This is a genomic window from Micromonospora narathiwatensis (assembly GCF_900089605.1).
Lineage (GTDB): Bacteria > Actinomycetota > Actinomycetes > Mycobacteriales > Micromonosporaceae > Micromonospora > Micromonospora narathiwatensis.
On the sequence record NZ_LT594324.1, the window covers coordinates 3,715,208 to 4,168,624 of the forward strand.

At 73.2% G+C, this 453,417-nt stretch carries 412 protein-coding genes, 5 tRNA genes, 3 rRNA genes, 1 other RNA gene, 4 pseudogenes and 2 riboswitches (1 of these 427 running past the window's edge); of the genes and pseudogenes, 175 read left to right on the forward strand and 250 right to left on the reverse strand.

What is annotated here, in order from left to right; translation table 11 throughout:
- Positions 1–28: 28 nt before the first annotated feature.
- A complete protein-coding gene (locus GA0070621_RS15745) occupies positions 29–484 on the reverse strand; it encodes an SRPBCC family protein (RefSeq protein ID WP_091196292.1) in 456 nt (151 codons plus the stop codon).
- A 191-nt stretch (positions 485–675) separates the two neighbouring features.
- Between GA0070621_RS15745 and GA0070621_RS15750 the strand changes: the two genes are divergently transcribed.
- The 5 genes from GA0070621_RS15750 to GA0070621_RS15770 all read left to right on the forward strand — a co-directional run bounded on the left by GA0070621_RS15750 (position 676) and on the right by GA0070621_RS15770 (position 7,633).
- On the forward strand, positions 676–2,481 hold the full coding sequence (locus tag GA0070621_RS15750; protein WP_091202488.1) for an AMP-dependent synthetase/ligase: 1,806 nt from the start codon (positions 676–678) through the stop codon (positions 2,479–2,481).
- A 14-nt stretch (positions 2,482–2,495) separates the two neighbouring features.
- Complete coding sequence (locus tag GA0070621_RS15755; RefSeq protein WP_091196295.1) at positions 2,496–4,190, forward strand: GAF domain-containing sensor histidine kinase; 1,695 nt, start codon at positions 2,496–2,498, stop codon at positions 4,188–4,190.
- Positions 4,191–4,197: 7 nt separating this feature from the next.
- Complete coding sequence (locus GA0070621_RS15760) at positions 4,198–4,866, forward strand: response regulator transcription factor (protein ID WP_007072219.1); 669 nt, start codon at positions 4,198–4,200, stop codon at positions 4,864–4,866.
- Positions 4,867–5,070: 204 nt separating this feature from the next.
- Positions 5,071–5,883: an SAM-dependent methyltransferase gene (locus tag GA0070621_RS15765; protein WP_091196298.1), complete on the forward strand. Its 813-nt coding sequence runs from the start codon at positions 5,071–5,073 to the stop codon at positions 5,881–5,883.
- An 82-nt stretch (positions 5,884–5,965) separates the two neighbouring features.
- Positions 5,966–7,633: a putative bifunctional diguanylate cyclase/phosphodiesterase gene (locus GA0070621_RS15770; RefSeq protein WP_231921061.1), complete on the forward strand. Its 1,668-nt coding sequence runs from the start codon at positions 5,966–5,968 to the stop codon at positions 7,631–7,633.
- Positions 7,634–7,950: 317 nt separating this feature from the next.
- On the opposite strand, the gene GA0070621_RS15775 is transcribed toward GA0070621_RS15770, so the two are convergent.
- Positions 7,951–9,075 carry a glycosyltransferase family 4 protein gene (locus GA0070621_RS15775; protein WP_091196303.1) on the reverse strand — a complete coding sequence of 375 codons (1,125 nt, stop codon included), beginning with the start codon at positions 9,073–9,075 and terminating at the stop codon, positions 7,951–7,953.
- Positions 9,072–10,331, reverse strand: coding sequence for a M48 family metallopeptidase (locus tag GA0070621_RS15780; protein ID WP_091196305.1), 1,260 nt, complete (start codon positions 10,329–10,331; stop codon positions 9,072–9,074). Before GA0070621_RS15780 ends, GA0070621_RS15775 begins: the two co-directional genes overlap by 4 nt.
- 281 nt (positions 10,332–10,612) lie before the next feature.
- On the opposite strand from GA0070621_RS15780, the gene GA0070621_RS15785 reads away from it, so the two are divergent.
- The 4 genes from GA0070621_RS15785 to GA0070621_RS15800 all read left to right on the forward strand — a co-directional run bounded on the left by GA0070621_RS15785 (position 10,613) and on the right by GA0070621_RS15800 (position 13,801).
- Positions 10,613–11,125, forward strand: a complete 513-nt coding sequence (locus GA0070621_RS15785; RefSeq protein ID WP_091196308.1) for a hypothetical protein — start codon at positions 10,613–10,615, stop codon at positions 11,123–11,125.
- Between the two features lie 64 nt (positions 11,126–11,189).
- Positions 11,190–12,035 carry a DUF4097 family beta strand repeat-containing protein gene (locus tag GA0070621_RS15790; protein ID WP_091196312.1) on the forward strand — a complete coding sequence of 282 codons (846 nt, stop codon included), beginning with the start codon at positions 11,190–11,192 and terminating at the stop codon, positions 12,033–12,035.
- 24 nt (positions 12,036–12,059) lie between these two features.
- On the forward strand, positions 12,060–13,013 hold the full coding sequence (locus GA0070621_RS15795; RefSeq protein WP_091196315.1) for an ATP-binding cassette domain-containing protein: 954 nt from the start codon (positions 12,060–12,062) through the stop codon (positions 13,011–13,013).
- On the forward strand, positions 13,010–13,801 hold the full coding sequence (locus GA0070621_RS15800) for an ABC transporter permease (protein ID WP_091196317.1): 792 nt from the start codon (positions 13,010–13,012) through the stop codon (positions 13,799–13,801). Before GA0070621_RS15795 ends, GA0070621_RS15800 begins: the two co-directional genes overlap by 4 nt.
- A gap of 28 nt (positions 13,802–13,829) precedes the next feature.
- Here GA0070621_RS15800 and GA0070621_RS15805 read toward each other — a convergent pair whose 3' ends face one another.
- Together GA0070621_RS15805 and GA0070621_RS15810 are read right to left on the reverse strand one after the other, a co-directional pair.
- On the reverse strand, positions 13,830–14,045 hold the full coding sequence (locus GA0070621_RS15805; RefSeq protein WP_091196320.1) for a hypothetical protein: 216 nt from the start codon (positions 14,043–14,045) through the stop codon (positions 13,830–13,832).
- Positions 14,046–14,163: 118 nt separating this feature from the next.
- Complete coding sequence (locus GA0070621_RS15810; protein WP_091196321.1) at positions 14,164–15,672, reverse strand: NYN domain-containing protein; 1,509 nt, start codon at positions 15,670–15,672, stop codon at positions 14,164–14,166.
- 127 nt (positions 15,673–15,799) lie between these two features.
- Between GA0070621_RS15810 and GA0070621_RS15815 the strand changes: the two genes are divergently transcribed.
- The 5 genes from GA0070621_RS15815 (at position 15,800) to GA0070621_RS15835 (ending at position 21,310) form a co-directional block, all read left to right on the forward strand.
- Positions 15,800–17,557 carry a DEDD exonuclease domain-containing protein gene (locus GA0070621_RS15815; RefSeq protein ID WP_091196324.1) on the forward strand — a complete coding sequence of 586 codons (1,758 nt, stop codon included), beginning with the start codon at positions 15,800–15,802 and terminating at the stop codon, positions 17,555–17,557.
- A 126-nt stretch (positions 17,558–17,683) separates the two neighbouring features.
- Positions 17,684–19,474 carry a RelA/SpoT family protein gene (locus tag GA0070621_RS15820; RefSeq protein WP_091196328.1) on the forward strand — a complete coding sequence of 597 codons (1,791 nt, stop codon included), beginning with the start codon at positions 17,684–17,686 and terminating at the stop codon, positions 19,472–19,474.
- A 48-nt stretch (positions 19,475–19,522) separates the two neighbouring features.
- Positions 19,523–20,062, forward strand: coding sequence for an NUDIX hydrolase (locus GA0070621_RS15825; protein ID WP_091196331.1), 540 nt, complete (start codon positions 19,523–19,525; stop codon positions 20,060–20,062).
- A complete protein-coding gene (locus GA0070621_RS15830; protein ID WP_091196333.1) occupies positions 20,059–20,970 on the forward strand; it encodes an NTP transferase domain-containing protein in 912 nt (303 codons plus the stop codon). The genes GA0070621_RS15825 and GA0070621_RS15830 overlap by 4 nt, the downstream gene beginning before the upstream one ends.
- A 52-nt stretch (positions 20,971–21,022) precedes the next feature.
- On the forward strand, positions 21,023–21,310 hold the full coding sequence (locus tag GA0070621_RS15835; protein ID WP_091196336.1) for an Lrp/AsnC family transcriptional regulator: 288 nt from the start codon (positions 21,023–21,025) through the stop codon (positions 21,308–21,310).
- 63 nt (positions 21,311–21,373) lie between these two features.
- Here GA0070621_RS15835 and GA0070621_RS15840 read toward each other — a convergent pair whose 3' ends face one another.
- The 5 genes from GA0070621_RS15840 to ctaE form a co-directional block, all read right to left on the reverse strand.
- On the reverse strand, positions 21,374–22,069 hold the full coding sequence (locus GA0070621_RS15840) for a DUF4142 domain-containing protein (RefSeq protein WP_091196339.1): 696 nt from the start codon (positions 22,067–22,069) through the stop codon (positions 21,374–21,376).
- Positions 22,070–22,280: 211 nt separating this feature from the next.
- A complete protein-coding gene (gene qcrB, locus GA0070621_RS15845; protein ID WP_091196341.1) occupies positions 22,281–23,900 on the reverse strand; it encodes a cytochrome bc1 complex cytochrome b subunit in 1,620 nt (539 codons plus the stop codon).
- Complete coding sequence (gene qcrA / locus GA0070621_RS15850) at positions 23,897–24,982, reverse strand: cytochrome bc1 complex Rieske iron-sulfur subunit (protein ID WP_091196344.1); 1,086 nt, start codon at positions 24,980–24,982, stop codon at positions 23,897–23,899. Before qcrA ends, qcrB begins: the two co-directional genes overlap by 4 nt.
- Positions 24,983–25,049: 67 nt before the next feature.
- Positions 25,050–25,886: a cytochrome bc1 complex diheme cytochrome c subunit gene (qcrC, locus tag GA0070621_RS15855; RefSeq protein WP_091196347.1), complete on the reverse strand. Its 837-nt coding sequence runs from the start codon at positions 25,884–25,886 to the stop codon at positions 25,050–25,052.
- 72 nt (positions 25,887–25,958) lie between these two features.
- On the reverse strand, positions 25,959–26,558 hold the full coding sequence (gene ctaE, locus GA0070621_RS15860; RefSeq protein ID WP_091196350.1) for an aa3-type cytochrome oxidase subunit III: 600 nt from the start codon (positions 26,556–26,558) through the stop codon (positions 25,959–25,961).
- 108 nt (positions 26,559–26,666) lie between these two features.
- Between ctaE and GA0070621_RS15865 the strand changes: the two genes are divergently transcribed.
- The 4 genes from GA0070621_RS15865 to GA0070621_RS15880 all read left to right on the forward strand — a co-directional run bounded on the left by GA0070621_RS15865 (position 26,667) and on the right by GA0070621_RS15880 (position 29,660).
- On the forward strand, positions 26,667–27,635 hold the full coding sequence (locus GA0070621_RS15865) for a cytochrome c oxidase assembly protein (protein WP_167666954.1): 969 nt from the start codon (positions 26,667–26,669) through the stop codon (positions 27,633–27,635).
- A gap of 78 nt (positions 27,636–27,713) precedes the next feature.
- Positions 27,714–28,112, forward strand: a complete 399-nt coding sequence (locus tag GA0070621_RS15870) for a response regulator (protein WP_091196353.1) — start codon at positions 27,714–27,716, stop codon at positions 28,110–28,112.
- A gap of 138 nt (positions 28,113–28,250) precedes the next feature.
- Entirely contained in the window at positions 28,251–29,297 is a 1,047-nt protein-coding gene (gene trpD / locus GA0070621_RS15875) for an anthranilate phosphoribosyltransferase (RefSeq protein WP_091196356.1), read from the forward strand.
- A 162-nt stretch (positions 29,298–29,459) separates the two neighbouring features.
- The gene (locus GA0070621_RS15880) at positions 29,460–29,660 is read left to right on the forward strand and encodes a hypothetical protein (protein ID WP_091196358.1); all 201 of its coding nucleotides are present in this window, start codon (positions 29,460–29,462) and stop codon (positions 29,658–29,660) included.
- 167 nt (positions 29,661–29,827) lie between these two features.
- Here GA0070621_RS15880 and GA0070621_RS15885 read toward each other — a convergent pair whose 3' ends face one another.
- Complete coding sequence (locus tag GA0070621_RS15885) at positions 29,828–30,253, reverse strand: cytochrome c oxidase subunit 4 (RefSeq protein WP_091196362.1); 426 nt, start codon at positions 30,251–30,253, stop codon at positions 29,828–29,830.
- Between the two features lie 10 nt (positions 30,254–30,263).
- Positions 30,264–31,235: an aa3-type cytochrome oxidase subunit II gene (gene ctaC / locus GA0070621_RS15890; protein ID WP_091196364.1), complete on the reverse strand. Its 972-nt coding sequence runs from the start codon at positions 31,233–31,235 to the stop codon at positions 30,264–30,266.
- 241 nt (positions 31,236–31,476) lie between these two features.
- Here ctaC and GA0070621_RS15895 point away from each other — a divergent pair, with 241 nt between their 5' ends.
- A complete protein-coding gene (locus tag GA0070621_RS15895) occupies positions 31,477–32,628 on the forward strand; it encodes a cysteine desulfurase family protein (protein ID WP_091196365.1) in 1,152 nt (383 codons plus the stop codon).
- A complete protein-coding gene (locus GA0070621_RS15900) occupies positions 32,625–32,852 on the forward strand; it encodes a sulfurtransferase TusA family protein (RefSeq protein ID WP_091196368.1) in 228 nt (75 codons plus the stop codon). The genes GA0070621_RS15895 and GA0070621_RS15900 overlap by 4 nt, the downstream gene beginning before the upstream one ends.
- A 72-nt stretch (positions 32,853–32,924) precedes the next feature.
- Here the strand turns inward: GA0070621_RS15900 and GA0070621_RS15905 are convergent, their stop codons facing one another.
- Entirely contained in the window at positions 32,925–33,797 is an 873-nt protein-coding gene (locus GA0070621_RS15905; RefSeq protein ID WP_167666955.1) for a M23 family metallopeptidase, read from the reverse strand.
- Positions 33,798–33,969: 172 nt separating this feature from the next.
- On the opposite strand from GA0070621_RS15905, the gene GA0070621_RS15910 reads away from it, so the two are divergent.
- Positions 33,970–35,994: a BTAD domain-containing putative transcriptional regulator gene (locus GA0070621_RS15910; protein WP_157740001.1), complete on the forward strand. Its 2,025-nt coding sequence runs from the start codon at positions 33,970–33,972 to the stop codon at positions 35,992–35,994.
- A 29-nt stretch (positions 35,995–36,023) separates the two neighbouring features.
- Here GA0070621_RS15910 and GA0070621_RS15915 read toward each other — a convergent pair whose 3' ends face one another.
- From GA0070621_RS15915 to GA0070621_RS15930, 4 genes are all read right to left on the reverse strand, one after another.
- Positions 36,024–36,584: an AAA family ATPase gene (locus tag GA0070621_RS15915; RefSeq protein WP_091196373.1), complete on the reverse strand. Its 561-nt coding sequence runs from the start codon at positions 36,582–36,584 to the stop codon at positions 36,024–36,026.
- Positions 36,581–37,558 (reverse strand): carbohydrate kinase family protein, encoded by a 978-nt coding sequence (locus GA0070621_RS15920; RefSeq protein ID WP_091196376.1) that lies wholly within the window; start codon positions 37,556–37,558, stop codon positions 36,581–36,583. Before GA0070621_RS15920 ends, GA0070621_RS15915 begins: the two co-directional genes overlap by 4 nt.
- Before the next feature lie 221 nt (positions 37,559–37,779).
- Positions 37,780–38,148: an iron-sulfur cluster insertion protein ErpA gene (gene erpA / locus GA0070621_RS15925; protein WP_091196380.1), complete on the reverse strand. Its 369-nt coding sequence runs from the start codon at positions 38,146–38,148 to the stop codon at positions 37,780–37,782.
- Positions 38,149–38,298: 150 nt separating this feature from the next.
- The gene (locus tag GA0070621_RS15930; protein WP_091196383.1) at positions 38,299–39,435 is read right to left on the reverse strand and encodes a glycerate kinase family protein; all 1,137 of its coding nucleotides are present in this window, start codon (positions 39,433–39,435) and stop codon (positions 38,299–38,301) included.
- Positions 39,436–39,501: 66 nt separating this feature from the next.
- On the opposite strand from GA0070621_RS15930, the gene nadA reads away from it, so the two are divergent.
- The 3 genes from nadA (at position 39,502) to GA0070621_RS15945 (ending at position 42,930) form a co-directional block, all read left to right on the forward strand.
- Complete coding sequence (gene nadA, locus GA0070621_RS15935) at positions 39,502–40,677, forward strand: quinolinate synthase NadA (protein WP_091202492.1); 1,176 nt, start codon at positions 39,502–39,504, stop codon at positions 40,675–40,677.
- A 214-nt stretch (positions 40,678–40,891) separates the two neighbouring features.
- Positions 40,892–42,247: a UDP-N-acetylglucosamine 1-carboxyvinyltransferase gene (gene murA / locus GA0070621_RS15940; RefSeq protein ID WP_091196386.1), complete on the forward strand. Its 1,356-nt coding sequence runs from the start codon at positions 40,892–40,894 to the stop codon at positions 42,245–42,247.
- Between the two features lie 74 nt (positions 42,248–42,321).
- The gene (locus tag GA0070621_RS15945) at positions 42,322–42,930 is read left to right on the forward strand and encodes a DUF3043 domain-containing protein (RefSeq protein WP_091196389.1); all 609 of its coding nucleotides are present in this window, start codon (positions 42,322–42,324) and stop codon (positions 42,928–42,930) included.
- Positions 42,931–42,982: 52 nt separating this feature from the next.
- Here the strand turns inward: GA0070621_RS15945 and GA0070621_RS15950 are convergent, their stop codons facing one another.
- Together GA0070621_RS15950 and GA0070621_RS15955 are read right to left on the reverse strand one after the other, a co-directional pair.
- Positions 42,983–43,291, reverse strand: a complete 309-nt coding sequence (locus GA0070621_RS15950) for an AzlD domain-containing protein (protein WP_091196392.1) — start codon at positions 43,289–43,291, stop codon at positions 42,983–42,985.
- Complete coding sequence (locus tag GA0070621_RS15955) at positions 43,285–44,106, reverse strand: AzlC family ABC transporter permease (RefSeq protein ID WP_091202493.1); 822 nt, start codon at positions 44,104–44,106, stop codon at positions 43,285–43,287. Before GA0070621_RS15955 ends, GA0070621_RS15950 begins: the two co-directional genes overlap by 7 nt.
- A 66-nt stretch (positions 44,107–44,172) precedes the next feature.
- Here GA0070621_RS15955 and GA0070621_RS15960 point away from each other — a divergent pair, with 66 nt between their 5' ends.
- Positions 44,173–44,733 carry a helix-turn-helix domain-containing protein gene (locus GA0070621_RS15960; protein ID WP_091196395.1) on the forward strand — a complete coding sequence of 187 codons (561 nt, stop codon included), beginning with the start codon at positions 44,173–44,175 and terminating at the stop codon, positions 44,731–44,733.
- 40 nt (positions 44,734–44,773) lie between these two features.
- On the opposite strand, the gene GA0070621_RS15965 is transcribed toward GA0070621_RS15960, so the two are convergent.
- The 4 genes from GA0070621_RS15965 to GA0070621_RS30025 form a co-directional block, all read right to left on the reverse strand.
- Complete coding sequence (locus GA0070621_RS15965) at positions 44,774–45,745, reverse strand: ABC transporter ATP-binding protein (RefSeq protein WP_091196397.1); 972 nt, start codon at positions 45,743–45,745, stop codon at positions 44,774–44,776.
- On the reverse strand, positions 45,742–46,545 hold the full coding sequence (locus GA0070621_RS15970; protein ID WP_091196400.1) for an ABC transporter permease: 804 nt from the start codon (positions 46,543–46,545) through the stop codon (positions 45,742–45,744). Before GA0070621_RS15970 ends, GA0070621_RS15965 begins: the two co-directional genes overlap by 4 nt.
- Positions 46,538–47,389 carry an ABC transporter permease gene (locus GA0070621_RS15975; protein ID WP_091196402.1) on the reverse strand — a complete coding sequence of 284 codons (852 nt, stop codon included), beginning with the start codon at positions 47,387–47,389 and terminating at the stop codon, positions 46,538–46,540. The genes GA0070621_RS15970 and GA0070621_RS15975 overlap by 8 nt, the downstream gene beginning before the upstream one ends.
- 923 nt (positions 47,390–48,312) lie before the next feature.
- The gene (locus GA0070621_RS30025) at positions 48,313–49,152 is read right to left on the reverse strand and encodes a hypothetical protein (RefSeq protein WP_167666958.1); all 840 of its coding nucleotides are present in this window, start codon (positions 49,150–49,152) and stop codon (positions 48,313–48,315) included.
- A gap of 1,857 nt (positions 49,153–51,009) precedes the next feature.
- On the opposite strand from GA0070621_RS30025, the gene GA0070621_RS15985 reads away from it, so the two are divergent.
- Together GA0070621_RS15985 and GA0070621_RS15990 are read left to right on the forward strand one after the other, a co-directional pair.
- A complete protein-coding gene (locus GA0070621_RS15985; RefSeq protein ID WP_167666959.1) occupies positions 51,010–52,629 on the forward strand; it encodes a WG repeat-containing protein in 1,620 nt (539 codons plus the stop codon).
- Positions 52,630–52,759: 130 nt separating this feature from the next.
- Complete coding sequence (locus GA0070621_RS15990; RefSeq protein WP_091196405.1) at positions 52,760–53,758, forward strand: aldo/keto reductase family protein; 999 nt, start codon at positions 52,760–52,762, stop codon at positions 53,756–53,758.
- A gap of 46 nt (positions 53,759–53,804) precedes the next feature.
- Here the strand turns inward: GA0070621_RS15990 and GA0070621_RS15995 are convergent, their stop codons facing one another.
- The gene (locus GA0070621_RS15995; protein ID WP_091196408.1) at positions 53,805–54,602 is read right to left on the reverse strand and encodes a site-2 protease family protein; all 798 of its coding nucleotides are present in this window, start codon (positions 54,600–54,602) and stop codon (positions 53,805–53,807) included.
- Positions 54,599–54,799 (reverse strand): hypothetical protein, encoded by a 201-nt coding sequence (locus GA0070621_RS16000; protein WP_091196410.1) that lies wholly within the window; start codon positions 54,797–54,799, stop codon positions 54,599–54,601. Before GA0070621_RS16000 ends, GA0070621_RS15995 begins: the two co-directional genes overlap by 4 nt.
- A gap of 147 nt (positions 54,800–54,946) precedes the next feature.
- Here GA0070621_RS16000 and GA0070621_RS31285 point away from each other — a divergent pair.
- From GA0070621_RS31285 to GA0070621_RS16020, 4 genes and pseudogenes are all read left to right on the forward strand, one after another.
- Positions 54,947–56,260 (forward strand): annotated as a pseudogene (locus tag GA0070621_RS31285) (serine/threonine-protein kinase); the annotation flags it as partial.
- Between the two features lie 839 nt (positions 56,261–57,099).
- Entirely contained in the window at positions 57,100–59,067 is a 1,968-nt protein-coding gene (locus GA0070621_RS16010) for a bifunctional adenosylcobinamide kinase/adenosylcobinamide-phosphate guanylyltransferase (RefSeq protein WP_091196415.1), read from the forward strand.
- Complete coding sequence (locus GA0070621_RS16015) at positions 59,057–59,830, forward strand: adenosylcobinamide-GDP ribazoletransferase (protein ID WP_091196418.1); 774 nt, start codon at positions 59,057–59,059, stop codon at positions 59,828–59,830. The genes GA0070621_RS16010 and GA0070621_RS16015 overlap by 11 nt, the downstream gene beginning before the upstream one ends.
- Positions 59,831–59,895: 65 nt before the next feature.
- Positions 59,896–61,188 (forward strand): DUF2314 domain-containing protein, encoded by a 1,293-nt coding sequence (locus GA0070621_RS16020; RefSeq protein WP_091196421.1) that lies wholly within the window; start codon positions 59,896–59,898, stop codon positions 61,186–61,188.
- 18 nt (positions 61,189–61,206) lie between these two features.
- Here GA0070621_RS16020 and gcvT read toward each other — a convergent pair whose 3' ends face one another.
- Complete coding sequence (gcvT, locus tag GA0070621_RS16025) at positions 61,207–62,337, reverse strand: glycine cleavage system aminomethyltransferase GcvT (protein ID WP_167666960.1); 1,131 nt, start codon at positions 62,335–62,337, stop codon at positions 61,207–61,209.
- Positions 62,338–62,500: 163 nt separating this feature from the next.
- Here gcvT and GA0070621_RS16030 point away from each other — a divergent pair, with 163 nt between their 5' ends.
- Entirely contained in the window at positions 62,501–64,069 is a 1,569-nt protein-coding gene (locus GA0070621_RS16030; RefSeq protein WP_091196425.1) for a leucyl aminopeptidase, read from the forward strand.
- A gap of 73 nt (positions 64,070–64,142) precedes the next feature.
- On the opposite strand, the gene GA0070621_RS16035 is transcribed toward GA0070621_RS16030, so the two are convergent.
- Entirely contained in the window at positions 64,143–64,472 is a 330-nt protein-coding gene (locus GA0070621_RS16035; protein WP_091196428.1) for a hypothetical protein, read from the reverse strand.
- A gap of 179 nt (positions 64,473–64,651) precedes the next feature.
- Here GA0070621_RS16035 and lpdA point away from each other — a divergent pair, with 179 nt between their 5' ends.
- Both lpdA and sucB read left to right on the forward strand, forming a co-directional pair.
- On the forward strand, positions 64,652–66,043 hold the full coding sequence (lpdA, locus tag GA0070621_RS16040) for a dihydrolipoyl dehydrogenase (RefSeq protein WP_091196430.1): 1,392 nt from the start codon (positions 64,652–64,654) through the stop codon (positions 66,041–66,043).
- Between the two features lie 67 nt (positions 66,044–66,110).
- Positions 66,111–67,895, forward strand: a complete 1,785-nt coding sequence (sucB, locus tag GA0070621_RS16045; RefSeq protein WP_091196433.1) for a 2-oxoglutarate dehydrogenase, E2 component, dihydrolipoamide succinyltransferase — start codon at positions 66,111–66,113, stop codon at positions 67,893–67,895.
- Positions 67,896–67,991: 96 nt separating this feature from the next.
- On the opposite strand, the gene GA0070621_RS16050 is transcribed toward sucB, so the two are convergent.
- Complete coding sequence (locus GA0070621_RS16050; protein WP_091196436.1) at positions 67,992–68,936, reverse strand: SDR family NAD(P)-dependent oxidoreductase; 945 nt, start codon at positions 68,934–68,936, stop codon at positions 67,992–67,994.
- Positions 68,937–69,082: 146 nt separating this feature from the next.
- Between GA0070621_RS16050 and GA0070621_RS16055 the strand changes: the two genes are divergently transcribed.
- From GA0070621_RS16055 to GA0070621_RS16085, 7 genes are all read left to right on the forward strand, one after another.
- On the forward strand, positions 69,083–69,649 hold the full coding sequence (locus tag GA0070621_RS16055; protein ID WP_091196439.1) for a TetR/AcrR family transcriptional regulator: 567 nt from the start codon (positions 69,083–69,085) through the stop codon (positions 69,647–69,649).
- Between the two features lie 45 nt (positions 69,650–69,694).
- Entirely contained in the window at positions 69,695–71,023 is a 1,329-nt protein-coding gene (locus tag GA0070621_RS16060) for a low temperature requirement protein A (protein WP_091196443.1), read from the forward strand.
- Positions 71,024–71,089: 66 nt separating this feature from the next.
- Positions 71,090–71,644: a hemerythrin domain-containing protein gene (locus GA0070621_RS16065; RefSeq protein ID WP_167666961.1), complete on the forward strand. Its 555-nt coding sequence runs from the start codon at positions 71,090–71,092 to the stop codon at positions 71,642–71,644.
- Positions 71,641–72,531, forward strand: coding sequence for an oxidoreductase (locus GA0070621_RS16070; RefSeq protein ID WP_091196450.1), 891 nt, complete (start codon positions 71,641–71,643; stop codon positions 72,529–72,531). Before GA0070621_RS16065 ends, GA0070621_RS16070 begins: the two co-directional genes overlap by 4 nt.
- Before the next feature lie 189 nt (positions 72,532–72,720).
- On the forward strand, positions 72,721–73,629 hold the full coding sequence (locus GA0070621_RS16075; RefSeq protein WP_091196454.1) for an LLM class flavin-dependent oxidoreductase: 909 nt from the start codon (positions 72,721–72,723) through the stop codon (positions 73,627–73,629).
- A gap of 112 nt (positions 73,630–73,741) precedes the next feature.
- Positions 73,742–74,743, forward strand: coding sequence for an aldo/keto reductase (locus tag GA0070621_RS16080; protein ID WP_091196457.1), 1,002 nt, complete (start codon positions 73,742–73,744; stop codon positions 74,741–74,743).
- 75 nt (positions 74,744–74,818) lie between these two features.
- Entirely contained in the window at positions 74,819–75,718 is a 900-nt protein-coding gene (locus tag GA0070621_RS16085; protein WP_091202498.1) for a TIGR01777 family oxidoreductase, read from the forward strand.
- A 25-nt stretch (positions 75,719–75,743) separates the two neighbouring features.
- Here GA0070621_RS16085 and GA0070621_RS16090 read toward each other — a convergent pair whose 3' ends face one another.
- Positions 75,744–76,976 carry an extracellular catalytic domain type 1 short-chain-length polyhydroxyalkanoate depolymerase gene (locus GA0070621_RS16090; RefSeq protein WP_091196459.1) on the reverse strand — a complete coding sequence of 411 codons (1,233 nt, stop codon included), beginning with the start codon at positions 76,974–76,976 and terminating at the stop codon, positions 75,744–75,746.
- A 220-nt stretch (positions 76,977–77,196) separates the two neighbouring features.
- Between GA0070621_RS16090 and GA0070621_RS16095 the strand changes: the two genes are divergently transcribed.
- Genes GA0070621_RS16095 through nadE form a run of 4 tightly spaced genes read left to right on the forward strand, consistent with a single transcriptional unit; the run spans position 77,197 to position 81,005 of the window.
- Positions 77,197–79,014 carry a DUF2079 domain-containing protein gene (locus tag GA0070621_RS16095; protein WP_091196462.1) on the forward strand — a complete coding sequence of 606 codons (1,818 nt, stop codon included), beginning with the start codon at positions 77,197–77,199 and terminating at the stop codon, positions 79,012–79,014.
- Between the two features lie 52 nt (positions 79,015–79,066).
- Complete coding sequence (gene lipB, locus GA0070621_RS16100; protein ID WP_091196467.1) at positions 79,067–79,714, forward strand: lipoyl(octanoyl) transferase LipB; 648 nt, start codon at positions 79,067–79,069, stop codon at positions 79,712–79,714.
- Positions 79,715–79,718: 4 nt separating this feature from the next.
- Positions 79,719–80,111: a VOC family protein gene (locus tag GA0070621_RS16105; protein ID WP_091196469.1), complete on the forward strand. Its 393-nt coding sequence runs from the start codon at positions 79,719–79,721 to the stop codon at positions 80,109–80,111.
- Between the two features lie 15 nt (positions 80,112–80,126).
- Complete coding sequence (nadE, locus tag GA0070621_RS16110; protein WP_091196471.1) at positions 80,127–81,005, forward strand: ammonia-dependent NAD(+) synthetase; 879 nt, start codon at positions 80,127–80,129, stop codon at positions 81,003–81,005.
- Here nadE and GA0070621_RS16115 read toward each other — a convergent pair.
- Together GA0070621_RS16115 and aspS are read right to left on the reverse strand one after the other, a co-directional pair.
- A complete protein-coding gene (locus tag GA0070621_RS16115; RefSeq protein WP_091196474.1) occupies positions 80,977–82,002 on the reverse strand; it encodes an FUSC family protein in 1,026 nt (341 codons plus the stop codon). The two genes, nadE and GA0070621_RS16115, sit on opposite strands and share 29 nt — an antisense overlap.
- Positions 82,003–82,102: 100 nt before the next feature.
- Positions 82,103–83,389 carry an aspartate--tRNA(Asn) ligase gene (gene aspS, locus GA0070621_RS16120; protein WP_091202499.1) on the reverse strand — a complete coding sequence of 429 codons (1,287 nt, stop codon included), beginning with the start codon at positions 83,387–83,389 and terminating at the stop codon, positions 82,103–82,105.
- 386 nt (positions 83,390–83,775) lie between these two features.
- Between aspS and lipA the strand changes: the two genes are divergently transcribed.
- Together lipA and GA0070621_RS16130 are read left to right on the forward strand one after the other, a co-directional pair.
- A complete protein-coding gene (lipA, locus tag GA0070621_RS16125) occupies positions 83,776–84,822 on the forward strand; it encodes a lipoyl synthase (protein WP_197674060.1) in 1,047 nt (348 codons plus the stop codon).
- Between the two features lie 61 nt (positions 84,823–84,883).
- Positions 84,884–86,710, forward strand: a complete 1,827-nt coding sequence (locus tag GA0070621_RS16130) for a DUF423 domain-containing protein (protein WP_167666962.1) — start codon at positions 84,884–84,886, stop codon at positions 86,708–86,710.
- Positions 86,711–86,743: 33 nt separating this feature from the next.
- Here the strand turns inward: GA0070621_RS16130 and GA0070621_RS16135 are convergent, their stop codons facing one another.
- Both GA0070621_RS16135 and GA0070621_RS30030 read right to left on the reverse strand, forming a co-directional pair.
- Positions 86,744–89,779 carry a helix-turn-helix transcriptional regulator gene (locus GA0070621_RS16135; protein WP_091202501.1) on the reverse strand — a complete coding sequence of 1,012 codons (3,036 nt, stop codon included), beginning with the start codon at positions 89,777–89,779 and terminating at the stop codon, positions 86,744–86,746.
- Between the two features lie 188 nt (positions 89,780–89,967).
- On the reverse strand, positions 89,968–90,135 hold the full coding sequence (locus GA0070621_RS30030; protein ID WP_167666964.1) for a hypothetical protein: 168 nt from the start codon (positions 90,133–90,135) through the stop codon (positions 89,968–89,970).
- A gap of 214 nt (positions 90,136–90,349) precedes the next feature.
- On the opposite strand from GA0070621_RS30030, the gene GA0070621_RS16140 reads away from it, so the two are divergent.
- The 3 genes from GA0070621_RS16140 (at position 90,350) to GA0070621_RS16150 (ending at position 93,022) form a co-directional block, all read left to right on the forward strand.
- Positions 90,350–91,039: a DUF4191 domain-containing protein gene (locus GA0070621_RS16140; RefSeq protein ID WP_091196483.1), complete on the forward strand. Its 690-nt coding sequence runs from the start codon at positions 90,350–90,352 to the stop codon at positions 91,037–91,039.
- A 100-nt stretch (positions 91,040–91,139) separates the two neighbouring features.
- Positions 91,140–91,703: a SigE family RNA polymerase sigma factor gene (locus tag GA0070621_RS16145; protein WP_091196486.1), complete on the forward strand. Its 564-nt coding sequence runs from the start codon at positions 91,140–91,142 to the stop codon at positions 91,701–91,703.
- The gene (locus GA0070621_RS16150; RefSeq protein WP_091196488.1) at positions 91,700–93,022 is read left to right on the forward strand and encodes a hypothetical protein; all 1,323 of its coding nucleotides are present in this window, start codon (positions 91,700–91,702) and stop codon (positions 93,020–93,022) included. The genes GA0070621_RS16145 and GA0070621_RS16150 overlap by 4 nt, the downstream gene beginning before the upstream one ends.
- Before the next feature lie 51 nt (positions 93,023–93,073).
- On the opposite strand, the gene GA0070621_RS16155 is transcribed toward GA0070621_RS16150, so the two are convergent.
- Positions 93,074–93,484 carry an RDD family protein gene (locus GA0070621_RS16155; RefSeq protein ID WP_167666965.1) on the reverse strand — a complete coding sequence of 137 codons (411 nt, stop codon included), beginning with the start codon at positions 93,482–93,484 and terminating at the stop codon, positions 93,074–93,076.
- A gap of 301 nt (positions 93,485–93,785) precedes the next feature.
- Here GA0070621_RS16155 and glnA (GA0070621_RS16160) point away from each other — a divergent pair, with 301 nt between their 5' ends.
- The gene (gene glnA, locus GA0070621_RS16160; RefSeq protein WP_091196493.1) at positions 93,786–95,210 is read left to right on the forward strand and encodes a type I glutamate--ammonia ligase; all 1,425 of its coding nucleotides are present in this window, start codon (positions 93,786–93,788) and stop codon (positions 95,208–95,210) included.
- A gap of 113 nt (positions 95,211–95,323) precedes the next feature.
- On the opposite strand, the gene mptB (GA0070621_RS16165) is transcribed toward glnA (GA0070621_RS16160), so the two are convergent.
- The 5 genes from mptB (GA0070621_RS16165) to GA0070621_RS16185 form a co-directional block, all read right to left on the reverse strand.
- Positions 95,324–96,829: a polyprenol phosphomannose-dependent alpha 1,6 mannosyltransferase MptB gene (gene mptB / locus GA0070621_RS16165; protein ID WP_091202503.1), complete on the reverse strand. Its 1,506-nt coding sequence runs from the start codon at positions 96,827–96,829 to the stop codon at positions 95,324–95,326.
- Positions 96,830–96,841: 12 nt separating this feature from the next.
- Positions 96,842–98,245, reverse strand: a complete 1,404-nt coding sequence (mptB, locus tag GA0070621_RS16170) for a polyprenol phosphomannose-dependent alpha 1,6 mannosyltransferase MptB (protein ID WP_091202505.1) — start codon at positions 98,243–98,245, stop codon at positions 96,842–96,844.
- A gap of 62 nt (positions 98,246–98,307) precedes the next feature.
- Positions 98,308–99,825 carry a hypothetical protein gene (locus GA0070621_RS16175; protein ID WP_407940347.1) on the reverse strand — a complete coding sequence of 506 codons (1,518 nt, stop codon included), beginning with the start codon at positions 99,823–99,825 and terminating at the stop codon, positions 98,308–98,310.
- 124 nt (positions 99,826–99,949) lie between these two features.
- Positions 99,950–102,967, reverse strand: a complete 3,018-nt coding sequence (locus GA0070621_RS16180) for a bifunctional [glutamine synthetase] adenylyltransferase/[glutamine synthetase]-adenylyl-L-tyrosine phosphorylase (protein ID WP_091196498.1) — start codon at positions 102,965–102,967, stop codon at positions 99,950–99,952.
- A 1-nt stretch (position 102,968) separates the two neighbouring features.
- On the reverse strand, positions 102,969–103,736 hold the full coding sequence (locus GA0070621_RS16185; RefSeq protein ID WP_091196501.1) for a type 1 glutamine amidotransferase: 768 nt from the start codon (positions 103,734–103,736) through the stop codon (positions 102,969–102,971).
- 64 nt (positions 103,737–103,800) lie between these two features.
- Between GA0070621_RS16185 and GA0070621_RS16190 the strand changes: the two genes are divergently transcribed.
- Both GA0070621_RS16190 and GA0070621_RS16195 read left to right on the forward strand, forming a co-directional pair.
- Positions 103,801–104,730 (forward strand): S66 peptidase family protein, encoded by a 930-nt coding sequence (locus GA0070621_RS16190; protein WP_091196504.1) that lies wholly within the window; start codon positions 103,801–103,803, stop codon positions 104,728–104,730.
- A 146-nt stretch (positions 104,731–104,876) separates the two neighbouring features.
- The gene (locus tag GA0070621_RS16195) at positions 104,877–105,368 is read left to right on the forward strand and encodes a hypothetical protein (protein ID WP_091196507.1); all 492 of its coding nucleotides are present in this window, start codon (positions 104,877–104,879) and stop codon (positions 105,366–105,368) included.
- Positions 105,369–105,510: 142 nt separating this feature from the next.
- On the opposite strand, the gene GA0070621_RS16200 is transcribed toward GA0070621_RS16195, so the two are convergent.
- The 3 genes from GA0070621_RS16200 to glnA (GA0070621_RS16210) all read right to left on the reverse strand — a co-directional run bounded on the left by GA0070621_RS16200 (position 105,511) and on the right by glnA (GA0070621_RS16210) (position 108,110).
- The gene (locus GA0070621_RS16200; RefSeq protein WP_091196510.1) at positions 105,511–105,882 is read right to left on the reverse strand and encodes a VOC family protein; all 372 of its coding nucleotides are present in this window, start codon (positions 105,880–105,882) and stop codon (positions 105,511–105,513) included.
- Between the two features lie 150 nt (positions 105,883–106,032).
- Entirely contained in the window at positions 106,033–106,725 is a 693-nt protein-coding gene (locus GA0070621_RS16205) for a helix-turn-helix transcriptional regulator (protein ID WP_091196513.1), read from the reverse strand.
- Positions 106,726–106,760: 35 nt separating this feature from the next.
- Complete coding sequence (glnA, locus tag GA0070621_RS16210; RefSeq protein WP_091196516.1) at positions 106,761–108,110, reverse strand: type I glutamate--ammonia ligase; 1,350 nt, start codon at positions 108,108–108,110, stop codon at positions 106,761–106,763.
- Positions 108,111–108,310: 200 nt separating this feature from the next.
- Here glnA (GA0070621_RS16210) and GA0070621_RS16215 point away from each other — a divergent pair, with 200 nt between their 5' ends.
- A complete protein-coding gene (locus GA0070621_RS16215; protein WP_091196518.1) occupies positions 108,311–110,071 on the forward strand; it encodes an NAD+ synthase in 1,761 nt (586 codons plus the stop codon).
- 141 nt (positions 110,072–110,212) lie between these two features.
- Positions 110,213–111,058, forward strand: a complete 846-nt coding sequence (gene panB, locus GA0070621_RS16220) for a 3-methyl-2-oxobutanoate hydroxymethyltransferase (RefSeq protein ID WP_091196522.1) — start codon at positions 110,213–110,215, stop codon at positions 111,056–111,058.
- Between the two features lie 219 nt (positions 111,059–111,277).
- Here the strand turns inward: panB and npdG are convergent, their stop codons facing one another.
- The 4 genes from npdG to GA0070621_RS16240 form a co-directional block, all read right to left on the reverse strand.
- Positions 111,278–111,976 (reverse strand): NADPH-dependent F420 reductase, encoded by a 699-nt coding sequence (gene npdG, locus GA0070621_RS16225; RefSeq protein ID WP_091196525.1) that lies wholly within the window; start codon positions 111,974–111,976, stop codon positions 111,278–111,280.
- Positions 111,977–112,040: 64 nt separating this feature from the next.
- Entirely contained in the window at positions 112,041–113,534 is a 1,494-nt protein-coding gene (locus tag GA0070621_RS16230; RefSeq protein ID WP_091196528.1) for an RNB domain-containing ribonuclease, read from the reverse strand.
- Between the two features lie 121 nt (positions 113,535–113,655).
- Positions 113,656–114,708 carry a hypothetical protein gene (locus tag GA0070621_RS16235; RefSeq protein ID WP_167666967.1) on the reverse strand — a complete coding sequence of 351 codons (1,053 nt, stop codon included), beginning with the start codon at positions 114,706–114,708 and terminating at the stop codon, positions 113,656–113,658.
- Between the two features lie 74 nt (positions 114,709–114,782).
- Positions 114,783–114,986, reverse strand: a complete 204-nt coding sequence (locus GA0070621_RS16240) for a hypothetical protein (RefSeq protein ID WP_123241265.1) — start codon at positions 114,984–114,986, stop codon at positions 114,783–114,785.
- 212 nt (positions 114,987–115,198) lie between these two features.
- Between GA0070621_RS16240 and GA0070621_RS16245 the strand changes: the two genes are divergently transcribed.
- Positions 115,199–116,473: a M48 family metallopeptidase gene (locus tag GA0070621_RS16245; RefSeq protein WP_091196533.1), complete on the forward strand. Its 1,275-nt coding sequence runs from the start codon at positions 115,199–115,201 to the stop codon at positions 116,471–116,473.
- Between the two features lie 17 nt (positions 116,474–116,490).
- On the opposite strand, the gene GA0070621_RS16250 is transcribed toward GA0070621_RS16245, so the two are convergent.
- Together GA0070621_RS16250 and GA0070621_RS16255 are read right to left on the reverse strand one after the other, a co-directional pair.
- Positions 116,491–117,456 carry a hypothetical protein gene (locus GA0070621_RS16250; RefSeq protein WP_167666968.1) on the reverse strand — a complete coding sequence of 322 codons (966 nt, stop codon included), beginning with the start codon at positions 117,454–117,456 and terminating at the stop codon, positions 116,491–116,493.
- Complete coding sequence (locus GA0070621_RS16255; protein WP_091196535.1) at positions 117,450–117,782, reverse strand: PadR family transcriptional regulator; 333 nt, start codon at positions 117,780–117,782, stop codon at positions 117,450–117,452. The genes GA0070621_RS16250 and GA0070621_RS16255 overlap by 7 nt, the downstream gene beginning before the upstream one ends.
- Positions 117,783–117,912: 130 nt before the next feature.
- Between GA0070621_RS16255 and GA0070621_RS16260 the strand changes: the two genes are divergently transcribed.
- Positions 117,913–119,019 carry a DNA glycosylase AlkZ-like family protein gene (locus GA0070621_RS16260; RefSeq protein WP_091196538.1) on the forward strand — a complete coding sequence of 369 codons (1,107 nt, stop codon included), beginning with the start codon at positions 117,913–117,915 and terminating at the stop codon, positions 119,017–119,019.
- A gap of 155 nt (positions 119,020–119,174) precedes the next feature.
- Here GA0070621_RS16260 and GA0070621_RS29585 read toward each other — a convergent pair whose 3' ends face one another.
- From GA0070621_RS29585 to rnpB, 4 genes are all read right to left on the reverse strand, one after another.
- Entirely contained in the window at positions 119,175–119,630 is a 456-nt protein-coding gene (locus tag GA0070621_RS29585; RefSeq protein WP_157740003.1) for a hypothetical protein, read from the reverse strand.
- 138 nt (positions 119,631–119,768) lie between these two features.
- Entirely contained in the window at positions 119,769–120,287 is a 519-nt protein-coding gene (locus tag GA0070621_RS16270; RefSeq protein WP_167666969.1) for a tyrosine-type recombinase/integrase, read from the reverse strand.
- A gap of 223 nt (positions 120,288–120,510) precedes the next feature.
- Positions 120,511–120,870, reverse strand: a complete 360-nt coding sequence (locus GA0070621_RS16275; RefSeq protein WP_091196544.1) for a hypothetical protein — start codon at positions 120,868–120,870, stop codon at positions 120,511–120,513.
- Between the two features lie 380 nt (positions 120,871–121,250).
- An RNA gene (rnpB, locus tag GA0070621_RS16280) (RNase P RNA component class A) lies at positions 121,251–121,660 on the reverse strand.
- A gap of 184 nt (positions 121,661–121,844) precedes the next feature.
- On the opposite strand from rnpB, the gene GA0070621_RS16285 reads away from it, so the two are divergent.
- Positions 121,845–122,606 (forward strand): sulfite exporter TauE/SafE family protein, encoded by a 762-nt coding sequence (locus tag GA0070621_RS16285; protein WP_091196547.1) that lies wholly within the window; start codon positions 121,845–121,847, stop codon positions 122,604–122,606.
- Between the two features lie 64 nt (positions 122,607–122,670).
- On the opposite strand, the gene GA0070621_RS16290 is transcribed toward GA0070621_RS16285, so the two are convergent.
- The gene (locus tag GA0070621_RS16290) at positions 122,671–123,903 is read right to left on the reverse strand and encodes an MFS transporter (RefSeq protein ID WP_091196549.1); all 1,233 of its coding nucleotides are present in this window, start codon (positions 123,901–123,903) and stop codon (positions 122,671–122,673) included.
- A 53-nt stretch (positions 123,904–123,956) separates the two neighbouring features.
- Here GA0070621_RS16290 and GA0070621_RS16295 point away from each other — a divergent pair, with 53 nt between their 5' ends.
- Complete coding sequence (locus GA0070621_RS16295) at positions 123,957–124,436, forward strand: MarR family winged helix-turn-helix transcriptional regulator (RefSeq protein ID WP_091196552.1); 480 nt, start codon at positions 123,957–123,959, stop codon at positions 124,434–124,436.
- A 54-nt stretch (positions 124,437–124,490) separates the two neighbouring features.
- Here the strand turns inward: GA0070621_RS16295 and mctP are convergent, their stop codons facing one another.
- The 7 genes from mctP to GA0070621_RS16330 all read right to left on the reverse strand — a co-directional run bounded on the left by mctP (position 124,491) and on the right by GA0070621_RS16330 (position 131,510).
- Entirely contained in the window at positions 124,491–126,146 is a 1,656-nt protein-coding gene (gene mctP / locus GA0070621_RS16300) for a monocarboxylate uptake permease MctP (protein ID WP_091196556.1), read from the reverse strand.
- Positions 126,146–126,388, reverse strand: a complete 243-nt coding sequence (locus GA0070621_RS16305) for a DUF3311 domain-containing protein (RefSeq protein ID WP_091196559.1) — start codon at positions 126,386–126,388, stop codon at positions 126,146–126,148. Before GA0070621_RS16305 ends, mctP begins: the two co-directional genes overlap by 1 nt.
- 223 nt (positions 126,389–126,611) lie before the next feature.
- Complete coding sequence (locus GA0070621_RS16310) at positions 126,612–127,832, reverse strand: bifunctional RNase H/acid phosphatase (RefSeq protein ID WP_091196562.1); 1,221 nt, start codon at positions 127,830–127,832, stop codon at positions 126,612–126,614.
- A 5-nt stretch (positions 127,833–127,837) separates the two neighbouring features.
- Complete coding sequence (locus GA0070621_RS16315; protein WP_091196566.1) at positions 127,838–128,575, reverse strand: zinc ribbon domain-containing protein; 738 nt, start codon at positions 128,573–128,575, stop codon at positions 127,838–127,840.
- Positions 128,572–129,402 (reverse strand): Nif3-like dinuclear metal center hexameric protein, encoded by an 831-nt coding sequence (locus GA0070621_RS16320; protein WP_197674063.1) that lies wholly within the window; start codon positions 129,400–129,402, stop codon positions 128,572–128,574. The genes GA0070621_RS16315 and GA0070621_RS16320 overlap by 4 nt, the downstream gene beginning before the upstream one ends.
- A gap of 241 nt (positions 129,403–129,643) precedes the next feature.
- Positions 129,644–130,225, reverse strand: coding sequence for a flavoprotein (locus GA0070621_RS16325; RefSeq protein WP_091196571.1), 582 nt, complete (start codon positions 130,223–130,225; stop codon positions 129,644–129,646).
- Between the two features lie 58 nt (positions 130,226–130,283).
- On the reverse strand, positions 130,284–131,510 hold the full coding sequence (locus GA0070621_RS16330; protein WP_091196573.1) for a helix-turn-helix domain-containing protein: 1,227 nt from the start codon (positions 131,508–131,510) through the stop codon (positions 130,284–130,286).
- Positions 131,511–131,745: 235 nt separating this feature from the next.
- On the opposite strand from GA0070621_RS16330, the gene GA0070621_RS16335 reads away from it, so the two are divergent.
- Positions 131,746–132,426, forward strand: a complete 681-nt coding sequence (locus tag GA0070621_RS16335) for a bifunctional DNA primase/polymerase (RefSeq protein WP_231920963.1) — start codon at positions 131,746–131,748, stop codon at positions 132,424–132,426.
- Between the two features lie 292 nt (positions 132,427–132,718).
- Here GA0070621_RS16335 and GA0070621_RS16340 read toward each other — a convergent pair whose 3' ends face one another.
- The 5 genes from GA0070621_RS16340 to GA0070621_RS16360 form a co-directional block, all read right to left on the reverse strand.
- Positions 132,719–133,516, reverse strand: a complete 798-nt coding sequence (locus GA0070621_RS16340; protein ID WP_091202509.1) for an FAD:protein FMN transferase — start codon at positions 133,514–133,516, stop codon at positions 132,719–132,721.
- A 53-nt stretch (positions 133,517–133,569) separates the two neighbouring features.
- Positions 133,570–134,157, reverse strand: coding sequence for an FMN-binding protein (locus tag GA0070621_RS16345; protein WP_091196576.1), 588 nt, complete (start codon positions 134,155–134,157; stop codon positions 133,570–133,572).
- A 14-nt stretch (positions 134,158–134,171) separates the two neighbouring features.
- A complete protein-coding gene (locus GA0070621_RS16350) occupies positions 134,172–135,515 on the reverse strand; it encodes a ferredoxin reductase family protein (RefSeq protein WP_167666972.1) in 1,344 nt (447 codons plus the stop codon).
- Between the two features lie 65 nt (positions 135,516–135,580).
- A complete protein-coding gene (locus tag GA0070621_RS16355) occupies positions 135,581–136,954 on the reverse strand; it encodes a DUF1501 domain-containing protein (protein ID WP_091196581.1) in 1,374 nt (457 codons plus the stop codon).
- 4 nt (positions 136,955–136,958) lie between these two features.
- Complete coding sequence (locus GA0070621_RS16360; RefSeq protein WP_091196584.1) at positions 136,959–138,968, reverse strand: DUF1800 domain-containing protein; 2,010 nt, start codon at positions 138,966–138,968, stop codon at positions 136,959–136,961.
- 462 nt (positions 138,969–139,430) lie between these two features.
- Here GA0070621_RS16360 and GA0070621_RS16365 point away from each other — a divergent pair, with 462 nt between their 5' ends.
- Complete coding sequence (locus GA0070621_RS16365) at positions 139,431–139,688, forward strand: DUF3040 domain-containing protein (protein ID WP_089005849.1); 258 nt, start codon at positions 139,431–139,433, stop codon at positions 139,686–139,688.
- Between the two features lie 45 nt (positions 139,689–139,733).
- On the opposite strand, the gene GA0070621_RS16370 is transcribed toward GA0070621_RS16365, so the two are convergent.
- Both GA0070621_RS16370 and GA0070621_RS16375 read right to left on the reverse strand, forming a co-directional pair.
- A complete protein-coding gene (locus tag GA0070621_RS16370) occupies positions 139,734–140,747 on the reverse strand; it encodes an SWIM zinc finger family protein (protein WP_091196586.1) in 1,014 nt (337 codons plus the stop codon).
- Positions 140,744–144,049: a DEAD/DEAH box helicase gene (locus tag GA0070621_RS16375; protein WP_091196590.1), complete on the reverse strand. Its 3,306-nt coding sequence runs from the start codon at positions 144,047–144,049 to the stop codon at positions 140,744–140,746. Before GA0070621_RS16375 ends, GA0070621_RS16370 begins: the two co-directional genes overlap by 4 nt.
- Before the next feature lie 63 nt (positions 144,050–144,112).
- Here GA0070621_RS16375 and GA0070621_RS16380 point away from each other — a divergent pair, with 63 nt between their 5' ends.
- Positions 144,113–144,985: a carbohydrate kinase family protein gene (locus GA0070621_RS16380; protein WP_091196593.1), complete on the forward strand. Its 873-nt coding sequence runs from the start codon at positions 144,113–144,115 to the stop codon at positions 144,983–144,985.
- Between the two features lie 6 nt (positions 144,986–144,991).
- On the opposite strand, the gene GA0070621_RS16385 is transcribed toward GA0070621_RS16380, so the two are convergent.
- Positions 144,992–145,513, reverse strand: coding sequence for a DinB family protein (locus GA0070621_RS16385; RefSeq protein ID WP_091196596.1), 522 nt, complete (start codon positions 145,511–145,513; stop codon positions 144,992–144,994).
- A gap of 82 nt (positions 145,514–145,595) precedes the next feature.
- On the opposite strand from GA0070621_RS16385, the gene GA0070621_RS16390 reads away from it, so the two are divergent.
- Positions 145,596–145,802, forward strand: a complete 207-nt coding sequence (locus GA0070621_RS16390) for a hypothetical protein (RefSeq protein WP_091196599.1) — start codon at positions 145,596–145,598, stop codon at positions 145,800–145,802.
- A 102-nt stretch (positions 145,803–145,904) separates the two neighbouring features.
- Here the strand turns inward: GA0070621_RS16390 and GA0070621_RS16395 are convergent, their stop codons facing one another.
- Both GA0070621_RS16395 and GA0070621_RS16400 read right to left on the reverse strand, forming a co-directional pair.
- Positions 145,905–147,068, reverse strand: coding sequence for a polysaccharide pyruvyl transferase family protein (locus GA0070621_RS16395; protein ID WP_091196601.1), 1,164 nt, complete (start codon positions 147,066–147,068; stop codon positions 145,905–145,907).
- 70 nt (positions 147,069–147,138) lie between these two features.
- The gene (locus GA0070621_RS16400) at positions 147,139–147,603 is read right to left on the reverse strand and encodes a TetR/AcrR family transcriptional regulator (protein ID WP_167666974.1); all 465 of its coding nucleotides are present in this window, start codon (positions 147,601–147,603) and stop codon (positions 147,139–147,141) included.
- Between GA0070621_RS16400 and GA0070621_RS30920 the strand changes: the two are divergent.
- From GA0070621_RS30920 to GA0070621_RS16415, 3 genes and pseudogenes are all read left to right on the forward strand, one after another.
- A pseudogene (locus GA0070621_RS30920) lies at positions 147,593–147,739 on the forward strand (dihydrofolate reductase family protein); the annotation flags it as partial. The gene GA0070621_RS16400 and the pseudogene GA0070621_RS30920 overlap by 11 nt on opposite strands.
- A gap of 136 nt (positions 147,740–147,875) precedes the next feature.
- Entirely contained in the window at positions 147,876–148,379 is a 504-nt protein-coding gene (locus tag GA0070621_RS16410; protein WP_091196603.1) for a SigE family RNA polymerase sigma factor, read from the forward strand.
- The gene (locus tag GA0070621_RS16415) at positions 148,376–149,740 is read left to right on the forward strand and encodes a TolB family protein (protein WP_091196606.1); all 1,365 of its coding nucleotides are present in this window, start codon (positions 148,376–148,378) and stop codon (positions 149,738–149,740) included. The genes GA0070621_RS16410 and GA0070621_RS16415 overlap by 4 nt, the downstream gene beginning before the upstream one ends.
- On the opposite strand, the gene GA0070621_RS16420 is transcribed toward GA0070621_RS16415, so the two are convergent.
- From GA0070621_RS16420 to GA0070621_RS16435, 4 genes are all read right to left on the reverse strand, one after another.
- Positions 149,712–150,509 (reverse strand): alpha/beta fold hydrolase, encoded by a 798-nt coding sequence (locus GA0070621_RS16420; protein ID WP_091202511.1) that lies wholly within the window; start codon positions 150,507–150,509, stop codon positions 149,712–149,714. The genes GA0070621_RS16415 and GA0070621_RS16420 overlap by 29 nt on opposite strands.
- A gap of 271 nt (positions 150,510–150,780) precedes the next feature.
- Complete coding sequence (locus GA0070621_RS16425; protein ID WP_091196609.1) at positions 150,781–152,259, reverse strand: NCS2 family permease; 1,479 nt, start codon at positions 152,257–152,259, stop codon at positions 150,781–150,783.
- Positions 152,260–152,536: 277 nt separating this feature from the next.
- Positions 152,537–153,154 (reverse strand): hypothetical protein, encoded by a 618-nt coding sequence (locus GA0070621_RS16430; protein ID WP_157740004.1) that lies wholly within the window; start codon positions 153,152–153,154, stop codon positions 152,537–152,539.
- A 339-nt stretch (positions 153,155–153,493) separates the two neighbouring features.
- On the reverse strand, positions 153,494–154,096 hold the full coding sequence (locus GA0070621_RS16435) for a hypothetical protein (protein WP_157740005.1): 603 nt from the start codon (positions 154,094–154,096) through the stop codon (positions 153,494–153,496).
- A gap of 52 nt (positions 154,097–154,148) precedes the next feature.
- Between GA0070621_RS16435 and GA0070621_RS31290 the strand changes: the two are divergent.
- A pseudogene (locus GA0070621_RS31290) lies at positions 154,149–154,391 on the forward strand (tyrosine-type recombinase/integrase); the annotation flags it as partial.
- Between the two features lie 82 nt (positions 154,392–154,473).
- Here the strand turns inward: GA0070621_RS31290 and GA0070621_RS16445 are convergent.
- The 5 genes from GA0070621_RS16445 to GA0070621_RS16465 form a co-directional block, all read right to left on the reverse strand.
- Positions 154,474–154,548, reverse strand: a tRNA-Val gene (locus GA0070621_RS16445).
- A gap of 82 nt (positions 154,549–154,630) precedes the next feature.
- Positions 154,631–155,098, reverse strand: a complete 468-nt coding sequence (locus GA0070621_RS16450; protein ID WP_091196620.1) for a peroxiredoxin — start codon at positions 155,096–155,098, stop codon at positions 154,631–154,633.
- Between the two features lie 76 nt (positions 155,099–155,174).
- Positions 155,175–155,612, reverse strand: coding sequence for a DUF3052 domain-containing protein (locus GA0070621_RS16455; RefSeq protein WP_091196623.1), 438 nt, complete (start codon positions 155,610–155,612; stop codon positions 155,175–155,177).
- Positions 155,613–155,725: 113 nt separating this feature from the next.
- A complete protein-coding gene (locus GA0070621_RS16460; protein ID WP_456237997.1) occupies positions 155,726–158,215 on the reverse strand; it encodes a thiamine pyrophosphate-dependent enzyme in 2,490 nt (829 codons plus the stop codon).
- A gap of 276 nt (positions 158,216–158,491) precedes the next feature.
- Positions 158,492–158,974: a MarR family winged helix-turn-helix transcriptional regulator gene (locus GA0070621_RS16465; protein ID WP_091196628.1), complete on the reverse strand. Its 483-nt coding sequence runs from the start codon at positions 158,972–158,974 to the stop codon at positions 158,492–158,494.
- 94 nt (positions 158,975–159,068) lie between these two features.
- Here GA0070621_RS16465 and GA0070621_RS16470 point away from each other — a divergent pair, with 94 nt between their 5' ends.
- Complete coding sequence (locus GA0070621_RS16470; protein ID WP_091196632.1) at positions 159,069–159,650, forward strand: NADPH-dependent FMN reductase; 582 nt, start codon at positions 159,069–159,071, stop codon at positions 159,648–159,650.
- A gap of 67 nt (positions 159,651–159,717) precedes the next feature.
- Positions 159,718–160,539 carry a helix-turn-helix domain-containing protein gene (locus GA0070621_RS31200; protein WP_091202512.1) on the forward strand — a complete coding sequence of 274 codons (822 nt, stop codon included), beginning with the start codon at positions 159,718–159,720 and terminating at the stop codon, positions 160,537–160,539.
- Positions 160,540–160,562: 23 nt separating this feature from the next.
- Here the strand turns inward: GA0070621_RS31200 and GA0070621_RS16480 are convergent, their stop codons facing one another.
- Positions 160,563–160,967, reverse strand: a complete 405-nt coding sequence (locus GA0070621_RS16480; RefSeq protein ID WP_091196635.1) for a YjbQ family protein — start codon at positions 160,965–160,967, stop codon at positions 160,563–160,565.
- A 177-nt stretch (positions 160,968–161,144) separates the two neighbouring features.
- Between GA0070621_RS16480 and aceE the strand changes: the two genes are divergently transcribed.
- Positions 161,145–163,889, forward strand: a complete 2,745-nt coding sequence (aceE, locus tag GA0070621_RS16485; protein ID WP_091196648.1) for a pyruvate dehydrogenase (acetyl-transferring), homodimeric type — start codon at positions 161,145–161,147, stop codon at positions 163,887–163,889.
- Positions 163,890–164,106: 217 nt separating this feature from the next.
- Here the strand turns inward: aceE and GA0070621_RS16490 are convergent, their stop codons facing one another.
- The gene (locus tag GA0070621_RS16490; RefSeq protein WP_046570642.1) at positions 164,107–164,553 is read right to left on the reverse strand and encodes an SRPBCC family protein; all 447 of its coding nucleotides are present in this window, start codon (positions 164,551–164,553) and stop codon (positions 164,107–164,109) included.
- Between the two features lie 184 nt (positions 164,554–164,737).
- Here GA0070621_RS16490 and GA0070621_RS16495 point away from each other — a divergent pair, with 184 nt between their 5' ends.
- Genes GA0070621_RS16495 through gltX form a run of 3 tightly spaced genes read left to right on the forward strand, consistent with a single transcriptional unit; the run spans position 164,738 to position 168,801 of the window.
- The gene (locus GA0070621_RS16495) at positions 164,738–166,069 is read left to right on the forward strand and encodes a GH1 family beta-glucosidase (RefSeq protein WP_091196651.1); all 1,332 of its coding nucleotides are present in this window, start codon (positions 164,738–164,740) and stop codon (positions 166,067–166,069) included.
- Entirely contained in the window at positions 166,066–167,343 is a 1,278-nt protein-coding gene (locus GA0070621_RS16500; RefSeq protein WP_091196657.1) for an MFS transporter, read from the forward strand. Before GA0070621_RS16495 ends, GA0070621_RS16500 begins: the two co-directional genes overlap by 4 nt.
- Before the next feature lie 48 nt (positions 167,344–167,391).
- Positions 167,392–168,801 carry a glutamate--tRNA ligase gene (gene gltX, locus GA0070621_RS16505; RefSeq protein ID WP_091196659.1) on the forward strand — a complete coding sequence of 470 codons (1,410 nt, stop codon included), beginning with the start codon at positions 167,392–167,394 and terminating at the stop codon, positions 168,799–168,801.
- Between the two features lie 80 nt (positions 168,802–168,881).
- Here gltX and GA0070621_RS16510 read toward each other — a convergent pair whose 3' ends face one another.
- A complete protein-coding gene (locus GA0070621_RS16510) occupies positions 168,882–169,499 on the reverse strand; it encodes a copper resistance CopC family protein (protein ID WP_091196662.1) in 618 nt (205 codons plus the stop codon).
- A gap of 222 nt (positions 169,500–169,721) precedes the next feature.
- Here GA0070621_RS16510 and GA0070621_RS16515 point away from each other — a divergent pair, with 222 nt between their 5' ends.
- Positions 169,722–170,381 carry a hypothetical protein gene (locus tag GA0070621_RS16515; RefSeq protein WP_091196665.1) on the forward strand — a complete coding sequence of 220 codons (660 nt, stop codon included), beginning with the start codon at positions 169,722–169,724 and terminating at the stop codon, positions 170,379–170,381.
- Between the two features lie 63 nt (positions 170,382–170,444).
- On the opposite strand, the gene GA0070621_RS16520 is transcribed toward GA0070621_RS16515, so the two are convergent.
- Both GA0070621_RS16520 and pyrE read right to left on the reverse strand, forming a co-directional pair.
- Entirely contained in the window at positions 170,445–170,780 is a 336-nt protein-coding gene (locus tag GA0070621_RS16520) for a hypothetical protein (RefSeq protein ID WP_091202514.1), read from the reverse strand.
- 134 nt (positions 170,781–170,914) lie between these two features.
- Positions 170,915–171,454, reverse strand: coding sequence for an orotate phosphoribosyltransferase (pyrE, locus tag GA0070621_RS16525; protein ID WP_091196668.1), 540 nt, complete (start codon positions 171,452–171,454; stop codon positions 170,915–170,917).
- A gap of 78 nt (positions 171,455–171,532) precedes the next feature.
- On the opposite strand from pyrE, the gene GA0070621_RS16530 reads away from it, so the two are divergent.
- The 6 genes from GA0070621_RS16530 to GA0070621_RS16555 all read left to right on the forward strand — a co-directional run bounded on the left by GA0070621_RS16530 (position 171,533) and on the right by GA0070621_RS16555 (position 178,091).
- Positions 171,533–172,834 carry a PucR family transcriptional regulator gene (locus GA0070621_RS16530; protein WP_269455356.1) on the forward strand — a complete coding sequence of 434 codons (1,302 nt, stop codon included), beginning with the start codon at positions 171,533–171,535 and terminating at the stop codon, positions 172,832–172,834.
- 78 nt (positions 172,835–172,912) lie between these two features.
- Positions 172,913–174,082, forward strand: a complete 1,170-nt coding sequence (locus tag GA0070621_RS16535; RefSeq protein ID WP_091196673.1) for an acyltransferase domain-containing protein — start codon at positions 172,913–172,915, stop codon at positions 174,080–174,082.
- Between the two features lie 58 nt (positions 174,083–174,140).
- Complete coding sequence (locus tag GA0070621_RS16540; RefSeq protein ID WP_091196675.1) at positions 174,141–175,085, forward strand: beta-ketoacyl-ACP synthase III; 945 nt, start codon at positions 174,141–174,143, stop codon at positions 175,083–175,085.
- Between the two features lie 90 nt (positions 175,086–175,175).
- Positions 175,176–175,415 (forward strand): acyl carrier protein, encoded by a 240-nt coding sequence (locus GA0070621_RS16545; RefSeq protein ID WP_007072348.1) that lies wholly within the window; start codon positions 175,176–175,178, stop codon positions 175,413–175,415.
- A 2-nt stretch (positions 175,416–175,417) separates the two neighbouring features.
- Entirely contained in the window at positions 175,418–176,644 is a 1,227-nt protein-coding gene (fabF, locus tag GA0070621_RS16550; RefSeq protein WP_091196678.1) for a beta-ketoacyl-ACP synthase II, read from the forward strand.
- 22 nt (positions 176,645–176,666) lie between these two features.
- Positions 176,667–178,091, forward strand: coding sequence for an acyl-CoA carboxylase subunit beta (locus GA0070621_RS16555; RefSeq protein ID WP_091196681.1), 1,425 nt, complete (start codon positions 176,667–176,669; stop codon positions 178,089–178,091).
- 55 nt (positions 178,092–178,146) lie between these two features.
- On the opposite strand, the gene GA0070621_RS16560 is transcribed toward GA0070621_RS16555, so the two are convergent.
- Complete coding sequence (locus GA0070621_RS16560) at positions 178,147–178,368, reverse strand: hypothetical protein (RefSeq protein WP_091196684.1); 222 nt, start codon at positions 178,366–178,368, stop codon at positions 178,147–178,149.
- 108 nt (positions 178,369–178,476) lie between these two features.
- Here GA0070621_RS16560 and GA0070621_RS16565 point away from each other — a divergent pair, with 108 nt between their 5' ends.
- Entirely contained in the window at positions 178,477–179,391 is a 915-nt protein-coding gene (locus tag GA0070621_RS16565; RefSeq protein WP_091202516.1) for a helix-turn-helix domain-containing protein, read from the forward strand.
- Between the two features lie 58 nt (positions 179,392–179,449).
- On the opposite strand, the gene GA0070621_RS16570 is transcribed toward GA0070621_RS16565, so the two are convergent.
- Both GA0070621_RS16570 and GA0070621_RS16575 read right to left on the reverse strand, forming a co-directional pair.
- Complete coding sequence (locus tag GA0070621_RS16570; RefSeq protein ID WP_091196687.1) at positions 179,450–181,138, reverse strand: glycoside hydrolase family 3 protein; 1,689 nt, start codon at positions 181,136–181,138, stop codon at positions 179,450–179,452.
- Positions 181,139–181,178: 40 nt separating this feature from the next.
- On the reverse strand, positions 181,179–181,670 hold the full coding sequence (locus tag GA0070621_RS16575) for a DUF3145 domain-containing protein (protein ID WP_091196690.1): 492 nt from the start codon (positions 181,668–181,670) through the stop codon (positions 181,179–181,181).
- A gap of 326 nt (positions 181,671–181,996) precedes the next feature.
- Between GA0070621_RS16575 and GA0070621_RS16580 the strand changes: the two genes are divergently transcribed.
- The 6 genes and pseudogenes from GA0070621_RS16580 to GA0070621_RS16605 all read left to right on the forward strand — a co-directional run bounded on the left by GA0070621_RS16580 (position 181,997) and on the right by GA0070621_RS16605 (position 188,763).
- Positions 181,997–182,326 carry a hypothetical protein gene (locus tag GA0070621_RS16580; RefSeq protein WP_091196692.1) on the forward strand — a complete coding sequence of 110 codons (330 nt, stop codon included), beginning with the start codon at positions 181,997–181,999 and terminating at the stop codon, positions 182,324–182,326.
- A 195-nt stretch (positions 182,327–182,521) separates the two neighbouring features.
- Positions 182,522–183,433, forward strand: a pseudogene (locus tag GA0070621_RS16585) (alpha/beta fold hydrolase); the annotation flags it as partial.
- Between the two features lie 211 nt (positions 183,434–183,644).
- Positions 183,645–185,762, forward strand: coding sequence for a HelD family protein (locus GA0070621_RS16590; protein WP_091196695.1), 2,118 nt, complete (start codon positions 183,645–183,647; stop codon positions 185,760–185,762).
- A gap of 133 nt (positions 185,763–185,895) precedes the next feature.
- The gene (locus GA0070621_RS16595) at positions 185,896–186,810 is read left to right on the forward strand and encodes a cation diffusion facilitator family transporter (protein ID WP_091202517.1); all 915 of its coding nucleotides are present in this window, start codon (positions 185,896–185,898) and stop codon (positions 186,808–186,810) included.
- 142 nt (positions 186,811–186,952) lie between these two features.
- Positions 186,953–187,084: riboswitch (cyclic di-AMP (ydaO/yuaA leader) on the forward strand.
- 6 nt (positions 187,085–187,090) lie between these two features.
- Positions 187,091–188,158, forward strand: a complete 1,068-nt coding sequence (locus GA0070621_RS16600; protein ID WP_091196697.1) for a coiled-coil domain-containing protein — start codon at positions 187,091–187,093, stop codon at positions 188,156–188,158.
- Positions 188,159–188,253: 95 nt separating this feature from the next.
- Positions 188,254–188,763, forward strand: a complete 510-nt coding sequence (locus tag GA0070621_RS16605; RefSeq protein WP_091196699.1) for a hypothetical protein — start codon at positions 188,254–188,256, stop codon at positions 188,761–188,763.
- Position 188,764: 1 nt separating this feature from the next.
- On the opposite strand, the gene GA0070621_RS16610 is transcribed toward GA0070621_RS16605, so the two are convergent.
- Positions 188,765–189,217, reverse strand: a complete 453-nt coding sequence (locus GA0070621_RS16610; protein ID WP_091196700.1) for an SRPBCC family protein — start codon at positions 189,215–189,217, stop codon at positions 188,765–188,767.
- A gap of 93 nt (positions 189,218–189,310) precedes the next feature.
- Positions 189,311–189,670: an STAS domain-containing protein gene (locus GA0070621_RS16615; RefSeq protein WP_091196702.1), complete on the reverse strand. Its 360-nt coding sequence runs from the start codon at positions 189,668–189,670 to the stop codon at positions 189,311–189,313.
- A gap of 426 nt (positions 189,671–190,096) precedes the next feature.
- Between GA0070621_RS16615 and GA0070621_RS16620 the strand changes: the two genes are divergently transcribed.
- Entirely contained in the window at positions 190,097–190,501 is a 405-nt protein-coding gene (locus GA0070621_RS16620) for a hypothetical protein (RefSeq protein ID WP_091196704.1), read from the forward strand.
- 105 nt (positions 190,502–190,606) lie between these two features.
- On the opposite strand, the gene GA0070621_RS16625 is transcribed toward GA0070621_RS16620, so the two are convergent.
- Positions 190,607–193,372, reverse strand: a complete 2,766-nt coding sequence (locus GA0070621_RS16625; RefSeq protein WP_091196705.1) for a cellulose-binding domain-containing protein — start codon at positions 193,370–193,372, stop codon at positions 190,607–190,609.
- Positions 193,373–193,637: 265 nt separating this feature from the next.
- Here GA0070621_RS16625 and GA0070621_RS16630 point away from each other — a divergent pair, with 265 nt between their 5' ends.
- Complete coding sequence (locus GA0070621_RS16630; protein ID WP_091196707.1) at positions 193,638–194,333, forward strand: BON domain-containing protein; 696 nt, start codon at positions 193,638–193,640, stop codon at positions 194,331–194,333.
- A complete protein-coding gene (locus GA0070621_RS16635) occupies positions 194,330–194,881 on the forward strand; it encodes a DsbA family protein (RefSeq protein ID WP_091196709.1) in 552 nt (183 codons plus the stop codon). The genes GA0070621_RS16630 and GA0070621_RS16635 overlap by 4 nt, the downstream gene beginning before the upstream one ends.
- 4 nt (positions 194,882–194,885) lie before the next feature.
- Here the strand turns inward: GA0070621_RS16635 and GA0070621_RS16640 are convergent, their stop codons facing one another.
- Positions 194,886–197,663, reverse strand: a complete 2,778-nt coding sequence (locus GA0070621_RS16640) for a LuxR C-terminal-related transcriptional regulator (protein ID WP_167666981.1) — start codon at positions 197,661–197,663, stop codon at positions 194,886–194,888.
- A 181-nt stretch (positions 197,664–197,844) separates the two neighbouring features.
- Between GA0070621_RS16640 and GA0070621_RS30935 the strand changes: the two genes are divergently transcribed.
- The 5 genes from GA0070621_RS30935 to serS all read left to right on the forward strand — a co-directional run bounded on the left by GA0070621_RS30935 (position 197,845) and on the right by serS (position 203,183).
- Complete coding sequence (locus GA0070621_RS30935; protein WP_231920964.1) at positions 197,845–198,282, forward strand: hypothetical protein; 438 nt, start codon at positions 197,845–197,847, stop codon at positions 198,280–198,282.
- The gene (locus tag GA0070621_RS16645) at positions 198,279–199,427 is read left to right on the forward strand and encodes a zinc-dependent alcohol dehydrogenase (RefSeq protein ID WP_091196713.1); all 1,149 of its coding nucleotides are present in this window, start codon (positions 198,279–198,281) and stop codon (positions 199,425–199,427) included. The genes GA0070621_RS30935 and GA0070621_RS16645 overlap by 4 nt, the downstream gene beginning before the upstream one ends.
- 31 nt (positions 199,428–199,458) lie before the next feature.
- On the forward strand, positions 199,459–200,640 hold the full coding sequence (locus GA0070621_RS16650) for a saccharopine dehydrogenase family protein (protein WP_091196715.1): 1,182 nt from the start codon (positions 199,459–199,461) through the stop codon (positions 200,638–200,640).
- Positions 200,641–200,687: 47 nt separating this feature from the next.
- Positions 200,688–201,773, forward strand: coding sequence for a DNA polymerase III subunit beta family protein (locus GA0070621_RS16655; RefSeq protein ID WP_091202519.1), 1,086 nt, complete (start codon positions 200,688–200,690; stop codon positions 201,771–201,773).
- A 123-nt stretch (positions 201,774–201,896) separates the two neighbouring features.
- Positions 201,897–203,183, forward strand: a complete 1,287-nt coding sequence (gene serS, locus GA0070621_RS16660; RefSeq protein WP_091196717.1) for a serine--tRNA ligase — start codon at positions 201,897–201,899, stop codon at positions 203,181–203,183.
- A 56-nt stretch (positions 203,184–203,239) separates the two neighbouring features.
- On the opposite strand, the gene GA0070621_RS16665 is transcribed toward serS, so the two are convergent.
- Entirely contained in the window at positions 203,240–204,706 is a 1,467-nt protein-coding gene (locus GA0070621_RS16665) for an NADH-quinone oxidoreductase subunit NuoF family protein (protein WP_091196718.1), read from the reverse strand.
- Positions 204,703–206,037, reverse strand: a complete 1,335-nt coding sequence (locus GA0070621_RS16670; protein ID WP_167666985.1) for a hypothetical protein — start codon at positions 206,035–206,037, stop codon at positions 204,703–204,705. The genes GA0070621_RS16665 and GA0070621_RS16670 overlap by 4 nt, the downstream gene beginning before the upstream one ends.
- 226 nt (positions 206,038–206,263) lie before the next feature.
- Here GA0070621_RS16670 and GA0070621_RS16675 point away from each other — a divergent pair, with 226 nt between their 5' ends.
- Together GA0070621_RS16675 and GA0070621_RS16680 are read left to right on the forward strand one after the other, a co-directional pair.
- On the forward strand, positions 206,264–207,709 hold the full coding sequence (locus GA0070621_RS16675) for an alpha-amylase (RefSeq protein ID WP_091196721.1): 1,446 nt from the start codon (positions 206,264–206,266) through the stop codon (positions 207,707–207,709).
- A 112-nt stretch (positions 207,710–207,821) separates the two neighbouring features.
- Positions 207,822–208,736 (forward strand): L,D-transpeptidase, encoded by a 915-nt coding sequence (locus GA0070621_RS16680; RefSeq protein ID WP_091196723.1) that lies wholly within the window; start codon positions 207,822–207,824, stop codon positions 208,734–208,736.
- Positions 208,737–208,742: 6 nt separating this feature from the next.
- Here the strand turns inward: GA0070621_RS16680 and GA0070621_RS16685 are convergent, their stop codons facing one another.
- The 4 genes from GA0070621_RS16685 to GA0070621_RS16700 all read right to left on the reverse strand — a co-directional run bounded on the left by GA0070621_RS16685 (position 208,743) and on the right by GA0070621_RS16700 (position 212,401).
- Positions 208,743–209,366, reverse strand: a complete 624-nt coding sequence (locus GA0070621_RS16685) for a response regulator transcription factor (RefSeq protein WP_091196724.1) — start codon at positions 209,364–209,366, stop codon at positions 208,743–208,745.
- Between the two features lie 103 nt (positions 209,367–209,469).
- Positions 209,470–210,597 (reverse strand): sensor histidine kinase, encoded by a 1,128-nt coding sequence (locus GA0070621_RS16690; RefSeq protein WP_157740006.1) that lies wholly within the window; start codon positions 210,595–210,597, stop codon positions 209,470–209,472.
- 30 nt (positions 210,598–210,627) lie between these two features.
- Positions 210,628–211,431: an ABC transporter permease gene (locus tag GA0070621_RS16695; protein ID WP_091196727.1), complete on the reverse strand. Its 804-nt coding sequence runs from the start codon at positions 211,429–211,431 to the stop codon at positions 210,628–210,630.
- Position 211,432: 1 nt separating this feature from the next.
- Positions 211,433–212,401: an ABC transporter ATP-binding protein gene (locus GA0070621_RS16700; protein ID WP_091196729.1), complete on the reverse strand. Its 969-nt coding sequence runs from the start codon at positions 212,399–212,401 to the stop codon at positions 211,433–211,435.
- A 170-nt stretch (positions 212,402–212,571) separates the two neighbouring features.
- Between GA0070621_RS16700 and GA0070621_RS16705 the strand changes: the two genes are divergently transcribed.
- Positions 212,572–213,423, forward strand: a complete 852-nt coding sequence (locus GA0070621_RS16705; protein ID WP_091196731.1) for an alpha/beta hydrolase — start codon at positions 212,572–212,574, stop codon at positions 213,421–213,423.
- A gap of 279 nt (positions 213,424–213,702) precedes the next feature.
- Positions 213,703–214,572, forward strand: coding sequence for an NBR1-Ig-like domain-containing protein (locus GA0070621_RS16710; protein ID WP_157740007.1), 870 nt, complete (start codon positions 213,703–213,705; stop codon positions 214,570–214,572).
- A 61-nt stretch (positions 214,573–214,633) separates the two neighbouring features.
- Here GA0070621_RS16710 and GA0070621_RS16715 read toward each other — a convergent pair whose 3' ends face one another.
- The 4 genes from GA0070621_RS16715 to GA0070621_RS16730 all read right to left on the reverse strand — a co-directional run bounded on the left by GA0070621_RS16715 (position 214,634) and on the right by GA0070621_RS16730 (position 216,214).
- The gene (locus GA0070621_RS16715; RefSeq protein ID WP_091196734.1) at positions 214,634–215,047 is read right to left on the reverse strand and encodes a spore-associated protein A; all 414 of its coding nucleotides are present in this window, start codon (positions 215,045–215,047) and stop codon (positions 214,634–214,636) included.
- A gap of 28 nt (positions 215,048–215,075) precedes the next feature.
- Entirely contained in the window at positions 215,076–215,486 is a 411-nt protein-coding gene (locus tag GA0070621_RS16720; RefSeq protein WP_091196736.1) for a spore-associated protein A, read from the reverse strand.
- A 138-nt stretch (positions 215,487–215,624) separates the two neighbouring features.
- On the reverse strand, positions 215,625–215,879 hold the full coding sequence (locus GA0070621_RS16725; RefSeq protein ID WP_091196737.1) for a hypothetical protein: 255 nt from the start codon (positions 215,877–215,879) through the stop codon (positions 215,625–215,627).
- On the reverse strand, positions 215,876–216,214 hold the full coding sequence (locus GA0070621_RS16730) for a DivIVA domain-containing protein (protein ID WP_091196739.1): 339 nt from the start codon (positions 216,212–216,214) through the stop codon (positions 215,876–215,878). The genes GA0070621_RS16725 and GA0070621_RS16730 overlap by 4 nt, the downstream gene beginning before the upstream one ends.
- Before the next feature lie 361 nt (positions 216,215–216,575).
- Between GA0070621_RS16730 and GA0070621_RS16735 the strand changes: the two genes are divergently transcribed.
- From GA0070621_RS16735 to GA0070621_RS16745, 3 genes are all read left to right on the forward strand, one after another.
- Complete coding sequence (locus tag GA0070621_RS16735; RefSeq protein WP_197674066.1) at positions 216,576–217,454, forward strand: helix-turn-helix domain-containing protein; 879 nt, start codon at positions 216,576–216,578, stop codon at positions 217,452–217,454.
- Positions 217,447–217,644 (forward strand): DUF397 domain-containing protein, encoded by a 198-nt coding sequence (locus GA0070621_RS16740; protein WP_091196743.1) that lies wholly within the window; start codon positions 217,447–217,449, stop codon positions 217,642–217,644. Before GA0070621_RS16735 ends, GA0070621_RS16740 begins: the two co-directional genes overlap by 8 nt.
- Before the next feature lie 252 nt (positions 217,645–217,896).
- Complete coding sequence (locus GA0070621_RS16745; RefSeq protein WP_091196745.1) at positions 217,897–218,604, forward strand: hypothetical protein; 708 nt, start codon at positions 217,897–217,899, stop codon at positions 218,602–218,604.
- Between the two features lie 61 nt (positions 218,605–218,665).
- Here GA0070621_RS16745 and GA0070621_RS16750 read toward each other — a convergent pair whose 3' ends face one another.
- A complete protein-coding gene (locus GA0070621_RS16750; RefSeq protein ID WP_091196747.1) occupies positions 218,666–219,316 on the reverse strand; it encodes an HNH endonuclease family protein in 651 nt (216 codons plus the stop codon).
- A gap of 141 nt (positions 219,317–219,457) precedes the next feature.
- Between GA0070621_RS16750 and GA0070621_RS16755 the strand changes: the two genes are divergently transcribed.
- Complete coding sequence (locus GA0070621_RS16755) at positions 219,458–219,868, forward strand: hypothetical protein (protein ID WP_091196748.1); 411 nt, start codon at positions 219,458–219,460, stop codon at positions 219,866–219,868.
- A 4-nt stretch (positions 219,869–219,872) separates the two neighbouring features.
- On the opposite strand, the gene GA0070621_RS16760 is transcribed toward GA0070621_RS16755, so the two are convergent.
- The gene (locus GA0070621_RS16760) at positions 219,873–221,918 is read right to left on the reverse strand and encodes a prolyl oligopeptidase family serine peptidase (RefSeq protein ID WP_167666987.1); all 2,046 of its coding nucleotides are present in this window, start codon (positions 221,916–221,918) and stop codon (positions 219,873–219,875) included.
- Positions 221,919–222,079: 161 nt separating this feature from the next.
- On the opposite strand from GA0070621_RS16760, the gene GA0070621_RS16765 reads away from it, so the two are divergent.
- A complete protein-coding gene (locus GA0070621_RS16765; protein ID WP_091196750.1) occupies positions 222,080–223,222 on the forward strand; it encodes a site-2 protease family protein in 1,143 nt (380 codons plus the stop codon).
- On the opposite strand, the gene GA0070621_RS16770 is transcribed toward GA0070621_RS16765, so the two are convergent.
- From GA0070621_RS16770 to GA0070621_RS16790, 5 genes are all read right to left on the reverse strand, one after another.
- Positions 223,219–223,932, reverse strand: a complete 714-nt coding sequence (locus tag GA0070621_RS16770; protein WP_091196752.1) for an NUDIX hydrolase — start codon at positions 223,930–223,932, stop codon at positions 223,219–223,221. The two genes, GA0070621_RS16765 and GA0070621_RS16770, sit on opposite strands and share 4 nt — an antisense overlap.
- On the reverse strand, positions 223,929–225,467 hold the full coding sequence (locus GA0070621_RS16775) for a hypothetical protein (RefSeq protein ID WP_157740008.1): 1,539 nt from the start codon (positions 225,465–225,467) through the stop codon (positions 223,929–223,931). The genes GA0070621_RS16770 and GA0070621_RS16775 overlap by 4 nt, the downstream gene beginning before the upstream one ends.
- Positions 225,468–225,558: 91 nt before the next feature.
- Positions 225,559–226,791, reverse strand: a complete 1,233-nt coding sequence (locus tag GA0070621_RS16780) for an FAD-binding protein (protein ID WP_091196758.1) — start codon at positions 226,789–226,791, stop codon at positions 225,559–225,561.
- Entirely contained in the window at positions 226,788–227,522 is a 735-nt protein-coding gene (locus GA0070621_RS16785) for a hypothetical protein (protein WP_091196760.1), read from the reverse strand. Before GA0070621_RS16785 ends, GA0070621_RS16780 begins: the two co-directional genes overlap by 4 nt.
- Before the next feature lie 111 nt (positions 227,523–227,633).
- Complete coding sequence (locus GA0070621_RS16790) at positions 227,634–228,563, reverse strand: LLM class F420-dependent oxidoreductase (RefSeq protein WP_091196762.1); 930 nt, start codon at positions 228,561–228,563, stop codon at positions 227,634–227,636.
- Positions 228,564–228,659: 96 nt separating this feature from the next.
- On the opposite strand from GA0070621_RS16790, the gene GA0070621_RS16795 reads away from it, so the two are divergent.
- Positions 228,660–228,968, forward strand: a complete 309-nt coding sequence (locus GA0070621_RS16795; protein WP_167666988.1) for an ArsR/SmtB family transcription factor — start codon at positions 228,660–228,662, stop codon at positions 228,966–228,968.
- 2 nt (positions 228,969–228,970) lie between these two features.
- Positions 228,971–229,498 carry an SRPBCC family protein gene (locus GA0070621_RS16800; protein ID WP_091196764.1) on the forward strand — a complete coding sequence of 176 codons (528 nt, stop codon included), beginning with the start codon at positions 228,971–228,973 and terminating at the stop codon, positions 229,496–229,498.
- A gap of 49 nt (positions 229,499–229,547) precedes the next feature.
- Here the strand turns inward: GA0070621_RS16800 and GA0070621_RS16805 are convergent, their stop codons facing one another.
- Positions 229,548–230,753, reverse strand: a complete 1,206-nt coding sequence (locus GA0070621_RS16805) for an FAD-dependent monooxygenase (protein ID WP_091196766.1) — start codon at positions 230,751–230,753, stop codon at positions 229,548–229,550.
- A 71-nt stretch (positions 230,754–230,824) separates the two neighbouring features.
- Between GA0070621_RS16805 and GA0070621_RS16810 the strand changes: the two genes are divergently transcribed.
- Both GA0070621_RS16810 and GA0070621_RS16815 read left to right on the forward strand, forming a co-directional pair.
- Positions 230,825–231,412: a TetR/AcrR family transcriptional regulator gene (locus GA0070621_RS16810; protein WP_091196767.1), complete on the forward strand. Its 588-nt coding sequence runs from the start codon at positions 230,825–230,827 to the stop codon at positions 231,410–231,412.
- Positions 231,413–231,578: 166 nt separating this feature from the next.
- The gene (locus tag GA0070621_RS16815; RefSeq protein ID WP_091196769.1) at positions 231,579–232,742 is read left to right on the forward strand and encodes an acyl-CoA dehydrogenase family protein; all 1,164 of its coding nucleotides are present in this window, start codon (positions 231,579–231,581) and stop codon (positions 232,740–232,742) included.
- A 122-nt stretch (positions 232,743–232,864) separates the two neighbouring features.
- Here GA0070621_RS16815 and GA0070621_RS16820 read toward each other — a convergent pair whose 3' ends face one another.
- The 5 genes from GA0070621_RS16820 to GA0070621_RS16840 all read right to left on the reverse strand — a co-directional run bounded on the left by GA0070621_RS16820 (position 232,865) and on the right by GA0070621_RS16840 (position 236,037).
- Positions 232,865–233,824, reverse strand: coding sequence for a TIGR03560 family F420-dependent LLM class oxidoreductase (locus tag GA0070621_RS16820; RefSeq protein ID WP_167666989.1), 960 nt, complete (start codon positions 233,822–233,824; stop codon positions 232,865–232,867).
- Positions 233,825–233,899: 75 nt separating this feature from the next.
- The gene (locus GA0070621_RS16825; RefSeq protein WP_091196770.1) at positions 233,900–234,298 is read right to left on the reverse strand and encodes a hypothetical protein; all 399 of its coding nucleotides are present in this window, start codon (positions 234,296–234,298) and stop codon (positions 233,900–233,902) included.
- An 85-nt stretch (positions 234,299–234,383) separates the two neighbouring features.
- Positions 234,384–234,944 (reverse strand): GNAT family N-acetyltransferase, encoded by a 561-nt coding sequence (locus tag GA0070621_RS16830; protein ID WP_091202527.1) that lies wholly within the window; start codon positions 234,942–234,944, stop codon positions 234,384–234,386.
- A 110-nt stretch (positions 234,945–235,054) separates the two neighbouring features.
- Positions 235,055–235,507, reverse strand: a complete 453-nt coding sequence (locus GA0070621_RS16835) for a hypothetical protein (RefSeq protein ID WP_167666991.1) — start codon at positions 235,505–235,507, stop codon at positions 235,055–235,057.
- The gene (locus GA0070621_RS16840) at positions 235,504–236,037 is read right to left on the reverse strand and encodes an RNA polymerase sigma factor (protein WP_091196772.1); all 534 of its coding nucleotides are present in this window, start codon (positions 236,035–236,037) and stop codon (positions 235,504–235,506) included. Before GA0070621_RS16840 ends, GA0070621_RS16835 begins: the two co-directional genes overlap by 4 nt.
- 267 nt (positions 236,038–236,304) lie before the next feature.
- On the opposite strand from GA0070621_RS16840, the gene GA0070621_RS16845 reads away from it, so the two are divergent.
- Positions 236,305–238,482 (forward strand): APC family permease, encoded by a 2,178-nt coding sequence (locus tag GA0070621_RS16845; RefSeq protein WP_091196773.1) that lies wholly within the window; start codon positions 236,305–236,307, stop codon positions 238,480–238,482.
- A 69-nt stretch (positions 238,483–238,551) separates the two neighbouring features.
- Here the strand turns inward: GA0070621_RS16845 and GA0070621_RS16850 are convergent, their stop codons facing one another.
- Positions 238,552–239,307: a class I SAM-dependent DNA methyltransferase gene (locus GA0070621_RS16850; protein ID WP_091196775.1), complete on the reverse strand. Its 756-nt coding sequence runs from the start codon at positions 239,305–239,307 to the stop codon at positions 238,552–238,554.
- A 182-nt stretch (positions 239,308–239,489) separates the two neighbouring features.
- Between GA0070621_RS16850 and GA0070621_RS16855 the strand changes: the two genes are divergently transcribed.
- Together GA0070621_RS16855 and GA0070621_RS16860 are read left to right on the forward strand one after the other, a co-directional pair.
- On the forward strand, positions 239,490–239,822 hold the full coding sequence (locus GA0070621_RS16855) for a YciI family protein (protein WP_091202530.1): 333 nt from the start codon (positions 239,490–239,492) through the stop codon (positions 239,820–239,822).
- Entirely contained in the window at positions 239,819–241,039 is a 1,221-nt protein-coding gene (locus tag GA0070621_RS16860) for an RNA polymerase sigma factor (protein WP_091196777.1), read from the forward strand. The genes GA0070621_RS16855 and GA0070621_RS16860 overlap by 4 nt, the downstream gene beginning before the upstream one ends.
- Before the next feature lie 154 nt (positions 241,040–241,193).
- Here the strand turns inward: GA0070621_RS16860 and GA0070621_RS16865 are convergent.
- From GA0070621_RS16865 to GA0070621_RS16880, 4 genes are all read right to left on the reverse strand, one after another.
- Positions 241,194–241,267 (reverse strand) — tRNA-Ile (locus tag GA0070621_RS16865).
- Between the two features lie 111 nt (positions 241,268–241,378).
- Positions 241,379–242,632, reverse strand: coding sequence for an NAD(P)/FAD-dependent oxidoreductase (locus GA0070621_RS16870; protein ID WP_091196779.1), 1,254 nt, complete (start codon positions 242,630–242,632; stop codon positions 241,379–241,381).
- Positions 242,622–244,760, reverse strand: a complete 2,139-nt coding sequence (locus GA0070621_RS16875; RefSeq protein ID WP_091202531.1) for an MMPL family transporter — start codon at positions 244,758–244,760, stop codon at positions 242,622–242,624. The genes GA0070621_RS16870 and GA0070621_RS16875 overlap by 11 nt, the downstream gene beginning before the upstream one ends.
- 181 nt (positions 244,761–244,941) lie before the next feature.
- Positions 244,942–245,014: transfer RNA gene (locus tag GA0070621_RS16880), tRNA-Asn, on the reverse strand.
- 295 nt (positions 245,015–245,309) lie between these two features.
- Between GA0070621_RS16880 and GA0070621_RS16885 the strand changes: the two genes are divergently transcribed.
- The 5 genes from GA0070621_RS16885 (at position 245,310) to GA0070621_RS16905 (ending at position 253,453) form a co-directional block, all read left to right on the forward strand.
- Complete coding sequence (locus GA0070621_RS16885) at positions 245,310–245,705, forward strand: hypothetical protein (protein WP_091196780.1); 396 nt, start codon at positions 245,310–245,312, stop codon at positions 245,703–245,705.
- 263 nt (positions 245,706–245,968) lie between these two features.
- Entirely contained in the window at positions 245,969–249,304 is a 3,336-nt protein-coding gene (locus tag GA0070621_RS16890) for a ThuA domain-containing protein (RefSeq protein WP_091196783.1), read from the forward strand.
- A 91-nt stretch (positions 249,305–249,395) separates the two neighbouring features.
- Complete coding sequence (locus GA0070621_RS16895; protein WP_167666992.1) at positions 249,396–250,469, forward strand: sugar phosphate isomerase/epimerase family protein; 1,074 nt, start codon at positions 249,396–249,398, stop codon at positions 250,467–250,469.
- Positions 250,470–250,574: 105 nt separating this feature from the next.
- A complete protein-coding gene (locus GA0070621_RS16900) occupies positions 250,575–251,759 on the forward strand; it encodes an ROK family transcriptional regulator (protein ID WP_091196790.1) in 1,185 nt (394 codons plus the stop codon).
- A 167-nt stretch (positions 251,760–251,926) separates the two neighbouring features.
- Positions 251,927–253,453: a M28 family metallopeptidase gene (locus GA0070621_RS16905; RefSeq protein ID WP_167666993.1), complete on the forward strand. Its 1,527-nt coding sequence runs from the start codon at positions 251,927–251,929 to the stop codon at positions 253,451–253,453.
- Between the two features lie 74 nt (positions 253,454–253,527).
- On the opposite strand, the gene GA0070621_RS16910 is transcribed toward GA0070621_RS16905, so the two are convergent.
- From GA0070621_RS16910 to GA0070621_RS17010, 21 genes are all read right to left on the reverse strand, one after another.
- Positions 253,528–254,538, reverse strand: coding sequence for a sugar phosphate isomerase/epimerase family protein (locus tag GA0070621_RS16910; protein WP_091196795.1), 1,011 nt, complete (start codon positions 254,536–254,538; stop codon positions 253,528–253,530).
- Between the two features lie 203 nt (positions 254,539–254,741).
- Positions 254,742–255,812, reverse strand: a complete 1,071-nt coding sequence (locus tag GA0070621_RS16915) for a polyprenyl synthetase family protein (protein ID WP_091196797.1) — start codon at positions 255,810–255,812, stop codon at positions 254,742–254,744.
- A complete protein-coding gene (locus GA0070621_RS16920) occupies positions 255,809–257,203 on the reverse strand; it encodes an alkaline phosphatase family protein (RefSeq protein WP_091196800.1) in 1,395 nt (464 codons plus the stop codon). The genes GA0070621_RS16915 and GA0070621_RS16920 overlap by 4 nt, the downstream gene beginning before the upstream one ends.
- 76 nt (positions 257,204–257,279) lie before the next feature.
- Positions 257,280–258,479, reverse strand: coding sequence for a metabolite traffic protein EboE (gene eboE / locus GA0070621_RS16925; protein ID WP_091202533.1), 1,200 nt, complete (start codon positions 258,477–258,479; stop codon positions 257,280–257,282).
- Entirely contained in the window at positions 258,479–259,330 is an 852-nt protein-coding gene (locus tag GA0070621_RS16930; protein WP_091196803.1) for a TatD family hydrolase, read from the reverse strand. The genes eboE and GA0070621_RS16930 overlap by 1 nt, the downstream gene beginning before the upstream one ends.
- On the reverse strand, positions 259,330–259,950 hold the full coding sequence (locus tag GA0070621_RS16935; RefSeq protein WP_091196806.1) for an EboA domain-containing protein: 621 nt from the start codon (positions 259,948–259,950) through the stop codon (positions 259,330–259,332). The genes GA0070621_RS16930 and GA0070621_RS16935 overlap by 1 nt, the downstream gene beginning before the upstream one ends.
- Positions 259,951–259,976: 26 nt before the next feature.
- Entirely contained in the window at positions 259,977–260,945 is a 969-nt protein-coding gene (locus tag GA0070621_RS16940) for a sugar phosphate isomerase/epimerase family protein (protein ID WP_091196809.1), read from the reverse strand.
- Positions 260,942–261,889, reverse strand: a complete 948-nt coding sequence (locus GA0070621_RS16945; RefSeq protein ID WP_091196813.1) for an SCO3242 family prenyltransferase — start codon at positions 261,887–261,889, stop codon at positions 260,942–260,944. Before GA0070621_RS16945 ends, GA0070621_RS16940 begins: the two co-directional genes overlap by 4 nt.
- A complete protein-coding gene (locus GA0070621_RS16950) occupies positions 261,886–263,034 on the reverse strand; it encodes an inositol-3-phosphate synthase (protein WP_091196816.1) in 1,149 nt (382 codons plus the stop codon). Before GA0070621_RS16950 ends, GA0070621_RS16945 begins: the two co-directional genes overlap by 4 nt.
- A 260-nt stretch (positions 263,035–263,294) precedes the next feature.
- Positions 263,295–264,500: a Gfo/Idh/MocA family protein gene (locus tag GA0070621_RS16955; protein ID WP_091196820.1), complete on the reverse strand. Its 1,206-nt coding sequence runs from the start codon at positions 264,498–264,500 to the stop codon at positions 263,295–263,297.
- A 21-nt stretch (positions 264,501–264,521) separates the two neighbouring features.
- Complete coding sequence (locus GA0070621_RS16960; RefSeq protein ID WP_091196824.1) at positions 264,522–265,574, reverse strand: substrate-binding domain-containing protein; 1,053 nt, start codon at positions 265,572–265,574, stop codon at positions 264,522–264,524.
- Positions 265,575–265,666: 92 nt separating this feature from the next.
- Positions 265,667–266,764, reverse strand: coding sequence for an ABC transporter permease (locus GA0070621_RS16965; protein WP_091196827.1), 1,098 nt, complete (start codon positions 266,762–266,764; stop codon positions 265,667–265,669).
- The gene (locus GA0070621_RS16970) at positions 266,761–268,323 is read right to left on the reverse strand and encodes a sugar ABC transporter ATP-binding protein (RefSeq protein WP_091196829.1); all 1,563 of its coding nucleotides are present in this window, start codon (positions 268,321–268,323) and stop codon (positions 266,761–266,763) included. Before GA0070621_RS16970 ends, GA0070621_RS16965 begins: the two co-directional genes overlap by 4 nt.
- Entirely contained in the window at positions 268,320–269,498 is a 1,179-nt protein-coding gene (locus GA0070621_RS16975; protein WP_091196832.1) for an ROK family transcriptional regulator, read from the reverse strand. The genes GA0070621_RS16970 and GA0070621_RS16975 overlap by 4 nt, the downstream gene beginning before the upstream one ends.
- A 213-nt stretch (positions 269,499–269,711) precedes the next feature.
- A complete protein-coding gene (locus GA0070621_RS16980; RefSeq protein ID WP_167666994.1) occupies positions 269,712–270,674 on the reverse strand; it encodes a YihY/virulence factor BrkB family protein in 963 nt (320 codons plus the stop codon).
- A gap of 140 nt (positions 270,675–270,814) precedes the next feature.
- Positions 270,815–271,624, reverse strand: coding sequence for an ABC transporter permease (locus GA0070621_RS16985; RefSeq protein WP_091196834.1), 810 nt, complete (start codon positions 271,622–271,624; stop codon positions 270,815–270,817).
- Between the two features lie 11 nt (positions 271,625–271,635).
- Positions 271,636–272,430 carry an ABC transporter permease gene (locus tag GA0070621_RS16990; protein ID WP_167666995.1) on the reverse strand — a complete coding sequence of 265 codons (795 nt, stop codon included), beginning with the start codon at positions 272,428–272,430 and terminating at the stop codon, positions 271,636–271,638.
- A gap of 160 nt (positions 272,431–272,590) precedes the next feature.
- On the reverse strand, positions 272,591–272,962 hold the full coding sequence (locus GA0070621_RS16995) for a hypothetical protein (RefSeq protein WP_157740009.1): 372 nt from the start codon (positions 272,960–272,962) through the stop codon (positions 272,591–272,593).
- A gap of 315 nt (positions 272,963–273,277) precedes the next feature.
- On the reverse strand, positions 273,278–273,574 hold the full coding sequence (locus GA0070621_RS17000; protein ID WP_167666996.1) for a hypothetical protein: 297 nt from the start codon (positions 273,572–273,574) through the stop codon (positions 273,278–273,280).
- A gap of 72 nt (positions 273,575–273,646) precedes the next feature.
- Positions 273,647–273,838 carry a DUF397 domain-containing protein gene (locus GA0070621_RS17005; RefSeq protein WP_091196845.1) on the reverse strand — a complete coding sequence of 64 codons (192 nt, stop codon included), beginning with the start codon at positions 273,836–273,838 and terminating at the stop codon, positions 273,647–273,649.
- A complete protein-coding gene (locus tag GA0070621_RS17010) occupies positions 273,829–274,725 on the reverse strand; it encodes a helix-turn-helix domain-containing protein (RefSeq protein WP_167666997.1) in 897 nt (298 codons plus the stop codon). The genes GA0070621_RS17005 and GA0070621_RS17010 overlap by 10 nt, the downstream gene beginning before the upstream one ends.
- A gap of 122 nt (positions 274,726–274,847) precedes the next feature.
- Here GA0070621_RS17010 and GA0070621_RS29595 point away from each other — a divergent pair, with 122 nt between their 5' ends.
- A complete protein-coding gene (locus tag GA0070621_RS29595; protein ID WP_157740010.1) occupies positions 274,848–275,066 on the forward strand; it encodes a hypothetical protein in 219 nt (72 codons plus the stop codon).
- Complete coding sequence (locus tag GA0070621_RS17015; RefSeq protein WP_091196849.1) at positions 275,066–275,311, forward strand: flavin reductase; 246 nt, start codon at positions 275,066–275,068, stop codon at positions 275,309–275,311. Before GA0070621_RS29595 ends, GA0070621_RS17015 begins: the two co-directional genes overlap by 1 nt.
- Here the strand turns inward: GA0070621_RS17015 and GA0070621_RS17020 are convergent, their stop codons facing one another.
- Entirely contained in the window at positions 275,312–276,244 is a 933-nt protein-coding gene (locus tag GA0070621_RS17020; protein WP_091196851.1) for an ABC transporter ATP-binding protein, read from the reverse strand.
- Between the two features lie 498 nt (positions 276,245–276,742).
- Here GA0070621_RS17020 and GA0070621_RS17025 point away from each other — a divergent pair, with 498 nt between their 5' ends.
- From GA0070621_RS17025 to GA0070621_RS17035, 3 genes are read left to right on the forward strand one after another with little or no spacing between them, the layout of a single operon-like run.
- Positions 276,743–279,172: a sensor histidine kinase gene (locus tag GA0070621_RS17025; protein ID WP_091196854.1), complete on the forward strand. Its 2,430-nt coding sequence runs from the start codon at positions 276,743–276,745 to the stop codon at positions 279,170–279,172.
- Complete coding sequence (locus GA0070621_RS17030; protein ID WP_091196856.1) at positions 279,169–279,561, forward strand: roadblock/LC7 domain-containing protein; 393 nt, start codon at positions 279,169–279,171, stop codon at positions 279,559–279,561. The genes GA0070621_RS17025 and GA0070621_RS17030 overlap by 4 nt, the downstream gene beginning before the upstream one ends.
- Positions 279,558–280,526: a TAXI family TRAP transporter solute-binding subunit gene (locus GA0070621_RS17035; RefSeq protein ID WP_091196859.1), complete on the forward strand. Its 969-nt coding sequence runs from the start codon at positions 279,558–279,560 to the stop codon at positions 280,524–280,526. The genes GA0070621_RS17030 and GA0070621_RS17035 overlap by 4 nt, the downstream gene beginning before the upstream one ends.
- A 3-nt stretch (positions 280,527–280,529) precedes the next feature.
- On the opposite strand, the gene GA0070621_RS17040 is transcribed toward GA0070621_RS17035, so the two are convergent.
- On the reverse strand, positions 280,530–281,066 hold the full coding sequence (locus GA0070621_RS17040; protein ID WP_091196862.1) for a hypothetical protein: 537 nt from the start codon (positions 281,064–281,066) through the stop codon (positions 280,530–280,532).
- Entirely contained in the window at positions 281,066–282,958 is a 1,893-nt protein-coding gene (dnaG, locus tag GA0070621_RS17045; RefSeq protein WP_091196864.1) for a DNA primase, read from the reverse strand. The genes GA0070621_RS17040 and dnaG overlap by 1 nt, the downstream gene beginning before the upstream one ends.
- 81 nt (positions 282,959–283,039) lie before the next feature.
- On the opposite strand from dnaG, the gene GA0070621_RS17050 reads away from it, so the two are divergent.
- Positions 283,040–284,266: a low temperature requirement protein A gene (locus GA0070621_RS17050; RefSeq protein ID WP_231921069.1), complete on the forward strand. Its 1,227-nt coding sequence runs from the start codon at positions 283,040–283,042 to the stop codon at positions 284,264–284,266.
- 30 nt (positions 284,267–284,296) lie between these two features.
- Here the strand turns inward: GA0070621_RS17050 and GA0070621_RS17055 are convergent, their stop codons facing one another.
- Genes GA0070621_RS17055 through GA0070621_RS17065 form a run of 3 tightly spaced genes read right to left on the reverse strand, consistent with a single transcriptional unit; the run spans position 284,297 to position 286,428 of the window.
- Positions 284,297–284,545 carry a helix-turn-helix transcriptional regulator gene (locus GA0070621_RS17055; protein WP_091196871.1) on the reverse strand — a complete coding sequence of 83 codons (249 nt, stop codon included), beginning with the start codon at positions 284,543–284,545 and terminating at the stop codon, positions 284,297–284,299.
- 10 nt (positions 284,546–284,555) lie between these two features.
- Positions 284,556–285,407 carry an ABC transporter permease gene (locus tag GA0070621_RS17060; protein WP_091196873.1) on the reverse strand — a complete coding sequence of 284 codons (852 nt, stop codon included), beginning with the start codon at positions 285,405–285,407 and terminating at the stop codon, positions 284,556–284,558.
- A gap of 43 nt (positions 285,408–285,450) precedes the next feature.
- Positions 285,451–286,428, reverse strand: coding sequence for an ABC transporter ATP-binding protein (locus tag GA0070621_RS17065; RefSeq protein ID WP_091196876.1), 978 nt, complete (start codon positions 286,426–286,428; stop codon positions 285,451–285,453).
- A gap of 125 nt (positions 286,429–286,553) precedes the next feature.
- On the opposite strand from GA0070621_RS17065, the gene GA0070621_RS17070 reads away from it, so the two are divergent.
- On the forward strand, positions 286,554–287,231 hold the full coding sequence (locus GA0070621_RS17070) for a hypothetical protein (protein WP_091196880.1): 678 nt from the start codon (positions 286,554–286,556) through the stop codon (positions 287,229–287,231).
- Between the two features lie 37 nt (positions 287,232–287,268).
- Here GA0070621_RS17070 and GA0070621_RS17075 read toward each other — a convergent pair whose 3' ends face one another.
- The 4 genes from GA0070621_RS17075 to ppdK all read right to left on the reverse strand — a co-directional run bounded on the left by GA0070621_RS17075 (position 287,269) and on the right by ppdK (position 292,625).
- Positions 287,269–288,105 carry a siderophore-interacting protein gene (locus tag GA0070621_RS17075; protein WP_091196884.1) on the reverse strand — a complete coding sequence of 279 codons (837 nt, stop codon included), beginning with the start codon at positions 288,103–288,105 and terminating at the stop codon, positions 287,269–287,271.
- Between the two features lie 42 nt (positions 288,106–288,147).
- Complete coding sequence (locus GA0070621_RS17080) at positions 288,148–289,398, reverse strand: deoxyguanosinetriphosphate triphosphohydrolase (RefSeq protein ID WP_091202538.1); 1,251 nt, start codon at positions 289,396–289,398, stop codon at positions 288,148–288,150.
- Positions 289,398–289,751 (reverse strand): VOC family protein, encoded by a 354-nt coding sequence (locus tag GA0070621_RS17085; RefSeq protein WP_091196887.1) that lies wholly within the window; start codon positions 289,749–289,751, stop codon positions 289,398–289,400. Before GA0070621_RS17085 ends, GA0070621_RS17080 begins: the two co-directional genes overlap by 1 nt.
- Positions 289,752–289,889: 138 nt before the next feature.
- On the reverse strand, positions 289,890–292,625 hold the full coding sequence (gene ppdK / locus GA0070621_RS17090) for a pyruvate, phosphate dikinase (RefSeq protein ID WP_091196890.1): 2,736 nt from the start codon (positions 292,623–292,625) through the stop codon (positions 289,890–289,892).
- A 290-nt stretch (positions 292,626–292,915) separates the two neighbouring features.
- On the opposite strand from ppdK, the gene GA0070621_RS17095 reads away from it, so the two are divergent.
- On the forward strand, positions 292,916–294,679 hold the full coding sequence (locus GA0070621_RS17095; protein WP_407940349.1) for a beta-N-acetylhexosaminidase: 1,764 nt from the start codon (positions 292,916–292,918) through the stop codon (positions 294,677–294,679).
- Between the two features lie 584 nt (positions 294,680–295,263).
- Entirely contained in the window at positions 295,264–295,881 is a 618-nt protein-coding gene (locus GA0070621_RS17100) for a C39 family peptidase (protein WP_091196896.1), read from the forward strand.
- A 64-nt stretch (positions 295,882–295,945) separates the two neighbouring features.
- On the opposite strand, the gene dusB is transcribed toward GA0070621_RS17100, so the two are convergent.
- The 4 genes from dusB to GA0070621_RS17120 all read right to left on the reverse strand — a co-directional run bounded on the left by dusB (position 295,946) and on the right by GA0070621_RS17120 (position 299,615).
- Positions 295,946–297,118, reverse strand: a complete 1,173-nt coding sequence (gene dusB, locus GA0070621_RS17105) for a tRNA dihydrouridine synthase DusB (RefSeq protein WP_091196900.1) — start codon at positions 297,116–297,118, stop codon at positions 295,946–295,948.
- Positions 297,119–297,180: 62 nt separating this feature from the next.
- Positions 297,181–298,560 carry a glycine--tRNA ligase gene (locus GA0070621_RS17110; RefSeq protein WP_091196903.1) on the reverse strand — a complete coding sequence of 460 codons (1,380 nt, stop codon included), beginning with the start codon at positions 298,558–298,560 and terminating at the stop codon, positions 297,181–297,183.
- Positions 298,561–298,672: 112 nt separating this feature from the next.
- On the reverse strand, positions 298,673–299,248 hold the full coding sequence (locus tag GA0070621_RS17115; protein WP_167666999.1) for an Rv0361 family membrane protein: 576 nt from the start codon (positions 299,246–299,248) through the stop codon (positions 298,673–298,675).
- Between the two features lie 25 nt (positions 299,249–299,273).
- A complete protein-coding gene (locus tag GA0070621_RS17120) occupies positions 299,274–299,615 on the reverse strand; it encodes an antibiotic biosynthesis monooxygenase family protein (protein WP_091196906.1) in 342 nt (113 codons plus the stop codon).
- Positions 299,616–299,642: 27 nt separating this feature from the next.
- Between GA0070621_RS17120 and GA0070621_RS17125 the strand changes: the two genes are divergently transcribed.
- The 8 genes from GA0070621_RS17125 (at position 299,643) to GA0070621_RS30045 (ending at position 304,115) form a co-directional block, all read left to right on the forward strand.
- Positions 299,643–299,900 (forward strand): DUF6703 family protein, encoded by a 258-nt coding sequence (locus GA0070621_RS17125; protein WP_091196909.1) that lies wholly within the window; start codon positions 299,643–299,645, stop codon positions 299,898–299,900.
- A gap of 73 nt (positions 299,901–299,973) precedes the next feature.
- The gene (locus GA0070621_RS17130; RefSeq protein WP_091196912.1) at positions 299,974–300,915 is read left to right on the forward strand and encodes a metal ABC transporter substrate-binding protein; all 942 of its coding nucleotides are present in this window, start codon (positions 299,974–299,976) and stop codon (positions 300,913–300,915) included.
- A complete protein-coding gene (locus GA0070621_RS17135) occupies positions 300,912–301,673 on the forward strand; it encodes a metal ABC transporter ATP-binding protein (protein ID WP_091196915.1) in 762 nt (253 codons plus the stop codon). Before GA0070621_RS17130 ends, GA0070621_RS17135 begins: the two co-directional genes overlap by 4 nt.
- A 1-nt stretch (position 301,674) precedes the next feature.
- A complete protein-coding gene (locus tag GA0070621_RS17140; protein WP_091196919.1) occupies positions 301,675–302,547 on the forward strand; it encodes a metal ABC transporter permease in 873 nt (290 codons plus the stop codon).
- A gap of 43 nt (positions 302,548–302,590) precedes the next feature.
- Positions 302,591–302,893: an ArsR/SmtB family transcription factor gene (locus GA0070621_RS17145; protein WP_091196921.1), complete on the forward strand. Its 303-nt coding sequence runs from the start codon at positions 302,591–302,593 to the stop codon at positions 302,891–302,893.
- Positions 302,890–303,282, forward strand: a complete 393-nt coding sequence (locus tag GA0070621_RS17150; protein ID WP_091196924.1) for a Fur family transcriptional regulator — start codon at positions 302,890–302,892, stop codon at positions 303,280–303,282. Before GA0070621_RS17145 ends, GA0070621_RS17150 begins: the two co-directional genes overlap by 4 nt.
- Positions 303,283–303,329: 47 nt before the next feature.
- A complete protein-coding gene (locus tag GA0070621_RS17155) occupies positions 303,330–303,935 on the forward strand; it encodes a hypothetical protein (RefSeq protein WP_091202542.1) in 606 nt (201 codons plus the stop codon).
- Positions 303,936–303,944: 9 nt separating this feature from the next.
- A complete protein-coding gene (locus tag GA0070621_RS30045; RefSeq protein WP_167667001.1) occupies positions 303,945–304,115 on the forward strand; it encodes a hypothetical protein in 171 nt (56 codons plus the stop codon).
- 25 nt (positions 304,116–304,140) lie between these two features.
- On the opposite strand, the gene GA0070621_RS17160 is transcribed toward GA0070621_RS30045, so the two are convergent.
- The 5 genes from GA0070621_RS17160 to GA0070621_RS17180 all read right to left on the reverse strand — a co-directional run bounded on the left by GA0070621_RS17160 (position 304,141) and on the right by GA0070621_RS17180 (position 309,027).
- On the reverse strand, positions 304,141–306,192 hold the full coding sequence (locus GA0070621_RS17160; protein ID WP_167667002.1) for an acyl-CoA dehydrogenase family protein: 2,052 nt from the start codon (positions 306,190–306,192) through the stop codon (positions 304,141–304,143).
- Between the two features lie 122 nt (positions 306,193–306,314).
- A complete protein-coding gene (locus tag GA0070621_RS17165) occupies positions 306,315–306,608 on the reverse strand; it encodes a DUF6328 family protein (RefSeq protein WP_331715218.1) in 294 nt (97 codons plus the stop codon).
- Positions 306,609–306,653: 45 nt separating this feature from the next.
- The gene (locus GA0070621_RS17170) at positions 306,654–307,397 is read right to left on the reverse strand and encodes a sugar isomerase domain-containing protein (protein WP_091196927.1); all 744 of its coding nucleotides are present in this window, start codon (positions 307,395–307,397) and stop codon (positions 306,654–306,656) included.
- On the reverse strand, positions 307,394–308,206 hold the full coding sequence (locus GA0070621_RS17175; protein WP_091196929.1) for an aminoglycoside N(3)-acetyltransferase: 813 nt from the start codon (positions 308,204–308,206) through the stop codon (positions 307,394–307,396). The genes GA0070621_RS17170 and GA0070621_RS17175 overlap by 4 nt, the downstream gene beginning before the upstream one ends.
- Positions 308,203–309,027, reverse strand: coding sequence for an alpha/beta fold hydrolase (locus tag GA0070621_RS17180; protein ID WP_091196932.1), 825 nt, complete (start codon positions 309,025–309,027; stop codon positions 308,203–308,205). Before GA0070621_RS17180 ends, GA0070621_RS17175 begins: the two co-directional genes overlap by 4 nt.
- Before the next feature lie 90 nt (positions 309,028–309,117).
- Positions 309,118–309,224: riboswitch (TPP riboswitch) on the forward strand.
- A gap of 72 nt (positions 309,225–309,296) precedes the next feature.
- On the opposite strand from GA0070621_RS17180, the gene GA0070621_RS17185 reads away from it, so the two are divergent.
- From GA0070621_RS17185 to GA0070621_RS17195, 3 genes are read left to right on the forward strand one after another with little or no spacing between them, the layout of a single operon-like run.
- Positions 309,297–309,881: an ECF transporter S component gene (locus GA0070621_RS17185; protein WP_091196935.1), complete on the forward strand. Its 585-nt coding sequence runs from the start codon at positions 309,297–309,299 to the stop codon at positions 309,879–309,881.
- A 34-nt stretch (positions 309,882–309,915) separates the two neighbouring features.
- Positions 309,916–311,349, forward strand: a complete 1,434-nt coding sequence (locus GA0070621_RS17190; RefSeq protein WP_091196938.1) for an ABC transporter ATP-binding protein — start codon at positions 309,916–309,918, stop codon at positions 311,347–311,349.
- Positions 311,346–312,146, forward strand: coding sequence for an energy-coupling factor transporter transmembrane component T family protein (locus GA0070621_RS17195; RefSeq protein WP_091196940.1), 801 nt, complete (start codon positions 311,346–311,348; stop codon positions 312,144–312,146). The genes GA0070621_RS17190 and GA0070621_RS17195 overlap by 4 nt, the downstream gene beginning before the upstream one ends.
- 94 nt (positions 312,147–312,240) lie before the next feature.
- Here the strand turns inward: GA0070621_RS17195 and GA0070621_RS17200 are convergent, their stop codons facing one another.
- Positions 312,241–312,480, reverse strand: a complete 240-nt coding sequence (locus GA0070621_RS17200; RefSeq protein WP_091196943.1) for a hypothetical protein — start codon at positions 312,478–312,480, stop codon at positions 312,241–312,243.
- A 244-nt stretch (positions 312,481–312,724) separates the two neighbouring features.
- On the opposite strand from GA0070621_RS17200, the gene GA0070621_RS17205 reads away from it, so the two are divergent.
- Together GA0070621_RS17205 and gndA are read left to right on the forward strand one after the other, a co-directional pair.
- Entirely contained in the window at positions 312,725–313,057 is a 333-nt protein-coding gene (locus GA0070621_RS17205) for an MTH1187 family thiamine-binding protein (RefSeq protein WP_091196946.1), read from the forward strand.
- A gap of 94 nt (positions 313,058–313,151) precedes the next feature.
- Positions 313,152–314,594 (forward strand): NADP-dependent phosphogluconate dehydrogenase, encoded by a 1,443-nt coding sequence (gndA, locus tag GA0070621_RS17210; RefSeq protein WP_091196948.1) that lies wholly within the window; start codon positions 313,152–313,154, stop codon positions 314,592–314,594.
- Positions 314,595–314,659: 65 nt separating this feature from the next.
- Here the strand turns inward: gndA and GA0070621_RS17215 are convergent, their stop codons facing one another.
- From GA0070621_RS17215 to recO, 3 genes are all read right to left on the reverse strand, one after another.
- Entirely contained in the window at positions 314,660–314,932 is a 273-nt protein-coding gene (locus GA0070621_RS17215) for a thioredoxin reductase (protein WP_167667004.1), read from the reverse strand.
- Between the two features lie 112 nt (positions 314,933–315,044).
- Complete coding sequence (locus GA0070621_RS17220) at positions 315,045–315,821, reverse strand: isoprenyl transferase (RefSeq protein WP_197674073.1); 777 nt, start codon at positions 315,819–315,821, stop codon at positions 315,045–315,047.
- 36 nt (positions 315,822–315,857) lie between these two features.
- Positions 315,858–316,697, reverse strand: a complete 840-nt coding sequence (gene recO / locus GA0070621_RS17225; protein WP_091196955.1) for a DNA repair protein RecO — start codon at positions 316,695–316,697, stop codon at positions 315,858–315,860.
- A gap of 102 nt (positions 316,698–316,799) precedes the next feature.
- Here recO and GA0070621_RS17230 point away from each other — a divergent pair, with 102 nt between their 5' ends.
- Complete coding sequence (locus GA0070621_RS17230; RefSeq protein WP_091202545.1) at positions 316,800–317,588, forward strand: DUF4097 family beta strand repeat-containing protein; 789 nt, start codon at positions 316,800–316,802, stop codon at positions 317,586–317,588.
- A gap of 39 nt (positions 317,589–317,627) precedes the next feature.
- Here GA0070621_RS17230 and GA0070621_RS17235 read toward each other — a convergent pair whose 3' ends face one another.
- The 8 genes from GA0070621_RS17235 to GA0070621_RS17270 form a co-directional block, all read right to left on the reverse strand.
- Positions 317,628–318,851, reverse strand: a complete 1,224-nt coding sequence (locus GA0070621_RS17235) for an acyltransferase family protein (protein WP_091196958.1) — start codon at positions 318,849–318,851, stop codon at positions 317,628–317,630.
- A 191-nt stretch (positions 318,852–319,042) separates the two neighbouring features.
- A complete protein-coding gene (gene era / locus GA0070621_RS17240; RefSeq protein WP_091202547.1) occupies positions 319,043–319,942 on the reverse strand; it encodes a GTPase Era in 900 nt (299 codons plus the stop codon).
- Between the two features lie 5 nt (positions 319,943–319,947).
- Positions 319,948–320,334 carry a cytidine deaminase gene (locus GA0070621_RS17245; RefSeq protein ID WP_091196961.1) on the reverse strand — a complete coding sequence of 129 codons (387 nt, stop codon included), beginning with the start codon at positions 320,332–320,334 and terminating at the stop codon, positions 319,948–319,950.
- Positions 320,327–321,739: a hemolysin family protein gene (locus GA0070621_RS17250; RefSeq protein ID WP_197674074.1), complete on the reverse strand. Its 1,413-nt coding sequence runs from the start codon at positions 321,737–321,739 to the stop codon at positions 320,327–320,329. Before GA0070621_RS17250 ends, GA0070621_RS17245 begins: the two co-directional genes overlap by 8 nt.
- Positions 321,715–322,188 (reverse strand): rRNA maturation RNase YbeY, encoded by a 474-nt coding sequence (ybeY, locus tag GA0070621_RS17255; RefSeq protein WP_091196965.1) that lies wholly within the window; start codon positions 322,186–322,188, stop codon positions 321,715–321,717. Before ybeY ends, GA0070621_RS17250 begins: the two co-directional genes overlap by 25 nt.
- 18 nt (positions 322,189–322,206) lie before the next feature.
- The gene (locus tag GA0070621_RS17260; protein WP_091196967.1) at positions 322,207–323,265 is read right to left on the reverse strand and encodes a PhoH family protein; all 1,059 of its coding nucleotides are present in this window, start codon (positions 323,263–323,265) and stop codon (positions 322,207–322,209) included.
- A 131-nt stretch (positions 323,266–323,396) separates the two neighbouring features.
- Positions 323,397–324,773 carry a serine hydrolase domain-containing protein gene (locus tag GA0070621_RS17265; RefSeq protein WP_091196969.1) on the reverse strand — a complete coding sequence of 459 codons (1,377 nt, stop codon included), beginning with the start codon at positions 324,771–324,773 and terminating at the stop codon, positions 323,397–323,399.
- Between the two features lie 21 nt (positions 324,774–324,794).
- Positions 324,795–325,145, reverse strand: coding sequence for a histidine triad nucleotide-binding protein (locus tag GA0070621_RS17270; RefSeq protein WP_091196972.1), 351 nt, complete (start codon positions 325,143–325,145; stop codon positions 324,795–324,797).
- Positions 325,146–325,216: 71 nt separating this feature from the next.
- Between GA0070621_RS17270 and GA0070621_RS17275 the strand changes: the two genes are divergently transcribed.
- Positions 325,217–325,978 carry an SDR family NAD(P)-dependent oxidoreductase gene (locus GA0070621_RS17275; protein WP_091202548.1) on the forward strand — a complete coding sequence of 254 codons (762 nt, stop codon included), beginning with the start codon at positions 325,217–325,219 and terminating at the stop codon, positions 325,976–325,978.
- Between the two features lie 134 nt (positions 325,979–326,112).
- Here the strand turns inward: GA0070621_RS17275 and GA0070621_RS17280 are convergent, their stop codons facing one another.
- The 3 genes from GA0070621_RS17280 to hrcA all read right to left on the reverse strand — a co-directional run bounded on the left by GA0070621_RS17280 (position 326,113) and on the right by hrcA (position 329,088).
- The gene (locus GA0070621_RS17280; protein WP_091196975.1) at positions 326,113–326,847 is read right to left on the reverse strand and encodes a 16S rRNA (uracil(1498)-N(3))-methyltransferase; all 735 of its coding nucleotides are present in this window, start codon (positions 326,845–326,847) and stop codon (positions 326,113–326,115) included.
- A gap of 1 nt (position 326,848) precedes the next feature.
- A complete protein-coding gene (dnaJ, locus tag GA0070621_RS17285) occupies positions 326,849–327,991 on the reverse strand; it encodes a molecular chaperone DnaJ (protein WP_167667007.1) in 1,143 nt (380 codons plus the stop codon).
- A gap of 74 nt (positions 327,992–328,065) precedes the next feature.
- Entirely contained in the window at positions 328,066–329,088 is a 1,023-nt protein-coding gene (hrcA, locus tag GA0070621_RS17290) for a heat-inducible transcriptional repressor HrcA (protein ID WP_091196981.1), read from the reverse strand.
- Between the two features lie 257 nt (positions 329,089–329,345).
- Here hrcA and GA0070621_RS17295 point away from each other — a divergent pair, with 257 nt between their 5' ends.
- On the forward strand, positions 329,346–329,906 hold the full coding sequence (locus GA0070621_RS17295; RefSeq protein WP_091196983.1) for a DUF4870 domain-containing protein: 561 nt from the start codon (positions 329,346–329,348) through the stop codon (positions 329,904–329,906).
- A 65-nt stretch (positions 329,907–329,971) separates the two neighbouring features.
- On the opposite strand, the gene hemW is transcribed toward GA0070621_RS17295, so the two are convergent.
- Positions 329,972–331,195: a radical SAM family heme chaperone HemW gene (gene hemW, locus GA0070621_RS17300; RefSeq protein WP_167667008.1), complete on the reverse strand. Its 1,224-nt coding sequence runs from the start codon at positions 331,193–331,195 to the stop codon at positions 329,972–329,974.
- Between the two features lie 19 nt (positions 331,196–331,214).
- On the opposite strand from hemW, the gene GA0070621_RS17305 reads away from it, so the two are divergent.
- Together GA0070621_RS17305 and GA0070621_RS17310 are read left to right on the forward strand one after the other, a co-directional pair.
- Positions 331,215–332,024: an enoyl-CoA hydratase-related protein gene (locus tag GA0070621_RS17305; protein WP_091202550.1), complete on the forward strand. Its 810-nt coding sequence runs from the start codon at positions 331,215–331,217 to the stop codon at positions 332,022–332,024.
- Positions 332,025–332,142: 118 nt separating this feature from the next.
- Positions 332,143–333,009, forward strand: coding sequence for a hypothetical protein (locus tag GA0070621_RS17310; RefSeq protein WP_197673909.1), 867 nt, complete (start codon positions 332,143–332,145; stop codon positions 333,007–333,009).
- A gap of 53 nt (positions 333,010–333,062) precedes the next feature.
- Here GA0070621_RS17310 and GA0070621_RS17315 read toward each other — a convergent pair whose 3' ends face one another.
- The 7 genes from GA0070621_RS17315 to GA0070621_RS17345 form a co-directional block, all read right to left on the reverse strand.
- Complete coding sequence (locus GA0070621_RS17315; RefSeq protein WP_091196988.1) at positions 333,063–333,707, reverse strand: MOSC domain-containing protein; 645 nt, start codon at positions 333,705–333,707, stop codon at positions 333,063–333,065.
- Positions 333,708–333,751: 44 nt separating this feature from the next.
- Positions 333,752–334,582 carry a carbohydrate ABC transporter permease gene (locus GA0070621_RS17320; RefSeq protein WP_091196991.1) on the reverse strand — a complete coding sequence of 277 codons (831 nt, stop codon included), beginning with the start codon at positions 334,580–334,582 and terminating at the stop codon, positions 333,752–333,754.
- The gene (locus tag GA0070621_RS17325) at positions 334,579–335,568 is read right to left on the reverse strand and encodes a carbohydrate ABC transporter permease (RefSeq protein WP_091196993.1); all 990 of its coding nucleotides are present in this window, start codon (positions 335,566–335,568) and stop codon (positions 334,579–334,581) included. The genes GA0070621_RS17320 and GA0070621_RS17325 overlap by 4 nt, the downstream gene beginning before the upstream one ends.
- Complete coding sequence (locus GA0070621_RS17330; protein ID WP_091196996.1) at positions 335,565–336,857, reverse strand: sugar ABC transporter substrate-binding protein; 1,293 nt, start codon at positions 336,855–336,857, stop codon at positions 335,565–335,567. The genes GA0070621_RS17325 and GA0070621_RS17330 overlap by 4 nt, the downstream gene beginning before the upstream one ends.
- Before the next feature lie 230 nt (positions 336,858–337,087).
- A complete protein-coding gene (locus GA0070621_RS17335) occupies positions 337,088–337,369 on the reverse strand; it encodes a GlsB/YeaQ/YmgE family stress response membrane protein (protein ID WP_091196999.1) in 282 nt (93 codons plus the stop codon).
- 228 nt (positions 337,370–337,597) lie between these two features.
- On the reverse strand, positions 337,598–339,475 hold the full coding sequence (lepA, locus tag GA0070621_RS17340; protein WP_091197002.1) for a translation elongation factor 4: 1,878 nt from the start codon (positions 339,473–339,475) through the stop codon (positions 337,598–337,600).
- Positions 339,476–339,568: 93 nt separating this feature from the next.
- Positions 339,569–340,105, reverse strand: coding sequence for a DUF4240 domain-containing protein (locus GA0070621_RS17345; RefSeq protein WP_091197003.1), 537 nt, complete (start codon positions 340,103–340,105; stop codon positions 339,569–339,571).
- 90 nt (positions 340,106–340,195) lie between these two features.
- Here GA0070621_RS17345 and GA0070621_RS17350 point away from each other — a divergent pair, with 90 nt between their 5' ends.
- Both GA0070621_RS17350 and rpsT read left to right on the forward strand, forming a co-directional pair.
- Positions 340,196–341,191, forward strand: coding sequence for a phosphotransferase family protein (locus GA0070621_RS17350; protein WP_407940350.1), 996 nt, complete (start codon positions 340,196–340,198; stop codon positions 341,189–341,191).
- Positions 341,192–341,304: 113 nt separating this feature from the next.
- Positions 341,305–341,571: a 30S ribosomal protein S20 gene (gene rpsT, locus GA0070621_RS17355; protein ID WP_091197006.1), complete on the forward strand. Its 267-nt coding sequence runs from the start codon at positions 341,305–341,307 to the stop codon at positions 341,569–341,571.
- 232 nt (positions 341,572–341,803) lie between these two features.
- Here rpsT and GA0070621_RS17360 read toward each other — a convergent pair whose 3' ends face one another.
- The 5 genes from GA0070621_RS17360 to GA0070621_RS17380 all read right to left on the reverse strand — a co-directional run bounded on the left by GA0070621_RS17360 (position 341,804) and on the right by GA0070621_RS17380 (position 348,149).
- Positions 341,804–342,274, reverse strand: a complete 471-nt coding sequence (locus tag GA0070621_RS17360) for a hypothetical protein (RefSeq protein ID WP_167667010.1) — start codon at positions 342,272–342,274, stop codon at positions 341,804–341,806.
- Positions 342,271–343,251 (reverse strand): DNA polymerase III subunit delta, encoded by a 981-nt coding sequence (holA, locus tag GA0070621_RS17365; protein WP_091197009.1) that lies wholly within the window; start codon positions 343,249–343,251, stop codon positions 342,271–342,273. The genes GA0070621_RS17360 and holA overlap by 4 nt, the downstream gene beginning before the upstream one ends.
- A 213-nt stretch (positions 343,252–343,464) precedes the next feature.
- Positions 343,465–345,849, reverse strand: coding sequence for a ComEC/Rec2 family competence protein (locus tag GA0070621_RS17370; RefSeq protein ID WP_167667011.1), 2,385 nt, complete (start codon positions 345,847–345,849; stop codon positions 343,465–343,467).
- Positions 345,846–346,784 carry a ComEA family DNA-binding protein gene (locus GA0070621_RS17375; RefSeq protein ID WP_091197011.1) on the reverse strand — a complete coding sequence of 313 codons (939 nt, stop codon included), beginning with the start codon at positions 346,782–346,784 and terminating at the stop codon, positions 345,846–345,848. Before GA0070621_RS17375 ends, GA0070621_RS17370 begins: the two co-directional genes overlap by 4 nt.
- 165 nt (positions 346,785–346,949) lie before the next feature.
- A complete protein-coding gene (locus GA0070621_RS17380; protein WP_091197014.1) occupies positions 346,950–348,149 on the reverse strand; it encodes a citrate synthase in 1,200 nt (399 codons plus the stop codon).
- 68 nt (positions 348,150–348,217) lie between these two features.
- Between GA0070621_RS17380 and GA0070621_RS17385 the strand changes: the two genes are divergently transcribed.
- On the forward strand, positions 348,218–349,405 hold the full coding sequence (locus GA0070621_RS17385; RefSeq protein WP_091197016.1) for a citrate/2-methylcitrate synthase: 1,188 nt from the start codon (positions 348,218–348,220) through the stop codon (positions 349,403–349,405).
- A gap of 225 nt (positions 349,406–349,630) precedes the next feature.
- Here the strand turns inward: GA0070621_RS17385 and GA0070621_RS17390 are convergent, their stop codons facing one another.
- From GA0070621_RS17390 to pepN (GA0070621_RS17415), 6 genes are all read right to left on the reverse strand, one after another.
- On the reverse strand, positions 349,631–350,398 hold the full coding sequence (locus tag GA0070621_RS17390) for an SDR family NAD(P)-dependent oxidoreductase (RefSeq protein WP_091202557.1): 768 nt from the start codon (positions 350,396–350,398) through the stop codon (positions 349,631–349,633).
- A 169-nt stretch (positions 350,399–350,567) separates the two neighbouring features.
- Entirely contained in the window at positions 350,568–351,419 is an 852-nt protein-coding gene (locus tag GA0070621_RS17395) for a DegV family protein (protein WP_091202559.1), read from the reverse strand.
- A 48-nt stretch (positions 351,420–351,467) separates the two neighbouring features.
- On the reverse strand, positions 351,468–352,097 hold the full coding sequence (locus tag GA0070621_RS17400; RefSeq protein WP_091197019.1) for a histidine phosphatase family protein: 630 nt from the start codon (positions 352,095–352,097) through the stop codon (positions 351,468–351,470).
- Positions 352,094–352,498, reverse strand: coding sequence for a ribosome silencing factor (gene rsfS / locus GA0070621_RS17405; protein WP_091197022.1), 405 nt, complete (start codon positions 352,496–352,498; stop codon positions 352,094–352,096). Before rsfS ends, GA0070621_RS17400 begins: the two co-directional genes overlap by 4 nt.
- 93 nt (positions 352,499–352,591) lie before the next feature.
- Complete coding sequence (nadD, locus tag GA0070621_RS17410; protein WP_091202560.1) at positions 352,592–353,206, reverse strand: nicotinate-nucleotide adenylyltransferase; 615 nt, start codon at positions 353,204–353,206, stop codon at positions 352,592–352,594.
- A gap of 130 nt (positions 353,207–353,336) precedes the next feature.
- Positions 353,337–355,853, reverse strand: coding sequence for an aminopeptidase N (gene pepN, locus GA0070621_RS17415; protein WP_091197024.1), 2,517 nt, complete (start codon positions 355,851–355,853; stop codon positions 353,337–353,339).
- 67 nt (positions 355,854–355,920) lie between these two features.
- Between pepN (GA0070621_RS17415) and GA0070621_RS17420 the strand changes: the two genes are divergently transcribed.
- The gene (locus GA0070621_RS17420) at positions 355,921–356,139 is read left to right on the forward strand and encodes a DUF397 domain-containing protein (RefSeq protein WP_091197027.1); all 219 of its coding nucleotides are present in this window, start codon (positions 355,921–355,923) and stop codon (positions 356,137–356,139) included.
- 10 nt (positions 356,140–356,149) lie between these two features.
- On the opposite strand, the gene GA0070621_RS17425 is transcribed toward GA0070621_RS17420, so the two are convergent.
- Positions 356,150–356,542 (reverse strand): hypothetical protein, encoded by a 393-nt coding sequence (locus GA0070621_RS17425; protein WP_091197030.1) that lies wholly within the window; start codon positions 356,540–356,542, stop codon positions 356,150–356,152.
- 256 nt (positions 356,543–356,798) lie between these two features.
- Between GA0070621_RS17425 and GA0070621_RS17430 the strand changes: the two genes are divergently transcribed.
- Positions 356,799–358,043: a cytochrome P450 gene (locus tag GA0070621_RS17430; protein WP_091197033.1), complete on the forward strand. Its 1,245-nt coding sequence runs from the start codon at positions 356,799–356,801 to the stop codon at positions 358,041–358,043.
- A gap of 187 nt (positions 358,044–358,230) precedes the next feature.
- Positions 358,231–358,707 (forward strand): DUF4383 domain-containing protein, encoded by a 477-nt coding sequence (locus GA0070621_RS17435; RefSeq protein WP_091197036.1) that lies wholly within the window; start codon positions 358,231–358,233, stop codon positions 358,705–358,707.
- 54 nt (positions 358,708–358,761) lie between these two features.
- Here the strand turns inward: GA0070621_RS17435 and GA0070621_RS17440 are convergent, their stop codons facing one another.
- The 7 genes from GA0070621_RS17440 to GA0070621_RS17470 all read right to left on the reverse strand — a co-directional run bounded on the left by GA0070621_RS17440 (position 358,762) and on the right by GA0070621_RS17470 (position 367,967).
- Entirely contained in the window at positions 358,762–359,211 is a 450-nt protein-coding gene (locus tag GA0070621_RS17440; RefSeq protein WP_091197039.1) for a GNAT family N-acetyltransferase, read from the reverse strand.
- A gap of 70 nt (positions 359,212–359,281) precedes the next feature.
- Positions 359,282–360,742 (reverse strand): GTPase ObgE, encoded by a 1,461-nt coding sequence (gene obgE / locus GA0070621_RS17445; protein WP_091197041.1) that lies wholly within the window; start codon positions 360,740–360,742, stop codon positions 359,282–359,284.
- Between the two features lie 90 nt (positions 360,743–360,832).
- A complete protein-coding gene (gene rpmA / locus GA0070621_RS17450; protein ID WP_091197044.1) occupies positions 360,833–361,087 on the reverse strand; it encodes a 50S ribosomal protein L27 in 255 nt (84 codons plus the stop codon).
- Positions 361,088–361,098: 11 nt separating this feature from the next.
- Positions 361,099–361,413, reverse strand: a complete 315-nt coding sequence (rplU, locus tag GA0070621_RS17455) for a 50S ribosomal protein L21 (protein ID WP_091197047.1) — start codon at positions 361,411–361,413, stop codon at positions 361,099–361,101.
- A gap of 295 nt (positions 361,414–361,708) precedes the next feature.
- Positions 361,709–364,813, reverse strand: coding sequence for an Rne/Rng family ribonuclease (locus GA0070621_RS17460; RefSeq protein WP_091197049.1), 3,105 nt, complete (start codon positions 364,811–364,813; stop codon positions 361,709–361,711).
- 132 nt (positions 364,814–364,945) lie between these two features.
- A complete protein-coding gene (locus tag GA0070621_RS17465) occupies positions 364,946–365,665 on the reverse strand; it encodes a TIGR03936 family radical SAM-associated protein (RefSeq protein WP_091202562.1) in 720 nt (239 codons plus the stop codon).
- A 277-nt stretch (positions 365,666–365,942) separates the two neighbouring features.
- Positions 365,943–367,967 carry a TIGR03960 family B12-binding radical SAM protein gene (locus tag GA0070621_RS17470; protein WP_091197052.1) on the reverse strand — a complete coding sequence of 675 codons (2,025 nt, stop codon included), beginning with the start codon at positions 367,965–367,967 and terminating at the stop codon, positions 365,943–365,945.
- A gap of 205 nt (positions 367,968–368,172) precedes the next feature.
- Here GA0070621_RS17470 and GA0070621_RS30940 point away from each other — a divergent pair, with 205 nt between their 5' ends.
- Positions 368,173–369,882, forward strand: a complete 1,710-nt coding sequence (locus tag GA0070621_RS30940) for a hypothetical protein (protein ID WP_091197055.1) — start codon at positions 368,173–368,175, stop codon at positions 369,880–369,882.
- A gap of 51 nt (positions 369,883–369,933) precedes the next feature.
- On the opposite strand, the gene GA0070621_RS17480 is transcribed toward GA0070621_RS30940, so the two are convergent.
- Together GA0070621_RS17480 and ileS are read right to left on the reverse strand one after the other, a co-directional pair.
- Positions 369,934–370,623 (reverse strand): lysophospholipid acyltransferase family protein, encoded by a 690-nt coding sequence (locus tag GA0070621_RS17480; protein ID WP_091197057.1) that lies wholly within the window; start codon positions 370,621–370,623, stop codon positions 369,934–369,936.
- Positions 370,624–370,784: 161 nt separating this feature from the next.
- Positions 370,785–373,931 carry an isoleucine--tRNA ligase gene (ileS, locus tag GA0070621_RS17485; RefSeq protein ID WP_091197060.1) on the reverse strand — a complete coding sequence of 1,049 codons (3,147 nt, stop codon included), beginning with the start codon at positions 373,929–373,931 and terminating at the stop codon, positions 370,785–370,787.
- An 851-nt stretch (positions 373,932–374,782) separates the two neighbouring features.
- Here ileS and GA0070621_RS17490 point away from each other — a divergent pair.
- The 6 genes from GA0070621_RS17490 to sigJ all read left to right on the forward strand — a co-directional run bounded on the left by GA0070621_RS17490 (position 374,783) and on the right by sigJ (position 379,421).
- Positions 374,783–375,352 carry an ArsR family transcriptional regulator gene (locus GA0070621_RS17490; protein WP_091197064.1) on the forward strand — a complete coding sequence of 190 codons (570 nt, stop codon included), beginning with the start codon at positions 374,783–374,785 and terminating at the stop codon, positions 375,350–375,352.
- Positions 375,353–375,412: 60 nt separating this feature from the next.
- Positions 375,413–376,423 (forward strand): ABC transporter ATP-binding protein, encoded by a 1,011-nt coding sequence (locus GA0070621_RS17495; protein ID WP_091197067.1) that lies wholly within the window; start codon positions 375,413–375,415, stop codon positions 376,421–376,423.
- The gene (locus GA0070621_RS17500; RefSeq protein ID WP_167667013.1) at positions 376,420–377,193 is read left to right on the forward strand and encodes an ABC transporter permease; all 774 of its coding nucleotides are present in this window, start codon (positions 376,420–376,422) and stop codon (positions 377,191–377,193) included. Before GA0070621_RS17495 ends, GA0070621_RS17500 begins: the two co-directional genes overlap by 4 nt.
- An 11-nt stretch (positions 377,194–377,204) precedes the next feature.
- A complete protein-coding gene (locus GA0070621_RS17505) occupies positions 377,205–377,993 on the forward strand; it encodes an ABC transporter permease (RefSeq protein WP_091197069.1) in 789 nt (262 codons plus the stop codon).
- A gap of 103 nt (positions 377,994–378,096) precedes the next feature.
- Positions 378,097–378,537: a carboxymuconolactone decarboxylase family protein gene (locus GA0070621_RS17510; protein WP_091197072.1), complete on the forward strand. Its 441-nt coding sequence runs from the start codon at positions 378,097–378,099 to the stop codon at positions 378,535–378,537.
- On the forward strand, positions 378,534–379,421 hold the full coding sequence (sigJ, locus tag GA0070621_RS17515; protein WP_231920965.1) for an RNA polymerase sigma factor SigJ: 888 nt from the start codon (positions 378,534–378,536) through the stop codon (positions 379,419–379,421). Before GA0070621_RS17510 ends, sigJ begins: the two co-directional genes overlap by 4 nt.
- 54 nt (positions 379,422–379,475) lie before the next feature.
- On the opposite strand, the gene ndk is transcribed toward sigJ, so the two are convergent.
- The gene (gene ndk / locus GA0070621_RS17520) at positions 379,476–379,901 is read right to left on the reverse strand and encodes a nucleoside-diphosphate kinase (RefSeq protein WP_091197075.1); all 426 of its coding nucleotides are present in this window, start codon (positions 379,899–379,901) and stop codon (positions 379,476–379,478) included.
- Between the two features lie 143 nt (positions 379,902–380,044).
- Here ndk and GA0070621_RS17525 point away from each other — a divergent pair, with 143 nt between their 5' ends.
- The gene (locus GA0070621_RS17525; RefSeq protein ID WP_091197078.1) at positions 380,045–381,289 is read left to right on the forward strand and encodes a VOC family protein; all 1,245 of its coding nucleotides are present in this window, start codon (positions 380,045–380,047) and stop codon (positions 381,287–381,289) included.
- A gap of 30 nt (positions 381,290–381,319) precedes the next feature.
- Here the strand turns inward: GA0070621_RS17525 and GA0070621_RS17530 are convergent, their stop codons facing one another.
- Genes GA0070621_RS17530 through GA0070621_RS17540 form a run of 3 tightly spaced genes read right to left on the reverse strand, consistent with a single transcriptional unit; the run spans position 381,320 to position 385,709 of the window.
- A complete protein-coding gene (locus GA0070621_RS17530; protein ID WP_091197080.1) occupies positions 381,320–381,763 on the reverse strand; it encodes a DUF4233 domain-containing protein in 444 nt (147 codons plus the stop codon).
- Positions 381,760–383,094, reverse strand: coding sequence for a bifunctional folylpolyglutamate synthase/dihydrofolate synthase (locus tag GA0070621_RS17535; RefSeq protein ID WP_091197082.1), 1,335 nt, complete (start codon positions 383,092–383,094; stop codon positions 381,760–381,762). Before GA0070621_RS17535 ends, GA0070621_RS17530 begins: the two co-directional genes overlap by 4 nt.
- On the reverse strand, positions 383,091–385,709 hold the full coding sequence (locus tag GA0070621_RS17540; protein ID WP_091197084.1) for a valine--tRNA ligase: 2,619 nt from the start codon (positions 385,707–385,709) through the stop codon (positions 383,091–383,093). Before GA0070621_RS17540 ends, GA0070621_RS17535 begins: the two co-directional genes overlap by 4 nt.
- A gap of 70 nt (positions 385,710–385,779) precedes the next feature.
- Here GA0070621_RS17540 and GA0070621_RS17545 point away from each other — a divergent pair, with 70 nt between their 5' ends.
- Positions 385,780–386,460 carry a hypothetical protein gene (locus GA0070621_RS17545; RefSeq protein WP_091197087.1) on the forward strand — a complete coding sequence of 227 codons (681 nt, stop codon included), beginning with the start codon at positions 385,780–385,782 and terminating at the stop codon, positions 386,458–386,460.
- 100 nt (positions 386,461–386,560) lie between these two features.
- Here GA0070621_RS17545 and rrf read toward each other — a convergent pair.
- From rrf to GA0070621_RS17560, 3 genes are all read right to left on the reverse strand, one after another.
- Positions 386,561–386,677, reverse strand: a 5S ribosomal RNA gene (gene rrf / locus GA0070621_RS17550).
- Between the two features lie 101 nt (positions 386,678–386,778).
- Positions 386,779–389,888 (reverse strand): 23S ribosomal RNA (locus tag GA0070621_RS17555).
- 373 nt (positions 389,889–390,261) lie between these two features.
- Positions 390,262–391,776: ribosomal RNA gene (locus GA0070621_RS17560) — 16S ribosomal RNA — on the reverse strand.
- Together the 16S, 23S and 5S rRNA genes form the textbook arrangement of a ribosomal RNA operon.
- A gap of 648 nt (positions 391,777–392,424) precedes the next feature.
- Here GA0070621_RS17560 and GA0070621_RS17565 point away from each other — a divergent pair.
- Complete coding sequence (locus tag GA0070621_RS17565) at positions 392,425–392,652, forward strand: hypothetical protein (protein WP_091197088.1); 228 nt, start codon at positions 392,425–392,427, stop codon at positions 392,650–392,652.
- Positions 392,653–392,658: 6 nt separating this feature from the next.
- Here GA0070621_RS17565 and GA0070621_RS17570 read toward each other — a convergent pair whose 3' ends face one another.
- The 6 genes from GA0070621_RS17570 to GA0070621_RS17595 form a co-directional block, all read right to left on the reverse strand.
- Positions 392,659–393,456, reverse strand: coding sequence for a carbon-nitrogen hydrolase family protein (locus GA0070621_RS17570; protein ID WP_091197091.1), 798 nt, complete (start codon positions 393,454–393,456; stop codon positions 392,659–392,661).
- A gap of 79 nt (positions 393,457–393,535) precedes the next feature.
- The gene (gene clpX / locus GA0070621_RS17575) at positions 393,536–394,831 is read right to left on the reverse strand and encodes an ATP-dependent Clp protease ATP-binding subunit ClpX (RefSeq protein ID WP_091197095.1); all 1,296 of its coding nucleotides are present in this window, start codon (positions 394,829–394,831) and stop codon (positions 393,536–393,538) included.
- Between the two features lie 214 nt (positions 394,832–395,045).
- Positions 395,046–395,708 (reverse strand): ATP-dependent Clp protease proteolytic subunit, encoded by a 663-nt coding sequence (locus GA0070621_RS17580; protein WP_091197097.1) that lies wholly within the window; start codon positions 395,706–395,708, stop codon positions 395,046–395,048.
- A 14-nt stretch (positions 395,709–395,722) separates the two neighbouring features.
- Positions 395,723–396,364, reverse strand: coding sequence for an ATP-dependent Clp protease proteolytic subunit (locus GA0070621_RS17585; protein ID WP_091123621.1), 642 nt, complete (start codon positions 396,362–396,364; stop codon positions 395,723–395,725).
- 173 nt (positions 396,365–396,537) lie between these two features.
- A complete protein-coding gene (tig, locus tag GA0070621_RS17590) occupies positions 396,538–397,884 on the reverse strand; it encodes a trigger factor (protein ID WP_091197100.1) in 1,347 nt (448 codons plus the stop codon).
- 146 nt (positions 397,885–398,030) lie between these two features.
- Positions 398,031–398,104, reverse strand: a tRNA-Pro gene (locus GA0070621_RS17595).
- A 240-nt stretch (positions 398,105–398,344) separates the two neighbouring features.
- Here GA0070621_RS17595 and GA0070621_RS17600 point away from each other — a divergent pair.
- Positions 398,345–398,418: transfer RNA gene (locus tag GA0070621_RS17600), tRNA-Gly, on the forward strand.
- Positions 398,419–398,944: 526 nt separating this feature from the next.
- On the opposite strand, the gene GA0070621_RS17605 is transcribed toward GA0070621_RS17600, so the two are convergent.
- From GA0070621_RS17605 to GA0070621_RS17615, 3 genes are all read right to left on the reverse strand, one after another.
- Positions 398,945–399,964, reverse strand: a complete 1,020-nt coding sequence (locus tag GA0070621_RS17605; RefSeq protein WP_157740012.1) for a CU044_5270 family protein — start codon at positions 399,962–399,964, stop codon at positions 398,945–398,947.
- The gene (locus GA0070621_RS17610; protein ID WP_231920966.1) at positions 399,961–400,560 is read right to left on the reverse strand and encodes an RNA polymerase sigma factor; all 600 of its coding nucleotides are present in this window, start codon (positions 400,558–400,560) and stop codon (positions 399,961–399,963) included. The genes GA0070621_RS17605 and GA0070621_RS17610 overlap by 4 nt, the downstream gene beginning before the upstream one ends.
- A gap of 543 nt (positions 400,561–401,103) precedes the next feature.
- Entirely contained in the window at positions 401,104–401,682 is a 579-nt protein-coding gene (locus GA0070621_RS17615; protein WP_157740013.1) for a hypothetical protein, read from the reverse strand.
- Between the two features lie 427 nt (positions 401,683–402,109).
- On the opposite strand from GA0070621_RS17615, the gene GA0070621_RS17625 reads away from it, so the two are divergent.
- On the forward strand, positions 402,110–405,307 hold the full coding sequence (locus GA0070621_RS17625; protein WP_091197111.1) for an Hsp70 family protein: 3,198 nt from the start codon (positions 402,110–402,112) through the stop codon (positions 405,305–405,307).
- Between the two features lie 168 nt (positions 405,308–405,475).
- Here the strand turns inward: GA0070621_RS17625 and GA0070621_RS17630 are convergent, their stop codons facing one another.
- On the reverse strand, positions 405,476–406,012 hold the full coding sequence (locus GA0070621_RS17630) for a hypothetical protein (RefSeq protein ID WP_091197114.1): 537 nt from the start codon (positions 406,010–406,012) through the stop codon (positions 405,476–405,478).
- A 100-nt stretch (positions 406,013–406,112) separates the two neighbouring features.
- Here GA0070621_RS17630 and GA0070621_RS17635 point away from each other — a divergent pair, with 100 nt between their 5' ends.
- The gene (locus tag GA0070621_RS17635) at positions 406,113–407,333 is read left to right on the forward strand and encodes a GNAT family N-acetyltransferase (RefSeq protein WP_091202567.1); all 1,221 of its coding nucleotides are present in this window, start codon (positions 406,113–406,115) and stop codon (positions 407,331–407,333) included.
- 367 nt (positions 407,334–407,700) lie between these two features.
- Positions 407,701–408,039, forward strand: a complete 339-nt coding sequence (locus tag GA0070621_RS31205; RefSeq protein WP_091202569.1) for a hypothetical protein — start codon at positions 407,701–407,703, stop codon at positions 408,037–408,039.
- 60 nt (positions 408,040–408,099) lie between these two features.
- Here the strand turns inward: GA0070621_RS31205 and GA0070621_RS17645 are convergent, their stop codons facing one another.
- The 4 genes from GA0070621_RS17645 to GA0070621_RS17660 all read right to left on the reverse strand — a co-directional run bounded on the left by GA0070621_RS17645 (position 408,100) and on the right by GA0070621_RS17660 (position 411,108).
- Complete coding sequence (locus tag GA0070621_RS17645; RefSeq protein ID WP_091197117.1) at positions 408,100–408,570, reverse strand: ribose-5-phosphate isomerase; 471 nt, start codon at positions 408,568–408,570, stop codon at positions 408,100–408,102.
- Positions 408,571–408,642: 72 nt separating this feature from the next.
- On the reverse strand, positions 408,643–409,842 hold the full coding sequence (locus GA0070621_RS17650) for a DUF1015 family protein (protein WP_091197119.1): 1,200 nt from the start codon (positions 409,840–409,842) through the stop codon (positions 408,643–408,645).
- 124 nt (positions 409,843–409,966) lie between these two features.
- Positions 409,967–410,329, reverse strand: coding sequence for a hypothetical protein (locus tag GA0070621_RS17655; protein WP_091197122.1), 363 nt, complete (start codon positions 410,327–410,329; stop codon positions 409,967–409,969).
- 179 nt (positions 410,330–410,508) lie between these two features.
- On the reverse strand, positions 410,509–411,108 hold the full coding sequence (locus tag GA0070621_RS17660) for a mycothiol-dependent nitroreductase Rv2466c family protein (protein ID WP_167667642.1): 600 nt from the start codon (positions 411,106–411,108) through the stop codon (positions 410,509–410,511).
- A gap of 252 nt (positions 411,109–411,360) precedes the next feature.
- Between GA0070621_RS17660 and pepN (GA0070621_RS17665) the strand changes: the two genes are divergently transcribed.
- Positions 411,361–413,907 (forward strand): aminopeptidase N, encoded by a 2,547-nt coding sequence (pepN, locus tag GA0070621_RS17665; protein ID WP_091197129.1) that lies wholly within the window; start codon positions 411,361–411,363, stop codon positions 413,905–413,907.
- Positions 413,908–414,073: 166 nt separating this feature from the next.
- Here pepN (GA0070621_RS17665) and GA0070621_RS17670 read toward each other — a convergent pair whose 3' ends face one another.
- The 14 genes from GA0070621_RS17670 to GA0070621_RS17735 all read right to left on the reverse strand — a co-directional run bounded on the left by GA0070621_RS17670 (position 414,074) and on the right by GA0070621_RS17735 (position 427,072).
- Entirely contained in the window at positions 414,074–414,496 is a 423-nt protein-coding gene (locus GA0070621_RS17670) for a DUF5130 family protein (protein WP_091197131.1), read from the reverse strand.
- Positions 414,483–414,785: an aa3-type cytochrome oxidase subunit CtaJ gene (ctaJ, locus tag GA0070621_RS17675; RefSeq protein ID WP_167667016.1), complete on the reverse strand. Its 303-nt coding sequence runs from the start codon at positions 414,783–414,785 to the stop codon at positions 414,483–414,485. The genes GA0070621_RS17670 and ctaJ overlap by 14 nt, the downstream gene beginning before the upstream one ends.
- Positions 414,786–414,842: 57 nt before the next feature.
- Positions 414,843–416,303, reverse strand: coding sequence for an amidase (locus tag GA0070621_RS17680; RefSeq protein WP_091197136.1), 1,461 nt, complete (start codon positions 416,301–416,303; stop codon positions 414,843–414,845).
- 50 nt (positions 416,304–416,353) lie between these two features.
- On the reverse strand, positions 416,354–417,358 hold the full coding sequence (locus tag GA0070621_RS17685; RefSeq protein WP_091197139.1) for an amidohydrolase family protein: 1,005 nt from the start codon (positions 417,356–417,358) through the stop codon (positions 416,354–416,356).
- Positions 417,358–417,882, reverse strand: coding sequence for a 3-hydroxyanthranilate 3,4-dioxygenase (locus GA0070621_RS17690; protein WP_091197144.1), 525 nt, complete (start codon positions 417,880–417,882; stop codon positions 417,358–417,360). The genes GA0070621_RS17685 and GA0070621_RS17690 overlap by 1 nt, the downstream gene beginning before the upstream one ends.
- Positions 417,879–418,304 (reverse strand): RidA family protein, encoded by a 426-nt coding sequence (locus tag GA0070621_RS17695; RefSeq protein ID WP_091197146.1) that lies wholly within the window; start codon positions 418,302–418,304, stop codon positions 417,879–417,881. The genes GA0070621_RS17690 and GA0070621_RS17695 overlap by 4 nt, the downstream gene beginning before the upstream one ends.
- Entirely contained in the window at positions 418,301–419,074 is a 774-nt protein-coding gene (locus tag GA0070621_RS17700; RefSeq protein ID WP_091197150.1) for a 2-keto-4-pentenoate hydratase, read from the reverse strand. Before GA0070621_RS17700 ends, GA0070621_RS17695 begins: the two co-directional genes overlap by 4 nt.
- A complete protein-coding gene (dmpG, locus tag GA0070621_RS17705; protein WP_091197153.1) occupies positions 419,071–420,135 on the reverse strand; it encodes a 4-hydroxy-2-oxovalerate aldolase in 1,065 nt (354 codons plus the stop codon). The genes GA0070621_RS17700 and dmpG overlap by 4 nt, the downstream gene beginning before the upstream one ends.
- The gene (locus GA0070621_RS17710) at positions 420,132–421,073 is read right to left on the reverse strand and encodes an acetaldehyde dehydrogenase (acetylating) (protein WP_091197155.1); all 942 of its coding nucleotides are present in this window, start codon (positions 421,071–421,073) and stop codon (positions 420,132–420,134) included. Before GA0070621_RS17710 ends, dmpG begins: the two co-directional genes overlap by 4 nt.
- Positions 421,074–421,118: 45 nt before the next feature.
- Entirely contained in the window at positions 421,119–421,934 is an 816-nt protein-coding gene (locus GA0070621_RS17715) for a 2-keto-4-pentenoate hydratase (RefSeq protein ID WP_091197157.1), read from the reverse strand.
- A 125-nt stretch (positions 421,935–422,059) separates the two neighbouring features.
- Positions 422,060–423,541 carry a 2-hydroxymuconic semialdehyde dehydrogenase gene (locus GA0070621_RS17720; RefSeq protein WP_091197159.1) on the reverse strand — a complete coding sequence of 494 codons (1,482 nt, stop codon included), beginning with the start codon at positions 423,539–423,541 and terminating at the stop codon, positions 422,060–422,062.
- 20 nt (positions 423,542–423,561) lie between these two features.
- Entirely contained in the window at positions 423,562–424,896 is a 1,335-nt protein-coding gene (locus GA0070621_RS17725) for an FAD-dependent oxidoreductase (RefSeq protein ID WP_091197161.1), read from the reverse strand.
- Complete coding sequence (gene kynU / locus GA0070621_RS17730; protein WP_091197163.1) at positions 424,893–426,173, reverse strand: kynureninase; 1,281 nt, start codon at positions 426,171–426,173, stop codon at positions 424,893–424,895. The genes GA0070621_RS17725 and kynU overlap by 4 nt, the downstream gene beginning before the upstream one ends.
- 14 nt (positions 426,174–426,187) lie before the next feature.
- Complete coding sequence (locus GA0070621_RS17735; RefSeq protein WP_091197165.1) at positions 426,188–427,072, reverse strand: tryptophan 2,3-dioxygenase; 885 nt, start codon at positions 427,070–427,072, stop codon at positions 426,188–426,190.
- A gap of 140 nt (positions 427,073–427,212) precedes the next feature.
- On the opposite strand from GA0070621_RS17735, the gene GA0070621_RS17740 reads away from it, so the two are divergent.
- The 3 genes from GA0070621_RS17740 (at position 427,213) to GA0070621_RS17750 (ending at position 429,538) form a co-directional block, all read left to right on the forward strand.
- Positions 427,213–427,683 (forward strand): Lrp/AsnC family transcriptional regulator, encoded by a 471-nt coding sequence (locus GA0070621_RS17740; RefSeq protein ID WP_091197168.1) that lies wholly within the window; start codon positions 427,213–427,215, stop codon positions 427,681–427,683.
- 194 nt (positions 427,684–427,877) lie between these two features.
- On the forward strand, positions 427,878–428,342 hold the full coding sequence (locus tag GA0070621_RS17745; protein WP_407940351.1) for a hypothetical protein: 465 nt from the start codon (positions 427,878–427,880) through the stop codon (positions 428,340–428,342).
- A 332-nt stretch (positions 428,343–428,674) separates the two neighbouring features.
- On the forward strand, positions 428,675–429,538 hold the full coding sequence (locus tag GA0070621_RS17750; protein WP_407940352.1) for a class F sortase: 864 nt from the start codon (positions 428,675–428,677) through the stop codon (positions 429,536–429,538).
- Between the two features lie 9 nt (positions 429,539–429,547).
- On the opposite strand, the gene GA0070621_RS17755 is transcribed toward GA0070621_RS17750, so the two are convergent.
- Entirely contained in the window at positions 429,548–430,087 is a 540-nt protein-coding gene (locus GA0070621_RS17755; RefSeq protein ID WP_091202572.1) for an HNH endonuclease, read from the reverse strand.
- Positions 430,088–430,391: 304 nt separating this feature from the next.
- Between GA0070621_RS17755 and GA0070621_RS17760 the strand changes: the two genes are divergently transcribed.
- The 3 genes from GA0070621_RS17760 to GA0070621_RS17770 all read left to right on the forward strand — a co-directional run bounded on the left by GA0070621_RS17760 (position 430,392) and on the right by GA0070621_RS17770 (position 433,501).
- Positions 430,392–431,414 carry a mechanosensitive ion channel family protein gene (locus GA0070621_RS17760; protein ID WP_197674077.1) on the forward strand — a complete coding sequence of 341 codons (1,023 nt, stop codon included), beginning with the start codon at positions 430,392–430,394 and terminating at the stop codon, positions 431,412–431,414.
- A gap of 253 nt (positions 431,415–431,667) precedes the next feature.
- Positions 431,668–433,032, forward strand: a complete 1,365-nt coding sequence (locus tag GA0070621_RS17765) for an MFS transporter (protein WP_091197176.1) — start codon at positions 431,668–431,670, stop codon at positions 433,030–433,032.
- A gap of 79 nt (positions 433,033–433,111) precedes the next feature.
- The gene (locus tag GA0070621_RS17770) at positions 433,112–433,501 is read left to right on the forward strand and encodes a globin (protein WP_091197178.1); all 390 of its coding nucleotides are present in this window, start codon (positions 433,112–433,114) and stop codon (positions 433,499–433,501) included.
- A 51-nt stretch (positions 433,502–433,552) separates the two neighbouring features.
- Here GA0070621_RS17770 and GA0070621_RS17775 read toward each other — a convergent pair whose 3' ends face one another.
- The 4 genes from GA0070621_RS17775 to ettA form a co-directional block, all read right to left on the reverse strand.
- Positions 433,553–434,137, reverse strand: coding sequence for a type III secretion system chaperone family protein (locus tag GA0070621_RS17775; protein ID WP_091197181.1), 585 nt, complete (start codon positions 434,135–434,137; stop codon positions 433,553–433,555).
- 131 nt (positions 434,138–434,268) lie between these two features.
- The gene (locus tag GA0070621_RS17780; protein ID WP_091197184.1) at positions 434,269–434,928 is read right to left on the reverse strand and encodes a hypothetical protein; all 660 of its coding nucleotides are present in this window, start codon (positions 434,926–434,928) and stop codon (positions 434,269–434,271) included.
- Positions 434,925–435,368 carry an acyl-CoA thioesterase gene (locus GA0070621_RS17785; RefSeq protein ID WP_091197187.1) on the reverse strand — a complete coding sequence of 148 codons (444 nt, stop codon included), beginning with the start codon at positions 435,366–435,368 and terminating at the stop codon, positions 434,925–434,927. The genes GA0070621_RS17780 and GA0070621_RS17785 overlap by 4 nt, the downstream gene beginning before the upstream one ends.
- Before the next feature lie 13 nt (positions 435,369–435,381).
- On the reverse strand, positions 435,382–437,058 hold the full coding sequence (gene ettA / locus GA0070621_RS17790; RefSeq protein WP_091197189.1) for an energy-dependent translational throttle protein EttA: 1,677 nt from the start codon (positions 437,056–437,058) through the stop codon (positions 435,382–435,384).
- Between the two features lie 317 nt (positions 437,059–437,375).
- Between ettA and GA0070621_RS17795 the strand changes: the two genes are divergently transcribed.
- Positions 437,376–438,776 carry an alpha,alpha-trehalose-phosphate synthase (UDP-forming) gene (locus tag GA0070621_RS17795; protein ID WP_091197192.1) on the forward strand — a complete coding sequence of 467 codons (1,401 nt, stop codon included), beginning with the start codon at positions 437,376–437,378 and terminating at the stop codon, positions 438,774–438,776.
- The gene (gene otsB, locus GA0070621_RS17800; protein ID WP_091197194.1) at positions 438,773–441,373 is read left to right on the forward strand and encodes a trehalose-phosphatase; all 2,601 of its coding nucleotides are present in this window, start codon (positions 438,773–438,775) and stop codon (positions 441,371–441,373) included. The genes GA0070621_RS17795 and otsB overlap by 4 nt, the downstream gene beginning before the upstream one ends.
- Before the next feature lie 72 nt (positions 441,374–441,445).
- On the opposite strand, the gene cobA is transcribed toward otsB, so the two are convergent.
- The 3 genes from cobA to cobC all read right to left on the reverse strand — a co-directional run bounded on the left by cobA (position 441,446) and on the right by cobC (position 444,901).
- Complete coding sequence (gene cobA, locus GA0070621_RS17805) at positions 441,446–442,660, reverse strand: uroporphyrinogen-III C-methyltransferase (RefSeq protein ID WP_091197197.1); 1,215 nt, start codon at positions 442,658–442,660, stop codon at positions 441,446–441,448.
- Between the two features lie 67 nt (positions 442,661–442,727).
- On the reverse strand, positions 442,728–443,804 hold the full coding sequence (cobT, locus tag GA0070621_RS17810) for a nicotinate-nucleotide--dimethylbenzimidazole phosphoribosyltransferase (protein ID WP_091197199.1): 1,077 nt from the start codon (positions 443,802–443,804) through the stop codon (positions 442,728–442,730).
- The gene (gene cobC, locus GA0070621_RS17815; protein WP_091197202.1) at positions 443,804–444,901 is read right to left on the reverse strand and encodes an Rv2231c family pyridoxal phosphate-dependent protein CobC; all 1,098 of its coding nucleotides are present in this window, start codon (positions 444,899–444,901) and stop codon (positions 443,804–443,806) included. The genes cobT and cobC overlap by 1 nt, the downstream gene beginning before the upstream one ends.
- Before the next feature lie 133 nt (positions 444,902–445,034).
- Here cobC and GA0070621_RS17820 point away from each other — a divergent pair, with 133 nt between their 5' ends.
- Positions 445,035–447,170, forward strand: coding sequence for a transglycosylase domain-containing protein (locus GA0070621_RS17820; protein WP_091197208.1), 2,136 nt, complete (start codon positions 445,035–445,037; stop codon positions 447,168–447,170).
- 97 nt (positions 447,171–447,267) lie between these two features.
- On the opposite strand, the gene GA0070621_RS17825 is transcribed toward GA0070621_RS17820, so the two are convergent.
- Both GA0070621_RS17825 and GA0070621_RS17830 read right to left on the reverse strand, forming a co-directional pair.
- Positions 447,268–447,837 carry a GNAT family N-acetyltransferase gene (locus GA0070621_RS17825; protein WP_091197211.1) on the reverse strand — a complete coding sequence of 190 codons (570 nt, stop codon included), beginning with the start codon at positions 447,835–447,837 and terminating at the stop codon, positions 447,268–447,270.
- The gene (locus tag GA0070621_RS17830; RefSeq protein WP_091202574.1) at positions 447,834–449,201 is read right to left on the reverse strand and encodes a cobyrinate a,c-diamide synthase; all 1,368 of its coding nucleotides are present in this window, start codon (positions 449,199–449,201) and stop codon (positions 447,834–447,836) included. The genes GA0070621_RS17825 and GA0070621_RS17830 overlap by 4 nt, the downstream gene beginning before the upstream one ends.
- A 163-nt stretch (positions 449,202–449,364) precedes the next feature.
- Here GA0070621_RS17830 and GA0070621_RS17835 point away from each other — a divergent pair, with 163 nt between their 5' ends.
- Positions 449,365–450,186, forward strand: coding sequence for an SURF1 family cytochrome oxidase biogenesis protein (locus GA0070621_RS17835; RefSeq protein WP_091197214.1), 822 nt, complete (start codon positions 449,365–449,367; stop codon positions 450,184–450,186).
- A gap of 122 nt (positions 450,187–450,308) precedes the next feature.
- On the forward strand, positions 450,309–451,424 hold the full coding sequence (locus GA0070621_RS30950) for a hypothetical protein (RefSeq protein ID WP_167667023.1): 1,116 nt from the start codon (positions 450,309–450,311) through the stop codon (positions 451,422–451,424).
- A gap of 51 nt (positions 451,425–451,475) precedes the next feature.
- Here GA0070621_RS30950 and GA0070621_RS17845 read toward each other — a convergent pair whose 3' ends face one another.
- The gene (locus tag GA0070621_RS17845; protein ID WP_091197217.1) at positions 451,476–453,059 is read right to left on the reverse strand and encodes an ATP-dependent DNA ligase; all 1,584 of its coding nucleotides are present in this window, start codon (positions 453,057–453,059) and stop codon (positions 451,476–451,478) included.
- Positions 453,060–453,228: 169 nt separating this feature from the next.
- Positions 453,229–453,417, reverse strand: partial view of a hypothetical protein gene (locus GA0070621_RS17850; RefSeq protein ID WP_091197221.1) — the 3' portion only. 18 nt of this gene lie beyond the right edge of the window; the window shows 189 of its 207 coding nt (coding positions 19–207); the start codon falls outside the window, past its right edge — the gene reads right to left on this strand; the stop codon is at positions 453,229–453,231.

A 453,417-nucleotide genomic window follows, 5' to 3' on the forward strand; every position in this document is an offset into this window, starting at 1 on the left:
GGGAGTGGCGACCGGATCGCCGGTCGGGTCAGTGGGCCGCACCGGGTGCTTCTACCCGGCGCTTGAGCTGCTTCAACGCCGCGTCCATGATCATCTTCTCGGCCTTGCGGCGAAACATGCCGAGCATGGCCACGGAAAGCTCCACCTCCAGGGTGTAGGTGACCGTGGTGGTGCCGTCCGGGTTGCCGACCAGGTCGTACGACCCGCGCTGGGACTGCTGCATCTTCGAGGGCGCCACCAGGTGCCACTCGATCCGGGAGATGTCCTCGGCGTACGCGTAGGCCAGCACGTACTCGTCGGCCATGACGCCGGCGTCGATGGTGAACCGGACCTGGCTGGCGTAGCCGTCCTCGTACTCCTCGACCACCTCCGCCCGCCGGATCGCCTCGGCCCACTCGGGGTAGCGCGGGAAGTCGCAGATGACCGCCGCCACCCGGTCCGGTGGCGCGCCGATGATGATCGACTGGGTGGAGGAGTCCGCCATGGGGGGAGGCTACCCGGCGTGGGCCCTCCGCGCCCCGCTCCACCCCCGGGGGGCGTCGCGTCGGAGCGCCGGTGACCCGTCCCACCCGCAGGGACGGCAGCCTCCCCGCCTCAACCGGCCGGACGGACGGGTAGGTTTCGACAGGGCCGACCCACGACCGGTCCGGCCAGTGCGAGCACGAGGGAGTGCAGGTGCGCGAGTTCTCCGTTCCGCCGATCGTCACCGTCGGCGACTCGGCCAGCCTGACCGACCCGGTCTGGGAAAACGCCGAGGTCGCCCCCGACACCGTGCAGTTCGTCCGGCGTGCCGGCGGCGCGGACCGCGCCCGGACGGAGGTCACCTGCCGGCAGTTCCGCGACGAGGTGGTCACGGTGGCCCGCGGCCTGGTCGCCGCCGGCATCTCCCCCGGTGACCGGGTCGCGTTGATGAGCCGCACCCGCTACGAGTGGACCCTGATCGACTACGCCATCTGGGCCGCCGGCGCGGTCACCGTACCGATCTACGAGACGTCCAGCGCCGAGCAGGCCGCGTGGATCCTCGCCGACTCGGGGGCGGTGGCCGTGGTGGTCGAGACCCCGGCGCACGCCGGCCTGGTCGACGGGGTCCGGGACCGGTGCCCCGAGCTGCGCCAGGTCTGGCAGATCGAGCAGGGCGCGGTGGACGAGCTGACCACGGCCGGCGAGTCGGTGGACCCGGCCGAGATCGAGGTACGCCGCTCGACGGCCAGGGCCGACGACATCGCCACCATCATCTACACCAGCGGCACCACCGGCCGCCCCAAGGGCTGCGTGGTGACCCACCGCAACATGTACGCCGACATCGCCAACGCGGTGCCGGTGCTGCCGAACCTGTTCCGGCCGGGCGCCTCCACGCTGCTCTTCCTGCCGCTCGCGCACGCCTTCGCCCGGCTCATCCAGATCGGCGTGGTGCAGGCCCGGGCCACCATGGCGCACTGCGCGGACACCAAGAACCTGGTCGCCGAGTTGCAGGAGTTCAGGCCGACGTTCGTGCTCTCCGTACCCCGGGTCTTCGAGAAGGTCTACAACGGCGCGCGGCAGAAGGCCGAGTCCGAGGGGAAGGGCCGGATCTTCGACCGGGCCGAGAAGGTCGCCATCGCGTACAGCGAGGCGCTGGAGACCGCCGACGGGCCGGGCCTGGCGCTGCGCGCCCAGCACGTGCTCTTCGACAAGCTGGTCTACGGCCGGCTGCGGGCCGCGCTGGGTGGCCGGTGCCGGGACGCCATCTCCGGCGGGGCCCCGCTCGGCGCCCGGCTGGGGCACTTCTTCCGGGGCGTCGGGGTGAACATCTCCGAGGGCTACGGCCTGACCGAGACCGCCCCCGCCGCCGCCGCGAACCTGCCGAGCGCCACCCGGATCGGCACCGTGGGCCGCCCGCTGCCCGGGGTCACCATCCGGATCGAGGACGACGGCGAGATCCTGATCGCCGGCGAGCTGGTGTTCCGGGGTTACTGGCGCAACGAGACGGCCACCGCGGAGGTGCTCAGCTCGGACGGCTGGTTCCGCACCGGCGACCTGGGCCACCTCGACGAGGACGGCTACCTGAGCATCACCGGCCGCAAGAAGGAGATCATCGTGACCGCGGGCGGCAAGAACGTCGCCCCGGCGGTGCTGGAGGACCAGGTCCGGGCCCATCCGCTGGTCAGCCAGTGCGTGGTGGTCGGCGACCGGCAGCCGTTCATCGCGGCGCTGGTCACCGTCGACGAGGAGTCGCTGCCGAGGTGGCTGGCCGCGCACGGCCGGCCGGAGACCACCAGCGTCGCCGAACTGCGCGACGACGAGGCGCTGCGGGCCGAGATCCAGGGCGCGATCGACCAGGCCAACCGGTCGGTCTCCAAGGCCGAGGCGATCAAGGTGTTCCGGATCCTGCCGCGGGACTTCACCGAGGCCACGGGCGAGCTGACCCCGTCGCTGAAGGTGAAGCGGCAGGTCGTGCAGAAGACGTACGCCGCGGAGATCGCGGATATCTACCACCGCTGACTACCATCCGTCACGTGCCCGCCTCGACATCCAGCCAACCGCAGACGCAGCCCCTCGCCGCGGCCGCGCGGGTGGTTCTCCTCGCGCTGGTCGCCGCCCTGACCCTGTTCGCCACCCGCGACGTGACCCAGCTCTGGTGGATCGCCCTGCTGGGCCTCGCCGGGCTGCCCGCGGTGCTGGCCCCGCAACACCGGCTGCTCGGGCCGCTCAGCCGCTTCGCCGAGGTGGTGGTCCTCGGCCTGGCCGCCAGCAAGGTCGCCGCCGACACCCACCTGAGCGGGGTGACCGGCGGCGTGGGCGCCTCGGCCGTGCTGCCGTACCTCGCCGTGCCGGTCACCGTGACGGCGCTGCGCCGTCGGTTCCGGGAGGGCGCGGCGCTGCTCGCCGTGGTCGCGGCCGCCCTGCTGGTCAGCGCGGCCTTCACCGACGTCGGCAACGGGCGACAGCTCGGCCAGCTCGGCTACCTCACGGTCTGCGCCCAGTGGCTGATCCTGGCCGCCCTCGGCCTCTACACGGCCGGCATGCTCCAGCGGGTGATGCGGGTCCGGGGCGAGGGCAAGCCGCAGCCGTACGCGGAGGCGACCCGGCTGCTGACCCAGCTCCGTACGGTCGCCCGCCAGCTGCCCGGCGCCACCCTGGACCCGGGCGGCATCTCCGAGCACCTGCTCGACGAGCTGCGGGTGGTGGCGAAGACCGACCGGGGCGCGGTGCTGTCCGCCAGCGGGGCGGGCCGGCTGGTGGTGCTCGCCCAGATCGGCGCCGACCGGGTGGACTGGGAGACCACGCTCGACGCGGACTCGGCGATCGCCGACGCCTGGGCCAGCCAGCAGCCGCAGACCTCGGCCCGCTCGCAGGCCCGTTCGCTGCACTCCGGCGAGGTCTCCGCACTGATCGTGCCGCTGGTGGCCGGGGTGCGGACGGTCGGTCTGGTGGTCGTCGAGGCGGACAGCGCGCACGCGTACCCGCCGCCGGTCGTCTCCCGGGTGACCGCGCTGACCGGCCCGGCGGCGCTGCGACTGGAGGCCGCGCTGCTCTTCGACGAGGTCAGGTCGCTGGCCACCAACGAGGAGCGGCAGCGGCTGGCCCGGGAGATCCACGACGGGGTCGCCCAGGAGCTGGTGATGGTCGGGTACGGCATCGACAACGCCCTGGCCACCGTGCACGACGACGCCGAGGAGACCGCCGAGAGCCTGCGGATGCTGCGCCAGGAGGTCACCCGGGTGATCACCGAGCTGCGGCTGAGCCTGTTCGAGCTGCGCAGCGAGGTGGACCGGCACGGCGGGCTGGCCGCCGCGATCGCCGAGTACGCCCGCACCGTCGGCGCGTCCGGCGGCCTGCGGGTGCACCTGTCCCTGGACGAGTCCACCGCCCGGCTGCCCGCCGCCACCGAGGCCGAACTGTTACGCATCGCCCAGGAGGCGGTGACCAACGCGCGCAAGCACGCCGGAGCGGCGAACCTGTGGGTCACCTGCGAGGTGGACCCCCCGTACGCGCAGATCGAAGTGTCGGATGACGGTCACGGCATCGGTGACCAGCGGCCGGACGGGCACTACGGTCTTGCGATCATGGCCGAGAGGGCGGAACGTATCCGGGGCCGACTGGAGATCAGGCCGCGGCGACCCAGCGGCACTACCGTGGCGGTGGTACTCGGCTCCTCGCCACGGCGCGATAAGGTGCGCGGCAGCGCCGCAGCAGCAGAAGAGGAGTAACCCGAGGATGACCACTAGCCCGACACCGGCCACCCGGACCAAGGTTCTCCTTGTCGACGATCACGACCTCATCCGCAAGGGACTGCGGCACGCCTTCGAGCGGGACCGGCAGTTCGAGGTCGTGGGCGAGGCCGCCACGGCCGCGGAGGGCGTCCGGCAGGCCGGCGCGCTCCAGCCGGACGTGGTGATCATGGACCTGCGGCTGCCCGACGGCAGTGGCCTGGAGGCCACCCGCGCCCTGCGCAAGTCCAGCGCGTCGATGGGCATCGTCGTGCTCACCATGTACGCCGGCGACGACCAGCTCTTCGGGGCCCTGGAGGCGGGGGCGAGCGCGTTCGTGCCGAAGACCGCCCCGGCCGACGAGGTGGTGGCCGCGGCCCGGCACGCCGCCTCCTCGCCCAGCGCGTTCACCGCGGCCGACCTGGCCGAGGCGATGAAGCGCCGGCTCGCGCCGTCCGGCCCGCAGCTCTCCCCCCGGGAGGGCCAGGTGCTGCGGCTGCTCGCCGACGGCATGAGCGTCGCCGGCATCGCCAAGCAGCTGTTCGTCAGCGAGTCGACCGCCAAGACGCACATCTCCAAGCTCTACGAGAAGCTGGGCGCCGCCAACCGGGCCCAGGCGCTGATGACGGCGCTGCGGCTGGGTCTGCTGGAGGCCCCGGACGCGCCGAAGTTCTGACGGTCATCCGACAGTCGGAGGAAAGGCCCGCGTCCGCGTCCCGGACCGGGCCTTCCGGCGTTCCGGACGGTCCGCCACCGCGTACGGTGAGCGGTCGACCGCGTAGCGACGGCGGTCTTTGCACCGGGAGAACGGGCGGGCAGAATACCCGGGTGGCCAGCGTGGGCGACAAGCCCGCGCGCTGTTGACACAAAGGGGCGAGCCATGCAGCGGCCGGACTGGGCACCCGACACGATCGACATCGAGCGCCCGAGCGTCGCCCGCATGTACGACTACTACCTCGGCGGCTCGCACAACTTCGCCGCCGACCGGGCCGCGGCCCGGGCCATGGTGGACGCCGTGCCGGAGGCGCCGCTGATGGCCCAGGCCAACCGGGCGTTCCTCCGCCGGGCGGTGCAGTTCCTGACCGAGTCGGGCGTACGCCAGTTCCTCGACATCGGCTCCGGCATCCCGACCGTGGGCAACGTGCACGAGATCGCCCAGCGGGTCGACCCGGAGTGCCGGGTGGTCTACGTCGACGTCGACCCGGTCGCGGTGGCGCACAGCCGGGAGATCCTGGCCGGCAACGACCGGGCCACGGTGATCCGGGAGGACCTCCGCCACCCGGCGGCGATCCTCGGCCACCCCGAGGTCACCCGGCTGCTGGACTTCACCCAGCCGGTCGCCGTGATGATCGTGGCGGTGCTGCACTTCATCCCCGACGCGGACCGGCCGGAGGAGATCCTGCGGACGCTGCGCGCGTCCCTCGCCCCCGGCAGCTACCTGGTCATGTCCCAGGCCAGCGACGACGGCCGCACCGGCACGGGCGAGCGGGCCGAGGCCGAGCAGGTCTACCGCCGCACCGACAGCCAGCTCTGGATCCGCAGCCGGGCCGAGCTGGCCGCGCTCTTCGACGGCTTCGAGCTGGCCGACCCGGGCGTGGTCTGGGTGCCGGAGTGGCGCCCGGAGTCGCCGGAGCAGGCGGAGAACGCCGCGCAGGCGGTCTTCCTGGGCGGCGTCGGGCGACTCGGTGGGTGACGGCGCCGCCGCGACCCGCTCCTGCCCCGACAGCTTCGCGCGGGCCTGGGCCAAGGCGGTCTCCGGGACCAGCTACCTGCCGATGACCCAGGCCCAGCTCGAGGCCCTGCTCCAGCGGCTCACCGAGCGGCTGGCCGTGGCGCTCCGGACCGAGCCGTTCGACCTGCGCGTCGGCCAGCAGGTCGGCGCCGAGCTGGTGCAGGCGCACATCGCCTCCGCCGAGGGGCTGGGCCGCACCATCGAGGTGATCCAGCTCCGCCTGGTCCGTGACCTCGGCCTGGTCGACGGCGACGTCGAGGACCGGATGGCCCGGCTGCTCGCCACGGTCGCCACCGGGTACGCCCGCGCCCTGCGCGACCGCACCCTGGACGAGCAGGAGTCCATCCGGCGGGCCGCGATGATGGCCCGGGCGCAGGCCGAACGGGCGCTGCGGGACAGCGAGGCCCGCTTCCGGTACCAGGCCACCCACGACCCGCTGACCGACCTGCCCAACCGCACCCTGTTCACCGAGCGGCTCACCGCCGCGCTGGACGACCCCGGCCGGGGCGCCGACCGGATCGGGGTCTGCTTCCTCGACCTCGACCGGTTCAAGGTGGTCAACGACACCCTCGGCCATCAGGTCGGCGACTCGCTGCTGGTGTCGGTGGCCCAGCGGCTGCACCGGGTCGTCGGTGAGCACCTGGTGGCTCGGCTCGGCGGCGACGAGTTCGTCATCCTGGTCGAACGCACCGGTTGCACCGAGGACGCGGTCAAGGTCGCCGAGGCCGCTCTCGCGGCGGTGAGCGAACCGGCGCTCGTCGACGGACACGAGCTGACCGTGTCGGCCAGCATCGGCATCGTGGAGCGACCCGTGGCCGGCACCACGCCGATGGAGCTGATGCGGGCCGCGGACAGCACCCTGCACTGGGCCAAGGCGGCCGGCGGGGCCCGCTGGTCGATCTTCGACGCCGACCGCAACCGTCGTGAGCTGGCCCGGTACGCCCTCTCCGCGGCCATCCCCGCCGCCCTGGACCGGGGCGAGTTCTATCTCGACTACCAGCCGCTGACCTCGCTGCGCGACGGCCGGGTGCTCGGCATGGAGGCGCTGGTCCGCTGGCGCCACCCCGAGCTGGGCGTGCTACGGCCGGACAGCTTCATCGGGCTGGCCGAGGAGACCGGGCTGATCGTCCGGCTGGGCGGCTGGGTGCTCGCCGAGGCCTGCCGGGAGGCCCGCACCTGGTCGACGGGGCGCGACGACGCGCCGTTCGTCAGCGTCAACCTGGCGGTTCGCCAGCTGCACCGGCCGGGCCTGGTGCAGGAGGTGCAGGGTGTGCTCGGGCGGACCGGGCTGCCCCCGGAGCGGCTCCAACTGGAGGTCACCGAGAGCACCATGATGAGCACCGTCGAGGAGCCGGTACGCGCCCTGCGCGTGCTCAACGACCTCGGGGTACGCGTCGCCATCGACGACTTCGGCACCGGCTACTGCAACCTGGCGTACCTGCGGGACCTGCCGGTCAGCGAGCTGAAGGTGGCCGGCGAGTTCGTGGCCGGGCTGCGCGCCCCCGCGGACGACCCGCGCAGCCGTACCGACGAGCGGATCCTCGCCTCGCTGGTCTCGCTCGCCCACGCGCTAGACCTGACCGTGACCGCCGAGGGCGTGGAGACCGCCGAGCAGGCGGAGCGGCTGCGGGCGATCGGCTGCGACGCCGGGCAGGGCTGGCTCTTCGGCCGCCCCGCCCCCGCGGATCAGACCCTCCGCCACCCGACCTGAGCCCCGCGCCCCGCGCCGAGAATCTCGCCACCGCCTTTGGAGCTGATAGCGCAAGCGATTCGCGGTCCGCTGCGACATGCGGGGCACCTCGGACCGCCATGCGGCCATCGACCGGCGACAATCGACCGGCAACGACCGGGCAGCGGTCAACGGGCAACCTGAATCGTCTACGACATCAGCTCCAAAGGCGGTCACCGAGACAAGTGCTCCCGGCACGACCGACCGCTGGCAGTCACGACCGGCCCCGCGCGGCATGGTCCGGCCCGACGCGAGCCGTCAGCAAGGTCACCGCCGGGCGGCGACCCGCCGGACCTGGGTCAGCCGGCGAGCAGGGCGGCCATCCGTTCCGCCTGGGCCTCCCAGCGCCACTCCTGCTCCACCCACGCGCGGCCCGCCGCGCCGAGCTGGCGGGCCAGATCCCGGTCGGCGAGCAGCGTCGCCACCCGGTCGGCGAGCTGGGCCACGTCCCGGCCCCGGACCACGTACCCGGTCTCCCCCTCGCGGACGGCGTCGGGCGCGCCACCGGAATCCCCGGCCACCACCGGCAGCCCGGTCGCGCTGGCCTCCAGATAGACGATGCCCAGGCCCTCGACGTCCAGCCCCCGGTTGCGGGTGCGGCAGGGCATGGCGTAGACGTCGCCGGCGGCGTAGTGGGCGGGCAGCTCGGCCGACGGCACCGAGCCGGTGAAGACCACGTCCCGTTCCACCCCGGTCTGCCGGGCCAGCTTCTCCAGCGTCGCCCGGTACGGCCCGCCGCCGACGACCAGCAGCGCCGCGTCCGGCACCCGGCGGCGGATCTCCGGCATGGCCCGGATCAGCATGTCCTGCCCCTTGCGCGGCACCAGGCGCGAGACGCACACCACGACCGGCCGGTCGGCCAGGCCCAGCCGCAGCCGTACCCGATCCCCGTCGACGGCCGGGTGGTAGGTCTCCACGTCGACGCCCGGCGCGAGCCGGCGCAACTCGGTGACCCCGTCCAGCACCCGGGCCAGCCGGACCCGGGTGTACTCGCCCAGGTAGGTGGTGACGTCCACGCCCCGGCCGATCCGGCGCAGCGCCGTCCGGGCGCCGGGCAGCGCCGCCCAGCCGGCCTCGTGCCCGTGGGTCAGCGCCACCGCCCGCCGGATCCCGGTGCGTCGGCGCAGCCCCGCCGCGAGCAGCCCCAGCGGGGCGGCCGCGCCGAACCACACCGTGTCGCACTCGTACGACCGGGCCAGCTTCGCGGCGCGGCGGGCGATCAGCGGGGTGGGCAGCAGCACCTTGGTGCGTTCCCGGATCACCTCGAAGGGCTGGTCGGCGTCGAACTTGGCGGCGCCCCGCCAGCTCGACGCGTACACCACCACCGAGCCCGGGGGCTGGCGCACCGCGAGGTTGTGCACGAAGGACTGGATGCCGCCGGGGCGGGGCGGGAAGTCGTTGGTGATCAGCAAGGTCCGGCTCATCTGCCGATCTCCCTGGCGTAGGCGCGGGCGGCGGCCATCCGCTCCACGGTGGACGGGTGGGACGCCGACCAGAGGTACTCCCACCGGGGCGGGTCGGGGTCGGCCAGGTTGACCCCGGCCAGGCGACGCTGCATCGCCTCGAAGGTGGTCGGGTCGCCGGTCAGCGCCAGCGCGTGCGCGTCCGCCCGGGCCTCCACCCGCCGCGACACCAGCGCCTGCACCGGGGTGGCCACCAGCCCGGCCACCGTGATCAGCGCGATGAGCAGCGGGAACGCCCGGGGCTGGGCGATCGAGTCGACCCCGGCCAGGCGCAGCAGCGGCGGCCAGGAGCCGACCAGGTAGAGGGCCACCACCCCGGCGGCGGCACCGAGCGCGCCGACCAGCGTGCCGACCCAGACGTCGCGGTCCTTTGCGTGCCCCAACTCGTGGGCGACCACGCTGGTCACCTCCTCGGGGGTGGCCTCGCGCAGCAGGGTGTCGTAGACCACCACCCGCCGGGTGGGCCCCAGGCCCGACACGTACGCGTTGACCGCGCGGGTCCGCCGGGACGCGTCGGCGACCAGCACGTCGCGGACCGGCACGCCGTCCCGGGCGGCCAGGCTCATCAGCTCGCTGCGCAGCGGGCCGGGCTCCATCGGGGTGAACCGGTTGAACACCGGCTCCACCAGCACCGGCAGCACGAACGACAGCAGCACCACCAGCCCGGCCGCCCCGGCCGCGCCGAACGCCCACCACCAGCGGGGCGCGAGCCGGACGACCGAGTAGAAGCCGAGCAGCACCAGCGCGCCGATGACCGCGCTGACCGCGTACGACTTGAGCAGGTCGACCGCCCAGCCGCCCCAGCCCTGGGTGCTCAGCCCGTAGCGGGTGAGTACGGTGTGCCGCCACGCGGCGAGGGGCAGGGTGAGCAGGTCGGCGAGGAGCAGCACGGCGAGCCCGCCGAGCACCGCCTGGGCGACCCAGTGCCCGCCGAACGGCCGACCGACGACCTCCACCAGGCGACCGCCGATCGGTGTCAGCCCGAGCACCAGGGCCACCACCAGGCCGACGGCGAGCGCCGACCATCCGGCGGGGCGCAGCGCGCCATGGAACGCCCGCCCCCGGGCCACCTGCTCGACCGGGAGGGCTCGTAGCGCGGCCAACTGGTCGGCGCGGGGCGCCGGTGGCCGCTGCCATGGGATCAGCAGCGCCGCGGTGACGGCCAGCGCCACGGCCAGCCCGACCAGGGTGAGCAGCGCCCAGCCGCGCGGGGTCACCGCGACACCCGTCCGGAGGCGCCGACACCGGGCGCCGCACGCAGGCTGGCCCGGCCGGTCGTCTCCGGGGCCACCACCCCTCGCGCGCCGCTGCTGCGCCGTACCCGCTTCATGCCACACCCTCCCGCCGTGACCGCTCATCTTATTGCCCGCCCGGCCACCGCCCGCAGGGCGTCGTCCGCGACGGCGTGACCTGGCTGGTGCCATATCCGACACCAGAACGACGCCATGCGACGTCAATCAGACTTGATATGACGCCACAATGGTGCCACCATGACGTCATGGATTTGACGTCGTATGTCGACAGCCTCCGCCAGGAACTGGCCGGCGTCGCCGAACTCGGCGGCGAAGAGGTCCGCGCGTTGGCCGAAAGGCTCACCGGGTCGATGGAGTCCGCCTTCCGGCTGGCGCTGCTGGAGGCGCTGTCCGCGGCGGCCGGCGAGATCACCCGGGATCTCGCCCCGGGGTCGGTCGAGCTGCGCCTACGCGGCCGGGAGGCCAACTTCGTGGTGACGCCACCGCCGGTCGAGCCGCCGCTCCAGGCCGGTCCCGCCGGCTCCGGCACCGACGCCCCGGCCGTCCCCGACGCCGAGGACGGCCCGGTGTCGCGGATCAGCTTCCGGCTGCCCGACCAGCTCAAGAGCCGGATCGAGGAGGCCGCCAACCGGGAGGGGCTCTCGGTCAACGCCTGGCTCGTCCGGGCCGCCACGGCCGCGGTGCAGTCCGCTCCCCTGGTCCGACCGGCGGCGCGAGCCCCACGCGGCAGCCAGCGCTACACCGGCTGGGTCCGCTGACCACCCGACGCCCCGGCCCGTCCCGCACCGCCGCCCCCAACGCCCGAACCAGGAGGAACCCGTCATGCCCACCTTCGACACCCCGGAACAGATCCAGGCCGTCGTGGACATCAGCGTCGGCGACATCCACATCGTGGCCAGCGACCGCGAGACCACGGTCGTCGAGATACGCCCGACCGACGACACCAGGGAGGCCGACATCCAGGCCGCACAGCAGACCCGCGTCGAATACGGCGACGGCAGGCTGGTGGTCAAGGGGCCGCGGACGAAGGTCCTGGGCGTGTTCGGCAAGGTCGGGTCGATCGACGTGACGATCGACCTGCCGACCGGCTCGCGGGTGCAGGGCAACGCCTCGGTCGGCGCGTTCCGCTGCACCGGTCGCCTCGGCGAGTGCCGGCTGAAGACCTCTGCCGGCGACATCCACGCCGACCACACCGGCCCGCTGGACCTCTCCACCGCCGCGGGCGCGGTGGAGGTGAGCACCGTCGCCGGTCGCGCCGAGGTGAGCACCGGCTCCGGCCGGGTCCGGCTGGGCGAGATCGACGGTGGCGCGGTGATCAAGAACTCCAACGGCGACAGCTGGGTCGGCACGGTTGGCGGCGACCTGCGGGTGAACGCGGCCAACGGCAACATCTCCGTCGACCGCGCCGGGTCCGGCGTCACCGCCGCCACCGCCAACGGCAACATCCGGATCGGAGAGGTCCGCCACGGGCCGGTGTCGATGAAGACCGCGATGGGCGAGCTTGAGGTCGGCATCCACGGCGGCACCGCTGCCTTCCTGGACCTGCACACCTCCTTCGGGACCGTGCGAAACCAGATCGAGCCGTCCGACACCCCGCCGCAGGAGGAACGGACCGTCGAGGTCCGCGCCCGCACCTCGTACGGCGACATCGTCATCCGGCGCAGCTGACCCCGCCCTTCCAGAGGAGACACGATGACCACCTCGCCCCCGCCCGCGATCGCGGCCACCGGACTCCGCAAGTCCTACGGCGACCACGTGGTGCTCGACGGCATCGACCTGGCCGTGTCGCCGGGAACGATCTTCGCGCTGCTCGGCCCGAACGGCGCCGGCAAGACCACCACCGTGCAGATCCTGTCCACGCTCATCCCGGCCGATGACGGCGTGGCCCGGGTCGCCGGGCACGACGTGACCCGGGACGCCGACGCGGTACGGGCGGTGATCGGCGTGACCGGCCAGTTCGCCGCCGTCGACGGACTGCTCACCGGCACGGAGAACCTGCTCCTGATGGCCGACCTGCACCACCTCGACCGTGCCGAGGGCCGGCGACGCACCCGCGAGCTGCTGGCGCGCTTCGACCTCGTCGAGGCGGCCGACAAGACCGCCGCCACCTACTCCGGCGGCATGCGCCGCCGGCTCGACCTGGCGATGGGGTTGATCGGCGCGCCGCGTGTGCTCTTCCTCGACGAGCCGACCACCGGCCTCGACCCGCGCAGTCGACGCGAGGTGTGGCGGATCGTCCGCGACCTCGTCGCCGACGGGATGACCATCTTTCTCACCACGCAGTACCTGGAGGAGGCGGACCAGCTCGCGGACCGGGTGGCCGTGCTCGACCACGGCCGGCTGATCGCCGAGGGCACCCCGGACGAACTCAAGCGCCTCGTCCCGGGCGGGCACATCGCCCTGCGGTTCACCGACCCGGCGAACCGCGCCGCGGCCGAGTCCCTGCTCGGCGGCGTCCCCGGCACCGACGAGCTCACCCTGCAGGTCCCCGGCGACGACGGGTTCGCGTCGCTGCGGGCGTTGCTCGACCGGCTCGACGGCGCCTCGATCGGCGTCGAGTCGCTCGCCGTGCACACTCCCGACCTCGACGACGTCTTCCTGGCACTCACCCACCAGCCCACCGAGGAGAAGGTCCCGCTGCCATGACCACGCTCTCGTACGCCCTCCGCGACTCGAGCACGATGCTGCGCCGCAACCTGCGGCACATGCGGCGCTATCCTTCGCTGACCCTGATGCTCGCCGGCATGCCCGTGGTGTTCCTGCTGCTCTTCGTCTACGTCTTCGGCGGGACCCTGGGCAACGGCCTCGGCGGACCGGCCGGCGGGCGGGCCGCGTACCTCACCTATGTCGTACCCGGCATCCTGATGATGGGGGTGGCCGGCGCGGCCAACGGCACGGCGATATCGGTCGCCACCGACATGACCGAGGGAATCATCTCGCGGTTCCGCACCATGGCGATCGCCCGCGCGTCGGTGCTGACCGGTCACGTGGTCGGCAGCCTGATCCAGACGATGCTCAGCCTGGTCGTGGTCGTCGGCGTCGCGCTGCTGGTCGGTTTCCGTTCCGACGCCGGCCCGCTCGCCTGGCTCGCCGCCGCCGGGGTTCTGGCCATGGCGACCTTCGCCCTCACCTGGCTGGCGGTGGCGCTCGGGCTGGTCAGCGAGAGCGTCGAGACGGCCAGCAACCTGCCGATGCCGCTGACCCTCCTGCCCTTCCTCGGCAGCGGTTTCGTGCCCACCGAGTCGATGCCGGCCGGGCTGCGCCAGTTCGCCGAGTACCAGCCGTTCACCCCGATCATCGAGACCCTGCGCGGTCTGCTGACCGGCGGCCCGGTCGGGTCGAACGCCGTGGCCGCCACCGCCTGGTGCGCCGCCATCGCGCTGGCCAGTTATCTCTGGGCGAGGCGGCTCTACGCCCGCCGGACCGCGCGCTGACCCGCCCCACCCAGACCGCGGTGGTGGTTCACGCCGCCCGTCCCCGTCGGATCCGCCGGGGACGGGCGGCGGCAGCCGGTGCCAGCACCTCCACCACGAAGCCGGCCCGGGCGAACACCTCGATCGCCCGGTGCTCGGCCGCGTCCAACCGGGCCGCCGGCGAGTCCGCGTCGAGCAGCGCGGTCACCAGGCAGCCGGAGCACCCGGCGCCGCGGATCCCGCAGGTGTCGCAGTCGATGAGCATCGTGCCTCCTGACGAGCGTGGCGGCGGGAGCGACCACGTCGTCACCACCCGACCACCGTCGGTCAGGTCGGACACTATCCACCGGGTACGACACAACCGGACAACCGGTGATCAACAGTCAGGAGCGGGACAGCCGGCGCAGCAGCGAGTCGGCGCCGAGCGGGTACGCGCCGTGCCGGCGTACCCCGTCGGCGACCTCGCGGTCGGAGGAGACCACCACCACCGGACGCCCCGCCGGCTCGGCGCGGACCAGCCGGCGGATCAGCTCGTCCGCGGTCTCCCCCTTGCGGGAGAAGAGCACCCGCACCCCGCGCGGCGTGGGCGGCAGCCCGTGGATCCGCTCCGCGCCGTCGAAGACCACGGTGACCTCGTCGCCGGTCTGCGCGGCGATCCCGCCCAGCCCGCTGATCAGCCGTTTGCGCTGCTGCTCCAGCGACATCTCACCGAAGCCGCGCTTGGTGACGTTGTAGCCGTCGACCACCAGGTGCGCCTTGGGCAGCGCGAGCAGCTGGTCCAGCCGGGCCGGGTCGTCGGTGTCCCGGGCACGGGCCGCCGCACCGGCCGGGGTGGCCGCCGACTGGTCGGCGAAGGCGTCCGCGACGAAGTCCGCCGGCAGCTTCTCCACCGGGTCGAGCGCAAGCTCGCGGCGCAGCCCCACCGCCGCCTGGCCGATGGTCTCCAGCAGCAGCCACAGCTTCGCGTCGTCGACCGAGCGGGCCTCCTTGGCGACGGCCCGGGCCACCCCCGCGGCGGACTCCGCCTCGGCCAGCCGGGCCCGGACGCGGCGCAGCTCGGCGTCCGCGTCGGCCGCCGCCCGCGCGGCCCGGCCCCGCTCGGTGGCCAGCATCTCGGTGGCCTTGCGCTCCCGGCCCTGGGTCTCGCGGAGGGTACGGGCGAGCTGGCGGGCCTCCTCGCGGAGCTGGCCCAACTCCTCCCGCACCCGGGCCAGCTCGTCGCGGAGCTTCTCCGCCTCGACCCGGGCCACGGCCCGGTCGTGCTCGGCGCGGGTGGCCCGCTGCTCGGCCTCCCGGACCAGCTCGGCCACCACCGCGCTGTCCGCCTCCGCGCGCACCGCGGCGCCGCTGGCCTCGATCAGCTCGCGCCAGCCCCGGGGCCGGGCCAGATAGGCCAGGGCGGCCACCTCGACCGGGTCGGCGGCGGCCGGGGCGGTCCCCTCCACGACGGCCGCGCCGAGATCGCCGGCGTCGGCCAGCACCCGCGCGGTGACCCGCTGCCGGAACAGCGGGTCGGCGGTGAGCTGGGCGGCGATGACCGGGGCGCCCAGCCGGGCGCGCCGGTTCGGGGCGAACTTGGCGACCCGGCGCAGCGGGACGGGCACCTCGTCGGCGGGCAATCCGGGCAGCACGGCGGCGGTGAGCGCCACGATCCGCTGCCGGACCGGCTCGGGCAGGACCGGCTCGGGCTCGGGATCGGACTCGGCCGGACCGCCGGCTCCGGCCCACCCGCTGACGCCGACCGATCCGCCGGCTCCGGCCGACCCGCTGACGTCGGTCAGCGCGCCGGCGGCGTCCGTACCCGGGGCGCGCGGGCCCTCACCGGCGTCCTGCGCGGCGGCCACCGGCTCCTCCTCGGGGAGGTGGTCGTCGTACGGCTCGGTGAGGGGCATGTGGCAAGTCTCCCACCGCGGACGGGCCCACCGCCCGGTGAGTGAGCCGATCTCTCATCCTAATCCCGTGGTAACGGCTGGGGCCGGTGGGACGGGAGTGTCGGACCCGCCCGCTAGCGTGCCGCGGGTGACGCGAGCGGAGTACGTCCAGGAGGCGCTGGCCGGCCTGGACCGGGCGACGGGCACCGGGGTCGACCCCGCGCTGCCGCTCTACGCGACCACCTTCGTGGTGGTCGACCTGGAGACCACCGGCGGCGCGCCGGACGGCGGCGGGATCACCGAGATCGGCGCGGTCAAGGTACGCGGCGGCGAGGAGCTGGGAGTGCTCGCCACCCTGGTCAACCCGGGCGAGCCGATCCCACCGTTCATCACCGTGCTGACCGGCATCACCCAGGCCATGCTGCTCCCCGCCCCGCCGATCGAGCAGGTGCTGCCGAGTTTCCTGGAGTTCATCGCCGACGCCGTGCTGGTCGCCCACAACGCCCCGTACGACGTGGGTTTCCTCAAGGCCGCCTGCACCCGGCACGGCTACCGCTGGCCCAACCCGCGGGTGCTGGACACCGCGGCGCTGGCCCGCCGGGTGCTCACCCGCGACGAGGTGCCCAACCGCAAGCTCGGCACCCTGGCCGCCTACTTCCGCACCGCCACCCAGCCCACCCACCGGGCGCTGGACGACGCGAAGGCCACCGTCGACGTGCTGCACGGGCTGATCGGCCGGCTCGGCGGGCATCGGGTGGACACCGTCGGCGAGGCGATCGAGTTCGCCCGGGCGGTCACCCCCACCCAGCGGCGCAAGCGCCACCTCGCCGACGGGCTGCCGAAGGTCCCCGGGGTCTACATCTTCCGGGCCGCCGACGACCGGCCGCTCTACGTCGGCACCTCCGGCGACATCGCCACCCGGGTCCGCAGCTACTTCACGGCCAGCGAGAAACGGGCCCGGATCTCCGAGATGCTGGCCGCCGCCGAGCGGGTCGACGCCGTCGAGTGCGCCCACTCGCTGGAGGCGGAGGTCCGCGAGCTGCGGTTGATCGCCGCGCACGCGCCGCCGTACAACCGGCGCTCGAAGTACCCGGAACGCCAGGTCTGGCTGAAGCTGACCGACGAGGCGTACCCGAGGTTGTCGATCGTGCGCGACCTCGCCCCCACCGACACCGCCTACCTCGGCCCGTTCCGCTCCAAGCAGGCCGCCGAGTTGGCCGCCGCCGGCTTCCACGACGCGGTGCCGCTGCGCCAGTGCACCCACCGGCTCTCCCGGCGCACCACCATGCCGGCCTGCGCGCTGGCCGAGCTGGGTCGTTGCCCGGCGCCCTGCGAGCACCGGATCACCCCCGAGGAGTACGACCAGCGCGCCGCCGCCCCGTTCCGTACCGCCACCACCGACGACCCGCAGGTGGTGGTGGACGCCCTGCTCGCCCGGATCGAGGTGCTCTCCCACGCCCAGCGCTACGAGGAGGCCGCGGTGGTGCGGGCCCGGCTGGCCGCGGTGCTGCGCGCGGCGGTCCGGATGCAGCGGCTGGTGGCGCTGACCCGCATCGCCGAGCTGGCCGCCGCCCGCCCGCACGCCCGGGGCGGCTGGGAGCTGGCCCTGGTCCGCCACGGCCGGCTGGCCGGCGCGGGCGTCTCCCCGCCGGGTGTCCATCCGCGACCGACCATCAACGCGATCCGGGCCACGGCCGAGACCGTCCTGCCCGGTCACGGCCCGGTCCCGGCGGCCTCCGCCGAGGAGACCGAACGGGTCCTGTCCTGGTTGGAACGACCGGAGACCCGGCTGGTGGAAATCTCCTCCGGCTGGGCGTCGCCGACCACCGGCGCGGGCCGGTTCCGTGCCCTGCTGACCAAGGCCGAGAGCGGAGGGTCCCACCAACTCTCGACCGAACGCTCATGACCAAGTGTCCGATCGGACTACGTCGACTCCCTTAGTCTGTTAAGAGAGTGCAGTCCTGCCCGTTTCGCGGGCCTGCTCCCGGTCGCCGGCGGGGCGGCCCGGGGCCGGGGTGAGGAGGTGTCCCAGGTGGACGTCGACGCCGGACACGGCGCCGCCCTGGGCGGCGCCCTCCCGACCCAGCCCGGCGATCTGCCGCTGACCCGCCGGCTGCGCTCCCTGCTCACCTGGCCCACCACCGACACCGACCCGGTCAGCGCCCTGGTCCGCACCCATCGCGGCATCCACGCCAACGCCGACGCCTCGGTGCTACGTCGGGCGTACACGATCGCCGAGAACATGCACCGCGGCCAGTTCCGCAAGAGCGGCGAGCCGTACATCACCCATCCCCTCGCCGTCGCCCAGATCTGCGCCGACCTCGGCGTGGACACCACCACCCTGGTCGCCGCGCTGCTGCACGACACCGTGGAGGACACCCGCTACACCCTCCAGGCGCTCCAGGAGGACTTCGGCCGCGAGGTGGCCCACCTGGTCGACGGGGTGACCAAGTTCGACAAGGCGTTCTACGGCAAGGCCGCCGAGGCGGAGACCGTCCGCAAGATGATCGTCGCGGCCGGCAAGGACGTCCGGGTGCTGATCATCAAGCTGGCCGACCGGCTGCACAACATGCGCACCCTGGGCGTACGCTCCGCCGCCTCCCGGGAGCGGATCGCCCGCAAGACCGAGGAGGTGCTCGTCCCGCTCTGCGACCGGCTGGGCATCCAGACCCTGAAACGCGACCTGGACGACGTGGTGCTGCTGCACCTGCACCCCGAGGAGCACGCCCGGATCGCCCGGCACGTGCACGACCGGCCCGGGTGGGACGCGTACCTCGCCGAGGTGGTGGCGAAGGCCCGGGTGGCGCTGCGTCGCAGCCGGGTCGACGCCGAGGTCTCCCCCCGCCCCCGGCACCTCTACTCGATCTGGCGGGACACCGTGGCGGGCGGGTACGCCGCCCCGTTCGACCTGCCCCGCATCGCGATCGTGGTGGACGGCCCGGCCACCGACTGCTACGCCGCCCTCGGCGCGGTGCACGGGCTGTGGCGGCCGGTGCCGGGCCGCTTCAAGGACTTCATCGCCTCCCCCAAGAACAACCTCTACCGCTCGCTGCACACCAGCGTCCGCGGCCCGCAGGACCGCACGGTGGAGGTGCTGATCCGCACCGAGGAGATGCACCGGTCCGCCGAGTACGGCGTCGCCGCCCAGTACCGTTTCCCGCGCGCCGCCGGGCGGGCCGCCGATCGGGCGGACGAGTTGGCCTGGCTGCGCCGGGTGCTCGACTGGGAGCAGGACACCGTCGACCCGACCCAGTTCATGGAGTCGCTGCGCTGCGACCTGGCGGAGGCGCAGGTCCAGGTGGTCGCCGACGGGCGGCAGATCGTCCTCCCGGCCGGCGCGACCCCGGTCGACCTGGCGTACGAGCTGGGCACCGAGCGGGGCGACCACTGCCTCGCCGCCCGGATCAACGGGCGGCTGGCCCCGCTCTCCTCCGAACTGGAGGAGGGCGACGTGGTGGAGATCTTCACCGAGAGCGACGCGGACAGCGGCTACGATGCCGACGCCGCGCCGCGCGGGCCGCGCCGGGAGTGGCTTCGCTTCGTCAAGTCGCCGCACGCCCAGATGCAGATCAACCGCTGGTTCGCCGAGCACACCGAGCCGGGCATCTCGATCGCCGACAAGGTACGCCTCGGCCGGGCCACCATCGGCCTCGCGCTGCGCAAGCACAACCGGGGTCTGGCCAGCGACCTGCCGCTGCTGCGGCTCTCCGAGGAACTGGGCTACCCGGACCTGGAGACCCTGCTGGTGGCGGTCTTCGACCGGGCCGTCGAGCCGGACACGGTGGTCCAGCAACTGATCGACCTCGTCGACCACCGGCAGTAGCCGAAAGCCGTTCGTCCGGCGGAGCCCTCCGGCCATTAGCCTGAAGGCATGATCCCCCGCGCGCGTGCCACCGGACGGGCCCTCGGCTATCAACTCTTCTACCGCCTCCCCGTCCCGCTGCGGCGCCGGCTGGTCCGCCTGGCCGTGCCGAAGTACATCGTCGGCGCGGTCGCCCTGGTCCGGGACACCGAGGCCGAGGGCGCGGGACGGCTCCTGCTGCTCCGCCAGCCGCCCGGCTACAGCTGGACCCTGCCGGCCGGGCTGCTGCAACGCGGCGAGGCGCCGGTGGTCGGCGCGGCCCGCGAGCTGCACGAGGAGTCGGGCATCCGGCTCTCCCCCGACCGGCTCCGCCCGGCCGTGCCCAATGCCGTGGTGCACGCCAAGGGCTGGGTGGACGTGGTCTTCGAGACCGAGGTGCCGGCCTCGACCACCGAGCTGAAGGTGGACGGCGCCGAGGTGTTCGAGGCGGCCTGGCACCCGCTGGACGACCTGCCCCGGCTGAGCCGGGCCACCGCCAACCTGCTCGCCCACTACGGCATCGGTCCGCGCGCCGGCGAGGTCCCGCCCGCGGCGCCACCGGGCGCGTGACCGGCCCCGGCCCGACCGGCGCGGCGGGTCCCGGCTGGCGGGCGGCGGCGGACGTCTGCGCGGTGGTGCTCGCCGCCGGCGAGGGCACCCGACTGCGCCCGCTGACCGAGCGGGTGCCGAAGGCGCTCTGCCCGGTCGGCAACGTGCCGCTGCTGGACCGGGCCCTCGACCGGCTGGCCGGACTCGGCCTGGCCGGCCCGGAGCGGGTCGCGGTGAACGCCTGCTACCTGGGCGACCTCGTGGTGGCGCACGTCGGGTTCCGGGCCCACCTGTCGGTCGAGCCGGGCGACCCGCTCGGCACCGCCGGCGGGCTGGGCAACCTGCGGGACTGGATCGCCGGGCGGGGCGTGCTGGTCAGCAACGCCGACGCGTACCTGGCCGATCCGGACGCCCCGCCGGGGCCGGACGTCGCGGCGCTGCTGGACGGCTGGGACGGGCGGAGCGTACGCCTGCTCGGCCAGCCGGCCGACGAGCCGGCGGCCCTCGGCACCTTCGGCGGCCACCGGTTCGTCGGGTTCTCGCTGCTGCCCTGGCGGCTGGTCCGGGACCTGCCGGCGGCCTTCGGCGACCTGGTCCGGGCGGTGTGGCGGCCGGCGGAGGCGGCCGGTGCGCTCACGGTGGTGCCCTACCGGGGCACCTTCTACGACACCGGCACGCCGGCCGACTACCTGACGGCGAACCTGCACGCGGCCGGCGAGGGCAGCCTCGTGCACCCGACCGCCACCGTCACCGGGCGGGTGCGCCGGGCGGTGGTCGGTGCGGAAGCAACCGTCCGGGGCGAGGTCACCCGCGCCGTGGTCTGGCCCGGCGCGACGGTCGGGCCGGACGAGCGGCTCACCGACGCGATCCGCGCCGGGAACGATCTGACCGTCCCGGCCGGCCGGATCGCGGAGCCGGGGACGGGCTGACCGGTCGAGCCCTTAGCATGGGCGACGACGTCGACGAACGGAGAAATGCCCCGTGATCACCGCGATCGTGCTGATCGACTGCGCCACCGACTCCATCCCCGAGGTGGCCGAGACCCTGGCCAACCTGCCCGGCGTCAGCGAGGTCTACTCGGTGGCCGGTCACGTCGACCTGATCGCCATGATCCGGGTCCGCGAGTTCGAGCAGATCGCCCAGGTCATCGCCGGCAGCATCTCCAAGGTGCCCGGAGTGATCAACACCGAGTCGCACATCGCGTTCCGGGCGTACTCGCAGCACGACCTGGAGGAGGCGTTCGCGATCGGGCTGGCCAACGCCGACTGACCCCGTACGTGTGGCGGCCGGCCCACCCCCATGGGACGGACCGGCCACCATCGGTCGTACGGGTCAGCTCTGGCTCGGCGCCGGGGTCTCCTCCGTGGTGCCCGGAGCCGGCGTCTCGGTGGTGCCCGGAGCCGGGGACTCGGTGCCACCCGGAGCCGGGGACTCGGTGCCGCCCGGAGCCGGCGTCGAGGTGCCACCCGGGCCGGGCGTGCCGCTGGCGCTGGTCTGCGGGACCGGGATGCCCAGGGTCTGGGCCAGCGACGTCAGGGCGTCGAGGTGCGCCTGGAGCACCGGCAGCGCGTCCTGGGCCAGCGTGATCACCGACTGCTCGGAGCCCTGCGAGATCTCGGTCTGGGTGGCCTGGATGGCCTGAACGTGGCTGTTCAGCTCGGCGGTCACCCACGCCTTGTCGAAGTCAGCACCGCTGAGGTTGTTCAGCTGGTTGATGACGTTCTGCTGGTCCGTGGTCGGGCTGTTCGGCAGCTGGACGTTCAACTGCTGCGCGGTGGACTTCACCGAGTCGTCCAGCTGGGTGTGGTCCGTCACGAACTGCTTGCCCAGATCCTTCACCTCCGCGTTCTGGCCCTTCTGCTGGGCCAGGTTGCCCATGTTGATCTCGAAGAGGTTGATCTGGTGCAGCGCCTGCAGGTACTGGGTGTCCTGCGTTGACGGCTGTGCCGCGGCCTGCGCCGCCGCGGCTGGCGCCAACCCGACCACCACCATGGCGGCCAGGAGTCCGAGGCGTTTGATACCCAACATCTTTCCCCCCCTTTTTCGTTGGACCGCACGGATACCCGGCTGACCGGGGTTATTCCTGCGAATCCACCCGTCCGGGTCAGGGGGTGGCGGGGCAGCGGAGCGGATGCACGGGGCACGCGGTGTGCGGGACGGGACGGACGGCGCGGAAACGACCGTGGCGCCCGCCGGAGAGCCGGCGGGCGCCACGATCAGTGGTACTCGGGTCAGCGGATCAGTGCCGGCTCTCGCCGCTGCTGATCTCCTCGCGCTCCGGTCGGGGCTCGACCGGCGGGTGCCCCGGCGAGACCGGCGCCTCGGCCGGCTTCTCGATCGGGTAGAAGAAGCCCCGGACCGCCGGGCCGAGGGCGCCGAGCCGGTTCATCTTCTTCGGGACGACCCAGCCGACGTAGTCCAGCCCCTCGTGGCCCTCGGCCGCGCTGAGCGGCTGGTGGACCTCGACGAACCGGCCGTCCGGCAGCCGCTTGATGATGCCGGTCTCCACGCCGTGGGCCAGCACCTCCCGGTCGTGCTGCTGCAGACCGAGGCAGATCCGGTAGGTGATGTAGTAGGCCAGCGGCGGGAGGACCAGCAGGCCGACCCGGCCCGCCCAGGTCATCGCGTTCAGGCTGATGTGGAACTTGTCGGCGATGACGTCGTTGCCACCGGAGAGCGTCAGCACGACCCAGAACGACAGGGCCATCGCACCCACCGCGGTCCGGGCCGGGACGTCCCGGGGCCGCTGGAGCAGGTTGTGGTGGCGGTAGTCCTTGAGGCGGCGGGCCTCCAGGAACGGATACATCGTCGACAGGCCCACCAGGATGCCGGGGAGCACGACCGTCGGCCAGAACAGCGGCGGGATGACGTATCCGTCGCCGATCGGGATGCTGATCTCCCAGCCCGGCATGAGGCGGGTCGAGCCGTCGAGGAACATGACGTACCAGTCGGGCTGGCTGGCCGAGGAGACCACCCACGCCTCGTACGGGCCGAAGTACCAGATCGGGTTGATCTGGAACAGGCCACCCATCAACGCGATCACGCCGAACACGACCAGGAAGAAGCCGGCCTGCTTGATCGCGTACCGCGGGAACATCCGCTCGCCGACCACGTTGTCGTTGGTCCGGCCGGGGCCGGGCCACTGGGTGTGCTTCTGCTTGAAGACCAGGCCCAGGTGGACGCTGATCAGCGCCACCAGCAGGCCCGGGATGAGCAGCACGTGGGCGATGAAGAACCGGCTGATGATGATGGTGCCCGGGAACTCCCCGCCGAAGATCGACGAGCTGACCCACGAGCCGATCACCGGAATCGACAGGATGATGCCGGAGGCGATCCGCAGACCCGTGCCGGACAGGCCGTCGTCCGGCAGCGAGTAGCCGGTGAAGCCGGCCAGGAAGCCCACCCAGAACAGCAGCGAACCGATGATCCAGTTCGTCTCGCGCGGCTTGCGGAACGCGCCGGTGAAGAACACCCGGAGCATGTGCACCACGATGGCGGCCATGAACAGCAGCGCCGACCAGTGGTGCATCTGCCGCATGATCAGGCCACCCCGGACATCGAACGAGATGTCCAGGCTGGACGCGTACGCGGCCGACATCGGGGTGCCCCGCAGCGGGGCGTAGCTGCCGCTGTAGACCACCTCGGCCATCGACGGCTCGAAGAAGAAGGTCAGGTAGACACCGGTCAGCAGCAGCACGACGAACGAGAAGAGCGCGATCTCGCCGAGCAGGAAGGACCAGTGGTCGGGGAAGACCTTGTTCAGCAGCTTGCGCAGCGGGGTGGCCGCCGAGAAGCGGTCGTCCAGCGCGCCGGCGGTCCGGGCCGGCACCGCTGCTACGTCAAACTTTCGGCGCTTCATGGCCGCTCCCAGAAGTCGGGACCGATGGTTTCGGTGTAGTCGGACTTCGCCACGAAGAAGCCCTCCCCGTCCACCTCGATCGGCAGCTGCGGCAGCGGCCGGTTCGCCGGGCCGAAGACCGGCTTGGCGTTGTCGGTGATGAGGAACTGCGACTGGTGGCAGGGGCAGAGCAGCCGGTTGGTCTGCTGCTCGAAGAGGCTCGCGGGGCAGCCGGCGTGCGTGCAGATCTTGGAGAACGCCGCGAAGTTGCCCCACATGTAGTCGCCGTGCCCGACCCGGGCGTTGGCCACGCGCGACTTCTCCGCGTCGCCGTCCCGCAGGTGGATCAGCAGGGTCGGCGAGTCGGCGTACTTGTTGCTGACGCCGCCGTCGACGCCCGGGAAGACGGTGAGCTGACCACCGACGCTGACGTCCGCCGGGCGGATCGGCCGGCCGTCCTCGCGGATCAGCCGGATCTTCTTCCCGTCCACCGGCTTGAACCCGGTGGTGAACATCTGGTTGTTCTTGTGGGGGTTCTGGATCAGGCCGCCCACCAGCGGCGCCGCGGCCACCAGGCCGACCGGCGCGAGACCGGCCATCAGCGAGGCGCCGAGCAGCGGCCGGCGCCGGACGCCCAGCTCGTCGGCCATGTAGAGCATCGTCTCGCCGGTGATCCGGCGGTCCTCCGAGGAACTCGGCTGGTCGTGCCGGTCCTGGATGGAGACCTCCTTCGGGAGCAGCTTCTTGCCCCAGGTGAGGATGCCGAAGCCGACGGCGAGCAGCGCGATGCCGAGGGTCACGCCGAGCAGCGGGGTGTACCACTTGTCACCGCCGCGGCCCGGCTCCCACTGCCACGGCCACCAGATGTAGACGACCAGGAACGCGGTGGCGGCCAGGCCGGTCAGCAGGAAGAACGTGGCGACCGTACGGGTCATCCGGCGCTCCGCCTTGCTGCCCGCGACCACCTGCGGCTCGTAGTGGACGATCTCGATGTCGTCCCGCCGCGCGCCCTCCTGGACGATGTCGAACCGGGACAGCCGCGGGTCGTTCACGTCGAGCGGCTCCCGGCCCTGCGGCGCCTGGTGCTCGATATGGGTGCTCATGCCGCCACCTCGCTACGGGCGGCGCCGGGGGTCGACGCCGCAGCACTGAAACGAATGGTTCGCTCGGTCACGACTTGCCCGCAATCCACAGGCTCGCGAAGACCAGCGCGACGATGCCGACCAGGAAGGCCGCCACGCCCTCGGTCGACGGGCCGTACCGGCCCAGGTTGAAACCGCCCTGGTCCTGGTCGGCCTTCAGGGTCTCCTGGATGTAGGCGATGATGTCCGCCTTCTCCTGCGGAGAGATCTGGTTGTCCCCGAACACCGGCATGTTCTGCGGGCCGCTCAGCATCGCGGCGTAGATCTGCCGGTCGCTGGCCGGCTTGAGGCTCGGCGCGTACTTGCCGGAGGAGAGGGCACCGCCGCCGCCGCCGAAGGCGTGGCACTGCGAGCAGTTGATCCGGAACAGCTCGCCACCGGTGGCCAGGTCGGCGTTCTGGCGCAGGTTGTTCCCAGCGGGGACCTGCGGGCCGCCGCCGAGTTCCTGGATGTACTGGCCGAGCTGGCGCACCTGCTCGTCGGTGAACGACGGCGGCTTGCGCATGGCCTGGGCCTCCTGCCGGGCCATCGGCATCCGACCGGTGCTGACCTGGAACTCGACCGCCGCCGAACCGACACCGATCAGGCTCGGACCGCGGCCGTCGATGCCCTGCGCGTTGCGCCCGTGACAGCTCACACAGCTCACGTCGAACAGCGCCTTGCCCTCGTTGGCGGCGGCGCTCAGGGGCGGCGTGTCCTGCGCCTGCACGCCGGGGGCGAAGACGGTGTAGGCGCCGCCGGCCAGCATCAGCGCGGCGGCCAGCCGGACCGCGGCACCCAGCCGGCGGCGGCCCCTGCTGCGCGCTACGGGCCGCCCGCGCAGCCGCGCGAGCAGACCGCGTCGGCGGTCGTTGTCAGAAGTCATGACCTGTGTCCTTAACCGGTTGGACCTTGTCTCAGGGGACGGAGCAGCGGCGCGGTACGTGACGCGCCAAGATCACTGGAGCCAGTAGATCATGGCGTAGAGCCCGATCCACACGACGTCGACGAAGTGCCAGTAGTAGGACACGACGATGGCCGACGTGGCCTGCGCCGGGGTGAACCGGCCCATGGTGGTGCGGATCATGAAGATGACGAAGGCGATCAGACCGCCGGTCACGTGCAGACCGTGGAAGCCGGTGGTCAGGTAGAACATCGACCCGTACCCGTCCGCGTTGATCTTGACGCCCTCGTGCACCAGGTTGCGGTACTCGTTCGCCTGGCCGAGCACGAAGATCAAACCCATCACGAAGGTGATCGTGAACCACCGGCGGAGGGCGTGGACGTCACCCTTCTCGGCCGCGAAGACACCGAGCTGGCAGGTCACCGAGGAGAGCACCAGGATCACCGTGAAGGTGGTCGCATAGGGGATGTTCAGGATCTCGGTGTGCTTCTCCCACTGCTCCGGCGCCGCCGCGCGGATCGAGAAGTACATCGCGAACAGCGCCGCGAAGAACATGAGTTCGCTGGAGAGCCACACGATCGTCCCGACGCTGACCATGTTGGGGCGCGTCAGAGAGTGGATCCGGCTCTTGTCAATGGCTGGGGCCGCAGTCACGCGGTCATTATTGCCCTTGACCGGGAACGACGATCAGCGGGGTGGCAAACCCGTGCCGACAGTGGCCCGATCGGGGTCGTCCGCTTCGCCTGACCTACCCTGAAAAGCGTGCTGCACGCCGATCCGATCTTCGCCGCCACCTCGGGCGCTCCGCCATCCCTCGCTCCGGCGATCCTGGCGGCGGGGAACGAGGCCGTCCCGCCGCCGTTCACCGTCGCCCGGATCCTCACCGAGACCCGGCTGAACAGCTGGTTAGCCCTCGGGCTGCTCCTCGCCGCCGGCCTCTACCTGTACGGCGTGTACCGGCTGCGGCTGCGCGGCGACCGCTGGCCGGCGGTCCGCACGGTGTGCTTCCTCGTACCCGGCCTGGGCGGCATCGCGGCGGTCACGCTCAGCGGGCTGGGCGCGTACGACACCACCCTGCTGTCGGTGCACATGGTGCAGCACATGGCGCTGTCCATGGTCTCGCCGATCTTCCTGGCGCTCGGTGCCCCGGTGACGCTCGCCCTGCGTACGCTCCCGGTGCGGCCCCGCAAGCGGCTGCTGGCGATCGTGCACAGCCGGATCGCCCGGATCTACAGCTTCCCGCTGGTCGCGTTCGCCATCTTCGTGGTGAACCCGTTCGCGCTCTACTTCACCGACCTCTACCACTACACCCTGCAGCACGAGTGGGCGCACGAGCTGGTGCACGCCCACTTCATCGCCACCGGCTGCGTCTTCTTCTGGCCGCTGCTCGGCCTGGACCCGCTGCCCGGCCGCTGGCCGTACCCGGCCCGGGCGCTGCTGATGGTGCTCTCCGTGCCGTTCCACACCGTGCTCGGGCTCACGATCATGCAGAGCACCACCCTGCTCGGCGGCGACTGGTACCCGTCGCTGGGGCTGAGCTGGTCGGACCCGTGGAACGACCAGGTGGTGGCCGGCGGCGTGCTCTGGGCCGGCGGCGAGTTCGTCAGCGTCACCATGTTGGCCGTGCTGGTCGTCCAGTGGATCAAACAGTCCGAACGCGAGGCCCGCCGGCTGGACCGCGAGCTGGACCGCCAGGAGGCCCGCGAGCGGGCCGCCGAGGCCGCCGGCTGAGCTCCGCGAGGGCGGGCCGTCCGCCCGGATGTGACGACCGCTACGATCAGCGGGCAGCTACGAAGTGGGAGTGCCGGCATGAGTGAGCGTCTTTACACCGTCCTGCTCTACAGCGACGACCCGAAGGTCCGCGACCAGATGCGGCTCGCCGTCGGCACCCGCCCCGCGCCCGGGATCGAGATCGAGTTCGTCGAGGCCTCCGACTACGCCGAGTGCGTCCGGCTCGTCGACGACTACGAGATCGACCTGCTCCTGCTCGACGGCGAGGCGACCCCGGGCGGCGGCATCGGCATCGCCCGCCAGATCAAGGACGACCGGGACGACGCCCCGCCGACCTGCGTGGTGCTCGCCCGCGCCGCCGACCGCTGGCTGGCCGCGTACGCCGAGGTCGACGCCACGCTGGCCCACCCGCTCGACCCGGTGACCACCGGCACCACCGTCGCCGAGCTGCTGCGGCGTACGCACGCCGTGGCCTGAGCCGACCCACCCGGCGCCACGGCAGCGTGGCCGTGGCGCCGACGCTCCGGCCACAGTTCGGCCGCCGCGCCGCCAGGCGACGCCGGCACGGATGAGGGCCGCCACACCCGCCTTCCACGCCCGCTCAGGAGGCCCACCATGGGCGAACGGACCTGGCCACTGCTGCTCAACGCGCTGCTGCGCGGTGAGGAACTCTCCACCGCCGACACCGCCTGGGCGATGGACGAGATCATGACCGGCTCGGCCAGTCCGGTGCAGGTGGCCGGCTTCGCGGTGGCGCTGCGCGCCAAGGGTGAGACCCCGGCCGAGCTGACCGGCCTGGTGGAGGCGATGCTCGGCTGCTCCGTCGAGGTCGAGCTGCCCGAGGAGGTACGCGCCACCGCGCTCGACGTGGTCGGCACCGGCGGCGACCTCGCGCACACGGTCAACATCTCCACGATGACGGCGCTCGTGGTGGCCGGGGCCGGCGTGCGGGTGGTCAAGCACGGCAACCGGGCCGCCTCCTCGTCCTGCGGCACCGCCGACCTGCTGGAACACCTCGGCGTACCGCTGGACCTGACCCCCGAGCAGGTGGCCCGGTGCGTGGCGGAGGCCGGCATCGGCTTCTGCTTCGCGGCCCGGTTCCACCCGGGGATGCGCCACGCCGGACCGGTCCGGCGGGAGGTCGGCGTACCCACCTTCTTCAACTTCCTCGGCCCGCTGACCAACCCGGCCCGCCCCCGGGCCGGCGCGGTCGGCTGCTTCGACCTGCGGATGGCGCCGGTGATGGCGGCCGTCTTCGCGGCCCGCGGCGACTCGGTGGTCGTGATGCGCGGCGAGGACGGGCTGGACGAGTTCACCACCGCCGCGCCGACCCGGGTCTGGGTGGCCCAGCAGGGCACCGTCAGAGAAGCGCTGCTGGACGCGACGGAGCTGGGGGTACCCCGGTCCACCCTGGCCGATCTGCGGGGCGGGGACGCCGCGTACAACGCCGGGGTGGCCCGTCGGCTGCTGGCCGGCGAGACCGGCCCGGTCCGGGACGCGGTGCTGGTGAACGCCGCTACGGCGCTGGCCACCCAGGGCCCGCTCGACGGCGACCTGCACGAGGCGCTGCGGGCCGGCCTGACCCGGGCGGCCGAGTCGATCGACTCCGGAGCCGCGGCCGGCGTCCTGGACCGGTGGCTCGAGGTCGGCCGTTCCCTCTGACCGGCCGGTGATCCGCCGGGCGGCGTCGCACGTCGCTCCGCCGGGCCGTACCCGCGCCGGAAGCGTCAGACGGGCGTGCCAAACTACACGGGAGTAATTTTCCGTTTTCCGCCGATGCCAGCACCATTCCTCGGCAGGCACCGGAGGCGAGAGGAGACGCCCGTGTCGGACCGCGAGCTGTACTGCGACATCTGCCAGGGCGTCGTGCTGTTCGAGACGCCGCCCCGCGCCGACGGCCACGGCGCCGAACCGGAATGGTCTGAGCTGGCCTGCACCGGCTGCGGCGCCGCGCTGCTGATCGCGGGCGCCGCCGTCCGCGCCCCGCGCCGCCACCGCCGCCCGGCCCACCGCCGCGCCGCCTGACCCTCCCACGACCGACGGGCCGGCGACCCCACGGCGGGACACCGCCCGTAGCGGCAGCTCCGGGTCACGGCGCGGGCGCTCGACACGCCGAGCGGGATCCACCGCGGCACGTACGCGTGAGGCCCGCCTCCCCGACGGGAGGCGGGCCTCACGGTGTTGCCGTCAGCTCAGTGCTCGGCGGTCCGGCGGGTGCCGGAGTAGTACTCGAAGAGCAGGCCGCAGGCGGCGAAGATGACCGCCACCAGGCCCAGGCCCAGCAGCCACATCTGCCAGAAGACCAGCCCGGTGCCGGCGATCGCGGCGGCCAGGGCCAGGCCGAACGGCCAGTAGCTGCCCGGGCTGAAGAAGCCGACCTCGCCCGCGCCGTCGGCGATCTCGCCGTCCGGACGGTCCTCCGGGCGCAGGTCGATACGCCGGGAGATGAACCAGAAGAAGCCGCCGCACATCGAGCAGAGCAGGAACGACAGCAGCAGCGCCACCGTGCCGACCCACTCGATCCGACCGCTCTCGCCGTGCGTCCAGGCGCCGTAGAGAATGGTGACGCCGAAGAGGAACGCCGCGACGGTCAGGAAGATTCGCCACTCGGTCTTCATGCCGGATTCCTCAGCTTCCCGCGCCGGCCGACGCGTCGGACGGGTTGAAGTTGTTCTTGGTGCGTCGGGTGTCGAACGGCTCGGTGGTGCTCGCGTACGGCGCCTCGCCGATGGCCGTGAGCGCCTCCTGCGTCGACTTGCCGGCCTTCTTCTCCGCCAGGAACTGGTCGTACTGCTGTGGCGAGACGACCCGCAGCTCGAAGTTCATGAAGGCGTGGTAGCTGCCGCACAGCTCGGCGCAGCGGCCGACGAACTCGCCCTCCTGGTCGAGGCTGGTGACCTCGAAGACGTTGCGGACGTTGCCCGGCATGACGTCGCGCTTGAACAGCAGCTCCGGCACCCAGAACGAGTGGATGACGTCCCGGCTGGTCTCCTCGAACCGGATGGACTTGCCGGTGGGCAGGACCAGCACCGGGATGACGTCGCTGGTGCCGAGGACCGAGGCGACGGTGTTGGCGTCGGGGCCCTGGCCGTCGCGGTAGTTGAACTGCCAGTTCCACTTGAAGGCGACGACCTCGACGGTCACGTCGGGGTTCTTCGTGATCTTGTCCACGCCGGTCTGCACGACCGCCGTGTAGTAGAAGAGCACGGAGACCACGAGGATCGGCGCGATGGTGTAGAGGAACTCCATCGGCAGGTTGTAGCGGGTCTGCACCGGCAGCTCGTTGCCGCGCTTCCGGTAGCGGATCACGCACCAGAAGATCAGGCCCCAGACGAACACGCCGACCGCGAGCGCCGCGATGCAGGACGCGATCCACAGGTCGTACATCCGGTGCGACTGCGGGGTGATGCCGCCCTGCGGCCACCCGAAGCCGCCGAACGTCTTGCCGACGTCGCAGCCGGTGAGCAGAACCAGCAGCGCGGCTCCGCCGAGACCGAGCCCGGCGAGCCGACCAGCACCACGCCGCCGGTGCCCACCGGCCCCCTGGGAAGCGCTGTGCCGTACGGCCGACGACCGTACCTCCGAACTCCTTGCGACCACCTGGTCCTGCCTCCCTAGCGCGCCGCGGTGGTTGTTTCCTCCAGCACCGACGGCAAAGGCGTCACCGACGGTCGCAGATTACTCGACCATGGCGGGCCTGACCGTCTTGGGGTCACTGTCCGCCCCCATCGGGGCCTCCGGCGGGGGACGGCACGATAGCGTCGGCCTTCGTGAGCGAGCGAACCATCAGGCTCAGTAGCGCGGCGCCTCGCACCGCTGCGGAGCGAAGCGAGGCAACGGCGTGAGCACATCCCCGGTATACCTGGACGCGGCCGCCGCCGCCCCACTGCACCCGGTCGCGCGGCAGGCGCTGCTGGCCGCGCTGGACGACGGCTGGGCCGACCCCGGCAAGCTCTACACCCAGGCCCGCCGGGCCCGCCAACTGCTCGACGCGGCCCGCGAGGCCACCGCGCAGACCCTCGGCGTCCGTGCCGACGAACTCTCCTTCACCCCCAGCGGTACGGCCGCGGCGCACGCCGCCGTGCTGGGCGGTCTGGCCGGGCGGCGCCGGGTCGGGGCGACCCTGGTGCATTCCGCGATCGAGCACTCCGCGGTGCTGCACGCCGCGGAGCGGCACGTGGCCGGCGGCGGCGAGGCGGTCTCCGTACCGGTGGACCGGGTCGGCCGGCTGGACCTGGACGCCTGGACGGCGGCCGTGGCCGCCCCCGGGGTGGCCCTGGCGGCCCTGATCGGGGCCAGTCACGAGGTGGGCACGGTGCAGCCGGTGCCGGCGGCGGCCGAGGCGTGCGCCGAGGCGGGGGTGCCGCTGTACGTCGACGCGGCGCAACTGGTCGGCCGGGCGCCGCTGCCGGCCGGCTGGTCGCTGCTGAGCGCCAGCGCGCACAAGTGGGGCGGGCCGCCGGGCGTCGGCCTGCTGGCGGTCCGCAAGGGCACCCGCTGGGAGTCGCCGTTCCCCGCCGACGAGCGGGAGTCCGGGCGTACCCCGGGGGTGCTCAACCTGCCGGCGGTGGTGGCGGCGGCGGCGAGCCTGCGCGCGGCGGCGGCCGACGCGGCTGCCGAGACGGCCCGGCTCGCGCCGCTGGTGGACCGGATCCGGGCCCGGGTGGCGGCCGAGGTGCCGGACGTGGAGGTGGTCGGGGACCCCGTGGACCGCCTCCCCCACCTGGTCACCTTCTCCTGTCTCTACCTGGACGGCGAGGCGCTGCTGCAGGCGCTGGACCGGCGGGGCTTCGCGGTCTCCTCCGGCTCCTCCTGCACCTCGTCCACGCTGCGTCCGTCGCACGTGCTGGAGGCGATGGGGGTGCTGTCGCACGGCAACGTCCGGGTGTCGCTGCACCGGGAGAGCACCGAGGCTGACGTGGACCGCTTCCTCGCCGAGCTGCCCCGGGTGGTCGCCGACCTGCGCGCCGAAGCGGGAGTGACCGGGCTGTGAGCGAGCCGGACGAGGTGCTGGACTGTCGGGGGCAGCGGTGCCCGCTGCCGGTGATCAAACTGGCCCGCCGGCTGCCCGAGCTGCCCGTCGGCGCGGTGGTACGGGTGCTGGCCGACGACCCGGCCGCCGCGGTGGACATCCCGGCCTGGTGCCGCATGCGCGGCCAGCACTTCATCGGGGCCCTCCCCGACCTTCCCGCCTACGACGTCCGCCGAACCCACTGACCCCCCTCCCCGTTGATCAAGAGGTTCGCGTCGCGCGGTGCGACGCGAACCTCTTGATCGACACAGGGTCGGTCAGCCGCAGTGCTCGAAGGCCGAGGTGTAGCTGGAGCCACCGGTGCTGCCGCCCCACTTCACGCAACCCGGCGACGTACGGATCACCGGCCCCGCGTAGTAGGAGAAGTTGCCCGAGTCCGTCGATCTCGCGGCGCCCTGCGGTTCGAGGAAGGCGCTCGTGGCGGTGGCCGTACCGACGTTGGCCATCTTCAGGGTGACCACGCAGTTCTCGCCGGTCGAGCCCTTCCAGAGCAGGTTGGCGGTGCCGGCGGAACCGAGCTTCGCCGAGTCGATGACCTCGAATCCGCTGCCGCACACCGTGGCCGGGTCGTACGACGTGGCGCAGTTCTGGCTGGTCACCGAGGCGTTCGGGTAGGAGAAGGTGGAGCCGTTGAAGACGGCCTTGATGATGTGCGACTGGGCACGGTCCGGGTAACGCACCTCGAAGTGCAGGTGCGGGGAGATGTCGTTGCCCGGCTTGCTGGTGTTGCCGACCGCCCCGATGGCCTGGCCGCGCAGGACCGCCGCTCCGGCGGCCACCGCCCGCTTGTCCAGGTGCGCGTAGTACGTGTAGTACCCGCCGCCGTGGTTGATCACGATCAGGTTGCCGTACCCGTTGGTGCTGCCCTGGTGTGCGGAGACCTCGACAGTTCCGGCGGCGGCGGCCAGCACGGTGTCCCCGAGATCCGCGTCCGCGGTGGACCCACGGTTGAAGTCGATCTCCCAGGACACGTGGGCGCTGCTGTTGCTGCTGTTGCCCTGCCAGGTCTGCCCGCACGGGAAGGGAAGGTGGAACGCCGGCGCGGCGTGCGCCGGGTTCGCGATCAGCAGGGTCCCCGCGACACCGATGACGAAGGCGCTCGCGGCCCTCAGCAGATGGCGTAGTCGCATGGTCGTCCTCTCCGTAGCTGCTCGGGGGCCACCAGCCTGGGCCGGCTCGCTCCAGCCCGGCTCCACATTCCCTACAGTCGATCAACGCCCGACCGGCCGTCACCACTGGTCCCGTCCGGTTGCCGCCGCGTAGCATCGGCAAAGACGATCATCGATCGTGGGTGGTGTGCTGATGCCAGCAGGACTTGAGCTACGCATACTTGGTCCACTGGAGTTGCTGCGCGACGGTGCGCCCGTCCCGCTGGCCGGCGTCAAACCCCGGCAACTGCTCGCCACGCTCGCCCTCCGAAACCAGCGCACGGTCGCGGTGGACCACCTGATCGAGGTGCTCTGGCCACAGGACCCGCCCCGCTCGGCGGTGGCCAACGTGCACACGTACGTCCACGCCCTGCGTACCCTCCTCGGCGCGGCCCGGCTTCGCCGGCAACCGCCCGGCTACCGGCTGCTGCTGGGCCCCGCCGAACTCGACCTGGCCCGCTTCGACGAGCACGACCAGGCCACCGACCCGGCCCGGCTGGACGCCGCGTTGGCGCTGTGGCGGGGCGACCCGATCGAGAACCTGCCGCACTCGCCGCTGTGGCGGCCCGAGGTGGAGCGCCTGGTCGAACGCAGGCGGCTGCTGCGGGAGCAGCGGGCCCGGGTACGCATCGAGTCCGGCGACGCGGCCGGGGCGGTCGCCGACCTACGGGCGCTGGTGGCCGAGGACCCGCTGCGGGAGGAGGCCTGGCGGCTGTTGGTCAGCGCGCTCGAGGCGACCGGCCGTCGCGCGGAGGCCCTGTCGACCTACTCCAGCGCCCGCCGTTTCCTGGTGGAAGGGTTGGGCGTCGAGCCCAGCGAACCGCTGCGCCGGTTGCATCGCAGCCTGCTGACCCAGGACGAGCCGGCGGCCCCGCCCCGGCTCGACGGCGACGCGGCCACGATGCTGCGCGGGTTCGCCCTGCTCGGCCTCGGGCCGGCACCCGACTGGGTGGCGTCGGCCCTGCTGGACCGGGACGACGTCCAGACCGTGCTGGACAGTCTGGTGCTCGGCCGGCTGGTACGCCGGGTCGGCCGGGACGAGCTGGGGCAGCCGCGGTTCCGGCTGTCGGTAGCGGCCAGCCTGCTGGCACCGGAGCTGCCCGACCCGGTCGACGAGGCGATGCTGTGCCGGGTCCTCGGCGGCTACCTCGACCTGGCCGGACGGGCCGCGCGGGGCCTGCCGGCCCAGATCTTCGGCCCCGGGTTGAGCGTCGCGGCCCGCTGGCCGGTGCCGGCCGCCGCCGAGCTGACCAAGGACCCGGTCGCCTGGTTCACCGTCGAGCGGCAGGCGCTGCTCGCCGCCGTCGAACTCGCCGCCCGGCTGGGCCGGTCCGAACTGGCCTGGGAGTTCGCGTACACCATGCTGCCCTGGTGCGACCTCGGCGGCCACAGCGCCGAGTGGGAGCAGACCCATCGCACCGCCCTCGGCACCTGCCGGCGCACCGGTGACCTGCTCGGCGAGGCGGTGAGCCTGCGCGGTCTCGGGCAACTGCACCTGTACCGCGATCATTACGGCGCCGCCGCCGAGGCGTTCAGCCGGGCCCGGCTGGCGTACGCCCGGCTGGGCAACACGTACGGCGAGGCGGGCGCCCTGGCCGGGCTGGGATCCGTACACCGGATCCGCGGTGACCACGACGCCGCGTACGACTGCTACCAGCAGGCGCTGGCGTACTACCTGACAGTCGGCGACCAGCACGGCCAGGCGTACGTGCACGGGGCGCTGGCCCTGGTGTGGCTGGCCCGCAACAACCCGGCCGAGGCGCTCCGCGCACTGAACGCCGGCCTGCCGCTCGCGACCGAACTGGACGACCAGCACCGGGTGGCGCACCTGTTGCACCGGCTCGGGCTGATCCGGATGTCGCTCGACGAGGCGGTGGCCGCCCGTGGCTGCTTCACCGCCGCGCTCGACCGATTCACCGCCATCGGCGACGCGCACGGCCAGGCGTACTGCCTCAGCGACCTGGCCGAGCTGGAACAGGGTGTCGCGGCGATCACCCGGCTCAGCCGGGCGCTGGAGATCTTCGAGCAGATCGGGGACCGCCGCGGCCAGGAGCAGACCGCCCGCCGCCTGGGTGAACTGCACCGGGACGCCGGGCGGGAGCGGCTCGGCGACGCCTATCTGGCCGAGGCGCGACGACTACGCTCCACCGTCCAGGACGAGCTGACCCGCCCCACCTGACCCACCCCCGCCTCGGGCGCGGGGCGGGGTCAGCGGAGGTAGGCGAGGATGCCGGGGAGGGGGTCGGTGTCGACGGCGGTGTCCACCACCAGGCGGGGGCCGATGATCGGCTCGTACTCGGCGCGGCGGACCAGGGTCTGCTCCCAGGTGGGCAGGTGCTCGTCGGGGAGCCGGGACTCGACCCGCCGGCGGTGCTCGGCCTCGTCCCCGCAGTGCACCTCGATCACCCGCAGCGGCACCCCGGCCCGGACGGCCAGGTCGTGCCAGAGGCCACGGGCACTGGCCACCGGGTTGACGGCGTCCACCACCACGCTCAGCCCGAGGCCGAGCTGCACCTCGGCGAGCCCGGCGACCGCGCCGTACGCGGCTGTCCCGGGCACGTCGCCGACCAGCCCGTACCGCCCGAGGGCCCGTTCCACCGGGTCGACCGGCAGGACCGGGGCGCGCAGCGCGGCACCGACCCGGACGGCGAGCGTGCTCTTGCCCACGCCCGGCAGCCCGGCGAAGGCGACCAGCAGCGGGCCGTCGGCGCCGGGGCGGACGGCGCCCGGGTCGACCGTCGCGCCCGGACCGGGTACGCCGGAGGTCACGGCACCAGGTGCGGCCGGACGTCCTCGGCGGCCGCGTCCCCGTACGACTCGGCGAGACGCTTCACGAACAGATCCCGGCGGACCTGGTATTCCTGGGTGCCGACGGTCTCCAGCACCAGGGTGGCCAGCAGCGAGCCGACCTGGGCGGCACGCTCCAGGCCCAGGCCCCAGGACAGGGCGGCGAAGAAGCCGGCCCGGAAGCCGTCGCCCACGCCGGTCGGGTCGACCGCCTGGATCTCCCGGGCGATCGGCACGTGGATGGTGTCGAAGTCCCGGCCGGCGATCTCCGCGCCGTCCTTGCCCAGCGTGGTGACCCGGATCTTGACCCGGTCGAGGAGCTGCGCGTCGGAGAGACCCGCCTTGCTCAGCAGCAGCGACTTCTCGTAGTCGTTGGTCATCAGGAATTCGGCGCCGTCGATCAGGCCGAGGACCTGTTCGCCGTCCATCCGGGCGAGCTGCTGGGACGGGTCGGCGACGAACCGGTAACCGCGCTCCCGGCTCTCCTCCGAGTGCCGGACCATCGCCTCCGGGTCGTTGGCGCCGACCAGCACCAGGTCGAGGCCGCCCAGCCGCGCCGCCACCGGGGCCAGCTCGATGTTGCGGGCCTCGCTCATCGCGCCCGCGTAGAACGAGGCGATCTGGCACATGTCGGTGTCGGTGGTGCAGACGAAGCGCGCGGTGTGCGCCACCTCGCTGACGTGCACCGAGTCGCAGTCCACGCCGTGCCGCTCCAGCCACGACCGGTAGTCGGCGAAGTCGGCGCCGACCGCGCCGAGCAGCACCGGGCGCAGTCCGAGCTGGGCCATGCCGAAGGCGATGTTCGCCGCCACCCCGCCGCGCCGCAGCACCAGGTCGTCCACGAGGAACGACAGCGACACCTTGTGCAGCTGGTCGGCGATGAGCTGGTCGGCGAAGCGGCCGGGGAAGCTCATCAGGTGATCGGTGGCGATCGAGCCGGTCACGGCGATCTTCATGTCAACCCTCGGGGTCGGGAGCACGGCGCGGGTCAGCCTACCGGTCGCCCCGGCCCGCCGTACGGCCTCGGTCGGCAACCGGTCGTCGGCCGCACATCCGGGCGTCACCGTGGGTACACCCGCCGGAAGAACGCGACGGCGGGACCGCCCGGTGAGGGGGCGGTCCCGCCGTTGTCGGGTGTGTCAGCCGTCGGCCCGGTGCGGACCGACCCGGCGTCGACTCAGCTGAACGAGTCGCCGCAGGCGCAGGAGTTGCCGGCGTTCGGGTTGTCGATGGTGAAGCCCTGGGCGTCGATCCGGTCGGCGAAGTCGATGGTCGCACCGGTCAGGTAGGGCGCGCTCATCCGGTCGACGACGACCTCGACACCGTCGTAGTCGGTGACGATGTCACCGTCGAGCGACCGCTCGTCGAAGAAGAGCTGGTACCGCAGGCCGGAGCAGCCGCCCGGCTGCACGGCGACCCGGAGCCGCAGGTCGTCGCGGCCCTCCTGCTCGATCAGGGCCTTGACCTTCTGCGCCGCGACGTCGGTGAGGACGACGGTGCTGGGGGCCTTGGCCTCGGTCGACTCGGTCTGCGCTGGCGTGGTCACGTGGAAATCTCCCTGCGCGTGTGGGTCCGGACGCACTGGCCAACATTTCCCGTCGCCCAGTCATTCCCGGTGTGGTCCGGATCCGATCGTACGCCGCCCCGACGGAAGTCACCCCAGGTGCCGAGACTCGTGGCGGAAACAGCGGGCCGGTCAGCGGCTCCACTGCCGGGCCAACCGGGCACCGAGCGCGCGCAGCCCCTCGGCGGGCCGGTCCAGCGCCGCCTCCGCCCCGCCGCGCTCCTCGCCCCCGAAGTGCTCCACCAGGCTGTACGTCTCGGTCACGCCGGCCGCGGCGGCCTCCCGCCGCCCGGTGCTCACCCGTCCCGCCAGCACCACGCAGGGCAGGCCCCGGTCCCGGGCGGCCCCGGCCACCCCGGCCACGACCTTGCCGCGCAGCGACTGGTGGTCGAAGGACCCCTCCCCCGTGATCACCAGATCGGCGGCGTCCAGCGCGGCGTCCAGCCCGATGGCCCGGGTGACCAGCCCGATGCCGGACTCGGCCCGGCCGCCGAGGGCGAGGACGGCCGCGCCGAGCCCGCCCGCCGCGCCGCCGCCGGGCAGCGTGCCGAGCCCCGGTGGGCAGCCGGGCAACTCGCGTTCCAGCACCCCGGCCCAGCGCTCCAGCGCCGCGTCGAGCAGCAGGACGTCGGACCGGTCGGCGCCCTTCTGCGGGCCGTACACGTTGCTGGCGCCGTGCAGCCCGAGCAGCGGGTTGTCGACGTCGGTGGCGGCGACCAGGGCGGCGCCGCGGACCCGTGGGGCGCCGTCCAGCGCGGCCACCGCCGCGAGGGCCGCCCCGCCGTACGGCAGGGCCCGGCCGGCCTCGTCCAGCGCGGTGACGCCCAGCGGGGTGAACATGCCGGCGCCCCCGTCGTTGGTGGCGGAGCCGCCCAGCCCGATCACCACGCTCCGCGCCCCGGCCTCGACCGCCGCGGCCACCAGCAGCCCCAGCCCGTACGAGGTGGTGGCCTTCGGATCGCGCTCTGCCTCGGACAACAGGTGCAGCCCGCACGCCTGGGCGCTCTCCAGGTACGCGGTGCCGTCGTCGGTGAGCAGGATCTCACCGGCGGCGGGGCGGCCGAGCGGGTCGATGGTCGGCACCGCCAGCCGCCGCCCGGCGAGCGCCTCGGCGAGCACCGCGACGAAGCCGGGGCCGCCGTCGGCGAGCGGCCGGATCAGCAGCTCGTCGCCGGGGGCCGCCGTTCGCCAGCCGTCGGCCACCGCGACGGCGACCTCCTGGGCCGGCAGCGTGCCGGCGAACTTGTCCGGGCAGAGCAGCACGCGCATGTGAGCAGTGTGGCAGGCCACACCGACGGCGGCCGCACGCCGGCCGCGCTGTGGGAGCATTGGGGCGTGACTTCGACCTGGGTTGAGCCCTCCAACACCGCCACTGCGCTGCTGCTCCTCGGCCGCGGCAGCGATCCCGCCACCGAGCGTGGCGTGGAGTGTCCGGGTGACCTTCCCGCGCCGAGCGACCCGGACCTGGTGGCCCGGGCGGCGGCGGCCAAGGCCGCGCTCGGCACGAAGGTCTTCGTGCTGGGCCACCACTACCAGCGCGACGAGGTGATCCAGTTCGCCGACGTGACCGGTGACTCGTTCAAGCTGGCCCGCGAGGCGGCGGCCCGCCCCGACGCGGAATACATCGTCTTCTGCGGCGTGCACTTCATGGCCGAGAGCGCGGACATCCTCACCTCGGACCGTCAGCGGGTGACCCTGCCCGACCTGGCCGCCGGCTGCTCGATGGCCGACATGGCGGTGCTGTCGCAGGTCGAGACCGCCTGGGACGTGCTGACCGAGCTGGGCATCGCGGCGGACACCGTCCCGGTGACGTACATGAACTCCTCCGCCGACATCAAGGGCTTCGTCGGCCGGCACGGCGGTGTGGTCTGCACCTCCTCCAACGCCAAGCGGGCGTTGGACTGGGCGTTCGAGCAGGGGCAGAAGGTGCTCTTCCTGCCCGACCAGCACCTGGGCCGCAACACGGCGGTGCTGGAGATGGGCTTCTCGCTGGACGACTGCGTCCTCTACGACCCGCACAAGCCGAACGGCGGGCTCACCCCGGAGCAGCTCCGCGACGCGAAGATGATCCTGTGGCGCGGGCACTGCTCGGTGCACGGCCGGTTCACCCTGGACAGCGTCAACGACGTCCGGGAGCGGGTGCCGGGGGTCAACGTGCTGGTCCACCCGGAGTGCCGGCACGAGGTGGTCACCGCCGCCGACTTCGTCGGCTCCACGGAATACATCATCAAGACCATCGAGGCGGCCCCGGCCGGCTCGGCGTGGGCGGTCGGCACCGAGCTGAACCTGGTCCGCCGGCTGGCGCTGGCCCATCCGGACAAGCAGATCATGTTCCTGGACCGGGCGGTCTGCTACTGCTCGACGATGAACCGGATCGACCTGCCGCACCTGGTGTGGGCCCTGGAGGAGCTGGTCGCCGGGCGGGTGGTCAACCAGATCACCGTCGACGCGGACACCGCGCGCCACGCCCGGGCCGCACTGGACCAGATGCTCGCCCTCCCCGGCGCTTGATCACCCTCGGTCACATCACTAGCACGGAAACGTACGGGACACCCCGGTTCGTGCCCTCGCTGGTGATGTGACCGATTCCATTTTCGTAACGGAGGGCTATGCTGCCGGAGCGACGACTTACGCGGGCCGTTTACCCGTGGCCGCATTCCGGGTAGCGATGCAGATCGTTGACCCCCCTCATCTACACGGCAGCACCAACGCGCTGGAGGTTGCGTTGACCGACGACGTCCTGGTCGTACACGGAGGCACTCCGCTGGAAGGGCGGATCCGCGTGCGCGGCGCGAAGAACCTCGTGTCCAAGGCGATGGTCGCCGCCCTGCTGGGCGACAGCCCCAGCCGACTGTTCGACGTGCCGCGGATCCGGGACGTCGAGGTGGTCCGCGGGCTGCTCGGCCTGCACGGGGTGAAGGTGAGCGACGGCGAGGAGGACGGCGAGCTCGTCTTCGATCCGTCCAACGTCGAGAGCGCCAGCACCGACCAGATCAACGTGCACGCGGGGTCCAGCCGGATCCCGATCCTGTTCTGCGGCCCGCTGCTGCACCGGCTCGGCCACGCGTTCATCCCGGACCTGGGCGGCTGCCACATCGGCCCGCGCCCGATCGACTTTCACCTCCAGGCGCTGCGCGAGTTCGGCGCCACGGTCGACAAGACCCCGGAGGGCCTGCACCTGTCGGCACCGAACGGGCTGCACGGCACCAAGTTCGCCCTGCCGTACCCGAGCGTGGGCGCCACCGAGCAGGTGCTGCTGACCGCGGTGATGGCCGAGGGCGTCACCGAGCTGCGCAACGCGGCGGTGGAGCCGGAGATCATCGACCTGATCTGCGTGCTGCAGAAGATGGGCGCGATCATCAAGGTGCACACCGACCGGGTGATCGAGATCCAGGGCGTGAAGCGGCTCAGCGGCTACACCCACCGGCCGATCCCGGACCGGATCGAGGCGGCGAGCTGGGCGGCGGCGGCGCTGGCCACCCGTGGTCACGTCGAGGTGCTGGGCGCCCAGCAGGCCGACATGATGACCTTCCTGAACATCTTCCGCTCGGTCGGCGGCGAGTACGAGGTGACCGACCTCCGGCCGCCGCGGGCCGGCAGCCCGGGCCAGGAGGGCGGCATCCGCTTCTGGCACCCGGGCGGCGAGCTGAACGCGGTGGCGCTGGAGACCGACGTCCACCCCGGCTTCATGACCGACTGGCAGCAGCCGCTCGTGGTGGCGTTGACCCAGGCCCGCGGCCTGTCGATCGTCCACGAGACGGTCTACGAGCAGCGGCTGGGCTACACCGAGGCGCTGAACACGATGGGCGCCAACATCCAGGTCTACCGGGACTGCCTGGGCGGCACGCCGTGCCGCTTCGGCCGGCGCAACTTCAAGCACTCCGCGGTGATCGCCGGCCCGAGCAAGCTGCACGCGGCCGACCTGGTCATCCCGGACCTGCGCGCCGGTTTCAGCCACCTGATCGCGGCCCTCGCGGCCGAGGGCACCTCCCGGGTGTACGGCGTCGACCTGATCAACCGCGGCTACGAGGACTTCGAGGCCAAGCTGGCGGACCTGGGCGCACACGTGGAGCGTCCGTAACATCACACTGAGTTTTCCGCGCCCGGTGCACCCGCGATGTGCACCGGGCGCGGCTGTTTGGCTACCCTTCACGAGTGCCGTCGCTGTTTCGTCGTAAGCCCGCCGACCTCGTCGAGGAGTCTGTCACCACGGTGACGACCGACGAGGCGCCCGCCGCCGCCCGTACCCGGGGCTACACCCCGAGCAAGAAGGAGCTGGGCGTGGTGACGCCGAAGCGGCCCACCGCGGGCCGCCGGGCGGGCACGCCGGGCAAGCCGCTGACCAAGGAGGAGGCCCGGGAGCAGCGCCGCTCGGCGCGCGCCGAGGCGGCGGCGGAGTTCCGGCGCGAGGGCGGCCCGCGCGACCGGGGCCCCGAGCGGCTGCTGGCCCGCAACGTGGTCGACTCCCGGCGTACGGTGGGCACCTGGTTCTTCGGTGGCGCGCTGATCGTGCTGCTCGGCTCCAACCAGGCCATGCCGCTGATCGTCCGGGTGATCTCCAACGCCCTGTGGGGCCTGCTGGCGCTCGGCGTGGTGGTCGACTCGGTCCTGATCTCCCGCAAGATCAAGAAGTTGGTGCGCGAGCGCTTCCCCAAGAGCACCGAGCGGCTCGGCTCCCTCTACTTCTACGCGATCATGCGCTCGATCACGTTCCGCAGGATGCGCGCTCCGCAGCCCCAGGTGAAGATCGGCGACAAGATCTGACCGGGCGCGACCCGGATCCGGCCCCTTCCCGCCGCCGCGGGGAGGGGCCGTGTCATGCCACCCCGAGCAGGCGCAGCAGCGCGGTGGTGCCGGCCGCCGCGACCACGACCAGCACGAAGGGTGCCCGCGGCCAGGCCAGCAGCAGCCCGACCAGCACCCCCGCCGGCCGGGCGTAGCCGGCGAACGCGCCGGCCTCGGTCAGCGCGGCGGTCGCGGCGAGGGCGGCCAGCAGGGCGGCGGCGGCGACCGGCAGCAACTGTCGGGACCACTCGGGCAGTTCCAGCCGGTCGCGCAGCAGCACCCCGGCGACCCGGAAGCCGTACGTGCCGACGGCCAGGGCGACGATCACGGCGATCAGCACGGTGCCCCCTCGGTGCGGATGACCGCCGCCGGCTCGGCCGCGCCGGTCTCGTCGTTCCGGTCCGGGTCCGGTGCGCCGGCCGGTGACCCGTCGGTGGGATCGACCCGGCCGGCCGGCACGGCGGCCGTACGGGTGGCGCCGGCCGGCCCACGGTGGCGCAGCGCGGGCACCACCACTGCGGCGAGGGCGAGCAGGACCGGCAGCCCGGCGGGCAGGAACGGGGTGGCCAGCACGGCCAGCAGGGCACCGGTCAGCGCCACCCGGCGGGTCCGCGCGTCCCGCAGGCTCGGCAGCAGCAGCGCGGCCAACCCGGCCGGGAAGGCGGCGTCGAGTCCCAGCACGGCCGGGTCGCCCACCGCGCCCCCGGCCAGCACCCCGAGCAGCGTGCCCGCGTTCCAGGCCACGAAGAGCAGTGCCCCGGCGACCCAGAACGCGTGTCGTCGGGCCGGCCCGGCCGGCCGGGCCAGGGCGAACGCGGTCGCCTCGTCGGTCATCAGGTGGCTGCCGAGCAACCGCCGCCAGCGGGCCGGCCCGAGGCTGCCACCGAGGGCCAGGCCGAACGGCAGGTGCCGGGCGTTGAGCAGCAGGCCGGCGAGGACCGCCGCGAGCGGGCTGCCGGCGACCACCAGACCCACCGCCATGAACTGCGCGCCGCCGGCGTAGACGAACACCGACATGGCGAGGGTGGCCCAGCCGGGCAGGCCGGCGGCCACCGCCACCGCGCCGAAGGACGCGCCGACGGCGACCATCGCCGCGCCGATCGCGGCGACGTCGCGGAGCACCGCCGCGTCGCCTGTTCGATATGCCGTACGCATGTCCATTATCCTGAACGCAATGGCATGCGTTCGTCAAACCGAACAAACCGACCTGTGGAGCGAACAATGACGATCGACCCCGCTCCCCCGCTGGCCACCATCGCCGCCGCCCTGCGCCGCGAACGCGAGCGGGCGGGCATCTCGCTGACCGAGCTGGCCCGCCGGGCGGGCATCGCCAAGTCCACCCTGTCGCAGCTGGAGTCCGGCGTCGGCAACCCGAGCGTCGAGACGCTCTGGGCGCTGGGAGTGGCGCTGGGCGTGCCGTTCAGCCGGCTGGTCGAGCCACCCACGGCCGCCGTCCGGGTCGTCCGAGCCGGCGAGGGCCCACGGATCCGCTCCGAGCACGCCGACTTCAGCGCCACCCTGCTCGCCGCCGGCGCGCCGCACGCCCGCCGCGACGTCTACCTGATGGAGCTGGAGCCCGGGGCCGTACGGGTGGCCGAGGCACACACCCCGCGCAGCATCGAGCACGTCGTGGTCGGGGCGGGGCGGATGCGCCTCGGCCCGGAGTCCGACCTGGTCGAGCTGGGACCGGGCGACTACGCCACGTTCCCCGGCGACACCCCGCACCGGTACGAGGCGCTGGTCCCGGGCACCTTCGCGATGCTGGTCATGGAGCACCCGTGAGCGGGCGAACCGTCCGGCGGGCACCCGGGCCCCACCAGGCTCAGCCGCCGACCTCGGCCGGGGCGCGGTAGAGCCGGGCGACGACCTCCTCGATGTCCGGCTCGACGATCGAGATGTCCCGCAGGGCGGCCAGGCCGGCGAGCCCGGCGACCACCTCGGCCACGCCCGCCGACTCCAGCGCGAAGACGAGCCGGTGCCCGTCCGCCTCCGCCCGTACCAGCGGGGCGCCGGGCAGCACCGGTGGTACGGACAGCGCCGCGTCCAGCTCGGCCACGACCATCCGGCGGGAGCCGTACCGGCTGTGCAGGGCGGCGATCGAACCGTCGTGCACCACCCGGCCGTGGTCGATCACCACGAGCCGCTGGCAGAGCCGCTCGATGTCGGCCAGGTCGTGGGTGGTGAGCACCAGGGTGGTGTCGCCGGCCCGGCCCAGCTCGGCCAGGAAACCCCGGACGGCCTGCTTGCTCACCACGTCCAGCCCGATGGTCGGCTCGTCGAGGAAAAGCACCTCCGGGCCGTGCAGCAGCGCGGCGGTCAGCTCGCCGCGCATCCGCTGCCCGAGGGAGAGCTGCCGGACCGGGATGTCCAGAAACTCGTCGAGGTCGAGCAGGCCCCGGCAGCGGGCCAGCCGGGCCGCGTGCTCCCCCGCCGGCACCCGGTAGACGTGCCGCAGCAGGTCGAACGAGTCACGCAGCGGCAGGTCCCACCAGAGCTGCGAGCGCTGCCCGAACACCACGCCGATGCGCAGCGCCAGCCGGGTCCGCTCGGCCACCGGTCGCAGCCCGCAGACCCGGGCCTCCCCCGCCGACGGCATGAGCACGCCGGTGAGCATCTTCAGAGTGGTCGACTTGCCGGCCCCGTTCGGGCCGATGTAGCCGACCATCTCGCCGCGCGCCACCCGCAGGTCGATCCCGTCGACCGCGGTGACCGTCCGCTTCTCCCGGCGCAGCCGGCCGGCCTTCACCCGAACCGTGAACTCCTTGCGCAGCCCGCGCATCTCGATGACGCTCAAGATCCCGTACTCCGGTAGTGGCGGATACCGACGCGCCAGGCCAGGGCGGCGACCGCGGCGGCGAGCACCGCGACGCCCGGCGCGGCCCAGCCGACCCAGGCCGGCAGGCCGAGCGGGTCGGCCCGGCCGAGCAGCGCCAGCGCCGGGTGGTAGCTGACAAAGGCGAACCCCAGCCCGTACGCGAAGAGCGTGCGGAACCAGCCGCCGTAGACGGTGACCGGATACGAGGTGAAGTCGCGCCCGCCGTAGGTGACCGAGTTGGCCAGCTCGCCCGAGTCGATCCAGTAGAACGACACGGTGGCCGTGGTGACGAAGACCGCGCCGAAGAAGACCACGCCGGCGAGCGGGGCGACCACGACCAGGGCGGCCCGACCGGGCGTCCAGTCGATCCCGGCCGAGCCGACCGCGACGACCAGCACGGCCAGTCCGAAGACCGCCCGGGACACCTTGCGCAGCGGCAGGTCCATCAGCAGCAGCTGGGGCAGCGCGGCCAGCGGGCGGACCAGCACCGCGTCGAAGAGGCCGGTGCGGACGTACCGGGGCAGCCGCTCGACGTTGCCGACCAGCAGGTCCGCGGTGGCGAACGCGAACGACGACATGCCGACGATCACCAGCGTCTCGCGGAGCGTGAAGCCACCCAGCTCGCGGGTGACCCCGAAGAGCACCAGCACGGTGACCACGTCGAACACCGTCGCCCCGACGTTGCCGACCAGATCCACCACGAACGACGTCCGGTACGCGGCCTGCGACCGGGCCTGCGCGCCGAGCAGCGCCCGGTAGGCCGCCAGGTGTTCAGCCACCCTGCACGACCAGGCGTCGTTCGGCCCGGCGCTGGACCAGCCGGCAGAGGACGAGCAGCGCGACGGCCCAGCCGACCTGCACCCCGACCAGGCCGAGTTGCATCGGTGCCGGATCCCGCTCGACCAGCACGTCCAGCGGGATCTGCAGCACGCTCGGGAACGGGGTGCCGTACCGCAGCAGGGCCTCCAGCCAGCCGGGCAGGAAGCCCAACGGGAAGTAGAGCCCGGCGAGCACCCCGGAACTGAGCGTCCAGAGAATCAGCGGGCCCCGGACGTCCTGCAACCAGTACGCCGTGGCGTTCACCAGGTAGCGGCAGCCGAAGCAGACCACCACGGCGAGCAGTACGGAGAGCGCGAACAGCGGCAGGGTGGCCGGGCGGCGGGGCAGGTACACGTCGAAGAAGAGCAGGCCGATCAGCACCGGCGGCAGCAGTCGGGCCAGCGACGCGAACCCGGCCCGGCCCAGGTCGGTGGCGAGGTAGCTGGTCACCGGATGGACGGGGCGGAGCAGGTCGGCGGCGACCTCGCCGGTGCGGATCCGATCGGCCAGCTCGGTCCATCCCCAGATCAGGACCACCGCCAGCAGTCCCTGCCCGACCCAGACAAAGGTGGCGAGCTGGGCACGGTCGTAGCCGGCGACCCGGCCCGTCGCGCCGGCCGCCGCGAGGAAGATGTAATACCGCAACAGGCCGAAGACGCTGTTAGTGGCCGCTCCCGCCACGGTGGCCTGGCGGTAGGTGGCATAACGCCGAAAACCGGATGCCACTATCGCGCTGAATGTCCGAAACCATCGGGTAACGTTTGCGTCCGTGGGGGATGCCACAGTGGCGGTGACAGAGCCCACGCCGCTACCCTCCTTCCGCAGCCACGACGTGCCGGACCGGGCGACTCTACCGACACGTCGGGCGCCCGGCGCGACAATTTCCAACGAGGTGACATCGCCGTGAGCGAGCGACGCGAGCCGGCCCGGGGCCGCGCCGCGCGGGCGGCGACAGGGTCCCCCCGATGAGCGGCTGGGACCGCTGGCACGAGCCCGCCGATCCGTCCTGGGCCCTCGAACCCACCCACGAGTGGCGTCCGCAGTTCCCGGGACAGCGCTACCCGGGCGACATCGGCATCGAGCACCTGACCCCGCCCGCCCCACGCGGCCGAGCCACCGTCGTCGGCCGGGCCGAGGTGCACCCGGTCAGCCCGGCACCCGGCCACGGGGAGGCGCAGCCGGTCAGCCCGGCGGGTCCCGACGAACGCCGTGGCACGTACCCCGTCAGCTCAGCCGGCCCCGACGAGCGCCGCGGCACGTACCCCGTCAGCCCAGCCGGCCCCGACGAACGACGCGGCGGCTATCCCGTCAGCCCGGCGGGTCCCGACGAACGCCGCGGCAGCTATCCCGTCAGCCCGGCGGGTCCCGACGAACGCCGCGGCAGCTATCCCGTCAGCCCGGCCGCCGGAGACCGGAATGGCGGGCACCCGGGACCGGGCGAGCGGCGCGCGTACCCGGACGGGCGCGGCTGGGACGAGCCGCGCGTGGACGAGCGGCGGACCTGGGCGGAGCGGCGCCCGCCCGGCGACGGCCACGATGGCGTACCCCGTCGCGGCCCCGCTCCCCAGCCGGGCGACCGGTACGACCCGCGCGGCCCGGACCGGGCGCGGACCTGGTCGGACGACCGGTCCGACCAGCGCTGGGTACGCCCCGAACCCGGCCGGCGGATGCCACCGCCGGACGGGGATTCCCGCCGGCCGGTCTCCCCTGCCGCCGAGCCCGGTTGGCTACCGGAGCCCGACGAGTTCCCGCACCGTCCCCAGCCGCGATCGGGCTGGTCGGAACAGCGCCGGGGTACGCCCGACGGACCGCCCAGCGCGGGCCCGCGCGGCCCGATGGAGCGGCGCGACCCCGGCGCCGACCGCCCGGCGGATCGGCGCGGCCACGGTTACGACGGCCGAGGCGACCGACACGAACCCGGCTTCGAGCGCCCGACCGAGCGCCGCGAACCCGGCTACGACCGCCCGGGTGAGCGCCGCGAACCCGGCTACGACCGCCCGGGTGAGCGGCGCGAACCCGGCTTTGACCGGCGCGAACCCGGCTTTGACCGGCGCGAACCCGGCTTCGACCGGCGGGAACCGGGCTTCGAGCGGCCAGGTGAGTGGCGCGAACCGGGCTCCGACGGCCCGCCCCGCCGGGAGTCCGACCCGCGTCGGGAGGCAGCCGCCCGGATCGACCATCACCCGGCGGCACCCATCGCCCCGGACGACCGCCGACGCCCCCTGGATCCCCACCGGGGGGAGCCCGGCCGGCACGGCGGGCCACGTCCCGGCCCGTACGGCCCAGACGAACGGCGGGACGCCCGCCCTCCGTCCGAGGGCGGACGCCCGCGTGCCGGGGAATGGCCGCTGGTCGAGCGGCGGCCCCGCACCGAGCCGGCCACGCACCGGCCCGACGAGTGGCAGCTCCCGGTCAGCCCCGGCCGGCCCGGCCCCGACGGACGCCCCGTGCGCCCGGCCGACGACGCGATCCCCCGGTACGACGATCGCCGGCACGAACCCGTCGGCCGACACGAGCCGGCGGGCCGAGACGAACGGGCGGGCCGACACGAGCCCGTCGGTCGGCACGAGCCGGTCGTACCTCGGCCCGAGGACCGGCACCGGCCCGAGGACCGTTCGGCCGGCCGCCCCCGCCCTCAGGAGTGGCAGGGCCGCCCGGAGGAGTGGCAGGGCCGCCCGGAGGAGTGGCAGGGCCGCCCGGAGGAGTGGCAGGGCCGCCCGGCCGCCCCGGCCCGCTCGGACGGCATGCGCGACCGGCCGACGACGCCTCCCGCACCGCGTCCCGAGGACGTACGCGAGCGGCCCGTCGCGCCGGCTCCCACAGGTCACGACGAGGTTCGACGCCCGCCGGTGGAGCCGGTCGGTCGGCCCGAGCCTCGGCCGTTGCCGCCGACCCAGGGCGCGCCCACCTCGGGCCCGCCGGCCTTCCACCCCCCGGCTTCGGGCGTGCCTGCCCAGGGCGCACCCGTCTCGGGCGTGCCTGCCCAGGGCGCACCCGTCTCGGGCGTGCCCGCCCAGGGCGCACCGATCTCGGGCGTGCCCGCCTCAGGCGCACCGGTTTCGGGTCTGCCCGCCCCGGGTGCACGTCCCTACCCGGCGGAGCAGCCGCCCGCGCGCGACCGGTCCGAACGGCCGGCCACGTCCGTGCCGCCGGCCCCGACGCCACCGGCGCAGCCGGTCTCCGCACCGCCCGCGCCAGCGTCCACCCCGCCCCGGCCACCGGTTCCGCCGGCGCAGGTCCCCGCGCCACCGGCCCGGCCGGTCGATGCCCCAGCCTCGGACGGCTCCCACACGCCGGCGTCCGCCGGCCGGCCCTCGGGTCCGGCCGGGCTGGACCTGTTCACCCCGGCGGATTCCGCCACCCGGTCCGCCACCGCGCCGGTCTCCGGTGCGCCAATCTCCGGTGCGCCGGTGCCGTCCGGGAACGCCCCGGTGTCGGCACCGCCGGCCGTACCCGGCTCGGCGCCGCCCGCCTACCCGGTCCCCGCGACCGCCCAGGTGGGCACCGCCACGCCGCCCACCGATCAGCGAGCGACGGTGCCGGCCGAGGCACCTCGGCAGCCGGCAGTCGACCTCCGGCCGAACACCCCGAACACCCCGGACACGCCTGTCCACGCTCGGGCGGTCGACGGCGTGGCCGGGCCGGCTTCGCCCCCCGTCGAGAGCGCCGACAGCGCCCGGGATGCTGCGCGTACCTCCCGGGTGGACAACGAGCCGGCGGCTACGCCCTCCGCAGGTCGCACGGCCGAGGGGATGGACGCCTGGTTCCTGCCGGGTCGGCCCGCGACGGAGCCGGCCGGCGAGGCCGCGACCGGCCCGACGCCTCATGCCGAGCCGAGGCCCGCGCCGCCAGCCTGGCAGGACCCGTCCGGGCGACCGACCAGCGCACCACCAGCCGGACAGGACCCGTCCGGGCGACCGACCGGCGCGCCACCAGCCTGGCAGGACCCGTCGGGCCGACCGGTCAGCGCACCGCCGGCCCGGCCGGTGGCGACGGCGCCCGCCGCACCTGCCGGTCCGGGAGCGCCGACCGGCGGGCGGTACGAGGAGTCCCGCCCGCCGGAGCGCATCGGGGCCGGTGCCGAGCCCGCCGTCGGCCCGGTCCCGCCAACCGAACGGGACGACACCCAGGCCGCCGTTCGGTCCACCTCGGGTGCCGGCGCGCCCTCCGCCCCGCCCGTCTTCGGGCCGGCCTCCTCGGACGCCGTGCCAGCCGGGCAGGGCTCCCCGGCCCCGGCTGCCGTGCCCGCCGAGCCGCCGGTGTCGGCACCACCGGCCCCGGTGTCCACGCCGCCCGGGTCCGCCCCTTCGGCACCGGATCCGGCCACGGCCGACCAGCCGGCGTCAGCCGCCCAGCCGGTGCCGGCACCACCCGCCCCGGTCTCCGGACCTCCGGCATCGGCCGCCCCGGCGGAAGCCGAGCAGGTGTCCACCCCAGCCGCGAACGACGCCCCGGCCACGGCCGAGCAGGTGTCCACCCCACTCACGAACGACGCCCCGACCACGGCCGAACAGGTGTCCACGCCTGCCACGCACGACTCTCCGGCGGAGGCCGCGCCGGTGTCGGCACCACCCGCGCCGGTTCCCGGACCCCCCACACCGGCCGAGCCGTCCGAGACCGAGCCGACAGCGGGCGAGCCGACAGCGGGCGAGCCGGTGTCGGCGCCACCCGCGCAGGTCTCCGGGCCCCCGGCGACGGACGCCCCGCCCGAGGTCGAGCCGCGCGAGGTCCGCCCGGCGGACCCGGAGCAGGCGCTGGCCGCGATCCGGTGGCGGCTGCACCCGGCGAAACTGCGCGAGGAGGCCCCCGATCCGGAGGCGCTGCGCGAGATCCGGGACGGGCTCACCACGAAGCTCGGCAGCGCGCTGGACAACCGCACCCGCGCCCGGCTACTGAGCCTGCGGTCGGTGGCCGCCCGGATCCTCGGCGACCTGGACGACGCCCTCGACGACGCGCGGCTCGCCCTGACGTACGCGGAGGCCACCGGCGAGTTGCGGCGGACCACGCTGGCCCGCGCGCGGCTGGCCGAGGTGCTGCGCTGGCGGGGCGACCACGCGGAGGCCGACCGGCTCTTCGCCGAGGCCAATTCGCCCGAGTTGCCGGACCGGCTGCGCGCGGTGCTGCACGAGCACGCCGGCCGGTCCTGCTACGACCAGGGCCGGCTGACCGAGGCGTGCCTGCACTTCGAGCGGGCGCTGGACCTGCGTCAGGGTGAGGACGCCGAGCTGAACGCGCGTACGGCGGTGGCGCTGGACGCGGTCGCCGAACGGGCGGCGGCCGACGGCTTCGGTCCGAAGCCACGGACCCGGGAGGCGATCCTGGGCGAGGAGCGGTACCCGGTGCCCACCTTCGACGAGGAGCGGGGGCTCTGGGGGTACGCGGACACCGAGGGCGAGCTGGTGATCGACCACCGGTACGCCGAGGTGCAGCCCTTCCACGAGGGTGTGGCCTGGGTGCGTCGCCCGGAGGCGTCCCGCTGGGCGCTGATCGACACCACCGGCACGGCGCTGATCGAGGCGAACAACGGCTACCGGGCGGTGGGCTCGTTCTCCGAGGGTCTGGCCTGGGTGTCGATGGACGGCAAGGGCAGATGGATGGCGGTCGACCCGACCAACATCGTGCGGATCCCCCCGGGTTACGAGGACACCCGACCGTTCCGCCACGGCCTGGCGGCGGTCCGCCAGAACGGCGGCTGGGGCGCGGTCGACCGGGACGGCCAGATCGTCGTGCCGACCCGGTTCCACGGCATGTCCACGGCCCTGTCCGACGGCCGGTACGTGGACGGCTTCTCCGAGGAGGGCCTGGCCGTGGTGGAGTTGGCCGGCCGCCGGGGCGTGGTCGACCGGACCGGGCGGATCCTGGTCGATCCGGCGTACCCGACGCTGGTCGTGCATCCGGTCGCCTTCCTGGTCCGCGACGGCTCGGGCCGCTGGGGCGCGCTGGACCGGCGGGGCGAGCCGCTGATCGACCCGGTGCACCCGAGCAGCGCCGCGGTGGTCGCGGAGATCGAGCAACTGCTCACCGACACCAGCCCGGTGCTCTGACGCATGCGCTGACCGGCGGCGACGGGACCAGGGCGGACCGGTCGGGACCCACCCGGGCGCGAAACGCCGTGGGCCGGTCACCGCACCCGCCACGCCGGAGACCATGATCGGTCGGCGCTAGGGTCTGGGCATGGAATTCCGACACCTAGGCCGCTCGGGCCTGCTGGTCAGCGAGATCTCGTACGGCAACTGGATCACCCACGGTTCGCAGGTCGAGGAGGAAGCGGCCGCCGCCTGCGTGCGGGCCGCCCTGGACACCGGCATCACCACGTTCGACACCGCCGACGTGTACGCCGGCACGAAGGCCGAGGAGGTGCTCGGCCGCGCGCTGAAGGGTGAGCGGCGCGAGGGGCTGGAGATCTTCACCAAGGTCTACTGGCCGACCGGCCCCGGTCGCAACGACCGCGGGCTGTCCCGCAAGCACATCATGGAGTCGATCAACGGCTCGCTGCGCCGTCTGCAGACCGACTACGTGGACCTCTACCAGGCCCACCGCTACGACTACAGCACGCCGCTGGAGGAGACGATGGAGGCGTTCGCCGACATCGTGCACTCCGGCAAGGCGCACTACGTCGGCGTCTCGGAGTGGCGGGCGTCGCAGATCCGCGAGGCCCACCAGCTCGCCCGCGAGCTGCGTATCCCGCTCGTCTCCAGCCAGCCGCAGTACTCGATGCTGTGGCGGGTCATCGAGGCCGAGGTGATTCCCACCTCCGAGGAGTTGGGCATCGGCCAGATCGTCTGGTCGCCGATGGCCCAGGGCGTACTCTCCGGCAAGTACCAGCCGGGCCAGCCGCCGCCGGCCGGCTCCCGGGCCACCGACGAGAAGTCGGGTGCCGGGTTCATCGCCAAGTGGCTCTCCGACGAGGTGCTCACCCGGGTACAGCGGCTCAAGCCCCTCGCGGAGCAGGCCGGGCTGACCATGCCGCAGCTCGCCATCGCCTGGGTGCTGCAGAACCCGAACGTCTCCTCGGCGATCGTCGGGGCGTCCCGGCCCGAGCAGGTGCACGACAACGTGAAGGCGGCGGGCGTCAAGCTCGACGCCGACCTGCTCAAGGCGATCGACGAGATCGTCGAGCCGGTCACCGAGCGGGACCCGGCGAAGACCGAGTCGCCCGCCCGGCGTCCGTGACACGTCCCCGGTCCGGTCGGCGCACGCCGGCCGGACCGGGTCCGGTTCAGCCCTGCCAGAAGCGGATCAGCTGAAGGCCGAGCACGTAGAGGCTGGGCGGCAGGCCGAGCAGGTCGGCGATCCAGAAGACCGCGCCGAAGAACCAGCCGCCGATCCGCGGGCTCCACAGCAGCGCGAAGAGCAGGATGAAGCCGTACGGGGCGAACATGTCGTACATCCGGCGGTACTGCGGGCCGAGCCACGGCTGGATCATGTTGCCGCCGTCCAGCCCGGGCACCGGCAGCAGGTTGAGCACGCTGGCGGTGAGCTGGAGGAACGCCAGCAGGCCCAGCCCGGCCCAGAACTCCGTCGGGCCGCCCATGCCGGGGCCGATCAGCAGCGCCGTCACCAGCAGCAGGGTGAACAGCACGTTGGTGGCCGGGCCGGCCAGGCTGACCAGGGTGTGCCGCAGCCGGCCGGGGATGGCGTGCCGGTCCACCCAGACCGCGCCGCCGGGCAGGCCGATGCCGCCGAGCAGCACCACGAACACCGGCAGCACGATCGACAGCAGCGGGTTGGTGTACTTGAGCGGATTGAGCGTCAGGTAGCCCCGGTGCGCGATGTCCCGGTCCCCGGACCGGTACGCGACCACCGCGTGGGCGTACTCGTGCAGGCAGAGCGAGACCAGCCAGCCCGAGACCACGAACAGGAAGACGTCGAACCGGACGTTGCCGAACCGCTGCCAGGTCAGCGCGCCGCTGGTCACGAAGAGCGCCACCAGCGCGAGGAAGACCGGGCTGGGCCGGAACGCCGCCCGGGGCACCCCGAGCACCAGCGGCTCGCCCGGGCGGTCGTAGCCCATCATTCGGCCGGGGGCAGCAGGCTCATCCGGTACTCCACCCGGTCGTCCTCGACGAGCGCGACGGAGGTGACGCCGGACGCCGCGAGTTCCCGCCAGGTCTGGCCGACCCACGACTCGGCGTCCGCCTGGCTACCGAACGACTCGCTCGGCCCGTTGACCGATTCGCCGTTCGTGCCCTCGTACCGCCAGCTCCACGCCATGCCGCGTCTCCCCTCGCCGCCGTCGTCCCCTGGGACGGGACCCCCGCAAGCGTAGTCGGCCGAACCGGGATCGGCCCTACCACCACGTGTCGGACGGGACACCCCGGTGGATCATGCCGCGAGTCGGGCGGCCGGTACGGTGACCCGGTGCTGACTCGAGGAGTGGTACTCAGCGACCGCTATCTGCTGAGCGAACGCATCGCGACCGGTGGCATGGGGGCCGTCTGGAAGTGCACCGACACGCTGCTGGGCCGCGAGGTCGCGGTGAAAGTGCTGCTGCCGTCGCTGGTCGCCGACCCGGAGTTCACCACCCGCTTCCACGCCGAGGCCCGGATGATGGCCGCGCTGCGGCACCCGGGCATCGTGCAGGTGCATGATTTCGGCTCGGCCACGCTTCCCGACGACAGCCAGGTCAGCTACCTGGTGATGGAGTACGTCGACGGCGAGCCGCTGGTGACCTGGATCCGGCGTGCCGGCCGGCTCGACCCGGCGTCCACCATGTCGGTGGTGACGCAGGCCGGGAGCGCGCTGCACGCCGCCCACCTCGCCGGGATCGTGCACCGGGACGTCAAGCCCGGCAACCTGATGGTCAAGCGGGACGGCACGGTGGTGCTGGTCGACTTCGGTATCGCCCGGGCCAACACCATGGCGGGGATCACCGCGGCGCACATGGTGCTCGGCACCGCCTCGTACATGTCGCCGGAGCAGGCCACCGGCCAGCGCGTCTCGCCGGCCACCGACGTCTACGCGCTCGGCGCGGTCGCGTACTTCTGCCTCGCCGGCCGGCCGCCCTTCGAGGGCGACAACCCGCTCCAGGTGGCGCTGCGGCACGCCCAGGACGAGCCGGCGCCGCTGCCGCCGGGCACGCCCCCGGCGGTGGTCGAGGTGGTCCGCCGGGCGCTGGCGAAGAGCCCCGGCGACCGGTACCCGAGCGCGGTCGCCATGGCCGAGGCCGCCCAGGACGCCCGGGACGCCACCCTGGCCAGCATCCCCGTCCCGCCCCGGCCGCCGTGGGCGGTGGCCGGCCCGTCGGTGCCCGGGCCGGCCGCGCTCCCGACGGCCGCGCCGCCGGCCGGCGAGGGCCCCTCCGGTACGCCGTCCGACGTCTCCTCCGCCACGGGGTCCCCGGCCGGCCCGACCAGCCAACCCGGCGGAGCCGAGCCGACCGGTCGGCCGCCCGCGGGCCCCGGTGCTCAGCCGCCCGCCGGGCCGGTGCCGGCCAGCTCCAGCGCTCCGCCATCCGCCGGCCGGCCGCCCGCCGGGCCCGGCGCTCCGGCACCCGCCGGACAGTCGCACGCGGCGCCCAGCCCGCGGCCATCCGCCGGCTCGACGCCCGCCGGGTTCAGCCCTCCGCCGCCCGCCGCATCGGCCGGTCCACCGCCGGGCGTTCCCGCCTGGTCGGTCGGCGGGGCGCACCCCGGCCAGCCCGGTCCGCACCCCGCCGGGTACGGCTCGGAGCAGGACCAGCGCCCCGGCTCCGACGTACCCCGGACGCTGGAGGAACCGACGAGCCGCCCGGGGCGGGGACGGGTTCTCGCCCTGGCCGGGGCGGCCGGCGTCGTCCTCGTGGCGCTCGCGGTGGCGGTGGCCGTGGCGGCACTGCGCCCCGACAACCAGCCGCCGGACCGCCCGACCGCGCTGACCGGGGAGTCCACCACCGCCGACCCGGAGCAGCCGGAGCAGACGCAGCCGCAGGCCACGGAGGGCGCGCCCGAGCCGACGTCGAGCGCTGCCGCCGGGCGGACCAGCCGGTCGCCGTCGGCCACCCCGAGCCGCCCGACACCGGGTGCCACCACCACGTCGGCCGGTGCGTCGGCCCCACCGCCACCGACCGCCGGTGCCACCGGCTCACCGAAGCCGGCGGGCACGACCAGCGCCCCGGAGAAGCCCAATCCCTACACGGCGGCGCAAGCGTGCGGCAGCGGCTACCAGGTGATCGACTCGAAGGCGTTGACCGCGAACGGCACCCGCAAGGGCCGGGTCTACCTGCTCTACAACTCGGCCAACGGGAACAACTGCGTGGTCACCCTGAAGGACACCGACGTCGGCCGGGCCACCTCCGTGTCGGCGTACCTGGAGGTGCAGGGGAAGGCCCGTCAGGCGGACAGCGGATCCTTCTCCTACTACGCCGGGCCGGTACGGGCCAGCGCCGCCGGCGTCTGCGTGAAGTGGGGCGGGTCGACCGGCGGGGCCAGCTACGGCAGCCCGTTCGAGCACTGCGGCTGACCCGCCGTCCCGTCCCGTCGCCCGAGGTACGGGGCGGGAGGCGGCGACCCGCCGGACGGCTCTAAGGTACGGGCATGTCCGTTGACGGGTGGAACAGCCTCCTGGTGCTCGGTGGTATCCGGTCCGGCAAGTCCGAGTTCGCGGAATCGCTGGTCGCCGACGCGCCCACGGTCCGGTACGTGGCCACCGCCGGGGAGGGGGATCCGGAGGACACCGAGTGGGCGACCCGCCTGGCGGCGCACCGCGCCCGCCGGCCGGGCAGTTGGACCACCGAGGAGACCGCGGCGGACCCGGGCCGGCTGACCGAGGTGATCGCGACGGCCGGGCCGAACGAGACGTTACTCGTCGACGACCTGGGCGGCTGGGTGAGCGTGCTGCTCGACCCGGCCCACCAGCCGGCCGACGACCGGGCCACCATCGCGGAACTGGCGGCGGCCGTACGGGCGAGCGCCGCCCGGCTGGTGCTGGTCAGCCCGGAGGTGGGGCTCACCCTGGTGCCGACCACGCCGCTGGGCCGGGCCTTCACCGACGCGCTGGGCGAGACCAACCGGGCGATCGCCGACGCCTGTGACGCGGCGGTGCTGGTCGTCGCCGGCCAGCCCGCCTGGCTCAAGCCGGCCGCCCCGCCCCGCCCCGTCGTGCCGGCGCAGGCCGGCCCCGGCCAGGCCGGTGTCCCGACGGGCCCGGCGACCGGGCAGCCAGCGGCCGTCCCCGGCCCGGCCGAGCAGGCGCTGCCCGAGGTGCTGGCCCCGGCCCCGCCGCCCGCGCCGGCCCCCGCGCCGGTGACGGAGGCCGCCGACTGGGCCGCCCCCACCATGGCGCTGCCGATGGTCGCCACCGGCCTGACGATCCAGCCCGGCATGGAACTGCCCATGCCCGACGACTACACCGGCCCGCAGGCGGTCGACCGGCTCGCCACCCTGGACATCCCCGGCGCCGGACTCGGCGCGCTGGAACGGGTGGTCGGCTTCGCCGCCGCCACCCAGGGCACCCCGACACCCGTGCCGTGGAGTTCGGTGCGGGTGCTGCTGCTGCACGGCGACCACGCCGGCGGGGCGTCGGCAGGTGCCGCGCCCGGCGAGTCGGCCCGCCGCGCCGAGCAGGCGCGCGCCGGCAAGGGGGCGCTCGCCCGGCTCGCGGCCGAGAGCGGGGCCGGCCTCCAGGTGGTCGAGGCACCCGCCTCCGCCGCCATGGAGGACGGGCCGGCGCTCACCGCCGACCAGGTCGAATCGGCCCTGCGGTACGGCTGGCGGCTCGCCGAGCAGGCCGCCGAGGCGGGCGTACACCTGCTGGTGCTGGCGGCCTGCGGGGCCGGCACCGAGGCGGCCGCCGCGGCGGTGCTGGCGGCGACGGCGGGTGCGGAACCACCGGCGGTGCTGGGCCGGGTGGTGACCGAGCGGGGCGAGTTCGACGACGTGGCCTGGATGGCCCGTTGCGCGGCGGTCCGGGACGCGCTGCACCGCACCCGACGCGCCGCGCGCGACGCCAGGGACGTCCTGGCCGAGCTGGGCGGCGGCGACATCGCGGTGGCCACCGGCGTGCTGCTCGGCGCGACCGCCCGGCGAGTCCCGGTGCTGCTGGACGGGCCGGTCGGCGTCGCCGCCGGCCTGGTCAGCCGCGACCTGGCCGGGCAGGCCCGGCACTGGTGCCTGCTGCCGGACCACGGCGGCCAGCCCGCGGTACGGCTCGCCGCCGACGTGCTCGGCCTGACCCCGCTGATGGACCTGCGGCTCGACCTCGGCGAAGGGGCGACCGCGCTGGCCACCCTGCCGATGCTGCGCTCGGTGCTGGCGCTCGCCGCCGGCCTGCCGGTGCACCCGTCGCTGCGCGCCGAGGACGACGACGATTTCGTCGAGCCCCAGCCGGCCGGCCCGGGGCCGGCCACCACGGAGCCGGAGCCCACCCCGCCGCCCTTCGAGCCGGAGCCGACGCCGGTCGAACCGGAGTTCGCCGAGCCGGAACCGGCCGGCCCGGGGCCGACCACGGTCGAGCCGGACGAGCCGGTCGCGGTGCCGGACTCCCCCGGCCGGCGTGCCGACTGAGGCGCGACTCGCCGACGGGGTCCGGCTGGCGGTCACCACCTTCACCACGTTCCCGGTACGCGCCGGCCGGGTGGACCGGGCGGCGGCGGGCACCGCGATGGCGCTCGCCCCGGCGGTCGGGGCGCTGCTCGGCGCGTTCCTCGCGGCGGTGCTGCTGCTGGCCGCCGCGCTCGCGCCCCCGCTCGTCGCGGCCGGGATCACCGTCGGTCTCGGCGCGCTGCTCACCCGGGGCCTGCACCTGGACGGGCTGGCCGACACCGTCGACGCGCTGGGCTCGTACCGGCGCGGCGCGGCGGCGCTGGAGATCATGAAGAAGCCGGACGTCGGCCCGTTCGGGGTGGTCGCGCTGGTGGTCGTACTCCTGCTCCAGGCCGTGGTGCTCGCCGAACTGGCCGGGCGGTCGTGGCCGGCGGCGCTCGCGGCGGTGGCCGCCGCCACGGCGGCCGGGCGGCTCGGCGTCGGCCTGGCCTGCCGGCGCGGGGTGCCGGCCGCCCGGACGGACGGGCTGGGCGCGCTGGTGGCCGGCACGGTGGGTCCGGTCGCGCTGGTCGTCGGCACGGCCGCCGTCGCGCTGCTGGCGGTGCCGGCGGTGCCGGGCCGCCCCTGGCAGGGGCCGGTCGCCGTGGTCGCCGCGCTCGCCGTCGCGGCAGGGCTCCTGCGGCACGTGGTACGCCGGCTCGGCGGCATCACCGGGGACGTGCTCGGCGCCACCGTGGAGATCGTCACCACGCTGGCCTACCTGGGACTGGTGCTGTCCGGCTGATCGTCACCCGTCCGGGCAGGTAGCGTTCGTGGACGACGGCACCGGTGCGGTCGAGGGGGGACGGCATGCTCATCACGGACGACTTCCTGCCCGTACCGGTCCCGGAGTCGCTGGACGCGACCTACCTGGTGCCGATCGCCGGGCTGCCGAGGGTCAGCCCGAAGACGGCGGTGGAGGCCCTGGCCGGGCGGCTCGCCGAGCCGGTGTACGGGCTGGCGAAGCAGATGCTGGCCAGTCCGCTGATGAGCGTAGACACCCGACAGATCAGCGAGTTCCCCGAGCTGCCGCCGGACCTGCTCACCGCGTTCGGCGCCACCGAGGCCCAGCTGGCCCGGCTGGCCGCCGCGACGCACCTGGTGGTGGTGCAGGCGGAGTACCGGCCCGGTTGGCCGCCGGCCCACGAGTGGGCGGCCCGGGCGGTGGCCGCGGCGATCGCCGAGACGGTCGACGGGGACGTGGTGGACGTCTTCGGCCTCCAGTTCCTGGACCCGGCGACCGCGCTGCGCTCGCTCCCCGACGCCGACGGCCGGATCCGGCTGGTCGACTGGGTGCTGGTGCCCTACTCGTCGGACGCCGACGGGCTCTGGTTCACCACCAAGGGGCTGCGCCGCTTCGGGCTGTTGGAACTCCAGGCCCAGGGGGTGCCGGACCACCTCACGCGGGCGTGGGGCGCGGTGATGACCGGTGCCGCCCGCCGGCTGCTGCGGGACTGGACCGAGGGCCTGGCCGGCGAGGAGGTACCGGCGTTCGTGCAGCTCCCGGTGCTGGCCACGGTGACCGGGCACGACATCGCGGTGGCGTACGGGAATCCGGAGCAGCACGGCGCGACGGCACCGGTGCTGCTGCGGCTGGAGCTGGACCCGGCGACCGACCCAGACGCCGACTCGTTCCTCACCCTCAGCCCGCCGCCGGGGCATCCCGGCCCGGCCGGCCGCTACTTCGCCGCGGCCTGCGCCACCCTGTTCAACGGCATCCAGCCGGACGTGCGGTACACCCGGCCGGGCGATGCGATGAGCAAGGCGATCGCGGCGGCCCGGGCCGGGCTGGGCGACATCCGGGCCCGTTTCCTCGCCGGCGGGCTGCCCACCGAGTCGCAGCTGGTGGTCAAGTACGGCCTGCCCGGCGACGACGGCCCCGAGTACGTCTGGGCCGGGGTGACCTCGTGGGAGATCCCGGAACGGATCGTCGGCGCCAGCGCCAGCGACGCCGCCACCGACCCCACGGTGCGGATCGGCGCCCCGGTGGTGGTGGTGGCGACGGACGTCGTCGACTGGGCCCTGCTGGACAGCACGGGCGTCATCGAGGGCGGCTGGACCCAGGCCGTCCTGGACGCCGGCGAATCCCCCACCGCCGACTGACCCGACCGTCCCCGTCGGTCAGCGGACGGAGGGCTGGACGAAGGGCGGGCGGGTCAGGCGCAGCGGGGCGCGGCGACCGCGGATGTCGACCTCGACGGTCTCGCCGTCGGCGAGCTCACGGTCGGTGTCGATCAGCGCGAGGGCGATGCCCTGCTTCTTCGTCGGGCTGAACGTGCCGCTGGTGACGGTGCCGATCCGGGCGTCACCGGCGTACACCGCCATGCCGGGGCGCGGGATCGCCCGCTCGACCGCCTCCAGGCCGCGCAGCGTACGCCGAGGGCCGGCGGCCTTCTCCGCGAGCAGCACGTCCCGGCCCCAGAAGGCCGGCTTGCCCCAGCCCACCGCCCAGCCGGAGCGGGCCTGCACCGGGGTGATCTCGGGCGAGAGGTCCTGCCCGTGCAGCGGGTACCCCATCTCGGTGCGCAGCGTGTCCCGTGCGGCCAGCCCGCAGGCCCGCAGCTCGTACGCGGCCCCGGCGGCGAACAGCGCGTCCCAGACGGCGACCGCGTGCTCGGCCCGTACGACCAGCTCGTAGCCCAGCTCGCCGGTGTAGCCGGTGCGGCACACGGTCAACTCGACGCCGTCCAGCGTCGCCGCCGAGAAGCTCATGTAGTGGTGGTCGGTGGGCAGGCCCAGCGCGCCGAGCAGCTCCGCCGAACGCGGCCCCTGCACGGCGAGGACGGCGTACTCCTCGTGCTCGTCGGTGACGACCACCCCGGCCGGCGCGGCGACGCGCAACCGGCGGACCACCTCGGCGGTGTTGGCCGCGTTCGGGATCAGGAAGACGTGGTCGTCGGCGTACAGGTAGGCGATGATGTCGTCCACCACACCTCCGGTCGCGTCGTCGCAGCAGAGCGTGTACTGCGCCTTGCCGGGGCCGATCCGGCCGAGGTCGTTGGTGAGGCAGGCGTTGACGAAGTCGGCGGCGCCCGGCCCGGTTACCCGGGCCTTGCCGAGGTGCGAGACGTCGAAGACGCCCACCCCGGTACGCACGGCCGTGTGCTCCTTGAGCACGCCGCCACCGGCGTACTCCAACGGCATCTCCCAACCCCCGAAGGGGGCGAACTTGGCGCCGAGCGCGGTGTGCCGGTCGTGCAGCGGGGAACGGCGCAGCCGGGTCGCGGCGGCGGCGGAGGTCACCTCGGTCATGGGTGGCAACTTACCGCCAGCTGACAGGCTGGTTAGCATCGGCGGGACCCCGCCGGAACCCATCGGCGGGACAGCCACGCCTCCGGCGGGTAGGTTGCCGCCGGAGACCTTCATCGCCGGCACGCGACGACGCGGCCGGCCCGGCCCGCCCGGAGTAGCTTCAGTGACATCGCCCCGTACCACCCTCAGCCTGGTCGACACCGACCCCGCCGAACTCGCCGTCGACGCGATCGTGATCGGCGTGCACAGCCAGACCGCGGAGCAGGAGTCCGGCGTACCCGCCGGCGCCCTGCTGCTGGCCAGCGGCGCGGAGAGCATCGCCGCCGCGTTCGACGGCAAGCTGACCGAGACCTTGGCGCTGCTCGGCGCGACCGGCGGTGCCGGCGAGGTGATCAAGCTGGCCACGCTGGGCACGGTCACCGCCCCGGTCGTCGTCGCCGTCGGGCTCGGCGCGGAGCCGTCCGGCGCCGCCCCGGCCCCGGAGACCCTGCGCCGGGCCGCCGGCGCCGCGGTACGCGCCCTGGCCGGCGCGCCGCGCGTCGCGCTCGCCCTGCCACTGCCCGACGACGCGGACGCCCCGGCCGCGCTGCGCGCGGTCGCGGAGGGCGCGTTGCTCGGCGGCTACCGGTTCGCGGGCTACAAGACCAAGCCGCAGCCGACCCGGCGCGAGCCGGTGGCCGAGGTGCTGGTCGCCGTGCCGGACGCCGGCGACGCGACCGCCCAGGCGGAGATCGCCCGGGCCCAGGCGGTGGCCGGCGCGGTGCGGACCAGCCGTGACTGGGTCAACACCGCCCCGAACGAGCTGCGCCCGCCGGCGTTCGCCGAGGCCGTGGCCGCCGCCGCCCGTGAGGCCGGGCTCGGCGTCGAGGTGCTGGACGAGGCGGCGCTGAAGGCCGGCGGGTACGGCGGCATCCTCGCCGTCGGGCAGGGCTCGGAGGCCCCGCCGCGGCTGGTCAAGCTCACCTACACGCCCGAGGGCGGCGGCACCGGCAAGCGGGTGGCGCTGGTCGGCAAGGGCATCACCTTCGACACCGGCGGCATCTCGATCAAGCCGGCCCAGGGCATGTGGGAGATGAAGTCCGACATGGCCGGCGCGGCGGCGGTCGGCGCGGCCATGTTGGCGGTCGCGGCGCTCAAGCCGTCCGTGGCGGTCACCGGCTACCTGCCGATGGCGGAGAACATGCCGTCGGGCACCAGCTACCGGCCGGGCGACGTGATCACCATGTACAACGGCAAGCGGGTGGAGGTGCTCAACACCGACGCCGAGGGCCGGATGATCCTCGCCGACGGCATCGCCCGGGCCTGCGAGGACGGCGCCGACTACCTGTTCGAGACCTCCACCCTGACCGGTGGCCAGGTGATCGCGCTGGGCAAGAAGATCGCCGGCGTGATGGGCACCCCGGAGCTGTGCGAGCGGGTGAAGGTGGCCGGCGAGGCGACCGGCGAGCCGGCCTGGCCGATGCCGCTGCCGGACGACGTACGCAAGGGGATGGACTCCGACGTCGCGGACATCTCGCAGGTCAACGCGGGCATGGACCGGGCCGGTCACATGCTGCAGGGCGGCGTCTTCCTGCGGGAGTTCGTCACCGATGACGTGGCCTGGGCGCACATCGACATCGCCGGCCCCGGCTACCACTCGGGTGAGCCGACCGGCTACTGGACCAAGGGCGGCACCGGCGTCCCGGTCCGTACGCTGCTCCACCTGGTCGACGACATCGCCGCCAACGGCTGACGTCTGGATCCACTCAACTTCGGGGAGGTTGCTGCCTCGGCACGCCGGGAGACAGCAGCCTCCCCGAAGTTGCTCAGAAGAGTTCGGGGCGGCGCTTGCGGCGTTCGTTGTAGTCGCGCATCCGCTGCGGATAGCCCATCAGGCCCACGTCGTAGATGGGAATGGCGATCTGGTGCGCGAAGCGGCGGGCCGCCGCTGGACTGCCGACCCGCCGCCGGGTCCACTCCCCGTCGTGGGCGATCAGGATGACGGTGGTCTCGGTGACCGTGGTCCGGGGCTCCAGATACGCCTCGACCCCACGCCGGGTTCGGACAAAATTCTCAAGATGCTCCAGATCGGCGCGTTCGGCACCCCGGTCGCGGCCCACCGCGTCCGTGCGCTTGCGTCGTCGGAACAGCCCCACCGCACCCAACTCCTCCCCCGTACGTCATCGAAGACGGTGCCAAGCGTACGTGGCGACGACGTGTCGTTGGGCACCTCACTACGCGCTCCGTCCCCGGTGGTGACAAGATGACCGAGGTGGGGTGTGCCTGTTACTCCCCCGTAACCCCCGATGCAGTGACGCGACCTGGGAGTTGGAACGTGAGCGAGCCGAACGACGCAACCTTCGACATCGTGATCCTCGGAGGTGGTAGCGGCGGCTACGCGACCGCGCTGCGCGCTGCCCAGCTGAACCTCTCCGTCGCCCTGATCGAGAAGGGCAAGCTCGGGGGCACCTGCCTGCACAACGGCTGCATCCCGACCAAGGCCCTGCTGCACGCCGCCGAGATCGCCGACCAGACCCGCGAGTCGGAGCAGTTCGGCGTCAAGGCCGAGCTGGTCGGCATCGACATGGCGTCGGTCAACGCGTACAAGGACGGCGTGATCGCCCGGCTCTACAAGGGCCTCCAGGGTCTGGTGGGCGGCGCGAAGAACATCACCTTCGTGGCGGGCGCCGGCAAGCTGGTCGCGCCGAACACCGTCGAGGTCGACGGCAAGCGCTACACCGGCCGCAACGTCGTGCTGGCCTCCGGCTCGTACGCGAAGAGCCTGCCCGGCCTGGAGGTCGACGGCGAGCGGATCATCACCAGCGACCACGCCCTGGTCATGGACCGGGTCCCGGCGTCGGCGATCGTGCTCGGCGGCGGCGTGATCGGCGTCGAGTTCGCCAGCGTCTGGAAGTCCTTCGGGGTCGACGTGACCATCGTCGAGGCGCTGCCCCGCCTGGTCGCCGCCGAGGACGAGGAGTCGTCGAAGGCGCTGGAGCGGGCCTTCCGCAAGCGCAAGATCAACTTCAAGGTCGGCAAGCCGTTCGAGAAGGTCGAGAAGACCGCGAACGGCGTCAAGCTGACCATCCAGGGCGGCGAGACCGTCGAGGCCGAGCTGCTGCTGGTCGCCGTCGGTCGCGGCCCGAACACCGCCAACCTCGGGTACGAGCAGCAGGGCGTCAAGATGGACCGCGGCTACGTGCTGACCGACGAGCGGCTGCGCACCAGCGTCCCGAACGTCTACGCGGTCGGCGACATCGTGCCCGGCCTCCAGCTCGCCCACCGCGGCTTCCAGCAGGGCATCTTCGTCGCCGAGGAGATCGCCGGCCAGAACCCGGCCGTGATCGACGAGGCCGGCATCCCGCGGGTCACCTACTGCGACCCCGAGCTGGCGTCGGTCGGCATGACCGAGGCGAAGGCCAAGGAGCAGTACGGCGCTGACAAGATCAAGACCTACAACTACAACCTGGGTGGCAACGGCAAGAGCCAGATTCTCAAGACCGCCGGCCATGTGAAGCTCGTCCGGGTCGAGGACGGCCCGGTGGTCGGCGTGCACATGGTCGGCGCCCGGGTCGGCGAGCTGATCGGCGAGGCGCAGCTCATCTACAACTGGGAGGCGTACCCGGCCGAGGTGGCGCAGCTCGTGCACGCCCACCCGACGCAGAACGAGGCCCTGGGTGAGGCGCACCTGGCCCTCGCGGGCAAGCCGCTGCACGCGCACGCCTGACCACGACAACCGCGGCGTCCGGCGACGGGCGATGATCCCACCAGGGAAATGAAGGAGTCTGGAGAACATGCCGGTATCGGTCACCATGCCCCGGCTCGGCGAGAGCGTCACCGAGGGCACCGTCACGCGCTGGCTCAAGCAGGAGGGCGACACCGTCGAGGTCGACGAGCCGCTGCTTGAGGTGTCCACCGACAAGGTGGACACCGAGATCCCGTCGCCCGCGGCGGGCGTGCTGAGCCGGATCGTGGTCGGCGAGGACGAGACCGCCGAGGTCGGCAGCGAACTGGCGGTCATCGCCGGCGAGGGCGAGGCGGCCGGCGCGGCCGCTCCGCAGCAGGCGGCCCCGGCGGAGCAGGCCGCGGAGGCCGCCGCCGCGCCGCAGGCCGAGGCGGAGCAGCCGGCCGTGCAGGCTGCCCCGGCCCCGGCGCCGTCGGGCGCGGGCACCCCGGTCAAGATGCCGGCCCTGGGCGAGAGCGTCACCGAGGGTACGGTGACCCGCTGGCTCAAGCAGGTCGGCGACAGCGTCGAGGTGGACGAGCCGCTGCTGGAGGTCTCCACCGACAAGGTCGACACGGAGATCCCCTCGCCGGTCGCCGGCACGCTCCTGGAGATCAAGGTCGCCGAGGACGAGACCGCCGAGGTCGGCGCGGATCTGGCGATCGTCGGTGCGGCCGGTGCCGCCCCGGCTCCGGCTCCCGCTCCGGCTCCCACTCCGGCCGCAGCCCCCGCCCCGGCCCCCGCGCCGGCGCCGAAGGTCGAAGAGCCGACCCCGGGCGTGTCGTACAACGAGCCGGCGGCCGAGGCGGAGACCGCCGCCCAGCCGACGAAGGTCGAGCGGGCCGCGCAGCCGGCCGCGCCGGCCCCCACCCCGCAGCGCCCGACCGCACCGGTGCAGGGTGGCGGCGAAGAGGCCGCCGGCTACGTGACCCCGCTGGTCCGCAAGCTGGCCGCCGAGCACGGGGTGAGCCTGTCCACGGTCAACGGCACCGGCGTCGGCGGGCGGATCCGCAGGCAGGACGTGCTGGAGGCCGCCGAGAAGGCAAAGGCCGCCAAGGCCGCGCCGGCCGCCCAGCCGGCTCCCGCCGCGGCGGCCCCGGCCAAGCCGGCCGCGAAGCCGCAGCCGAGCGCGAAGCGGGGCACCACCGAGAAGCTGCCTCGGATCCGCGCGGCCATCGCCAAGCGGATGCAGGAGTCGCTGCACGAGATGGCGCAGCTCACCACGGTGATCGAGGTGGACGTCACCAGGGTCGCCAAGCTGCGGGCGCAGGCGAAGGACTCGTTCCAGCAGCGGCACGGCGTGAAGCTGTCCTTCCTGCCGTTCTTCGCCCTCGCCGCGGTCGAGGCCCTCCAGACGTACCCGATCGTCAACGCCCGGATGGACCTGGCCGGCGGGACGATCACCTACCCGGACGCGGAGCACCTCGGCATCGCCGTGGACACCGAGCGCGGGCTGTTGGTGCCGGTCATCCACAACGCCGGCGACCTCAACCTGGGCGGGATCGCCAAGCGCATCGCCGACCTGGCCGAGCGGACCCGGACCAACAAGATCAGCCCGGACGAGATCGCCGGGGCGACCTTCACGCTGACCAACACCGGCAGCCGGGGCGCCCTCTTCGACACCCCGATCGTGCCGTCGCCGCAGTCGGCGATGCTCGGCACGGGTGCCGTGGTGAAGCGTCCGGTCGTGGTCAACGACCCGGAGCTGGGCGAGGTCGTCGCGATCCGCTCGATGGTCTACCTGGCCCTGTCGTACGACCACCGGCTGATCGACGGCGCGGACGCGGCCCGCTTCCTCGTCGCGGTCAAGGAGCGGCTGGAGGCCGGCAACTTCGAGGCCGAGCTGGGGCTCTGACACCCTGACGCGAAAAGGGGCGCGCGGTTCACACCGCGCGCCCCTTTGTCGTGTCCGGCCCTGTCGTGGCCGGCCGTTGGCCGGGTCCGGCCCGGGTCAGCCGCGCAGGTGCGCCTCCGAGACCGCCCAGAGCCGCTCGGCGGCCTCGGGGTCGCGGGCGTACGCGGCGTAGCCGGTGCGGGTGCCCGGCTGGTTGGGCCCCGCCTCCTGGCAGTCCTCGAAGTACCGGCCGCCGACCCCGTCGAGCAGCGGCGAGGCGGCGACCAGCACCGAGGTGGCCGCGCCCTGCTCGGGGGTCTTCCAGGCGGCCGCGCCACCGCCGCTCTGCGCCCGCATCCGGTCCAGTTCCTCGTCGCTGACGTAGCGCTGGAGGTTGGTCCGGATCCCGCCCGGCATCAGCGCGTTGGTGAGGATGCCGTCGTCGGCCCAGCGCCGGGTGGCGTCCACCGCGAAGAGCACGTTGGCGGTCTTGGACTGGCCGTACGCCGGCCACGGTTCGTACGGCCGCTCGCGGAAGTGGATGTCCTCGAAGACCACCGGCGAACGCAGGTGCGCCGCCGAGCTGACCGAGACGATCCGGGCGCCCCCGGCGGCGGCGAGGGCCGGGCGCAGCCCGGTGGCCAGGGCGAAGTGCCCGAGGTGGTTGGTGGCGAACTGCATCTCCCAGCCCGGCCCGGTACGCAGCTCGGGCGAGGCCATGAGGCCGGCGTTGTTGACCAGGATGTGCAGCGGCCCGTCCCAGGTGCGCACGAACGCGGCCACCGCGCCCAGGTCGGCGAGGTCCAGCGGGGCGACCAGGACGCGGTCGTTGCCGGTGCTGCCGCTGATCTCGGCGGCGACCCGGTGGCCGGCGTCGAGGTCGCGGACGGCGAGCGTGACGTCCGCTCCGGCGGCGGCGAGGGCGCGGGCGGTCTCCACGCCGATCCCGGAGGCGCCGCCGGTGACGACGGCCCGCCGACCGGTCAGGTCGAGGTCGCGGACCACCTCCAGGGCGGTGGTCGCACGGGAGAAGGGGGTACGGACGGGTGCGCTGGTGGTCATGATCCATCCTTGTCGGCGTCGGCGCGGACCGGTCGTCCGGCCGGTACGATGAGAAGCGGAGGATCCTCCGTTACGGCCAGCCTAACCGGAGGAGCCTCCGGTTGCCAACCGACCGCGCCCACCGGCCGGTCACCCGAGGAGGAGACGTGCCCGACCGACCGCTGCGCGCCGACGCGCTGCGCAACCGGCAGCGGCTGCTGGACGCCGCGGTGCACGCGTTCTCCACCGCCGGCGCGGATGTGACACTCGACCGGATCGCCAAGGAGGCCGGGGTCGGCATCGGCACCCTCTACCGCCACTTCCCCACCCGGGAGGCGCTGATCGAGGCGGCGTACCGCAACGAGCTGGCCAAGCTCTGCGACGCGGTGCCGGAGCTGCTCGCGACGCTCCCGGCCGACCAGGCGTTCCGTGCCTGGATGGACCGCTTCGTCGACTACCTCTCCACCAAGCGCGGCATGGCCGACGCGCTGCGGCTGGCCATCGCCTCCGGCGCCAACCCGTACGCGCACAGCCGGGACCGGCTGCTGGCCGCGCTGGGCGACCTGCTGGCGGCCGGCGCCGCCGCCGGCGCCGTACGCTCCGACGTGGCACCCGCCGACGTGCTGGCCGGGCTGAGCGGCGTCTGTCTGGTCGCCGGCGAGCCGGACCAGCGGGAGCAGGCGGGCCGCCTGCTCGACCTGCTGATGGACGGCCTGCGCCACCGTCCGGGCTGACCGGAATCCGACCCGCCACCGACCGCCCGCTGAAAGACTCGTCCGGTGAGCGGCTTCGGGTGGCGGGGACGCCTCGGGCCGGCGGTGCCGATGGCCCCCGCGGCCCGGGTGGACCGGTTCGAGATCTTCTTCGACCTGGTCTTCGTCTTCTCGTTCTTCATCATCACCCGGGCCACCGCACGGGACTTCAGCGGCGGGGCGCTGCTGCACGCACTGCTGGTCCTCGCCGTGCTCTGGTGGTCGTGGGTGGTGCACAGCGTGGTCGCCGCCCGGATCCGGCTCGGCGAGGGCTTCGTGCCGGTGCTGATGACCGTCGGCATGGCGGCGCTGTTCACCTTCGCCCTGTCGCTGCCCCAGGCGTTCCAGGACGTGCGGGGTGCCGCCGGGCCGATCGTGGCGGCGATCAGCTACATCGTGGTCCGCCTGGTGCACGTACAGCTCTACCTGCACGCGGTGCGGGACAGCCCGAAGGAGCGCCGGCAGTTCAGGCGGTTCCTCCCGGAGATGGCGGGCAGCACCCTGCTGCTGCTCGCCGCCGCGCTGATCCCCCCGGCGATGCACGACTCCGACGCGGCGCCACTCGTCCGGGACGGGCTGTGGGCCCTGGTCGTGCTGCTCCAGTACACCACCGGCCAGCTCACCGGCACCTGGACCGGGGAACTCGCCTCGGCCGAACACTGGACCGAGCGGTACGACCTGATCCTGATCATCGCGCTGGGCGAGTCGGTCATCTCGGTCGGTGTCGGGAGCAACCTGATCGGGCAGCCGCCCAGCCCGGCGGCCGTGGCGGCGGCGGTGCTCGGCATCTTCTTCACCGCCGCGCTCTGGTGGGCGCACTACGACATGATCGGACCGTCCGCCCGGATCGCCCTGCACGCGGCGCAGGACGGCCCCCGGATCACCATGGCCCGCGACGCGTACGCGTACTGCTACCTGCCGATGATCGCCGGCATCATCCTCTTCGCGCTCGGCGCCGAGGACATCGTCGGCGGGATCACCAACCCGCAGGTCCCCAACTGGAAACCGGCGACCGGTCCCGCCGTGCCGCTGCTCTTCGGCGGGGTGATCCTCTACCTCTGCGGCAACATGCTGTTCCAACTGCGGACCCTGCGCACGCTGAGCTGGACCCGGGTGAGCGCGGTGGGGCTGCTCGCGGTCTGCATCCCGCTGGCCGAGCGGCTGCCGGCGCTGGGGGCCCTCGCGCTGCTGACCGCGATCTGCGTGGGCATGGTGGCCGCCGAGGTGGTGATCTTCGAGGAGGGCCGGACCGCGCTGCACAGGCTGATCCTTGCGGAGCGGGCCAGCCACGAGGCGCACGAGGCCGCCTACCGGGCCCGCTGGCACGAGCCGACCGACCCGGACGAGGGCGAGTGACGCGAGGCGGCGTACGGCGGCGGGATCCCGTAGGGTGCGGCGTAGCGTCGCGGTGCACCCGGCTCGATGGCCGCCGTGGGCATGGAGGCGCGGGACGGCAGGGGACATGTGCACCCATCCCAGTCACCGGCCGGGCGGCTGACCGCCCTCGGCACCCAGTTGATCGAGATCCACCACTGGCTCCGCGAGGAGCTGGCCCGGCTCCGCGCGAGCCTCGACTCCCCCGACGGCGCCGGCCCCGGCCTGTCCCGCGAGCTGCGGGCGCACTGCCTCGGCTTCTGCGCGGCGCTGGACCGGCACCACACCAGCGAGGACGGCGGCGCGTTCCGCGTCCTCGCCGAGCAGGTGCCCGAGCTGCGACCCGTGCTCGCCACCCTGAGCGAGGACCACCGGGCGGTCGCCGCGATCCTGACCCGGGTCGAGGAGCTGGTCACCGGTCAGGCCGCCGGCCCGACCGTCCGGGCCGAGTTGGACGGCCTCGCCGCGCTGCTGGAGTCGCACTTCAGTTACGAGGAGAGGAAGCTGGTCGCCGCGCTGGACGCGGTGTCCGGCGGCACGGCCGAGGAGTTGCTCGGCCTCGATGTCCCCGACGGGGACCCGACAGTCGAGGAGAGAACGTGACCACGGGGACGATCAACGCGGCGGCGGCGGGCACCTGGCGGCTCGGCGATCGCACGGTGAACCGGATCGGCTTCGGCGCGATGCGGCTGACCGGCAACGCCGACGGCGGCCCGAGCGACCGGGAGCGCGTCCTCGGCGTGCTGCGTCGGGCGGTCGAGCTGGGCGTCAACCACATCGACACCGCCGCGTTCTACTTCTCGACGCTGCGCTCCGCGAACGAGCTGATCAATCGGGCGCTGTCGCCGTACCCGGAGGATCTGGTCATCGTCACCAAGGTCGGGCCGGGCCGGGACCCGTCCGGCGAGTGGCTGCCGATGGCCCGGCCGGACCAGCTCCGCGGCCAGGTCGAGGAGAACCTGCGCCAGCTCGGCCGGGACCACCTCGACGTGGTCAACCTCCGGGTGTACGGCCCGGAGCCGCTGGCCGAGCACTTCGGCGCGCTCGCCGAGCTGCGCGACGCCGGGCTGATCCGGCACCTGGGCGTCTCCGCCGTGACCGCCGAGCAGGTCGCCGAGGCGCGCACCATCGCCCCGGTGGTCTGCGTGCAGAACTCGTACGGCCTCGGCTACCGGCAGCGCAACGACGCGCTGATCCGGGACTGCGCCGCGCACGGGACGGCCTTCGTGCCGTTCTTCTCGCTGGCCACCAGCGGACGGGAGGCCGGCGCGACCGCCGTCGAGCACGACGAGGTACGCGCGGTCGCCGGCGAGCACGGCGTGACCCCGGCCCAGGTGCGGCTGGCCTGGACGCTGCACCAGGGGCCGAACGTGCTGGCCATCCCCGGCACCGGCAATCCCGACCACCTCACCCAGAACATCGCCGCCGGCGCCCTGCGCCTCACCGACGCCGACCTGACCCGCCTCGACCCGGTGCACCAGGGCACCTGACGCGCCCCGCGCCCGCGCCCCGCGCCAAGATCCGCGCAACTTCGGGGATGTTGCTGCCTCCGGGCGCCGGCAGACAGCAGCATCCCCGAAGTTGCCTCCCGAACGAGGGTTGGCGCGGGGGATTCGCCCGTTGGCAGAATCGGCGGGCGCGGGGTGGCCGGGGCGAGGGCGGGCGCACATGCTGGGGCGATGCCGATCTTCTCCGTACAGGCCCGGCCCACCGACGCGGCGAGCTGGCTCGACCTGGCCCGCCGGGTCGAGGCCGCCGGCTTCGACGCGCTGACAGCCGCCGACCACCCGGGCCACGGCGCGTCGCCGTTCGTGGCCCTGGCCGCCGCGGCGGCGGTGACCTCGACGCTCGGCCTCGGCTCGTACGTCTCCAACGCCGGCGTCCGGGAGCCGATCCTGCTCGCCACCGACGTGGCCACCCTCGACGTGATCTCCGGTGGGCGGGCCCGGCTGGGCGTCGGCGCCGGCCACACCCCGGCCGAGTGGCGGGCCGTCGGCCGCGAGCGCCCCGACGTCGCCGGGCGGGTACGCCGTTGCATCGCCGTCGCCGAAGCGGTCCGCGACCTGCTGGCGGGCGAGGAGGTCACCGTGGACAGCCCGGATCTGGTCGCCCACGCCGCGCGCCTCACCGAGCTGCGGCCGGTCCAGGCCCACGTCCCGCTCACCATGGGTACGGCCAACTCGACCCTGCTGCGCTGGGCCGGCGCGCACGCCGACGTGGTCGGGTTGACCGGCTTCGGGCGTACCCGCGCCGACGGCCACACGCACGAGGTGCGGTGGCGGGCCGACCAGATCGAGGCGCAGCTCGCCCAGGTGGCCGCCGGGGCCGCCGGCCGCGCCGAGCCGCCCGCCCTGGAGGCGCTGGTCCAGCAGGTCACCGTGACCGACGACGCCGAGGCCGCCGCCGCTTGGTTCGCCGACCGCACCGGAATCACCGCCGCCGAGGTGCTCGCCACGCCGTTCGTGCTGATCGGCACGGTCGAGGAGATCGTCACGGCGGTCGCGGACCATCAGCGCCGCTGGGGGATCACCCGCTTCGTGGTACGCGCCGACGCCGTCGACGCGATCGCCCCGCTCCTGCGACCTTGACCGACTCCGGTTCGCCGATGTGGGGGTGTCCCGCCCGCCCGGACACCCCCACATCGGCGTACTGGTGTCGCCACTTGACTTCGAGAGCACTCGAAGTCGAACACTGAACGCCATGACGATGACACGGACCCTCGGCCGCAGCGGCATCGAGGTCAGCGCGATCGGCATGGGGTGCTGGGCGATCGGCGGCCCACTCTGGGGCGACGGCGGGCAGCCGTTCGGTTGGGGCGAGGTCGACGACGACGAGTCGATCCGCACCATCCACCAGGCGCTCGACCTGGGCGTCACCCTCTTCGACACGGCCAGCAACTACGGCGCCGGCCACAGCGAGCGGATCCTCGGCCGTGCCCTCGCCGGCCGTCGCGACGGCGCGGTGATCGCCACCAAGTTCGGCAACCGCTCCGACGAGGCCAGCCGGCGATGGATCGGCACCGACGCCAGCCCGGCGTACGCGGTGACCAGCTTGGACGAGTCGCTGCGCCGGCTCGGTACCGACCACGTCGACCTCTACCAGTTGCACATCAACGACCTGCCGGCGTCCGCCGCGCTCGATCTCGTGGACACCCTGGAGGGCCTGGTCACCCAGGGCAAGATCCGGGCGTACGGCTGGAGCACCGACAACCCGTCGTCGGCCCGGGCCCTCGCGGAGGCGGGACCGCACTGCGCCGCCGTGCAGCACGACGAGTCGGTGCTCAACGACAACCCCGACGTGCTGGCGGTCTGTGACGCGCTCGACCTGGCCAGCCTCAACCGGGGCCCGCTCGCGATGGGCCTGCTCACCGGGTCGACCCGGGCCGTCGGCAAGGACGACGTACGCGGGGTGGCCCCGGAGTGGCTGGTGTGGTTCACCGACGGCCGTCCGACCCCGGAGTGGTCCGCACGGGTCACCGAGATCCGGGCGGCGCTGACCGCCGACGGGCGTACCCTCGCCCAGGGCGCGCTGGGCTGGCTGCTGGCCCGCAGCCCCCGGACGGTGCCCATCCCCGGCTGCCGGACGGTGGCACAGGCGGCGGAGAACTTCGCGACGCTCTCGCTGGGCCCGCTGCCCGCCGAGGCGTTCGCCGAGGTGGAACGACTCCTGGCCGACCTGCGCCCGGCCGGCGTGGCGCGCTGACCCGGTCACCGTGCCGGCGAGTGACTCATACCGCTCAACGCCTCCGGCGCCACGTCCGTATCCGAAGATATGAGCATGCGGATCCTCATGGCCGGCGTGTCCGGCTTCCTCGGCACCCGGCTGGTCGACCGGCTCACCGCGGACGGGCACCAGGTCACCCGCCTGGTCCGCCGCGCGCCGCGTACCCCCGACGAGCGGCAGTGGAACCCGTCGGCCGCGCAGCTCGACCCGGCGGTGGTCGCCGACGCCGACGCGGTGGTCAACCTGGCCGGCGCCGGGGTCGGCGACAAGCGCTGGAACGACGAGTACCGGCGGGTGATCCGGTCCAGCCGGGTGGACACCAGCACCACCCTGGCGATCACCATCGCCGGCATGTCCGCCGCCGACCGGCCCACGGTGCTGCTCAACGCCTCGGCGGTCGGCTGGTACGGCAACACCGGCGACCGGGTGGTGGAGGAGGACTCCCCGGCGGGCGAGGGCTTCCTGGCCGACGTCTGCCGCGTCTGGGAGGCCGCGACGCGTCCGGCCGAGGACGCCGACGTACGGGTGGTGCGGCTGCGTACCGGGCTGCCGCTGCACCGCGACGGCGGCCTCCTCAAGCCGCAACTGCTGCCGTTCCGGCTGGGCATCGCCGGGCGGCTGGGCAGCGGCCGGCAGTGGCTGCCCTGGATCTCGATGCGCGACTGGCTGGACGCGGTGGCGCTGCTGCTGGCCCGCGACGACCTCGCCGGCCCGGTCAACGTGGTGGGTCCGAACCCGGTCACCAACGCCGAGTTCACCAGGGAGCTGGCCCGTGAGCTGCACCGGCCGGCGATCATCCCGATCCCCGCGGTGGCCCTGAAGATCGCCCTCGGCGGTTTCGCCCACGAGGCGCTGACCAGCACCCGGGTCCTCCCCGGCGTGCTCACGAAGGCGGGCTTCACCTGGACCCACCCCCACCTTCCCACGGCCCTGCACGCCGCCCTCACCGAGTGACCCGGCGAGGGCGGCGGCGGGGCGGTCAGCAGCCGATGACCCAGTAGTTGGGGGCGGTCTGCCTGAGGGCGGTGGTGTAGTAGGTGTTGTAGAGGCCCATTTTCTCGTTGCTGCCCAGCGCGTAGGCGTAGCCGAGGGACTGGTAGGCCCGGCCGGCGGCCACGTGCGCGTAGTTGCTGGCGGTGACGCAGACCGGCGGGGTCGTCGGGGACGGCGACGGGGAGCCGGTCGGGCTCGGCGAGACGGTCGGGGACGCCGTCGGGGTCGGGCTGGGCGTGGAGCCGCCGTCGAGGCCGAAGAAGAGCGCGTCCCGGTACGTCGAGCAGATGGTGTCCAGGAAGTACGCCGCCGCGGTCCCGCACTGGTCGACGGCCGAGCCCGGGTCGACCGGCGTGCCGTGGCCCATCCCGGAGACCCGGTAGACCCGGACCGCGTCGTTGCCGTACGTCTCCAGGCTGGTGCCGGCGGGCAGCGAGGCGGTGCTGGTCGGGGTCTGCGAGACACCGAGCACGTTGGTCCACTGGTCCCGGGACTCGGTGGCGCTGGCCACCGCCACGGTGTAGTCGCTGGTCCCGTGCCAGATCGCGACCCTCGGCCGGGGGCCGGGGTAGCCGGAGTAGGCGGCCCGGACCAGGTCGCCCCACTGCGCCGGGGTCTTGTCGACGCCCGGGTTCATGCAGCTGTACGCGGTGGTGCTGCTGGTGGCGCAGCGGTAGGGGATACCGGCGATGACCGAGCCGGCGGCGAAGACGTCGGGATAGGTGGCGAGCATGACCGCGCTCATGGCACCGCCGGCCGACAGGCCGCTGACGTACACCCGGCCGGCGTCGGTGCCGTAGTTCGTCTTGGCGTAGTCGACCATCTGCTTGATCGACAGGGCCTCGCCCTGGCCGCGCGCGGTGTCCCCGGTCTCGAACCAGTTGAAGCAGGTGCTGGAGTTGTTGGCCGAGGACTGCTGGGGCACGATCAGCGCGAACTTCCACAGGTCGGCGTACTTCTGCCAGCCGGAGTTGGCGAAGTAGCCGGAGGCGTTCTGGGTGCAGCCGTGCAGCAGCACCACGGCCGGCGCGTTGGCCGGCAGGTTGTCCGGCCGGTACGCGTACATGGCGAGGCTGCCCGGGTTGGAGCCGAAGCCGGTGACCTGGGTGAGCGTGGCGGCCTGGGCGGGCAGGGCGACGGTGAGCACCGTGGCCGCGGCCAGTACGACCCCGGCCGCCGCCCCGGCGAGACGGGTGAGGATGGATGAGGATCGGCGCACGGCGACCTCCTGAGGACGAATTGTGAACTGGGTCACCCGGATTTGCCGCGACGTTACGGCCGTGTTTCGTCGCCCGACATGGCCGCCGCTCACACATTCACGAACGCCGAAGTGTGTCCCCGACCGGACGGGGCCGGCGGGGCCGCGCTCCCCCACCCACAGGTCGGCAAGGTTTCGGGTCTGACCGGCGTGTCCCGGTCCGGTTGGTAACGTCCGCTGCGTGCCGACCTCCCCGTCCCTGGCCACCGGCCCGTCGCCCGCGCCCGTTCCCCGGAACCGGCGCGCCGACCTGGTCGTGGTGCTCGCCGCGGCGGCCCTGGCGATCTGGGTCACCAGCGGGATGTGGTGGGACCCGAACACCCGGGCGATCACCGTCAACTCCAGCGACCAGGCGCTCTTCGAATGGCTGCTGGCCTTCGGCGGGAACGCGGTCACCCACGGGGAGAACCCGTTCTTCACCCACCTGCTCAACGTCCCCGACGGGGTGAACCTCGCGGTCAACACCTCGATCACCGTGTACGCGGTGGTCTTCGCGCCGCTGACGTACCTGGTCGGGCCGCCCGCGACATTCCTGGTGATCCTCACCCTCAACCTGGTCGCCACCGCGGTGGCCTGGTACTGGCTGCTGAGCCGGCACCTGGTGGGCAGCCGGCTGGCCGCCGGGGTGGGGGCGCTGTTCATCGGCTTCTGCCCGGCGATGGTCTCGCACGCCAACGCCCACCTGAACTGGACCGCCGGCTGGCTGGTGCCGCTGCTGATCTGGGGCGTGTTCCGGCTGCGCCGCCCCGGCCGGGCGGTACGCGGCGGGATCGTGCTCGGCCTGCTGGTGGCGCTCGCCTTCTCGATCGCCGCCGAGGGGCTCTTCTTCACCGCCCTGGGGGTCGCCCTCTTCCTGGTGGTGTGGGCGCTGCACCCGAGCCGCCGGGCCGAGGTCCGCGCCGCGCTGCCCAGCCTCGCCGGCGGGCTGGGCGTGACCGCGCTGGTGGCCGGGGTGCTGCTGGCGTACCCGCTGTGGCTGCACTTCGCCGGGCCGCAGCGCTTCCACGGCACCGGCTTCGACCCGCTCATCCACTCCGAGGACATCGCCGCGTACGGGTCGTACCCGCGCCGTTCCCTCGCCGGCTGGGCCGGGCTGGGCACCTCGCTGGCCCCCAACCCGACCGAGGAGAACTCGTTCTTCGGCATCCCGCTGCTGCTGCTCGCCGTGGCCTGCTTCGGGCTGCTCTGGTGGCGCGCCGAGCGGGCGTTCCGGGCCACCCTCACCGCGCTCGGCGTGACCGCGCTGGCCTTCGCGGTGCTCTCCTGGGGGCCACGGGCCAGGTGGAACGGCCGGCGGACCCACCAGATCCTCCCGTTCGGGGTGCTGGACAACCTGCCGGTGATCAACGCGGCGCTGCCCTCCCGGCTGGCCCTGGTGGTCGCCCCGGTGATCGGGCTGCTGCTGGCGTACACCGTCGACCGGCTCCGCGCCCGGCCGCCCCGGCACCGGGCCACCACGGCGGCCTGGGCGCTCGGCTTCGCCGTCGCGCTGGTGCCGCTGCTGCCGACCCCGCTGCTGACCAGCGTCCGGGAACCGATCCCACAGTTCATCACCAGCGGCCACTGGCAGCAGTACGTCTCTCCCCGCGGGGTGCTCACCCCGCTGCCGCTGACCGTCGACGTCACCCCGGACGGCCAGCGCTGGCAGGCGTACGCCCTGGCCCACGGGCAGGGCGAGTTCCGTATCCCGGCCGGGTTCTTCCTCGGCCCCGGCGGACCCGGCGGCCGGGGTCGGATCGGGCCGGTGCCGCGGACCTTCGACTCGCTGATGGACCAGGCCGGGCGGACCGGGCTGGTGCCGATCATCACCGAGGGCAGCATCAAGGAGTCCCTGGCGGACCTGCACCACTGGCGGGTCGAGACCGTGATCCTGGCCGACCGGGTGCACGGCGCCAAGTACGACATCCACGAGGAGGCCGTGCACCGCACCGCCACCGCCCTGCTCGGTCAGCCGCAGCGGGTGGACGACGTCTGGCTCTGGAAGGTCCCGCCCCCCTGACGCGACGAGGCTCACGGCGCGCACCGGGAGGTCCCGGGACTAGGCTGGGCGGGTGAGCGTGACGACTTCCGGGCTGACCGCCATCCGTGCCGGTGTGCTCGACTACCAGGCCGCGTGGGACGAGCAGCGCCGGCTGCACGAGGCCGTGGTGTCCGGCGAGCAGGGCGACAGCGTGCTGCTGCTGGAGCACCCCAGCGTCTACACCGCCGGCAAGCGGACCGAGCCGTGGGACCGCCCGATGGACGGCACCCCGGTGATCGACGTGGACCGCGGCGGCAAGATCACCTGGCACGGGCCGGGGCAACTCGTCGGCTACCCGATCGTCAAGCTGCCCGACCCGGTGGACGTGGTCGCGTACGTCCGGCGCACCGAGCAGCTGCTGATCGACGTCTGCGCCGAGTTCGGGCTGACCGCCGGCCGGGTCGAGGGGCGCAGCGGGGTCTGGGTGCCGGAGGACGACCGTGGCCCGGCCCGCAAGGTCGCCGCGATCGGCATCCGGGTGGCCCGGGGCGTCACCCTGCACGGCTTCTCGATCAACTGCGACTGTGACCTGACGTACTACGACCGGATCGTGCCGTGCGGCATCCGGGACGCCGGCACCACCTCGCTCACCGCCGAGCTGGGCCGCCCGGTCACCGTCGCCGACGTGCTCCCGGTGGTCGAGCGGCACCTGCCGACCCTGGTCCGGGTCGAGGGCTGACCGGGTGCGGATCGACCTCGTCACCCTCGTCGTCGCCGAGTACGACCCGGCGATCGCGTTCTTCACCGAGGTGCTCGGCTTCGAGCTGGTGGAGGACAAGCCGTCCCTGACCAACGACGGCCGACCGAAGCGCTGGGTGGTGGTCCGCCCGCCCGGCGGCGGGACCGGTCTGCTGCTGGCCCGCGCCGACGGGGAGCGGCAGGAGGGCGCGGTCGGTGACCAGACCGCCGGCCGGGTCGGCTTCTTCCTCCAGGTCGACGACTTCGACGCCACCTACCGGCGGATGGTCGAGGCGAAGGTCGAGTTCGTGAGGCCGCCGCGCACCGAGTCGTACGGCCGGGTCGCCGTCTTCCGCGACCTCGCCGGCAACCCCTGGGATCTGCTCGGTCCCGCCTGACCCGGAAGGGACCCGATGACCGACCCGATGTCGACCCAGCGGCGGATCACCGCCGACCTCCAGGTGGCGGAGACCTTCGACGCCGCCGAGGAGATCGAACGCCGGGTCGTCTTCCTCGCCGACCGCCTGGTCGACACGGGGCTGACCGCGCTGGTCCTCGGCATCAGCGGCGGGGTCGACTCCACCACCGCCGGGCGGCTCTGCCAGCTCGCCGTCGAACGGGCCCGCGCGGCCGGCCACCCGGCGGTCTTCCTGGCGATGCGCCTGCCGTACGGGGTGCAGGCCGACGAGCACCACGCCCAGGCGGCGCTGGCGTTCATCCGGCCCGACCGGGTGCTCACGGTCGACGTGCAGCCGGCCAGCGACGCCGCCCTCGACGCGCTGGTGGCGGCCGGGCTGACCTTCACCGACGCCGCCCAGCAGGACTTCCTGCACGGCAACGTCAAGGCCCGGCAGCGCATGATCGCCCAGTACGCCGTGGCCGGGGCGATCGGCGGTCTGGTGGTCGGCACCGACCACGCCGCCGAGGCGATCACCGGCTTCTTCACCAAGCACGGCGACGGGGCGGCGGACGTGGTACCGCTGACCGGGCTGACCAAGCGCCGGGTCCGCGCGCTCGCCCGGGTGCTCGGTGCCCCGGCCGAACTGGTCGACAAGGCGCCCACCGCCGACCTGGAGAGCCTGGCCCCGGGCAAGCTCGACGAGGACGCGCTCGGCCTGACGTACGAGCAGATCGACGACTACCTGGAGGGCCGGCCGGTCCCGGCGGCGGTGGCGGCGGCGCTGGTGGCCCGCTACCGGGGCACCGACCACAAGCGCCGCCTCCCCATCGCGCCCCCGGTGAGCGCAGACGCGGACGACCCGGTCACCGCCGCGGCTCTCGCCCAGCGCTGAGCCGCGCCCGCAACCACGCTCCGCCGAGCACGATCAGGCCGCCGATGCCGGCGCCGATCACCGTCTCCACCCCCCGGTCGAAGAGCAGTTGGCCGGTCGGCCGGGGTGCCGCGAGCTGCCCCATCAGCAGCGCCATCGGGGTGATGAACAACAGCGCCAGGCCGTAGTTGCGGCCGACCAGCAGCTCGGTGACGATCTGCAGCCCCGCCACGACCAGCACGGTGGCGTACGGCGACAGGTGCGGCGTCAGCAGCAGCGCGCTGGTCATCAGCCCGAGCAGCGTGCCGAGGATCCGGTGCGCGGCGCGGACGAGCTGGGCGGTCACCCCCTGGACGGTCAGCGGGGCGACCGCCGCCACCATCGCCCAGTACGGGTGGCCGATCCCGACGGCGGTCGCCGTGCCACCGGCCAGCACCACGGCGAGGGCGTAGCGGACCGGCTCCCAGGTCCACCCGTGCGCCAGCCGGGCCGGCCGGCTCCGCTGCCGCCGGACGAGGCCGCCCACGTTCCCGACCAGCAGCGCGAACAGGCTGCTCAGCCCGGCCACGGCCGCGGCGACCGGCACGTCCGAGGCGCGGTGCGGGGCCGAGGCGACCGCGCCGACCGCGAAGACGAGGAACAGCGGTCCCGGCGGGTGCCAGTCCTGCGCGGCGGCGAGCACCGAGCCCAGCGCCGTGACGGCCGCGGTGACCGGCACCGCGGCCCACGCCCGGGCCTCCAGCGAGCCGACCAGCACCCCGAGGACGATCGACACCGTCAGCGCCGCTCCGGCGCTCGCCTGCATCGCCGCCCGGGACAGGTGCACGTGGTTGCGCCCGTAGAGCGAGGTGAACGCACCGAAGACCGCGTACACCGACCAGCCGGGGTGGCCCAGCGCGAGCACCGCGAGCAGCGGGACCAGCACGCTGATCCCGGCCCGCAGCGCGACCCGGTGGGCGCCCCGGGTCGGGCGGACGTGCAGCACGCCCCGCAGCGTCGCCCACACCTGTTCGCGCATCCCGCTCCCAGCCCCGTCGGGGCACCCCTCGTCGCCGTCGGCGCGGGATACCCCGATGTCCGGGCGTGATCACGCCCGATGTCCGGGCGTGATCACGCGGTCAGGGGGTGAGCCGGTGCAGGTCGCGCGGGAAGGCGGTCACCTCCCGGACGTTGGTCGCGCCGGTGAGCCGGGCCACGAAGCGTTCCAGCCCGATCGCGAACCCGCCGTGCGGCGGCATGCCGTGCCGGAACGCGTCGACGTAGCCGGCGTACGGCTCGACCGGCTCGCCCCGGGCGGCGAGGGCGGCCAGGTAGTCCTCGTACCGGTGCAGCCGCTGCCCGCCGGTGACCAGCTCCATGCCGCGGAACAGCAGGTCGAAACCGTTGGAGTACGCCGGCCGGGCCGGGTCCGGGTGGGTGTAGAAGGGCCGCTTCGCCATCGGGTACCCGGTGACGAAGAGGAAGTCCGAACCGTGCTCGGCACGGGCCCACTCGCCCAGCGCCCGTTCGTGCGCCGGGGCGAGGTCCGGCTCGTCGGCGGGTGCCCCGGCGATCGCCAGCGCCTCGGTGAAGTGCACGGCGGGGATCTCGGCCGGCACCTCGGGCGGGGTCACCCCGAGCGTGGCGAGCGCGCCGCCGGCCCGGTCGGCGACCGCCCCGAGCATCCCGGCGAGGGTGTCCCGGAGCACGGCCATCACGTCCCGGTGGTCGGCGACGAAGCCCAGCTCGACGTCGAGCGAGGTGTACTGGGCCAGGTGCCGGACGGTGTCGTGCGGTTCGGCCCGGAACACCGGCCCCACCTCGTACACCCGCTCGAAGACGCCGACCATGAGCTGCTTGTAGAACTGCGGCGACTGGGCCAGGTACGCGGGCCGGCCGAACCAGTCCAGCGCGAACACGTTCGCCCCGCTCTCCGTGGACGAGGCGACCACCTTCGGCGTGTGGATCTCCACGAAGCCGCCGGCGTCCAGGGCGGCCCGGAAGCCGGCCACCGCCGCCGCCGAGATCCGTAGCGCAGCCGAACGGGTCGGATGGCGCAGCGCGGCCGGGGCGTGGTCGAGCTGGGTGGGCAGGGTGGCGGTGAGCGCCGGCCGGTACAGGTCGAACGGCGGCGGCACGGCGGGCGGCCCGAGCGGCCGTACGGTCGGCTCGGTGAGCTCGACCCCGGCGGGGGCGGTGTCGTTCGCGACCACCGTGGCCGTGACCTCGACCACGGTCTCCTCGGTGAGCTTCTCCACGGCCGCGCGTACGGCCGGGTCGGTGACCACCACCTGGGCCAGGCCGGCGGCGTCCCGGACGATCAGGAACGCCACCGACTTGAGCAGCCGGCGGCGGTGCACCCAGCCGGCGATCCGGACGGTGTCGCCGACGTAACCGTGGAGCTGGGAGGACAGGATGCGTGGCATGGTGGGCTGCTCCTTGATCAATCGCAACGCCTTCGCCGCCCTGGGGCGGCGAAGCATCGCCTCAGCCCCGGGAGGTGTGGGCGAGCGGGATCCTCGCGGTGCCACCACACCTTCGCCCCCACCGGAGCGGGAGCCTCATTCGTCGCCCGGTGACGGGGGCCGGCCGGCGGGCTCTACTGGGCGCAGGACGCCGTTCTTCCCGCAGCTCGGGAGGGTCTTCGCGGGCCGGCGCCAGACCGCCTCTCAGCAACCGGCGGCTCTCTGGCTGGCGGGTCGGCGCGCTACTCGGCTCCGTCGCAGCTTTGTCGGGCAGGGTAACACCCCGTTCCGGGCCGTGTGACAGCCTTTTCCCGTGGTTGGGTGTTCAGCGTCACGACATCTACGGCGTGACGGCGGTCGCCCGACGTTCATCGACCGGCACCGTCCGGCGTAGGCTCGGATTCGTGACGATCGAGCACTCCACGCCGACGACCCCGCAGGCCAACCGCAGCAGCACGGTGGCACCCGAGGGGCGGCGGCTGCTGCGGATCGAGGCGCGCAACGCCGAGACGCCGATCGAGCGAAAGCCGCCGTGGATCAAGGTCAAGGCCAAGATGGGGCCGGAGTACACCCAGCTGCGCGGGCTGGTCTCGCGCGAGGGGCTGCACACGGTCTGCCAGGAGGCCGGCTGCCCCAACATCTACGAGTGCTGGGAGGACCGGGAGGCCACCTTCCTCATCGGTGGCGACCAGTGCACCCGGCGCTGCGACTTCTGCCAGATCGACACCGGCAAGCCGGCCGAGTTCGACGCCGATGAGCCCCGCCGGGTCGCCGAGTCGGTCGCCGCGATGGGCCTGCGCTACGCCACCATCACCGGCGTCGCCCGCGACGACCTGCCCGACGGCGGCGCCTGGCTCTACGCCGAGACGGTCCGGCAGATCCACGCCCTCCGGTCCGGCTGCGGCGTCGAGCTGCTGATCCCCGACTTCAACGCGGTGCCGGAGCAGCTCGCCGAGGTGTTCGGCGCCCGCCCCGAGGTGCTGGCGCACAACGTGGAGACCGTGCCGCGGATCTTCAAGCGGATCCGGCCGGCGTTCCGCTACGAGCGCTCCCTCGACGTGATCCGCCAGGCGCGGGCCGCTGGCCTGGTCACCAAGAGCAACCTGATCCTCGGCATGGGCGAGGAGCGGGCCGAGGTCTCCCAGGCGCTGCGCGACCTGCACGAGGCCGGCTGCGAGCTGATCACCATCACGCAGTACCTGCGCCCCTCCCCCCGGCACCACCCGGTCACCCGCTGGGTCAAGCCGGAGGAGTTCGTCGAGCTGCGCGAGGAGGCCGAGGAGATCGGCTTCGCCGGCGTGATGAGCGGTCCGCTGGTCCGGTCGTCGTACCGCGCCGGGCGGCTCTACCAGCAGGCGCTCTCCGCCCGCGAGGGGGCGGTCGCCGCCGGCTGAGGCCGGCTCTCCGGCCGCGTCACCCACCGTCGGCCGCCGCCCGGATGCCATGATCGCAGGCATGACCGCCGGGGTACGCCAGGAGCCACGCGAGGGCGCTCACGCGAGTACGCCCCGGCGGCCCCGGCTGCCCGCGCTGCTCGCCCTGCTCGTCGGGCTGGCCGGGGTCGGGTACCGGCTGGCGCTGCTGCTCGCCGACGCCCCGCCGACCAACAGCGACGAGGCGACGATGGGGCTGGCCGCCCTGCACATCGCCCGGGGCGAGGACTTCCCGGTCTGGTTCTACGGCCAGGCGTACATGGGGCCGCTGGAGGCGTACCTCGCCGCGCCGCTGGTCGCGCTGACCGGGCCGTCGGTGCTCGCGATGCGGCTGCCCACCCTCGCGCTGTACGCGCTCTTCCTGGCCCTGTCCTGGCGGCTCACCCGACGGCTCGGCGGCGACGGCTGGTTCGGCCTGCTGGTCGTCGCTCTCCTCGCGCTCGGCTCGGACCGGGTCGTGAAGAACCAGCTCATCGCCGGCGGCGGCTACCCCGAGCTGAACCCGGCCGGGGTGGCGCTCGCCCTGCTCACCGTGGGGCTGTGCGCCGGCCGATCGGGGGCGCGACTGCTTCGCTGGGCGGCCTGGGGGCTGGTCTCCGGGCTGATGCTCTGGGTCGACCCGCTGCTGCTGCCGTACGTCCTCGGCACCGGTGTGGTCCTGATCGCCCGGCGACGGCGGGAGCTGGCCGGCCGGGCGGGGCTGGTCGTGGCGGGCACACTGTTGCTCGGCGCGGCGCCGATGCTGCTGGACAGCCTCCGGCACGGCCGCAACCCGCTCGCCGCGGTCCTGGCCGCCAGCGGCGGGGAGGCGGCGAGCTGGGGTGAGCGGCTGTACGGCGGCCTGGTGCTCGGGCCGCCGTTGGGCATGGGTTTCTGCTCACCCGGCCACTGCGCCGGCTGGCAGCTCTGGTGGGCGGTCGCCTTCCCGGCCCTGCTGCTCCTCGCCGCACTCACCGCCTGGCGCACCCTCCGAATGCCGACCCCACCCGCCCCCGACTCGCCACCGGCCCCGCTGCCCGCCACGCCCGACCCGTCCCCCACACCGCTGCCGCCGCGTGGAACCGCCGCAGATCTTGGAAACCTGCCGCTCGGACGAGACGGTAAGTGTCCAAGAGCCGGCGAACACGCGGTTGGCGACGACGACCGGCGCGGGTCGGCGGCGGTGCGGCTGGCGCTGCTGGCCGGGGCGGCGGCGGTGTTGCTCGCGTACACGGTGAGCAGCGCGGCCGGCCGGACCCCGGTGGAGAGCTCGCGTTACCTGTCCTGCCTCGCGGTCGCCACGCCCGCTCTGCTGTGGCCGCTGTGGCAGTTCTCTCGACGCCGGGTCGGCGACCTGGCGGTATCCGGGTCGGTCGGACACCACCACCTCGCCGATGTTCACCCGACCGACGGACCTGAACCGGCGGCGGGGGGCCGGCGCGCCCGGTTGACGGCCCTGGCGGCGATCGCCGTGCTGGCCGCCATCCTCGGTACGGCGGCCGTCGCCACCGCCGGCGCGATCCGTACGGTGCCGGCCACCCGCGCCGAGGCGGATCGGCACCGCGTGCTCGTCGACACCCTCGGCGACCTCGGCGTACGGCACGTGCGGGGCGGCTACTGGACCTGCAACCGGCTCACCTTCGCCAGCCGAGAGGAGGTGGTCTGCGCGGTGGTCGACGACGAGCTGCGCCCCGGCTTCGACCGCCGGCCGGCGTACCGGCGGGCGGTGGCGGCCGACCCCGACGCGGGCTGGGTCGCGCCGGTCGGATCGCCGCTGGCCGCCAGGCTAGACCGGCGGCTCGGCCCGGACCGGGGCGCGCTCGACGTGGTCACCGTCGACGGCTGGCGGATCTACCTGCCCCGGCGCTGATCCACCCGCTCCGAGACGCGCGGCGGGGAACGGTCAGCGGGCGTTCGGCTGCGACACCGGGTCGCGGTCGAGCAGGCCGAGGCGGTGGGCCAGCGCGGCGGCCTCCACCCGGTTGCGTACGTCCAGCTTGGCGATGATCCGGGACACGTGCACGCTGGCCGTCTTCGGCGAGATGAAGAGGCGTTCGGCGATCTGGCTGTTGCTGTGCCCCTCGGCGACCAGGCGCAGCACCTCCTGTTCCCGGCTGGTGAGCAGGTCCGGCCCGGGACGGCCACCGCCGCGCAGCCCGACCCGGCGGGCCAGGGTGGCCGCCTGCTCGCCCAGCGGGGTGGCCCCGAGCCGGGCGGCGATGTCGCTGGCCTCGCCGACCGCGGCGGCCACGACGTCCCGCTCGCCGGCCGAGGCCGCCGCCTCGGCCAGCCCGAGCAGCGCCCGGCCCAGCGGATACGGCTGCCCGGCCGCCCGCCACGCGTCCACGACCGCCCGCCACTCAGACAGACCTCCACCCACACCGCCACCGCCACCCGCACCGCCACCGCCACCCGCACCCATGCCGCCACCGCCACCGGCGCCGCCACCCGCACTCGCAGCGAGACCGGCAACCGCACCGGCACCGGCACCGGCACCGGCACCGGCGAGGATCGCGGCGACCTCGGCAGCGTGCGCCCGTTCGGCCGGATAGCGGGCGGGCAGGGCGGTGGCCATCGCGGCCACCGCACCGGCCAGCTCGGCGTCACCGACCAGCGCGGCGGTACGCGCCGCGGCGCTGAGCACCGGCCAGCCCTCCCGGGGCAGGTCGGCCAGGCGCTCGTCGGCCAGGGCGGCGCGGCTCGCCCCGAGCGCCGCCTCCTTGTCGTCCGCCGCGAGGGCGGCCTCGATCCGCAGCTCGCGCAGCGGCAGCCGGTGGCTCGGCCAGAGGTACGGGCGGCCCAGGAACGCCAGCGCCCGGCCGACCAGCTCGTCGGCGGTCGGGTGGGCCCGGGCCAGCCGCAGCCCGGCCCGGAGCTGGAGCCAGTGCAGCCCGGAGACGCCCGGCGGGTCGATCCGGGCGGCCTCGGAGCAGGCCGCGTCGGCCTCGTCCCAGCGGCCCAGTGCGATCAGCGCCTCGGCCCGGTTCGACAGCAGGTACGCCCCGATCGAGCGGCTGATCCCGACCCGGCGCGCCTCGGCCACCCCGGCGGCGGCCGCCTCGGCCGACTCCTGGTAACTGCCCAGCTCGTACAACACGTCGGAGAGGTAGACCAGGGCGCTCACCAGCGCCGGCGCGTTGTCGGTGGCCCGGGCCCGCGCCTCGGCCCGGCGCAGCTCGGCCAGCCCGAGGTCGGGTGTCCGGTCCGTACGGCGGAGCATGGCGATCCGGGTGGGCAGCAGGGCCAGGTCCCCGCCGACCGCCTCGGCGCCGGCCGTCGCCTCGGCCGCCACCGAGGCGGCCTGCCTCGGATCGACCTTCATCAGGTGTGCCGCGATGTCGGCGAGCAGACCCGACCGCTCCGGCCCGTCCGGCACCCCGGCCGCCAGCCGGTACGCCTCGCCCAGCTCGGCCGCGCCGTCGCTCTTGCCGAGCAGGGCCAGCAGCCGGCCCCGCTGATCCAGCAGCCGGGCGGCGCGCAGCGGCTCGGCGGCGCTGTCCACCTCGGCCAGCGCGGCCCGGGTCAGGGTGAGCGCCCGGCTCAGGTCGCCGGCGGTGTTGGCCGCGGCGAGGGTCTCCTCCAGCACCCGGAGGTGGTCCATGTCCAGCCGGTCGGCGGCGTCGGGCACCAGCTCCCACAGTTCGAGGACCCGTTCCAGCAGCCGGCTCTGCTCGGCGTACGCGTACCGGTCGGCGGCGGCGCAGGCGGCCACCCGGGCGGTGACCAGGGCGCGCGGGTGGTCGTGTGCCGCGTACCAGTGGTGGGCGATCTCGGCCGGGGCGCGACCGGCGGCCACCAGGTGCGGCTGCGCCTCGATCGCGGCGGCGTACCGGGCGTGCAGCCGGGCGTGCTCGCCGGGCAGCAGCTCGTCGTGCACGGCCTCGCGGACCAGCGCGTGCCGGAACTCGTAGTCGCCGTCCGGGTCGGCCACCACCAGTTGGCCGGCCACGGCCGCGCGCAGCGCGTCCTCCAGCTCGACCTCGGGCAGGGCGGCGACCTCGGCCAGCAGTTGGTGGGCGAAACGGGTCCCGCCGGCCGCGGCGATCCGCAGCACCCGCTGGGCCGGCTCGGGCAGCCGGTCGACCCGGGCCAGCAGCAGGTCGCGCAGGGTCTCCGGCAGGACGGCGCAGCCAACCGGGTCGCCCGCCGCGGCCAGCTCCTCGATGAAGAACGGGTTGCCCTGGGTACGGCGGTGCACGTCGTCGACGGCCCGGGCGGGGGGTTCGGCGCCGAGCAGGTCGGTGAGGATGGCCGCGGTGCCGTCCCGGTCCAGCCGGCCCAGCTCGACCCGGTCCACCCCGCGCGCCCGGTCCAGCTCGGCGAGGAAGGGGCGCAGCGGGTGGCCGCGGTGCAGCTCGTCGGTACGGAAGGTGCAGACCAGCAGCAGGCGGGCGGCGCGGGCGCCCCGGACCAGGAAGCCGATCAGATCCCGGGTGGACCGGTCGGCCCAGTGCAGGTCCTCGATGACCAGCACCAGCGGCCGGTCCTCGGCGATCCGCCGGAACAGGTCGGCGACCAGTTCGAACAGGTAGCCGCGCGGGGTGTCCGAGGCGGTCAGCCCGGCGGGTGTGGCGACGCCGGCCGGCACCCGGGCCAGCTCCGGCAGCAGCCGGGCGAACTCGGCCTCGTACCCGGCGAAGCGGGCCGGCCCGTCGCGGCGCAGCACCTCGCGCAGCGCGGCGGCGAACGGCGCGAACGGCAGGCCGGCCTCGCCGAGTTCCAGGCACTGGCCGACCAGCACCCGCGCGCCGGCGCCGCCGGCCAGGACGGCGAACTCCTCCAGCAGCCGGGTCTTGCCGACGCCGGCCTCACCGCCGACCAGGACGGTGGTGGCCTCCCCGGCGCGGGCCCGGCCGAGCGCCTCGCGCAGCCCGGCCAGCTCCTGCTGCCGGCCGACGAGGACGGTGCTGGCGGCGCGTACGGTCACGCCGTCGAGCATGCCATGACGGGCGCTCGTACCGTCCCGGCCGACCGGCCCGTCTCCCGCCGTCCCGGCCGCCCCCGTGCCGGCCGGGCCGGTGCCGTGCGGCGCGGCCCGGCCGGTCGCGTCCTCGCCGGCCGGGGCGGCCGTCGTCGCGCTCCCGTCTCCGCCGGTCACCGACGGCGCGGGCGGCGCGGCCGGCGTGGTCACCGGCCGTCGACGGTACGGGCGGCGTGCTGCCGGCGCCCTACCCAGCTTCGGTGCTGGCGGCGGGGCAGCGACCGGGCGAGCCGGTCGCGGGCCGCGTCGGCCTGGAGCTCGGAGGCGTAGCTGCGGTGGATGGCGAGTAGCAGGTCTGCGTTGTTGGCGAACATGTCCGGTTCCCCTGTCGTGCGGCTCGTGTCGTTGTCGATACCGACTTTCCGCTCGAAGGTGGCCTCGGGGCATGGGTCCGCCGCCCGATCTTCGACCCCGTCGCCTCCTTACCCGGGGGCCTCAGCCGCCCGGCGGCGACGTAAGGTACTCAGCCGCGCGGCGTGGGGGCGGCCACGGATCAACCGGTTGCGGGGCGACCACTAGACTTGCGGCATGGCAAAGCCCCAGGAGAAGGTTTCGTTCGGCCAGCGGCTGAAGCAGATCGGGATGGTCTTCCGGTTCACCGCCAAGCAGGACCGGTGGTTCGCGCCGCTGGTGGCCGCGGCGGTGCTGATCCCGCTCGCGCTCACCGTGGTCGCGGTCATTCTCCTGGGCTGGATCTGGCTGCCGATCGGCATCCTGCTCATCCTGCTCGCCGTGCTGATCGTGCTCAACCTGCGCTCCAACAAGGCGATGATGAACGCCGCCGAGGGGCAGCCCGGCGCGGCGGCGCAGATCATGGAGAGCATGCGCGGCGACTGGCGGGTCACCCCGGCCGTCAGCTCCACCACCCAGATGGACATGGTGCACCTGGTGATCGGCCGTCCCGGCGTGATCCTGCTGGCCGAGGGGAACCCGCAGCGCGTACGCGGTCTGCTCGGCCAGGAGAAGCGCCGGCTGGCCAAGGTGATCGGCTCCGCCCCGCTGCACGACTTCGTGATCGGCCAGAGCGAGGACGAGCTGCCCATCCGCAAGCTGCGGATGACCCTGATGCGGCTGCCCCGCACCCTCTCCCCGAAGGACGTCAACGCCCTCGACAAGCGGCTGAAGGCGCTCACCGCCCGCCCGCAGCTGCCCAAGGGCGCGATCCCGAAGAACATGCGGCCGCCGCGGGGCGCGTTCCGCCAGACCCGGGGTCGCTGACCCCCGTCGTACGCGAGCAGGAGCCGGGTCCGTCCTCGACGGGCCCGGCTTTCTCGTGTCCCGGTAAACCTCGCGCCGCCGGCCGTCGTCTGTACCCACGATGAAAGACGACGACGCCCCGACCTCGACGGACTCGTTCGACGACTTCGTCCGTAGCCGCTCGGCTGCCCTGCTGCGCTCGGCGTACCTGCTGACCACGGACCGGCACGCCGCGGAGGATCTGCTCCAGGAGGTCCTGGAACGGCTGTACGCGAAGTGGCGGCGAGCCCGCGCCGCGCCGGACACCTACGCCAGAAAGATCATGGTGAACCGCGCCATCGACCGTTGGCGGCTGCGGGGCCGACGGCCGGAGGCGACGCTGACCGACGGGGCCGGCCCGTCGGCCGCCGACCACGCCGACGACGTGGCCACTCGGCAGGCGGTGCTCGGGGCGCTGCGCGCCCTGCCGCCCCGGCAGCGTGCGGCCGTCGTGCTGCGCTACCTCGACGACCTCTCCGAAGCCGAGACCGCCCAGGCCATGGGCTGCTCGGTCGGCGCGGTGAAGAGCCACACGGCGCGGGGCCTCACCCGGTTGCGGGAACTGGCCGACCTCGGGCCCGTCGAACGCGACGCGCTGCCCGCCACCGGCGCCCGCACCTCTCCCATGATCCGGAGGATTCCATGACGTACGACCTGGACACCGACCCGGTACGACGGGCCCTGACGGTGACCGCGGACGGGGTACGCCCACCGGCCGACCTGGTGGACCGGGTCCGGCGGGGCGGCCGGCGCCGGGTCCGCCGGCGCCGCACCCTGGCGGGTGCGCTCGCCGTGCTGCTGCTGGCCGGCCTGGCCGGAGCCGTCCAGTGGGGCCGTGCTCCCGCCCCCGCCCAGCTTGCCGACGTGCCGGAACTCCTGCTCGATCAGCCGACCCGGGGTGACCTGGCCCACGACCGCGCCTACCTCGACCGGGTGGTCGCCACCTACGAACGGACCCGCGACGACACCCCGCTGGTGGGGTTGAGACTGACCCGCTCGCCCGCCGGGCCACCGCACGTGACGTGGGCGGGGAACACCCCGGCCGGTCCGGCCGCCGCCGTGGTGCAGCGGATGCGGGGCGATGGCGGCAAGTTGTCCGTGTTCATCCGGTTCATCGGTACGGACCGCGCCGGCAGGCCGGAACCAGTCGGCGCGGGCATCTTCGCGACCGGTTTCGACAGCTGGGCGTTCCTGACCGGTCCGGACCGGTCCGTGCTCGTGATACTGGACGTCGGCGACGACGTGGAGTGGTCCCGGGAGCGGACCTATCTCGCCGACCGGGTCACCCGCACCGACTGGCGACCGGTGACGTTCGCGGACGGGGCCGCCGTGGTCAAGGTGCCGCCGCAACGCAATCGGTACAGTGTGGCGATTCGCGATGGTTCGGGCACATATCTGAGGATCGGGAACCTGACCGACCCCACGGTGATCCCAAACGATCCCGGCCTCGGCTGGCACACCCCACCGGGGGGCGGTTGGCCGGCATCCAGACCAGCTCTCTTCCCGGTCGCCCCGCACGGCGCCGGGCTGGATCTGGAGGAAACCGTGCCGATGTTCCTCGGCAAGGGCGACAACGGCGGGGAGCATGAGCTGATCGGCCCGGCCACAGGACTTGACTGGATGGCGTACGGCCGCACCGAGCGGGGCGAGTTGTTCGTCGCCGCCGACGTACGCTTCGTCGGCGACCCCACCCGCACGGTCGTCTACATCGAGCCGCTGGACTCGACCCACCCGCGGTTCGGACCGGTCATCTCGGTGTACGGCGACGAGGTGGACGCGACCGCGACGCTGCCGGTGGCGGTACGGCTGCCGGACGAGCGGGGCTGGCTGGTGGCCCGCAAGGACGCCACGCTCAGTTACCTGGACCAGCACGGCCGATGGCAGAGCGCGGGCCGCCACGCCGCGCTACTCCCCGCCACCACCACCCGGGTACGGGTGGACGGCACCGAGGTCACGCTCGGCTGACCGGCGCCGGCCGGCATCCGTCCCCCACCAGGGCGGATGCCGCCGGGCGGATCAGGCGCGGGCGGGGCGGGGGGCGTCGGCGATGACCGAGTCGGTGAGACGGTCGTGCAGGCCGCGCCGGTGCCCGTCCATGATCAGGGCGGGTACGACCAGGGCGAGCAGCACGCCACGCAGCAGCGCCCGGAGCGGGCCGATCCGACCGCCGTCCGACCAGGCCAGGCAGCGGATCCGGGTGATGTACATGCCGGGGGTCTGGACGAAGAAGCCGAGGAAGAAGGCGTATTCGAGGATCAGCACCGCCACCGGCGGCCAGCCGTCCCGGGCCGGGTTGGCGAAGAGCCCGGATGCCAGCAGGCAGAGCACCCAGTCGATGATCAGCGCGCCGAACCGGCGGCCGAGGCCGGGCGGTGTGAAGGTGGGGTCCGTGGCGGGTGGGACCGGCACGGTGGCGGTGGTGGTCACAGCGGTCAAGGGTAGTCCCGCCCTCGGCGGGGCCGTTGGCGCCCGTGGTGGGCAGGGGTGTCGGTCACGGCCCGGGTACGGCGGTTCGGCACCTACCGAAGAATCGGACAGAAGCGATCAACCTGGCCGATTGGGGCACGGATTGCGTCACGCCAAGGGCGGTTGGCGGTGGCTCAGCGGGGTAGATGACGCTCCGCGAGGGACGTAACACGGCGGAAACAGAGGAGACACGGCCGAGCAACCCCACAGCCATACCGTCGCCAGGAGCCAGCCACCGGAGTGAGCCTGCCAGGAGGAACACGTGTTCGCCAATCCCGAGGAACTCCTGCGATACCTCAAGAACGAGGACGTGAAGTTCGTCGACGTACGTTTCTGTGACCTGCCCGGCGTGATGCAGCACTTCAACCTGCCGGTCGAGTCCTTCGACGACAGCGTCTTCACCGACGGCCTCGCGTTCGACGGCTCGTCGATCCGCGGCTTCCAGGCGATCCACGAGTCGGACATGCTCCTGCTCCCGGACGTCGCGACCGCCTTCATCGACCCGTTCCGCGCGCAGAAGACCCTCGCGCTCAACTTCTTCATCCACGACCCGTTCACCCGGGAGGCATACTCCCGCGACCCGCGGAACGTGGCCAAGAAGGCCGAGGCGTACCTGGCCGCGAGCGGCGTCGCCGACACCGCGTACTTCGGCGCGGAGGCCGAGTTCTACATCTTCGACTCCATCCGCCACGAGACGTCGGCGCACCAGTCGTTCTACTACATCGACTCGATCGAGGGCGCCTGGAACACCGGCCGCGAGGAGGAGGGCGGCAACCGCGGCTACAAGACCGCGTACAAGGGTGGTTACTTCCCGGTGCCGCCGGTCGACCACTACGCCGACCTGCGCGACAAGATCGTCCGCCGGCTGGTGGACAACGGCTTCACCGTGGAGCGCTCGCACCACGAGGTCGGCACCGCCGGCCAGTCGGAGATCAACTACCGGTTCTCCACCCTGCTGCACGCCGGTGACCAGCTCCAGCTCTTCAAGTACATCGTGAAGAACGAGGTCTGGGCCAACGGCAAGACCGCGACGTTCATGCCGAAGCCGCTCTTCGGCGACAACGGCTCCGGCATGCACACCCACCAGAGCCTCTGGCTGAACGGCGAGCCGCTGTTCTACGACGAGACCGGGTACGCCGGCCTCTCCGACACCGCCCGCTGGTACATCGGCGGCCTGCTGCACCACGCACCGTCGCTGCTGGCCTTCACCAACCCGACGGTCAACTCGTTCCGCCGCCTGGTGCCGGGCTTCGAGGCGCCGGTCAACCTGGTCTACTCGCAGCGCAACCGCTCCGCCTGCACCCGCATCCCGGTCACCGGCAGCAACGCCAAGGCCAAGCGGGTCGAGTTCCGGGTGCCGGACCCGTCCAGCAACCCGTACCTCGCCTTCTCCGCGATGCTGATGGCCGGCCTGGACGGCATCAAGAACAAGATCGAGCCGCCGGCGCCGATCGACAAGGACCTGTACGACCTCCCGCCGGAGGAGTGGGGCGACGTCAAGCAGGTCCCGGGCTCGCTGCCGGAGGTGCTCGACGCCCTGGAGGCCGACCACGACTACCTGCTCGACGGCGGCGTGTTCACGCCGGACCTGATCTCCACCTGGGTGGGGTGGAAGCGGGCCAACGAGGTCGACCCGGTGCGCCTGCGCCCGACCCCGCACGAGTTCGCGATGTACTTCGACTGCTGAGCACACGCTCCAGCAGCACCGGCCGGGCCGGCTCCGCGACCGCGGGGGCCGGCCCGGCCGGTTGTAGCGGCCCCGCAGTTCCTTCGCGTCCGACATATCGAATCGGGGGATCCTCACCGGACGCTGGCGCGTCGGGCCAGGGCCGCCCGGACCGCCCAGACCGCCACCGCCACGACCAGCGCGGTCATCAGGACCGCGCCCGGCGCCTTGGTGAACCTGGCCAGGTTGGCACCGTCGGGCAGGGTGAGGCAGGACGCCACCGCGCAGGGCGCCACGAACCACACGGTCCGGGCCACCGACACCGTCGCCACCGCCAGCACCGCCAACGGCCAGGTCGCGTACCAGGGGTGGAAGACCGGAGCGAGCAGCACCGTGGCGGCCAGCGCCAGGCCCGCCCCGACCAGGGTCACCCGGGGCCGGGCCACGGCCGGCCGGACCACCCGCTGCTGGACGTCGTTCAGCCGGCGCAGCGCCGTCCAGGACCGCCACCAGAGCGCCACCAGCAGCACCGCGAGCACCGCCAGCGCGACGACCCGGACCACCGCCACGGCCCCCGGCTCCCGGCCGAACAACTCGCCCACGTAGTCGATCACGAAACCCACCGCGGTCGGCGGTGAGGTCCACTGCTGCGACTCGCCGCTGCGGGCCACGCCACCCACCCAGCCCACGCCCAGCCCGGTGGCCAGCGAGGTGACCGCCAGCGTGACCACCACCGACCCGGCCAGCCAGCCGCCGTCACGGAGCAGGGCCCGCACGGTGTAGCGGCCCAGCACGGCGGCGAGCGCGGCGAACGGGAGCACCACCACCACGATCGCCTTCACCGCCACCGCCAGCCCCAGCAGCACCCCGGCCGCCAGCAGCGCCCACGGCCTGCCGGGGCGGCGCACCAGCACCAACAGGCCGAACAGGAGCAGCCCGAGCCCGACCGCGTCGTTGTGCGCGCCGGCCACCAGGTGCACCCCGACGAGCGGGCAGGCCAGCGCCAGCCAGGCCGCCCGCCGGGTCGGCACCCCGACCGCCCGGGCCAGCCCGGGCAGGCAGAGCGCGGCCAGCAGCACCCCCGCCACCGCGATCGCCCGCAGCAGCGCGATCGTCCCGGCCAGGCCGCCCCCGAGCAGCACCGCCAGGCCCGCCAGCAGGACGAAGAACGGCCCGTACGGCGCTGGCGTGTCCCGCCAGATCGGTGACACCGTGTCGGTCCAGGGGCAGCCCGCGGCGGCCACCCCCACCCGGTACGGATCGACGCCGTGCGTCCAGGACCAGCCCTGGCAGGCGTACGAGTAGACGTCCCGGCTGCCCATCGGCGGCACGGCCAGCATCGGCACCAGCCAGAGCCCGGCGGTCAGGTACGCCCACCGGGCCGACGGGGCGCCCCAGCGCAGCGACCACCAGGCCCACACCAGCAGGACGGTGCCGACCAGCCAGCAGCCGAGGGCCGCCGGGCCGTGCGGGGCCCGCCAGAGGTCGGGGAGTTCGCTGTTGGCGGAGGCGCCGGGCAGCGCCCCGCCCAGCCAGGCGGCGACGGACAGCAGCACGGCCCCGGCGAGGCCGGCGTAGCGGGCGACGGCGGCGGCGACGGGCCGGACCGGAGCGTCGGGCACCGCGCCGGGCTCGCTCACCGGCACCTCTCCTCAGTCGGCGGGGGCCGGCCGACGGGCCGCCCGAGCCGACCGTACCAACCGGACGGCCACCACGATCACCAACAGCGTCATCAGGGGCGCTCCGGGCATCTTGCTCCACCGGGGCAGGCCGGTGCCGTCCGGCAGGATCAGGAACGACGCGACGGCGGCGACCACGACGTACCACTTCTCCCGCAGCGCGGCGGTCGCGGCGAGGACGGCCAGCGGCCAGACCCAGTACCAGGGGTGCACCACCGGGGAGAGCGCCACGGTCAGGGCCAGCGCCAGCCCCGCGTGGTAGAGCGGGTCCCGGTTCCGGGCCCGCCACCAGAGCCAGACCAGCAGCACGGCCAGCAGCACCACGGCGATCCCCCGGGTCACCGGGAGCGCGTCGATGTGCGCGCCGAACAGCACCGCGAGATACCCGACGGTCTGGCCGACCGCGGTCGGCGGGGAGGTCCAGGCGACCGCGGCCCCACCCTGCGACAGGCCGCCGACCCAGCCGAAGTCGAGACCACCGCCGAAGGTCACCCCGATCAGGACGGCGACGGCACCGGCGACCACCCACCCGCCGTCGCGCACCAGCGCCCGGATCCGGTACGGCCCGACAATCGCCGCCAGCGCGGCGAACGGCACCACGACGAGGGCGGTCACCTTGACCGCCACGGCCACGCCGAGCAGCGCGCCACCGGCCAGCAGCGGACCGGGCCGGCCCGGCCGGGACGCCACCACGGCCAGCCCGGCGACCAGCGCCCCGACCATCAGGGCGTCGTTGTGCGGGCCGCCGATCAGGTGCATGGCGACCAGCGGGCAGGCCACGGCCAGCCAGACCGCCCGCTCGGCCGGCACGCCGCACCGCCGGGCGAGCACCGGCACGGCGTACGCGGTGAGCGCCACGCCGACCAGGCTGAGCAGGCGGAACAGCACGATGCTGGCGGTCAGCGAACCGGTCGCCTTGACCACCGCGCCGGCGAGCACCACGAAGAGCGGGCCGTACGGGGCCGGGGTGTCCCGCCAGATGTACGAGACGGTGTCCAGCCACGGGCAGGGCAGCGCCGACACCCCCTGCTCGTACGGGCTGATCCCGGCGGCGTAGCTGGCGCCCTGGCAGGCGTACGCGTACACGTCCCGGCTGCCGAACGGCGGCGCGACCAGCATCGGGAGCAGCCACAGCCCGGCGGTCACCAACGCCCAGCGGACCGACGGCACCCGGTCACGCAGCGACCACCAGGCCCACACCAGCAGCGCGGTGCCGACCAGCCAGCTACCGAGGATCAACGGCCCGTGCGGGCCCTGCCAGATGTTGACCGGGGTGGGGCGCAGGTTGCCGTGCGGGAACGCGCCGCCGAGGAAGGCGGCCACGGCGAGCAGCACCGATCCCGCCAGGCCGGTCCAGCGTGAGAGGTGGTGAGACACCCCGCCATGCTGCCAGCCGTGCCGGGCGGGACCGACGGTGGGCACCGGACCGGGTGGCGTGTTCAGCAGTGCCTCTCCGGCAGCAGGCTGCTGGAGACCGAGAATTCACCGGGGGCGTCGGCCCGTACCTCCGTCCACCCGTCCGGCCCCGGCCGCAGGCACCCGTCCGCCCCGGAAAGGGACAGCCAGCGCGACCACCGTACGCGGACCGGCACGTTCCCGGCCCGGTCCGTGCTGAGCCGCACCCGGGCCTGGTCGGCGGCCACCAGCCGGCCCGGCGCGCCGACCAGCGGCGTCGGGTCGGCCACGGCGTACAACCGCCAGTCGGGGTTGCGCCACACCTCGCGCAGGTAGGGCTGGCCGGCGAGGACCAGTTCGGCCTCGGCCCGCCCCCACCGGTCCGGCGGGGCGTCGGGCGCGACCGCGACGTACTGGACCGCCTCCCGGTGGAGCCAGTCCGCGTAGGAGTCGGCGGTCAGCGCGTCGCCGTAGAAGAGGGCGTTGCGGTCGGTGTCCACCTGCCGTTCCCATCCCCGCGCCAGGGGCACGGTCGGTGGCAGGTACGCCGACTCCCAGTGGTCCCGCAGCGGCACCACCTCGACCCGGCCCACCGGCTGCCGTCGGGCCAGTTCGTCGGCGAGCGGGCGGTGGAAGGCGGCGGCGCTCTCCGCCGAGCCGGCGCGGGTCACGTCGCTGACCATCACCGGGTTCTGCCACCAGACGGTGGCGGCGAGCAGTCCGGCCAGCCACGGGCCGGGCAGCCGGGCGTACCCGGCGAGCACCGGAAGCGCGAACAGCATCGGCAGCCGCAGCGCGTTGGAACCGATCGGGCTGGGCAGGTAGAAGGCCGCGACCAGCAACAGCACGGTGAGCGCCGAGCCGATCCGCAGTGCCCGGCACCGCCCGGGTACGACGGCGAAGACCAGCACGGCCAGCGCCACGTTGATCCGCATCGACTCGGCCGAGTACGGCTGGGTGCCGCCGTTGCCGAACAGCACGGCCATCGGGGCGAGCGCGAACGCGGGCGCGAGACAGAGCACCAGGCTCTCGGCCAGCGGGCGATCCGCCCGCCAGCCGCCCGGCAGCGCCCGACCCGGGCCGCCGCCCCGGCGCAGCCCGGCCAGCAGCAGCGCCGCGCCGGCCAGGCCGGTGAAGAGCCCGGCGACCGGGCTGGCCCAGGTGGCCGCCACGGCGAGCGCGGCGGCCAGCGAGAGCCGTATCGGTCGGCCCGGCCGCCCGACGCCGACCGCGCAGAGGGCGAGCAGCCCGAACGCCAGGCCGACGGCGAAGGTGATCCGGCCGCTGGCCAGGTTGCCGACCAGCACCACCGCGCCGAGCGCCCCGGCCAGCACCGGCCGGCGGGCCCGGTGCCGGACGAACAGCCAGCCCAGGGCCGCGGCGCCCAGCACGGCCGCGACGACACCGAGCGGTCGCGCCCCGAGCCACGCGCCCAGCCGGGCGGTGAACAGGCTGTAGCCGTACTGGTTGACCCCGCCGTACCAGCCGAGGTCGATCGGGGTGCCGCCGTGGCGTTCGACGAACCCGGCCCGGGCGACCTGCGCGGCCAGGTCGGTGCCCATCGGCGGGGCGAGCAGGAACGCCACACCGAGCAGCAGCGCGACCGCCGGGGCCGGCAGCCAGCCGGGGACCGCCCTGCGGTTGGCGCGTGGGCCTGCGGCGGGCCGGGCCGGGCGCGTCAGCACGTCAGCCACCGAAGACCCGTTCCATCGCGGCGCGGGAGCGGCGGCCGGTGCGCAGGTATTCGTCCAGGAACTCGCCGGGGTCGTCGCGGCCGACCAGGCGTACCACCCCGGCCAGCTCCACCCCGTGCCGGGGGAGCTGGTCCCCGGCCCGGCCGCGGACCAGCATCAGCGCGTTGCGGACCTGCGCCGCGAGGGTCCAGCCGGCGGCCATCTCCGCCGCGTCGTCGGCCTCGACCAGCCCGGCGTCGCGGGCGGCGGCGAGGGCGTCGAGGGTACGCGTGCCGCGCAGCTCGGCACGCCGGCCGGCGTGCCGGAGTTGGAGCAGCTGCACCGCCCACTCGACGTCGGCCAGGCCGCCCCGGCCCAGCTTGGTGTGGGTCGCCGGGTCGGCGCCCCGGGGCAGCCGCTCGGTCTCCACCCGGGCCTTGATCCGGCGGATCTCCACCACCTGCTCGCGGGTCAGCCCGTCGGCCGGGTAGCGAACCGGGTCGATCATCGCCTCGAACTCGGCGCCCAGGTCGGCGTCACCGCACACGAACCGGGCCCGCAGCAGCGCCTGCGCCTCCCACACCTTCGACCAGCGGGCGTAGTACTGGGCGTACGCGGCGAGGCTGCGTACCAGCGGGCCCTGCCGGCCCTCCGGGCGCAGGTCGGCGTCGACCCCGAGCGGCGGGTCGGGGGCCGGCGCGGAGAGCAGCCGGCGCAGCTCCTCGGCGATCGCATGGGCGGCGGCGCTGGCCGCCGACTCGTCCGCGCCCGGCGGCGGGTCGTAGACGAAGAGCACGTCGGCGTCGGAGAGGTAGTTGGACTCGTACCCGCCGAGCCGGCCCATGCCGATCACCGCGAAGCGCAGCCCCGGCGGGGCCGGCTGGGCGGCCCGGGCGGTCCGCAGCGCGGCGGCCAGGGTGGCGTCGGCGACGTCGGAGAGGGCGGTGCCGACGGCGGTGACGTCGGCGAGGCCGAGCCCGGCCCGCCCGTCCGGCTCGACGCGGTTCAGGGTGGGAGCGAGCGAGCCGGCCCGACTCAGCACGTCGGCGCAGGCGAGGCGGACCAGCTCCCGGCGGCGCAGGGCGCGCACCGCCCGGATGGCCTCGACCGGGTCGGCGTGCCGGGCCGCCGCGGCGACGAAGCCCTCGCCGAGCACCTCGCGGCTACGCGGGGTCAGCTCGCCGTCCTCGGCCAGCAGCCGCAGCGCCTCCGGCTCGCGGGCCAGCAGGTCGGCGGCGTACCGGGAGGAGGAGAGCACCCGGGCCAGTCGGCGGGCGACCGGGCCGGAGTCCCGGAGCAGCCGCAGATACCAGGGGGTGCTGCCGAGCTTGTCGGAGACCTGCCGGTAGTTGAGCAGCCCCCGGTCCGGTTCCGGCGCGTCGGCGAACTCACTGAGCAGCACCGGCAGCAGGGTGCGCTGGATCGCGGCGGTCCGGCTCACCCCGCCGGTGAGGGCCTGGAGGTGGCGCAGCGCCCCGGCCGGGTCGGCGAAGCCGAGGATCTCCAGCCGGTGCCGGGCCGCCTCCGGGGTGAGCCGCAGTCCCTCGGCGGGCACCCGGGCCACCGACTCCAGCAGCGGCCGGTAGAGCAGTTTCGCGTGCAGCCGCCGTACCTCGGTGGCGTGCGTGACCCACTCGGCGCGGAACTCCTCGACGGCGCTGCGGCCCGGGGTGGCCACGTGGCCGAGCGCGGCGGCCAGCCAGCGCAGCGCGGCCGGCTCGGCCGGCACGGTGTGGGTCCGGCGCAGGCCCTGGAGCTGGAGCCGGTGCTCGACGCCGCGCAGGAAGCGGTAGCCGAGCAGCAGCGCCTCCCCGTCGGCCCGGCCGACGTAGCCGCCGGCGACCAGCGCGCGCAGCGCGGGGATCGTCCCCGGCGCCCGCAGCGACTCGTCGCCCCGGCCGTGCACGAGCTGAAGCAACTGGACCGCGAACTCGATGTCGCGCAGCCCGCCCGGGCCGCGCTTGATCTCGCGTTCCAGCTCCTTCGGCGGGATGTTGTCGATGATCTTCCGGCGCATCGCGCGGACGTCCTCGACCGCCTCCGGCCGTTCCGCGGCGGTCCACACCAGCGGCGCGAGCGCCTCGATCCACTCCCGGGCGAGGCCCAGGTCGCCGGCCGCCGGCCGGGCCTTGAGCAACGCCTGGAACTCCCACGTCCGGGCCCAGCGGCGGTAGTAGGCGAGGTGGCTGGCGAGGGTACGCACCAGCGGCCCCCGGTTGCCCTCCGGCCGCAACGCGGCGTCGACCGGCCAGGCGACCAGCCCGCAGACGTGGATCAGCCGGGTGGCGACCAGGGTCGCGGCGGCCAGGTCGTCGTCGGAGGCGGCGACGAAGATGACATCCACGTCGGAGACGTAGTTCAGCTCCTCGCCACCGCACTTGCCCATCGCCACCACGGCCAGCCGGGGCCGGGCCGTGCCCTCCGGCAGCTCGTCGACGGCGAACTGGTACGCGGCGGCGAGGGTGGCGTCGGCGAGCCCGGAGAGCGCCGCCATGGTCTGCTCCAGCCCGCGCCCGCCGGTCAGGTCCGCCGCCGCGATCCGCAGCAGCGCCAGCCGGTACGCCTGCCGCAGCACCGGCACCGGGCCGGTGGCGCCGGTCAGCCGGGCGGCGGCGGCCAGGTCCAGGCGGCCGTCGGCGGACGGCGCGAGCCCGTCCGGATCGGTGGCCAGCACCACCCACTGGCCGGGGTTGGCCACCAGGTGGTCGCCGAGCGCCGCGGACGCGCCGAGCACCGCGACCAGGCGCCGGCGCAGCCCCGGGTCGGCGGCCAGGGCGTCCAGCACCGCCGGCTTCGCCGCGCTACGGCGTTCCGCCTCGACGAGGCGGTGCAGCTGGCGCAGCGCCAGGTCCGGGTCGGCGGCCCGGGAGAGGGCGGCCAGCAGCTCGCCGGCCCGCTCGTCGGCGGGCTCCTGGACGTCCGGCCGCCACAGCCCGAGCCCGTCCGGGCCGAGCAGGTCGGCGGCCCGCGCCCGGCCGTCGCCCTCGGCGAAGCCGTACCGGGCGAGGCGTCCCCTGGTCGGGCGGGTCACCTCAGTTCCCGAGCAGGGGCAGGCTACGGCGAGGGGCGTCGTCTTCCAGCTCGCCGAGGGCGAGGGCGGCGAACCGGATCGCGAACGGCTGCCACACCTCCTCAACGTCGGCCATCACCCGGTCGCACGCGGCGACCACCAGCTCCGGGTCGTAGCCCAGCTCGGCGAGGAGCATCGAGTCGCGGGCCCAGTCGGCGATCATCGCGGTGTCGCACTCGATGTGGAACTGCAGCCCCCAGGCCCGGTCGCCGAGGCGGAACGCCTGGTGCGGGTAGCGGGTGGAGGCGGCGAGCAGGGTGGCCCCGTGCGGCAGCCCGGTGATCTCGTCGGAGTGCCACTGGAACACGTCCGGCATCAACGGCACGTACCGGAAGAGCGGATCGGTTTCGGCGGCGTCCCGCTTGCCGACCACGGCCGGCCCGACCTCCGGCCCGGACGGGCTCCGCTCCACCTCGCCGGCGTGCGCGGTGGCCAGCAGTTGCGCCCCGAGGCAGACCCCGAGGGTGGGGATACGCTGCCGGACCGCCTTGCGCAGCAGCCCCTCCAGGGCGGGGAACCAGGGCGCGTCGGGGCTGCCGTCGGGCCGTGGGTACGCCTGCTGCTCGCCGCCGAGCACCACCAGCGCGGCGTACCCGTCCAGGTCGGCGGGGAGTTGGTCGCCGGCGTGCGGGCGCAGCACCCGCAGGTCGACGCCCCCCTCGGTGAGCCATTCCCCCAGTCGGCGGAGGTCGTCGGTCGGGTCGTTCTCGATCACCAGCGCGGTCGCCACGACGTCGAGGCTATCCGGTAGGTGACGGGCAGGCCGGAACGGCTCGGCCCACTAGGCTGCCGCTGTGCCCACCGACGACTGCCTGCGCCCACCGGTCCTGCGCCCCGGCGACACCGTGATGCTGGTGTCGCCCTCCGGTCCGACCCGGCCCGAGCGGGTAGCCCGCGGCATCGAGCTGCTGACCGGTTGGGGGCTGCGCCCGGTGCTGGCGCCGAACGCGTACGCCCGCCGGGGCTACCTGGCCGGCGGCGACGAACTGCGGGCCGCCGACCTGAACACCGCGTTCGCCGACCCGGAGGTACGCGGGGTGATCTGCACCCGGGGCGGCTACGGCGCGCAGCGGATGGTGGACCTGGTCGACATGGACGTCGTCCGCCGGGACCCGAAGGTGGTGGCCGGGTTCTCCGACATCACCGCGTTGCAGTTCGCGCTCTGGCGGGGCGCCCGGCTGGCCGGCGTGCACGGCCCGGGGGCGGCGTGGCTGGACGACCGCACCCCGCTCCACTCGGCGGAGTCGCTGCACGCCGCGCTGATGACCACCGAACCGGTCACGGTCGCCGCCGTCGAGGCGGAGGGGACCCACCCGGTCCGGGTGGCCGGCCGGGCGGAGGGCCGGCTGCTCGGCGGCAACCTCTGCCTCATCACGGCCTCGATCGGCACCCCGGACATGCCGGACCTGACCGGGGCGATCCTGCTCGTCGAGGAGGTGCAGGAACCGCCGTACAAGGTCGACCGGATGCTCACCCAGCTGCGCCGCTGCGGCGCGCTGGCCGGGGTCGCCGGGGTGGCCGTGGGCCAGTTCACCGGGTGCGCGGACGACTGGGACACCACCGTCGCCGACGTGCTGACCGAGCGCCTGGGCGACCTCGGCGTGCCGGTTCTCGGTGGCCTCCCGATCGGTCACGGCGTCGGCCAGCTCACCGTCCCGGTCGGCACTCCCGCCGTCCTGGACGCGGACGCCGGCACCCTGACCGTCTCCCCCGCCGTCCGGTGACCCCTCCGGTGTGGCATTTGCAACTAGTTTGTCCGTATATTGCAGTCGGATTTTCAGCGCGTTGACAGGTCCGCCACGGGTTGCCCCCAGGTCAGGCGGTCACTGTCGGTCACGTCAACGCACCACCACCGGAACTGGAGAACCGCATGATCCGCAAGATGTCGAGGAAGAACGTGCTGGTCGGCCTGGCCGCCGCCGGGGTGCTCGGCGTGGGGATCGCTGCCCCCACGGTGGCACTCGCCGACGACAAGAGCCCCGCCCCGAGCGCCAGCGCGAGCGCTGACCAGGGCACCGACCGTCAGCAGAAGCGGGCCGACCGGCAGGCCGAGTTCGCCGACGCCCTCGCCAAGGAGCTGGGCGTTTCGACCGACAAGGTCACCGCCGCGCTAGACAAGCTCAAGGAGCAGCACAAGGGCGACCGGCCGGAGCGGCCGTCGACCGAGGACCGGCAGGCGAAGCAGAAGGACTGGCAGGCCAACCGGCAGGAGCAGCTGAAGAAGCGGCTTGACCAGGCCGTCAAGGACGGCAAGCTGACCCAGGACGAGGCCGACGCGGTGCTGAAGGCCGTCGACGCCGGCGTCTTCCCGGGCCCGGGCGCTCGCGGCCACCACGGCGGGTGGGAGCGCACTGGCAAGTGACCCGGGTGGCCCCGCCGTCTCCTCACCGGCCGTACCTCCCTCCCGGCCGGCACCCGCGGCGGGGCCACCTGCACGGCTGCTGATCGGCGACATGGCGGCATCCCGGTTCCGGGATGCCGCCATGTCGCCGTTGTGGAGTGGATCACCCGGCGGGCGGCGGGGTGAACACGCCCAGGTGGTTCCCGGACGGGTCGAGCAGGTGCGCGAAGGTCAGCCCGGTCGGCGCGCTCCGCAGCGGCACCAGCACCTTGCCGCCGGCCGCCTCGGCCCGCCGGCAGGTCTCGGCCACGTCCGCCACCTCGGCGTAGAAGATCGCGTAGTTCGGCGAGTCGCCGCTGGTGGCCCGGATCGCGCCGCCGATCCCCCGCTCCCCACCGGCCGCCGTCTGCCGGTACGACGCCCCCGACGCACCCTGCTCCCCGAAGCGCCAGCCGAACAGGTCGGCGTAGAAGCGCTCGACCTCGTCCGGCCGGTCGGAGCCGATCTCGAACCAGGTGACGGGCGTGCTGGACATGTTGCCTCCTCCTCCGCGCCGGCCGGTCGGCCGGCGCCGTCAGGAGTAAGCCTCGGGGTCCTCCGCGACAGCGTCCTGTCGGTGTTTCACGGGTGGCACCGGCACCACCGCCGTCAGCCGGTCAAAACCAGCCGACGAGTCGGCCGGGCTTCAGACCAGGCTCAGCGGGCGCACCCGCTCGTGCGGGATGTCGAGATCGCCGGGGTGCAGCTCCCGGGTCACCGCCTCGGCCAGCGGGCGTACCGAGCTGATCCGATCGGTGCGGAAACAGCGCAGCCCGTCGCGCAGCCGGCACCAGGCCAGCAGGTACCAGTGCCGGGCGTTGCCCAGGTAGCCGAGCGGTTCCACGTCGCGCACCGAGTCCGCGCCGGCGCGGTCCGCGTACGTCAGGCGGAGCACCCGCCCGGCGGCGACCGCGTCGGCGACGGCGGCCGGTACGGGCATGACCGGCCCGTCGCCGATCAGGTGCACCCGGCCGGCGAGGCGGTGCGCCTCGGCGACGTCGGCCGCCGGCATCACGGCGACCAGCTTGCGCAGCGCCGCACCGGCTGCCGCCGCGAACGGGGTGCCGCCGAGGCGGTGCAGCGCGAGGGCCATCGCCACCGCCTCGCCCGGCGTCAGGTTGACCGGCGGCAGGGTGCGCGCCCGGTCGACCACGTAGCCGCCGGTGCGGCCCGGCTCGGCCCAGATCGGCACCCCGGCGGCCTGGAGCGCGGCGATGTCCCGCTCGATCGTGCGGGCGCTGACCTCGAAGCGCCCGGCCAGCCAGCGGGCGCTGCGCGGCCGGGGCGACACCGCCCGCAACTCCTCCACCAGGGCGTAGAGACGGTCGGTCCGGTTCACCCCGGCAGGCTATGCCCGGGGTACGACAGACCGGCTCAGAGCGAGAGGTAGCGCTGCCGCTCGTACGGGGTGACCTCGCGGCGGTACTGCTCCCACTCGGCCCGCTTGTTGCGCAGGAAGAAGTCGAAGACGTGCTCGCCGAGGATCTCGGCGACCAGTTCCGAGCCGGCCATCACGTCGATCGCCTCGGCCAGGTTCTCCGGCAGCGCCTCGTACCCCATCGCCCGGCGCTCGGCGCTGCTGAGCGACCAGACGTCGTCCTCGGCGCCCGGGGGCAGCTCGTACCCCTCCTCGATGCCCTTCAGGCCGGCGCCGAGCATGACCGCGAAGGCCAGGTACGGGTTGGTCGCCGAGTCCAGCGAACGCACCTCCACCCGGGCCGAGTTCGGCTTGCCGTACGCCGGCACCCGGACCAGCGCGGACCGGTTCAGGTGACCCCAGCAGACGTACGCCGGGCTCTCGGTGATCCGGTCCGGCAGCGCCAGCGGGAAGAGCCGCTTGTACGAGTTGACCCACTGGTTGGTGACCGCGGTGTACTCCCGAGCGTGGGTGAGCAGCCCGGCGATGAACGACTTGGCCACCTTGGACAGCTTCATCGGGTCGCCGGCGTCGTGGAACGCGTTGCGCTCCCCCTCGAAGAGCGACAGGTGGGTGTGCATACCGTTGCCGGGCTGGTCGGTGAACGGCTTCGGCATGAAGCTGGCCTGCACGCCGGTGGAGAGGGCCACCTCCTTGACCACGTGGCGGAAGGTCATGATGTTGTCGGCGGTGGTGAGCGCGTCGGCGTAGCGCAGGTCGATCTCCTGCTGGCCGGGGGCCACCTCGTGGTGGCTGAACTCGACCGAGATGCCGATCCGCTCCAGCGCCAGCACGGCCTGCCGGCGGAAGTCCCGGGCCACCGCGTGGGTGGTGTGCTCGAAGTAGCCGCCGGTGTCCACCGGGATCGGCACCGAGCCGTCCTGCGGCCCGTTCTCCAGCAGGAAGAACTCGATCTCGGGGTGGGTGTAGAAGGTGAAGCCCTTCTCCGCCGCCCGGGACAGCGCCCGGCGCAGCACGTGCCGCGGGTCGGCCCAGGACGGGCTGCCGTCGGGGAGCAGGATGTCGCAGAACATCCGGGCGCTCTCGCCGCTCACCCCACCCTCGAAGGGGAAGACCTGGAAGGTGGTGGGGTCGGGCATGGCCACCATGTCGGACTCGAAGACCCGGGCGAAACCCTCGATCGCCGAGCCGTCGAAACCGATGCCCTCGTCGAAGGCCGCCTCCAGCTCCGCGGGGGCCACCGACACGCTCTTGAGCGTGCCGAGCACGTCGGTGAACCACAGCCGGACGAACCGGATGTCCCGCTCTTCCAGCGTACGGAGGACGAACTCCTGCTGACGGTCCACTTCCACCCCTCGTGACACGTACGTCCGGAACCGGTCAGGGCCGGCCCGGCCTGACCGCCCAGTCTCCACCGGCCTCGTTACGCCGACGTTACGCGACCACCCGGCGTACGTCCCGCCGTGTCCCGCGCGCGGGGACGCGGTGGCCGCGGTCTCCCCGTCCGCTCGGATTCGACCCGGCCCGCTGGGGCAAGATTGGGGACATGCCCACCCTGCGTCTCGCCCTGTGCCAGGTCGACCCGACCGTCGGCGACGTCGCCGGCAACGCCGACCTGGTCCGCGCCTGGTCCCGCAAGGCCGCCGACGCCGGCGCCCAGCTCGCCCTCTTCCCGGAGCTGATGCTGACCGGGTACCCGGTCGAGGACCTGGTCTTCCGCCGCTCCTTCGTGGCCGCGTCGCAGGCCGCGCTGGAGCGGCTCGCCGCCGACCTGGCCGCCGACGGGCTCGGCGAGCTGCCCGTCCTGGTCGGCTACCTGGACGCGGACGGCCCGCCGCAGGTCAGCTCCGACGCCGAGCCGGGCCGGGGTGCCCGCAACGCCGCCGCGCTGCTGCACGGGGGCGGGGTGGTGGCCCGCTACTTCAAGCACCACCTGCCCAACTACGGCGTCTTCGACGAGGACCGCTACTTCGTGCCCGGCAACACGCTGAACGTGGTGCGGATCGGCGGGGTGGCCGTCGCGCTGACCATCTGCGAGGACCTCTGGCAGGCCGGCGGCCCGTTCGCGGTGGCCCGGCAGGCCGGCGTCGGGCTGGTGCTCAACATCAACGGCTCGCCGTACGAGCTGAACAAGGACGACATCCGGCTGCCGCTGGTCCGCCGCCGGGCCGCGGAGGCCGGCGCGACCATCGCGTACGTGAACATGATCGGCGGCCAGGACGAGCTGGTCTACGACGGCGACTCGATGATCGTCAGCGCGGACGGCACCCTGCTGGCCCGGGCCCCGCAGTTCGTCGAGCACCTGCTGCTGCACGACGTCGAGCTGCCCGCGGCGCGGGAGCCCGTCGGCGGCGAGGCGGAGCTGGCCGACGCGATGCGGGTGGTCCGGGCCGAGGTCGACGACCTGCCGCCGGCCCCGGGCGGGGAGCCCGCGGTCGGCGGGATCATCGAGCCGGTCGCCGACGAGGCGGAGGTGTGGCAGGCGCTGGTGCTGGGCCTGCGCGACTACGTCAACAAGAACCGGTTCCCGTCGGTGGTGCTCGGCCTCTCCGGCGGCATCGACTCGGCGGTGGCGGCGGCCATCGCGGTGGACGCGCTCGGCCCGGACCGGGTGGTCGGGGTGTCGTTGCCCAGCCAGCACTCGTCCGAGCACTCCCGCTCCGACGCCGAGGACCTGGCCAAGCGGACCGGCCTGGACTACCGGATCCAGCCGATCCAGCCGATGGTGGACGCCTTCCTGGCCAACATGTCGCTCTCCGGCGTGGCCGTGGAGAACCTCCAGGCCCGGGTACGCGGCGTGATCCTGATGGCGCTGTCGAACCAGGAGGGCCACCTGGTCCTCACCACCGGCAACAAGAGCGAGTTGGCCGTCGGCTACTCCACCCTCTACGGCGACTCGGTCGGCGGCTACAACCCGGTCAAGGACGTCTGGAAGACGCTGATCTGGCGGCTGGCCAAGTGGCGCAACGCCGACGCCGAGCGCCGCGGTGAGACCCCGCCGATCCCGGAGAACTCGATCGGCAAGCCCCCCTCGGCGGAGCTGAGCCCCGGCCAGCTCGACAGCGACACCCTGCCCGACTACGACGTCCTCGACCCGATCCTGATCGGCTACGTCGACGGCGACCTGGGCCGGGAGGGCCTGATCGCGTCCGGCCACGACCCGGCCATCGTGGACCGGGTGCTGCGGATGGTGGATACCGCCGAGTACAAGCGACGGCAGTCCGCCCCCGGCACGAAGATCTCCATGAAGGCGTTCGGGCGGGACCGCCGGCTGCCGATCACCAACCGCTGGCGCGAGCACGGCTGACCGGCCGACGTCCCCGGCCCCACCGAGCGCGGGCCGGGGAGTGAAATCCTCCACTCCGCCCTGCCGTCGGCCGGTCGTCCGGTGCGACGATCGCGGCGGAACCCGGGGACCGCGAGCGCGGCCTCGAGGAAGGAGATAGTCATGGTGGAGTCCACCCCGACCGAGGTGACCGCCCTCTACGGCGGGCCGGCCACCCGACGGGTACGCACCCGCGACCTGATCGCCGCCAAGGAGCGCGGCGAGCGGTGGGCGATGCTCACCTCGTACGACCAGTACACCGCCTCGATCTTCGATCAGGCGGGGATCCCGGTGCTGCTGGTCGGCGACTCGGCGGCGAACAACGTCTTCGGCTACGAGACCACCCTGCCGGTGACCGCCGAGGAGCTGCTGCCCCTGGTCCGCGCGGTGGTACGGGCGACGAAGCACTCGCTGATCGTCGGCGACCTGCCCTTCGGCTCGTACGAGGAGGGGCCGACACAGGCGCTGCGCACCGCGGTGCGGTTCATGAAGGAGGGCGGCTGCCACGCGGTGAAGCTGGAGGGTGGCCGGCGCTGCGCGGCGCAGGTCGAGGCGATCGTCGGGGCCGGCATCCCGGTGATGGCGCACATCGGCTTCACCCCGCAGAGCGAGCACACCCTGGGCGGCTACCGGGTGCAGGGCCGGGGCGACACGGCCGAGGAGGTGATCGCCGACGCGCGGGCGGTGGCCGAGGCGGGCGCCTTCGCGGTGGTGCTGGAGATGGTGCCCGGTGAGGTGGCCAAGCGGATCACCGCCGAGCTGCGGATCCCCACGGTCGGCATCGGCGCCGGCCCGGAGACCGACGCCCAGGTGCTGGTCTGGCAGGACATGGCCGGGCTGCGCACCGGCAGGGCGCCCCGCTTCGTCAAGCGCTACGCCGACCTGGCCGGCGCGCTGACCGACGCCACCCGCCGGTTCGCCGACGAGGTACGCGACGGCGAGTTCCCCGCCGCCGAGCACACCTTCTAGCACGGTTCGCGGCGGTGGGTCGCCCCCCAGACACGGGTAGGACAGGACCGGGTGTGGACCGGGCCCCCACCGCCACGTTCCGCCGGCCACACTCGGCTGATGTTCGACTTCGGCATCGCCGGCTGCCGACCGCATCCGGTGGGCTCGCCATGGATCTTGGTAGGAAGTGGGCCCTTGAGGGGCCGTCTCCTACCAAGATCTCAGTCGTGAGGACCGGCGTCAGAGGTCGGTGACGCGGATTCCGGCGTGCGCCTTGTAGCGCTTGTTGATCGCGATCAGGTTGGCGGTGAACGCCTCGATCTGGTGGGCGTTGCGCAGCCGGCCGGCGTAGATGCCCCGCATGCCGGGGATCCGGGCGGCGAGCGCGGCGACGATCCCGACCAGCTCCCGGTCCTCGGTGCAGATCAGCACGTCCAGGTCGATCCGGTCGATCTCCGGGTCGGCCAGCAGCGGCGCGCTGACGTGGTTGAAGGCGGCGCAGACCCGGGATTCGGGCAGCAGCCCGGCGGCCTGCTGCACGGCGCTGCCCTCCGGGACGGGCAGCGCGTACGGGCCCTGCTTGTCGAAGCCCAGCGGGTTGACACAGTCGACCACGATCTTGCCGGTGAGCGGCTCGGCCAGGGCGGCGACGGTGGCGGCGTGCCCGTCCCAGGGCACCGCGATGATCACCACGTCGCTGCGGCGAGCCACCTCGTCGTTGGCCGCGCCGGAAACCGCCGTGCCGGCCGCGACGCCGGGCAGCGCGGCGATCTCGGCGGCGGCCTGCGCCGCCCGGTCCGCGGAGCGGGACCCGATCAGCACGGTCTGCCCGGCCCGGGCGAACCGGTAGGCGAGTCCCCGCCCCTGGTCACCGGTGCCCCCGATGATGCCGACGGTCAGCCCGGAGACGTCGGGCAGTGTGGTCGCGTCGTAAGCCATGCGGTCATCCTCGCAAACCCGACCGGCACCCCACCCCGGGCGTCGGGTACGCGTACCGGGTGGGTCAGGCGCGTTCGAAGAGGACCTTGCGGTGGACGGGGTCGGCCGAGACCAGGCGGACCGGTACGCGCTCACCGAGGGGCAGCTCGCCGAGGCAACGGGCGCGGACCGGCGGCTGGTCCAGGGCCACCGTGCCGCCGGGCCGGCGTCCCGGCTTCGCGGCCCCGTTCCCCGACGGCCGATCCGGCCCGGGGCCGTCGCCGGGCTGTCGGGGCACCTCGGCCGCCGGCCGTGGGGCGTCCACGTCCAGCACGGCCGCCTCGAACGTCTCCCCGACCCGGTGCTCCAGCAGCACCGCCTCGGCCAGCTCGACCGCGCCCCGGGTCGCCGCCGACGCGGTCCGGTCGGTGCTCGTCATCACCTCCGGCAGCCTCGGCAGCGCGGCGCGGGTCCAGTCGGGCACCTCCCGGCCCTCGTGCAGGGCCAGGCAGACCTCGGTCGCGTACCGGTCGGCCAGCCGGCGCAGCGGCGCCGTGACGTGCGCGTACGCGGCGGCCACCCCGCCGTGCGCCGGCCGCTCGGGCAACTGCCCGTCAAAAGCGGTGTACGCGGCCCCGCGCATCAGCTCGGCCGCCTGGTCGATGAAGGCCGCCGCCCGGGGCTGGGAGGCGTCCAGTCCGGCCAGCACCTCGCCGACCGACATCCCCGCCGGCCACTGCACGCCGAGCGGCCCGGCGGCCAGCCGCAGCCGGTCGACCGCCTCCGGCTTAGGGGCTGGCATCGTCCGCAACAGCCCGATCCGGCCGGCGAGCATGATGTCGGCCGCCGCCATCCCGGTCAGCAGGGAGATCTGCGCGTTGTGCTCCTCCATCGGGCCGGGCCCGCGCAGCACCAGCCGCCAGCCGTCGCCGTCCGGCTCGACGTCCTGCTCGGGCAGGGGCAGGTTGACCGCGCCCCGGCGCAATCCCCGCGCGATGAGCAGGGCGCCGATCTCGGGCAGCAGGGCGATCGGCTCGGGCAGCCGGCCGGCGTCGGCGGCGCGTTGCACGCCGACGTAGTCGAGCTTGGCCCGGCTGCGGACCCGGGCGCGTTCCAGCGCGACGCCCACCGTGCCGCCGTCGGCGTCGAGGTCGATGGTCCACAGCACGGCCGCCCGCTCGGCGTCGGGCAGCAGGCTGGCCGCCCCCTCGCTGAGCGTGTGCGGGTGCAACGGCACGTTGCCGTCGGGCAGATACACGGTCTGCCCCCGGCGCCAGGTCTCGTCCTCCAGCGCCCCGCCGGGACGCACGTGGGTGGCGACGTCGGCTATCGCGTACCGGACCCGGAAGCCGCCACCGGGCCGGCGGGCGAGATGCATCGCCTGGTCGAGGTCGCGCGAGGCCGCCGGGTCGAGGGTGACGAGGGGTACGTCGGTCCGGTCGGCGACGGCCGGCAGCGGCGCGGCGGCCGAATCCTCGGCCTCGCGCTGCGCCGCGGCCGGGAAGCCCTCGGGCAGTCCCAGCTCGCGGCGCAGCGCGCCGAAGTCGATGCGGGGCGCCAGTACACGTCGGATCACCACGCGCCAATCCTGACAGCGCGGCGCACCATCCGCCCATCGGCCGACGGCTCCGGGTCGCGGCGCACCGTCAGGCGCGCCGAGCCGGAGCCGTCACCGGCGTGGCCGGCCCGGCGTACCCGGGTCAGCCGGTCGCCCGGCGGGCGCTCCCCGGCTTGGCCGTCGAGCGGCCCGCGACGACCCTGGTACCGGCCGGCTTCCGCGCGGCGGTGAGCCGCTTGTGCGTACCCGTCGAGGTGCTCGTCCTGGCCTCGATGGCGCTCACGCCGGACGCCGCGGAGGTCGCCTTCCGGCCGCCCGCCGCCTTGCGCGCGGCGGTCGAGGAGGTGGCGGTCGTCTTCCTCGCCGGAGCCTTCTTGGCCGCCGCCTTGCGGGCGCCACCGGCCGGACGGGTCCCGGCGGCCTTCACGGCGGTGGCCTTCTTCGCGGGAGCCTTCTTCGCCGCCGTGGTCTTCTTCGCGGGAGCCGTCTTCGCCGCGGCCGTGGTCTTCTTCGCGGGAGCCTTCTTCGCCGCCGGTGCCTTCTTCGCCGCGGCCGTGGTCCGCTTCGCGGGAGCCCGCTTGGTCGTCGTCTTCGCGGCGGCCTTCTTCGCCGCCGTGCCGGCCTTCTTCGCCGCGGCGGTGGCCTTCGTCGTGGTGGAGGTGGCCTTCCGTGCGGCGGCGGTGGCCCGGGCCGGCGCCTTCTTCGCCGCGGCGGTGGTGGTCCGCTTCGCCGGGGCTCCCGTGGCCGCGGCCGTGGTCTTCCTCGCCGGCGCCTTCTTCGCCGCCGTGGTCTTCGCGGGAGCCTTCTTCGCCGCCGCCGTGGTCCTCCCGGCGGCGGCCTGCTTCGCCGTCGTCTTCTTCGCGGTGGCCTTGGTGGCCGGGGCCTTCTTCGCGGTGGCTGGCGCCTTCTTCGCGGTGGCCCTGGTGGCCGGGGCTCTCTTCGCGGTGGTCTTCGTGGCCGGTGCCGCCTTCGCGGGCGCCTTCCGCGCCGCCGACACGACCTTCTTGGCGGCCGCCTTCTTCGCGACCGCCTTCGTCGCCGGCACCCGGCCGGCACCGGCCCCCGAGGCGTTCGGCGACGCCTTCGTGACCGTGGTCGTGCCGGCCGCGCCCGTGATCCGGCGGGCCGCGCTGGTCTGCTTCCGGGTCCTGGGGGCGGCGGCCGGGCGGGTGGTGGCCTGCTGTGCTTCGGCCATCTCGGTTCCCTCCTTGGGGACGTGCGCCGCCGTCGCGGAGCACGAGTACCTCGACGCGGGCCGTCCCGCGCCGTCTACCTGTCCTCCCCGGCCCAACGGGCGTCCTCGGCATCCCACGCTTCGTTGCGCTCCCGCACCTGTTGCAGGGCGTTCTCCGCGTCGGCGGCTGAGGCGTACGGTCCGAGAACGTGCTTCGCGGGGCACACGTCGGCATCGGTCTCGACCCGGTGGTGTCGCGTGCACCAGTAGTAGTGCCCGCCACTTCCGTTGTCGCTCATGCGATCACTGTGCAACGCGAAACGCCCGGCCGCCACCGGAACGCCACAAATAGGCACCGACGTTCTCCAATGTAGACGCGCTCCGGGCCGGTCCGGGGCCGAAACGGAAAGAAGGGGCAGCGGTTTGTCGGGCAACGGTTGCCGCGCCCGGAGCGCGGTTCCGCTGAACGGCCGGTACCGCCGAGGCACGGCTCCCGGCAGGATCGACGCTCATGATCATCACGACGGCCGGTACGGGGGCCTGTCCGGAGTGCGGTACGCCGACGGTGTCGATCCGCGAGGCGATGCCCTGGTGCGCCCGGTGCGAGTGGAACCTCGACGGCTACGACCGTGCCCACCAGACACCCGAGTTCGGGTGGTCCTGGGTCGACCGGCGAACCCACCGGCTCGCCACCCGGCTCACCCGCCAGCAGTACGCCGCGCTGGTCGGCCGCCCGCTGGAGTCGGCCGGGTTGGGGCTGGCCGGCACGGTGACCGTCGTCGTCTCGCTGCTACTCCTGGTCGGGGTGCTGGCGCTGGCGGTGCTCGGGGCGTGGCTGGTGTTCGCGTACCCGTTCCCGAACCTCGCGATCGTCTTCGGGCTGGCGCTGATCGGGCTGGCGGTGGCGCTGCGGCCCCGGTTCGGTCGGATCGACCCCGACCTGGAGGTGCTCTCCCGGGAGGATGCGCCCGAGTTGCACGCCCTGGTCGAGGAGGTGGCCACCGCGATCGGTGCGCCGGTGCCGCACGTGATCGGCGTCGACAGCCGCATCAACGCGTACGCGACGGCGGTGGGCCTGCGTCGGCGCCGGGTGCTCTGCCTCGGGCTGCCGCTGTGGGGCGCGCTGGACGGACAGGAGCGGGTCGCACTGCTCGGCCACGAACTCGGCCACTTCGTCAACGGTGACATCCGGCGGCTGCTGGTGACCGACCCGGCGTTGACGATGCTCGGCAACGCCGCCGACCTGTTCCGCCCGATGCGCGGCACGCAGGGCAGCGGGCTGCTGGAGCTGATCGGCGAGTGGCTGGGCCGGATCCTGTCGTGGCTCGTGTCCCGCCTGCTCTTCCTCGGCCACCTGGTGCTGGTCTGCACCGCGCTGCGGGACAGCCAGCGGGCCGAGTACCTGGCCGACGAACTGTCCGCACGGGTGGCCGGCACCACGGGCGCGACGCGCCTGCTCGACGTGCTGCTCAGCCACGAGTCGGTGGCGCTGGTGGTCCGCCAGGGTGCCTTGGGCGGGCAGGGACCGGCCGGGTGGCGGGCGGGACTGCGGCGCTCGCTGGCCGGGACCGCCGAGCGACAGCCGTTGGTGCGCCAACTTTCCATCCGGGAGGAGGCGTCGCTGTTCGCCACCCATCCACCGGCGGGCCTGCGCCACCGGATGCTCGGCGCCCGGCCGTGGCAGGACCCCGGGTTGGTGCTCGGCGAGGCCCGCGCCGAACGGATCGACGCCGAGTTGGCCCGGCACTACGACCAGGCGGCGCGGATGGTGAGCTGGTCCGCCTGACTCCCGGTCGGCTGCCCTCAGGTGGTCGACGCGACCGGTGCCACCGCCGCGACGCCGGCCGGGCCGGCGGCACCGATGACATACGCCAGCGCGTACGGGGTGCAGGCCAGATAGAGGAAGGGTTGCAGGTCGACCAGATCGCCGATCAGGAACAACTCCTCCCCCGTCGGGCGGGGCAGCCCGAACGACCAGTCGGTCCAGCAGGCGAAGAGCCACAGCGGCGCGGAGATCCGGTCGACGGTGTCGCCCTGCGCCACCCCGTCGATGACGGTGGGCGGCCCGGCCGGGATGTGGTTGACCACGGTGAGCACCACCGCCGCGTCGGCGGCGACCAGCACGCCGAGCACGCCCAGGCACCAGGCGACCCGGACCCGCCCCCGGCCGGCCAGCGACCCGGCGCCCCACAGCACCAACGCCAGACCGGTCAGCCACACCACCAGGCCGGGTGCGACGCGTGCCAGGTCGTCGGTGGTCTCGTTCAGCGCGTACTCGGCGGAGACCGCAGTGAGGGCGACGGGCAGCACGACGCCGAGCGCCGCACGCAGCCGCCCACGCAGTGCGCCACGCGCGGCGCCCCGGCCGATCCGGCGGGCCAACCACACCGCGAGCCCTGCGGTGAGGGCGCTCACCACGGGCGCCTGCGGGACGTTCAGGTTCCCGGCGTGGCCCACCGGCCCAACCAGCACGCTGGACGCGACCACGGCGACCGCCAGGGTCACCAGGCAGGCCAGTGGGGCCAACAGCAGGGTGGCGACCGTCCGGCGGGACCGGGCGTCGAACCGGGCCCGGTCGACGACGGGCGTGCCGGGCCGGCTGGCGGCCAGGCTGGCGGCGAAGCGCAACATCCGCCAGCGCTCTCCGCGCTCGGCCAGCACATGCAGCTCGGCGTGCCATTCCCGGGACAGTTCGTCGCGGAGTTCCGCCGGCCAGCGCCGCACCGCCGACCGCAGCAGCAGGAAACCGGCCAGCCACCGGGTCACCACGCCGGGGCTCCCGTCGGCGCGGCGCCGCCCCGGGGCGTGGGGCCGTCCGAGGCAAGGGCCCGCAGCTCGGCCAGCGCCAGCCGGGCGGCGCGTACCCCCTCGGCGGTGAGCCGGTAGTAGCGGCGCGCGGGCCGACCGGCCGCGACCGGGTCGACCTCTTCCCAGTCGGCGGCGAGCCAGCCGGCCGCCTGGAGCCGGTGCAGCACCGGATAGAGGGTGCCGCTGGCCAGGCCGGTGAGTCTCATCAGGTCGAGCCCGTAGCGCGGGGCCTCGCGGTCGGTGAGGAGCGCGGCGAGCACCTTCGCCACCGGGATCGTCATCCGCATGGCGGTACTGTATTGGAACTCTACATAGGGTGCGGTCCCGTCGCGGGACACGCCGGCTGGCCGGGCCCTTTCCAGAGTGGACGGCGCCGGCCGTGACGGCGGTGTCGGTCTGCCGCACTAGCCTCTCGGCATGACCCCGCACCGGCTCGACCGCGCCACCGCCCGCCGTGTCGCCGTCCGCGCCCAACTGCTCGACGCGGAGCGGCCCACCGGCCTGCTGGCGGTGGTGGACCGGCTGACGTTCCTCCAGATCGACCCGACCGCAGCCGTGGCGCCCAACGCCGACCTGGTCGCCTGGAGCCGGCTCGGCGCCGCGTACCGGCCGAGCCACCTGACCCGGGCGTTGGAGACAGAGCGCGCCCTGTTCGAGCACCGGGCGATGGTGCGGCCGATGACCGACCTGGGGCTGCACCTCGCCGAGATGGCCACCTGGCCGGAGGACGCCCGCCGCCGGGACTGGCTGGCGGCCAACGACGCGTTCCGCCGGTACGTGCTGGACCTGCTGCGCGACTCCGGCCCGCTGCTGAGCCGCGCCGTGCCGGACCGCAGCGTCGTACCCTGGCCGTCGACCGGCTGGACCAACAACCGCAACGTCACGCAGATGCTGGAGTTCCTCGCCGCGCGCGGCGAGATCGCCATTTCCGGCCGCATCGGGCGCCAACGGACCTGGGACATCGCCGAGCGGGTCTACCCGCCCGGCACGCCCGCCGCGCCCGCCGATGAGGCCCGCCGGATCCGCGACGAGCGGCTGCTCCGCTCGCTCGGCGTCGCCCGCCCAACGGTGGTCGGCCAGGCTGGCGAGCCGGCCGAGATCGAGGGTACGTCCGGTCTGTGGCGGGTCGATCCGGCCGCGCTGGACGGCACACCGCTCGCCGGCCGGACCGCGCTGCTGTCCCCGTTCGACCGGCTGGTGCACGACCGCAAGCGCGCCCTGGAACTCTTCGACTTCGAGTACCGCCTGGAGATGTACGTGCCGAAGGCGCAGCGACGCTGGGGCTACTTCGCGCTGCCGGTGCTGCACCACGATCGGCTCGTCGGCAAGGTCGACGCGACGGCCGACCGCAAGGCCGGGATCCTGCGCGTGGACGCGATCCACGAGGACGTCCCGTTCGCTCCCGAGGTCTCGACGGCCGTGCATGGGGAGTTGACGGCGCTGGCGTCCTGGCTCGGCCTGCCGGAGGTCCACCGCGTACGCAAGGCGCAAGGTCGGCGGCTGGTCGGCGGGACGGTGGCGTAGCTCATGGTCGCCGCCCCGGGCAAGCCGAGTAGACCAGGGCCCACTCCATCGAGGTGTGGGTCGGCCGCGGACAGTGAGGATGGTGAGTGCCACCGGGCGGCGGAGCTGGAATTCATAGGAGCATCGGATGGCAGCAGGAGCTGGGATGTTACGGCTCAGAACAAAAGTTCCATGGTGATATAGCCCGCGACAAACATCACCACGACGAACGCAACCAACCCACCGAACTCAACCGCCTCCACAAGTTGCTTGTCCGCTCCCCTCCTGGCCAGCCGTTGACTGATCCGCGCTCCGAGATACAGGACAGGTAGTCCCAGGAGCAATCCGACGATGGTGGACGTTACCGCCGGTTTGGCCTTGATGTAGCCAGCGGCAGCAGCCACCAGGTAGATGATTCCGGCGGCTATGAGGTTCGCGACGAGGTTCACCAGAACGTCACGAGCGAACGATGCCCATGCGGTGGGGCGCGGTTGGCGGTCGGTCACTGCTTCAGGATGACCGGCGAGCGCCAGCCATCCGTGTTGGCGCCGCGCCAAGATCAGACTGTCGCCGGGCCGGCGGGCTGTCGCCAGGCCGGCAAACGTCTGCCAACAATGACCACGAACAACCATCGACGCCTGAATACAGAACCCAGCCCAGAAACCTTGATCACGGCTCTGACCTGGTGGGCGACGGACGAGTCGACCTGTACGCCGGATTCTCTCACTGAAAACCGCTGTGAGCTGCGCAAACGCCGCCCTCGACCGCACTCAGGGCGTCTCCAGGGCGTCCGGCCCCGGCCGGGTATCCCGGAACAGATCATCGATCGCCCGTCGGGTGCGTTCCTCGCTGGCGGGCATCAGGTGGGTGTAGACCCGGAGCGTGAACCCGGGATCGGCGTGGCCGAGGTACGCCGCCAGCGCCTTGATGCTCTCCCCCGCGTCGGGCAGCGCCGAGGCGTAGAAGTGGCGCAGCGCGTGCATGCCCGCCGCCCTGGTCGGCACGATGCCTGCGGCGGTCAGCGCGGGCTTCCAGGTCTTGGCGTCGAAGGTCGCGCGGTTGATCGCGCCGTTGCGTGGCGTGGTCAGCACGAGCGGTACGGTGACCTGCTCGTCGCTGAACGGGTCCTCCCACGGCAGGGTGACCTCTACCGGCTTGCACCAGTCGAGGTGTTCCCGCAGGGCGTCGACCACCGTCACGGGCAGCGGGATGCGCCGGTCCCGGTCGTTCTTGGGCAGCCCGAAGACCAGGCGTGACCGGACGAGCTTGAGTTGCCGAACGACATGCACCCAGCCGCCGTCCAGGTCAAGGCGGCCCGCAAGCTGGCCGCGCCGGCCCGGCCTCGGCCTGCTGGCGACCTCCGGCCGGCCACGCTTGGGGACGACACGATCAGAAGACCTCGGGGCTCCGCCCCGAACACCGGCCCTCCTCAGAGATGCCGCCGCAGATCTCCTCGTCGGGCAGTCGCCAGACGAGGAGATCCGCTTGTCTGCCGTCCGATCACTGCCACAGCTAGGACTGTCGAGTCCCTTCATCATCGGCCCAGTGCACCGTCAGGTAGCCGAACCGCGCGTCGCCCGTGTACTCCCGGCCGCACGAGTAGCGTGACTCCACCCCGGCGATCGCCACGCCACCATCAACCTCGATGGCGCGTTGTCCGGCATGGTTCTGGCCGACAACAAACTGTTCTCCCAGGAACCGGACCTCAGCTGACGAGGTGGCCTTCTGGTTCTCCAGTGCCCGCTCGATGACCTTTTGGTGGCACCATCGCACCCCATCGTGTGCGTCCGCTTCTCTGCGTCTGTCGACAGCCAGCAGAGTCACCGCCACCGTGACCGCGACCACAAGCGCCAGGCCGGACAGCTTGAGCACCGATGGCAACCAACGCCGGGCATCGGTCGCCGGAGTATCCCCATCAGTCACAAGGACGAAACTACGCGGGGCGGGCAACGTGATCAAGTGATGGGCAGCTCGCCGTGCCCATCCACGTGCCAGTAGCCCGTACCTGCGGCGGTCACGAACGGGCGTGAACGGTCCCCCCGTCCTGCAGCTGGCACGCCCCACCAGGTCCTTCTCGGCCGTGATCTTCGACCTTCCAACCTGAAGCTCCGCAGCTCAAGTCAGGGCGTCGCCAGGGCGTCAGGGCGTCGCCAGGGCGTCGAACGCCGACCAATGTTGACCACCAGCGACCATCGACGCCTGAACATACGGCCAGGCCAGAGCCTTGATCGTGGCTCTGACCTGGTGGGCGACGGACGAGTCGACCTGTACGCCGGATTCTGTGACCGACGCGGCCCGAAGGCGCGTCGGCGGCGGCCATCCATCTCGGCCTGCCGTCGCCGGCAGGCTCCAGCGGCCTACCCGCAGACATCGGGCGGGCAGCCCTCAAGCGTCTGCGCGGACCGTCGCCTCGCGGTGACGGCCCTTTCTTGGCCTTGCTCCGGGTGGGGTTTACCGAGCCATCCCGGTCACCCGGGATGCTGGTGGGCTCTTACCCCACCGTTTCACCCTTACCGTCCCGTATCGGGCCGGCGGTCTGTTTTCTGTGGCACTGTCCCGCGGGTCGCCCCGGGTTGCCGTTAGCAACCACCCTGCCCTGTGGAGTCCGGACGTTCCTCGGCGACGGGCCGGAGCCCGTCGACGCGACCGCCCGGTCGACTCGTCCGTCGCGCCCTCATCCTAACGATCCCCGTGGCCCGTCCATTTCCCGGCCGGTAGCTTCGCTGCGGATCGGCGATATCGCGGCTTCGATCCAACTCCAGCACCCCCATATCCCCGACGTGGAGTCGATCGAGGCAGGAGTCCATCCCTGCGTCGACGAGTCGCGACGGCTAGCCTCGGGGGCCATGAACCTCTCCGACGCCGCGCTCCTGGTCGCCGCCGGCCTCGCCGCGGGCACGGTGAACGCGGTTGCCGGGGGCGGTTCGCTCATCACCTTCCCGGCCCTGATCGCGACCGGCCTGCCACCGGTCCCGGCCAACGTCACGAACTCCGTGTCGGTGTTCCCCGGGTACGTGGCGAGCGTCGCCGGCAGCCGGATGGACCTGCCGCGCGGAAGGCAGCTGTGGAGCCTGCTGCCCACCACGATCGCCGGGACGATCGTGGGCTGCCTGCTGCTGCTGGCCACCCCGGCGCGGGCGTTCGAGATGGTGGTGCCGTTCCTGGTGCTGGGCGCGACCGCCGTGCTGGCCTTCCAGGATCCGCTGCGCCGGCTGGTCGGCCATCCGGCCGACCTGAGCCCGCGCCGCCGTACGGTCGCGGTGCAGTCCATGGTCGCCCTCGGTTCGGTGTACGGCGGCTACTTCGGCGCGGCGCTCGGGGTGATGCTGGTGGCCGGCCTGGCGCTGGTGCTGGACACCACTCTCGCCCGGGTGAGCGCCGTCAAGAACCTGCTCTCGGCGGCGGTGGGGCTGACCACGCTGGTGGTGTTCGCGCTCTTCGGGCCGGTCGACTGGGCGTCCGCCGTGGTGGTCGCACCGGCCACGGTGGCCGGCGGATATTTGGGTGCCCGGCTGGTCCGCCGACTGCCGGCGATGGTGCTGAAGACGGTCATCGTCGTGTTCGGCACGGCGATCGGCCTCTACCTGCTCTGGCGTGCGCTGCGCTGAGCGCCCCGGGACGCCGGACCGCCCCGGCGCGGCGTCGCGCCCGGGCGGTCCGACCAGGTAGGGGTCAGTACGCCTCGCCGACCGGTTCCTCCGGGGCGTGTTCGGCGCCGCGGGCGGCCCGGTTCCACCTCGACCAGAGCACCCGCTCGCCGTAGCCGGCGGCCATCAGGTGCGCGAAGGCGAGGTAGATCAGCACGCCGACGGCGAGCACCCCGAAGCCGACCCAGAACGGCAGGGCCAGCCCGTGCTCGGCGAGCTTGCCGGAGATGATCGGGGCGGGCGCGGCGGCACCCCAGCGGACCAGGTTGAACGCGCCGGTGGCGACCCGTCGGTCGGCGGAGCCGAGGCCGAGCGCCAGGTCGGTGAGGTTGGCGTTGGCCAGACCCATGAACAGGCCAGCGAGCACCAGCACCACCAGCGACTCGGCGGTGCCGGAGGAGGTGGCGAAGAGCACCATGCAGACCAGCAGGCCGGCGATGGCGACGCCGACGGTCTGCACCGCGCCGATCCGGTGCGCCAGCCGGTGGCCGATCAGCAGGATGCCGGCGGCCAGGCCGAGGCCCCAGCCGGTGAAGGCCAGCCCCAGTGGGATCACGTCAAGGTGCAGGTAGAGGGGCGTGTAGCCGAGCACCACGAAGAAGACGAAGTTGTAGGCGGCGGTCACCACGCAGAGGGTGATGAACGCCGGCTTGCGGTACGTCGAGAAGATCTGGCCGACGCGTACCGGGGCCTGCCGGCGGGCGGGCTCGCGCAGTTTGCGCGCGGCGACGGCCAGCGCGAGCACCATGAAGACGCCGCAGACGAAGAACGGAAGCCGCCAACTCACCTCGCCGAGCAGGCCGCCGATCAGCGGGCCGACGGCGAAGCCGAGCCCGAGCGCGGTCTCGAAGAGGCCGACCACCCATTCCCGGTCGTTGGCGAGGTTGACCAGCACCACCATCGCGGTGGCGAAGAACATCGCGTTGCCCAGCCCCCACACGCCGCGCAGCACGGAGAGTTGCACGATGTCGTTGCTGAACGAGGCGAGGATCGCGGCGAGGCCGACCACGGCGACACCGGTGATCAGCACGGGTTTGAAGCCGAACCTCCCGCTGGCGAGGGTCGCCGGGATCATGCCGACCGCCATCACCGCGATGTACGCGGTGAAGAGCAGCTCGACCTGCCAGGCGGTGACCCCGATCGCCGCGCCGATGGCGGGCAGGATCGGGTCCACCACGGCGATGCCGGCGATGGCGAGGAAGGCCACCAGCGTGGTGGCGTAGATGGCACTGCGGTTGGGTTCGGATCGCCGATCCACTCCGCCTCCCAGATAGCTGTATCTTACAGTTATTTCGGTTGTATCATACAGCTATGACGGACGACCACAGCCAGGAAACCGGTCACGATGAGGTCACCCTCGGCCGGATCGAGACCGAGGTCGCCCTGCTGATGCGGCTGGGCGAGGCCACCCGGCGGGGCACCGGGACGATGGAGCACCGCCTGCTGGACCGGGCGGCGTACGTGATCCTGCGGTACCTGGACACTGCCGGCCCGCAGAACGTGTCCGCGCTGGCCGCACGGCTGAGCCTGGACGGCTCGACGGTCACCCGGCAGGTCTCCGCGATGCAGCGGGACGGCCTCATCACCCGTACCCCCGATCCGGCCGACGGGCGCGGCACGGTGGTCTCCGCCACCCCCGCCGGGCTGCAACGGATGGCCGCCGTCCGGGCGGCCCGCACCCGGCTCTACGGCGACATCCTCGCCGCCTGGTCGCCCGACGACCGGGACACCCTGGCGGAGCTGCTGCACCGCCTCAACGAGGCGCTGGACGTACGCAACCGCCGCCGCTGACCGCACGACGAGGCCCTCGGCCGCCGGAGGGCGACCGAGGGCCTCGGGGCAGGCTCAGGCGACCGGTTCGCGGGCGGAGTCGGCGCCGCGGTCGGGGCCGGGGGTGACGCGGGCGTCGCCCTCGTCGGCGAAGTAGTCGTCCGGCGTGGTCGCGTCCACCCCGTCGGCCACCCTGGCGGCCCGCAGCACCAGCGTCAGCAACGCCGCCACCGCCAGGTTGACCAGTACGGCCACGATGCCGACGTAGATCGTCTTCTTGGTGTCGAAGCCGAACTCGGAGAGCGGGAAGGCCGAGCCGGCGAAGTGCTTCTTCCCCGTCGCCGGGTTCGCGACCTGGTAGAGCATCCACATGCCCATCGCCATGCCGGCCGCCCAGCCGGCGATCAGCGCGCCCCGGTGGAACCAGCGGGTGTAGAGGCCCAGCGCCACCGCCGGCAGCGTCTGGAGGATGATCACGCCGCCGATGAGCTGGAGATCGATGGAGAACTGCGGGTCGAGGAAGACGATGCAGGCGACCGCGCCGACCTTCACCACCAGCGAGGTGACCTTCGAGACGTTGGCCTCCTGCGCCGGGGTGGCGTCCCGCCTGACGTACTCCTTGTAGATGTTGCGGGTGAACAGGTTCGCCGCCGCGATCGACATGATCGCCGCCGGCACCAGCGCGCCGATGCCGATCGCCGCGTACGCGATCCCGGCGAACCAGCCCGGGAACTGCTGGTCGAAGAGCCTCGGCACGATGGTGTTGGTGTCCACACTGCCCGCCTTGGCCCCGGGCAGCGGCGTCACCTTGGCCGCGATGGCCATGTAGCCGAGCAGCGCGATCAACCCGAGCAGCAGGCTGTACGCCGGCAGCGCGGACATGTTCCGCTTGATCACGTCCCGGTTCCGGCTGGCCAGCACGCCGGTGATGCTGTGCGGGTAGAGGAACAGCGCCAGCGCGGAGCCGAACGCCAGGGTGACGTACTGGAGCTGGTTGTTGGCGTTGAGCAGGATGCCGTCGCCGGGTGCCGGAGTCGCCTGGAACTTCGCGTCCGCCGCGTCGAAGACGCTGCCCCAGCCGCCCAGCTTGTACGGCAGGTAGACGACCGCCACCAGGATCACCACGTAGATCAGTGAGTCCTTGACGAACGCGATCAGCGCCGGCGCGCGCAGCCCGGACTGGTACGTGTACGCCGCGAGGATCGCGAACGCGATGATGATCGGCAGGTGCCGGGCCAGCGCGCTGTCCCCGGTGACGCCCATCGTCTTGAGCACCGCCTCGATGCCGACGAGCTGCAACGCGATGTACGGCATGGTCGCCACGATGCCGGTGATCGCGACCAGCAGCGCCAGGATCGGCGAGTCGAACCGGCTGCGGACGAAGTCGGCCGGGGTGACGAAACCGTGCCGGTGCGACACCGACCAGAGCCGGCAGAGCACCAGGAACACCAGCGGGTAGATGACGATCGTGTACGGCACGGCGAAGAAGCCCGCCGCCCCGGCCCCGAAGATCAGCGCCGGCACCGCCACGAACGTGTACGCGGTGTAGAGATCACCGCCGACCAGGAACCAGGTGATCCAGCCGCCGAAGCTGCGCCCGCCCAGCCCCCACTCGTCGAGGTGCGCCATGTCGCGCGGCGCCCGCCACCGGGCCGCCACGAAGCCCATCGCGCTGACCAGCAGGAAGAGCAGGGTGAAGACGATGATCTCGGTCAGGTGGTCGCGCCACATTATTGGTCACCCCGCTTCCTGGTCAGCCGGTAGACCAGCGTGGTGGTGCTCACGCCGAGCAGGATCCAGACCAGTTGCAGCCAGTAGAAGCGTGGGAACCCGAAGAGCCGGGGTGAGTCGGCGTTGAAGAAGGCCGGGATCAACGGCACCACGATCGGTATGAAGAGCAACCAGTTCCAGGGGCTACGGTCGGTGGCCCTGGACCGCGCCGGGCTCGGCGCCTCCGGTTCGGGTGCTGCCATGTGACACACCTCCGGGAAGTCGTGACTCGCCAGGTAACGGCCGGAGGTTACGGCCATGTGACCCAGGTCACGTCTGTCCGGGTGGCGACGATGCGCCGAGCGGCCGCCCGGCTGCGCCGAACGGCGGGCACGGGCGGCCGGATGGCCAGTGACGGCCTCAGCAGCGGCTACCGGGGCAGCGGCGGCGGCTTCAGTCCACAGCGCGACGGAGCGAGCCGCCGGGTCAGCGGTCGGTCAGGTGGGCGGTGTCGTTGACCGAACGCACCGCGACCCCGCCGTCCGGGTACAGGTCCAGCACCGAGACGCCCGCGGTGTCCAGGTAGAGCCGGTGCAGGAAGGCGTCGCCGGCCGCGAGCGCGTCGCGCAGCACCAGCTTGATCGGCGAGACGTGGGAGACCACCACGACGGTCTCCCCCGGGTACGCCGTACGCAGCCGCTCGACCGCCCGGCCGGTGCGCTCGGCGACGGCGACGAAGGACTCGCCCTGTGGTGGGGCGATCCGGGTGGAGGCGAGCCAGGCGTCCAACTCCCCCGACCAGCCCTCCCGTACCTCGGCGAAGGTCCGTCCCTCCCAGGCCCCGAAGTCGCACTCGATCAGGTCGTCGTCGGGGCGTACCGGGGGGTTGCCGACGGCGGCGGCGATCGTCTCGGCGGTCGCCGTACACCGGGACAGCGGTGAGCTGACCACGGCCGCGACGGACGGTGCGAGGGCGGCGATCCGGGCGGCGGTCGCCCGGGCCTGGGCCCGACCCTGGTCGGTGAGCGGCACGTCGTCGCGGCCCGAGTAGCGCTTCTGCACGGTCCGCCCGGTCTCGCCGTGCCGGACCAGGATCAGCCGGGTCGCGGTCTCGGTGGGGCGCGGCTCCCAGGAGGCCGGGGTGGTGGCCGGGTCGGTGCCGGTGGCCCGGCCGGTCGCGGCCCGGGCAGCCACCTCACGGGCCGCGGCCCGGGCGGCCGAGTCGGCGGCGGCCACCTCGCGCGGCGGCTCCACGATCCGCGGCGACTCGACGGTCGGCCGGGCCGGCGCCCGACCCGCGGCGGCGTCCATCGCCGCGTTGGCCAGGGCGTCCGCGTGCCGATTGCGCTCCCGGGGCACCCAGGTGAACCGTACGCCGGCGAACCGCCCGACCAGGCCGGCGGCCTGCGCGGCGAGCGGCCGCAGCCCCGGGTGCTTGATCTGCCAGCGGCCGCACATCTGCTCGACCACCAGCTTGGAGTCCATCCGCGCCTCGACCTCGGTCGCGCCCAGCTCGGCGGCGGCCTCCAGCCCGGCGATCAGGCCCCGGTACTCGGCGACGTTGTTGGTGGCCGTACCGATCGCCTCGGACCGTTCGGCCAGCACCTCGCCGGTCTCCGGATCACGGACCACCGCGCCGCAGCCGGCCGGGCCGGGGTTGCCCCGCGACCCGCCGTCGGCCTCGACCACCACCGCGCGCACCGCCACGACGGCTACAGCCCCGACTCGCTGGTACGGACCATGATCCGCCGGCACTCCTCGCAGCGCACCACCTCGTCCGGGTCCGCCTTGCGGATCCGGGCCAGGTCGGCGCCGGAGAGTTCCAGCCGGCAGCCGCCGCAGCGGGCGGCGGTGAGCAGCGCCGCGCCGAGCCCGCTGTCCTCGCGGATCCGGTCGTAGAGGGCGACCAGGTCGGCCGGGAGGTCGTTGGCGAGCGGCTGGCGGGCGGAGCGCTTGAACTCCTCCTCCTTGGCGATCTCGGCCAGGCTCTCGTCGCGGCGCTGCTCAGCGGCGGTCCGCCGGTCCCGGGCCTCGGCGATCCGGCGCTCGACGCCGTCCAGCACGCCCTGCGCGGTCTCGCGCTGCTCCATCAGCTCCAGCTCGGCGTCCTCCAGGTCGCCCTGGCGGCGGTTGAGCGAGGCCAGCTCGTGCTGGAGCGCCTCCAGCTCGCGGGCCGGGCCGGTGCCGGCGGCCAGCCGCGCCTCGTCCTTGCTCTTGCGGGCGCGTACCTGGTTGATGTCCTTCTCCAGCCGGGCGATGTCCCGATCCAGGTCGTCGACGGCCACCTGGGCGCGGACCCGCTCGTCCTCCAGCGCGGAGAGTTCCCGCGCGAGCGCCTCCAGCTCGGCCCGCTCCGGCAGCGACCGGCGGCGGTGGGCGAGCTGGGCGAGGGCGGTGTCGATCGCCTGCAGGTCGAGCAGGCGGCGCTGCACCTTCGGGTCAGCCTTCACGGTCGGGGCTCCTTGTCGTCCGGTCTGGGTGCGGCGGCGTGCACGGTCCACGGGTCGGTGTCCAGGTCGGACACCACGGTCTCGACGCCCAGCTCGTCCCGCAGGTGGGCGGCCAGGTCGTCCAGCCAGGGTCGTTCGGTCGCCCAGTGGGCGGCGTCCAGCAGGGCCGGGCCACCGGCGGCGAGGTGCTCACCGGCGGGGTGGTGACGCAGGTCGGCGGTGAGGAACGCGTCCACCCCGGCGGCGGTCGCCTCGGCGAGGAAACTGTCCCCCGAGCCGCCGCTGACCGCGAGGGTACGAACCATACGCCCGGGATCGCCCGCGGCGCGAACTCCCCAGGCCGTGGCGGGGAGCACCGCGGCGGCGCGCCGGGTCAGCTCGGCCAGGGTCATCGGGGTGGGCAGCTCGCCGATCCGGCCGATGCCCCGCCCGGGGGCGTCGGCCGGCGACCCGGGCCGGGGCCGGTGCAGCGGGCGCAGCCCGGTCAGCCCGAATCGGGCCGCGAGGGCGTCGGAGACACCCGGGTCCGCCACGTCGGCGTTGGTGTGTGCCACGTACAGCGCGACGTCCGACTTGATCAGCCGATGGACGATCCGCCCCTTGTACGTGGTGGCGGCGACCGAGGAGACCCCGCGCAGCAGCAGCGGGTGGTGCGCCACGATCAGGTCGGCCCCGGCGGCGAGCGCCTCGTCCACCGTCTCGGGCACCACGTCGACCACGCAGGCGACCCGACGTACCGGGTTCGTGGGCTCGCCGAGCACCAGGCCGACCCGGTCCCACTCCTCGGCCCAGGCGGGCGGGTAGCGGCGGTCCAGCGCGGCCACCACGTCGGCGACCGTGGGTGGGGATCCGGTTGTGCTCACGGCCGGCCAGCTTACCGGCGTCGGGGCCGGGTCAGGGCGTCGGACGGAAGCGCCGGACGGCGAACCGACCACCATCCCCCGGCCGGGGTGCCGACCGCCGTGCGCCGCCGCGGGGACGGGCCGGGCGCGTCACCCCCGGCGAGCCGGGCCGCCGCACGCCCGGCCGGCCCGGCGGGGGCCGCCCCACCGGGCCGTACCGGGGCGGTCAGCCGACCGGGGTGGCCGGGCGCGGCGTGCCGCGCAGCGCCGCGAGGCCGGCCGCCCAGGGGAAGGCGTCCAGGTGCCGCTCGCCGGTGCCCGGCGGATGCAGCGGTACGACGTGGTCGCCGAACACGACGCGCACCCCCCACTCGCGCAGCCGGTCCAGGCTGGCCTGGAACGCCGGATGCGCGGCCATCGCCGCGTTGGTGTACGGGACGGCCGCGATCGGCAACCCGAGCCCCTGCGCCTCCACCAGCAGCCCGAGCGCGAGGGTGTCGGCGATGCCGACCGCCCATTTGTTGACCGTGTTGACCGTCGCCGGGCAGACCAGCATCGCGTCCGCCGGCGGCAGCACGTCCGGGTCGCCCGGGTTCTTGTAGTGGGTGCGTACCGGGTGACCGGTCTGCCGGGCCAGCGCCGTCCGGTCGACGAACTTCGCACCGTCCGGCGTGGTGACCACGCAGACGTCCCAGCCGTCCTGCTGGGCGAGGTCGACCAACCGGCCGACGTTACGGGCCAGCGGCGAACCGCAGGCGACGACATAGAGCACCCGACGGCGCCCGTGACTGATGTGCGGACCCTTCATCCGACCGGCACCGCGCTCATGCCGGCACTCCGCTGATGATTCGCTCGCTGGCGCTCGCTCATATTCCAACTCCCATGTGCTCAGCCAACTCCGCGATCGGCGGAGGCGGCGCACCCCGTGTGCGACGGAGCACGTCCGACATCACCTCGTGGGCGATCGGCCGGCAGCGGATCTCGGACGGGGCGAGCCGGTCGCCGCGCAGCAGCATCTCCCCCGCGTTCGCGACGTCGCCGAGCTGCGCGTAGCCGCGGGCGATGTCGAGCAGGTGATGCGCGCGCCGCTCGGGCAGCAGGGCGTTGAACGCGGCCTCGGAGATGGCGTGGTGGATCTCCACGGCGCGGCCGCCGTCGCCCAGCTCCACGGCCGCGGCGGCCCGGTGCAGCTCCAGGTTGGTCGGGCCGAACGAGGTCCAGTAGTGGTTGTGGTCACCGCCGACCAGGATGGCCGCCTCCTCGGCGCCGGTGAGCAGGTCGTCCACGGTGGCGGAGTCGCCGATCCGGGCGGCGGCCATCGCACCCTGGAGCAGCAGCATGCCGTAGACGGAGAGCTGGCCGGGGGTGGCCTCGTTGCCGCCGCCGGGTGCGAGCCGGTTGGCGATGTTCACGTTGAGTTCGAGCGCGGGGCGGGCCCGACCCATCGCCACCAGCGCGTTGGAGACCCGGGTGGTGGCGATGCCGGCCAGCAGCTGGTCGTCGGCCCGCTGGGCGACCGCCATCGAGCGGTCGGCGGCCAGCCAGGCCAGGTCGCACTCGCCGAGCTTGCGCAGCACCGAGGACGCGATCTGATAGACCTGCCCGAGCAGGTGGGCCGCCTCGATGGCCTGATCCCCGCGGTAGCCGGCGTCGGCGGCCTGGGCGTCGCGCAGCAGCTTCGGCAGCGCCCGGGTGAGCATCCCGTAGCGGCCGTACTGGTAGGTGAGCCAGGCATGGTTGACCGCCTTGCTCATGTCGCCCAGCGGCGGAGGGTACGGCGCCGCGTCAAAGTACGCGCTCATCGAGTCGTACCGCTCCAGCGCGGCCCGGATCTCCTCGACCTCGACCTGGTCGATGCAGTTGAGGGCATCGGTACGCCGCTCCGGGTCCTTGCCGAGCAGCAGTTGCACGTCGACCTGGAGGATGTCGGCGATCTCGTACAGGACGGAGAACTTGTCCAGCCGCCGCACCCCGCGCTCGACCTTGTCGACCCAGCTCTTGGACTTGCCGAGCCGGTCGGCGAAGACCTGCTGGGACATCTTGCGCCGGCTGCGCCAGTACGCCACCCGGCGGCCTATGGGCAGTTCGTCCATCTCGCCATCCCTCCCCCTCGCCACGTCCGGCTGATCTCCTCCGGGCGGCCGTCGCGGCGGCCCGTCGGTATCGCGGTCTCCCTCTGGTCGCACAGTCTGTACGTCAGCCTTACGGCCAGCCCTCGTAGTTTCCGTGCAAGTTGCATCAGCCGTTCGTCAGGTCAACGAACGTGGGTTACGGCAGTGACGGCGTTCGACGTCCGACGTGGACACCGTCCGGTCCGGGCCAGAGGGGATGGCGCAGATGTGGGGGACCGTCGGACCGCGCGTGGCTCGCCTGTCGCCACTGGAACGGGTCCGGTTGCGCCGGGTCGCCGTCCGGTACGCCGTCCACGGCTGGGAGGTGACGCCCGGCGCCTGCCTGGCCAACCGCCGCTTCGTCTGCGGCCGGGCCGGCTGTCCCACCGTGGGCTGCCACCCCGCGCTGGAGAACTGGGAGCACGGGGCCAGCGCCGACCCGGCCCGGGTCGCCACCTGGTGGCGCAGCCGCCCGCACGGGGTGCTGCTGCCCACCGGGCGCTCCTTCGACGTACTGGAGGTGGCCGCCCACCTCGGCCGCCCGGTGCTGGACGCCGTCGCGTCCCACCCGGCCGGCTTCGGCGTACGCGGGCCGGTGCTGGTCACCCCCACCGGCCGCTGGATGTTCCTGGTCCGCCCGGGCGACCCGCTCCGGCCGGAGTTGGGGCACTGCTTCCACGTGATCCGGCACGGTGTCGGCTCATGGATCCCGGCGCCGCCCACCCGGCTGCCGGAGGGGACGGTGCGCTGGGCGGTCGCCCCCGAGCAGGCCCGCTGGCAGCTGCCCGATTCCTACCTGGTGCAGAACGCGCTGATCGAGGCGCTGCGGGCGGCCGGCGTCACGCTCACCTCGGACCTGCTCCCCGGCCAGCTCCCGCTGCCCCGCCGCGGCCGCTGACCGACGGTTCCCCGACAGCGTCCTCCCCGCCACCGAACTCGTTAGGCCAGGTGACGGCGCGTTCACGCCAGAGCGGGGGTTGGCATGTCCAGGGACGACGCGGCCCGCCACACCGGCGGCACCGAACCATCACGGCACCACCGCCGCCCGCACCGCTGGGCCGGCACCCGCCCCTGGGGCACCCGCCCCACCGGCTCCCGCCCACCCGGCCCCCGCCCCAACACCACCCACCGCCCCCTCCGCTAACCCCCCTCCCTCCCCCGTCCCCCTTTGACTCCCGGCGATCTTGCACTTACTGCCCGGATAAGTCCGGCGTTCGACGCATGTCTCCGACAGCACCTGCAAGATCGCCGGGAGCCAAAGGGGGACGGGGAGGGACGGGGAGGGACGGGGAGTGGGAGAGGTGGGCGTGGTCGGTGATGGTGGCGTGGTGGTGGTCGGGGAGGTGGGCCAGCCAGGTGGTGCCGGCGGGGCCCATTGCCACGGCGGCGGTGGCGTAGGCGTCGGCCAGGCCGAGATCCGGGCCGACCACGGTCACCGAACGTAGGCCCCGGGCCGGGGTGCCCTGACGTGGATCGACCACGTGGTGGCCGCGCTCGTAGACGCCGGAGGTGGCGACCGCCAGGTCGGTGCCGGCCAGCACCAGGCAGGTGGCCATCGGGTCCCAGGGGTGCCGCACCCCGATCCGCCACGCCTCGCCGGTGGCCGAACGGCCGCGTACCCGGACGTCGCCGCCGGCGTTCAGGCAGTGGTTGGGGGCGCCGGCCTCGACCAGCCGGTCCGAGGCGACCTGCGCCGACCAGCCCTTGACGTAACCGGACGGGTCCAGCCGTCCAGTGGCGTACACGTCGAAGAAGCCGTCCGTCGCGCGCCACAGGTCGGCGCAGCGTTCCAGCACCGCCCGCAGGTCGGCCGAGGCCTCGGCGAGCGGCAGTTCACCCCGGTCGAACCGGCACACCTCGCTGTCGTCGCGGTAGGTGCTGAACCGGGCGTCGACCTCGCGGAGCCAGCCGAAGGTCTGCTCGGCCAGCTCGTGCAGCGTGGCGGGGGGCAGGTCGTCGGCCAGGTCGAGGCTGATCGCCGTACCCATGATCTGCTCGACCCGGCGCAGGCCGGGCCGACGGTCGCGGGAGGCCATCGCGGTCAGGCCCGATCGATCGCGGCCTGCAACGACTGCCGGTACGCGTCGCTGGTGTAGGTGGCCCCGGAGACGGTGTCGAGGTTGGCGCTCTGCTTCGCGACCACCTGGCCGGAGGTGCCGCTGTAGCGGGCCTGCACGTCGTCGCTGCGCAGGCCGGACTGCCCGCCCTGGGGCAGGCCGAGCGCGGTGGCGTCGACGATCCGGCTGCCGCTGAGGGTGATCCGCACCTGGAGCGACCCGTACTTGTAGCCGACCACCGGCCCGGTGACCGTCCGGGTGGCGGGCCTGGGTGCGCTGGTGGTGGCCTTCGGCGCGGCCGTGGTCGGCCTGGCGGCGGTGCCCGGGGTACGGCTGGCGCCGGCCCTGGGGCTCGGCCTCGCCGTCGTCGAGGCGCTCGGCGCGACCGACCCGCCCGCCGGGTCGGTCGCGCCGGGGGTGAGAGTCGGCGCCGACGGGCCGTCGGGGGCGATGGGCGCCTCGGCGACCGGCCGGTCCTGGGCGACCTGGGTGGCGCCCGGCGACCCCTTTAGCACCACCAGCGCGGTGGTGCCGGCGGCGAGGCCGGTGATCGCGAGCAGCGCGCGACGCATGGGCGGTGGCCTTTCTACAGCTCGAAGGTGGCGAGGTGGATCTGCCGTCGGGGGACCCCGGCCCGGCGCAGCACCCGGACGGCCTCGTCGACCAGGCCGCCCGGCCCGCAGAGATAGACGTCGCGGCGGGTCAGGTCGGGCACCAGCCGGCGCAGCCCCTCCGGGCTCATCACCTGGCGCGGCCCGGGGTCGTCACGGGAGCCGATCACGTACCACACCGAGGTGTGCCGGGTCTGGGCCAGCTCGTCCAGTTCCTGGTGCAGCAGCACGTCGGCCGGGGTCCGGGCGCGGTAGATGAGCGCGGCGCCGGGCGGCAACTCCTCCAGCATCGCCCGCAGCGGAGCGATGCCGCTGCCCCCGGCGATCAGCAGCGCCCGGTGCCGGGTCCGGTGCGCGGCGGTGAACGTGCCGGACGGGCCGACCGCCCAGGCCCGGGTGCCGGGGACCAGGTCCCGCAGCTCGGCGGTGTGCGCGCCGACCACCTTGACGGTCAGCCGCAGCCAGCGGTCGTTGCCCGCCGCGGAGACCGAGAACGGATGCGACTGCCACCAGCAGCCGGGGTTGAGGAAGCGCCAGCGGAAGTACTGCCCGCCGAGCAGGTCGATCTGGTTGAGCCGGTGACCGGTCAGGTAGATCGAGACGGTGTCCGGGGCCTCCGCCACCACCTCGGCGACCCGCAGCCGGTGCCGCAGGTTGAAGTGCAGCGGGGCGATCACCCGGCCCCAGACCAGGGCGGCCACCACCAGCAGGTACGCGGCGATCCAGCCGGTGCGGACCGGGCCGGGATCGAAGAGCTGCGCGCCGTTGCTGAACTGGTGCCCGTAGCCGAGCAGCAGCGCCAGGTAGCTGGTCAGGTGCAGGTGGTGCCACAGCTCGTACGGCAGGCGCCGGCGGACCGCCCGGACGGCGGTGAGGCCGACCGCCACCAGGATCCCGGCGGCCACGAACGCGGAGACCATGTCCTCGTAGTCGCTGAGCAGGGAGCCGACCTCGCCGAGGACCGACTTGCGCTCCAGGCCGGCGTAGCCGACCACGAGCAGGGCGAGATGCGCGAGGACCGCCACGAGCAGGGTGGCACCGAGGTCCCGGTGCACCCGGGAGAGGCGCTCGCCGCCGACCCCGCGTTCCAGCGGGCCGAGCCGGCTCATCATCAGCACCTGGACGAGCAGCAGGTAGCCGGCGACCAGGCCGGTGATCCGGCCGGCGGCGGTGAGCAGGTCGGTGGTCCCGGTCAGCGAGCCGGCCGGGGTGTCCAGCCACCAGGGCAGCACCGCGGCGACCAGGCCAAGCCAGAACAGCCCGGCCAGGGTCCGCCGGCCGCCGGGTCCGCGGCGCGGCAGCCCCGGTGACGGGGGCACGGAACGGCCGCCGTACGGGGGGTCTGCCCCGGTACGGCGGCCGATTGGATGAATGTCCTGGTATGTCACGCGTACAACTTCATGGGGGTGAATTTCTGCCGGGGGAACACCTTGTCCACCTGCGCCGTCGTCAGCCCGAATCGCCCCTGAGCGACGGACCCGTAGACGTTGAACATGTTGTTGTATTCCGGTACGTCCCCGCTGTCCAGATCGTTCAATCCGCGCCACGCTCCGAGCAGGGATCCGGCGAGTTTACGCCCGCTCAGGATGGTGACAACCCCGCCGTGCCCGTGGTCGGTGCCGCCCTGGTTCGAGGCGACCCGCCGGCCGAACTCGCTGGACACCATGATCGTCACGTCGGCGGCCCGGTCGCCGAGGTCGGTGAAGAACGCCGCCATCGCGCTGGCCAGCTCGTTGAGCCGCCGCCAGAGCTGGCCCCCGTCGCGGGTGCCCTGGTTCTCGTGGGTGTCGTAGCCGCCCATGCCGACCGTGGCGACCCGGACGTTCGCCCCACCCTTGATCAACTGCGCGAGTTGCTGGAAGGCGTGGCCGACGCCCTCGTACCGCACCCCCGCGGCGGCCTGGTACGGCTTCGCGGCGAGCCGCTGCGCGGTGGCCAGCGCCCCCATTCCCTCGACGACCGCCTCCTCGACCGGGTGGTTGATCCCGGTGAAGAGCCCCCGGATCGCCTTCTCGGTCGCGGCGCGGTATTTCTCGTCGCCGTTGAGCCGCAGGTCGCCGACGCTGTTGAGGGAGAGCGCGCCGTTCACCCCGACCAGCGAGCGGGGCAGCGTGCTGCCGATGCCGACGCTGCGGAACGCGGTGCCCTTGCCCAGGGCGTCGACCAGGCTGTCCAGCCAGCCCCGGCCGCCGGTCTCGCCGGGCAGCCCGCCCAGGTTGCAGGCGTCGGCGGCCTGGAAGTGGCTGCGGGACAGCCGGGGATCGGAGACCGCCGGGACGAAGCCGAGGCGGCCGTCCTTGAGCCACTGCTCCAGCGGGGCGAAGGCGCTGGTCAGCTTGAAGCCTCGGCCGAGCGGCAGCGAGTCGTCACCGAGCAGCAGGTCGGGGCGGACCCTGGTGAGCACCGGATCGTCGGCGGGGGCGACCAGGCTCAGTCCGTCCAGCCCGCCGTAGAGGAAGACGTGGATCAGGGTGCCGGTCCGCGTCGCGGCGAAGGACGCCGAGGCGCTGACGAACTGGGCGGTGGCCAGGGCGGTGGCGGTCGCCGCGGCGCCGGCCACGAAGGTACGCCGGGTGACGCCCCGGCCGTCCCGCTGGGCCTCCTCCAGCTCCTCCAGCCGGCGGTACCGGTCCGCCTCGGCGGCGTTCTCGGCCGCGACGATGTCGGCCTCCGCGCGCAGCAGCGCCTCGGCCGGGTTGTCGGCCAGCCGCCGCAGGTCGGGGCATTCGGGGTGCAGGGGGTACGGGTTCACGGTCATCTCCTCACCGGAGGTGGTGCTGGGGGGACGCGAGGATGGTGCGCGCGACGGCGGCCACGGCCCCGTTGAACGTGGCGTCGACCCGGGTGCTCGCCGACACCCCGGCGACGCCCAGGACCAGCGCCTTCTCCCGGGCGCTCAGCTTCTGGTGCACCAGCCGCAGCGCCAGCGCGTCCACGTACGCCCCGGCGGTCGCGGGCGGCTTCGCCACCAGCCGCTCCGGCCTCGGGTAGGTGAACTGCTTGCGCCCGCCGGTGATCAGGTCGCCGGCCTCGTTCCAGCCGTCGACCATGGTCCCGGCCGAGGTCCACGCCACGTAGACGTCCGCGTACCCGTCCGGGGTGGGCTTGCCCATCGGGTACTGGCCCAGCTCACGTAGCTTGTCCTGGATCTGCCGCAGGCCCTGGGCGAACGGGGTGCGCTTGGCGTCGCCCTGGAAGCCCGGGGACGCGTCCGGCCCGACGCCGAGCGTCCGGTACGTGGCGACCAGGTACTCCATCGGACGGCGTACCTTCTGGCCGACGGCGGCCCAGAACTCGGAGGAGCTGAACAGGGTCGCCAGCACCGGCCTGATCTGGCCCTTGTTGGTCGAGTACGCCTTCGCCAGCCGGTCCACGAGGGACTTCGGCGGGGTGTCCGAGACGAACCGGGTGGCCAGGTTGCGGGCCACGTACCCGGCGGTCGACGGATGCAGGGCGAGGTAGCGGACGTACTGGTCGATGACCTTGTCGGCGGCCTCCGCCGAGTTGTTCGGGTGGCTGAACCCGAGGATCTTCACCTTGCCGAGGTAGTGCCGGTCGGGGAAGAACATGTACTTCCCGTCCGCCACGCCCCGGCCGGTCTGCAGCAGCGCCGCCTGCCGGACGTCCTTCTCCGTGTAGCCGCCGTCCACGCCGACCGAGTACAGCTCCAGGTTCTCCCGGGCCAGGTTCTCGTTGACCGCGTCCTTACGGGAGTCGGTCTGGTTCAGATAGATCAGCAGCGCCGGGTGCCGGTTCGCGGCGACCAGCATGTCCGGGTAACTACCCAGGGCGTGCTTGCGGATGACGTCCCGGTCGAAGGCGTTGCGGTAGATCTCGCCGCCGTCGAACTCGGCCGCGACGTGCAGCAGGTCGTTCCAGAAGTCGACCATCACCTCGTAGAGCTGGCGGTCGGACCAGATCTGCCGGGCGATGGTGGCGTCGATCGTCTCCCGCTCCGGCTGGGCGCCCCGCTCGTTGAGCTGGTCCCGCTGGTCGCGGAGCTGCGTCGGGGTCAGCTTCAGGGTGGGCAGCTCGGCCAGCTTCAGCTCGGCCTTCGTCGGGGCGATCTTCTCCGGTTCGAGCTGCTGGCGCAGCCAGTCGTCGATGCCGAGCCGGCTGATGTCGGCCAGCACGCCGGGCGTCGCGCCGAAGGTGGCCCGGCTGGCCAGGTGCCGGATCGGGTCCTTGGCGAGGACGGTCCGTACCGTCACCTGGGTGGCCGAGGCGGCGGCCGCCGGGCTGGCGAACACCCGGCCGGTGGCCGGGGAGTTCCGCTTCAGCACCGCGCCGGCCCGGGAGCCCATGTAGCTCTCGTTCTGCTCGGTGTAGGTACGCACGGTGCTCGGCTGCTGCCCGCTCGGCCGGGCGGCGGTGCCGTCGGTCACCACCGTGCCGGTGGCGTCGCCGGCCGCCGGCTCGTCGCGGAACAGCCCGCGCACCTGGGGCGTCCTGGCCAGGGCGGCGCCTCCGGCGACCACCGCGGCGACGCCACCGAGCACGCCGAGGGCCCCGCGCCGGCCGGTGCGGGGCGGGTTTTCATCGTCCAGGTCCGGCAGTCCCGGCCCGGAGGGTGGGGCGTGTCCGGTACGGGCGAAGCCGTCGGGCCCGATCCACTGCGGACCCGGGGCGGGCGGCCCGCCGGGGTGGCCGTGGGTGACGGCGTACGGCGAGACGGGATCCGGGTCGCGGTATCCGTCCGAGAAGGAGCGCGGAGGTCGGTCCCAGCCGTGGTCGTCCCGGGGTCGACGCGGTGGCGGGTTCAGCTCGGCCATCTACCAATCCCGATTTCTGCGAGCGCCGCCACGCCCCGCGACCAGGTAGGACGGCGAGACGGCGACGGCTGCCGAAGGAGTTGCTACGGGAAGGTAGCCACGGGTTCCAGAGCACTCAAGGTGCGCGAACGGCACCGCCGAGGGCACTTAAGACGATGCTCAGGCCGGGTGCCGGGCGGCCCGTACCGGCCGGTCCGGGCGGCGGGGCCCCAACCAGGCCGAACACGGACAGCGGGCACCGGTGCGTAACGTTTTCGCCCCTCTCGGCGCTGTTCGCGCCCTTCGAGGGCTCAGGCAAATTTAAGGCGCGGATAAGCCCGTGCTGAGGCGGTCCGTCCGGAAGATCCGCACCGGGCACGCGCTGCCCGACTCAATCGAAAGTAGCGGTAGCAGCGGCGCGTGACCCGCCGCCGTTTCGGGTATGCCGCCGAACCGCTGAAGCCGTGAGGGGAAGGACCCGCCATGCTCAGCAAAGAGGATCAGCGCAGGTTCGAACAGATCACCCGTCAGTTGCGGGAGAGCGACCCGCAGTTCTTCGCCCGGCTGGACGACCGGGCCCGGGCCCGCCGAGGCCGGTACCTGATGCTGTTGACGATCGTACTGTGGGCCTCGCTGCCCGCGATGACCGTGCTCGCCGGGCGGCTGGCCGGCGCGATCTGCGCGGTGGTGCTGCTGGCCAACGCCGGATTCATGTGGCGGTTCAGGCGGCGCTGGCTATGACCGCGCCGACCGTCCCGTCCGCGCCGGGACACCGGGCGACCGGGGTCAACGCGCCGAGGGGTCCGGGTCCGCCGTCGGGCGGCGGCCGAATTCCCGGTACGCCCGGCGGAGCCGCTCGACGAGGCCGGGGCCGCCGATCGCCGCCCCCGGCGGCCCGAGCTGGCGCAGCAGCAGCTCCGGCCCGGTCGCCAGGGTGGGTGGCCGGTCGGGCAACGACACCGGGGACAGCCAGAACCGATCCACCGCGTCGGCCAGCGGGGCCGGCGGCAGCCCGCCGAGAACCCGCTCGGCGCCGGCGACGGGAGGTTGGTGGTGGCGCTCGGCGCGCTCGTCGGCTCCGGACCGGTCGACCGCCGGGCCAGCCGGTCCGCCCGCCGCCGTCCGGTCGACCGACCTGCCGGCCCGGGCGACGACCGACCCGCCGGTTGCGCCGCCGGCTGGGACGGCGGCGCCGCGCAGCGTACGCAGCCGGGCGAGCAGCTCGGCCCGGCTCCGCCCACGCCAGTGCAGGAGCTGGAACGGGTCGGCGTCGAACGCCTCGGCGAGCAGGTAGAAGCTGGCCGCCAGGTGTTTGCACGGGACCGCGAAGTCGGGGCAGCCGCAGTGCTGTGCCAGCTCGGCCACGTCGGTCGGAAAGAGCGGCGCGCCCGCCGCGACGAACAGCTCCTCCAGTTCGGCCGGCAGGTCGCCGGCGAGCAGCCGGGCACTGAAGAACGCCTGCCCGGCCAGGTCCGCCTCGATCCGCTCCCACACCTCGTCCGGGTACGCCGCCAAGCCGATCCGCACCGGGTACGGCTTCGGCCGTGAGCCCTGCACGTCGGCGGTGACCAGCCCGGGGGCGACGTCGAGCCGAAGCACCTGTCCTCGGCGCGCGTACGCCCGGCCCCGGGTGAGCCGGGTGCCGAGCGCGAAGGACTCCAGCACCTCCAGGAACCGCCGAGACCACCAGGAACGCCCGATCGCGCCCCGGGTGCTGCGCGCCCGCAGGCCGCCCTCCACCCGCCGGGGCGGCCCGAACTCGTCGAACCGGCGGGCCGGTCGTTCGTCCGGAGTGGTCACTCCACCACCGCCCCGGCCTCCAGCGCGAACAGCTCCCGCAGCGTCTCGGTGGAGAGCTCGGTGACCCACTGCTCGCCGCTGCCCACCACCCGCTGCGCCAGGCTGCGCTTGTCCGCGATCATCGCGGCCACCTTCTCCTCCACCGTGCCGGCGCACACGAACTTGCGTACCTGCACCCGGCGGCGCTGGCCGATGCGGAACGCCCGGTCGGTGGCCTGGTCCTCGACCGCCGGATTCCACCAGCGGTCCACGTGCACCACGTGGTTCGCCGCCGTCAGGGTCAGCCCGGTGCCGCCGGCCTTGAGCGACAGCACGAACAGCGGCGGCCCGTCCGGCGACTGGAACCGGGTCACCATGGCGTCCCGCTCGGCCTTGCCGACCCCGCCGTGCAGGTAGAGCACCTCCCGGCCGGTACGGGCGGACAGGTGGCCGCGCAGCATCCCGCCGAACTCGGCGTACTGGGTGAAGAGCAGGGCCTTCTCCCCCGCCGCGAGGACCTCGTCGACGATCTCCTCAAGGCGTTCCAGCTTGCCGGAACGGCCGGTCAGGGCAGATCCGTCGTGCAGCAGCTGCGCCGGGTGGTTGCAGACCTGCTTGAGTCGGGTCATGGTGGCCAGCACCAGCCCACGGCGTTCCATCCCGTCGCTGGACTCGATCTTCGCCATCATGTCGTCGACCACCGCCCGGTAGAGCGCGGCCTGTTCGGCGGTGAGGTTGCAGAGCACCTCCATCTCCAGCTTCTCGGGCAGGTCGGAGATGATCGACGCGTCGGTCTTGAGCCGACGCAGCACGAACGGGCCGGTGATCCGGCGCAGCCGGTCGGCCACCTCGGCGTCACCGTGCCGCTCGATCGGCTCGGCGAACCTCTTCCGGAACGTGGCGGCGGGGCCGAGCAGGCCGGGATTGGCGAACTGCATGATCGACCAGAGGTCGGCGAGCCGGTTCTCCACCGGCGTACCGGTGACCGCGACCCGGTGCCGCGCGGGCAGTGACCGGACCGCCTCGGCCTGCCGGGTCGCGGCGTTCTTGATGGCCTGCGCCTCGTCCACGACCACCCGGTGCCAGTCGATCCCGGCCAGGTCGAACGCGTCCCGCCCGGCCACCGAGTAGGTGGTGAGCACCAGGTCCGCCGCGTGCACGGCCGCGGCGAACTCCGCGCCCCGGGCCCGTTCGGCCCCGTGGTGCACGTGTACGCGCAGCCCCGGCGCGAACTTCGCCGCCTCCCGCTGCCAGTTGCCGACCAGCGACATCGGACAGACCAGCAGGGTGGGCCCGGCCTCCGGCAGGTCCCCGGCGAGCAGGGCGAGCAGTTGCACCGTCTTGCCCAGCCCCATGTCGTCGGCGAGGATCCCGCCCAGCCCGAGCGACTGGAGGAACGCCAGCCAGGCCAGCCCGCGCCGCTGGTACGGCCGCAGCGTCCCGACGAACCCGGGCGGCGGGTCGGCCGGGATGAGCCGCCGCTCCGCCTCCCCCGCCAGCAGTTCGCCCAGCGCGCCGTCGGCGGTCACCTCCAGCACCGGCAGCTCGTCGGGGCGCTCGGCGCCGGCCAGGCCCATCCGCAGCAGGTCGGCCACGGTCAGCTCACCGGCCGAGCGGAGCAGCCGCAGCCCGGCGGCGAGCCGCTGCGGGTCCAGCTCGACCCAGCGGCCCCGCAACCGGACCAGCGGGGACTTCAGCTCGGCCAGCGAGGCCAGCTCCTCGGCGGTCAGCGGCTGGTCGCCGAGGGCCACCTCCCAGCGGTAGTCCACCACGGCGTCCAGCCCGAGCCCGCCGGAGGCGGCGGCGACCGCACCCGGGGCGGTACGGCTGCGCGCCCGCAGCCGGGCGCCGAGGCGCGCCGAGGACCGCCGCCACCAGGACGGCAGCAGCACCCCGAAACCGGCCGCGTGCAGCACCGGCGCGCCTTCGCGGAGGAACCGGTGCGCCCCGTCCGCGTCCAGGTCCGTGCCCTCCGGCGTGGCGGTCCGCAGCGCGTCCTCCAGCTCCGGCCAGAGCCGGCTGGCCCGGCCCAGTTCGGCGAGGAGCGTCTCCTGCGGGTCGACCCCGCGCCCGGCGAGCGCGGGCGTCGGCCCTTGCCAGACCTGGGCCGCGTCGACCACCAGGCCCGGCTCGTCGGCCGGGTGCAGACCGAACTCGACCCGCCAGGAACCCCCCTCGACCAGCTCGGCCACCGGGTCGACGTCCGGCTCGACCAGCCGGAAGGCGGCCCGTACCGCGCCGCCGGCGGCATCCCGCTGCCAGGCGTCCAGCTCGGTGCGGAGGGTGGCCAGGGCGGCCGGTTCGGCGGCGAAGCCGCGTTCCGGCCCGGCGAGCGCGGCCAGCCAGCGGGGCACCGGCCCGCCCGGCCGCATGCCCCGGTGCAGCGAGACGTCGGCGAGGGCGGCCCGGGCGGCGGCGTCGGTCAGCGCGTCCAGCGCGGCGGCGACCAGTTCCCCCGGCTCGGCAACGGCCGACGCCTCGCCGGCCCCGGTCACGGCCCGGTCACCGCCGAGCGCGTCGGCCCGGGTGACGGCCCGGGCGGCACCGTCAGCGTCGGCATGGGTGACGGTCCAGTCGACGGCGGCGCGGGCTGCCGGAGGCAGGGCCAGGGCGAGCGAGCGCGCCCAGGCCGCGTCCGTGCCGGTGAGCAGGGGCCGCCAGACCGTCCAGGCGGTCACCACGTCCGCGTCGCCCACCGGGCGCAGGTGACGCCGGGACCGCCCGCCGTCCGCCACGCCCCGCCCGGTCCGGCTCCGGCCGGTGAATTCGGCCCACCCGGTCGGTGAGCCCGGGCCGGCCCCGGCGGTGGCGAACACATCCGGCGGCGGCGCGGGGGTCGCGTGATCGGCGGAGCCGGGAGCCGGATCGGCCAGGCCGGGCAGAACCCGGCCGCGGGCGACCAGGTCGGCGGCGAAGTCGGCCAGCTCGGCCAGGTGACGCAGGCTCGCGCCGGCCACGGCGTCCTTGGGGTCGAGCGTCCGGAGCAGGGCGAACGCGGCGTCCGGGGCGTACGCGAGGGCGGGCACCCGCCACCCGGCGAGGGTGACCGGGCCGCGCACCGGCTCGTCGACGGCGGCCCGGACCAGCTCCGGCGAATCGACCGGCGAGCCGGCCCGGGTGGGCAGGGTGAGCAGCACCGACGCCGGTTCGGCGGGCGGGTCGCCGAGCGCGGCGGCGAGGCTGCCGTGGTCGGCTGCGAAGGGGTGCGGGCGCTCGCGCGGGGGGCGCCCGGGGCGGCGGGGGACGCGGGACGGCCGGGTGTTGTCCTCGGCCCAGACGGCCAGCCCGACACCGGACAGCCACAGCCCGTGGATGACCAGCACGCACTCCCCCTCGACGACGCCCGGGGCCAGGATAGGCCGCCCCGGACGGCTAGTCTCGGCGGCGTGGTCGATCTGCTCGTGATCGGTGGCCTGGGGGTCGACATCCGCGCCCGGGTCGCCGCGCTACCGCTGCCAGCCGCCGACTCGCTGACCGTACCCCCGATCGAGCTGCGGATCGGCAACACCGGCGCCGGCGTGGCGCTCGCCGCGCACGCCCTCGGCCTACGGGTGGTGCTGGTCGACGTGCTCGGCGCCGACCCGGCCGGCGACGTGGTCCGGGCGGCGCTGGCCCGCACCTCGGTACGGACCGTGCTGGCCGACGCCCCGGCCGGCACCCGCCGGTCGGTGAACCTGGTCGACCCGGCCGGCCGCCGGATGTCCCTCTACGACCCGCGCCCCTGGACCGGCCCGACGCCGTTCGCGGAGACGGAGCTGACCGCGCTGGTGCGGGACGCGGCGCACGTACACGTATCGATCATGGATTGGGCGCGGGACGCGCTGCCGGCGTTGCGCGCGGGCCTCGGCGCCGGCGCGGCCCTCTCCACCGACCTGCACGACTGGGACGGCGAGAACGACTACCACCGCCCCTTCGCCGAGGCGGCCGACCTGGTCTTCGTCAGCGACGTCCGGCTCGGCGACCGGGCCGGGAAGGTCGCCGCCGGGCTGGCGCCACGGACGGTGCTGGTGACCGGCGGGGCGGCCGGCGCGACCCTGCACGGGCCGGACAGCCCGCCGGCGCGGGTGCCCGCGGCGGCTCCGCCCGCCCCGGTGGTGGACACCAACGGCGCGGGCGACGCGTTCGCGGCCGGCCTGATCGCCGCCCGCCTGCGCGGCGCGTCCCCGCTCGACGCGGCCCGGTACGCGGCCCGGGTGGCCGCCGCCGCCTGCACCCACGACGGGATGGAGTATCCGCCCGGCCTGCTGCCCGGCGACTGAGCCCGGTCAGAGCACCCCGGTCTCGCCGTCGGTCAGCTCGCGGAGGATGTCGGCGTGCCCGGCGTGCCGGGCGGTCTCCTCCACCAGGTGGATCAGCACCCAGCGCAGCGACACCTCGCCGAGCTGCGGGTGCGGCACGACGTGCGCCAGGTCGAACCGGGCGGCCACCTCCCGGGACCGGGCGCAGGCCGCCGCGTACGCCGTGGCCAGCGTCTCGACCGTCTCGCCCGGTTCGAGGGTGAAACTGGCCGCCGCCTCCTCCTCGCTGGTGAGGTAGACGTCGTCCGGTCCGGGCGCGAACAGCGCCGGGAACCAGTTCCGTTCCACCAGGGCCAGGTGTTTGAGCAGGCCGGCCAGGGTGGTCAGGGACGGCACCAGCCGGCGACTCGCCTGCGCGTGGCTGACGCCCCGCACCTTGCGCAGCACGATGGCGCGGTGGAAGTCGAGGAACGATTCGAGTACGGCCCGCTCGTCGCCCGTACGGGCGAGGACCGGACCGAGCGTGGGGTCGATCGTCGGGTCCGCCATTCCCGGACCCTAGTCGGGGGCCGGCGGGCCCGCTGCCCCGCTATCCGCTGCGGCCCGCCCTGCGCCGGGGCAGGATGAGCCCATGGCTTCCACGGTGCAGATCCCCCTGGTGGGCGGCACGGCCGACGGCGAGACGGTCACCGTCGAGCTGGACAGCAACGGTCGCCCGCCGCTGACCCACCACCACCTCGGCGCCGAGGGGCTGGCCGGGGCGCAGATCTACGAGCTGGAGGCGGCCGACCACCGGGGCCGGCCCTGGATCTACACCTGGCGCGGCCCGGCGGTCTGAGCCGGCACCGACCGGGCTGACGCCCGGATTGAGCCGGAACCGACCGGGCTGACGCCCGGATTGAGCCGGAACCGACCGGGCTGACGCCACCGCGCCATCGCGTCAGTGCGGGACCTGCGCCTCGGCGGCCCGGGACAGGGCCCGCGAACGGATGCTCTCCAGCACGCCCCGGGTGACCTGGGAGGTGGCCCGGGCCTGGTCGCACGCCTTTGCCACCAGTTGGGCGGTCTGCTCCGCCCGCGAGTCCCGCTCGTCCCACAGCCGGTCCACCTCGGCCAGCAGTGGGCCCTCCACCTCGCGTTCCACCCCGCGCAGCGCCGGCACGCCGAGCCGCTGGGCCAGGTCGAAGACCTTCCCGGCGTACGGCAGGGGCAGGAACGGCGTGCCGGCCATGGCGGCGAAGATCAGGAAGTGCAGCCGCATGCCGACCGCCAGGTCGAAGTGGCGCATCAGGCCGAGAACCTGCCGGGGCGTGTAGTCGCCGTGCAGGATGCGCCCCCGCTCGGCGGCGGTCATGTGCGACATCACCCCGTGCGAGTGCCGGATGTCGTCGCGTTCCATCGGCACGAAGAGCACGTACGCGTCGATCCGGTGCACCAGGAAGTCGCCGATCTGGGCGAGCAACCGGTGATAGCCGTCGATGTCGAGGCGCTCCGCGGCCCGGCCCGGCTCGCGTACGCTCAGCCCGACCAGCCGTTTTCCCGACGGGACGCCCTCCTCGCGCAGCCAACTCGCCGGGAAGTCCTCCGGTTCGAGCAGGAACGCGGGGTCGGCGGTGACCGTGATCGGGTTCAGCAGACCGGCCTCCTCCAGCACCATCCGGGACTCCTGGTCCCGTACGGTCACCTCGGTCGCCCCGGCCAGGGTCTCCCGCACCATCCCGGTGTCCACGCCGTCGCTGAGCGGCCCGACGCCGACCGCGTACGTGAGCAGCGGCAGGCCACGCTCCTGGGCGACCCGGACCACCCGCAGGTAGCGGCGGGCCTCACGGTTGTAGAGGATGCCGCCGCCGCCCAGGATGAGCAGGTCGAGGTCGGCCAGGATCAGCGACGAGTCGGCCCGGCTGACCCCCTCCCAGGGCACCGCCTCCACGTCCGGATGGGCCAGCGCGGTGTGCGCCGGGTTCCGGGAGAAGACGATGATCCGGGCATTCGGCTCCAGGTGCCGCAGGTCGGACAGGAGACCGGTGAGGATCGCCTCGTCGCCGAGGTTGCGGCCGCCGTACGAGCCGAGCACGCCGATGGTCAGTCCGGCGTCATCCGTCATCCGTCGCCCCTCCCCAGACGCGTTCCGTGCCGGTTTCCCGCTGCGCCGGTGGACATACCTGGGGTAGCGGTCAGCCGCCCGCGCCGACCAGACGGGTGACCAGGGCGGAAACCACCTGGTCGATGTCGAACCCGGCGTCTATCGAGGTGGTCAGCTGGTCGAGCAGGAGCCCGTCCACCGCGTAGTGCAGCAGGGACACCTCGAACGCCCCGCCGGGCAGCCCGGCCGCGACGTGGAACGCCACGTCGTCGGCGTACCCCCGGCGGAGCACGTCGCCGAGGGCGCGCCGCAGCTCGGGCCGGCGGGACGCCTCCAGCCGCAGCTCGAACAGCGCCCGGGTGAGGTCCGGTTCACGGGTGGTGCGCTCGACGACGTACCGCAGATAGTCGGTCATCAGCGCGAGCGACGGTTCGCGCCGCCCGAGGTCGGCCAGCACCACCGGGTCGGGCGCCATCCGGTCGAAGATCCGCTCGGCGAGGGCGGCGAGCAGCGCGGCCCGCGACGGGAAGTAGTTGGAGGCGGTGCTGGTGGTCAAGCTGAACCCGATCGTGGCTGGCAGCGGCATCCCGCTGGCCGACCGGGGCTTCGCCCCGCACCGGTTCACCCTGGTCGAGGCGCGCCCGTTCGACAGCGGGCTCGTCATCCTCCGCTACGCCGCCGCGGCGCGTTGATCGGCTTCCTCCTCGACGGATCCCGGCTCCCGCCGCCGCCCGGCAGCCCCGCCGGCTCCCCTGACCGTCCGCCCGGGAGACTCGCCCCCAACCATTGCGCGTACGGGGTGCGTTTGAACATGGCGAGGGGGTGGGCATGTCGGAGACGTTCCACGAGTTCGTGGTGCAGCGGTCGGCCGCGTTGTCGCGGACCGCGTACCTGCTCACCGGGGACCACCAGCTCGCCGAGGACCTGTTGCAGAGCGCGCTGGCCCGGACGTACCGGCACTGGCGGCGGATCCGCGGCGGCGACCCGGAGGCGTACGTGCGCCGGGCCATGTACCACCAGCAGGTCTCCTGGTGGCGCCGCCGCCGGGTGGTGGAGCGGCTGGCCCCGGAGCCGGTCGAGCGGGGCGGCGGCGACCACGCGGACACCACCGCGCTGCGACTCAGCCTGGTGGACGCGCTGCGCCGGCTCACCGCACGGCAGCGGGCGGTGGTGGTGCTCCGGTTCTACGAGGACCTGACCGAGGCGCAGGTGGCCGAGGCGCTCGGCTGCTCGCTGGGCACGGTGAAGCGGCACGGGCACGAAGCCCTGCGCCGGCTCCGGGACTTCGTCCCCGATCTGGTGGAGCGGTTGCCGGAGAGGAGCGCGCGGTGAGCGTACGACTGCGGGAGGCGTTGCGGGAGACGGCGGCCGACGTGCCCGCGTACCAGGTGCATGAGCGGGCCGTGCGGACGGCGCGGCGCACACGGCGGCGGATGGCGGCGGGGATCGCGGCGGTGCTGGTGCTGGTGGCGCTGGTGCCGCTGGGCGCCGGCGCGGGCGGATCGGCGGCGCCGGCCGGCTCGGACGGCCCGGCGCTGCCCGACCGGATCGGTCTGCCGGCGATCGGCGCGCTGCACGCCACCGATTGGCCCCGACTGGGTCCGGCGTCGGTGATCTTCAGCGGCCAGGCCCGCGGGCTCACCGGGCTGATCGACGAGAACGGCACCATCGGCATCGTCGGGGCCGACGCGGATCGCTACCGGACCCACCAGGTGGGGTACGAGACGCCGGTCGGCGAGGAGGTGCTGCTCTCCCCCGACGGCCGGCGGATCGCCGTGCCGCGCTACCGCTGGTCGACCGAGCGTTCCCGGATCGAACTGGTGGACCTGGTCGACGGGGCGGTACGGCCGCTGCCCAGCGTGGTGCCCGACAGCAGCGGCACGCTGCCAGCTGGCTGGGCCCCGGACGGGAAGTCGCTGGTGGTCCGGGACGTCGTCCGGGCCAACCCAGAGGGCAGCGCCTACCGGGACGTGCTCAGCCTGGTGCGGCTCGACACCGGACGCGCGGTGCGGCTGGCCGAGGGCGAGCAGCAGCCGGTCTTCGGCACCCCGGTCGCCTTCACCGCCGACGGGACCCGGCTGGCCTACCAGGTCGGCAACGAGGTCGTCGTCGCCGGCGTGGACGGGCACCGGCTCGCCGCTTTCCCGGTGTCGATCGACGAAGGGCTGGCCGGCAAGGGGGCCTGGCTGCCGGACGGCGGCCTGGCCCTGGTCACCCGGGAACCGGACAGCAACCGCTGGCGGCTGCGCCGGGTCGACCCGGCCAGCGGCCGGGACCTCGGCCGGCTGGAACTGCCCGCCGTCGAGGACGTCACCACCATCCGGCTGCTCGGCTGGCGGCCGGACGGCTCCGCGCTGGTGGTCGCGTACCGGCCCGAGCCGAACTCGCCGGCCCGCTTCGACCAGCCGCTGGAGATCGGCCAGCGGACCTCGTACGGCAACGTGCGGAGCATCCGCGTGCTCGCCCTGGCGCCGGGCGCCGCCGCGCCCACCACCGTGCTCACCGCCCCGGAGCAGGTGCTCGCGATCGACGTGGCGGACAACGTGGTGCAAGCCGGCCGGGTCCGCGCCGCCGACCCGCCTTGGGGGTTGGGCGGCCGGTCCTGGTGGTGGGGCGGTCTGGCGGCGCTGGCGCTGCTCGGGTACCTGGGGATACGTCGGTTGGTCAGGCGGGCGCGCGGACCTCGTGGGTGAGGAACGGCAGGGCGGCGGCGGGCAGCGCCGGTGACCCGACGATGTCGTAGTGGGTCAGGCCGGGCAGCACGGCCAGCCGGGACGCCGGCCGGTCGCTGCCGTCCCAGCCGGCATCCCGGTGCCCGCCGCCGAGCAGCCCGTAGAACTCCGCCATGTGGCTGACCGGGATCGAGTCGGCGTCGGCGAAGACCAGCAGCACCGGCAGGGCGAGGGCGGCCACCTCGGCGGACCAGTCGTAGTCGCGGCGCAGCAGCTCGCCGGTCTTGGCCCAGAGCCTCGGCCAGTCCTGCGGGCGCGGCGCCACCTTCTCGTACAGCTCGTGGGGCGGGGTGCCGCGCATCTGCTCGCCGACCCGCTCGTCCTGGGCCGCCATCGCGGCCAGCACCTCCGGATACCAGCCGCCCCGCCGGAACGCGGTGGAGACCAGCACCAGGCGGCGGACCCGGTCGGGATGCTGGATCGCGGTACGCAGGGCCACCCCGCCGCCGAGCGAGTAGCCCAGCACGTCGGCCTCGGGCAGGTCGAGGTGGCGCAGCAGCGCGCCGATGTCGTCGGCCATCGACTCGTAGCGCAGCGGGCGGTCCACGTCGGCGGTGCGGCCGTGGCCCTGGAGGTCGACCGCGATCACCTGCCGGCGCGCGGTCAACGCGGGCAGGATCGGGGCGAACATCTCCACCGACCCGTAGCCGCCGTGCAGCAGCACCAGCGGCCGGCCGGTCCCGTGGAACTCGTACCAGAGCCGGACCCCGTTGACGTCCGCGTAGCTCATCCGGGTCACCTCCGTCGGTTCGGACCAGCTTCCCGCACCCGCCAACCGTCGGTGGCCGCTTCGGAGGCGGAACGTCGACGCCGCGTCGTACCCATCGGTCCACCGATGACCACTTCCGAGCGCGGCGATCGGCGGTCCATGACCTCATCTCCCCTGCGCCCACGGCGGTCGCGTGCCCGCGCGACGACGGCACTCTAGCGCCCATGATCCAGATACGCCGCGCCCCCGCTGCCTCGGGCCAAGGGGCAGCGGGGGCGCGACGAGGATCCGGTCAGCTGACGCCGGTGACCGCCTTGACCAGGTTGATCCCGAAGTAGACCACGAACGCGGCGGAGACCGCCCACATCAGCGGGTGGATCGTCCGGGCCTTGCCCTGCGCCACCCGGATCGCCACCCAGCTCACGAAGCCGGCGCCGATGCCGTTGGTGATCGAGTAGGTGAAGGGCATGAGGGTCATGGTCAGGAACGCCGGGACCGCGACGCCCACGTCGGTGAAGTCGATGTCCTTGACCTGGCGGATCATCAGCGCGCCGACGATCACCAGGGCCGGGCCGGCGGCCTCGCTCGGCACCAGCGACACCAGCGGGGTGAGCAGCAGCGCGCCGAGGAAGAGGACGCCGGTGACCACGCTGGTCAGGCCGGTACGTCCACCGTCGGCGATGCCCGAGGAGGACTCGACGTACGTGGTGGCCGAGGAGGCGTTGCCCGCGCCACCGGCGACCGCGGCGACACCGTCGACGAAGAGCACCTTGCCCAGCCGGGGCATGTCGGTGCCGTCCGAGTTGGTGAGGCCGGCCTGCTTGGCCAGGCCGACGGTGGTGCCCATCACGTCGAAGAAGTCCGCGAGGACCAGGGTGAAGACCAGCAGCAGCGCGGTCATCACGCCGACGTGGGCGAACGAGCTGAACGACACGTTGCCGAGCAGGTGCAGGTCGGGCGCCTTGATCAGCGGGTCCGGCAGGGTGGGGACGTTGAGCCGCCACCCGCCCGGGTTGGGCGTGCCGTCGGGGAGGAAGGCCCCGCCCGGCTTGGCGAAGGCGTTGACGATCGCCGCGGCGACGGTGGTGACCACGATGCCGATCAGGATGCCGGCCTTCACTTTGCGGGCGACCAGGATGCCGGTGAGCAGCAGGCCGACCAGGAAGATGACCGTGGGCCAGCCGCGCAGCGTGCCGTCGGCGCCGAGCTGCACCGGCACGCCCTCGCCGGCCCGGACCAGACCACCGTCGACGAGGCCGATCATGGCAATGAACAGGCCGATACCGGCGGCGATGGCCGCCTTCAGCGGGGCCGGGATGGCCCGGAAGACGGCCTTCCGGAAGCCGGTCAGCACCAGCACGGTGATGATCAGCCCCTCGATGACGACCAGGCCCATCGCCTCGGCCCAGGTCATCTGGGAGGCGACGGCGTACGCGACGAAGGCGTTCAAACCCAGGCCGGTCGCCACGGCGAACGGCACCCGGCCGACGACACCCATCATGATCGTCATGACCGCCGCGACGAGGCAGGTGACCCCGGCGACCGGCCCCATGCCGAGCAGGTTGTTGTCCTTGTCGGGCGCGGTGCCGATGATCAGCGGGTTGAGCACGACGATGTACGACATCGCCGCGAAGGTGGTGATCCCGGCGAGCACCTCGCGCTTGACCGTCGAGCCCCGGCGGGTGATCTCGAAGAAGCGGTCGAGGCGGCCGCGCTCGGCGGGTTCCGCCGACTCGACCGGGGCAGCGGGTTCCTGCGTAGACACGCTCATGGCGTGGCCTTACTCCGTTCCGGGTTGGCCCGCCGGACGCGCCGGTCGGGCGGTGGGGGTGCAGTCGTCCCGATTCGGTTGGCCCGGAGAACGTCGGAACGGCTGGGCTCCACGGATCCCCGTGAAGCACTACGAAGCCGCACCCCGGTCGGGGAGCGACTTCGCGCCTCCAGCTTAACCGCCGGGTAACGACAGATGACCGGCCCCTGCCCTTACCAGCGCAGGGCGGGTGGGCAAGGTCACGCCCGGTGCCGACGCCGGGGCGACCTCGGGCCGGTCAGTCGGGGCAGGGGCCGGCGAAGAGCGAGACGACGACCCGCACCGGCGGGGCACCCTCGGCCGTGACGTCCAGCGGCACGCAGCGGCGCCCCTTGACGAAGAAGCCGCCGACGAACCAGGTGTCGTCGTCCGGGCAGGCGGAGAACCGCACCCCCGCCACCGGTCGGTACCCCCATGCCTGGCCGTACTTCAGGCCGGCGTAGCCGCGGGCCTCGGGGCCGATCATGACCGTCACGGTCGCACCGGCCTGGATCCCGACCCCGATCTTGTAGTGGCCGCCGTCGGTGTCCTGGTAACCGAAGGCCGCCGGATCTCCGGTCGCCATCGCCTTCAGGCCCCGCCAGACCACCGGACCCACGACCACGTCGTCGGGGCCGGACGGGGTCGGCGTCGGTTCGGACATGTGCGCCTCGCCGGGCACGCAGCGGACCGGCCGGGGAACCTCGTCCGCCTCGGGGCCGGTCGCCAGGGTGGCCGCGTCAACCGTCGTGCTGGCGGACGCCGCCGGGCTGGTCACGGCCACGGCCGGCCGGTCGGCGCGGCCCTCCGGCGTGCAACCGGTGACCACCAGAAGCGCGGTGACACCCGCGAGGGTCCCGCCCACCTCTCTCCGCATCGCCGACCTCCCGCCTACACCCTAGGGAGCCCGTCAACTCGGGTGCCGGGACGGATGCGTCGCCGGAGCGTACGGGAAATCGGGCCACGCCGAGCGGCGGTTGCGGCAACGCGGGCCCCAGGGAGACGAGCATCGGCACCCCCGGGTACGGCCGACGCGGCGCTGACCGTCGGTGCCGTCGACAAGTCCGACAACCTCGCCGCGTTCTCCCGCCGCGGCCCCCCGCATCGGCGACTGCGCGGTCAAGCAGGAGATCACCGCGCCACGTCCTGGCGCGGCCGACGGAGCGGCATGATCGTGAGGTCATGTGCCTCGATGGCCCTGTCTCGGTTGTGCGGCCTACTGGTACGTCAGCGGCAGATACCGCTCCCGGCCGCTCTGCTCAGTCGTCTGCGTGAACCCGGCCGCCTCCAGGATCGCGGCGAACCTAGCCCGTTTGCGTCGACGAACGGAGACCAAAAATAGGGTGACAGCCATCAGCGCCGCCCAGGCGACGGCGGCGACGGTCGCGGCGACGGTGGGGGACGTCCCTCCTAGCCCGAGCCGCACACCGAGGATCACGCACAGCACGGTGAGGACGAGATAGAGGAGCATCGTTCGCTGCTTGTCGGTGTGCCAGCCCTCGAGGTCGTAGCTGATACGGGCCTTGAACAGTTCCAGCACGTCGGCAGGCACGGGGGGCAGTGCGCCCCCGGTGGCGGCATCCGGGTACCGCACTCGGTTCCGCTCGGCCCTTTCGCGGGCCTGCGGATGGGGGTCGGGTACGAAGAACATCTGCGGCCCGTTGCGGTGTCGCTGCCGTGTGTCCGCGTACGCGTAACCGAACTGCTCGGCAACAGCGGCCATTAGGGCGAGTGAGCGCAACGTGGCCACCTGCTCGACCTCCACCGGCTGCCCGCCGGCCATCTTCCGCAACATCTTCCGCACGTGCCGCTGTCCCACCAGCGATCCCCCATCACCTCGTTGATCAGACTCGCACAGCCTCTCGCCCGGGAACCTGACCCGGCACTTCTACAGTGTTCGTGATCGGGCAGGACTGCCAGGCATCCGGTTCCACGATCTTCGGCACACCTGCCTGACGCTCCTGCTCAGCCTCGGGACACCGCCCCACATCGCTCAGGCCGTCGCCGGCCACTCACCCGTAGACGCCACCATGATGGTCTACGCCCATACCGGGATGTCCGAACAGACGGAGGCCCTGCGGAGGCTGGGCGAAGCGTTCGATCCGAGCAACTGATGTCAGAGTTGGATGTCAGGCGCTCCGCCCGCCCCAGCAAAGTCGCTCGGGTGCGGGCGGATTTGCCTGTTCAGGTGATACGTGGTGGGCGCGGCAGGTTTCGAACCTGCGACCCCTCGCTTGTAAGGCGAGTGCTCTCCCACTGAGCTACGCGCCCGGAACGCCCGTACGGCGGGCCGGAGTTCGGCAAGCTTACCTGCCGGCCTCCGGCCCGGTCGAACGGCGTGCCTGGGGTGGGATCAGGCGGCGACGGCCTCGGCCAGGGACTTGCGCCAGCCCTGCTGGTCCCGGGCCTCGCCCGGCATGTTCATCTCGGCGAACCGGACCACGCCGTCCTTGTCGATGACGAAGGTGCCCCGGTTGGCGATGCCCGCGACGTCGTTGAAGACGCCGTACGCCTGGGCCACCGCGCCGTGCGGCCAGAAGTCGGCCAGCATCGGGAACTCGTAGCCCTCCCGGTCGGCCCAGATCTTGTGCGCGTACACCGAGTCGACGCTGACGGTCAGCACCTGGACGTCGTCGTTGACGTACTCGTTGAGGTTGTCCCGCACCTCGCAGAGCTCGCCCTGGCAGATGCCGGTGAAGGCGAGCGGGTAGAACACCAGGAGCACGGTCCGCTTGCCGCGGAAGTCGGAGAGCCGGACCTCCTGGTTGTTCTGGTCCTTGAGCACGAAGTCCGGCGCCTCGGCGCCAACCTCGATGGGCATGCGAACTCCTTGGGTCGAGTCTGGGTTGATCAGCCTGCCACACCCGGCGACGGGCGCCGCCGGGTGGCATACGGGGCTACTTCCGGCTCTTTGACCCGCGCCGGAGCACGAGGCGGGCACCGCTCCAGTCCCGACCCGCGTTGATCGTCGAGGTCTGCTGGAGGCCGGCGGTCTGGGCGCTCTCCGCGACCTCGCTCGGCTCGACGTGACCGTCCCGGCCGGCCTTGGGCGTCAGGAGCCAGACCACCCCGTTGTCGGCCAGCGGCCCGAGTGCGTCAACGAGGAGCTCGAAGAGGTCACCGTCGCCGTCCCGGTACCAGACGAGAACGGCGTCGACCACCTCGTCGGTGTCCTCGTCGACCAGCTCTCCACAGCGGTCGGTCAGGGCGTCCCGGAGATCCTGGTCGACGTCTTCGTCGTAGCCCATCTCCATGACGACCATCCCCGGCTCGATACCGAACCGGTCCGCCAGGCTGCGTACCCCGTCGGCGGCCTGACCAGCGGTCGCGCTCACTGTCGCGTGCCTCCTCATCTTCATACCTGCTCGCGGCGTCGTCCGACGCCGTCGCGCCAAGTCCACACAGTTTGTGGCCCCCCGCGCAAGTGGCGCACCGGGTGGAACGGAATTTACCGTGCCAGCAACGTACGGGCACCCTGGGTAATGGCTTCCTCGGAGACCAGAACCTGACGGGCTGCCGGACCTAATGGTACAAAACAGTCAAGCCCGGCCACTCGTCGCGCCGCACCGACGTATCCGCCGTCCACCAGCGCGGCGATCACCCCCTCGCCCACCCCGCCCGAGCGACGGGTCTCGTCCACGACCAGCACCCGTCCGGTGGCCGAGGACTCCCGGACGATGTCGGCCACCGGCAGCGGGGCGAGCCAGCGCAGATCCACCACCCGGCTGCCGATCCCCTCGTCGGCGAGGGTGGCCGCGGCCCGCAGCGACATTCGCACCCCGTTGCCGAAGGTGATGATCGTAAGGTCCTCGGCGGAGCCGACCCCGTACACCCGGGCCCGGCCGATCGGCACGTGGCGCGCGGCCCAGGCGCCCGGCTCGGCGTACTCGCCCAGCCATTCGCCGTCGCCGTCGGCGTAGAGGTCCCGGGTGTGGTAGAGCGCGATCGGCTCCAGGAACACACAGACGGTCCCGTCCACCGCCGCGGCGGCCAGGCACGTCCGGAGCATCGGCGCGGCGTCGTCCGGCCGGGCCGGCACCGCGATCACCAGGCCCGGCACGTCCCGGAGCACGGCCACCGAGTTGTCGTTGTGGAAGTGCCCGCCGAACCCCTCCTGGTAGGCCAGCCCGGCCACCCGGACGACCATCGGGTTGCGGTACGCCCCCCGGGAGAAGAACCGCATGGTCGCGGCCTCGCCCCGGAGCTGGTCCTCGGCGTTGTGCAGGTACGCCAGATACTGGATCTCGGGCACCGGCAGCATCCCGGCGACGCCGGCGCCCAGCCCGAGCCCGAGGATCGAGGTCTCGTCGAGCAGCGTGTCGAAGACCCGGGCCGCCCCGAACCTGTCCCGCAGCCCCTTGGTCACCCCGTACACCCCGCCCTTGGCGGCGACGTCCTCGCCGAAGACGGCCATCCCCGGATGGTCCAGCATCCCGTCGGCGAGCGCCGCGTTGATGCTCTGCGCCAGGGTCAGCGGCCCGGCCAGTTCCGGCGGCTTGCCGCCGAACGCCTCGGCCCGGGCGCCCGCGTTCGGCCCGGCCGCACGGGCCGCCGCGTCGGCCACCGCCCGGGAGACCCGGACCGGCCGGCGCGGGGCCAACTCCGCCACCACCTCGGCCGGGGACGCCAGTTTCGGCTCGTCGAGCACCTCCTCGGCGATCCGGCGGACCTGCCAGCCGCGCTCGTCGTACCGGGCGAGCAACTCCTCGCCGGTGGCGTAGCCCGCCGTCACCAGCAACCGCGCCGTGGCCAGCAACGGATCACGCGCCAGGTCCGCGGAGATCTCGGCCGGGCTCCGGTACGCGCTCTCCGCGTCGGCCCCGGCGTGGCCCATCAGCCGTACGGTGGTCAGGTGCAGCACCGCCGGCCGCCGGTGCCGGCGTACCCAGCCCGCCGCCTGCTCCGCCACCCGGTACACCTCGACCGGATCGGTGCCGTCGGCGGCGAAGTACCGGATGCCCGGCCTGGACCGCAGCGTGGACTCGACCCAACCCTTCGGCGAGCGCACGCTGATGCCGAGCCCGTTGTCCTCGCAGACGAAGAGGACCGGGATACGCAGTCCGGTGTGGTCGTACCAGCCGGCCGTGTTGAACGCGGCGGCGGCGGTGGCGTGGTTGACCGAGGCGTCCCCGAACGAGCAGACCACGATCGCGTCCGGCGGCCACGGCGAGGCGGCGGCGTCCCCGCCGGCCTCGGGCACCGCCGCGCCGGGCCGCCGGCCGCCGCCGACGCGGCGCAGCCGTTCCAGGGCGAGCCCCATGCCGACCGCCCGGGGCAGGTGGGACGCGATGGTGGAGGTCGTCGGGATGACCGCGAGGTCGGCCCGGCCGAACACCTTGTGCCGCCCGCCGGCGATCGGTTCCCGTGCCGAGGCGACCATGCCGCGCAGCACGTCCCGCGCCGCCTGCGCGTACCCGTCGCCGGGATCCGGTGCGGGCAGCGCCGGCCCGGCCGGCCCGGCCTCGCCGGTGGCCGCCACGGCCACCCCGGCAGCGGCCGGCGAGGGCACCGGCTCGGGGTCGTCCGGCGTCTCGCCCGACCTGGCGGGTGTGGCACCCAGGGCCGGCTCACCGGCGTCGGGCGCGACATCCACCTCGCCGTCCGGCCCGGGCGACGGATCGGCGGCCGGGGTCCCCGTCGGACGGTCGGGGTCGGCGGCCGGGGACGGGCCGGCGGGCGACGACGGCACCTGGTGGTCCGGGTCGGCGGGTTCCGCCCCGTCCGGGCCCGGCGCCTCGGGTTCGGCATCGTCGGGGTCGTCGTCGGGGTCGGCGTCGCCGGCCGGCCTTCCCTCGGCGGGGGCGGCCGGAAAGCCGCCCGCCGCCTGGGCGGCACGGACGCAGTAGAAGCCGCCGGACCGGTAGTGCAGCAGGGCGGGGTCGGTCGGCCGCAGGGCGGCGGCGACCGCGGCGTTGCCCTCGTGGCCCGCCGAGCCGATCGTGTAGTAGCTCTCCCCGAAGGTGCGCAGCCACCGGGCGGCGAGGTCCAGCAGCCGGCTGGTCGCCTGGGCGTCGAACAGGGCCAGTGCCTGCGCTCCGGTCAACGGTCCGCCGTCGGGCAGCCACTCGGCCGGGTCACGGCGCTCGGCCGGCCCGCCGAGCGCGCCCAGCGCCTCCCGGAACCGGTCGTCGAGATCTTGCGGGGTGGTCACGTCGGACAGCATTACCGACGGAGGCTCAGGTCGCCCAGTCGGACACGATCGGACCGATCGGGCTCAACCTTCGCCGCACGGCTCCGGGCAGCCGCCGTCGGAGACCTTCCAGACCAGCTCGCGCAGCGTGGCCAGCTCCCCGGTGGTGAGGCCGCCGAGGAGTCGGGAGTCCGACATCACCTGACACACCTGGCCCCGTACGCGCCGGCCGGCCCCGGTGACCACCAGCGTCTTCTGCCGCCGGTCGGCCGGGTCGACCCGCCGCTCGACCAGCCCCGCCTGCTCCAGCCGGTCGACAAGCGCGGTGACGTTGGACCGGTCACAGCCGAGCTGCTCGGCGAGATCACGCGCGGGCAGCGGACGGTCGGGGTCGAGCGCGTGCAGGGCCCGGGCCGCGGCCGGGGTGAGCCCCAGCCCGGCGATCTCCTCGTCCTGGTGGTGCCGCATCGCGGCGGCGATGTGCAGGATCCGGCGCACGGTGTCCCCGGCCAGGCCGGTGCGGTCGCCCGTGTCGGGGCCGGCGGTGGGAACGGTGGGATGCGCCATGTCTCACATCGTACTTGCGAATCAATAGTGGAGGTGCTCCACTATTGAGCAGCTCACGCAAGTCGCGTCGAGCGCCGTCACTGGAGGCGCACCCATGTCCGAATTCTCCGTCCTGGCCCTCTCCGGCAGCCTGCGCGAGGCGTCGTTCAACACCGCCCTCATCCGCGCGGCGCAACGGCTCGCGCCGGCCGACCTGACCATCGAGCCGTACGCCGGCCTCGGCGCCATCCCGCCGTTCAACGAGGACGTCGAGCCGGTGCCGCCGGCCGCCGTGGTGGACCTGCGGCAGCGGATCGCCGCCGCGGACGCCCTGCTCATCGCCACCCCGGAGTACAACTACGGGGTTCCCGGCGTACTCAAGAACGCCCTCGACTGGGCCTCCCGGCCGAGCTTCCCGATCACCTCGTGGGTCTCCCCCCTCGCCCACAAGCCGATCGCCATCGTCGGCGCGGCCCCGACCGGGATGGGCACGGTCCGGGCCCAGCTCCAGCTCCGCCAGCTCTTCCTCTGGACCGACTCCGCCGTGGTCACCAAGCCGGAGATCATCGTGACCAACGCCCACGAGAAGCTCGCCCAGGACGGCACGGTCCGGGACGAGACCACGGAGGCCCTGCTCCGCACCCTCCTCGACGCCCTGGCCACCAAGATCCGCGTCACCCAACTCGCCGCCGCCTGACCTCCGCCCCACCCTGTTGATCACGAAGTCATGGCTCCGACACGCCGGCCGGGCGGGCGACCACTTCATGATCAACGCGGGCCGGGGAGGAGGAAGGACGAAGGGTGCGGTGGGCGGCGAGCGCGCCGAGGAGCAGCAGGGTGACGGTGAGGGCGGCCGGGGCCTGCGGGGCGCCGGGCAGCGCCAGGTGGAGACCGCCGATCGTGGTGACCCCGAGGACCGCGGCGAGCAGGGTGCCGGTGGAGACCAGGGCGGAGAGCGCCGCCGCGGAGGCGACCGGCACGATTCCGGTGAGCCGGCCGATCAGCGGGCTGAACGAGGCCGCGTGCGCCGCGCCGCCGACCAGCAGCAGCCCGCTGGCGGGCACCCACGGCCAGGCCGCCCGCGACGCCCAGGCCAGCGCCGCCACCACCGTTGCCAGGACCAGCGGCCCCGCCACCGGCAGGACACCCCGGATCCGCTCCGGCAGACGCGGCACCGCCAGGCCGCACAGGGCGAAACCCGAGGCGTACGGGAGGAACGCCAGTCCCGCCGCCGGGGCGGTGAACCCCAGCCCGTCCTGCAGGCGCAGGGTGAGCACGAAGAGGAACCCGGCGTAGCAGCCCATCACCACGCAGCAGGCCGCCAACCCGACCGCCACCCCGGGCCGGCGCAGCACCGCCACGTCGAGCAGCGGATCCCGGCCGCGCCGGGCGCGGCGGACCTCCCCGAGGACCGCTACCGCAACCGGCTGCGGGTCGGGCGGGCGCTGGACCGGCTGGAGGAGGGGGTCGACAGCCTGGCCGGGCTCGCCGCCGAGCTGGGCTTCGCCGACCAGGCACACCTCACCCGCACGGTCCGCGCGCAACTCGGACACACCCCGGGCCAACTGCGCCGACTGCTCGGCTGACCCGGCACCGCCTCCTGCGGGCGTCAGCCGGGGAGGAAGGAGAAGCGGACCTTGCGGGTGGGGTTGTCGCCGTTGGTGTCGACCAGGCAGAGGGACTGCCAGGTGCCCAACTGGAGGCGGCCGCCGAGCACCGGCAGGGTCGCGTACGGCGGGACGAACGCGGGCAGCACGTGGTCGCGGCCGTGACCGGGTGAGCCGTGCCGGTGCCGCCACCGGTCGTCGGTGGGGAGCAGGTCGTCCAGGGCGCGCAGCAGGTCCTCGTCGGAGCCGGAGCCGGTCTCGATGATCGCCAGTCCGGCGGTGGCGTGCGGCACGAAGACGTGCAGCAGCCCGTCCCCCTGGTCGGAGACGAACCGCTCGGCCTCGGCGGTGATGTCCCGAACGGTCGGCCGGGAACCGGTCTGGACGCTGATCACCTCACTGCGCACACCCGCATTCTGGCCCGGCCGGCGCTCCCGCGGGTAACGGGCGGCCCGATATCGCAATGTTACTGGCCGGTACCTGTGTTGAGCGTCGCGTCTGAGGGAGGGAGGCGTGACGGGACGAGCCACGAGGGGGCAGGATGGCGCTAGAGACCTATCCCACACAGAACCGAGGGAACGCCTGTGGCTACGGAACGCAAGCGCCCGGTGATCACCGCTGGTCTGCCGAGCCAGCTTCCGGACATCGACCCTGAAGAGACCAGCGAATGGGTCGAGTCGCTCGACGGTGTCATCGACGAACGCGGGACAAAGCGCGCCCGCTACGTCATGCTGCGCCTGCTGGAGCGGGCCCGAGAGCGCCAGGTCGGGGTGCCTTCCCTGACCACCACCGACTACATCAACTCCATCCCGCCGGAGCGCGAGCCGTGGTTCCCGGGTGACGAGCACATCGAGCGGCGGATCCGGGCGTACATCCGATGGAACGCCGCCATGCTGGTGCACCGGGCGCAGCGTCCCGAGATCGGCGTGGGCGGGCACATCTCCACCTTCGCCAGCTCCGCGTCCCTCTACGAGGTGGGCTTCAACCACTTCTTCCGGGGCAAGGACCACCCGGGCGGCGGCGACCACATCTTCTACCAGGGTCACGCCTCCCCCGGCATGTACGCGCGGGCGTTCATGGAGGGCCGGCTCAGCGCCGACCAGCTCGACGGTTTCCGGCAGGAGTTGTCGCACCCGGGCGGCGGGCTTCCTTCTTACCCGCACCCGCGGCTGATGCCGGACTTCTGGGAGTTCCCCACGGTCTCCATGGGCCTCGGGCCGATCAACGCGATCTACCAGGCCCGGTTCAACCGCTACCTGCACCACCGGGGCATCAAGGACACCTCCCAGCAGCACGTCTGGGCGTTCCTCGGCGACGGTGAGATGGACGAGGTCGAGTCGCTCGGCGCGATCGGCGTGGCCGCCCGCGAGGAGCTGGACAACCTCACCTTCGTGATCAACTGCAACCTCCAGCGGCTGGACGGCCCGGTCCGGGGCAACGGCAAGGTCATGCAGGAGCTGGAGGCGTTCTTCCGGGGCGCCGGCTGGAACGTGATCAAGGTGGTCTGGGGCCGGGAGTGGGACCCGCTGCTCGCGGCGGACACCGACGGTGCCCTGGTCAACCTGATGAACACCACGCCCGACGGCGACTACCAGACCTACAAGGCGGAGTCCGGGGCGTACGTCCGGGAGCACTTCTTCGGCCGCGACCCGCGCACCCGCAAGATGGTCGAGCACCTCAGCGACGACGAGATCTGGAACCTCAAGCGGGGTGGCCACGACTACCGCAAGCTCTACGCGGCCTACAAGGCGGCGATGGAGCACACCGGCCAGCCGACGGTGATCCTGGCCAAGACCATCAAGGGCTGGACGCTGGGCTCGCACTTCGAGGCCCGCAACGCCACCCACCAGATGAAGAAGCTGACGCTGGAGGATCTGAAGCTCTTCCGCGACCGGCTCTACCTGGACATCCCGGACAAGCAGCTGGAGGAGAACCCGTACCTCCCGCCGTACTTCCACCCGGGGGAGAAGTCCGAGGAGATCGAATACCTCAAGGAGCGGCGCCAGCAGCTCGGTGGCTACCTGCCGTCCCGGCAGACCACCGGCAAGGCCCTCCAGATCCCGGGCACCGAGCGGTTCTCCGACGTCAAGCGCGGCTCGGGCAAGCAGAAGGTGGCCACCACCATGGCCTTCGTCCGCCTGCTCAAGGACGTGATGAAGGACAAGGAGTTCGGCAAGCGCTGGGTGCCGATCATCCCGGACGAGGCCCGTACCTTCGGCATGGACTCGCTCTTCCCGACCGCGAAGATCTACTCGCCGCACGGCCAGCGCTACACCTCTGTGGACCGGGACCTGTTCCTGTCCTACAAGGAGGCCACCGGCGGCCAGATCCTGCACGAGGGGATCAACGAGGCCGGCTCGGTCGCCTCGTTCACCGCCGCCGGCACCTCGTACGCCACCCACGGCGAGCCGATGATCCCGATGTACATCTTCTACTCGATGTTCGGGTTCCAGCGGACCGCCGACGGGCTGTGGGCCGCGGCCGACCAGATGGCGCGGGGCTTCCTGCTCGGCGCGACCGCCGGCCGGACCACGCTCAACGGTGAGGGCCTCCAGCACGAGGACGGCCACTCGCTGCTGATCGCCGCGACCAACCCGGCGGTGGTCGCGTACGACCCGGCGTTCGCGTACGAGATCGCGCACATCGTGGAGAACGGCCTGCACCGGATGTACGGCGAGGCGCAGGAGAACATCTTCTACTACCTCACCATCTACAACGAGCCGATCTTCCAGCCGGCCGAGCCGCAGGGCGTGGACGCCGAGGGCATCCTCAAGGGCATCTACCGCTACTCCCCCGCCCCGCAGGTCGGCGGCGACGCGCCGAAGGCGAACCTGCTGGCCTCCGGCACGGGCATGCAGTGGGCGCTGCGGGCCCAGCAGCTGCTCGCCGAGGACTGGGGCGTAGCCGCCGACGTCTGGTCGGTGACCTCGTGGACCGAGCTACGCCGGGACGCGGTGGAGTGCGAGGAGCACAACCTGCTCAACCCGGGCGCCGAGCAGCGGGTGCCGTACATCCAGCGGAAGCTGGCCGACGCCGAGGGGCCGAAGGTCGCCGTCAGCGACTGGATGCGCGCGGTACCGGACCTGATCGCCCGTTGGGTACCCGGCGACTACACCTCGCTCGGCACCGACGGCTTCGGCATGTCGGACACCCGGCACGCGCTGCGCCGGCACTTCCATGTGGACGCCGAGTCGGTGACCGTCGCGGCGCTGCGCCAGCTCGCCCTCCGCGGCGCGGTGCCGGCCCACGTGCCGGCCGAGGCCGCCAAGAAGTACGCGCTGGAGGACGTCAACGCCGCCCCGGTCGGCGAGACCGGCGGCGACAGCTGATCCACCCGTGACGAGGGGCCCGGCGCTACCCGCGCCGGGCCCCTCGCCAGGATGCAGCACGATCTTGGGCGGTCTCCGGGTCACACCGGCGCGGGCGCAGCGGGCAGCGCGGGCCGGGGCCGGCCCGCCTGATCGGCGCCGCAGTCGACGATGGTCCGGCGTTCCTGGCGGGAACGCCGGACCATCACCATCGCGGGCGGAGCCGGGACCGGCTCGGTCAACCGACGGCGGCCAGGTCGGTCAGCCGGGCGAGCGAGTCCTCCAGGTCGGCGCCGACCCGCCGCAGGCCGAGCCGGAGCAGGGCGGCCTTGACCGGCCCGGCGGGCCACCGTACGACGATGAGCCGCACGACCGTCCCGCCCTCCTCCTCGTCCGGGGTCAGCTGTACGTAGATCTCGGTGCGTGCCTCGGCCCGGGCGCCGGCGCCCTTGGCCCGCTCCCGCCACCCGATCAGGGTCGGCTCCTGATAGGCGATCACCTCGGCCTCGTGCGCCGCGCCGCGCCCGGCCTGGACCAGTTGTCGCCGGCCGAACCCCTCTCCCGAGAGGACCTCGGCCGCGCGGACCCCCGCCAGCCAGGCCGGCAGCTGCTCGGCCCGCTGTACCACGTCCCAGACCGCTTCCACCGGCGCCATCACGTGCGCACTGCGTTCCACGAGGATCATTTGTCTTTCTCCCACTAAGGACATCCGCGATATTCCGCACTGTATGCGCAAATTCGGACTTAACTGGACGTGTTCGGAAAAGACACGCCGAAAACCCTTGCGCGACCGTCCACCCTCGACCTATGGCGCATCACCGGGTCGACCCCTAGAGTCGCGAACACGCTTCGCGTTTCTGGGAGGGCGAATGACGACCGCGCCGATGCCCGACTTCCCCGCCGGCTTCCGATGGGGGGTGTCCACCTCCGCGTACCAGATCGAGGGAGCGACCACCGCCGACGGCCGGGGTCCGTCCATCTGGGACACCTTCGCCCACACCCCGGGCCGCATCGTCGACGGCAGCACCGGCGACGAGGCGTGCGACCACTACCACCGGTACGCCGAGGACGTCGCGCTGCTGGCCGGGCTCGGGGTGTCCGGGTACCGGTTCTCGATCGCCTGGCCCCGGATCCAGCCCACCGGCCGGGGCGCGGCCAACCCGGCCGGGCTGGACTTCTACGAACGGCTGGTGGACGCGCTGCTCGACCGGGGCGTGGAGCCGGTGGCCACCCTCTTCCACTGGGACCTGCCGCAGGCCCTGGAGGACGCCGGCGGCTGGCTCGACCGGGACACCGCGCACCGCTTCGCCGAGTACGCCGACCTGGTCGCCGGCCGCCTCGGCGACCGGGTGAAACTCTGGATCACCCTCAACGAACCGTTCATCCACATGAGCCTCGGGCACGGCATGGGCGTACACGCCCCCGGCCGGATGCTGCTCTTCGACGCCTTCCCGGTGGCTCACCACCAGCTTCTCGGACACGGTCTCGCGGCCGCCGCGCTGCGCGCCCGAGGCTGCGGCCCGGTGGCCATCGCGAACAACTACTCCCCGGTGCGGCTGGCCGGGGACACCGACGCCGACCGGGCCGCCGGGGCGGCGTACGACGCGCTGCACAACCGGCTCTTCACCGACCCGCTGCTCGGCCTCGGCTACCCGGAGGGACTGGGCTTCGACCCCGGCGTGGTCCGCGACGGGGACCTGGCGGTGATCGCCGCCCCGCTCGACGTGCTCGGGGTCAACTACTACAACCCGACCGGCATCCGGGCCGCCGAGGAGGGGTCCCCGCTGCCGTTCGAGATGGTGCCGCTGGCGGGGTACCCGCGCACCGCGTTCGACTGGCCGGTGGTCCCGGACGGGCTGCGCGACCTGCTCGTCCAGCTACGCGACCGGTACGGCGACGCGCTGCCGCCGATCCAGGTCACCGAGAGCGGCTGCGCGTACGACGACGCGCCGGACGCCGACGGCCGGGTGCCCGACCCGGAGCGGATCGCGTACCTGGACGGGCACATCCGGGCGGTCCGCGAGGCGATGGACGCCGGGGTCGAGGTGACCGGGTACTTCGTCTGGTCGCTGCTGGACAACTGGGAGTGGGCGGAGGGCTTCACCAAGCGGTTCGGCCTGGTGCACGTCGACTACGCCACCCAGCGGCGTACCCCGAAGTCGTCGTACGCCTGGTTCCGCGACCGGGTCGTCCGGCCATGACCACGATGAACCCGACGCCGGCCGCGCTGCCGGCGGCGCTGGCCGAACCGACCGTGCCGGTGCGGCGGAGCTGGATCGCGCTGATCTTCGCGGCCAACCTCGGCGTCTGGATGGCCTTCTTCACCCCGATCCAGGTGCTGCTGCCCGAGCAGGTCGCGCGGATCGCGCCCGGCGACAAGGAGGCGATGCTCGCCGTCGTCACCGGCCTCGGCGCGCTCGCCGCGGTGCTGGCCAACCCGCTCGCCGGGGCGCTGTCCGACCGGACCGTGCTCCGGCTGGCGGGCCGGCACCTCGGCCGGCGACACGTGTGGACCGCCTCCGGCGCGGTGCTCGGCGCGCTCGCGCTGGTGCTGTTGGCCCGGCAGGACAGCATCGCCGGGGTGGCGCTCGCCTGGGTCGCCGCCCAGGTGTGCTTCAACGCGATGCTGGCCAGCCTCACCGCCGCCCTCCCGGACCGGGTGCCGGTCGCCCAGCGCGGCGGCGTCTCCGGCTGGGTGGGCATCCCGCAGGCGCTCGGCCTGGTGGTCGGGGCGGTGCTGGTCACCGCCGTGGTCACCGGCAACGCCGCCGGGTACGCCGCCGTCGCGCTCGCGGTGCTGCTGCTGTCGCTGCCGTTCACGCTGCTCACCGCGGACGACCCGCTGCCCCGGGAGCACCGGCCGGCGCTGCGGCTGCGCGGGCTGCTCGCCTCGCTGTGGATCAGCCCGCGCCGGCACCCCGACTTCGCCTGGGCCTGGTTCACCCGGTTCCTGGTCCAGACCGGCAACGCGCTCGGCACGCTCTACCTGCTGTACTTCCTCGCCGACGGGGTGCGCGTGCCCGACCCGCAGGGCGCGCTGCTGGTGCTGATCCTGCTCTACACGCTGGGCATGATGCTCACCGCCGTGGTGGCCGGACGGCTGTCGGACCGGTCCGGGCGGCGCAAGGTCTTCGTGATCGTCTCCGGGCTGATCATGGCGGTCGCGGCGCTGCTGCTCGCGGCGGCGCCGGTCTGGCCGATGGCGGTCGCCGCCGCGCTGCTGCTCGGCGCCGGGTACGGCGTCTACCTGGCGGTGGACGCGGCGCTGATCACCCAGGTGCTGCCGGCCGCCACCAACCGGGCCAAGGACCTCGGGGTGATCAACATCGCGAACTCCGCGCCACAGGTGCTCGGCCCGGCGCTCTCCGCCCCGATCGTGGTCCACCTGGGTGGCTACCCCACCCTGTACGCGGCCACCGCGGTCGTCACCCTGCTCGGCAGCGCCCTGGTGTTGAAGATCAGATCGGTACCCTGACCGGCCCCCTTTCGGAATCCGCTGGCCGGCGGCCGTAGGCTGGGGGACGTGACGGTACGTGTACGCTTCGCCCCTTCCCCGACCGGAATGTTCCACGTCGGCGGCGCCCGCTCGGCCCTGCAGAACTGGATCTACGCCAAGCAGCAGGGCGGAGTGTTCGTGCTCCGCATCGAGGACACCGACGCGGCCCGCAACAAGCCGGAGTGGACCGAGGGCATCCTGTCGGCGCTGGACTGGATCGGCATCGCGCGGGGCAGCTACGAAGGCCCACACTTCCAGTCGTCGTACGCGGCCGAGCACCGCGCCGCCGCCCAGCGGCTCCACGTGGGCGGCCGGGCGTACTACTGCGACTGCACCCGGGAGGACGTGCAGGCCCGCACCGGCTCCCAGTACGCCGGCTACGACGGCTTCTGCCGGGACCGGGGGCTGCCCCCGGGTGAGGGCCGGGCGCTGCGCTTCCGTACGCCGGACGAGGGCGAGACCGTGGTGGTCGACCTGATCCGTGGCGAGCCGACCTTCGAGAACAAGCTGATCGAGGACTTCGTCATCGCCCGGGGCGACGGCTCGCCGGTGTTCCTGCTCGCCAACGTGGTCGACGACATGACCATGGGGATCACCCACGTGATCCGGGCCGAGGAGCACCTGCCGAACACCCCGAAGCAGCAGCTGCTCTGGGACGCGCTCGGGGTCAAGCCGCCGGTCTGGGCGCACGTGCCCGTGGTGGTGAACGAGAAGCGGCAGAAGCTGTCCAAGCGGCGGGACAAGGTCGCCCTGGAGGCGTACCGCGACGAGGGGTACCTCGCCGAGGCGATGCGCAACTACCTGATGCTGCTCGGCTGGGCGCCCTCCGGCGACCGGGAGATCGTGCCCTGGTCGGTGATCGAGGAGGAGTTCCGGCTGGAGGAGGTGAACCCCTCCCCGGCGTTCTTCGACGAGAAGAAGCTGCGCGCGTTCAACGGCGACTACATCCGGGCGCTGCCCGTCGAGGACTTCATCACGGAGTGCCAGCCGTGGCTGACCGGCACCGGCACCATCGCTCCGCCGCCGTGGCAGCCGCAGGAGTTCGACCCGGCCGCGTTCGCCGCGGTGGCGCCGCTGGCGCAGACCCGGATCGCGGTGCTCAGCGAGATCGTGCCGAACGTCGACTTCCTCTTCCTGGCCGATCCGCTGATCGACGAGGCGGCCTGGGCGAAGGCGATGAAGGAGGGCGCGGCCGAACTGCTGGACGCGGCAATCGCCGCGTACGAGGGGCTGGAGTCCTGGGCCGCCGAGTCGCTGAAGTCCACGCTGGAGGCGGTCGGTGCGGAGCGCGGCCTGAAGCTGGGCAAGGCGCAGGCGCCGGTCCGGGTCGCGATCACCGGTCGCACCGTCGGCCTGCCGCTCTTCGAGTCCCTTGAGGTGCTCGGCCGCGAGCGCACCCTGACCCGGCTGCGCGCCGCCCGGGTACGCCTGGTCTGACCGTGTACGCGTGACGGGGCCCGCCGGTTCGACCGGCGGGCCCCCGTCACGTCCCGGCGTGTCGCGGCGGGCCGCGACGGTCAGCCGCGGCGCGCGGAGCGGCGGAAGAGCAGCAGCCCACCGCCCAGCGCGCCGAGCACGACCACCGCCCCGAGCGCCCACCACAGCCCGGCGCCGCCGCCGTCGGCCGAGCGTGACGCGGCCGGTTCGAGGCTCGCCGTCGAGGTCGCGGGCGGGGTGGTCGCCTCGGCCGCCGGGGAGGTGGGCGGCACGGTCGTCGGCGGCGCCTCGGCCGAGGGGGTGGCGGTGGTCACGCCGGTGGTCAGGGTGAAGGTGATCTTCCCGCTGACCTGGTGGCCGTCGGTCGAGCTGACCCGGTACGAGACGGTGTACTCGCCGGCCGGCCCGGGGGTGAACGGCACGCTCACCCGCTTGCCGGAGATGGTCGGCTCGCCGCCGGAGGCGGGCGCGTCGTCCGGCCCGGTCACTGTGATCTTGGTCGCATCGGGGGCCGGGGTGGCGAGGAAACGGAGTTCGATCTGTTTCGGGGCGGTCGCCACCCGCGCCCCGTCCTTCGGGCTGCTGCCGGTCAGTGAGTTGTGCGCGGCGGCCGGGCTGGCCGGCAGCACCGAACCACCCAACGCCACGCCGAGAACCACCAACCAGGTACGCGCCACGCGAGCGACCCTGCCCCCCATGAACCCCTCCGTCCGGGTACGATCCGGCCGCTGATCATCGGCCGTTCATTAGTCGGTCTCAGATCGCAAATAGTTCCAAATACTCTTCCAGCAGCTGCAACCGAGCGACGTTCCACGGAGTCTTTCAGGTGGGCACCGGTTTCGCCGGGCGGCCACCACCGTCGGCCGATCAAGCGTGACCTGCAGCGGAAGCCAGCCATCGAACGGGGCGAGGAGGCGGCTATGGTCCGGAGGGTGAGGCGGCTGCTGGCGGCCGTGGCCGGGGCGGTGCTCGCGACCGCCTGCGCGTTGACCCTGGCGGGCACGACCGCGGCCCACGCGACGACGCCCAAGCCCCCGGTGGCCGGAGTGGACATCACCGGCGATGAGCTGGACGAGCCCCTGCGGCTGCGCGCCGACACCCGCCCCACCGAGGTGAACGCGGTCCTCGACCAGGTCGACTGGTTGGGGCGTACGGGCCAGCAGCGCGGTCCACAGGCGGCGGACCTCGGTCCGAAGTACACGGTCGTGGTGCTGGCCGGTGACGTCCCGAAGAACACCTACGACCTCTACCCGCTCGCCAAGGGCGGTCCCCGGATCTACCGGCCGGCGAAGCAGCCCGACCGGAGCAAGACCCTGGCCGGCTGGTTCTTCGGCCGGCTGAACATGTCCGAGACGCTACGCTCCGCCGGTGTGCCGCTGGAGCCGCAGTTCGACACGATCAGCGGCGGCGCCGGCGGGGGCGGACGGGTCATTCCGGACGACTCGCTGGTCCCGAAGCAGGACCTCGACGCGACGATGAACGAACTCCAGCGACTGCTGCTGCTCAACGCCGGGGTGATGGTGGTCATCACCGTCGGGCTCGCCGGCATCGCGCTGCTGGTCCGCCGGCGTACCCGCTGAGGCCGGGCGCCGGCGGCGGGCCTCAGCCCACCGGCACCACCCTGCCCCGGGCGCGCCCCGGGGTCAGCACCAGCGCCGTGGCGGTCGTTCCCGGCGGACCGCGCGGCTACGGGGGCGGACGGCGCCGTGCTGGTGTGCGCCCGCCCACCCGGGCAGGTCACTGCGGCAGCCCTGGCCGCTGACCGGGTCGGGCACGGCCGGCAGCAGCGGCTCGGCGGCCCGCTGCCGGGGCGCGGGCGGGTCGTCGTCGCCGCGTTCGGCCGCTCGCCCGGCCGGCGGCTCGGCCGGATGGGCCACCCCCGTCCGGCGGGGGTGCTTGGCGGACGCCGGCTGCTCGTGGTGGCCCGGGCGGCAGGGCTCGTCCTGGGCGCAGCCGTGCTCGGCCTCCCCGTGCGCCATCCCGGTCTCCTCACGTTCGCTGTCGCCCGTCGGGCGGTCGCCCCGGCGTGCCACCTGACACCGTACTGGCCGGGCCCGACAGGGTGTCCAGCGCGTACCGGGTCGGCCGGCCCTGGAACGAACCCGCTGTCCGGCTAGCGGGCGCCGTCCAGGTCGGCGCGGGTGACCAGGGCACGCAATGCGATCCCGTGCGCCGCCAGCGCCGCCGCGCCGCCCTCCGCGCGGTCGATCACGCAGAGCGCGTGGTCGACCTGCGCGCCCAGCTCGCGGAGCTGACCGGTGGAGATCACCACCTGACCGCCCGAGGTGACCACGTCCTCGACCACCAGCACCCGCCGGCCGGCGACCTCCGCGCCCTCCGCGAGCCGGGCCGTCCCGTACGCCTTGGCGGTCTTGCGGACGAAGGCGCAGGGCAGCCCGACGTGCCGGGCCAACGCGGTGACCACCGGGATGCCGCCCAGTTCCAGGCCGGCCAGCACCTGCGTGCCGGGCGGGACCAGCTCGGCCAGCCCCGCCGCGACCCGGTCCAGCAGCACCGGGTCGGCCTCGAAGCGGTACTTGTCGAAGTACTCGTCGGCGATCCGGCCGGACCGGAGCACGAACCGGCCGGTGAGCCGGCAGGTGGCGGAGAGGTCGCGAGCGAGGTCGGCCTGGGCGTTCCGGGTGTCGGTCACGAGAGGTCATTCTCACCGATCGTTCCCGGCCCGACGCAACCCGCTGCGCCGTCCCGGGCCGCACCTGACCACCTCGGTGTGGAGACCCTGGTCAGGGCGTGTCAGGCTGAGGCGGTGAGTGAACCGGGCGGGACCGACCTGTCGGCCACGCTGCGCCGGATCGAACGGGCGGCGGGCGCGCTGGCCACCGCCAGCGTGGCCCGGATGGACGAGGCCCTCCCCTGGTTCCGGGAGCTGCCGGCGGACCAACGGGCCTGGGTCATGCTGGTCGCCCAGGCCGGCGTCCGGTCGCTGGTGCAGTGGCTGGGTCAGGGCGGCGGCGCGGCCGACAGCACCCAGGAGGTCTCCGACGAGGTGTTCGCCGCCGCGCCGCAGGCCCTGGCCCGCTCGATCAGCCTCCAGCAGACCGTGGCGCTGATCAAGGTGACCATCGAGGTGGTCGAGGAGCAGGTGGCGCACCTGGCCGCCGAGGGCGAGGAGCAGCCGTTGCGGGAGGCCGTGCTGCGGTTCTCCCGGGAGATCGCGTTCGCCGCCGCCCGGGTGTACGCCCGCGCCGCCGAGTCGCGCGGCTCGTGGGACGCCCGGCTCCAGGCGTTGCTGGTGGACGCGTTGCTGCGCGGCGACTCGCCGGACGTGCTGGCCAGCCGGGCGGCGGCGCTGGGCTGGACGGACGCGCCGCCCGTGGCGGTGGCGGTGGGCCGGTCCCCCGGCGGTGAGGTGGCCGCTGTGCTGCACACCGTCTACCGGCAGGCCCGCCGGATCGGGGTCGAGGTGATCGGCGGCGTGCACGGCGACCGGCTGGTGATCGTGCTCGGCGGGGCGGCCGACCTGTTGGCGGCCACCGACAAGCTGCTGCCCGCGTTCGGGGACGGGCCGGTGGTGGTCGGTCCGGCCGTACCCAGTCTGGACGAGGCGACGGAGTCGGCGCGGGCCGCGCTGGCCGGGTTCCGCGCGGCGCCGGCCTGGCCGACCGCGCCCCGCCCGGTGCCCGCCGCCGACCTGCTGCCGGAGCGGGCCCTGGCCGGCGACGCCGATGCCCGTCGCCGGCTGCGGCACGACGTGTACGCGGTGCTGGCCCGCGCCGGTGGCGAGCTGCTGGAGACGTTGGACGCCTTCTTCGCCGCCGGCGGGACGCTGGAGAGCGCCGCCCGGGCGCTCTACGTGCACCCGAACACCGTGCGTTACCGGCTCAAGCGGGTCGCCGAGGTGACCGGCTTCTCGCCACTGGTCCCCCGGGACTCGTTCGCGCTGCAGGTGGCGTTGACCGTGGGGCGGCTCGACCCGGTGGTCCCGGGGGGCACACCCGTCCCGAGTCAGACATTGAGCCCAGGGGGTCGGAAAACCTCGCAGACGGGTGATGATCGTCGCCGATCTTTGTAGGGTTCCTCCAAAGCTCCTAGTACGGCTTGGTGCCATGCGTTACAGCGCGACCCGCGAGTATCCGTCAGAGTCGTAGACGTGCTCGCCGTACTCTCACCCGGACAGGGTTCCCAGAAACCCGGCTTCCTGACTCCATGGCTCGCCCTGCCCGGTGCCGAGGCGCGGCTGCGCTGGTGGTCCGCGCTGGCCGGGGTCGACCTGCTCCACCTCGGCACCGAGGCGGACGCCGACGAGATCAAGGACACCGCCCGCACGCAGCCGCTGCTCGTCGCGGCCGCGCTGCTCGCCGCCGAGCACCTGCCGATGCACGACGTCGCGCTGGTCGCCGGGCACAGCGTGGGCGAGCTGGGCGCCGCCGCCCTGGCCGGGGTGCTCCCCGCCGAGGCGGCCGTCACCCTCGCCGGCGTACGCGGCCGGGAGATGGCCGCCGCCTGCGCGCTCGAACCGACCGGGATGGCCGCCGTGCTCGGCGGCGACCCGGACGAGGTGGTCGCCGTCATCGAGGCCCACGGGCTGCACCCCGCCAACCGCAACGGCACCGGCCAGGTCGTCGCCGCCGGTCCGGTTGCCGGCCTGGAGAAGCTCGCGGCCGAGCCGCCGGCAAGGGCCCGGGTCACCCGGCTCCAGGTGGCCGGCGCCTTCCACACCCCGTACATGGCCCCGGCCGAGGCCGCCCTGGCCGCCGTCGCCGCCGGCATCACCCCGGCCGACCCGGCCCGGATCCTCCTGTCGAACCTGGACGGCTCGGCGGTCAACCACGGGCGGGAGATGGTCCAGCGGCTGGTCCGCCAGGTGACCGCCCCGGTCCGCTGGGACCTGTGCATGCGTACCCTGGCCGACCTCGGCGTCACCGGCGTGATCGAGCTGCCGCCGGCCGGCACCCTGGCCGGGCTGGTGAAGCGGGAGCTCAAGGGCGAGGGCGCGCCGGAGATCGTCACCCTGAAGACCCCCGACGACCTGCCCGCCGCGCGGGACCTGATCGCCCGGCACAGCGGCCTGAGCGGCCACGAGCCGGTGATCCAGTTCCGGGTGGTGGTCGCCCCCGCCGCCGGCACCTTCGAGCCGCTGGCCGAGCTGGCCGAGGGCGTCGACCTGCACGCCGGCCAGGTCATCGGCCACGTCGCCACCCGGCAGGGGCCGGTCGAGGTGACCGCGCACGGCAGCGGGCTGCTCACCGAGTGGCTCGCCCACCACGACGACCCGGTCGCCCCGGGCCAGCCCCTCGCCCGGATCGGAGGACACGCGTGAGCGCGAGGAACGAGCCGGGCCTGCGAGTCCCGCAGCCGCGAACGGAAGGTAAGTACTGATGGCGGGCAGCCGGATTGTCGCGATGGGGCACTACCAGCCCTCCCGCGTGGTGACCAACGACGACCTCGCGCAACTGGTCGACACCAACGACGAGTGGATCCGGGACCGGGTCGGCATCGCCACCCGGCGGATCGCCGGCGACGAGACGGTGGCCGACATGGCCGCGGCCGCCGCCGGCAAGGCGCTGGCCAACTCCGGCCTCACCGCCGCCGACATCGACCTCGTGGTGGTCGCCACCTGCACGTCGGTCGACCGCAGCCCGAACGTGGCCTGCCGGGTCGCCGCCAAGCTGGGCATCAACGCCCCGGGCGCGTTCGACGTCAACACCGCCTGCTCGGGCTTCGCGTACGCCCTCGGCACGGTCGACCACGCCGTCCGGGCCGGGGCGTCCCGCAACGCGATCGTGATCGGCGCGGAGAAGCTCTCCGACTTCACCGACTGGACCGACCGCTCGACCTGCATCATCTTCGGCGACGGCGCCGGGGCGGCGGTGGTCACCGCGACCGCCGAGGACGAGCCGGCCGGGATCGGGCCGGTGGTCTGGGGCTCGGTGCCGGAGAAGAGCGACGCGGTCCGCATCGAGGGCTGGCGCCCGTACGTCGCGCAGGAGGGGCAAACCGTCTTCCGCTGGGCCACCACCGCGCTGGCGCCGCTCGCGCTCCAGGCCTGCGAGAAGGCCGGGGTGACCCCGGCCGAGCTGGCCGCGTTCGTGCCGCACCAGGCCAACGCGCGGATCATCGACGGCATCGCCAAGCGGCTGAACATCCCCGACGCGATCATCGCGAAGGACATCGTCGAGTCCGGCAACACCTCGGCGGCGAGCATCCCGCTCGCCCTGTCCAAGCTGGTCGAGCGGCGTGAGGTGCCGGCCGGGGCCCCGGTGCTGCTGTTCGGCTTCGGCGGCGGCCTGACCTACGCCGGTCAGGTCGTCCGCTGCCCCTGAAGAGAAGACCCCCTCGGGCGCGAGTGCGCCGAGGAGTGACGGCCGGCGACGCCGACCGTCGTGAACCCCCGATGAGAGGAACCAACCGCAATGACCCGTGACGAGATCACCGCCGGCCTCGCCGAGATCCTCGAAGAGGTTGCCGGGGTGAACCCGGACGACGTGGCCGAGGGGAAGTCCTTCACCGACGACCTCGACGTGGACTCGCTCTCCATGGTGGAGGTCGTGGTGGCGGCCGAGGAGAAGTTCGGCGTCAAGATCCCGGACAACGAGGTGCAGAACCTGAAGACCGTCGGGGACGCCGTCAGCTACATCGAGGCGCAGTCCTGATCATGAGTCGCCCCGACGTCGTCGTCACCGGGCTCGGCGCGACGACCCCGCTCGGCGGGGACGTCGCGTCGACCTGGGACGCCATGCTCGCCGGCCGCTCCGGGGTGAGTGCCCTCACCCAGGAGTGGGCGGAGCAACTGCCGGTCCGGATCGCGGCCCAGCTCGCCGTGGAGCCCGCCGAGGTGCTGGACCGGGTCAAGCTGCGCCGGCTGGACCGGTCCGAAGCGATCGCCATCGTCGCGGCCCAGCAGGCGTGGGCCGACGCCGGGCTGGCCGGCTCCGGGCCGGACCCGGAGCGGGTGGCGGTCAGCATCGGCTCCGGCATCGGCGGGGCCACCACCCTGCTCGCCCAGGACGACATCCTGGAGGCGTCCGGCCCGCGGCGGGTCTCCCCGCACACCGTGCCGATGCTGATGCCGAACGGCCCGGCCGCGTGGGTCGGGCTGGAGCTGGGCGCCAAGGCCGGGGTGCACTCGGTGGCCAGCGCGTGCGCGACCGGCGCGGAGGCGATCGCGCTCGGCCTGGACATCATCCGCTCCGGCCGGGCCGACGTGGTGGTGGCGGGCGGCACCGAGGCGGTCATCCACCCGCTGCCGATCGCCGGTTTCGCCTCGATGCGGGCCATGTCGACCCGCAACGACGAGCCGGAGAAGGCCTCCCGGCCGTGGGACAAGGGCCGCGACGGCTTCGTGCTCGGTGAGGGCGCGGGCGTGGTGATCCTGGAACGGGCCGAGCACGCCGCCGCCCGCGGCGCCCGGGTGTACGCGCGCCTGGCCGGCGCGGGGATCACCTCCGACGCGTACGACATCGTGCAGCCGCACGCCGAGGGCGAGGGCGCGATCCGGGCGATCGGGAAGGCGATCGCGGACGCGGACATCGCCAAGAGAGACATCGTGCACGTCAACGCGCATGCCACCTCCACGCCGGTCGGTGACATGCTGGAGATCGGCGCGCTGCACAAGGCGCTGGGTGACCACCCGGTGCTGTCGGCGACCAAGTCGATGACCGGGCACCTGCTCGGCGCGGCCGGGGCGCTGGAGTCGATCGCCGCCATCCTGGCCATCCGCGACGGTGTCGTACCTCCGACGATCAACCTCGACGACCCGGATGACGGTCTCACCCTGGAGGTGGCCGCACACAAGGCGCGCCACATGGAGATCCCCGCCGCGTTGAACAACGCGTTCGGCTTCGGCGGCCACAACGTGGCCCTCGTCTTCACGCGGGCCTGAGACCACTGCCAGGGAGGCACCAGTGACCTCAACCGCCGTCAACGCGGACAGCGCGACTGTGGACCACCGGGATCCGGAGGTCCGGCTCCGGGCGCTGTTCGACGCCGGCTCGCTGCGCCTGCTGGCGCCGCGGGACACCTCGGGCGTGCTCTGCGCGCGGGGTGAGATCGACGGTACGCCGGCGATCGCGTACGCCACCGACGCCACGCGGATGGGCGGCGCGATGGGCACCGAGGGGTGCCGGCACATCGTGGACGCGATCGACGCCGCGGTCCGGGAACGGGTGCCGGTGCTCGGTCTCTGGCACTCCGGCGGCGCCCGGCTGGCCGAGGGCGTGGTCGCGCTCGACGCCGTCGGTCAGGTCTTCGCCGCCATGGTCCGGGCCTCCGGCCGGGTGCCGCAGATCTCGGTGGTGCTCGGTCCGGCCGCCGGTGGCGCGGCGTACGGGCCGGCGCTGACCGACATCGTGGTGATGAGCGGGACCGGCCGGATCTTCGTCACCGGTCCCGAGGTGGTCCGCAGCGTCACCGGCGAGCAGGTCGACATGGAGCGCCTCGGCGGCCCGGAGCCGCACGGCCGGCGCTCCGGCGTGGTGCACGTGACGTGCAAGGACGACGAGACGGCCCTGGCCGAGTCGCGCAGGCTCGCCGCGCTGCTCGGCCGCCAGGGCCGGCTCTGCCCGGACGACGTGGCCGGCGACGCCGGGGACGGGCACGACCTGGCCGCGAAGATGCCGGCCGAGGCCAGCCGGGCGTACGACGTGAAACCGGTGGTCAAGGCGCTGCTCGACGAGCCGGGCGTGGAGCTGCACGCCAAGTGGGCGCCGAACGTCGTCACCACGCTCGGCCGGTTCGCCGGCCGGACGGTCGGCGTGATCGCCAACAACCCGCTCCGGCTGGGCGGCTGCCTCGACGCGTCCAGCGCCGAGAAGGCGGCCCGTTTCGTGCGGATGTGCGACTCGCTCGGGGTGCCGCTGGTCGTGCTGGTCGACGTTCCCGGCTACCTGCCCGGCCTGGGCCAGGAGTGGGACGGCGTGGTCCGGCGCGGGGCCAAGCTGCTGCACGCCTTCGCCGAGGCGGTGGTGCCTCGGGTGACGCTGGTGACCCGCAAGGCGTACGGCGGCGCGTACATCGCGATGAACTCCCGCTCGCTGGGCGCGACCGCGGTCTTCGCCTGGCCGAACGCGGAGGTCGCGGTGATGGGGGCCAGCGCGGCGGTCAACATCCTGCACCGCAAGCGGCTGGCCGCTGCCCCCGCCGAGGAGCGGGAGGCGCTGCGCGCCCAGCTGATCGAGGAGCAGATCAAGGTCGCCGGTGGCGTCAACCGGGCGCTGGAGATCGGCGTGGTGGACGACGTGATCAAGCCGGAGGAGACCCGGCGGCGGATCGCCGAGGCGCTCGCGGCGGCACCCGCCGCCCGTGGCGCGCACGGCAACATCCCGCTGTAGGCATCAACGCATCGCAGGGTCCGCGCCCACCCGGGGCCGCGGGCCCTGACGCGTCTCAGGCCCGGTTGCGGGGGTGCTGCCGGGCGGTCCGCTCGTTGCCCCGGCGGTAGTTGCCGGTCCACCGGGCCATCACCGGCTGCGGGTCGTCGTCGACCTCGGCGAGGAACTCCGCGGCCCGGCCGCCGCGCAGCGTGGCCGCCGTCCGCCCGTGGTGGCGGATCACGACGGAGCCGTCGGCCCGTTCTACGTAGTCGAAACCCTGCGCGTGCTGTCCCATGGACGCCCACCCTGCCAGCGGTCGCCCGGTCCCGCAGCCCATTTCGCTCGACCCAGGGGCGACCTCCGGGCTTGAATCTCCAGCGGCTGGAGGAGGCAGGCTGTGGCCGTGGACGACCGCATGTTCACCATCGGGCAGCTCGCCCACCGCGCCGGACTGCCCGTACGCACCATCCGGTTCTGGTCCGACGAGGGTCTGCTGCCGCCCACCGTCCGCTCGGCCGGTGGGCACCGGCTCTACGACGCCGCCGCCGTCGCCCGGCTGGAGCTGCTGCGCACCCTGCGCGAGCTGGGCATCGGGCTGGAACCGGCCCGGGCCATCCTGGACCGGCAGGCCACGGTGACGGAGGTGGCGGCGGCGCACGTACGGGCCTTGGACGCCGAGATCCGGGCCCTGCGGCTGCACCGGGCGGTGCTGCGGTCGATCACGAGACGTGGTGGTACGACCGAGGAGTTGAGACTCGTGAACGATCTGGCCCGGCTCTCCGCCCGGGAGCGGCAACGCATCATCGACGACTTCGTGGCGGAGGTCTTCGCCGGCCTGCCGGGCGACGCACCGGGGGCCGGGCTCGCCGACGCCATGCGGGCGCTCCCCGCCGAGCTGCCCGACGAACCCACCGACGCCGAGGTGGACGCCTGGGTGGAGCTGGCCACCCTGGTGCAGGATCCGGCCTTCCGCCGCCGGGTACGCGAGATGGCGGTCGCCGGGGCGTCCGGTGACCAGCCCCCGCCCGAGCCGCTGCCCAGCGTCGAGCCGGCCCGGGAGGCGGTGGCCGCCGGGATCGCCCCGGACTCCCCCGCCGGTCGGGAGGTCCTCGACCGGATCGTCGACCCGGCCTGCTCCGACGCGGACCGCAGGGCGCTGGCCGCCCGGCTGGCCACCTTCACCGACCAGCGGGTCGAGCGGTACTGGCAGCTCGTCGGGGTGCTCCGCCGCCAACCGCCGTTCCCGGCGGCCGTGCCGGCCATGGAGTGGCTGATCGCCGCGCTGCGCGCCCGGCCCGAGGCGCCGGCGGCCGGCTGAACTCGTGCCGCGGATCCGCCGGGGCCGTCCGCCCTCCGGGCGGCCCCGGCGGCACGGGTCAGGTGCCGCAGACGGTGGCCGGCAGGCCGGTCACCGGGACCGGGGAGCGGCCGGTCGGGCGGGCCTTGCCGGCGAGTACGCCGGCCAGCGCGGTCATCGACGCCGGGCTGGACGAGTAGGTGGCCAGCAGGGTCGGCGACTTCGCGTCGGCGAGCACGTACGGGGTGTCCATCGCCACCGTCACGGCCGCGTCGTCCCGCAGGTCGGCGGCGCCGTCGTGGTACCCGACGAGGTGCACGATCCGGCCACCACTCGGCGCGACGTCGACCCCGGCGGCGGTGAGGGCCTCGCTCAGCGCGGCGCGGGCGCGGTCCCGCCCGGCGGCGGCGGTCACCGTGACCGGCCCGGCCACCGGGGCGTCGCACCGGCCGCGCAGCATGGTGACCGCGGCGGCGGCCAGGTCGGCGGCGGCCCGGCCGTGTTCGGCGTCGCCCAGCGTCGACATGTCGGGGGTGGGCCGGTCCGCCAGCTTGAACTTCATGGTCAGCACCCGGGTGACCGCATCGACCAGCCGGGCCCGGGGCAGCGACCCGTCCCGGAGCGCGGCGAGCAGCCCGTCGTACGCCTGGCTCACGTTCGGGGTCATCAGGATGAGGTCGTTGCCGGCGTTCAGCGCCCGGACCGCGGCCTCCCCCGGCGACCAGCGCATGGCCGGGGCCATGTTCATCCCGTCGGTGATCACCACGCCCTGGAAGCCGAGCTGGCCCCGGAGCACGTCGGTGAGGAGCTTGTGCGAGAAGGTGGCCGGGGTGCCCGGGTCGATCGCCCGGACGTCGAGGTGCGCGGACATGACCGCCATGGCGCCCGCGTCGATCCCGGCGCGGAACGGCGGGAACGCGGTCCGGTCCAGCACGTCGCGGGACTGGCCGACGACCGGCAGTTCCTTGTGCGAGTCGTCGGCGCTCAGGCCGTGCCCGGGGAAGTGCTTGACGCTGGCCGCCACCCCCTCGGCCTGCAACCCCCGGACCGCGCCGGCCACCTGGGGCGAGGCCTGTTCCGGGTCGGCGCCAAAGGAGCGGGAACCGATCACCGCGCTGCGGGTGGCCAGCACGTCGGCGACCGGGGCGAAGTCCATGTTGATCCCCATGGCGGCCAGCTCGGCGCCGGCCGCCCGCCAGGCGGCCTCGGTCAGCGCCGGGTCGCCGGCCGCGCCGGCGGCCAGCGGACTGGGCAGCAGGGTCACGCCGTCGGCGATCCGGGTGACCACGCCGTGCTCCTGGTCGGTGCCGATCAGGAAGGGCGCCGGGCCGGCGGCGAGCTTGCCGGCCGCCTCGCGCAGCCCGGTGGTCAGCTCACGGACCTGTGCCGGGTTGTCGACGTTGGTGGTGACCTGGTTGCCGGCGGTGGGGTCGTCGGCGCTGAACCCGACCAGGATCACCCCGCCGAGGCGGTACCTCGCCACCATCTCGGCGGGCGTGTCGACCCCGGCCAGTTCCTGGTTGCCGGCGGCCGACGCGGGCGAGACCTGGGTGGCCGAACTGCCGTACGCGTACGGCATCAGCACCTGGCCGACCAGGTCCTCGTCGGCGAGGGTCCGTACCAGCGCCGCGGCCCGGGCCGCGGGGTCGGTGGGGATCGGTTCGGGGCGGGACCCGTCGGGCTCGCCCGCGCACCCGGAGACGAGCAGCGCGGTCAGTACGACGAGCGCGACGAAGGTACGCCGAGGGGTGGTCGACACACGGAACATCCCACCAGTTATCCGCGTATCGGGGCAAGTTGACCTCTGGTCAGCCCACCCGAGTGAGCAGCGTCACCGGCGCGCCGTCGCCGGCGTACCGGTAGGGCTCCAGCTCGGCGTCCCAGGCGGTGCCGAGCGCCTTGTCGAGGGCGTGCGCGAGCGCCTCCGGGGCACGGGCGGACGCCAGGATGCCGCGCAGCCGGTCCTCGCCGAGCTGAATGTCGCCGGCCGCGCCGACGGTGGCCCGGAACAGGCCCCGCCCCGGGACGTACATGAACCGCTCGCCGTCGACGCCCGGACTCGGCTCCTCGGTCACCTCGAAACGGATCATGGGCCACTGCCGGAGGGCAGCAGCCAGCTCGGCGCCCGTCCCCGGGCGACCGGTCCACCCGCACTCGGCCCGGCGCGCGCCGGGCTCGACGGGCTGTGCCGTCCAGTGCAGGTTGACCGGCGCGGCGAGGACGCGCGCGATCGCCCACTCGACGTGTGAGCACACGGCGAGCGGGGTTGAGTGGACGTATACGACGCCACGCGTTTGCACGGTGACCTCCCGGAGAGCGAGGTGCGTCTTCCCCTACGACCTCGTCCACCAGAGTGGCACCCGCAACACATGATGACCGGTGTGACGGATGGTACGCCAGCGAATCGGAAAATTCGCCGCTACCGGTCGGCGGGAAATACCCGGGTGGCTGACCCCGTTGACCACCGTGACGGCGCGACGACCAGCCAGGCGTCGAGGTCGTGTACAGTTCTCTGGGCGGTTCTGTGCCGCCGCACAATCTTCGCGGGCCGACGCCCACCCGGACGTCACCCGCACCAAGCCCCCGGACGTTTCAGTCCTCCCGTACGTCTGCAAGGAGTACCTCCGTGGCGAGCAACACCTCTAAGACCGCGCGCGCGTCAGTCCGGGCCGGCCAGGCTGGCCAGGGTGGCGCCCTCAGCGTGCTGGGCGAGTTCAAGTACCTCATCCCGCTCAACGGCGGCAAGCACGCCTACGTGCGCAACCTGACCAACGGCAAGACCGCGCACCTGCGCACCGACTCCGAGGCCTTCGTCGAGGAGATCCGGACGCTGGCCGCGGCCGGCCACGCCGCCAAGGTCCGCGCCGAGCTCAACAGCCTCGCCGCCGCCTACCCGGAGCACGGCTGGGACGCCGCCGAGAAGCGTCTCGTCGAGGCCGGCGTCTTCGAGGGCTGAGCCCCGCACCGCGTCACCCGAACCGCCCGCCAGGTCGCCTGGCGGGCGGTTCGTCGTCTCCGCCGCCGGTTCGGCCGGCACGGCACGCGGGAATCTTTCACCTGAGCGGTTGCCGTGCTGTGATTGGCGGGTAGCCGGATCGTCACCGCCGGGTTACCCGGTGTGCGACACCGGTGGGCCTGGGAAGGTGGACCGATGCCGGAGGAACTTGAGGTACGGCTACCCGACGGCGTACGCCTGCACGTGGCGGCGTCCGGGCCGGTCGACGCCGAGATCACGGCGGTCCTGCTGCACGGTTGGACGCTGGACGGGCGTAGCTGGCACCGCCAGCTCGCCGGGCTGCGGGCACGGTTCGGTGACCGGGTGCGGGTGGTGGCGTACGACGCCCGTGGGCACGGCCGGTCGAGCTGCATGGCGCTGCGTACGGCCACCCTGGCCCAGCTCGGCGACGACCTCGCCGCGGTGCTGGACGAGATCGCCCCGCGTGGGAGGGTCGTGCTGGTGGGGCACTCGATGGGCGGGATGACCGTGATGGAGTACGCCCACCGCCACCCCGGGCACTTCGCCGACCGGGTCGCCGGGCTGCTGTTCGTGTCGACCACCGCCGAGGGGCACACCCACACGGTCTACGGAATCTCGCCCCGGATCGCCCGGTTGATCCGGCTCGCCGAGACCACCGGCGCCGGGGTGCTGGCCCGCTGCGGCTCCTGGCGTCCCCCGCACGCGCTGCTGCGCGCCCTGCGTCCGAGCATCCGCTGGCTGCTCTTCGGCGACCGGTGCGACCCGGCCGACATCCGGCTGGTCACCTCGGCGGTGGCACACGCCTCGCTCCGGTCGATCGGTGGGTTCCGCGCCTCGATCGGTGCCCAGCGCCGGCTGGACACCCTGACCGCGCTCGGCCACCTGCCGGCCGCCGCGCTGGTCGGCGACCGGGACCGGCTCACCCCGCCGCCGTGCGCCCGGTCGATCGCGGCGGCGCTGCCCACCGCCGAGCTGACCGTCTGTCCGGGCGCCGGCCACATGCTGATGATGGAGCGCCCGGACGAGGTGAACCAGGCCCTCGCCGCGGTGCTCCACCGGGCTCTCACCGAGCCGGCCGGGCCAGTCCGGCTGACCGCGCCGGCCGGGCCGGACAGGCTGACCGCGCGGTCGGTGGCGGCGAGGGGAACGGCCGACCACGGGGTGGGAACGCCCGGATAACGGGCATCCGGCACCGGCGGAGCCCGGGCACCGGCATGGCCGCGACAACGGCCGCGACGACGGCCCGTACCCTCATTCAGCCCGTCGTACCCGCCGCGTGACCACAGGAGCCCCCGCCTTGAGCGACCAAACCACCCTGGACCGGGAGATCGCCGTCGAACAGCGACATCTCGACCGGGTGTACGCCCGCCTGGCGGAACTGCGCCGGTCGGCCGCCGAGGCCGAGCGGGAGGGCTACCGGCTGGCCCGGGTCGGCAACTTCGGCGCGCTGGTGGAGCGGGACGCGATGGTGTTCCACGCCGCACAGCGCCGGCACGTGCTGGACGCCGAGCACGAGGGGCTGGTCTTCGGCCGGCTCGACCTGCGTACCGGGCAGGTGCTGCACGTGGGCCGGCTCGGCGTACGCGGGGAGAACGCCGAGACGCTGGTGGTCGACTGGCGGGCGCCGGCCGCCGCCGCCTTCTACCAGGCGACCCCGGCCGACCCGATGGGCGTGGTACGCCGGCGCACCATCCAGTCGTCGGCGGAGCGGGTCACCCGGATCGAGGACGACCTGCTGGACCCGGAGGCGGCGCCGCCGGACCTGGCGGTGGTCGGCGACGGCGCGCTGCTCGCCACGCTGTCCCGGGCCACCGGGCGGGGCATGCGGGACATCGTCGCCACCATCCAACGGGAGCAGGACGAGGCGATCCGCTCGCCCGGTTCGGGGGTCACGATCGTCTCCGGCGGCCCGGGCACCGGCAAGACCGCGGTGGCGCTGCACCGGGCCGCGTACCTGCTCTACTCCGACCGGGCCCGGTACGCCGGCGGCGGCATCCTGGTGGTCGGCCCGTCCGGCGTGTTCGTCGAGTACATCGCCTCGGTGCTGCCCTCGCTCGGCGAGGAGACCGCCACCCTGCACTCGCTCGGCTCGCTCTTCTGGGGCATGTCGGCGACCCGCACCGACCCGCCGGAGGTGGCGGCGGTGAAGGGGTCGCTGCGGATGCGCCGGGTGCTGGAACGCGCGGTCCGGGACGCGGTCCCGGACTCCCCCACCGAGCTGCGCCTGCTCTACCGGGGCGAACTGCTCCGGCTGGGCCGGGCCGAGCTGGACGCGATCCGGGACCGGACGCTGTCCCGTGGCGCGCGCCGCAACGAGGTGCGCCGGGCCGGCTTCGACGCCGTCCTCGCCGCCCTGTACAAGCAGGCCCGTGGGCTGCGGATCGGCCGGTTGCCGGAGCAGCCCGCGTTCGAGGACGAGATCATCGACCGGCCGGAGTTCCGGGAGTTCCTCAAGGCATGGTGGCCACGGCTGCACCCGCGGCACGTGCTCGGCTGGCTGGCCCGCCCCGAGCGGCTGCGCCGGTACGCGGGCGGCGTGCTCGCCGCCGGCGAGATCCGGCTGCTGACCGAGGCGTACCGGACCCTGGACACCGAGGGGCTGACCATCGCGGACATCGCCCTGCTGGACGAGCTGGACGCGCTGCTCGGCAAGCCGGTGCAGCGGACGAAGCCGAAGCGCGACCCGTTCCAGCTCGCCGGGGGCGTCCGCGAGCTGAGCACGTTCGCCGACCGGCAGCGGGCGGCCCGGGCCGCCGCCCGGGAACGCCCGGAGGACTACCGCGACTACGCCCACGTGGTGGTCGACGAGGCGCAGGACGTCTCGCCCATGCAGTGGCGCATGATCGGCCGGCGCGGCCGGCTGGCCTCCTGGACGGTGGTGGGCGACCCGGCGCAGACCGCCTGGACGGGCGACCCGGAGGAGCTGACCCGGGCCCGGGACCAGGCGCTCGGGCGGCGGCGCCGGTCCCGCTACGAGCTGACCACCAACTACCGCAACTCGGCCGAGATCTTCGCGGTGGCGGCGGCGGAGATCCGCCGGCGCTACCCGGACCTGGCGCTGCCGACCGCGGTGCGCTCCACCGGGGTGCCGCCGGTGGAGCGGACCGTGCCCGTCGCCGAGCTGCCCGCCGCGACCGTCGCGGCGGCCGACGCGCTGCTGGCCGAGGTCGAGGGGACGGTCGGCGTGATCACGCCGGTGCCGCGCCGGGACGAGGTCGCCGGCTGGCTGGGCGACCTGGGCGGCGGCCGGCTCCAGGTGGTGACCAGCCTCCAGGCCAAGGGCATGGAGTACGACGGGGTGGTGCTGGTGGCGCCGAGTGAGATCCGGGCCGATCCCGGTTCGGGGGTACGGACGCTCTACGTGGCGCTGTCCCGGGCCACCCAGCGCCTCACCACGCTCGACCCGGTGCGCTGACGACGGCTTGCGGTCGCGGCGTGGCCGCGGGCGCCCGAGCCGGCGCTTCCCGTCGCCCGGACGATCACTTGCATACATAGCGATGTGAGCATAGATTGTGCCCGGGCGGGTCGCGGGACGAAAGGGTGTGGGCGTGGGCGCAGGTCATGACCACAGCGGCACGGTCACCAACGCCGCACACCGCCACCAAGGTCGGCTCTGGGCCGCGTTCGGGCTGCTCACTGCCCTGATGCTGGTCGAGGCGGTGACCGCGTTCGCCACCGGCTCACTGGCCCTGCTCTCGGATGCCGGGCACATGTTCACCGACGTGCTCGGCATCGGCATGGCGCTCGCCGCGATCACCGCCACCCGGCGCGCCAACACCGATCCGCAGCGCACCTTCGGGCTCTACCGGCTGGAGGTGCTGGCCGCGCTCGCCAACGCGATCCTGCTCGGCGCGGTCGCCGCGTACGTGCTCGTCGAGGCGGTACGCCGGTTCGGCGAGCCGCCGGAGGTGCTCGCCGGGCCGATGCTGGCCGTGGCGGTGCTCGGCCTGCTCGCCAACATCGTCGCGTTCGCGCTGCTGCGGGCCGGCGCGCAGGAGAGCATCAACCTGCGCGGGGCGTACCTGGAGGTGCTCGGCGACCTGCTGGGCTCGCTCGGCGTGATCGCCGCCGCGCTGGTCATCGTGTTCACCGACTGGTGGTGGGCCGATCCGCTGGTCGCCGTCGCGATCGGGTTGTTCATCCTGCCCCGGACCTGGCGGCTCGGGCGGGCCGCGGTCCGCATCCTGGTGCAGGCCGCCCCGGAACACCTCCAGGTCACCGCGGTACGCGACCGGCTGGCCGCGGTGCCCGGCGTCGCCGAGGTGCACGACCTGCACGTCTGGACGCTCACCTCCGGGATGGACGTGGCGTCGGCGCACCTGACCGTGGCTCCCGACGCGGAGGTGGGCGAGGTGCTGGCCGCGGCACGGGCCGCCCTGCACGAGGACTTCCGGATCGATCACGCCACGTTGCAGATCGAACCCGGAGCGTCGGCCGGAGCGTGCGGCCCGGTCGAGTGGTAATTAGGGCAAACTTAAATCCAAGTGGCTATTGTTCATCTGTGCCGGCTTCGTTCCGATTTTCGGTCCCCGCCTTGGCGGCCCGATCGGCGCCCGGCCGGTAGGCTCAGTCGCGGTCTCCGCAGGTGGCGCAGCGCGTCGCCGGTGGCGGCCGTCGCCTAATCGCCACAGCTCGGCGAGCCGGGGAACCACGTTCCTGGGGTGCATCCGCGTCAGCGGTAGGGATCTTCCGTCCCGAACCCGTCAGCTAACCCGGTCGGCGGTTGACGGAAGGACACCTGGAATGCCACCTGCACGACGGACGGCCGCCCGGTTGGCGGCCCTGCTCGTCGCGGCGCTCGCCCTCGGCATCGCGACCGCGCCGGTCTCCCCCGCCTCGGCGACCGCCCCGACCGGCCTGCTCGCCGCCGCGCCCGGCGACGACGAGGGCGGCACCCCGGCGCTGCGCGCCCAGCTCGACGCGGCCAGCAAGGGCTGGCTGGAGGCGCGGGCGGCGTTGAACCAGTCGGTGAAGCGGCAGCAGCAGCTCGCCGCCCAGCTCAAGACGATCAACGAGGAGCTGGGCGTACGCGACGCCAAGGTCGGCGAGATCGCCGGGGTCGCGTACCGGAGCGGACGGCTCGGCACCGCCGCGGCGCTGCTCGACAGCAGCAGCCCGCAGGGCTTCATGGACCGGGCCGCCACCCTGCAACAGGTCGCCGCGCACGAGGACCGCGCACTGCGCGACCTGATCGACACCCGGGACCAGGCAACCCGTACCCAGGCGGCGCTGAACGGCGAGATCCAGGAGCAGCGCCGGCAGGTCGCGGTGATGGCCAAGCGCAAGGAACAGGCCGAACGCGCGCTGGAGGTGGCCAACAGGCGGGCCGCCGCCAGCACCACCGCCAACGGCGGCAGCGTGCAGGGCACGTCCCGCGCCAACGCCACCCCGGCCCCGCGCAACGCCGACGGCTCCTGGCCCGCGGAGTCGTGCAGCGTCAACGACCCGACCCCGGCCAACGGCTGCATCACCCCGCGCATGCTGCACGCGCTCCAGCAGGCCAAGGCGGCCGGGTTCACCCGGTACGTCTCCTGCTACCGGCCCAGTGGCTCCGGCGAACACCCGAAGGGCCGGGCCTGCGACTTCGCCGCGCAGAAGGACGGCTTCGGCGGGGTGGCCACCGGCGGCGACAAGACGTACGGCAACAACCTGGCCGCGTACTTCATCCGCAACGCCGACCCGCTCGCCGTGCTCTACGTGATCTGGTACAAGCAGATCTGGCTGCCCAGCAGCGGGTGGAAGGCGTACAGCGGCGGCAACGGCGACCCGTCCAGCGACCACACCAACCACGTGCACCTGTCGGTGTACTGAGCCCGCCGCCGGCGGACCGGCTACGCCCACCGACGTACGCCGGATGTCGCCGCGCGCCCCACGACGCCGGGCCGGCGACGACCGAGCATCGGGGTATGAGCCGACTCTCTCCCGCCGGGCGCAAGGCCCTGCTCACCCTGCACCTGGTCACCTCGCTCGGCTGGCTCGGCGCCGATCTGGTGCTGCTCGCCCTCGGCGTGGCCGGACTGCGCGGGGCCGACCCCGAGGTGGTCTACCCGGCCGCGGGCCTGCTGGCCACCTGGCTCTTCGCCCCGCTGAGCGTGCTGGTCTGGCTGGTCGGGCTGACCAGCGCGCTGCTCACCCCGTGGGGCCTGCTGCGCTGGCGCTGGGTGTTGGTGAAGTTCGCGATCACCACGGCGATGCTGGGGTTGGTGCTGCTGTTGCTCACCCCGACGGTGCGCCGGCTCGGCGAACTGGGGCCGGACCTCGCCACCCGGGACCGGCTGGACCTGATCATCCCGCCGACGGTCTCCAGCACCCTGTTGATCGTCATGACCGTGCTGTCCACCTACAAGCCGTGGGGACAGCTGCGCCCGGCCAACCCGGCGGCCCGCCGTCCGGTGGCGGCGGGGCGACGGCGCTGACTCAGCCCGCCTGTTCCTCCAGGGTGGCGCCGAGCCGGCTGGCGAGGCCGAGGTGGGCCGCCCGGGCCTGCCGGAAGGCGTACCCGAACAGCGGCGCCGGGGCGGAGAGGGTGATCTCGACGTCGATGCGCACCACGCCGCCCGGCTCGTCCCGCAGCCGGGTGTGGTTACGCACCGTGGTGGCGGGCTGCTGGCGGGCCACCGTCACCACCTCGTCCTCGGTGGCGACCAGCACGTCCGCCTGGTAGGTGACCGGAAAGTGCAGCGGCCCCAGCTCCAGCCGGTCGGTGATCGCGTAGCTGGCCAGCGCGCCGGGTCGGGGCGGCAACTGGCGGACCCGGACGATCAGCGGGTGCAGCTCGCCCTGGCGGGTCAGGTCACTGAGCAGGGCCACCGCGTCCGCCCGGGTGCAGCGGGCCTGCACGGTGTAGCTAAAACTGTCGCTGCTGAGCACGCCGTACTCCCTTGCCGTCGGCGGTCCGCATGATCGTCCCGTAACCGGGGCCGGCTGGCAACGGTCGACGGGCGGTCCCGGAACCGGGCCGGCTCAGGCGCCGGGCAGCACCTGAGGGGTGCTGTCGGCGAAGTACGGCTCGGGTGCGCCGAAGAGGCCCAGCAGTCCGGTGACCCAGAGCTGACGGTGCACGAACCGGCTCGGCTCGGTGACCACCAGCTTCACACCGCTGACCTCGGCGGTCTGGAAACCGGCAACCATCGCGCTGATGCCGACGGAGTCGATGAAGGTGACCAGCCGCATGTTCAGCTCGATCCGGGACGGACGGCCCTTCGCGAGCACCTCGGCGATCGCTTCCCGCACCTCGTACGCGGTGTCGACATCGATCTCGCCTCGCGGCGCGATCTGGATGACACCACCCGGCAACACCGACTGCACGATCGACAGGCTCACGCGAGCACCTCCACTCGCCCGTACGGGCGCCTCATCAGTACGCGGGCCGCGACCGAGAGTATTCCTCTGATGGCCTCGGTCGCCACCCCTCGGGATGGGCAATTCGCGGACTGGGCACACCTGGGCATCCCAATCCGGATCCTCCAGTTCCTGTTTCTTCCGGACGACGGGTTCACACCGTCCAACGACCGACCACGGCCGGCCGATCCGCCGACTCAGGGTAGCGGCCCGCCGCCCGTCCGGCTCGCACCCGGTCCCGGCGCGTTCGGGCGGTTGGTCCCGTACCGCCCCATCGATCGCGCCTGACCTGGGAGGGTTTGCGGCGACCGCGGGCGGGGCACTGCCCGAGTGAGCGAAACGTCACCCGCAGGATGACCGTCGAAGTCCGAAGTGGCCGCCGGGCTTCACCCCCCGAGGAGGTAACACATGTTCGGAACGACCCTGCTTGACCGCCGCGGCAAGCCCGAGCGGATCACGGACCACGCGTGGCGGCAGCTGCTCGACGCCGCCGGCTCCGCCGGGGACGGTGCCCGCGATGCCGCCCGCACCGCCCGGCGCAACGGGTCGGGCCTGGCCGAGGATGCCACCGAACTGGTCGGCTCCGCCGCCGGCGAGGCCCGCCGCCGGGCCACCCTCGCCTTCGACGCGCTGGCCGGCCGGCGGCCGGCGCTGCCCTGGGCGCTGCTGGTCGGTGCCGCGCTGGTCGGCGCCGCGATCGGCTGGGCCGCCGGCACCGCTGCCCGGGCCGCCGGGAGCCGGTTGTCCGACGTCGAGGAGATCGAGTTCGTGGACGTGGACCGGCCGAACTCCCCGGCCGACCGGGACGGCTGATCCGCACCCGCCGACGGCGGGTCCGGCGAGCCGGGGGAACCGCCGTCGGCGCGGACGCGGCGGTGGCCGCCCCGGGTACGGGACGGCCACCGCGTACGGGCCCGGTCAGCGGGCGACGGTCGCGGTGCAGCTCAACGACGGCACCGAGTTGGTACCCGTCCAGCTGGCGAGGAAGCCGAAGCTGGTGGTGGCCCCCGTACCGAGGGCCCCGTTGTAGCCGGCGTCCTTGACCACCACGAGACTGCCGTTCTGGGTGTACGTCCCACCCCAGAGCTGGGTGATCTGCTGCCCGTTGGCGAAGTTCCAGGCCACCGACCAGGCGCTGGTCGGCGACCCGTTGTTGCGGACCGTCACCTCGCCCTGGAAGCCGCCCGCCCACGAGTTGGTCACCTGGTAGGTCGCCGTGCAGCCGCCGGCCGGCGGCGGCGTGCTCGTCGGCGGCGCGGTGGTGGGTGGCGCAGTCGTGGGTGGCGCAGTCGTGGGCGGCGCGGTCGTGGGCGGCGCGGTCGTGGGCGGCGGGGTGGTCGGCGGCGCGGTGGTCGGCGGCGCGGTCGTCGGCGGCGGCGTGCCGCCGAGCCGGTCCGCCACCAGGATGCCCCGACCGTTGGTGCCGAGGTAGACCCGGCCGTAGACGCGCGGGTCCCCGGTCAGCGCCTCGCCGGCGTTGCCGTACTGGTGCTGGTCGTCGTTGATCCGCACCCAGCTGCCGCCGGAGTTGTCGGAACGGTAGACGCCGTGCTGGCCGTCGACCGTGCCGATGACGAAGAGCGCCGGGTACGTCTGCCCGGGCGCCGCCTTGCCGAAGCCGACGTTGATCGAGGTGCTAACGCCGGTGACCTTGGTGAAGCTGGTCCCCGAGTTGGTGGAGTGCCAGAGGCCGCCCTCGCCGGCCAGCCAGACGTCGCCCTCCACGCCGAACAGCGCCTTGAACTTCACGCCGGTGGTCGGCAGGCCGGTGGCGGCGCTGGCGGTGAAGCTGGCCCCGCCGTTGGTGCTGACGTAGAACTTCCCGCCGCTGAACCCGTAGAACTTGTTCGAGTTGACCCGGTCGGACTCGATGATCGCGTTGGCCGGGATGCCGGTCGCCGCGGTCCACGAGTTGCCGAAGCCGACCGAGCGGACCACCTGCTTGCCGGCGTCGCCCGGCGCCCACACGAACTGGCTGCCGTCGGCGGACGCCGCCACCGTGCCGCCGTTGTTGATCCCGCCCGGCTCGCTGCCCTGGAACCAGTTCGCGCCGCCGTCGGTGGAGAACGCGACGTGCCGGTCGTTCGGCCGGTCCGAGGCGGTGAAGTTGCCCGCCCGGACCATCACCGCCGGCTTGGTCTCGGCGTAGTCCAGGCTGGTGGTGCTGGTGAAGACCGGCTGGGTGAACATCATGGCCGGCACCGTGTTCAGGTCGGTGTGCCGGAAGCCGCCGATGTCGCCCAGCCCGCTGACCAGCGGGGCGCCCGAGGGCGGGCTGATCAGGTCGAGTACGGCGGTCTCCTCCAGGCCCTTGACCATCGGCTTGACCGTGAACTGCCCACCGGTGTCCCACTTGGTCAGGTCGGTGCTGCCGTAGATGGTCGCGCCGGTGCCGTACATCATCCGGTTGCTGTCGAACGGGTCGATCTCCAGCGACTCGTTCATCCAGCCCAGCTTCGGGGTCTCCTCCGGCGGTTGCGGGTTGGCGCCGAAGGTCAGCCACGGCACCGAGCTGATGTCCATGGTGTACTTCTTGGTGCGGTTCGGGTAGCTGGACCAGTCCCAGATCCGGGTCCAGGTCGCGCCGCCGTCGGTGCTACGCCAGAAGATCGCGTCCGGCCACCAGGAGACCTGGGTGGCCACCATGAGGGTGTTCGGCTTCTGCCGGTCGATGGTCAGGCCGGAGTAGCCGAAGTACGCGTCGCTGCTGGACGACGGGATCGGGCTGATCTGCGTCCAGGCGCCGGTGGCCCGGTTGAACTTCCACACGTCACCCTTGCCGCCGTCGTACGGGCCGCCGGTGTCGCTGGTGGCGATGTAGAGGTAGCCGCCGGCCGGGTCGACCACACCCTTGTGGGCCAGGTAGCCGGTGGGCTGGCCGGCGATCCGCTCCCAGGTGGTGCCGCCGTTGGTGGTGCGGTAGACCGGGTTCTGCTTGTCCGCCACGCCGACGTAGATGGTCTGCGTGGCGTTGCCGGACGTACCGGTGCTCTTGTCGAAGCTGACCCAGGTCAGGCCCTGGTTCTGGCTCTGGTAGCCGGTGCTGTCGTTGGGGTCGGCCCGGTAGTTGCCGACGTTCGGGAAGTTGGCCACCTTGGCCCAGGTCACCCCGTAGTCGGTGCTGCGCCACAGGCCGTTGCCGCCCTCGGCGCCGTAGTAGATGACGCTGTTCTTGTTGGGGTCGACGGCCAGCCGCTCCCCCATGCCCCGGCCGGGCATGTTGCCACCGTTCTTGAACGGCAGCGCGGTGGCCTGCCAGGTGGCGCCCTTGTCGGTCGAGCGCAGGATCGCGCCGTTGTTCGGGTCCCAACTGTTGGTGTACATGCCGACGGCGGCGTACACCCGGTTGGTCTGCACCGGGTCGGTGGCGAGGCTGACCACGCCGTTCCAGCCCCACTTGTCGGCGCCGACCCAGTCCAGCAGCGGCGTCCAGGACTGGGTCGACTGCTCCCAGCGGTACGCCCCGCCGATGTCGGTGCGCGCGTAGACCAGGTTCTTCTCGGTCTGGTTGAAGACGATGCCCGGGACGAAGCCGCCACCGTCGATCCGGACGTTCTTCCAGCTGTACGGGTCGGCCGCCGCGGCGGCGGCCGGGGTGGCGGGGGTGGCGGCGAACTGTACGACGACGGCCGCCGCGGTGGCGGCCAGCGCGGCGGCTACCGCGCCGGCGAGACTTCTGCGCATGGGCGGGTTCCTCTCGGTTGCCCGTGGTGGGACGGGGGAATCGGGGAGCTGCCCGGGCTCCCCGTCGGCATGTCGGGCTCCCGCAGCCGAGGGATGTTCACCCTAACCGCTGGGCCGCCGAATTTGGAAGCGCTCCCAACTAATTCGAGTCACCCCGGCCGGGTGAGGGCAGGTCACCCGGGGTCGGGACAGGATCACGGATGGCGGCGCCCGTGCCGGTGACGGAGCGCCCGTGCCCCGAACCGACCCGAGAGGGAGGCCACCGATGGCCACCGCGACCATCACGCGCACCGACCAGGACATCCAGTCCGACGTCCTCGACGAGCTGACCTGGGAACCCCGGGTACGCCCCAACGAGATCGGGGTGACCGTCTCCGAGGGCGTGGTGACGTTGACCGGCTGGGTGGACAGCTACGCCAAGAAGTGGGCCGCCGAACGGGCGGCGCACCGGGTGGCCCGGGTCCGGGCGGTCGCCAACGACCTCGCCGTCCGGATCGCCACCTCCGCCGAGAAGAGCGACCCGGAGATCGCCACGGCGGCCAGCCGGGCCCTGGAGTGGGACGCCTTCGTGCCGATCGAGACGCTGGACGTGACCGTCTCCGACGGCTGGGTCACCCTGCACGGCGAGGTCGAGTGGGAGTACCAGCGCCGGGCCGCCGAGCGGGCGGTGGGCCGGCTCAAGGGCGTACGCGGGGTGAGCAACGGGATCACCGTCCGGCCGGGCACCCGCCCCGACGGGCACCAACTGGCCGAACGGATCGTGGACGCGCTCGCCCGCAACGGCGCCACCGAGGCGGAGGGCATCAGCGTCCGGGTGCACGGCGACACCGTGGTGCTGGCGGGGCTGGTCCACTCCGTACCGGAACGCGAGGAGATCGAGCGGGTGGTGTGGTCCGCCCCCGGCATCCGGGAGGTGCACAACCACGTGACCGTGGGGCCCGGCGGGGAGGTCACCCGATGACCACCCCGTTGCAGGTCACCACCGCGCGGCTGGGCGCACCGGTGACCGACGCCGACCACACCCGGGGACCCGTCGACGCGCCGGTCACCATCGTCGAGTACGCCGACTTCCAGTGCCGGTACTGCGGGTCCGCCCACACGAACCTGGCCGAGGTGCTGCGCCAGCGGGCCGAGACCGTACGCCTGGTCTACCGGCACTTCCCCATCGCCAACGTGCACCCGTACGCGGAGAGCGCGGCGGAGGCGGCCGAGGCGGCCGCCCGGCGGGGCCGGTTCTGGGAGATGCACGACTGGCTCTACGACCACCAGGACCAACTGGACCCGGTGCACCTGTCGCTCGGCGTCGAGCAGCTCGGGCTGCCGGCCGACGAGATCGGCGCGGAGGTGGGGCGGCAGGCCCACGCCGACCGGATCCGGCGGGACTTCGTCGGCGGCATCCGCAGCGGGGTGACCGCCACCCCGACCCTGTTCGTCAACGACGTCCGCCACGACGGCGGCTACGACCTGGCGGACCTGCTGGCCGCGGTGGACGCCGCCGCGAACGCCTGACCCGTCAGATGAGCCGCAGCTCACGGGCCCGCTGGACCGCTTCGCGCCGGCGGGTCGCGTCGAGCTTGCGATAGATGTTGCGGACATGGGTCTTCACCGTGTTGACCGACAGCGACAGCTCGCCGGCGATCTCCACGTTGGACAGGATGCTCTGGAGGTAGCGCAGGATCGTCAGTTCCCGCTCGGTGAGCGGCTCGTCCAGCGTCCGCTCCGGCCGGCCCGTCCGCTCCGGCCGGCCCCGCCGGTCGGCCGGCTCGTCGGCCCGCCGCTCGTCCGCGCCGCGTACCAGGTCGCTCACCGTCGCCCAGTGCGCCGTGCCGGAGTCCAGGTGCGCGGCGAGCAGGTCGCGTACCCCCGGCTCGGCGCGGGTGAACACCCGCCGGTAGCCGTCCGGCTCGGCCAGGTCGAGCACCTGCTCCAGGACCCGCCCGGCCCGCCGCTCGTCGCCGCCGTCGGCGGCCAGCACCGCGTCGAGCAGGCCGGCGGCGAGCCGGACCGGCAGTGGCCAGGACTCCGCGCCGGGCGTGGCCCAGTCGGGCAGCGCCGGCCCGGCGGCGCGCGGACCGCCGGCGCGCAGCTCCACCCGGGCCAGCGCCACCCCCAGCGCCGCCGCCTCCGCGTCCCCGGCGTCGAACCCGCGCAGCGCCTCGGTGAGCAGCGTCCGGGCGGTGTCCACGTCACCGACGCCCGCGCGTAGCTGCGCCTCGGCGGCGGTCAGCCAGGCGGCCAGTTCCCGGCCCGGCACCCGCGCCCGGGCCTCCGCGAGGGTCCGCAGGGCGGCGGCCGACCGGCCGTCCCCGGCCAGCAGCTCGGCCCGGCAGAGCGCGGCCAGCGCCGCCGCCGCCGGCTCCGCCGTGGCCGGGCCGGCGAGGGCCAGGTGCGCCGCCGCCTCCGCCGGTTCGTCCCGGTGCCACGCCACCAGGGCCAGCGCCAGGTACGCGTACCCGCAGTCCAGCCGGGCGGACCAGCCCTGGCAGGCCGGGGTGGCCAGCGTCTCCCGCGCGGTCCCCTCGGCCGCCCGCAACCCGCCCCGGGCCGCGTCCAGCAGCGCCGACCGGCTGGCGCCGACCAACTCCGTACGCCCTCGCCCGGCGACCTGGGCGGCGGCCCGAGCTGCGGCGAACCGCTCCCCGGCGGCGGGCAGTTCGCCCTCGGCCAGCGCCACCAGACCGAGCGCGGTGTCGGCGACCGCCCGGACGTCGGCGTCTTCCCCGGTCCCGGCCCGCGGATCGTCCCCCGGCCCGGTGGCGGTACGGGTGGCGAGCAGCCGGCCGGCGGCACGGCGTACCTCGGCAGGGTCCCCGGTGAGCCGGGCCAGGGTCAGCTCCAGTGCGGTGGCCAGCCGGCGGAACCGGTCCCGACGCGGGGCGGGCAGACCCCGGGCGTGCTCGACGCCGCGCCGCAGGTGGTGCTCGGCCGCCTCGACGTCCCCGCCGTACGCCCGCTCGGCGGCACAGGCCAGCGCCAGCTCCGGGTCGCGGCGGACGGCGTCGGCGGGTGGCTCGGGCGGCGGTCGGCCCGCCGGCGCCTCCCGCTCGTACGGGGCCAGCTCCGGCCACCGGGCGATCAGCAGCTCGGTGGCCCGGTTCCACTCGCCCCCGGCCAGCGTGTGCCGCAGCGCCTCGGCCGGCCGGTCGTTGCCCGCGTACCAGCCGGCGGCCCGCAGGTGCAGGTCGCGCAGCTCCTCGGCGCCGAGCCGGCCCAGCTCGTCGTGGAGCAGGTCGGCCAGCAGCGGGTGGCACCGGTACCAGGGCGGAGTGCCGCCGTCCTGCTGGAGGAAGCCGCCGGCGCGGGCCAGGTCGGCCAGCACCTGCCCGGCGTCGGGCCGTCCGGTCACCGCGTCGGCGAGGTCGGCGCAGACGGCGGCGGCGATCGCGCTGCGCCGCAGCACGTCCCGGGCGTCCGGATCCAGCGGGGCGAGCACCTCGTCCCGCAGGTACGCGGCGACGTCCGGCTGGTCGCCGCCGAACCGTTCGACGGCGCGGGCCGGGTCGGCCTGGGCGCGCAGCGCCAGCGCGGCGAAGCGCAGCCCGGCCGGCCATCCGCCGGTCCGTTCCCGCAGCCGGGGCACCGCCGTGGCGGGCAGCGGCACCCCGTGCGCGACCAGCAGGTCCGCCACCTCGTCGTCGGTGAACGCCAGGTCGTCCGGTCCGACCTCGGTCAGCTCCCCGGCCAGCCGCCACCGGTGCAGGGCCAGGGGCGGATCGGTCCGGACGCCGGCCACCAGCAGCAGCCGCCCGTCGGTGTGGCGGAGCAGGAACTCCAGCCCGGTCAGCGCGGCCGGATCGGTGATCCGGTGCAGGTCGTCCAGGACCAGCCGTACCGGGCGGTCCCGGGCGGCGAGCGCCGCCGCGAGCAGTTCGAGCTGGTCGGGCCGGGGCGGGCTGTCCGGCACCGGCGGTTGCGGCCCCTCGTCCGGTACGCCCGCCGCGGCGGCCCGCAACGCCGCCGCCAGGTACGACCAGAGCCGTTCCCCGGTGTCGCCCTCCTCCACCGCCACCCAGGCCGGCGGCGGCTCGGTTCGGCCGGCCCGCGCCCACGAGGCGAGCAGGGTGGTCTTGCCCCAGCCGGCCGGCGCGCAGACCAGGGTGACCGGCCCGGTCACGCCCTGCTCCACCCGGTCCAGCAGCCGGGGCCGCACCAGCACCGGTTCGGGCAGGGCGGCCGGGGCCAGCCGGGACGCCAGCAGCGGCGGTGCCCCGGGCCGGGCGGCCGCGGCCGACGGCACGGCGACGTCGCTCGGCGCCTCGGCGACCTCGACCCGGTCAGCCTCCTCCGGCATGCGGCCCTCCCCCGTCGTGCCCCGCTCCCCCGGTCGGTGCGGGCTGCGGTTACCCCGCCCGAACCGGTTCACCCCTTCGGGGCGAACCCCCGTCACCCGGCCCGGTCCCACCCTGGACGTACGCGGGCGGCCGGCGGCGCGTGGCCGGCTGCCCGCCGGGCGGCGACGACGGGAGGGGCAGGTGGCACGGATGGCACGGCTGGCCGGTGGCGGGCTCGCCCTCGCGGCGGCGGGCGCGGCACGCGTCCTCGTACGCCGACGGGAACGCTGGCCGCACGCGGCCGGCGCCGATCCGCGGCCCGGACGCTGGCAGGTGGTGACCGTGGCGGGCCGGCCCGAGGAGGTGCTGCCGCGCGGGCGCTGGCCGGAACCGCTGCGCCGGCTCGACGGGGCGGTCGAGGTGCACGCCCGACCGGCGCCCGGCGGGCGCGGCACCGAGCTGGCCGCCCGGCCGCTCGGCGGCGAGCTACGGCTGCCCGGCCTGGCCGCCCACCTGGTCGGGGACGATCCCGGCCGGTTCATCCGGCAGGCGTTACGGGCGGCCAAGCAGCTCGCGGAGACCGGGGAGGTGCTGCGGCCGGACCGCTCCCGGCTGGACCGCCCGGGGGTCGCCGGGTGAGGGCGCTGTGCTGGGAGGGTGTCGACGCGCTCGCGGTACGCCAGGTTCCCGACCCGGAGCTGCGCAACGCCCAGGACATGATCGTCCGGGTCCGGCGGAGCGCCACCTGCGGGGCGGACCTGCCGCTGCTGGCCGGGCGGATCCCGTACCTGGCCGCCGGGGACGTGCTCGGGCACGAGTTCCTCGGCGAGGTGGTCGAGGTCGGGCCGGAGGTACGCCGGCACCGGGTCGCCGACCGGGTGGTGGTCTGCGCGACGATCGCCTGCGGGGCGTGCTGGTTCTGTCGGCAGGGCCTCTTCGCCTGCTGCGACAACGGCACGACCGACGCGGCGGCGGCCGAGTCGGCGTGGGGCCAGCCCACCGCCGGCTGCTACGGCCACCCCGGCCCGCTGGGCGGCTTCGCCGGCAGCCACGCCGAGTACGTGCGGGTGCCGTACGCCGACGTCGGCGCGTTCACCGTGCCGGACGAGGTCAGTGACGACCGGGCGGTGTTCGCCTCGGACGCCGCGCCGACCGGCTGGCTGGGCACCGAGCTGGGTGGGGTGACGCCGGGTGACGTGGTGGCGGTCTGGGGTGCGGGCGCGGTCGGCCAGCTCACCGCCGGGGCCGCCCTGCTGCGCGGCGCCGACCGGGTGATCGTCGTCGACGGCCACGACGACCGGCTGCGGATGGTCGAGCGGCACGTCGGCGCGGAACCGCTCAACTACCGGTACGTGGACGTACCCGCCGAGTTGCGGGAGCGCAGCGGCGGCCGGGGCCCGGACGTGTGCGTGGAGGCGGTCGGCATGGCGGCCGAGCCGCCGGGCCTGCTGGCCGGCCGGCTCGGCGGAGCGGAGCGGCCGCTGGCGGTACGCGAGGCGGTGCACGCCTGCCGCAAGGGTGGCACGGTGGTGGTGCTCGGCACCTGGACCGGGTTCGTCGACACGTTCCCGCTCGGCGCGGTGATGAACAAGGGGCTGACCGTGCGCAGCGCCCGGCAGCACGGGCAGCGCTGGATCCCGATGCTGCTGGACCGGATGGCCCGCGACGAGCTGCGTACCGAGCACCTGGCCACCCACCACCTGCCGTTGGAGCGGGGCCCGGACGGGTACGCGCTGTTCCGCGACCGGGCCGACGGGTGCGTCCGGGCGGTCTTCTCGCCGTGAACCGGGCCGCCGCGGGTGGCACACTCGGCGGGTGCGCGACGACCGCCCGTACGACCTCGTCCTGTTCGGTGCCACCGGGTTCACCGGCGGCCTCACCGCCGAGTACCTGGCCCGGCACGCCCCGGCCGGGCTGCGCTGGGCCCTGGCCGGCCGGAATCCGGGCAGGCTGGCCGGCGTACGGGACCGGCTCGCCGGGATCGACCCGGGCCTGTCCGAGCTGCCACTGCTGACCGCCGACGTCACCGACCCGGCGTCGCTGCGGGCCGTCGCGGAGCGCGCCCGGGTGGTCGCCACCACCGTCGGTCCGTACATCCGGCACGGGGAGCCGGTGGTCGCGGCGTGTGCCGCCGCCGGCACCGACTACGTCGACATCACCGGCGAACCGGAGTTCGTCGACCTGATGTACGTGCGGCACCACGCCGAGGCGGTGCGTACCGGCGCGCGGCTGGTGCACGCCTGCGGCTTCGACTCGGTCCCGCACGACCTGGGCGTCTGGTTCACCGTCAAGGAGCTGCCCACCGACGGGCCGGTCACCGTGGACGGCCACGTCCGGGCCGGCGGCGGCTTCTCCGCCGGCACGTACCACTCGGCGCTGCTCGCGTTCTCCCGCAGCGGCCAGACGAGGCGGGCGGCGCAGGAGCGCCGGGCCGTCGAGCCCCGGCCGGCGGGCCGCCGGGTCCGCGCGGTGCCCGGGCGCGTGGGCCGGGCGAAGGAGACCGGCCGGTGGGCGGTGCCGCTGCCCACCATCGACCCGCAGATCGTCCGCCGCTCGGCGGCGGCCCGCCCGGAGTACGGCCCGGACTTCCGCTACCGCCACTTCGCCGCGGTGAAGCGGCTGCCGACGGTACTGGCCGCCGGGGTGGGCCTGGCCGGCCTGGTCGGGCTGGTGAGGCTGCCGCCGACCCGGCGCTGGCTGCTCGGCCGGCTCTCCTCCGGGCAGGGGCCGAGCGCCGAGCGGCGGGCGAGGTCGTGGTTCCGGGTCCGGTTCGTCGGCACGGGTGGCGGTCGGACCGTGGTCACCGAGGTCGCCGGCGGCGACCCCGGGTACGACGAGACCGCCAAGATGCTCGCCGAGTCCGCCCTCTGCCTGGCCTTCGACGACCTGCCGCCCACCGCCGGGCAGGTGACCACGGTGACCGCGATGGGCGACGCCCTGCTGGACCGCCTCACCCGCGCCGGCATCACCTTCCGCGTGGTGGAGCGTCGGGGTTGACCCTCGACCGGGTTGAGGCCACAGGATCACCGAACGTGGAGAGCGAACTGCGCAGCATCGGCGAGCTGGCCCGGGCCAGCGGGCTGACCGTGAGCGCGCTGCGGTTCTACGACCGCTCCGGCGTGCTGGTCCCGGCGCTGGTCGACCCGGCCACGGGTTACCGCTGGTACACCGACGACCAGGTCGCCCCGGCCCGGCTCGTGGCCGGGCTGCGTCGGGTCGGGATGCCGCTGGCCGGGATCGCCGAGGCGCTGGCGCACCGGCACGAGCCGGCGGTGGTCCACCGGCTGCTGGACGCGCACCAGCGCCGGCTGGAGGACGGCCTCGCCGACGCCCGCCGTGAACTCTCCCGGATCCGTGCCCTGCTCGATCCCGAGGAGATCCCCATGACCACCCGCCTGGTGCTGGACCGCGCCGACCTGGCCGCCGCCGTGGACGCCGTCCGGTTCGCGGTCGGCGCCGACCCGGAACTGCCGGCGCTGTCCGCCGTGCTGCTGGAGGTGGAGTCGGACGGCGTACGGCTGGTCGCCACCGACCGGCACCGGCTGGCGGTGGCCCGGGCGGTCGGGAGGGTCGACGGCCCGGCGGTCCACGCGCTGCTGCCGGCGGACGCGGTGGACGAGCTGCGCGCCCTGCTCGACACCGGCGCGGGGATCACCCCGGAGGCGCACCTGACCGTCGCGCCGGACCGGGTCGAGGTCTCGGTCGCCGGCCGCGCGACGGCCGCCGAGGCGCTGCGGTACGACTACCCGGACTACCGTCGGCTGCTGCACGGCCAGGTCGGCGGCCTGCCCACGTACCGGATTCCGGTCGACGTGGCCGCGCTGCGCGCCGCGCTGACCGCCGACGACGCCCCGGTGCTGTTCCGCGAGTACGCCGGGGTGTCCGCCGAGGTGACCGTGCTCGGCCTGGACGACCGGGGCGGGCTGCGCGTCGTCGCGCCGGACGAGGCCACGGCGGATACGACGGACGGGATGCGGGTCGGGGTGAACCGGGAGTATCTGCTCGACGCCCTGGACGCCGGGGACCGCGGGCAACTCGTACTGGAGCTGGACGGGCCGATCACCCCGCTGGCCGTCCGCCGGCCGGACGACGAGGACGCCTTCTCCATCCTCATGCCGGTCCGGCTCTGACGGTGAGGATGCGGGAGCCGATCGCCGGCCGGGCCGACACCGGGCGGAGCCGGGCCGACGGGCCAGCGACGGTAGCATCTGAGAGTCCTACCTGACTGCCTGGACGGAGGCGTACGGAGCAGCATGCTCGACATGGAGTTGATCCGGAAGGATCGCGAGGCGGTGGCGACCGCGCTGGCGAAGCGTCTGGATCCCGCCGAGGTCAACCGGGCGCTGGACGAGATCCAGCGGCTCGACCAGGAACGTCGCGCGCTGATCAGCGAGATCGACGCCGAGCGGCAGCGCCGCAAGGCCGAGGCGCGGGCGTACGCGCAGGCCAAGCGATCCGGCACCGCGCCGGAGCCGGCCGCGCCGGAGGCCGAGCGCAAGCAGCTCGCCGAGCTGGAGTCCCAGCTGGACGAGGTGCAGTCCCGGCTGCGTACCACGATGAGCGAGCTGCCCAACCTGCCCGCCGACGACGTCGTCGCCGGTGGCAAGGAGGCGAACCGGGTCGTCAGGACCTTCGGCGGGCCGCCGGCCATCGAGAAGGTCCGGGATCACGTGGAGCTGAGCCGCGCCCTCGGCCTGGTCGACCACGAGCGCGGTGTGAAGCTGGGCGGCTCCGGCTTCTGGATGTACACCGGCATGGGCGCCCGGTTGGAGTGGGCGCTGCTCAACTGGCTGATCGAGCAGGACATCCAGGCCGGGTACGAGTTCCTCCTCCCGCCGCACCTGCTGCTGGACAGCGCCGGCTTCGCCGCCGGCCAGTTCCCCAAGTTCTACGACGACGTCTACCACCTGGACCGGCAGTCCGCACCGCGCGGGCAGTTCCTGCTGCCCACCGCGGAAACGGCAATCCTCGGGGCGTTCCAGGACGAGATCCTGGAGACCGCGAAGCTGCCGCTGAAGGCGTTCGCCTACACCCCGTGCTACCGGCGGGAGGCCGCCGGCTCGCACTCGGACGAGCGGGGCACCGTCCGGGGCCACCAGTTCAACAAGGTGGAGATCTTCCAGTTCACCCTGCCCGAGCAGGCGGACACCGCACTGACGGCGATGGTCGCCCACGTGGAGAGCCTGGTCGAGGGGCTGGGCCTGCACTACCAGACCAGCCTGCTCGCGGCCGGCGACGCCAGCGCCTCGATGAAGAAGACCCTCGACATCGAGGTCTGGATGCCGAGCACCGGCAAGTACAAGGAGGTGTCGTCGGTCTCCTGGGCCGGCGACTACCAGGCCCGCCGGGCGGCCATCCGCTACCGGGAGCCAGGCGGCAAGCAGACCCGGTTCGTGCACACGCTGAACGGTTCGGCGCTGGCCACCAGCCGGCTCTTCCCGGCCATCCTGGAGCAGTTCCAGCAGGCCGACGGGTCGGTGCTGGTGCCGGAGGTGCTCCGCGACAAGCTCGGCACCGACCGGCTCACCCCGGTCCGCTGACCGCTGACGAGTGACGGCGGGGGCGGGGTCGCCGCCCCGCCCCCGCCGTCGTCTGACTACTCGGCCTTGACCAGCCGGAGCGCGAGTTCCGGGCAGACCTTGACCGCCTTGAGCGCACCCTCCCGCAGCCAGGTCGGCACCGGCGTGGCGGGGAACGCCGGGTAGCCGTTGCCGTCGAGCCGGATGAAGTCCGGCACCACGTGGGCGCAGAGCCCGTGCCCGTCGCACCGGGACCAGTCCAGGGTGAGCTTCCGCGGGTTGGCGTCGGGCGCCCCGGGCAGGCCCATCACGCCCTTCACCCGCTTGCCGCAGCCCTCACCGGTGGCGTGCAGCCGCAGGTCCTCCGCGAAGACCTCCATGGCGGAGAGGGCGAAGCGGGCCGTGCCGTCCGGGTGGCTGCACGCTCCGCGCCCCTTCACGTCGCCGGCCGCGGCCCGCACCACCTCGACCGGGGCGCTGCCGGCGACCGCGAGATCGACGGCGCGGGCCAGGTCGGGCAGGCCCATCTTGCACGGCCCGCACTGCCCCGCTGACTCGCCCGCGAGATAGCGGACGACCTGGGCGGCCTCGCCCAGCGGGCAGGTGTCCCGAGCCAGGGGCACGATGATGCCCGCGCCGAGAGTGCCGCCGACGGCGGCGAGACCCTTGCGGGAGACCTCGGCCCGGTCGGCCGCCTCGGACGTGATCCACTTGCCGTGGTAGCCGCCCATCAGGATGCCCGGTCCGTCGGGCACCTCGCACAGGTCGAGGATGTCCCGCAGCGGGGTGCCGGCGGCGCACTCCACCACCGCCGGTCGCGCCGCCGCCCCGGTCACGGTGAGCAGCACCGTTCCCGGCTCGTCGTCGGTGCCGAGGGCGGCGTACTCGTACGGGCCGAGCCGGGCGGCGACGGCGAGCTGGGCGTACGTCTCGGCGTTGGAGAGCAGGGTGGGAAGCCCGTTCACCCCCGAGTCGCTGGAACGTTTCTTGGTGCCGGGCGGGATGTGCGGCAGGCCGTTGATGCCGTTGACCAGGGCACCGCCCTCGCCGGAGATGAACCGGTGCGGCACGGTGACGATGCTCGTCGGCACCGGCATCCCGCGTTCCCGCAGCGCCTCGGTGAGCGACGGCCGGCCCACGTCGTCCTCGGCCACTCCGATCACGATCTCCTCGGCGTCCAGCGCGTACGCGGCCAGTGCCGCGCCGTCCAGGACGAGGTGCGGGGCCCGGGTGAGCAGGACCTTGTCCTTCCAGCTCGCCGGCTCCCCCTCGGTGGCGTTGACCACCACCACGGCGCCGAGGTCCTGCCGTTCGCAGGATTCGAGCACGGCACGCAGCTTGCGGGCGAACGGGAAGCCGGCCCCGCCCTTGCCCTTGAGGTCGATCGCCTCGGCGAGCCGGAGCAGCGCGGCCGGCTCCATCGGCCCGATCGGCCCGTGCACGTCCTCGTGGGCCGCCAGGTCGAGCCGGCCGTACTCGGCGAAGCCGGCGGTGAGCCGGGGCTCGCCGACCCCGGCCACCGGGGGCACGGTCGTCCGGGTCACTTCGCCTCACCCCGCAGACCGGCCCAGTACGCCCCGTCCACCGCCTCGGCGCTGGCCCGCCGCCGGCGGGCCGACCGGCTCTCCCCCGCCGCTCGCCGCGCCCGTCGGGAGGCGAGGTCGACCAGGGTCGGCGTGTCGTCCACGGGCAGTTCCTCGGGGGCGTACCGGGCGGGTGGGCGCCAGTAGTCCGGCTCTTCCGGCACCTGTTCCTCGGCGCTGTGCCGGCCGCCGCCGCTGCGCGGCACCGCCGAGACCGAGCTGCCCGAGACCGGGCCCGCCGAGCCCACGACCACCCGCTCGGCGGGGACCTCCGTACGTCGCCGCCGGGCCTCGGCCGCCGCCCGGACCGGCTCGCGCAGCGACCCGGGTTCGGGCACCACCGGCACGGCGAACCGCTCGGGGTCGCGGCGGCGGGCGGTACCGGCCGGCGCGGCCCAGGTGGTCACGCCGCCCTCGCCCCAGCCGCTCTCCCGGCCCCGGCCGGCCCGGCTCTCCTGCCGGCCGGCGGCGCGGCCACGACCCAGCCCGGCGAGGAGGCCCGTACGTTCCTCCGCCGGGCGGCCGGCCATCGCCTGGTTCAGCGCGGCGGCCTGGTGCTGCTCGCGGCTGCGCCGCCCGAGGTGGACGGAGAGGCGGACCAGCAGCGCCACCACCACCAGCAGCACGCAGGCGAGATAGCTCAGCACCACCCAGGACGCCGCCGGTCGGCCGGCGTTGAGCCCGTGGAGCAGGGCGAACGGCCAGGACACGTACGCCATGGAGTGCAGCGCCCGCCAGAGCCATTTGGGGCCGACGCCGGCGAACCGGACCCGGATCAGACCGGTCCAGAGCACGCTCGCCATGAGGAGGGCGGCGACGGTGCCCAGCCCGACGTAGAGGCCCCGGCCGCCGATGAACGGCACCACGGCGTCGGTCGGTGCGGCCCGGCCGATCGCGATCTTCGTGACGATGTGGACGGCCAGCCCGGCCGCGCCGAGGATTCCGGTGGCCCGGTGCGCGGACTGGAGCAGCACCCGGTGCCGGATGAGCAGCACCAGCCGGTCGGTGGCGAGCAGCCCGAGCATCACGGTGAGGCTGAGCGAGACCAGGGCGACGACCCCGGCGAAGAACTCGGTGAAGAAGAACCCGTACGTGTACATGACGCCACCCGCGCCGGCGAGTTCCAGGCCGGCCCACCCGAGGGCGAGCGCGGACGCGCCCAGCGCCACCATCGCGGGTCGCGACCTCGTCCGGGCACCACGGCTGCTGCTGGTGGTCCGGACCTTCGTGGCCTTCTGGTTCTGCTCTGCCCGGGCCATCTGCTCCTCGATCGTCTCGCGGCGGCGCCCCACCGGCCGACCCTGCTCCCTTCTCCAGTACGGACGGACGGCGCGGACGGATCAGTCCGGGCCGAACTTCGAGGCAGTGCAGCGACGCATTTCCATACATTGACAGCCGTTGCAACGCGCTTGTAATCTTGCCGAAAATTTCAAGCCGTTGCTGCAAGAAGCCGGCACCCGAAAGTCCCGCTCCCGCGCCGCAACACCGCCGTCCCCCATCCCCCGCAGGAGTCCCCCGATGCAACGACGTCGACGCCGCTCAGCGGTCCTCGCCCTCGGCCTGGCCGCCAGCCTGCTCGTCCCGACCAGCGTGGCGCCATCCCCGGCCGCCGCGGCCACCCCCGGCAGCAAGAAGGTCATCGTCCAGCTCTTCGAGTGGAACTGGACCTCGGTGGCCAACGAGTGCACCACCGTGCTCGGCCCCAAGGGGTACGGCTACGTCCAGGTCTCCCCGCCCCAGGAGCACGTCACGGGCAACCCGTGGTGGCTGGCGTACCAGCCGGTCAGCTACAGGATCGAGTCGCGCAAGGGCACCCGGGCGCAGTTCCAGTCCATGGTGAACACCTGCCACACGGCCGGCGTGAAGGTGATCGTGGACGCCGTCGTCAACCACATGTCCGGCCAGGACAACGGCGGCACCGGCTGGGCCGGCACCACGTACGGCCACTACAACTACCCCGGCAACTACGGCTCGCAGGACTTCCACTACTGCGGTCGCAACGGCAACAACGACATCGTCAACTACAACGACCGGTACGAGGTGCAGAACTGCGAACTGGTCAACCTCGCCGACCTCAAGACCGAGTCGGACTACGTACGCACCAAGCTCGCCGGCTACCTGAACGACCTGCTCTCGCTCGGCGTGGACGGGTTCCGGCTGGACGCCAGCAAGCACATGCCGGCCGCCGACATCGCCGCGATCAAGAGCAAGCTGTCCCGCTCGGCGTACATCGTGCAGGAGGTCATCTGGGGCGCCGGTGAGCCGATCCAGCCGACCGAGTACACCGGCAACGGTGACGTCCACGAGTTCCGGTACGGCAAGGACCTGGCCCGGATGTTCAACAGCGAGCGGCTGGCGTACCTGAAGAACTTCGGCGAGTCCTGGGGCTACCTGCCCGGCGGCCAGGCGGTGGTCTTCACCGACAACCACGACACCCAGCGCGACGGCGGCGTGCTGACCTACCGGGACCGTGGCGAGTACGCCCTGGCCAACGCCTTCATGCTGGCCTGGCCGTACGGCACCCCGGCGGTGATGTCCAGCTTCACGTACAGCAACCGGGACCAGGGTCCGCCCTCCGACGCCGGCAACAGGACCCTCAACACCACCTGCTACTCCGGCTGGGAGTGCGAGCACCGCTGGCGGGTCATCGCCAACATGGTCGCCTTCAACAACGCCACCCAGGGTGCCGCGGTCGCCAACTGGTACGACAACGGCTGGCAGCACATCGCGTTCAGCCGGGCCGGCAAGGGCTACCTGACCATCAACGACGAGGACTTCGCGATCACCGGCCGCTCGTACTACACCGGGCTGCCCGCCGGGCGGTACTGCGACGTCATCCACGGCGACTTCAGCAACGGCTCGTGCAGCGGCCCGGTGATCACCGTGGACGGCAGCGGCTGGTTCGCCGCCAACGTCAACGCCCACGACGCGGTCGCCATCCACGTCGGAGCGAAGCTGCCCTGACACCACCGACCCGGCGACCCGCCGGCCGGGGACGAATCCGGCCGGCGGGTCACCGCACCGGCGCACGCTCATTCGCGGGGCCGTCCGCCTGCCATCGATTAAAGTCTCGTTTGTGCTGTTTGACCGATTGACCTCGCGCTGGACGCTCGGCTGGCTGATCGCCGCGCTCGGCGTACCGCTGCTGCTGGTGGCCACGCTGCTGGTCGGGCGGACGCTGACCGGCAGCCCGGCCCCGGCCCCGGTCCCGGCCGCCGCGCCCGTCGTCACCGCGCCGCCGTCACCGACGGCGAGCCCGACGCCGCAGGAGTCCGTGCCACCGGCGGCACCCGCCCCGGACGACCTGCCGGTGGTCACGTACGACCCGGCACCCCGCGGGTTCCCCGCCGACCCGGGCACGGGCGACACCCGGCCGCTCACCGCGGGACTCACGCCGACCCGCGCCGTCGCCGCGTACGACGCGCCGGGCGGGCGGCCGCTGGCCTTCCTCGCCCCCACCATCAGCGGCGTGAAGTTGACCATGCCGATCGTCGACCGGCGGGTCGGCTGGACCGCCGTGCTGCTGCCCTCGGCGAACCGGCGGATCGCCTGGCTCCCGGCTGGCGGCTGGAGCACGGTCGACCTGCCCGACCAGATCGTGGTGGAGCGCCGGCCGCACCGCCTCACCTGGTACCGGAACGGCCGTGCGGTGCGGTCCTGGGAGGTCAGTCTCGGCAGGCCGGGGCAGTCCACCCCGCTCGGCCGCACCTTCATCCTCGGCCGCACGCCCCCGCCCCAGTCCGTCTACGGCGGCGTCGACATCTTCGCCCTGGGCGCGATCCCCGACGACCCGGACGCGGTGCCGACCGGCCTGCGCGGCGCGCACATCGGACTGCACAGCTGGTACACCGACGACCCGCTCGGCAAGAACGTCACCAACGGCTGCATCCGGCTGACCCGCAGCGGCCAGCGAAAGCTGCTCGCCGAGGTGCCCGCCGGCACCAGCGTGGTGGTGGTCGACCAGCTCACCACCCCGCCGGCGACCGCCTGACCCGGCTCACTGGCCGAGCAGCCAGCCGTTCTCCTCGGCGACGCGGACCGCGTCGGCCCGGTTGCGGGCGCCGGTCTTGCCGATCGCCGAGGACAGGTGGTTGCGGACCGTCCCCTCGGAGAGGTGCAGGGTCGCGGCCAACTCTGCCACCGTGCCGCCGGACCGTGCGGTCCGCAGCACCTCGGTCTCCCGCTCGGTCAGCGGGCTCGCCCCGGTGGCCAGGGTCTCCGCGGCCAGGGTCGGGTCGACCACCCGTAGCCCGGCGTGCACCCGGCGGACCGCGTCGGCGAGCTGGCGGGCCGGGGTGTCCTTGACGACGAACCCGCCCGCGCCCGCCTCCATCGCCCGGCGCAGGTAGCCGGGGCGGCCGAAGGTGGTCACCACCAGCACCCGGCAGCCGGGTACCGCCGCCCGCAGCGCGGCGGCCGCCGCGATCCCGTCCAGGCCGGGCATCTCCACGTCGAGCAGGGCCACGTCGGGCCGGGTACGGCGGGCCTCCGGCACCACCTCGTCGCCCCGGCCCACCTCGGCGACGACCGTCAGGTCCGGCTCCAGCGACAGCAGCGCGGCCAACGCGCCCCGGACCAGCGCCTGGTCGTCGGCGAGCAGCAGCTTGATCGGCCCGGTCATCCGCGCGTCCTCCGCTCCCGGGCCCGGCCGTCCCGTCGCCCGCCACCCGCCCGAATCCGGCCGTCCATCGCAACCCGGCGGCCTGTCGTGGCCCCGCCGCCCATCAGGACCCCGCCGGCAGGGCGACGCGCAGCAGGAAGCCGCGCCCGCCGGGACGGCGGCCGACGGTGACCGTGGCGTCCAGCCGCCGTGCCCGCTCGCGCAGCCCGACCAGCCCGTGCCCGGCCGCGCCGGGCTCCCCGACCGGCCCCCGACCGTCGTCGCGGACCTCCACGGCCGAGCCGTCCACCCGGATCTCGCACCGCCGCGCACCACTGTGCCGGACCACGTTGGTCACCCCCTCGCGTACCGTCCAGCCGAACAGCTCGTCCGCCTCCGCCGGAAGCCGCGGCACCGTCTCCGGCAGTTCCGCGGCGACGCCCGCGGCGGCCAGCGCCGAGCGGGCGCCGGCCAGCTCCGCCGCGAGGCTCACCCCCCGGTACGCCCCGACGGTGCCCCGCACGTCGGCCAGTGCCTGTCGGGCCAGCCGCTCCACGTCGGCGATCTCGGTGGCCGCCCGGGTCGGGTCCAGTTCCAGCAGCCGGCCGGCCAGCTCGGCCTTGACCGCCACCACGGTCAGCGAGTGGCCGAGGATGTCGTGCAGGTCGCGGGCGGTACGGGCCCGTTCCTCGGCCACCGCCAGCCGGCGGATCTCCTGCTGGGCGGCCTGAAGCTCGGCGTTGCGCTGGGCCAGCCGGGTCACCCCGAACATGGCGAACGAGGCGAGCAGGACCGCGAACACCACGGTGCCCTCGGCCTCCCAGCCGGGCACCAGGGCGGCGGTGACCGGCGGGGTCAGCGCGGTGAGGAGGACCACCACCACGGCCTCGCGCGTCGGCATCAGGAACACCGCCGCCGCCGCGACGAAGACGAGTGTGGTGAGCCAGTCTCCCGAGGTGCCGGGAATGCCGGCCAGCCCGAGCCCGAGCAGCAACGCCAGGAACGCCCAGGCCCGGCCGCGCGGGACGCCCAGGTGCGCCTGCCGGCGGGCCCGCGCCCACTGGAAGACGCACACGTAGGTCACGCCGAAGGCGACCAGGGTGGACGCGCCCAGCACCCGACGCCAGACCTCGGCCTGGTGCAGGGCGGTGAGCAGCGGGATGTTGAGGAAGAAGAGCCAGACCGCGGCGAGCAGCCAGCCGGTGACCCGCCAGTGGGTCCTCGGCTGGCTGCGTTCCGACGGCAGGTTCACGACGCACACGCTAGCCTCCGCCCGGACGGGTCAGACGCGGCTGGTGTCGCGGCGGAACAGCCGGGCCGCGCCGAGGCCGAACACCGCCGTCCAGGCGACCAGGTTGCCCACCGAGGCCCAGTCCAGGCCGTCCCCGGTCAGCGGGGCCCGGGCGAGCTGACCGACGCCGTACACCGGGGTGAACTTGGCGATCTCCTGGAAGGCGTGCGGCAGCATCTCGAGCGGGACGAAGAGCCCGCCGAACATGGCGAGGATGGCCAGGACCGGGCCCATGAACTGCATGACGTTCTCGGCCGGGGCGAGGTAGCCGACGAAGAGCCCGAAGGCGGCGAACACCAGCGACCCCACCCAGGCGGCCAGGCCGGAGAGCAGCCAGATGTCGACCGGCAGGCGTACCCCGGCGGCGGCGCCCACCGCGAACTCGACCAGCACGCCGGCCAGGCCGAGCACCATCGCGGTGGCCACCTTGATCGCCACGTACGCGGCCGGGCGCAGCGGGGTGAGCCGGAGCTGACGGCTCCAGCCCAGCGCCCGCTCGGTGGCGACCGCCGCTCCCGCGCTGGTGGTGGCGACCATGGCCGCGTACACGGCGAGGCTGATCATGATCCAGCCGGTGACCGGGTGGCCGTTGGGCAGCTCCTCACCGCGCTGGGGCAGCCCGAACAGCAGGAAGAAGACCGCCGGCATGACCAGCGTGAACATCAGCGTACGGCGGTTGCGCAGCACGCGGCGGATCTCGATGCCGAGTACGGCGGTGGAGAACCCGCCCAGGGCGGGCGGACGGCGGTCGACGGGCCGGGCCGGGGTGGTGGTGGACGGGGCGGCGACGGTCATCTCAGGCTCCGATGGGCTGCGCGGAATCGGCGGTCAAGGTGTCGGCGGCGAGGGCGTCGGCGGCGAGGGCGTCGGCGGCGAGGGTGTCGGTGGTGAGGGCGAGGAAGGCGTCCTCAAGGTTGCGGGAGGTGATCTCGATGTCCCGGGCGGCGGTGCGGGTGAGCAGGTGCCGGGCGACGGTGTCCGAGTCGTCGGTCCGCACCAGCACCACGTCGCCGCGTACCTCGACCGTCTGGACGCCGGGCAGCGCGGCGAGTACGGCCTGGTCGGCGCCCGGCAGGGTGGCCCGGACGATCCGGCCGGCGGCCAGGTTCTTGATCTCCGCGGTGGTGCCGTCGGCGATGATCCGACCCTGCCGGACCAGCACGATCCGGTCCGCGTACGCGTCGGCCTCGTCCAGGTAGTGGGTGGCGAAGATGATGGTCCGGCCGGCCCGGGCGTCGGCCCGGATCGCCTGCCAGAAGTCCCGCCGCCCCTCGACGTCCATGCCGGTGGTGGGCTCGTCGAGCACCATCAGGTCCGGGTCCGGCAGCAGCGCCAGGGCGAAGCGCAGCCGCTGCTGCTGGCCGCCGGAGCACTTGCCCACCGGGCGGTCGGCGAGGTCGGCGATCCCGGCCCGTTCCAGCACCTCGGCCACCGGCCGGGTGTACGCGTGGAAGTGCGCGGTCATCCGTACCGTCTCCGCGACGGTGAGATCCTTGAGCAGGCCGCCGGTCTGCATCACGGCGGCGACCCGGCCGAGCCGGATGGCGTCGGCCGGCGTGCCGCCGAAGAGCCGGACGGTGCCGGCGTCCGGGCGGGCCAGGCCGAGCAGCATGTCCACGGTGGTGGTCTTGCCGGCGCCGTTGGGGCCGAGGAAGGCCACCACCTCGCCCGGCTGGACGCGGAGGCTGAGCCCGTCGACGGCGGTCACCGGTCCGAAGGTCTTGGTGAGTCCGGCCAGCTCGACGGCCGGTGGGATGTCGGTCATGACAAAGATGTTCCGGCGCGCGGGGGCCGGGTGCCCGGAGCGCGCGTCACCTCCGGGCCATGACATTTGTCAGGCCCGCCCGGCGGGGTGGTCAGTGCCCGCCGGGAGTGAGCCCGGCCCGGCCGGGTAACCAACGCCGCGTCAGACGTCGCGGCACCGGGAGGTCAGGCATGGGCGTACCGACGGGACGGGTCGACACGATCCTGCTGATCCACGGGCTCTGGATGACCTCACGTAGCTGGGAGAACTGGGCCGACCGGTACGCGGCACGCGGTTTCCGGGTGCTCACCCCGGCCTGGCCCGGGATGGACCGGGAGGTCGAGGAGCTACGGGCGGATCCGACGCCGATCGCCGGGCAGCGCATCGCCGCCATCACCGACCACTACGCCCGGATCATCCGGGACCTGCCCCGACCGCCGATCATCATGGGCCACTCGATCGGCGGCCTGATCACGCAGCTGCTGGTCGACCGGAAGCTCGGCGCGGCCGGGGTCGGCGTACACACCGCCCCGGTCCGGGGTGTGCTGCGGCTGCCGCTGAGCACGTTGCGCTCCGGGTTCTCGATCCTGCACAGCCCGGTCAACCGGCACCGCGCGGTGCCGTTCACCGCCGAGGACTTCCGGTACGCCTTCGGCAACACGATGAGCCAGCAGGAGTCGGACGCGGCCTGGGAGCGGTACGCCGTGCCCGGGGCCGGTCACGTCCTGTTCGAGATGGCGTTCGCCAACCTGAACCCGGAATCGGCCGCCGAGATCGACAAGAAGCGGGACGAACGGGCACCGCTGCTGCTGACGGCCGGCGGCGCCGACCACGTCGTGCCGCCCTCGGTGGTCTCCGCCAACGCCAGCCTCTATCGGGGCTCGACCGCGATCACCGGGTACCGCTGCAACCCTGGTCGGTCGCATTTCGCCCTCGGCGAGCCGGGTTGGGAGGAGGAGGCCGACTTCGCGCTGGAGTGGGCGGTCGAGGCGGCGAACGAGTTCTCGCCGACCGTCGTCGGCCAGGCTCCCGGCCGCCGCTGACCGCGCGGGTCGCCGCGCCGTCATGGCGCCCCACCAAGGTTTGATCAACACGGATATCGTCACCCCTGCGCCGGATGCGCCATATGGGGCAGATGTGCCCCCGTGTTCGGTTCTGACAAGGTAGGGGAAGTGAACGAAGTAACGCAAGGTCGACATCAGGTCCCGCGGCGGCGGGGGCGACGGCCCACGCGTCCCAATCCTGATTCGGGCCCGGTGGGCGCCTTCGCCGACCGCCTGTCGCGCCTGAGACAGGAGGCGGGTGATCCCTCGTACGAGGAGATGTCCACGCGGCTGGGCGCGGCCGCCTCGAAGTCGTCGCTGGCCGCCGCGGCCCAGGGCCGGAGTCTTCCCAGCTGGGAGACGACGTGGGAGTTCGTACGGGTGCTCGCCGTCGACCGGCTCGGCCGCGACCCGTCGGACACCGAGAAGGAGTGGCGGGAGCGCTGGATGCAGGCCAGGGCCGCCGGGCATTCGGCGGGCACCGCCTCGGCGGCCGACGCGGCGCCGGAGCCGCGCGGGGCAGCGGAGGCGTCCACGGTGTCCGACGGGACGCCGACCGCCGAGACCAGCGAGACCGAGGAACCCAGGCCGGCCGGTGGCGACAGCGGTGCGCGCCGGGGTGGCCGGGCGGCTCCGGCCGCCGCCGAGCCCGCACCAGCCCGGCTGCCCGGCCGCCGGCGCGTCGGCATCGCCGGCCTGGCCGCGCACGTGGCCGTACTCGGCGGTGTCGTCGTCCTCGCGTTCGTCGCGCTTGATCGGCGGGGTGCGAACGATGGCGGAAAGTCCCCGGCGATCGCCGTTAACGATCATGATGACTCTCGGTTCGAAGGCGACATCACCTATCCCGATGGGACGCTGGTGCCGCCGAACACCTCGTTCACCAAGATCTGGCGGATCCGCAACACGGGCACGGTGGTCTGGGCCAACCGCTCGCTGGCCCGGATAAACGACGAACCGTGCCAAGCGCCGAAGACGGTGGCCATCCCGCAGACGATGCCGGGCGAGGCCGTGGACATCGCGGTGTCCGTCCGGACCCCCGGTACGCCCGGGAGCTGCAAGATCTACTGGAAGATGGCCGACGAGGACGGTCGGATGTTCTTCCCGCTCAAGCGGCCGATCTTCCTGGACGTACGGGTCGGTGGCTCGTAGCTGCACGCGAAGGGTGAAGCCCTGCCGGTGCGGCAGCGCACCGGCAGGGCTTCGCACTCAGCTAGCCGCAGTTGGTACCGCGCTTACCGCCCTCGGTGCCGCTGATCCGGCCCATCCAGTCCACGCACTGGTTCGCCGCCGACAGGTAGATCGGACCGGCGTAGGACGTGAAGTAGTCGCCCTCGTAGGCCGGCCAGTGGCTTCCGACCGGGCTGATCCCCAGGCCCGCCTCGACGAGCACGGCCGAACCGGCGGTGTTCCGCTTGGCGATCACGCAGTTCTTGCCCGTGGACGAGCTGTAGGCGAGGAAGACCGTCCCCTTGGTGCCGATCGCGGCGGAGTTCACGACGCTGTAGCCGGACCCGCACTCACCCGCGTAGGTGGCCGCGTACGCCGGGGCCGCCCCGACCAGCGTCCCGGCCAGGGCGGTGGCGGCGAAGGCGGCGGTCACGGCGGTGATCTTGACGAGCTTCATGCACTTTCCTCCGGTGCTCGGTGTCCGGTCAGCCGCAGTTGGTGCCGTAGCGGGTCTGGGAGGCCGTCCCGATGGTGCCGCCCCAGTCGACGCACGAGCCGGCGGCCGACACGTAGACCGGTCCCGCGTAGGTCGTGAAGTTGTCGCTCTCCTTGATCCAGGCGGTGTTGCCGGAACGGCGGACGTACGCCTCCATGAGCGTGGCGGTCCCCGGCTTCTCCCGGATGGTGACGACGCAGTTCTTCCCGGTGGACGCGTTGTAGGTCAGGTACACCGTGCCGCGGAGGTCGGGAAAGTCGGCCAGGTTGACGATGTTGTAGCCCGAGCCGCACTGCCCGCCGTAGAGGGCGGCGTACGCGGGGCCGGCGTTGACCAGGGCGCCCGCCGTCACGGCGGCCGCCGTGACGCCCAGCGCGGCGATCTTTCGCGAAATGCGCATGAAAGTTCCCTTTCTACTGTGGGTGGTTGCGCAAGACGCTGGCATGCGTCGCCGACCGACACCAAGCGATCTAAGTCCAACGATCTTCCGGTGGACTATTCGGAGAAATAACCTCCAGGTCAACGGCCCGCCGCGCGCTCACCGCCCCACCAGCCGGCGGGCGCAGGGTCCGTCGTGGTCGGCCCGGAGCAGGCACCGCCGGCCGCCGGGCAGCAACAGATCACAGAAGACCCGATGGTGTACGCCCTGCTCGTCCTCGGCTGACACGGTGGTCTCACCCGGGTCGCTCTGCGGCAGGAGCATCGCCCACCGGGCCAGCACCCGGGCGAGTCGCTGCGCCGCGGGCAGATCCGGGGCGGCCACCGGCAGGTGCACCACCCAGCGCGCGGTCACCGCACGCCCCCGCGCTCGGCCCGCTGCCGCCCCGCGAGGCGGGCCCGGAACTGCTCGGACTGCCAGCGGCGCAACGCGTCCCGGATCCGGTCGCTCTCCTGCCGGCTGCGGGCCAGCGCGTCGTAGACGGCCGCCAGATCGTCGGCGACCCGGTCGAGGAACTCCGCCACCTCGTCCGGGTCCAGGCCACGCCGACCGAACCGGCTGGGGCGGAACCGGCGTTCCCGCACCTGCCACGGGCGCAACGGCCGGTAGGAAGCCGACCGGTAGCAGGTGGAGCCGCCGACCGACCACGACCGCTGGTTGCGCCCGCGCCGCCGGAAGAACACACGCATGGGATACCCGCCTCTCGAACGTGGGTGCCGCCTGGATGGTGGGTCCGTCGACCCGCCGCGTATCGACGGACCCACCCGCACCTGCCACCGCAGCCTTCGATCAGCAGTACGTCAGCAGGGCAGCTAACGGCCCGCTGACCTGGGCAAATCCACAGTGGCCGCAGAGGCAGTAGAGCACCGATCAACCGCTTTTGCAATGTCGCAACAGAGGCATCGCTTCGGCATTTGATCTACAGCTATGCACTATGGGTAACTTGTCTATTGCTTGTGATACATCGGGTCGCTTTAATTGGGCGAAGCCATGTCAATGCATGAACTCCACGGGAGGCACCGGGTGTCACACGCTGTGACCGGCTCGACCATGCTCCGCCGCCAAATCGGCCGTAAGTTCGAGGCCCTCCGCAAGGCGGCCGGGCTGACCATGGAACAGGCGGCGGAACAACTCGACCGGGCGCGGGCCACCATGCACCGGATCGAGAACGGGGCCGAGCACGTGCGCTTTCGCCAGGCAGACGTCAAGGAGATGTTGAAGCTCTACGGCGCTTCGGTGGAGGACAGCGAACTGCTGCTGGCGATGACCGCCGCCACGCGCGAGAACAAAAACTGGTGGCACGACTACATTGGCTCGGGGCTGCCGAAGTGGTTCCAGCTCTACATCGGGCTCGAAGCCGCGGCCTCGAACATCCGCCAGTACGAGCCCGAACTGGTCCCGGGCCTGCTGCAGACTCGCGCCTATGCCGAGCGGATCTTCAAAATGCCCGGCGGTTCGATCGACACCGAGAACAGCGACGAGCAGCGGCGGGCGATCCAACTCCGCGTCGAACGGCAGGCGCTCCTCACCCGGTTCTCCGCTCCACAACTCAGCGTGATAATCAACGAGGCCGTGTTGCGCCGCCCCGTCGGCAACGCCACGATCATGGCCGAACAACTTCACCAGATCCTGAAGGCCGCTGAACTACCGAACGTAACCGTCCAGGTGCTGGCTTTTTCTGCCGGGCTGCACGCAGGGGCGATGTCCGGATCGTTTTCGATCATGGAGTTCCCCGAAGACAACCACGGCAAGGAGGTGGAGCCACCGGTGGCGTACCTAGAGGCGGCAACCGGAGCCATCTATCTCGACAAGCCGCACGAGACGGCCGCCTACAACAGCATCTGGTCCGACATCGCGGGCCGTGCCCTGAACGAGTCCCGCTCCAAGAGCTTGATTCATGAAGTCGCAGAGGAGTACTCCCGTGCCTGACCTCACCGGCGCCATCTGGCGCAAGTCGACCCGCAGCAACAACGGCGGCAACTGCGTCGAGGTCGCCGACAATCTGCCCGGCATCGTCGCGCTCCGCGACAGCAAGGACCCGAGCGGCCCGGCCCTCACCTTCGGGCCCGGGGCCTGGGCGTGCTTCGTCGCCGCCGTCAAGCGAGAGTCGTTCCACTGAGAGGCACCCGCCGGGGCGGTGCGCCGGCGGACGCCAGCAGACCTACCCGGCCGAGACGAGAGTCCGCTCGAAAGCGATATGCCTCTGAGTCATCAAAATGACTCACAGGCATACCACTTTCAACCCAACACCCGGCTGGCGGCGCCATCCCCGCCCAGGTCGGCGGAGCACCTACCGCACGCGGCTCCGGACGGGTCGAGACTCGCGACCGGAGAGTTTGACAGCGATCACCCTCGACAACAGGATTGACCGATGGTTTCCGACGAGTCGAAGTCTCGGGCGCAGGCGTTCCGCGCGGACGGACGGACCCCGAAGCAGGTCACCCGGGAACCGGGCGTCGCCCGAGCCACAGTCGGTCCGCTGGTCCGAAGCGTCGCCGTCAGCCAGCCGGGCCTGGTCGGGCTGGGAGATCTGCCGCTCATCGGTTGCTGGGTCAATCCGGGGTGGAGCAGCGGCCTGATCATCGAGGACCGGCCCGCCGACTGGGTCGACGCCGACGACCCGGGCGACGACTTCGACGGCCTGACCGGCGTCATGGTCGCGCGGCGGGATGACCGGGGGGTCAGTCTGGCCGGCTTCCTGGTCGACACCTACTGCCTCGGGGCGAAGAACGCGGTGCCGCCGACCATGCTGGACCAGTACGACATGCCCTACTTCGTCGCGGAGTTCTTCGGCGCCTACCCTGATCCGCCGATGCGTGCGCCCATCGACCTGGCCCGAAACCTCGTCTTCGGTGCCGTCGACTTCGCCTGGCGGCTCGGCTTCGAGCCGCACCAGGACTACCACTCGGCCGTCGGCCACCTCGGGTTGTGGCAGCCACCCGGCCGCATCGCGTTCGGCCGGAACGGCCGACCGCTGTTCATCCAGGGTCCGCACGACGACGTCGGCCGCGTCATCCGGACGCTCGACCGCTCGGTGGGTGCCGGCAACTACGAATACACCATTCTCGCCGGCGGGTAGCACGATCAGCTTAGGCCGGTGGCCGGCACCCGTGGCGGGCGCCGGCCACCGGAGGGTCGGATCAGCAGCGGGTGTTCAGGGTGTTCTGCAACGCCGTCTTCTCGGTCGAGTCGACGGCGAGGCCGTACCGGTACTTGACGTTGATCCAGCCCTTGACGTAGTCGCAGTGGACCGCGGTACGCGGCGGCATCCACTTCGCCGGGTCCTTGTCGCCCTTGGACCGGTTGGTGCTCGCGCTCACCGCCCAGAGCTGCGGGGACGACACGTCGTTGGCGAAGTCCCGGCGCTTGGCGGTGGTCCAGGTGTCCGCGCCGGAGTTCCACGCCTCGGCGAGCGGGACCAGGTGGTCGATGTCGAACGTCGACGAGTCGGTGGTCGTCACGCCGTCGTAGTCGCTGTACCAGGAACCGGAGGTGGGCTTGCACTGCGAGTCGACGGTGACGTTGGAGCCGTCGTACTTCAGCACGTACTTGCGGGTGTCGCAGGCGCCCTCGATCGTGATCCAGTGCGGGAACAGCGACCGGTCGTACGCCGACGACGCGCCCTCGGCCCGGACGGTGAGGCTGTTGAGCTGGGACTGCGCGGTCGCCTTGGTCGGGATGCCGGGCGGCAGGGCGGCCCAGGCTGGCTCACCCAGCCCGACGACGAGGGCCGTGGCGGCAACCAGCGCGGACAGCGCCGCGACGGTGCGGCGCAGGGACATGCGTACCATGTGTCTCCTAGCGAGGAACTGTGATGGACTGCCCAGGACACTGGCCGCCCGGTCCAGCGAAAGATCGAACCGAAGATTAACGGCTGTCGATTATTTGTCAACTGTGTCGCGACCACCCGCCCAGACCAGTGAGGTGATCAGGTGCAATTGGACGGCTTCGTGCTCGGCCACCTGCCGGCGGGCACCGGCGAACTGGTCGAGGACTTCACCTACGAGTGGGACGACGTGGCGTTCAACTCCCGGGTCTGGGAACGGGAGATCGACGGCGGACACCAGGTCGACCTTCAGGTGCTGGTGCTGCGCGGGCCGCGCCTGGCCACCGCCGCCGCCCTGCGGGACTTCCTGGCCGAATATCACGAACGCGACCCCGACGCCTGGGCACTGAGCGAGTTCCAGCCGGGCGAGGCAGCCGGCTTCATCGGCGAGAACGAGGCGTTCTGGCTGGTCGAGCCCGGGGTGGCGGTGCAGGTGAGGTTCCCGACCGGCCGGTTCGGCGCCGACGAGCTGCGGGCGACGGCACTGGGCGTACGTCCGGCCGGGCCGGGCGACTGAGCGGTTACCGGGTCGCGCTCCCCTCCAGCCTCCGCCACAGGAACTCCAGCGTCAGCGCCCAGATGAACGCGCGCTGCTCGTTGTTCGCCGCCGCGCCGTGCCCGCCTTCGACGTTCTCGTAGTAGGACACGTCGTGGCCGTGCTCGCGCAGCCGGGCCGCCATCTTGCGGGCGTGCCCGGGGTGCACCCGGTCGTCCCGGGTCGAGGTGATGAACAGGACCGGCGGGTACGCCGGCCCGCCCCGGACGTTGTGGTACGGCGAATACTCCCGCAGGTAGGCCCAGTCCTCCGCCCGGTCCGGGTCGCCGTACTCGGCCATCCACGACGCGCCGGCCAGCAGCCGGTGGTAGCGCCGCATGTCCAGCACCGGCACCTGCGCGACGACCGCGCCGAACAACGCCGGGTAGCGGGTCAGCATCACGCCCATCAGCAGCCCGCCGTTGCTGCCGCCCTCGACGCCGAGCCGCGCCGGTGTGGTGATCCCCCGGGTCACCAGGTCGGCCGCCACCGCCGCGAAGTCCTCGTACGCCCGGGGCCGGTTCTCCCGGATCGCGGCCCGGTGCCACCCGGGGCCGTACTCCCCGCCGCCCCTGATGTTCGCCACCACGTACGTGCCGCCCCGGGCCAGCCACCCCCGGCCGATGACGCCGCTGTAGTGCGGGGTCATCGGGATCTCGTAACCGCCGTACCCGGTGAGCAGCGTCGGCCCGCCGGTCGCGGCCGGATCCCCCACCGCGAAGTACGGCACCCGCGTGCCGTCGGCGGAGGTGGCGAAGAACTGGCGTACCACCAGCCCGTCGGCGTCGAAGAACGCCGGCTGCCGCTTGAGGGTCTCGACCGCGCCACCGACCCGCCCCAGCCGCAGCGTCGCCGGCTGGAGAAAGCCCTCCGAGGCGACCAGGTAGTCGTCGCCGACGTCCGGGTCGGTGTCCACGACCGCGCTGTGGTCGTACTCGGGCGCCCCCGCGAGCGGCTCCCGCCGCCACCGCGTCTCGCCGGGCGTCAGCACCTCCAACCGGCTCCGCACGTCGGCAAGGGTGGCCAGGATAAGCCGGTTACGGGTCCAGAGGTGGTAGCTCAACGCGGTGCGCTCGTCGGGCCGGAAGAGCACCGTCAGCTCCCGCCCGCCGGCGAGGAAGACGTCGAACCGGGCTGCCAGCAGGGTGCCCGCCGGGTGGGTGGTGCCGTCGACCGGCCACGGCGAGCGCAGCCGGATCACCAGCCATTCCCGGTGCACCTCCCAGTGGGCGTCCTCCGGCACGGGGATCCGGATCCGCTCGCCCGCCTCCGTCAGCAGGAAGCCCTCCGACCGGTAGAAGTCCAGGCTGCGCCCCACGAAGTCACGCTCGAAACCGGGTGTCGGGTCATGCGAGGCGTACGCGGAAACGTCCTCGACGTCCGCCTCGTAGACGACCTCGGCCTCGGCCAGCGGCGTGCCCCGCCGCCACCGCTTGACGACGCGCGGATACCCCGACTCGGTCAGCGACCCGGGCCCGAAGTCGGTGGCGACGTAGATCCGGTCCGGGTCGATCCAGCAGACCCCGCTCTTGGCCTCGGGCAGCGTGAACCCGTCCGCCACGAAGGCCCGGCGGTCGAGGTCGAACTCGCGCACCACCACCGCGTCCGCGCCGCCCCGGGACAGGCTGATCAGGCAGCGCCCGTACCCGGGGCGCAGCACCGTCACCTTCTGCCAGACCCAGTTCTCACCCTCCTCGGCGGCCAGCGCGTCGACGTCGAGCAGCACGTCCCACTCGGGCTCAGGCCGGCGGTACTGGTCGAGCGTGGTCCGCCGCCAGATCCCGCGCGGGTGCGCCGCGTCGATCCAGAAGTTGTAGTAGAAGTGGTCGCCGCGCCACCCGGGGTAGGGAATGCGGTCCTCGGCGTCGAGCACCCGCCGGATCTCGGTCCGCAGGGCGACGAACCGTTCGCCCCCGGTCAACGCGGCCACGCTCTCCGCGTTGCGGTCCCGGACCCATCCGGTGGCGTCCGTCGCCGCCAGGTCTTCCAGCCAGAGGTACGGGTCGTCACCCTCGTCGATCAACGTCGCCACGCCCGTCACTATCCCCGACGGACCACCTCGATCCAGTCGGAAATCTGATTCACCGAGGCCGATGCCATGACCCGATAGCCGAGCGCACCGGGGCTCCGACGCCCCTGAACGGGACCTTCCGCCCTGGCATGGGTCCGCTATTGGCGGGTATGACGGGGAGCATGAGGGCGAGCTTCCGACTTGGCCGGATCGCGGGCGTACCCGTCGGGGTCAACTGGAGCGTCCTGGTCATCTTCGTGCTGATCGCCTGGGCGCTGTCGGCCAGTCTGTTCCCACACTCGTACCCCGGTCATTCGACCTTCGCGTACGTGGTGGCCGGGCTGGCCGCGGCCGTGGTGTTCTTCGTCGGCCTGCTCGCGCACGAGGTGGCGCACGCGGTGATCGCCAAGCGCAACGGGATCGAGGTCGACAGCATCACGCTCTGGCTCTTCGGCGGGGTGTCCCAGCTGAAGGGCGAGGCCCGGGACCCGGGCGCCGAGCTGCGGATCGCCGGGATCGGGCCGTTGGTGAGCCTGCTGATCGGGATCTTCTTCGGCGGGATCGCGGCGCTGATCAGCCTGGGCGGTACGCGCGGCCTGCTGGTCGGGGCGCTGTCCTGGCTGGCCGGCATCAACGTGCTGCTGGCGATCTTCAACGTGCTGCCGGCCGCCCCGCTCGACGGCGGGCGGCTGCTGCGCGCCGTGGTGTGGAAGGCCACCGGGGACCGGACGAAGGCGTCGGTGGTGGCCGCGCGTGCCGGCTGGGGGCTCGGCATCGTGCTGATCGCCGTCGGGCTCTGGCAGTTCCTCAGGGGCGCCGGGGTGGGCGGGCTCTGGCTGGCGCTGATCGGCTGGTTCCTGATCGGGGCCGCCGGCATGGAGGAGCGCCAGGCCCGGATGGGCAGCGCGCTGCGCGGCGTACGCGTCGCCGACGTGATGACCCCGCAGCCGCAGACCGCCTCCGGGGAGATGACCGTCGCCGACTTCGTGGACCACTACCTGTTCGCGTACCGGCACACGGCGCTGCCGCTCACCGACGACGGGCGGCCGGTCGGCCTGGTCACCCTCGACCGGGTACGCGGCATCCCGGCCGACCGGAGGGAGTCCACCACGCTGGCCGAGGTGTCGTGCCAGGCCGGCGACCTGGTGCTCGCCAACCCGGACGAGCAGCTCACCGACCTGCTGCCCCGGCTCAGCGGGTGCGCCGACGGCCGGGCGCTCGTGGTGACCGAACAGCGACTGGTCGGGATCGTCTCGCCCAGCGACATCAGCCGGGCCGTGCAGCGGGGCAGCATGCGTGACCAGATGACCGCCGGGCGCGGCTAGTCGCCGGTCCCGGCCCCGCCCACCAGGCCCCGCAGGAACGCCCTGGTCCAGACCGCGATGGTGAACGAGTCGTTGATCACCCCGTCGCGGATGAGCGCACCGACCTCCGCCGGCCGGCAGAGCCGTACCGCCCGGATGCCCTCCCGCGCCTCGGGTTCCCCGATCGCCCGCACCTCCGCCAGGAACAGCCGGACCTCGTCGGTGGAGGCCCCGGTGTCCGGATTCAGCACGCCCAGGTCGACCAGGCGCACGTCGTCCGCGCCGATCTCCTCGCGTAGCTCCCGGGCTGCCTGCTCCTCGGCCGGCACGCCCGGCTCGCCGAACCCGCGCGGGGCCTCCAGATGCCACCGCCGGGTCGCGTGCCGGAAGTGCTCCACCAGCACCACGGCGCCGTCGAGCACCGGCAGGAGCACCACACCGGGCGCGCCGCCCATCGAGACCGACCGGATGTACGTGCCGAGCCCGCCGCCGGGGAACCGGACCGGATCGCGCAGCAGGGTGAGCCATTCGTCCTGGTACACGACGCCGGTCCGGCCCCACTCCACCGGCAGCCCGCGGGCGCGCAGCGCCGTGGACTTGGCCCGTTCGGCCGCCGCGACCTCGACCGGGTCGGCGAGGATCTCCACGGCGGCCCCGGGCGGGTTGACGAACAGCTCGGGCAGTCGGGCGCGCAACTCCCGGTAGCGCGGGTCGTCGGGCCCCTCGCTCACGTTTCCTCCCGGGGTCGGTCGATGTTCGGCTCGGAGTCCCGCCCGACGTCGCCGCCGGTCAACGGGAAGCCGCCCTCCTGGAGCCGGGCGACGAGTTCCCGCCAGTCCTCGCGGGCCCGCTCCAGCCGGACCCGCATCACGTCGATGCCGGTGGCCAGCTCGTTCTCGGCCCGGCGCTGGTCGCGCCCGACGACCGCGAAGCGGAGCACCGCCTCGGCGCCCCGGGCGGCGACCTCGGTGGCCACGTCTCCGACGATCTCCAGCCGAGGATCGCCATCGTAGATGAGCGAGGCGGAGGCGCCGAGGACCTCGATGGTGACGCGCACGACCGGTTCCCAGATCCGCATCTGGCCCTGCCGGCGCTCGCCGACGAGTTCCGCCAGCCGGCGGGCGAGGGCGATGTACCGGTCGTACACCACCTGCCCACGGGCCACGAAGTCGGTCGGGTCGTCGAGCAGGGACTCCAGGGCGAGGAGGTAGCCGCGCCACTCGTCGGTGTCCCGCGCCTGGCGTACGTGGTGCAGGTCCAGCCCGGTCAGGTCGATCCGCAGCGGTGACAGGGCCAGGTCGAAGGCCTGCGGTCGCAGCGTACGCAGCAGCTCGACCAACCGGGTCAACTCGGCCCGTGGGCCGCCTTCCTCGGTGGGCTTCCTGGCCCGCACCGGGGGGCGCTCCTGGAGGGCGGTACGCCGCAGCGAGTCGGTGGGGATCAGCGCGAACCGCTCCACCGCGTCCGGCACGGTCGTGTTGTACCGGAGGTCGACGAGGTGCTTGAGCTCGGCGACCAGGGGCGCGGAGCGGAAGCGGCCCTGTGCGGGGTCGCTGCCCGGTTCGACGAGGAACTGCCGGTAGAAGCCCTCCCGGTCGGCCCGGTCGGTGTCCGCGGCCCACAGGGTCACCTCCCGCAGCTTCTGCCGCAGGGTCGGGATGCTCTCCGCCTCGAGTCCGAGGTCGCGGCGCAGGGCGTCGAGGTTGAAGCCGCGCAGTTGCAGGAGGAAGCGGTGGAACTCCTCGAACATCAGCCGCTGGGTGCTCTGCTCGTTCTCAGCGTCGTCCCAGCTCAGTCGGAGGCAGCGGATGGTGTCGAGGTCGCCGAGCAGCGTCCGCCAGGCGGACCAGCCGGCCGCGTCGACGGTGAACCTCGGCTCGTCCGCCGGCGAGCCCTCCCGCAGCAGGAACGGCACCAGCACACTCTCGTCGAGCAGCGCCCGGAACGCCTCCCGCTGCGGACCAGGCGCGCGGAAGTCCTGGTAGACGACCGGATTGTTGAAGAAGTACGCCCGGTTGACGATCACCTGCTGGGCGTTGAGGATCGACCGCAGGTACTCCGCTCGCGCGTCCTGCCGCCGGCGGCGCTCCACCTCCGCATAGGACAGCCGCCGGGTCACCATGTGCTCCAGCAGGTCGCGGGTGACCCACTGGTTGTCCAGGCACTGAGCGACGACGCTGATCCGGGACAGCTGACGGTTGTCGACCCGCACCAGCCTGTCCGCCGCGAACTCCTGCACCAACGTCCCCTCCCCAAGGTCCATCATGGATGGCCGGTTCAGGGTAGTCAGTTCGGCCCCGGACGGGGGTCCCGCCGACGGTCCGCGCCCGGCGCGGACCGTGGACGGAACCCGACCGTCAGGACTGCGGAAAGTAGCGGTCCAGCTCTTCGGTGCGGAACTTCCCGGCCGGATCGAGGTCGCGCAGCAGGGCGCGGAAGTCGTCGTGCCGGGGGTACGTCGCGGCGGGGTCGCGCCCGAAGAGCTTGCCCCAGTGCGGGCGCGGCGCGAAGGGCGCCAACCGCTCCTCCACCTCGGCCAGCACCGGGGCCACGGCCACCGGGTCGCCGATCCAGGTGAAGTGGATCGCCAGGCTGTCCCGGTCGTGGTTCGGGCTGAGCCAGAGCGTGTCCGCGGCGACCGTACGCAGCTCGCAGACCTGTAGCACCGCGGCGATCCGCTCGGCGGCCGGGTCGAGGGCGGCGAGCGCGTCGGTGGCCGATGCGCGCGGCAGGTGCCACTCCGACTGGAGTTCGTCGCCGCTGCTCGGGGTGAAGCCGAGCCGGAAGTGCGGCAGCCGCTCGTACCACGGCCCGGGCTCGCCGAGCTGGGCGGTGCAGTGCTCCGCCGGCATCCCGGGCACCGGGTGGCAGGGCGCGTCGGCGGCGACCGTGCCCAGCCACTCCGCCGGCAGCGGCGGCTCGTCGACCCGCTGCTTGACCCACACCTGGTCCAGCCGGGACGAACGCCAGCGGGTGAAGACGGAGACGCTGTACGCCGCGTCGCAGGCGGCGTCGAGCGCGGCGCGGGGCAGCCCGAACCGGACGTACTGCCGGACGTCGAAGGTGGGCACCACGTCGAGGGTGACCCGGGTGACCACGCCCAGCGCGCCGAGGTTGACCACCATCCCGGGGAACCGCGGGTCGGCGCGGTCCACGGTGAGCAGGTCGCCGTCGGCGGTGACCAGTTCCAGGGCGGCCACGGCGGTGGCCAGGTTGCCGTGGACCGCCCCCGATCCGTGGGTGGCGGTGGCGACCGCGCCGGCCACCGAGATGTGCGGCAGCGAGGCGAGGTTGGCCAGCGCGTACCCGTCGGCGTGCAGGCGGGTGGCGACGTCGCCGTAGCGCAGGCCGGCGGCGACGGTGACCGTGCCGCGGTCGCGGTCCAGCGCGACGGTGGGCGGCAGCCCGGCCACCGAGACCAGCTCCCCGGTGGTGTCGCCGAGCCGGTTGAACGAGTGCCCGGTGCCCACCGCCCGGATCCGGTCCGCCGCGCCGACCAGCTTGCGCAGCTCGTCGACGCTGGACGGCTGGTGCCGCGCCCGGGCGGTGTACCGGACGTTGCCGGCCCAGTTGCTGCCTACCCCGGTCATGCCGTGGCCTCCCGGTCGGTCGAGGATTCGTCGGTGAGTGCGGCGCGGAGCGCGTCGAGCGTGGCGTCGACCTGGCCGACGTCGTACCCGCGCAGCGCGACCTCGATGCCGGCGGCCCGGGCCTGCTCGATCTCCGCGCGGGCGGCCCGCCGCGCCGCCGCGTCGCCCGTGGCCAGCGCCTCCTCGGCGCGACCCACCAGCCCGTCCACCTGCCTCTTGTCATAGCCGCGCAGGCCGACGGCGAACACGATCGCCGTCCCGGCGGACCAGCCGCCCGGGGCGGTACGCGCGTCGGTGAAGCGGCCACCGGAGTACCGGGTCAGCGCCGCCACCACGTCGTCGGGGCGCTCCCGTACCTGGGCGAGGTCGAGCAGCTCGACGGCGGGCCGGCCGTCGCGCGGGTGCCGCGCGGTGGTCGGCGGGCCCGGCGGCAGGCCGGCTGCGGGCACCCCGACCAGCCGGGCCGCGTCGGTGAGGGCGAGCGCGTCGAACTGCTCCCACCGGTACGTCCCGCGCAGGCCGGGGCGGCGCACCTCCAGCCCCTCCGGCCCGATGACGAACCGGAACGGCCGCACCGCGCCGACCAGCACCGCGCCGCCGACCGCGACGACGCCGAGGGCCGCCAGCATCCGCAGCAGCGCGCCCTCGCCGGCGACGGCGAGCACCAGTATTCCGCCGGCCACGCAGGCGACGGCCAGCGGCAGCGCCCCCCGGCTGCGGTGCAGCTCCATGTCGTACCCCCGCTCCCGTGCCGTGGTCCGGGTGCATCATCCACCAACCTGTCAAGGCACGGCCGACCGCGGGCGTCGGCGGTGGGACCGGCCGGCCCCACCGCCGACGGGTCAGAGCTGTCCCATGACCTCGGCGGCCACCAGCTCCAGGTGGTCCAGGTCGGCCAGGTCGAGCACCTGGAGGTAGACCCGGTTGCTGCCGATCGCGGCATACCGGCCGAGCTTTTCGACGATCTCGGCGGGCGTGCCGGCGAGGCCGTTCTCGCGCAGCTCGGCGGGCTCCCGGCCGATCGCCGCCGCGCGCCGGGCCACCTCGGCCTCGTCCCGCCCGCAGCAGAGCACCAGGGCGTTGGACCAGACCATGGTGGACGGATCCCGGTCGATCTCGCCGCAGGCGTTCCGCACCCGCTGGAACTGTGCCGCCGAGTCCTCGACCGAGGCGAACGGCAGGTTGAACTCGTCGGCGTACCGGGCGGCGAGCCGGGGCGTACGTCGGGGACCCGTCCCGCCGAGCAGGATGGGCGGGCGTGGTTGCTGCGTCGGCTTGGGCAGCGCGGGTGAGTCGCTGACCGGGTAGTACTTGCCGGGGAAGTCGAACGTCGCGCCGACCGGGGTCTCCCAGAGGCCGGTGATGACGGCGAGTTGCTCCTCCAGCCGGTCGAAGCGCTCGGCCAGCGGCGGGAACGGGATGCCGTACGCGGTGTGTTCCTCGGCGTACCAGCCGGTGCCGATACCCAGTTCGACCCGGCCGCCGCTCATCTGGTCGACCTGCGCGACGGTGATCGCGAGCGGTCCGGGGAGCCGGAAGGTGGCCGCGGTCATCAAGGTGCCGAGCCGGATCCGGGTGGTGTCCCGGGCCAGGCCGGCGAGGGTCGTCCAGGCGTCGGTCGGGCCGGGCTCGCCGGTCACCGAGCCCATCTTGAGATAGTGGTCGGAGCGGAAGAAGGCGCCGAAGCCGGTCTCCTCCGCGCGGCGCGCCACGGCGAGCAACTGGTCGTAGCTGGCGCCCTGCTGGGGCTCGGTGAAGATCCGCAGTTCCATGGCCCGAGCATATTGAGCCCGCCTCGCCCAACCGCAGGGGCCACCACCTCGCAATATTCCTTGACAGGCATATGAGCAGCGAGGCATATTAGGTAAGTGTCCATCGACGCTTTCGCCGTCCTGGCCGAGCCGACGCGGCGCCGCATCCTCGACCGGCTACGCCGGGCCGAGAGCAGCGTCGGCGACCTCGTGGACGCGCTGGGGATGAGCCAACCAGCCGTCTCCAAGCACCTGAAGGTGCTCCGCGACGCCGGCCTCGTCACCTGCCGCACCGCGGCCCAGCAGCGGATCTACCGGATCGACGCACGCCCGCTGCGGGACGTCGACGACTGGCTCGGGCCCTACCGACGGATGTGGGTGGACCACCTCGACGCCCTGGAGCGCCATCTCGACAGTCAGGAGTGACGATGGACCGCGACAGCTTCCGACCCGGCCCGCTCGCCGAGGTCGCCCGCGTACCGGCCGGCGACCGGTGGGACCTGGTGTTCGTCCGCGACCTGCGGCACCCGCCCGAGAAGGTGTGGGCGGCGCTGACCGAGCCCGGCCAGCTCGCCGAGTGGGCGCCCTTCCTCGCCAGCCGCGACCTCGGCACGCCCGGCGACGCCACGCTCAGGATGGTGGACGGCGACCAGCGCCTCGACGCGCCCGCGACCGTACGCCGCGCCGAGCGACCGACCCTGCTCGAATACACCTGGGGCGGCGACCTGCTGCGCTGGGAGCTGACGCCGACGGACACCGGCACCCGGCTGACCCTGCGGCACCGGATCGGGCAGGCCGACCAGGCTCCGATGATGGCCGCCGGCTGGCACCTCTGCCTGGACGTCGCCGGCCATCTGCTCGACGGCGACCCGGTCGGCCCGATCCGGGGCGGCGAGGCGATGCAGTTCGGCTGGGAGCGGCTCCGCGACGCGTACGCCGAGCGGCTGGACTCCTGACGCGGACGGCGCGGGGCGGCACGACGCCACCTCCGCGCCTCCGCCGGGGTCAGCCCGCCGTGGCCGGGACGTCCGGCAGGGCGATCGCGGTGGCGGCCTTACGGATCGGCTCGGTCACCCGGCGGATCATCCCCTCCCGGCCGGGCAGCCGCGGCATGAGCCGCAGCATCAGCGTCTGGAACCGGATCTGCGCGGCCGAGCCGAGCACCATGCCCTTGAGGTTGCGCTCGGCGAGCTGCTGGTTCGCCGCCACGAACGGGCGCATCCGCCGCTCGTAGGTGGCGAACCCGGCCGCCGGATCGCCACCGGCCGCTGCCAACGAGGCGGCCAGCACGTACGCCCCGACGAGGCTCAGGCTGGTGCCCTGCCCGGACGCCGGCGAGGCCGCGTACCCGGCGTCGCCGACCAGCCCGACCCGCCCGGTCGACCAGCGGTCCATCCGTACCTGACTCATCGCGTCGAAGTAGAAGTCCGGCGCGTCGGCCATCGCGGCGAGCAACTCCGGCACCCGCCAGCCGGCACCGGCGAACGTCGTGGCCAACGCCGCCCGCTGAGCGGCGACGTCCCGGTGGTCGGGCTCCTCGGCCGGCGACGGAAAGAGGAACAGCGCCCGGGCGTCGGGCGCGCCGGCGGTCCGGTAGACACCGACCGACCGCCCGGGGGCGGGATGCATCAGCTCGACGCGCTCCTCGCCGTACTCGGCCGGCACGGTGAAGATCGCGATGTGGTACCCGAGCGTACGCAGGTGCGCCGAGCCGGGCCCGAAGGCCAGCCGCCGGACCGTCGAGTGCAGCCCGTCGGCGCCGACAACCAGGTCGAATCGGCGGTTCGGCCCCCGCTCGAAGGCGACCTCGACCCCGTCGGCGGACTGGTCCAGCGCGGCGATCGAGTCGCCGTGGACATATTCCACGTCGTCGGTGGCCTCGATCAGGATGCGGGCCAGGTCGCCGCGCATGATCTCGACGTCGTCGCCCTCCCGGCCGCCGAAGAGCGCGGCGTCCATGGTGGCTAACTGCCGCCCGCCGGCCTCGACGAAGCGGGCCAGCCGCATCCCGGTGTCGTGCCGGCCAACCTGCTCGCGCAGGCCCATCCGGTCCACCACGGTCAGGGCCGCGCCCCGGATGTCCACCTTGTAGCCCCCGTCCCGGCGGGCCGGGGCCCGCTCGACGACGGTCGGACGGAAGCCGTGGCGGCGCAGCCACCAGGCGAGCGCAGGGCCGGCGACGCCGGCACCGGAGATCAGCACATCGGTCATGCCATCGACGGTACAAACGTCTCATACGTTTGTGCAAGACGTTCGTGCAAGGAATTTGCTACGCTGCTCCCATGGGAAATCGGGAGGACCTGCTCGCCGGGGCCAAGCGCTGCCTGATGGAGAAGGGCTATGCGGGCACCACGGCCCGCGACGTCGCCACCGCCGCCGGCACCAGCCTGGCCGCCATCGGCTACCACTTCCGCACGACGAAGGCGCTGCTCAACGAGGCCCTCATCGAGGCGATGGCGGAGTGGGGCGAGGAACTGGGACGCGCGCTCGCGGACGACGCCGGCCCGGACGCCACGCCGGCCGAACGGTTCGAGGCCGCCTGGGAGCGGATCATCGAATCCTTCGACCGGCTACGGCCGCTCTGGGCCATCCAGTTCGAGCTGATCTCGCAGATGGACCGCGTGCCCGAGCTGCGGGCGGCGTTCGCCACCGCCAACCGACAGGCCCGGCTCGGTCTGGCCGAGGTCTTCCACCGGCTCGACCCGGCCGTCGACGAACCGACCGCGCTCGCCCTCGGCGCGTTCCACCAGGCGCTGCTCGCCGGCCTGGCCTCCCAGTGGCTCGTCGATCCGCAGGCGGCCCCGTCCGCCAAGGAACTGACCCGGGCGCTGCGCATCGTCACCGACGAGTTCCACGCCGGCCGAAGCTGACCCCGAGCGCGGCGGGTCATGGTCAGGGGCGCGGCGGGGCGCCGCGTGGGAAGCCTCGCCGTCCCGGCCGGTCGGGGCCGGTGTCCCTGGCGGCCGGGACATCCCGTACCGCACCGTGGATCCGCCGCACCGTGGATCCGCCGCACCGACGCCCGAGGAGGCCGCCATGGACCACCGCCCCGACCTGCTGACCGCCGTACGCGAGCTGGCCCCGGAGCTGACCGCGCGGGCCGAGGAGATCGAGCGGGCCCGGGAACTGCCCACCGACCTGCTCGACCGGCTACGCGACGTCGGCTGCTTCCGGATGTTCGTGCCCCGCAGCCACGGCGGGTACGAGGTGGACCTGCGCACCGGAATGACGGTGCTGGAGGCCCTGGCCCGGGCGGACGGCTCGACCGGCTGGACCGTGATGATCGGGTCGGAGACGCCGCACCTGCTGGCGCTGCTCTCCCGCGACCGGTTCGACAAGTTCTACGCCGCCGGGCCGGACCTGGTGGTGGCCGGCGGTTTCGCCCCGCAGGGCCGGGCCGAACTGGACGACGGCGGGTTCCGGGTGAGCGGACGCTGGGCGTTCGCCAGCGGCTGCCGGCACGCCGACTGGATCTTCGGCAACTGCCTGGTCACAGCCGACGGACAGCCGATCCCCGGGGCGGACGGACAGCCGCCGGAGACCCGGTCGATGCTCTTTCCGGCCGACCGGGTGACGGTGGAGGACACCTGGCACGTGCTCGGCCTGCGCGGCACCGGCAGCCACGACGTGCTGGTCGAGTCGGCGTTCTGCCCGACTGAGGAGAGCTTCGACCTGTTCACCGGCACGCCGTGCGTACCCGGGCCGGGGTTCGTGGCGCCACTGGCGCACTTCGTGCTGCACCTCGGCGCGGTCGCGGTCGGCATCGCGCAGGGCGCGCTGGACGACATGACCGCGCTGCTCGGCGACGGTCGGCAGCGGCTCTACGCCCGACAGCCACTCGCCGACTCGCCCGCCTTCCGGGTCCAGTTCGGCCGCGCCGACCTCAACGTCCGCGCCGCCCGGGCCCTGCTGGCCTCGCTCGCCGACGAACTCTGGACGGCGTGCACGCGGGACCCGGAGCGGATCGCGGTCCTCCACCCGACCATCTCCGCGTCGCTGCCGTGGGTGACCGAGCAGGCGATCGCCGCCGTGGACACCTGCTACCGGGCGGCCGGTGGCGGCGCGGCCCGCGACTCCTCACCGATCCAGCGCCGATTCCGGGACATCCACACCTTCGCCCAGCACGCGGCGGCCGCGGAGGGATGGCTGGGCAACAACGGCGCCCGGCTGCTGGGCCGGCCGGCGGCGCTGGCGTACTGACCTGACCTGACCGGGCCGGTGGGTGGAGGGGTCCCCCGGCCCGGGACCGGCGCGGAGAGGGGCCCGCCGGTCCGCGCGGGGCCGGTCGCCGAGGAGCTTTCGGCGGCCGGCCCCGGCGCGCGTCAGCCGAGCTTGGGCACGACCTCACCGGCGAAGAGCCGCATCGGTGCCAGGTCGGTCGGCTCGTGGAAGTAGAGCATCACGTACTCGATGCCGGCCTCGACCAGCCGGCCGAAGACCTCGACCAGTTCGGCGGGGGTACCGACGGCGCTGCCCACGGCCGCCTCCGCCCGGTCGCGCCCGCGCAGGCGTACCGTCACCTCCTCGTCCGTCGCGCCGGTGACGACCGAGAGGGCGGCGGTCTTGAGGATCGCGTCGTAGTCACGGCCGAGGTCGGCGCAGTGCCCGGCCAGCACGTCCAGCTTGTGCCGGTAGAAGGCCGGATCGGTGTGGTCGGTCAGGTTGCAGGCGTCCGCGTACCGGGCCACCGTCCGCAGCGTGCGCTTCTCGCCGCTGCCGCCGATCATCAGCGGTACGTGGGGCCGCTGCACCCCGGTCGGCACGTTCTGCGCCGCCCGTACCGAGTGGTACCGGCCCTCGACCGTGGCGACCGGCTCGCGCAGCATCGCGGTGACCACCGCCGCCGCCTCGTCCAGCCGGGTCAGCCGCTCCCCCGTCGACGGGTACGGCTGCTGGTAGCCGTACGCGTCGTACTCGCGCTGGTCCCAGCCGGCGCCGAGGCCGAGGAACGCGCGGCCGGCGCTCGCCACGTCCAGGGTGGCGGCCATCTTCGCCAGCAACGCCGGGTTGCGGAAGCTGTTGCAGGTGACGATCTGGCCGAGCCGGACCCGGCGAGTCTCCCGGGCGATGGCGGCCAGGCTGGTCCAGCACTCGAAGGTGGTGTCCGGCTCGCCGGAGACGGCCTGCAGGTGGTCGTAGAGCCAGACCGAGTCGTAGCCCAGTTCGTCGGCCTCCCGGGCCACCCCGACCATCGCCTCGAACTGCTGCACCGGGTCGGCCAGGTGGGTGAGGTCCGACCGCCAGCCCTGGGGCAGCACCACGCCCCACCGGATCCCGCTCATCGCCCTACCTCCCCGTCGCCGCAGGTCATCGTAGGTGAGCGAGATTTCGGAACAGCCGGTGGCCGGCCGCCCGGGTCAGGTGGCCGGCCGGGCCGTGCGGCGGCGCACCAACCGGGCGGCCAGGCTCACCACCGTCGTGCCCACCGCCGTGCCGACCAGCACCAGCACCGCACCCACCGCCCAGAGACCGCTGGCGTCGGTCGACGCGGCGTGCGCCGCCCAGGTGACCGTGAAGGCGACCGTCATCACCGGCGCCACCAGCCACGGGCTGAGCCACCAACCGCCGACGGCCGCGAGCAGGGCGAGCGTGAGCACGCACCCGGCCACCTGCCACCCCGAGTACGGCCCGCTGATCGCGCCGGTCTCCGGGTCGACCAGGTAGCCGGTCTCCCAGCCGAGCCAGGCCCACCACGCGCCGACCGTGGCCGCCGCCAGCAGCAGCGCCCCGAGCGGGGTACGCATCGTCTTGGTCATGATCCGATCCTCCGGGTCGCCGCGGGTGGGCGGATGAGCATCCGTACCCAGGGTCAGGCCACGCACCGACCGGGACGGCTGGCGGCTACCGGCGCTGCTCCCAGTCGGTACGGGTGAGCTCGTACTCGACCTCGCCGTGTTCGGAGCCCTCGATCGCGTCGGGCCAGTCCCCCGTGAAGTCGCGGAGGAAGGACAGGCCCGCCTTCTCCATCACCCGCCGGGACCGGGTGTTGACCGCCATGGTGTTCGCGGTGACCCGTTCCACTCCGAGGTCGGTGAACCCCTTGCCGATCAGGGCCCGAGCTCCCTCCGTGGCGTAGCCCTTGCCCCAGGCGGTCTTGTTCAGCCGGTAGCCGAGTTCGACCACGGCGCGGCTGTGCTCGTCCAGCGGGCGGAACTCGAACCAGCCGAGGAAGGTCGCGGTGGGCTTTTCCTCGGCCGCCCAGTAGCCACGGGTGCCGAGGCACGCGTGGTCGTGCAGCAGCCGGGGCAGGGTCCGCGCCCGGATCGTGTCCCGACTCGTCGGCCGGCCGCCGTTGATGAATCGCATGACGTCGGGGTCGTTGTCCAGCGCGAACAGGTGGTCGACGTCGTCGTCGGTGAACGGCCGGAGCACGAGCCGTTCGGTTTCCAGGAAGACCGGCATGCCGCGATCCTCGGTGCGGCCGGCCGGTCCCGCCACCGGATATTCGCGGCGGGTCCGGTGGACGGACCGGACGCCGCCCAGCGGTCGGGCTTGCCCCTTCTTCATGGTCATCACGCCCGGCTCAGCTCTTCCCTGCGTCGCAGCAGAGCCGCCCTCGCCCGGCGGGCGGCGCGCAGATGGGCGATGGCCAGGACACCCAACGCCAGCACCACGACGAGCAACGACGGTTCGAGCTTGTGCCGCAGGGTGGTGATGACCAACGCACCGACGGTGAACAGCAGCCAGGCGGCCACTCCGAGCCAGCCGGCGACGACGCGATCGTGAGCGAACATGGGCGTCCTGCGGGTCACGGCCCAGCCGCCGAAGGCCGCCCAGCACAGCCCGATCGCCATCATTACCGCGAACGCCACCACCGTCCGTGGCGGCAGCCCGGGCTCGGTCGCCCACAGCAGCCCGATCAGGCCGCTGCCCGCGAGCCCGGTGAGCGCCAGCGCCACGTATCCGATCCTCCTGCGCGGCGACAACGGTGCGTCGAGCCGCTTGATCAGGTCTTCGGGCGTCATGCCTCGTACCCCTTCCGCGCCAACTCGCGGCGCAACAACTTCCTCGCCCGGTTGAGCCGCGACTTGATGGTGCCGACCGGAACAGCGCAGATCTGTGCGCAGGCGTCCAGCGGCAGATCCTCGAGATAGAACAGCAGCAGCACCTCCCGTTCCCTGGCCGGAAGCGCCGCCAACGCGCCACCGAGCAGTTCCCGATCGACCACCGCTTCCGCCTCGTCGACTCCCGGCACGTCGGCTCCCGACAGGTCGTCGACCGACTCGGGCTCCGGGCGCGCGTAGACGTCACGCAGTCGGTTCATCACCGCCCGGCGAGCGATCGCGAAGAGCCAGGGGGCGAACCGGTCCGGCTGCCGCAGCCGGGGCAGCCCCTTGAAGACCGCCAGCCACACCTCCTGCACCACATCGTCGTCGGGCCCGGTCAGCATCCGCCCGACGTACCGCTCGACCGCCGGATGCCATGCCCGGATCAACTCGGCGAAGGCCTCACGTTCGCCCAACTGACAGCGAACCACCAACAGTTCATCGGCCATCTGCCCTCCTTCGCCTGTTCAGTCGCGGACCATGCCGGGCAGGTTCACATCGCGTCCCGGGCCCTGGCGAACCTGTCGCCCGGCCGGGCGCACGCGCCGCTCGGCGAGGCGCTGGTTCACCGTGGTGGGGATCCTGGTTCCCGCTCCGCCGGCTCATGGTCGGACGGTGCGACGGGGTGGCACCAATGCGCCGGATCGCCGCCGCCGGGCCCGGTGTTCCTGGGATCGTCGGTACGGCTGGTCAGGGTTGAGCAGTAGGAGCGGGCGTTGGGCAAGGAGCGGGACGGTACGGGCCCGGAGCGGCCGACGACGTCCCTGAGCCCGTCCGCGGAGTTCCCGCCCCTGTCGGCGCAGGACGTCGAGGCGCTGCGCCGGCTCGGTGAACACTGGCGGGCCGGGGAACCGGTGCGGGCGCTGCCGGTGGATCCCGAGCTTCGCCCCTCCGGGCCGGGCGCTGCCCACGCCCGAGGGCCGAACGAGGAGTTCCGGCCGGACCAACCCGGCGAACTCACCACGACGCCGGCGGCGGAGCAGCCCGACAGCCTCCTCGGCCGGCTCGCCGTCCGGGTACGTCGGGTGCTGCTCGGGCCGCCCCTGTCCAGCACGTCGATGCTGCGGGAACGGATGCGCAAACTGATCGCGCTGCCGATCCTCTCGTCGGACCTGCTGTCGTCGGTGGCGTACGGGCCGGAGGCGTTGCTGACCATCCTGGTCCTCGCCGGCAGTGCCGCCCTGGGGCTGTCCCTGCCGATCGCCGGCGCGCTGGTGGTGCTGATGGTGGCGGTCGGCGCGTCGTACCGGCAGACCGTGCGCGCCTACCCGCACGGCGCCGGCTCCTACCTGGTGGCCAGCGACAGCATCGGACCCCGGGCCGGGCTGACCGCGGCGGCCGGACTCATCCTCGACTACGTACTGACCGTCTCCGTGTCGGTGGCGGCCGGAATCGCCGCGATCACGTCGGCGCTGCCGGCGCTGTCCCCACTGGCCGTACCGCTGTCGTTGCTGGTCATCGCCGCCCTGCTGACCGGCAACCTGCGCGGGATCCGGGTGGCGGGAAACATCTTCGCCGCCCCCACCTACCTGTTCCTGATCGCGATCGGGGGGATGACGCTGGTCGGGCTCGCGCAGGCCGGGGCGCGCGGATTCGCCGTGGTCCCGGCGCCACCGGTGCCCGCGTCGGAGGCAGTGAGCGTGCTGCTCATCGCGCGTGCCTTCGCCTCCGGCGCCACCTCGATGACGGGCATCGAGGCGGTGTCCAACGCCGTACCGGCCCTGCGCCCCACCGAGTGGCGCAACGCCCGCACCGTGCTCACCTGGATGGTCAGCATCCTGGTACTCCTCTTCTCGGGCCTGATGTTCCTGATCTACCTCAACGGCCTGGTGCCGCGAGCGAACGAGACCCTGCTGTCCCAGCTCGCGCACCGCACCTTCCCTCACGGACCGTGGTACGCGATCGTCCAGGCGGCCACCGCGCTGGTCCTGCTGCTGGCCGCGAACACCGCGTACAACGATCTGCCCCGGTTGCTGTACTTCATGGCCCGCGACGCCTACGTCCCGCGCCGGTTCCTGCACCTGGGTGACCGGCTGGCCCTCAGCAACGGGCTGGTCGCCCTCTCCGTCGCCGCCGCGGTGATCCTCACCGCGTTCGGGGGCCGGACGCAGTCCCTGATCCCGCTCTTCGCGGTCGGTGTCTTCCTGGCGTTCACGCTCTCGCAGGTCGGCATGGTGAACCACTGGCGGCGGCACCGTGAGTCGGGCTGGCGGCGCAGGGCCGGGATAAACGCGTTCGGGGCGGCACTCTCGTCGATCGTGCTGGTGACGGCCGCGATCACCAAGTTCACCTCAGGCGCCTGGGTGGTGGTCGTCGCCGTGCCGGTGCTGGTGCTGCTGTGCCTACGCGTGCGACGGCACTACGACCGAGTACGGCAGGCGGTGTCCCTGCGCCCCGCCCCCGCGCCGACCCAGTTGCCCTCCGAAGGCGGGAGAGAACGGAACATGGCCCAGGAATTCCTGCCCCAACGCGTACGCCACCTGCTCGTCGTCCCGGTCGCCCGGTTCGACCAAACGACCCTGCGGGCGCTCGCCTACGTGGTGTCACTCGGCCAGCCGTCACTCGCCGTGCACGTCAGCCCCGAAGATCAGGAAGCCGACCGGCTCCGCGACGAGTGGACGGCCTGGGGTGACCACATCCGGCTGGAGACCGTGGTGTCGCCGCACCGCGAGATCCTCGAACCCCTGGCCCAGTACATCGCCCAACTGCGCGAACGGAGTCCCGACATCACTCTCACGGTGGTCATTCCCGAGGTGGTGGCGGAGCATCCCTGGCAGAGGATCCTGCACTCACGGATCGAGCATCGCCTCCGCAAGGCCCTGCGCCGCCTACCCGGCGTCGTCATCACCAGCATGCCCATACACCTGTCCGAGGTTCACAGCCCGGCGAGATGATCCGCGGGAGACTCCCCGGCGACCCGTCATCGCCACCTCGATACCAGCACCACCAGCAGACGCGGCCGGTTAGCCCTGAGCAGCGGCGTCGAGCGGCTTACGCCAGACCGAAACGTGGCTCTCGCTGTCGGACGTGAAGGGCGCTCCGGCCCAGTCCGCCACCCGCTGCTCCAGCACCAGGCCGGCCAGCCGCGCCATGAGGTCGCACTCGGCGGGCCAGATGTAGCGGAAGTTGCAGTAGCCGTACCGTACGCTCCCATCGTCCAGGCGCCGGTAGTGGTGAGAGGTCGCCTGCTGCGTGACCATGTCGTAGGTGTCGAAGCCGACGTGCCGGTCGGTCACCTCGAACGGCACCGCCGACTGCCCCGGCGGGAATCGCCTGACAGCCGGCACCTCCAGCTCGATGACGAAGCGGCCACCGGGCGACAGGTGCCGGGCCGCGTTGCGGAAGCACTGCACCTGCTCGTCCTGCGTACGCAGGTTTCCGATGCTGTTCCACACGACGTACACGAGCGAGAACTGGCCGGGGACGGTCGTCGTGGCCATGTCACCGATGACGACCGGCAACCGTTCCGCGGGCACCTTGCGTCGCAGCCGGTCGGCCATCGGTTGCGACAGCTCGATCCCGGTCACGGGGATGCCTCGGGCCGCGAGCGGGATCGCCACTCGACCGGTGCCGATCGCGAACTCGAGCGCGGGGCCGGAACCCGCCAGCCGGGCGAGGAAGTCCACGGCGGGGTCGAGCACCCGAGGTGCGAACCTCTCGGCCGAGATGTCGTCGTACCCCTCCGCGGTGTCCTCGTCCCACAGGTCGCTACTCGTCATGGGTCTGGAGCCTGCCGGCCGCCCTGCGCTCACGCCACCCATTAATGAACGGGTTGCCGCCGGCGTACGGTCCACCCCGTCCGGAAAATGGCGGCGAAACCTCGGCGGAGCGTGTCGGATCGAGGCAGCGGCGTTCGTAGCAGGGGTGAAAGGCGGCCACCCGACGACAGGAGATGTTCCCGATGGCGCAGTACCTGATTTCCGTTCTTCACGACACGAGCGACCCGGCCACCGCTGAGGAGATGGCCGCGATCGACGTCTTCAACGAGCGGCTCGTGGCCGAGGGCCACTGGGTCTTCGCCGGCGGCCTCACGTCGCCCAGCACGGCCACCGTCGTCGACGGCCGGGACGGGGAGCCGGTCTTCACCGACGGGCCCTACATCGAGTCGAAGGAGTGGATCGTCGGCTTCTGGATCATCAAGGCCCCGCACCTCGACGTGGCGCTCCGGCTCGCCGCTCAGGGGTCGAAGAGCTGTAACCGGAGGGTCGAACTCCGGCCGTTCCTGGGCGAATGACCGACGTCGGCGAGATGATCACCCGGGTCCACCGCGAGGAGTGGGCCCGGGTGGTCGCGACCCTGGCCAGGCGCCTCGGGGACCTTGACATCGCCGAGGAGATGGCCGCCGAGGCGTTCGCGACCGCCGTCGAGCGCTGGCCGGTCGACGGCGTCCCGCCGAGTCCCGGCGCGTGGCTCACCACCACCGCCCACCGCAAGGCCATCGACCGGCTCCGACGCGAGGTCAGACGCGAGGAGAGGCACAGGGAGGCGCTGATGCTGTTCGACACCCCCGAGCCGCTCGGCGCCATCGACGACGACCGGCTGCGCCTCGTCTTCACCTGCTGTCACCCCGCGCTCGCCATGGAGGCGCGGGTCGCGCTGACCCTGCGGCTGGTCGGTGGGCTCACCGTGCCCGAGATCGCCCGCGCGTTCCTGGTCCAGGAGGCCGCCATGGGCCGGCGGATCACCCGCGCGAAGGAGAAGATCAAAGCGGCGAGGATCCCCTACGGCGTGCCGTTTCGTGAGGACCTCCCGGCCCGGGTCACCGGGGTGCTCGCCGTCCTCTACCTGATCTTCAACGAGGGCTACCTGGCCTCGAACCCCGAGAAGGAGCCGGTCCGCGGCGACCTGACCGCCGAGGCGACCCGGCTGACCCGGCTGGTCCATGCCCTGATCCCGACGGACGGCGAGGTCGCCGGACTGCTGGCGCTGATGCTCCTGACAGAGGCCCGCCGAGCCGCCCGGGTGTCGGCGAGCGGTGAGCTCGTCGCCCTCGACGAGCAGGACCGCGGTGCCTGGGACCGCGAGCTGATCGCCGACGGCCACGCCCTGGTCCGCGCCCGCCTCGCCTCCCGCCAGGCGCCGGGGCGCTACCAGATCCTCGCCGCGATCAACGCCGTCCACACCGACGCCCGCGACGTCCGTGCCACCGACTGGTCGCAGGTCGTCGCGCTCTACGACCAGTTGGTCCGCCTCGACCCCTCGCCGATCGTGCGGCTCAACCGGGCGATCGCGGTCGCCGAGCTGGACGGCCCGGAGGTCGCGCTGGCGGAGGTGAACGGTCTGCCGCTGGAGGGCTACCACGCCTACCACGCCACCCGCGCCGACCTGCTGCGCCGGCTGGGCCGGAGCGAGGAGTCGCGGGCGGCGTACGACCGGGCCATCGGACTGGCCGGCAACACCGCCGAGACGGCGTACCTCATCCGTCGCCGCGACCAGCTGGCCCGCCCGTGAACCGCGCCACGCCGGTCACCGCCTCAGCCGCGTAGCCCAACAGCGGTAGCCGGTCGCCAACGGAGCCGCCCGGACAGGTCAAGGCGCACATCGCGAAGGCGGTTCTCGTACCGCCACATCCGGTTTCACGTTTTCCCAGCTCAAGCGCTGCCGGTGGGGCGGACGGGACTCGAACCCGTGACCGATCGATTATGAGTCGACTGCTCTAACCCGCTGAGCTACCGCCCCGCTACCGCGCCGGATCGTAACCCGGCGAGTCGATCAGTGGCCACCACGAAACTCAGCGTCGCCGCCGCCGGGTCGACACGATGGGCAACGCGAGGATAACAGCGCGTCCAGCTAGGGACGACCGCCCCGGCCGCCGCGGAGCGTGGCGAGAACAGCACCGGCGGTCCGCCAGCCGCTGGCGAGCGCGCCCTGGATGGAAGGGCTGTCCCGGTGGTCGCCGGCCACGAAGAGCCCGCTCCCGAGCGCGACCGGTTTGCGTAGCCGGCCCTGCGGCGGCGGCGCGGCCGGCAGCGCGGCCGGCACGGTGACCGTGGTGAGATGGGTCCAGTCGGCGGTGGACCGTCCGTAGAGGTGGTCCAGCTCCCGCCGGACGACCGGCTCGGGCAGGGGTTGCGGGCCCACCACCGAGGTGGCCACCAGGTGCTTCCCGGCCGGCGCGTACGTGGGTGCGGCCCGGCTCAGCACCACCGTGTTCGTGATGAGTTCCCGCCGTTCCCCGTCGAGCAGCAGGATCGGCTCGTCCAGGGGCGGGCGGTCCGCGCTGTGGTAGTAGGTCGTGAATCCGTGCATGCGTACCGGTGGCAGCCCGGGCAGCAGCGTTGCCGCCGCCGGCGGGTCCACGGCGACCACGACGGCGCGGCAGGAGATGTCGCCGGTCCGGGTGCGGACCCGGCCCGGCGCGACCTCGGCGACCGGGGTGTTCACCTCGATCAACTCGGTGGGCAGCGGGGCGGCGACGGCCCGGGGCAGCGCGGCCATCCCCCGGGCGGGCAGGCCGATCCGGCCCCGGGCGAACGCGCGCAGGGTCACGGCCAGCACGTGGCTGGAGGTCTCCAGCTCCCGGTCGATGAAGACGCCGGAGAGGAACGGCCGGAGCAGTTCCTCGATGATCGGGTCGGAGAGCCCGGCCCGGCGCAGCGCCGCCTCGCTGGTGGTCTCCGGCGCGGTCAGCAGCCGGCCGACCGGCAGGGTGGCGCAGCCGGTGGCGAGTGCGGCGAGGCGCAGCCGGTCGAGCAGCGACCCGATGCCGGCGGCCACCGTGCCTGCCGTGCCGGCGGGGTCGCGAAGCGGGTTGGCCAGCCGGTGCAGCCGGTCGCCGCGACGGACCAGCACGCCGGGGGTGAACCAGCCCAGGTCGAGGGTGGCCAGGTCGAGCAGGCCGCCGAGCCGCGGGTACCCGGAGTTGAGCACCTGGAAGCCGCGGTCGAGCAGATAGCCGTCGACCTCGTCGGTGGCGACCCGGCCGCCGACCCGGTCGGCGGCCTCCAGCAGCCGCCAGGGTACGCCGGCGCGGTGCAGCCGGCGGGCGGCGGCGAGGCCGGCCAGGCCGCCGCCGACGATGACGACGTCGGTGTCACCGGGCACGGCCCACCTCGGTGCCGCTCCGGTCGCCGTCGCGGACGACGCGGGACAGCTTGCTCGGCCACCAGAGGGTCGGCCCGAGGTCGTACGCTAGCGCGGGCACCAGCAGCGACCGGACGACGATGGTGTCGAGCAGCACCCCGACGGCGACCGCCACGCCCAACTCGACCAGCACCACCAACGGCAGCACGGCGAGCGCGGAGAAGGTGGCGGCGAGCACGATGCCGGCGGAGGTGATCACGCCACCGGTGACGGCGAGCCCGGCCAGCACCCCGGCCCGGGTGCCCCGCCGGACCGACTCCTCGCGTACCCGGCTCATCAGGAAGATGTTGTAGTCGATGCCGAGGGCGACCAGGAAGACGAACGCGAAGAGCGGGAACGACTGGTCGACGCCGGGGAAGTCGAGGAGATACCGGAAGATCAACGCGCAGAGGCCGAGCGTGGCCAGGAACGACAGCACCACGGTGGCGATCAGCAGGATCGGGGCGACCAGGGCGCGTAGCAGCAGCGCCAGGATGACCGCGATGACCAGCAGCACCACCGGGATGATGACGTTGCGGTCCCGGGCGGCGGCGTCGGCGGTGTCCACGTCGACGGCGGTGAAGCCGCCCACCACGGTGCCGGCGCCGGGCACCTTGTGCACCGCCTCGCGCAGGTTACGGATGGTCCGTTCGGCGGCGTGACTGTCGGGCGGGTCGGTGAGGGTGGCCTCCAGTTGCACCCGCCCGTCGACCACCTTGGGCGGGGCGTTCGGCGCGGGCGGTCCACCCGGCCCGGTCTCGGTGACCGGGCGGACGGAGGACACCCCCGGTACGCCCTGGGCCACCTGGGCGACCTGCTGGGCGGTGGCCTGGTTGGTGAAGATCGTGGCGGGGCTGCCGGTGCCGGCCGGGAAATGCCGGGCGATCACCTCCTGCCCGGCGGCCGAGTCGGTGCTCCTGGTGAACTGCTGCGACTGGCCGAGGGCGGTGATGTCGAGCTGGGTGAGTCCCAGGGTGAGTACGGCCAGCGCCACGGCGGTGACCAGCCAGACGGCCCGGGCCCGCCGGGCCACGAAGCCGGCGACCCGGCCCCAGACGCCGTGCTCGGCCTGCGGGTCGGCGTGGTCGAACCGGGGCCGCCGTGGCCAGAACGCCCACCGTCCGCCGAGCAGCAGCAGCGCGGGTAGGAAGGTGAGCATCACCAGGAGGGTGGCGGCGATGCCGACGGCGACGACCGGGCCGAGCGCCCGGTTGGAGTTGAGGCTGGACAGGAGCAGGCAGAGCAGGCTGAGGATGACGGTGACGCCGGAGGCGATGATCGCCTGGGCGGCGCCCCTCCAGGCCGCCTTCAGCGCGTCCCAGGGGCGCTCGTGCCGATGCAGTTCCTCGCGGTGGCGGGCGATCAGCAGCAGCGCGTAGTCGGTGCCGGCGCCGAAGACGAGCACCGTCAGGATGCCCTGTGCCTGCCCGTTCAGCTTGATGACGCCGTGGTCGGCCAGGTGGTAGACGAAGATCGCGGCCAACGAGTACGACATGCCGGCGGCGAGCAGCGGAAAGATCCAGAGCACCGGGCTGCGATAGACGATCAGCAGGATGACCAGCACCACGACCAGGGTGACCAGCAGCAGCGGCCCGTCGATGGCGGTGAAGACCTGGATCAGGTCGCCGAGCAGTCCTGCCGGACCGGCCACGTCCACGGTGAGTCCGTCCCGGTCCGCGCCGACGATGTCGCGCAGTTGGGCGACGACCTGGCGGATCCGTTCGCCCCCGACGCTTTCGATCGGGACGATCACCTGTACGGCCTGGTGATCCTGGCTGACGATCGGCGGCGGCAGCGGCGTGACCACGCCGGACACCTGGGCGAACCGGGCCGCGTCGGCCTGGATGCGCTGCTGGTCGGCCGGGGTGATGCCGGTGGTGCGCTCGTAGACGACGAGGGCCGGAGTGGTCTGCCGGGTCTCGAAGCCGGCGGAGAGGTCCTGTGCCCGGGTCGCCTCGGCGTTCGTCGGGAGGAAGGCGGTGTTGTCGTTGGTGGCGACGTCGCCGAGCCGACCCGCGTACGGTCCGGCGATCGCGCCGACGACCAGCCAGCCCAGCACGACCGCCACCGCGACCAGCGTCGCCGTCCGGCGGCTCGGTCCCCCGGCCATGTCCACCCACCCTTGGACCGATACACCCTCTCGACTCAGCGGGAGTCCGAGTCGACACCGCCCATCCTGCCGGGCAAAACGGCCACGGGTGGGCGAAACCGGGCGCTGTGCGGGAGAACGGGAATGCAGGCACGAGAAACGCCCGCCGGCCTGGGCCGACGGGCGCGCTGTTGGAGCTGAGCTCCCCCGTTTGGACTCGAACCAAAAACCTGCCGGTTAACAGCCGGCTGCTCTGCCAATTGAGCTACGGGGGACCGTAGATCACCCGGTTGCGGATCTCTCCGCGCCGTGCGACGGCACAAGAGTACAGGACATCGGGGGGTGGTGCGCCAGGGGGTTGCCCCACCGATCACGGTGCCGCCACCGGCCGGACCGGCGCACCGGAAGCGGCCCGCAATTCCGGCAAATCGCCATCCCGACACAAGGAGGCATGAGCGAGGAGCAAGATGGGTAGTTAGCCGCCGACAGTGGATACGGGCGCGAGATGGTCGTTCCCGCCGGGCAACACCCGGCCGGGACGGCGGCGCGCCAGGTACGGAAGGAGCCGCCATGCGCGGAAAGATCATGTTTCTTGGCGGGCTGGCTGCGGGATTCGTCCTGGGCGCCCGTGCCGGCCGGGAGAAGTACGAGGAACTGATGGTCCGGGGCCGCAAGGTGCTCGACCATCCGACGGTCCAGGAGGCGGCGGGCGTCGCACAGGCCCAGGCGACCCGGCTCTACGCCGAGGGCAAGGACCGGCTGGGCCAGACCAAGCTCGGCGAGAAGCTCACCAGCGGCAACGGCCGGCACGGGTTGACCCCGGCCGACAAGCCGTTCGCCGGCACGCCGGCCACCGCCGGCACCAGGTCCGGTTCGGGCTCGACCGGCCCGACGCCCTCGTCGTCCGGCGGATCGAGCAGCAAGCCGTCCGGCACGAGCAGCAGCAGCAGCAGCAGCAAAGCCTGACGCCACCCGAGCAGCGGGCCGGTCCCCCACGGGGCGACCGGCCCGCTGTCGTCTGTCCGAAGAGCACCGGTCCACCTCTTTTGCTGATTCCGAACGAAAGTCGGAGTGATTCATAGAAAACTTTTGGCTCCAACCTCTTTTCTTTGGTCGCCCGCACAAATATCGTCTCGCGTAGATCCTGGCCAGGCTCTCGTCCAACCCCAGCGACCTCCTCAGCCTCGTCCCGGCGCTGAGGCGGACCCGCCCGACCAGAGCGAGGTTCGATGCGTAGACCCTTCGGCCGCAGGGCCGCCACCCACCTCAGCCTGCTCACCCTCGTCGGCGCGACGCTCGTCGCGACGGCGCCGCAGGCTCCGACCCCGGCGCAGGCTGCACCGGTGCTCACCGCGCCGGCCCCCCACAGCAACGGCATGCAGTACAAGGTGCTCGTCTTCACCCGCTCGGCCAGCGGAGACAACGCAGCCACCGCAGCCGGTGTGCAGGCCATCCAGCAACTCGGGCGTGACCAGCGCTTCACCGTCGAGGTCACCGGCGACGCCCGCAAGTTCGACGCACCACACCTGAAGCAGTTCCGCGTCGTGGTGTTCCTCAACACCGCCGGCAACATCCTCAACGACGCCCAACGGACGGCCTTCGAGAAGTACTACCGCGACGGCGGCGGCTTCGTCGGCGTCCACTCGGCCATCGAGGCCGAGCCCGACTGGTCCTTCCTCACCAACGTGCTCGGTACCCGGGCCACCGGCGCGCCCTCGGCCGCCAGCGCGGCCACCGTCACCGTCGCCGACCGGGTCCACCCGGCGTCCGAGTCGCTGCCGCAGCGCTGGAGCACCACCGACCGGTGGTACAACTTCAAGGCCAACGTCCGGGGCGTCTCGCACGTGCTGGCCACGGTGGACGAGAAGAGCTACTCCGGCGGCACCATGGGCTTCGACCACCCGATCACCTGGTGCAAGGACTACCAGGGCGGCCGGTCGTTCTACACCGGACTCGGCGCCACCCCGGAGAGCTACGACAGCCGGGACCTGCGTGCCCACCTGGGCGGTGCGATCCAGTGGGCAGCCGGCGTGACCGACGGCGACTGCGGCGCGACGGTGCTGGCCAACTACCAGATGACCGTCATCGGGGCGCAGCCCAACGTCAACGAGCCGATCGGCTTCGACGTGCTCCCCGACGGCCGGGTGATCCAGACCGACCGGCGCGGCGGCGTACGCCTGCACAACCCGGAGACGAACCAGACCACCGTGCTCGCCCAGATCCCGGTCTACACCCACAGCGAGGACGGGATGTACGGGCCGGCGATCGACAACGACTTCGCCACCAACAAGTGGGTCTACCTGTACTACGCGCCGCCGCTGAACACCCCCGCCGGCAGCGCGCCGACCACCAGCACCGACCCGCGCGCCTGGGACCAGTGGCAGGGCTACTTCCAGCTCTCCCGGTTCAAGTTCGTCGACGGGGCGAACCCGTCGCTGGACGTGAGCACCGAGCAGAAGATCCTCCAGGTGCCGGTGGACCGGGGCGCCTGCTGCCACGTGGCCGGCGACATCGCGTTCGACTCGAAGAACAACCTCTGGCTGGTCACCGGGGACGACACCCCGGCCGGCGGCGGTGGCTCCGGCGGCTTCTCGCCGCACAACGACTCGGTCAGCGCCAGCGGTGTCTACCAGGCGCCGTTCGTGGACGCCCGGCGCAGCTCGGCCAACACCAACGACCTGCGCGGCAAGATCCTGCGGATCACCGTCCAGGCGGACGGCTCGTACACCGTGCCGGCGGGCAACCTTTACCCGGCCGGCACCGAGAAGACCCGGCCGGAGGTCTACGCGATGGGCTTCCGGAACCCGTTCCGGATCACCCTGGACAAGAACGACGTCGCCTACATCACCGACTACTCCCCCGACTCCTCGACCGCGCAGGTCGGGCGGGGGCCGGCCGGCACCGGCCGGATGATGGTGGTCGACAAGCCGGCGAACTACGGCTGGCCGATGTGCGTGCAGCCGAACCTGCCGTACATCGAGATGAACTGGACCACCAACCCCATCTCGCCGGTCGCGCCGTTCGACTGCGCCGCGCCGAAGAACACCTCCCGGCACAACACCGGCCTGGTCGACCTGCTGCCGACAAAGAAGTCCGAGCTGTGGTACTCGTTCCAGGCACCCACCCCGTGCCCGGAGTCGTACCTGTCGACCCCCACCCAGACCTGCCCGAACCTCTTCCCCGAGCTCGGCACCGGCGGCGTCGGCCCGCACGGCGCGGCGAAGTACGACTACGACCCGGAGCTGAGGTCGGAGACGAAGTTCCCCGCGTACTACGACGGCGCCATCTTCTTCGGGGAGTTCACCCGGGACTACCTCAAGGAGATCCGGCTGGACGACCAGGGCGAGATCCTGAAGATCAACTCCCTGCTCAACTGCGGCGACGGTCCCGTGACCCCCGCCGAGCCGTTCCTCTGCGACAACCCGATGGACATGAAGTTCGGTCCGGACGGCAACTTCTACCTGCTGACCTACGGCGACGGGTTCTTCAACATCAACCCCGACGCGGCGATGGTGAAGTTCAGCTACGTCAAGGGGCTGCGGGCACCCACCGCCGTACTGGCGGCCACCCCGACCAACGGCCGGGCGCCGCTCACCGTCCAGTTCTCCAGCGAGGGCTCCAACGACCCGGACCCGGGCGACTCCATCTCGTTCGCCTGGGACTTCGACGGCAACGGCACGATCGACTCGATCGACCCGAACCCGACGTTCACCTACACCCAGAACGGGGTCTACACGGCCCGGCTGACGGTGACCGACTCCAGCGGCAAGAGCGCCTCGGCGAACACCGTCATCACGGTGGGCAACACCGCGCCGACGGTCAGGATCAACACGCCGGTGGAGGGTGGCTTCTTCAGCTGGGGCGACGACATCCCCTGGTCGGTGACGGTCACCGACCCCGAGGACGGGCCGATCGACTGCAACAAGGTCGAGGTGACCTTCGTCCTCGGGCATGACGAGCACGGCCACGGCGAGGCCAACCAGTTCGGCTGCTCGGGCGTGCTGCCGACCGAGGCCGACGACGCCTCGCACGGCGGCTACATCTACGGCGTCATCAGCGCGTCCTACACCGACAAGGGCGCGAACGGGCAACCGCCGCTGACCACCGTGGCCCAGCAGATCGTGCAGGACAAGCGGCAACAGGTGGAGTTCGCCCGGGAGCAGTCCGGCACGACCGTCGGCACCACCACCGACACCGGCGGCGGCCAGCAGCGCGGCGGCCTCGATCCGGGCGACTGGATCGCCGTCAACAACAAGGTCAACCTGGTGAACATGTCGTCGGTGACGTTCCGTACCTCGGGCGGGAGCGCCGCCACGGCCGGGCAGCCCCGGTTCGCGATCGAGCTGCGGCTCGACCGACCCGACGGACCGCTGCTGACCACCGCGACCATCAGGGCGACCACCGGTAACAACGACTTCACCAGCACCACCGTGCCGATCACCGACCCCGGTGGGTCGCGCAAGCTCTACCTGGTCCTCACCACCGTCGCCGGTGGTCCGGCCAGCGGCTTCGGCAACCTCAACTGGGTCGACTTCAACGGCCAGGGCATCGGCGTCACCCCGTGACGCCCGGTCGGGGCCGTCCACCGGGCGGCCCCGACCGGCCCGCGCCCTCCCCTTCCCACACCACCCATCACCCGAGAAAGGCAGTACCGAGATGAACGACAGCACACACGGGATGAGCCGACGCCGGATGCTCGGCACCATCGCCGGGGCGGCGGGCGCCGTCGCCGCCGGCGCCGCCGGCCTCGCGCCGTCGCCCGCCTTCGCGGGCAACGGCGTGCTCGTCCCGAGCGGCAAGCGGGGCATCATCCTCTACAGCGTCCGCGACCGGATCAGCGCCGCACCGGACGAGACCGGCGTGCCGTACGGGTTCGAGCGGGTGCTGGCCCGGCTCGCGAACATCGGCTACAAGGAGGTCGAGTTCGCCGGCTACACCCAGCACACCTCGATCCTCGGCCGGCAGATCACCCCGCAGGAGATCCGCAAGGTGCTCGACGACAACGGGCTGCGCGCCAACGGCTCGCACGCCTCCGTCCCGAGCACCGTGAACCCGACCACGATCGCCCAGTTCGAGCAGACGCTCGACACCGCCGAGATCCTCGGCATGACCCACATCGGCACCGGCAGCGACCCGACCGGCAGCAACTACAAGGCGGACTGGGACGCCGCCGCCGACCGGTGGAACACGTTCGGTGAGATGGCCGCCGCGCGCGGCCTGAAGCTCTACACCCACAACCACGACGCGGCGTACAACTTCCTGCTGGACAGCGGGCCGTTGGACGGGCAGGGCCGACCGACCCGGTCCTCCGGCGTCCGGAAGCTGGAGTACTTCTTCGGGCTGACCAACCCAGAGTGGGTCTGGTTCGAGATGGACATCTACTGGGCGCACGTGGCGCAGCACCGGTACCGCAGCTACACCGACCCGGACGGCGTGACGCAGACCAACGTCTTCGACCCGCTGGCCACGGTGGCGGTCCGGACCAAGCGCTTCCCGCTGTTCCACGCGAAGGACGGCACGTACAACCCGGCCTCCACGAACGGGTACGAGATGGTGCCGCTCGGCCAGGGCGACATCGACTACGGCGGCTTCTTCGCCAACATGGGCGCCAAGGGGTACCACAACCCGATGTGGGAGCAGGACACCGCGCCGGGCGGCGCCGCCGACCCGGGCCGGTCGCTGCGCTTCGCGGAGATCAGCTACCAGCACATGTCGAGTCTGCGGGGCTGACAGACCCGACCGATCGCAGGGGCCGCTCCCGGTTACCGGGGGCGGCCCCCTCGCGTCACACGGCCGTGACGGCGGTATGGCACATTTCGAAGGGAGGTGGTCGCAATGACGATGATCGGACCGGAGAACGCGGACCAGGCGCGGCTGCTGCGCCTGCTACGTGACGACGGCCCGCGCTCGCGGGTGGAACTGGCCGATGCCCTGGGCCTGCCGCGGGCCCGGTTCGGCGCGGAGGTGGACCGGCTCGCCGGGCAGGGCCTGGTGGAGACGGCGGGCCCCGCCGCGTCCCGGGGCGGTCGCCGCTCGTCACTGCTCCGGATCGCCGAGCAGGTCCGGTTCGGCGCGGTGACCGTCGGCGAGGGACGGCTCGACGTCGCGCTCACCGACGGGGAGCTGACCGTCCTCGCCCGGCAGGCGGAGCCGGTCGACGTACGCCTCGGGCCGGAGGCGGTGGTCGACCGCGTGGTCGAACTGCTCGCCAAGCTCCGGGCCGAGGCCGGGCTGGCCCGGTTGGCCGGGGTCGGCGTGGCCCTGCCCGCGCCGGTCGCGGTCCGCGAGGGCGCCCCGGTCTCCCCGCCCGCGCTGCCCGGGTGGCACCACTTCCCGGTCCGCGACACCATCGCCGCCGAGCTGGGCTGCCCGGTGCAGGTCGACAACGACGCCAACGTGATGGCGCTCGGCGAGCAACACGCCGGCACCGGCCGGGCGTTCGACGACTTCCTCTACGTCAAGCTGGGCAACGCGGTCGGCTGCGGGCTGATGCTCGGCGGCGCGTTGTACCGGGGCGCGACCAGCGGGGCCGGCGACATCGGGCACCTCCCGCTGTCCGAGGACGGGCCGCTGTGCGTGTGCGGCAACACCGGCTGCGTCGAGGCGTACTGCGGGGATTCCGCCCTGGTGCGGCAGGCGGTGACCGCCGCGCGGGCCGGACGCTCGACGGCGCTCGGCGACCGGCTGGCCGCGGCCGGCGCCCTGACGATCGCCGACGTGGCCGGCGCGGCGATCGCCGGGGACCCGACCGCGCAGGCCCTGGTCCGGGACGCCGCCCGCCGGCTCGGCCAGGTGCTGGTCGATCTGGTCAGCTTCGTCAACCCGGCCATCGTGATCATCGGCGGCGCGGCCCCCGGCATCGGGCCGGTCCTGCTCGCCGAGATCCGTGGCGCGGTCTACCGACGCTCGACGCCGCTGGCCACCGGCAGCATGCCGATCGTCCTGTCCGACCTGGACGACCGGGCCGCCCTGATCGGCGGCGCCCGCCTGATCAGCGATCAGGTCTTCGCGGCCTGCTGAGCGCCGCCGGCTCGGCCGTCGCCCGACCGTCGCCCGGCCTGAGTGGAGGGAATCTCCAGGTTCCGGGGGCGTGCGGAACATCACTTCCGTGGCTATGCTCACCGGACTTCCCAGGGCTCGCCGGGTCGATCGATCCGGCGAGCCCGGCTGGCAGATAGGAGGACAACGTGGTCTCCCGCAGAGCCTGGCAGCGCGGCGTGGTGGCAACCGCGACCGCAGCGCTGGTCGGCGTCGCCACCGCGGCGCCCGCGGCGCACGCCGAGCCCAACAACAACAACTCGCGGAAGTTGCGCGCGGCGGTCACCGCCGACGGCATCATCAAACACCTCACGGCCCTGCAGCGAATCGCCGACGAGAACGGCGGTACGCGGGTGGCCGGCTCGGCCGGCTACGACCGCTCGGTCGACTATGCCGAAGGCGTGCTCCGCGCGGCCGGCTTCCAGGTGAAGCGGCAGCCGTTCCAGTACCAGACGTTCATCTCGCACGGTCCCGGCCTGTTGCAGCGGGTGTCCCCGTCGCCGGCCGCCGACCTGCCGAACGTGCTGATGAGCTACTCGGGCAGCGGCGATGTCACCGCGCGGGCATCCGTGCCGGCCGGCGGCGCGACGGGCTGCACGGCTGCGGACTTCGGACCCGCCAACGTCGGCACCATCATCCTCATCAGCCGTGGAGGCGGCTGTTCCTTCGGCGAGAAGGCGACCAACGCCGCCGCGGCGGGTGCGGCGGCCGCGATCATCTACAACAACACCACCGGCAGCCTGAACGGGACGCTGGGCGAAACGTTCACTCTGGACTTCGTGGCCACGGGCATCACCCAGGCGCTCGGCCAGCAGCTTGTGGCGCAGGTCCCCGGTGGCCTGACGTTGCGGGTCAAGGGCGACACCTTCCGCGGCACGGCCACCGCGGAGAACCTCATCGCCGAATCGGACTCGGGTGACCCGAACAACGTGGTGATGGCCGGCGCCCACCTGGACTCGGTCTCCGCCGGCCCGGGCATCAACGACAACGGCTCGGGCAGCGCCTCGCTGCTGGAGATCGCCACGCAGATGCGCAAGGTCAAGCCGAAGAACAAGGTCCGCTTCGCCCTCTGGGGCGCCGAGGAGTCCGGCCTGGTCGGGTCGGAGCACTACGTCGCCAACCTGTCGGCGGCGGAGCGGAAGAAGATCGCTCTCTACCTGAACTTCGACATGGTCGCCTCGCCCAACTACGTGCGGTTCGTCTACGACGGCGACAACTCGGCGTTCCCGGTCGGCACCGGGTCCGCCGCCGGGCCGGCCGGCTCGGGCGCCATCGAGCAGCTCTTCCACGACTACTTCGCCTCGCAGGGGCTGGCCTCGCGGGAGACGCCGTTCTCCGGGCGTAGCGACTACGGGCCGTTCATCGCCGCCGGCGTGGACATCCCGTCCGGTGGCCTGTTCACCGGTGGCGAAGGGATCAAGACCGCGGACGAGGCGGCGGTCTTCGGCGGCACCGCGGACGTGGCGTACGACTCGTGCTACCACCAGGCCTGCGACACGATCAACAACATCAACAAGCAGGCGCTCGAGGAGATGTCGGACGCGATCGCGCACGCCGTGATCACGTACGCCTTCGACACCAGCAGCCTGCGCGCGCCGGTCCGGGGCAAGGGACCGGGTGCCGGCGACAGCGGCGGCGGTGGCCTGCACGACCACGACCACGAGGTCACGGAGTAACCGTCCGGCCGCACGTTTGCACAGGCGGGAGGCGACCCCGGGTCGCCTCCCGCCTGTGTGTAGCGGCCGAGAGGTCAGTCCCGGTTGCTGCTGAAGGCCGCGTCGAAGGCGGCGGCCGGCGCGTCGAAGGCGAGCCGACGTACGAACTGCACCGCCTCGGGCGCGCCGACCAGGCGGTCCATGCCGGCGTCCTCCCACTCGATCGAGATCGGGCCGTCGTAGCCGATGGCGTTCAACGCGCGGAAGCAGTCCTCCCACGGCACGTCGCCGTGCCCGGTGGAGACGAAGTCCCAGCCGCGACGCAGGTCCGCCCAGGGCAGGTGGGAGGAGAGCCGCCCGCGCCGGCCGTCGCCGGTACGCACCTTCGCGTCCTTGCAGTCGACGTGGTAGATCCGGTCGGCGAAGTCGAAGATGAAGTTGACCGGGTCCAGGTCCTGCCAGACGAAGTGCGACGGGTCCCAGTTCAGCCCGAACGCGGGCCGGTGGCCGATCGCCTCCAGCGCCCGCCTGGTGGTCCAGTAGTCGTACGCGATCTCGCTGGGGTGCACCTCGTGGGCGAACCGTACGCCCACCTCGTCGAACACGTCGAGGATCGGGTTCCACCGGTCGGCGAAGTCCTGGTAGCCGCGTTCGATCATGGCCGGCGGGACCGGCGGGAACATCGCCAGGGTGTGCCAGATCGACGAGCCGGTGAAGCCGACCACCGTCTTCACCCCGAGCCTCGCCGCCGCCCGCGCGGTGTCCTTCATCTCCTCGGCGGCCCGCCGGCGTACGCCCTCCGGCTCACCGTCGCCCCAGATCCGGGCGGGGAGGATGTCCTGGTGCCGCTCGTCGATCGGGTGGTCGCAGACCGCCTGGCCGACCAGGTGGTTGGAGATGGCGAAGACCTGGAGGTTGTGCTTGGCGAGGGTGGCCCGCTTCCGGTCCACGTACGACTCGTCGGCGAGCGCCTTGTCGACCTCGAAGTGGTCGCCCCAGCAGGCGATTTCCAGGCCGTCGTACCCCCACTCGGCGGCGAGCCGGCAGACCTCGTCGAACGGAAGATCGGCCCACTGGCCGGTGAAGAGCGTGATGGGTCGCGCCATTGTCCTTCTCCCCTGTCGTGATGGGGGATTCCGTAGCGGACCGGGGCGAGGGAGACCGGGTGCGAGCGACCCCGACGGGGCACCGGTGGGCGCGGACGCACCTGGGCCCGACGGGTTGCGCCTCCCGTCGGGTCACCGGCCACCTCGCGGTCGCCGCCCCCACTCTATTTCCGCCGCGCCGCCCACGGAAGGCCCCACCTTCCCTACCGCACTCGGTGCGCGGCGCGGGTGGTGAGGTCGGCCAGCGCCGACCGGGCGGGCTCGGTCAGCGGGGTGCGGTCCAGCGCGGCGCGGGCGTGGTCGACCCGGGACCGGATCATCCGCTCGACCCGTTCCCGCGCGCCGGTGGCCTCGATGATCGCCCGCACCTCGGCCGCGCCACCGTGGTCCAGTTCGGGGTCGCCGACCAGGGCGCGCAGCCGCGCCGCCCGGCCAGCATCGGCCGCCTGGCGGGCCAGCGCCATCAGCACCGTCGGCTTCCCCTCGCGCAGGTCGTCCAGGTTGGACTTGCCGGTCACCGTCGGGTCGCCGAAGACGCCGAGCAGGTCGTCGCGGAGTTGGAAGGCGTCCCCGAGCGGGTCGCCGAAGTCGGCCAACGCCGCCACCGTGTCGGGGTCGGCCCCGGCCAGGGCGGCGCCGATCTGCACCGGGCGGGTCACCGTGTAGCGGGCGGTCTTCATCCGGACCACCGCGAGCGCGCTCGCCACCGAGCCGTCGCCGGCGGCGGCGACCACGTCCAGGAACTCCCCCGCGATCACCTCGGCCCGCATCCGCGCGAAGACGGCGAGACCGCGCCGGACCCGGGCGGGGTCGAGCCCGCAGTCGTGGAACATCTGCGCCGACCAGGCAGCGCAGAGGTCGCCGCAGAGCAGGGCGGCGTCGCGGCCGTACGCCTCCGGGTCACCGCGCCAGCCGGAGCGGGCGTGCAGGTCGGCGAAGATCCGGTGCACCGAGGGCTGGCCGCGCCGGCGGTCGCTGCCGTCGAGGATGTCGTCGTGGATCAGGGCGAAGGCGTGGAACAGCTCCAGCGCCGCCGCGGCGGCCACGATCGGGGCGTTGTCGGGACCGCCGGAACCCCGCCAGCCCCAGTAGCAGAAGAGCGGTCGCAGCCGCTTGCCACCGGCGAGGACGAACCGGTGCAGTACGGCATGGACCGCCCGCGTGCCGTCGTCGTCCGACCGACCCGGCTGCCGCTCGCGCAGGAACGCGGCGAGCGCGGCGTCGAAGCGGTCCCGCAGCAGGGCCGGGTCGGTCGGTGCGACGGTTACGGTCATGGCGCCTCCGAGGCCAGTCCGGCGAGCTGGAGCAGCAGTGCCTTCACCTCGGTGGCGGCGAACCGGTCCCGGGCCGCCGACGGGTCGGAGCAGAGCAGCACCGGACCGTCGGCCGGGTCGGCGGGCAGCCGCCCGTGCGAGCCGCGGACCGCCCGCGCCCCGGCGTCCAGCCCGACCACGCTCATCAGGTAGCGCAGGCCGAGCTTCTTGCGGGCCAGCGCCACCGCCGCCCGGCGCTTCGCGGCGCCCGGGGCCGCCGGGTCGAAGAACAACTCGGCGGGGTCGTAACCCGGCTTCCGATGAATCTCCACGAGGCGGGCGAAGTCGGGCGCGCGGGCGTCGTCGAGCCAGTAGTAGTAGGTGAACCAGGCGTCCGGCTCGGCCACCAGCACCAGCTCGCCGGAGCGCTCGTGGTCCAGCCCGTACCCGGTCTGACCGGCGGCGTCCAGCACCTCGGCCACCCCGGGCAGCCCGGCGCAGAGCTTGGCCACCGCCGGCACGTCGGCCGGGTCCTTCACGTACACGTGCGCCACCTGATGGTCGGCGACGGCGAAGGCCCGCGACGTCCACGGATCCAGGTATTCCATCCCGGCCTGCGTGTAGACCCGCAGCAGCCCCTCGGCGCGCAGCAGCCGGTTGACGTCGACCGGGCGGGAGACGTCGGTGATGCCGTACTCGGAGAGCGCCACCACGGTGGCGTCCCGCTCCGCGGCGGCGTCCAGCAGCGGGGCGAGCACGGCGTCCAGCTCGGCCGCCGCCGCGGCGGCCTCCGGCGAGGACGGGCCGAAGCGTTGCAGGTCGTAGTCGAGGTGCGGGACGTAGACCAGGGTCAGGTCCGGCGCGTGGTCGGCGAGGATCCGCTCGGCGGCCCGGCAGATCCACCGGGACGACGGCAGCCCCGCCCCCGGCCCCCAGTAGGTGAACAGCGGGAAGGTGCCGAGCGCCCCGGTGAGCACGTCGTGCAGCTCGGGCGGGTCGGTCCAGCAGTCCGGTTCCTTGCGCCCGTCGGCGTGGTAGATCGGTCGCGGGGTGACCGTCCAGTCCACGTCGGCGCCCATCGCGTACCACCAGCAGACGTTGGCCACCCGGTAGCCGGGCTCCACCCGGCGGGCCGCCTGCCACAGCTTCTCCCCGCCGACCAGGGCGTTGTGCTGCCGCCAGAGCAGCACCTCGCCGAGATCCCGGAAGTACCAGCCGTTGCCGACGATCCCGTGGCCGGCGGGCGGCTGGCCGGTGAGGAAGGTGGACTGCACCGAGCAGGTGACCGCTGGCAGCACCGTACCCAGTTCGGCGGCGAACCCGGCCTCGGCGACCGCGCGCAGCCGGGGCATGTGCGCCAGCAGGCGCGGGGTCAGCCCCACCACGTCGATGACCACCAGTCGCCTGCTCATGCCGTCACCTCGCTCCGCTCGGCACCGCCATGAGCCACCACAGCGCCGCGCCGATGATTCACTCGCTGACGCTCGCTCATGCCGTCACCTCGCTCCGCTCGCCCGCCGTCGCGGCCAGGCCGAGCCCGACCAGCTCGTCTCGGGCGAAGGCCAGCTCGGCGGCGATCCCGCCGGCCAGCTCCGCGTCGGTGCCCGGCCGCCGCGCCGCCGGCAGCACCCCCCAGGTGTACGTCTCGACGTCGAGGTGGTCACAGCCGGCGGCCGGACCGGCGTACAACGCGGCGAGGGCGGCCCGCAGCACCGGCACGGTGGACCGCAGCGGCGGCTCGGGCGGCGCGTGCAGCGGCACGTGGTAGTGCACCCGCCACGGCCCCGGCAGCCGCGTGTCGAGGGCGGCGTCCAGGTCGTCGGCGGCGTACGCCGGGTCGGCCGGGTCGGTGGCGCCGGCGCAGCCGGCGGCCCGCGTCTGGTGCAGGAAACGCGGCTCGACCCAGCGGCGCAGCGCCTCGGCCGAGCCGTCCGGATCGTCCGCCTCGACGGCCGCGGAGACCTGCACCTTGACCACCGGCAGCCCGGCGGCCCGCAGTCGACCCAGCGCCTCGACCGGTTCTTCCCAGGCGCAGGCGAGGTGCGCCAGATCGAGGCACATCCCGAGCCGGTCGGTATCCATGGCTGACAATATCTCACGTGCTTGTCCCGTGGACTCCACCACACAGCCCGGTTCCGGCTCGAAGCCGACCCGTACGGTCCGGCCGGTCGCCCGCTCCACCTCGGCCAGGCCGGCGGCCAACTCGTCGAGGCGCCGCCGGGCGGCGTCGGCCCGTTCGGCGTCCCACGGCGTACGCCAGGCCAGTGGCAGGGTGGAGATCGAGCCCCGGGCCGCGTCCTCGGGCAGCAGGTCGGCCAGCACCCGGGCCAGGTCCAGGGTGTACCCGAGCCGCTCCGGGGTGGTCCAGTCCGGGTGGTACACCGCGCCCTTGACCACCGCCGCCTGGAAGGCCGCGTACGGGAAGCCGTTGAGCGTGACCACCTCCAGCCCGCGTACGGCCAGCTCGTGCCGGAGCCGGCGGCGGGCCGCCGGGTCGGCGGCGAGCGCGGCGGCCACCGGGGCGGCCAGCCACAGCCCCAGCCCCAGCAGGTCGGCGTCGAGCGCCCGCCGGACCGGCAGCGCGTACGTGTCGAGCTGGGCGAGGATCCCGGCCAGGTCCTCGGCCGGGTGCACGTTGGTGCAGTAGCCGAGGTGGACGGTGCTGCCGTCGGCGTGGCGCAGGCGCATCACTCGCCCCCACGCAGGATGGAGTTGCCGGCGAAGGTCGGCGCCGCCACGTCCAGGTCGGTCAGGTCCAGCCGACCGGACTGGCCGTAGAACTCCACCGGGTTGCGCCACAGCACCCGGTCCACGTCGTCCTCGCCGAACCCGGCGAGCAGCATCGCCTCGCCGGTGGCCCGGGTGAGCAGCGGGTCGGAGCGCCCCCAGTCGGCGGCCGAGTTGACCAGCATCCGCTCCGTCCCGTACGTCTTCAGCAGCTCGACCATCCGCGGCGGCGACATCTTGGTCTCCGGATAGATGGAGAAGCCCAGCCAGCAGCCGGTGTCCCGGACCAGCTTCACGGTGACCTCGTTGAGGTGGTCGACCAGCACCCGGCCGGGGTCGATGCCGGACTCGGCGACCACCGCGAGGGTGCGTTCGACGCCGCGCGCCTTGTCCCGGTGCGGGGTGTGCACCAGGGCGGGCAGGTCGTGCCCGACGGCCAGGGCGAGCTGTCCGGCGAGGGCGGCGTCCTCGGCCGGGGTCATCGAGTCGTAGCCGATCTCGCCGACCGCCACCACGCCGTCCTTGTCCAGGTAGCGCGGAAGCAGGTCGAGCACCGGGCGGCAGCGCGGGTCGTTGGCCTCCTTCGGGTTCAGCGCCACGGTGGCGTGGTGCCGGACGCCGAACTGCCCGGCCCGGAACGGCTCCCAGCCGATCAGCGAGTCGAAGTAGTCGACGAACGAGTCGACGCTGGTGCGCGGCTGGCCGAGCCAGAACGCCGGCTCCACCACCGCGCGTACCCCGGCGGCGGCCATCCGCTCGTAGTCGTCGGTGGTCCGTGAGGTCATGTGGATGTGCGGGTCGAAGATGCGCATCACGCCTCCCTGGCGGTGGTCGGGTGCGAGCCGGCGCCGAGCCGGCGCAGCAGATCGGTGGCGTCGGCGGGTATGGTCCGGCCGGCCGCGTGGCGCTCGGCGGCCAGCGCGGCCAGCATGGTCGCCAACTCGCCGTCCGCCCGGCCGTCCAGGTCGTCCACGACCGCCAGCGGTACGCCGGTGAAGACGCACTTGAGCACGGCCTGCCGCCAGGCCGGCTGTTCCAGGTGCCGGGCGTACGGGCCGAGCGCGGCGGCGATCAGCCGGGTGTCGTTGGTGCGGATCGCGTCGTGCAGCAGCGGCACGCACTCGGCCCCGATCGGCAGCAGCGGCAGGGCACGCAGCACGGCCCGCTTCTCGGCGGCGTCACCCTGCCGGTAGAGGGAGTCGGCCAGCACCGCGTGGGCGGCGGGCAACGCGGTGAGCAGCAGCGCCCGGGCGGCCTCGTCGACCGTCCAGCCGGGCGGGTCGGCCAGCGGCTCCCGACCGCACCGCCGGGCGGCGGTGGCGAAGAGGCGTGGGATCGCCGTGGGCTCGGTCGCCACGCGGCGCAGGGCCGCGTCCAGCCACCGCGGATCGGGTACGCCCCGCAGCGCGGCGCGCAGTCGGTCGGGTGTCATGCTGTCTCCCCTCTGGTGGCAGGTGCTCAGCCACCGCCTTCGCTCTGCGGACCGTTACGAGCACCGGCGGCCCGCAGGAATTCGATCGACCGGGCGGCGACGGCGGGCGCGGCGTGCGAGTGCCGGGGCAGTTCCACGGCCACCAGCCCGCGGTAGCCGGCGTCCGCGAGAGCGCGCAGCACCGGCGGGAAGTCGATCTCGCCGGTGCCGAACTCCAGGTGCTCGTGCACGCCCCGGCGCATGTCGTCGATCTGCACGTTGACCAGGTGCTCGGCGACCGCCGCCACGCAGTCGGACACCGGCCGGGGCTCCAGGCAGCGGCAGTGTCCGATGTCGAGGGTGACGCCGAAGCCGGGCGGCGCGCCGAGCGCGTCCCGCAGCCGGCGCCAGCCGGCGATATCCTCGACCAGCATCCCCGGCTCGGGTTCGAACCCGAGCGGCACGCCGGCCGCCTCGGCCTCGGCGCAGACGGTGGCGCAGCCGGCGACGAGCCGGTCCCAGGCGACGGCCTCCGGCACCTCCGGTGGTCGTACGCCGGCCCAGCACGAGACCGCCTCCGCGCCCAGGTCCGCGCCGATCCGTACGGCCCGGCGGAGGAACTCGATCCGCAGCGCCGGATCGTCGTGCAGCAGGGTCGGGGCGTGTTTGTGCCACGGGTCGAGCAGGTAGCGGGCCCCGGTCTCGATCACCACGGCCAGGCCGAGCGCGGCCAGTCGGCGCTGCACGGCGGCCACCCGACGGGCCAGCCCCGGCCCGAACGGGTCCAGGTGGTCGTGGTCCAGGGTGAGCGCGACCCCCTGGTAGCCGAGGTCGGCCAGGACGGTGAGCGCGTCGTCGAGCCGGTGGTTGGCGAAGCCGTTGGTCCCGTACCCGAAGCGGAGCCCGGCCGGGTCCGGCAGCCCCCCGCGCCCGGCCGGCGCGGCCCCGGCGTCCGCCCCCGTTCGCGCGACGCCGGCGACCCGGTCCCGTGCGGACGGTCGCGGGGGGCTGGTCATGTCGGCGACACCAGTCGAGCCAGGCGGCGGCCGAGCGGGGCGGCGGCCGCGACGGCGAGACCGAGCACCCGGGCACCGGCCCGGGCGGTCAGCGCGCCCTGCAACGCCGGCAGCCCGGTGATGCCCGCTCCGACGGCGGCGCGTACCCGGGCCGGTGACGGGTCCGCGAGCACCCGGGCCTGCGCCGACCCGTAGCGGGTGGCGTAGCCGGCGGCGAGCGCGGCGGGCACCGGGTCGGTACGCCCCAGCGCGGTGGCGGCGACCAGCGCGGTGCCGGCGAGGGTGGCCCGGGGCAGCCGCCGGTCGGCCCCGGAGACCTCGCGGCGGGACAGCGCGGTGACGGTCCAGGTGTGCGCGGCCACGGTCAGCGCCGCCGGCAGCGCCCGGACCAGCCCGTGTGTGCTCGAGGAGGCACGGCCGGCTCCGCGCGTCGCGCTCCGGGCTGCGGGCCAGGAACTCCGACTCGCCGACGATCGGCGGCGGCCGGGATCGCGGGTCGGGCCGGGGCTCGCGCCGAGCAGCACGTCCAGGCCCCGACAGGCGGCCATCACGGCGGGACCGGCGGCGGTGTTCTTGGCGAGCAGGTCGTACCCCCAGATCGCGGCGGCGAGCGGGACCGCGACGGCGGTGGCCCGCCGGCCCCCGGCGGCGCGGGCGACGGCGAGCCCGGCGGCGGTCAGCCCGGCGGCGACGCCGAACGCGGCGACCGGGTGGACCCGGCCGGACGGGATCGGCCGCTCGGGGCGTTCGACCGCGTCGAGCCGGCGGTCGGCCCAGTCGTTGGCGGCCATGCCGGCCCAGTAGAGCAGCACCGACGCCCCGGCCAGCGCGGGCGTACGCCGGTCCAGCGCGCCGGCCGCCGCCGCGCCGGCCACCACGTCCCCCGGTACGGAGAGCGCGGCCGGCGCCCGGACCAGCTCGGCGAGAACGGCCAGCCGGCTCATCGCCCGGCTCCGGCGTGCAGCCCGGCGACGAAGTCCCGCAGCAGCGCCCACTGCTCGGCCAGCGCGTGGGTGGGCGCGTCGAGCGGGTCCTTGAAGAAGAAGGCCAGTTCGGCGAGGGGACCGTGGCGGCCGGCGGCGTGCGCGGCGGCGGTCAACCGGGCCAGGTCGAGCACCAGCGGGGCGGCCAGCGCCGAGTCGCAGCCGTGCCAGGTGAACTCCAACCGCATCCCGGTGCCGAGAAAACCGGCGAAGGTGACCAGGTCCCAGGCGGTCTTGAAGTCGCCGAGTTCCGCCACGTACTCGATCCGGGTGCCGCCCTGCGGGACGTAGCCGAGCGTCTCGCCGAGCACCCGCTGCTTGCTGCCCACCTTGGCGGCGTTGGCGGCCGGCTCGGCGAGCGTCGCGCCGTCCCCGCCGCCGAGCAGGTTCACCCCGGACCACGAGCGCACCGCCAGGTGCCGCATCGCGAACATCGGCGCGAGCACCGACTTGACCAGGGTCTCCCCGGTCTTGCCGTCGTGCCCGGCGTACGGCAGGCCCCGCTCCTCGGCCAGCGCCGCCAGCGCCGGCAGCCGGGCACCGGTCGACGGGGTGAAGTCCACGTACGGGCAGCCGGCGGTGAACGCCCCGTACGCGTACAGCGAGCTGGCCGGCAGCACGTCGGCGGGGCCGGCCAGCGCGTCCCGCAGCGCGGCGAGGTCGTGGTGGGCCGGATGCGCGGCGGCGGCCGGTTCGGTGGCCGAGACGTTGACCACCACCACCCGGTCCAGCGCGTGCCGGGTCCGGAATTCGGTCAGGTCGCGGGCCACGGCGGCGGCGCGCTCGGCCTGGGTGCCCCCGGTCGGTGCGGCCCGCAGCGCCGCCTCGACGTCGGCGAGTTCCCCGGCCAGGGCGTCCACCAGCCGGCCGGGCAGCACCCCGGCGGCGGCGAGCGCCTCGGCCCGCTTGGTGAGCGGGGTGGCCGCCACGTCGTGGCCGCCGAGGACGAGATCGGCGAAGGCCGGCAGGGCGGGCCCGCGCAGGTCGGGCAGCTCGGTGACGCAGCCGGTCGGACCGGTGAGCCCGGCCCGCAGGGCCAACGCCCCGACGATGCTGGTGGTCGCGACCGAGCCGCGCGCTCCCACCAGCCAGACACCCGTACGCATCGTGCTCCTCCCCGGTTCTCGTCGGGTCGGTCCGCCGGTGCGGCCGGGGAATCCCGGTCCGGCCGCACCGAACGGCCGTGCTGGTCGTGCCGTTCCGGAGGCTCCGGTGGCACGCTCCCCGAGGTCGACCTCGTCCCCGCCGCAGGGCGCAACCACGGCGGGCCCTCGCCGGCCGGCATCGGGAAGACTTCTCGGGCGGCGCCCTGCGGACGCCGCTGATTCAGGCGGCGCTCCGGTCAGAGCGAGGCGCCGCGTCAGGGTCAGGCGGCCAGTTCGGCCAGCGCGGGCTCCACCTCCGTCCAGGTGGCCAGCTCGGCCGAGCGGGTCACCGCGTCGAGCACGAGCTGGACCTGCAACGCGTCGGTGAACGACGGCGTCGGGTCGGCGCCGGTGGCGACCGCCTCGACGAAGTCGCGCATCTGGTGGGTGAAGGAGTGCTCGTAGCCGATGATGTGGCCGGGCGGCCACCAGGCCGACATGTACGGGTGGTCCCCCTCGGTCACCAGGATCCGGGTGAAACCCTGCTCGGCGGTGGGCCGGGTGGCGTCGTAGAACTCCAGCTCGTTGAGGCGTTCCAGGTCGAAGGCCAGGGTGCCGAGCGAGCCGTTGATCTCCACCCGGAGCGCGTTCTTGCGGCCGGTGGCGAACCGGCTCGCCTCGTACGTGGCCAGCGCCCCGCCGTCGAGCCGGGCGACGAAGACCGCCGCGTCGTCGACGGTGACCTCGCCCGTCGCCCGGCCGTTGCCGTCGGCCTGCGCGGCCAGGCCGCTCGACCCGGCCGGCAGCGGCCGTTCCTTGACGAAGGTCTCGGTCAGGGCGCTGACCCCGGTGATCCGCTGCCCGGTGACGTACTGGGTGAGATCGATGATGTGCGCGCCGATGTCGCCGAGCGCGCCGGAGCCCGCCTTGTCCTTCTGCAACCGCCAGACCAACGGGAACTGCGGGTCGATGATCCAGTCCTGGAGATAGGCCGCGCGCACGTGGCGGATCTCGCCGAGTCGACCGTCGGCGATGAACTGCCGCATCATGCTCACCGCGGGCACCCGGCGGTAGTTGAACCCGCACATGGCGCGTATCCCGCCGGCTCGGGCCGCAGCGGCGGCGGTCGCCATCTGCCGGGCCTCCTCGACGGTGTTGGCCAGCGGCTTCTCGCACAGCACGTGCTTGCCGGCGGCCAGTGCGGCGATCGCTATCTCGCAGTGGCTGTCTCCCGGTGTGCAGATGTCGACCACGTCGATCTCGTCGGACTCGACCAGTCGTCGCCAGTCCGTGGTGTGCCCGTCCCAGCCGAGCCGGTCGGCGGCGGCGGCCACCTTCGGCTCGTCCCGGCCGCAGATGAGCGCCATCCGCACCCGCGCCGGCAGGTCGTACACCCGATTCACGGTGCGCCACGCCTGGGAGTGCGCGGCGCCCATGAACGCGTAGCCGACCATGCCGACCCGCAGGACTTTGTCGTGAGTGGACAAGGTGGGTCTCCCCCCGTTGTGTCAGAACCCGAGCTTCAGGTAGTCGCTCGCGTTCTCCTTGGTGATCGTCTCGGAGGCGAGCACGATCTCCTTCGGAACCTGAAGCTCCACCAGGTCGGACATGCCCCGGTTCTGGCCGATCAGGCGGGCCAGCGAGATGGCCGAGGAGGCCATCGACGGGCTGTACGTGACGGTGGCCTTCAGGACGGTGTTGTCGGCCTGGATGTCCTCCATGGCCTTCTTCGACCCGGCGCCGCCGACCATGAAGAAGTCCTTGCGGTTGGCCTGGTTGACCGCGGCGAGGACACCGATGCCCTGGTCGTCGTCGTGGTTCCAGATCGCGTCGATCTTCGGCAGCGCCTGGAACAGGCCGGTGGCCTCCTGCTGGCCCGAGTCGGCGGTGAACCTGGCCGCCCGCCGGTTGGCGACTTTCAGGCCGTACGAGCTGAGGGTGTCGGCGAAGCCCTTCGACCGCTCCTGGGTCAGCTCCAGCTCGTCCATCCCGGCGATCTCCCCGATGACCGGGTTGCTGACCCCCTTGGCCTTGAGCTGCTCGGCGATGTAGGTGGCGGCGGCCACGCCCATGCCGTAGTTGTCGCCCTTGATCTGGAGCCGGTAGGCCCGCGCGTCGGGGAAGGCCCGGTCCAGGTTGACCACCGGGATGCCGGCCTTCATCGCCTCCAGGCCGAACGCGTTGAGTTCCTTGCCGTCGTGCGGCAGCAGCACGATCACGTCGGGCTTCTGGGAGATCAGGGTGGACAGCGCCGCCCGCTGGGCCGCCGCGTCCGCGCCGGCCTCCACGGACTTCAGCTCCACGTCGGAGTACGCCCCGGCCTGCGCCTTGGCGTTGTTGGTGATCGCGGCGATCCAGCCGTGGTCGGCGGCCGGCGCGGAGAAGCCGATGGTCACCTTCTTGCCGGGCTCGCTGTTGCCGCCGGTCTCGGCGGCCTTGGTCTGGGCGGCGGTGGGCGCGGTCTCGTTGCTGGTGCAGCCGGCGAGCACGACGCCGGCGGAGAGCGCGGCTCCGCCGAAGAGCAGCCGGCGGCGCGACAGGTCGCGTCCCTGCGTTGTCATGACGGCCTCCTGGATGAGGTGGTGGGGTGAAAATGGGTGTGTTGAGCCCGGCCACCGTCGCTGTCGAGGTGGCCGCCGGTGTCGCGGTGAGATCAGGTGGTGGTGGCCCGGTTACGCCGGAGGAACTGGGTGACGCTGCCGAACTGGACCTGCTGGACCAGGACGGCGGCGACGATGATGCCGCCCTTGACCATGTTCTGCGCCTCGGTGGAGAGGCCGTTGATGGCGAAGAGGTTGGTGATGGTGGAGAAGATGATCACGCCGAGCAGGGAGCCCACGATGGTCCCCCGCCCGCCGCTGAGCAGCGTGCCGCCGATGATCGCGGCGGCGATGGCGTCCAGCTCGTAGAGGTTGGCCATGGCCGCCTGGGCTGAGGTGGCCTGCGAGGTGAGCATGATCGCGGCGATGCCGCAGCAGAGCCCGGAGAGCGCGTAGAGCATCAGGGTGTGCCTGCGGACGTTGATGCCGGCGAGCCGGGCCGCCTCCGGGTTGCCGCCGACGGCCACCGTACGCCGGCCGAAGGTGGTGCGGTTGAGCAGCACCCAGCCGGCCCCGACCACGGCGGCGAGGATGTAGACGAGCAGCGGGATGCCGAGCACGTTGGTGCTGGCGATGCCGTTGATGAAGCTGTCGTTGGAGACCTGGGTCTGCTTGTTGGAGATCTCGGCTGCCAGGCCCCGGGCCGCGACCATCATCGCGAGGGTGGCGATGAACGGCACCAGCCGCCCGTACGAGATGAGCAGCCCGTTGACCAGGCCGACCCCCAGCCCGACGGTGAGCGCGGTGAAGATCATCCCGCCGGCGCCGTAGCTCTGGGTGGCGACCGTGGTGCACCAGACCCCGGCGAGCGCCACGATCGCGCCGACCGACAGGTCGATGCCGCCGCCGATGATCACGAAGGTCATCCCGACGGTGACCACGCCGACCACCGAGGCGAGCTTGAGGATGGTGAGGGTGTTGCCCCACACCCAGCTCGCGTCGCCGTAGAGGTCCGGCCGGGTGAGGATGCCGATGACCACCAGCACCAGCAGCGTGGCCAGCAGGCCGAGGTTGCGCCGGGCGCCCTCGCCTCCGTCACCGCGCCACCAGGAGAGCCGCGGCGCGTCGGACGTCGCGGGCTCGGCCGGAGGCGACTGGGCCGGCAGCCCCGCCGCCCGTTCCGGCGTCGCGGTAGGTGTCGTCTCGGTCATGCCGGCGCGCCTTCCATGAGGGACCCCGCCATGACGAGGTCGAGCACGGTGTTCTCGTCGATTTCGCCGGCCGGCGCCTCGCGGACCACCCGGCCCTCCCGCATCACCAGCACCCGGTCGGCCAGGCCGAGCACCTCGGGCACCTCGCTGGAGACCAGCAGCACCCCGACACCGCGTGCGGCGAGGGCGCGGATGACCTGATACAGCTCGGCCCGGGCGCCCACGTCCACGCCCCGGGTCGGCTCGTCGAGCAGCAGCAGCCGGGTGTCGCCGAGCAGCCACCGGCCGACCACCACCTTCTGCTGGTTGCCGCCCGAGAGGGTGCGCACCGGTCGGCGTACGTCGCGGGGCCGCAACTCCAGGGACTCGGCGATCCGGTCCGCCTCGGCCCGTTCCCGCGCCGCGTCGGTGAAGCCGAGGCGGGCGTACCGGCCGAAGGTCGCCAGGGTGATGTTGCGGTAGATCGGCTCGCCGAGCAGCAACGCCTGGCTCTTGCGCTCCTCCGGGGCCATCCCCAGGCCGGCCCGTACCGCCGTGTCGACACTGCCCGGGCGCAGCGCGCGGCCACCCACCGTGACCGTCCCGGCCTGGGCGCGCCGCGCGCCGTAGATGGTCTCCAGCAGCTCGGAGCGGCCGGAGCCGACCAGTCCGGCGATGCCGACGATCTCCCCGGCCCGCACGGTGAGCGACACGTCCGCGAACTCGCCGGTCCGGGTCAGCCCGTCGACCCGCAGCAGCTCCGCGCCTTCGGGCTCGTCGGCCGGGCGCTCCGGGAAGACGTACTCGATGGTCCGCCCGGTCATCCGGGAGACCAGGTCGCGGGTCGGGGTGTCGCGGGCCGGCAGGTTCGCCGCGGTGGTCCGGCCGTCCTTGAGTACGGTGACCCGGTCGCCGATCTCGCGGATCTCCTCCATCCGGTGCGAGATGTAGATGACCGCGATGCCCTGCGCGGTGAGTTCCCGGATGATCCGGAACAGGTTGCCCACCTCGTCGTGGGCGAGCACGGCGCTCGGCTCGTCCATGATGATCAGTCGGGCCTCGTGGGAGAGGGCCCGGGCCATGCTGACGATCTGCTTGCCGGCGGCGGGCAGGTGCCGGACCAGCCGGCCGGGCGGGATCTCCGGATGCCCGAGCCGGGCCAGGATCTGCCGGGTCCGCCGGGCCATGTGGCCGCGACGGATGAAGCCGAACCGGCGCGGCTCGTGGCCGAGGAAGGCGTTCTCCGCCACCGACAGGTCCTCGACCAGGTCGAGTTCCTGGTAGATCGTGGCGATCCCGGCGCGCATGGCGGCCTGCGGGTTGACGAGGTGCGCCGGCTCGCCGCGCCACTCGACCTCGCCGGAATCCGGCCGGTGCACCCCGGCGAGCACCTTGATCAGCGTCGACTTGCCGGCGCCGTTCTGCCCGAGCAGGCAGTGCACCTCACCCGCGCGGACCTCCAGCTGCACCCCGTCCAGCGCGCGTACCCCGGGGAAGGTCTTGACCACGTCGGTGAGGCGCAGGACCACCTCGCCCGCGACGGCGTCGGCGGGCGCCTCCACCAGCGGCGCGTTCGTCATGACGCCTCTCCGAAAGCCAGGTCGCTGGCGAGCACCGCGGCCCCGGCCACCCCGGCGCGGGGACCGAGTTCGGACAGCACGACCGGCAGGTTTCCGGTGGCCAGCGGCAGCGAGCGGCGGTAGACCACGCTGCGGATCTCGGCGAGCAGGATGTGGCCGAGCTGGGCGAGCCCACCGCCGATCACGATCATCGACGGGTTGGTGAAGCTCACCAGGCCGGCCAGTACGCTGCCGACCCGCCGGCCACCGTCGCGGATGAGCTGGATGCAGGTGATGTCCCCCTCGATCGCCCCCTGCGCCACATCCAGCGCGGTCACCGCCCCCCGGGCGGTCAGTCGCTCGGCGAGCGCCGGGGAGACCCCGGCCCGGGCCGCCGCGGTGGCCTCCCGGGCCAGCGCCGCGCCGCTGAAGACGGCCTCGAGGCAGCCCAGGTTGCCGCACGAGCACATGGGACCGTTCGGGTCGACCTGGATGTGCCCTATGTCGCCGGCACACCCGTCGGTGCCCCGGTAGACCTCACCGTTGAGGTAGATGCCGCAACCGATGCCGGTGCCGATCTTGATGAGCAGGAAGTCGTCCACCGAGTGCGCGACGCCGCCGTGCCGCTCGCCGATCGCCATGATGTTGACGTCGTTGTCGACCACGGCCGGGCAGCCGTGCTCCCGGGTCAGCAGCTCACGGACCGGAAAACGGTCCCAGCCCGGCATGATCGGCGGCGAGACGGGCACCCCGTCCCGGAAGCTCACCGGCCCGGGCACGCCGATGCCGACCGCGTCCAGCCGCTCGTACGCCCCGTCCACCTTGGCCTTGTGCAGCAGCTCGTTGACGCGCTGGAGGGTCACCTTCGGCCCGGAGCGGATGTCGGCGGACTCGGCGTACGCCGCCACCGGTTCGAGCCGGCCGTTGATCACCTCGACGTCGATCGAGCTGGCGCCCAGGTCGACGGCGGCGAAGCGCAGGTGCGGGCTCAGCTCGACCAGCGTGGAGCGCCGACCGCCCCGGGAGGCGGCCAGCCCCGCCTCGGCCACGTAACCGAGGGCGACCAGGCGGTCCAGTTCGGCGAGGAGGCGCGGACGGGGCATCTGCAACCGGTCGCCGAGCTCGGCCCGGGACACCGCCCCCTCGTCCCGGAGCAGTCGTAGGAGCTGTACGTGCAGGGGATCCACTGTCCGCACCGGGACTCACCTCCGTATCGGAGTCGTTCACATCGACGCAACGGCGATGTGTCGTGTCCGACACAGTAGGAGCCTTCCGGGTCGCATGTCCATAGCTTCAAGCGATCTGATCCAAACTTTTGTCCATCCGAACAAAAGCCAGGATTGACTCACCGAAAGCGATCTTGTCGATGACCTGCTGAGAAGCTCGGCACCCGGGCACGGCGAGCCGGCTCAGCGGCCGTCGCGCCGCTTCCGGAGCTTGCGGTCGTCACGCAGCGCCACGTACGGCTCCTCGTCGGCCGGGTGCCCCGCCGCGATGGCGCGGCTGCGCTCCAGCTCGGCGTCGAACTCCGCGCCGAACAGGATGGCGATGTTGGTCAGCCAGAGCCAGACCAGGAAAATGATCACGCCGGCCAGCGACCCGTAGGTCTTGTTGTACGAGCCGAAGTTCGCAAGGTAGAGGGCGAACAGCACGGAGACGATCAGCCAGATCACCACGGCCAGCACCCCGCCGGGGGTGATCCAGCGGAAGCCGCCGTGCCGAGCGTTCGGCGAGGCCCAGTAGAGGATCGCGAGCATCAGGCTCACCAGGACCACCAGGACCGGCCATTTGACGATGCTCCACACCGTCACAGCCGTCGGGCCGGCACCGACCGCGCCGCCGACCTGGTTCGCCAGCCGGCCGGTGAACACCACGATGACCGAGGCGGCCAGCAGCATCACGCCGACCAGGGCGGTCACCCCGAGCCGGATCGGCAGGGTCTTCCAGATCGGCCGGCCTTCCGGCACGTCATAGATCGCGTTGGAGGCGCGCATGAAGGCGGCGATGTAGCCGGACGCTGACCAGTAGGCACCCAGCACCCCGACGACCGCCGCGATGCTGGCCAGGCCACCCGAGCTGCTCGCCTGGTCGATCGCGAGGTCGATGATGTGCCGGATGGTCGGCTGCGGCGCCGTCTGGTCGAGGGTGTCCTTGACGCCCTTGACGGCGCCCTTGCCGAGCAGGCCGACTACGGAGACGAGCGCCAGCAGGCCCGGGAAGATCGAAAGCACCGCATAGTAGGTGAGCGCGGCGGCCCGATCGGTCAGATTGTCCGCCTGGAACTCCCTGCCCGTACGCTTCAGCGCCGCCTTCCAGCCGCCACCCGGCAGCCGGCTCGGGCTCTCCGGGCCGGCCGGCCCCGCCCGTTCCACGCGGCCCCGCCCGCCGGACGTGCTGCCGGAATCAGCACGGTCGCGCCCACTCTGGGCGGAAGAGTCGTCGCGGGCCATCGTCCCTCCCTCGCCGTCGGCGTCGTCCCGGGACATTGCCCGGACGGGAGGGCTTTAACCGGCTACCTGTAGAGCAGCCGGCCCATCCGGCGGGACGCCAGCGCGAGCATGCCGGTGGCCAGCACCACCAGGTACGCCACGTCCGGCAGCCACGACCAGCCGGAGGGCCCGACGGAGATCGCCCGGATCAGGTGCACGGACCGGTAGAGCGGAGTCAGCTCGACCACCCAGCGCAGTACGGCCGGATACGCCTCGGCCGGCACGAACGTGCCGGAGAACAGGAAGAGGGTGAACTGGGCCGACCCCATCAGGTCGAAATCCTGCCAGCTGCGGATGAGCGTGGCGACGACCATGCCGAGCGCGCCGAACACGATGCCGACCAGCATCGCGGCCGGGAAGGCGGCGACCGCCCGGACCACCGTGGTCAGGTCCAGCGCCACCATGATCAGCAGAAACGCGGCGGAGTAGAGGCTGCCCCGGATCATCGCCCAGCCCAACTCGCCGAGGGCGATCTCGAACGGCTGCACCGGGGTCGCGATGACCCCGTCGTACAGCTTCATGAACTTCATCTTCCCGAAGAAGTTGAAGGTGGTCTCGGCGAGCGCGCCGTTCATCGCCGACGAGGCCAGCATCGCCGGGGCCACGAACGCCGCGTACGACACCACCTGCCCGCCGGGCAGGGTGAGGTCGCCGACCAGCGCACCCACCCCGACGCCGATCGAGAAGAGGTAGAGCACCGGCTCCAGGAAGCCGGAGAGCAGCACCAGCCAGTACGCGCTCCGCAGCGCGGTGAGGTTGCGCTCGGCGACCGAGGCGGACCGGCGTGACGCTCCCTCGAAGCTGACCAGCCGGGGCAGGACGAGACCGACCACGACACCCTCCCCTAGACGACGAGCGAGCGGCGGAACGCGCCCCGGGCCAGCAGCCAGCCGGCGGCAGCCCAGGCGGCGAGGTAGAGCAGGTGACCGGCGACCGACCACTGCGGGGCGACGCCGAGGGTGGCGGCCCGGCACAGGTCCACGCCGTGCCACAGCGGAGTCGCGTACGCCAGCCAGCGCAGCCCCTCCGGCAGCGACTCGACGGGGAAGAACACCCCGGCGAAGAGGGTCATCGGGATCACCGCGAACCGGAACAGCAGGGCCAGGTAGCTGTCGCTCGGCACCACCGCGCTGAACGCGAACGTCGGCGCGGCCACCGCCAGCCCGAGGAGCAGGACCACCGGCACCACGGCCACCGCCCAGGGCGAGTGCAGCGCCCCGAACAGCGCGGTGACCAGCAGGAACGCGGCGGCGCTGGTGCCCACCCGGAACAACACGAAGGCGAGGTGCCCGGCGACGATGTCCCCGATCCGTAGCGGCGCCGCGACCTGGGCATGGTAGGTCCGGATCCAACGGAAGTTGCTGTGCACCGGCCAGGTCGACTCCGCCATGGCAACCTGGAGCGCGGTGGAGGCGATCAGGCCGGGCACCAGCCAGTCCAGGTAGGACACGCCGCCCACGCCCTGGCGCACGTACGCGCCGACACCGACGCCGAAGCCGAGCACGGTGAGCACCGGCAGCAGGAAGGACGAGAAAACGCCCGCCCGCCAGGTGCGCCGGTAGCCCACCAGGTGGTGCGCGAGGACCGCCAGCGCCGGGATGCGGGCAATGCCCGGCCCGGCCCGCTCCGCCACGCTCACCTCGACCACCCCCCCCGCTCGCCGTCCACCCCGGCCTTCCTACCCCTCGGGTACGACAGACCGCCGGTCACCCTACGGCGACCGACCGCCCCTGTCGCCCCGGTTTCTCCGCTTCCAGCGGAACTCGCAGCGTGCCTCGGGTCAGGCAGGCGCGAGGTGGTCAGCAACGCACGCTGGACCCATACCCCACCAGGTTGTCGTCCCAGACCCAACCGGCGATGGACGTGCCCGGAATTCGCACCCAGGTCCACGTGCTGCCGAAGTCGGTGACGACGTAGCAGTGGTAGGCGAGGTTGGTGCCGAGCATGACGTAACCGTCGATGAGGCAGTCCGGATAAGGACCGGCGCCGCGGATGGCCACACCCGACTTGGTGGGGCCGCCGATCGTGGTGTCCCTCTCCGTGTGGGGGTACAGACGGCAGTTGCCAGCGGGTGCGACGGTGTCAGCCGATGCCTGCACCGGAGCGGCCAGGCCGGTGGTGACGAGCGCGGCACCGATAATCGCTGCGGGGAGTCGCCTCCGAAGATGCATGGACCTCTCCGATTGGAGGGCGGCCTCCTCGGCCGGGGAGGCCGCGATCACGACGTGCCGCGAACCAGATCGATGCGCTTCCCAGCCAGTTGAAGACAATCGCCAAGCCCAATCTGCCGAGCTGCTGGCGCACACGCGCGAAGCGTCGTCGGGGCAGTTCTTTCAGTCGTTCCAGAGCCGCCTTCTCCAGCCGATACCGCTCAGAGAGAATCGGAGACGGGTCTGACAACGGTGTCATACGGGCTCCTCAAAAGGAGACGGCACGGACAACGCCGAGGCGAACCCTGGGTGACGGAACCCGCGCGCCATCCGTCGTCAACTGCCGGCCGGCCTGGCCGTCGACCTGCGGTAGACGCGGACCGCGAGCAGCAGCATCACGCCCAACACCGTCGCGTATGCACCGTAATAGAACCACCGCGACAGGTGACTGGCGGTAACCGTGACATCGGCTACCGGCAGGACCAGGATGAGGGCCACAACGACGAACCCGTCCCGGACGTTGCCGCGCATGACCTCCGGGTCCACGGAATTCCGCATTCCAAAATAGAAGCCGGCGAAATAGCACAGGCCCCCGAAGGCCACCACCAGGTGCACGATCGACTGAAATTGCACGGCGACTCCCACCTCTCTCAATCGCCGACTCGGCCGCACCTGTGGGAGCAGGCGCTTTCGCAGGGGAACGGCCTACGGCCGCTCGGCGACCCGCGCAACGAACGCACGCCAGGCACCAGGGCCGAAGACCAGCACCGGCCCGCCCGGGTCCTTCGAATCACGTACGGCGACCACACCGGGCAGGTTGTCGGCCACCTCCACGCAGTTGCCGCCCTGGCCACTGCTGCGGCTGCTCTTACGCCACTGAGCACCACTCAGATCCATGTCTCCGCCACCTCCGCGATCAGGTCGAGGGACTGCTGATGCGATAGTGCCTCACCTCGGATCGACTCCCAAACCTCGACCATCTCCTGCACGAAATCGGTCCGGTCGATCACTTGGCCGTGACGCTGCCCCTCCAGGTAGACGACGTCCTCCCCGCTGGGCAAGGTGGCGATCACGAAAGGTCCGGCGAGCCCAGGGTACGCGCCGGCCGACATCGGGACGACGTGGATACGCAGTCGCGGCAGCGTCGAACCAAGCTTCACCAGGTGTTGCAACTGCTCGCGCATCACCTCGGGTCCACCGATGCAGCGGCACAGCACGTGCTCGTCGATGACCACGCTCAGCAGCGGCGGCCGGTCACGGGTCAGCACCGCTTGGCGGTCCAGTCGGGTCGCCACCTGACGCTCGATGTCGTCCGCCGCGAACAGGCCGCCGCCGGCGTGGATGGCTCGCGCGTACCCCTCAGTCTGCAACAGGCCGGGGATGCACAGCGGCTCGAACGTGCGCAGTGCGGTGGCCTCCTGCTCGATGCCGGCCCAGTCGCGGAACCAGGGCACCACGGTCTCGCGACTGATTCGCCGCTGGATGCGTTCGAACCGCCCGTCCGCGCCGAACACCGTGTCGCACCGGCGCGCGAAGTCGATGCTCGGGCGACGCTCGCAGGTCTCCACCTTGGCGACCAGGGCAGCCGAATAGCTCAGCGCCTCGGCCAGCGCGGTCTGGGACATGCCCTGGGCGGCCCGAGCCAGCCGCAACTCCTCCGCGTAGTGGTCCAACATGGACGAGCTTTCCACGGACAGCCTCCGTACATCTTCGTACCGGGTGGGGTTCGACCGCCGTACGCGCTGGCCGTCGGCGCGCTCAACCTCCCACCGTAGTCGCGCCATCACCAGACTGTCACGCAGCGGAACCGCTCACGGGATCGGACGGCGGGCGGAACCAGGCCGGAGGCGTCTGCGGACAACGGCGTCCGCTGACGCTTCCCTCCAGCATCGACGGAGGCTCGACCATGCGACTCAGGTTCTGGCGCTGCCGGCGCCCGGCACCGCCCACCACGCTCCCCCGGCGTACCCCCGACGAACGCCCGGCGTGGGCGACCGCCCCGACGGAGGTCTTCCACGTCGACGGCCCGGGACGCCCGGGGCGGTTGACCCGCGCGCAGGAATGGCGGGCGGACGGCGGACGGCGGTTGCCCGCACCGCGTGCGGGCGAGGAGGGCCGGGGCTGATGCCCCGCTACCGCGCACACGTAGCGGCACGCCCGGCCTGGCGCTGCCGGGTGTGTGGCGCCGCGTGGCCGTGCTCCCCGGCCCGGCTGGCGCTGCTCGGCGAGTATCGCGACAACCGGACCGGCCTGCTGGTCTATCTCGGCACGCTCATGGAGGAGGCCATGAGCGACCTGGCCGACCACAACGGCCGGTCGGCCCCGAAGGACCTGGCCACCCGCTTTCTGACCTGGGCGAGAGCCCGCTGATCAGTCCACCAGGGTCCGGCCGGTGAGGTGGAGGAAGACGTCCTCCAGGCTGCTGCGCCGGACCAGGACACTGGCCGGGACGAGGCCACGCTCGGTCACCTCGGCCACCGCCGCGTCACCGTCGGCCACGTAGAGCAGGATCCGGTCGGGGAGCACCTCCACCCGCTCCCCCAGCCCGCTCAGCTTGCCGGCGAACGCCTCCTGCGACTCGGCGGCGAAGCGCAGCTCCACCACCTCGCGGGTGGAGTGCTGCTCGATCAGGGCACGCGGCGAGCCCTCGGCCACGATCCGGCCGCCGTCCATCACCACCAGCCGGTCGCAGAGCTGCTCGGCCTCGTCCATGTAGTGCGTGGTGAGGACCAGGGTGACGCCCTGCTGCTTGAGCCGGAACAGCCGCTCCCACACCAGGTGGCGAGCCTGCGGGTCGAGCCCGGTGGTGGGCTCGTCGAGCAGGACGATCGCCGGGTTGTTGACCAGCGCGCGGGCGATGGTCAGCCGGCGCTTCATGCCGCCGGAGAGGGGGTCCACCTTGCTCTCGGCCCGCTCGGCGAGCTGGACGAAGTGGAGCAGCTCGGCGGCCCGTTCGCGGGCCACCCGGCGTGGGATGCCGAAGTAGCGGGCGTAGCTGGTGAGGTTCTCCCGGACGGTGAGCTCCGGGTCGAGGCTGTCGAGCTGCGGACAGACGCCCAGCCGGGCCCGGATCGCCGGCCCGTCGCGGACCGGGTCCATGTCGAGGATGCGCAGCTCACCGCCGGAGGGCGGGGAAACGCAGCCGATCATCCGCATGGTGGAGGACTTGCCGGCGCCGTTCGGCCCGAGGAAGCCGAACGCCTCGCCGGGGCGCACCTCGACGTCGATGCCGTCGACGGCGGTGAAGTCGCCGAACCGCTTCACCAGCCCCCGCGCCTGGATGAGTGGTCGAGCTGTGGTCACCGGTCGACCCTAGCCGCCCGGTCCGACAACCTCGACCGGTTAACGCCCGTACCCGCCCGGACAGCCGATGGGGGCGTCGACTACGCCGAGTCACGGCCAAAGGAGCGACGACGACGAACGCCGCCATGACTTTTGCCCACCATCCTGGACAGATCATCCTCGGCCGGCCCCCGACTGCCGGAACCGCAGCTCAGCCCCGGATCCGACATTTCCGAATGAGGGTCCTAATAAGAACCGGACATGAATGACTGCCACTTCAGCTCCGTCACTCAATGCAATCACGGTCGGCAATGTTCCCCCGGATACGCGATTCGCGTATCGTGCCTGCTCGTGTCGCCCGTTCGCCCCTTCGTCGGCTCTCCCCCGAGCCGCACCGACCCGGTGCCGCAACATCGGAAAGCGCACGAGGCGCGCAAGGAACTCGGCGCGAGCTGATCCGACAAGGCCGGAGCCGGACCAACCGTCCGAGCCCGGCACCCGACCCGACCGGGAGACCCCGTGCCGCTCCCCGAACCCGCCCGCGTACGCAGGCACAGCCGGTCCGCGGACCGCACCGGCCAGCTCTGGTCGGTCCGCACCCAGTTGCTGGCGCCGATCCTGGTGGCGACGATCGGTCTGGTGGTGCTCGGCGCCACCCAGACCAACGCCGCGCTCGCCGCCTCGGCCGACGCCGACCGGGCCCGCGTGCTCGCCGGCACCGCCACCGCGACCGTACGGCTGGTGCACGAGCTGGAACGCGAGCTGGGCGAGACCTCGGCCCTGCGGCAGCGGGGCGGGGCGGCCGGCCGGCCGCTGGTCGACGCCCAGCGGCGGCGGGTGGACGCCGCCGTCGAGCGCTACCGCTCGGCCAGCGACGAGGCCCGCCGGGCCGCACCGAACCTGGCCCCCGTGCTCGACGACGCGGACGGCTACCTCGGCCAGCTCGACCCGACCCGCCAGCTGGCCCTGAACGGCGACAGCGGCGACCCGGCGTACGGGCACCTGGTCGAGTCGCTGCTCGCGGTCGCCGACGCGCTGCCGGCCCAGCTCCACGACACCGACCTGGCCAACGGGGCACGGGAGGTGGCCGCCGTGGCGGCCCAGGAACACCTGGCGTCCGTGGAACGCGGCCTGCTGCGCGAGGTCTTCGTCCGGGGTGCCCTGGCCCCCGGTGAGCTGGCCCGGCTCGGCCAGCTACGCGGCGCGGGGGAACAGCGTCAGGCCGAGTTCCTCCGGATCGCCACCGGCCCGGCGAACACCGCCTGGTACCGCCTGATCGACGGTTCCGACGTCGCGACGGCCCGCCGGATGCGGAACGACGTGCTGGAGACCGACGGCGGGCCGGAGGCACTGAAGACCGACGGCGACGCCTGGTACGTGGCGCAGAGCGGCACCATCCGCCGGTACAACCTGCTCGGCCGGGAACTCTCCGAGGACCTCGACCGGGACGCCGCCGCGCTGGCCCGCACCGCCCGGCAGCGGGCCCTGCTGACCGGCGGGGCGACCAGCACCGTCGCGCTCGCCTCGCTGGTCACCGCCGTGCTGCTGGCGGTGCGGACCAGCCGGCGGCTACGCCGGTTGCGGGTCGCCGCGCTCACCATGGCGAACCGGGAGCTGCCGGAACGGATCACCGCGATCGCCAAAGGTCAGCCCTGCCCGGGCGACGGCGCGTCGACCCGGCTGACCGAGGGCGTCCGGCGTGGCCGCGACGAGGTGGCCCAGGTGGCCGAGGCGTTCGACACGGTGAACCGGGCCGCGCTGCGCCTCGCCGGTGAGCAGGCCGAGCTACGGCTGGACGTGACCCGGATGGCCGAGGCCCTGGCCCGGCGGATCCGTACGCTGATCACCCGCCAGCTACGCCTGCTCGACGAGTTCGAACACGAGGAGACCGACCCGCGGGCGCTGGCCCGGTTCTTCGCGCTGGACCATCTCGCCGCCCGCCTGCGCCGCAACGGGGAGAACCTGCTGGTCCTCGCCGGCGGCGAGCCGGGCCGGGGGCACGAGGGCGTTCTGCTCCTCGACGACGTGGTCCGGGCGGCGGCCGCCGAGATCGAGGACTATCCCCGGGTGGAGGTCGACGTGCCGACCGCGGCGATGCACGGCGCGGCGACCGGCAACCTGGTGCACCTCCTGGCCGAGCTGCTGGAAAACGCCGCCGTGAACTCGCCACCGCACACGTCGGTGCTGGTGGACGGACGCCGTACGGTCGACGGGGTCACGCTGCGGGTGCACGACCAGGGCATCGGGATCAGCGAGAGCCGACTCGCCACCATCAACGAGCGGCTCGCCGCGCCGGCCACGCTCTTCAGCGCCGCGTCCGGCAGCATGGGCCTGCACGTGGTGGCCCACCTGGCCGCCCGGCACGGGATCCGGGTGCGGCTGCACCGTACCCCCACCGGAACGGTCGCCCAGGTGGAGGTGCCCGAGACGGCGCTGACCCGGGTCGAGGCCGTCACCCGACACCCCGCCGCCGAGCGTCGCGCCCTGACCAGCCGTGGCACGCCCTGGTTCCGGTCGCGAGCCGCGTCGCCGGACCAGGCGGTCGCCGGCGCCTCGCCGGACCGGGCGATCGCCGATGCGGCAGCCGGGGGCGCGGTCGCCGGGTCGCCCGTCCCGGCCGCCCTGCTCCACGCTCCGGCCGGGATGCCCCCGGCGGGGGTCTACCGGGGCGTCGCCGCCGTACCGCCGCCCGGGATCGCCCTGCTGGCGCCCGACGCCACCCGGCTCCGACCGTCCGCCGCCCTGCCGACCACCGGCACCGGGCTGCCCCGCCGAACCCGGGGCGGCCACCTCCCCTTCACCCCACCCACCACCGCCCCGCCGCCCCGCCCCACAGAGGACCTGCTCGACCCCGAGGTGGTCCGGGCCCGCCTGTCCGCGCTCGCCGAGGGCGTGGCCACCGCGATGCGCCGCAACCCGCACCCCACACCCACCGGGAGAACCCAATGACCCCATCCGTGACCGCCGGACTCGACTGGCTGCTGGCGAACTTCGCCGAGCGGGTGCCGGACGTGTCGCACGCCCTCGCGGTGTCCGAGGACGGGCTGCGGCTGGCCGCCTCCCCCGACCTCGCGCCGGACCAGGTGGACCAGCTCTCCGCCGTGATCAGCGGGCTGGCGAGCCTGACCGTGGGCGCCGCCCGGCTGATGTCCGCCGGCCGGGTACGCCAGCAGATCGTCGACATGGACGGCGGGGTGATGCTGGTGATGGCCGTCGGCGAGCGTGCCCTGCTCGGGGTGCTCGCCGCGCCCGGCTGTGACCTGGGCCAGATCGGCTTCGAGACGGCGACGCTGGTCCAGCGGGTGGCCGAGGCCCTGGAACCGGCGGTCCGGGCGTGACCGGTCGCCCGCTGCGGCTGGTGGCCACGCTGCTGCTGGCCGTCCTGGTGGCGGGCTGCGGCAAGGCGGACACCGGGCCGCAGCCGTGGCACGGCGGGCGCATCTTCCTGGCCACCGGCAACACCACCGGCGTCTACTACCAGCTCGGCGGCGGTTACGCCGACGTGATCAGCCGGCACCTGCCCGGCTACGAGGCGCGGGCCGAACCGACGGGCGCCTCGGTGGAGAACGTCAACCGGCTGGGCAGCGGCGACATGGAGATCGCCTTCAGCCTGGCCGACACCGCGGCGGACGCGGTCACCGGGCGCGGCGCGTTCGACGGGCAGCCGCAGCCGGTCCGCGCGCTGGCCCGGGTCTACCGCAACTACACGCACCTGATCGTCCGGGCCGACGCGCGGATCGACACCTTCGCCGACCTGCGCGGCAAGCGGATCTCCACCGGGTCGCCGAAGTCCGGCACGGACATCATCGCCGGGCGGCTGCTCACCGCCGCCGGGATCGACCCGGACCGGGACATCCAGCGGGTCAACCTGTCGTTGCCGGAGACGGTGCAGCAGATGCGGGCGGGCAGCCTGGACGCGATGTTCTTCTCCGGCGGCCTGCCGACCCCGGGCGTCAAGGACCTGCTCGCCAGCGCGCCGGGGGCGTTCCGGCTGCTTCCCCTCGCCGACCTGATCGAGCCGCTCACCGCCCGGTACGGCTCGGTCTACACCACCGCCAACCTGCCGAAGGAGGTCTACGGCACCCCGACGGCCACCCCGACCATCACGGTGTCGAACGTGATCCTGGTCCGGGAGGACATGCCCGACCAACTCGCGTACGACCTGACCCGGGTGCTGTTCACCTACCAGGGCGAGCTGATCCCGGTGCACCCCGAGGCGGCCAACTTCACCCGGGAGAGCGCGTCGGGCACGGACCCGATCCCGCTGCACCCGGGCGCGGCGCGGTATTACCGGAACGGCTGACGGTCAGAGGTCCGCCGGGGCGGTGGCGGCCCGGGCCGCGGCGACCAGCCGTCCGGTCTCGGCGGCCACCGCCTCGTCGTCGACGGGTGTGCCCGGGTCGTAGCGGACCGTCCAGGTCAGACCGTCCGCCCCGGCCACCCGGCGGGCGGCGATCCGGCCGGCCCCGCCGGGCAGCGGGTGGTGCGCGGTGTGCGCGACCGAGCGGGTGACCCGGGTCCGCACCTGGTGCGGCAGGTCACCCGGGTCGAGCACCAGGTACGTCTCGGCCGGGCAGTCGGCCACGACCAGGTAGCCGTCCCGCTCGGCGACCCGCTCGGCCGGGGTGACGGTGAGTTCCCGGCCGGACCAGACCGCCTTGAGGATGTCGTGCCAGCCGATCCGGTGCCCCCGGCCGGGCAGCCAGAGCCCGAGGTTGCTGGCGACCAGCACGCCGTCACCCTCGCCGTTGCCGGCGGCGGCCCAGGCGAGCACCCGTTCCTCGGCCGCCAAGGGCGGGCGGGCGGCGGGCGGCAGCTTCGGCCTGCGGTTGAAGAGTCCCATCACAACCCTCCGGCGGCCTGCTCGCGCAGCGCCCGCGCGTGCTGCTCCAGCGAGAGCAGTTCCCCGAAGAGGGCGAAGTACTCGTCCTTGTTGCTCACCGGGTTGATCCGCTGGATCTTCGACTTGAGGTCCCTGATCCGGCCGGTCACCGAGCCCCACTGGAGCTGGGCCAGGGTGACCGAGACGTAGCGGGGGTCGGGCTCGCCGTCGATGCGCAGCGGCTCGACGGCCAACTCCCCGACGAGCGCCTGGCCGGCCAGGTCGTCGCAGGCGTCCCGGACCTGCTCGATCCAGACCGCGCCGCCGGCGGCCGTCGCCACCCCACCGGCCGCCTCGATCGCCGCCCGGACCGCCGCGTGCACGGGGTGTCGGTAAGCGCCGGCCTCGACTGCGTCGAACATCGGGCCGGCCAGCACCGGCTCCTGGACGGCGAGCTTGAGCGCCTCCCGTTCGACCAGCGACTGCGGGCTGTCCACGGTCGGCACGGCCGACCCGCCACGCGCCGGGGCGGGCGCACCGCCGACCGGCGGCCCGGACGCGGCGGCCAGCACGGCACGCTGCACCGGCTCGATCTCCATGCCGAGGTCGCCGGCCAGCTTGCGGACGTACTCGGGGCGCTTCTCCCGGTCTTTGATCTTGGCAACGAGCGGCGCGGCCCGGCGCATCGCCTCCACCCGGCCGTCGACGGTGTCCAGGTCGTACCGGTTGATCGCGTGGCGGAGCGCGAAGTCGACCAGCGGTTCGCGGCGGGCGACCAGGTCGCGGACCGCGAGGTCGCCCTTGGCCAGGCGCAGCTCGCACGGGTCCATGTTGTCCGGACTGACCGCGATGAAGGTACGCCCGACGAAGCGCTGGTCGTCCTCGAAGGCACGCAGCGCGGCCTTCTGCCCGGCGGCGTCCCCGTCGAAGGTGAAGATGATCTCGCCGGCTCGTTCGTCGCTGTCGAGGAGCACCCGACGCAGGACCGAGATGTGGTCGGCGCCGAACGACGTGCCGCAGGTGGCCACGGCGGTCGGTACGCCGGCCAGGTGGCAGGCCATCACGTCGGTGTAGCCCTCGACCACGACCACCTTGCCCTGCTTGGCGATCTCCCGCTTGGCCTGGTCGATGCCGTAGAGGACGTGGGACTTCTTGTAGATCGGCGTCTCGGGGGTGTTCAGATATTTCGGGCCGTCGTCGTCGTCGAACAGCTTGCGCGCGCCGAAGCCGATGACGTCGCCGGTGAGATCGCGGATCGGCCAGAGCAGCCGCCGGCGGAACCGGTCGATCAGGGTGCCCGAGCGGGACGGCCGGGACAGCCCGGCGGTGACCAGCTCGTCGTGGGTGAAGCCCTGCTGACGCAGGTGCTTGGTGAGCAGGTCCCAGGCGTCCGGGGCGAAGCCGCAACCGTACCGCTCGGCGGCGGCCCGGTCGAAGCCGCGCTGGGCCAGGAACTCCCGGGCCGGACGGGCGCCGGCCGTGCCGAGCTGGGCGCGGTAGAACTCCACGGCGGTGGCGTGCGCGGCGACCAGCCGCTGCCGCTGCCCCTGCTGCGGCCGGGTACGCGGGGCCGACCGGTCGTCCTCGACGTAACGGAGCTGGAGGCCGGCGCGGGCGGCCAGCCGCTCGACGGACTCGACGAAGCTCAGGTGCTCGGCGTCCATCAGGAACTTGATCGCGTCGCCGCCGGCCCCGCAGCCGAAGCAGTACCAGACGTTACGGGCGGGCGAGACGTTGAACGACGGGCTCTTCTCGTCGTGGAACGGGCACAGGCCCTTGAGGTTGCCGCCACCGGCCGACTTCAGCGTGACCGTGTCGGAGATGACCTCGGCGATCGAGGTGCGCTCGCGGACCAGCGCGATGTCCTCGTCCCGGATCCGCCCCGCCATCTCCGCCACCTCCTCGGCGTACATCCTGCCCTGCCGGTCCGACGATCCGGCGGTCGGGGGACGGCCGGTGTGGCGAATCCCGCGCAGGCTCGGCCGTTGCGCCCCGTGGGCCGCCCGGCGTCCGCGATCATCGAGGACGTGCGACGGGTACGCGCCGACGGCGCGCTCCGGCCGGGGCGACTGGCCGCCCGGTTCGCCCTGCGGCCCCCGCGCCGGTCGGCGGACGAAACCGGGCAGCGGCACGCGACCTGGCTCGAGCTCTTCTTCGACCTGGTCTTCGTCCTGGCGATGGGCGCCGTGGTCGGCCGGCTCGATCATGTCCTCGTGCCCAGTCTTCCGACGCTGCTGGCCGCCGGAGGGCTCTTCGTGGTGGTGCAGTTCGCCTGGGCGGGCCAGGTCTTCTACGACACCCGGTACGACCCGGACGACACCCAGCACCGGCTGCTGGTGCTGGTGGCGGTGGCCGGCGCCGGGGCGCTCACCCTGGGCGTGTCCGGGGCGCCGCACTCCGTCCTGCTGCCGGTCGGCTACCTCGTGGTCCGTGGCGTCCTGCTCCTGCTCTACCTCCGGGCCCGGCCGAGCAGTGCGGCGGCCCGCGAGGTGGCCACCGTCTACCTCACCGGTTTCGGCGTGGGCTGGCTGATCTGGCTCGCCTCGCTGGCCGTACCGGCCTCCGTCCGGCCGGCGGTCTGGGCGGTGGCGATGACCGTCGAACTGGCCACGCCCTGGCTGGGGCTGCGCCGGCTCAGCCGGTCTCCGGTCGACGTGGTGCACCTCCCCGAGCGGATGGGCCAGTTCGCCATCATCGTGCTCGGCAGCGCGCTGGCGAACGTGCTCGCCGCGGTACCGATCCACCCCGGGCCGCGGATGGCCGCCGCGGCGGCGGCCGCGTTCGCCATACCCGCGTCCGTCTGGTGGGTCTACACCACCTTCATCAACACCGGGCTGGCGCTGACCCGGCTGCGCGGCGGGCAGCGGTACGCCTACCTGCACCTCCCGATGAGCACCGGGCTGCTGCTGCTCGGCTGGTCGCTCGGGGAGGTGCTCCGGCAGATCGACGCGAACGCCCGGACGATCCCGCTGGCGCTGCGGCTGATTCTGGCCGCCTCGCTGGTGGCGTGGATGCTCTGCGGCCTCGGCCTGAACTGGCTGTCGGCGCGGTCTCCGGGCACCCGTCGGATCGCCCTGACCGGCGGCGGGATCGGGGCGGTCACCGCGATCGCCGTCGCGGTGCCCCACCCGTTCCCCATGCTGCTGCTGGTCGCCGCGACGCTCGGCGGGTACGCGGTGCTGCTCTCCCGGCACCTCGTCGGCATGGCGAAGGCGTCGTGAGCGGGCGGCCCGTCCCGCCCGCCGGCGGGGTCAGGTCGACCGGCCCACCCCCGCGCCGTCCCCGATCCGCGGGAACGGCTCGATGGAGAAGACCACCTCGACCGGCACCTCGAAGTACGCGGCGATCCGCAGCGCGAGGTGCAGGCTGGGCCGGAACTCGCCCCGTTCCAGGTAGCCGACCGTCTGGTAGTGCACGCCCAGCGCGTCGGCGAGCTGCCGCCGCGAGACGCCCCGCTCGGTGCGCAGCACGGCGATCCGATTGTGCACGGTCTCACTCATCGACGCCCTCTCACACCACCCGCTGCATGGCCTTCTCGCGGCGGGCCGCGACCCGGGAACCGGACTCGCGGCGGGCCATCCGGCGCAGCACGACCGGGGCCAGGGTCAGCCCGAGCACGGCCCAGAGGCCCAGCACGCCGAACGTTTCCAGGTGCCGCCAGGACCCGCCCAGCTCGACGGCGGCCATGCCGTCGGGCAGCAGCGCGGAGCGCATCCCCAACCCTAGCCAGTAGATCGGGAACGCCTGCGCGACGGCCTGGAGCCAGCCCGGGTAGCCGTTGATCGGATAGAAGATGCCGGAGAGCGCGATGAGGCCGAAGATCGGCAGCACCACCAGGCCCATGTTGCGCGGGTTCTCGATCAGCGAGCCGATCACCGCGCCCAGCGGCAGCGTCGCCACCAGCCCGAGCGGCACCACCCAGGCCATCGTGAACCAGGTGCCGCCGTCGGTGAGCCGGATCCCGTCCAGGAAGAACAGCGCGGGGGTGAGCTGGAGGACCAGCCCGATCAGCGACACCGTGGAGAGCAGGACGATCTTGCCGACCAGGTAGCCGAGCATCCCGTTCGGCGTCGCCTTCGCCCGCAGCAGGGTGCCGTCCTCCCGGTCGACGATGAGCTGCTGGGACAGGCCGAGCAGCCCGCCGAACGCGAGCCCCATGCCGAGCGCGCTGGGCAGCGTACGCGCGCCGAGGGAGAAGGAGGTGCCGGGCACGGTGGCCCCGCGCATGAAGAACATGGTGACCAGCAGGGCCACGGTCGGGAAGAAGTAGTTCCACAGGTCCTGCACGTTGCTGAAGGTGTTACGCAGTTCGATCCCGCCGCGCCGGACACCGGCCCGGACGGCCGCCATTGTCGGGCTCATGCCGCCACCTCGCTGTCCTGATGATTCGCTCGCTGACGCGCGCTCATGGCTGGCTCCCCTGCCGCCACACCGAGGCCGCCGCCGTGCCGGCCCGGACCCCGGATTCCTCTTCGTAGACCAGTGCCATGTACGCGTCCTCCAGGCTGGCCCGGCGGATCTCCAGCTCCTGAACGTCGTCGCCGTGCTCGCGCAGCAGGTCGCGGACGAAGCCGGTGACGTCGGCCGCGACGTGCACGAAGCGCTCGCCGTCCCGGGTCCACCGGATCTCCGCGTCCGTGCCGACCCGCCGGGCCAGTTCGTCGGGCGAACCGTCGGCGATGATCCGGCCACCGGCCAGGATGAGGATCCGGTCGGCCAGCTTCTCCGCCTCGTCCAGGTCGTGCGTGGTGAGCAGGATGGTGGTCTCGTCCAGGTCGGCGAGGCGGTGCACCAGCTCGTGGAACTCGCGCCGGGCGGCCGGGTCGAACCCGACCGTCGGCTCGTCCAGGAAGAGCAACTCCGGACGACCCACGATGCCGACCGCCACGTCGAGCCGGCGGCGCTGGCCGCCGGAGAGCCGCTGCACCCGCTTGCCCGCGTGCGCGGTGAGGCCCACGGTGTCCAGCAGCTCCTCGACCGGCCAGGGCCGGCGGATCCGGTCGGTGGAATACGGGGCGTAGAAGTCGCTGAGGTTGGCCAGCACGTCCCGGACCCGCCACTTGCCGTGATCCCGCCAGGACTGGAGCACCACGCCCATCCGGGCACGCCAGCGCTCGTCGCCCCGACCGGGGTCTACGCCCAGGACGCGGACCTCCCCCGCCGAGCGCATCCGGAAGCCCTCCAGGACCTCGATCGTGGTGGTCTTGCCGGCGCCGTTGGGTCCGAGCAGGGCGAGCACCTCGCCGCGCCGGGCGGTGAAGTCGACCCCGTGCAGCACATCGACGGTGCCGTATCGCATGCGGAGGTCGCGGACGTCGAGGACCAGATCCTCGTCGGGCGGGTGGGGAGTCGGGGCGACTCCCGGTAGTTCGACCGCAGTCATACCGCGAAATGTAGCACCTCTACTACATGCCGAGGTACACCCGCTCTCGGTCGGGAGCACGACAGGTCACCCGCTCTTGCCGATCTTGGCTACGGTGAGACCCGCGAACTGGGAGGGGACGCCGGATGGCCGACGACACTGAGCTGACCATCGCGCTCGCCGAGTACGAGCACCTGCGCGAGCTGAGCCGTACGGTGCACGACCAGTCCACCGCCCGGTTCACCTTCTTCCTGGCGGTGGCGTCCGGCGCGACCGCGGTGTCGGCCGGGTTGATCACCACCGGCAGACCCGACGGACGGTTCGTCCCGGCCGTACTGGGCGGGCTCGGGTTGCTGGTCCTGCTGCTCGGGGTCTTCGTGTTCGCCCGTCAGGTCGAGCTGAACGACCGGGGCCGCCGGTACGCCGTCGCCGCCACCGTGCTCCGCACCTACCTGGCCCGCCGCGCGCCCGCCCTGAGCCCGTTCATCATCATGCCGACGCTGGACGACCCGGGGCCGTTCGCGCCCGAGCCGTTCCACCGGCACTGGTTCCGCGACCTGGTCAGCCAGGCCGGCATGATCGCGCTGGTGAACAGCGCGCTGGTCGGCCTGGCCGGCACGCTGGCCGTGCTGCTCGCCGGCCCGGCCTGGCTGGCGGCGCTGGTCGCGGCGGTGGTCGCCCCCGCCTCGGTCGCCGTGCACCTAGGGGCGATCCGCCGCCGGGTGGCCCGCTCCGCCGCCCAGGTCGGCACCGTCCTCACCACCCGCCCCCTCACCCCACCTCCTTCCGCACCCGTGCCCGCACAGGAGGCGACAACCTCATGAGCAGCGCCGGGGTCGGGGGCACCGGGCCGGGGCGGGGTCAGGCGGGGAGGGCGGTGGATTCGTCGGCCTCGACCTGGGCGTTCCAGGCGGGCTTGGTCGAGCGCCAGCCCTCGTCGTCCAGCCCGCGCCGCCAGTAGCCGGAGATGGACAGCGCCTCCCGCGGCACCCCGCGCTCGACCCGCAGCAGCCGGCGCAGCTCCTTGACGAAGCCGGCCTCGCCGTGGACGAAGGCGTGCACCCGCCCGGACGGGAAGTCCAGCGCCCGGACCGCCTCGACCAGCGCGTCGCCCACCGGGCGGCCGGCCCGGTGCAGCCAGCGCAGCTCGACCTCGCCCGGGCTGGCCAGCGGCAGCTCGTCGGCCGGGTCGTCGATCTCCACGAAGACCAGCGCCCGCGCGCCGGCCGGCAACCGCTCCAGGGCGGCGGAGATCGCCGGCAGGGCGCTCTCGTCACCGGCCAGCAGGTGCCAGTCGGCCGCCGGGTCGGGCGCGTACGCCCCGCCGGGGCCGGTGAAGAACACCCGGTCGCCGGGGCTCAGCCTGGCCGCCCAGGGCCCGGCCAGCCCCTCGTCGCCGTGGTGCACCACGTCGATGGTCAGCTCACCCGCCGTCGCGTCCCAGGCCCGCACCGTGTACGCCCGCAGCCGCGGCCACTGCTCGGCCGGGAACTCGCGCTTGATGGTGGCCAGGTCGGTGGGGTACGGGTAGACCACTCCGGCCGGCGGGAAGAGGAGCTTCACGTAGTGGTCGGTGTACGCGCCCACCGGCAGGCCGGCCAGCTCCTCGCCGCCGAGCACCAGCCGGATCAGATGCGGGGTGGGCCGCTCGGTCCGCACGACCGTGGCGGCGGTGACCTTCTTCGGGCGCTCCGTCATGCCGCTTAGGCTAACCTAAGTCGCCCCGCGTCCCCAGCCAGGTCAGGGGGTGCGGACCAGGCGGACGTGCCAGGCCAGGGCGGCGGGGTCGGTGAGCGAGGCCACCTGGTCGATCACCACCCGCCGTCGCGCGGCGTCGTCCGACGCGTCCCGCCACAGCGGCGCGAAGACCGGGTCGAGTACGTCCGGCGCCCGGTCGACCAGCACGGCGACCAGCTCGGCGAGGATCTGCCGCTGCTGCGCGTACCGGGTGCCGGCGCCGGGGCGGCGCATGACGTAGCGCAGCGCGATGCCCTTGAGCAGCGCGCACTGCGCCCGGATCCGGCGGGGCACCACCAGATCGGCGGCGTAGCGGCGGTGCGGCCCGGGGCCGTGCCGCTCCTGGGTGGCGGCCACCACGGTGGCGACGAAGCGGCCGGTGAGCACGCTGGTGGTCGCCTTCAACGCGGCGAGGGCCCGGTGGCTGCCGTCGTACGCGGCGAGCGGGGCGAGCACCGGCTCGGCGAGCAGTTCGACCAGCACCTCGTGCAGGTCCTCCGGAGCCTCCCCGGAGTACGCCGCCGCCACGTCCGCGCAGAGCGCCCGCCGTTCCGCGGCGTCGGCCAGCAGCGGGCGCAGGCTGACGTACCCGCCGTGGATGCCGTCCTCCACGTCGTGCACCGAGTACGCCACGTCGTCGGCCCAGTCCATCACCTGCGCCTCCAGGCAGCGCCGGCCGCCGGGCGGTGAGCCGGCGCGCAACCAGTCGAAGACCGGGCGGTCGTCGGCGTACACGCCGAACTTGCGCCGGCCGGGGCGGCGCTCCCAGGGGTACTTGCTGACCGCGTCGAGCGAGGCCCGGGTCAGGTTGAGCCCGACCGAGCGGCCGTCCGGGGCGAGCACCTTGGCCTCCAGCCGGGTCAGCACCCGCAGCGTCTGGGCGTTGCCCTCGAAGCCGCCGCAGTCGGCGGCGAGGGCGTCCAGGGCGTCCTCGCCGTTGTGCCCGAACGGCGGGTGCCCGAGGTCGTGCGCCAGCCCGGCGGTGTCCACCACGTCCGGGTCGCAGCCCAGCCGGGCCCCCATCTCCCGGGCGACCTGCGCCACCTCCAGCGAGTGGGTCAGCCGGGTACGCAGGAAGTCGTCGGTGCCGGCGGTGTGCACCTGGGTCTTGGCGGCGAGCCGGCGGAACGCCGCCGAGTGCAGCACCCGCGCCCGGTCCCGCTCGTACGGCGACCGCCCGTACCCGGTGTCCTTGGGCGCCTCGACGACCAGCCGCGCCGCGTCGTCAACGACGTCCGGCGGCGCGTGATCAATCACTCCTCGCGCTCACGGAGCACGCAGAACTCGTTGCCCTCCGGGTCGGCCAGCACCGTCCACCCGACCTCGCCCTGGCCGACGTCGACGTGCCGCGCGCCCATGTCGACCAGGCGCTCCACCTCGGCCTCCCGGTCGGCCGGGCGCAGGTCGAGGTGCAGCCGGTTCTTGCCCTCCTTGGGCGTGGTGGCCGGGACGAAGACGATGCCGGGCAGTTCGCCGGGCGAGCGGCGGATCTCCACCTCGTCCGGCTTGTCGCTGATCACCTGGTACCCGAGCGCCTCGGCCCACCAGTCGGCGAGCCGGGACGGGTCATGGGCGTCGATGGTCAGGTTCTCCCAGACGCTGGTCATGCGGCCACCCTTCCTGTCGACACGTACGCGGGCGAGCCCAGGTTACGCCGGGCGGCCCCGGACGGCGCGCCGGGCGAGCGCGGGGGCGGTGCGGGGCCACCGGCGCGACGGCCGGCGGCCCCGCGAGGCGTACCCCCGTCAGCGGGAGTCGGAGCCGGTGGTCACCACCGTCGCCCGCCCGGCCTCCAGCCGGGCCACCGGCACCCGGAACGGCGAGCAGGACACGTAGTCGAGCCCGACCTCGTGGAAGAAGTGCACCGAGTCGGGGTCCCCGCCGTGCTCGCCGCAGACGCCGAGCTTCAGCCCCGGCCGGGCGGCCCGGCCCTCCTCGGCGGCGATCCGGACCAGCCGGCCGACGCCCTCCCGGTCGATCGACTCGAACGGCGAGATGCCGAAGATGCCCAGCTCCAGGTAGCGCCAGAAGAACGCGCCCTCGACGTCGTCACGGGAGAAACCCCAGGCCATCTGGGTCAGGTCGTTGGTGCCGAAGGAGAAGAACTGGGCCGCCTCGGCGATCTGCCCGGCGGTCAGCGCCGCCCGGGGCACCTCGATCATCGTGCCGATCAGCACCTCGACGCCGCTGTCCCCGACCACCTCGGCGATGATCTTCTCGGCCTCGGCGCGTACCGTCTCCAGCTCCTGCACCGCGCCGACCAGCGGGACCATGATCTCCGGGCAGGCCGACCCGCCGGTCCGGACGACCTCGACGGCGGCCTCCGCGATCGCCCGGACCTGCATCGCGAACAGGCCGGGGATGACCAGGCCGAGCCGGACGCCGCGCAGGCCGAGCATGGGGTTCTCCTCGTGCATCCGCCGGACGGCGGCGAGCAGCGCCTCCTCCTTGGCCACGTCCTCGCCGCGCTCCTGCGCGACGGCCACGTCGACCGCGAGCTGCTCCAGCGGGGGCAGGAACTCGTGCAGCGGCGGGTCGATCAGCCGTACGGTGACCGGCAGGCCGTCCATCGCGCGGAAGATCTCGATGAAGTCGGCCCGCTGGAGCGGCAGCAGCGCGGCGAGCGAGTCCTCCCGCTCGGCGTCGGTGGCGGCGAGGATGAGCCGCTCGACCAGCTCCCGCCGGTCGCCGAGGAACATGTGCTCGGTGCGGCACAGGCCGATGCCCTCGGCGCCGAAGCGCCGCGCCCGCGCCGCGTCCGCGCCGGTGTCGGCGTTCGTCCGGACCCGCAGCCGCCGCATGGCGTCGGCGTGGCTCATGATCCGGTGTACGGCCCGTACCAGCGGGTGGTCGGTCTGCTCCGGGTCGAGGGTGCCCTCGAAGTACTGCACCACCTCGGACGGCATGACCGGCACCTCACCGAGGTAGACCTTGCCGGTGGTGCCGTCGATGGAGACGATGTCGCCCTCTCCGACGGTGTGCCCGCCGACGGTGAACTTCTTCGCCGGCACGTTCACGTCCAGCTCGTCGGCGCCGGAGACACAGGTCTTGCCCATGCCCCGGGCCACCACGGCGGCGTGGCTGGTCTTGCCGCCGCGCGAGGTGAGGATGCCCTTCGCCGCGATCATGCCGTTCAGGTCGTCCGGGTTGGTCTCCCGGCGGACCAGGATCACCGGCTCCCCCTCGGCGGCCAGCTCGACCGCCCGGCCCGAGCTGAAGACCACCTTGCCGACGGCCGCGCCCGGCGAGGCGCCGATGCCCCTGGCCACCGGCTCGAAGTCGTGGTCCAGCTGGAACCGGGGGAACATCAGCTGGGCGAGCTGCGCGCCGTTGACCCGGTGCAGCGCCTCGTCCAGATCGATCAGCCCCTCGTCGACGAGCTGTCCGGCGATGACGAACGCGGCGGCGGCGGTCCGCTTGCCCACCCGGGTCTGGAGCATCCATAGCTTGCCGCGCTCGATGGTGAACTCGATGTCGCAGAGGTCCTTGTAGTGCTCCTCCAGCCGGGCCATGTAGCCGAGCAGCTCGTCGTAGGAGGTCTTGTCGATCCGCTCCAGCTCCTGCAACGGCACGGTGTTGCGGATGCCGGCGACCACGTCCTCGCCCTGGGCGTTGGCCAGGTAGTCGCCGTAGATGCCCTGCGCGCCGCTGGCCGGGTCGCGGGTGAAGGCCACGCCGGTGCCGGAGTCCGGGCCGAGGTTGCCGAAGACCATGGCCACCACGTTGACCGCGGTGCCCAGGTCGGCCGGGATACGTTCCTGCCGGCGGTAGACCACCGCGCGCTCGGCGTTCCACGACTCGAAGACCGCGCGGATGGCCAGGTCGAGCTGCTCGCGCGGCTCCTGCGGGAACTCCCGCCCGGTGTGCTTGGCGAAGATCTTCTTGTACGCGTCGACCAGCCCACGCAGGTCGTCCGCGTCCAGGTCGAGGTCGTTGTGCGTACCCTTGGCCCGCTTGGCCTCGTCGATGGCGTGCTCGAACTCCTCGCCCGGCACCTCGCAGACGGTCTTGCCGAACATCTGGATCAGCCGCCGGTACGAGTCCCAGGCGAACCGGTCTGCGCCGCCGGAGGCGGCCGAGTCGGTTCCGCCGCCGGCCTGCCTGCTCAGCCCGACCACACTCCGGTCGTTGAGGCCGACGTTGAGAACGGTCTCCATCATGCCGGGCATGGAGAACTTGGCGCCCGAGCGGACCGACACCAGCAGCGGGTCGTCCGGGTCACCCAGCTTGCGGCCCATGCCGCGCTCCAGGGACTCCAGGTGCGCCTCGATCTGCTCGGCGAGCCCGTCCGGCTCCCGGCCGGTCGCCAGGTACGCCTTGCACGCCTCGGTGGTGATGGTGAAGCCGGGCGGGACCGGCAGGCCGAGGTTCGTCATCTCGGCGAGGTTGGCTCCCTTGCCGCCGAGCAGGTCCTTGAGGTCCTTGTTGCCCTCGGCGAAGTCGTAGACGTACTTGTTGTCCACCGTCTGTTGCGCTGCCACCAGAGCCTCCCACGCGCGCCGGAAGTGACACTTAACGAAGGTTCAGTTCGGACATACCCCGGGGCCGACCACCGGCAATCCGGTGCTGTCTGCATTCGGTGGGCGAAGGCTAAGCGAACATCGAGTGGCCTGGGACCGTTCGGTGACAATCGGCACAGCCGTCACCACCGTCCGCGTCCGTACCAGTTTTTGGGAACGTTTCCACGCGCACTAACACGCAATTCCGATTCCCCTCGTACTCTTGACGGCACTGGTTCTGCTGAACTTGACTTTTGCCATATCCGACGCAAATACACCCCGGAGCCGTCGTCGTGCCGACCACCCCCGCCGCTTCGCCCGAGACCGGTCCCGAACCGCGGGACCGGGTCGACGTCGCCCCCCGGCAGCCGACCGCCGCCGAGCTGGCCCGGGCCGCCACCCAGGCGGCCGGCGACCTGCTCGCCCCGCCCGCGCCGGTGCGGCTGGCCGACGTGGTGCCCGCCCCCGAGCGGGCCACGCCCGACCCGGCGGCCGACTTCACGCTGCCCGAGGACGCGGTGATCCGGGTCGACGCCGACCCGGACGCCCGGGCCGTCGCCGAGCACCTCGCCGAGCTGCTCCGCCCGGCGACCGGCTACCCGGTCCCGGTCACCGACGCCGCCGACGCCGAGTCGGGCGGGCCGCTGGCGCTCACCCTCTCCGGCACGGAAACGCGCACCGACCCGGCCCGGGGCCTCCCCGGCGACGACGCGCCGGGCGACGAGGGCTACCGCCTCGACGTCACCCGGGCCGAGGTCCGGATCACCGCGGACACCGCTGCCGGGCTGTTCCACGGGGTGCAGACGCTACGGCAGCTCCTGCCGGCGGCGGTGGAGAGCGCCACGGCGGTCACCGAACGCTGGGTGGTGCCGGGCGGCACCATCGTCGACCGCCCGCGGTACGCGTACCGGGGGGCGATGCTCGACGTGGCGCGGCACTTCTTCCCGGTCGAGGACGTGCTGCGGGTGATCGACCACCTGGCCCGCTACAAGCTCAACCACCTGCACCTGCACCTCACCGACGACCAGGGCTGGCGGATCGCCGTCGAGTCGTGGCCCCGGCTGGCCACCGTCGGCGGGGCAACCGAGGTCGGCGGCGGACCCGGCGGCCACTACACCGCCGCCGACTACCGGCGGATCGTCCGACACGCCGCCCGTCGACACGTCACCGTCGTACCCGAGATCGACCTGCCGGGCCACACCAACGCGGCGCTGGTCGCGTACCCCGAGCTGGCGCCGGGCAAGATCGCGCCGCCGCCGTACACCGGCACCGAGGTCGGGTTCAGCTACGTCGACCCCGCCGACGAGCGGACGTACGAGTTCGTCGCCGACGTGCTCGGCGAGGTGGCCGCGCTCACCCCCGGCCCGTGGCTGCACCTCGGCGGCGACGAGGCGTTCAAGGTGCCGGCCGACACCTACCGCGGCTTCGTCGAACGGGCCCAGGCGCTGGTGGCGGCGACCGGGAAGACCGTGGTCGGCTGGCACCAGCTCGCCCCGGCCGGGCACGCCGACGGGCGGGTGCTGCAATGGTGGGGCACCAACGGCGAGGACCCGGAGACCGCCGACGCGGTACGCCGGGGCGCCCGCCTGATCCTCTCCCCCGGCAACCGCGTCTACCTGGACATGAAGTACGCCCCGGAGAGCCCGATCGGGCATGACTGGGCCGGACTGATCGACGTGCGGCGGGCGTACGACTGGGATCCGGGGACGCACCTGACCGGCGTACCGGCCGAGGCCGTGCTCGGGGTGGAGGCACCGCTCTGGACCGAGACCGTCACCACGCTGGCCGAGGTGGAGTTCATGCTCTTCCCGCGCCTGCCCGCCGTCGCCGAGCTGGGCTGGTCGCCCCGGTCGACGCACGACTGGGCCGCCTTCCGCAAGCGACTGGCCGGGCACGGCCCACGCTGGGCCACCGCCGGGATCACCTTCCATCCGTCGCCCGAGGTCCCCTGGCCGACGGGGGACGGTACGCACGCCGCGACGCGCATCCCGGCGCAACGGCCCGATCCGGACGCCGCGGACACCCCCGCCCACTGACGTCGGGCCGCACACCGAATCGCCTACGACATCGGCTCGAAAGGAGCGATCAGGACGACCTGCTTCCGGGCGCCCACCGCCCACGCCGGCTGCTGCCGGCGCTGGGTGTGGTACGCGGGGTGTGCTGATCCACGCGACATCGGGGAGGTTGCTGCCTCCGCGCGCCTGGAGGCAGCAACCTCCCCGAACGTGTGCGGACCTTGGCAGGCGACCGTGGCGGCCAACCGCTCCCGGGGCGTCACATGCGCCGACTGGGCGGAATGTCCGGTCCCGCGGTTTCGACGGCGTGGCCGGACTCCGGCGGTGGGCGGTTTGCGCCCCGCTGTCGCGTGACCGGGGCCACCCCCGGGGCGGAATCATGCCCGGACCCGGGTCGTTGAACATGGCAGACCGCGTGGCAGAGCCAGCCCGCCCGCCCGGCCGAGCCCGGTCGGAATGACCGACCACCCCCGGTCGTTACATACCCGGGACCGCCGAGCAGGCCCACTCGCCGCCCGGTCCCCGCCAAGACTTCCCCCCTCGCGGCATCCACCGCACCCCCCATTGCGGGCTGCCGCGTATCCCCCGAACAGGAAGGCTTCATCATGCGTACCGACATCCTGCGCAAGACCGTCCTGACCGCTGCTGGCGTCGCCGCCACCGCCGGTGGCATCGCCGGTCCCGCCATCGCCGCCCACGCCGCCGACAACAAGCCCGCCCAGCGTGAGCTCAACGTCCGCTACGAGGCCCAGCCCAACTTCTACTACTGCGGCCCCGCCGCCACCCGCAACGCCCTCTCCGTCCAGGGCAAGGACATCAACGTCGACGCCATGGCCAAGGAGATGGGCACCACCGAGAACGGCACCAACAGCATCAACGACATCACCCCCGTCCTGAACAAGGAAACCGGCAAGGACGCCTACCACTCGGTCGAAATCAAGAACAACAAGGCCGACACCAAGCAGACCGACACCCTGCGCACCGACATCGTCCACGCCGTGAACGACGGCCGCGCCGTAGTCGCCAACATCGCCGGCACCGCCACCGACACCGACGGCAACACCCACTCCTTCGAAGGCGGCCACTACATCAGCGTCGTCGGCTACCACAACGACGGCAAGACCGTCACCATCGCCGACTCCGCCAACCCCAACACCGCCTCCTACCAGATCAGCGTCGACAACCTCGCCAACTGGATCGCCACCCGCGGCTACTCCGCCTGATCCAACAAGCGACACACGAAAGGGCCGGCCCCCACCCGGGGCCGGCCCTTCGTCGTCCGCGTGGTCAGCCGCCGGAGTCGTCCAGCTCGGCTCCGTCCGGTGGGGTGTCGTCGTCGCGGCTGGCCAGCCAGCCGTCGGGCAGGAAGACCTTGCCCGGGGAGTTGGTCCGGCCACGCGGCTGGCCGAGGGTCTCCACCGGGAACGGCACGGCCGGGTCGAGCTTGCCCAGCAGGTCGTCGAGCTGGGCCAGGCTGTCGATCATCGCGAGGGAGCGGCGCAGCTCGCTGCCGATCGGGAAGCCCTTGAGGTACCAGGCGACGTGCTTGCGGAAGTCGGTGCAGCCGTCCCGCTCGCCCCGGGCCGGGTTGCGGGCACCGGCCACGAACTGGTCCACCAGCAGCTCGGCGTGCCGTCGCATGGTCACCGCCACCTCGCCGAGGCTCGGCAGCCGTCGCCCGGGGCGGCCGTTGAAGGCGGCCTCCAGGTCGGCGAATAGCCACGGCCGGCCCAGGCAGCCGCGCCCGATCACCACGCCATCGACGCCGGTGTGGGCGACCATCCGCAACGCGTCGTCGGCCTCCCAGATGTCGCCGTTGCCGAGCACCGGCACGTCGAGTGCCTGCTTCAGGGTGGCGATGGCGTCCCAGTCGGCGGTGCCCGAGTAGCGCTGCGCGGCCGTACGCCCGTGCAGGGCGACCGCCGCGACGCCGGCGTCCTGGGCGGCGAGCCCGGCCTCGACGTACGTCAGGTGGTCGTCGTCGATGCCCTTGCGCATCTTGACGGTGACCGGCACCCCGGCGGGGGACGCGGCGTCCACCGCGGCCCTGACCAGCCGGGCGAAGAGCCGACGCCGCCACGGCAGGGCGGACCCGCCGCCGCGCCGGGTGACCTTGGGGACCGGGCAGCCGAAGTTGAGGTCGATGTGATCGGCGAGATCCCGCTCCACCACGATCCGCACGGCGGCGGCGGTGATTTCCGGGTCGGTGCCGTAGAGCTGGAGGCTGCGCGGCTGCTCCTCGGCGCCGAAGGCGATCATGCGCAGCGTCTTCGGGTTCCGCTCGACCAGCGCCCGCGTCGTGATCATCTCGCAGACGTAGATGCCGCCGCCCTGCTCACGGCAGAGCCGGCGGAAGCCGACGTTGGTGATCCCGGCCATCGGCGCGAGCACCACCGGCGGCCACACCTGGTGCCGCCCGAGAGTCAACGGGCGCAGCGCGGGCACGGTCGGGGCGGTCACCGGACAAGTGTACGGGGCTCCGACCGGCGCGTTTCCGCACCGGTCGGAGCCCCGCGACCAGCTCAGCAGCCGGGAAGGCGCTCGATCAGGTAGCGCTCGACCTGGTCCAGGGAGATGCGCTCCTGGGCCATCGTGTCCCGGTTCCGCACGGTCACCGCGTTGTCGTCGAGGGTGTCGAAGTCGACCGTCACGCAGAACGGTGTGCCGATCTCGTCCTGCCGGCGGTAGCGGCGGCCGATCGCCTGCGAGTCGTCGAACTCGACCACCCAGCGCTTGCGCAGGTCGGCGGCGAGCTGCTTGGCCTTCGGCGAGAGCGCCTCGTTACGGGACAGCGGCAGCACCGCCACCTTGACCGGGGCCAGCCGCGGGTCGAAGCGCATGACGGTCCGCTTGTCCACGCCGCCCTTGGTGTTCGGCGCCTCGTCCTCGTCGTACGCCTCCAGCAGGAAGGCGAGCACCGCGCGGGTCAGGCCGGCGGCCGGCTCGATGACGTACGGGACCCAGCGCTCGCCCTTGGTCTGGTCGAAGTACGACAGGTCGACGCCGGAGTGCTTGGTGTGCGTGGACAGGTCGAAGTCGGTGCGGTTGGCGATGCCCTCCAGCTCGGCGAACTCGCTGCCGCCGAACTGGAACCGGTACTCGATGTCGACCGTGCGCTTCGAGTAGTGGGAGAGCTTCTCCTTCGGGTGCTCGTAGAAGCGCAGGTTGCTCTCCGACAGGCCGAGGTCGAGGTACCAGTTCCAGCGCTCCCGCAGCCAGTACTCGTGCCACTCCTCGTCGGTGCCCGGCTCGACGAAGAACTCCATCTCCATCTGCTCGAACTCGCGGGTCCGGAAGATGAAGTTGCCCGGGGTGATCTCGTTACGGAACGACTTGCCGGTCTGCGCGATGCCGAACGGCGGCTTCTTCCGGGCGACCGTCTCCACGTTCTTGTAGTTGACGAAGATGCCTTGGGCGGTCTCCGGGCGCAGGTAGTGCAGGCCCTCGTCGCTCTCCACCGGGCCCAGGTAGGTCTTCATCAGGCCGTTGAACATCTTCGGCTCGGTGAAGGTGCCCTTGTTGCCGCAGTTGGGGCAGTTCAGCTCCGACAGCGAGGTCAGCGGCTTGCCGTGCTTCTCGGCGTACGCCTCCTCCAGGTGGTCGGCGCGGAACCGCTTGTGGCAGGACTGACACTCGGTCAGCGGGTCGACGAACTCGGCGATGTGGCCGCTGGCCTCCCAGACCTGCCGGGCCAGGATGACCGCGGAGTCCAGGCCGACGACGTCGTCGCGCTGCTGGACCATGTTCCGCCACCACTGCCGGCGGACGTTCTCCTTGAGCTCCACGCCGAGCGGACCGTAGTCCCACGCCGACCGGGTGCCTCCGTAGATCTCGCTGGAGGGGAAGACGAAGCCCCGGCGCTTGGCGAGGCTGACGACGGCGTCGATGCGGTCGGCTGGCATGTTTCCTCCTACGCCGGCTGGCGGTCGGCGGGGGCGATGTGAGTGGAACCGGACGGTCGGGACAACGGTACGACCACCACGGCCCCGAGCCCAGCACAATACCGGGGTCCGGTCAGCTCACCCCGCAGACCTCCACGGCGCCCGTCTGCTGATCCGGCGACAGGGTCACCGTCTGGGCCTCCCGCTTGCCACCGGCCAGCGTGACGTCCACCGGGACGGTCAGCGTCTGCGCGTCGACGGTGCCCACCCGGTAGCCGGTGATCTGCGGCTCGGTGGCCACCCGCTGCTCGAACTCCGGCCGGGACTCGCGTCGCCGGGCGTCGGCGCAGAGCTGGTCGTACGCCTTGGACCAGTTCCTGTCGACGAGGGCCCGGTAGTAGTTGTTGGTGACCGTGCGGCCCTGTTCCTGGATGGCCTGGGCGTTGCTCACCGCCAGCCCGACGACGGCCGCGCCGCCCCCGCCGCAGCAGAGCAGCACGGCGAGCGCGCCGACGCCGAGCCCGAGCCAGAGCCGGGCCCGGCGCCCCTCGGTGGGCGGCGCCGCGAACGGTGGGGCGACTCCGGGGCCGGGCGGCGGCGCCGGGACGCCCGGCTCGGGCGGCGGCGCGGGGGTCGGCGATCCCGCTACCGGTGGCACGCCGGGCGGCACGGAAGGCGGGGGCGGGGCGGCCGGTCCGGGAGCGGTCATACGCCAGAGGGTAGTGCCCCCGGCGTCAGCGGTAAGGACCTGCGGCCCGATCGCTGGCCACGACCACCACCTCGCCCTCCGGCGCGGCGCTGGCGAGGGTCTCGTACGCCGACGGCTCGTCGACCGACCGGGCCAGCAGTGGCACCGCCGTGACCTTGACATCGAAGCCGCCCAGCGCCCGCCGGTACGCGCCGACCGACTCCCACTCGGTGACCAGGCACCAGTGCGTCGGGTCGTCCAGCGCCCGCAACAGCTCCCCGCGCAGGTAGCCGGGGCGGGCCGCGAGCGCGGCGAGGGCGGCGTGCGCCCGCTCGGTGAAGTCCGACGCGCCGTCGGGGTCGACTACGAACCGGTTGGTGACCAGCACCGGGGTCCTCCTCGTAGAGTCTGTGGGATGCAGCGTACGCAGAGTCCCGTGCTGGCCCGGCTGGCCCGGCTCAACCCGACGGCGGTGTTCCTGGCCACGCTGGTCCTGGTGCTGGTGGCGCTCTTCGCGCCGGGCCCGGCGGGCGGCGTGCTGTTGCTCGCGCTGGCCGTGTTGCTGGTGTGGCTGATGACCGTCACCTGGTCGGTGCAGAGGCCGGCGACCCGGCTCCTGCGGCTGCTCATGCTGACGCTGTTGATCGCGGTCGCGCTGGCCAAGCTGCTCTGATCCGGCGCGGCCGCGCTGACATGGAATCATGCGTTTTTGACAATCAATTTCGTTATCGCGGACAGTTGGTGGCATGAAGGCCCGCTCCACCTCCCGCGCCCTGGCCGCGGCCACCGCCGCCCTGCTCACCCTCGGTGGCGTCGCCGCCTGCTCGGACCACGGTGGTGGCGGCACCGACCCGGACCGGGTCGACGTGGTGGTCGCCTTCTACCCGCTCCAGTTCCTCGCCGAGCAGATCGGCGGGGACGCGGTCCGGATCACCAACCTGGCCCGGCCGGGCGCCGAGCCGCACGACCTGGAGCTGCAACCGCGCCAGGTCGGCCAGATCGTCGACGCCGAGCTGATCGTCTACCTCGCCGGCTTCCAGCCGGCCGTGGACGAGGCGGTGGCGCAGAACGGCGGCGACCGGGCGTTCGACGTCGCCACCGTGCAGCCGCTGCTGGACGCCGGTGCCGGCGGACACCAGCACGAGGGCGAGGCCGGACACGACGGCGAGACGGGCGGCCGGGATCCGCACGTCTGGCTCGACCCGACCCGGCTGGCCACCATCGGCGACCGGCTCGCCGAGCGGCTCGGCACGGCCGACCCGGAGCGGGCCGCCGAGTTCACCGCCCGGGCGGCGGCGCTCCGCACCGACCTCACGAAGCTGGACGCCGACTACGTTCAGGGCCTGCGGACCTGCCAGCGCCGGGAGATCGTGACCAGCCACACCGCGTTCGGCTACCTGGCCGAGCGCTACCAGCTCGAACAGGTCGGCATCACCGGCCTCAGCCCCGACGGGGAGCCCTCCCCGCAGCGTCTCGCCGAGGTGGCGCGGGAGGCCCGCAGCCACCAGGCCACCACCATCTTCTTCGAGACGCTGGTCAGCCCGAAGGTCGCCGAGACGGTGGCCCGCGAGGTCGGGGCGAAGACCGCCGTACTCGACCCGATCGAGGGCGCGCCGGCCGACGGCGACTACCGGTCGGCGATGCGTACCAACCTCCAGACCCTGCGAACCGCCCTGGGATGCTCATGACCACTCCTGTGATCCAGGTCGCGCACGCCGCCGTCGGCTACGACGGGCCACCGGTGCTCCGGGACGTCTCGCTGAGCGTCGCGGCCGGCGAGGTGGTCGCGGTGCTCGGCGCCAACGGCTCCGGCAAGTCGACCCTGATCCGGGCCGTGCTCGGCCTGGTGCCGGTCGGCGCCGGGTCGGTCGCCCTCTTCGGCACCCCGCAGCGCCGCTTCCGGCACTGGCACCGCATCGGGTACGTCCCGCAGCGGCTGGGCGCCGGCGGCGGCGTACCGGCCACGGTGCGGGAGGTGGTGGCGTCCGGGCGGCTGGCCCGCCGGGGCGTACTGCGCCCGGCGGGACGGGCCGACCGGGAGGCGGTCGCCGCCGCGCTGCGGGCGGTCGGGCTCGCCGACCGGGCCGGTGACCCGGTCGCCACCCTCTCCGGTGGCCAGCAGCAGCGCACCCTGATCGCCCGGGCCCTGGCCGGCCAGCCGGAGCTGCTGGTGCTCGACGAGCCGACCGCCGGGGTGGACGCGGCCAGCCAGGAGGCGTTCGCGGGGGCGCTGCGCGGCTTCGTCGACGGCGGCGGGACGGTGCTGCTGGTCGCCCACGAACTGGGGCCGCTGCGCCCGCTGATCAGCCGGGCGGTTGTCGTCCACCAGGGCGGCATCGTGCACGACGGCGCGGTGCCGGAGCCCGCCGGCCACCACGCGGACCCCGACCACGAGCACGTGCACCCGCACTGCGACGAGGAGCCCGCCGGGCTGTGGAGCATCTGACATGGACCTCTTCCAGTACGACTTCATGCTGCGTGCCCTGGTCGGGGCGCTGGTAATCGGCCTGGCCGCCCCGGCGCTCGGCATCTACCTGGTGCAGCGCCGGCTGGCGCTGATCGGCGACGGGATCGGCCACGTGGCGCTCACCGGCGTCGGCGCCGGGTTGCTGTTCAACCGGTCCCCGGTGCTGGTGGCGGTGATCGCGGCGACGCTGGGCGCGATCGTGATCGAGCTGATCCGCTCGCGCGGGCGTACCTCCGGGGACCTGGCCCTGGCGCTGCTCTTCTACGGCGGCATCGCCGGCGGCGTGCTGCTGGTCGGGCTCTCCGACGCCAGCAGCGCCGCGCTCAACTCGTACCTGTTCGGGTCGCTGATCACCACCTCCCCGGCGGACCTGGTCACCATCCTGGTGCTCGGCGTGGTGGTCCTGGTGGCCATGCTGGCGCTGCGCCCGGCGCTCTTCGCGGTCTGCCACGACGAGGAGTACGCCCGGGTGTCCGGGCTGCCGGTCCGGGCGCTCAACCTGCTCATCGCGGTCGGCACCGCGTGGACGGTGACGATCGCCATGCGCGCGGTCGGGGTGCTGCTGATCAGCGCCCTGATGGTGGTGCCGGTGGCCGCCGCCCAGCAGGTCACCCGGGGTTTCCGGAGCACCATGACGGCGGCGATGGCGCTGGGGCTCTTCGCCGCCGGCGCGGGGATCTGGGTGGCCGCCACCGCCGACACCGCCCCGGGCGCCTCGGTGGTGCTGGTGGCCATCGGCTCGTTCCTGGCGCTCGCGCTCGCCACCGCGGCCCGGCGGGCGCTGCGCCGCCGGTCCCGCCCGGTCGTCCCGCCGATCGCCGAGCCGCACGAGCCCGAGGTGGTGCTGCGGTGAGCCCGTCCGGGCCGGCGCTGCTGGGATTGGTTACCGTTACAGGGTGACCGCCACGCACGGATACGACGCCTTCGAGGGAGCGGGCGACCTGCTGCGCGCACTGTCGGCACCCATCCGGTTGGCGATCGTGAGCGAGCTGGCGCAGGGCGAGCGCTGCGTGCACGAGCTGGTGGAGAAGCTCGGTGCCCCGCAGCCGTTGGTCTCCCAGCACCTGCGGGTGCTGCGCGGCGCGGGTGTGGTGCGCGGCTCCCGACGCGGCCGGGAGATCGCGTACGCCCTGGTGGACGAGCACGTCGCGCACATCGTGGCGGACGCGGTGAGCCACGCCGGAGAAGGACCGTCATGAGCGAGGGGGCGCCGCGCAACACCCGGCAGCGGACGGCGGTGAGCGCGCTGCTGGCCGAGCTGGAGGGCTTCCACAGCGCGCAGGAACTGCACGCGATGCTGCGCCAGCGGGGCGAGCGGGTCGGGCTGACCACCGTCTACCGGACGTTGCAGGGGCTCGCCGACGCCGGCGAGATCGACGTGATGCGCCCGCCCGGCGGCGAGCACCTCTATCGGCGGTGCAGCGAGGGGCACCACCACCATCTGGTCTGCCGGCACTGCGGCCGGACGGTGGAGGTGGCCGGGCCGACGGTGGAGAAATGGGCGGAGCGGGTCGCCGCCGAACACGGGTACGCCGAGGTCAGCCACACCCTGGAGATCTTCGGCTGCTGTCCGGCCTGCCTCGGCTGAACGTTCGCCCCGTGCCGCCACGGCCGGACCGTGGCACGCTGTCCGGCGTGAAGATCTACGCCGATCGACTTCCGACCGCTCTCCGTCAGCTCATCACCGATCTGCTCGTGGCCGTCTGGGTGTACGCGGCGATCCGCTTCGCACTCTGGCTGCACGACGTGATCGAGAAACTCGCCGTACCCGGACAGAAGCTGGAGGGGGCCGGCGGCGGCCTCGCCGACAGCCTGGCCGACGCCGGCGGCAAGGTCGGCCGGGTGCCGCTGGTCGGGGACGAGCTGACCGCGCCCTTCGCCCGGGCCGCGGAGGCCGCCCACGCGGTCGCGCAGGCCGGCCGCGACCAGCAGGAACTCGTCGGTCAACTGGCCCTCGGGCTGAGCATCGCGGTGCTGGTCTTCCCGCTCGGCCTGGTCCTGTTCGGCTGGCTGCCGCTGCGGCTGCGCTGGATACGCCGGGCCGGCGCGGCGCAGGCTCTGGCCACCGCCCCCGCCGGCCGGGACCTGCTGGCCCTGCGCGCGCTCGCCGGCCAGCCGCTCGGACGGCTGACCCGGATCGCACCCGACGTGGCCGAGGCGTGGCGACGTGGCGACGACGCGACGGTCGACGCGCTCGCCGCGCTGGAGCTGCGCAGACTCGGCCTGAAGGCCGGCCGGTAAGGTGTGGCGGTGCTGTACTTCCTGATCGTCGTCGCCGTGCTGCTGCTGGCGTACGCGGGCGTGCTGGTGAGCTACGTACGCCGGGGCCGGAAGATCCCGCCGGCCGCGTACCTGGTGCTGGCCGCGTTGAACGGGCTCATCCTGGCCGGCGTGCTGGCCTGGGCGGTCGCGGCCCACTGAGCCGGCCGCCGGCCCCGCGACCGGCTCACCCCAGGGGCGGGATGCGGCGGCGGACGTCCTCGGCGGTGGAGGGGCCGGGCTGCCAGCCGGCCACCCAGGGCAGTTCGGCCGGCGGAGCGGCGACGCCCCCCTCCAGCGCGGCGTACCGGCCGGCGAGGATCCGCTTCGCCGCCGCCACGTCGACCGAGTCGGTGTTGGACCAGAGCGCGGTGAACAACTCGTCGACCCGCAGCCGGGCCTGCCGGCAGAACAGGTCGGCCAGCTCGACGTTCTCCGGGTGCTCCGCCCGCTCGGCGGTGGCCCGTACGCAGACCGCGGACATCGCGAACAGCTCCGCGCCGATGTCCACCACCCGGCCGAGGAACGCCTGCTTGCGCTCCATCTTTCCCTGCCAGCGGGACATCGCGTAGAAGGTGGCGCGGGCCAGCTTGCGGGAGGTGCGCTCGACGTGCCGCAGGTGAGCGGCGAGCGGGCCGAACTCGGCGTACGCCCGGGGCGCCTGCCCCCTGCCGACGGCGAGGGTGGGCAGCCACCTCGCGTAGAAGACGCCGGCCCGGGCGCCCGCCCTGGCCTTGCGGCCCAGCCCGGCGTCCGGGTCGATGATGTCGCCGGCCACCGAGAGGTGCGCGTCGACCGCCTCCCGGGCGATCAGCAGGTGCATGATCTCGGTGGAGCCCTCGAAGATCCGGTTGATCCGCAGGTCGCGTAGCAACTGCTCGACCGCGGCCGGCCGCTCGCCCCGGGCGGCCAGGGAATCGGCCGTCTCGTAGCCACGGCCGCCCCGGATCTGGATCAGCTCGTCGGCGATCTTCCAGGCCATCTCGCTGGCGTAGAGCTTCACCAGCGCCGCCTCGATCCGGATGTCGTTGCGGTCGTCGTCGGCGAGCAGGCAGCACAGGTCGAGCATGCTCTCCATGCCGTACGTGGTGGCGGCGATGAAGGCCAGCTTCTTGGCGACCGCCTCGTGCTCGCCGACCGGCCGGCCCCACTGGACCCGGTCGGCGGCCCACTCCCGGGCCACGTTCAGCGACCATTTGCCGGCGCCGACGCACATGGCCGGCAGTGAGAGCCGCCCGGTGTTCAGCGTGGTCAGGGCGATCTTCAAACCCTTGCCCTCGCCGCCGATCACGTTCTCCTTCGGCACGATGACGTCATGGAACCGGGTGAGGCTGTTCTCCAGGCCGCGCAGGCCGACGAAGGCGTTGCGGCGCTCGACGGTGATGCCCTCGCTGTCGCCCTCCACCACGAACGCGGTGATGCCGCCGCGCCGCCCCTCGCCCGCCGGCACCCGGGCCATCACCACGAGCAGGGTGGCGACCGTGCCGTTGGTGGCCCAGAGCTTCACCCCGTTGAGCCGGTAGCCGGTGCCGTCGGCGGTGGGCTCGGCGGTGGTCGCCAGCCGGGCCGGGTCGGAGCCGACGTCCGGCTCGGTGAGCAGGAACGCGGAGACCTCACCGGCGGCCAGCCGGGGCAGGAACCGCTGCTTCTGCTCGGGCGTGCCGAACATCTTCAGCGGCTGCGGCACGCCGATCGACTGGTGGGCGGAGAGCAGCGCGCTGATCGCCGGGTTGGCCGAGCCGGCCAGCATCAGCGCCCGGCAGTAGTGCAGGTTGCTCAGCCCGAGGCCGCCGTACCTCCGGTCGATCTTCATGCCGAAGGCGCCCAGCCGGGCCAGCCCGTGGAACACCTCGTCCGGGATGTGCGCGTCCCGCTCGATCGCGGCGCCGTCCACCTCGGCGTCCAGGTACGCCCCGAGCGCGCCGAGGAACTCCCCGGCCCGGGCGACGTCCGCCGGGTCGGAGCGGGGCCACGGGTTGATCAGGTCGAGCCGGAACCGGCCGAGGAACAGCTCCTTGCCGAAGCTGGGCCGGTCCCAGGCCGTCTCGCGGGCCGCCTCCGCGACCTGGCGGGCCTCCTTCTCGGAGACCTGGCCGGCCTCGGCGGGCAGCGGCCCCGCCCCACCCGCCTCGGCGACCGCCGCGGCGCTGCCGGCCGGCGGCTCGGCGTCGTCGATCGGCGCCACCCGGCCGGTCGGGCCGCCGTGGGGGTCGGGTCGGTTGTTCCGTGTCGTGGTCACGGCTGCCTCCTGGAGACCTCGGTCCGGCTGCGTCAACGTGCTCGACAGAAATCGACGCTACCCCCGGGTGTTACCCAGCGGTAGCCTTCGTCGCACGTCCGATTTGGCGCGACCGGCACCGTTCAGTCGCCGGGCAGCGCCCGCGGATCGTCGTCCTCGTCGTCGATGTCGGGCTCACTCCAGCGGCGCCCGGCGAGCGGCAGGGCCAGCCAGAAGGCCAGGAACCACGCCGCGGTGATCGCGGTCAGCACCAGGGCGAGCCGCCGGCCCAGCACGAAGTCGGTGATCAGCAGAACCGCGCTGACGATCGAGATCAGCAGTAAGGCCAGGCCGCCGGTGGCCATCCGGTACGCGAACCGGACCAGCTCCGGCTTCCGACCCCGACGGAACAGCGCCCGGTGGGAAGGGCCGCACAGCGCTTGCCCCGTCGGGCGGCGGGCGAAACCGCCTCGGGTACGCGCTCAGGCGCCCCGACGGATCCGACCGGCGTACCGGGCCTCCAACTCGGCGTTGTGCTCGTCGCCGCCGGTGATGTTCGCCGACAGGTAGACCGGGGGCCGCTCCCCCGCCGCCAGCAGCCGGGCCACCACCTCCGCCACGATCTGCTGGGCCAGCAGCGCCGCCGTGATCGAGGAGACCGCGCCGACCGCGCCGCCACCGGGCAGCGGCAGGGTGGCGTCGCCGTACGGGGCGCCGTTGTCGAGCACCACGTCGGCGAAGTCGGCCAGCTTGCGCCCGGACGGGTGACGCGAGGTCATCCGGGCCGAGTGAGCCGCCGAGGTGATCGCGATCAAGGCGTGCCCGCGGTCCTTGACGATCGACGCGAACTCCACCATCGCCCCGTTCACACCGGAGTTGGAGGCGAGCACGAAGACGTCCCGCGGGTGGATCGGGGCCAGCTCGTAGAGGCGGTGCGCCACGGCCGGCTCGCGTTCCAGCTTCGGGCCGAGCACATCGGCCGGCTCGCCGCCGTAGAGCACCAGGTCACGCAGCGCGATCCGGTTGGTGGGCACCAGCCCGCCGGCCCGGCCGGCGATCTCCATCGCCAGGGCCTCCGAGTGGCCGGTGCCGAACGCGTGCACCACCCCGTCGGCGCGCAGCGACTCGGCGATCAGGTCGGCCGCCCGGCCGACCCCTTCCCGCTGGCCGGCTGCCACCCGGCCGATCGTCTCGGTCACCACCGCCAGGTACGCCTCGGCGCTCATGATTCCTCCGTCCGTCGGTCGCGGGCCAGCCAGTCCACCGCGAAGTCGACCGCCGCCCGCTGTCGCATCAACCGGCCCGTCCCGGCGCCGACCGGCCCGAGCCGGACCGCCCCGGTGGCCTCCAGCTCGGCGCCGAGCCGCGCGAAGCCGTCGTCGTCCAGGTGCACGTCATCCCACCACACCCACTCCCGCCCGCCGTCGGGCGTCAGGACGGCCGCGCCGCAGCGCTGCCGGGGCGGCGCGGGCCGGCGGTACTCGGCCAGGTGCAGCGAGGTGTTGCGGCCGTGGTCGACGCCGAGCAGCAGCACGTCGGCGTCCAGTTCGTACAGCCGGGCCAGCGGGGAACTCTCGCCGAGCATGTCGGCCAGCGCGTGGCCGGCGACGATCCGGTCGGCGGCCGGCCCGAGCGCGGCGAACGAGACGTGCGGGTGGTCGCTGCGCCGCGCGCCCGGCCAGGTGCGGACCAGTTCGGCCAGGGCGCCCATGAACCGGCTCGGCGTGACCGCCGGGTCGAAGCCGGGCAGCCCGGCCCGGATCACCGGCCACCAGTCCGCCGGCACCGGCGGGTTGGTCCAGCCCGCCGGGTCGCTGTTCTCCGGGGTGTGGGTGGGCACCACCACCGTGCCGTCCGGCCCGAGTACGTCGCGCAGGGCGAGCAGCACCGCCTCCGGGCCACCACAGAGGAGACCCAGCCCGCGCAGGCCCGCGTGCACCAGCACGATCCCGCCGGGGCGTACGCCGAGGGCGTGGAGCTGGGCGGCGAGCGACGCGCGGGTGTGCGGCCGGGCCGGCGCGGCGGCGGCGATCATGGGCCGACCCGGGCGAGGATCGCCTCGGCGAGCGGGGCGGGCGCCTCGTCGGGAATCCAGTGGGTGACACCGGCCAGTTCGACGAAGCGGTAGTCGCCGGTGACGTGCGCCGCGCACGCCTCAGCGGCGGCCCGGCCGATCGCGACGTCCCCGTCGCTCCACACGAACGTGGTCGGCACACCCACCGGCCCGACGGCCCGCATGTCGGCCCCCGACATGGCCCGGTACCAGTTGAGGGCGGCGGTCAGCGCGCCCGGCACGCGCATCGGTTCGGCGTAGCGGGTCACCCGGGCGGCGTCGCCCACCCCGCCGAGCATCCGGCGCAGCGCGGCGGCACGCATCGCGAGCAGCACCCGCTCGGCCGTGCCCGGCTTGCGGAACAGCGCCATGTAGGCGGACCGGGCCTTCTGCCGCCGGTCGGTGGCGAGCGCGTGGGCCATCGCCGCCGGGTGCGGCACCGACACCGCGGTCAGGGAACGGACCCGCTCCGGGTGTGCCGCCGCCAGGGCCCACGCCACCGCCGCGCCCCAGTCGTGCCCCACCACGTGCGCGGACGTCACCCCGAGCGCGTCGAGCACGCCGGCCGCGTCGGCCACCAGCTCCGGAATCCGGTACGCCTCGACCGCCGCCGGCCGCGCGCCCGGCGAGTAGCCGCGCTGGTCGGGCGCGTACGTGCGCAGCCCGGCGGCGTGCAGCGCGGGCACCACCCCGTCCCACTCGCCGCCGTGCTGCGGGAAGCCGTGCAGCAGCAGGACGGGTACGCCGTCCTCCGGACCGCCCGTGCGTACCTCGAACGTCAGACCTCGCGCGTCGACCCGCATGATTCGGCAGCCTACCCACCCACGTCGATCCCCCGACGCCCTGCTGGGCCGGTGGCCAGGGGCGGTGCTAGCGTCTGAACGAGACAACTTCACATCCGACAGGGGAGCGCACAGCGCTGAGAGTGCGGGCCGGTGCCCGCAGACCCTCGAACCTGATCTGGGTAATGCCAGCGCAGGGAGTTCGGTCGACCTCCAGCCGCGCCGCCGTCCGGTGACACCGGGCGCGGCGTGCGTCTTCTCCTGGTTCTTGTCATGGACTGGGAGCAACCATGGAAAACAGCAACCGCTGGCGCACCATCGACATCGTCGTCGCCTCGGTGATCGCCGTCGCCTTCGGCGTCATCTTCTGGGCCTGGAACCTGGTCTGGAGCGCCACGGACGCCGCTTTCGCCTTCTTCCCGCCGGCGCAGACCCTCATCTACGGCGTATGGCTGGTGCCGGCGGTCCTCGGCGGACTGGTGATCCGCAAGCCCGGCGCCTCGCTGTTCTGCGAGCTGGTCGCCTCGATCGTCTCCGCGCTGCTGGGCAGCCAGTGGGGCGGCATCGCGATCGTGCAGGGCCTGACCCAGGGCATCGGCGCCGAGCTGGCCTTCGCCGCGTTCCGCTACCGCTCGTACCGGCTGCCGAGCGCCCTGCTGGCCGGCGCGCTCACCGGCCTGACCGCGGCGGTCTTCGACTTCGTCTACTGGAACAAGGCCACCGACCTGGTCAGCTACCGCATCCCGTACGCGCTGCTGACCATCGTGAGCGCCACCGTGATCGCCGGCGCCGGCGCCTTCTACCTCACCCGCGCCCTGGCCGACACCGGCGTCCTCGACCGTTTCCCCGCCGGCCGGGAACGCGCCGCCGTCTGAAAGTCACCTGCCGGATCGGGAAGGGGGTGCGGAGATGAGCGCGGTGGAGTTGCGGGGGTTCGGGTGGCGGCACGCCGGCCGGAAGGGCTGGGCGGTGCGGGGGGTGGACCTGCGCATCGAGGCCGGGGAACGGGTGCTGCTGCTCGGGCCGTCCGGGGCCGGGAAGAGCACCCTGCTCGCGGCGCTCGCCGGGCTGCTGCCCGAGGACTCCGGCACCCAGGAGGGCACCATCGAGATCGACGGGCTCGACCCGCGCAAGGCCCGGGAACGGGTCGGTGTCGTCTTCCAGGACCCGGAGACCCAACTGGTGATGGCCCGCTGCGGCGACGACGTCGCGTTCGGGCTGGAGAACCGGGGCGTACCCGGTGCGGAGATCTGGCCCCGGGTCGACGAGGCGCTGCGCCGGGTCGGCTTCCCGTACCACCGGGGCCGGCCCACCGCGGCGCTGTCCGGCGGCGAGCAGCAGCGACTCGCCCTGGCCGGGGCGCTCGCCCTGCGACCCGGGCTGCTGCTGCTCGACGAGCCGACGGCCAACCTCGACCCGGCCGGCGCCACGCTGATCCGGCAGGCCGTCCGGGACGCCCTCGACGCCGACACCACGCTGATCCTGGTCGAGCACCGGGTCGCCGAGGCGCTGCCGCTGGTCGACCGGGTGGTCGTCCTCGAAGCCGGCGGCGGGGTGCGGGCCGACGGGCCGCCCGACGCGGTCTTCGCCGCGCACGGCGACGCGCTCGCCGACGCCGGGGTCTGGGTGCCCGGCCGGGCCGTGCCGCCCCGGCGGGCCGCCGCGCCGGCCGGCGAGCCGCTGATCACCGCCGGCCGGCTCGGCCTGCCGCCCCGGCTGGCCCCCACCGACCTTCGGGTACGCGCCGGCGAGGCGCTCGCCGTGCTCGGCCCGAACGGCGCCGGCAAGTCCACCCTCGCCCTGCTCCTCGGCGGCCTGCTCCGCCCCGGCACCGGTACGGTCACCGCCGGCGCCGACCTGGCCGGCCCGGACGCCGGCACTCCCCCGCACCGCTGGCGGGCGCCGGCCCTCGCCCGGCGGATCGGCTCGGTCTTCCAGGATCCCGAGCACCAGTTCGTCACCAACACCGTCTTCGACGAGCTGGCGCTGGGCCCGCGCCGGACCGGCCAGCCCGAGGCGGCGGTCCGGTCCACCGTGGACGGGCTGCTGGAACGGCTCCGGCTGGCCCGGCTGGCCGGGGCGAACCCGTACACCCTCTCCGGTGGGGAGGCGCGGCGGCTGAGCGTGGCGACCGCCCTGGCCACCGCGCCCCGCCTGCTGATCTGCGACGAACCCACCTTCGGCCAGGACCGGCGGACCTGGCTGGAGCTGGTCGACCTGCTCGCCGAGCTGCGCGACGCCGGTCACGGCGTCGTGGCGGTCACCCACGACCCGGACTTCGTCGCCGCGCTGGCCGACCGCACGGTGACCCTGACCCGACCCGGCACCGGGGACCGGCCGTGATCGGCGTGGAGCCGGTCGCCGCGCCCGGGGCGCCGCTGGCCCGGCGCAATCCCGTGGCGAAGCTGGCCGCCGCGCTGGTCTTCTCGTTCATCCTGATCGCCACCCTGGACCCGGTGGCCCCCGCCATCGCCATCGCGATCGAGCTGGCGGTGCTGCCGCTGTTCGGCATCCGCTACCGGGTGCTGGCCCGGCGGGCCTGGCCGTTGCTGGCCAGCGCCGGGGGGATCCTGGTCACCCTGGTGCTGTTCGCCGCCGACCGCTCCGGGCGGGTGCTGGTCGAGGCGGGTCCGGTCCTGGTCACCGAGGGGGTGCTGGTCACCGCGCTGGGGCTGGTGCTGCGCATGCTCGCGGTGGCGCTGCCCGGGATCGTCGTCTTCGCCACCACCGACGCCACCGACCTGGCCGACGCGTTGATCCAGAACGCGAAGGCGCCGGCCCGGTTCGCCATCGGCGCGCTGGCCGCGTTCCGGCTGGTGCCGTTGCTGGAGCAGGAGTGGCGGATGATCAGCATGGCGCGCCGGGCCCGGGGGGTCGACGCCGGCCGGAATCCGGTCGCCAAGCTGCGGCTCTTCGTGTCGACGGCGTTCGCCCTGCTGGTCGGGGCGATCCGGCGGGGCACCCGGCTGGCGGTGGCGATGGACGCCCGCGGCTTCGACGCCGGCGTTCCGCGTACGGTCGCCCGCCGGCAGCACTTCACCCGGGCGGACGCCCTGCTGGTGGCCGTCGCGGCGGTGCTGGCGGGCGCGGCGCTGGCGGTCAGCGTCGCGGTCGGCACCTTCCGCCCGCTGATCGGCTGATCCGGTCGACCACCCGACCCGGGCTGCGGCGGGGCGGGGCGTCCTCGCGGCGGGACGCCCCGGATCGCCGCGACCCGGGTCGGTCGACGGCCGGTCAGCTGCGCCGGAAGGCGTAGAACCGGGTCTGGCCGGCGCGCTGGCCGCGCCCGGCGAGCCGGGCGTCGCGACCGGTCGACGGCGGACCGGCCTTCGGCGGCGTCGCCCCGGACTCCCCAGGTACGGCCACCGGCTTGACGACCGGCGCCACGGCGAGGGTGTCGAGATCCGTCGGGGTCACGTCCACCAGGGACGGCGACGGCTTACGGGACTTCTTCGGACTGCGCTTGGCGGGCATACGCGGGCCTCCTGACTGTCGAGAGCGCCGGTCACGGCGCGGCGAGCGGGTGGGCTCCGGCGGGTCCGACCACGACAGACACCGCCACCGACGGCGGTGAGGAGGGATGCGGACGCCCGGAGCAGGACGGGTCGCGCCGCGTACGGCGGCGGACGGGCTCGGCGGAAGGGCGTCAGTTACGCATGTCAGCAGGCTAACCGGCGACCCGCGTCCCCGCACCCGATTTACTGGCAACATCGGCGACATGCTGATCGCATTCTCGATCACCCCGCTCGGCGTGGGTGAGTCCGTGGGCGGCGTGGTCGCCGACGCCGTCCGGGTGGTCCGCGAGTCCGGCCTGCCCAACCGGACCGACGCCATGTTCACCACCGTCGAGGGCGAGTGGGACGAGGTGATGGCGGTGGTCAAGCGCGCCGTCGACACGGTCGCGGCCCAGGCGCCCCGGGTCAGCCTGGTGCTCAAGGCCGACCTGCGTCCCGGCGTCACCGACGCGATGACCGCGAAGGTCGCCCGCGTCGAGGCCCGGCTGGCCGAGGCGACGGGACCGACCGCCACGATGCCACCCAACCAGGGGTGACGCCCCACTCACCGGCCGTCGACATCCCGGCCCGCACCCGGACCGACCGCGATACGGTCGCAGCACGGGCAGCCGACGGAGGGTGGCGGTACGCATGGCGGCGCGGGCGACGGCACAGATCGGCGTGACCGGGCTGGGGGTGATGGGCCGCAACCTGGCCCGGAACCTGGCCCGTCACGGCTTCACCGTCGCGGTGCACAACCGCTCGCCCGAGCGCACCCGCAGCCTGATCGCCGAGCACGGCGGCGAGGGCGCCTTCGTGCCGTCGGAGTCGACGGCCGACTTCGTCGCCACGCTGGAGCGCCCCCGCGCGGTGATCGTCATGGTCAAGGCGGGCGGCCCCACCGACGCGGTGATCGACGAACTGGTGCCACTGCTGGAGGCGGGGGACATCGTCGTCGACTGCGGCAACGCGCACTTCACCGACACCATCCGCCGGGAGGAGGCGCTGCGCGGGCACGGGCTGCACTTCGTCGGCACCGGCGTATCCGGCGGCGAGGAGGGCGCGCTGCACGGCCCGAGCATCATGCCGGGCGGCTCGGACGAGTCCTACCGCAAGCTCGGCCCGATCTTCGAGAAGATCGCCGCGCAGGTGGCGGGCACCCCGTGCTGCCGGCACATCGGCCCGGACGGCGCCGGCCACTTCGTCAAGATGGTCCACAACGGCATCGAGTACGCCGACATGCAGCTCATCGCCGAGGCGTACGACCTGTTGCGGGCCGGCCTGTCGGCGAGCCCGGCGCAGCTCGCGGAGATCTTCCGGCAGTGGAACGGCGGCGAGCTGGAGTCGTTCCTCATCGAGATCACCGCCGACGTGCTCGGGCACACCGACGCGGCGACCGGCCGGCCCTTCGTCGACGTGGTGCTCGACCAGGCCGAGCAGAAGGGCACCGGCCGGTGGACCGTGCAGAGCGCGCTGGACCTCGGCGTCCCGATCACGGGGATCGCCGAGGCCACCTTCGCCCGGTCGCTGTCCGGCCACGCCGACCAGCGCGCCGCCGCGCGCCGCGCCTTCGCCGACGCGGGCGGAAAGTGGCAGGTGGACGACCGGGAGACCTTCGTCGAGGACGTCCGGCGCGCGCTGCTGGCCAGCAAGATCGTCGCGTACGCGCAGGGCTTCGACCACATCCGGGCCGGCAGCCGCGAGTACGACTGGGGCATCGACCTGGGCGGCACCGCGACCATCTGGCGGGGCGGCTGCATCATCCGGGCCCGCTTCCTGGACCGGATCCGCGAGGCGTACGACGCCGAGCCGGAGCTGCCGACGCTGCTGGTGGCCCCGTGGTTCGCCGAGCGGGTCGACGCCGGCGTCCCGGCCTGGCGGCGGGTGGTGGCCGACGCGGCCCGGGCGGGCGTGCCCACGCCGGCGTTCTCGTCGTCGCTGGCCTACTTCGACGGGCTGCGCGCACAGCGGCTGCCGGCCGCACTGATCCAGGGCCTACGGGACAACTTCGGGGCGCACACCTACCACCGGGTGGACCGGGACGGGTCGTTCCACACCCGCTGGGCGGCGGACCGCTCCGAGACGGTGGCCTGACCCCCGCTCGATCCACCCGATGGGCGGCTCCCCGCCCGCCCTCCGGGCCGCTGCGGAAGACGCGTTCACCAGGCCCGCCCCGGCTCCTCGGCCGAGGGTTCCAGATCGCTCGGCGCCGAGCCGGAGTCGTCGGGCGGGGTGGGCGCCCAGCCGGCGGCCGGTTCGCCGTGTGCCAGCTCGGCGATCTCGCCGGAACGGACGGCCGGCGTGTGCCCGAGCTCGGCGCAGTACCGCTCGGCGACGCCGGCGCAGAGATCCGCCACCCGTTCCCGGTGCGCGGCGTCGACCAGGTCCGCGCCGGCCAGCGCGGCCGTCATCTCGTACCGGAGATCCCGCATGTCCACCCCCGTGGCCGGACGCGACCGGGCGGCCCGCCCTCGCGCCGATGGTATGCGCTGAGGCCGCGCGGCCCGCCGCAAACGCGTCGACGCCGCCCCGACCGCGGGACCGCTACGTCCTCGGGGCCACCGGGTTGGGCAACGCGCCGCCGAAGCGGCGGTCCCGCTGGGCGTAGAGCTCGCAGGCGTACCAGAGGTGACGGCGGTCGAAGTCCGGCCAGAGCGTGTCGAGGAAGACCAACTCGGCGTACGCGCTCTGCCAGAGCAGGAAGTTGGAGGTGCGCTGCTCGCCGGAGGGGCGCAGGAAGAGGTCCACCTCGGGGACCTCCGGGTGGTAGAGGTACCTGGCGATGGTCTTCTCGTTGACCTTGCCCGGGTCGAGCCTGCCGGCCGCCACGTCACGGGCGATCGCGGCGGTGGCGTCGGCGATCTCCGCCTGGCCGCCGTAGTTGACGCAGAACTGCAGCGTCAGCGTCGAGTTGCCCCGGGACATCTCCTCGGCGGTCTGCAACTCGGAGATCACGCTCTTCCAGAGCCGCCCGGCCCGGCCGGACCAGACCACCCGTACGCCCAGGTCGACGAGCTGGTCACGGCGGCGACGGATGACGTCCCGGTTGAAACCCATCAGGAACCGGACCTCGTCCGGCGAGCGCCGCCAGTTCTCGGTGGAGAAGGCGTACGCCGACAGGTAGGGGATGCCCAGCTCGATCGCGCCCTCGACGGTGTCGAAGAGGCTGTGCTCGCCCTGCTCGTGACCCTTGGTCCGGGGCAGCCCGCGCTCCTTGGCCCAGCGGCCGTTGCCGTCCATGACCACCGCGATGTGCTTCGGCAGCGCCTCGGCGGGCAGGGCCGGCGGCCGGGCGCCGGACGGGTGCGGAGTCGGTGGCACCGGCTCCCGCCGGAAGACCCTCGTCGATCGGATCACTTACGCATTCTCCCTGTTCACGCCAGTGGCGGTGGGTCCGGCGCCGGGGCGCGGCGGGACCGTGCCGGCCCCGGGGGCGCCCCGGTCGACCAGCGGCAGCGAGCGTAGCGCGCGCTCCAGGTGCCACTGGAGGTGCGCCGCGACCAGCCCGCTGCACTCCCGGCGTACGCCGGTCTCGGTGGCGTCGGCGTACGCCCAGTCGCCGGTGGTCAGCGCGGACATCAGGTCGACGCTGGCCGGGGCGGGGTGGGCGGCGCCCGGTGGCCGGCAGTCCGGGCAGACCGTCCCGCCGGCCGGTACGGAGAACGCCCGGTGCTTCCCCGGCGTGCCGCAGACCGCGCACGCGGTCAGCGCGGGCGCCCAGCCGGCCAGCGCCATCCCGCGCAGCAGGTAGGCGTCGAGCACCAGCGTGGTGGCGTGCTCGCCGCGCGCCAGCGACTTCAGCGCGCCGAGGGTGAGCTGGAACAACCGCAGCGACGGCTCCCGCTCGACCGGGGTGAGCCGCTCCGCCGTCTCGGCGATCGCGCTGGCCGCCGTGTAGCGGGGGTAGTCGCCGAGGAACCGCTTGCCGTAGAGGTCGATCCCCTCGACCTGGCTGACGGTGTGCAGCGAGCTGCCCAGATTGCCCTTCGGGTCGCCGGCGAGTTGGAGGTCGACGTGCCCGAACGGCTCCAGCCGGGCGCCGAACCGGCTTGAGGTGCGCCGCACGCCCCGGGCCACCGCGCGAAGCCGGCCGTGCCGGCGGGTCAGCAGGGTGATGATCCGGTCGGACTCGCCCAACTTCTGCACGCGCAGCACCACCGCGTCGTCGCGGTAGAGCTGTCGGCGGTACCCGGCCATCCGGCCATTCTCCCTCGGGGTGCGATCTCAGGGTCGGTTCGGGGTGGATCGGCGGTCGAACCCGGATGTGCCGCCCCGACGGCCGGCCGTAGCGTGCTGGCCATGGCTCAGCAGCGAACCATCGTCACCGCCACGGCCACCGCCGCCGCCACGGCCGCCCTGATTCTCCTGAGCGGGTGTGACACCCTGTCGTACCGCGAGTTGGACTACGACAACACCGAGGCGATCCGGATCACCCGGATCACCGTACGGCCGGGCTCGGGCGACGTGACGGTACGCGGTTCCGGGTCCGCCCCCGAGGTACGGATCAAGCGGGCGGTCCGCTACCAGGGCGAGCAGCCCGACACCCGCTACCAGATCAACGGCGACGAGCTGGTGCTGGACACCAGCTGCGGCCACCGCTGCGGCATCTCCTGGGACGTGACCGTCCCCGAGGGCGTGGCGGTACGCGGCGAGACCGGCTCCGGGAACATCGTGCTGAGCCAGGTCGGCGCGGTGGACGTCAAGCTGGGCTCCGGCGACATCAGCGTGACCGCGGCGCGCGGCGAAGTCCGCGCCGAGACCGGCTCCGGGGACATCGCCGTGGTCGACGCGTCCGGCGCGGTCCGGCTGCGGGCCTCCTCCGGCCGGGTCGAGGCGCGGCGGCTGGCCGCCGGGGTGGACGCGCAGACCTCCTCGGGGGACGTGACCGTCGAGCTGGACCAGCCGGCCTCGGCCCGGGTGCACGCCGGCAGCGGCAACGTGGAGCTGACCGTGCCGGAGGGGCGGTACCGGGTGCGGACCAGCACCGGCTCGGGCAGCGCCGACGTGGAGGTGGCCGACGACCCGGGCGCCGCCGCGCTGCTGGACGTACGCACCGGCAGCGGCGACGTCACGATCACCCGGCGCTGAGGGCGCGGCCCGGAAACGGCGCGGCCCGGAGACGGTGGGTCAGCGTGTGCCGGTCTCGGCGTCCGCCCGCTCGGCCGCGCCGCGCGGCGCGGGCACCCGACCCGGGTCGGACCGGGCGGGGCGGTCCGCCCGCTCGCCGGCCGTCAACACCCCGGACCCGGCGCGACGATCCGTCCGCGTGCCGGCCCCCACCAGCTCGGCCTCCGCGCCGACGGGCGCGGGGCTGGCCGGGGCGGCCGCCGCCCGCTCGGCCACGGTCCGCCGGGGCCGGCCGGGGACCAGCTCCGGCGTACGCCGGGCCGCCACGTCCTCGACCCAGCCGACCAGCAGGGTGACCACACCGACCAGCACGAACACCAGCACCACCCGGATCGCCAGGCCGAGCGGGTCACGCGGGGTCCAGCCGACCAGCCCGACCAGCGGGGTGAGCGCCACCACGAACGACATGTGCCACAGGTAGACCGTCAGCGCGCGCCGGTTCAGCACGGTGACCGCCCGGCCCAGCAGCGGGATCCGGTCGACCCAGGGCGCCTCGGCCGGGGCCCGGCCGATCGCCACCAGGATGAACGCGGCCGACCAGAGGGCGTTGCCGAGGTGGATGTCGTTCAGGTCGTACCCGCGCGAACCGGGGTGGGTGAAGATCCAGGCCAGCCCGGCGGCGCCGAGGGCGAGCGCGGCGGGCAGCAGCACCCCGTTACGGAGCCGGCGGAGCATGCCGTCGTGGTGGGCGAAACCGAGCAGCCAGGCGCCGAAGTACAGGCCGAACTCGCGCAGCACGACCGGCGCGTCCGGGTAGACGCCCAGCTCGATCACCACGAGCAGCGCGTACGGGGCGAGCAGGGTGGGCAGCGGGGCCCGGCGGAACAGCCACAGGGCGAGCGGCGAGGCGAGCACGAACCACAGGTAGTCCCGCAGGTACCAGATCGGGCTCAGCGCCAGCGCCCCCCAGTAGTTGGCCGGTGGGTCGCTGACCGGGAAGAGCCAGAGCAGCACCTTCGGGGTGAACGGCAGGCCGGTGAGCAGCATGGCCGGCACGAAGACCGCCGCGAGCACCCACAGCGACGGCAGCAGGCGGCGCAGCCGGCGCGCCACGGCGGGCACGCCGGTCCGGTCCAGTGAGGCGGCCATCAGCGAGCCGGCGAGCGCGAACATCACCGACATCGCCGGGAAGATCAGGGTCAGGGCCGCCGACCCGACGACGTGGTAGACGACGACTCGCACGATGGCCAGGAAACGGAGCAAATCCAGGTATCGGTTTCGCATCAGCCTGCAGCTATGTCCGGGGGCAAGGGATCAACGCTTTCCCTACCCTCCGACCCGGCGGGGCGAAACGACGAACGGACAGGGTCAGAAGTGAAACATCCCATAACTGCGACCGATTCGGACTATCCCGAATACGCACCGACGGCCCCGGATGGCCGGGGCCGTCGGTCTTCGATCGTCGGTCGTCGCGCTCAGAAGCCCAGCTTGCGGAGCTGCTTGGGGTCGCGCTGCCAGTCCTTGGCGACCCGGACATGCAGGTCGAGATAGATCCGGGTGCCGAGCAGCTCCTCGATCTGCCGGCGGGCCGTGGTGCCGACCTCCTTGAGCCGGCTGCCCCGGTGACCGATCATGATCCCCTTCTGGCTCGGTCGCTCAACGTACACGTCGGCGTAGATCTTGGTGAGTTGACCCTCCGGGATCATCTCCTCCACCACCACGGCGATGGAGTGCGGCAGCTCGTCCCGGACGCCTTCGAGGGCCGCCTCGCGGATCAGCTCGGCGACCAGCACCTGCTCCGGGTCGTCGGTGAGCATGTCGTCCGGGTAGAGCTGCGGCGACTCCGGCAGGTAGCCGGTCATCACGTCGACCAGGGTGTCCACCTGGTGCCCGGAGACCGCGCTCACCGGCACCACGTCGGCGAAGTCGGCCAGCTCGCTCACCGCGAGGAGCTGCTCGGCGAGACGCTTCTTGTCCACCAGGTCGGTCTTGGTGACCACCGCCAGCACGGTCGCCTTCAGGCTGGCGAGTTCGCCGGTGATGAACCGGTCACCCCGACCGACCGGCTCGTTCGCCGGGATGCAGAGGCCGATCACGTCGACCTCGCTCCACGTCTCCCGGACCAGGTCGTTCAGCCGCTCGCCGAGCAGCGTACGGGGACGGTGCAGCCCCGGGGTGTCGACCAGGACGAGCTGCGAGTCCGGCCGGTGCAGTACGGCACGGATGACGTGCCGGGTGGTCTGCGGCTTGTTCGAGGTGATCGCGATCTTGGTGCCGACGATCGCGTTGGTCAGCGTCGACTTGCCGGCGTTGGGCCGTCCGACGAAGCAGGCGAACCCGGCCCGGTAGGGACGGGGCTGGTCCGGGTCCGGCACCCCGGTCACTCGACCACCGTGCCGAGGAGGGCGCCGTCCGGCGCGGCCACGTGGATCGGCGCGTCGGTGGAGAGGTCCCGCACGGCGGCGTGCCCCGCGCCGTCCAGCGTCGACGCCTCGGTCACCACCACGGCGGCCTCCAGCCGGCTCGCCCCGGCGGCCACCGCCGAGGCGACCGCGAGCTGGAGCGCGGTCAGGGTCAGCGACGGCAGCGCGACGCTGGCCGCCGCGTACGTCCGACCGTCCTGATCACGGACCGCCGCGCCCTCCACGGCGCCGACCCGGCCGCGCGCGCCCCGGGCCAGGACGACCAGCTTGCCGTCCTCGGCGCTCAGCGCGGCGAGATCGGACGGGGTGGGCCGGGCGGCCGGCACGGCGGGTGACTCAGGCATCGGCGGGTAGCCTCTCCTCGGAACGATTCTGGTTGCCGCGGGACTCGGCGTGCTCGCCGCGACCCGCGCTGTCGGCTGTGTCACTCGGCGCGGCCCGGCTCACCAGCACGGTGTCGATCCGGTTACGCCGGCCGGTGGTGCCCTCGGCGATCAGCCGCAGCCCGGCCACCTCGGCCTCGGCGCCCGGAAGCGGCACCCGGCCGAGCGCCTGCGCGAGCAGACCGCCGACCGTCTCCACCTCGTCGGTGGGCAGCTCGGTGTCGAACAACTCGCCCAGGTCCTCCACCGGCAGCCGGGCGGTCACCCGCACGGCCCCGTCCGCCAGGCGCTCGACCGGCGGCCGTTCGACATCGTACTCGTCGGTGATCTCACCGACGATCTCCTCCAGGATGTCCTCGATGGTGACCAGGCCACCGGTGCCGCCGTACTCGTCGACAACGATGACCAGGTGGTTGCGGGCCGCCTGCATCTCGGAGAGCAGGTCGTCGACCGGCTTGGACTCGGGCACGAAGGTCGCCGGGCGCATCAGCTCCGACACCGGGAGCTGGGTGGTACGCGGGTCGCCGCCCTGGGTACGCCGGATCAGGTCCTTGAGGTAGAGCACGCCGAGCACGTCGTCCACGCTCTCGCCGATCACCGGGATCCGGGAGAAGCCGGAGCGCAGGAAGAGCGCCAGCGCCTGGGCGAGCGTCTTGCGCTCCTCGATCCACACCATCTCGGTACGCGGCACCATCACCTCGCGGGCGATGGTCTCGCCGAGCGCGAAGACCGAATGGATCATCTGGCGTTCGCCGTGCTCCACGACCCCGCGCTGCTCGGCCAGGTCAACCAGCTCGCGCAGCTCCACCTGGGTGGCGAAGGGGCCCTCCCGGAAGCCTCGCCCCGGGGTGACCGCGTTGCCGATCAGGATCAGCAGCGAGGCGAGCGGGTTGAGCGCCCGGCCCAGCCAGCGCACCAGCGGCGCGACCGCGCGGCCCACCGCGTACGCGTGCTGCCGGCCCAGGGTGCGCGGCGCGACACCGACCACCACGAAGCTGACCACGGTCATCGCCCCGGCGGTGACCAGGGCGGCCCGCCAACCGGCGCCGAAGCTGTCCACCGCCACCAGCGCGACCAGCGTGGTGGCGGTCAGCTCGGCCAGCAGCCGGAGCAGGAGCAGGAGATTGAGGTGGCGGACCACGTCACCGGCGACCGCCTGGAGGGTACGCGCGCCGCGCGCCCCGTCCCGGGCCAGCTCGGCGGCCCGGGCCGGCGAGACGGCGGCCAGCGCCGCCTCGGTCATCGCGATGAGGCCGGCGAGCACCACCAGCCCCGCCGCGAAGACGATGAGTTGGAGGTCGGGCAGATTGGCAGGGTCGCTGCCGGCCGCCAGAGTGGTCATCATTTCGACCGGGTCGACCGCCAGCTGGCCAGCAGGCGGGCCTGAAGACCGAACATCTCCCGCTCCTCCTCCGGCTCGGCGTGGTCGTAGCCGAGCAGGTGCAGCACCCCGTGCACGGTGAGCAGGTGCAGCTCGTCGGCGGCCGAGTGGCCGGCGGCGGCCGCCTGTTTGGCCGCCACCTCGGGGCAGAGCACGATGTCACCGAGCAGCGCCGGCTCCCCGCCGGCCGGGGCGTTCTCCCCCGGACCGTGGTCGACGCTGCCCTCGTCCATGGGGAAGGCGAGCACGTCGGTCGGGCCGTCGCCGCCCATCCAGCGGTGATTCAGCTCGGACATGTAGTCGATGTCGACCAGCAGCACGGAGAGCTCGGCGAGCGGGTTTACCCCCATCTCGTCGAGGGCGTGCCGGGCGACGGCGAGCACGGCGTCGGTGTCGACCTCGACACCGGACTCGTTGGCGATCTCGATGGACAACTGTCTTTCCTCTGGTGTTTAGCGGCGCCGGCCGGACCGGCCGCCCTGGGCGGTCCGGCCGGGCACGGCGTGCACGCTCTGTGCCTGCTGGTTCTCCCGCTCGGCGTCCCAGCGGGCGTACGCGTCGACGATCTCGCCGACCAGCTTGTGGCGGACCACGTCGGAACTGGAGAGCTGGGCGAAATGCACGTCCTCGACGTTGTTCAGGATCTCCCGGACCACCCGCAGGCCGCTGGTCGTCCCGCCGGGCAGGTCGACCTGCGTGACGTCACCGGTGACCACGATCTTGGAACCGAAGCCGAGCCGGGTGAGGAACATCTTCATCTGCTCGGGCGTGGTGTTCTGCGCCTCGTCCAGGATGATGAACGCGTCGTTGAGCGTACGCCCCCGCATGTACGCCAGCGGCGCCACCTCGATCGTGCCGGCCGCCATCAGCTTCGGGATGGTCTCCGGGTCGAGCATGTCGTGCAGCGCGTCGTAGAGCGGGCGCAGGTACGGGTCGATCTTCTCGTTCAGCGTGCCGGGCAGGAAACCCAGCCGCTCGCCCGCCTCGACCGCCGGCCGGGTCAGGATGATCCGGTTGACCTGCTTGGCCTGGAGCGCCTGGACGGCCTTCGCCATCGCCAGGTAGGTCTTGCCGGTGCCGGCGGGGCCGATGCCGAAGACGATCGTGTTGGCGTCGATCGCGTCGACATAGCGCTTCTGCCCGAGCGTCTTGGGACGGATGGTACGACCGCGCCGGGAGAGGATGTTGAGCGTCAGGACCTCGGCGGGCCGCTCGGCGCTGCCCTGCTCGAGCATGCCGACGGTACGCCGGACGGCGTCAGTGGTCAGGGTCTCGCCTTTCTCGATGAGTTCGAGCAGCTCACTGAAGAGCCGCTCGGCGAGGGCGTTGTCCGCGGGCGCGCCCGTGATGGTGATCTCGTTGCCACGCACGTGGACGTCACTGTTGACCGAGCGTTCGACGAGTCGCAGGATCTCGTCGCCCGCGCCGAGCAGGTTCACCATGATCTTCTGGTCAGGGACTGTGATCCTGGTCTGCACCCGGGGCGGGCCGGGAGGTGGGGTGCCGGTCATAGTTCGGGCCGTCGGGCCCTGCGCCACCTGCTTCCGATCTCGGCGCCGAGCCCTGCCGGCGCGGCGTACGGTTCCACCCATCGTATCGGTTCAACACCCACCGCACCGCGCCCATTTCCGGTGGTCGAAGGTCAACTGCCGGTGCGGAAGTCGTACCCCTCGAAGGTCTCCTGGCGGCGGGTGAAGCGGTAGGTGGCCCAGTGCATCCGGACCACCGCACCGCGCTCGTCGCGGGTCAACCGGAGCAATTCGCCCACCTCTCGGCCGGCGACGGTGCGGAACACGTCCGGCCGCTCCGGCAGCGGCGCGAACACCGCCGGCGGCCGGCCGGCCGGATCGTCGGCGCCGCGGGCCCGCAGCGTCCCGTCGTGCCAGGAGAAGACGTACTCGAAGCCCTCGCCCCACCAGCGGCCCAGCATCCCGCGCAGGTGCTCGGGAGCGGGCGGGCCGGGGCGCCACGGCTCGACGTCGGCCGGGTCGTACTCGGCCGCGGCGGCGAGCAGCCGGTGCGGCAGGTCGAACACCGCCACGCCGGTGCCGGAGGAGCCGAGCACCGCGCAGCCCATCGCGCCCGCGGTGCCGTCGCCGCCCCGCCGGCCGTAGACGGCGGCCAGGAAACCGGGCATCGCCCCGTCGTGCCCCACGTGCACCACCCGTCCCGGCTGTGGCACCAGGATCAGGCCCAACCCGAAGCCGGCCGCCCAGAGCGACTCGTCGGTGGTGGTCAGCGGCCAGCGCATCTCGTCGAGCGTGGCCGGGGCGAGCACCGCGCCGGCCGGGTCCAGCGCGGCCGGGTCGGCCAGGAACGCCGCCCAGCGCGCCATGTCCGGCGCGGTGCTCCAGAGCTGCGCCGCCGGGGCCACCCCGCCGAAGTCGGTCGGCGGCTCCGGCCGCGCCTCGTCGGAGTACGCGTCGACCAGGAACCCGGTCGCCGCCCGGTCGCCGGGGGCGGGACCGGTGGCGGTCAGCCCGAGCGGGGCGAGCACCCGCTCGGCCAGTACCTCCGCCCAGGTGCCGCCGCGCAGCCGGGCGACCAGCTCGCCGAGCAGCGCCATACCGAGGTTGGAGTAGTGGTAGCGCCGGCCGGTCGGCAGCACCCGCTCCACCCGGGCCAGGTCGGCGATCAGCCCGGCCGCGTCGGGGGCCCGCAGCGTGTCCCACACGTCGCCGTGCGGCTCGCGCTGCAGGCCCGCGGTGTGCGACAACAGCCGGCGTACGGTCAGCTCGCCGTGCGCCGGCAGGTCGAGGTGCCGCCCGATCGGGTCGTCCAGGTCGAGCAGCCCGTCGTCCCGGCACTGCATGACCAGCACACTGGTGAAGGTCTTGGTGACCGAGCCGATCCGGAACACCGTGTCCGGGCCGAGCGGGCTGTCGTTGCCGGTCCCGCCGACCGCGCACGTCCAGAGCGGCCGGTCGGCCCGGTGCAGGGCGACCGAGACCGCCGGGATCCTGCCCTGGGCCTGCGACTGCCGCACCATCCGGCCCAGCCGGTCATGCACCGTGATCATGCCTGCAGTCTAGGGACGAGGTCAGCGGCAGAGCATCGGGCCGAGCGGCGCACCGCCGAACACGTGCGCGTGCACGTGGAAGACCTCCTGGCCGGCGTACGCCCCGGTGTTGAACATCAGCCGGAAACCGTCCGCGAGCAGCCCCTCCTCCTCGGCCACCGTGGCGGCCGTGGCGAGCACCTCGCCGGCCAGCCCCGGGTCGTCCTGGGCGAGGGTGGCCACGTCCGCGTAGTGCTCCTTCGGGATCACCAGCACGTGCGTCGGCGCCTGCGGGTTGATGTCCCGGAAGGCGAGGGTCGTGGCGGTCTCCCGCACGATGGTGGCCGGGATCTCCCCGGCGACGATTCGGCAGAACAGGCAGTCGGTTCCCATTCGGGCATGCTAAGACGCGCGGCCCGGACCGCGTCGCGGGCCCACCGGCCGCGCCGGGCATGATGTCCGGCGTGACTTCTCGGGCGGTACTGGTGACGGGGGCCTCGCGCGGCATCGGGCGCGCGGTGGCACGGGCGTTCGCGGCGGGCGGGGACCGGGTGGCGATCCACCACCGGGACTCGGCGGAACTGGCCGAGGGGGTACGCGCGGAGCTGCCCGGCGACGGGCACGTGGTGGTTCGCGCCGACCTGACCGACCCGGACGCGGTACGCGCGATGGTGGACGCGGCGGCACAGCAGCTCGGCGGGCTCGACGTGCTGGTCAACAACGCCGGCGTGTACGGGCCGCGGGACCTGCCGCACCCGGTCTTCGGCAACACCTACGCGCAGTGGCGGGAGCAGTGGCGGCTGGTCCTGGAGACCAACCTGACCGGGGCCGCCAACGTCACCTGGTGCGCCGCCCAGCACATGCGCGAGCGGGGCGGCCGGATCGTCAACGTGTCGTCCCGGGGCGCCTTCCGCGGCGAGCCGGAGCAGCCCGCGTACGGGGCGAGCAAGGCGGGGCTGAACGCCCTCGGCCAGTCGCTGGCGCTGGCCCTGGCCCCGTACGGCATCGCGGTGGCCACGGTCGCGCCGGGCTTCGTGGAGACCGACATGACCACCACCCACCTCAGCGGCGAGCGTGGCGAGGCGATCCGCGCCCAGTCCCCGTTCGGGCGGGTCGCCCGACCCGACGAGATCGCCGCCGCCGTGCACTGGCTGGCCAGCCCCGAAGCCGAGTGGTCCTCCGGCACCATCCTCGACCTAAACGGCGCCTCCTACCTCCGCACCTAGCCCCCTCCCCCCTCCCTCACCCCCCGCCTCGGCGATCTTGCACTTACGGTCGGCAGCACGCGGCTTTTGCCCGTTATATCCCGACAGAAAGTGCAAGATCGGCGCCGAGGCGGGGGGGTGAGGGAGGGAGGGGGTTACCAGCGGTGGAGGCGGGTGACGAGGATGGTGAGGGCGGCTACGCCGGCGGTGGAGGTGCGCAGCACCGACGGGCCGAGGCGGACGGTACGGGCGCCGGCCTCGCGGAAGGCGGACAGCTCGGCCGGGGCGATGCCGCCCTCCGGGCCGACCACCAGCACGATCTCGCCGGTCTCCGGCAGCCCGGCGATGGTCAGCCGCTCGTCGGCCTCCTCGTGCAGCACGAACGCGGCGGCCGCCCCGGCGATCCGTCGGGCCACCGTCGCGGTGGACTCGTCGGGCGACCCGGCCACCACCGGCAGCCAGGCACGGCGGGCCTGCTTGGCCGCCTCCCGGGCGGTCGCCGCCCACTTCTCCCGGGCCCGTACGCCCCGGTCGCCGCGCCACTGCACCACCGACCGGGACGCCGACCAGGGGACGATCTCGTCCACGCCGACCTCCGTCATCGCCTGCACGGCCAGCTCGCCCCGGTCGCCCTTGGCGATGCCCTGCACCACGACGAGCCGGGGAACGGACGCGTCGACGTACCCCCGGGAGGTGACCGCCAGGTCGAGGGTGCCCCGGCCGACGGCGGTGACCACGGCGTCGGCCGTGCCACCCCGACCGTCGGCGAGCAGCAGCTCCTCGCCGACCCGCAGCCGCTGCACGGTGGCGGCGTGGTGCCCCTCCGGACCGTCGAGGGTCAGCGTGTCGCCGGTGGGTAGCGCCTCGACCAGGAACAGCGGCGCCGACACGCTAGGCGTGCCCGTTGAAGGCGTCGCGCATCCGGGAGAAGAAGCCGCCCTGCTTGGTCAGCTCGGCGACCTCCTCGCCCCGGGTCTTGGCGAACTCGCGCAGCATCCGCTCCTGCTCGGCGTCGAGCTTGGTCGGGGTACGCACGTCCAGGTGGACGTAGAGGTCGCCCCGGCCGGTGCCACGCAGGTGCGGTACGCCCCGGGCCCGCAGCCGCAGCGTGCTGCCCGGCTGGGTGCCCGGCTTGACGTCGACCGTCTCCTCGCTGTCCAGCGTCTTGATGGTCAGCCGGGTGCCGAGCGCGGCGGCGGTCATCGGCACGGTGACCCGGCAGTGCAGGTCGTCGCCCTTGCGCGAGTAGACGTCGTGCGGCCGCTCGTGGATCTCCACGTAGAGGTCGCCGGCCGTGCCGCCACCCGGGCCGACCTCGCCCTGCTGGGCCAGCCGGATCCGCATGCCGTCCTCGACGCCCGCCGGGATCTTGACGGTGAGCGAGCGGCGGGTCCGCACCCGGCCGTCCCCGGCGCAGGTCGGGCAGGGGTGCGGGATGGTGGTGCCGTAGCCCTGGCAGACCGTGCAGGGCCGGGCGGAGACCACCTGGCCGAGGAAGGTCCGCTGCACCGACTGCACCTCGCCCCGCCCACCGCACGCCTCACAGGTGGCGAGGTGGGTGCCGGCCGCGGTGCCCGCGCCGGAGCAGGTGGTGCAGAGCACGGCGGTGTCGACCGTGATCGGGGCCTCGACGCCGAACGCGGTCTCGTTGAGGTCCAGCTCCAGCCGCAGGATCGCGTCCGCGCCCGGCCGGGTACGCGGGCGCGGGCCGCGCGCACCCCCGGCGGCGCCGCCGAAGAACGCGTCCATGATGTCCTGGAACCCGACGAACGGGCCGGCGCCGCCCGGACCACCCGGCCCGGCGCCCCCGCCGCCCGGCGCGAGTGGATCGCCGCCCAGGTCGACGATCTGCCGTTTCCGGTCGTCCGAGAGGACCTCGTACGCGGCGTTGATGTCCTTGAACTTCTCCTGTGCCTCCGGGTCCGGATTGACGTCCGGGTGGAACTGCCGCGCCAGCTTGCGGTAGGCGCGCTTGATCTCGTCGTCGGAGGCCTCCCGGCTGACGCCGAGAATGCCGTAGTAGTCCCTGGCCACTGCGTTCCGTGTCCTCATGTTCGTCTCGCGTTGCGCCGGTCGCCGGCCTCATGCCGGCCGTCGCCCCTGACTGGTCAGTTCTGGGCCAGCAGCTCGCCCACGTAGCGTGCCACGGCCCGCACCGTGGCGATGGTGGCGGGGTAGTCCATCCGGGTCGGCCCGAGCACCCCGAGGCCGCCGACGATGGTGCTGCCGGGGCCGTACCCGGTGCTGACCACCGAGGCGGCCCGCAGGTTGTCGAACTCGTTCTCGTCGCCGATGAGCACCCGGGTGGTGCTCGGCTCGGTCTCACCGATGAGCTTGAGCAGCACGACCTGTTCCTCGAGCGCTTCGAGGATGGGTCGCAGCGTGCCCTGGAAGTCCAGCAGGCCGCCCCGGGTGAGGTTGGCCGTGCCGGCCAGCGCGATGCGTTCCTCGTGCCGCTCGACCAGCGTCTCCAGCAGCACGGTGGAGAGCGTGGTCATGGCCGGACGCAGGTGCGGCGCGGACTCGTCCACCAGCGCCTGGACCAGGGGTGGGGTGTCCGACAGCCGGGTGCCGACCAGCTTCTCGTTGACCAGCCGGCGCAGGTCGGTGACGTCGTCGGCCGGGACCGGCCCGGGCAGCTCGACCAGCCGCTGCTCGACCCGGCCGGTGTCGGCGATCATGACCACCATCAGCCGGGTGGTGGAGACCGGCACCAGCTCCAGGTGGCGCACCTTGGAGCGGGCCAGGCTCGGGTACTGCACCACGGCGACCTGCCGGGTGAGCTGGGCCAGCAACCGGACCGTGCGGTGCACCACGTCGTCCAGGTCGACCGCGCCGACCAGGAAGCGCTCGATGGCCCGGCGCTCGGCCGGGCTGAGCGGCTTGACCCGGGAGAGCCGGTCGACGAAGAGCCGGTAGCCGCGGTCGGTGGGCACCCGGCCGGCGCTGGTGTGCGGCTGCCGGATGTAGCCCTCGTCCTCCAGGACGGCCATGTCGTTGCGCACCGTGGCCGGGGAGACGCCGAGCTGGTGGCGCTCGACCAGGGACTTGCTGCCGACCGGCTCCTGCGTGGCGACGTAGTCCTCGACGATCGCGCGGAGCACGGCGAGCTTGCGGTCGTCGAGACCCATCTCCCCACCTCCTGACGCACCTCGGCCCGCCCGGCGCCCGGCGCGGCCTGTTCCGACCAGGCGACCCGCGGTACCGGCCGAGCGTCTGGCACTCGACTGTAGCGAGTGCCAGTCTACGTCGGCGTACCCACCGACGCGATGATCAGTGACGGACCCCCGGTGCGGCCCGCCGGACGCTTCGCCAGAGCCGAACAGCCGGACATCCAGAACGGTGTCGCTCTGGCGCATCCTTGCGAACGGGACCTAACGTGACGTCCATGACTGAACCACCTCGCCCTCCCGGAGCGGGGGACCCCGGCGCCCAGTCGCCGGGCGGGACCCCGCCGTCGGCACCATACGGCTCGTCGGCGAACGAGCCCCCCACCGCACCACTGTCCGGGGCAGCCGGCGGCCCCGGCTATCCCCCGCCCGGTGGCTATCCGCCGCCGGGTGGCTACCCACCGCCGGGTGGTTACCCGCCGCCGGGCGGCTACGCCAGCAATGAGGACAAGACCTGGGCACTGGTCGCGCACTTCGGCGGCGCCGCGGGCATGTTCCTCGGCGGCGCCGTGCTGGGCTGGGTCGCCCCGCTGATCGCCCTGCTGGCCCGGGGCAACCAGTCGCCGGCCGTACGGGCGCACGCCGTGGCGGCGCTCAACTTCCAGCTTCTCTGGTCGATCATCGGCCTGGTCGGCTGGGTCCTGGTCTGCGCCGTGATCGGCTTCATCCCGGTGGGCGCCGCCTACCTCATGGGCATCATCTTCGGGATCGTCGCCGGCCTCAAGGCCAACGAGGGGCAGCTCTACCGCTACCCCGCTTCGGTGAGCATGATCAAGTGATCCTCGACCCGGCCGGTCCACGGACCGGCCGGGTCCCTCGCCCGGTCGCGGCTCACCTCGGGCGGTCAGGGCAGCAGGTCGCGAACCACCGCATCGGCCAGCAACCGGCCGCGCAGGGTGAGCACCGCCCGGCCAGCCGCGTACCCGTCGGCGGTCAGCAGACCGTCGGCCAGCGCCCGCCGTGCGCCGGCCCGGCCCGCCTCGTCCAGCACCTCCAACGGCAGGCCCGTGGCGAGCCGCAGCCGCAGCATCACGTCCTCCATGTGCGCCTCGTCGGGGGTGAGCACCTCCCGGGCCAACCCGGGTGACTCCCCCGCGGCCAGGCGTCCGGCGTACGCGGTCGGATGTTTGACATTCCACCAGCGCACCCCGCCGACGTGGCTGTGCGCCCCCGGGCCGAGGCCCCACCAGTCGCCGCCCGACCAGTAGAGCAGGTTGTGCCGGCACCGGGCCGCCGCGGAGCGGGCCCAGTTGGAGACCTCGTACCAGGAGAACCCGGCCCCGTCGAGGGCGGCCTCCGCGGCCAGGTAGCGGTCCGCCGCCACGTCGTCGCTGGGGTACGCCAGCTCGCCGCGGCGCATCCGCGCGGCCAGCCGGGTGCCCTCCTCCACGATCAGGGCGTACGCGCTGACGTGGTCCACGCCCGCCGCCACCACCTGCTCCAGCGAGGCGGCGAAGTCCTCCGCGCGCTCCCCCGGCGTGCCATAGATCAGGTCCAGGTTCACGTGGTCGAACCCGGCGTCCCGCGCCTCCAGCGCCGCGGCGGTGGCCCGGCCGGCGCTGTGTTTCCGGTCCAGGACGGCCAGCACCCCGGGCGCGGCGGACTGCATGCCCAGCGAGATCCGGGTGTAGCCGGCCGCCCGCAGCGTCTTCAACGACTCCGGGGTGACCGACTCGGGGTTGGCCTCGGTGGTCACCTCGGCGTCGGCGGCCAGCCCCCAGGTGCGGTCGATGCCGTCCAGGACGCGGGCCAGTTCGTCGGCCGGGAGCAGGGTGGGCGTGCCGCCGCCCACGAAGACGGTGTCCACCCGGGGCGGCGGGGTGTCGCCGAGCACCCGGGCGGCGAGCGCCAGCTCGGCCAGCACCGTCTCGGCGTACGTCTCGCGGCTGGCACCGCCGCCCAGCTCGGCCGACGTGTAGGTGTTGAAGTCGCAGTAGCCGCAGCGGCTGGCGCAGAACGGCACGTGCACGTAGACCCCGAAGCCGCGCGCACCGACGGTACGCAGGGCGGCGGCGGGCAGCGAACCGTCGACCGGGACGGGTTCGCCTTCTGGAAGGGCGCCAGGCATGGCCACTAGTGTGCCCGGCATGACCTCTCCGGACGCTCTCGTACGGGTCGCCACGGCCCGTGGGGTGACCACCCTCACCCTGGACAGCCCGCACAACCGCAACGCGCTCTCCACCCCGCTGATGACCGAGCTGCTGGCCGGGCTGGCCGCCGCGGTCGCCGACGACGCGGTCCGGGCGGTCGTGCTGGACCACACCGGCCCGGTCTTCTGCTCCGGCGCCGACCTGAAGGAGACCGCCGCCGCGTACGCCAGCGGGACGGTGCCGGCCGGGATGCTCGGCGACGTGCTGGTGGCGGTCCGGGAGTGCCCCAAGCCGGTGCTGGCGAAGGTGGCCGGGCCGGCCCGGGCCGGCGGGCTGGGCCTGATCGCGGCGGCCGACCTGGCGGTCTGCGCCGAGGAGGCGACGTTCGCCTTCACCGAGGTCCGGATCGGGGTGATCCCGGCGGTGATCTCGGCGACCGTGCTGCCCCGGCTGCACCCCCGGGCCGCCGCCGAGCTGTACCTGACCGGCGACACCTTCGACGGCAGGCGGGCCGCCGAGATCGGTCTGGTCACCGCCGCCGTGCCGGCGGACGGGCTGGACGAGGCGGTGGCGGGCTACTGCGCCTCGCTGGTGAAGGGTGCGCCGAAGGCCCTCGCCGGCACCAAGGAGCTGCTGCGCCGGCCGGCCGCCACCGACCTGCGGGCGGAGATCACCGAGTTGGCGACGCTGTCCACCGGGTACTTCCTCTCCGCAGAGGGACGGGAAGGGGTGGCCGCGTTCCGGGAGAAGCGACCGGCACGATGGGTGGCCGCTCTGGACGGTGGTCCGGCAGCGGGCGCCAGCTAGGAGGCCTACGGTCGGGGCGCGGCCCGTGGCGGGCCGGTGACGGAACGGGAGGCAACCGGTCGGACGACCCGTACGCCGCGCCGGGGGACGTACGCTGGTCGGACTGTCGGGACAGGGGGTGCGGGTGCGAACTCGGGTTGCGGTCGTGGCGGCCGGTGTGGTGGTGGCGGTCGTCGCCCTGCTCGGCGTCTGGTTCGTCACGAAGCAGTTCGGGCGGCACCTCGGGCTCCCGATGGCCAGCCGCACCTGCACGGTGCAGGCCGACGGGCGGGTCGTGCTCAGCGCCGAACAGATGGCCAACGCGGCCACCATCGCGGCGATCGGGGTGCAGCGGCAGATGCCCGAACGGGCCGTGGTGGTGGCGCTGGCGACCGCGTACCAGGAGTCGCACCTGCGCAACATCGCGCACGGCGACCGGGACTCGCTGGGCCTGTTCCAGCAGCGCCCGAGCCAGGGCTGGGGCACCCCCGAGCAGGTCCAGGACCCGCGCTACGCGGCGAACAAGTTCTACGCCGCGCTGAAGAAGGTCAAGGGCTGGGAGAAGATGCGGGTCACCGAGGCGGCCCAGCGGGTGCAGCGGTCGGCCTACCCCGAGGCGTACCAGAAGTGGGCCGACGACTCGGAGGTCCTCACCCGCGCGCTGCTCGGCCACGTGACCGGCGCGGTGGCCTGCACGGTCGGGCTGACGCCGACGATGCGCGGGCCGGCCGCGGCGACGGCCCTGGTGGAGAGCCTGGCCCTGGACTGGGGTCTGCCGGACCTCGCCGCGCCGACCGACCTCACCGACCTCACCGTGCCCGCGACGGACAGCCGCAACGGCTGGCGGTACGCGCACTGGCTGGTCTCGCACGCCGACGACCACGGCGTGAAGCTGGTCCGCTTCGGTGACCTGGAGTGGACGGCCGAGCACGGCACCTGGGCGAAGGTGAAGGGCGGCCGGGCGGCCCCGACGCAGGTGCTGGCGGAGGTTTTCGCCGCGACGTGACGCGCCGGCCGGGCCGGCGGCCGGACACGCCTACGTCGGCGGCCGACGCCCGGTCAGCGACCGGCGGCGCCGAGCCGGCGGCGGACCTTCTCCCGCAACGGCTCGGGCAGCTCCGGCACGTCGAGCAGCCGGGGCAGCAGGTCGGGCTCCAGCGTGGTCGCCCGGAACACCTCGCCGACCGTCACCCCGTGCGCCGGGCGGTCCACCACCTCGACCGGGTCGCCGGCACCGACCTCGCCCTCACGCAGCACCCGCAGGTACGCGCCGGGCGCGGCCCGGACGGTGAACCGCTTGACCAGGTCGGGTACGCCCCAGAAGCCGGTAAAGGTGGTGCACGGGGTACGCGGCTTGGTCACCTCCAGCAGGGCGCTGCCCACCGCCCACCGCTCGCCGACGACCGCACCGGTGACATCCACCGCGTACGTGGTGAGGTTCTCGCCGAAGACGCCCGGCCGGATGGCCCGGTCCAGCTCGGTGGCCCACCAGCCGGCGTCCTCCTCGGCGTACGCGTACACGGCCTGGTCGGGGCCGCCGTGGTGGGCCCGCTCGCCGATGAAGTCGCCGGCCACCCCGGCGAACCGGATCGACACCGGGCCGGTGGCCGGCCGCTTGTCGATCCCGCTGCGGCCGCTCGCGTCGCCCGCCCACTCCGCCTCGGTCACCACGCCGATGTTCACCGCCGCCAGCCTGCCCGTCATGACGGCGAGCCTAACCGTGGCCGGGGCGAACGGGCACCCCGTGGTCAGCCCTTGACCGCGCCGGCTACCAGGCCGGAGACCATTCGGCGCTGGACCAGGAGGAAGAAGACGATCACCGGCAGGGTGAACAGCGTCGAGGCGGCCATCACCGAACCCCAGGCGGTGTCGTCCCGCCCGAAGAAGAACGTCATCGCCACCGGCAGGGTGTACTTGTGCTGGTCGTTGATGAAGGTCAACGCGAAGATCAGCTCGTTCCAGGCGGTGATGAAGGAGAAGATGCTGGTGGCGACGAGGCCCGGGGCGACCAGCGGGAAGAGGATCCGGCGGAAGGTCTGGGCCCGGCTGGCGCCGTCGATCGCCGCCGCCTCCTCCAGTTCCTTCGGCACCGCGGCCACGAAGCCGCGCAGCATCCAGACCGCGAACGGCAGCGAGAAGCCCAGGTAGGTGAGGATCAGGCTGGGCAGGGTGTTGTAGAGCCCGAGCCGCTGGATCATCAGGAAGAGCGGGATGACCAGCGCCTCCAGCGGGATCATCTGCACCACCAGCAGCAGGATCAGGAACGTGGTGCGCAGCCGGAACCGGAACCGGGCCACGGCGGTCGCCGCGAGCAGCGCGACCAGCCCGCTGAGCAGCACCGTCGCCACCGCGACCAGCGCGCTGTTGAGGAAGAAGTCGGTGAACGTCACGCCCGGGATCAGGTTCCCGGTGAGGATCTCCCGGTAGTGCGCCAGGGTGGGCTCGGCCGGCACCGGGCGGGGCGTGGCCGAGAAGATCTCCCGGTTGGGCTTGAGCGAGGTGGCGACCATCCAGTAGACCGGGAACGCCGCGAAGAGCGCGACCAGCAGGCCGGCCCCGTTGAGAGCGATCTTCTTCACGCCTCGTCCTCCTGTCGGAGCACCATGCGGACGTACAGGGCGGTCACCGCGAGCAGGATCAGGGTGAGGATGACGGCGATCGACGACCCGAGACCGTACTTGGGCGGCGGCGAGAACGCCTCCGCGTACGAGTAGATCGAGAGCATGAACGTCGACCGGTCCTGGGTGCCGCCGGCCAGCACGAACTGCTGGGTGAAGACCTTGAAGTCCCAGATCGTGGAGAGCACGACGAGGATGCCGAAGACCGGGCGCAGGGTCGGGAAGGTGATCGACCAGAAGACCCGCCACGGCCCGGCCCCGTCCACCCGGGCCGCCTCCTGAAGCTCGCTCGGCACGCTCTTCAGCCCGGCCAGCACGCTCACCGCGATGAACGGGAACGAGTGCCAGACCACCACCAGGGTCAGGATCGCGAAGAAGAGCAGGGGGTCGTTGAACCAGCCGTACCCGGTCCAGTCGCTGCGCCCGAAGAGCGCGGTGGAGAGCCCGTCCGGAAGCTTGTTGAACAGCCAGGTGACCAGACCGCTGGTGTCGTCGAAGATCCACTTCCAGACGATGGTGCCGGTCAGCGCCGGGGTGGCCCAGGCCAGCATCACGCAGCTCGCGACGAAGGTGGCCATCCGCTTGCCGAGCCGGTTGAGCAGCAGCCCGACCAGGGTGCCGAGGACCATCGTGAGCGCGACGTTCGCCATGGCGAAGAGCACGGTGTTGCGCAGCACCGTACGGAAGAACGGGTCGCCGAGGATCTGCGCGTAGTTGGCCAGGCCCACCCACGGCCACTCGCGGTCCCCCCGTAGCTGCCGGACGTTGTCCAGCTTGTAGAAGGACATCATCACGACCTGGCCGAGCGGCCAGAGCAGCAGCACCGCGATGATCGCCAGACAGGGCAGGAGCAACAGGTACGGGAGGCGGTCCACCCGGCGGCGACGCCGCCGCGCGGGGTTCTCCCGCGCGGCGGCCGTGCCGGTGCTCTCGGTCAGTAGGCTCACTTGCTGTTCAAAATGCCTTCCATCTCGGTGGCCGCGTCGGCGGTGGCCTTCTCCACGGTCTTCTGGCCCTTGATGACCGAGCTGTTCATCGCCTGGGTCACCGTCTTGGTCCGGCTGACCTCCACCCACTTCGGGGTGAGCGGGGTCAGCTTGGTGTTCTGCATGGCGGTGGCGAACGCGGCCATCACCTTGTCGTTGGCGTAGGTGCCGCCGCCGACCAGGTCCTGGTAGACCGGGAAGAAGCCGAGGCTGCTGGCGAACTCCTGGTCCTTCTGCTTGCTCAGCAGCACGGTCAGGTAGTCCCAGGCCAGGTCCTGCCGCTTGCTGTCCTTCCACAGGGCGATGTCGGAGCCGCCGGCGAAGGCCGGGGCCGGCTTGCCGTCCGGGCCCGGGATGGGGAAGGTGCCCCACACCTTCTCGATGTCGGGGTTGTCCTTCTTCATCGCGCCGCCCTGCCAGCTGCCGGCGAAGGCCATGGCGGCCCGGCCGGTGGCGAACTGGGTACGGGCGTCGACCTCGTTCCAACCGGCGGCGGCGGGCGGGGCGACCTTGTGCACGGTCACCAGATCGGTCCAGAACTTGACCGCCCGCTGCGCCTCCGGCGTGTTGTAGCCGGACTTCCAGCTGTCGCCCTGCTTGGTGGCGATCTCGGCGCCGGCGGCCCAGAGGAAGGAGTAGAACGGCAGCTCGGAGTTGCCGGGCAGGGCGATGCCGTAGGTGCCGGGCTTCTTGGCCTGGACGGTCTTGGCCGCGGCCACCAGCTCCTCCCAGTTCGTCGGCGGCTGCACGCCGGCCTCGGCGAACCAGTCGGTGCGGTAGTAGACGGCGCGGACGCCGGCGTACCACGGAACGCCGTACTGCTTGCCGTCGAGCTGGGCGTTGCGCACCAGGTCGGGGAGGATGTCCTTGCCCTCGGCCCAGTTGCCGAACCGGTCGGTGACGTCGGCGAGAGCCTCCTGCGCCGCCCAGCCCTGGGTCTCGGTGTTGCCCAGCTCGGTGACGTCCGGCCCCTCACCACCGGCGAGCGCGGCCTGGAACTTCTTCGGCGCCTCGAGCCAGGGAATGTACTGCACCACCACGTCGGTCTCGGGGTGCTTCTTCTTGAACTCGGCCTCGACGCCGTCGAGAAACTTGGTCTGGGCCTCGCCGCCCTCGCCCATCATCCAGACCGTCAGCTTGCTGTTGTCCGCGGCCTTGTCGTCGTCCCCGGAGCCACCGCAGCCGGCCAGGACCATCGCGGCCGAGGCCACGATGGCGGTGACCGGAGCCAGCCGCTTCCACCTGTTCACGCCATATCCCCCTCGCGATGGTTTGGCACTAACCTTCTCCGCCGCACCTTAGTAGGAAAATTTCCTTTACAACAGGGGGTAGCCGTGCCGACCGGGCGTGGCGACGGTATCGCAGCCAGCCATCGATATGGCAGGGGTGTCGGCCAGGCAGATTCGAGCCGCCGGACACCGAGCGGGGCGCCCGACCGCACGGTCGGGCGCCCCGCTTCCGGCGCTTCCGGGGGTGTACGTCAGTAACGTGAGACGCCGCGTCGACGACCCACACCGGACACCAGGGCCACGGCGATGGCCGCCAGCACGACCTGCACCAGCAACTCCATCCAGTCGACACCGGCGGTCTCGGTCGCGATGCCCAGCGCCCGGGCGAGCACGGTGCCGAGCAGCGCGGCGCCCACGCCGATCAGCATGTGCAGCCAGATCGGCATGCTCTGGCGGCCCGGAACGACCAGGCGACCCAGAGCGCCGACGATCAGACCAACGATCAACGCGGTGATGATGCCCGTGACGGTCATGGTCGTCTCCTTCCAAGAAGTTTTCACACGTTCCGTGTGGTTCCTGTCGTGACCGGTAAGTTCCCGAGCCGCGGAAAAACCAAACCGATTCACCCCGTGGCTGTTACCGGCGATCGATGTGCGAACGGGCGTGGAGGGTACGCGGAAACGGCCGACGCCCCGCTCACAGTGACCCGGTTACGGGTCACTGTGGCGGGGCGTCGGCCGTGCGTCGGCGTACCGGAGGGGCTACTTCTTGCCGGCGGGCTTGCCGTCCCCGGTGTCGGAGGAGAGGGCGGCGATGAAGGCCTCCTGGGGCACCTCCACCCGGCCCACCATCTTCATCCGCTTCTTGCCTTCCTTCTGCTTCTCCAGCAGCTTGCGCTTACGGCTGATGTCACCGCCGTAGCACTTGGCGAGCACGTCCTTGCGGATCGCGCGGATCGTCTCCCGGGCGATCACCCGGCTGCCGATGGCGGCCTGGATCGGCACCTCGAACTGCTGGCGCGGGATCAGGGTGCGCAGCTTCGCCGCGATCGTCGTGCCGTAGTTGTACGCCTTGTCCTTGTGCACGATGGCGCTGAACGCGTCCACCGGCTCGCCGTGCAGCAGGATGTCCACCTTGACCAGGTCGGACGACTGCTCGCCGGAGGGCTCGTAGTCGAGCGAGGCGTAGCCCTTGGTACGGCTCTTCAGCTGGTCGAAGAAGTCGAAGATGATCTCCGCGAGGGGAAGGGTGTAGCGCAGTTCCACCCGGTCGGCGGAGAGGTAGTCCATGCCCAGCAGGCTGCCCCGGCGGCCCTGGCACAGCTCCATCACCGCGCCGACGTAGTCGTTCGGGGTGAGCACGGTGGCCCGCACCGTCGGCTCGTACACCTCGGCGATCTTGCCGGTCGGGTACTCGCTCGGGTTGGTGACCACCACCTCCTCGCCGTCCTCCTGGATGGCCCGGTAGACCACGTTCGGCGCGGTGGAGATGAGGTCGAGGTTGAACTCCCGCTCCAGCCGCTCCCGGATGATCTCCAGGTGCAGCAGGCCGAGGAAGCCGCAGCGGAAGCCGAAGCCGAGCGCCCCCGAGGTCTCCGGTTCGTACGTCAGCGCGGCGTCGTTGAGCTTGAGCTTGTCCAGCGCCTCGCGCAGGTTCGGGTAGTCGGACCCGTCGATCGGGTAGAGGCCGGAGTAGACCATCGGCTTCGGGTCCTTGTAGCCGCCGAGCGCCTCGGTGGCCGGCCGGGAGTTGATGGTGACCGTGTCACCGACCCGGGACTGGCGTACGTCCTTCACGCCGGTGATCAGGTAACCCACCTCGCCGACGCCGAGCGCGTCGGCCTTCACCATCTCGGGCGAGATGACGCCGATCTCCAGCAGCTCGTGCACGGCGCCGGTGGACATCATCTTGATCCGGTCCCGGGCCTCGATCTTGCCGTCGATCACCCGGACGTAGGTGACCACGCCCCGGTAGACGTCGTACACCGAGTCGAAGATCATCGCGCGGGCCGGGGCGGCGGCCTCGCCGACCGGCGGCACGAACTGCCGGACGATCTCGTCCAGCAGATGCGACACGCCCTCGCCGGTCTTGCCGGAGACCTTGATGCAGTCCGCCGGGTCGCCGCCGATCAGGTGGGCCAGTTCCTCGGCGTACTTCTCGGGCTGGGCGGCCGGCAGGTCGATCTTGTTGAGCACCGGAATGACGTGCAGATCGTTCTCAAGCGCCAGGTAGAGGTTGGCCAGGGTCTGCGCCTCGATGCCCTGCGCGGCGTCGACCAGCAGGATCGCGCCCTCGCAGGCGGCGAGGGACCGGGACACCTCGTACGTGAAGTCGACGTGGCCCGGGGTGTCGATCATGTTGAGCACGGCGGTCTCGCCGGCCCGGCCGCCCTCCCGGACGGTCCACGGCATGCGGACGGCCTGGCTCTTGATGGTGATGCCGCGCTCGCGCTCGATGTCCATCCGGTCGAGATACTGGGCACGCATCTGCCGGGGATCGACCACGCCGGTGAGCTGCAACATCCGGTCGGCCAGGGTCGACTTCCCGTGGTCGATGTGGGCGATGATGCAGAAGTTCCTGATGCGCGCCGGGTCGGTGGCACCAGGAGCGTTCGCGCCGGGATCGAGCGTCGGTGGCACAGCGGTCCGTTCTGGTCGGCTGACGTGAGCGGGCCGACGCGATGCCGGCCCCCTCTATGCTCCCACGCCGCCCGGGAAGCCGGTCCTCCCCCGTCACTCCTGCGGCGGCTCGACGAAGAGGGCGGCGAGCCGGGGCAGCCGCCGCCGCGCCGCCTCCTCGTCGTCGAAGTCCCAGAAGTCGTTGAGATCGGGCACCGGCACCGGGTCCCGCTCCGCCGGCAGGTCGGTCGCGGTCGCCTTCCGGTGGGCCTCCCAGGGCACCGCCAGCATGTCCTCGCACTCGAACTCCTCGCCGCTGAGCGCGGCGGCCCGGACCCGCGGCAGCTCGGCGAGGGAATCCGGGTCGGCGACCGCCTTCGCGAAGACCGCCCGGCCCTGGGTCATCAGCCAGCCCCGGAAGTACTCGAAGCCGTCGTCGGAGGCGCCCCCGTTGATCAGATACGCCGCGCCCCACAGGTCGACCCGGTAGGAGGCGGCGAGCACCCGCCGCTGGTGGTGGGCGTACCCGACGATCTCCGCCGGGTCCCGCTCGGCGAGCAGAGCGACCGCGCGGGCGGCGACCGCCTCGGGCTCGCTCCCGGCGCCGGCTCGGGCGCGGTCGATCAGCTGCCAGAAGTCGTCGGTCCTCATGGCGTGGCAGTCTCCCACTCCCGGTGCTCACCGCGCGGCGGTCCAGTCACGCCCGGATGCTGCCAGCGGGGTACGACAGTCCGGCCGGGCATCGGGCAGCATGATGGCGTGCCCGAGATCTCCCTGCCCCCGGTGCCGTACGGGGCCACGGCCGTCCGCCCGGCCTGGGCGGAGCTGCCGGCCGGGCTGCGGGACGCGCTCGCGGCCCGGATCGGCGGCCACCCGGTGGCGGTCCGGACCGCCGGTGCCGGCTTCACCCGGGGCTTCGCCGCGCTGCTGACCGGCCCCGCCGGCGACCGGGTCTTCGTGAAGGCGGCGGCGCTGACCGAGCAGCGGCAGCTTGTCGACTGGTACGCCCAGGAGGCCGCGATCCTGGCCCGGCTCCCCGCCGGCCTGCCCGTCCCCCGGCCGCGCTGGGCGCTGACCGAGGCCGGCTGGTACGCGCTCGCCCTGGACGCCGTGGACGGGCGTACGCCCCGGCTGCCCTGGGCGCCGGCCGAGCTGGACGCCGCCCTCGCCACGTACGCCGAGGTGGCCGCCGCGCTGGCCGACCCGCCGGCGGAGCTGGTGGCGCTCGGGCTGCCCCGCCTCGCCGACCTGGCCCGCGACGACATTCTCTGGTGGGGCGAGGTGGCCGCCGGCCGTGAGCCGACGCCGGACCTGCCCGCCTGGGCCCCGCTGGCCGAGCTGGTCGCGCTGGAGTCCCGGCTGCCCGGGTACGCCCTGCACGGCGGGCTGGCCCACGGCGACCTGCGGGTGGACAACATCCTGCTCGACCCGGCGGGGCGGGCGTGGATCTGCGACTGGAACTGGCTCTGCCACGGGCCGGCCTGGTTCGACCTGGCCGGCCTGCTGATCACCGCGTACGCCGGCGGCCTGGACGCGGACGCGGCCTTCGCCAGCCACCCGGCATCGGCCGGCGCTCCGGCCGACGCGCTGGACGTCACCCTCGCCGCGCTGGCCGGGTACTTCCTGACCAGCGCCGCCGCCGGGCCGTCGACCGCCTCCCCGCACCTGCGGGCGCACCAGCGGTGGAGCGGCGAACAGTCGCTCGGTTGGCTGGCCGCCAGACGGGGCTGGGGCTGAGCCGTTTTGGCTCGTCCCGGCCGACCTGGTAACCTGACTTTTCGCGCGGCGATGACGCATGCTCGTCGTGCGCGAAAGCAGACCAACCCGAGCTATCAAGACGAGGCTGTCGCGTGGCGAACATCAAGTCCCAGATCAAGCGCAACCGGCAGAACGAGAAGCGCCGGCTGCGTAACAAGTCGGTCAAGTCGTCGCTGAAGACCGCCATCCGGAAGTTCCACGAGGCTGCGGAGGCCGGCGACACCGAGAAGGCCACCGTTCTCATGCGCGAGGCCGCCCGCAAGCTGGACAAGGCCGCCAGCAAGGGCGTCATCCACGCCAACCAGGCCGCCAACCGGAAGTCGGCGATCGCCCAGCGCGTCGCCTCGTTCTCGGCCTGACGACGAGCAGACCCGACCGGAAGCCCCGGGGTGCCGCCCCGGGCTTCCGGCTGTCGGCGTTCCGGGCCACTGTCCGCGCCGAGCCCTCTTCCGGTCCCGGGAGCGACACCTCCGCGAGCGATATGCCCTGGGACATTCTGCTGCCTCACCGGCATATCGCTTCTGACCGGTAGGTCTCCCGCCGTGCGACCCGCCCGAGAGCTGGCGTCCGGGGGCGCGACCGGCGCGTCCGTCAGCGGAACAGGTCCTCGCGCCCGTCCGGCCAGCGCTCGCCCTCCGGCGAGCGGACCGGATCGCCGGGGCGGGTCGTCCACAGCGCCGGGTCGCCGACGAGGGCCACGCCGGGCAGCGCCCGCGCCGTCGCCGGTACCCGGGCCCGCCCGACCACCGGCTCGATCTGCCGCCGGAAGCGGTCCCGTTCCTGCTCCGGCACCTGCGCCGCGCTGCGGATCACCACCTCGGCGACAAGGTCGTTGAGCTTCACCATCGCCGCCACCACGGCCGGCAACACCACGACCGCCCACCAGCTGACCAGTTCGGCGAGGGCGAGCAGCACGGCGAGCGCCACCGCCCCCTCGAAGAAGAGGAAGCAGAGCACCCCGCCCGGGTTGACGAAGCGCAGCCCGAGCGCCCGGGCGTAGAGCGGCCGGTACCGCTCCTCGGCCGTACGCACGGTCGCCCAGGACCGGACTGGTCGGGTCACCGGGCCCCGCCCTGCCGGGCCGCGGCGACGGAGAACACCGCCCGCTCCAGCGCGTACCCCCGGTCGTCGGCGCCGCCCTTGACGGCCGCGTTGCACTCGGCGGCCGCCCGCATCGCCTCGACCAGCCCCTCCGGGGTCCAACCCCGGCCCTGCCGCTGGGCCCGCTCGATCTTCCACGCCGGCATGCCCAGGCTGCTGGCCAGCTGGTACGGGCTGCCCCGCCCGGCGGAGGCGACCCGGGCCACCGTACGCACGCCGTCGGCGAGCGCGTCGGCGATCGGCACCGGGTCGACGCCGACGTGCAGCGCCCAGCGCAGCGCCTCCAGGGCGGCGGGGACGTCGCCGACCATCGTCGCGTCGGCGACGGTGAAGCCGCTCACCTCCACCCGCCCCCGGTAGTAGCGGGCCACCGTGTCCGCCCCGATCCGCCCGTCGGTGTCGGCGACGAGCTGCGAGCAGGCGGCGGCCAGCTCCCGCAGGTCGGTGCCGACGGCAGCGATCAGCGCCTCGGCCGCGTCCTCGGTGCACTTCCCCCCGCTGCGGCGGATCTCGTCCCGCACGAAGGCGACCCGCTCCCGATGCCCCTTGAGCTTCGCCGCCGGCACCACCGTCGCGCCCGCCGCGCGCAGCCCGTCGGCGAACGCCTTCCCCTTCGCGCCGCCGAGGTGCAGCACCACCAGCTGCACGTCGGGGTCCGGGTTCTTCGCGTACGCCAGCAGCGCGGCGACCAGGTCCTTGCGGGCGTCCTGGCCGGATCGGAGCACGAGCACCCGACGCCCGCCGAACAGCGACGGGCTGAGCATCTCTGCGATCTCCCCCACCACCAGGGAACCGGCCTGGTAGTCGCGGACGTCCACATCCGGGTCGACGCTGCGGGCCCTGGCGACGGCTTCGGTGACCGCGCGCGTGGCGAGCAGTTCCTCGTCGCCGAGAACGAGCAGAATAGGGGGCAGGCTGGCGGGGGTCACGTCGCCCATACTCGCACGGCCTCCGGCCGGATCGTGCCTGCTCATCGGTGACTGTGGCGGCGCAGCCCGCACTCAGCGCAAATCCAGACATTTGAGTCGATCCACCTGCTACCCCAACAAGCCGCCCGCCCTCCGCCGTCCGGGTGCACCGGCCGCGACCGGCCGCCCCCGAACGCGGTCGCCGCCACCCCAGCCGCGTTCACCGTCACCGCCCGGTCGCGCTCACCGTTGCCGCCCCGACCGGACGCCACCGGTCACCACCGCCAGGCCGGAACCGTCGCGTACCGCGGCGAGGTCGCCGTCCGTGTCGGTCCGCAGCACCCGCGCGCCGGCCCGGGTCAGCCGGTCGATCAGGCCCGGATTGGGGTGCCCGTAGTCGTTGTCGGCACCCACGGACACCAGAGCGACGGCTGGCCGGACCGCGGCCAGGAACTCCGGATCCTGGTACGCGGACCCGTGGTGGGCGACCTTCAGCACGTCGGCCCGGACCGCGTCGGGCGGTACGGCGTCCAGTACCGCCCGCTGCTCCTCCGTCTCGGCGTCGCCGGGCAGCAGGATCCGCACCCCGGCCACAGTGGCCGCCAGCACCAGCGAGTTGTTGTTCGGATCCGACCGACTCCCGTGCAGCGGATACGGCGGCCCGAGCACGGTCAGCTCCACTCCCCCGGCCCGCCAGGCCCAGCCCACCGGCACGGCGCGCAGCCCGGCGGCGCCGGCCCGCGCGGCGGCGCGTACCTGGGACGCGCCGGAGGGCGGCTCGGCCAGCTGCGGGGTCACCACGTCCGCCACCCGCCGACCCCGGAACACCCCGGCGATCCCGCCCACGTGGTCGGCGTGGAAGTGGCTGACCACCAGCAACGACACCTCGCGTACGCCGAGCCGACGCAGGCACGCGTCGACCCCGGCCGGTTCCGGCCCGGCGTCCACCACCACCGCCCGCCCGGCGGCGACCGGCAGCACGACCGCGTCACCCTGCCCCACCGAGCAGGCCACGATCACCCAGCCCGGTGGCGGCCAGCCGGCGGCCAGCAACCGGACGGGGAGCGTACCGAGCACCACCGCCGCCGTACAGACCGCGACGAGCCGCCGGAGCAGCCGGCGCCGGGCGGCGAGCAGCAGCGCCACGCTGACAGCGGTCAGCAGCAGCGCGCCGGTCACCCCGCCCGGCCAGGGCAGCGTCCCGGCGGGCAGTCGCGCCCCGTGCCGGGCGACGACCACCAGCCACCAGGCCGGCCAACTGCCCAGCCAGGCGGCGAACTCCGCACCCGTCGGCCAGACCGGCGAGGCGACGGCCGCGATCACGCCCAGCACGGTGGCGGGCGCGACCGCCGGTGCCACCAGCAGGTTCGCCGGCACCGCCACCAGGCTCACCGTCCCCGAGAGACCGGCGATCACCGGACCGCAGGCGAGTTGGGCGGCGGCCGGCACCGCCAGCGCCTCGGCCAACCCCGGCGGTACGCCCCGTCGGCGCAGCGCGTCCCGCCAGCCTGGGGCGAACAGCAGCAGCCCGGCCGTGGCACACACGGAGAGCGTGAACCCCGGGTCCCCGGCCAGATCGGGGTCGACCAGCACCAGCACGGTCACCGCGGCGGCGAGCGCGGGCAGCGCGGCCCGGGGACGCCCCGCGGCGAGCGCGGCCAGCCCGATCGCCCCCATCGCGGCGGCACGGACCACGCTCGGGGACGGCCGGACCAGGATGACGAACCCGATCAGGGCGACCACGCAGAGGGCGGCGGCCGTCCAGGGACCGGCCCGAGCCCAGCGGGCGAGCAGCAGCACCGCGCCGACCACGATCGCCACGTTGGAGCCGGACACCGCGTTCAGGTGGGTCATGCCGGTGGTGCGGAAGTCCTCCTCCACCGTCGGCGGCAGCCGGCTGGTGTCCCCCACGACCAGGCCGGGCAGCAGGCCACCCTGCTCATCAGGAAGCGGCTCGCAGGCGCGTTGCAGCCCGGCCCGCAGGACGCCGGCGGCCCGCTGCGGCCACGGCGGCACGCCGTGGCGGGTCGGCGGAGTCGTCACCGAGAGCACCGCGGCGGTCAGGTCCCCGCCCCGTGGGGCCGACAGCCGTCCCCGGGCGGTCGCCCGCTGCCCCGGCAGCAGCGTCCGCCAGGCCGGATCGGTCGCCAGCACCAGGGCGCGCACCGACCCGTTCACCCGCTGACCGGTGGAGTCGGTGAGGCGTACCAGGTCGGCGCGGAGGAGCACGCTGCTCGGCCGGCCGGCGGCACCCCGGATCGGGCGCGGATCGTCCCGGACCACCAGCTCGGCGGTGACCTGGGCACGTTCGTCGACGAGAGCCCGCACCGGGGCGGCGTCGCGCACGGCCACCCGGGCGGCGGTGGCGGTCGCCCCGCAGACCACCCCGAGCAGCACGGCGACCGCTGTCCAGCCGTACCGACGGGCGGGAGCGGCCGGACGGCCAAGCAGGCCGCCCAGGTGGAGGCCGAGCACGGCGGCCAGGCCGGCGGCGACGGCGGCGAGCGTGGCCATCGCCGTCGCGCTCTGGTGCAGACCGGCCAGGGCGGCGAGCCAGGCCGCCACGGCCAGCCCGGCCAGCCGCAGGTCGGGGGCCTCGCGGGGGTGGGTCTCGGTCGCGGGGATCACACGGTCACCAGGTCCTTGAGCCGCTCGTACCGGGTGTCGCCGATCCCTTCGACCTGGCGGAGGTCGGAGACCGACCGGAACCCGCCGTGACGCTCGCGGTGGTCGAGGATCCGCTGGGCGAGCACCGGGCCGACGCCGGGCAGCGCGTCGAGCTGGGCCACGGTGGCCGTGTTCAGGTTGACCAGGCCGGCCGGGGCGCCGGCACCCGCCGCCGGGTCGGCCGGGGGCTGCCCGGGTTGGCCCGGTTGTCCGGCCTGGCCGGGCGGGGCGGCCACGCCGACGAGGATCAGCTCACCGTCGGTGACCTTTCGGGCCGGGTTGAGCAGGGCCACGTCCACGCCGGGCAGCGCGCCGCCGGCCGCCTCGACGGCGTCGGCGACCCGGGCGCCGGCCGGCAGTCGGACCAGGCCGGGTCGGCGTACCTTGCCGGCGACCGCGACCACCACCTCACCGCTCGCTCCGGACGGTGCGGCCGGGGACGGTTGCGTCCCGTCGGATGCGGCGACCGTCGCGACCGGCCGGACCGGCTCGGCCCGCGGCCGGGACCGCCAGGCCCAGATCCCGGCGACGAGCACCACGACGGCGGCGACGACGGCCAGCGCCCGGACCCCTCGCCGGCCGGGATCGAAGGCGCCCGGACCGGGCAGCCGGGACAGTCGGCCGGTGCGCGGCGACTCCTGCTCGGTACCGTCAGCGAGGGCGGCCTCGGCGAGCCCGGTCGCAAGCGGCACCGGAGCGTCCGACTCCACCAGCGCGGAGCGCGACGCGGGCGGCACGATCCCGTCGGGCTCGCCCGGCACGGGACGCGGCCCGGCGTCGCGCCGGGGCGTTGCCGGGACCTGATCGAAGGTCGGCCGGGCCGGCTCGTGGCGCGATCTCGGCTCGAACAGCCGGGACAGCCGCCGTCGCACCGCGCTCTCCTCGTCGTCTGACACGGCGCGAGGCTAGGCCCGACCAGTGGTGGCGCTCAGGTCCGGAGGATCGTCCTGTGTACGGAGCGCGTCCCTGTGGACAAACGCCTGATCATGCCCATGGTGTGCTACGAGGCGAGGGGGACCGGGCGGAATCGCCGCACCTCGCGGTCAGCCCGGGACGGGAGTTCACGCCGACGCGGGAGGTGGCCCGGTGTAGCCGCTGTTCCACCGGAACCGGTTGCCCGGCTGGGCGTACTCCTCGATGACGTGCGCGATCCAGCCCGCCGTGCGGGCGATCGCGAAGATCACCTCCCCGGCGCCCGGGCCCATGCCGGTCGCGTGCGCCAACGCGGCGACGGCGAAGTCGACGTTGGGCAGGGCGCCCCGGCGCGCCGCGGTGGCGATCAGATCGTCGACCGCCCGCCGCAGCTCGCCCTGGAGCGACAGCTCCGCGACGAGATCCAGGAGGGCCGCTCCACGCGGATCGCCGTCCGGGTACAGCGAATGCCCGAACCCGGGCAGACCGCCGGTCCGGAGCCATTCGGCGACCACGGCCGGCACTCCTTCCCGCTGCGCCGCCTCGATCATCCGGTAGACACCGGCGCCGACGGCTCCGTGCATCGGCCCATCCAATGCGCCGAGGCCCGCCAGCACCGCCGCGTAGGGATTCGCCCGGGTCGAGGCCGCCACCCGTACGGCGATCGTCGAGGCGGCCAGGTCATGATCGGCGAGGAGGACGAGTGCGGCGTTGAGCGCCCGGAGCCCCGCCGCGGACGCCGGCAGGTCGGTCAACCGCAGCCACAGGCGGGCCGCCAGGCCGTCGTCCCGGGCCGCCTCGCCGGCGGGCGGCAGGGCGTCGACCATGGTGGACAGCAGCGCGGGCGCGAGCGCCGTGACGGTGGCGGGTGCCAGGTCGAAGCGCAGCGGGTCCATCGCGGCCGCGACGGCGACGACCACCGGCAGTCGGTCGAAGAGCCGGGCCTGGGCCGGCAGGTGATCGCTCGCCCGCCTCGCCCGCTCGATGGACTCCGCGGACGCCGCGAAAGGCTCCGCGTGCCGCTCGCCCGTCCAGAGCCACCGCGCGATCTCCTCGAACGGTGTCACCGGCGCGAGCCTGGCAGCGTCCAGTCCCCGGTAGTGGAGCCGCCCGTACGCGATCAGCGTGGTGGCGGTCCGCATCGCCGGCGCGGCGTCGCGTGCCGGCCGGGTCGCCTGGGTACGGGCCGCCAGCCGCTCGACGTCGGCCAGCCGGAAGCGACTGATCCGCTCGCCGGGAACCTTGACTCTGTCAAGCAACCCTCGGCTGACGTAGGCGTAGATCGTCTCCGGTTTGATACGCAGGCGATGCGCCACCTCGGTGGTCGTCAGCAGTTGCTCCTCGGACATGTGGCCATGCTCTCATGTTGACTGGATCAATGTTGACCACCCCCGTCCGGCGGCGGAACGCTGCCGGCATGGCTCACACCATCACCGCTCCCCGGGGGCTCGCCGGCGTCGTCGTCACCGACACCACCATCGGCCGCGTCCGCGGCCGCGAGGGCTTCTACCACTACCGGCAGTACTCCGCGATCGAACTGGCCGAGCGCCGCACCCTGGAGGACGTCTGGGCGCTGCTGATCGACGGCGCCCTGCCGGACGATGCCAAACCGCTCCAGCGGGAGATCGCCCCGCTGCGCCACATCCCGCCCGCCGTGGCCGCCGCGCTGCCCGGTATCGCGGCGGCCTCCGGGTCGCAGGACCCGATGGGCGGGCTGCGCGCCGCGCTGGCCGTCGCCGGCCTCGCCGCCGGAGCCCGCCCGCTGTACGACACGTCGCCGGCGCAGCGGCGGGCGCACGCCATGGCACTCTGCGCCCTCACGCCCAGCCTGCTGGCGGCGTTGTACCGCCTGCGCGCCGGCCTGGCGCCGATCGAGTCGCGCGACGACCTGTCACACGCGGCGAACTACCTCTACATGATCACCGGCGAGGAGCCGTCCCAACCCCACGCCCGGGCGATCGAGCGCTACCTCATCGCGACCGTGGATCACGGCTTCAACGCGTCAACCTTCACCGCCCGCGTCATCGCCTCCACCGGCGCCGACATCTACGCCTGCGTCGGCGGGGCGCTCGGCGCGCTCTCCGGCCCCCTGCACGGCGGAGCCCCCAGCCGGGCCCTCGACACCCTCGACGCCATCGGTTCGATCGACCGGGCCGGCTCGTGGCTGCGCTCGCGCATTCTGAACGGCGAGCGGATCATGGGGTTCGGGCACCCGATCTACCGCACGGAGGACCCGCGGTCCCGCATGCTCAAGGGGATCGCCCAGGACCTCGGCGGGGAGTTGGTGGACTTCGCCGTGGCCGTCGAGGAGCGGGTCCTGTCGTTGCTCGCGGAGCTGAAGCCCGGCCGGGAACTGCACACCAACGTGGAGTACTACGCCGGCGTCGTGATGCACCTGTGCGGGTTGCCTCGGGAGATGTTCACCCCGACCTTCGCCACCAGCCGGGTCATCGGATGGTGCGCGAACGTGCTGGAACAGGCCGAGGACCCGAAGATCATCCGACCGGACTCGCGATACGTCGGCCCGCGCCCGCCCCAACCGCTGCCCGGAGAGCGGGCAGCCCCCATCGCGGGCGGCGGGCGTCCTTTGCTCGCGGAGAGCTGACGGCGGCCGGCAACCGGCAGAGCCGGCGTACTGGTGAAGCCACCGGGCATGCCGAGCGTCGCCGTGCTGGTGGCGGTGCCGCTGGTGGCCACCGGCCGCCGTGCCCGGGCAGGTCGACCGCGGCCGCCGGGAACTCGGCGGCGAGCGCGGCCAGTTGCGGCCGCCACCGGCCCCGCGCGAGGCGGGTGCCGTGGACGAGCACGATCGGTGGCCGGTCCACCGTGCTCACCTCGCCTCGGGGTCGAGGCCGAGGGCCGCCCGGCCGCCGTCCACCGGCAGGGTCACCCCGTTGACGAAGCTGGCCTGCGCCGACAACAGGAACGCCACCACCTCGGCCACCTCCCCGGTACGCCCGATCCGGCCCAACGGGTGCAGTCGAGCCAGCTCCGCGGTGATCCACTCCGCCTCGGCCGGTTCCCGTCCGGCGAGGAAGGCGGCGTGCCGCTCGGTGTGGATCGAGCCGAGCGTGACCGCGTTGGTCCGTACGCCCCGGCCGGCGTACTCGACGGCGAGGGAGCGGGTGAGCCCCTCGACGGCGGCCTTCGCCGTGGCGTACGGCAGCGCGCCGGGCACCGCCCGGGCGGCCTGGTGGGAGGAGATGTTGACGATCGCGCCGCCGGTACCGGCGGCCAGGAACCGGCGTACGGCGACGCCGGCGCCGACCACGGCGGGGCGCAGGTTACGGGCGATCAGGTCGAACACCTCGCCCGGGGGCGCGGTGTGCAGGGCGGCGTCCCGGAACACGGCGGCGTTGTTGACCCAGCCGGCCAGCGGGGCGGCCGACTCGGCCAGGTCACCGGCTTGCCCGGCGACCTGCTCGTCGGCGGCGTCACCCACCACGGGCCGCAGCCGGCCGGCGGCGGGATGATCGGCCAGCCAGCGCAGCGCCGCCGGGTCCCGCTCGATCACCACCACTGTGTCCCCGCCGACGGCGAGACGTTCCACGATGGCCCGCCCGACGCCCCGCCCCCCACCGGTCACCACGTACGACACGACGTCATTCTCCCGCCGGATGACCACGCGCGCCGCCCTGCCCGGCGTTGCCCGAGCCACATCGGCGAAACGGCGGGATCCGGCCGCACCGGATACCGCCAGATCGCCGACCCACCCAGCCGACCCACCCAGCCGACCCACCCAGCCGACCCACCCCGCCGGCCCGCGCTCACGCTGGACGGCGGTGGATCACCACGCAGGCCAGGCCGGGGCCGGCGTGCGCCGCCACCACCGCGCCGGCCTCGGTGACGTACGTGTCGTGCAGGCGGTCGCCGAGCCGCTCGGTCAGCGCCGTCACCAACTGCTCGGCGCGCTGCGGGGCGTCGAGGTGGTGCACGGCCAGGTCCGCCTCGGCGTCGCCGGCCGCCTCGACCGCCAGGTCGACCAGGCGCGCCAGCCCCCGGCCGGCGGTACGGACCTTGTCCCGGACCACGATCGCGCCGTCGGGCATGTGCAGGATCGGCTTCACCGACAGGGCGGTGCCGAGCAGCGCCTCGGCAGCGTTGATCCGGCCGCCCCGACGAAGGAACTCCAGGGTGTCGACGTAGAAGAAGATGGTGGTCCGGGCGACGGCGTCGACCGCCGCCTGGCGTACCCCGGGGAGGTCCGCGCCGTCGGCGGCGGCCGCCGCGGCGGCCAGGACCGGAAAGCCCAGGCCCATCCCGGTGGAGCGGCTGTCGACCACGCTGACCCGGTCGCCGACCTCGGCGGCGGCCAGCCGGGCCGCCTCCACCGTGCCGGAGAGTTCGGCCGACAGGTGTACCGAGACCACCGCGTCGGCGCCCCCGGCGAGCAGCGCCCGATACACCTGCGCGAACTGCTCGGGTGCGGGCCGGGAGGTGCTGGTCGCGACCCGCCGGCCACCGAGGGCCCGGACGGCGTCCTCGGGGAAGACCTCGACCCCTTCCAGCCCTTCCACGCCGTTGAGCACCACGGTGAGCGGGACGACCGTGAGCCGGTGCGCGCGCACCGACTCGGGCGGAAGATAGGCGGTGGAGTCGGTGACGACCGCGACGGGCATGTCCGGCACGCTAGCCGATGCCGCGACGACCCGCTCGGGCCGGAGGGCTCAGACCGCGTCGGCCTGCGCCGGCAGCGTGATCAGCCCGACGTTGTGGGCCCGCAGGTGCCAGCCCCGGACGTCGTCGTGGCGCAGCTCAGTCCAGTGGCAGTTGGCCAACGAACCGACGGCCCGCAGCACCGCGTGGCCCCAGCCGAGCAGATGACCGACGCCCTGCCGGGCGCCACCACCGTGGGTGGCCACCACGACCGTGCCGCCGACGGCCAGGTCGGCCGCGTCCTGGAACGCGGCGCCGAGGCGCTTGCCCAGGTCGTCGAGGGTCTCGATGCCGGCGCCCGGATCGGGGTCGCCGGCGCGCCAGCGCGCGTACTCATCGGGGAAGCGCTCGGCGACCTCGGTGAGGTCGAGGCCCTGCCACTGGCCGAAGTGGCGCTCGCGGAGCCGGGCGTCGGCGCGTACCGGCAACCCGGTCAGCGCGGCGAGGGCGGCGGCCGTGTCGGCGGCCCGGCGCAGGTCGCTGGCGACGATGGCATCCGGGCGCAGCGCGGCCAGCGCGGGCGCGGCGGCCCGCGCCTGTTCACGACCGAGGTCGTTCAGCGGTACGTCGGTCTGCCCCTGGACGCGGCCGGTGGCGTTCCAGTCGGTGTTGCCGTGCCGCCAGATGATCAGGCGGGTCATTCCGCGCTGGCGGTGCCGGCTGCCGAGTCGGCCAGGTCCCGGTCCACGAACGGGATCTGCGGGCAGTCCTTCCAGAGCCGGTCCAGGGCGTAGAACTCGCGCTCCTCGGTGTGCTGCACGTGCACCACGATGTCGACGTAGTCGAGCAGCACCCACCGGCCGCCCCGCTCGCCCTCGCGGCGGACCGGCTTGGCCTTCTCCGGCAGCTCCAGCAGGCGCTCCTCGATGGCGTCGACGATGGCGAGGACCTGGCGCTCGTTCGGAGCGGCGGCCAGCACGAACGCGTCGGTGATGGCGAGTTGGTCGCCCACGTCGATGATGACGATGTCCTGTGCCTTCTTGTCGGCCGCGGCCTGGGCGGCGGCCATCGCCAGCTCGTGCGCGCGTTCGGAAACTGTCACCGTTCTCCTTCGATCAACCGTGCGACCCTCCAAGCCTCTCACACCCGGCGGCACGACGACTTGTCAGTTCTGGTCGATTAGGCGGACAAACCCTCACGCTTCGGGCGCATCCAATCGCTGGTAGAGGCGCCGTTTGGCGATGTACTGCACCACACCGTCCGGCACCAGGTACCAGACCGGCTCGCCCCGGGAGACCCGCGCCCGGCAGTCGGTCGAGGAGATGGCCATCGCCGGGACCCGCACCAGGCTGACCGTGTCCGCCGGGAGGTGCTTGTCGGACAGCTCGAAACCCGGGCGGGTCACGCCGATGAAGTGGGCCAGCTCGAACATCCGGTCCACTTCCTTCCAGGACAGGATGCGTTCCAGGGCGTCCGCCCCGGTGATGAAGAAGAGCTGCACCTTCGGGCCGTACTCGGCGTGCAGGTCGCGCAGGGTGTCGACGGTGTAGGTCGGGCCACCCCGGTCGATGTCGACCCGGCTCACCTGGAAGCGCGGGTTGGAGGCGGTGGCGATCACCGTCATGAGGTAGCGGTCCTCGGCCGAGCTGACCGGCTCGTCCGCCTTCTGCCAGGGCTGGCCGGTGGGAACGAAAATCACCTCGTCCAGGCCGAACCGGTCCGCCACCTCGCTGGCCGCCACCAGGTGCCCGTGGTGGATCGGGTCGAAGGTGCCGCCCATGATCCCGATCCGCCGGATGTCTTCCTCCACCAAGCGATCGTAGGCCGGGGCCGGGAATCGACTCGGCGGGGCCGCCGGACCGCTCCGGCCGGAGGCCCGGCCCGAGCGGTCGGCGCCGGGCGGGCGGTTCGCCTCCGCCCGCCCGGCGTCGCGGCCTCCGTCAGGCGCCGGCGGCGGCCACCGCCGTCCGGGCCACCAGCGCACGCCGCAGGTCGTCGTCGCGGTCGGTCACCTCCCGTTTGAGGCCGGGCGCGAGGTCGTCGCGAGCCAGCAGCGCCGCGGCCAGCTCCCGGGTGCGCTGCGCCACGGCGTACCGGGGGAAGGCCAGCCAGGCGACCCGGTTGGCCGTCCAGGGGGTACGCAGACCCGCCGCCGCCGGCATGTCGGCGAAGTAGCGCTCGACGTAGCCGGCGGTCAGCTCGGCCTGCTCCGGCTGCCAGAAGCCCTCGGCGGTCGCCTCGACCAGGCGGTTGGAGAGCGCGGTGTTGCTGGTGATGATCTCCCACGCGGTCCGTTTGGCGTCGACGTCGGGCAGTGCGGCGCGGCAGCCCGCAGCCCGCTCGGCGCCGGTGGCGCTGCGGTCGGCGGCGGCCTCGGCGGCGATCTCCGGCTCGCCGGCCGCCCCGAGCACCACCAGCCGGTGCAGCAGCCGCCACCGCAGGTCGGCGTCCACCGCGAGTCCCGCCGGGACGTCCCTGCCCGCCAGCCAGCCGGCGAGCAGCCCGGTGTCGGTGGTGCCGCCGATCAGACCCCGGGCCGCGGCGAGTTGCAGCGAGCCGCCGGCCGGGGCGCCGGCCAGCAGCGCGGCGCAGGCCCCGGCGACCCGGAGCAGGGCCGCGTCCCGGGCCGGCAGGTCCAGGTAACGGTCGACCAGCCCTCGGCTGAGGGTGAGCACGTCCTCGGCGATGATCACCTCGGTCTCCGCCGGCAGCGCCGCCGCGATGAGCGCGACCAGCGCCTCCACCGGGCGCTCGCCGTCGGTGGCGGCGTCCAGCGCCTCGCCCCAGAGCAGCGCCCGGGCCAGCGGATCGTCCAGCCCCGGCAGCAGCGTCGGCACCACGTCCGCCGAGGCCGGGTCCAGTCGGATCTTGGCGAACGTGAGGTCACCGGCGTTGGGCAGCAGCAGGCCGGCGGCCGGCTGCCCGATCAGCTCGGTCAACTCGGTGCGGCCGTGGTCGGCGTCCGGGGCCAGGTCGACCTCGAAGCGGCGCGCCGGGGCGTCGGCACCGTACCGGGCCACCCCGATACGGTGCGGGCGCAGCACCGGGTACGCCTCCGGCGCGGTCTGCACCACCGCCACCTCGGTCCACCGGCCGCCGGCGTCCACCGCGGTCACCATCCGCAGCGTGTTGACCTGGCTGCGGCGCAGCCAGCGCTCGGCCCAGTCGGTCAGGTCGCGTCCGCTCGCGGCGGCGAGGCTGTCGAGGAGGTCGGCGAGGGTGGCGTTGCCGAACCGGTGCTTGGCGAAGTGCGCGTTCAGGCCGGCGAGGAAGGCGTCGTCGCCCACCCAGGCGACGAGCTGGCGCAGCACGCTGGCGCCCTTGGCGTACGAGATGCCGTCGAAGTTGAGCAGGGCCTGAGCGGCGTCGGCCACCTCCTCGGGGGCGACCGGGTGGGTGGAGGGGCGCTGGTCGGCCGCGTACCCCCAGGCCTTGCGGCGCATCGCGAAGGTGGTCCACGCCTGGTCGAAGCGGGTGGCCTCGGCGGTGACCCGGGTGCCCAGGTACTCGGCGAAGGACTCGTTGAGCCACAGGTCGTCCCACCAGCGCATGGTCACCAGGTCGCCGAACCACATATGCGCCATCTCGTGCGCGATGGTGGTGGCCCGCAGCTCCCGCTGGGTGTCGGTGACGGCCGAGCGGAAGACGTAGTCGTCGCGCAGGGTGACCAGACCCGGGTTCTCCATCGCGCCGGCGTTGAACTCGGGCACGAACGCCTGGTCGTACTTGCCGAACGGGTACCGCTCGGCGAAGAGCTGGTGGAAGCGGTCCAGGCACTGCTTGGTGACGGTGAAGATCTCGCCGGCGTCGGCGTCCAGGTGCCCGGCCAGCGACCGGCGGCAGTACAGGCCGAGCGGGATGCCGTCGTGCTCGTCGTGCCGCACGTGCCAGGGCCCGGCGATCAGCGTGAAGAAGTACGTGGCCAGGGGCACGGTGGGGGCGAACTCCCAGCGCCCCGGCGCCGGCCGGTCGGCGAGCTGCCCGTTGGCCGCGACGGTCCACTCCGGCGGCGCGGTGACCGAGAGGGTCACCGGGGCCTTGAGGTCGGGCTGGTCGAACGCGGCGAAGATCCGCTGCACCTCGTCGAGGAAGGACATCGCGTAGAGGTACGTCTCGCCGTCGGCCGGGTCGACGAAGCGGTGCAGGCCCTCGCCGGTGTTGGAATACGCCATCTCGGCATCGACGGTCAGGGTGTTCGCGGCGGCCAGCCCGGTCAGCGGCAGCCGGTTGTCGTCGAGGACGGCCGGGTCGAGGTCCCGGTCGTTGAGGCGTACCCCGAGCAGTCGCCCGGGTTTGATCTCGGCGAAGGTCTCGGCGCCGGGGGTCGCCCCGAACCGGATCGTGACGGTGGAGCGGAACCGCTCGCCGCCACCGGTCAGGTCGAGGTCCACCTGGTAGGACTCGACGGTAATCAACGCGCCACGCGCGGTCGCCTCTACACGGGTCAGGCTCGGCATCCGCTTATCCTGCCCGATGAGGATCCGGACGGGGTCCCCGGTGACGCGTGGCGATGGAGGAACAACAATGGGTCAGCACCCCAAGGGCGACTTCGACCTCTCCCGGGCGGTCTGGCAGCGGGCCGAGGGCGACACCACCGAGAGCGCGGTCGAGGTGGCCTTCGTCGACGACCTGATCGGGATGCGCAACTCGGCCGAGCCGGACGGACCGGTGCTGGTCTTCACCCAGGCCGAGTGGGACGCGTTCGTCGCGGGCGCCCAGGACGGCGAGTTCGACCTGGACTGAGCCCCGGCGCTCAGTCACCGTCGCCCCAGCCGAGACCGCCGGGGCCGGGCGCGTGATGGAAGCCGGGGTGCCCGGCCACGTCGGCGCAGCGCTCGCCGTCTGGCCCGAGCGCACCGCAGAACAGCCGCTCCGCCCGGTGCCAGGCATCGGCCGGGGAGAGGGCCGCCGCGCCGAGCGCCAGCTCCGGACGGAGCAGGCTCAGCGCCTCGGCGTACGCGACGGCCAGCTCGCGGGCGACGGACGGGTCCGCCGCCTCGAAGCCGAGGTGCACGGTGAAGAGCCGGGGTGGCCGGGCCCCGGCCCGCCGGGTTGGGACGATCAGCGGCTCCTCGCGGTCGCCCCGGCGCAGGCCGAGCCCGGTCACCGCTCGCCGCCGCCAGTGCGCCGTCCTGTCGTTGCGCATCCGTCCTCCCCGTCACCGGTGACCGCCGCCGGCGACTGCGCCGGCGGATCCCGGACCGGCCCGCCGCCGGTCCGCAGCCGAGCGAAACAGGTTTTCCGCGCTCCGGGAGGGGCCAGCTCCGGTGTTCCCCGCTGGCCCCTCCCCCGGCCGGGCGAATGTGCCACGCTCCACCGGTTCGCCCCGCGGAGACCGGATTCACCCGGCCCGGCCTGGGTAAGAGCCGTCACCGGTCGCCGAGCCGCGTCAGGAGCAGCCGATGAGCATTCCCACCGACCCCAGCCCGGAGAGCACGCTGGCGTTCCGGCGCGAGGGCTACCGGTTCATCGGCGACCGCTGCGACCGGCACCGCAGCGACATCTTCCAGACCCGGCTGCTGCTGGAACCGACCATCTGCCTGCGTGGTCGCCCGGCCGCGGAGCTGTTCTACGACCCCGCCCGCTTCGTCCGGCACGGTGCCATGCCGGCGCCGGGGCAGCGCACCCTCACCGGGGTCGGCGGCGTACAGGGGCTCGACGACGCGGCGCACCGGGCGCGCAAGGCGATGCTGATGTCGATCATGACGCCCGCGGCGATCCGCCACCTCGGGCGACTCTTCGACGACGAGTGGCGGGCCCGCGTCCCGGTCTGGGCGGAATCCGGTCCGGTGGTCCTCCACGAGGAGGTCGGCCGGCTGCTGACCCGGGCGGTCTGCGCCTGGGCGGGGGTGCCGCTGACCGGCGCGGACGTGGTGCGGCGCACCGGTGACCTGCACGCGATGATCGAGGCCCCGGTCGCGGTCGGCCCGCGGCACTGGCGCGGGCTGCTCGGCCGCCGCCGGGCCGAACACTGGGTCGGCGACCTGATCGAGCGGGTCCGGCGCGGCGCGCTGTCGGCGCCGGAGGGCAGCGCGCTACGGGTGATCTCCGAGCACCGGGACGGGCAGGGGCGGTGGCTGCCCCGCCGGATCGCGGCGGTGGAGCTGCTGAACGTCATCCGCCCGACGGTCGCGGTCGACCGCTTCGTGGTCTTCGCCGCGCTGGCGCTGCACGACCATCCGCGCTGGCGGGAACGGCTGCGCGGCGACGACCCGGCCATCGAGGGCTTCGGGCACGAGGTACGCCGCTACTACCCGCTCTTCCCGGTGGCGGCGGCCCGGGTGCGGCGCTCCTTCGAGTGGCAGGGGCACCACTTCCCCCAGGGCCGTCGGGTGCTGCTCGGCCTGTACGCCACCAACCACCACCCGCGGCTCTGGCCCGAGCCGGAACGGTTCCGGCCGGAACGGTTCGCCGACTGGCCGGGCGACCCGTTCAGCCTGGTTCCGCAGGGCGGTGGAGACCACTTCACCGGGCACCGGTGCGCCGGCGAGTGGCTCACCGTCGAGCTGCTGAATCGGGCCGTCACCAACCTCACCAGCACGATGAGTTACCGCGTCCCGCCGCAGGACCTGGCGCTCGACCTCGGCCGGATGCCGACCCTGCCGGCCAGCGGGCTCGTCATCGACGGGGTACGCCGCATCGGGTGACCACCGGGGCCACCGGTCGGGTCACCGGGAGAGTCCGGCGAACGACGTACGCCGGTGCGACAACCGGGCCAACCCGGACGTCGGGTCCCGGCGTGATTCGTCATTTCTCTGCGGGAGCGCCCCGGCCCGGTCACAGAATTGGGGGTCTGCCCACCCTGGCGGCGCCTGATCCACGGAGGTGACAGCGATGGCACGTGACGTGCGCGGACGCGTCCCGGCCCGGCCGGCGGTCCAGATGGTCGCCCTCGCGGTGGCCGCCGCCTTCGTGCTGATCGGCGTGCTCGGCTTCGTCCCCGGCGTCACCACCCACTACGGCGAGCTGGTGTTCGCCGGTCACCACTCGAAGGCGAAGCTGTTCGGCGTGTTCCAGGTGTCGATCCTGCACAACCTGCTGCACCTGGTCTTCGGCCTGGTCGGGCTGGGGCTGGCCCGCCGGGTGGGCGGGGCACGGCTGTTCCTGGCCGGCGGCGGCGCCGTCTACCTCGTCATCTGGCTGTACGGCTTCGGCGTCGACCGGGAGAGCTACGCGAACTTCGTGCCGTTCAACGACGCCGACAACTGGCTGCACCTCTTCCTCGGCTTCGGCATGCTGGTGCTGGGGCTGCTGCTCTCCAAGGGGGCCGGCACCGGCGGCCGGCTGGACAGCCCGTTCGACCGACGCTGACCCGCGGCCCGGCCAGGGCCGTGCCCGACCTGCCGGTGACCGGGGCGGCTGCCGTCAGGCCGCGACGAGCAGACGCTTGCCGAAGCAGAGGCTGTGCGGGTTGTTCACGTACTCGCCGTACACCGGGATGGGCTCGTAACCGCAGGACCGGTAGAGACCGATGGCCGCCGGCAGGTACGTGGCGGTCTCCAGGCACACCGTGGTGTGTCCCTGCCGGTAGGCCAGCTCCTCCAGCGCGGCCAGCAGCTGCCGGGCAATGCCCCGCCCCCGGTACGCCGGCCGCACGTACATCCGCTTCAGCTCCCCGGTGTCGGCGTCCAGCGCCTGGAGGCCGCCACAGGCGACGGCTCGCCCGCCGGCCACCGCGACCAGGTAACGGATGTCGTCATGGGTGACGGTCGCCTGGCCGGGCAGCCCCCCGTCGGCGTCGCGCAGCTCGCGCTGCTGGGCCGCGACCAGGGTGGCGACCTCGGGGTCGGTGGCGGGCCGGGATTCGATCAGCATTCCGTCACGCTAGGACCGCCGGATTTCGCGGAGGTTTCCGGCTAACGACCCGATCACGGACGGAAAGGGACTAGTCCCAGTCCTCGTCGTCGGCGTCGTCCTGCGGGGCCGCCGCCAGCTCGTCGGCCGGGCGCTGCCGGCGTCCCTTACGGGCGGCCAGCCGCTCGGCGGCCGAGGCACGGGTCGACTTCTCCTCCAGCCGGATGTCGGTGCCCCGGTTGCCCGGCACGAAGTCGACGCCGGCGTAGAGGGTGGGCTGCCAGTCGAACTCCCGGTCGCTGATGCGTACCAGGTCGCCGGCCTGCGCGCCGGCCTTGGCCAGCTTCTCCTCGACACCGAGCCGGGCCAGCCGGTCGGCCAGGTAGCCGACCGCCTCGTCGTTGTCGAAGTTGGTCTGCCGGACCCAGCGCTCCGGACGGCTGCCCCGGACGGTGAACGAGCCGTCCTCCTCCGCCTCGATGGTGAAGCCGGCGTCGTCGACCGCCTTCGGGCGGATCACGATCCGGGTCGGCTCGGCCGGCGGCGCCGCGCTGCGCGCCTGCTCGACCAGCTCCGCCATCGCGTACGTCAGCTCCTTGAGCCCCTCGCGGGTGGCCGTGGAGATCTCGAAGACCCGCAGGCCCCGGGCCTCCAGGTCGGGCCGGACGATCTCGGCGAGGTCCCGGCCGTCCGGTACGTCGATCTTGTTGAGCGCGACCAGGCGGGGCCGGTCGGTGAGGCCGCCGTACTCGGTCAGCTCGGCCTCGATGGTGTCGATGTCCGCGAGCGGGTCCCGGCCCGGCTCCAGCGTGGCGGTGTCGATGACGTGCACCAGCACGGCGCAACGCTCGACGTGCCGGAGGAACTCCAGACCCAGCCCCTTGCCGGTGGCCGCGCCCGGGATCAGCCCCGGCACGTCGGCCACGGTGAAGGTGTGGTTGTCCACCCGGACCACGCCCAGATTCGGCACCAGGGTGGTGAACGGGTAGTCGGCGATCTTCGGCTTGGCGGCGGAGATGACCGAGATCAGCGACGACTTGCCGGCCGACGGGAAGCCGACCAGGCCGACGTCGGCGACGCTCTTCAGCTCCAGCACCACGTCCAGCCGGTCGCCGGGCTCGCCCAGCTCAGCGAAGCCGGGGGCCTTGCGCCGGGCGTTGGCCAGCGCGGCGTTGCCCCGACCACCCCGGCCGCCCCGGGCCGCTTCGAAGGTGGTGCCGGCCCCGACCAGGTCCGCCAGCACCTCACCGTCGAGGCCCTGCACCACGGTGCCGTTCGGCACCTTGATCATCAGGTCCCGGCCGTTGGCGCCGTCCCGGTTCGAGCCCGCGCCGCCCTTGCCGTTCTCGGCCTTCAGGTGCGGGCGGAAATGGAAGTCGAGCAGCGTGGTCACCTGCGGGTCGACCACCAGCGAGACGCTGCCGCCGTGCCCGCCGTTGCCGCCGTCCGGGCCACCGAAGGGCTTGAACTTCTCCCGGTGGATCGAGACACAGCCGTGCCCGCCGTCGCCGGCCTGCATATGCAGGACGACCCGGTCAACGAACGTCGTCACGCGGACAATCCTTCCAGCGGGGTACGCCCCGCACGGGGAAAAGCGAAGCGGGCCGGGACACCAGGTCCGCGGCCCGCCAACGCCTTCGAACTACTGCTGCGGCACGATGCTGACGGTCTTGCGGCCGCGCCTGGTGCCGAACTGGACCGCACCGGCGGCCAGCGCGAAGAGCGTGTCGTCGCCGCCGCGGCCGACCAGGTCACCGGGGTGGAACTTGGTGCCGCGCTGACGGATGAGGATCTCACCCGCGCTGACGACCTGACCACCGAAGCGCTTCACGCCGAGCCGCTGGGCCGCGGAGTCGCGACCGTTACGCGAGCTGGACGCACCCTTTTTGTGAGCCATTGGAGGACGACCTACTTCCCGCTGGAGATGCCGGTCACCTTGACCTGGGTCAGCGGCTGGCGGTGACCCTGGCGCTTGTGGTAGCCGGTCTTGTTCTTGAACTTGTGGATCCGGATCTTCGGGCCCTTGGTGTGCGCGGCGATCTCACCGGACACCGAGACCTGGGCAAGCTTCGCCGCGTCGGTCACCAGGTCGTCACCGTCGACGAGGAGCACCGCGGTGAGCTTCACCGCGTCGCCGGGGACACCGGCGAGCTTCTCGACCTCGATCACGTCGCCCTCGGCGACCTTGTACTGCTTGCCGCCGGTCTTGACGATCGCGTACATCGGAGGCGGACTCCCTGTCGTTGAGGCTGCTAGCGTCTTTTCCCACCGTTGCCGGTCGGTCGTTCCCACGGCGACTCGCCGGGTAGCCGTGACACCGGCTGCGCGGGCACGCGGGAACTCGGCACACCAAAGTGCGCCGCAGGCTAGCGTACGCCATGCCAGGCCCGCCGCCCAAACCGGGCCGCCTGTCAGCGGCCGGAGCGCGTCCTTCCCGGGGCCGCGGGAACGACGAGGCCCCTCCCGCCGGACTCTTTGCCGGTGGGAGGGGCCGTCGAACGTCGTACCGATCAGCGGCTCACGGCCGGGTACGCCGCCGCGCCCCGCCGCGCCGGGAGCGCCGCCGGCCGAGGCCGCCCTCCTCCTCGGCCTCGCCGTCACCGATCGCGTCCGGGTCGTCCGCCGCGGCCAGCCGGGCCGAGCTGCCCTCCTGGCTGTCGGCGACCGCCGGTGCGGCCGGCGTCTCGGTCTCGTACCGGGACAGGTCGTAGCCCATCGTGTCGTGGTAGTCGGCCTCCGCCTGGGCGTCCGTCACCTCGGCGACGGTCTTCTCCGGCGCGGCCTTGCGGCCCCGGCGCCGGGGCCCGCCCCGCTCCTCGACGGCCGGGGTGGTGACGGCCGAGGCGACCGCCTTGACCTTCTCCCCCGCACCACCGCCGGTCCGCGGCTTCTCCGGTACGGGCTCGGTGTGGATGATCACGCCACGGCCCTTGCAGCACTCGCAGGTCTCGCTGAACGCCTCCAGCAGGCCGGCGCCGATCCGCTTACGGGTCATCTGCACCAGACCCAGCGAGGTGATCTCGGTGACCTGGTGCTTGGTGCGATCCCGGCCCAGGCACTCGGTGAGCCGGCGCAGCACCAGCTCCCGGTTCGACTCCAGCACCATGTCGATGAAGTCGATCACCACGATGCCGCCGAGGTCGCGCAGCCGCAGTTGGCGCACGATCTCCTCGGCCGCCTCCAGGTTGTTGCGGGTGACCGTCTCCTCCAGGTTGCCCCCGGAGCCGGTGTACTTGCCGGTGTTGACGTCGACGACGGTCATCGCCTCGGTCCGGTCGATCACCAGCGATCCGCCGGAGGGCAGGAAGACCTTGCGGTCCAGCCCCTTGAGGATCTGCTCGTCGATCCGGTACTCGGCGAAGACGTCGGTGGTGCCGGCGTGCCGGCGCAGCCGGGCGACCAGGTCCGGCGAGACGTGCGACAGGTACGACTCGACCATGTCGTACGACTGCTCGCCCTCGATGACCAGCTCGCGGAAGTCCTCGTTGAACAGGTCCCGGACCACCCGGATGACCAGGTCCGGCTCCTCGTAGAGCAGCACCGGGGCGCCGCCCTCGGCCGCCTTGGCCTGGATGTCCTCCCACTGCGCCTGGAGCCGCTTGACGTCCCGGGCCAACTCGTCCTCGCTGGCGCCCTCGGCGGCGGTCCGGACGATCACCCCGGCGCCGTCCGGCACCAGCTTCTTGAGGATGTCCCGCAGCCGCTTGCGCTCGGTGTCCGGCAGCTTCCGGCTGATGCCGGAGGCGTTGCCGTTCGGCACGTAGACCAGGTGCCGGCCGGAGAGCGCGATGTGGCTGGTCAGCCGCGCGCCCTTGTGCCCGATCGGGTCCTTGGTCACCTGCACCAGCACCGAGTCGCCGGACTTGAGCGCGTGCTCGATCGACCGGGCGCGGCCCTCCAGGCCCGTGGTGTCCCAGTTGACCTCGCCGGCGTAGAGCACGGCGTTGCGGCCGCGCCCGATGTCGACGAAGGCCGCCTCCATGCTGGGCAGGACGTTCTGCACCTTGCCGAGGTAGACGTTGCCGGCCATGGTGCCGGCGGAGTTACGGGTGACGTAGTGCTCGACCAGCACGCCGTCCTCGAGAACGGCGATCTGGGTGCGGTCGCCGCGCTGGCGGACGGCCATCACCCGGTCGACCGCCTCCCGGCGGGCCAGGAACTCCGACTCGCTCAGGATCGGCGGCCGGGTACGCCGCTGCTCCCGGCCGTCCCGGCGGCGCTGCCGCTTGGCCTCCAGCCGGGTCGAACCGGTGACGCCCTGCACCTCGTCGACGGGTCGGCGAGGCTCACGGATCTTGACGACCGTGGGCACGCCGTCCTCGGACGGGGCCTCGACGTCACCCGCGCCCCGACGGCGGCGGCGACGCCGACGGCGGGTCATCCCGTCGCCCTCGGCCTCCTCTTCCTCGGCTTCCTCGACCTCTTCGGCTTCCTCGGCCTCGGCCTCGGCGCTCTCGGCCTGGATCGCCTCCTCGGCCTCGTCCTCCTCGACGTCCTCCACGCCGCCCTTGCCCCGGCCCCGGCCGCGGCGACCCCGGCGGCGACGACGCCGGGCGGAGATCGACTCCTCGTCGTCCTCCTCCGCCTCGACGGCCTCCTCGGCCTCGACGGTCGGCTCCTCCTCGGCCTCGGCCTCGATCTCGACCGGCTCCGCCTCGCGGCGGCCACGCCGGCGACGTCGGCCGGTCTCCACCGGCTCCTCGGCCGGCTCCTCGACGGCCGGTCCGGTGACCCGGACGATCGGCATCTCCTCGGGCTGCGGCGCCATGAACAGGACGGTCGGCGCGGAGAGGGCGGCCCGCCGGCGACGGCTGGTCCGCTCCGGCTCCGCGGCCGGCTGCTCGGTCACCCCCGGGACGGCGGCGCCCGGTCCGACCTCGCCGGGCCGCTCCTCCGGCTCCCGGGCCGGGGTGGTCTCGACGGCCGGCGGCACCTCGGCCACGCCCTCGGCGATCGGCGTGGGCGCCCCGGCCAACTCCCGGGCCGGCGTCGGCCCGGCTCCGGTCTCCCCGCCCTCGACCTCCTCCGCACCGGTCTCCTCGACCGGCGCGGCCATGGCCGACGGCTCGGCGCGCTCGCCGGTCTCGCCACCGGTGTCCGCCTGCGGCTCGGCCTCCACTGCGGCGGCGGCCTCGGCCGGCGCCTCGGTAGCGGACTCCTCGATGGGCGCCTCGACGGGCGGCGCGGCGGCCTTCCGACGGCGGGTACGGGTCACCTTGACCGGCGGGACGACCTCCTCGGAGGCCGCTTCCACGCCGGTGGCGACCACCGGCTCCTCGACCGCCTTCGCGGTGGTCGCCTTGCGCCGCCGTCGGGTGGTCTTCGGCGCGGCCTCCAGCTCACCGGCCACCGGCGCGAACACCTCGGCCTGCGGCGCCTCGCCGCTGGTGGTGCCGGCGTCGGTCGTCGCCTCGACCGGCGCGTCGGTCTGCTCCGGCTGGTTGAGCGGGGCGGCCTTGCGGCGGCTGGCCCGCTTGCGGGCCGGCTTGGTCTCGGGAGTGCTGTCGCTGGCCCGCCTGCGGGTTGGCGGCTTGGTCTCGGGAGTGCTGTCGGTGCTGCTGGCGGGTGTCTCGGCCGGTTCTGCGCCGGTCCGCTCGCCGCCCTCGGGCTCGTTCTCGAGCATGGACGTTCTCCAGTTCTGGCTGCCCCGGGCGCGGGTGAGCGCTGCCACGCAGGGTCGCCGCAAAAGGTGTTTCCGCCGGGCGCGCAGGTGCGCGACCGGCCGAAGTCTGCCTGCCAGAGCGCTGACCGTCGGTCAGCGCTCTCCGATGGCTGCCCCGTCGCGATCCGCATCCAACGGATCAACGATCTCGCCCTGCGCGGTCAGCGTGCCCTGCGCCAGCCGGATCACCCTCGGGGCGACCGGCGGCTCCAGGTCGGCCACCACGCGGAGGCCGGAAAGGACGTCATCGGGCCGTACGGACGGGGTGACCTGCCGCACGACCACTTCGAGTATCGCACACGGTACGGCCATCGCCCCGGAAGGCGTCTCCGCCGGAGGCAGCACATCGATGCCGATGACGGCTGCCCGCGCGTCGAAGGTACGCCGCCCCTGCTTGGTCATCCGCTCCACCTGGATCTCCTCGGCGGCGGTGAAGGCGGCCACCGCCCGCTCCAGCACGGCCGGGTCGACCTCCGGCAGTTCGATCCGCCAGCGCGACGCCTCGATCCGGTCGGGCAGGCTGCCGCCGGTGGCCTCCACCGCTTCGAGCACGTCGAGTCCGGGCGAGAGCGCCGCGTCCAGGGCGCTCCGCAGCCGCTCCGGGTCGACCGGCTCACGCAGGCCGATCTCCAGGTACTCGGCCTCGCTCGCGACGCCGGTCGGCGCGGCCGAGGCGTACGAGATCTTCGGGTGCGGGGTGAAGCCCTGGGAGAAGGCGATCGGTACGCCGGCCCGGCGCAGCGCGCGCTCGAAGGCCCGGGCGAAGTCCCGGTGCGAGGTGAACCGCAGCGGTCCACGCTTGGCGTACCGGATCCGAACCCGCTGGACGACCGGTGCCTGGCCGCCCTCGGGTTGAGGCTTTCTGGCGATCGTAAGCTCCTCAGGTGTACCTGTGTGTCCGTCCCATCCTGGCGCAGCGTCCGGGACGGCACGCAGCCGGGTCGGTCCGGAAAGTCGGCCGAAACCGGTCAGTCGTCCCCGCACCGCCCGGCGCGGGGACGCCGGGGCCGGTCGATGACATATCGGTCATCCGGCCCGGCCACGGCGATCAGGACCGGTTTCCGCCCGACGGCGGTCGGGTCGGCGCGCGCTACCGCTCGGCGGTGGCGGGCAGCTTCAGGCCGTTGACCGGGGTCAGCGGCAGCAGCTTCTTGCCGGTCGGACCGATCTGGATCTCGGTGTCCATGGCCGGGCACACCCCGCAGTCGAAGCACGGGGTCCACCGGCAGTCGTCCTGCTCGTACTCGGACAGTGAGTCCTGCCAGTCCTGCCAGAGCCAGTCCTTGTCCAGGCCGGAGTCCAGGTGGTCCCAGGGCAGGACCTCCAGCTCGTCGCGCTCCCGGGTGGTGAACCAGTCGAGGTCCACCCCGAAGGCCGGCAGCACCTCGGCGGCGGCGTCCACCCAGCGCTGGTACGAGAAGTGCTCGCTCCAGCCGTCGAACCGGCCGCCCTTCTCCCAGACCTCGCGGATCACCGCGCCGACCCGGCGGTCACCCCGGGACAGCAGGCCCTCGATCAGCGACGGCTCGCCGTCGTGGTAGCGGAAGCCGATCGCCCGGCCCAGCGAGCGGTCCGCGTTGATCGCCTGCTTGAGCAGCTTGAGCCGGCTGTCGATGACCTCCGGCCGCTCCATCGCCGCCCACTGGAACGGGGTGTGCGGCTTCGGCACGAAGCCGCCGATGGAGACCGTGCAGCGGATGTCCTTGGAACCGGTGGCCGCCCGGCCGGCCTTGATGACCTCGTGGGCCATGCCCGCGATCTCGAGGACGTCCTCGTCGGTCTCGGTGGGCAGGCCACACATGAAGTAGAGCTTCACCTGCCGCCAGCCGTTGGTGTACGCGGTCACCACGGTGCGAATCAGGTCTTCCTTCGACACCATCTTGTTGATGACCTTGCGGATCCGCTCCGACCCGCCCTCCGGGGCGAAGGTCAGGCCGGTACGCCGACCGTTGCGGGACAGCTCCTGAGCCAGGTCGATGTTGAACGCGTCCACCCGGGTCGACGGGAGCGACAGCGAGACGTTGGTGCCCGCGTACTGCTCGGCCAGGCCGGAGCACATGTCGCCGATCTCGGAGTGGTCGGCCGACGACAGCGACAGCAGGCCCACCTCGTGGAAACCGGAGAACTCCAGCCCCTGCTGCACCATCTGGCCGACGGTGGTGATCGAGCGCTCCCGTACCGGACGGGTGATCATGCCCGCCTGGCAGAACCGGCAACCGCGGGTGCAGCCCCGGAAGATCTCCACCGCGTACCGCTCGTGGACCGTCTCGGCCAGCGGGACCAGCGGCTTCTTCGGGTACGGCCAGGCGTCCAGGTCCATCGTCGTGCGCTTGTGCACCCGGAACGGCACGTCCGGGCGGTTCGGCACGACCCGCTGGATCCGGCCGTCGGGCAGGTAGTCCACGTCGTAGAAGCGCGGCACGTACACGCTCTCGGTGCGGGCCAGCCGCAGCAGCAGCTCGTCCCGGCCCCCCGGGCAGCCCTCGGCCTTCCAGTCCCGGACGATCGCGGTGATCTCCAGCACCGCCTCCTCGCCGTCACCGAGCACGGCGGCGTCGACGAAGTCGGCGATCGGCTCCGGGTTGAAGGCGGCGTGCCCGCCGGCCACGATCACCGGGTCGGCGTCGGTGCGGTCGGCGGCGAGCAGCGGGATGCCGGCCAGGTCGATCGCGGTGAGCAGATTGGTGTAGCCCAGCTCGGTGGAGAAGGAGACACCGAACATGTCGAAGTCGCGGACCGAACGGTGCGCGTCGACGGTGAACTGCGGCACGCCGTGGGCGCGCATCAGCTTCTCCAGGTCCGGCCAGACCGCGTACGTCCGCTCGGCGAGCACGTCGGGCAACTCGTTGAGAACCTCGTAGAGAATCTGCACGCCCTGGTTGGGCAGGCCCACCTCGTACGCGTCGGGATACATCAGCGCCCACCGGACGGTCACGGCGTCCCAGTCCTTGACCACCGCGCCCAGCTCGCCACCGACGTACTGGATGGGCTTGGTCACCTGGGGCAGCAGCGGCTCCAGCCGAGGCCAGACCGACCGCTCCAGGTCGCGCGGCGAGCCGGAGTCGGCGGAGGAATTGGCCGCGACGGGGCGCGGCGTCGTCGACGGGGCACTCATGATGCCCAAGGGTACGCGGTGCCCCGCCGCCCACCACGGCGCACCGCGACCGCCCACCGCCCGACCTCACCTGGCGGCTCGGCACTGGCGTCCGGGGCGCGCGGCGACCTTCCAAGATCCGCTACGTCACGGCCCGACCGGCGGATTCGTCCCAGGTGGCACGCCGGTACTAACCTCGCATCGGGCGCGAGAGGAGATTGCCGCGATGCCGGAGCCGCAGCCGGGCACCGACCGGCCGGCCGACGGGAGCACCCCGGTCACGGGCCGGGAGCCGGGCACCGACGGGCCGATCCGCACGCCCGTACCGCCGCCGGAGCCGGCCGCGAGCCCGGACGTACCGGCAGCCTCGCCCGCCGGCCCGGACGGGCCGGCCGAGCTGACCACGGACGCCGAGCCGCCGAGCAGCCCCGAGCCGACCACGGACGCCGCGCCGGACAAACCGGCTGAGCCATTTACGGACGCCGGCCCGCGCACACCCGCCGAGCCGCCCAGCCGCCCCGAGCCGGCCACGGAGGCCGGCCCGGACACACCAGCCGGCAGCCCGAACGCAGCCGCCGAGCCGGCCGGCGGCCCGGACGTACCGGGCAAGCCGACCGCGGACGCCACGCCTCCCGCGCCGCGGACCCCGGCCGACAGCACCGCCACCGAGCCGGTGCCCGGGGCCGGTTCACCCGCCGAGTCGCCGGTGACCCCGGCGCGCGGTTCCGCGGCCGTCCCGACGCGCCCGCTCGGTCCGGCCGGCGTACCGGCCCGGCCGAGCGGCTCCGCCGCCGTCCCCGACCGTCCGGCCGGGTCGGCCCCGGTCCCCGGCCGGGCCGGCCCGGACCCGACCCGGGTGGAGACGAATCCCCAGCCACCGGCGCCCCGGTGGAGCGGATCCGCCCCGGTGCCGCCCCCGCCGGCCCGCAAGCGCTCCTGGGGTGAGTCCGCCGACCCGACCCCCGTGCCGCCGCTGGACTCGCCGGAGCACATGGTGCCGGTCGACCCGTGGGAGGGCGTCGACACCACCGGCTGGGACCTGCGCTCGGCCGACTTCCCCGCGCTGCCGCCGACGCTGCCCTACCCGACGCCGGCGCACACCCTGCCGTACCCGCCCCCGCCGGCCACACCACCGCCGCCGGTCGCCGCCGCGCCGGTCCCACACCTGCCGGTCGCCCCGGCACCGACTCCGCCGCCGGTCTCCCCCGCACCACCGATCGCCGCACGGCCGGTGTCACCCCCGCCCGCGCCGGTGTCGCCCCGCCCGGTCCCGGCCTCGCCGGCCCGACAGCCGAAGCAGCGCCGCCGCCCGGCCACGCCGCCGCCAGCAGCGCCGCCGCCCGGATGGCAACCGCCCAGGGGGTACGTGGCGGTGCCGGTCCGCCGTCGGCGCCGCTGGCCCTGGGTGCTGCTGCTCATCGTGGCCTGCTGCTGCGGCGTACCGTTCTGGTGGGCGCAGCCGCTCCGCACCCAGTACCCGGCCAGCGCGACCCTGCCCGACGAGGCCGCCGGGCTGCGGCTGCGGCAGGACGAGCCCAGCCAGGCCACCGCCGAGGAGCTGAAGACCGAGGTACGCGAGGCGCACGCGCTCGCCGACGACGCCTTCGCCGGGATCTACACCAGCAGCGACGGCAAGCAGGTGATCCTCTTCGGCGGCACCGGCCTGCGGCTGACCCCGGAGGCGGACGCCGACGCCGAGATCGCCCGCCTCACCGACCGGTACGCGCTGGACCCCGCCGTGCCGGTGGAGACCGGTGTCCGGGGCCGGTACGAGCGCTGCGCGGTCGGCCGGACGGACGGCGGCGGGGTGGTGGTCTGCACCTCGGTCGACCACGGCAGCCTGACCACCGGCGTCTTCACCCGGCTCGACGTGAACGACAGCGGCGGCCTGCTGGACACCCTGCGCCGGCAGGTGGTGACCGCGAAGGGTGCCTGACCGGTCACGCCACGCGGGCCGGGCGGGAGAACCGACCCGCCGGGTACGGGCTCAGGCGGTCGGGTCGGTGGCGGGCTCGGCGCGCTTGGGGGCGTAGCGCGGGACGTACTCCTGGCCGGTGAGCTTCTGGATCTCGGCCATCACCTCGTCGGTGATCTCGCGCAGCGAGGTCCGGTCGTCCGGCCGGCCGGTGAAGTCCAGCGGCTTGCCGACGCGCACGATGATCTCGGCCCTGCCCGGTCGGGGCACCCGGGTCCCGATCGGCTGGGCCTTGTCGGTGCCGATCATGCCGACCGGGATGATCGGCACGCCGGCGGCCACCGCGAGCCGGGCCGCGCCCGTACGCCCGCGGTAGAGCCGCCCGTCCGGCGAGCGGGTGCCCTCCGGGTAGACCGCCACCAGGTCGCCGGCCTTGAGCACCGGGATGGCCGCGTCGAACGCGGACAGTGCCGCGCGACCACCGGCCCGCTCGACCGGGATGGCGCCCAGCCCGGTGAGCACGAACTTGGAGAACCGGCCCTTCACGCCGGTGCCCTTGAAGTACTCCGACTTGGCCCAGAAGGCCAGGTGGCGGGGCACCACGGTGCCGATGAAGAGCTCGTCGGCGACGGACAGGTGATTGCCCGCGAAGATCGCCCCGCCGGTCTCCGGGATGTGCTCCAACCCCTCCACGGTCGGACGGAAGGCCAACCGGAGCGCGGGCGCCACGGTGAGCTTGCCGATGGTGTAGAGCAGGGGCACGGGTCCTCCGGCGGTGTGCTGATGCGGGCGGTGTCACGTTAGCCGACGCCGTCACGCCGGCCCGAGCGGGTGGCCGCACCGCCCGCTCGCTGAGCTGAACGGCTGATCGGGAAGGGGCCCTCCCGTACCTGACGCCTTGAGAAGGGCCCCTTCCGCTCATCTCATACCCGGCGGACCCCGACCGTCACCCGCTCGCCGTCACCGACCTCGCCGGCGAAGCCGTCGAGGCCCTCGGCGAAGTCGATGCTCTCGGCGAGCACCTCCCGGGCCACGAAGTCGGTGTACGCGGCCACCGCCGCACGCACCTCCTCCGAGGCCGAGACCGACACCGCGATCCGGTCCGAGACGTCCAGGTCGGCGTCCCGGCGGGCCTGCTGCACCACCCGGACCACGTCCCGGGCCAGCCCTTCGGCGGCCAACTCCGGGGTGACCCGGGTGTCCAGCACGACCACGCCCTCGCCGCCGGGCAGCGGCGCGGAGTGCTCCGCGTCGGCGGCGACCAGGCGCAGCTCGTACTCGCCCTCGGACAGGGTGACTCCGGCGGCGACCGGGGCTCCGTCGTGAAGCTCCCACTCCCCCGCCTTCACCGCCTTGATGACCTGCTGGACCGCCTTGCCGACCCGGGGGCCGAGCGCCCGCGGGACCACCGTCAGCACCTGCTGGCAGTACGCGGACACCTCGTCGGTGAACTCCACCGCCTTCACGTTGACCTCGTCGGTGACCAGGTCGGCGAAGGGCCGCAGCTGGGCGGCGACGGGCGAGGCCACGGTCAGCTTCGACAGCGGCAGGCGCACCCGCAGCCCCTTGGCCTTACGCAGCGACAGCGCCGCCGACGCGACGGCCCGCACGTTGTCCATCGCCGAGACCAGCTCGTGGTCGGCCGGGAACTCGTCCGCCGACGGCCAGTCGGTCAGGTGCACCGACCGCTCGCCGGTGAGGCCACGCCAGATCTCCTCGGCGGTCAGCGGCACCAGCGGCGCCACCACCCGGCAGAGCGTCTCCAGCACCGTCCACAGGGTGTCGAACGCGTCGGCGTCCCCCGCCCAGAACCGGTCCCGGGAGCGGCGCACGTACCAGTTGGTCAGCGCGTCCAGGTAGGACCGGACGGTGACGCACGCCCCGGAGATGTCGTACGCGTCCATCTGCCCCTGGACCGTCGACACCAGCTCGTTCGTCTTCGCCAGCACGTACCGGTCGAGCAGGTGGGTGGAATCCACCCGCCGCTTTGCCGTGTACCCGTCCGCGTTGGCGTAGAGCGAGAAGAAGTACCAGACGTTCCACAGCGGCAGCAGCACCTGGCGTACCGCGTCCCGGATGCCCGCCTCGGTCACCGACATGTCGCCGCCGCGCAGCACCGGCGAGGACATCAGCATCCAGCGCATCGCGTCCGACCCGTACGAGTCGAAGGCGTGGTAGACGTCCGGGTAGTTGCGCAGGCTCTTGGACATCTTGCGCCCGTCCGAGCCGAGCAGGATGCCGTGGCTGAGGCAGTTGCGGAACGCCGGCCGGTCGAACAGCGCGGTGGCCAGCACGTGCATCGTGTAGAACCAGCCGCGGGTCTGCCCGATGTACTCGACGATGAAGTCGCCCGGGTAGTGGTGCTCGAACCACTCGCGGTTCTCGAACGGGTAGTGCACCTGGGCGAACGGCATCGAGCCGGACTCGAACCAGCAGTCCAGCACCTCCGGCACCCGGCGCATCATCGACTTCCCGGTCGGGTCGTCCGGGTTGGGGCGGACCAGGTCGTCCACCGCCGGCCGGTGCAGGTCGGTCAGGCGTACGCCGAAGTCGCGCTCCAGGTCGGCCAGCGAGCCGTACACGTCGACCCGCGGGTAGTTCGGGTCGTCGGACTTCCACACCGGGATCGGCGAGCCCCAGAACCGGTTCCGGCTGATCGACCAGTCCCGGGCGTTCGCCAGCCACTTGCCGAACGAGCCGTCCTTGATGTGCCCCGGGGTCCAGTTGATCTGCTGGTTCAGCTCGACCATCCGGTCCTTGAACCGGGTCACCGCCACGAACCAGGACGACACCGCCTTGTAGACCAGCGGGGTGTCGCAACGCCAGCAGTGCGGGTACGAGTGGGTGTAGGTGTCCTGCCGGAGCACCACCCCCCGCTCCTTCAGCTCCCGGATCACCGACTTGTTCACGTCGAAGACCTGCTCGCCCTGGTACGGCGGGACGAGCGCGGTGAACCGGGTGTGGTCGTCCACGGTGACGATGGTCGGGATGCCGGCCGCGTTGCAGACGTTCTGGTCGTCCTCGCCGAAGGCCGGGGCCAGGTGGACGATCCCGGTGCCGTCCTCGGTGGTGACGAAGTCCGCGCCGAGCACCTGGTACGCGTTCCCCCCGGCCTGCTCGACCAGGAAGTCGTAGAGCGGGGTGTAGCGACGCCCGGCCAGGTCCGCGCCGCGCACGGTGCCGACCTGCTCGTACCCCTCCAGCTCCTTGGCGTACGCGGCCAGCCGGGCGGCGCCGACGAGGTAGCGGGAGCCGTCGCGCTCCAGCACCGCGTACTCGATGTCGGGGCCGACGGCGAGCGCCAGGTTCGACGGCAGGGTCCACGGCGTGGTGGTCCAGACGCCGAGCTTGACCGGCCCGCGCACCAGCTCGGGGGCCGACTCGTCCGGGGTCAGCTCGAACCAGACCGTCAGGGTCGGGTCGTGCCGGTCCTTGTAGACGTCGTCCATCCGGGTCTCGGTGTTCGACAGCGGCGTCTCGCACCGCCAGCAGTACGCCAGCACCCGGAAGCCCTCGTAGACCAGACCCTTGTCGTGCAGGGTGCGGAAGGCCCACATGACGCTTTCCATGTAGTCCAGGTCGAGCGTCTTGTAGTCGTTGGCGAAGTCGACCCAGCGGGCCTGCCGGGTGACGTACCGCTCCCAGTCCTGGGTGAACTCCAGCACCGAGGTCCGGCACGCCTCGTTGAACCGGGCCACGCCCAGGTCGAGGATCTCCGCCTTGCTGGTGATGCCGAGCTGCTTCTCGGCCACCACCTCGGCCGGCAGGCCGTGGCAGTCCCAGCCGAACCGGCGCTCGACGTGCTTGCCGCGCATGGTCTGGTAGCGCGGCACCACGTCCTTGACGTACCCGGTGAAGAGGTGGCCGTAGTGCGGCAGGCCGTTGGCGAACGGCGGGCCGTCGTAGAAGACGTACTCGTTCTTGCCGTCTTCCCCGGCGGGGCGGGCCTCGACGGACGCCTCGAAGGTCTTGTCGGCCGTCCAGTGCTCCAGGACCCGGCGCTCGACCGCGGGCAGGTCCGGGCTCGCCGGGACGCCGGCGGCGGTCGGGTCGTGCAACGGATAGGCCATCGGGGGTCGCTCTCCTCAGCAGCTCACTGTCGTGTGGGTCTGCGAGGACGAACCCTTTCCGGTACGCCGGCCGGCGTGCCCGGGCAAGGCCCGCGGTACCACCCCGCTTGGCGGTCAAGGTGCGACCGCCCGCTCGTTGGCCGGCTGTGACGGGCCGGTCCCGTCCGGTTCTACTGGGCCGGTCACCCGGCTGTTCTTCCGGAGGCTCGCCGGTGATGGCCGGGTCGTCGCCTATGTGCCGACAAGCGTACTCGACTCCCCCGCCGCCCCGCCCCCGAGTATCTGCCCCGAAGGACGGGCCCCCTGTTAACGCCTCCGGTACCGGAGGTCCCCCTCGTAACACCCCGAGCAGCGGGCGGGCCGTGGCTGTCCGCGCCCTGCGGCTTAGGCTGGCCCGGTGATCCGGATCGAGTTGGACGAGCCCACCCTGGCCCGTACCCGGATCGCGACCAGCCCGCTCTGGGAGACCAAGTGCAGCCTCTACCTGCTTCAGCGATACCGGGACGAGGCACCCTGGCCGTACACCAGTTGGGCCCGACACGCCCACCGGGTGCTCGCCGAGCTTCCCGAGGCGGCTCCAGTGCGGCTCTACTTCCAGACCGGCCCGTGGTATCCGGATTTCCTCGGACCGGTACCGCTCAGCGCGAGCCCGACCATCGAGGAGGAGCTGACGGCGCTGCGGGCTACCTCGGCCGAGGTGATCGCCGAGCAGGCCCCCCGCTACCACGACCTCGACGACCTGCCGGACTGGCTGCGCCCGTTCGTCACCGATCGGCAGGCCGCGCTGGACCGGCTCGCCGACGGCATCCCAGGCGTACTGGGACGCGGCGATCGCGCCCTGGTGGCCAGCCATGCGGGCGGCGCTGGACGAGGAGGTGCTGCACCGCGCACGGGCGCTCGCCGCGCACGGGCCGGACGCGCTCCTGGCCGACCTGCACGAGCGGGTGCGCTGGGAACGGCCAGTGCTCAGCCTGGTCAAGCCCTCGGAGTGGAGCTTCAAGGCGGTCGATCAGCGATTGCTGCTGATCCCGCTGATCTTCTCCCGGGGCGCGCTGACCCACTCCACCGACCATCCCGAGGTCATCGCGGTCTCCTACCAGGCCCGAGGCTCGGTGCTGCTGGCTGACCGGCCTACCGGCCACGCCGTGCCCGCGAGCCCGGGGACCGACCGGCTCGCGGTCCTCGTCGGGCGGGGCCGGGCCCAGGTGCTGCGGGCGCTGGCCCGCCCGGCCACCACCGCCGGCCTCGCCGCCACCCTCGGGCTCGCCCCGAGCACCGTCTCCGAGCACCTCGCCACGCTGCTCACCGCCGGGGTGGTGCACCGCCGCCGGGTCGGCCGGCGGGTGCTGTACGGCCTGGAACCGGCCGGTCTGGCCCTGGTCACCCTGATCGGCGCCGACCCGGCGACCGCCTCCGCCTGAGGATTCGGCGAGCGCCGAATTCGTTTCCCCCACCCGGCCGGCGCTCCTAGATTCGCCGCCATGAGCGAGTACGCGATCGAGGCGGCCGGGCTGCGCCGCACCTACCGCAGCCGTACGGGGTGGTTACGACCCCAGCGCCGGGAGGTGGAGGCGGTCCGCGGCGTCGACCTGACGGTCGGCAACGGGGAGCTGTTCGGCCTGCTCGGACCGAACGGCGCCGGCAAGACCACCACCATCAAGCTGCTGAACACGCTGCTCATCCCGACCGCCGGCACCGCCCGGATCTGCGGCCACGACGTGGTCACGCAGACCCGGGAGGTACGCCGGCGGATCGGGTACGTCTTCGGCGGCGACCGGGGCCTGTACGACCGGCTCTCCGCCCGGGACAACCTGCGCTACTTCGCCGAGCTGTACGGGGTGCCGGGGCGGGAGCAGAAGCGGCGCATCGCCGAGCTGTTGGCGCTGGTCCGCCTCGACGGCCGGGAGAACGAGCGGGTGGAGGGCTACTCGCGGGGCATGCGGCAGCGGCTGCACATCGCCCGGGGCCTGCTGCACCGACCGCGGGTGCTGTTCCTCGACGAGCCGTCGATCGGGGTGGACCCGGTGGCCGCCCGGGAGCTGCGGCAGACCGTGTCCGACCTCGCCGCCACCGGCACCACCGTGCTGCTGACCACCCACTACATGGCCGAGGCGGACGAGCTGTGCGACCGGATCGCGGTGATCGCCGGCGGCCGGATCCAAGCCCTCGGCACCCCGGCCGAGCTGCGGCACCACGCCGACGGCCGGCAGGTGCTGGAGGTCGAGGCGTACGGGGTGACCGACGCCCAGCTCGCCGCGGTCCACGCCCTGCCCGGCGTACGCGAGGCGAGCGTGACCGTCACCGGCGCGGCCCAGGTGCTGACCGTGCAGTCCGACGCGGGGGTGGACGTGCAGGCGGACGTGCTGCGCGAGCTGGACGGGGTCCGGCTGGGCCGGGTCAGCGCCCGCCAGCCCACCCTGGAGGACGCGTACGTGGCGATCGTCAACCGGGTCGACACGACGCCCCGGCCGGTCAGGGCGGTGCCGGCGTGAACCTGCTCCGCATGATCTGGGTGGGTCTGCTGCTGCACACCAAGCAGCTCAGCCGTTCCTCGTTCGAGATCGCCACCGCACTGATCGTGCCGGTGGTGCAGGCCACCTTGGCGGTGTACCTGTTCCGGGCCGGCGGCGAGCCGGGCCGGCTGCTGGAGGCCGCGGTCGGCGCCGGCCTGATGGGCGTCTGGTCGTCGGTGCTGTTCGGGTCCGGTGGCGCGATCCAGAACCAACGCTGGCTGGGCACCCTGGAGATGGTCATGTTGGCGCCCCGCCCGCCCGCGCTGATGATCCTGCCGATCACCCTGGCCACCGCGGTCACCGGCACGTACGCCATGCTCGCCACCCTGCTCTGGGGCCGGCTGCTGTACGGCATTCCGTTGGACTTCGCCCACCCGCTGCTGTTCCTGGTCGCGGTCCCGGGCTGCATCCTCGGGCTGGGCATGTTCGGCCTGCTGCTCGCCGCCACGTTCGTGCTGCTGCGCAACGCCAACGCGCTGACCAACACGTTGGAGTACCCGATCTGGCTGGTCTCCGGGATGCTGGTGCCGATCACCGTGCTGCCCGGCTGGACCGGCCCGATCGCCGCCGCGCTGCCCACCACCTGGGGTGCCCGGGCGGTCCGCGAGGCTGCCACCGGCGGCGGGCCGGTCTGGCCGTCGCTGGGCATCTGCCTGGCGATCAGCCTCGGCTGCCTGGTCGCCGGCGCGCTGATGATGACCTACGTCGAGCGACGGGCCCGCGCCGCGGCGACCCTCGCGCTGGCCTGAGGGAGACCACGATGACGGCACTTCTCCGGCTGATCGGCACGGGCGGCGTGATCGCGTACCGGGCCCTGTTCAACTGGACCACCCCGGCGATGTTCATCGGCTCGCTGCTGGTCGGCCCGATCTTCCAGCTGCTCTTCTTCGCGTACCTGGGGCGGCAGCTCGGGGTCGCCGACGACCGCTTCTACATCGTCGGCAACGCGGTGCTCGCCGCCTCGCTGTCGTGCGTCTTCGGCGGCACCATGGCGGTCGCCAACGAGCGGCGCTTCGGCACCCTCGGGCACGTGCTGCTCTCGCCGCGCAGCCGCACCGCGGTCTTCCTCGGCCGGGTCCTCCCGTACGCCGGGAACGGCCTGCTCATCGCGGCGAGCACGCTGACGGTCGGCGCGCTCCTGCTCGGCCTGCGGGTGCCCGTCGACGCCCTGCCGGGCCTGTTGACGACGCTGGCGGTGGCCGCGCTGTCCTGCGGCTTCTTCGGCCTCACCCTGGGCGCGCTGGGGTTGCGGTTCCGGGACGTCTGGGTGGTCTCCAACGTCTCGGTCGCGCTGCTGCTCCTGTTCACCGGGGTCAACGTCCCCACGGCCGGACTGCCCGGCTGGATGCGGGTGGTCGGCGAGGCGCTGCCGATCACCCACGCCGCCCGGGCCGCCCGCCACCTGGCGGCCGGCGAGGGTTTCCCGGCCGCCGTCCCGGCGCTCGCCGCCGAGGTCACCGTCGGATTCGGGTACGCGCTGCTCGCCGCCCTTCTGCTCAAACTCTTCGAGGCCGAATCCCGCCGCCACGCCTCCCTCGACACCCTCTAAGCCACGCGGGGGCGGGACATGAGCACCGTCACAGCCCCCGGCTGTCACACCCCGGGAACGCCGATCCGTCGTGTCCGCGTACCGACGACACAAGGAGGCAGCGATGCGGCGGATGAACCTGGCGGCGGTGGCGCCGGAGGCGTACCAGGCGGTACTCGGGCTGGAGAACCACGTCCGGGAGAACCTGGACCACACCGTGCTGGAACTGGTGAAGCTGCGGGCGTCGATGCTGAACGGCTGCGCGTTCTGCGTCGACATGCACAGTCGGGACGCGCTCGCCGCCGGTGAGTCCAGCCGGCGACTGTTCGCCGTCGCCGCGTGGCGGGAGGCACCCTTCTTCGACGAGCGGGAGCGCACGGCGCTGGCGCTCACCGACGCCGTCACCCGGCTCGGCGAGCACGGCGTGCCGGACGAGGTGTGGGACGCCGCGGCGAAGGTCTGGTCGGAGCGGGAACTGGCCGACCTGATCCTCGCGATCGCCACAATCAACGTGTGGAACCGGATCGTGATCAGCACGCGGACCGCGCCGCCGACCGAGGTGTGAGCACCATCGGGACGGCGCAGGCGGCCGGTGCGCTCACCGCGCACCGGCCGATGCTGCTCGGGCTGGCGTACCGGCTGCTGGGCAGCCTGCACGACGCCGAGGACGTGCTCCAGGAGGCGTATCTGCGCTGGCTGGACGTCGACCGGGAGTCGGTCGCCGAACCCCGCCGGTACCTCGCCCGGGTGGTGACCCGGCTGGCCCTGGACCGGCTGCGCGCCCGGCAGGCCGCCCGGGAGACGTACGTCGGGCCGTGGCTGCCCGAGCCGGTGCCCACCGGGGCGGCCACCCCGTTCGGGCCGCTGGACACCGTCGAGCTGCGGGAGACGCTCTCCACCGCGCTGCTTCACCTGCTGGAGCGACTCACCCCGCCCGAGCGCGCGGTGTACGTGCTGCACACCGCGTTCGCCCTGCCGTACGCCGAGATCGGCGACCTGCTGGACCGGTCGGCGGCGGACTGCCGGCAGCTGCACCACCGCGCCGCGGCCCGGCTCGCCGACGACAAGCGGCGCTTCACCGCGGGGCCGGCCGAGCAGCGACGGCTGCTGGACGCCTTCCTCGCCGCGGCCCGCGACGGCGACCTGGCCCGGCTGACCGAGCTGGTCGCGGCCGACGCCACCGCCTGGTCCGACGGGGGCGGCCGGGTCCGCGCGGCCCGCAACCCGATCCACGGCGTGGATCGGATCGCCCGCTTCTTCGCCGGCATCCACGGCCGGCGCCGGCCCGGGGTCACGGCGACGCCGGTCGAACTGAACGGCGCGCCCGCACTGCTGCTGCGCTGGCCGTCCGGGGTCCGCTACACGCTCGGCCTCACCGCCGCCGACGGCCGGATCACCGGCCTCTACCTGACGGCCAACCCGGACAAGCTGGCCGCCGTCCCCGGCTGAACACGCGCGACGGCCCCGGTCCCAGGACGGGGACCGGGGCCGTCGGCGAGGACGTCAGCCCAGCTCGGGGAACCAGAGGGCGATCTCCTGCTTGGCGCTGTCGACCGAGTCCGAGGCGTGCACCAGGTTCTCCCGGTTGGAGAGGGAGAGGTCGCCCCGGATGGTGCCGGCCGCCGCCTTGCGACCGTCCGTGCTGCCGATCATCCCGCGGACCACCTCGATCACCTGGTCGCCGGAGAGCACCAGGGCCACCAGCGGACCGCTGGTCATGAACGCCTTCAGCGGCGGGTAGAACGCCTTGTCCACGTGCTCGGCGTAGTGCTGATCGGCGAAGTCGCCGTCGATGGTCCGGGACACCAGCGCGTCGATCCGCAGGCCCTTGCGCTCGAACCGGGCGAGGATCTCGCCCACCAGGCCGCGACGCACCGCGTCCGGCTTGATCAGTACGAGCGTGCGCTCATCCGGACTGCTGTTGGACACGCTGGGTTCCTCCTGTACGCGCAAGCGGGTCTGGCTGGGTACGGTCAGCGTAGCGACCCGGTCCCGGCGCCGACGCGGCGGCTGCTCCTTCCCCCGGTCGCCGGTCCGGCCTAGCCTGGCCCTAGACCCCTGGGAGGTCCACTGTGGCGAATGGCGGGAACCGACCCATCGCGCCGATACGCAAGCTGATCGGCGCGGTGCTGGGCACCGTGGCGACGTTCATCGTGCTGTTCGGGCTGGGCATGACGAGCTGGGCCATCGTCGCGCTCGGCGTCGCGCTGCTGGTGCTGGCGATCGCCCTGGCCACCGTACGCGGAGGCGGGCGCACCTGGGTCGTCGGGCTGGGCCACGTGCACAGCGCCTCCGAGCCACCCACCCAGTACGCCTTCGGCCGCTGCGAACTCCAGCTCGTGATCGACGCGCCCGGGCTGCCGCCCCGGTCGAAGAAGATCATCGAGCCGCGGGTCCCGGTGGCCAAGTGGCCGTCGCTCGGCCAGGCCCTGCCCGTCCGGGTCGCCCTCGACGACCAGCGGCACGTCCGGGTCCTCTGGGACGAGGTGCCCACGCACGCCGAGACCGCCGCCGCGGTCGCCGATCTCCCGCCCGAGTACGCCGACCCCGATCCGGTCGAGGAAATGCTGATCGCGCAGGAGGCGCCGCCGTGGGCGGACCGCGCCCCGGACGACGACCTGCGCGACGACTTCCGTGCCGACTTCCCGCCCGCGCCGGATCCGCTCCTCGACGACGTCACCGTGCTGCCCGACGAACGCGAGCCGGTGGTGGTGCACCAGCGGCCCGGCGGCCCGGTGGTGCTGGAGGGTCAGGTCGTCGAGCCGCCGAACACCGGCCCGCTGCCCCGCCGGGCCACCCCCGCGCCGCGCCCGCCGGCGGAGGAACGGTTCGACCCGGTCGACGTCCCGCTGGACGAGCCGGACGCCGAGACGCCGCCGACCCCGCAGGAACTGGACGAGGCGATCTTCGGGCCGGCCGGGGACGAGCCGGCCGAGGTGGCCACCCCGATCAGCGGGGTCGGGATCACCCTGCTCGTCACCGACCTGGACCGGTCCCTCGACTTCTACCGGGACCTCGGCTTCGCCGAACTCGACCGGGGCAACGGCAACGCCGTGCTCAACTCCGGGGCGACCCGGCTGGTGCTGCGCCAGGTGACCGGGGCCGCCCCGATCAGCCGTCGACTCGTCCACGTCAACCTGGAGGTCGACGACATCCAGGCCGCGTACGAGCGGCTGCGCGGGTCGGGCGTGCGGTTCACGTACGCCCCGCGCGTGGTGAACCGGGGCAGCAAGCTGGAGGTGTGGGCAGCGGCCTTCCGCGACCCGGACGGCCACGGGGTGGCCCTCACCCAGTGGCGCACCCTCGCCGACGCCTGACCCGCACAGGTCCGGCGTCGGCGCGGGCGCTCAGCCGAGGATGACCCGCCGCACGTGCAGCGCGTACGCCCACACCAGGGCGAAGACGACCCCCAGCACGAGCAGCGACCAGTGCAACAACCCGGAGAGCATCAGCAACCCCTGGACGACGGTGCCGGCGTACCAGGCCCAGCCACGTCCCATCTGGCCGGCGAGCACCACGCAGACCACCGCCAACGCCACGATCACGCCGATGGCGACGCCGTTGAGGTGTCCGCCGACCAGACGGATCGGCTGGATGGCCAGCAACAGCACCAACGCCTCCAGCGCGAGCGTCCCCGCGCCGAGCCCGCGGACCGCCTTCTCCGGGTTACGCAGCCCCGACCGTCGCTGCTCCGGGGGCCCGCCGGCACCGGTCGGGGACCCGCCGGGCGTCGCAGGGCCCTCCTCCGGCCGACCGCCGGCGTCGGGGCGCCCCCGCACCGGGCCGGTCATCGCTTGAGCAGCCGGCGGGCGTCGGCCACGGTCACCACCGATCCGGTGATCAGCACGCCCACCCCGGCCAGTTCACCAGGTACGTCGGACTCGGCCTCCGCCACGGCCGCCTCGATGGCGTCCGGCATCTCCTCGGCGACCTGCACCCGTTCGGGCCCGAAGAGCTCCCGCGCCAGCGCGGCCAGTTCGTCGGCGGGCATCGCCCGGGGCGAGCCGTTGCGGGTGACGACGATCGAGTCGAGCACCGGCTCCAGCAGTTCCAGCAGGCTGGCCGCGTCCTTGTCGCCGAGCACGGCCAGCACGCCGACCAGCTTGCTGAACGCGAACTCCTCCTGCAACGCCGTGACCGTGGCGGCCATCCCGTGCGGGTTGTGCGCTCCGTCGAGCAGGATCGTCGGCGCGGTCCGTACCTTCTCCAGCCGGCCCGGCGAACTGGCCGCGGCGAAGCCCTCCCGGACGGCCTCGATGTCGAGCTGCCGACGCGCCCCCGCGCCGAGGAACGCCTCGACCGCGGCGAGCGCCACGGCCGCGTTCTGCGCCTGGTGCGCGCCGTGCAACGGGATGAAGATCTCCTCGTACACCCCGCCGAGGCCCTGGATGGTGAGCACCTGGCCGCCGACCGCCACCGACCGGCGCAGCACCCCGAACTCGGAGCCCTCCCGGGCGACGGTCGCGCCGACCTCGGCGCAGCGTTCCAGGATCGGCCGGGCGGCCTCCTCCTCCTGGGCCGCCGCGATCACGGTGGCCCCCTTGTGGATGATGCCCGCCTTGTGCAGCGCGATGTCCTCGATGGTGTCGCCGAGCCACTCGGTGTGGTCCAGCCCGATCGGGGTCAGCACCGCCACCCCGGCCCGGATCACGTTGGTCGCGTCGTCGGCGCCGCCGAGTCCGACCTCCACCACCGCCACGTCGACCGGGGCGTCGGCGAACGCGGCGAACGCCAGCGTCGTGGTCATGTCGAAGTACGTCAGCGGCTCCGCCGAGCGCTGGTCGACCAGCTCGGCCAGCGGCGCCACCTCCCGGTACGTGGCGACGAAGCGCTCCTCGCTGACCGGCTCCCCGTCCAGGCTGATCCGCTCCCGTACGGTCTCCAGATGCGGGCTGGTGTAGCGGCCGGTGTGCAGCCCGAACGCCCGCAGCAGCGAGTCGATCATCCGGGCCGTCGAGGTCTTGCCGTTCGTCCCGGTCAGGTGGATCGACGGGTACGCCCGCTGCGGGCTGCCGAGCAGGTCGAGCAGCGTCTCGATACGGTCCAGCTCAAAGTGCACGCGGGTGAAGCCGCGCGCGTTGAGCTCGGCCTCCACCTCGGCGAATTCGGTGCGATCGGTCACGATGGAAGCGCCTCCAGAGCGGCGTCGATCCGAACGAGATCCGCCTCGGCCACCGCGAGCCGCTCCCGGATCTTGGCGACCACCTGCTCGGGCGCCTTGCCGACGAACGCCGGATTGTCCAGCTTCGCCCGCGCCTGCGCGACCTCCTTCTCGGCGGCCGCCCGATCCTTGGTGAGCCGGGCCCGCTCGGCCGCGACGTCGATCGAGCCCCGGGTGTCCAGCGCGACGCTCACCTCACCCGGCATGGCGAGGGTGGCGCTGGCCTGGAACTCGTCACCGGCCGCGTCGAGACGGACCAGCGACCGGATCAACGGCTCGTGCGCGGCGATACCCGCGCCGGCGAGGCCGTCGAGTCGGGCCGCCACCCGCTGGGTCGGGCGCAGGCCCTGGTCGGAGCGGAACCGCCGGATCTCGGTCACCACCCGCTGCAGGGTGCCGACCTCGCCCTCCGCGGCGTCGTCGACAAGGGTACGGTCGGCGACCGGCCAGGCGGCGACCATCACGCTCTCCCCGCCGGTCAGCGCGGTCCACAGCTCGTCGGTGACGAACGGGATCACCGGATGCAGCAGTCGCAGCAGCTGGTCCAGCACGTGCCCGAGAACCCGGCGGCTGGCGTCGGCCGCCGCCCCGCCCTCGGCGAGCACCGGCTTGCTCAACTCGACGTACCAGTCGCAGACGTCGTCCCAGGCGAAGTGGTACAGCAGGTCGCAGACCTTCGCGAACTCGTACGCCTCGAACTGCTCGTCCACCTCGGCGGTGACGTGCGCCAGCCGGGACAGGATCCACCGGTCGACCGTGGAGAGCTGGGCCGGGTCGGGCAGCGGGCCGTCGGTGTGCGCGCCGTTCATCAGCGCGAACCGGGTGGCGTTCCAGAGCTTGTTGCAGAAGTTCCGGGAACCCTGGCACCACTCCTCGCTCACCGGCACGTCCTGACCGGGGTTGGCGCCCCGGGCCAGGGTGAACCGGGTCGCGTCGGCGCCGAACCGGTCGATCCAGTCCAGCGGGTCGACCACGTTCCCGAACGACTTCGACATCTTCTTGCCGTGCTCGTCGCGGACCATGCCGTGCAGCGCGACCACGTCGAACGGCTGCCGGCCGTCCATCGCGTACAGGCCGAACATCATCATCCGGGCGACCCAGAAGAAGAGGATGTCGTACCCGGTGACCAGCACACTGGTCGGATAGAACTTCGCCAGGTCCGGGGTCTGCTCGGGCCAGCCGAGGGTGGAGAACGGCCACAGGCCACTGGAGAACCAGGTGTCCAGCACGTCCTCGTCCTGCCGCCAGCCCGCGCCGGTCGGCGGCTGCTCATCGGGTCCGACGCAGACGATCTCGCCGTCCGGGCCGTACCAGACGGGGATGCGGTGGCCCCACCAGAGCTGCCGGGAGATGCACCAGTCGTGCATGTTGTCGACCCAGGCGAAGTAGCGCTTGGCCAGCTCGGCCGGCTCGATCTTCACCCGGCCGTCGCGGACCGCGTCACCGGCGGCCTTGGCGAGCGGGGCGGTGTTGACGAACCACTGCAACGACAGCCGCGGCTCGACCGTGGTCTTGCACCGCGAGCAGTGCCCCACCGCGTGCACGTACGGCCGCTTCTCGGCCACGATCAGGCCCTGCTCACGCAGCGCGGCGACGATGGCCGGGCGGGCCTCGTAGCGGTCCAGGCCCTCGAACGGGCCGGGCGCGGTGACGATGCCGCGCTCGTCCATGATCGTGAGCGCCGGCAGGTCGTGCCGCTGGCCGATCTCGAAGTCGTTCGGGTCGTGCGCCGGGGTCACCTTGACCATGCCGGTGCCGAAGGTCGGGTCGACGTGCTCGTCGGCGACGATCGGGATCCGCCGGCCGGTGAGCGGCACGGCCACCTCGGTGCCGATCAGGTGCCGGTAGCGCTCGTCGTCCGGGTGCACCGCGACCGCGGTGTCGCCGAGCATCGTCTCCGCCCGGGTGGTGGCGACCACGACCTCGTCGCCGTAGCGGATCGAGACCAGCTCACCCTCGTCGTCGGTGTGCTCCACCTCGATGTCGGACAGCGCGGTGAGGCAGCGCGGGCACCAGTTGATGATCCGGTTCGCCCGGTAGATCAGCCCGTCGTCGAAGAGCTTCTTGAACATGGTCTGCACGGCCCGGGACAGGCCCTCGTCCATGGTGAAGCGCTCGCGGTCCCAGTCGACCGCGTCGCCGAGCCGCCGCATCTGGCCCAGGATCGCCCCGCCGGACTCCGCCTTCCACTGCCAGACCCGCTCGACGAACTTCTCCCGACCCAGGTCGTGGCGGGACAGCCCCTCGCCGGCGAGCTGCCGCTCGACGAGGTTCTGGGTGGCGATTCCGGCGTGGTCCATGCCGGGCAGCCACAGCGCCTCGTAGGCCTGCATCCGCTTACGCCGGTTCAGCGAGTCCATCAGGGTGTGCTCGAAGGCGTGCCCCATGTGCAGCGAGCCGGTGACGTTCGGGGGTGGGATGACGATCGTGAAGGGGGGCTTGTCGCTCTCCGCCGACGCCCGGAAGTGGCCGGCGGCTACCCACTGCTCGTACCGTCGCTGCTCTACCTCGCCGGGCTGGTACTGGCCGGCAAGGGTCGGGGCGTCGGGGCGTCGGGCATCCAGTCTCTCGGTCACCCGAGAAAGTCTACGGAGCGCTTCCGGAGACCTGACGTGCGCCACCACCTGTTCGCGTACGGTGGCGAACATGTCCGACGCGCATCTCACCGAACGTCCGGTCGACGACGGGCCCGAGCCGGTCGACCTGACCGATGAGCCGATCCAGCTGAGCCGCCGTGACCCGGCCGCCCAGGAGCCCGAGCTCCGCCCGGTCTCCCGCCGGCGACGGATCGCGCTGGCCGCCGCGCTGGTCGTCGGGCTGGCCGGGGCGGGGGTGCTCGGCGTCGGCGGCTGGCGGGTGCTGGCCCAGAAGGACACCCACCTGAACGCGCCGGAGAAGGTCGCCGGGTTGACCCGGGACGACAGCGAGCGGGCCCGGAGCACCGCGGAATACCTCCGCGACGGCTTCGCCGCCGACATCGATCTGGACCGGAGCTTCGGCACCGTCTACCGCGACCCGGCGGACGCGAAGCAGGCCGTCCTGGTTTTTGGTGGCACCACTCTGCTCTGGCAGCCCGAGCGGGACCTGAACACCCTCTTCGGCCTGATGGCCGACGAGACCGGGAAGGTGACCGGCCTGCGCCAGGTGGACGCCGGCCGCCTGGGCGGCGTCATGAAATGCGGTACGACCAGCGGCGACGGCGGCGACTTCGCGGTCTGTGGCTGGGCCGACCACGGCAGCGTGGTGATGGCGATGTTCCCGGGTCGCTCGGTGGACGACTCCGCCAAGCTGTTCCGTCAGCTCCGCGAGGGCATCCAGAGCCGCTGACCTGTGCCGGGGCGCAGTCGAACGGACCGCGCCCCCGGAAGAAAGTGCGGGTACAAACGCAGTCAGGGTCACCCCGAAGGGTGACCCTGACTGAAAGATTGTCCGGCGGTGTCCTACTCTCCCACACCCTCCCGAGTGCAGTACCATCGGCGCTGGAGGGCTTAGCTTCCGGGTTCGGAATGTGACCGGGCGTTTCCCCTCCGCCATGACCGCCGTAACTCTATCGACATGTCAAACAATCAACCGCGCCCCCTGCCGGGGGCTGCTGGTGTGCTTGTTCGTTTGTCGGGAGTTGCACAGTGGACGCGTAGCAGCTTAGTAGTCAAGTCCTCGGCCTATTAGTACCGGTCAACTGAACCCGTTACCGGGCTTACATTTCCGGCCTATCAACCCAGTCGTCTAGCTGGGGGCCTTACCCCACCAAAGGTGGGTGGGATACCTCATCTTGAAGCGAGCTTCCCGCTTAGATGCTTTCAGCGGTTATCCCTTCCGAACGTAGCTAACCAGCCGTGCCCCTGGCGGGACAACTGGCACACCAGAGGTTCGTCCGTCCCGGTCCTCTCGTACTAGGGACAGCCCTTCTCAAGTATCCTACGCGCACGGCGGATAGGGACCGAACTGTCTCACGACGTTCTAAACCCAGCTCGCGTACCGCTTTAATGGGCGAACAGCCCAACCCTTGGGACCTGCTACAGCCCCAGGATGCGACGAGCCGACATCGAGGTGCCAAACCATCCCGTCGATATGGACTCTTGGGGAAGATCAGCCTGTTATCCCCGGGGTACCTTTTATCCGTTGAGCGACACCGCTTCCACATGCCAGTGCCGGATCACTAGTCCCGACTTTCGTCCCTGCTCGACCCGTCAGTCTCACAGTCAAGCTCCCTTGTGCACTTGCACTCAACACCTGATTGCCAACCAGGCTGAGGGAACCTTTGGGCGCCTCCGTTACCCTTTAGGAGGCAACCGCCCCAGTTAAACTACCCACCAGACACTGTCCCTGAACCGGATAACGGTCCGAAGTTAGATACCCAAACCAACCAGAGTGGTATTTCAAGATTGCCTCCACCCATACTGGCGTATGAGCTTCACCGGCTCCCACCTATCCTACACAAGCTAATTCGGATACCAATGTCAAGCTATAGTAAAGGTCCCGGGGTCTTTCCGTCCTGCCGCGCGTAACGAGCATCTTTACTCGTAGTGCAATTTCGCCGGGCCTGTGGTTGAGACAGTGGGGAAGTCGTTACGCCATTCGTGCAGGTCGGAACTTACCCGACAAGGAATTTCGCTACCTTAGGATGGTTATAGTTACCACCGCCGTTTACTGGCGCTTAAGTTCTCCGCTTCGCCCCGAAGAGCTAACAGGTCCCCTTAACGTTCCAGCACCGGGCAGGCGTCAGTCCATATACATCGAATTACTTCTTCGCATGGACCTGTGTTTTTAGTAAACAGTCGCTTCCCCCTGCTCTCTGCGGCCATACAACGCTCCACCCGCGCGGGGCTTCACGTCTCCGGCCCCCCTTCTCCCTAAGTTACGGGGGCAATTTGCCGAGTTCCTTAACCACAGTTCGCCCGATCGCCTCGGTATTCTCTACCTGACCACCTGTGTCGGTTTGGGGTACGGGCCGCTAAGAACTCGCTAGAGGCTTTTCTCGGCAGCATAGGATCACTGACTTCACCTGAATCGGCTCGGCATCACGTCTCAGCCTACATGTGCTGCGGATTTGCCTACAGCACGGCCTACACGCTTACCCCGGCACAACCACCGGCCGGGCTCAGCTACCTTCCTGCGTCACCCCATCGCTTGACTACTACCCGCCAGGTTCCCACGCTCCCCACCCTCAACCCGAAGGTCTTGGATGGATTGGGTGGTTAGCACAACGAGGTTCGTCAGGGACGCTCTTTCGCGGGTACGGGAATATCAACCCGTTGTCCATCGACTACGCCTCTCGGCCTCGCCTTAGGTCCCGACTCACCCAGGGCGGATTAACCTGGCCCTGGAACCCTTGGTCATCCGGCGGAAGGGTTTCTCACCCTTCTTTCGCTACTCATGCCTGCATTCTCACTCGTGCCGCGTCCACAACTAGGTCACCCCGTTGCTTCACCCCCGGCACGACGCTCCCCTACCCACCCACACACCTGCACCAGATATCAAGACCTGGCGAAGTCGTTGTGTGAGTGCCACAGCTTCGGCGGTGTACTTGAGCCCCGCTACATTGTCGGCGCGGAACCACTTGACCAGTGAGCTATTACGCACTCTTTAAAGGGTGGCTGCTTCTAAGCCAACCTCCTGGTTGTCTATGCGACCCCACATCCTTTTCCACTTAGCACACGCTTAGGGGCCTTAGCTGGTGATCTGGGCTGTTTCCCTCTCGACTACGAAGCTTATCCCCCGCAGTCTCACTGCCGCGCTCTCACTTACCGGCATTCGGAGTTTGGCTGATTTCGGTAAGCTTGTGGGCCCCCTAGACCATCCAGTGCTCTACCTCCGGCAAGAAACACGCGACGCTGCACCTAAATGCATTTCGGGGAGAACCAGCTATCACGGAGTTTGATTGGCCTTTCACCCCTAACCACAGGTCATCCCCCAACTTTTCAACGTTGGTGGGTTCGGCCCTCCACGCGGTCTTACCCGCGCTTCAGCCTGCCCATGGCTAGATCACTCCGCTTCGGGTCTAGAGCATGCGACTAAAACGCCCTATTCAGACTCGCTTTCGCTACGGCTCCCCCACACGGGTTAACCTCGCCACATGCCACTAACTCGCAGGCTCATTCTTCAAAAGGCACGCCGTCACCCCGCAAGGCTCCGACGGATTGTAGGCGAACGGTTTCAGGTACTATTTCACTCCCCTCCCGGGGTACTTTTCACCATTCCCTCACGGTACTTGTCCGCTATCGGTCACCAGGAAGTATTTAGGCTTACCAGGTGGTCCTGGCAGATTCACGGCAGATTACAGGAGTCCGCCGCTACTCGGGAACACCCACAGAAGACCAGCCACTTTCACCTACCGGACTTTCACCGTCTACGGTCAGCCATTCCAGACTGTTCGACTAGCAACTGGCTTTGTAACTCCTCGAGTATGTGTCAGCACACTCAGCAGGGTCCCACAACCCCGACCACGCAACCCCTGACAGGTATCACACGCAGCCGGTTTAGCCTCAATCCGCTTTCGCTCGCCACTACTCACGGAATCACTGTTTGTTTTCTCTTCCTACGGGTACTGAGATGTTTCACTTCCCCGCGTTCCCCCCACACACCCTATGTGTTCAGGTGCGGGTGACTGGACATGACTCCAGCCGGGTTCCCCCATTCGGACACCCTGGGATCACAGCTTGGTTGACAGCTCCCCCAGGCCTATCGCGGCCTCCCACGTCCTTCATCGGCTCCTGGTGCCAAGGCATCCACCGTTCGCCCTTGACAACTTGACCACAAAGATGCTCGCGTCCACTGTGCAATTCTCAACAAACGACCAACCCACAACCCGAACAGTCCCACACCAGACCCGACAACCGCCGGCGGTATACGGAACCAGGCCATGCCTGGCAGCCTCCCAAGGAACTCACGCCTCAGGCTACGGCTCCGAAGAAAACAACCACACGGTTGTTCCTTCAGGACCCAACAGGGTGCTTACGCCCTCCCCAGCCGCACCATCAACCCGTTCCACACCAGAAAACTGGTCGTACTAGAGCCTCAGGCCGTTGCCGAGGAAAAACTGGCCAGTGTCTCCGCCTATGAGCACCCCGACCCGACATCCGCGGGCCGCGGGCTCCATACCGCCTTTCGACGGATGGTGCTCCTTAGAAAGGAGGTGATCCAGCCGCACCTTCCGGTACGGCTACCTTGTTACGACTTCGTCCCAATCGCCAGCCCCACCTTCGACGGCTCCCTCCACAAGGGTTGGGCCACCGGCTTCGGGTGTTGCCGACTTTCGTGACGTGACGGGCGGTGTGTACAAGGCCCGGGAACGTATTCACCGCAGCGTTGCTGATCTGCGATTACTAGCGACTCCGACTTCACGGGGTCGAGTTGCAGACCCCGATCCGAACTGAGACCGGCTTTTTGGGATTCGCTCCACCTCACGGTATCGCAGCCCATTGTACCGGCCATTGTAGCATGCGTGAAGCCCTGGACATAAGGGGCATGATGACTTGACGTCATCCCCACCTTCCTCCGAGTTGACCCCGGCAGTCTTCGATGAGTCCCCGCCATAACGCGCTGGCAACATCGAACGAGGGTTGCGCTCGTTGCGGGACTTAACCCAACATCTCACGACACGAGCTGACGACAGCCATGCACCACCTGTGACCGCCCCCGAAGGACCCCACATCTCTGCAGGTTTTGCGGCCATGTCAAACCCAGGTAAGGTTCTTCGCGTTGCATCGAATTAATCCGCATGCTCCGCCGCTTGTGCGGGCCCCCGTCAATTCCTTTGAGTTTTAGCCTTGCGGCCGTACTCCCCAGGCGGGGCGCTTAATGCGTTAGCTGCGGCACAGGGAACCGGAGAGGCCCCCCACACCTAGCGCCCAACGTTTACAGCGTGGACTACCAGGGTATCTAATCCTGTTCGCTCCCCACGCTTTCGCTCCTCAGCGTCAGTATCGGCCCAGAGACCCGCCTTCGCCACCGGTGTTCCTCCTGATATCTGCGCATTTCACCGCTACACCAGGAATTCCAGTCTCCCCTACCGAACTCTAGCCTGCCCGTATCGACTGCAGGCCCACGGTTGAGCCGTGGGTTTTCACAGTCGACGCGACAAGCCGCCTACGAGCTCTTTACGCCCAATAAATCCGGACAACGCTCGCGCCCTACGTCTTACCGCGGCTGCTGGCACGTAGTTGGCCGGCGCTTCTTCTGCAGGTACCGTCACTTACGCTTCGTCCCTGCTGAAAGAGGTTTACAACCCGAAGGCCGTCATCCCTCACGCGGCGTCGCTGCATCAGGCTTCCGCCCATTGTGCAATATTCCCCACTGCTGCCTCCCGTAGGAGTCTGGGCCGTGTCTCAGTCCCAGTGTGGCCGGTCGCCCTCTCAGGCCGGCTACCCGTCGTCGCCTTGGTAGGCCATCACCCCACCAACAAGCTGATAGGCCGCGAGCCCATCCCAGGCCGAAAAACTTTCCACCCAACACCATGCGGTGCCAGGTCCTATTCGGTATTAGCCCCGGTTTCCCGGGGTTATCCCAAAGCCTAGGGCAGGTTGCTCACGTGTTACTCACCCGTTCGCCGCTCGAGTACCCCGAAGGGCCTTTCCGCTCGACTTGCATGTGTTAAGCACGCCGCCAGCGTTCGTCCTGAGCCAGGATCAAACTCTCCAACAAAAACTTGTTGAACAATCATCCTGACAACAAAAAGTGTTGCCAAAGGAATCCCAACCAGCCAAACCTAAGTCCGACCAGTCCGGGGTATCAAACAAATTGGCACTGGCTTATCAAGCACCCTGTTGAGTTCTCAAAGAACAACCACACACCATCCGAAAGCCCCACACCGCAGGACCCCCATCCGGGGCAACCTCTCTAACTTACCCGATCCGATCTTCGCTGTCAACCTCGTGTCCGAGGCGATCAACTTGGTTCGAATCGATCCACGCTGACGCACGCCGTACCCGGCGGTCGCTGCTGTCGTGGGTTCCGGCGGACCGGCCGATCGCCGCTTTCGCGGCCACCCGCCCGGCTCCCTGCCGGCTTTCGAACTCTACCCGGTCGGCTTCGCGATCGCAACTCCGTATTTCTCGGAGTGTCTCGCACCGCCCGGATTCTCAGTCTCGCTCGGCGTCTCCGCCACGAGCCTGGCGCCCGTTCTCAGCCGGTTTGTCCGGCCTCCCCCGTGCAGAGAGAAAGTTACGCGGACGGCTCCGATAAGGCAAATCGACGTTGGTCACTGCGTTTGTTCGTGTGCCGGGTACCGGACGACGGACGACGGCGATTGGAGGGATCCGCGCACGGCCGGACCGTGCCAGAGTGTCTGGCATGGATGACGTGTCGCGGTTCCCGGCGGCGACGCTCGCCGAGGAGACCCTGCTCGGCCTGCTCATGCCGTTCTGGCAGCTGGTCATTGGAGGCTTCGTGGTCTTCGTCGTCGTGGTGTCGGTGGGGCGCCTGGCCCGGCGCGGTCCCTCCCGGATGACCACGGCGCTGCTGGTCACCGCCCTGGCGATCGCCGGCTTCACGGTCGTCGGCGTACTGCTGGAGGGCTGACCCGGATCAGAGCCGGCGGTTGGCGAGGCTGGGCAGCTCGGCGCGGATCGTCCGCAGCCGGTCGAGGTCCAGGTCGGCCACCGCGAGTCCCGGGCCGTCGGGGACCTGGCTCAGCACCGTCCCCCACGGGTCCACCACCATGCTGCGCCCGAAGCAGGTGCGTTTCGGCTCATGGTCCCCGGTCTGGCCGGCGGCCGCGACGAAGCACTGGTTCTCGATCGCCCGCGCCCGGAGCAGAACCTCCCAATGATCCCGGCCCGTGTGCGTCATGAACGCGGCGGGCACCACCAGCAGCTCGGCCCCGCCCTGGGTGGCCAGCTGCCGGTACAGCTCGGGGAACCGCAGGTCGTAGCAGATCGAGAGGCCGACCCGGAGGCCCTCGACGTCGACCACCACCGGCTGGTCACCCGGAGAGACACCCGCCGACTCCCGGTACGACACCCGGCCGGGAATCTCCACGTCGTACAGATGGATCTTGCGGTAGCTGGCGGCAAGGGCGCCGGTGCGGTCGAAGACCAGCGAGGTGTTCCAGGTGTGCTCCGGGTCCGGCCCGGCCTCGTGGAACGAGCCGGCGATCAGCCAGAGGCCGAGCCGGCGGGCGACCCCGGCGAAGAACTCCCCCACCACCCCGTCGACCGGCTCGGCCGGGGGCATCCGGTCGGCGAGGCCGAGGTAGTCGACGTACTCCGGAAGCACGGCGAGGTCGGCGCCGGCCGCTGCGGCCCTGACCAGCAGGGCCTCGGCGGCGGCAAGGTTCGCCGCCCGGTCGTCGCGGGCGTTGAGCTGGCAGACGGCGACGCGCATGGCGCTCAGCGTACGGGCGGGCGACGGCTGGCGACAGGGCCGGAAATATCCACCAGCACCAGCGCGCCGGCGGCGAGCCTCAGGCCGACTTCTCCTCGCGCTCCCGCCGGGCCCGGCGACCGGTGAACTCGCGGGGCACGATGGTCGGGTTGACGTTCTCCAGGACCACCTCGCGGGTGATCAGTACCCGGGCGGCGTCGGGGTTGCTCGGCACCTCGTACATCACGGAGAGCAGGACCTCTTCCATGATCGCCCGAAGGCCGCGGGCGCCGGTGCCGCGGAGCATGGCCTGGTCGGCGATGGCCTCCAGCGCGGGCGGCTCGAACTCCAGCTCGACGCCGTCCAGCTCGAAGAGGCGCTGGTACTGCCGGACCAGCGCGTTCCGCGGCTCGGTGAGAATCCGTACCAGGGCGCTACGGTCGAGGCTGCGCACGTTGGTGATCACCGGGAGCCGGCCGATGAACTCGGGGATCAGGCCGAACTTGAGCATGTCCTCCGGCATGACCTGGCTGAAGATGTCGTCGGTCGACCGGTCGGAGACCGACCGGAGCCGGGCACCGAAGCCGGTGCCGCCGGAGCCGGTGCGGGACTCGATGATCTGGTCGAGCCCGGCGAAGGCGCCACCGCAGATGAACAGCACGTTGGTGGTGTCGATCTGGATGAACTCCTGGTGCGGGTGTTTGCGCCCGCCCTGCGGCGGCACGTTGGCCACCGTGCCTTCGAGCATCTTCAGCAGCGCCTGCTGCACGCCCTCGCCGGAGACGTCCCGGGTGATCGACGGGTTCTCGGACTTACGGGCGATCTTGTCGACCTCGTCGATGTAGATGATCCCGGTCTCGGCGCGCTTGATGTCGTAGTCGGCCGCCTGGATCAGCTTGAGGAGGATGTTCTCCACGTCCTCGCCGACGTACCCCGCCTCCGTCAGGGCGGTCGCGTCGGCGATCGCGAACGGGACGTTGAGCATCCGGGCCAGGGTCTGCGCCAGGTGGGTCTTGCCACAGCCGGTGGGGCCGAGCAGCAGGATGTTGGACTTGGCCAGCTCGACGCCGTCGTTGCCGGAGCCCGGTGCGCCGGCCGCCTCGGCCTGGATCCGCTTGTAGTGGTTGTAGACCGCGACGGCGAGCGCCTTCTTGGCCTGCTCCTGGCCGACGACGTAGTTGTCGAGGAACTGGCAGATCTCCATCGGCTTGGGAAGCTCTTCCCACTTCACCTCGCCGGACTCGGCCAGCTCCTCCTCGATGATCTCGTTGCAGAGATCGATGCACTCGTCGCAGATGTAGACGCCCGGGCCCGCGATGAGCTTCTTGACCTGCTTCTGCGACTTGCCGCAGAAGGAGCACTTCAGTAGGTCGCCGCCGTCACCGATCCGTGCCACCTACGTTCTCCCTGCACTCGTCGGCCGGAGCGCCGGCCCTGACCTGCGGGCGTCGCCCGCCCGTCCGTCTGTCGTCCCACCCGCCGGTCCGACCCAGCGAAGCGGTACAGACCCGACGTTACCCGCTGGCGGAGTTTTCTCCGACCCCCAAAACGGGTGTGTCAGAGGTCGGCCAGGAACCACGCACCCCGGCCGACCTCCGACCCGGCACAGCTCAGCCCGCGGCCTGCGCCGCCAGCAGACCCTTCTTGCGGCTGGTCAGAATGGTGTCGACCAGCCCGTACTCCCGGGCCTCCTCGGCCGTCATGATCTTGTCGCGGTCGATGTCCTTGCGGACCTGCTCGACCGGGCGGTTGCAGTGCTGCGAGAGCATCGTCTCCAGCTGCGTCCGCATCCGCAGGATCTCCCGAGCCTGGATCTCGATGTCCGAGCCCTGGCCGTAGCCGCCTTCCGTGGCCGGCTGGTGGATGATGATCCGGGAGTTGGGCAGCGCCATCCGCTTGCCCGGGGTGCCCGCAGAGAGCAGCACCGCCGCCGCGCTGGCCGCCTGACCGAGGCAGACGGTCGAGATGTCCGGCCGGACGTACTGCATGGTGTCGTAGATCGCCGTCATGGCGGTGAACGAGCCGCCGGGCGAGTTGATGTACATGATGATGTCGCGGTCCGGGTCGGTGCCCTCGAGCGTCAGCAGCTGGGCCATCACGTCGTTGGCCGAGGCGTCGTCCACCTGGACGCCGAGGAAGATGATCCGGTCCTCGAAGAGCTTGTTGTACGGGTTGGACTCCTTCATCCCGTACGACGTGCGCTCGACGAACGACGGCAGGATGTAGCGGTTGTGCACGGCCGCGAACTGGGGCGGCAGGCTCAGGTCGGTCATCGTCAGCTCCTCGGTCAGCTCAGGGTCCCGGCGCCTTCCGGAACCTGAGCGGCTCCGGTGATCACCTTGTCGATGAAGCCGTAGTCCATGGCCTCCTGGGCGGTGAACCAGCGGTCGCGGTCCGAGTCCGCCTCGATCTGGGCCTGGGTCTGGCCGGTGTGGAAGGCGACCCGCTCCTGGAACATGCGCTTCGTGTAGAGCATCTGCTCGGCCTGGATCGCGATGTCGGCGGCGGTGCCGCCCACGCCGCCGGACGGCTGGTGCATCATGATCCGCGCGTGCGGCAGCGCGTAGCGCTTGCCCTTGGTGCCCGCGCAGAGCAGCAGCTGGCCCATCGAGGCAGCCATGCCCATCGCCACGGTCGACACGTCGTTGTCGATGAACTGCATGGTGTCGTAGATCGCCATGCCGGAGTAGACCGAGCCACCCGGCGAGTTGATCCACAGGTTGATGTCGCGGTCCGGGTCCTCCGCCGCGAGCAGCAGGAGCTGCGCGCAGATGCGGTTGGCGACCTGGTCGGTCACCTCGCTGCCCAGGAAGACGATCCGCTCCTTGAGCAACCGGTTGTAGACCGAGTCGTCGAGGTTGCCAATGTTGTCGCCACCGCGGGCCTCGATCGCCCGGAGCGGCTTCGCTGGGATGTGCATGTCGGTCATGGCAGCCCTTCGCTCTCCGTACCGTCCTACCCGACACTAACCGCTCAGCCGGGGGCCGTACTCCCGGTCGGGGCACTGTTCGCTCTCAGCGCAGCTGCGCTCGGGGCGTACCCCGGAAAGGGTTTCGGCCGCCGCCCAGCGCGCAGCGAGGGACGGCGGCCGACACCCGACGATCAGTGCTCGTGGTTGTGCTCGGCCTCGTTCTGGGCGCGCAGCGCGTCGAGGGTGACCTCGTTGCCGGCCGAGTCCTTGATCTTGATCTTCTCCATCACCGAGGCGAGTGCCTTGCCGCGACGGACGTCGCCGAAGACGGCCGCGGCCGCACCGGAGCGGACCAGCTGGTCGTAGTACTGCTGCGGGGCCATGCCGGCGCGCTGGGCGCGGTGGACGATCTCGTGGCCGAACTCGTCGTCGGAGACCTGGACGTCCTCGGCGTCGGCGAGGGTGTCCAGCAGAAGCTGGATCTTGACGCCCTCGGTCGCCGCCTCGGCCAGCTCGGTGTCGATCTGCTCCTCGGTCTTCTCCTCGGAGGCGAGGTATTCCTCCAGGGAGGCCCCGATGCGCTCGAGCTGGTCGACCATGGCGGCCTTGCGGCTCTCGACCTCCTCGCGGACGACCCCCTCCGGCGCCGGCACCTCGGCGGCGGCGACCATCTGCTCGAGGGCCTTGTCCCGGGCGGCGTAGATCTGCTCGACCTGCTTGCCCCGGCTGACCCGCTCGCGCAGGTCGTTGCGCAGCTCCTCGATGGTGTCGAACTCGCTGGCCAGCTGGGCGAAGTCGTCGTTGAGCTCGGGCAGCTCCTTCTCCTTGACCGTGCGGACGGTCACCGCCACGTCGGCGTCACGGCCCGCGTAGTCGCCGCCGACGAGCTGGGTGGAGAAGGTGGTGCTGTCGTCGGCGGCAAGGCCGACCAGGGCCTCGTCCAGACCCGGCAGGAGCTGCTTGCTGCCGACCTCGTGCGAGATGTTGCTCGCCTGCCCGCCCGGCACCTCCTCGCCGTCGACGGTGGCGTTCAGGTCGATCTGGACGTAGTCGCCGTCCTGGGCGGCCCGCTCGACGGTCTTCAGCGTGGCGAACCGCTCGCGCAGGTTGTTGACCTGCTCGTCGATCTCGCTGTCGGCGATCTGGACCTCGTCCACGGTCACCTCGATCGAGGCCGGATCCGGCAGGGCGATCTCCGGCCGTACGTCGACCTCGGCGGTGAAGTTCAGCGAGTCGCCGTCGGCGAACTCGGTGATCTCGACCTCCGGGCGACCCAGGGTCTTCAGGTCGTGCTCACGGACTGCGGCCAGGATGTTCTGCGGGATCGCCTCCTGCACCGCCTCGTTGAGGACGGTGCCCCGGCCCACCCGCTGGTCGATGACGGCGGCGGGAACCTTGCCCCGGCGGAAGCCGGGAACCTGGACCTGCTGGCCGATCTCCCGGTACGCCTTCTTGAGGCTCGGCTCGAGCTCGACGAACGGCACCTCGATGGCGAGCCGCACGCGCGTCGGGCTCAGAGTCTCGACGGTGCTCTTCACAGGCGTACTCCTTGACGGATCTCAGTTGAAGTCTGGGCGTGATTTCGCGCATCGAGTGTAGGCGAGCCGGCCTGCCGCATCGGCAGCGCCCGGGTACCGCGCGGAAAAAACGGCGGTTCCCGGGACGAGCCGGCCGCGAACGACAGTCGGGGTGGCGGGATTTGAACCCACGGCCCCTCGCTCCCAAAGCGAGTGCGCTACCAAGCTGCGCCACACCCCGTGGCGACGAGAAGTGTATGCCGTCGGCACCTCCCTGGCGGTCACCGGGGCGGACGCGGGCGGCCGTGATGCGGCATTTTCCGGGAAAGGGTGACCTCCTGGCGCTGGGGGACCACTCTTTCCCGGAAGTTGTGCGGATCTTGTGGGCGCGCTGACCGAAGACGGCACGCGGTACGGGGCTGCGCGTCCGGTTCCGGTATTCGGTAGGCTGTCGAGCGCGCCCTGCGGCAGTGGGGTGCATGCGGGCGTAGCTCAATGGCAGAGCTTCAGTCTTCCAAACTGACGGTGCGGGTTCGATTCCCGTCGCCCGCTCCATGTATGAAGGCCCAGGTGGACCGCATGATCGCGGCACCTGGGCCTTCTGCCTCTCCCCCATGTCCGATCTTGTGTGCCATCGGCGCCATTCATCGGCGAGGTCGGCCCTCACCGGCGATGCGCGGTCCATCGCGGAAGCGATCTCGCGGTCCCGCTCGCTGGTGGCGTGCTGGTAGATCAGGGCGGCGCGCATGGTGGCGTGTCCCATGCGGCGCATGAGCTCTCGCGTGCTGGCCCCGGAGGCGGCGGCGAGGGCGCGGCGACGATGATGCGCGCGGCGAAGCGGGCCGGCATGGCGTAGACCGGTCGGCGGCTCCGGGGTGTGATAGCGGTCACAGCCCGCAGACGTTGAAGGGCCACCCGCTGTTGCCAGGGATGGCCCCCGCACTCACTTCAACGGTTACTAGTCCTCGTCTTCATCGCATAGACCTCGTGCGGGCCGGCGTACCTCGTGAAGTCTGGAACCGAGTCGGTGGTCAATCAGCAAACTTCTATGCTGGTTGATGCGGCTCCCCAGGCGATCCGGTCAGCTCGTCTGGCCCGGCGCGTCGACGATTTTGCCGGTGATTCGGATCAGCTCGACCTCGACGTCGCCCTTCGTCAGGCTGATCCCCTCGGGCAGCGTCTGGTCCTTGACCACGAGGGTCCGGCCTCCGAGGTACTCGTGGGTGGTCGGGTCGAACAGGATGTCCTCGCGCCGCCACCCGTCCTGCACCATGCCGACCGCAATCGCGGGGCGGCCGTTGAAGTCAACCGGCTCGGTGGACTGGGTGACCCCGGGAATCAGAGCCAGCGCCCGCAGTGCGGTTGCCTTCACTCTGGGCGAGAGCACGTTGTCCCGTAGCATCGACTCAAGCGCGCCGTACGATTCGACATCTCTTTGGGCCTTGTCGCCCCGGCTGGACGGTACGTGGGCTCGCAGCCAGTCGAGTAGCGCCTGCGGATCGGTGGGCAGCGCAGCGACGGCCGCGTAGTCCTGGGGCGGCATGGACTGCCGAGCCTCCGGAGCCTCCTCGGTGATCTCGAGCTTGCCGTCAGACATCCAGGCTTGCTGCCGGCCATCGGCGCGCACCCAGCTCTGACTCGTCTCACTCCTCGCCTGACCCTTGTGCTCGGCAATCTTTCCGGGCCGGACGATCTTGAGTTCGACGTAGGTCCACTGACCGGCGCGCGGCGGCGTGAACGACTCGTTCTCGGCGTGCATGGCGGCCAGTTCGAAGATCGGGGCGATCGACCCGCCCTGCACATTTCGTGGTTGCTGCGTCGGCTGCGTCCTCGTTGGTGGAATCGATTGATTGAGGCCACCAACCGCCACCACGCCAGCCACCAGGGCAGCGGCCCCAAGGGTGGCGAAGCCGGATCGCCAGGCCCAGCCCGGCAGACGCCAGCCACGCGGCGTGACCTGCTCCGACCGATTCGGCACGGTGGCCTCGCGTTCCGCGATCCGGTCCAACAGGGCTGCTCGGGCCCGATTCTGAGCCTCTAGCGAGGGCGGTTCGACCTCGCTCCAACTTTCCCGCAGCGCGATGATGTCGTCGTTGGTCATTGAGAATCCTCTCCGGTTGCTGTGGGGTCGGCACCACCCAATGCCGTCCGTAACCTCTTGCGTGCCCTGTGGAGCCGGGACCGGACGGTTCCAGCGGGAATCTCAAGTGCGACGGCGACCTCCTCGCAGCTCAAGTCGACCCAGGCGACGAGCAGCAGCACCTCCCGGTCGGCTGGCGCGATCTGCGCCAACGCCGCCGCGAGCCGTCCGCGCACGGCCCGCGCGTCCAGCCGTACGGCGACCCGATCGGCCGGACCGTCGACACTGTCCGGGTCGGGCGTGGTGACCTGCGCCGCTCGGGCCAGTGCCTGGTATCGTCGCGCCTCGCTCCGCCGGTGGCCGGCGATCAGTTTGGACGCGATGCCGAACAACCAGGGCTGGGCGCTGTGGTGCCTGGTGTCGTACCGCTGCCACTTGTTGAGCGCGACCAGAAACGTTTCCGCCGCCACGTCATCGGCCAGGTCGCGACCCAGCCGACGGGCCGCGTAGCCGTGAATCGCCGAGTAGTAGCGGTCGAAAATGATCGCAAACAACTCCGGATGCCCGTGCATCCGGCTGATGACCTCGGCGTCCGTCCGTTCGGTGCCGGTGTCCACGAATCGTGTCACCACACCCATGAATTCTCCTTCGGTCCACCTCCCCCGTACGCGAGGGCTCATCTACTACTCCACCGATGGCAGCGGGAGTGTTCGCGGAAAGATCCAGCCGGTGCCGCATCCAGGCACTGGCGGTCGTGCATTCATGCCAAAGAGGGCCGGGGCGGGAAGCGGTGCGAGACGTTGCTAGCCGTTTCCGCTGCTAAGCCCTGGCGAGCGCATGGTCTACGCCGGCCCGGAAGTGACAACCTGGGGTCAGGGCTTCGCCAGCCACAAGAACGCGACTCGGCCGTTCGCCCGGCTCCACGTCGACAGGGAACGCATCCTGATCTCTCCGACGCACCGGGCCTGCCAGCGACCGGACGCCCGCTGACGCACGTTGCCGAAACGACGGCGGCCACCACGCGCGGGCGGCCACGCTGGCGGACTGCAAGACCTCGAAGACCTCAGGGCTCCGCCTCGAACCCCGGCCCTCCGCAGAGATGCCGCTTCGGATCACCTCGCCGGGCACCACAAGGGTTACCAGCCCTCAGCCCGCAGTGGCTATGCGCATTTGAACTGAGCAACGCGCTCCCAGTCGCTTCCTACGAGAGCGACGGCGTAGCTGACCTCTCTGACTTGCTTGTCCTCGGTCTCGACTGAAAACCCCAGCGGCAGCGGCTCTTGGAAGAATGCGACCGAGCACTCGAACAACATCTCGACCACGAGCTGACCGGTGCCGCCAAGGGGTAACAGCCGGGGTTGTCCGATGCTGGTTGACGCCATGCCCGGCCTCTCTACCGCAACCCGACGGACGGTGATCGGCGCGGGGCCGGCGTTGATCAAAATCAGATGCCCGGTCAGTTGGACTTGGGGGCCACCGCTGCCCCCGTGGATGGTGGCTGTCTTAAAGGTCGAGCTTCCCAAGCTGGCCGATTGAGGGACGGCCACGAGTGCGACCACTGCGTTCCGCTCCCGTTGATCACGCGAGTCTTGCCGGTGGACGCCGAAGCCGCCAAGCACAACGCCGACCACGAAGACGGCGACGAGCCGCAGGGCCATCTTCTGTCCGACCACGAGGCGGTCATGGGCTTTGGTACCCGAATCCGCCGGCTGGTGATTGTGCTCGTCCAGATCGATCAATGCATGCTCCGCGACATGGGCGTCAGCCTAGGGTCTCTCCACACCAGCGCGCGTCGGCCGGCCGACCAGCCACCCCTGATGTTCTTCTAATCCGAAGGCCGGAATGGGCCATCCGTGGGCCGGTAACCGTGGCGCCGGGCACGAGCGGGCACGAGACGCAACCGCACGGGCCGCCTCCCGCAGACGTTTCGGGCATCGCGACCGCCTGAGCGCGCTCTCCCAAGCCGACGGTGCGGGTTCGATTCCCGTCGCCCGCTCCACACCGCCCTGGCCGACGGCCGGCTGTTCTCCGGCGACGCCGGCACTCCACCCGTACGACCCGCGCGCCGTAGACACCCGCACCCACTCGCGCCGGAGATCACCGTCCGGCGAGGGCTGCGTACGATGCGGGGCCGGACATCCCCTCGTCGGGTGGAGGTAGCCACGGATGTCAGGCCAGCAGGACGGTTTCGCCCTCGGCGTCGATCTCGGCACCTCGAACACGGTGGCGGTGCTGCGCTGGCCGGACGGGCGTACCCGACCGTTGCTCGTTGACGGGCAGCCGATCCTCCCCTCCGGGGTGTACGCCGACGACGAGGGGCGCCTGCACGTCGGGCGGGACGCCCTTCGGCTGGCCCAGGCCGCCCCCGACCGGTACGAGCCGAACCCGAAGCGCCGGGTCGACGAGCCGGACGTGGCGCTCGGCGACCGGCGGCACATCCCGGCGGCGCTGCTGGCCGCGGTCCTGCGCGCGGTCGGCGAGGCGGCGGTGGGCGCGGTGGGATTCCTTCCGCCCTCGGTGGTCACCTGCCCGGCGACGTGGGACACCGGGCGCCGCCAGGTGCTCGCCGACGCGCTCGCGCTGGCCGGCTGGCCGTCGGCGGCCGAGCACACCATGTCCGGCCCCATTCCGCCGGGGACGCGGCTGCTGCGCGAACCGGTGGCCGCCGCGCGCTACTACACCGAGGTGCTGCGCCGGCCGGTGCCGGTCGGTGAGTCCGTGGCGGTCTTCGACTTCGGCGGCGGGACGCTCGACGTCGCGATCGTCCGTAACGAAGGCGCCGACCCGTGGGGCGACTCCGGCTTCACCGTCGTCTCCTGTGGTGGCCTGGACGACCTGGGCGGGCTCGACCTCGACAGCGCCCTGCTGGCGCTGCTCGCCGAGCGGATCAGGGCCACTCATCCGGCCGAGTGGGCGCGGCTGGCCGAGCCGGCGAACACCATCCAGTGGCGGGACCGGCTCCGGTTCGCCGAGAACGTACGGGGCGCGAAGGAGATGCTGTCCCGCAGCCTGGTGGCGCCGGTGGCCGTGCCCGGGATCGAGGCGACCGTACCGCTGAGCCGGGAGGAACTGGAACGGGTGGCGGCGCCGCTGCTGCGCCGGGCGGTCGCCGAGACGCGACGGGTGGTCGCCGCCGCCGGGCTGACGCCGGAGCGGCTGGTCGGGCTGTTCCTGGTCGGCGGGTCGTCCCGGATTCCGCTCGTGGCGCGGCTGCTCCACGCCGAGCTCGGGATCGCGCCCACCGTGCTGGAACAGCCGGAACTGCCGGTCGCCGAGGGTGCGCTCACCGACCTGCCGCTGCGGCGGAGCCGTCCCGCCGCGCCCCCGCTGCCACTGGCCCCGGGCGCCGATCCCCTCGCCTCGCCCGCCGGGCAGGTCGGGTCCGGGCCGGCGGGCACGCCGGAAGCGGGCCTCGCGGCTCCCCGGCCCGCTGACCGCCCAGCCGGCACGCTGCCACGCGCCGAGGGAACCCCACCGCCCGCCGACGCGGGCGGCACCCCGGCCGGGCCCGCCGGCACACTGCCGCTCGGCGCGGGGGCACCGCCGCCCGCCGACCCGGCCCAGGCCCCGACCGAACCCGCCAGCGCCCTACCCACCGCCACCCTGCCCGGCTCCGGACCGGCCGCCACCCTGCCCGGCCTCGGACCGGCCGGCACCCTGCCCGCCGGCGTCCCGGCCGGCACCCTGCCCGCCGGCGTCCCGGCCGGCACCCTGCCTGCCGGCGTCCCGGCCGGCTCCGGACCGGCGGCAGGCCCGGCGCACACGGCAAACCCGGCAAGCACGGCAGGCTCCGCACACGCGGCGGGTCCGGCGCACGCGGAGGGCTCGGTGGGGACGGACAGTCCCGTGCTCGCAGCCGACCACGGCGCAGGCGGCCAGGCCTACGAGGCCGCCGGGATCCCACGGCAGGCGGGGCCGTGGCCAGGCGTACCGCAGGCGGCGCCGGCGGGGCCGTGGCCGGGCGTACCCGGGTCGGGGATGCCGGGGTCGCCGGCCGCGCCGGCTCGCGGCGGCCGGCGGCGACGGGCGCTGTGGATCTCGCTCGCCGCGGTGGCGGCCCTCGCGGGGGTGACCACGGCGGCGGTCCTCTACCTGAATCGTGACCCACATCCGGAGCTGGACTTCCGGCCGCTCGACAAGGGAATCCGGGTGGCGGCGGGCGCGGAGCGGCCGCGTGACATGTTCACCGCGATCGCTGGCGACCGGGCCTACCTGGCCTACCCGCGCGACGACGATCGGCTGTCGGTGATCGCCGTGGAGGCGGGCAGGGGCCGGGAGCTGTGGCACACGGAGAGCGGCCAGCCCGCCGGCCGTTGGCGCGGGATCGTCGCGCTGCCCGGCGCGGTGGCGCTCATCGAGGACGCGTCGGGCCGCGACACGCCCCGACGGATCGAGGTGCGCGACGCCGGCTCGGGCGAACCGCGGTGGGAGTACACCGCGCACGGGGACGACGAGCTCTTCGTCGGCACCGAGGTGCTGGTCCTCGCCGATCGGGCCGGCAAACAGCTGGTCGGCCTCGACCTGCGCAACGGTACGCAACAGTGGTCCCGCGCCGACCCGACCGACGAGTACGGCAACTCGCGGACCAGCGTGTACCCGGTGACCACCGACAAGGGTCTCGCCGGACCGGGATTCGTCGACGGCGCGCCACGCGACCCGGAGGTGGGTCCGGTCCGGCAGCTCGTCCAGGTCAGCGCCGACCGCTCGGTCCGGCTGATCGACGTCACCTCCGGAAAGGACGTGCTGCGTCCGCAGACCAACGTGGCCGGGCCGGACGACCTGGTCGCCGCCCACGAGGACCGGCTCTACGTGGTGGACGACAAGCTGCTGCTCGGGTACGACCTGGGCACCCTGGCGAAGCCGAGCGTGCTCTACCGGTTCCCGGACGACCGGCACCGGGCCAAGGCGCTGGTGCCCTGTGGCAAGCACCGGGCCTGCCTGCTGGAGGTGCAGAACTCCGACAAGAAGACCGCGACGGTGGTGGCCGCGACCGAGGGGAAGGACCCACGACGCTGGTCGGTGCCGGGCATGGAGCAGCTGGTGCCGGTCGGCGAGCGGGTGCTGGCCGCCCGGACGTACCCGGAACCGGCGGTGACCCTGTTCGGGCCGGACGGTGAGCGGGTGCTCGACGACGAGGACGGGGTGGCCGTCCGGGTCGACGCCGGCAACCTGCTGGTCTTCGCCGACCGGCTGAACAGCGGTGAGGACAACCGGAGCGTGGCCGGCGTGGGCACGAGCTCCGGCGACGTGGTCCCGCTGGGCGAGCTGAAGGGCGTACGCGGCGAGTCGTGTTCGTGGAACACCGAGGTGATCGTCTGCGGGGCGGCCAAGGACTTCGTGATCTACCACTTCACCGCCGGCTGACCGCGCCGGCCGGGGGCCGCGGGTCTCTCAGCCCACCGGGCGACGGATGAACCGCGTCCGGCCGGGTAATGCGGCCGGCGTCCTGGTGGAGTGACGACCGGCGTCGCGGCGTACCGCGACCGGGTGCGCGGGCGGGCGGCCGGACGCCGACCCGCCCGCGGCCACGGATCAGTGACCGGTGACCCAGTTCCAGGCCGCCATGACCCACTCGGTCTGCCGCAGGTAGGCGACGCCCAGCCCGGCCAGGAACAGCGCGGTCACCAGGTGAGCGCCGCGGGCGGTGCGGCGTACCCGGCCCAGCTGCCGTTCCCAGACCAGCCGGCCGAGCAGGCGGGCGAGCGCGAAGAGACCGACGGCCGTGAGCAGGCTGAGCCCGAAGGTGAGCAGCGGAGCACCGAGGTTGCCCCGGCCGGATATCGCCCAGATGCCCCAGCAGACGAAGGCGAAGAGGCCGCCGGCCGCACTCCACTCCCCGCCCCGGCGCAGCCGCGCCAGGTGCCAGCTCATCGGGCGGCGCGGAGCGGAGTCACCGGACCAGTCGGCCTGGTCGACGGTGGCGAACTGCTCGGTCCGGGACGTCCGCGGCTGGCCCACGGAGGCCACGCCGCGCCGGAACGCGTCCCGCTGTGGTGGCACCACCCCGACACCCGGCTGCGGCGGCACCTCCACGGTGCGCTCGGCCCACGGCTGTGTCTGGTCCGCCATCTGTTGTCCTCCCCCTCGACCAACGTCGGCCACGGTTCCGAGGGTAGCGAGCCGGCAAATTCGGTCGCCGCCCCGGAAGGCGATGGGTTACACCCATCCGATGACCGACGCGCTGGTACCCCGGGTGGAGGACTTCGACGAGATCTCGGCGCTGCTGGCGCTCGCCTTCCACGGCAGCCCCGAGCCGGAGCTGCGGGAGGTCCAGCGCGCCGTCTTCGAGCCGGACCGGGCGCTGCTGGTCCGGGACGGCGGGACCGCCGTGGCGCACGCCGGCGCGTACACCCGCGAGCTGACCGTACCGGGGGCCGCCGTGCCCGCCGCGCACGTGACGATGGTCGGGGTCGCCCCCACCCACCGCCGCCGGGGCCTGCTCACCGGGCTGATGCGCCGGCAGCTCCGCGAGGTCCGCGACGCCGGCCGGGAGCCGGTCGCGGTGCTCTGGGCCAGCGAGGGCCGGATCTACCCCCGCTTCGGCTACGGCCTGGCCGCACAACACCTCACCCTGTCCTGCGACACCACCGAGCTGCGGCTGCCGGAACCGGCCGCCGCCGAGGGCCCGCTCCGCCTGGACCGTCCGGCCGCGCACCAGGCCGAGCTGGCTCGGCTGTACGACCGGGTCCGCGCCGACCGCCCCGGCTGGTCCAGCCGCGACGAGCGCTGGTGGGCGTACGTGCTCGCCGACGTCAAGACCCTGCGGGACGGCGCGACCGAACGCCGGGTGCTGCTGCACGAGGGACCCACCGGCCTCGACGGGTACGCGCTCTACCGGACGAAGGCGGAGTGGGGCCGGGGCGGCCCGTGCGGCGAGGTCCGGGTCGACGAGGTGGTCGCCGCCGACCCGGGCGCGTACGTGGCGCTGTGGCGGCTGCTGCTGTCGATCGACCTGACCCGGCGGCTGTCGTTCGGTGCCGCCGCCGTGGACGAGCCGCTGCTGCGGCTGGTGAACGAGCCGCGGCAGCTCGGCGCCCACCTCGACGACGCCCTCTGGGTACGCCTCGTCGACGTCCCGGCCGCCTTGGCCGCCCGACGGTACGCCGTCGACGTCGACATGGTCGTCGAGGTCACCGACGAACTGTTGCCGGAGAACGCCGGCCGGTGGCGGCTCGCCGGTGGGCCGTCCGGTGCCACGTGCGGCGCCACCACGGCACCGGCCCAGCTCGCCTGCGACGTACGCGCCCTCGGCGAGCTCTACCTGGGCGGGGCCGGGCTGGGGGCGCTCGCCGCCGCGGGCCGGGTCCGGGAGCTCGTACCGGGGACGCTGGCGGCGGCCGGCCCGGCCTTCGGCTGGCACCGTGCCCCGGCCCCGATGGAGGTCTTCTGACGCCGGCCGGCGGATGCCGCCCGCCCGGGTGGTCGGAGCGGGTGGCGATCGACCGGCCGGACGCTCGATCCGGTTCCGCCGCTGTCCGGGGGCGACCGCGGGGCGGTACGGTCGGTGGATGGGTGATGCGGAGCGACGGCGGCGCCGGCTGCGGCACCACGGCGAGGCCGGGCCGCCGGACGGCGAGAGTGCCGCCGGGCGGGCCGGCAGGTACGAGCCCGTCGACGCCTTCGCGGAGGGGCCGACCGCGACCACGGCCGCGGTGCACGACGGCGACGGCTCCAGGTCGCGGCGTGGCAGCCGACCCGCCGAGTTGGAATCGTCGGACGACGGCTCCAGGTCGCGGCGTGGCACCCGACCCGCCGAGTTGGAATCGTCGGACGACGGCTCCAGGTCGCGGCGTGGCACCCGACCCGCCGAGTTGGAATCGTCGGACGACGGCTCCAGGTCGCGGCGTGGCGTCAGACACGCCGAGTTGGAGTCGTCGGAGCATCGGGCACGCCGCACCGGCTCCGCCGAGGAGGGCGAACGCGGGCTGCGCGGCCTGGTCGGCTCGGGATCCTCGCAGGTGAGCGTGACCGCCGCGCTGCGGGCCCGGGACGCCGCCCGGCCGACCGACGCCGACCTGGCCGAGGCCGAGGCCCGCGTCGTGATCGTGCGCCGCAACTGGGTGCCCCGCGAGGAACTGCCCCGCCCCGGCCGCTGAGCACCGTCCGGGCGGGGCCGGCGGTCGACGTCGTCGTGCGCCGGGGCGGGCGGGATGGCGTCAGGCGGGCAGGTCGGGCAGCTCGCGGTGCTGCTCGTACGTGGCCAGCTGACCGATCCGGCGGGCGTGCCGGGGGTTGCCCGAGAAGGGCGTGGTCAGGAACGCCTCGACCAGGGCGGTCGCCTCGTCCAGGGTGTGCTGGCGGGCGCCGATGGCGACGACGTTGGCGTCGTTGTGCTCCCGGGAAAGCTGGGCGGTGTCGATGTTCCAGGCGAGCGCCGCCCGTACGCCGGCGATCTTGTTAGCGGCGATCTGCTCGCCGTTGCCGGAGCCGCCGATGACCACCCCGAGGCTGCCCGGGTCGTTGACCACCCGGTCGCCGGTGTGCAGGCAGAACGCCGGGTAGTCATCGTCCGGGTCGTAGGCGTGCGGGCCGACGTCGACCACCTCGTACCCCTGCTTGGCCAGGTGGTTGACGAGGTGCCCCTTCAGTTCGAAACCGGCGTGGTCAGATCCCAGGTAGACGCGCATACCGCGCAGTCTGTCAGGCCGGCCTCCGTGCCGCCGAGCGGGCGGCGGCACGGAGGCGGATTTGTCACAGGGTCACCGGGGCAGCTCGGCCACGACCAGGCCGGCCCGCGCCTTCGGGGTGAACCAGGTGCTCTTGCGCGGCATCTTCTCCCGGGCCAGGTTGACCGCGACGAAGTCGTCGACGGTCACCGGGGCGACGAGGATCGCCAGCTCGGCCCGCCCGGCGTCGACCTCGCCGGTGAGCCAGCTCGCCGGGTAGTCGCCGCCCACGTAGGTGATCCGCTTGTCCCCCGGGTCGAGGCCGAGCGCGTCACGCAGCAGCAGCCGCTCGACCAGGGCGTGGTCCAGGTTCTCCAGCCGGCCGCCGTCGGCGTGCGGCAGGGTGACCGCGTACGCCTGGCCGGCGAGGTAGAGGTGGACGGTGCCGCCGGCCGCCGGGACCTCGACCGGGCCCTCGACGGGGGTGACCTGCGCGCCGGCGGCGCGCAGCCGGTCGAGCAGCTCCGCCGGGGTGGTGGTCAGCTCGCTGACCAGCCGGTTGTAGGGCTGGATGGCGACCGAGGCGGGCGTGGTGATCACCGAGAGGAAGCGGGGGAACTTCCCGGTCTGCGCGGCCAGGCTGCGGTGGTTGCCGTCCGCGACCACCAGCTCGCCGCCGCCCGCGAGGGCGGTCAGCTCGTCCTGCGCCGGGCCGGGGCCGAGCAGCCAGATGGCGTGCGTCCGACCGGCCTGGTCGATGTCGGTCGCGGCGGGCGCGCCGGCCGCCTCGGTCGCCGCCGCGAGCGCGGTGTGCAGCTCGTCGCCCCGCCCGGTCTGGAGCAGCAGTACGGGTGAGAGCAGGTGACCCAGCGCCTCGGCCAGGGCGACCCGCTCCCGCACCTTGGCGATGAAGACGTCCTCGTTGCGGATCACCAGGCCGGGCTCGTCGGCCCGGGTGGAGATCTGGTCGGTGTCGACCATGGCGAAGAGCCCGTAGCCGGTCTCCTCCCCCGGCGCGCTGATCCGGTAGAGCACCACGACCTGCTCGGCCGGCGTGTAGCTGCCGTCCGCCTTGGCCTCGGCGAGCCGCGCCGCCGCGTCGGGCAGGGCGTCGAGGAAGTTTTTCCCGAGGCTGTCCGGTGCCCGGTGGGGCATCTCGATGCCCAGGGCACTGTGCGGATTCGCCTCGACGATGGCGGTGATCTCCGCGTCGTCGGCGAACTCGTCGTAGTTCTGCGCGCCGGTGCCGCCAGTGGTGATCCAGGCCCGGGCGATCGGATGCACGACCGTCATGCCCGCTGACGCTACCCGCGCCGCCCACCCCGCCGGTGCGGACCCTGGCCGCTTCCACCAGATGAAAGGAAGGGCACCCTGTCAACGCCTCCGGTGGCGCCGGGGCTCCCGGTCAACCACCGGATCAGGCGCTGCGCCCGCGGTGCCGGCCGGTGGCTGCCCGGCCGCCCGGAGCCGGGGTGGCCGGCCGGGACCCGGCGGACGCGGCGAGGCGTACCGTCGTCGTCCCCGCTGCCGGACGGCCGGCCGGGGTCGGGCGGGCGCCCCGGGCCGGGAGGTCCGCGTCGGCGGGCGGGGTCATCCGGGAGGTGGCCACCACCCGGGCCACCCCGACCACGATCGGCGGGGCCAGCAGGTCGACCATCTCGGCCGGCAGGGACGGCCGAACAGCAGGCCAGTCGCCGTCCGCCACGGACCAGTACGTGGCGCCGGAGTCCTCGGTCGCCGTCTGCGGCGCCTCGTCGGGCATGCGGCGGTGCTTACCCATGGGATTGCCTCCAGGAGCTGCCGGGTTGCGGCCCGCAGGGGCCGCCGGCCAGGACACCGGGTGAAACGAGCCCCGCGCCGTCCGGGTGACGCCGGACGGCGCGGGGTTCGGGGTGTCGGGGCGGGTGAAGCGGGGCCCTGCGCCGCCGGAGGCGTCGACAGGGTGCCCTTCGGTGTACGTCAGTCGAAGATGGGGCCCAGTTCGCGGGTGCGCTTCAGCTCGTAGAAGCCGGGGGTGCCGGCGACCAGCAGGACGCCGTCCCACAGCTTGCCGGCGGCCTCGCCCTTCGGTGCCGGGGTGATCACCGGGCCGAAGAAGGCGACCTTGTCGCCGTACGGGCCGGGGGCGTGGATCACCGGGGTGCCGACGTCGGTGCCGACCGGCCGCATACCGGCCTCGTGGCTGGCCCGCAGCGCCTCGTCGTACGCGGTGGACTCGGCCGCGTCGGCGAGCACCGGGTCCAGCCCGACCTCGGTCAGCGCACCGACCAGCGTCTCCCGGGTCAGCGGCTCCTTGCCGAGGTGGATCCGGGTGCCCAGGGCCGTGTAGAGCTTCGCGAGCGTCTCCGCGCCGTGCGCCTGCTCGACCGCGATGCAGACCCGTACGGGGCCCCAGCCCTTCTTCATCAGGTCCTGGTATTCCGGGGGCAGGTCGCGGCCCTCGTTGAGCACGGACAGGCTCATCACGTGGAAGTTGATGTCCAGTTCCCGGACCTGCTCGACCTCCAGCAGCCAACGGGAGGTGATCCACGCCCAGGGGCAGAGGGGGTCGAACCACATGTCCACGGCGGCACGTTCGGTCACGGCGCTATCCCTTCACGACTCGGCGCGCCGGAACACCGGCGCCTCACCCCCGATCCTCACCCCGACCGGCATCGACCGGTACCGGAATGAGAGCGTGACCTCGGCCACCGAAGGGGGTCCGTGCATGGAAGACTCGGATCCGGACCGGCCGTCACGGGCGGGGCCGGCGAGGCCTGGGCCGCGGGCACGCGGCGACGAAGAGTGGGATGGAGACGAACAGTGCCGGGAGTGCGCAACCTGACTCAGGTCGAGGCCACCGAGCGGGCCCGCCTGCTCGACGTGACCGGGTACGACATCAGCCTTGACCTGTCGACCGCCGTGCAGGCCACGGGCCGTACGTTCCGCTCGGTGACCGAGGTCCGGTTCCGCTGCGCCGAGCCCGGGGCGACCACCTTCATAGAGGCGGCGGCGGACTCGGTGCGCTCCGCGACGCTCAACGGGACGCCGATCGACGTCTCCGGCTGGTCGGCCGAGAAGGGCCTGTCCCTGCCCGACCTGGCGGCCGAGAACGTCCTCGTGGTGGAGGCGGACTTCGCGTACTCGAACAGCGGGCAGGGGCTGCACCGCACGGTGGACCCGGTCGACGGCGAGACCTACCTCTACAGCCAGTTCGAGACCGCCGACGCGCAGAAGGTCTTCGCCTGTTTCGACCAGCCGGACCTGAAGAGCGTCTACACCTGGCACGCGACCGTCCCCGACCACTGGCGAGTGATCTCCAACATGCCGGTGGAGCGGGAGGAGCCGGCCGGCGAGGCGCTCAAGACGGTCCACTTCGTCGGGTCGGCGCGGATGAGCACCTACATCACCGCGCTCTGCGCCGGCCCGTACCACGAGGTGCGGGACAGCCACGACGGCATCGACCTGGGGGTGTTCTGCCGGGCCTCGATGGCGCAGTACCTCGACTCGGACGACCTGTTCCTGATCACCAAGCAGGGTTTCGACTTCTTCCACGAGCAGTTCGGCGTCCGCTACCCGCTGCCCAAGTACGACCAGCTCTGGGTGCCGGACTTCAACGCCGGCGCGATGGAGAACTTCGGCTGCGTCACGCACGCCGAGTCGCACTACATCTTCCGGTCGCAGGTCACCGACTTCGAGTACGAGCAGCGCGCCAACACGATCCTGCACGAGCTGGCGCACATGTGGTTCGGTGACCTGGTCACCATGCGCTGGTGGAACGACCTGTGGCTGAACGAGTCGTTCGCCGAGTGGGCGAGCCACTGGTGCAACACCCACGCCACCCGGTTCACCGAGGCGTGGACGACCTTCCTGTCCATCCGGAAGAACTGGGGCTACCGGCAGGACCAGCTCTCCTCCACCCACCCGGTCTACTGCGAGATGCCGGACCTGGAGGCCGTCGAGGTCAACTTCGACGGCATCACCTACGCCAAGGGCGCCAGCGTGCTCAAGCAGCTCGTCGCTTACGTGGGCGAGGAGCCGTTCCTGGCCGGCCTGCGGGCATACTTCGCCAAGCACGCCTGGGGCAACGCCACCTTCGACGACCTGCTCACCGAGCTGGAGACGGCCTCCGGCCGGGAGCTGCGCAAGTTCGCCGCCCAGTGGCTGGAGACCGCGCAGGTCAACACGCTGCGCCCCGAGGTCACCATCGGCGCCGACGGCACGTACGAGCGGGTGGTGGTCCGCCAGGAGGCGCCGGCCGGGCACCCGACGCTGCGTACCCACCGGATCGGGGTGGGCCTCTACGACCTGACCGACGGCCGGCTGGTCCGCCGGGAGCTGGTCGAGGTGGACGTGACCGGTGAGGCGACCGAGCTGTCCGCGCTGTACGGCACGCCCGCCGCCGACGTGCTGCTGCTCAACGACGACGACCTCACGTACGCCAAGCTGCGGCTGGACGAGCGGTCCATGTCGGCCGTGGTGCAGCACATCGCCGGCTTCGAGTCGTCGCTGGCACGGGCGCTGTGCTGGACCGCGGCCTGGGACATGACCCGGGACGCCGAGCTGTCCGCCCGGGACTACGTGGCGCTGGTGCTGGCCGGGCTGCCCGCGGAGACGGACATCAACCTGGTCACCGCGACCCTGCGCCAGGCGACCACCGCGCTCACCTTCTACGCCGACCCGGCGTGGGCGCCGACGGGCTGGGCCGAGCTGGCCCGTACCGCCCGGACGGCCCTGGCCGCCGCCGAGCCGGGCAGCGGCTTCCAGCTCGCCTGGGCCCGGGCGTACGCCTCCGCGGCCCGCTCCGACGAGGACCTGGCGACGCTGCGCGGCTGGCTGGAAGGCGTCGAGGTGACGGCCGGGCTGACCGTGGACACCGAGCTGCGCTGGACGGTGCTCCAGTCGCTGGTGGCCAACGGCGCGGCCGGGGCCGCCGAGGTGGACGCCGAACTCGCCAAGGACCGCACCGCCAGCGGCGAGCGGGAGGCCGCGTACGCGCACGCCCTGGTGTCGACGGCGGAGAACAAGGCGGCGGTGTGGGCGCAGCTCACCGGCCCGGAGGCCCTGCCGAACTGGCGTAACCGGGCGCTGCTGCAGGGCTTCACGCACCCGGCCCAGGTCGAGCTGGTGGCGCCGTACCGGGAGAAGTACTTCGCCACGGTGGACCAGGTCTGGGCGAGCCGGGACAGCGAGCCGGCGCAGGAGTTCGCGCAGCTCGCCTACCCGGCGTACCTCGTGGACGACGACACGGTGGCGGCCACCGACGGGTGGCTGGCGCGGGACGGCCACCCGGCCCCGCTGCGCCGGCTGGTGGCCGAGGGTCGCGACGGGGTGGTCCGCGCGCTGAAGGCCCGCGCCCGGGACGCTCGCAGCGCCTGACGCGGCAGTCCGGGGCCGGCGTGGGTGTGCACCCGCGCCGGCCCCGTCGTTGTGGCCGGGCCGTGGCCGATGCGGCTCGACCCGTCCGCCTGGCCGCGCTGACCAGACCGACGAAAAGCCCGGCCCGCGAGTTCGCGGACCGGGCTTCGTCGTACGGGGAGCGGGCTCAGCCCTTGCCGGCGTGGCTGGCGAGCTGGTCGAGGCCCTGGATGATGCCGCCGGCCAGGTCGCCACCGCCGAAGGAGGCCACCATGGAGAGCGCGGCGAGCTTGGCGTACGTGTCCGGAATGCGCTTGCGGGCGTACCGGCCGGTGACGATCTCCAGCTGCCGCTGGTTGGGCGACACCGCGATCAGCACGGACTTGTCCGGCTCGGCGAGCTGCCGGTGCAGCCGCTCGGCGTGCTCCCGGATCGGCTCGTCGAGGCCGCCCAAGCCGCCCACGTAGACCGAGAAGACCAGCCCGGTGCCCTGGTCGGCCAGGCGGAGCGCCTCGTCGATGCGGAGCAGCTGACGGGTCGAGAAGGGCCCGTCCAGCACCTGGGGCGGGGTGCCCGCCTCGGTCACGGCGTGCGTCTCACCAACGGTCACTTGCGCCTCCGGTGCCAGCGGCCGGCGCCTCGCGGCCGGCCAGTTCCTGCTTGCGGCTGGTCAGCGCCGGCGCCTGCGCCCCGGCGGCCAGCGCGGTGCCGGCCGAGTCGGCCAGCTGCTCCGGACGGCCCAGGAACCAGACCGGAGTGAAGTCGAAGGCCCGGCCCGGCCGGTAGCGCTTGGCACCACCACCGCCGCCACCGCCGCCGACGGCTGCCAGCCCGGCGATCACCAGCACCGCAGCCGCCGGGATGCCGACGAAGACCAGCAACGTCTCGGTAACAGACAATCCCAACGCCCCCAGGCGGAAATAGAGACCAGGAATTCCGGGTCGGGTGAACGATCATTACGACGAGCGCCCGACTCCGCTTGTGCTGTTCACGTTAGCGGAGTCGACCGCCCGCCAGATTGCGGGGTGCTGATCCCATCCGCCACAGCCGTGCTCTACCTGCGCGGCAGTGGCTATCAATGTCCGGTCGTCGCCGTACCGGCCGGTTAGCAGAACCCCGACCGGCAGGCCGTCACCGGTCCGGCCGACCGGAAGCGAAACAGACGGGTCGCCAGTCACGTTAAAAATGGCGCAGTACGGGGAAAAGCGCCGCTGCCGGTCGAAATCCTCGGCGGGGCCGAGGGCGGCGAACGCGCCCACCGACGCCTGCGGCGCGGCCAGCGTCGGGCAGAGCAGCAGATCGCAGCCGGCGGTCCGGCGCACACCACGGCGTACCTGGGCCTGGAGTTCACCGAGCGCGGCCATCAACTGCCCGGCACCGACGGCCGCGGCCCGGGCGCGCAGGAACCGGGTGAGCGGCAGCAGCTCGCTCTCCCGCTCGGGTGGCACCGGGGAGAGCGCCAGCACGTACCAGATGGTTTCGAAGAGCGGCCACGCCTCGGGGCCGAGCGGCGCGGGCACCTCGACCACCTCATGGCCGGCCGCGGTGAGCAGCGCGGCGGCCCGGTCGACGGCGGCCACGCAGTCGGGGTGCACCGGCTCGTCGGCGAGCATCGGGGTGATGAACCGGCCGATCCGCAACCGCCCGGGCGCCGCGTCGCGGGCGACGCCCAGGTAGCCGCCGTCGGGCGCGGCCGGCGGCAGGTACGGCTCACCGGGCACCGGCCGGGCCAGCACGTCGAGCAGCGCGGCCACGTCGGTGACGGTCCGGCCGAGCGGGCCGTTGGTCGGCAGCCCGAACGCGCCGAAGCCGAGCGGGCCGCCGGAGACCAGCCCCCGGCTCGGCTTGTAACCGACCAGGCCGCAGAGCGAGGCCGGGATGCGCAGCGAGCCGCCGCCGTCGGAGCCCTGCGCCACCGGCACCAGCCCGGCCGCCACCGCCGCCGCCGCGCCACCGCTGGACCCACCCGCGGTGTACGCGAGGTGCCACGGGTTACGCGCGGGCGGCGCGACGAGCCCCTCCGAGTAGAGCGAGCAGCCCAGCTCGGAGGTGGTGGTCTTGCCGAGGCTGACCAGCCCGGCCGCGGCCATGAACCGGACCACGTCGGCGTCCACCGGTGGCACGAAGTCGGCGAAGGCGGCCGAGCCGAACGTGGTCCGCACCCCGGCGGTCAGCGTCAGATCCTTCACTGCGGTCGGTACGCCGTGCAGCGGCCCGCGCTCGTCCACCGGCACCGCGTCGGCGGCCCGGGCCGCCTCCCGCGCCCGCTCCGGGGTGACGGTGACGAACGCGCCGACCGTGTCGCCGAGCCCGTCGACCCGGTGCAGATGGTGCTCGACCAGCTCCACGCTGGACAGCTCGCCCCGGCGGATCGCGGCGGCCTGGTCCAGCGCGGTCAGGTCGTGCGGCTCGGCCATGCCACCATCCTGCCGTGCCGGGCCGCCACGCGCGCGGCCCGACACGACCGTCAGCCCCGGCCGAGGAAGCGCAGGGCGTTGCGGGAGAGGAGCTTGTCGCGCTGGTCGGTGGTGAGGAAGTCCGCCTTCCGGACCACCTGCCCGACCGGCCGCTCCCCCAGCGGGTACGGGTAGTCGCTGCCGACCAGCACCCGGTCCTCGCCCATGGTGTCGACCAGCAGCCGCAGCGCGGCCGGGTCGAAGACCACCGAGTCGACGCAGAACCGGTCGACGTAGGAGCTGGGCGGGGCGGTGGAGGCGCCGCGTACCAGGTCGCCGCGGCGGTGCCAGGCGTTGTCGGCCCGCCCCAGCCAGAACGGGAAGCTGCCGCCGCCGTGCGCGAAGCAGATCCGCAGCGTCTCCGGCACCTGGTCGAAGACGCCGCCGAGGATGAGCGCCAGCACCGACAGGTGGGTCTCGGCCGGCATCCCGGTCAGCCAGCGGGCCATCCAGCGGTCCAGCCGCGGCCCGCCCGGCATGTCCCACGGGTGCACGAAGACCGGCGCGCCGACCCGCGCGCAGTGGGTCAGGAACTGCACGATGCCGGCGTCGTCGAGGTCGCGGTCGCCGACGTGGTTGCCGATCTCCACCCCGGCGTGCCCGGCCGCCAGGCAGCGGTCCAGCTCCGCGCAGGCCAGGTCCGGGTCCTGCAACGGCACCTGACAGAACGGCACCAGCCGGTCGCCGCCGGCGGCGGTGACCGCCAGGGTGAGGTCGTTGAAGATCCGGGCCACCCGGACCGCCTGCTCGGCCGGGCGGTCGTAGCTGAAGAAGACCGGGGTGGGCGAGACCACCTGCACGTCGACGCCGTCGGCGGCCATGTCGGCCAGCCGGGTCCGCGCGTCCCAGCACTCCGCGCCGACCGGCCGGAACTCCGTCTCCCCGACCATGATCATGGCGGCGCGCTCGGAGTCCACCCGCAGCCAGGGCCAGCCGGACCCGCCGCACGCCCCGGCGAGGTCCGGCCACCCCTTCGGTACGACGTGCGTGTGCACGTCCACCACGGGCCCCGGCATCAGCCCTTGCCCGGGTGCAACGCGCCGCAGTTGGTGCAGGTACGGGCCTTCTCGTCGGCGTAGAACGCCGAGAAGACCGGGGGCAGGTCGGCGGCGATGTCGCGCACCTGGAGTTCCACCTCGTGCACCTGGTGGCTGCACTCGGGGCAGTACCACCGGAACTTCTCCAGCGTGCCCTCCTCGCGTACCCGCTCGATCACCATGCCGATCGAGCCGGCCTCCGGCCGCTGCGGCGAATGCGGGGTGTTACGCGGCAGCATCCACATCTGGCCCTCGCGGACGTGCACCGTACGCGGCCCCTCCGGGAGCATCAGGTTGACGTGCATGTTGCCCTTGACCTGGTAGAAGAACTCCTCGTACGGGTCGACATGGAAGTCGGTCCGCTGGTTCGGGCCGCCCACCACCATCACGATGAAGTCGTCGCTGCCCGGCAGCATCTCCTTGTTGCCCACCGGCGGCTTGAGCAGGTGCTGGTTGTCAGCGATCCACCCCGGAAAGCTGAACGGCTCGGCGATCTCACTCACGACTGACCTCCTTGGGGCAGCAGGGCGACGGCTTGCATCTCGATCAGCAGGTGCGGATGCGGGAGCTGGTGCACGGCCACCGTGGTCCGGGTCGGCCCGGTGGCGTCGAAGAACTCCGCCCACACCTCGTTGTAGCCACCGAAGTCGTTCATGTTGACCAGGTAGCTGGTGACCTGGACCAGGTCGGCCAGGTCGGCCCCGACCGACCGCAGCAGGTCCCGGATGTTCTCGATCACGGCCCGGGTCTGCACCCGGATGTCCAGGTCGGTCGTGCCGAACTCGTCCACCGCCACGCCGGCGAAGGAGTTGTCCGGGCGGCGCGACGACGTACCCGAGACGAAGACGAAGCCCCCGGCGACCTTGACGTGCGGGAAGGCCCCGCGCGGCACGGCCTTCCCGGCGACGACCCCGGCCCCGGTCACGCCGCCGCCTTCAGCGAGGCGGTGCCGAGCTTCTCCACCACGGCCCGGACGTGCGCGCCGGGGCGCAGCGGCACCGCGGCCGTGGCGGCGCCGGCGAGGAACACCCACCCCGCACGCAGCCGTACCCCGTGCCGGCCGGCCAGCCTGAGGCCCTCGTCCAGCGCCCGGCGCGGGTCGCCGAGGATCGCCGCGGTCGAGCCGACCTGCGCCACCCGCCCGTCGACCTCCAGCAGCACGCCGAGGTTGTCCAGCCCGTCCGGCACCGGCGACCACGGACCGACGACGAACGCGGCGGCCGAGGTGTTGTCGGCGACGACGTCCGGCAGCGAGAAGGTGAAGTTGGCGTACCGGGAGTCGATCAGCTCGATCGCCGGGGCGACCGCGCGGACCGCGTCGGTGAACGCGGCGACCGGCTCGCCCGGCTCGGGGAGGCGGTCCAGCAGGAACGCCACCTCCGGCTCCACCCGGGGGTGGATGAAGTCGGCCACGTCGACCGTCCCACCGTCGGGCACCCGCATCACGTCGGTGAGCCGTCCCCAGATCACCTCGTCCACGCCGACCTGGGCCATCTTCGCCTTGCTGGTCAACCCCATCTTCAGCCCGACCAGCCGCTCGCCCCGGTCGAGGCGGCGCTGCACCAGCGCGGTCTGCACCGCGTACGCGGCGTCGACGTCGAGGCCGGTCTCGGCGGCGAGCTGTGGGATCGCGGTGGCGGTGTCGGCGGCCGTACCCAGCTTCTCGGCGATCCCCGCGATGTCCGGTCCGATCATGAGGGCTCCTCCTTGCCGGCGAGGTCCAGCGCCACGTCCACGATCATGTCCTCCTGGCCGCCGACCATCCGGCGGCGGCCCAACTCGACCAGGATCGAGCGGACGTCGACCCCGTACTTCGCCGAGGCGCGCTCGGCGTGCCGCAGAAAGCTGGAGTAGACCCCCGCGTAACCGAGGGAGAGGGTCTCCCGGTCCACCTGGACCGGCCGGTCCTGGAGCGGACGGACGATGTCGTCGGCGGCGTCCATCAGCGCGAACACGTCGCAGCCGTGCTTCCAGCCGTGCAGCTCGGCGACCGCGACGAAGACCTCCAGCGGGGCGTTGCCGGCGCCCGCGCCCATGCCGGCCAGCGAGGCGTCCACCCGGACGGTCCGCCCGGGCGGGGCGTCCGGGCCGGCCGGGGTGGGGCCGAGGATCCGGCCGTGCTCGACGGCCACCACGCTGTTCGCCACGCCGAGCGACAGGTTGTGGTGGGCATGGATGCCGATCTGCGTCTCCGGCGCGAGGACCTGCCGGTACGCGTCGATCCGCTCGGCCACGTCGGACATCAGCAGCCGGCCGCCCGAGTCGGTGACGTAGACGCAGTGCGCCCCGTACGACTCCATGAGCTTGGCCTGGGCGGCCAGCCCGGCCGGGTCGTTCATGTGCGACATCATCAGGAACCCGGAGACGTCCATGTCGTTCTCCCGGGCCCAGGAGATGTGCTGCGCGGAGATGTCCGCCTCGGTGCAGTGGGTGGCGATCCGTACGCTGGTCACCCCGAGCGCCTTCGCCGCCTTCAGGTCGGCGATGGTGCCGATGCCGGGCAGCAGCAGGGTGGTGAGCCGCGCGCTGGTCAGCACCTCGGCGGCGGCCGAGATCCAGTCGGCGTCGCCGGCCGCGCCGTGACCGTAGTTGACGCTGGAGCCGGCCAGGCCGTCGCCGTGCGCCACCTCGATCGCGGCCACCCCGGCGGCGTCCAGCGCGGCGGCGATGGTGCGTACCTGGTCCACGGTGTACCGGTGCGCGATGGCGTGCATGCCGTCGCGCAGCGTCACGTCCTGGATGTAGAGATCGGTCATCGGGCCGCCTCCGTCGTGGTCGAGCGCCGCAGGGCGACCAGCCGCTCCGCGGTACGCAGCGCGGCCGAGGTCATGATGTCCAGGTTCCCGGCGTACGCGGGCAGGTAGTGCCCGGCGCCGGAGACCTCCAGGAAGACCGAGACCTGGAGCCCGGTGAACGCCCGCCCCAGCGCCGGCACGTACGCCTCGACCCGGTCGAACTGCACGTCCTGCTTGAGCCGGTAGCCCGGGACGTACTCCTGCACGGTCTTCACCATGTCGGCCACCGAGGCGGCGACGGCGGCCCGGTCGGCGTCGGCGTCCGGGCAGAGACAGTAGACCGTGTCCCGCATCAGCAGCGGCGGGTCGGCCGGGTTCAGCACGATGATCGCCTTGCCGCGCTCGGCGCCGCCGACCACCTCGATCGCCCGCGCGGTGGTCTCGGTGAACTCGTCGATGTTGGCCCGGGTGCCCGGCCCGGCCGACCTGGAGGCGATCGAGGCGACGATCTCCCCGTACGCGACCGGGGTGACCCGGCCGACCGCGGCCACGATCGGCACGGTCGCCTGCCCACCGCAGGTCACCATGTTGACGTTCGTCTCGCCCAGGTGCTCGTCGAGGTTCACCGGCGGCACCACGTACGGGCCGATGGCGGCCGGGGTCAGGTCGACCACGGTCCGGCCGTGCGCCCGCAGCACCTCGTGGTGGCGCCGGTGCGCGCCGGCCGAGGTGGCGTCGAAGACCAGCTCGACGTCGGCGAACTCGGGCAACGCCACCAGGCCGTCCACGCCCTCGGCCGTGGTCGCCACCCCGAGCCGCCGGGCCCGGGCCAGGCCGTCCGAGGCCGGGTCGATGCCGGCCATCGCCACCATGCGCAGCGACTCCGACAGCCGGAGCACCTTGATCATCAGGTCGGTGCCGATGTTGCCCGACCCGAGCACCGCCACTCCGACTGTCATGCTGTGCCGCCTTTCGTTCGCGACTGCGGGGCTCGCAACCCCGGCTCACTCCTCGCGCTCACGACACCCCTCCGATGACGAGAAACAGGTCCGTACCGAGCCGAGCCCGGAGATCCGCGCCTCGTACGCCGCGCCGGGGGTGACCGGCACCATCGGGCCGAGCGCCCCGGACAGCACGACGTCCCCGGCGCGCAGCGGGTCACCGGCGCGGGCCATCGTCCCGGCCAGCCACTCCAGCGCGTGCAGCGGATTGCCGAGGCAGGCCGCCCCGGCGCCGACCGAGACCGGCTCCCCGGCGCGTTCCAGCACCATCCCGCAGAGCCGCAGGTCGACGTCGGCGAGCCGGCGGGGCGCGGTGCCGAGCACGAAGAGCCCGGCGGAGGCGTTGTCCGCCACGGTGTCCACGATGGAGATGTCCCAGCCGGCGATCCGCGAGTCGACGATCTCGATGGCCGGCAGCACGTGGTCGACGGCGCGGATCAGGTCGACGGTGGTGACCCGCTCGTCCGGCAGGTCCGCGCCGAGCACGAAGGCGATCTCCGCCTCCACCCGGGGCTGGAGCAGCCGACCCATCGGCACCTCGACGCCGTCGCCGACCGCCATGTCGTCGAAGAGCACCCCGAAGTCCGGCTGGAACACGCCGAAGCTCTCCTGCACCGCCCGGGAGGTCAGCCCGATCTTCGCGCCCACCCGGCGGTGGCCCTTGCCGAGCCGCTGCCGGGCGTAGACCTGCTGCACCTGGTAGGCGGCCTCGATGTCGCCCTCCGGCAGCAGCCGGCCCCGCAGGGGCGGGCACGGCTTCTCGTCCTGCCGGGCGACGGCAAGTTCCCGGTTGGCGGCCTCGATGTCGACGGTGGTCATCCCCGCTCCTCGCTGACGGCGCTCACGACGCTCGCGGCGGTTCGCGACTGCGGGGCTCGCAACCCCGGCTCGCTCCTCGCGCTCACGATCCCGTGCATTCTGCCGGCCGCGCGCCTGTCCCCCGCTCATGAGAGGTCCACGCAGACGTTGGTCAGCTCGGAGTAGAAGTCGAGCGAGTGCACCCCACCCTCCCGGCCGATGCCGGACGCCTTCACCCCGCCGAACGGGGTACGCAGGTCGCGCAGGAACCAGGTGTTCACCCAGACGATGCCGGCGTCCAGCCGCGACCCGGCCCGGTGCGCCCGGCCCACGTCCCGGGTCCAGACCGTCGCCGCCAGGCCGTAGTCGGTCCCGTTGGCCAGCGCGTACGCCTCGTCCTCGGTGTCGAACGGGGCGACGTGGACCACCGGGCCGAAGATCTCCTCCCGGTTGGTCCGGGCGTCCGGCCCGAGCCCGGTCAGCACCGTCGGCCGCACGTACGCGCCACCGTCGCGGGCGTCGCCGAAGCGCGGCACCCCACCACCGGCGCGCACCTCGGCGCCCTCGGCCCGGGCCAGCTCGTAGTGGCCGAGCACCTTGTCCCGATGGGTGTGCGAGATCAGCGGCATGTTGACCGTCGCCTCGTCGGCCGGCCAGCCGTACGCCAGTTCGTCGGCGCGCTCGGCCAGCCGGGCGGTGAACTCCTCGAAGACCGGCCGCTGCACGTAGATCCGCTCGGTACAGAGGCAGACCTGACCGCCGTTGGTGAAGCTGGACCGGACCGAGCCGGCCACCGCCGCGTCCAGGTCGGCGTCGGCGAAGACCAGCCCGGCGTTCTTGCCGCCCAGCTCGAAGCTGACCGCCTTCACCCCGTCCGCGGCGGCCCGCATGATGGCGCTGCCGGTGGCCGACTCCCCGGTGAAGGTGATCGCGTCGACGCCGGGGTGCCGGGTGAGGAACTCGCCGGCCGAGTCGGGCCCGAAGCCGTGCACCAGGTTGAACACGCCCTCCGGCACGCCGGCGGCGGCCATCACCTCGGCGAGCAGGGTGGCCGAGGCGGGAGTCTCCTCGCTGGGCTTCACGATCACCGCGTTGCCGCAGGCCAGGGCGGGGGCGACCTTCCAGGTGAGCAGGAGCAGCGGCAGGTTCCACGGCACGATCACCGCGACCACGCCGACCGGCTTGCGGACCGCGTAGTTCAGCGCCCGGCCGCCGGTCGGGGTGACCGTGGTGAAGGACTCGGTCGGGGCGGTCGCCACGATCTCGGCGAACGCCCGGAAGTTGGCCGCGCCGCGCGGAATGTCCAGCGTACGGGCCTGGGAGATGGCCTTGCCGGTGTCGGCGACCTCGGCGGCGACCAGGTCGTCGAAGCGCCGTTCCAGCTCGTCGGCGACCCGGCGGAGCACCTCGGCGCGTTCCCGCTCCCCCATCCGGCCCCACGGCCCGCGCAGCGCCGCCCGGGCGGCGGCCACCGCGTCGTCCACCGTGGACGCGTCGGCCTCGACCACCTCGAAGACCGGCTCGCCGGTCACCGGGCTGCGCTTGGTGAACCGCCGCCCGGCGTCGACGAACTCACCGCCGACGAAGTTGCGCAGCAGGCCCGGCCCGTCCGGCGCGTACCCGGCCATCAGCCGGGGATCCCAGAGTGTCATCGCCGCCTCCCCCGGCCGAGCGAGATCGCCGCGCCGGCCAGCAACGCCACGGCGCCGGCCGCCACCGCGCCCAGCACCTGGTACTGCCGGCGCACCCGGCGGCGCACCTGCGCGTACGGGGTGGTGGAGAAGGAGACCAACTCGTACTGCGACACGTACCGGCCGGGCAGGGCCCGCTCCAGGGCGTGCTCGATCTTCTTACGGGTCTGGAACACCGGGGACGCGACCTTGTCCCGCATCTCCACGAAGTTGGCCAGCGCCATCCGGGCGATCGCCTCGGCGTTGGCCTGCCGCCGGTGCTGGTACAGCGGCAACGCCGCCGCCCAGTCGTCGCCGCACTCGTCCAGGCAGCGGTCCAGCTCGACCACGTCCTCGAACGCGCAGTTCGCGCCCTGGCCGTAGAACGGCACGATGGCGTGCGCCGCGTCGCCGAGCAGGCCGACCCTGCCGGCCACCTGCCACGGGGCGCAGCGGACCGTGCCGAGCACCCCGACCGGGTTGTGCTGGTAGTCGTCGACCAGGTTCGGGGCGAGCGGGATCAGGTCCGGGTAGTGGGTGGCGAAGTAGCGCTCGACGGCGGCCGGGCTGCCCAGCGACGCGAAGCTCGCGGTGCCGTGGGTGGGCCAGAAGAGCGTGCAGGTGAACGACCGGTCCGGGTTGGGCAGCGCGATCATCATCGAGGTGCCGCGCGGCCAGATGTGCAGGGCGCCCGGATTCAGGGCGAAGTCGCCGCCGAGCGGCGGGATGGTGAGTTCCTTGTAGCCGTAGTCGAGGAAGTCCAGGCTCTCGGTCAGCGCGCCGTACCCGAGGAGTTGCCCGCGCACGGCGGAGCCGGCGCCGTCGGCGCCGAGGACGACCGACGCGGTGGCGGTGACCTTGCCCTGCGGGGTCTCGAAGGTCATCTCGCCGGTGGTCGGGTCGAGCCCGACGAGCCGGTGGTCGAAGGCGATCCGTACGCCCGGCAGCGCGGCGGCGGCGTTCAGCAGCGCGTTGTTCAGCGCGCCCCGGCTGATCGAGTTGATCGCCCGGTCGCCGGCGCTGCTGTACGACTGGAACTGCGGCTCCCCCTCGACCGGGTGGATCATCCGGCCGCGCATCGGCAACGCGTCCGCCATCACCTGCCGATCCAGCCCGATCCGGCGCAACGCGTCGAGGCCACGCTCGGAGAGCGCCAGGTTGATCGAGCGGCCCCGCTCCACCCGCCCGGTACGCGGGTCCGGTCGCCGCTCGTAGAGGGCCACCGGGTAGCCGCGCCGGGCCAGGTAGCAGGCCAGCAGGCAGCCGGCCAGCCCGGCCCCGACGACGGCGATCTCGTCGCGCTCCGTACTCATGAGGTGGCCTCCACGGTCGCGGCCAGCGCGTCGGCGACCCGCCAGCAGTCGTGGTACGTCGAGTAGAGCGGCACCGGGGCGAACCGGACGACGTCCGGCTCGCGCGCGTCGGCGATCACGCCGTGCTCGTGCCGCAGCCGCTTGGTCAGCTCGTTCGCGCTGCCCACCCCGATGCGGACGGAGAGCTGGCAGCCCCGACGGGCCGGGTCGCGCGGGGTGACCACGGTCAGCGGCCGGTCGGCGGTCACCTCGTCCAGCAGCCGCTCCAGGTAGCCGGTGAGCCGCAGGCTGCGCTCCCGCAGCGCCGGCATGCCGACCGAGTCGAACAGTTCCAGCGAGGTACGCACCGGACCCATCGCGAAGATCGGCGGGTTGGAGATCTGCCACGCCTCGACGGTGGCCGGCGGCCGGGAGACCGGGGTCATCTCGAACCGGGTCGCCGCCTCGGTGCTCCACCAGCCCTCGAAGCGGGGCAGGGCGGGGTCGCCGAGGTGCCGCTCGTGGACGAAGACGCCCGCGAGGGCGCCCGGACCGGAGTTGAGGTACTTGTACGAGCACCAGGCGGCGAAGTCGACGTCCCAGTCGTGCAGGGCGAGGGGCACGTTGCCGACCGCGTGCGCCAGGTCCCAGCCGACCACCGCGCCGGCGGCCCGCCCGGCGGCGGTGATCGCCGGGATGTCCATCAGCTCGCCGGTCAGGTAGTTGACCCCGCCGAGCAGCAGCAGCGCGACCGTGTGCCCCTCGGCGCCGAGGAAGTCGAGGACGTCCCGCGTACGCAGGGTGTCCTCGCCCGGGCGCGGCTTGAGCCGTACCACCGTGGCGTCCGGGTCGAGACCGTGGAAGCGGGCCTGGCTGCGCACGGCGTAGCTGTCCGAGGGAAAGGCGCTGTCCTCGATGACGATCCGGGTCCGCTCGCCGGCCGGCCGGTAGAAGCTCACCATCAACAGGTGCAGGTTGACCGTGAGGGAGTTCATCACCACGGTCTCCGCGGGGAGCGCGCCGACCAGTCGCGCGGCCGGCGCGGTCAGCAGTTCGTGGTACGGCAGCCAGGGGCGTTCCGCCTCCAGGTGCCCCTCCACGCCCAGCCGCTGCCAGGCGTCCAGGTCGGCGAGGAGTTCGTCCCGGGTGGCCCGGGGTTGCAGACCCAACGAGTTGCCGGCCAGGTACGCCACCTCGGGGTAGCGCCCGCCCTCGGCGGGGGGCACGTGGAACAGGTGCCGGTGTCCGGGGTCGACGGAGTCGAGGCGGTGGGCCTCGGCTTCTTCGGGGGTGTGCATCTCTCGCTCTCCGCTCACATCGCGGTCCGGGCGGACCACAGTTCGGGGAAGACCACCCGGGCCATGCTGCGCTGCAACCAGGCCAGCCCGGCGGAGCCGCCGCTGCCGACCTTGGCGCCCATGGTGCGCTGCACCGCCTTGACGTGGTGCCAGCGCCAGTCGGCGAACCGCTCGGCCACCTCGGTCAGCGCCTCGCCCAGCAGCCGCAGGTGGTTGTCCGGGCCGCCGTCGGCGTAGATCCGTACCCAGGCCGCCTCGACCGCCGGATGCGACTCGTGCTCGGTCGTCACGTCCCGGTCGAGCAGTTCGGCGGGGAGGTCGAAGCCCCGCCGGGCGAGCAGGGCCGTCACGTCGTCCCAGAGGCTCGGTGCGGCGAGGGCCGCGGTCAGCTCCGCGTACACCTCGGTCTGCCGGCGGAACGGACGGATCAGCGCCGGGTCGCGGAGGCCGAGCAGGAACTCGAGGTGGCGGTACATCGCGGACTGGAAGCCGGAGCCCTCACCGAGCCGGTCACGGAAGCGGTTGAAGTCGGCCGGGGTCATCCAGCGCAGCCCCTGCCAGGCGGCGTTGAGCCCCTCCAGGTGCAGGGCCGCCCGGCGCAGCGGGGGAAGCGCCTCCCAGATCCGGTCCGCCCGCAGCTCCCGCTGGGCGTGCCGCAGCTCGTGGCAGGTCAGCCCGAAGTACAGCTCCATGATCTGGCTGACCATCAGGAAGGACATCTCGCCCGGATCGTCGCTGAGCGGCTGCTGTAGGCGGTGCAGCGTGCTCGCCCGCACGTACGCGTCGTAGGGCACCCGGTCGGCGAACTCCAGCGTCGGTTCGCCGCCGTTGCGTGCCGCCCGGGCCGCCCGCTGACGCGGGGTCGCCGGACGTACCGCCGCCGTCTGTTTCACCGTCATCTCCCTCCGAACGCCGGGTAGACGACATGATCCCGCCAGTGGATCCGCCGACGGAATGCCTGTTCAACGGCGGTACGGTGGTTCGACCTGCCGGTCGGAAGGCCGCCGGGCCGACGGGTTCACGAACGAAAGGTCACGCAGTGGACGACATGGACTGGGCACTGCTGCGCGAGCTTCAGGCCGACGCCCGGCTCTCGTTCAGCGAGCTGTCCCGCCGGGTGCACCTGTCGCCGCCGGCGGTGGCCGAGCGGGTCCGCCGGCTGGAGGAGTCCGGCGTGATCACCGGTTACCACGCACACGTGGACCTGACCCGCGCCGGGCGGACCGTGGTCGCTCTGATCCGGATGTCCTGCTACGGCTCGCGGTGCATCCTCAACGACCCGGCGGTGGCGGGCTGGCCGGAGATCATGGAGATCCACCGGATCACCGGCGACGCGTGCAGCATGCTGAAGGTGGCGGCGGGCTCGATCGACGAGTTCGAGGCCGTCATCGACCGGCTCGCCCCGTACGGCCAGCCGTCCAGCACGATGGTCCTCTCCACCCCGCTGGACTGGCACCCGGTCACCCCGCGCCCGCCCGCCGGCCCCACCCCGCCCGCCCGCCGCCGCTGAGGCGCGGGGAAGTCTGCCCGTCAACGCCGCGCCGCCCCGTTATCACCGCACGCCGAGGGGCGTCCCGGGTTTGCCGGGAGGGAAGGGGGAAAGCAGGGCCTGCTGCCCGTCAGCAGGATTCCGGTGCACCGCGCCGGGAGGGGGGAATCATGCGAGGGCCCGTGTCACACCGCGCCCTGTCGGCCGTCCTGGGGATGCTCGGACTGGTCGCGATGTTCGTCCTGATCACCGTAACCCCGGCCCGGGCCGGGGAGAACGTCTTCGTCGAGGTCACGCCGAATCCCGCGCAGGCGGGTACCCGGGTGAGCATCCGGGCCGGTTGCGACAACGCGAACAACCGGCAGGCCGAGGTGAACTCGGACGCCTTCGGGCGGGTGATGCTCCGCCCGGACAACGGTTTCCTCACCGGACAGGTGACCATCCCCGGCAACAAACAGGCCGGTGACTTCCCGGTCGACCTGCGCTGCTCGAACGGGAACACCGCGTCGACCGTGCTCACGGTGCTGAACATGGCCCAGCCGAGCAAGGGCCCGGCCACCGGCGGTGGCGGTACCGCGGGCGGTCGGGGCGTGGGCTCCCTGCTGCTGGTCGGCGGCCTGGTGGCGGTGGCGGTGGTGGCCGGCGTCGGTGCCCGGCGCAAGACCGGGCCACGCGTCTGACGGGGGTACGGCCGATGGCGCGCGCACCGACCCGAGCCGGTCGCCGGCCGGACCACCCCGGCGACAGCCGCACCAACCGGACCCGCGGCGGAGACCGCATGATCCGGCCCCGCGGCGGAGACCACACGGTCCGGCTCCACGGCGACGGCCACCGACCGGACCACCGGACCGTCGGGAACGGCGACAGCACCCGCGTCCACGGCGACGGCCACCGCCCGGATCAGCAGGCCGCCGCGAACCGCGACGGCGTTCGCACCAGCCAGATCCACGGCGACGGCCACCGGCCGAACCGCCGGACCGCCGGAAACCGGGACGACGACCGCTCGACCCGGATCCGCCAGGACGGCCGACGCGGGTCCGGAAACCACGCCGCGAACCGTGCCGGCGGCTCAGATGCCCGGCGCGGCCGGACCGGCGGCCGGCTCCGGACGGCGCTCCGGCTGGCGGCCCGGGCGTCCCGCCGGCTCGTCCGCGCGGCGGGCCACGCCTCCACGGCCAGCGTCGCCACGACCGGCTCCCCGGCCCGCCCGGTGCCGGTGCGGCCCACCCGGGCCACCGCCCGCTGGAGGTACGCCGCCCGGCGCGGTCCGGGCGCCCCGGTGGTGGTGATCGCCACGCTGATGGTGCTGATCATGTCGATGCTCGGCGTCGAACGGGTGACCGGCGTCACCGTGCTGCCCGACCGGCTCTTCGCCGGCATCCGGCCCCCGCCGAAGCGGTTCCCGGTGCTGCCGGCGAGCCCGCCGACGGACATCACGATCAGCAAACTGGACCTGCGGGCGCCGGTGCACCGGGTCGGCATCGCCCGGGACGGCACCATCGCCGTACCGGAGATCGAGAAGGCCGGCGAGGCCGGCTGGTACGACCAGGGGCCGACCCCCGGGCAGTACGGGCCGGCGGTGATCGTCGGCCACGTCGACACCACCACCGGGCCGGCCGTCTTCCACGACCTGAAGCGGCTGGGCGACGGCGACCGGGTCGAGGTGACCCGCGAGGACCACTCGGTCGCCGTCTTCGAGGTCACCTCGGTGCAGCGGTACGACAAGGAGCGACTGCCGGCGGACGAGATCTTCGGCGACTTCAGTCGGCCGAACCTGCGCCTGATCACCTGCGGTGGCCGGTGGGTGGGCGGTGCCACCGGCTACGCCGACAACCTGGTGGTCTACGCGTCGCTGGTCGACTCCCGCGGCCCGTGAGCCCCGTCCTCAGGCCGCCTCGGGCTCCGGCTCGCGCAGGTCCAGCCAGTCCACCCAGCGCGGATCCGGCGCGCGGTGGCCGAGCACCCGCCACGCCGTCCCCTTCGGGGCGGCCGGCAGGCTGTGCAGCCGCCAGCCCAGCTCGGCCGGGGTCTTGTCGCCTTTGGTGTGGTTGCAGCGGGCGCACGCGGCGACCACGTTCTCCCAGTCGTGCCGGCCGCCCCGGCTGCGCGGAAAAACGTGGTCGATGGTCTCCGCCGGCCCCCGGCAGTAGGCGCAGCGCCAGCCGTCCCGGGCGAAGATCGCCCGGCGGGAGAGCCCGACGTGGGTGCGGTAGGGAACGCGGACGTAGCGGGTGAGCCGGACCACCGAGGGAACCGGGAGCGCGTTGCGGGCGCTGTGCAGGATGCCCTCGCCGTCGGCGACGCAGACGGCCTTGGCCGAGAGCACGAGGATCGCGGCGCGACGCACCGACACGACACACAGCGGCTCGTAGGTGGCGTTGAGAACCAGTGCACCGGAGCCCGCCGTGGGTCGTATGTCAGGCATCGTGCTCACCCTCCCGGTCCAGCCGCTCCTGCCGCCATCGCGCCGGGACGCGCCCCGCGGGCAGCAGGGAACCGCACCGGCACCGGCCGGATCACCGACGTCCGCTGCGCCAATCGTCCCTGATCGGGCCCCGGATTGCACGTACTAATCCGGGGTACCCACGGGAAGGGTTTCCGACTGTGCCACGATGACCGGTTCCGCACCGGATGGTCGGCTGCCCGTGTTGTGTGCCGTCGGTGGGTGGGGCAACAGCCGGCGCCCGGTGGCCTTGCGGTACGAAAGCAGGGTGAGTGCCACCGATCTGATGCTGCACGCCCTGGCCGCCGTCGACCCGCCGTCGCCCGAGTGCCAGGCCGACCCGTGGTGCAAGAACGTCTACGACCTGACCCACTCGGCGTGGTTCGCCGAGGGCAGCTACTGGATCGTGCTGAAGCCACTGCGGGTCATCCTGATCCTGTTGCTGGCCTTCGCCGCCCGCTGGGCGCTGCACCGGATGATCAACAGGCTGGTCCGGACCACCACCGAGGGCTCGATGCCCACCCTGCTCAAGCCGCTGCGGGAACGGATCCCCAGCGCCGCCGTGAACCCGGAGCAGTTCGTGCCGGAGCGCCGGCGCCAGCGCGCCGAGGCGATCGGATCCGTGCTGCGCAGCATGGTCACCGCGTTCATCTTCGGCATCGCGCTGCTGATGGTGCTGAAGGAGTTCAGCTTCGACCTGGCCCCGCTGCTGGCCAGCGCCGGCATCGCCGGTGTGGCCCTCGGCTTCGGCGCGCAGAGCCTGGTCAAGGACCTGATCGCCGGCCTGTTCATGCTGATCGAGGACCAGTACGGCGTCGGCGACAACGTCGACCTGGGCCAGGCGACCGGCGTGGTGGAGGCGGTGGGCCTGCGGGTCACCACCATCCGCGACGGCCGCGGGGTGCTCTGGTACATCCGGAACGGCGAGATCGTCCGGGTCGGCAACAAGAGCCAGGGCTGGGCCCTGGTGGTGGTGGACCTGCCGATCGGCTTCGCCAGCACCGAGGAGGCCACCGCGGTGCTGCGTACGGCGGCGGCCTCGGTGGCGGTGGATCCCGAGCTGACGTCCGAGATCGTCGAGGAGCCGGAGGTGCTCGGCGTCGAACAGATCACGGTGGACGGCGCGGTGATCCGTACGGTGGTCAAGACGACCGCGGACGGGCAGTTCGCGGTCGGCCGGGAACTGCGCCGCCGGCTGGCGGAGGCACTGGAGAACTCCGGCATCACCGCCCAGATCGCGGCGGCGCGGCTCTATCCGGGAATGCCGAACCCCGCCTCGGGCGAGACGGGTGCGGGGGGACCGACCTGAGTCGGGGTACGGCCCACCCGGTCAGGCCGGGGAGCCGATTTCAGGGGTCGCGCGCCAGCCGACCCCTCGGGTATCGTCCGTTCGTTCAGTCGGAGATACGACGATCAACCCGTTCAGCCTAGCCAGTTGGCGGACGATCGGGCAGAATCCGGTGAACACGCTCCCATGGGGAGCGTGCTCGTGTCCTCGCTGATCCGTAGATCTGACGAAGGTTTCCGGTCGGGCCACCACGAGTGGGCGGCCCCCGGGAACGATGGAGGCGACGGTGTCCGACGAGCGACCCGCCCAGGAGGGCCCGGCCACCTTTCGCGATGTCTTCAGCCAGGCGGAGTTCCGCGCCCTCTTCACGGCCAACGCTCTGTCCTGGATCGGCGACTACATCGCCAAGGCCGCGGTCACCGTCCTGGTCTACCGGGAGACCCAGTCGGTGGCGCTCTCCGCCGCCGCCTTCGCGGCCAGCTACCTGCCCTGGCTGGTCGGCGGGCCGTTGCTCTCCGCGCTCGCCGATCGGCACCGTTACCGGCATGTGATGGTCGCCTGCGACCTGGTCCGAATGGCGATGATGGCGCTGGTGGCCGTGCCCGGGATACCCCCCTGGGCCATCCTCGCCCTGATCTTCGCCGCCACGCTGGCCAATCCGCCCAGCCAGGCCGCCCGCTCCGCGCTGATGCCGCACATCCTCGCCGGTGACCGGCTGGTGGTGGGCCTGTCGCTCAGCACGAGCAGCGGCCAGGCCGCCCAGATCGTGGGTTACCTGGTCGGCGCGGCCATCGCCGCGGCCAGCCCGGCCGCCGCCCTGCTGATCAACGCGGCCACCTTCGCCCTGTCGGCGGCGCTGGTCCGGTTCGGGCTCCGCGACCGGCCGCCCATGATGACCGCCGCCCACCGCAGTCACCTGCTGCACGAGACCGCCGAGGGCTTCCGGATCGTCTTCGGTTGGCCGGTCCTGCGGGCCATCGCCGTGCTGGTGTTCAGCGCGATGGTCTTCTCGATCGTGCCGGAGGGCCTCGCCGCAGCGTGGGCCGCCGAGCGGAGCGGAGACCTGGACGCCGGCGTCGCCCAGGCGGTCATCATGGCCGCCAGCCCGGTCGGCTACATCATCGGCGGCCTGCTGATCGGTCGGCTCGTCGCCCCGGCCCGCCGGCTGACGCTGATCCGGCCGCTGGCGATCCTCGCCCCGGCGGTGCTGATTCCCGCGGTGCTCGACCCGCCACCGCTCATGGTGGCGCTCCTCGCGGCCGCCTGCGGCTTCGCGGCGGGCGGGTTGATGCCGGTGGCCAACGGCCTCTTCGTCCGCGCCCTGCCCGACGGCTACCGGGCCCGGGCGTTCGGCGTGATGGCCAGCGGCACGCAGATCATCCAGGGCGCGGCGGTGCTGGCCACCGGGGCGCTGGCCGAGCGGTTCGCCATCCCTCTGGTGGTGGGCGTGTGGAGCGCCGCCGGAGTGGTGCTGATGATCGTGGCGGTGACCACCTGGCCGCGTGCCGAGACGGTGGCGGCGGCCATCGAGAACGCCGCGGCCGGAGCGGCCACCGGCCGTGACCCGCACACCCCGGCCCGGACCGGCACCTCCGCCACCGTCGGCGAGCCGAGCCGGCGCCACCAGGCGGTGACCTGACTCGCTGCCGACCGGTGGGCGGCGGCCGGTCGCCGGCCGCACCTGGCAGGATGGAACGGTGAATTCCTCAGGCGAGCCGATGACCCTCTTCGAGGCGATCGGCGGCGAACCCGCCTTCCGCAAACTGGTGGACGAGTTCTACGCGGGCGTCGCCGTCGACCCGCTGCTGCGGCCGATGTACCCGGAGGAGGACCTCGGCCCGGCCGCCGACCGGCTCACCCTCTTCCTCGTGCAGTACTGGGGCGGCCCGCACACCTACTCGGAGCAGCGCGGCCACCCGCGGCTTCGGATGCGGCACGCCCCGTTCCGGATCGGCGCGGCCGAACGGGACGCCTGGCTGCGCCACATGCGCCGGGCCGTGGACCGGCTGGACCTGCCGCCGGAGGTCGCCGCCGAGCTGTGGAACTACCTGGAGCGGGCCGCGTACTTCATGGTCAACGTCATGGAGGACCCGGCCGCCGGGGTCTGACGGCGGCCGGCCACCCGGTCCGGTCGGGGCCCGGGGCCCCGACCGGCGCGATCAGAGCAGGGCGCCCTCGTCGTGCAGCCAGTCCACGAAGGTGGTGGCCACCGCCGCACCGCAGTCGAGCATCTCGACCAGCAGCGCGTCGTGGGTCCCGGCGCCGAGCGGAACCTGGAGTTCCGCGTAGATCGGGAGTTGGCCCCGCTCGGTCGGATCGCCGATGTACGCCTTGCAGAACCGGCGGGTGTGGTTCCACTCGTTGACCACCCGGTAGGCCCGGTCGGCCCAGTCGGGCGGCACCGTCGCGTGTGGACGGGCCCGCAGCACCAGGATCTCGTCGTCCGGGCCCTCCAGGGCGACCAGCACCGCGTGCCGCTCCCACATCGCCAGCAGGTTGCCGTCGCCGTCGGCCAGGTAGCGCACGTCGAGCAGGTCGAGCGCCTCACAGACCCGGCTGAGGGTGACCGGGGCGACGGTGGCCGGCATGTCCGCGATCACGGACCGTTCGGCGGCCGGCGTGTCCTCTTCCGACTGGCGGGGGGCCGGTGGTCCGACCCGGACGGTTTCCTCCACTGTGATCCCGCTTCGAGTTTCCGGGTCGCCGCCACCGGCGGAACCTGGGCGCCATGACCACCACGGCATCGCTCGCGCACCTCACTCCCCAGCGGATCCACTCGCCTACGGTGCGTTGGATCCGAGGATGGACGGTACCCGGACAGCCGGGTTGAGGCATCCCCCCAACGGCCGCCCCAGACCGGAAGAATGAGTGGGGGTCATCCGTTCGGATGAGCGATGACGGGCGTCAGGCTGAGTTCGGCAACCTTCCGCGACCAGGCCGCTCCGTACGGTCCGATCAAACCGACCCAATGGCCGGCGACGCGTACCTGAACGTCACCGGCTCCGAGGAAGCCCATCCGGACCAGACCCTGGACCAGCCGCTGCGGCACCTCCACCGGCACGTCCGGCGCGGAGTCCGGGGTGACCACGACCGCGACGTGGTCCAGCAACGCGTCCCGCAGCGCACGCTGCCCCACCGCTCGGCCCGACACACCGTGCGTGACCGCCTCGCGCAGCGTCCCGGCCGCCGCCGCGGCGATCCGGCGCACCTCCTCGGCGGGCAGCGTCTCCACCGCCCGGCTGGCCGGCGGCGGCAGCGGCCAGCGCCACCCGTCGTCCCGGCGCCGGGGCAGCGCGGCCCCGCCCGCCGCCAACTCGGCCAGCAGCTCGCCGGCGGCGACGGTGACGTCACCGGGAGCCGCCCCGGTGACCGTACGGGCCACCAGGACGCCCCACGGCAGCCGGGCCCAGAGCGTCGTACGCCCCGCCCCCGGAACGGGCCGGAGCCGGACCAGGGCGGCCGGATCCAGCCGGGCCAGCCGGGCCAGGAAGGCGCCCGCGTCGGCCACCCCGTCCAGCCCGTGTCCGGTGGTCATGCGGAGAGCCCCGGGGCGTACCGGAGCAGGAAGGCGCGTTCCTCCTCGGTGATCCGGCGGGGCCGCTGCGCGGCCAGGTCGTACGGGACCAGCACGGAGCGGGCCCGGCTGGCGAGCACCTCGCCGTCGTACAGCTCGTAGGCGACGGTGAACGAGGCGGCCCGCAGCTCCTCCACCCAGAGTTCGATCCGGACGGTGGGCGCCGCCTCCGCGCTGGCCCGGCCCAACGCGTAGTCGACCGGGCGCAGGTAGTCGACCTCGTGCCGGCGGATGACCACCCCGTCGGCGAACGAGCCCACTCCCCACGCCCGGCCGCCGGCGAACATCAACGCCACCCGTGCCTCCTCGTAGAGCGTGAGGAAGCGCGAGTTGTTGACGTGCCCGTACGCGTCCAGGTCGGACCAGCGCAGCGTGCAGTGGTAGACGAACCGGTCAGACAAGGGTCAGCACCGGTCAGTCGCGGGTGAGCTTGCGGTAGGTCACCCGGTGCGGACGGGCCGCCTCGGCGCCGAGCCGGTCGATCTTGTTCTTCTCGTACGCCTCGAAGTTGCCCTCGAACCAGAACCACTTCGCCGGGTTCTGCTCGTCGCCCTCCCAGGCCAGGATGTGCGTGGCGACCCGGTCCAGGAACATCCGGTCGTGCGAGATGACCACGGCGCAGCCGGGGAACTCCAGCAGCGCGTTCTCCAGGCTGCCGAGGGTCTCCACGTCCAGGTCGTTGGTCGGCTCGTCGAGCAGGATGACGTTGCCGCCGATCTTCAGGGTCAGCGCCAGGTTGAGCCGGTTCCGCTCGCCGCCGGAGAGCACCTTGGTCGGCTTCTGCTGGTCCGGCCCCTTGAAGCCGAACGCGGCGATGTACGCCCGGGACGGCATCTCCACCTTGCCCACCAGAAGGTGGTCCAGCCCGTCGGAGACCGTCTCCCAGACCGTCTTGTCGCCGGCCAGCCCCGCCCGGCTCTGGTCGACGTACGACAGCGAGACGGTCTCGCCGACCTTCACCGAGCCGGTGGTCGGCTCCTCCAGCCCGACGATGGTCTTGAACAGGGTGGTCTTGCCGACGCCGTTCGGCCCGATCACGCCGACGATGCCGTTACGCGGCAGCGAGAAGCTGAGGCCGTCGATCAGCACCCGCTCGCCGAAGGCCTTGGTGAGCTGGTTGACCTCGATGACCGTGCTGCCCAGGCGCGGGCCCGGCGGGATCTGGATCTCCTCGAAGTCCAGCTTGCGGGTCTGCTCCGCCGCGGTGGCCATCTCCTCGTACCGGTCGAGCCGGGCCTTGGACTTGGTCTGCCGGGCCTTGGCGTTGGAGCGGACCCACTCCAGCTCCTCGTCGAGGCGCTTCTTCATCTTGGCGTCGCGGCGCCCCTCGACGGCCATCCGGGCCGCCTTCTTCTCCAGGTAGGTGGAGTAGTTGCCCTCGTACGGGTAGGTGCGACCGCGGTCCAGCTCCAGGATCCAGTTGGCCACGTTGTCGAGGAAGTACCGGTCGTGGGTGATCGCGATGACGGTGCCGGCGTACTTGGCCAGGTGCTGCTCCAGCCACTGCACGCTCTCCGCGTCCAGGTGGTTGGTGGGCTCGTCGAGCAGCAGCAGGTCGGGCGCCTCCAGCAGCAGCTTGCACAGCGCCACCCGGCGGCGCTCACCGCCGGAGAGCATGGTGACCTCGGCGTCCGGCGGCGGGCAGCGCAGCGCGTCCATCGCCAGTTCGAGCTTGGAGTCGATGTCCCAGGCGTCGGCGTTGTCCAGCGCCTCCTGGAGCTTGCCCATCTCCTCCATCAGCTCGTCGGAGTAGTCGGTGGCCATCTGCTCGGCGATCTTGTTGAACCGCTCCAGCTTGGCCTTGGTCTCGGCGACCGCCTCCTCGACATTGCCGAGGACGGTCTTGGCGTCGTTCAGCGGCGGTTCCTGCGCGAGCATGCCGACGGTGTAGCCGGGCATCAGCCGGGCCTCACCGTTGCTCGGCTGGTCCCAGCCTGCCATGATCTTGAGGAGGCTGGACTTACCGGCGCCGTTCGGACCGACCACACCGATCTTGGCCCCCGGCAGGAAGTTCAGCGTCACGTTGTCGAGCACGACCTTGTCGCCGTGCGCCTTGCGCGCCTTTTCCAGGACATAGATGAACTGGGCCACGGTGCGGGCTACCTCCGTCGGTCACGATCGCGATCTTGCGGCGCCGGTGCGGGCCGCTCTTCCGCCCGCCACCGCCGGCCGAGAGCCGGCCGCGCGCACGTCAGCGTCAATCCTGACAGGTACGCCCCGCTCCGCCCACATCGCCCCGCCCCGGCGGCTCCGGCGAGCCGTGACGGATCGGGAATGTCAGCAAGATCACGATCAAGGTTCGGCCGTTCCGGGACGGGTAGGTAAGTCCGGCACGGGGGAACAGAGGCCGCAGCTACGCTCAGTACGCTCATCGCGGTGGACCCGTCAGCACCCGGAGGTGGCCGATCGTGACCGTCCGTAGCTCCTTTGTCGTAGTGGCGAACCGCCTACCGGTCGACGAGGTGAGCACACCCGAGGGACGGCAGTGGCGGCGCAGCCCGGGCGGGCTGGTCACCGCGCTGCACCCCGTCCTCGCCGCGCACCAGGGCACCTGGGTCGGTTGGGCCGGCGGCACCGGCGCCGCACCGGAGCCCTTCGACCTGGAGGGGATCCGCCTGCACCCGGTGCCGCTGAGCGCCGAGGAGCTGGAACGCTACTACGAGGGGCAGTCCAACGCGACGATCTGGCCGCTCTACCACGACGCGGTCGAGACGCCCGCGTACAAGCGCCGGTGGCGGGAGGCGTACCGGCTGGTCAACGCCCGGTTCGCGGAGGCCGCGGCGGACGTCGCGGCCGAGGGCGCGACGGTCTGGGTGCAGGACTACCAACTGCAGCTCGTGCCGGCGATGCTCCGCGAGCTGCGCCCGGACCTGCGGATCGGGTTCTTCCTGCACATCCCGTTCCCGCCGATCGAGCTGTTCATGCAGATGCCGTTCCGCACCGAGATCCTGCGCGGCCTGCTCGGCGCCGATCTGGTCGGTTTCCAGCAGCGGCTGGCGGCGCAGAACTTCGTCCGGCTCGCCCGGCACCTGCTCGGCCTGCGCTACGAGGGGCAGATGATCCAGGTCGACGGGCGGCAAGTCAAGGCCGGTGCGTTCCCCATCTCCATCGACACCAAGGAGATGGAGCGGATGGCCGCCGACCCGGCGATCCAGGCCCGGGCCAAGCAGATCCGCGAGGAGCTGGGCAATCCTCGGACGATCATCCTGGGCGTCGACCGACTGGACTACACCAAGGGCATCGAACTCCGGCTCAAGGCCTTCCGCGAACTTCTCGCTGACGGAAAGTTGACAGTTCCCGACGCGGTTATGGTGCAGGTCGCCACCCCGAGCCGCGAGCGCGTCGAGCACTACCAGGCACTACGGGTCAAGGTGGAACGCGAGGTTGGCCGGATTAACGGCGAATTCGGACGGGTGGGCGTGCCGGCAGTGCATTATCTGCATCAGTCGTACAGTCGCTCCGAACTCGCCGCGATGTACGTCGCGGCAGACGTGATGATGGTGACCCCGCTGCGAGACGGAATGAATCTGGTGGCCAAGGAGTACGTGGCATCGCGCGCCGACCAGGGCGGCGCGCTCGTGCTCAGTGAGTTCGCCGGCGCCGCGACAGAGCTGCGCCAGGCGTTTTTGTGTAATCCCCACGACCCCGACGCGGTCAAGGACGCGCTGCTGCGCGCCGTGCACGTCGAGAGACCGGAGGCCCGCCGGCGCATGCGGATAATGCAGCGCCACCTGCGTACCCACGACGTCGGCCACTGGGCCACGTCGTTCCTGACCGAACTCGGTGTGCCGGATGCGGAGGCCGCGTGAACACCACCGCCACCGCCACCCCGCACGCCGGGACGCTGGATCCCGAGCTGCGCGCCGCCATCGGCCGCATCGCCCGCGTACCCCAGCTCCTGGTCGCCTGCGACTACGACGGCACCCTCGCGCCGATCGTCGAGGACCCGAGCAAGGCCGTACCGCTACCCGAGTCGGTGGCCGCGATCCGGGCGCTGGCCTCGATGCCGCAGACCACCGTCGCGGTGGTCTCCGGGCGCGCGCTGCGCGACCTGGCCGCGCTCTCCCGGCTGCCCAGCGAGGTCCATCTCGTCGGCAGCCACGGCTCCGAGTTCGACATCGGCTTCGTCGAGCGGCTCTCCCCCGAGCTGATCGCCGTGCGGACCCGGCTGCGTGACGCGCTGCGCGAGATCGCCACGGCCCATCCGGGCGTACGCCTGGAGCGCAAGCCGGCCAGCGTCGCCGTGCACACCCGCGGGGTCGACCCGCAGGTCGCCGCCTCGGCCATCGAGGCGGTCCGCAACGGCCCCGCCACCTGGGCGGACGTGACGGTCACCCAGGGCAAGGAGGTCATCGAGCTGTCGGTGGTGGCCACCCACAAGGGCACCGCGGTCGACCAGCTCCGGACCCAGCTCGCGGCGAGCGCCGTGCTCTTCATCGGCGACGACGTCACCGACGAGAACGCCTTCGGCAACCTGCAGGGCCCGGACGTGGGCATCAAGATCGGCCCCGGGGACACCCAGGCCGACTACCGGGTGGCCGAGCCGATCGAGGCGGCCCGGGCGCTGGGCCTGCTGCTGGAGACCCGCCGGCACTGGCTGTTCGGCGAGCGGGCGGTGCCGATCGAGCGGCACTCGATGCTGGCCAACGGGCGGACGGTGGCGCTGGTCACCCCGGAGGCGAAGATCACCTGGCTCTGCCACCCGAAGCCGGATGCTTCGGCGATCTTCGCCGATCTGGTGGGCGGCAGTCCGGCCGGGCACTTCACCGTCGGCCCCGAGCGCGGCGGCATCCCGCTCGGCCAGCGGTACCGCAGCGGCACGATGACCGTGGAGACCCGCTGGTCGGGCCTGACCGTCACCGACTGGCTGGACCTGCCGGCGAAGGAGACCACGCCGGACGGCGCGGCGGTCGTCACCGGCGACTCGACGCTGGTCCGGCTGCTCAGCGGCACCGGCCGGGCCCGGATCGACTTCGCGCCGCGGCCCGAGTTCGGTCAGGTCGCGGTGCAACTCCAGCCGATCGACGACGGCCTGCTGGTGCTCGGCTCCAACGAGCCAATCTCGCTCTACTCGCCCGGCGTCGAGTGGGACGTCACCAGCGACGGGGTCAACGAGACGGCGAAGGCCGTGGTGGACCTCTCCGCGACGGGCGGGCAGGTGGTGCTGGAGCTGCGCTTCGGCACGCAGAGCCTGGAGCACCACCGGGTGCCGATCCACGAGCGGCAGGCCACGGCCGAGCAGCCCTGGCGGGACTGGGTGGCCGGGCTGCGCCTGCCCAGCACCGCCCGCGAACTGGTCGCCCGGAGCGCGCTCACCCTGCGCGGCCTCTGCCACGAGGCCACCGGCTCGATCCTCGCCGCGGCGACCACCTCGCTGCCCGAGGAACTGGGCGGCGTCCGCAACTGGGACTACCGCTACTGCTGGTTGCGGGACGCGGCGATGACCGCCCGGGCGCTGGTCGACCTCGGCTCGACCGAGGAGGCGGAGGGGCTGCTGCGCTGGATCGACGGCGTCGTCGAGCGCACCGGCGGGCACCCGGAGCGGCTGCACCCGCTCTACACCGTCGACGGGTACGAGTTGGGCGCCGAGGCGGTCATCGACACCCTGCCCGGCTACGCCGGCTCCCGGCCGGTCCGGGTCGGCAACCTCGCCAACCACCAGCTCCAGCTCGACGTGTTCGGCCCGGTCGCGGACCTGATCGCCGCGGTCGCGGACGCTCGCGGCTCGGTCCGCGACGACGAGTGGCGGGTGCTGGAGAACATGGTCGAGGCGGTCCGCCGCCGCTGGCACGAGCCCGACCACGGCATCTGGGAGGCGCGCCTGCCACCACGGCACCACGTCTACTCGAAGGTGATGCTGTGGATGACGGTCGACCGGGCGCTGCACGTGGTGCGGCAGCACGGCGGTGAGGACCGGCCGGAGTGGGTGGAGCTGCGCGACCGGATCGGCGCCAACGTGCTGGAGTACGGCTGGCACGCCGACGCCGAGGCGTACAGCGTCGCGTACGGGCACGAGGACATGGACGCCTCGTCGCTCTGGATCGGCCTGTCCGGGCTGCTCCCGGGGGACGACCCGCGCTTCCTGTCGACCGTGCTCAAGATCGAGGCGGACCTGCGCAGCGGCCCGGTCGTCTACCGGTACCACTGGGACGACGGCCTGCCCGGCCGGGAGGGCGGCTTCCACATCTGCACGTCGTGGCTGATCGAGGCGTACCTGCGCACCGGCCGGCGTACCGACGCGGAGGAGCTGTTCGCCCAGATGGTCGACACGGCGGGTCCGACCGGGCTGCTCCCGGAGCAGTACGACCCGCTCGCCGAGCGCGGGCTGGGCAACCACCCGCAGGCGTACAGCCACCTGGGGCTCATCCGCTGCGCCCTGCTGCTGGACAACATGCTCAAGCAGTGACCTGACCAGCACTTCGACGATGTGGCGGTGTCCGGGTGACCGGGACACCGCCACATCGGCGTATAGGGCCGATCAGACGGCGTCCAGGGTGCCGACCACGTCGCCGACCACGACGATCGCGGGTGGGCGGAGAGCGGCGGCCGTCACGTCCGCGGCCACCGCGCCCAACGTCGAACGGAGCATCCGCTGGGCGGCCGTAGTGCCCTCCTGGATCACCGCCGCCGGGGTCTGCGCCGGCCTGCCGTGCGCGACCAGGGTCGCGCTGATCGCGGCGAGGTTCTTCAGCCCCATCAGGATCACCAGGGTGCCGCGAAGGCCGGCGAGGGCGTCCCAGCGGACGAGCGAGGTCGGCGAGTCCGGCGCGACGTGCCCGGAGACCACCGTGAACTCGTGCGCCACCGCCCGGTGGGTGACCGGCACGCCGGCCACCGCGGGCACGGCGATCGCGCTCGTCACCCCGGGAACCACGGTCACCGGCACACCCGCCTCGGCGCAGGCCAGCAGCTCCTCGCCGCCCCGGCCGAAGACGTACGGGTCACCGCCCTTGAGCCGGACCACGGCCCGACCGGCCAGGGCCCGGTCCACCAGGATCCGGTTGATCTCCTCCTGGGCGCGGGACGGCCCGTACGGGATCTTCGAGGCGTCCACCAGCTCGACGTCGGGGCGCAACTCGTCGAGGAGCAACCCGGGGACGAGGCGGTCGGCGACCACCACGTCGGCCTCGGTGAGCAGCCGCCAGCCCCGTACGGTGATCAGCTCCGGGTCGCCCGGTCCCGCCCCGACCAGGGCCACCCGTCCAGGGGCGCCACCGGCCGTACCGGTGGGCAGGTCGGGGCGCGCGCTCAGCAGGTCGCGGACGGCGTCCCGGACGGTCATCGCACGGCGGGGGTCGCCACCACCGAGCACGGCGACGGTGACCGGGCCGTGCCGGGTGACCGCCGGGGTCCACGCGGTGGCCGCCACCCGGTCGTCGGCGCGTACGCAGAAGATCCGGCGCTCGGCGGCGGCGGCGCTGACCTCGGCCGCGGCGGCCGGATCGTCGACCGCCGCCTGAACCAGCCAGGCGCCGTCCAGATCGGCGGGTACGAAGCGACGCGGCTCCCAGCGCAGCCGGCCGGCGTCGGCGTGCGCCCGCAGCGCCGGGGTCAGCTCCGGCGCGACCAGCAGGACGTCCGCCCCGGCGTCGAGCAGCGCCGGCACCCGGCGGGTGGCCACCGCTCCCCCACCCACCACGACCACCCGCCGGCCGGCCAGCCGGAGCCCGAGGGGGTACGGATTCGCCGTCACGCGGCCGCCTCGCTCCGCTCGGCGGCGGCGCGACGCGCCCCGGTGCTGAGCCAACTGGTTCGCTCGCTCACTTCTCGGCCACTCCCGCCGAGTCGAAGGTGGCCACCTCGTGCAGCACCCGAACCGCGCCGGTGACGACCGGGAGGGCGAGCAGCGCGCCGGTCCCCTCGCCGAGGCGCAGACCGAGGTCGATCAGCGGGTCGAGGCCGAGGTGCCGCAGGGCGGCGGTGGCACCCGGCTCGGCGGAGCGGTGCCCGGCCACCATCGCCCCGACCGCGTCCGGCGCGAACGCGGCGGCGGCCAGCGCGCCGCTGACCGCGATCACCCCGTCCAGCAGCACCGGCACCCGGCGGGCGGCGGCGCCCAGGATCAGCCCGGCCAGCGCCGCGTGCTCCAGCCCGCCGACCGTGGCCAGCACGCCGAGCGGATCGGCCGGGTCGGGCGCGTGCCGGTCGAGCGCGGCCCGCACCACGGCGACCTTCCGGGCGTACGTCTCGTCGTCCACCCCGGTGCCCCGCCCGGTCGCCTCGGCCGGGTCGACCCCGGTGAACGCGGCCACCAGCGCGGCGGCCGGGGTGGTGTTGCCGATGCCCATGTCCCCGGTCAGCAGGATGCCCGCCCCGCCGTCGACCAGCTCCCCGGCCACCCGGATGCCGGTCTCGACCGCGGCCCGGGCCTCGTCCCGGGTGAGCGCGGCGGTGACCGTCAGGTCCCGCGTGCCGGCCCGCACGTTCGCCGCGACCAGCCGGGGGCCCGCCGGGCCGGCGGAGACCGTCGGGTCGACCGGGAGCGGGGTGGCCACGCCGACGTCGACCACGGTGACCGAGGCGCCGGCCTGCCGGGCGAACGCGTTGACCACCGCGCCGCCGGCCAGGAAGTTGCCGATCATCTGGGCGGTGACCTCCTGCGGCCACGGGGTGACGCCCTGGGCGTGCACGCCGTGGTCACCGGCGAAGATGGCCACCGCGGCCGGCTCGGGCAGCGGCGGCGGGCAGGCCCCGGCCAGCCCGGCGAGCCGTACGGAGAGGGGCTCCAGGGCGCCGAGGGAGCCGGCCGGCTTGGTCAACCGTCCCTGGAGGTCGCGGGCCGCCGCCATGGCGGTCTCGTCCAGCGGCCGGATCGCCGCGACAGTGGACTCCAACATCACTCCTCCAGGATTTCCGCCAACACCTCGACGAACGCGTCGCTCGTCGCCGGATCGCGCACCGCGATCCGCAGCCAGTCCGGGCCGAGCCCGGGGAACGTGTCGCCCCGGCGTACCGCCCAGCCGCGCTCGCGCAGCCGCTCCCGTACCGCGGCGGCACCGGGCCGGTGGAGCAGCACGAAGGCGCTGGCCGGACGGCCGACCACGCGTACGCCGGGCAGGCCGGACAGGCGGGCCACCAGGTGTTCGCGGTCGGCGGCGAGCCCGGCGGCGATGGCGCGCTCGGCGGCGACGGCGACCGGGGACGCGCAGGCGGTCGCGGCGGCGAGCGCCGGGGTGGAGACCGCCCACAGCGGCTGGGCGGCGGCGAGCCGGGCGAGCAGCGGCGCCTCGCCGAGCAGGTAGCCGACCCGCAGCCCGGCCAGCCCCCAGGTCTTGGTGAGGCTGCGGACCACCACGAGACCGGGCAGGTCGGTGCGGGCGGCCAGGGACTCCGGCTCGCCGTCGACGCCGGGGGCGCCGGTGGTGTCGGCGAACGCCTCGTCGACCACCAGCACGCGACCGGGGCGGGCCAGCGCGGCGAGCGCCTCGGCCGGGTGCAGCACGGAGGTGGGGTTGGTGGGGTTGCCGACCAGCACCAGATCGGCGTCGGCTGGCACCAGGGCCGGGTCGAGCCGGAAGTCGTCGGCCGGGTCGAGCAGCACCCGGTCGACGGCGTGCCCGGCGGCCCGCAGGGCGGCCTCCGGCTCGGTGAACTGCGGGTGCACCACCACCGGCCGCCGGGCGTCGCGCAGGGCCCGGGCGATCAGCACGAATCCCTCGGCCGCGCCGGCGGTGAGGAGTACCTCCTCCGGGGGACGCCCGTGCCGGGCGGCGACGGCGGCCCGGGCCGGGCCGGGATCCGGGTACGCGGCCAGCTCGCCCAGCGCCGCGGTCAGCGGGTCGGCCAGCCAGTCGGGCATCGGGGCGCGGCGCACGTTGACCGCCAGGTCGACCAGTCCCGGGGTCGCCTCGGCGTCCCCGTGGTGCCCGAGGTCGAACTCGGCCTCCGCCGGCTTCCCGGTCGCGGCCGGAGTCCCGGTCAGCTGAGCACGCATGTCCGCGATCCTGCCGGGAAGCCGCCGCCGGAAACAGCGGATCCCGGCGTGGGTCGCGTCACCACGGCCCGCTCCGATCGCCCGTTTATGAATTCTTCTCATTTCCGAATCGGAAATGTCATAGCTTGGCCTCGTGAGCAATCGACCCCTTGCCTCCGCTGGTCGTGCCGTTCCCCTCCTCCGCGCCGGGCTGATCGCCGGCATCGTGGTCGCCGCCGCGATGTATCCGTTGGCCGCTCTCACCGGCATCGGCGCCAAGGCCACCGCGCACGCAGTGGAGCAGAAGACGAGCATCCTGAAGACCGCGCTACCCGCCGAGACCTCGTACCTCTACGCGCCGGACGGCAAGACGGTGTTGACGATGTTCTACGAGGAGTACCGGAAGTACACCAAGATCGAGGACATGTCCCCGAACATCCAACAGGCGATCGTCGCCGCCGAGGACAACCGCTTCTACCAGCACCACGGTGTCGACCCGAAGGGCGTGGCCCGGGCCTTCGTGGCCAACTCCCGCTCCGGCGGCGTCTCCCAGGGCGCCTCGACGCTGACCATGCAGTACGTCCGGATGGCCCTGCGGGACAGCGCGAGCACGCCGAAGGAGGTCCAGGAGGCCACCCAGCAGACCAGCCTGCGCAAGGTCAAGGAGATGCGCATGGCGCTGGACATCGAGAAGGAACTCAGCAAGGAACAGATCCTGGAGCGCTACCTGAACTCGGCCTACTTCGGCCACCGGGCGTACGGGATCTACGCCGCCGCGCAGATCTTCTTCTCCAAGACCCCGGACACCCTCACCCCGGTCGAGGCGGCCACCCTGGCCGGCCTGGTGAAGTCCCCGTCGGAGTACGACCCGATCACCTCCGACCAGAAGGATGCCTTCGCCCGCCGCAACTACGTGCTCGACAACATGGCCCGGCTCGGCTACATGTCGCCCGACGCCGCCGCGAAGGCCAAGGCCGAGCCGATCCAACTGAAGTTGACCAACCCGCCGAACGACTGCGCCTCGATGCTGGACAAGTACAAGGCGACCTGGGGCTTCTACTGCGACTACCTGAAGAACTGGTGGAGTTCGCAGCCCGCGTTCGGGGAGAACCGGCTGGAACGGATGGACAAGCTGCGCCGGGGCGGCTACCGGATCGTGCTCGCCCTCGACCCGAAGATCCAGGAGGCGGCGGAGAAGAACGTGGGCGCCAAGGACGGCACGGGCAGCCCGTTCGCCAACGGCATCGTGGTCGCCGAGCCGGGCACCGGACGGATCAAGGCGATGGCGGTGAACCGGACGTATTCGCTCGACCTGAGCGAGAACCCGAACAGCTCAAATCCGGAGGCCGGCCCGAACATCAAGGCGAACTATCCGAACACCGTCGCGCCACTGCTCGGCGGGGGTTCGCTCCCCGGCTACCAGGCCGGATCGACGTTCAAGATGTTCACGATGCTCGCCGCGCTCAACTCGGGGACGAAGCTCTCCGACACCATCAACTCGCCGTTCAAGTACCAGTCGGCCATCTACGACGGGTGGGCCCCGGTCAACGCCAGCGGCGCGATGACCGGCGTACAGACCATGTGGTCCGGCTTCGGCAAGTCGGTGAACACCTTCTTCGTGCAGTTGGAGGAGAAGATCGGCGCGGAGAAGGGGGTGCGCCTGGCCGAGCAGCTCGGGCTGCGCTGGCGTACCGATGTGGACCGTGACCACGCCTCCCCGGACAATGCACACAAGTGGGGTGCGTTCACCCTGGGCGTCTCCGACGCCACCCCGCTGGAGATGGCCAACGCGTACGCCGCGGTCGCCGCCGACGGCCGGTACTGCGAGGCGATCCCGGTGCTCTCGATCCTGAACCGGGACGGCACGCCCGCCATGTACAAGACGGCCGGCGGGGTGGAGCGGGAGGTCGCCAAGCCGCGCTGCCGGCAGGTGGTCAGCGCGGACGCGGCCCGGGCCGCCACCGACGCCGCCCGCTGCCCGACCGGCGACACCCCGGCCAAGGGCGGCTGCGGCGGCTGGTCCACCGCCGACAGCGTCCGGGGTACGGTCGGCCGCCCGGTCGCCGGCAAGACGGGTACCACCGACAGCACCCGGTCGGCCTGGTTCGCCGGCTTCACCCCGGAACTGGCCGCGGCGAGCTTCATCGCCGACCCGGACAACCCGTTCAACGCGGTGGGCGACGGGTTGTCCCAGGTGCCCGTCGACGCGGTGGCGATGACCCTGCGCGACGCGCTCAAGGGCAAGCCGGTCCGCCAGTTCACCCCGCCGTCCGACCAGATCGTCGGCTGACCGTCCCGCCGGACCGCCCGGGGGTGCGCCCGGGTAGTTGATCAAGAGGTTTGCGGCCGGTGCCGCGAACCTCTTGATCGTCGTCCGGAGGCGGGGCTCAGCGGAGGTCGGCGGCGACGAAGGACCACAGCTCCAGGTCCACCCGGGCGCCCCGGACGAAACCGGCGTTGCGCAGCAGCCCCTCGTAGCTGAAACCGGCCTTCTCGGCCACCCGCCGGGACGCCACGTTCCCCGGCGCCACCCGCAGCTCGACCCGCTGGAAACCGTGCTCCAGGATCAGCGCGATGGCGACCGCGTCCACCGCCTCGGCGGCCAGGCCGTAACCACGGGCGTGCGGGGCGAGCGCGTACGACACCTCGGTCAGCCGGGCACCCCAGTCGGTGCGCCGGGTCCAGAGACAGCCCACCACCCGCTCGTCCTCGCGGCGGACCACCCCGTAATGGTCGCCGTCGCCGCTGTCCCGCCGCTGCCGGGCCAGCTCGGTGCACCAGGCCGGCCCGTCGATCTGCCCGGACGCGTCGGCCAGCGGCAGCCAGCGCTGCGTCTGCCGGTCCGCGAACACCTCGTCGACCGCCTCGGCGTCCGCCGCCACCAACCGGCGTACCTCGGTGCGCGGGGTCGAGACGGTCAGCTCCGGGAAGCGGCGCACCGCCACCTGCCCGATCACGCCGGAGCCTCCGCGGACGCCTCGGCCGCCGCGACCAGCCGGGCCGCGATCTCCGGGTACGCGGCCCAGTGCGGCACCAGCTGCGAGGCGTGCACACCGCGCCAGACGAAGCCCTCCGGGGCGCCGCCGTCCCAGCTCCACGCCGCCCGTTCGCCGGCCCGCGGGGTGAGCACGGCCGCGTGCTGCTTGTAGCCGACCACCACCGTGCCGGCCCCGGCCACCGGGCTGTCGGTCTGCGCGGTGGCCTCCCGGTAGCCGGCCACCAGGCCGTCCCGGCTGCTCCCGGTCGCGTCCAGCACCCCGCACATGGGCAGCCCGTCCAACTCCCGGGCCAGCCACAGCAGGCCGGCCCCCTCGGCGATCACCGGCCGGCCGGTACGGGCCAGCTCGGCCACCGCGATACACAGCCGGCGGTTGGCGGAGAGCTGCTCCGCGTACGACTCGGGGAGCCCGCCGCCGACGACGAGCGCGCGGACCCCGGCGGGCAGGGCCTCGTCGCGCAGCGGGTCGACGGTGACCACCTCGGCCCCGGCGGCGCGCAACAGCTCGGCGGTCTCGGGATGGCTGTAGCCGCCGCCCGGACCGCCGGCGAGCGCCACCACCGGACGCTCCCCGGTCGGCGGGCCGCCCGCCGGTACGGGTGACCAGGGCTCGACGGTCAGCGCCGGCGCGGAACGGGCCAGCGCCAGCAGCCGGTCCAGGTCGACGTTCGCGGCCACCGCCTCGCCGAGCCGGCGCACCGCGCGCAGCGCCTCGCCGTCCCGCCGCACCACCGGGACCACGCCGTGCCGCCGGGCGGGAAGCACCGGGGGCAGCTCGTGGCGGCGCAGCGCACCGTAGACCGGCACCCCGACGTCGTCGAGCGCCTCGCGCAGCATCGCCTCGTGCCGGGGCGACGCCACCCGGTTGAGAATCACCCCGCCCAGCCAGAGCTGCTCGTCGTACGCCCGGAAGCCGTGCGCCAGGGCGGCCACCGACTGGCCCATCGCGGCCACGTCCACCACCAGCACCACGGGGCTGCGCAGCGCGGTGGCGACGGCGGCGGTGGACTCGGTCTCCGGCCGGCCGGCGAGCGAGTCGTAGAGGCCCATGGTGCCCTGCACCAGGGCGAACCCGGTCCCGGCCGCGCCGTGCGCGAAGAGCGGGGCGACCCGCTCCGGCCCGACCAGCCGCGGGTCCAGGTTGCGCCCCGGACGGCCGGCGGCCAGCCCGAGGTACGCCGCGTCCACCTGGTCCGGCCCGACCTTGAAGCCGGCCACGGCCAGCTCCCGGTCGGCGAGGGCGGCGAGCAGGCCCAGGGAGATGGCACCGGTGCCGTGCCCCGAGGAGGGAGCGCTGAGCACGACGCGCGGCACGACGGTCATCATCGACTCCTCGCAGGCGACGGGGACGTACCGGTGGGCGATGCGGGGTGGTTTCCGCCCGCGTGACCATACCCGTCCGGACCGGCCCGCGACGGCCGCCGATCGGCCGGTTCCGGGCCGGCCCAGGTCAGCGGCCGCGTGCGTACGGGTAGCCTTTCCGAACGTGTACCGGTTCCTGCTGACCCCGCGCTGGCTGGGCTATCTCGCGCTGACCCTGGTCGCCGCCGCGGTGATGGTGTTCCTCGGCAACTGGCAGCTGGAGCGCTACCGCGGCCGTACGGCGATCAACGAGCGGATCGACGCCGGCGCCACCATGGCCCCCGCGCCGCTGCGCGACGCCCTGCCGGCGCCGACCGGCGGGGCCGGCACCACCGGCCCGGCCCCGGCCGAACGGGTCACCTGGACCCTGGCCACCGCCACCGGCCGGTACGACACCGACAACATCGTCCTGGTACGCGGCCGGACGGCAAACAGCACGGTCGGCTTCGAGGTGCTCACCCCGCTGGTCCTCGCCGACGGCACCGCCGTGCTGGTCGACCGGGGCTGGATCCCGCCCGTTCCGGGCGGCGACGCCACCGCCCAGCCGTCGGTGCCCGCCGCGCCGACCGGCGACGTGACGGTCACCGGCCGGGTGGTGTCCAGCGAGAGCGGCGGCACCGTCGACCGGCGGAACGGCAAGCTGGAGACCCGACGGATCAGCGTCCCCCGCATCGCCGGGCAGCTGCCGTACCCGGTGGCCGGCGGCTACCTGCTGCTCGACCAGCAGACGCCTGCGGCCGACCCGGCGTTCCAGTCGGTGCCGATCGGGCACACCAACAACTGGCAGAACTTCGGGTACGTGGTGCAGTGGTGGCTCTTCGCCGGCATGAGCATCGTCGGCTACGGCTGGGTGGCACGCCGGGAGGCGCGGCGCGCGGCCGGCCTGGACAAGCCGCGTACGCCCGTCGACCGGGCCGCCGAGCCCGCCTCCAGCGCCGTCACCTGACCGGCCCGACGACCGGGCGGACCGGCCCCGGACGCCGGCCCGGAGCCAGGCGTTCGGGGGCAGCCGGGACACCGGGTACGCGGGTAGGGTCCGCCCATGATCAGCAACCGTGAGGGGGCCCGGTGACGACCCCTGATCCCACGATGCCTCCGCCGCCCGCCGAGCCACCGACCCAGGCGCACCCGGCGTACGACCCGTGGGCCGCCATGCCGCCCGCCGAAGCGCCGCCCACCGAGCGGTTCCCGGTGCTGCCCGCCGCTTCGCCGGACGGTCCCGTCCCGCCCACCGCGCCGTTCCCCGCCTCGGCCGCCGCCCCGGCCGATCCGCCCACCGCGCCGTTCCCCACCGCGCCGTTCCCCTCCGCGCCGTTCCCCTCCGCGCCGCTCCCCACCGCGCCGCTCCCCACCGCGCCGCTCCCCACCGCGCCGTTCCCCTCCGCGCCGTTCCCGGCCCCGGCCGCCGCCCCGGCCGATCCGCCCACCGCGCCGTTCCCCTCCGCGCCGTTCCCCTCCGCGGCGTTCCCGGCCCCGGCCGCCGCACCGACCGCGCAGTTCCCGCCGACCGCGCCGTTCGCCGCCGCTCCGGTCGATCCGCCGACCGCGCCGTTCGCCGCCGCACCGCCGACCGCGCCGTTCGCCGCCGTCCCGCCGGCCGCGATCCCCGCGTCGCCGGGCCCGGGCCCGTTCCCCGCGTCACCGCCGGCACCCACGCCGCCCCCGATGGGCGCACCGCCCCCCGGCTCGGTGCCTCCCGCGACGGCGCAGTTCTCCGCGCCGCCCGCCTTCTCGGCACCGCCCGCCTTCTCGGCACCGCCGGCGCCGCAGTACGGGGAACTGGCGGCCCGGCCCGGGCCGCACCCGCCGTTGGGACCGCTGCCGCCCGCGCATTCCGTGGTGGCCGTGCAGATCGGCGAGATCATGGTCACGCCGCCCGTGATCCGTACGCCGGCCGGCGTGCTGCCGCTCGCCGGCTCCTCCTGGCACGTGGTCGACCACTGGCAGAAGGAGGAGAAGATCGCGACCTGGGCGCTGGTCTGCGCCATCCTCGGCTTCTTCTGCCTGACCGTGTTCAGCCTGCTCTTCCTGCTGATCAAGGAGACCAGGCACCACGGGACCGTGCAGGTGACGGTGACCAACGGTGGTCGCCAGTACGTGGCCCGGATCCCCGTGGTGGACCAGTCCCAGGTGCAGCAGATCAACAACCAGGTCAACTACGCCCGGTCGCTGTCGGTCGGCTGACCGCTCCCGGCGCCGGAGGTGGCCCACGCCTCCGCCTCCGGCGCCCGCGACTCACCCGGTGACCCGCCCGGAGTGGATGGCGCGTACGTCGTCGATCGTGTCGGCCTCGGCGGCGGTCTTGTCGTCCCGGTAGCGCACCACCCGGGCGAAGCGCAGCGCCATGCCGCCCGGGTAGCGGCTGCTGGTCTGCACCCCGTCGAACGCGATCTCGACCACCTGTTCGGGGCGGACCCGGACCACCCAGTCGCCCCGCTCCACGGCCAGGTCGAGGAACCGCGCGGTCTGCCAGCGCAGCAACTCGTCGCTGAGCCCCTTGAACGTCTTGCCCAGCATGACGAACTCTCCGGTGCGCGGGTCACGCGCGCCGAGGTGCAGGTTGGAGAGCCAGCCCTGCCGCCGGCCGCTGCCCCACTCGACCGCGAGCACGACCAGGTCGAGGGTGTGCCGGGGCTTGACCTTGACCCAGGCCGAGCCGCGCCGGCCGGCGTCGTAGGGGGCGGCCGGGTCCTTCACCACCACCCCCTCCTGGCCGGCGTCGATCGCCGCGGCGAAGGCGGCCCCGGCCTGCGCCGGGCCGTCCACCTCGATCCGGCCGACCAGCAGCGTCGGGTCGACCGCGGCGGCCAGCGCGGCCCACCGCTCCCGGCCGGGCCGGTCGATCAGATCCGTGCCGTCTAGGTGCAGCAGGTCGAAGAAGTACGGCGTCAGCACGGTCTCGCCGGTGCGCTCGGCGGCGGCGAGCACCGCGGGCGCCACCGCCGTACCCCCGGTGGTGCTGGGGGTGGTGCGCCGGGCCGCCCGGCTGGACGTCTGTTGGAAGGGCAGCGGGCGGCCGGTGGCGTCCAGCCCGATCGCCTCGCCGTCGAGCACCAGCTCCCGCGCGGGCAGCGCGCGGACGGCCGCCACCACCTCGGGCATCCGGGCGGTGATGTCGTCGAGACTGCGGGAGAAGACCGCGATGTCCGGGCCGGACCGGTGCACCTGGATGCGGATACCGTCGAGCTTCACGTCGACCACCGCAGGCACGCCGGTGGCGGTGAGCGCCTCGTCGACCGTCGGGGCGCTCTGCGCCAGCATCGGCGCCAGTGGACGGCCCACCTGGAGGCCGAACCCGGCCAGCGCCGCCGCACCGCCGGAGAGCGCGGCCACCGCCACCGTCCGCAGGTCGCCGGCGAGCAGCAGAGCCCGTCGGACCGCCGTCACCGGCACCTCGGCGGCCCGGGCCACGGCGTCGGCGAGCAGGCCGGCCTGGGCGCCCTGGCGCAGCTCCCCGCGGAACAGGCCGACCAGCAATCGCTGCTCGTCGGCGGTGGCCGCGGCGAAGAGCCGGTGCAGCAGCTCGCGGCGGCGGGCCTGCGAGCCGGGGCCGTGTACCGCGGCAATCTCGTCGACGGCCGCGTCGACGCCGGCCACGGTCAGCGTCGGCTCGGCGGCCGGCGGCGGCAGGTCGCGCAGGCCCGCCCAGCCCACGCCGGTCTGCCGCTGACGCAGCTCACCGGCGAGATAGCCGGCGCCCGCCGGGACCTCGGCCGGATCGAGCGAGCGCAGCGCGGCGGCGAGCAGTTCCACCTTGGCCCGCCGGCCGCTGGTGGCCCCCACCGCGGCGGAGGTGGCCGCCAGGTCGAGAAACCGCACGGATCCCATCCTGCCAGCCACCCCCGATCCGGCGGCGCATCCCGGCCGGGCGACGGATCCCGCGCGCCGCCCGACCGGGCACCGCCCCGACCGGTCCCGCAGCCGGTCCGACCGACCGGCCACACCCCCGAGTCGATCACCACCGCTGCCGCCGAGGGGCCGGACCCGGTCAGGCCGAGACCGGCTCCTCGATCCGCAGGCCACGGGCGCGGACCTCGTCGGCGACCCGGGTGAGCAGCGCGTCGAGCGTGACCAGCGTGGCGGAGAGTTCGCCGAGCCGATCCTTGAGCGTGTCCTCGGGCCACGCGGAGACGTGGACGTCTCCCAGAGCGCTGACGGCGGCCTGGAGCCGCGCCAT

Excerpts from the sequence above, each read along its gene's own strand:
- eboE (WP_091202533.1), bottom strand. The coding sequence starts at position 258,479 with ATGCGCCTGCGCCACGCCGACGGCAGCACCGTCCACCTCGGCTACTGC.
- GA0070621_RS17625 (WP_091197111.1), top strand. The coding sequence starts at position 402,110 with ATGTCAGGCCAGCAGGACGGTTTCGCCCTCGGCGTCGATCTCGGCACC.
- GA0070621_RS16750 (WP_091196747.1), bottom strand. The coding sequence starts at position 219,316 with ATGGTACGCATGTCCCTGCGCCGCACCGTCGCGGCGCTGTCCGCGCTG.
- GA0070621_RS17420 (WP_091197027.1), top strand. The coding sequence starts at position 355,921 with ATGGGTCAGCACCCCAAGGGCGACTTCGACCTCTCCCGGGCGGTCTGG.
- GA0070621_RS16520 (WP_091202514.1), bottom strand. The coding sequence starts at position 170,780 with ATGGCGCACGGGGAGGCCGAGCACGGCTGCGCCCAGGACGAGCCCTGC.
- GA0070621_RS17005 (WP_091196845.1), bottom strand. The coding sequence starts at position 273,838 with ATGGATCTGAGTGGTGCTCAGTGGCGTAAGAGCAGCCGCAGCAGTGGC.
- GA0070621_RS17100 (WP_091196896.1), top strand. The coding sequence starts at position 295,264 with ATGCGTACCGACATCCTGCGCAAGACCGTCCTGACCGCTGCTGGCGTC.
- GA0070621_RS17260 (WP_091196967.1), bottom strand. The coding sequence starts at position 323,265 with ATGACCGGCACCCCACCTCCCGGCCCGCCCCGGGTGCAGACCAGGATC.
- GA0070621_RS16840 (WP_091196772.1), bottom strand. The coding sequence starts at position 236,037 with ATGGCCGATGAACTGTTGGTGGTTCGCTGTCAGTTGGGCGAACGTGAG.
- GA0070621_RS16510 (WP_091196662.1), bottom strand. The coding sequence starts at position 169,499 with ATGGGGGGCAGGGTCGCTCGCGTGGCGCGTACCTGGTTGGTGGTTCTC.
- GA0070621_RS16140 (WP_091196483.1), top strand. The coding sequence starts at position 90,350 with ATGGCAAAGCCCCAGGAGAAGGTTTCGTTCGGCCAGCGGCTGAAGCAG.
- GA0070621_RS16825 (WP_091196770.1), bottom strand. The coding sequence starts at position 234,298 with ATGACCAAGACGATGCGTACCCCGCTCGGGGCGCTGCTGCTGGCGGCG.
- GA0070621_RS16850 (WP_091196775.1), bottom strand. The coding sequence starts at position 239,307 with ATGACGAGTAGCGACCTGTGGGACGAGGACACCGCGGAGGGGTACGAC.
- trpD (WP_091196356.1), top strand. The coding sequence starts at position 28,251 with ATGGGCGAACGGACCTGGCCACTGCTGCTCAACGCGCTGCTGCGCGGT.
- GA0070621_RS16240 (WP_123241265.1), bottom strand. The coding sequence starts at position 114,986 with ATGAGCGACAACGGAAGTGGCGGGCACTACTACTGGTGCACGCGACAC.
- GA0070621_RS16695 (WP_091196727.1), bottom strand. The coding sequence starts at position 211,431 with ATGACCGTCGCCGCCCCGTCCACCACCACCCCGGCCCGGCCCGTCGAC.
- GA0070621_RS16790 (WP_091196762.1), bottom strand. The coding sequence starts at position 228,563 with ATGGAACTGCGGATCTTCACCGAGCCCCAGCAGGGCGCCAGCTACGAC.
- GA0070621_RS16085 (WP_091202498.1), top strand. The coding sequence starts at position 74,819 with ATGCGGATCCTCATGGCCGGCGTGTCCGGCTTCCTCGGCACCCGGCTG.
- qcrC (WP_091196347.1), bottom strand. The coding sequence starts at position 25,886 with ATGACTTCTGACAACGACCGCCGACGCGGTCTGCTCGCGCGGCTGCGC.
- GA0070621_RS17505 (WP_091197069.1), top strand. The coding sequence starts at position 377,205 with ATGACGGCACTTCTCCGGCTGATCGGCACGGGCGGCGTGATCGCGTAC.
- GA0070621_RS16345 (WP_091196576.1), bottom strand. The coding sequence starts at position 134,157 with ATGCGTCGCGCGCTGCTCGCGATCACCGGCCTCGCCGCCGGCACCACC.
- GA0070621_RS16815 (WP_091196769.1), top strand. The coding sequence starts at position 231,579 with ATGGACCACCGCCCCGACCTGCTGACCGCCGTACGCGAGCTGGCCCCG.
- GA0070621_RS16215 (WP_091196518.1), top strand. The coding sequence starts at position 108,311 with ATGCCCACCCTGCGTCTCGCCCTGTGCCAGGTCGACCCGACCGTCGGC.
- GA0070621_RS16335 (WP_231920963.1), top strand. The coding sequence starts at position 131,746 with ATGGCGCAGATGTGGGGGACCGTCGGACCGCGCGTGGCTCGCCTGTCG.
- GA0070621_RS16325 (WP_091196571.1), bottom strand. The coding sequence starts at position 130,225 with ATGAAGGGTCCGCACATCAGTCACGGGCGCCGTCGGGTGCTCTATGTC.
- GA0070621_RS16430 (WP_157740004.1), bottom strand. The coding sequence starts at position 153,154 with ATGCGGAGAGAGGTGGGCGGGACCCTCGCGGGTGTCACCGCGCTTCTG.
- panB (WP_091196522.1), top strand. The coding sequence starts at position 110,213 with ATGGTGGAGTCCACCCCGACCGAGGTGACCGCCCTCTACGGCGGGCCG.
- GA0070621_RS16995 (WP_157740009.1), bottom strand. The coding sequence starts at position 272,962 with ATGCATCTTCGGAGGCGACTCCCCGCAGCGATTATCGGTGCCGCGCTC.
- GA0070621_RS17235 (WP_091196958.1), bottom strand. The coding sequence starts at position 318,851 with ATGCGAAACCGATACCTGGATTTGCTCCGTTTCCTGGCCATCGTGCGA.
- GA0070621_RS15995 (WP_091196408.1), bottom strand. The coding sequence starts at position 54,602 with ATGATGGGCTACGACCGCCCGGGCGAGCCGCTGGTGCTCGGGGTGCCC.
- qcrA (WP_091196344.1), bottom strand. The coding sequence starts at position 24,982 with ATGAGCACCCATATCGAGCACCAGGCGCCGCAGGGCCGGGAGCCGCTC.
- GA0070621_RS16705 (WP_091196731.1), top strand. The coding sequence starts at position 212,572 with ATGGGCGTACCGACGGGACGGGTCGACACGATCCTGCTGATCCACGGG.
- GA0070621_RS16820 (WP_167666989.1), bottom strand. The coding sequence starts at position 233,824 with ATGAGCGGGATCCGGTGGGGCGTGGTGCTGCCCCAGGGCTGGCGGTCG.
- GA0070621_RS15955 (WP_091202493.1), bottom strand. The coding sequence starts at position 44,106 with ATGCGTACGGCATATCGAACAGGCGACGCGGCGGTGCTCCGCGACGTC.
- GA0070621_RS17650 (WP_091197119.1), bottom strand. The coding sequence starts at position 409,842 with ATGACGGTCGTGCATCCGATCGCCCGGGCCTGGATCACCACTGGCGGC.
- GA0070621_RS17745 (WP_407940351.1), top strand. The coding sequence starts at position 427,878 with ATGCTCGGACTGGTCGCGATGTTCGTCCTGATCACCGTAACCCCGGCC.
- GA0070621_RS17040 (WP_091196862.1), bottom strand. The coding sequence starts at position 281,066 with ATGGGACTCTTCAACCGCAGGCCGAAGCTGCCGCCCGCCGCCCGCCCG.
- GA0070621_RS17700 (WP_091197150.1), bottom strand. The coding sequence starts at position 419,074 with ATGATCGGACCGGACATCGCGGGGATCGCCGAGAAGCTGGGTACGGCC.
- GA0070621_RS16515 (WP_091196665.1), top strand. The coding sequence starts at position 169,722 with ATGGTCCGGAGGGTGAGGCGGCTGCTGGCGGCCGTGGCCGGGGCGGTG.
- GA0070621_RS16810 (WP_091196767.1), top strand. The coding sequence starts at position 230,825 with ATGGGAAATCGGGAGGACCTGCTCGCCGGGGCCAAGCGCTGCCTGATG.
- GA0070621_RS16720 (WP_091196736.1), bottom strand. The coding sequence starts at position 215,486 with ATGCGCATTTCGCGAAAGATCGCCGCGCTGGGCGTCACGGCGGCCGCC.
- GA0070621_RS16360 (WP_091196584.1), bottom strand. The coding sequence starts at position 138,968 with ATGGCCGAGCTGAACCCGCCACCGCGTCGACCCCGGGACGACCACGGC.
- GA0070621_RS16195 (WP_091196507.1), top strand. The coding sequence starts at position 104,877 with ATGATCCGCAAGATGTCGAGGAAGAACGTGCTGGTCGGCCTGGCCGCC.
- GA0070621_RS17265 (WP_091196969.1), bottom strand. The coding sequence starts at position 324,773 with ATGATCACGGTGCATGACCGGCTGGGCCGGATGGTGCGGCAGTCGCAG.
- GA0070621_RS16200 (WP_091196510.1), bottom strand. The coding sequence starts at position 105,882 with ATGTCCAGCACGCCCGTCACCTGGTTCGAGATCGGCTCCGACCGGCCG.
- GA0070621_RS17190 (WP_091196938.1), top strand. The coding sequence starts at position 309,916 with ATGAGCGCGGTGGAGTTGCGGGGGTTCGGGTGGCGGCACGCCGGCCGG.
- GA0070621_RS17470 (WP_091197052.1), bottom strand. The coding sequence starts at position 367,967 with ATGAGTGCCCCGTCGACGACGCCGCGCCCCGTCGCGGCCAATTCCTCC.
- GA0070621_RS16560 (WP_091196684.1), bottom strand. The coding sequence starts at position 178,368 with ATGGGACAGCACGCGCAGGGTTTCGACTACGTAGAACGGGCCGACGGC.
- GA0070621_RS16080 (WP_091196457.1), top strand. The coding sequence starts at position 73,742 with ATGACGATGACACGGACCCTCGGCCGCAGCGGCATCGAGGTCAGCGCG.
- sucB (WP_091196433.1), top strand. The coding sequence starts at position 66,111 with ATGCCGGTATCGGTCACCATGCCCCGGCTCGGCGAGAGCGTCACCGAG.
- GA0070621_RS17055 (WP_091196871.1), bottom strand. The coding sequence starts at position 284,545 with ATGAGTGAGACCGTGCACAATCGGATCGCCGTGCTGCGCACCGAGCGG.
- GA0070621_RS17725 (WP_091197161.1), bottom strand. The coding sequence starts at position 424,896 with ATGAGTACGGAGCGCGACGAGATCGCCGTCGTCGGGGCCGGGCTGGCC.
- GA0070621_RS16050 (WP_091196436.1), bottom strand. The coding sequence starts at position 68,936 with ATGACCACCAGCGCACCCGTCCGTACCCCCTTCTCCCGTGCGACCACC.
- GA0070621_RS16920 (WP_091196800.1), bottom strand. The coding sequence starts at position 257,203 with ATGAGCAGGCGACTGGTGGTCATCGACGTGGTGGGGCTGACCCCGCGC.
- GA0070621_RS17755 (WP_091202572.1), bottom strand. The coding sequence starts at position 430,087 with ATGCCTGACATACGACCCACGGCGGGCTCCGGTGCACTGGTTCTCAAC.
- rpmA (WP_091197044.1), bottom strand. The coding sequence starts at position 361,087 with ATGGCTCACAAAAAGGGTGCGTCCAGCTCGCGTAACGGTCGCGACTCC.
- GA0070621_RS17180 (WP_091196932.1), bottom strand. The coding sequence starts at position 309,027 with ATGCGGGTCGACGCGCGAGGTCTGACGTTCGAGGTACGCACGGGCGGT.
- GA0070621_RS17215 (WP_167667004.1), bottom strand. The coding sequence starts at position 314,932 with ATGCGGGATCTCCGGTACGAGATGACGGCCGCGCTGGCCGGCGCGGAC.
- GA0070621_RS17130 (WP_091196912.1), top strand. The coding sequence starts at position 299,974 with ATGAAGGCCCGCTCCACCTCCCGCGCCCTGGCCGCGGCCACCGCCGCC.
- npdG (WP_091196525.1), bottom strand. The coding sequence starts at position 111,976 with ATGGCTTACGACGCGACCACACTGCCCGACGTCTCCGGGCTGACCGTC.
- GA0070621_RS15825 (WP_091196331.1), top strand. The coding sequence starts at position 19,523 with ATGATCCCCCGCGCGCGTGCCACCGGACGGGCCCTCGGCTATCAACTC.
- GA0070621_RS17530 (WP_091197080.1), bottom strand. The coding sequence starts at position 381,763 with ATGACCGGCCCGGTGCGGGGGCGCCCCGACGCCGGCGGTCGGCCGGAG.
- GA0070621_RS17115 (WP_167666999.1), bottom strand. The coding sequence starts at position 299,248 with ATGACCGCTCCCGGACCGGCCGCCCCGCCCCCGCCTTCCGTGCCGCCC.
- GA0070621_RS16965 (WP_091196827.1), bottom strand. The coding sequence starts at position 266,764 with ATGACCGAGACGACACCTACCGCGACGCCGGAACGGGCGGCGGGGCTG.
- GA0070621_RS17735 (WP_091197165.1), bottom strand. The coding sequence starts at position 427,072 with ATGACGGTGAAACAGACGGCGGCGGTACGTCCGGCGACCCCGCGTCAG.
- gcvT (WP_167666960.1), bottom strand. The coding sequence starts at position 62,337 with ATGACCGAGGTGACCTCCGCCGCCGCCGCGACCCGGCTGCGCCGTTCC.
- GA0070621_RS16340 (WP_091202509.1), bottom strand. The coding sequence starts at position 133,516 with ATGGGTACGGCGATCAGCCTCGACCTGGCCGACGACCTGCCCCCCGCC.
- GA0070621_RS17435 (WP_091197036.1), top strand. The coding sequence starts at position 358,231 with ATGGCACGTGACGTGCGCGGACGCGTCCCGGCCCGGCCGGCGGTCCAG.
- rplU (WP_091197047.1), bottom strand. The coding sequence starts at position 361,413 with ATGTACGCGATCGTCAAGACCGGCGGCAAGCAGTACAAGGTCGCCGAG.
- GA0070621_RS16745 (WP_091196745.1), top strand. The coding sequence starts at position 217,897 with ATGGTTTCCGACGAGTCGAAGTCTCGGGCGCAGGCGTTCCGCGCGGAC.
- GA0070621_RS16970 (WP_091196829.1), bottom strand. The coding sequence starts at position 268,323 with ATGACGAACGCGCCGCTGGTGGAGGCGCCCGCCGACGCCGTCGCGGGC.
- GA0070621_RS17580 (WP_091197097.1), bottom strand. The coding sequence starts at position 395,708 with ATGACCGACCTGAGCCTGCCGCCCCAGTTCGCGGCCGTGCACAACCGC.
- GA0070621_RS16365 (WP_089005849.1), top strand. The coding sequence starts at position 139,431 with ATGCTCAGCAAAGAGGATCAGCGCAGGTTCGAACAGATCACCCGTCAG.
- GA0070621_RS16395 (WP_091196601.1), bottom strand. The coding sequence starts at position 147,068 with ATGACGGATGACGCCGGACTGACCATCGGCGTGCTCGGCTCGTACGGC.
- nadE (WP_091196471.1), top strand. The coding sequence starts at position 80,127 with ATGACCGACCCGATGTCGACCCAGCGGCGGATCACCGCCGACCTCCAG.
- ileS (WP_091197060.1), bottom strand. The coding sequence starts at position 373,931 with ATGGCCTATCCGTTGCACGACCCGACCGCCGCCGGCGTCCCGGCGAGC.
- GA0070621_RS15800 (WP_091196317.1), top strand. The coding sequence starts at position 13,010 with ATGACCACGCTCTCGTACGCCCTCCGCGACTCGAGCACGATGCTGCGC.
- GA0070621_RS17655 (WP_091197122.1), bottom strand. The coding sequence starts at position 410,329 with ATGGGTAAGCACCGCCGCATGCCCGACGAGGCGCCGCAGACGGCGACC.
- GA0070621_RS17710 (WP_091197155.1), bottom strand. The coding sequence starts at position 421,073 with ATGACAGTCGGAGTGGCGGTGCTCGGGTCGGGCAACATCGGCACCGAC.
- GA0070621_RS17425 (WP_091197030.1), bottom strand. The coding sequence starts at position 356,542 with ATGCGCAACGACAGGACGGCGCACTGGCGGCGGCGAGCGGTGACCGGG.
- GA0070621_RS17490 (WP_091197064.1), top strand. The coding sequence starts at position 374,783 with ATGCGGGCGGCGCTGGACGAGGAGGTGCTGCACCGCGCACGGGCGCTC.
- GA0070621_RS16700 (WP_091196729.1), bottom strand. The coding sequence starts at position 212,401 with ATGACCGACATCCCACCGGCCGTCGAGCTGGCCGGACTCACCAAGACC.
- GA0070621_RS16875 (WP_091202531.1), bottom strand. The coding sequence starts at position 244,760 with ATGGCCGGGGGACCGAGCCGCCGGACGGCGACGCTGGTCGCGGTGGCG.
- GA0070621_RS16010 (WP_091196415.1), top strand. The coding sequence starts at position 57,100 with ATGTCCGTTGACGGGTGGAACAGCCTCCTGGTGCTCGGTGGTATCCGG.
- GA0070621_RS17715 (WP_091197157.1), bottom strand. The coding sequence starts at position 421,934 with ATGACCACCGTCGACATCGAGGCCGCCAACCGGGAACTTGCCGTCGCC.
- GA0070621_RS16245 (WP_091196533.1), top strand. The coding sequence starts at position 115,199 with ATGATCATCACGACGGCCGGTACGGGGGCCTGTCCGGAGTGCGGTACG.
- GA0070621_RS15870 (WP_091196353.1), top strand. The coding sequence starts at position 27,714 with ATGAGTGAGCGTCTTTACACCGTCCTGCTCTACAGCGACGACCCGAAG.
- GA0070621_RS17430 (WP_091197033.1), top strand. The coding sequence starts at position 356,799 with ATGAGCATTCCCACCGACCCCAGCCCGGAGAGCACGCTGGCGTTCCGG.
- GA0070621_RS17585 (WP_091123621.1), bottom strand. The coding sequence starts at position 396,364 with ATGACCGACATGCACATCCCAGCGAAGCCGCTCCGGGCGATCGAGGCC.
- GA0070621_RS16075 (WP_091196454.1), top strand. The coding sequence starts at position 72,721 with ATGCCGATCTTCTCCGTACAGGCCCGGCCCACCGACGCGGCGAGCTGG.
- GA0070621_RS16675 (WP_091196721.1), top strand. The coding sequence starts at position 206,264 with ATGCAACGACGTCGACGCCGCTCAGCGGTCCTCGCCCTCGGCCTGGCC.
- GA0070621_RS17335 (WP_091196999.1), bottom strand. The coding sequence starts at position 337,369 with ATGACCGTCACGGGCATCATCACCGCGTTGATCGTTGGTCTGATCGTC.
- GA0070621_RS17150 (WP_091196924.1), top strand. The coding sequence starts at position 302,890 with ATGAGCGAGGGGGCGCCGCGCAACACCCGGCAGCGGACGGCGGTGAGC.
- GA0070621_RS16915 (WP_091196797.1), bottom strand. The coding sequence starts at position 255,812 with ATGACCGTAACCGTCGCACCGACCGACCCGGCCCTGCTGCGGGACCGC.
- GA0070621_RS16495 (WP_091196651.1), top strand. The coding sequence starts at position 164,738 with ATGACGACCGCGCCGATGCCCGACTTCCCCGCCGGCTTCCGATGGGGG.
- GA0070621_RS16775 (WP_157740008.1), bottom strand. The coding sequence starts at position 225,467 with ATGATGGACCTTGGGGAGGGGACGTTGGTGCAGGAGTTCGCGGCGGAC.
- holA (WP_091197009.1), bottom strand. The coding sequence starts at position 343,251 with ATGGGCGACGTGACCCCCGCCAGCCTGCCCCCTATTCTGCTCGTTCTC.
- GA0070621_RS16115 (WP_091196474.1), bottom strand. The coding sequence starts at position 82,002 with ATGCGCGAACAGGTGTGGGCGACGCTGCGGGGCGTGCTGCACGTCCGC.
- GA0070621_RS15795 (WP_091196315.1), top strand. The coding sequence starts at position 12,060 with ATGACCACCTCGCCCCCGCCCGCGATCGCGGCCACCGGACTCCGCAAG.
- GA0070621_RS17460 (WP_091197049.1), bottom strand. The coding sequence starts at position 364,813 with ATGCTCGAGAACGAGCCCGAGGGCGGCGAGCGGACCGGCGCAGAACCG.
- GA0070621_RS16935 (WP_091196806.1), bottom strand. The coding sequence starts at position 259,950 with ATGACACCCGACCGACTGCGCGCCGCGCTGCGGGGCGTACCCGATCCG.
- GA0070621_RS17205 (WP_091196946.1), top strand. The coding sequence starts at position 312,725 with ATGCTGATCGCATTCTCGATCACCCCGCTCGGCGTGGGTGAGTCCGTG.
- GA0070621_RS16805 (WP_091196766.1), bottom strand. The coding sequence starts at position 230,753 with ATGACCGATGTGCTGATCTCCGGTGCCGGCGTCGCCGGCCCTGCGCTC.
- GA0070621_RS16385 (WP_091196596.1), bottom strand. The coding sequence starts at position 145,513 with ATGGCGGACCCGACGATCGACCCCACGCTCGGTCCGGTCCTCGCCCGT.
- GA0070621_RS16065 (WP_167666961.1), top strand. The coding sequence starts at position 71,090 with ATGGCCGCCGTGGGCATGGAGGCGCGGGACGGCAGGGGACATGTGCAC.
- GA0070621_RS16710 (WP_157740007.1), top strand. The coding sequence starts at position 213,703 with ATGTCCACGCGGCTGGGCGCGGCCGCCTCGAAGTCGTCGCTGGCCGCC.
- fabF (WP_091196678.1), top strand. The coding sequence starts at position 175,418 with ATGAGTCGCCCCGACGTCGTCGTCACCGGGCTCGGCGCGACGACCCCG.
- GA0070621_RS17015 (WP_091196849.1), top strand. The coding sequence starts at position 275,066 with ATGCCCCGCTACCGCGCACACGTAGCGGCACGCCCGGCCTGGCGCTGC.
- GA0070621_RS17085 (WP_091196887.1), bottom strand. The coding sequence starts at position 289,751 with ATGACCAGCGTCTGGGAGAACCTGACCATCGACGCCCATGACCCGTCC.
- GA0070621_RS15765 (WP_091196298.1), top strand. The coding sequence starts at position 5,071 with ATGCAGCGGCCGGACTGGGCACCCGACACGATCGACATCGAGCGCCCG.
- GA0070621_RS17720 (WP_091197159.1), bottom strand. The coding sequence starts at position 423,541 with ATGGCCGGGTACGCGCCGGACGGGCCGGGCCTGCTGCGCAACTTCGTC.
- GA0070621_RS15775 (WP_091196303.1), bottom strand. The coding sequence starts at position 9,075 with ATGAGCCGGACCTTGCTGATCACCAACGACTTCCCGCCCCGCCCCGGC.
- GA0070621_RS15810 (WP_091196321.1), bottom strand. The coding sequence starts at position 15,672 with ATGCCCCTCACCGAGCCGTACGACGACCACCTCCCCGAGGAGGAGCCG.
- GA0070621_RS17170 (WP_091196927.1), bottom strand. The coding sequence starts at position 307,397 with ATGAGCGCCGAGGCGTACCTGGCGGTGGTGACCGAGACGATCGGCCGG.
- GA0070621_RS17315 (WP_091196988.1), bottom strand. The coding sequence starts at position 333,707 with ATGACGGGCAGGCTGGCGGCGGTGAACATCGGCGTGGTGACCGAGGCG.
- GA0070621_RS17780 (WP_091197184.1), bottom strand. The coding sequence starts at position 434,928 with ATGACCACCGGACACGGGCTGGACGGGGTGGCCGACGCGGGCGCCTTC.
- GA0070621_RS17510 (WP_091197072.1), top strand. The coding sequence starts at position 378,097 with ATGCGGCGGATGAACCTGGCGGCGGTGGCGCCGGAGGCGTACCAGGCG.
- GA0070621_RS16950 (WP_091196816.1), bottom strand. The coding sequence starts at position 263,034 with ATGCGTACGGGTGTCTGGCTGGTGGGAGCGCGCGGCTCGGTCGCGACC.
- GA0070621_RS31200 (WP_091202512.1), top strand. The coding sequence starts at position 159,718 with ATGATCAACGCGGGCCGGGGAGGAGGAAGGACGAAGGGTGCGGTGGGC.
- GA0070621_RS16390 (WP_091196599.1), top strand. The coding sequence starts at position 145,596 with ATGGCTTCCACGGTGCAGATCCCCCTGGTGGGCGGCACGGCCGACGGC.
- GA0070621_RS17185 (WP_091196935.1), top strand. The coding sequence starts at position 309,297 with ATGGAAAACAGCAACCGCTGGCGCACCATCGACATCGTCGTCGCCTCG.
- GA0070621_RS17305 (WP_091202550.1), top strand. The coding sequence starts at position 331,215 with ATGACCTCTCCGGACGCTCTCGTACGGGTCGCCACGGCCCGTGGGGTG.
- GA0070621_RS16135 (WP_091202501.1), bottom strand. The coding sequence starts at position 89,779 with ATGCTCGACGGCGTGACCGTACGCGCCGCCAGCACCGTCCTCGTCGGC.
- GA0070621_RS17010 (WP_167666997.1), bottom strand. The coding sequence starts at position 274,725 with ATGGCGCGACTACGGTGGGAGGTTGAGCGCGCCGACGGCCAGCGCGTA.
- GA0070621_RS16470 (WP_091196632.1), top strand. The coding sequence starts at position 159,069 with ATGTCCGAATTCTCCGTCCTGGCCCTCTCCGGCAGCCTGCGCGAGGCG.
- recO (WP_091196955.1), bottom strand. The coding sequence starts at position 316,697 with ATGGCCGGGTACCGCCGACAGCTCTACCGCGACGACGCGGTGGTGCTG.
- GA0070621_RS17295 (WP_091196983.1), top strand. The coding sequence starts at position 329,346 with ATGACTGAACCACCTCGCCCTCCCGGAGCGGGGGACCCCGGCGCCCAG.
- GA0070621_RS16295 (WP_091196552.1), top strand. The coding sequence starts at position 123,957 with ATGACGGACGACCACAGCCAGGAAACCGGTCACGATGAGGTCACCCTC.
- GA0070621_RS16260 (WP_091196538.1), top strand. The coding sequence starts at position 117,913 with ATGACCCCGCACCGGCTCGACCGCGCCACCGCCCGCCGTGTCGCCGTC.
- GA0070621_RS17380 (WP_091197014.1), bottom strand. The coding sequence starts at position 348,149 with ATGTCCGAGGAGCAACTGCTGACGACCACCGAGGTGGCGCATCGCCTG.
- GA0070621_RS17060 (WP_091196873.1), bottom strand. The coding sequence starts at position 285,407 with ATGAGCCCGACAATGGCGGCCGTCCGGGCCGGTGTCCGGCGCGGCGGG.
- GA0070621_RS17680 (WP_091197136.1), bottom strand. The coding sequence starts at position 416,303 with ATGGCCGAGCCGCACGACCTGACCGCGCTGGACCAGGCCGCCGCGATC.
- GA0070621_RS16730 (WP_091196739.1), bottom strand. The coding sequence starts at position 216,214 with ATGCGTGTGTTCTTCCGGCGGCGCGGGCGCAACCAGCGGTCGTGGTCG.
- GA0070621_RS17125 (WP_091196909.1), top strand. The coding sequence starts at position 299,643 with ATGCAGCGTACGCAGAGTCCCGTGCTGGCCCGGCTGGCCCGGCTCAAC.
- GA0070621_RS16780 (WP_091196758.1), bottom strand. The coding sequence starts at position 226,791 with ATGACCGGGGTAGGCAGCAACTGGGCCGGCAACGTCCGGTACACCGCC.
- GA0070621_RS16605 (WP_091196699.1), top strand. The coding sequence starts at position 188,254 with ATGAGCCGACTCTCTCCCGCCGGGCGCAAGGCCCTGCTCACCCTGCAC.
- GA0070621_RS17270 (WP_091196972.1), bottom strand. The coding sequence starts at position 325,145 with ATGGGAACCGACTGCCTGTTCTGCCGAATCGTCGCCGGGGAGATCCCG.
- pepN (WP_091197024.1), bottom strand. The coding sequence starts at position 355,853 with ATGCCGAGCCTGACCCGTGTAGAGGCGACCGCGCGTGGCGCGTTGATT.
- hrcA (WP_091196981.1), bottom strand. The coding sequence starts at position 329,088 with ATGGGTCTCGACGACCGCAAGCTCGCCGTGCTCCGCGCGATCGTCGAG.
- GA0070621_RS17765 (WP_091197176.1), top strand. The coding sequence starts at position 431,668 with ATGGAGGCGACGGTGTCCGACGAGCGACCCGCCCAGGAGGGCCCGGCC.
- GA0070621_RS16425 (WP_091196609.1), bottom strand. The coding sequence starts at position 152,259 with ATGAGCGTGTCTACGCAGGAACCCGCTGCCCCGGTCGAGTCGGCGGAA.
- GA0070621_RS16355 (WP_091196581.1), bottom strand. The coding sequence starts at position 136,954 with ATGACCGTGAACCCGTACCCCCTGCACCCCGAATGCCCCGACCTGCGG.
- GA0070621_RS17770 (WP_091197178.1), top strand. The coding sequence starts at position 433,112 with ATGACCCTCTTCGAGGCGATCGGCGGCGAACCCGCCTTCCGCAAACTG.
- GA0070621_RS16860 (WP_091196777.1), top strand. The coding sequence starts at position 239,819 with ATGACCGACGTCGGCGAGATGATCACCCGGGTCCACCGCGAGGAGTGG.
- GA0070621_RS17605 (WP_157740012.1), bottom strand. The coding sequence starts at position 399,964 with ATGACCAACGACGACATCATCGCGCTGCGGGAAAGTTGGAGCGAGGTC.
- GA0070621_RS16625 (WP_091196705.1), bottom strand. The coding sequence starts at position 193,372 with ATGCGCAGAAGTCTCGCCGGCGCGGTAGCCGCCGCGCTGGCCGCCACC.
- dmpG (WP_091197153.1), bottom strand. The coding sequence starts at position 420,135 with ATGACCGATCTCTACATCCAGGACGTGACGCTGCGCGACGGCATGCAC.
- GA0070621_RS17230 (WP_091202545.1), top strand. The coding sequence starts at position 316,800 with ATGGCTCAGCAGCGAACCATCGTCACCGCCACGGCCACCGCCGCCGCC.
- GA0070621_RS17760 (WP_197674077.1), top strand. The coding sequence starts at position 430,392 with ATGCTGCACGCCCTGGCCGCCGTCGACCCGCCGTCGCCCGAGTGCCAG.
- GA0070621_RS15745 (WP_091196292.1), bottom strand. The coding sequence starts at position 484 with ATGGCGGACTCCTCCACCCAGTCGATCATCATCGGCGCGCCACCGGAC.
- GA0070621_RS15770 (WP_231921061.1), top strand. The coding sequence starts at position 5,966 with ATGACCCAGGCCCAGCTCGAGGCCCTGCTCCAGCGGCTCACCGAGCGG.
- GA0070621_RS16255 (WP_091196535.1), bottom strand. The coding sequence starts at position 117,782 with ATGCGGATGACGATCCCGGTGGCGAAGGTGCTCGCCGCGCTCCTCACC.
- GA0070621_RS16490 (WP_046570642.1), bottom strand. The coding sequence starts at position 164,553 with ATGATCCTCGTGGAACGCAGTGCGCACGTGATGGCGCCGGTGGAAGCG.
- GA0070621_RS16945 (WP_091196813.1), bottom strand. The coding sequence starts at position 261,889 with ATGAGCCGGCTGGCCGTTCTCGCCGAGCTGGTCCGGGCGCCGGCCGCG.
- GA0070621_RS16765 (WP_091196750.1), top strand. The coding sequence starts at position 222,080 with ATGAGGGCGAGCTTCCGACTTGGCCGGATCGCGGGCGTACCCGTCGGG.
- GA0070621_RS17495 (WP_091197067.1), top strand. The coding sequence starts at position 375,413 with ATGAGCGAGTACGCGATCGAGGCGGCCGGGCTGCGCCGCACCTACCGC.
- GA0070621_RS16305 (WP_091196559.1), bottom strand. The coding sequence starts at position 126,388 with ATGGCAGCACCCGAACCGGAGGCGCCGAGCCCGGCGCGGTCCAGGGCC.
- GA0070621_RS16540 (WP_091196675.1), top strand. The coding sequence starts at position 174,141 with ATGGCGGGCAGCCGGATTGTCGCGATGGGGCACTACCAGCCCTCCCGC.
- GA0070621_RS16910 (WP_091196795.1), bottom strand. The coding sequence starts at position 254,538 with ATGGCGCGACCCATCACGCTCTTCACCGGCCAGTGGGCCGATCTTCCG.
- GA0070621_RS17030 (WP_091196856.1), top strand. The coding sequence starts at position 279,169 with ATGACCCCATCCGTGACCGCCGGACTCGACTGGCTGCTGGCGAACTTC.
- GA0070621_RS16890 (WP_091196783.1), top strand. The coding sequence starts at position 245,969 with ATGCGTAGACCCTTCGGCCGCAGGGCCGCCACCCACCTCAGCCTGCTC.
- aspS (WP_091202499.1), bottom strand. The coding sequence starts at position 83,389 with ATGCCACGCATCCTGTCCTCCCAGCTCCACGGTTACGTCGGCGACACC.
- GA0070621_RS16000 (WP_091196410.1), bottom strand. The coding sequence starts at position 54,799 with ATGGCGTGGAGCTGGCGGTACGAGGGCACGAACGGCGAATCGGTCAAC.
- GA0070621_RS16855 (WP_091202530.1), top strand. The coding sequence starts at position 239,490 with ATGGCGCAGTACCTGATTTCCGTTCTTCACGACACGAGCGACCCGGCC.
- GA0070621_RS16635 (WP_091196709.1), top strand. The coding sequence starts at position 194,330 with ATGACCACCCCGTTGCAGGTCACCACCGCGCGGCTGGGCGCACCGGTG.
- GA0070621_RS17570 (WP_091197091.1), bottom strand. The coding sequence starts at position 393,456 with ATGCGCGTCGCCGTCTGCCAGCTCAACGCCCGCGACGACCGGGCGGCG.
- hemW (WP_167667008.1), bottom strand. The coding sequence starts at position 331,195 with ATGCCTGGCGCCCTTCCAGAAGGCGAACCCGTCCCGGTCGACGGTTCG.
- GA0070621_RS16830 (WP_091202527.1), bottom strand. The coding sequence starts at position 234,944 with ATGCCGGTCTTCCTGGAAACCGAACGGCTCGTGCTCCGGCCGTTCACC.
- GA0070621_RS15905 (WP_167666955.1), bottom strand. The coding sequence starts at position 33,797 with ATGCGACTACGCCATCTGCTGAGGGCCGCGAGCGCCTTCGTCATCGGT.
- GA0070621_RS17070 (WP_091196880.1), top strand. The coding sequence starts at position 286,554 with ATGGCCGACGACACTGAGCTGACCATCGCGCTCGCCGAGTACGAGCAC.
- GA0070621_RS17565 (WP_091197088.1), top strand. The coding sequence starts at position 392,425 with ATGGATGACGTGTCGCGGTTCCCGGCGGCGACGCTCGCCGAGGAGACC.
- GA0070621_RS17135 (WP_091196915.1), top strand. The coding sequence starts at position 300,912 with ATGACCACTCCTGTGATCCAGGTCGCGCACGCCGCCGTCGGCTACGAC.
- dnaG (WP_091196864.1), bottom strand. The coding sequence starts at position 282,958 with ATGTACGCCGAGGAGGTGGCGGAGATGGCGGGGCGGATCCGGGACGAG.
- GA0070621_RS15960 (WP_091196395.1), top strand. The coding sequence starts at position 44,173 with ATGACGATCGACCCCGCTCCCCCGCTGGCCACCATCGCCGCCGCCCTG.
- GA0070621_RS16930 (WP_091196803.1), bottom strand. The coding sequence starts at position 259,330 with ATGCGCATCTTCGACCCGCACATCCACATGACCTCACGGACCACCGAC.
- kynU (WP_091197163.1), bottom strand. The coding sequence starts at position 426,173 with ATGCACACCCCCGAAGAAGCCGAGGCCCACCGCCTCGACTCCGTCGAC.
- GA0070621_RS16235 (WP_167666967.1), bottom strand. The coding sequence starts at position 114,708 with ATGGCCGAAGCACAGCAGGCCACCACCCGCCCGGCCGCCGCCCCCAGG.
- GA0070621_RS16735 (WP_197674066.1), top strand. The coding sequence starts at position 216,576 with ATGCTCCGCCGCCAAATCGGCCGTAAGTTCGAGGCCCTCCGCAAGGCG.
- GA0070621_RS16835 (WP_167666991.1), bottom strand. The coding sequence starts at position 235,507 with ATGACGCCCGAAGACCTGATCAAGCGGCTCGACGCACCGTTGTCGCCG.
- GA0070621_RS16410 (WP_091196603.1), top strand. The coding sequence starts at position 147,876 with ATGTCGGAGACGTTCCACGAGTTCGTGGTGCAGCGGTCGGCCGCGTTG.
- GA0070621_RS17140 (WP_091196919.1), top strand. The coding sequence starts at position 301,675 with ATGGACCTCTTCCAGTACGACTTCATGCTGCGTGCCCTGGTCGGGGCG.
- GA0070621_RS16900 (WP_091196790.1), top strand. The coding sequence starts at position 250,575 with ATGACGATGATCGGACCGGAGAACGCGGACCAGGCGCGGCTGCTGCGC.
- GA0070621_RS15760 (WP_007072219.1), top strand. The coding sequence starts at position 4,198 with ATGACCACTAGCCCGACACCGGCCACCCGGACCAAGGTTCTCCTTGTC.
- GA0070621_RS15840 (WP_091196339.1), bottom strand. The coding sequence starts at position 22,069 with ATGTTGGGTATCAAACGCCTCGGACTCCTGGCCGCCATGGTGGTGGTC.
- serS (WP_091196717.1), top strand. The coding sequence starts at position 201,897 with ATGCTCGACATGGAGTTGATCCGGAAGGATCGCGAGGCGGTGGCGACC.
- GA0070621_RS17545 (WP_091197087.1), top strand. The coding sequence starts at position 385,780 with ATGTCCGACGCGCATCTCACCGAACGTCCGGTCGACGACGGGCCCGAG.
- GA0070621_RS30030 (WP_167666964.1), bottom strand. The coding sequence starts at position 90,135 with ATGTTCGCCAACAACGCAGACCTGCTACTCGCCATCCACCGCAGCTAC.
- qcrB (WP_091196341.1), bottom strand. The coding sequence starts at position 23,900 with ATGAAGCGCCGAAAGTTTGACGTAGCAGCGGTGCCGGCCCGGACCGCC.
- GA0070621_RS17385 (WP_091197016.1), top strand. The coding sequence starts at position 348,218 with ATGGCTCACACCATCACCGCTCCCCGGGGGCTCGCCGGCGTCGTCGTC.
- GA0070621_RS17245 (WP_091196961.1), bottom strand. The coding sequence starts at position 320,334 with ATGCCTGAGTCACCCGCCGTGCCGGCCGCCCGGCCCACCCCGTCCGAT.
- GA0070621_RS16020 (WP_091196421.1), top strand. The coding sequence starts at position 59,896 with ATGCTCATCACGGACGACTTCCTGCCCGTACCGGTCCCGGAGTCGCTG.
- GA0070621_RS16285 (WP_091196547.1), top strand. The coding sequence starts at position 121,845 with ATGAACCTCTCCGACGCCGCGCTCCTGGTCGCCGCCGGCCTCGCCGCG.
- GA0070621_RS16570 (WP_091196687.1), bottom strand. The coding sequence starts at position 181,138 with ATGTTCCGTGTGTCGACCACCCCTCGGCGTACCTTCGTCGCGCTCGTC.
- GA0070621_RS16600 (WP_091196697.1), top strand. The coding sequence starts at position 187,091 with ATGCCACCTGCACGACGGACGGCCGCCCGGTTGGCGGCCCTGCTCGTC.
- GA0070621_RS16800 (WP_091196764.1), top strand. The coding sequence starts at position 228,971 with ATGGACCGCGACAGCTTCCGACCCGGCCCGCTCGCCGAGGTCGCCCGC.
- GA0070621_RS15790 (WP_091196312.1), top strand. The coding sequence starts at position 11,190 with ATGCCCACCTTCGACACCCCGGAACAGATCCAGGCCGTCGTGGACATC.
- GA0070621_RS16150 (WP_091196488.1), top strand. The coding sequence starts at position 91,700 with ATGACGTACGACCTGGACACCGACCCGGTACGACGGGCCCTGACGGTG.
- GA0070621_RS17775 (WP_091197181.1), bottom strand. The coding sequence starts at position 434,137 with ATGCCGTGGTGGTCATGGCGCCCAGGTTCCGCCGGTGGCGGCGACCCG.
- GA0070621_RS16545 (WP_007072348.1), top strand. The coding sequence starts at position 175,176 with ATGACCCGTGACGAGATCACCGCCGGCCTCGCCGAGATCCTCGAAGAG.
- GA0070621_RS17110 (WP_091196903.1), bottom strand. The coding sequence starts at position 298,560 with ATGCCAGCCGACCGCATCGACGCCGTCGTCAGCCTCGCCAAGCGCCGG.
- GA0070621_RS16145 (WP_091196486.1), top strand. The coding sequence starts at position 91,140 with ATGAAAGACGACGACGCCCCGACCTCGACGGACTCGTTCGACGACTTC.
- GA0070621_RS17830 (WP_091202574.1), bottom strand. The coding sequence starts at position 449,201 with ATGACCGTCGTGCCGCGCGTCGTGCTCAGCGCTCCCTCCTCGGGGCAC.
- GA0070621_RS16960 (WP_091196824.1), bottom strand. The coding sequence starts at position 265,574 with ATGACAACGCAGGGACGCGACCTGTCGCGCCGCCGGCTGCTCTTCGGC.
- GA0070621_RS15785 (WP_091196308.1), top strand. The coding sequence starts at position 10,613 with ATGGATTTGACGTCGTATGTCGACAGCCTCCGCCAGGAACTGGCCGGC.
- mctP (WP_091196556.1), bottom strand. The coding sequence starts at position 126,146 with ATGTGGCGCGACCACCTGACCGAGATCATCGTCTTCACCCTGCTCTTC.
- GA0070621_RS16450 (WP_091196620.1), bottom strand. The coding sequence starts at position 155,098 with ATGCCCATCGAGGTTGGCGCCGAGGCGCCGGACTTCGTGCTCAAGGAC.
- GA0070621_RS15910 (WP_157740001.1), top strand. The coding sequence starts at position 33,970 with ATGCCAGCAGGACTTGAGCTACGCATACTTGGTCCACTGGAGTTGCTG.
- GA0070621_RS17440 (WP_091197039.1), bottom strand. The coding sequence starts at position 359,211 with ATGCTGATCGAATCCCGGCCCGCCACCGACCCCGAGGTCGCCACCCTG.
- GA0070621_RS29595 (WP_157740010.1), top strand. The coding sequence starts at position 274,848 with ATGCGACTCAGGTTCTGGCGCTGCCGGCGCCCGGCACCGCCCACCACG.
- GA0070621_RS15990 (WP_091196405.1), top strand. The coding sequence starts at position 52,760 with ATGGAATTCCGACACCTAGGCCGCTCGGGCCTGCTGGTCAGCGAGATC.
- GA0070621_RS30940 (WP_091197055.1), top strand. The coding sequence starts at position 368,173 with ATGCCGGAGCCGCAGCCGGGCACCGACCGGCCGGCCGACGGGAGCACC.
- GA0070621_RS29585 (WP_157740003.1), bottom strand. The coding sequence starts at position 119,630 with ATGGTTGTTCGTGGTCATTGTTGGCAGACGTTTGCCGGCCTGGCGACA.
- GA0070621_RS16895 (WP_167666992.1), top strand. The coding sequence starts at position 249,396 with ATGAACGACAGCACACACGGGATGAGCCGACGCCGGATGCTCGGCACC.
- GA0070621_RS16130 (WP_167666962.1), top strand. The coding sequence starts at position 84,884 with ATGACCGCCGGGGTACGCCAGGAGCCACGCGAGGGCGCTCACGCGAGT.
- GA0070621_RS16940 (WP_091196809.1), bottom strand. The coding sequence starts at position 260,945 with ATGACCAGCCCCCCGCGACCGTCCGCACGGGACCGGGTCGCCGGCGTC.
- GA0070621_RS16885 (WP_091196780.1), top strand. The coding sequence starts at position 245,310 with ATGCGCGGAAAGATCATGTTTCTTGGCGGGCTGGCTGCGGGATTCGTC.
- GA0070621_RS16500 (WP_091196657.1), top strand. The coding sequence starts at position 166,066 with ATGACCACGATGAACCCGACGCCGGCCGCGCTGCCGGCGGCGCTGGCC.
- GA0070621_RS16420 (WP_091202511.1), bottom strand. The coding sequence starts at position 150,509 with ATGAGCTACGCGGACGTCAACGGGGTCCGGCTCTGGTACGAGTTCCAC.
- gndA (WP_091196948.1), top strand. The coding sequence starts at position 313,152 with ATGGCGGCGCGGGCGACGGCACAGATCGGCGTGACCGGGCTGGGGGTG.
- GA0070621_RS16465 (WP_091196628.1), bottom strand. The coding sequence starts at position 158,974 with ATGGCGCATCCCACCGTTCCCACCGCCGGCCCCGACACGGGCGACCGC.
- GA0070621_RS15885 (WP_091196362.1), bottom strand. The coding sequence starts at position 30,253 with ATGAAGACCGAGTGGCGAATCTTCCTGACCGTCGCGGCGTTCCTCTTC.
- GA0070621_RS17200 (WP_091196943.1), bottom strand. The coding sequence starts at position 312,480 with ATGCCCGCCAAGCGCAGTCCGAAGAAGTCCCGTAAGCCGTCGCCGTCC.
- GA0070621_RS17175 (WP_091196929.1), bottom strand. The coding sequence starts at position 308,206 with ATGATCGCCGCCGCCGCGCCGGCCCGGCCGCACACCCGCGCGTCGCTC.
- GA0070621_RS17400 (WP_091197019.1), bottom strand. The coding sequence starts at position 352,097 with ATGACCCGCCTGATCATCTGGCGGCACGGCAACACCGACTGGAACGCC.
- GA0070621_RS16630 (WP_091196707.1), top strand. The coding sequence starts at position 193,638 with ATGGCCACCGCGACCATCACGCGCACCGACCAGGACATCCAGTCCGAC.
- GA0070621_RS17635 (WP_091202567.1), top strand. The coding sequence starts at position 406,113 with ATGACCGACGCGCTGGTACCCCGGGTGGAGGACTTCGACGAGATCTCG.
- GA0070621_RS17395 (WP_091202559.1), bottom strand. The coding sequence starts at position 351,419 with ATGCCCGTCGCGGTCGTCACCGACTCCACCGCCTATCTTCCGCCCGAG.
- GA0070621_RS15805 (WP_091196320.1), bottom strand. The coding sequence starts at position 14,045 with ATGCTCATCGACTGCGACACCTGCGGGATCCGCGGCGCCGGGTGCTCC.
- GA0070621_RS17065 (WP_091196876.1), bottom strand. The coding sequence starts at position 286,428 with ATGACTGCGGTCGAACTACCGGGAGTCGCCCCGACTCCCCACCCGCCC.
- GA0070621_RS16620 (WP_091196704.1), top strand. The coding sequence starts at position 190,097 with ATGTTCGGAACGACCCTGCTTGACCGCCGCGGCAAGCCCGAGCGGATC.
- cobC (WP_091197202.1), bottom strand. The coding sequence starts at position 444,901 with ATGCGTGCTCAGCTGACCGGGACTCCGGCCGCGACCGGGAAGCCGGCG.
- GA0070621_RS15920 (WP_091196376.1), bottom strand. The coding sequence starts at position 37,558 with ATGAAGATCGCCGTGACCGGCTCGATCGCCACCGATCACCTGATGAGC.
- GA0070621_RS17630 (WP_091197114.1), bottom strand. The coding sequence starts at position 406,012 with ATGGCGGACCAGACACAGCCGTGGGCCGAGCGCACCGTGGAGGTGCCG.
- GA0070621_RS16330 (WP_091196573.1), bottom strand. The coding sequence starts at position 131,510 with ATGGACGAACTGCCCATAGGCCGCCGGGTGGCGTACTGGCGCAGCCGG.
- GA0070621_RS17685 (WP_091197139.1), bottom strand. The coding sequence starts at position 417,358 with ATGCCGGGGCCCGTGGTGGACGTGCACACGCACGTCGTACCGAAGGGG.
- cobT (WP_091197199.1), bottom strand. The coding sequence starts at position 443,804 with ATGTTGGAGTCCACTGTCGCGGCGATCCGGCCGCTGGACGAGACCGCC.
- GA0070621_RS17345 (WP_091197003.1), bottom strand. The coding sequence starts at position 340,105 with ATGAGGACCGACGACTTCTGGCAGCTGATCGACCGCGCCCGAGCCGGC.
- GA0070621_RS16685 (WP_091196724.1), bottom strand. The coding sequence starts at position 209,366 with ATGACCGGGCCGATCAAGCTGCTGCTCGCCGACGACCAGGCGCTGGTC.
- GA0070621_RS16640 (WP_167666981.1), bottom strand. The coding sequence starts at position 197,663 with ATGCCGGAGGAGGCTGACCGGGTCGAGGTCGCCGAGGCGCCGAGCGAC.
- GA0070621_RS17660 (WP_167667642.1), bottom strand. The coding sequence starts at position 411,108 with ATGTGGTTCGACCCCCTCTGCCCCTGGGCGTGGATCACCTCCCGTTGG.
- GA0070621_RS16785 (WP_091196760.1), bottom strand. The coding sequence starts at position 227,522 with ATGGAGCTGCACCGCAGCCGGGGGGCGCTGCCGCTGGCCGTCGCCTGC.
- GA0070621_RS17075 (WP_091196884.1), bottom strand. The coding sequence starts at position 288,105 with ATGACGGAGCGCCCGAAGAAGGTCACCGCCGCCACGGTCGTGCGGACC.
- GA0070621_RS15930 (WP_091196383.1), bottom strand. The coding sequence starts at position 39,435 with ATGCGCGTGCTGCTCTGCCCGGACAAGTTCGCCGGCACGCTGCCGGCC.
- GA0070621_RS16175 (WP_407940347.1), bottom strand. The coding sequence starts at position 99,825 with ATGGGCACCGACCTGGCCGCGCAGGTCGCCCGGGCCGGGTTCGTCGAA.
- GA0070621_RS17645 (WP_091197117.1), bottom strand. The coding sequence starts at position 408,570 with ATGCGCGTCTACCTGGGATCTGACCACGCCGGTTTCGAACTGAAGGGG.
- GA0070621_RS16715 (WP_091196734.1), bottom strand. The coding sequence starts at position 215,047 with ATGAAGCTCGTCAAGATCACCGCCGTGACCGCCGCCTTCGCCGCCACC.